The organism is Phenylobacterium hankyongense (genome assembly GCF_003254505.1).
Classification (GTDB): domain Bacteria; phylum Pseudomonadota; class Alphaproteobacteria; order Caulobacterales; family Caulobacteraceae; genus Phenylobacterium; species Phenylobacterium hankyongense.
Window position 1 is genome coordinate 1,715,894 of record NZ_QFYP01000001.1, and the last position, 435,738, is coordinate 2,151,631.

Here is a 435,738-nt window from a genome sequence, read left to right on the forward strand (position 1 = left end):
CGCAAGCTGCACAAGATGGGCGTCGACCAGGCCGGCATCCTGGCCTGGACCCAGGGCTGGATCGTCGACGGCTTCGACGCCCTGGAGCCGATGTTGGCGCGCCATGGCGCCGGCTTCGCGTTCGGCGACCAGCCGACCCTCGCCGACTGCTGCCTGATCCCGCAGGTCTATTCGGCCAACCGCTACGAGGTCGACCTGACGCCCTGGCCGGCCATCCGCGCGGTGGCCGAGCGCGCCGCCGATCATCCCGCCTTCGCGGCCGCCCACCCGGATCGCCAGCCCGACGCCAGGCCGGCCTGACCGGAGACGAGCTTGCGCTGGCCGTTCCGGAGGCCTAGAGCGCGGCCATGCTCGATCATCTGAAGGCGAACAACCGGGCCTGGGCCGACCGCAAGGTCTCCGCCGACCCTGGCTTCTTCAAGCGGCTGGAGGGCCAGCAGGCCCCCGAATACCTGTGGATCGGCTGTTCCGACAGCCGGGTCCCGGCCAACGAGATCGTCGACCTCGATCCCGGCGAGCTGTTCGTGCACCGCAACGTCGCCAACCTCGCGCCGCCGCAGGACGCCAACTACCTGTCGGTGCTGCAGTTCGCCGTCGACGTCATCAAGGTAAAGCACATCATGGTGGTCGGCCACTACGGCTGCGGCGGGGTGGCCGCGGCGGTGGACGGCGAGCGCCGGGGCCTGGTGGACCACTGGCTGCACCCGATCCGCGAGGTCCACCACGACCACCGCCACGAGCTGGAGGCCCTCGACGGCGACCGGGCCCGCTGGGACCGCCTGGTGGAGCTGAACGTCATCCGCCAGGTCAAGAACGTCGCCTCCGACCTCTTCGTGCAGGACGCCTGGGCCCGCGGCCAGGAGCTGTGCGTCCACGGCTGGGTCTATTCGCTGGCCAACGGCCTGGTGACCGATCTGAACGTCAGCGTCCACCGCGCCGAGGAGATCGAGCGGCTGGGCTAGCCCTGCGCGGCGACGCTCCCGCGCGCCCGGATCTTCATGCTGAACAGGGATTTACCGTCTCTGGCGCCGCATTCCTTTACGCTGACCGGGTGACCTTGCCCGCTACTTCGTCAGGAATCGGGGCTGCCCCATGGCTATCGGCAACGTCACTCGCAAGCTTCGCGACCGCCTGCTCCGCGGCGCGCGGGACGACCGCGGCGCGACGGCGGTGGTGTTCGCCCTGAGCATCGCCGTCCTGGCGCCGATGGCGCTGGGGGTGTTCGACGTCTACACGGCCACCGAACAGCGCGGGAAGCTGCAGGACGCTCTCGACGCCGCCACGCTCTACGCCGCCCGCTCCACCGCCCAGACCTCGGCGGACGTCGACGCCATCGGCGACAAGGCCCTGGCGGCCAACCTGTCGATGATGCAGGGCGTGGTGCTGAAGTCCTCCAACTTCACCCTGTCCGGCAGCACGGTGCTGGCCTCGGCCTCGGTGCAGATGCCGAGCTTCGCGCCGGTGGTCTCCGGCTCGGGCGTCGTCAGCGCCTCGTCCGAGGTCAAGCGCGCCGGCAAGATCGAAGTCGCCCTGGTGCTCGATAACACCGGCTCGATGTCGCAGAACAACAAGCTGCCGAACCTCAAGGCGGCCGCCAACAGCCTGATCGACAAGCTGGTCCTCGCCTCGCAGCGGAGCGCCGACCCGACCCCGCTGCGCATCTCGCTGGTGCCGTTCTCCTCGACCGTCCGCGTCCAGGGCACGACGGCGCTGACCAACTACGTCAGCCCCACTCAGCGGGGAACCGCCATCCCGGGCTGGATCGATCCGATGGCGACGTCGCGCTGGAACGCCAGCGCCGACATCTTCAGCGCCCAGACCGATCGCCTGGCGCTGATGAAGAGCCTCGGCCAGCCCTGGAACGGCTGCGTGGAGACGCGCGCCGAGCCCTACGACATCCAGGACACGGCGCCGGACAGCGCCACGCCGGACAGCATGTTCATCCCGTTCTTCGCCCCGGACGAGAAGGGCGGCCGGAACAACCCGTCGTCGGGCTATAGCAACAGCTACACCGCCGACCCTTCTTCGGGCACCGATCTCACCAAGCTCAAGGCGGTCAGCAAGTACGTTGGCGTCACCAGCGTGCCGAGCGGCACGGGTCCCAACGTCGGCTGCGCGATGCAGACCATCGTGCCGCTCACCACCGCCAGCGCCTCGGTGAAGGCCGCCATCAACGGGATGACCGCGGTGGGCGAGACCAACATCCCCATGGGACTGCTCTGGGGCTGGCTGAGCATCAGCCCGACCGGGCCGCTGAACGCCAAGGGCGCACCGTACCAGACCGCCGATCTGCGCAAGGTCATCGTGCTGATGACTGACGGTCAGAACACCTTCCAGAACCGCAGCAACTCCTACGGCTCCTACTACGACGGCCTGGGGTACGCGTTCCAGAAGCTGCTCAGCGGACTCGGCGTCAGCTCCAGCGACGCTGACCGTACGACCGCCATGGACAACCGGCTGAGCGCGCTCTGCACCAACATCAAGGCCAAGAACATCACCGTCTACACGGTGCGGGTGGACGTCACGACCGGCTCCAGCAGCCTGCTGCAGAACTGCGCCTCGTCGCCGGACAAGTTCTTCAACGTGCAGTCGGCGGGGATGAGCGTCGCCTTCGACTCGATCGCGGACTCGATCCAGAACCTGCGCCTGAGCAAGTAGGCCTCAGGCCAGCTTGATCTCGCGCAGGCGCTCCTGGAGGTATTCGTCGGCGGTGATCGGCTGCGGGTAGCGGTCGGGGTGCTCGGCGTCCACGCAGTTGGGCAGGGTGCGGATCTCGTAGTCCGAGTTGAAGTGCAGGAAGAACGGCGTCGAGTAGCGCGGGAAGCCGCGGCGCTCCGGCGCCGGATTGACCACCCGGTGCGTCGTCGACGGCAGGCGGTGGTTGGTCAGCCGCTGCAGCATGTCGCCGATGTTGCACACCAGCGCCCCCGGCGGCGGGTTGATCGCCAGCCAGCGGCCGTCGCGGTCCAGCACCTCCAGCCCGGCCTCCTCGGCGCCGAGCAGCAAGGTGATGACGTTGATGTCCTCGTGCGCACCGGCGCGGATGTGCGGGCCGTCCTTCGGCACCGGCGGATAGTGCAGCAGGCGCAGGATCGAGTTGCCGAAGTCGACGGTGGACTCGAAGAAGCGGGGCTCCAGGCCGAGGTAGGCGGCGATCGCCTCCAGCACCTTCAGGCCCATCTGGTCGAGGGCGTCGTAGAGCCAGCCGACGGTCTCGTGAAAGCCGGGGACATCGGCGTCGGGCCAGACGTTGTCGGGCATGTGGCTGCGGAAGCGGTGACCGGGCGGCAGGTCGCGGCCGACGTGCCAGAACTCCTTCAGGTCGTAGTGCTCGGCGCCCTTGGCGGTCTCGATCCCGAACGGGGTGTAGCCGCGCTGGCCGCCGACCGGCAGCTTGTACTTGCGCTTCTCGTCCTCCGGCAGGGCGAAGAAGGCCTTGCCGGCGGCCACCGCCGCATCGATCCGGTCCTGCGGGATTCCGTGGTCGGAGATCACCGCAAAGCCGTAGCGGGCGAAGGATCCGCCCAGGCGCTGGGCGAAGCCGTCGAAGTCGCGGCTGAACTGGTTGAACGAGACGGGCTCGATGGCGGGCGCGGCGGCGTGGGCTTGGCTCATCCGCCGTTTCTACACGTCCTCGCGGTCGCCCTCCACCCGGGCGAGCGCGTCGCGGGCCCGTGCGGCCTCGGCCCCGTCCTCCTCCGCGGCGATGCGCGCCATCTCCGCCCGCAGCAGCTTCTCCATGGTCTGGCGTGAGGCGACGGTGGCGGAGATGTAGCGTTCCTGCTCGCCGTAGGCCGGCTGCAGCTGCTTGAACAGCACCAGGTCCTGGTCGCGGAACAGGTTGGCCGCCCGCGCGGCGAACCGCTCCGACTGGCCGAGCCGCACCAGCGCCCGGCGGCCGAAGTTCAGTGCGCCCTCGAAGGTCTCGCGCTCGACTTCCCGCGAGCCGGCCTTCAGCAGTTCGTAGGCGTGCGGCCGGTCGAAGGCGCGGGCCAGGATCGTCAGCTGCGGGAAGGCCTCCGCGGCCGCCGCCACCAGCTGCAGGGCCTTGTCGCGGTCGTCGATGGCCACCAGCAACAGCTTGGCCTTCTCGATGCCGGCGGTGCGCAGCAGGTCCAGGCGCGTGGCGTCGCCGTAGTGCACCCGCCAGCCGAAGCGGCGGATCAGGTCGATCTGCTCGATGCTGGAATCCAGCAGCACCACCTTGAAGTTGTTGGCCATCAACAGGCGGGTGGCGATCTGCCCGAAGCGGCCGAAGCCGGCCACGATGACGTCGGGATCGCCTTCGTCGAAGGGCAGGCGCTCGGGCTCGGCGTGCTGCTGCGGGCGGGCGAGCACGAAGCGTTCGTGGGCGGCGAGCGCGAACGGCGTCAGCGCCATGGAGAGCGCCACCACGGCGGTCAGCAGCTTCACCATCTCGGCGTCCATCACCAGGGCGCCGCCGGCGAAGCCCAGCAGCACGAAGGCGAATTCCCCGCCCTGCGCCAGCGCCACCGCGGTGGTCGCCGCGTCGCGCGACGACCGGCGGAACAGCCGGCCGGCGGCGTACATGGCCAGCGCCTTGACCAGCATCAGGCCCAGCACCAGGCCGATCAGCAACAGCGGCCTCGCGCCGATCACCGAGAAGTCCAGGCCGGCGCCGACGGTGATGAAGAACAGGCCGAGCAGCAGGCCGCGGAACGGCTCGATGTCGGTCTCCAGCTCGCGGCGGAACTCGCTCTCCGCCAGCACCACCCCGGCCAGGAAGGCGCCCAGCGCCGGCGACAGGCCGACCAGCTCCATCAGCGCCGCCACCGCCACCACCAGCAGCAGGGCCGAGGCGGTGAAGATCTCCCGCAGGCGCGCGGCGGCGATGAACCGGAACAGCGGCTGCGTCAGGTAGCGCCCGCCGACCACGACCGCGGCCACCGCGGCCAGCACCGCCAGCGCCCGGGCCCAGCCGGGCAGGGCGTCCAGCATGCCGGCGTCGTGCGCCGTCGCGCCGGCCGCGCTCCCCTGCGGCGTCAGCAGCGGCAAGAGGGCGAACAGCGGGATCACCGCCAGGTCCTGGAACAGCAGCACCCCGAACGAGGCCTCGCCGACGGGCCCCTGGCGCAGGCCCTTCTCCTCCAGGCTCTGCAGCACGATGGCGGTGGAGGACATGGCCAGGATCAGGCCGGCGGCCACGGCGGTGCGCCAGTCCAACCCAAAGGCCATGGCGGCTGCGGCCACGAGGGCCGCCGTGCCGAGCATCTGGGCCAGGCCCAGGCCGAAGATCGAGGTGCGCATGCGCCACAGCAGCGCCGGGCGCACCTCCAGGCCGATCAGGAACAGCAGGATGACCACGCCGAACTCGGCGAAGCGCATCACGTCGCCCTGCGGCCCGACCAGGTTGAGCAGGAAGGGTCCGACCAGCACCCCGGCGATCAGGTAGCCCAGCACCGAGCCCAGCCCCAGCCGCTTGGCGATCGGCACCGAGACCACGCCGGCGGCGAGGTAGACCAGCGCCTGGATGAGGAGCGAGTGGCTGTTCATCGGCCTAGGGTAGGGGCGCGGGGCGCGGGGCGGGAGTCATGGCCGCACTATGGAGCGTCCCTTCGCCCCGCGCGCACGGATTTCTTCGCCGCGGGGAAAGTTCACCTCTTGGTGAATTTCTTGCGCGGCGGTGTTCTCAAGCCGCGATTTCGAGCGTAAAGGCCGAGCATGGTCAGCAAGCTACAGACAAGCGCCGCGGACGCCCTGGCAGGGGTCCTGTTCGACGGCATGACGATCATGGCAGGCGGCTTCGGCCTCTGCGGGATCCCCGAGAACCTGATCGCCGCGATCCGCGACGCCGGCGTCAAGGACCTGACGGTGGTCTCCAACAACTGCGGGGTCGACGGCTTCGGGCTCGGCGTGCTGCTGGCCGGCGGCCAGATCCGCAAGATGATCTCGTCCTATGTCGGCGAGAACAAGCTGTTCGCCGAGCTCTACCTCTCCGGCCAGCTGGAGCTGGAGTTCAACCCGCAGGGCACGCTGGCCGAGCGCATCCGCGCCGGCGGCGCCGGCATCCCGGCGTTCTTCACCAAGACCGGCGTCGGCACCCTGGTGGCCGAGGGCAAGGAAGTCCGCGAGTTCGACGGCGAGATGTACGTGATGGAGCGCGGGCTGACCGCCGACCTCGCCATCGTCAAGGCCTGGAAGGGCGACCACGAGGGCAACCTCGTCTATCGGCGCACGGCGCGGAACTTCAATCCGATGATGGCCACCGCCGGCAAGGTGACGGTCGCCGAGGTCGAGGTGCTGGTGGAGACCGGCGCCCTCGACAAGGACAACATCCACACCCCGGGCATCTACGTCGACCGCATCCTCAAGGGGCCGGTCTACGAGAAGCGGATCGAACAGCTGACCACCCGCAAGCGCGAAGAAGAGGCGGCCGTCTGATGCCCTGGACCCGTGACCAGATGGCGGCCCGCGCCGCCACCGAGCTGCGCGACGGCTTCTACGTGAACCTCGGCATCGGCATCCCGACGCTGGTGGCCAACTACATCCCCGCCGGCATGTCGGTGACCCTGCAGAGCGAGAACGGCATGCTCGGCATGGGCCCGTTCCCCTACGAGGGCGAGGCCGACCCGGACCTGATCAACGCCGGCAAGCAGACCATCACCGAACTGGACTCGTCGTCCTACTTCTCCAGCGCCGACTCGTTCGCGATGATCCGCGGCGGCCACATCGACCTCTCCATCCTGGGGGCCATGCAGGTGGCCGCCAACGGCGACCTCGCCAACTGGATGGTGCCGGGCAAGATGGTGAAGGGCATGGGCGGGGCCATGGACCTGGTGGCCGGCGTCAAGCGCGTGGTGGTGGTCATGGAGCACACCGAGAAGTCCGGCGCGCCCAAGCTGGTCAAGGCCTGCTCCCTGCCGCTCACCGGCCAGGGCGTGGTCGACCTGGTGGTCACCGAGCTCGGCGTCTTCGAGGTCAATCGCGGCAAGAGCCCGCTGGCCCTGCTGGAGCTGGCCCCCGGCGTCGCCCTCGACGAGGTGCAGGCCAAGACCGAGGCGCCGTTCGAAGTGAAGGCCCAGGCCGCCGCCTGACCCTGGCGAACCGCCCGCCCACGCCTACCTATGGCGGGTGACTCCCCGCCTCACGCGTGACAGGCTGACCCCATGAAGACGCGCCTTTTCGCGGCCCTCGCCGCCACCGCCCTGTTGAGCGCCAACGCCGCGCCCGCCGCCGGCGCCCTGAAGACCGCGGTGTTCGCCGGTGGCTGCTTCTGGTCGGCCCAGCACGACATCGAGCACACGCCGGGCGTGAAGGCGGTGGTGGTGGGCTACGCCGGCGGCTCGCGCCAGCACCCCAGCTACCAGGACCACGAAGGCTTCCTGGAATCGGTCAAGGTCACCTACGACCCGGCCCAGATCAGCTATCCGCAGTTGGTCGACGCCTTCTTCCACCACATCGACCCCACCGACGCCGGCGGCCAGATCTGCGACCAGGGGCCGTCCTACCAGACCGCCGTCTTCGTCGCCGATCCCCAGGAGCGGCAGGCGGCGGAGGCCGTGAAGGCCAGGGTCGCCAAGACGCTCGGCAAGCCGGTCGCCACCCGCGTGCTGCCGGCCGGCACGTTCTGGATGGGCGAGGGCTACCACCAGGACTACGCGCGCAAGAACCCGGCCAGCTACATGGCCTATCGCATCGGCTGCGGCCGCGACGCCCGCCTCAAGGCGGTGTGGTCCGGACACTGACCGGCGGCCGCGGGCGGGGCCGGAATCCCTCGCCTATGAACATCACCACCCGGCGCTTGTGCTTGCGGTCCAGGGTGACGCTGTCGATCTCCGGGCCCGACACCTTGGTGAAATCGGCCGCCATCTGGTCGCGGAACCAGCCCTCGTCGGCCGCGGCCAGCACCCGCTGGCCGTCGGCCGGGGTGAGCGGCGCGCTGGCCTTCGCCTGGTTCTGCGGCGCGCCGGCGCTCGTCCAGGCGCGCAACGGTGGGTTGAGAGGGTCGCGGAAGAAGTCGCGGCCGTAGTAGGCCACGGAATAATAGAGGAAGCGGTTGTTGACGGCGATGGCGCTGAGCCCCTGGCCGCGCTCTTCGCGCGCGCGGTCGAGGATCAGTTGCGTGGTCTGGCTCCAGCCCTTCGCGCGTTTGAAGGCGCTTGCCAGCCCGAGCGGCTCGGCGGTCCTCGGCGCCAGGATGATGGTGACGAAGAGCGCGGCTGCCAGGCCCTGCAGCACCAGCGCGGCAGCCAGCCACCGCCGCGCCCGCCAGCGCATCAGCCACGCTGCGGCCAGCACCGCGCCCGGCAGGTAGCTCGCGCCCGACCCGTTGGCGTGGGCGCGGCTGACGAACGACTGCACGCTGACGATCGCCAGCGGCGGCAGGATGAAGCAGAGCAGCAGCAGGTCGGCCGGCTCGATCCGCCGCCGCCGCGCCGCCAGCGCGCCGCCGACCATCAGGGCGCCCAGCGGGATCGGCCCGAACACGATGAGCTGGGCCCCGAGGAAGCGGGCGAGACCGGCGCCGTTCATCAGGTCGTCGGCGGCCCAGTTGGCGTTGGCGAGCGTGTGGCGCAGGGTGGCGAAGCCGTGGGCGGCGTTCCAGCCCAGGTTCGGCGCCAGGACCGCGCCGAGGCTGGCCAGGCAGAGGATCGCCGAGGCTGGCGTCCAGGCCCGCCGCGCCTCCCGCGACAGCGCCAGGTGCAGCGCGACGCCGATCACCGCGTAGACCGCGGCGTACTCGCTGAGGAAGGCCAGGCCCAGCGCCGCGCCCAGGCCGGCGGCGAGCAGCAGCCGCGCCCGGCCCTGGGCCGGCTGCAGCGCCACATAGGCCAGGATGCTCAGCCCCAGGAAGAACAGCAGCGGCGCGTCGGTGGCGATGACGCTGGCGGAAAGCTGGATCGCCGGCACCAGCGCGTAGAGCGCGGCGGCGGCGAGCGCCGCCGCGCCGCCGTAGAGCCGACGGCCGATGGCGAACACCAGCAGCGTCGCCCCGCCCTGGAGCAGCGGCGCGGCCAGTCGCACCCAGGGCTCGGCGTCGCCCCCCAGATGGGTGGTGGCCCAGATCGTCCAGGCGACCATCGGCGGCTCGGAATGATAGCCGAAGGCCAGCGTCCGCGACCAAAGCCAGTACTGGGCCTCGTCCGGATGAAGCTCGAGCGGCGTACGGAACAGGACGAAGACGCGGACGACGGTCAGCGCCAGCGTCATCATCAACGCCGCCCGCAGGTCCGCGTCGGGCGCACGTTTCGTGGCCGGGGCCGTCATCGCATCTCCTTCGGGCGCCGCGACCGTATGCACGTTATGCGGGCTGCAAAGCCACACCTGCGGCGAATTGTGGCGACATTGTCCGGCGTGTCGCCGGGGTAACAAAACCGTCACCCACAACTCCAGATTCCACGTTATATGCCTTGTTTATGACTTAAAGGGTTCGGTCAGGGGCGCCGTCCTCCCGGGTCTGTGGGAAGGGGATCTTTTATGAAGCTCAATTTCAGCCGCGCGCTTTGCGCGACGACGGCGCTTGTCTGCGTCATGTCCAGCGCGGCGCACGCGCAGGAAACGACGTCCGCCGTGCACGGCACGGTCACCGCCAACGGCAAGCCGGTCGCCGGCGCCATGGTGCAGCTGGTCCACACGCCGTCGGGCACCCGCGCCGTCACCTCGACGGAAGCCGGCGGTGTGTTCGACGCCCGCGGCCTGCGGGTCGGCGGTCCCTATACGGTCACCGTCACCGGCCGGGGCCTGCCGCCCAGGACGTTGCAGAACGTCTTCCTGGAAGTGGGCAAGACCAGCGACGTCGAGGTCGACCTCTCGGGCGCCAATGAAGTCGAGGAGCTGGTGGTCACCGCCGCCGGCACGAAGGATTCGGACCAGGGCCCCAAGACGGTGCTGAACCGTCAGGCGATCCAGGAAGTGGTCAGCATCAACCGCGACCCGCGTGACCTGGCGCGGCGCGACATGCTGGTGATGCAGGACCTGAACGGCAGCACCCGTATCGGCGTGAACTCCGGCGGCGTCTCCATCGCCGGCTCCAACCCCCGCTACAACCGCATCGCCGTGGACGGGGTGTCGGCGCAGGACAACTTCGGCCTCAACCAGGGCGGCCTCACCACCGCCCGGGGGCCGGTCACCATGGACGCCATCGAGCAGTTCTCCGTGGCGGCGGTGCCGACCGATGTCGAGAACGGCGACTTCGTGGGCGGCGCCATGAACATGGTGCTGCGCTCCGGCGGCAACCAGTTCCACGGCGTGCTGTTCGACAACTACCTGAACGACGGCCTGGTAGGCACCAAGACCGAGACCGTGAAGGTCCCGTCCAACATCCACCAGAAGAACTGGGGCGCCTTCATCTCGGGCCCGATCTGGCGGGACCGCCTGTTCTTCGCGGCGTCCTATGAGACCTACGAGACGGTCGGCGTGACCCAGTACGGCGTTCCCGGCTCCGGGGCGCCCAACATCTTCAGCAACAACGGCACCCAGGCGACCATCGACGCCGTCACCGGCGCGTTCAACGGCTACGCCAGCAAGTTCAACACCCTGGGGATCGCCGCCACCACCCCGGTGATGGACAAGAAGTACTCGGGCAAGATCGACTGGAACATCACCGACCGGCAACGGGCCAGCCTGACCTACCGCTACGCCGAATCCTCCAACGTCAACACCACCTCCCTGGGCGCGACCACCATCCAGCTGGACTCGGGGAGCTACACCAAGTTCGATTCAGACAAGGCCCTCACCTTCGAACTGCATTCCAACTGGACCGATCGCTTCTCGACCTTCTTCAAGGCGACCCAGCGCGAGTTCATGGACTCGCAGACGCCGCCCAGCGGCCAGAACTTCTCGGACGTCCGTGTCTGTTCCGCGCCCACGGGCGACGCCAACCAGCTGATCGGCGGCTGCCAGAACGGCTTTGATCTGGTCAACTTCGGCCCGGACACCTTCCGCCACGCCAATGCGCTCAGCGAAAAGGAACTGCGCTTCCAGCTGACCGGCGAATATTCCATGGCGCCGCACCTGTTCAAATTCGGCGTCCAGGCCCGCCGGGCGCAGCCGCTCGACCTGTTCGTCAACGCCTCGCACGGCATCTACTATTTCGACTCCCTGGCGGACTTCCAGGCGGGCCGGGCCAGCGAGCTGCAGTACCAGAACTCCACCACCGGCAATCCCACCGACGCCCAGTTCAGCACCACCTACTGGACCTATTCGGTGTTCGCCCAGGACACCCTGCAGGTCACCGACGACCTGAAGGTCACGGCCGGCGTGCGGATCGACCGCTACGACGAACCGGACCGCCCGGTGCTCAACCCCAACTTCGTGAACCGCACCGGCTTCACCAACCAGACGACCATCGACGGCCAGCAGGTGGTGATGCCCCGGCTCTCGGCCGAATGGAGGGCCACGCCGGCCCTGACCTTCACCGGCGGGCTGGGCCTGTTCTCCGGCGGCACGCCCGACGTGCTCACCGGCGCGCCGTTCTACAACACCGGCTACACCACCACCTCGGTGGATATCCAACGGGTGGTCAACGCCGCCGGCGCGACCATCGGATACCGGGACGCCGCCAACACCCCGGGCTTCACCAACGCCATCGGCCAGGCCGCCCTGGACAATCTCAACACCAACTCGACCTTCGGCTACCAGATCCCCAGCGTGGTCCAGCAACTGCAGCAGGGCACGCTCACCGGAACCCCGGCCATCCCGCCCCTGGGCGGGGTGATCGCCATGGACCCGGGCTTCCAGATGCCGGCCCAATGGAAGCTGTTCCTCTCCGGCCAATGGGACGTGTGGAACGGCTGGCACCTGTCGGCCGACCTCGTGGCCACCAAGGTGCAGCACGACATCACCTACACCGACATCCGCGCCCAGCCGCTGGTGATCAACGGCGTCCAGCAGTTCCTGCCCGACGGTCGGATCCGCTACGATGGCCTGACCAACGGGGCGGTGCCCGGCAAGACCTCGGTCAACGGCGGCAGCAACAACGACCTGCTCATCACCAACACCGACAAGGGCCACTCCTATACCGCGGCCGTCACCCTCTCGAAGTCCTGGGACTGGGGCGGCGACTTCTCGGTGGGCTACGCCAGGCAGTCCATGCAGGACCTCAGCGCCGGCCTGTTCTTCGGCACCACGGCGGGCTCCCTCTACGGCAGCGTTCCGGCCGGGAACGACCCGAACCACGACTACCTGGGCCGCTCGGTCTACGAGATCCCCAACCGCTACAAGCTGGAGTTCGGCTTCCACCACAACTTCTTCGGGGACAACGAGACCCGGCTCAGCCTGTTCGCCGAGCGTCAGGACGGCCGGCCCTTCGGCTTCACCAGCGGCGACCTGACCGGCGGCCGTGGGCCGGTGTTCGGGGTGACCAAGTCGGCGCAGGCGCTGTACGTGCCGGACTTCGCGGCCGGCCCCAGCCCGACCAATCCCCTGAAGTACGGCATGGTGACCTTCGCCACCGCGGCCGATCTCGCCAACTTCCAGCGCTACGTGACCAACTTCAAGATCCCGACAGGGCTGACCGACAAGTACTCCAACGACAACCCCGCCATCAGCCGGCTCGACCTGTCGCTGAGCCAGCAGCTGCCGACTCTTATCCAGGGTCACAAGCTGCGGGTGCAGTTCGACGTCCGCAACGTCCTCAACCTGCTCAACAGCAACTGGGGCCGCGTCGCCGAGTACTCCGACACCGTGCAGTTGGCCAAGGTCAGCTGCGCCGACGCCAGCGGGGCGGCGGTTCCGGCCCTCACCAGCCCGGTCTGCGTCGGCTACCGCTACTCCAACGTGCCGACCACGGTCAGCAAGTCCACCAACTCGGCGCTGTCCCTCTGGTACGCCCAGATCAGCCTGCGCTACGAGTTCTGATCCCGCGCCTCCGGGCGTGACCAAGGCGAGGGCGGTCCGGCGACGGGCCGCCCTTTTGCTTGACTGCGACTGCGCCCGCGCCCATCTGCGCCCGGCTCTGGTCTTCGAGGTCTGGATGAACACCATCGTTCCCGCCGAATGGGCGCCCCACCGGGCCATGTGGCTGGGTTTCCCCAGCCATGCGGAGCTGTGGGAGGACGACCTCGACGCCGCGCAGGCCGAGGTGGCGGCCCTGGCCCGCGCCCTGGCCGGGCCCGGCGGCGAGCGCGTGCGGCTGATGACCGGCTCCGCCGAAGGGGAGGCGGCGGCCCGGCGGATGCTGGGCGACGTGGCCGGCATCGAGATCGTCCCCGGCGCCTTCGGCGACATCTGGCTGCGCGACACCGGGCCGATCTTCGCCCGCCGCGGCGACGCGCTGGAGGCGCAGGGCTTCCGCTTCAACGGCTGGGGCGGCAAGTACGACCTGCCGCACGACGACACGGTGGCCGAGCAGATCGCCCAGGCGGCCGGCGTCCCGCTGGCTCGGCACGACTTCATCCTCGAGGGCGGGGCGGTCGACCACGACGGCGAGGGCACGGTGCTGACCACCGGCCAGTGCCTGCTGAACCCCAACCGCAATCCCGGCTGGACGGAGGCCGAGGCGGAGGCGGCGCTGGCCGCCAGCCTGGGCGCGAAGACGGTGATCTGGCTGGGCGAGGGGCTGCGCAACGACCACACCGACGGCCATGTCGACAACCTGGCGCGCTTCGTGGCGCCGGGCGTGGTGGCCTGCCCGGTGGCCTGGGGCCGCGGCGACCCGAACGCCGACGCCTATGACGACGCCGCCCGGCGGCTGGCCGGGGCCACCGACGCCACCGGCCGCAAGCTGCAGGTGGTGCGCATCCCCTCGCCGGGCTGGGTCGACGGCGAGCCCGGGCCCATCCCCGCCAGCCACATGAACTTCCTGATCGCCAACAGCGCGGTGATCGTGCCCATCTACGAGGCGCAGCCCGGCCGCTTCGCGGTGCAGGCGCTGGAAGCCCTGTTCCCCGGCCGCACGGTGATCGGCCTGCCGTCGCTGGCGATCCTGACCGGCGGCGGGTCCTTCCACTGCATCACCCAGCAGGAGCCCGCCTGATGACCCGCAAGCTGACGGTGGCGGCGATCCAGACCGCCTACGGCCAGGACCTGCAGGCCAACATCGCCAGGACCGCCGACTTCATCCGCCAGGCCGCCGACAAGGGCGCCAATGTGATCCTGCCGTCGGAGCTGTTCCAGGGCCCGTACTTCTGCGTCGCCCAGGAGGAGCGCTGGTTCAAGGAGGCCCATCCCTGGCGCGAGCACCCCTGCGTCACCGCCCTCGCGCCGCTGGCGCAGGAATTGGGCGTGGTGCTGCCGATCTCGATCTTCGAGCGCGAAGGGCCGCACTATTTCAACAGCCTGGTGATGGTCGACGCCGACGGCTCGCCGATGGGCGTCTACCGCAAGAGCCATATCCCCGACGGGCCGGGCTATATGGAGAAGTACTACTTCCGGCCCGGCGACACCGGCTTCAAGGTCTGGGACACCCGCTTCGGCCGCATCGGCGCGGGCATCTGCTGGGACCAGTGGTACCCGGAGACCGCTCGCGCCATGACCCTGATGGGCGCCGAGGTGCTGCTCTATCCCACCGCCATCGGCTCAGAGCCGCACGACGCCGCCCTGGACACCGCCGCGCCGTGGCGCCGCGCCATGCAGGGTCACGCGGTCTCCAACGTGATTCCCGTCGTGGGCGCCAACCGCATCGGCTTCGAGCCGTGGGCGGACTATCCGAACGGCGGCCAGTCCTTCTACGGCTCCAGCTTCATCGCCGACCACCGCGGCGACCTGGTCGCCGCCTTCGGGCGCGAGGACGAGGGCGCGCTGGTGGCCGAGTTCGACCTCGACTTCCTGGCCACGCACCGCGCCGCCTGGGGCTTCTTCCGCGACCGGCGGACCGACCTCTACGGCGCGCTCTCCCAGCCGCGGCCGGCGTGATCCGCACCCAGCGGCTGATCCTGCGCCGCTGGCGCGAGGCCGACCGCGAGCCCTACGCCGCCATGATGGCCGATCCCGAGGTCGCCGACTGGCTGGGCGGGGTGCTGACCCGCGCCGAGGCCGACGCCCGCCTCGACCGCAGCGAGGCCGCCTTCGAGCAGCACCGGTTCGGCCGCTACGCCCTGGAGCGGCAGGCCGACGGCGCGCTGGTCGGCTACTGCGGGCTGATGCCGGTGGGCGCGGACCTGCCGGAGGCGCCGGGCGTCGAGATCGGCTGGGCGGTGGCCCGCGAGGCCTGGGGTCAGGGCTACGCCCCGGAGGCGGCGCGCGCGGTGCTGGCCGACGCCTTCGGCCGCCTCGGCCTGCCTGAGGTCGTCGCCTACACCACGGTCGGGAATGTCCGTTCCCAGGCGGTCATGCGCCGCGCCGGCTTAGTGCGGGCGCCAGACCGCGACTTCGACCACCCGCTGTTCGCCCCCGGCCACCCCCTGCGCCGGCACCTGGTGTTTGTGGCGCAGCCTTAGGACAGGACCACGTTCAGCTTGAGGCCATGGGTCGCTCCCCTCCCCCTTGCGGGGAGGGGCCGGGGGTGGGGGCGCAGGCTGTGAGTGCGCCGCCCGGTCCCGGAAAGCCGAGCTCACACCCCCTCTCCCAACCCTCTCCCCGCAAGGGGGAGAGGGCTTCGAGGAGGGCCTAGGACCGAAGCACGGTCTTGCCGTTCTTGATCACGGTGGCGCCGCGCGCGTTCACCCGCGCTTCGAAGGAGATCACGCCGCCGTCCTTCCACAGGTCGACGGTGACGGTGTCGCCGGGGAACACCGGGGCGGAGAACCGCGCCTGGTGGCTGAGGATCTGCTCGGGGTCATAGCCGGTGATCGCCTGCAGCACCGCGCGGCAGGTGATCCCGTAGGTGCACAGCCCGTGCAGGATCGGCCGCGGGAAGCCGGCCTGCCGGGCGATCTCGGGATCGGAGTGCAGCGGGTTGCGGTCGCCGTTCAGCCGGTAGAGCAGGGCCTGGTCGGGCCGGGTGTCGATGTCGACGGAGAGGTCGGGCTTGCGCTCCGGCACCGGGTGCGGCTCGGGCGCGCCCTCGGTGGGGCCGCCGAACCCGCCGTCGCCGCGGGCGAAGGTCGAGCCGGTGAGGGTGGCGACCTTCTCGCCCGCCTCGTCGGTCCAGACCGTCTCGTTGACGATCACCGCGCCCTTGTCCTTGCCCTTGTCGTAGGCCCCGATCGTCCGGCTCTCGGCGGTGAAGGTGCCGTAGGTCGGCAGCGGCCGGTGCAGTTCCACCTTCTGCTCGCCGTGCACCACCATCAGGAAGTTGATCTGGCTCTGCCGATGGCCGGGCTTCGGCTCGCTCGGCGCGCGGGTGGCGCGGCCCATGCCCGAGGCCAGCACCGTGGCCGCGGTCGGCACCACCTTCAGGTCCTTCTCGTAGACGAACGGCAGCTCGCGCGCGTCGATCGGATCGCGGCCCATGCCGATGCCCAGCGCATAGAGCATCACGTCCTTGTCACCGTAGGTGAAGGTGCGCGGCGCGGTCTGCTGGTCGAGGATGTCGGGGTAATAGATGGGCATGAAATTCCTCCGGAAGTATCGGCCTCGGCGGCTCTCTGTTTATGGCCAGGATTGAAGCGGCTCGGCCGCCGGCGCGCAAGCCGCGCGTCCAGCGCATTTGCCGCCTCACGCGCTATCGGCTAGAAGCGGCGACTTCGCGCGCGCGGGCCTTGGACCGGCCTCAGGCGCCGCGCTCTTGCTTCGAAGGTTTTCAATGACCACGACCGCCCAGCCCGGCCTCGGCCAGATCTCCGGCAACGTCCTCTTCTACTCGCAGCCCGAGCCGCTCTCCCCGGAGATGCACGGCAAGCTGGGCGTCAAGCGCATGGACGGGCCGTTCGGCTTCGCCAAGGCCGGCCACGCCATCCCGCTGACGGTGGGCGAGTTCCCGCTGGCCGCGGTGACCGGCCCGATCATCTTCGTCGGCGACGAGAAGCTGCCGATCGCCGTGATGGGCCTGAACGCCGGCGACAACATGTTCGTGCAGGACAACGGCCTGTTCGAGCCGGGCGTCTACATCCCGGCCTACGTGCGCCGCTATCCGTTCGTGTTCGCCCAGGACTCCGAAGCCCAGCAGATGGTGCTGTGCATCGACCGCAAGGCCGAGTTCATCGTCGCCGGCGGCGACATGCCGTTCTTCGAGAACGGCAAGCCCAGCGAGTACACCCAGAACTGCATCGAGTTCTGCAACAACTTCGAGATCGAGCGCCAGCGGACGATGAGCTTCGTCCAGCTGCTGAAGGACCTCGACCTGTTCGAGGGCAAGGTCGCCACCTTCACCCCGACCAACCCCGACGGCACGGCGGCCGAGCCGCAGAAGATCGCCGACTACTTCGGCGTCTCGGAAGACAAGCTCAACGCGCTGCCGACCGAGAAGCTGGTGGAGCTGCGCGACAACGGCGCCCTGGCGCAGATCTACGCCCACCTGCTGTCGCTGGTCGGCTGGGACCGCCTGATCGCGCTCGCCCTGACCCGCGGCCCGACCACCCCCGAGGCGGCCAACGCCTAAGTCCTAACGGGCGAAGACGCCTCGGGTCAGGCAGGAGAAGACCAGCCGGCCGGCCTCGTCGAGCAGGTCGTGCTGGCAGATCACGATCCCCTTGCCCTCGCCCACCGGGTCCTTGGCCATCACCGTCATCCGTCCGCGGAGCAGTTCGCCCGCGGGCGGGTTGCGCATCCAGCGCAGGGCGTCGACCCCCAGCCGCTTGGTCTGCGGCCAGGCGGTGTGCGCCACCGCGTCGAGCCGCGCCCAGATCGCGTAGACCATGGAGTCCGGCGCGCCGCGGTCGGCGGCCCAGCCCGGGGTGAAGGCGACGATGAAGGCGGTCAGGGCCTCCGGGTCCACCGCGGCATGGCCCAGGGATACGACCTGGCCGATCTCGATGTCGTCGAACGCGGCTGGCACGGGCGGGCGGCTCCTGGGATGTGGCGAAACGGGGTCCCGGCGATCATGGCCGCGCTGCGCCCGCCAAGTCGAGCCTCGCTTTGCGCAAAGGCGGCCGACAGGCCATATAGCCGCGGAGCGGTTCGGCTCGACGAGGTGACGATGCGGTTTCTGGCAGGCCTGATCGCGGCGCTGGCGATGTTCGCGCCTGGCCTTGTTGGAACGGCCGTGGCCGCGCCCGTGAACACCGGCCATATCGAGGCCGAGCTCGTGCCGCAGGCGCAAGGGATCGCGCCCGGCCAGACGGTCTACGTGGCGCTGCGCCAGAAGATCCAGAAGGGCTGGCACACCTACTGGCGCAATCCCGGCGATTCCGGCGAGGCGACCCGCATCGGCTGGACCCTGCCGGCCGGCTGGCGCGCCGGCGAGATCGTCTGGCCCACCCCGCACCGCCAGCCCACCGGCCCGCTGGTCAACTACGGCTACACCGGCGAGGTGCTGCTGCCCGTGCCGGTCACCGCCCCGGCCGACGCCAGGCCGGGCGAGGCGGCGACGCTGAAGGCCGCCGCCAGCTTCCTGGTCTGCGCCGAAATCTGCGTGCCGGAAGACGCCGTCCTGCAGATCGCCCTGCCGGTCACCGCCGGCCCTGCGCCCGCCGATCCGAAATGGGGTCCGGCCATCGACCGGGCCCTGGCCGCCACGCCGAAGCCCGCGCCGCTCACCGCCGCCTTCGAAAAGCGCGGCGCCGGCGTCGCGCTGGCCATCGCCGGCCCGCCGCTGAAGGGCGCCGACATGGCCGGGGCCTACTTCTATCCCTACGCCGGCACGGTCATCGACCACGCCAAGCCCCAGGGGATCGAGCGCGGCCCCGACGGCCTGACCCTGACGCTCGCCCCCGGCTACGATTTCCAGAAGGGCGCCGGCCCCGCCAAGCTCGACGGCGTCCTGGTGCTCGGCGACCGCGCCTACGAGGTCGCCGCGACGCCCGGCCCGGCGCCCGCCGGCGCCGCCGGCCTCGGGCCGCCGCCGGCCCGGATGGTCGCCGCCGGCGGCGGCGCGAGCCTGGGCCTGGCCTCGGCGGCGCTGTTCGCGCTCCTGGGCGGGCTGATCCTCAACCTGATGCCTTGCGTCTTCCCTGTGCTGGCGATGAAAGCCGCCTCGCTGGCCGGCCATGGGGGCGCCGAGGCGCAGGCCCAGGCCCGACGCCAGGGCCTGGCGTTCGGCGTCGGCGCCGTCGCCACCTTCCTGGCGCTGGCGGGCGGGCTGATCGCCCTGAAAGCGGCGGGTTCGGCCGTCGGCTGGGGCTTCCAGCTGCAGTCGCCGCCGGTGGTGGCCGTGCTGGCGCTGCTGATGCTGGCCGTGGCCCTCGACCTCTCCGGGGTGTTCGAGGTCGGGACGTCGCTGCAGGGCGTCGGCTCCGGCCTCGCCAGCCGCGACGGTCTGGCCGGCGCCTTCTTCACCGGCGCCCTGGCGGTGGTGGTCGCCGCCCCCTGCACGGCGCCGTTCATGGGTCCGGCGCTCGGCTGGGCCCTGACCCAGACGCCGGTCGCCGCGCTCACCGTCTTCCTGGCGTTGGGGATCGGCTTCGCTGCGCCCTTCGTGCTGGTGGCCTTCATCCCCGGCCTGTTGTCGCGCCTGCCGCGGCCCGGCCCGTGGATGGACGTGTTCCGCAAGGCCCTGGCGTTTCCGATGTACGGCGCGGCCGCCTGGCTGGTCTGGGTGCTGGCCCAGCAGAGCGGGCCCGACGGGCTGGCCCGGGTGCTGGCCGCCGCCATCGTCGTGGCGCTCGCCGCCTGGCTGGCCGGCTTCGCCCAGCGCCGCGCCGCCGAGGGCCGCAAGCCCCTGGCCCTCAACGCCGCCGCCGGCCTGCTCGCCGTGCTGGCGCTGACCAGCGCCGTCTGGCCCCGCTACGGCGCGCCGCCCGCCGCCGGCGCCGCCACGCCGGACGCCTCGGAGCTGGCGTCGGAGCCCTACACGCCCGCGCGGCTCGCCGCGCTGCGCGCCGAGGGCCGGCCGGTGTTCGTCAACTACACCGCCGCCTGGTGCGTCAGCTGCCAGGTCAACGACCGCGTGGCGCTCTCCACCAAGGGGGTCGCCGAGGCCGTCAAGCGCAACGGCGTGGTCTACCTGAAGGCCGACTGGACCAACCGCAACGCGGTGATCGCCGCCGACCTCGCCCGCTACGGCCGGGCCGGCGTGCCGCTCTACCTGGTCTATGGCGCCGGCGGCGGGGACGGCGTTATCCTGCCCTCGATCCTGACCGAGGGCGTGGTGGTCAAGGCGTTCGACGCCGCCGCCCGGGGCCACGCGGGAGCCTGAGGGCATGCCGATCCGCCGCCGCACCCTGATCGCCGCCTTCGCCGCCACCGGTGTGGCCGGCGTCGCCGCGCCGGCGTTTGCGGCCCCGACCCTCGGCCAGACCGCGCCGGACTTTCGGGTGAAGGGCGCCGCCGGCCGCGTCCGTTCGCTGGCCGAGTTCCGCGGCAGGACCGTGGTGCTGGAGTGGACCAACAGCGAGTGCCCCTACTGCGCCAAGCACTACGGGTCGGGCGCCATGCAGGCCCTGCAGCGCGCGGCGACCGCCGATGGCGTGGTCTGGCTGACGGTGGCCTCGGCCGGGCCGGGCATGGAGGGCTATTTCACCGCTCCCGCCGCCCAGGCCTGGAAGGCGAAGCAGCATTCCGCCGCCAGCGACATCCTGCTCGACGTCGACAGCCGCATGGCCCGCGCCTACGAAGCCAAGGCGACGCCGCACATGTTCGTCATCGATCCGGCCGGGCGGCTGGCCTACATGGGCGGCATCGACGACCGGCCCTACTGGGATCCGGAAAGCCTGAAGGGCGCCAAGAACTACGTGGCCGCCGCCCTGGCCGACCTCAAGGCCGGCCGGCCGGTGGCCGAGCCCGTGACCCGTCCCTACGGCTGCAGCGTTAAGTACGCGCCAGCCTGATTTTCAGTCTCGAGGGGTTTTCGCTTGTCTCAGCTCGACGCCGCCTGGGCGGCCCTGCACGCCGCCGCCGAGCGCGCCCGTGTCCGCCGCATCGCCGACCTGTTCGCCCTCGAGCCCGACCGGCTGGCGCGCCTGACGCTCGACGCCGCGGGCCTCGAGCTCGACCTCTCCAAACAGCCCTGGTCGCTGCCGGACCTGGAGGAGGCGCTGGACCTCGCCGCCGCCGCCGGCGTCGAAGCCGCGCGCGACCGGCTGTTCGCCGGCGAGGTGGTCAACCGCTCCGAAGGCCGCCCGGCCCTGCACCCGGCGCTCCGGGCGCCCCCCGGCGCCGACTTCAAGGCCGCCGGCGCGCCGGTCTCCGCGGAGGTGGACGCCACCCGCGCCGCCATGCGCGCCTTCGCTGACCAGGTGCGCTCCGGCGCGCTGACCGGCGCCACCGGCAAGCCGTTCCGCGCCATCGTCCACATCGGCATCGGCGGCTCCGATCTCGGCCCCCGGTTGATCTGGGAGGCGCTGCGCCCCCTCCAGCCGCAGATCGAGCTGCGCTTCGCCGCCAACGTCGACCCGGCCGAACTCGCCCAGGCGCTCACCGGCCTCGACCCCGCCGAGACCCTGGTGGTGACGGTCTCCAAGACCTTCACCACCCAGGAGACCCTGACCAACGCCGAGACCGCGCGGGCCTGGCTGCGCGCCAAGCTGGGGCAGGGCGCCGACCGGCATCTGGTGGCGGTCTCCGCCGCGCCGGACAGGGCCCAGGCGTTCGGCGTGCCGGCCGGCCAGGTGTTCGCCTTCTGGGACTGGGTGGGCGGCCGTTATTCGCTGTGGTCGGCGGTGGGCCTGTCCTGCGCCGTGGCGCTGGGCTTCGAGGCCTTCGAGCGGCTGCTGGCCGGGGCCCACGCCATGGACCGGCACTTCGTCGAGGCGCCGCTGGCCGCCAACGCCCCGGTGCTGCTGGCGCTGGCCCACGTCTTCAACCGCAACGGCCTGCAGCGCCCGATCCGCGCGGTGGTGCCCTACGCCCAGCGGCTGCGCCTGTTCGCGCCCTTCCTCCAGCAGCTGGAGATGGAGTCCAACGGCAAGCGGGTGGACGCCGAGGGCCGCCCGGTCGCCCACGCCACCGCCGCCAGCGTGTTCGGCGACGCCGGCACCAACGGCCAGCACGCCTTCTTCCAGCTGCTGCATCAGGGGAGCGACATCGTGCCGGTGGACATCGTCGCCGTGCGCCAGGCCTCGGAGGGCGACCCCGCCGCCCAGACCAAGCTTCTGGCCAACGCCGTCGCCCAGGCCGAAGCCCTCCTGGTCGGCCGCTCCGAAGCCGAGGTCCGCGCCGAGCTTCAGGCCAGGGGCCTCCCGCCGGCCGAGATCGACGCGCTGACCCCGCAGCGGACCTTCCCCGGAAACCGTCCGACCAGCTTCCTCCTGATCGACCGCCTCGATCCCGAGCGGCTCGGCGCCCTGATCGCCCTCTACGAGCACAAGACCTTCGTCGAGGGCGTGCTCTGGGGGATCAACAGCTTCGACCAGTGGGGCGTCGAGCTCGGCAAGACGCTGGCGACGCGGGTGCTGGCCGAGCTGGAGGGCGGGCCGGCCGGCGACCACGATCCTTCCACCGCGGCGCTGATCGCCAGGTTGCGCTGACCGCGTTTCACGGCCTCGCTATCGAGCTGGGCCTTTCCGGCGGGCGGTCCGCAACCTATCTTTTGTCTGCCGCGCACCTCGCCGCGACAGGTACGACCGTCGGCCCTAGTGACCCTCGGCCTCTTGATGGAGGTCTGCTTTGAAAACGATCCTGGCGGCGCTCGCGGGCGCAGCGATCCTGGCGGCGCCGCTGCCGGTACTGGCGCAATCACATGGCGGCGGGAGCGGTTCTCACGGCGGCGGCGGCGGGTTCCACGGCGGCGGTTTCCACGGTGGGCCCGGCCCGGCGGCGATCGGCGGCTATCATCCCGGCGGCGTCCGCCCGGCCTACGGCTCAGGACCGCATTACGGCGATGGCGAGGGCCATTACGCCGGCGGCTATCGCGGCGACCACGGCTATTCGCACTACCGCGGCGGCTATCCCTACTACGCGGGCGGTCTCGGCCTGGGCTTCGCCTTGGGGCTGAACGCCGGCTACGGCCCCTGGTCCTACGGCTCCCCCTGGTACGACTATTACGACGCCCCGTTCTACGGCTACTCCCGGACCGTGACGGTGGAGAACAACACGCCGCCGCCGCCGGTCTATGACGCTGCTCCGCCGGCGCCTGCGGCCCAGGCGGCCCCCGCCTGCGGCTCGTGGTCCTGGGATGCGGCCCGGCAGGCCTACAACTGGGTTCCCTGCTGAGCCGGGGCTAGGGACGCCCGTCCGGCGCGCCGGCCGCCATATTGCTGCGGCCGGGCCCGGCGCCGGGCCCCGCACCGGCCAAGGTGTCCTGGTCGAAGGTCCGCTGCTGATCGACGCTGAGCTGGCCGTAAAAGGCCGTCACCGCCGCGCCTTGGCGCGCGAAATCCGCCTGGTCGGCGGCCATGGTCGCCTGGATCAGGGCGATGCGTCGGGGTGTCGGCACCAGGGGCAGCAACTCGCTCGTGGAACGATGGCGCGCCTCCGCCTGCGGGTCGGGCGCGATGGCCGTGGTGTAGGCCTGCCAGGCGCTTTCCTGCGCCTCGCTCAGGTGCAGGTCGTCGTGCAGCCGGATCAGCTCGGCGTTCACCGCCTGCGGCGCGGCCGCCGCGGCGGAGGCCATCAGGCCGAGACAGAAACCTCCCAGGATCATCCGCCGCATCACGTGGAACCTCGCTAGAAACGCCCCAGGTGTTTATCGCACGCGCCGCCGCGGCGGCGCGACTCGCATTTCGCGGCGGGGGGCGGCGGGAACAACCGCCGCCGGCGGGCCTTCCTGCTCCCATGAAACTCTCCCTCGCCGTTCTCGCCGCCGCCGGCCTCGCCTCGGGAGCCTCCGGCGCCCTGGCTCAGGCCTATGAGGCGGCCCCCGTCGTCCACGCCGAGGCGACCTCCGGCTCCGCGGCCAGCGTCAGCGCCAGCATGGACGTCGCGGCGCCGCCGGCCGTGGTGTTCGCCACCCTGCGCGACTGCGAGCACGCCACCTCGTTCATGCCCCGGCTGATCAGCTGCAAGGTGCTGCAGAAGGGGCCGGGCGACCGCTGGGAGATCCGCGAGCACCGCCTGAAGGGCGGCCTGTTGAAGTCGGAGATGCGCAATGTCTTCCGCGCCGACTTCGACGCGCCCCGGTCGCTGTCCTTCCACCGCGTGGCGGGCGACTGGAAGACCTCGCAAGGGCAATGGCGGCTGACGCCGATCGATGGCGGCAAGGGCTCGCACGTCGCCTACCACACCGACGTGGCGGTGAACGGGCCGGTCCCCGTCAGCATGGTGCGCTCGGCGGTCGCCAAGGGCATGCCCGAGGCCATGCTGGCGCTGCGGCGCGAGAGCGTCGCCCGGGCCGGCCGGGACAAGCGATCCTGACCGGCGCCCACCTCACCGATCCGGTCGACCAGGCGCGCCTGGCGGTCCTCCGCGGCCTGGCCGAGAAAGCCTATGGCTTCACCACGCCCGCGCCGAACACCTACCGCCGGATCCTGCTCGGGCGCCGCGGCCGGGCGGCCCGCGACCTGGCCGACGTCTTCGGCTGGAACCTGCGCTTCACGCCGGACCTGGTGGGCGCCCGTCTCTTCGACCTGATGCTCGAGGGGCAGATGCTCCGGCCCTCGGGCCCGGGGTTCGTGAGCACCCTGGCGGTTGCCGCCGTGGGGCGCCTGCTGTTCCTGCACACCAGCCTGCGGGCGAGGACGCCCGACGCGGTGTTTTTCGGCCCCGACAGCTACCGCTTCGCCGATTTCATCCGCGCGGAGATGCCGACCCTGGCCGCCGGCGCGACGATCCTCGACCTCGGCGCCGGCTCCGGCGTCGGCGGCCTGGTCGCCGCGACGCTGGCGCCGCAGGGCCAACTGGTGCTCAGCGACCGCAACCCGCGGGCGCTGCGGCTGGCGGCCGTCAACGCCGCCTTCGCCGACCGCGCCGCCGTGCTGCACGAGGGCGACGGCGCCCCCGACCAGCCGCGCTCGCTCGATCTCGTCGTCGCCAATCCGCCCTACGTCGGCGGCGCCCGCGGCCCGATCTACAGCCACGGCGGCGGCCGTCGCGGCGAGGCGATTTCCCTGCGCTGGGCGGCCCAGGCGATGGAGCGCCTCGCCCCCGGCGGCGCGCTGCTGCTCTACACCGGCAGCGCCATCGTCCGCGGCAACGATCCGCTGCGCGAGGGCCTGGCGCGGGCCTGCGACACCGCCGGCTGCGACCTGGCGTACCGCGAGCTCGACCCCGACGTGTTCCCCAGCCTGCTGCTGAAGCCCGCCTACTGGGGGGTCGAGCGCATCGCCGCCGTGGGCGCGGTCGCGGTCCGGCGGGCCTGACCCAAGGAACTTCGTCCAGCCCGGGACGTATGGCGAAGGTGCGTTCGTCATCCTCGACGACCGCCGCCCTGATGGTCCTGGAGGGCCCTGTTGTCCGAGCCCGCCCTCGCCTCCTCGCTGCGCACCCCCCATCCGGAGCGGGAGGCGGGCGGCCCCTTGCGCGTCCCCCGGCGGCGCGGCTCCTGGCTGTCCGACTTCCGGTTCGCCAAGGGGCGGGTCGAGGTGTTCGACACCGGCGCTGACCTGGTACTCGACCGCACGCTGGTCGGCGAGGCGCTGGTCTGGTTCGGCTACCACCTGGTGGTCCGCGCCCGGTCCTGGACGATGCGGCTGCTGCGCCGGGACGCGCCGCGGGTGTGGTTCGCGCCGCACACCCCCAGGCCCTGGTACCTGGTCTGGGCAGCCATGGCCTGGGCCGGAGTGCGGATCGCCTCCTCGCCCGACAAGGCCGACGCCGCCTTCGCCTTCGAGGACGCCACCTGGTCGGAACGCCAGGTCCCGCCGCTGCTGCCGGCGTTCAACTTCCGCTGCCCGGACATCTCCAAGTCGCGGGTCGCCGCGGTGTTCGAGGCGGTGTTCGGCTATCCGCTGGCGGTGGATCCGGCGACCTGGTCGGGCGAGGCCGTCGAGAAGAGCGAGCTGAACGGCGCCCACGACGGCCGGATCGTGTCCTGCCCCACCGCTCGCCGCGCCGGTCAGCACTACCAGCGGCTGATCGACACCACGGACGACGCCTGCGCCTACGACCTGCGGACCGCCTGCGTCGGCGGCGCGCCGGTCGCCGTCTGGATCAAGCGCAAGCCCTCCGACAACCGCTTCTCGATCCACAATCTGTCGGTGACCCTGCAGACCCCGGCCGAGGTGTTCAGTCCCGAGGAGATCGCGCGGATCACCCGTTTCCTGGCCGCCATGCACATCGACTGGGCGGGCCTGGACATACTGCGCGACCGCCACAGCGGCCGCATCTACATCGTCGACGTCAACAAGACCGACGTCGGGCCGATCATCGCCCTGAGCTTCGCCGACAAGATCCGATCGACGGTCCGCCTGGCCCGGGCGCTCGACGCCCTGCTGCCGGCGCGCGCCAAGGCGCCGGCCCGGCGGCGTCCGCAGCGGGCCGGCCCGCCGACTCGCCTTTCGCCGCCGGCTCCGCTATAGGCCGCCCCGATGACCCGCTTCGCGCACCATCACGGCCACGCCCACCATCCGACCCTCGCGGGATCGGCTTGGGTTCGCTTGGCCTGACGCGAACCCTCTCCGAGCCCCGCCGATGCGGACGGGGCTTGCTGCTTTAGGCCCCCTCCGTCGCCCCTTCCTGCAAAGGACCCGACGCATGGATCGCCTTCCTTCCTTGAGCGCCCGCCCGGCACGGGCTAAGCGCGCCCCATGAGCACCGACGCCCCTCGCCCCGAGGCCCGCAACCCGCGCGGCTTCGTCGACCGCCGCGCCCGCGACCTGGTGGCCGAGCGCCGGATCCTGGCCGCCGTGTCCTCGGTCTACGAGCGCTATGGCTTCGAGCCGCTGGAGACCGGGGCCTTCGAGTACGCCGATGCGCTCGGCAAGTTCCTGCCCGACGCCGACCGGCCGAACGAAGGCGTCTTCGCGCTCCAGGACGACGCAGATTCTGAAGGTGGCGGGCAGTGGATGGCGCTGCGCTACGACCTCACCGCGCCCTTGGCCCGCTTCGCCGCCCAGAACTGGGAGACCCTGCCCAAGCCGTTCCGCCGCTACGCCTACGGGCCGGTGTGGCGCAACGAGAAGCCGGGTCCCGGCCGCTACCGCGAGTTCGTGCAGTGCGACGCCGACACCGTCGGCTCCGCGCGACCCGAGGCCGACGCCGAGATCATCGCCATGGCCGTCGAGGGGCTGGAGGCCGCCGGTCTGCCGGCCGGCACCGCGATCCTGAAGATCAACAACCGCAAACTGCTCAACGGCCTGATGGCCGCGGCGGGGGTCAGCGACGACGGCCAGAAGCTGGCGGTGCTGCGCGCCGTCGACAAGCTCGACCGCCTCGGCGCCGACGGCGTGCGCCTGCTGTTGGGCGAAGGCCGGCTGGACGAGTCCGGCGCCTTCACCAAGGGCGCGGGGCTGAACGCCTCTGCGGCCGAGCGGGTGCTGGCCTTCACCGCCGCCGGCGTCGGCGGGCGGCGCGAGACCCTCGATGCGCTCGCCAACGTGGTGGGCGGCTCGGCCGAGGGCGACGAGGGGCTGGCCGAGCTGGCGGCGATCGACGCGGCGCTCACCGGCCTGGGCGTCGGTCCCGACCGCGCCAGCATCGACCCCTCGGTGGTCCGCGGCCTGGAATACTACACCGGCCCGGTGTTCGAGGCCGAGCTGCTGCTGCAGACCCTGGACGAGCGTGGCCAGCCGATGCGGTTCGGCTCGATCGGGGGCGGCGGGCGCTACGACGACCTGGTGGCGCGCTTCACCGGCCAGCAAGTCCCGGCCACCGGCTTCTCGTTCGGCGTCTCGCGCCTCGCCACCGCCCTGAAGGCCGCCGGCCGCGACCTCGCCGCCGAGGTGCGCGGGCCGGTGGTGGTGATCGCCTTCGACCAGGCCCGGATGGCCGACTACTTCGCCGTCGCCGGCGAGCTGCGGGCCGCCGGCATCCCGGCCGAGGTCTACCTCGGCTCATCCGGCATGCGGCCGCAGATGAAGTACGCCGACCGCCGCCTGTCGCCCGCCGCGGTGATCATCGGCGACGACGAGATCGCCGCCGGCACGGTGACGGTGAAGGACCTCGACCTCGGCCGCGAGCTGGCATCCGGCGTCACCGACAACGCCGCCTGGCGCGAGCAGCGGCCGGGGCAGGTCAATGTCCCGCGCGGCGAGCTGGTGGCCACCATCCGCAAGATCCTGGACGCCCGCCCATGAGGACCGAGCCCGCCGTTCCGGCCGACGCCCTGGCCGCCATCCGCGCGCCGATGCTGGCGGCCGGCGCCGAGCCGGTCGACGCGCCGATCCTGCAGCCCCTGAACCTGCTGCTCGACCTGGCCGGCGAGGCCATGCGCGCCCGGCTGTTCGTGGTCCAGGCCGAGGGCGGCGCCGAAGCCTGCCTGCGCCCCGACTTCACCGTCGCCGTGGCCCGCGGCCACCTGGAGCGCGGCGCCGCCGCCGGCCGCTACGTCTACGAAGGCCCCGCCTTCCGCGCCAGCCAGGGCTCCGACCGCGCCGAGGAATTCCTGCAGCTCGGCGTCGAGCTGTTCGACGCCGGCGCGGGGACCTCTGCCGACGCCGACGCCGAGATCGCGGCGCTCGCCTGGCGCTCGGCGCAGGCCGGCGGGCGGGACGACCTCACGCTCTGGCTGGGCGACGTCGGCCTGTTCGCCGCCTTCATCGACAGCCTGTCGCTGCCGGCGGCCCTCGCCGCGCGGCTGACCCGGGTCGCCGGGCGTCCGCGCCTGCTGAACGCCGAACTGGCCAGGGCCGGGGAGCCGGCGCGGCCGGCCAGCGGCGGCCAACTGGCGGCCCTGCTCTCCAGCCTCGGCGAGGACAAGGCCGCCACCCTGCTGGAAGAGGTCTGGTCCCTGGCCGGCGTCGAACCGGTCGGCGGGCGCGGGCCGGGCGAGATCGCCGCGCGCCTGGTGCGCCGGGCCGAAGCCGCCGACGCCGCGGCGCTCACCGAAGCCCAGGCCCGCGCCATCGCCGACTTCATGGCCATCTCCGACGCCCCGGCCGCCGGCCTGGCGCGGGTGCGCGAACTGGCCGGCGCCAAGGGCAAGGCCCTCGAGGCGGCCCTGGCCGACTGGCGGGTCCGGCTGGAGCAGCTCGCGGCCGTAGTCCCCGCCGAGCGCCTGCGCTTCGCCCCGGCGCTTGGCCACGCCTTCGACTACTACGACGGCCTGACCTTCGAGGTGCGCAGCCAGGCCCTGGGCGCCGGCCGCCCGGTGGCCGTCGGCGGCCGCTACGACGGCCTCCTGGCCCGCCTCGGCGGAGCCTCGGGCGCACGCGCGGTGGGCTGCATGGTGCGGCCCTGGCGCGCCTTCTCCGGAGGCGAGGCATGAGCGGTCCGCTGATCATCGCCGTGCCCTCCAAGGGACGGCTGAAGGAACAGGTCGAGGCCTGGCTGGCCGACTGCGGCGTCCCGCTGCAGGTCAGCGGCGGGTCGCGTGGCTACATCGCCAGCCTGAAGGGCGTGCCCGACGCCCAGGTCCGCCTGCTCTCGGCCGGCGACATCGCCGAGGCCCTGGACGCCGGCGAGGTCCACCTCGGCGTCACCGGCGAGGACCTGCTGCGCGAGCGGGGCCCGGAGCTCGACGCCCGGGTGCTGCTGCTGCGGCCGCTGGGCTTCGGCCGCGCCGACCTGGTGGTGGCCGCGCCCAAGAGCTGGCTCGACGTCGACACCATGGCCGACCTGGAGGAGGTGGCGCACGACTACCTGGCGCGCACCGGCCGGCGCATGCGGGTGGCCACCAAGTACCTGGCCCAGACCCGCGCCTTCTTCGCCCGCCACGGGGTGGTCGACTACCGGATCACTGAGTCCGGCGGCGCCACCGAAGGCGCGCCGGCGACCGGGGCGGCGGAGCTGGTGGTCGACATCACCACCACCGGCGCCACCCTGCAGGCCAACGGCCTGAAGGTGCTCTCCGACGGCCTGATCCTGAAGAGCCAGGCCCAGCTCGCCGCCAGCCTGAAGGCCGGTTGGAGCAAGGCGCAGCTGGCCGCCGCCGAGCGCCTGCTGCGGGCGGTCGAGGCCCGCGCCAGCGCGCTGAAGAGCGCCACGCTGGTGTGGCCCGCCAACGGCGGGGCCGCGGAGGCTGAGGCCGTGGACCGGCTGGTGGCGGCCGGAGCCTCCAAACGTCCCAACGGGCTGCTGGTGGAGGCGGCCGAGATCGCCGCCGCCGCCGCCGCCCTGACCCTGGCCGGCCTCGGGCCGGTCACCGCCGCGCGGCCGGATTTCGTGTACGAGGTCGGCTGCCCGCCCTTCGAGGCGCTCGTAGACGCCGTTCTTTGACTCACGCGTCAAAAAATAGCGTACAATTTGGGCTCGCGGACGAGATTCTGACCAACTGTTGCCCAGAACCGGCGCACGGCCCGTTGACTCGGGCAGAAAATTGCCGTTCCTTCATCTTGCGAGAGACAAGACGGCGACTAAGTCCAGAAGTCTCCGGCGTTTCGGGGAGGAAACGCCCGCTCTTCAGAGCGACTGCTCAAAAATAAGGCCCGCTGCGATTATCCCCCGCAGCGGGCCAAATTTTTGCCCCGAGCCATTTTCGACAAATGAGTCAAAATCGCCCTGTCTGAGCGGGGCGACCCGCGGCCAGGCGAGCGGGGTGGGTGAGGCCGAGACTCTCTGCCGGCCCCACCCCGCCCGTCTCGGGCGTCGCCCCATCAGGGGCGGGAGATCCTCACCAGATCCGCACGCGGTCGGCGGGCGCCACGTACATGGCGTCGCCGGGCTTCACCCCGAAGGCCTCGTAGAAGGCGTCGATGTTGCGCATCGGCACGTCCACCCGGGCCCGCTCCGGCGAGTGCGGATCGGAGACCAGCTGCTGGCGGAGCCGGTCGTCGCGGGTCTTGGCCCGCCACACCTGCGCCCAGCCGAGGAACACCCGCTGGTCGCCGGTCAGGCCGTCGATCACCGGCGCCGGCTGGCCGTGCAGCGAGGTGTGGTAGGCGTCGAGCGCCAGCAGCAGGCCGCCGAGGTCGGCGATGTTCTCGCCCATGGTCAGGTCGCCGTTGATCTTCGCGCCCGGCAGCACCTCGAACGCCGAGTACTCCTTGCCCAGCTTGACGGCCTCGGCCTGGAAGCGCGCCGCGTCCTGCGGCGTCCACCAGTCGGTCAGCTTGCCGGCGCCGTCGTAGCGGCGGCCCTGGTCGTCGAAGCCGTGGGTCATCTCGTGGCCGATCACCCCGCCGATGCCGCCGTAGTTGATCGCCGCGTCGCCGTCCGGATCGAAGAACGGCGGCTGCAGGATGGCGGCCGGGAAGACGATCTCGTTGCCGGTCGGGTTGTAGTAGGCGTTGATGGTCGGGGGCGTCATGCCCCACTCGCCCTTGTCCACCGGACCGCCCAGCCGCCCGACGCGGAAGTTCCAGTCGAAGGCGACGGCCCGCTCGACGTTGCCGTAGAGGTCGCCGTCCTTGAGGCTCAGGCCGGAATAGTCCCGCCACTTGTCCGGATAGCCGATCTTCACCCGGAACGCGGCCAGCTTCTCCTGCGCCTTGGCCTTGGTGGCCGGGCTCATCCACTCCAGCTTCTGGATGCGGGCCTGCATGGCGGTGCGGATGTCGCCCACCAGGGACAGCATCTTGGCCTTGCTCTCCGGCGGGAAGTAGGCGTCGACGTAGAGCTTGCCCAGCGCCTCGCCGACCTGGCCGTCGACCAGCACCACGCCGCGCTTCCAGCGCGGCTGCTGCGCCTGCTGGCCGGACAGGGTCTTGTTGCGGAAGTCCCAGTGCGCCTCGTCGAACGCCTTCGACAGGTAGGGCGCGGCCTGGTCGACCAGGGTGAAGGCCTCCCACGCCTTCAGGGTGTCGATCGGGGTCTTGGCGTAGATCGCCGCGATCTTCGGGAAGGCGGTGTTTTCCTGCACCACCACGTGGTCGACCTTGGTCAGGCCGGCGCCGGCCATGAACGCCGCCCAGTCGAAGCCGGGGGCCAGCTCGGCCACCTTGGCCGTGGCGTAGGCGTTGTACATCTTGTCGTCGTCGCGGCGCTCGGCCCGGGTCCACGAGGCCTGGGCGATCTCGGTCTCCAGGGCGACGATGGCCTTGGCGTTGGCCTGCGGGTTGGGCCAGCCGGCCAGCGTCAGCATCTTGGCCACGTACTGCTCGTACTTGGCCTTCTGCGGCGCGAAGCCGGCCTCCAGGTAGTAGTCGCGGTCCGGCAGGCCCAGGCCCGCCTGGCCGACGTAGACGGCGTAGTGCTCCGGGTCCTTGGCGTCCTCGCTGATCATGGTCGAGAAGAACGAGCCGCCGAAGGCGTGCTGCGTGCGGCCCATCAGCCGGGCGATGTCGGCGCGGGTCTTCGCCGCCTTGATGGCCGCCAGTTCCGGACCCATCGGCTTGGCGCCCAGGGCCTGCACCTTCGCCTCGTCCATGAAGCTGCGGTAGAGGGCGCCGACCTGGGCCCGCTCGCCGGCCGCGGCCTTGTCGGCGGCGGCCTTGTCGACCACCGCGCGCATGCGGTTCTGGGACAGCTCGTTGAGCTTGTCGAAGGCGCCGTAGCGGGTGCGGTCGGCGGGGATGTCCAGGCTCTTCATGAAGCCGCCGTTGGCGTACTGGAAGAAGTCCTGGCCGGGCACCACCGAGGGGTCGCGGCCGCTGAGGTCGAAGCCCCAGGTCCCCATCCGCGGAGCCTTGGAAAGGTCGCCCGCGCCGCCGACGGCGGTGGCGCTTGGCGCAGCCGGTTGCGCGGTCGCCGGCAGGGCGGCCAGGAGGGCGGCCGCTGCGGCGGCGCCAAGCCATAGGGTCTTCATCGTCGATGCACTCTCAGGTTTCGATTTGCCGCGACCATGACTCGGCCGCGGCCTGTCACAGCGTTACATTTTCGTCAGGTTCGAGCGCACATGCCAGGACGCTAGTGGGTCATGTGGTCCATGCCCCCCATGCCAGCCATCGGCGGCATGGCCGGCGCGCCGAGGCCGGTTCCGACCGCGAAGTCGACCTTCAGCTTGGCGCCGCTGGCGAAGGTCAGGGTGGCGGGAACGCTGTCGCCGGCCTTCAACGGCTTCGCCAGGCCGACCAGCATCAGGTGATAGCCGCCCGGCGCGAACGCCACCTGGCCGCCGGCCGGGATGGCCACCCGGTCCTGGCGGTCCATCCGCATGATCCCGCCGGCCATGCTGGCGGAATGCATCTCCACCTTGCGGGCCACCGGGCTGGCCACCGCCACCAGGGCGTCGAGCGCCCGGCCACGGTTGGCCAGGGTCATGTAGCCGACGCCGGTGGTGCCGGCGGCAGCCGGCCGGCTCCAGGGCTGGATCACCTCGAGGCCGCCCAGCCGATAGCTGGCGGCCTGGGCGGAGCTGGCGATGACGGCCGCGGCGGCCGCGGCGAACAGGATTTTCACGGACACATTTTCCTCAATGATGATGGCCGCCATCGGGCGCGCCCGTGGCGGGGGTCAGGCGAAGCGCCGGCGCAGGGTGGTCCAGCCGCCCGGTCTCGCCGGGGTCGGGGATCTCGGTCCACTGGGCCTGCCCCGCGCCGCAGGTCTGGACGGCGGGGAAGTAGAGGACGCCCGGCGCCTGCGGCAGGCGCAGCAGGATCGCGAACTCGTCGAACTGGTCGGCGGGCAGGCGGCCCGTCCAGACCACGGCGCTGACCGCGCCCGCGGCCCCGCCGCCGTGCTCGACCGCCAGCCCCCAGCCGGGCTTCGGCTGCGGGCGCGCCGAGGCGATCCGTGGCGGGATCTCGATCCGCAGGGCGGTGGTGCCCTGGGTCTCGCTGCAGCCGTGGCCGATGCGGAACCGCACCACCTGATAGGCGCCGGGCTCGGCCTCCGCGGGTTCGGCGCTGACGTGGGCATGGGCGCCGGAGGCCAACGCGAGCGCCAGGGCCGTCGCGAGCATGAGGGGTCGGACTAATCTCATGGCGCCCTCAATAGACGTACTTGATCTCGGCCAGGGCCGAGCGCTGCGGGAAGGGGTGGAAGAGGAAGTAGTCGCGGCCGCCAAGGTTATCGACGCCGACCGCGGCGGACCAATGGTCGTTGAGCCGGTAGGTCGCCCGCACGTCGGCCACCAGATAGCCGTCGAAGCCCTGGTAGGTGTGGGTCAGCGGATCGGAGTTGTCGATCGTGGCGTAGACCCGGTCGCTGTAGCGGGCCGCGCCGGTCAGCGTCAGCCGCTCGGTGGCCCGCCAGCTCGCCACCGCCGTCCAGCGGAACCGCGGGACCTGCGGCGTGCGCTTGCCCTGCGCGGCGGGCAGGACCGGGTCGCGGGCGATCTTCGAATCCACGAAGGTGGCGCTGGCCGACAGGTCGAGGCCGCGGACGAAGGCGTCGCGCCATTCCACCACCGCCTCGGCGCCGCGCGAGCGCACGATGTCGATGTTCTGCACGAAGCTCACCAAGGTCGTGGAGCCCGGGGAGATCGCCGCCGTCTGCGCGATCAGGGCGTCGGAGACGTCCTCGGTGAACAGCGACAGCCGCGCGCGTCCGCTGGCGAACCGCCGCTCCACCGCGACCTCGCTGGAGACCGCCCGCTCGGGGGCGAGGTTCGGGTCGGGGACCGACAGGGTCGGGCCGGTGGTGATCGCCTGGTAGAGCTCGCTCACCGTCGGGAAGCGGTAGGCCAGGCCGACGGAGGCGGTGGCGCGCCAGGCGTCGTTCGGCGTCCAGGCCAGCACCGCCTTCGGCGAGGTCCGGTCGGCGGAAAGCGTCGGCTGGCTGACGTTCAGGGGCGGGGTGCGCGAATAGCTCAGCCCGGCGAACGCCCGCCAGCGCTCGAACCGTACGCCCAGCGTCAGGTCCACGGCCGGCGTGAACCGGATCGCGTCCTCCAGCCACAGCGCCTGGGTCTCGGTCTTGCCCAGCGAGGCGGCGGCCAGCGCGCCCTTGGCGCCGCCCTGCCAGTCGGCGGTGTCGTAGCGGTTGCTGGCCAGCTCGTAGAGATCGTAGTGCAGGCCCGCGCGGAAGGCCTGGGCGCCGCCCGGCCGCCAGCCGGCCTGCAGGTCGAAGGTCCGCCAGCCGGTTCCGGACAGGTCGAGGATCGACCCCGGTCCGCCGCTCAGGCCGCCTGGCAGGGCGCTCGGGCTCCGCTGCTCGTCGGTCGCATAGTCATAGAGGGTGGCGACCGCCTGCCAGCTGAACGCCGCCGACGGCGCCCCCGTCAGCGACAGGGCCTGCATCCAGTGGCTTTCCTTCAGCCGGTAGAGCCCGTTCGCGAAGGCGCCTGGCGCGACGTTGTAGGCGTAGCCGCCGAGGTTCAGCGCGCCGGCGTAGACGCTCGCCCCGCTGGCGTCGCGCAGGTAGCTCCGCACGCCGGCGTCGTCGTCCTGGCCGAAGTAGCCGACGAGGTAGCTGGCCTCCAGGTGCGGCGTGATCTCCCAGCCCAGCTTCAGCTTGGCGTTGTCCTGCACCTGGTGCTCCAGCCCGCCTTCGCCGAGCACGACGATCGGCGCGCCGGTGCGGCTGAGGTCCGCGACCGCGCCGGTGACCGGCTGGCCGGCCGTGCTCGTCGCCGCCGGCCGCGTGGCGGTGATGTAGGTCAGCGGCTGGCTCTCGCTGTCCAGGTGGTTGAGGCTGACCCGCCACCAGAACGGCCCCCGCCGGTCGCCCGCCGACGCCGAGGCCTCATAGGTCGGCGCGTCGGTGCGCGATCCGTAGTGGGAGAACGTCTGCCAGCCGGCCGCCGCGCGCGCCTCGCCCTCCAGCTGCTCCGGCTTGCGGGTGGTGAACTCCACCACCGCGCCGATGGAGTTGCCGGGATAGGCCGCCGAGAACGGCCCGTAGCGGACGTCCACCCGCTCCACCTCGTCGGCGGAGACCATGCTCCAGCGCGGCGAGGCATTGGAATTGTTGTTGCCGATCAGCGCCGAGAGCAGCACCCCGTCGGCGTAGATCAGGCTGCGGGCCGAGGACCCGACCCCCGACGTGCGGGTGGCGAGCGGCGCCTGGGTGTCGCCGATGTGGCGGCGCCGCACCAGCAGGCTGGGCAGGTACTTCAGCGTGTCTTCGACGGTGGTGGCGTTGATCGTGCGGGTGATCCGCTCGGCGTCGAGGCTGGTGGTCGACAGCGGCTGGGCGGCGTCGGGCGCCTGGCCCTGGACGACCACGCCCGAAATGGTGGTGGGCGGCGCCTCGTCGGCATGGGCGAGGGCGGGCGCCAGGGCGGGCGTCAGGGCGGCGGCGGCGGCGAACAGGGCGCGCGCAGGCGCCCGGGATCTGGATGGCATGACGGATGTCCTGAAACGGAAGTGCGGCCGCGCGGGCGCAAAGGCGCGCGGCGGGCGAAGGCGCTTCGTTCAGGCGGTGGGTGGGCCCTGGCCGGGCGGACGCGGCGGGGCGCGGGCGATCTGCGGCCGTGCGCGGATCGGAGTGGTGTGCTCGACCTGGGCGACGACGTAGGCCACCGGCAGAGCGATGGGCTCGGGCGCCGGCAGGGCGGCGGTGGCGGCCCCCAGGCAGTCCTGGCAGGGCAGGCCGGCGAAGCCCTTCTGGGTCTTGCCGTCTTCGCCGACCTTGATCGTCTGCACGCCCATCTGGGTGCAGATGACGATGGTCTCGCCGGACGAACGGCTCTGCGCCGCCATCGCCGCGGCCGGCAGCAGGGCCTGGATCAGCAGGGCGAACACCGCCAGCAGGGCGGCCGCCGGCGCACGCCCGCTCCACCCGCTGTGCTGTTTGCCGCCCGGCCTCATGCCGCGGTCTCTTAAGCCTTCCCCGGGATATCTCAAGCTTGCGGCTGCGCCGACGGCCGCGCCGCACTAGATGAGGTGTCATGGAAGGCCACGTCTCTCCCGAAAGCTACAAGGACGTGGTGCTGTTCCTCGCCACCGCCGGCGTGGTGGTGCCGCTGTTCCGGCGCTGGAAGGTGAGCCCGATCCTCGGCTTCCTGGCGGCCGGCGTGGTCCTTGGTCCCTATGGCCTCGGCCGGCTGGCGCACGCCGCGCCCTGGATCGGCGCGCTGACCATCGACAATCCCGGGGAGGTCGCCCAGCTCGCCGAGTTCGGGGTGGTCTTCCTCCTGTTCATGATCGGGCTGGAGCTCTCGTGGGAGCGCCTGCGGAGCCTGCGCCGCTACGTCTTCGGCCTGGGCGCGCTGCAGGTGACCCTGTGTGCCAGCGCCACCGCCGCCGCGGCCCTGGCGCTCGGCCAGACGCCCGGCGCGGCGCTGGCCATCGGCGCGGCCCTGGCGCTGTCCTCCACCGCCATCGTCATGCCGCTGCTGGCCGAGCGGAAGCGGCAGCATTCCCAGGCCGGCCGGACCACCTTCTCGGTGCTGCTGTTCCAGGACCTGGCGGTCGCGCCGATCCTGATCGCCCTCACCCTCATGGGCCGGCGCTCGAGCGCCGCCCCGCTGAGCGACCTGCTGCTGGCCCTGGCGCCGGCCGTGCTCGGCGTCGTGGCGCTGCTGGGCTTCGGCCGGCTGCTGCTGCGCCCCATGCTGCGTTCGGTCGCCCGCGCCAAGAGCGAGGAGCTGTTCGTCGCCGCCTGCCTGCTGGTGGTGATCGGCTCGGGCCTGGTCAGCGCCCTGACCGGCCTGTCGATGGCGCTCGGCGCCTTCATCGCCGGCCTGCTGCTGGCCGAGACCGAGTTCCGCCACGAGGTCGAGGTCACCATCGAGCCGTTCAAGGGCCTGCTGCTGGGCCTGTTCTTCCTGTCGGTGGGGATCGGCCTCAACCTGCCGCTGCTGTTCGCGCGGCCCCTGGAGATCCTCGCCGCCGCGGCGGGCTTCATCTGCCTGAACGGGGCGGTGGTGTTCGGGCTCGCGCGGCTGTTCCGCCTGCCCGCGCGCAGCGCCGGCGAGGCGGCGCTGCTGCTGGCGGGCGCCGGCGAATTCGCCTTCGTCATCCTCGGCCAGGCCATGGGGCAGGGGCTGGTGGACCGCACGTTGGGCCAGTCGATCCTGGTGGCGGCGACGCTGTCGATGATCAGCATCCCGTTCCTCGCCGCCCTGGGGGCGCGGATCGGCGGCCGGCGCATCGCCCCGGCCGAGCTGCCGTTCGAACCGGAGACGGGCGCGCCCGAGGCCGGGACCCCCGCCGCGCGCCGCGTGCTGGTGGTCGGCTACGGCCGGGTCGGCAAGCTGGTCGGCGAGATGCTGCGCCGCCACGACATCGCCTGGGTGGCGGCCGAGCAGGACCCCCGGCTGGTCGAAATCGGCCGCCGCGCCGGTGAGGCGGTGTTCTTCGGCGACGCCTCGCGCGCGGAATTCCTGATGCGCTGCGGCCTGGCCGAGGCGCCGGCGCTGGTGGTGACCATGGACAGTCCCGAAGGCGCCGAGGCGATCGTCGCGGTCGCCCGCGAGCTGCGGCCGGACATGATCATCGTCGCCCGCGCCCGCGACGCGCGCCACGCGCAGCGCCTCTACGAGCTCGGGGCGACCGACGCGGTGCCGGAAACCGTCGAGGCCAGCCTGCAGCTCTCCGAGGCCGTGCTGGTGGACATCGGCGTGCCCATGGGGTTGGTGATCGCCTCGATCCACGAGCGCCGCGACGAGTTCCGCGCCGCGCTCAACCGGCCGGATGCGCTGGGCGGCCGGACCCGGCGGTTCCGCGGCCGCTCAGGCGCCTGAACGGCGCCGGAAAAGCGGCGAAAAAATAGTCACTGATCCACGCGCGGCAGGGAACTAAGCGAGGCCGTTGGCGTTTCGGGTTCGTCGCGAGGTCTTAGAGAGGGTGGGCGTTGACGCCGGGACAATCGGAAGCTGCGGAGATTTGCGCGGGCGTAGGCCTGCGGATCCGGATCGGAGCCTTCCGCGGCGTTGTGGCCGATTTACAAGAAAATCCAAGAACTTCGAGCGCGCTCGGCAGGAAGCATGGGCTCCGGCTGAGAGTTGAAGTAGGTTCTCGCGGAATGAGATTTGACCGATCGGGCGCCGCCAGGCGCACCCGGTCCTGGTCAGGGAGGGCTGACATCCTCCACCCGAGGTTGAAGACCTTGGGCGTCGTCGTATAGCGTCTGGCTTAAGTTCGTCTGGCTGGGGAATTTGCGGTCTGAGTGTGGCTTTGGCGACACGACGCAAGCAACTGGCCTTGATATAAGGGTGCTGGGTCAATTGGCCGCAGCACTGAGGGCAACGAGAGGGCTCTGATAATGAAGTTCAAACTCCTGGCGGGCGCCGCCTTGGCTGCGGTGTTCACCGCGTCCGGCGCTGCCGCCCAAGTCGGCTGGTACGGCGCCGTCGACCTCGGCTACCACTGGCCGGAAGGCGTCGAAGCCATCTCCGCGAACAACGCTCCCAGCGGTGCGCCCTACGACTGGCGGTTCAACCAGCAGGATGACTGGGCCGGCTTCGCCCGTCTCGGCTACCAGCTGAGCGACCACTGGCGTGTCGAGCTCGAGGCGGGCTACCGCTCGGGCAACATCGACACCGTCCGTGGCGGCTCCAACCAGCAGGTCCTCGGCCTCTGCACCCCGGGCGTGATCCGCACCGCGGCCGCCGCGACCTGCGGTTCGCCCTCCGGCGACGCGAAGTCGTGGACGGTGATGGGCAACGTCCTCTACGACTTCATGCCGAACTCGGCGATCAACCCGTTCATCGGGGCCGGCATCGGCGTCAATCACCTCAACATGAAGGTGAACGGCCAGTTCTCGAACGTGCCGAACCTGAGCGCCGCCACCGCGGCGACCAACCCGGCCATCCAGAACCTGCACATCGACGACAGCGACACGGCGTTCGCCTGGCAGCTGATCGCCGGCGTGGCGTGGAAGGCCACCGATCGCCTGAACGTCGACCTGACCTACCGCTACCTCGGCGGGTCGGATCTCAGCTTCGCGTCGACCGGCTCGGGCGCTCTGCAGCCGGGCGCCTTCAGCGGCGAATACCGCGACCAGTCGGTGACCGTCGGCCTGCGTTACTCCTTCGCAGCCCCGCCGCCCCCGCCGCCGCCCCCGCCGCCCCCGCCGCCCCCGCCCCCGCCGCCGCCTCCTCCGCCCCCGCCGCCTCCGGCGCCGGCCTATGAGGCCAAGCAGTTCATCGTCTACTTCCCGTTCGATCAGTACATCCTGACGCCGGAAGCCCAGGCGGTGGTGACGGAAGCCGCCAACTACGCCAACGGCGGCCACGCGACGAAGGTCATCGTCGTCGGCCACACCGACACCTCCGGCTCCAACGCCTACAACGTCCGCCTGTCGGAACGCCGCGCTAAGGCCGTCGCCGATGCGCTGGTCGGCGCCGGCGTCCAGCAGACCGCCCTGTCGGTCGACTGGAAGGGTGAAACCGAACCGGCCGTCGCCACTGGCGATGGTGTGAAGGAACCGCTGAACCGTCGCTCGACGATCGACATCAACTTCTGATCTCGACCGCCGACGGATTAGTCGGACTATCGCGGGAGCCCGGCCGAAAGGCCGGGCTCTTTGCGTTTTGGTCCTGCAACGCCCCCTCGGCCTCTGCGCCGCAGGCCGTGTTCGTCCACGAACCACACGAACCACACGAACGCGGTCCATCTGGCGGGACCTCGCGGGCCGCGCGGTCGTTGGTGTGGTTCGTGTGGTTCGTGGACGATAAGGCGGCGCTGGCGCGCCATGGCCGCCCGGGATCGTCTCTCGGTCCTACACCGGCAGCTGGGTCGTCGACTTGACCTCTTCCAGCACCGCGTAGGTGCGGGTCTCGCGCACGCCGGGGATGCGCACCAGCACCTCGCCGAGGAACTTGCGGTACTCAGCCAGGTCGCGGACCCGCGCCTTGATCAGGTAGTCGAAGCCGCCGGCCACCATGTGGCACTCCAGCACGTCCGGCGCCCGCCGCGCCGCCGCCGCGAAGGTCTCGAACACCTCCGGCGTGGTGCGGTCCAGCACCACCTCCACGAAGATCAGCACCCCGCGGCCGATCTTCTCCGGGTCGAGCAGGGCCGCGAAGCCGGTGATGTAGCCGCCCTCCCGCAGCCGCCGCACCCGGTCCGAGCAGGCTGAGGGCGACAGGCTGCAACGCTCGGCCAGCTCGGCGTTGCTGATCCGCCCGTCCGCCTGCAGCACCCGCAGCAGCCGCCGGTCGATCTCGTCCAGGCGTGAACTGTTCGGCATTCCGCTCTCCGGCCGCTGATCCTGCGGCATACCATTCCCATATCCGTAGTACATTCGGTGAATTCGGCGCTACTCCGAAGGATGTCGCTTCAGGAGCCGGCCATGGCCTTCGACCACCTCGACCAGACCAAATTCCTCGACGAACGCACGGCCGTGACCGCCGCGCTCGCCACCCGCCCGCTCAGCGCCGAGGATCGCGCGGCGGTCCAGCAGGAGGCCGAGAGCCTGGTGCGCACCGCGCGGCGCAGCGCCAACCGCCAGGGCGTGGTCGAGAGCTTCCTGCAGGAGTTCAGCCTCTCCACCCGCGAGGGCCTGGCGCTGATGTGCCTGGCCGAGGCCCTGCTGCGCACCCCCGACGAGGAGACCCGCGACCGGCTGATCGCCGAGAAGATCGCCTCCGCCGACTGGGCCAGCCACGCCGGCCGCTCCGACTCCATCCTGGTCAACGCCTCCACCTGGAGCCTGATGCTGACCGGCAAGCTGATCGATCCCGACGAGGAGGCCGGCCGCGACCTGGCCGGCTTCATCCGCCGCCTGGCCGGGCGGCTGGGCGAGCCGGTGATCCGCCGCGCCGTGGGCGCCGCGGTGCGCATCATGGGCGAGCAGTTCGTGCTGGGCGCCACCATCGAACAGGCGCTGAAGCGCGCCGCCGCCGACGGCTTCGTCTGCTCCTTCGACATGCTGGGGGAGGGCGCCCGCACCGAGGCCGACGCCGACCGCTACGAGGCCGCCTACGCCGCGGCGCTGGCCGTCGTCGCCCGCCAGGCTGGCGGCAAGGGCCCGGAGGCCGGCCACGGCGTCTCGGTTAAGCTCTCGGCGCTGTCGCCGCGCTACGACGTCCGCCAGGCCGCCAAGGTCTGGGCCGGCCTCTACCCGCGCATCAGGCGGCTCGCCATCCAGGCCGCCGAAGCCGACATCAACCTCACCCTCGACGCCGAGGAGGCCGACCGGCTGGTGCTCTCGCTCGAGCTGCTCGACCGGCTGGCGCGCGAGCCGGAGCTGGGCGCCTGGCAGGGCCTGGGCCTGGCCGTTCAGGCGTACCAGAAACGCGGCCCGCAGGTGATCGAGGCGGTGGCCGGCGTCGCCCGCTCCAGCGGCCGGCGGCTGATGGTCCGCCTGGTCAAGGGCGCCTACTGGGACTCGGAGATCAAGCGCGCCCAGGTGGCCGGCCTGCCGGGCTATCCGGTCTACAGCACCAAGGCGGCCACTGACCTCTCCTACCTGGTCTGCGCCCGCGCCCTGCTGGCCGCCGCCCCCGCCCTCTACGCCCAGTTCGCCACCCACAACGCCCACACCCTGGCGGCGGTCCGCCTGATGGCCCGCCAGGCCGGCCTGTCGCCGGAATTCCAGCGCCTGCACGGCATGGGCGAGGCGCTCTACGCCGGCGCCCGCGAGCGCTACGGCGACTTCCCGCTCAGGGTCTACGCCCCCGTCGGCAGCCACGAGGACCTGTTGCCCTACCTGGTCCGCCGGCTGCTGGAGAACGGCGCCAACACCTCCTTCGTCCACGCCCTGCTGGACGAGAAGACCCCGGTCGCCAAGGTGGTGTCCGATCCCCTGGCCGCGGTCGAGGCGGCCGGCGGCGCGCCGCACCCGCGCATCCCGCTGCCCGCCGACCTCTACGGCCCCAGCCGCCGCAACTCGCTCGGCATGGACCTCTCCATCGCCGACACCCGCCAGGTCCTGGAGACGGCGGTCGCCGCCCTCGACGGCCAGCTCCTCGACGCCGGGCCGATCGTCAGCGGACGGATGGCGCCGCCCGCCAGGCCGGAGGAGCGGGTCTCTCCCGCCGACCTCGCCCGGGTCGTCGGCCGCGCCTGGTCGTCGACGCCGGAGCAGGTGGACGCCGCCTACGTCGCCGCCCGCCACGCCCAGCCGCGCTGGGACGCCCGCGGCGGCGAGGGCCGGGCCCAGGTGCTGCGGGCCATGGCCGATACGCTGGAGGCCAACCGCGAGCGGCTGATCGCCATCTGCGCGGTCGAGGCCGGCAAGACCCTGGCCGACGGCGTCGCCGAGGTGCGCGAGGCCGCCGACTTCTGCCGCTACTACGCCAGCCTGGCGGAGCGGCAGTTCGCGGCGCCGGAGACCCTGCGCGGTCCGGTGGGCGAGACCAACCGGCTGTCGCTGCACGGCCGCGGCGTGTTCGCCTGCATCAGCCCGTGGAACTTCCCGCTGGCCATCTTCACCGGCCAGATCGCCGCGGCGCTGGCGGCCGGCAACGCGGTCGTCGCCAAGCCCGCCGAGCAGACGCCGCTGATCGCCGCCGAGGCGGTGCGCCTCTATCACGCCGCCGGCCTCGACCCGGACCTCTTGCACCTCCTGCCCGGCGACGGCGCCGGCGTCGGCCAGCAGCTGGTGGCGCACCGCGACTGCGCCGGCGTCGCCTTCACCGGCGGCACCGACACCGCCTGGGCGATCAACCGCACACTCGCCGCCCGCAACGGCCCGATCGTCCCGTTCATCGCCGAGACCGGCGGCCTGAACGCCATGTTCGTGGACACCACCGCCCTGCGCGAACAGGTGATCGACGACGTGCTCACCTCGGCCTTCGGCTCGGCCGGCCAGCGCTGCTCGGCGCTGCGCATGCTGTTCGTGCCGCACGACACCGCCGACCAGCTGATCGAGGGCCTGGCCGGCGCCATGGACACCCTGGTGCTGGGCGACCCGGCCGATCCCGCAACCGATATCGGCCCGGTGATCGACGAGGACGCCCGCGGCGCCCTGCAGGCCCACGTCGAGCGGCTGCGGCAGGAGGCCAAGCTGTGGCGCCAGCTGCCGGCCCCCGACGGCGGCTGCTTCTTCGGCCCGGCCCTGGCGGAGATCCCGTCGGCGGCGTTCCTGCAGAAGGAGGTGTTCGGCCCGATCCTGCACGTGGTCCGCTACGACCCCAACCGCCTGGAGGCAGCCGCCGCGCCGCTGCGGGCCGCCGGCTACGGCCTGACGCTGGGCGTCCACAGCCGCATCGAGGCCTTCGCCGCGGACGTGCAGCGCGCGGTCCCGGCCGGCAACGCCTACGTCAACCGCTCGATGATCGGCGCGGTGGTCGGCGTCCAGCCATTCGGCGGCGAGGGCCTCTCCGGCACCGGCCCCAAGGCCGGCGGCCCCCACGCCCTGCTGCGCTACGCGGTGGAGCGCGCCGTCAGCGTCAACATCGCCGCCCAGGGCGGCGACCCGGCGCTACTCAACCTGAACCCTTGAGGACGTGCCTGGGCCTGCTACTGCGGCGCGATCTCGAACACACCGTTCGCCGAGCCGCGCACGGTAAGCTCGCCCGGTTCGACGCGGCTTCCAGTGAGCACGACTGGCTGCGCCATGCGGTATTCCACGGCGGGCGCGGAATAGGCGCTCGTGCTGATGCTCACCAGGCGGACCACGCGCTCGTCGAGCGCGCCGGCGATCCGGACCGCATCCTCCTGAAGGGTCCGCAAGGCCATGTCTCGCGCCTGCCTTTGCGCGGCCGCGGGGTCCTGCAGTCCGAAGCTCACGCCCAGCACCAGATTGGCGCCCGACGTGACCGCCCGGTCCAGCAGCGCGCCGGCCCGAGTCAGGTCGCGGACGGAGACCTCCACCGTCGTGATGCTCAGATAGCCGACGATCTCGCGCGGCGCGTTGTTGCGGTCGGAGTAACGAGGCGAAAGCTGCAATGAGCGGGTCTGGAGGTCGCGCGGCTCCACGCCGGCGCGGCGCAGGGCCTGAGTGACTGCGGCGAGCCGGGTCGCGCCCTCTGCGCTTGCGGCCTGGGCGGTCGCCGCCTCGGTGCTGACGCCCAGCGTCAACCGGACGATGTCCGGCTTAATGTGGGTCTCTCCCTGGGCGGACAGGTTCAACGTCGTCGTCTTGAACGCTGCTTCCGTCGTCTGCGCACGGGCGGCGCCCGCCGCGCCCGCATGAAGGGCCAAAGCCAGCGCCAACGCACTCCAGATCGCTTTCCGAACCATTGAGGCCCCCGTCAGCAGATGCAACCTGTAGACGACCATGCGCCGGAAAGGCTTACCTGTGGGTGTCTGGCGATGGTTAGCGCGCGCTGGATCCACGGTCGGGCGGACCCCGCAGAGGGCGCAGAACGCGGAGTCGAGTTGGCGCCGCGGCGTTTCGGGCGGATGCTGTGGGGACTCTCCGCGGAGGGGGTCGACCATGCTGTTCGAGCAGATCGCAACGGGCGGGTGCCAGTCGTATCTGGTGGGGTGCGCGGCGACGCGGGCGGCGGTGTTGATCGACCCGGAGCTGTCGCGGGTGGACGAGTACCGCGGCCTGATCGGCCAGCTGGGCCTGCACCTTCGCTACGTGGTCGACACCCACACCCACGCCGACCATTTCTCCGGCAGCCGTGACATCGGCCGGGCGCTGGATGTTCCGGTGGTGATGCACCGGTTCAGCCCCGCGCCCCACGCCGCCTTTCGCCTCGACGAGGGCGACCTGCTGATGGCCGGCGACCTGCGGCTGAAGGCGATCCACACGCCGGGCCACACCGCCGATTCCATGTGCCTGTTGCTGGAGGACCGGGTGTTCACCGGCGACACCCTGCTGATCGGCGGCACGGGTCGCACCGACCTGCCGACCGGCGACGCCCATGCGCTGTACGAGAGCCTGTTCGAGAAGGTTCTCACGCTGCCGCCCGAGACCCTGGTCTTCCCCGCCCATGACTACAAGCAGCGCTCGCACTCGACGATCGCCGCCGAGCTCGCGGACAATCCGCGGCTGCAGAAGCGCACGCGGGCGGAATTCGTGGCGATGATGCAGGGCCTGGACCTCACGGCGCCGACCCACCTCACCGAGGCCCTGCGCACCAACATGACCGGCGCCAAGCCGGTGTCGCAGCTGCTCGCCGAGGCCGCGGCCAAGGTCCCCTTCATGTCGCTTGCCGAACTCGCGAGCCGGGTCGGCAGCAACACTTGCGACATGGTCATCCTCGACCTGCGCGAGCGCGAGGCGTTCGACGCGGGCCACGTGCCGGGCGCGGTCCACCTGCCGCGCGGACAGCTCGAGCTTCGGGTCAACACCGACCTGCCGGATCCCACGGTGAAGATCCTGACCTGCTGCGAGTTCGGCAAGATCTCCACCCTGGCGGCGGCGACCTTGCGGGAGCTTGGCTATCTGCGGGCCACCGCCCTCGAAGGCGGGCTCGCCGCCTGGCGCGACGCGGCCTATCCCCTCAGCGACCGGGCCGCATGAGCCGCCTGTCGGCGGGAACAGGCCCGCCGGCGGGACGTTGGACCCCCGTCATGAAAACGGCAGCGCTTGTTCTAGCCTCGGCGATGATGTCGGTCGCCGCGCCGGCGGCGGCCTGCACCCTTTGCCATTCGCCCACCGCGATGGGCGTGCGCCACCAGCTCCTGCAGCATGACCTGGCCCGCAACGCCGCCGCCGTCGCCGCGCCGGTTCCGCTGCTGCTCGCGATGATCCTGTTCGCCGCCCGCGAGCCCCGGCGGCGGAGGGCGGCAGGCCGATGAACCCGACCCTCACGTCGCGGCCGGCGGTGGCCGCCGCGCTCACCCTCGGCATCGGCCTGGGCGGCTTCTTCGACGGCATCGTGTTCCACCAGATCCTGCAGATCCACAACATGCTGTCCGGCTGGCTGCCGGTCACCGACCTGGTCAGCGCCAAGACCAACATGGTCTGGGACGGCCTGTTCCACGCCGCCGTCTGGAGCATCACCCTGCTGGGCGTCGTGCTCCTGTGGCGCGCGGGCGCAAGAGGCGACGTCGCCTTCGCGCGCCGCCATCTGGTCGGCGGCCTGCTGCTCGGCTGGGGCCTCTTCAACCTCGTCGAGGGGCTGATTGACCACCAGCTGCTGGGCGTCCATCACGTGGTGGAACGCCTTGGCCCGTCGGTGTGGGACTATGCCTTCCTCGCCTGGGGAGGGGCCATGATCATCACCGGCTGGCTGCTGGTGCGGCCTGCGCCGGCTCCATCGGCCGCAGCTGGCTCATCCGGGTGAACTCGCCGGCCCGGAAGCGCCGGAACTGGTCGTTGATGGTGGCCGCAGAGTCCGCCACGAACGGGCCATGCTGGATCAGCGGCTCACCGATCGGGACGCCGGCATAGAGCACCAGCCGCGCGCCGCCCGCCTGCGCCTCCAGCACCAGGTCCGTCGCCTCCGACGGCGCGAACCAGCCGGTCTGCCCGGCCGCGATCGTCTCGCCCCCGACCCGAACGGCGCCTTCGAGCACGTAGACGAAGCCGTTGTACGAGCCCGGCAGGTCCTGCCGGAAGCTCGCGTTCGGCTCCAGCTTGAGGTCGATCATGGTGACCGGGACGCGGTTGGCGGTCGCAGACGCCGCGCGGCCGGACGTCCCGCTGTACAGCCGCGCCTCGGCCCCGGGGCCCCGCACCACCGGCGCCTGGTCCCGGGGGATGATCTGGAAGCGCGGCGGCAGGGCCCGGTCGGCGGCCGGCAAGGCGATCCACAGCTGCAGGATGCGCGTGCGTCCCTGCGTCTCGACGGCTTCGTTGTGGATGATCCCGCGGCCGGCGGTCATCCAGACCACGTCGCCGGCGTCCATCCGGCCTTCGTCGCGGTCGAACAGGCTGCCCTCGAGGATCAGCGTCACCGTCTCCAGGCCGGCATGCGGGTGCGCGCCGCCGATGATCCGGCGGACCGGGATGTCCAGCCGGTCGTCCATCAGCAGGACGAAGGGATCGGAGGCGGCGATCGCCGTCGGACGCAGGACTTCCACCGCGGTGTGGCCCTCGCCGATGAACCCGGGTTCGGGCGGGGCGGTGGTCTCGACGTGGGAGATGAGGCGGGTCATGGCATATCCTGGTATCGTTTTGTGACCAGGGCTGGATATGTTACCGCGGCCCCCTCGGCCGCAAGGAGGCACAATCTTGATACCGGACCACATCGCCGTGCCTGTCGACGGCAAGCCCATCCAGCGCGAGGACTGCAAGATCGCCTCGATCCTGGCGCGGATCGGCGACAAGTGGAGCGTGCTCATCGTCATGCTGCTGGCCGGCGGCCCGCGGCGGTTCAGCGAGCTCAAGCGGTCGATCGACGGGATCTCGCAGCGCATGCTGACGCTCAACCTGCGCGGCCTGGAGCGCGACGGGATGGTGACCCGCACCGTGTTCCCGACCAACCCGCCACGCGTCGACTACGAGCTCACCGCGCTCGGCCGCTCGCTGTGCGGCCCGGTGATCGCGCTGGGAAACTGGGCGGAAGAGCACCTGCCGGAGATCGAGCGCGCCCGCGCCGGCTTCGACGCCCGCGCCGCCGGCTAGGGACCCTCGGCCCTCACGGCGTGGTGTCCAGCCGATCGTTCGCCGCGGAGATCGCGGCCGGCGGTTCGGGGAAACTGTCCCAGTCCAGCGCCTTGCCGAGGGTGCGGGACCAGCGGCTCAGCCACTCGTCGCCGTCCGGGCCGGCATAGGCGTCGGCGATCCGGTAGGCCGGGTCGCGCATGGCGTGGTCAAGCGTGATCGGGCGCAGGTGGTCGTGGCGCAGGATCGTGCTCAGCGCGTCCAGGCTGTCGGCGTTCAGGCGGCTTGCGTGAAGCAGGAACACGAAGTCGGGGCGGCGGCCCAGCAGCTGGCGACCGGCCTGGCGATACCAGGCGACCGCCTTTCCTGTGTAGTCGAGGTAGGCCTGCCTGATGCGGGCTGCGCCGGCCGTGTCGTGGGCCAGCACGGCCTCGTCGTAGGGCAGGGCGAACATCCAGTCGGAGTTCTCCATGGTCACCGGCGCCACGGCGTAGCCTTGGCCGGCCAGCCAGTCCTCGAACGTCCGGCGGGTCTCCAGCGTCAGGCCAGTCTCCAGATACGGGTGGCGGAACCAGCGCAGGGAGCGGTGGCGCGCCGCCACCAGAGGCCGCAGCATCGCGTCCGCACGGGCCACGTCGGCGATGTAGTCGGCGACCGGCGTCTTGTTCAGCGACGCGTGCGAATAGGTGTGGTTGCCCAGCGGCATTCCGGCCCTCAGCCACTGGTCGGCCAGCCGCGCCTGCGCCGGGCCGCCGTCCAGCTTCTCGCCGATGACGAAGCCGGTGGCGGGCAGGTGGTGGCGTCGCAGTCCCGCCAGCAGCGCCCGGGTGGTGTCCGCCGCGTACCCGGCGTCGTCGCTCAACGACATGGTCGGCAAGTCGTCGAAGGTCAGGGCGACGCCTTCCGCCCGCGCGGACGGAGCGCGGGCGAGGAGGGCCAGGAGGACGACGGCGAGGATCAGGCGCTGCACGAGGTCTCGACTCCGCGCCGGCCTCTCCACCCTACGTTCGGGTGCGGATCAGGTCGCGGCGTCTGCTGATGGGATAGCCGGGGTTGCCGTCCGGCGGCCAGCAAATCCGGGATGGCGCGAGCCGCCCTCGCGCGGCCGCCCTCATTTGGACATCAACTCTGGGGTGTCATGCTTGCTCAAGCTCTACCAGAGTGGGGGCGGGGCGGGGATGGGCGTGCAAGCGCGATCGGCGCAGGCGAGGGTGCGAGCCGTCGCGATCGGCGCGGCGGCGGCTGTCCACGCGTTGCTCCTGGCCTTGCTGGTCTGGCGCCTGGGGACGCAGGTCGAGCTTGCCGCAAACCCCGTCATCGATGTCGAGCTGACCCCATCCTGGCGTTCCAGTCCCCACCGGCTTCCACGCCAGGCGGCCGCGCGGGCCGCCTCGCCGCGCACACCGCTCCGGCGGCCCATTCTTCTTGGTCATCCGCGTCCAGCCCCCGCCGCGGCGGTCGAAGCGCGCGGGATGGACGAGGCGACCGGCGGCCCGCCGACCGACGCCGTGCGGCCGGTGCTCCGCGGGCTGCTGGGCTGTGACCACGCCGCCCTTCTGGGCCTGACCGCCGAGGAACGCCGGCGCTGCCTCGATCAGCCTGCGCCGGCGGCGCGGGCGCCCGTCGCGCCGAAGCTCAACCTCGATCTGCGCGGCACGTTCGGACGTCCTGCCGAGCCCTACCTCGCCCGCCAACCGCACGACGGTTGCAAGGCGGCCGCGGCCGGGGACGCCGACCCGATGGACAAGGTGGGCGCCGCCGCAGGGGTAAAATGCGCCTGGTCGTTCTGAGCGCGGCCGAGGCTGACGCCGGCCCGATGCCGGCGTGAGGGGGATCGCTCAGGCCTTGCGGAAGATCAGCGAGAGATTGTTGGCCGGCATGGCGATGCGCTCGGACAGCGCCAGGCCGTGCGCCGCGGCCAGCGCCGCCACCTCGTCCAGGCGCCGGATCCCCCAGGCCGGGTTTCGCCGCCTCAGGCTCTGGTCGAACGCCAGGTTGCTGGGGGCGGTCTCGACGTCGGCTTCGAGATAGGGGCCGTAGAGGAAGAGCACGCCGCCGGACGGCAGCAGGCGCCCCGCGCCGGCCATCAGGCCCTGCGTCGCCGACCACGGCGAGATATGGATCATGTTGATGTTGACCACCGCGTCGGCCCGCTCGACCGGCCAGGCGTCGGGATCGGACGCATCGAGCCGCAGCGGCGCCAGCAGGTTCGGCAGGCCGGCGTGGTCGCGCCAGGCGGCGATGCTGGCCAAGGCTTCGGCGTCCCCGTCGGTGGGCCGCCACTGCAGGTCGGGCAGGAGGGCGGCGTTGTAGACCGCATGCTCGCCGGCGCCCGCCGCGATCTCCAGGACCAGGCCGCGGCTCGGCAGGCGCGGTTTCAAGGCGCGCAGGATGGGCTCGCGGTTGCGCGCTGTGGAGGGCGACGCCCAGGCGCCCGGCGGCGGCAGGTCGGACATCGGCCCTTTTTGCCCGTCGAAGCCGCTCAATACCAGACGCCATCCTCACCGCGGCGGCGACGACGCCCGTGAGGGTCCGCCGGGCCTTTAAGCTCAGGTCGTCAGCTCAGGTCCGCGAGCGGGTCGGGAGCATCCGCTGGAAATCGCGGCGCGGGGTGAAAAACAGCCGCCGCCCTGGGGCCGAAATCCGCCGCCCGGACCTCGCCGAATGCGCACCCGGCCGACGTCGCGGGCGGCTGGCGACCTGGGCGATGCTGTCCCACGGGCCGCTGCGCTGCGCCACACCTCTGCGCCATGGAACGGCCGCCTTTCGCCCCCTTCAGCGCCTCAGACTCACCGGCTGATCGGCGCGACCGCCACTGGGCAGGGAGGCCGCCGTGACCGATGTGACCTATGTTTCCTTCGTGCCCCGGTCGAGGCGCGGGCAGCTGCGCAGCGCGCTGGCCGCCGAGGACACCGGCCCGATCAGCTGGGTCGAGAAACGCCGGATGTTCGGCAGCGAGTTCCACTTCTCGGGGCCGTCCCGCCTGGTGCGGAAGACCCACGCCTACATCACCGAGTGGCTGGCGTCGGACCGATGAGCGCCGCCGCCCAGGACGCCCCCCTCGCGCCCAAGGTCCGCTTCTGGAACCGGAGCTTCATGGCGCTGGTCGTCGCGCCGGACTTCCCCATGGCCGACTGGTTCGCCGCCCTGGACCACGAGCTCGCGCGCGCGCCGGCCTTCTTCCGCGGACGCCCTCTGGTGGTCGATCTGTCGGCGGCGGGCGCCAAGGACGGCGCGGTCGCCGCCATCGTTCTCGACGGGTTCGAGGCCCGCGATCTGCGGCTGGTGGGCGTCGAGGGCGTCGATGCGTCGCTGTTGGCGGGCACTCCGTGGGCGCGGCTCGCCCGGGGCCTGCCCGGCCGCGACCTCGCCGCCCCGCCGCAGGAAGGCCCGGCTCCGGACGTCCGTCCCGCCCCCGGAACCTTGCTGATCGACCGGCCGGTGCGGTCGGGTCAGTCGATCGTTTTCGAGGCCGGCGACGTGACGGTCATCGGCGCCGTCGCCTCCGGGGCGGAGGTGATCGCCGGGGGCTCGATCCACGTCTACGGACCGCTGCGCGGCCGCGCCATCGCCGGCCTGCGGTCCGGGCCCGAGGCGCGCATCTTCTGCGCCCGGCTGGAAGCCGAACTGGTGGGCATCGACCGCCTCTTCCGCGTGGCCGAGCACTGGGGCGCGCCCCTGCACGGCCGACCTGCGCAGGTCCTGTGCGACCGCGGCGCGCTCAGGCTGAGCGCGCTTGATTGAACAACGATCTCGTCGGCCGGCGAGCAAAGGAGCGTCCAATGGCAAAGGTCCTGGTGGTCACGTCGGGCAAGGGCGGCGTGGGAAAGACGACGTCGTCGGCGGCGCTCGGCGCCGCGCTGGCCCAGGCCGGCCAGAGCGTCGCGGTGGTGGACTTCGACGTCGGGCTGCGCAACCTCGACCTGGTCATGGGCGCCGAGCGCCGGGTGATCTTCGACCTGGTGAACGTGGTGCAGGGCGACGCCAAGCTTCAGCAGGCGCTGATCCGCGACAAGCGGCTCGACAACCTGTGGCTGCTGCCGGCGTCGCAGACCCGCGACAAGGACGCGCTGACGGAGGCCGGCATCGAGCGCGTGATCGACGAGCTGCGCGAGCGGTTCGACTGGATCGTCTGCGACAGCCCCGCCGGCATCGAGCGGGGCGCGACCCTCGCCATGCGCTTCGCCGACCAGGCCGTCGTGGTCGCCAACCCGGAGGTCTCGTCGGTGCGCGACTCCGACCGCATCATCGGCCTGCTGGATTCCAAGACCCGCCGCGCCGAGGACGGGGGCCGCGTGGAGAAGCACCTGCTGCTCACCCGCTATGACGCGGGACGGGCCGCGCGCGGCGAAATGATGAAGGTCGAGGACGTGCTGGAGATCCTGGCCATCCCGCTCCTGGGGATCGTCCCGGAGAGCCCTGACGTGCTCACGGCCTCCAACGTCGGCGCGCCGGTCACCCTGCACAACCCGCTGTCGTCGGTGGCGCGCGCCTATGCCGACGCCGCCCGCCGGCTGATGGGCGAGACGGTGGCCGTCCGCCCGCCCGCCGAGCGTCGCAGCCTCATGGACCGCCTGTTCGGGCGGAAGGCGGCGGCGGCGTGAGCATCCTCAGCTTCTTCAGCCGCAACCGCTCGGCCCCGGTCGCCCGCAACCGCCTGCAGCTGCTGCTCGCCCACGAGCGGACGCTCTCCGGCCGCACCGACCTCGCGGCCATTCTCGAGCGCGAGATCCTCGAGGTGATCGCCCGCCACATCCCCATCGATCGGGACAAGGTCGTGGTCCGCCTGGACCGCGGGGACCAGGTCTCCACGCTGGAGATCGACATCGAGATGCCCGAGGCGGTGCTCGCGCCCAGCTAGCAAGCCAGGGGCGACGCAGCTCGAAACCGGGGCAGGTCCGGCTTGGGTGGAAGTTAGTCATCGGCTTCAGGCCAGGAACCGAAGGCTGCTCGTTGACCGGTGATATCCGGAGCCTAAAGTTCGCCGATGGCCGCGACGGGCGCGAGATCGAACCAGCGTGCGGGCATTGCGATCTCACCTGCGCGTCCGGGCGTGGCCATAGGCACTTCCTGGTTCTCCTCTGGATTCAACGCGAGGTGGCGCTATGCCTAAGATCAACAACATCGTCCTGGTGCACGGCGGCTTCGTGGACGGCGCCGGCTGGCGGGGCGTCTACGACATCCTGAAGAAGGCGGGCTTCAACGTCAGCGTCGTCCAGAACTCGACGGAGTCCCTGGCGGGGGACGTCGCCACCACCCGGGAGGTCATCGACGCGCAGGACGGGCCGGTGATCCTCGTCGGCCACTCGTACGGCGGCGCCGTGATCACCGAAGCGGGGACCGATCCCAAGGTTTCCGGCCTGGTCTACGTCACCGCCTTCGCCCCGGATAAGGGCGAGTCCGTCAACAGCCTCATCGCCAATCCCGTGCCCGGATACGACCCGCCGCCGATATTGCCGCCGGCGGACGGGCATCTGATGCTCGACAAGGCGAAGTTCGCCAAGGCGTTCGCGGCCGATGTGGACCCCGAAACCGCGGGCTTCATGGCCGACGCCCAGGTCCCGTGGGGCGTCGACGCCCTTGCCGGCGTGGTCACCGAGCCGGCCTGGAAGTCCAAGCCGAGCTGGTACCTCCAGGTGCGCGACGACAAGATGATCCCGCCCCCCGCCCAGGAATTCATGTCCAAGCGGGCCGGCGCGACCGTCGTCGAGGTCCCCGGCAGTCACGCCATCTACGTCTCCAATCCGGCAGCCGTCGCCGACGTGGTCCGGCAAGCGGCCAGCGGCGTTGAAATGGCCCAGGCGTAAGCGTTCGACGGCGCAGACTTGAGCGCCGTTCGCGCGTTCGGCAGATCAGCCGGCCGCGCAACGTGGCTGTGCGACGCTGCGCGCCGGCCGGAGAGCGGACGCCCGGCTTCAGCGCCTCTGGTACGGGTGGAAGATGTGGTCCTTCGCCTTCACGGCCAAATGGCATGCGTGTCCGCAGTCCGAGAGGGCTGGATCGGACGTGAACTTGTCGGCTGCGGCATCGTAGTTGAACAACGCGTATCCCCATCCGCCGCTCTTCGGAAATCTCTTGGCGTCCTTCTCAATGACAAAGGCCTGCGTGAAGACGTCCGGCACATCCACGACGAAGGGGGCCTCCGTGCTCTTCTTCGGCTTCCACTGCAGCTTTACGATCCTGGAGCCGTCGGGGAACGGCTGGCCGTTCCCCGGAACGCCGGCCTTGTACGCCTTGATCATGGTCGGATTGGCGACGATCACCTTGAGCACTTCGTCGGTCCGAGCAGACGAGACAACCGCCCAGTCCTCGTACCCCCTGAAGTCAGAGAACGCGATTCCGCCCGGGGATATCAGCGCGTACTTGTCCGCCGCGGAAATGGCTGCGCCGCCCAGGACTGCGACCGCTCCCGCGGCGATCGCAATGGTGAGCCTATGATTGCGTTTCATGGCTGATCCGCTCCCGCGTCTCGTCGGTGGCCTATGTCCTCAACGCTTTGAATGTCACGGTCTGTGCGGCAGCGGCGCGGCCTTCCGGATCCTCGCCGCCCGCTGATTTTGTGGACCTAAAGGCCATCCTCAACAAGGTCCGTGACGGGGTCGGAAGCGGAGATGAAGCGCGTGCGAAACGTACGCAACGGGTGGACAGCCGACCTCGCCCAACCGACTCTGTGGACCGCGCCTTCCGCGCAAACTCGGGACAGAAGATGAAGGCCTTTCTCGTGCTCGACTTCGCCGTTCACGACTTCCCAGGCTTCCGGCCGTACGTGTCCGCCATCCCGGCGTTCATCCAGAAGCACGGGGGACGCTACATCGTTCGAGGGGTCGAGCCGACCGTCATGGAAGGCGACTGGTCGCCGGAACTGATGGTCATTCTCGAATTTCCATCGCGCGAGAACGCGAAGGCCTTCCTGGACGACCCCGACGCTCAGGCGCTTTTCGACGTGCGCCACAGGACGACCAACAGCAAACTGGTTCTCGTCGATGGCTGCGACTGAGGGTCCGCTCAGGGTCGCACGCCGGCTTGGTCGCGAAGCGGACCTTCCGGGACTCTGGCGATCGGCGTCGGCGAAGGTCCGCAACGGGTGGGGGAGCGGTCATTCCGAGCGTCATTGCATTAAGCTCCCACGCTCTGGATCAATGGCCGATCTACGTCGCAAACTGGAGCTCGCGTGTCTTCGCCAGAACTTCCGGTCCTTACCTTCCGAGACGCCGAAGCCTTCGAGACTTGGCTCGCAGGTCAGCCGGAAACAGCCGCTGGCGCTTGGCTGACGTTCGGCAAGCCGGGCGCGCCGGAGGCGACGCTAAGCAAGTCGGACGCGATCGACAGCGCACTCGCCTATGGCTGGATCGACGGGCAGCTCGGGCGCGTGGACGAGGACTATTACAAGGTCAGGTTCACGCCGCGTAAGGCCCGCAGCGCCTGGTCCCAGATGAACCGGGAGCGCGTGGAGCGTCTGATTGCCAATGGTCGAATGAAGCCCGAAGGCTTGGCTGAGGTGACGCGCGCCAAGGCCGATGGACGTTGGGACGCGGCATACGCGCCCCAGGGCCGCGCCACGCCGGACCCGGACCTTCTGGCCGCCCTCGATGCGCAGCCGGATGCGCGCCGGTTTTTCGACAGTCTCGACGCCGCGAACCGCTTCGCGGTGCTTTATCGCGTCCACCAGGCGAAGGGGCCGGAACGTCGCGCCGCGAAGATCGCCGAAATGGTGGCGCGGCTTGCGTCAGGTGAGGCCTTCCACCCTCGCCGCCAGCGCCGCGGTTAACCGAGCGTGAGCGCCGGCCCGGCGCTCCCTTCTTACGTCCGCTTTGGGTCGCCGGCCTTGGCCGACGCCCCTGCGCCGGGGCGCCCGGCTTTGCCTCGGCGCGAGTCGCGATACGACTGGCTTCGGCTGCGTCGCGGTGCTCCGCTGCGACGGCTGCGGGGCGGCGCGTTGAAGCTTCTGTTGATCAAGGCGATGGCGGACGGCCATCTGTACAGCCACTTCGCCTCGGCCCTGCGCCAGGCCCTGGCCGAGCTTGGCCACGACGCCACCATCTCCGATCAGTCCGCCCACGTGACCGACGGCGCGGCGCAGACCGCCCCCCTGGTCGCCGAGCTGCAGGGCGCCCGTCCGGACGCCGTGGTGTCGTTCAGCTCCTTCTTCGGCGGGCTGACGCTCGGCAACGGCGTCTCCCTGTTCGACGCCCTGGGCGTCAAGTTCGTCGGCTGGCAGTTCGATCACCCGATCTACGCGCCGGCGTCCCTGAAGCGCGAGCTTCAGGGACGCTACGCGATCTACGCCAACCGCAACCACCTGCGGTACGCCCAGGCCGTGAAGCTGCCGGGGCGCGGAATCACCCTGCTGCCGGGCGGCGAGCTGCCGACCGCGCCGGTCAAGGACTACCGCTCGCGCGACTGGCCGATCTTCGTGGCGGCGACCTGGAACGGCGTGCCGCAGCGCGTGTGGGAACAGGCGCCGGACAGCCCGGGCAAGCAGCTGCTGATGGGCGTGGTCGAGGCCCTGCTCGGGGACCGCAACGCCTCGCTGCTCGACGCCTTCAACGCCACGTCGGCCAGGCTGAAGCTGGGCGCCCGGCTCGGGGACGATCCGGAATTCGACGCCATGATGCGCGACTTCCTGTGCGATCCGCTCACCTACGTCCGCAACATCGACCGCATCAACATCCTCCGCGCCCTGGTCGAGGCGGGGCTGCCGCTGACCATCTGCGGCGCGGGATGGCAGGCGCTGTTCGGCGATCGCAAGAACGTCACCTACCTCGACCGGGTGGATTTCAGGGAGCTGCAGGCGATCTACGGCAACGCCCGGGTGGTGCTCAATCTGAACGCCGGCAACGGCGCCAACGAGCGGGCCGTCTACGCCGCGCTGGCCGGCGCGGCGGTGGCGTCGGACTACAGCGAGCAGCTCGACACCCTGCTCGGCGGCGGCCAGGGCGTCGCCTTCTTCAACCGCGCCCGGCCCGAGACCGCCGCGCAGGTGGTGGGCGGCCTCATCGAGAGCGGCAAGGGCAAGGCCCTGGCCCAGCGCGGTCATGACAAGGTGGTCCGCGCGGGCCTCTGGCGTCACCGCGCCGAGCAGCTGGTCGCCTTCGCCGAAGGCCGGTGAGGTCGGCTGTCGCCCGGCCCGCCAGCTGAGCCGCAGCCAACAAGACTTGATCTGGCCGCATGGGATACGTCCGGCCCCTTCCGAAGTTTCTTAGCGGGGACGTCGGGAGGACAGGACATGAAACATCAGCCCATCCATGAATTCGACGGCCTGGCCGATATCGAACAGGTCAAGGCCCCGACCCTGTCGAGACGCGAACGCCTGCAACGCTGGGCGGAGCTGCTCGGCCGCGAACCGCATCGCCAGCTGAAGCCGCTGTCGCGCGTGGAATTCTACGCCGAACGCGAGCGGGCGCTGCTGCGCGGCGACAACTCCCCCATCTCGGTGGCCGCCGCCGACCCCGTGCTGCGGGAGGCGGGCCTGCATGGGGACACCCTCGGCGACGCCCAGTCGTTCTTCGAACTGTCCGACGCCGAAGCCCACATGCTGCTCTGCGATTGTCACATCGTCGGGCAAATGGACGGCAAGGGCGCGGCGCAGCGGGTTCGCGCGATCGCCGCCTCCAGGACCGGGTTCTCCCGCCTCTGGATGTAGCCTCGGTCGAGTTTCACTGAGACGCCGGCTGGGTCACCCGGCCGGCGTCGCTCCGTCGCCAGCGAAGCGGCGAGACGTGCCGTCACCAATCTGACGACGGCGGCCGCTCCCGGTCCGGAACGCCGGACTCCGGCGCCTGGGTCGGGGGATTGAATCCCGGGACCACGTGGGGATCTCGCGCCAGGGGATCCTGCACGACGGAGTCCCGCGCCCCGTAATCCCGGGTTCCGTAATCCCGCGCTGCGGAGTCCCGCGTCCCGAAATCCCGCGCTCCGGAATCCGGCGCCCCGGTCTCTCGCGTGCTGGAGCCGCGCGCGACGGGCACCGACACCGAGTCCGGGCCGCCTGACCCGTAGCCCCGTGCGATCGGCACCCGGATCCCGTCCGACATGTCGCTTCCGCCGGCGGCTTTCACGATGCACTGGCCGGTCGCGCCCATGGCGTATTCGCCCACGCAGAAGACGTCCTCGTACTGCGGGCCGGAGGCGGCGACGCATTGGTGCAGGTTGAGCTTGGCGCGCCGCAGGCAGGCGCCGTTGTCCGGCTCGCTCAGCAGCCGCGACAGCGCATCGGTGCGGCTCTCGCCCGCCTGGCCGAGCACGGCCGCGGCGGCCAGCGCCAGGCCGCGCAGCACCGTCGCCGTGGGCCGTGGCGCGGCCAGGTCGTCGTCCCGGTCGCGGCGGCGGGCCACCACGCCGGTCAGCAGCTGGCGGGTTTCGCTCTCGCTCAGCCGCGCCCGGGTTCCGCCGGCCGCCTCGACCCGCGCCAGGCGTTCCTCCGGCTGCGTGACCGGCTCCAGCGCCCAGGGCTGGTGCTGCACCGTGTAGGCGGCCTGCTTCACCACCCGGCCGCGGCTGACGAGGGTGGCGCCCATGCCGTTCAGGGCGTCTGAGGCCATGGCCGCGGCCTGCGGCGCGCCCGCCAGCTCGAGCACAAGGTCCGGCGTGGCGGTCAGGCGATCGACATAGCCCGCGCGTTCGGCCGGATCCGCCGCCAGCCGTTGCAGCGCCTCCACGAAGGCCGGCTCCTGCAGGGCGACCAGCGAGGCGTAGGCCACCGCGCCCTCCTCGAGCTGGCGGGGGTCGTAGGCGGCGCTGGCCATCAGGGCGCCGGAGACCGAGGCGGCGCCGTCGAAGTCGGGGCCGACGGCGCTGGCGGTGCGCACGAACCGTTCGAACGCGCCGGCGGCGTCGACCACGCGCCGGGCGATCCGGACCGACGGCCCCTGTTCGGCGGCCGCCTCCGGGCTGGTGCGGCTCGTCGGCGACGGCCAGGAGTCGGTCGGATCCGACGCGACGGCGTAGCCGCCGGCCAGGGCGACGATGAGTGTGGCTGTCCACAACCGTGCGCGCGCCATCATTGCCCCGCATCCTTCCATGCGAACAACATCGCCGTTTCCGGCGCTTATCTATTGTTAAATCGAAGACGACATCGGCAACTGTTCCTGCCGATTACAGTAAGGCATGGGTCATGATTTCTGCACAGCCCCGATAACGAACAATTTACGCCAAGATCACGGCGAAGCTTTACTTCGCGCGGCGCTAGGCGGATTGCGCGCGCAGCAGCCAGCGCGCGGGCCGCTCGATGAGCCCGAACAACCTGGCGAGCGGCTTGCGGAGGGCGGGTTCCCAGGCCTCCGCGACCACTACGGAGAAGGTGACGGCCGCCGCTATGGTGATCAGCAGGCAGGCCAGTTGCGACAGGCCCAACCGCCAGAGCGCCGCCATGAGCGCCGACCCGACCACCTGGTGGGTCAGGTACAGGGGATAGGTCGCGAGCCCCAGTCGTCGCGCCCATCGGTCGGCGGCCGGCCAGGCCGCCAGCCGGGCGTTCCAGCGCACCGAGGCCGCCATCAGTCCGATCGCCAGCAGCCAGGCGGCGATCGCCGCCCCGCCCACCGGGATCCGCTCGGCCTGCGCCGTGTAGGCGATCTCGAGGACGCCGCCGAGACAGCAGGCCAGCAGCACGGCGAGGCGCGCCTTCGTCGGGCCGCGCACCATGGACAGCCAGAGCATCACCCCGACGGTGAAATCACAGCCGTAACGGATCAGCAGAAGCGCCCACAGCCGCTTGCCGGCCAGGCTCGTCAGCGCGTCGCTCGGGGCCAGCAGCCAGAGCAGCCAGAACGCCGTGCTGACCAGGCCGATCGTGGCCGCCACCGCCTCGACGTGCCGAAAGCGCCCCGACCAGAGCAGGGCGAACATCACCAGGTAGAAGCTGACCTCGATGCCGAGCGTCCAATAGACGCCGTCGATCCAGGGGCCCGACGGGTAGAACAGAACGCTCCGCGTCCATTCCAGAACGCCGTCGGCGACGCCGACGTAGCCGATGGCCAGCGACACCAGCAGCGTCACCGACGCGCAGATCCAGGCCGCCGGGGCGAGGCGCAGGACCCGCCCCTTCAGAAAGCCGAAGGCGTCGGACTGCGAGGCGCTGTAGGAGATCACGAACCCGGACAGAACAAAGAATATCTCGACGCCGACCCATCCGAAGTTCACCGAAAATCGACTGAAGTCGAAGACGCCGCCGGTGATGTTTCGCGGCGGACTTGTCGGGTCGGGAGCCGAGATCCAGTAGGTCATGTGGTACAACACCACCAGTATGGCGGCCGAGAACCTGACGAGATCCAGTCCGACAATCGTCGTCCGACGCATGCAGCCTCCCTCGACCCGCCGGCGCTCGCGCCGCATGGCGACCGGCCGTTTCGCCGGCCCCCTCAATTGGCAGAGCGCTCAGTTCGTTCCGGTCGAGGTTCGGGTCGTCGCCGACCGGCGGGGGTGGAACGCCGATATCGACACACCCCGCCTGTCCGCCGCAGGATGGGAGAAACGGCCGATGGAGCTGCAGGCGACATGAAGACGAGCGCAACGAGCGAGGGCGAAACCCCGTCCCGGCTGATCGACGCGAGGATCGCCGACCTGGCCGACTGGCGGGGCGCGACGCTCGCCCAGGTCCGCGCCCTCATCCGGCAGGCGGACCCCGAGGTGGTCGAGGAGTGGAAGTGGCGCGGCGTTCCGGTGTGGTCCCACGACGGGATGATCTGCACCGGCGAGAGCTACAAGAGCGTCGTCAAGCTGACCTTCGCCAAGGGCGCCTCGCTGGCGGACCCGTCGGGCCTGTTCAACGCCAGCCTGGAGGGCAATACCCGGCGCGCCATCGATCTCCATGAGGGCGATGACCTCGATGGCGACGCGTTCAAGGCGCTCGTCCGGGCCGCGGTGGCCCTGAACAGGTCGAAGGCCCGGTAAGGCGCTCAGGCCAGCAGCCAGCGAAACGCGCGGCCGATGAACGCCTGGCCGTCGGTCTCGACCGCTGCGCCGTGCGCCATCACCGCCCGCCGGGCCGGCCACCCCAGGATCCGCCGAAGCCCGGTGCGGGCGACGCGCCGCCGAGCGGCTGCAACACGGGCGTCAGGGCGCCGGCGGCAGGGTTCCGCCTTCGGCCAGCACCTTCATGTTCTGCAGCGCCTGGGTGAAGCGGGCGCGACGGTTGGCGCTCTCTGTCGCGCGGGCCGCGTCGTCGGCGAGCATCGAGGTGTCGTAGAAGAAGGAATAGACCAGCTTGGAAGTCGAGGCCGTCACCGGCTTGACCTCCAGCGTGCCGTGATAGGCGTTGTAGGGCACGCCCGCGCGCACCGGCTGGGCGTAGGTGTAGGAACGGTCGGTCTTGCCGACCAGCATCTCGGTGACGCCGAGCCCCAGCTTCCGGACGGCGCCGAGCTGGCTGTCCGACCCGGAGGTGATGGCGCAGCTGGTGCGCATCCATTCGCCGATATCGCAGAACTTGCCGACCCGCCGCCACACGGCCTCGGCCGGCCGCGCCACCGCGACCTCGAGCACCATGGTGGCGTAGGTCGGGTTCGGAATGGCGAAGGGCGCCGTGGGCGGCGGCGGGGCGGCCGGCTGGGCCGAGGCTGAACCCGCGGCCACGAGGAGCATGGCGCCCGCGACGCCGGCGATGACCCGATTACCCATTCGAACGTTCCCCTGAGGCCTGCGATGAGACCCGCGCGCACATAGCCGGGCCGCCACCTCGACCGCAAGCCGCAGCGCACCGCGCCGATGTCCGCCTGACCATGGCTTAGCCCCGCCCTGGCTTCCTTGACCGGCGTTAGGCCACAGCCCAAGCTCGGCCATAAGCAGCATTCCGGGGAGGGGGCATTGGGAACGGCGCAAGCACAGGGCGCGCTTTGGGGCGCGCGCGCTCGCGAGTGGGCGGATCTGCAGGAGGTCGCATTCGAGCCGCTCTATCGGCAGGCGTTGGAAGCCGCCGAGGTCCGCGACGGAAATTCGGTGCTGGATGTGGGCTGCGGCGCCGGGCTGGCGGTCGCCGTCGCGCGCGAGATGGGCGCAAAGGTCGCCGGTCTCGACGCCGCCGCCGACCTGATCGGCATCGCCAGGTCGCGCACGCCGGAGGCCGACCTGCGGGTCGGCGAGCTGGAGGAGCTGCCCTTCGCGGACGGTGCGTTCGACGTGGTGACCGGCTTCAACTCGTTTCAGTACGCCGCTGACCGCGTCAACGCCCTTCGCGAGGCGCGCCGCGTCATGCAGCCCGGCGGGCGCCTGGTGGCGGCGGTGTGGGGCGAGCCCGAGCAGTGCCAGATGAGCGGCTACCTGAAGGCGCTGGGATCCCTCATGCCGCCGCCCCCTCCAGGCGCGCCCGGTCCGTGGGCGCTCTCGCCGCCCGGCGCCCTGGAAGACCTCGCCAGCCAGGCTGACCTCCAGGCGGTGTCTTCCGGCGTCGCGACCTGCGTGTTCCGCTTCGGTGACGACGGCTCGGCTGTACGCGGGCTTCTCGCCGCAGGCCCCGCCGTCCGCGCCGTCCAGACCTCCGGCGAAGCCCCGGTCGCGAACGCCATCCTGGAGGCGATCGGGCCGTTCAGGACCGACGATGGCGGCTACGAGCTGTCCAACGCCTTCCGCTACATCGTGGCGCGAAGAACCAACTGAGGCCGAGGCCGGATCAGGCGATGCGTCACACCCTCGCGCCCAGGGTGATGAGCAGTTCATCCAACTGCTCGAACTGCTCGGGCATCGCGTCTTCCATGCCGACGAAAGCCTCGTCGAGCGCGTCCTTCGAGGGATAGAGTTCCTGCAGGACCAGCAGCGTCCTGCCGTCCTCTTCCTCGAAGGTCACCGTGGTGACGGCGGCGTCATCGCTTTCGTCATTGGTCCAGACCAGGCGCGAAGGCGGCGACACTTCGAGATACTTGCCGAAGAAGGCCATGGAGTCCGAGGCGTCGTGTCCGAACGCGATGCGATAGCCGCCGCCCGTGCGCACATCCATCTCGCAGGACAGCAGCGGGACGCCGCTCGACTTCGGCGCCCACCACAGCTTGAACAACTCGGGCTTGGTCCACGCGTCGAACACGAGGCGAACCGGGGCGTTGAAGGTGCGCGTCACGACGAGTTCGCGCTCGGACCTCCGTTCGACCGCCGTGCGGCCGCTACTCGCTCTGTCGCCCATCGGCTTCCTCCTTCCGTTTCAGGGCCTCGACGACGTCGTCCAGCGCGTCGAAGCGTGCGTTCCAGATCTGGCGGCGCCCTTCGATCCAGGCCGCCTCTTCCTCGATCCCGCGCAGGCCGAGCCTGCAGGTCCGCACGCGCCCGACCTTCTCCGTCGTGACCAGCCCCGCCCGCTCCAGGACGCCGACGTGCTTCTTCATGCCCGTGAGGGTCATGTGGAACGTCTCTGCAAGCTCCGTGATCGAAGCATCCGCACGCCCGAGCTGCTCCAGGACGCCGCGTCGCGTGGCGTCCGAGAGCGCGGCAAAGGAGGCGTCGAGGCGAGGCGCCGAAAACTGAACCATCTAGTTCAGTGTGTAGCGCGCGGATCGGCCTCATGCAAGGGGGCCGAGATCGGCCGCCCGCAGGGTGAATTCACGTGCGGATGGGGGGCCGCGGGTCCAGAATGGGCCGTCGGGAGGGATTGGCGAAGAGCGCCGCAGGAGCGAGCCATGTACGTCATTACACGTCGCTTCCAATCCATGAGCTCCGTGGCCGAGGCCGCTGCGCGGGCCGAGGCCGGACTTGCCCCGATGCTGGTCGCGGCCACCGGATTCAAAGGCTACCACATCATCGACGCCGGTGGTGGGGTGGGCCTGTCGGTGACCATGTTCGAGACCCGCGAGGACGCCGATCGCGTCAAAGACCGCGCCCTCGACTGGATCAGGCAGAACCTGTCCGACCTCTATCAGGGCGAGCCCGAGGTGACTGCCGGTGAGGTGATCTACTCCGCTCGGCCCGAAACGATGGGCGGACGGGAGGCGTCCTCCGTGCAGACCGAGGCCCGGCCCCATTAGCGATTGGCGGCCGAATTGCCGTGGGTCGAGCCCCTGCGGTCCAGCTTCTGAAGAACGGCTGCTGAGGGTGGTTAGCGGACGTTGGTCGAAGGCGAGACAGCCTTCCGAAGCTCCGAGAGCGCGTTATCGTCGAACCATCCCTTGAGGACGAACCCAACCTTCTTGCCACCTTGTCTCAGAATGAGTGCGGGGATGAACGGCATGTCTCCAGCTAAGCCATCTTCGATCTGAGTGCCCGATCTCGGTGCGCGCCACACGACGCGCCCGTAGCGGCTGAAGGTCACGAAATCGGCGTCGATAGATAAGCGGGCCGTGAAGTTGTAGCCGACAACGATCACCCCGAGCGCGATGCACCCGACCCCGTAGGGCCACTCGGTCGGGGCCAGCACGAGATCAACGGCGCCAATCCCGGCAATGGGTGCGCAGGCGGCGGCCAGCACCACCCACGCACTGATCCTTGGTTTGAACGTCTTCACCGGAAGAACCTGAGGGACGTTCCCAACGTCCGCAATGGGTCGTAAGCCGACCCAGGCCAACGCTCGCGAAGCGGACCCTCCAACCGTCGCGCCCCGCCCCGCCTCCCCGCCCTGAACCCCAACCGCGACCGTGCGTTGAACGTCTCAGCCGCCGCCGTCGGGGCCGGGCGTGAGGGATTTCATGACGCTGCAGCAGGCCCTGGCCTTCGGGCTGATCGGGCTGACCATCGCCTGCTTCATCTGGGGGCGGTTCCGCTATGACCTGATCTCGCTGGCCGCGCTGGTGGTTGCGGTGCTGCTGGGGCTGGTGCCGGCCAAGGCCGCCTTCTCCGGCTTCTCCAGCGACGTGGTGGTGATCATCGCCTGCGCCCTGGTGGTCAGCGCCGGCTTCGCCCGCTCCGGCCTCATCGAGGCGATCCTGCGGCCGATCACCCCGAAGCTGACGTCCGCCGCCACCCAGGTCCCGGTGTTCGTCGCCGCCGTCGCCCTGCTGTCGATGACCACCAAGAACGTCGGCGCGCTGGCCATCCTGATGCCGATCGCGCTGCAGGTCGCGCGGCGCACCGGCACCCCGCCGTCGAAGCTCCTGATGCCGATGTCGTTCGCCTCGCTGCTCGGCGGGCTGGTGACCCTGGTCGGCACCTCGCCGAACATCATCGTCAGCCAGGTGCGCCAGGACCTCTTCGGCAAGCCGTTCGGGATGTACGACTTCGCCCCCGTGGGGCTGAGCCTCACCGGCCTGGGCGTGGTCTTCCTGTGCTTCGCCTACCGCATCCTGCCGGCCTCGCGCGCGCCGGCTGAGACCATCGACGCGGCGCTGGCCGCCAATCCCTACGTCACCGAGGTCGAGGTCCCGCCGGACTGGAGCGCCGAGAAGCGCCGGGTCGGCGACCTGCACGCGCTGGCCGAGGGCGACGTCTCGGTGATGACCCTGCTGCGCGATGGCAAGCGCCGCAGCGCGCCGCACGCCAACACCCTGGTGCGGCCCGGCGACAAGTTGGTGCTGGAGGGCGAGCACCAGGCCCTCGACCAGCTGATCGCCCGCGCCAAGCTCAAGCTCACCCGCTCCGACCGGCCGGTGGCCATGGAGGAGCCCACCGAGGAGGTGCGGGTGGTGGAGGTCATCGTCAGTCCGGAATCCATGCTCACCGGCCAGTCGGCCCAGCGCGCCGACCTGCACGGCCAGCACGGCGTCAACCTGCTGGCGGTCAGCCGCAGCGGCTACCGGCTGAACCAGACGCTCAACAGCCTGCGCCTGCGGGCCGGCGACGTGATCATGGTGCAGGGCGGCGAGCGCACCCTGCCGGGCGCCCTGAAGACGCTCGGCCTGCTGCCGCTGGCGGAGCGGGAGGTGCGCCTGGGCGGCATCCGCCATGCGCTGGCGCCGGTCGCCATCCTCGCCGCCGCCATGCTCGCCATCGCCTTCCACCTGGCGCCGGTGGCGATCGCCTTCTTCGCCGCGGCGGTGGCCATGGTCGCCCTCGGCGGCCTGCGCATGCGCGAGGCCTACGCCGCCCTCGACGGGCCGGTGCTGGTGCTGATCGGGGCGCTGATTCCGGTGGGGGAGGCGATCCACACCACCGGCGGCGCGGACCTGGTGGCAGGCCTGCTGTCCCACGTCATGGGCGTGGCGCCGCCGCTGGTGGCGATGGGGGTGATGATGGCGCTGGCGATGATCAGCGCGCCGTTCATGCACAATGCCCCCACCGTGCTGGTGTTCGCGCCGATCGCGGCGGGGGTGGCCAAGCGGCTCGGCCTGCACGCCGACCCGTTCCTGATGGCGGTGGCGGTCGGCGCGGCCTGCGACTTCCTCACCCCCATCGGCCACCAGTGCAACACCCTGGTGATGGCGCCGGGCGGCTACCGATTCTCCGACTACCCGAGATTGGGCGCCCCGCTGTCGCTGCTCGTCCTGATTGTGGGGCCGCTACTGATCGCCGCGGTCTGGCCCCTGCGCTGAGCCCTTCCCATATAACGGAATGGTCACAGTCGCGTGAGCAGCCGAGGGCTGGGGACCGTTCAGCCTCCCGATCCGCCGAGGGCGGGGCAGGGCTGTTAAGGTCTCGTTAGCAAAAAAGCCTGGGGGCGGATGGTCGCCCCTCATTGACGACTCCTTAGCGCCTGTGGCCCCATATGTGGGTCATCGACGGGCCTGGCCCACAAGATGTAGTCAGGTGGAGCCTGGGGCCAGGGGGGCCTGAAGCTCCTGATAGTTATGGGTTTTGGGACATGAGCACCAGCGAAGCGGCGAAGGTTGGGGTTGCCGGCACGGCGGAGCGGGCCCAGGCGCGGCCTGAGCGGCCGCAGCTGCAGCTCGTTCGGAAGGTCGAGGTGGACCGCTCGCGCGACGCCATGCTGACCGACTTCGGCAAGACCACGCTCGAGGACCGCTACCTGCTGCCGGGCGAGTCCTACCAGGACATGTTCGCCCGGGTGGCCACGGCCTACGCCGACGACGCCGACCACGCCCAGCGGATCTACGACTACATCTCGAACCTGTGGTTCATGCCCGCCACGCCCGTGCTGTCGAACGGCGGCGCCGGCCGCGGCCTGCCGATCTCCTGCTTCCTGAACGCCGTGCCCGACAGCCTGGAAGGCATCCAGAGCGTCTGGAACGAGAACGTGGCGCTGGCCTCCAACGGCGGCGGCATCGGCACCTACTGGGGCGGCGTGCGCTCGATCGGCGAGAAGGTGAAGGGCGCGGGGCAGACCAGCGGCATCATCCCCTTCATCCGGGTGATGGACTCGCTGACCCTGGCGATCAGCCAGGGCTCGCTGCGCCGCGGCTCGGCGGCGGTCTACCTCGACATCCACCACCCGGAGATCGAGGAGTTCCTGGAGATCCGCAAACCCTCCGGCGACTTCAACCGCAAGTCCCTGAACCTGCACCACGGCATCTCGATCACCGACGCCTTCATGGAAGCCGTGCGCGACGGCGAGATGTTCGGCCTGCGCTCGCCGAAGACCGGCGACGTGGTCCGCGAGGTCGACGCCCGCTCGCTGTGGCAGAAGATCCTCGAGATCCGCCTGCAGACCGGCGAGCCCTACCTGATCTTCGCCGACACCGTGAACCGCGCCCTGCCGCAGCACCAGCGCGAGCTCGGCCTGAAGGTGCGCCAGTCGAACCTCTGCTCCGAGATCATGCTGCACACCGGCAAGGACCACCTGGGCGAGGAGCGGACCGCGGTCTGCTGCCTGTCCTCGGTCAACGCCGAGAAGTTCCTGGAGTGGCGCGACCACCCGACCTTCATCGAGGACGTCATGCGCTTCCTCGACAACGTGCTGCAGGACTTCATCGACCGCGCGCCGCCGGAGATGAAGAACGCCGTCTACGCCGCCCAGCGCGAGCGTTCGGTGGGCCTGGGCCTGATGGGCTTCCACACCTTCCTGCAGGCGCAGAACGTGCCGTTCGAGAGCGCGCTCGCCAAGTCCTGGAACATGCGGCTCTTCAAGACCCTGCGCCGCCAGTGCGACGCCGCCTCCCGCACCCTGGCCGCCGAGCGCGGGCCGTGCCCGGACGCCGCCGAGCGCGGGGTGATGGAGCGCTTCACCCACAAGCTGGCGATCGCGCCCACCGCCTCGATCTCGATCATCTGCGGCGGCGCCAGCGCCGGCATCGAGCCGATCCCGGCCAACATCTACAGCCACAAGACCCTGTCCGGCACCTTCGCCGTCAAGAACCCCTACCTGGAGCGCCTGCTCGACCAGACCGGCCACAACACCGCCGCGGTCTGGGACTCGATCCTGGAGAACGAGGGCTCGGTCCAGCACCTGGACTTCCTCAGCCAGGACGACAAGGACGTCTACAAGACCGCCTTCGAGATCGACCAGCGCTGGGTGGTCGAGCTGGCCGCCGACCGCACGCCGGACATCTGCCAGTCGCAGTCGGTGAACATCTTCCTGCCGGGCGATGTTGATAAGTGGGATCTGCACATGTTGCACTGGCAAGCGTGGGAGCGCGGCTGCAAGTCGCTCTACTACCTGCGCTCCAAGTCGGTGCAGCGGGCGGCCCACGCCGGCGGCGAAACCCAGGTCGCGGTGGACATGTCGGGCGCGGCGAAGACCGACTACGAGGAGTGCCTGGCCTGCCAATAGGCGGCCGGGGGCAAGCTCAATCGGGGCGATTTAAAGGCGGTTGAAGATTAGGCCGCGCTCGCCTGATACGGGAACAGTGCATTCAGGACCTCGCCAGTCTCGGTGCGCGATAGACACGCAACTACGCTGAATCAACGCCTCTTTCCCCATCGCCGCTAACCATCGGGAACCCGATTTCGTTTTGCGGCTTTGCTTATTCGTGGAAGTCTAACTGTTGAACCGCACGTCCACGATGCGGGTGGGAGAGACGTAGATGCGGCGGGTGGCTATGCTGGCCATCGTCCTGGGATGTGGCGCGGGGACCTCGGTCGCCGCCCAAACCTTCATGCCCCCAACCCTCACGCCCAGATCCTCCGCCTCGGCCCTGGCCGACGCCGCCTTCGCGCCCCGGTCCCCGGTGGTCGGCGACGACGAGATCGGCCGGCTGCTGGACCGCGAGACCTATGTGGCGGGCGAGGGCCTGGCGCGCTGGAACTCCGGCGAGGTGCAGCTCTCCAATCGCCCGGACGGTCCGGTGGATTCCCTGCGCGTCGGCGTCGGCGGCCCCATGCTGACCCCCGGCGGCCTGCCGTTCAGCCCCGACCGCGCCGAGTTCGCGCCCCGCGCCTACGAGGTGACCGTGGTCCGCGACTGGCCGGGCGCGGTGTCCTTCGCCACCGACCGCTTCGGCGTCGACCTGTCGCCGCACGCCGGGGTCGGCATGACCTCCAGCGGGACCTCCGCCGAGGCCGGCGCCCGGCTGGAGCTCAGCCGCCGCCTCGACGACACCGCCAAGCGCAAGCTGCAGTCCATGGGCGTGCGCGACGGCGCCAGCTTCGGCGACCAGGGCCGCTGGTACCTGTTCGCCGCCGCCAGCGGCCGCGCCGTCGGCCTGAACATGCTGCGCAACGACGGGGCCTGGGACCGCGCCGGCTGGACCACCGATCCCACCTCGACCCTGGTCGGCGACGCCCAGGTCGGCGTCGGCTGGCGCAAGGGCATCGTGCAGACCTCGCTCGGCTACATGCACCGCGAGGTGAAGGGCCAGCACATGGTGTTCGGCCAGGACACCCGACAGGACTCGATGGTCGCCTTCACCCTGTCGATCAAGCCCCGGCGCTGATCAGCGATGCGCTGAGCGCCCGATTGCCGACCGAATCGCATGGTCTGGCGGGGCTGCGACAGAGGAGGCTTCATATGCGCAAGGCGTTCACCCTCATCACGGCGGCCGGCCTGGCCCTGCTGACCGCCGCCTGCGGCCACAACATCGAGCAGCGCGCCGCCACCGGCGCCATAGCCGGGGCCGTGGTGGCCGGCCCGGTCGGCGCGGCGGTGGGCGCCGGCGTCGGCGTGGTGGTCAGCAAGACCAAGGGCCGTTAGCCCTCCCAGCCCTCCGTGAACGGGAACCGCTGCGCCCACAGGTCGCCGAGCCGCGGCTCGGCGTCGACCCGCCGCACGACCTCGCCCAGCCGCGGCGCCGCTACGTAGAAGCCCTTGCGCCGCGGCCCCCAGCGCGACACCACGGTCACGTAGAGGTCGAGCGCCGAGATCTCTTCGCCCAGCAGGAACCGCCCGGCCGGCTCGGCCTGCGCCTCCATCATCCGCCAGCAGTGCTCGATCCGCGCCGCCGTCCGCTCGCGCAGCACCGCCTCGTGGGCCTGGTCCGCCGCCAGCCGGGTGATGTCGTCGCGCACCCAGTAGAGCGAATAGATCTGCGCCGACACATAGCTCATCCAGCGCAGGAACCGCGGCCGCAGCGGGCTGTCCACGCCCGGCGCCAGGCCCGCGGCCGGATGGCTGTCGGCCAGCCAGGTGAGGATCGCCGCGCTCTCGGTCATCAGCTCGCCCGACGGCAGCGCCAGGGCCGGCACCTGCCGCATCGGATTGACCCGCGCCATCGCCTCGGCGGCGGCCTCATCGGCCCAGGTCTGCCGCTCGACGACCTCGTAGGGCGCGCCGATCAGCGTCAGCGCCGCCTCCACCGCCACCGACCCGGACCCCGCCGCGCCGTAGACCACATAGCCGCCGCCCATCGTTGTCCCCAACCTGTTCACAACATCTTGGGTACCTGCGCCAACTTGGCGCTAGATGTTGAACCGTTCGCTGGTAACCTTAGATCGTCGTTCCACAGCATCCTCGATTCCGTCCCTTGAGGGAAAGTTCCGTGACCGCCTCGCCTCCGACCCGTTCCAGCCTCCGCGCCCTGCCGGGCCTGCTCACGCCCTCGATGGCCTACAAGCCGTTCCGCTATCCGTGGGCCTACGAGTTCTGGAAGAAGCAGCAGCAGGTCCACTGGATGCCGGAGGAGATCCCGCTCGGCGAGGACCTCAAGGACTGGGCGACCAACCTCAACGACCATGAGCGCAACCTGCTCACCCAGATCTTCCGCTTCTTCACCCAGTCGGACGTCGAGGTGAACGACAACTACATGGAGCGCTACGCCCGCGTCTTCAAACCGACCGAAGTGAAGATGATGCTGGCGGCGTTCTCCAACATGGAGACCATCCACATCGCCGCCTACGCCCTGCTGCTCGAGACCATCGGCATGCCGGACGCCGAGTTCACGGCCTTCCTCGACTACCAGGCCATGCGCGACAAGCACGACTACATGCAGAAGTTCGGGGTCGACACCGACGCCGACATCGCCCGCACGCTCGCCATGTTCGGCGGCTTCACCGAGGGCCTGCAGCTGTTCGCCAGCTTCGCCATGCTGATGAACTTCCCGCGCCACAACAAGATGAAGGGCATGGGCCAGATCGTCTCCTGGTCGGTGCGCGACGAGAGCCTGCACTGCGAGGGCATCATCAAGCTCTACCACGCCTTCAACAAGGAGACCGGCGCGGTCACCAAGTCGGTCGCCGACGACATCGTCGACTGCTGCAAGACGGTGGTGGGTCTGGAGGACAAGTTCATCGACCTGGCCTTCGAGGCCGGCGAGGTGCAGGGCATGACCCCCGACGACATCAAGAAGTACATCCGCTTCATCGCCGACTGGCGCCTGCGCCAGCTGAACCTGCCGGAAGTCTACGGCGCCAAGGAGAACCCGCTGCCCTGGCTGCAGTCGATGCTGTCGGGCGTCGAGCACGCCAACTTCTTCGAGGCCCGCTCGACCGAATACTCCAAGGCCGCCACCCGCGGGAAATGGGACGGCGACGCCGGCGTCTGGTCGGAGTTCGACAAGATGCGGCTGCGCAAGGCCGAGACCGCGCCGCCGCCGGCGGACTGACGAGAGCCCGCCGGCGTCCGGCTAGGCCGCCTCAGCGGCGGATCGGATTGCCGCGCTCGTCGTAATAGACGTGACCCGAGGAGCGGCCGTCGCGCGAGCTGGCGTACCGCGTGTGGCTGCGCTGATAGGAGCTGTGGCGGGTGTAGCTGCTGCCGCAGCCGCTCTTGGCGATCTGGTGGCCGACGACCGCGCCGCCGATGCCGCCGATGACCGCGCCGCCGCCGCCGCGCGAGATCGAGTTGCCCAGCAGGGCCCCGCCGACCGCGCCCAGCGCCGTGCCGGTGTTCGCACGGCCCCGGCACGAGGCGCTCGCCCCGGTCGGGCCCGCGATCAGCGGCAGGGCGATGAGGGCGACCATGGCCGCCGAGCTGAGTGTCTTGCGCATGATGATTTCCTGACCTCTATGGCCTAGCTAGATAACGCGGGCGGCTGTGTCGGGTTGCAGACCCACGTTCTCCGGCGCCGCTGTGAGCCCTGTAGATCGCCCCGCGCGCCTGAACCGGCCCTGAACGCCGGCCCCCGGAGTCCGCGACGCCGGGGCTTCGGGTTCAGTCCGCGGTGGGCGTGGTGCGCATCAGGCGCGCGAGCGTCGCCTGGTCGGATCCGTCCTCGGCCAGCGCCCGCCACTCGGCCGCCATCGTCAGCCAGTGCGCCTGCAGGGCCGTGTCGACGCACTCGGCCGCGCTCTGTTCGCAGGTCTCCGCCCTCTCGATGCAGCACGCCCGGGACATCATCCGCCAAGGCTGCGCGCCCGCGCCGGATCCCACGCTCACCCAGATCAGCCCCGGGCGGTAAATTCCGCCCCGGACCCCATTGAAAGGATTGGCGTTATTTTAATCCCAAGCTTGGCGGCCCAACATGGATCAGGATGGCGTCGCCGGCGGGCGTCGAACGGAAGAAATCCCCGGCTCATGCGTTAGGGGGTCAGGCGGCGCCCGCGACCGGAAGGTAAGATGCGAAATCCCTGGACGATGAAGATGGAGCAGTTCACCGCCTTTTCGGACATGGAAAGGCGGCGGCTGGACGAGCTGATCCGCGCCCGGCAGGACCAGCACGCGCCGAAGGACGACATCATCGCCGACGGGGCCCACTCCGGCCTCTGTCACGTGGTGCTGTCGGGCCTGGCGTGCCGCTACAAGCTTCTCCCCGACGGCGGCCGCCAGATCATGGCCTTCCTGATCCCCGGCGATCTCTGCGACGCGGAGATCTTCATCCTCAAGGTCATGGATCATGGCGTGGCGGCCATCACCCCGACCGTCACCGCCCTGATCCCGGCCGACGACATGAAGGCGCTGCTGCGGGAGACCAGCAGCCTCGGCGAGGCGCTCTGGTGGGGCACGATGACCGACCTCGGCGTCCTGCGCGAGCGGATCGTCGACGAGGGCCGGCGCGACGCCTATGTCCGGATCGCCCACCTGTTCTACGAGATGCTGGTGCGCTACCGGATGGTGGAGCTGACCGACGGCGACAGCTTCGAGTTCCCGATCACCCAGACCGACCTCGCCGACGCCACCGGCCTGACGCCGGCGCACGCCAACCGGACGCTGCAGAAGCTGCGGGCCGACCGCCTGATCGAGCTCTCCGGCGGGGTGCTGACCGTCCTCGATCCCGCCCGCCTCAAGCAGGCCGCGCATTTCAACGGCGAGTATCTGCACCTCGACCGCGTCCATGACCGCGCCTCCGTCGGCCAGCGGGCAGGAGACCTGGTCTAGCCGCCGAAATTTTCACGGCCGGCCGCCGGGAAAGCGCGGCGGCGTGTCCGCGCGCACTGCGCCGCCCGCGCGGCGGGCGATGATGGCTGGCGGCCGCCCGCCGCTCACCCGACGACGCAGACAGGAGGCCCCGACATGCCGACCCTCACCACCCCCGACGGCGTCGAGATCTTCTACAAGGACTGGGGCCGGGGCCAGCCCATCGTGTTCAGCCACGGCTGGCCGCTGTCGGCGGACGACTGGGACGCGCAGATGATGTTCTTCGTCCTGCAGGGCTACCGCGTCATCGCCCACGACCGCCGCGGCCACGGCCGCTCCAGCCAGGTCGCCGACGGCCACGACATGGACCACTACGCCGACGATCTCGCCGCCCTGACCGCCCATCTCGACCTCAGGGACGCCGTCCACGTCGGCCATTCCACCGGCGGCGGGGAGGTCGCCCACTATCTCGGCCGCCACGGCGAGAGCCGGGTGGCGAAGGCGGTGCTGATCAGCGCGGTGCCGCCGCTGATGGTCCAGACCGCGGCCAATCCCGGCGGCCTGCCCAAGGCGGTGTTCGACGGCTTCCAGGCCCAGCTCGCCGCCAACCGCTCGCAGTTCTATCGCGAGGTCGCCGCCGGCCCGTTCTACGGCTTCAACCGGCCCGGCGCGCAGCCGTCGCAGGCGGTGATCGACAACTGGTGGCGCCAGGGCATGATGGGCGGCGCCAAGGCGCACTACGACGGCATCGTGGCGTTCTCGCAGACCGACTTCACCGACGACCTCAGGAAGATCACCGTCCCGGCGCTGGTGATGCACGGCGAGGACGACCAGATCGTGCCCTACGCCGACTCCGCGCCGCTGTCGGCGAAGCTGCTGAAGAACGGCGCCCTGAAGTCCTACCCGGGCTTCCCGCACGGCATGCCGACCACCAACGCGGAGACCATCAACGCCGACCTGCTGGCCTTCATCCGCTCGTAGCCAGGCCGGACGGGTAACCGATCGAGCCTGTCCGCCCGGCGCTGGACTGCTTGATCTTGGCACGGCCCTATGGGCGCTATGCCACGGACGTTTGGATTGGGCGATCTGACGAGGCGTCAGTCCTCACCAGAGGATTGTGACGCTGTGGGGAAAGCGGGCGGTCATGACAAATTTCCTGCTGCTCGTCCTTGAGGGCATTGTTGTCGTCACATCTGCAGCAATTCTTTGGAGCAGGCGGGGGCGGCACAAGACGCATAACCGACTTGTGGATATGGGGGTCAGCGTATCCATCCCGATGTTCGTGATATTGTTCTTTCTCGTCGCGCTTGCGGGCGGCGGACCAATCTGGTCGATGATCGGAGGGTTGCTTGGCCCACTATCCGTCACATCTGCGCTGACGCCATTTGCGCTCACCAGGTATTATCTGGAGCGAATGAGGAAGTAATATTCCGCGCCCCCAGGGTGCGGATCACCATCGCCCATCCACCGCCCTCGCGGGAGCATCGTCAGATGCCTCCCCGCCATTGATCTCCTGGTCAGCCACGAGCCTGCCGGCCTCGGCAAGTCAAGGACGGCGGCGCCGGCCGCCGCCGCGCCGCGGCGCGCACGCCGTGCGCGTCCTTGAGTTGCCGAGGCCGGCAGGCAGACTCGCCGCCATGAGATCCATGCCGAGGTCCGTCCCGACGAACGGGATCGGACGGAAGCCTATCCCCTGTCGCGGGGCGGTTTCATCGGCCAGCAATCAGCGCTGTAAGCACCCGCCGCATGTCTTCATGCTGCGGACTGTCCTTTGGCACGCTCCACCAAGTGTTATGCACGTGCCAATCGAGCCGCGCTCCGCGCAACCTGCGGCGGAAGGCCTTCGGATCGATCCCTGCGGATTTCGCCATGTCCACGGCGGTAACAAGCATCCTCTGACCATAGCTCGAACTCGGTTCTGCGCTAGACGTCCCGTCCGCCGCGTCGTGGCTGCAGAACGCCGTCGGGTGCCCAGATCGGGCATTCGGCGGTGTTGAATAACCGAAGGTATAAGGGCGGCTGGCCGGCGCACTTCCGCTTCTCGGCCCACGCCGCCGCTAGTTCATTTGCCCGGGCACCGCCATCGAGAGGCTTGTATACGCCGATGTAGACGGCCGCGGTGCCGGCACCAATTGCGTCGGTGATATGTTCGTCCACCTTGCTGAGGCTATGCCCGACGGTGAACAGCGCCGCTTCCGGATCGTCGAGGTGTTTGGCGAAGCGCTTGTTTACCTTTCTGAGATACGGATTTGCGCGGATGCTGTGCCGCTTCTCGGCGGAGGTCCCTTCAGACACAAACACCGGAAAATTGCCCCGCGCGATGTGAAGGCGCACCTGTCGCGGAAGATCGAGACCTTCCTGCCAGAGCAGCTTGTACTGCCGCATTATCGGCTTCAGACGCCCGATGTTCTCCTCGAAATGGTGCAGCGCGCCGTGGAGGTAGAACACGAAGGTCGTGTCCAAGAGGCCCTCGTGCCAAATGCCATCGTTGTCGAACCCGTCGTAGAGCTTCAGGCGGGTCTGACGCTGCATCAGCACCCAATAGAGGAATAGGTCGTAGTTCGTGGTGAATACCCGGCCACGGCGAGGCTCGCGCACCCTTCCCGCAAAAGCCTCCAAAAACTGCCCGCAACTCTCACAGTCGGCTGGGCTTAGGAAACCGCGTCGGGGGTGAACCCGTCCGATAGCGGCCACAAGGCCCTTTCGGATTCTGATGCGATCTTCAGCGCTCTCCGCTGCCTCAAGAGCAGCCTCGAAGTTGGTGCCATGGCCGGCAAATAGTGGCTCTAGCGCGGCATCTCCCCGAACAGCCTCATCGTACAATCGATCGTAGGCGAAGCTTCGATGCTTGCTGATGCTAAAGCCATTGCCGAGCAGCAAGTGCCGTCGCTTGGCCTCCGTTTGCGCCTTTGCCTCGTCGAAGCTGATCCACTCCGGCTCCATGCGGTGCAGTTTGCAGGCCTATGGTGGCGCTTCGCAATCCAAATCCCGATAGCAAAACCCGCACTGCCGGGTGCCCCACGGCGACCGCTCGGCGAACTCGCAGTCCGTCGGCGTCAGCCGCAGGAGGATGTCCACCAGGCCCTCGGTCGGCGGGAACCGCTCGCGCAGCTTCGCCAGCCGGACCTTGCCGGTGCGCGGGCACTTCGAGCAGTTGAAGCGCACGAACCCCTGGGCGTCGGCCCGCAGCTCGGCCAGCGGCCGCTGTGTCCGGTGCAGGCTGAAGTCGCGGTCGTGGATCGTCGGCTTGAACACCATGCCGGAACAAAAGCAGAACATTTAGCGGCGCGCCAGTCACATCCGCGCTATCCTGCGCCCATGGCCCCGCGCCCCTACGCCCAGACCCACCCGCACCTGCGGGCCGCGCTGTTGGCCCGCATCGCCGCCGGCGAGCTGCCGACCGCCGTCTGCGCCGAGCCGGGCATGCCCTGCTATGGCAGCGTCTACGCCTGGGCCCGCGCCGACCCGGCCTTCGGCGCGGCGCTGGCCGACGCGCGGCGCCGCGGCGCCTGGCGCCGCCGCTGGAGGTTCGACGAAGCCGCGGCCAAGGCGCTGCTCGCCCGCCTGGCCGCCGGCGAGCCGCTGACCGTCGTCCTGCGCGATCCGGCCATGCCCAGCCGCAACGTCGTGCGCCACTGGCGCGCCACCCAGGGCGAGTTCCAGGGCGAGGTGCACCGCCTGCTCGCCGCCCAGGACCGCGCCCGCAAGGCCCGCCACGGCCAAAGCCGCCACCGGCCGTGGGACGCGCGCCTCGCCGACCGCATCCTGGTCGCCGTCACCCGCGGCGCGCCGTTGCAGAAGCTGCTGACCGCCGACCCCGCGCTGCCCTGCCGCAACGTGCTGATCCGCTGGCGGCGCGAGCAGCCGGACTTCGACCAGGGCCTGCGGGCCGCGGTCGCGGTCGGCCAGCGCCGCCGCGGCCGCGCCGCCGCCGGCTGCACCCCGGCGCTGACGGAGCTCATCGTCGCGCGGATCCGCGAAGGCGCCTCGCTCGCCAGCCTCAGCCGCGAGCCGGACATGCCGAGCAAGGCGACGCTCTACGGCTGGATCGCCACCCGCCCCGACTTCGCCGGGGAGGTCATCAAGGCCTGCGAGGACCGCGAGGACTGGTATGGCGACCAGATGCTGATCGCCGCCGAGGCGGGCGACCCGGCGACCGCGCTCGCCCGCCGCCACGCCCGGCTGCAGAACCGGCCGGGACGGAAGTGGCGGACCTGACCGGCCCGCCTCCGTTTGGCCCGCCCGCTAGATCGAGCGTCGCCCGCGGACGAAGTGCAGGACCACCAGCACCACGGCGACCAGCAACAGCAGGTGGATCGCCGCGGTCGTGACGTGGAACGCCAGGAACCCGAGCAGCCACAGGACGAACACCACGATAGCGATTATTCCGAGCATCTTCTGACCTTCTCCACCACGCCGCCCAACGGCGGCCAGGACCTCCAAAGCCGTCGCCAAGGCGAAGGTTCCAGGCCCGCCCGCGAAGCCGCCTCCCCCTTGCCGCGAGAGGGTTGGGAGAGGGGCGAGAGCTCGGGGCCAAGAAGCCCTCTCCCCCTTGCGGGGAGAGGGTTGGGAGAGGGGTCGCCAGCTCGGCTTTTCGGGGACAGGGCGGCGACCTCACAGCGGGCGCCCCCACCCCCAACCCCTCCCCGCAAGGGGGAGGGGAGCGCCTGAGCCCTCTCCGGTCGGGGGAGGGGAGCGCCGCAGAACCGCCCGCCGCCGCCCCCTTCTCCACGGCCAAGGTTGCCCACAAACGGCCTTTTCTCCGCCCACAAGCAACCTTTTCCGCAGGGCTGTTTTCCCAGGTTGCAGCTCAGCAACGGGGCGGGGCCCCAGCCAGGGATGGAAGGAACTACAATGATCCAGCGGGCATCCAGCCTCTTCGTCGCAGGCGCAGCGCTCTTGGGCGTCGTCAGCCTCGGCGGGTGCGCCACCAAGAAGTACGTCAACGAGCAGGTGGGCGTCGTCTCCACCCATGTCGCCGAACACGACACCAAGCTCACCCAGCTTGACCAGACCACCCAGGACGCGCTCCAGCGGGCGACGGCGGCCGGCAAGCTGGCGGAGGGCAAGTTCGTCTATTCGATGGTGCTGTCCGACGACAGCATGAAGTTCCCGATTTCCAAGGCGGAGCTTTCGCCGGAGGCCACGGCCCGGCTCGACGCCTTCGTCGACAAGCTGAAGACCGACAACCGCAACGTCTATGTGGAGGTGCAGGGCCACACCGACGCCACCGGCCCGAAGGACTACAACTACAAGCTCGGCGAACAGCGGGCGGAGGCCGTGCGCCGCTACCTGAACGAACACGGCGTGGCGCTGAACCGGATCGCCACCATCTCCTACGGCCCCGACGCGCCGGTCGCGCCGAACACCGACAAGGCCGGGCGCCAGGCCAACCGCCGCGTGGTGCTGATCGTCCTGGCCTGAGGCCTCGGCGAGGTCGCGGGTTCCGGTCGGGCGCGGGCGAATGCGCTCGCCTTCGCCTGACAGGCCTCGCCGCAAGGCGAGGCGGCGCACCCTGGCCGGCGGGGCGCTGAGCCTCGCCGCGCACCTGGGCATGGTGGCGGCGGTGCTGACCGTGCGCGCCACGCCCCCGGCTGCGCCCGAGCCTGAGCCGATGGCGGTGGAGCTGGTCGCCCTGCCGCCGCCGCCGGTCATCACCCCGCCGCCCCCGGAGCCGGCGCCCCCCGCGCCGGCCCCGCCCCCGCCCTCGCCTGCGCCCCCGTCGCCGGCGCCTGCGGCGGCCAAGTCCCCCGCCGTCAAGCCGAAGCCGCGGCGCATTCCCGTGCGCCCGGCCGTCGCCCGCACCGACGTCCAGCCCGTGCCGGCCAGCGAAGGGCCGCCGGGCGATTCCGCCCCCGAGCTCAGCGCCGCCCAGCTCGCCTCGGCGGCCACCGCCGACTCCGGTCCGGGCGGCGGCGCCTGCAACATGACGCGGCGGCTGCAGGGGGCGCTGCGCAAGGACCCGCGCGTCCAGGCCGCCGTCGCCGAGGCCCACGCCGGCAAGGCGCTGATGGTCTGGAACGGCGACTGGGTCCGGCACACCGGCCAGGACGGCAACGGCCTCGCCGCGGTGCGCGAGGCGATCATGTGGGAGGTGGGGTTCGCGCCCCAGGCCTGCCGCGCCGAGGCCATGCGCGGCCTGGTGCTGATCTCGCTGGCCGACGGACCGGGCGCCCCGCGGCTGGTGGTCGGCGGCGGCTATTGGCGCTGGTCCGACCTGCTCGGCGCCGCCCCGCCCGGCGCCGGCCGCGCCTTCCGGCCCGGTTAGGGCGGATCAGCTGTCACGAATCCTCACCCCCAGGGGCCGCGCCGCTCGCTCGAACCCCAGGGCCCGCGGCCCTCGTCCGTGGTCGGAACCGCGGTGGCGGCCGGCGCCCGTCCGGCCTTGCCCGCCAGCTGCATCAGCGCCGCCACCCGGTTCGGCGTCGCCGGGTGGGTGGAGAACAGGTTGTCGCCGATGCCGCCGGCCAGCGGGTTGATGATGAACAGGTGGCTGGTGGCCGGATTGCGCTCGGCGTCGTAGTTGCGCAGGCCGCCGCGGGCGTAGGCCTCGATCTTCTGCAGCGCCGCGGCCAGCGCCTCCGGGTCGCCGGAGATCTCCGCCCCGCCGCGGTCGGCCTCGTACTCGCGGGCACGGCTGATCGCCATCTGCACCAGGGCCGCGGCGATCGGCGCCAGCAAGGCCAGGACGATCGTGCCGATCAGGCCGCCCGGCCGGTCCCGGTCCCGGCCGCCGAAGAACATCGCGAAGTTGGCCAGCGCCGAGATCGCTCCGGCCAGGGTCGCGGTGATGGTCATGGTCAGGGTGTCGTGGTTCCTCACGTGCGTCAGCTCGTGGGCCATCACCCCGCGGATCTCGCGGCGGTCCAGCATCTGCAGCAGGCCGCGGGTGGCGGCGACCGCGGCGTGCTCCGGGTTGCGGCCGGTGGCGAAGGCGTTGGGCTGCTCCTGGTCGATCACGTAGACCCGCGGCCGCGGCAGGCCGGCGCGCGCCGCCAGCTCATGGACGTCGGCCACGTAGTTGCGGATCAGCGGCTCGGGACTGGTCTCGTCGACCGGCTGGGCGCGGTACATCGACAGCACGATCCGGTCGGCGTTCCAGTACCCGACCAGGTTCATCCCCGCCGCCATCAGCAGCGCCACCGCCATCCCGCCCGGCCCGCCGATCAGATACCCCGCGCCCACGAACAACGCCGTCAGCCCGGCCAGCAGCATGTAGGTGCGAAGGTGGTTGCGCATGGTCCTCGTGGATACTCGTCGCCCTTGTCCGGAATATGGAGATCGCCCACCGCCGCGTGAACCCTCGCTCCTCCCCTGCCCAGCGGGGGAGGGCGCGCGCGCTCCGCCGAAGAGCGGGTGGTGGAGGGGGCGCGGGCTCGCATTCCCCCTTCGGTCATCTGCGCGCCGCAGGCGCTATCTGTCCACGAACCACACGAACCACACCAACGGGCCGTGCGGCGGCTAGGCTCTGCCAGACGAACCTTCGTTCGTGTGGTTCGTGTGGTTCGTGGACCAGTTAAAAAGCGGCGCTGACCCCCTCCACCGCTTCGCGGTCCCCCTCCCCCAGAGGGGGAGGAACGAGGCGGGATAGTTGCTCCCCCTCTGGGGGAGCTGTCGGCGCAGCCGACTGAGGGGGTCCTCCGCGGGGCCTTACCCCCGCGCCCGCCGCTGCCGTTCCGCGGCCCGCTCCAGCGTCGGTCGCGCGGCCTGGGCCCCTTCGCGCAGCCTCGCCTCCATGTCGTCCCCCGGCATCGGCCGCGCGAACCAGTAGCCCTGCATGCGGTCGCAGCCGGCGGCGCGCAGGAACACCGCCTGGGCCTCGTGCTCGACCCCTTCGGCGACGATCGAGACCCCCAGCGCCCGGGCCGCGTGCAGCATCGAGCCCACCAGCTTGGAGACCCGCGCATCGCGGCCGACGTCGTCGATCAGGCTGCGGTCCAGCTTCACGGTCTGGATCGGCAGGTGCATCAGCGCCCGCAGGTTGGAGTACCCGGTGCCGAAGTCGTCGAGGGCGATGTTCACCCCCTTGGCGGCCAGCCGCTCGATGTGGCGCCGCGCCAGCGCCAGGTCCTGCAGCAGGAAGGTCTCGGTGATCTCGACGGTCAGCGCGGTGGCCGGCAGCTCGGTCTTCGCCAGCCGGCCGATCAGCTTGCGCGAGAACGCCGGGTCCAGGAGGTCGCGCGGCGAGACGTTGCAGGACACCAGCTCGATCAGCCCCTCGGCGACCCACGGCGCGGCGCGGGCGCAGGCGGCCTCGAACACCGCCTCGTCGATGGCCCCGATCAGCCCCAGCTCCTCGGCGATCGGCACGAAGGCGGCGGGCGCCAGCAGGCCGCGCTCGGGGTGGCGCCAGCGGGCCAGCACCTCGACGCCGACGATGCGGCCGTCGGAGGCCTCCACCACCGGCTGGAACCAGGGCTCGATCTCGCCGGCCGGGATGGCGCGGCGCAGCTCCGCCTCCAGGGTGCGGCGCCGCTCGTTCTCGTCGCGCAGCTCGGCGTCGAAGGCCGACCAGCGGCGGCCGCCCTTCAGCTTGACCCGGTAAAGCGCCTTGTCGGCGAACCGCTGCAGGTCGCCGGCCTCGGTGGCGTCGGTGGGATAGACCGCCACCCCCACCGAGGCGCCGGGCGCCACCACGCGGCCGTAGATGGTCTGCGGCTGGGAGAGGATCGCCACCAGCCGCTCGGCGCGGCGGGCGACCTCGGGATTGTCGGTGATCAGGGCGAACTCGTCGCCGCCCAGCCGCGCCACGACCTCGCCGGGGCCGGCGTCAGCCTTCAGCCGCGCGCCGACCTCGGCCAGAAGCAGGTCGCCGGCGTGGTGGCCGAGGGTGTCGTTCAGGTGCTTGAAGCGGTCGAGGTCGATGACGAACAGGCCGACCGTCCCGCCGCGGGCCGCCGCGCCCTTCAGCCGCGCGCAGAGCGCCTCGGTGAAGGCGCCGCGGTTCATCAGGCCGGTGAGCGAGTCCGTCTGCGCCAGCCTGAGCGTCAGCGCGCGCTCGGCTTCCAACTCGGCGACGCGCGCGGCGAGCGCCTCGATGTTGTGGGGACCGGGCACGGAGGGACGAGCCGCCTCGAACAGTGGGAGGCGCACCTTGGGCCGACGAGGCGAACACCCGGTTAAGCGACATGCCTAACGGAATGCCTCCGGGAGGCAGGCTCAGGCCAGTTGCGGCTCCGCGTCGGCCGGGACCTCGATCTGCTTCTCCCACTTGGCGACCACCGCGGCGGCCACCGAGTTGCCGACCACGTTGGTGGCCGAGCGGCCCATGTCGAGCAGGTGGTCGACGGCGATGATCAGCAGCAGGCCCTCCTCCGGCAGGTTGAAGAAGGTCAGGGTCGCGGCGATCACCACCAGCGAGGCGCGCGGCACGCCGGCCATGCCCTTGGAGGTCACCATCAAGAGGAACAGCATGGTGATCTGCTGGCCGATCGACATGTGGACGCCGTAGACCTGCGCGATGAACAGCGTCGCGAAGGTGCAGTACATCATCGAGCCGTCGAGGTTGAACGAGTAGCCGAGCGGCAGCACGAAGCTCGCCACCTTGCGCGACACGCCCCACTTCTGCAGCTCCTCCAGCGTCCGCGGATAGGCCGCCTCCGACGACGCCGTCGAGAACGCCAAGAGCGCCGGCCCGCGGATCGCCCCGACCAGCTTCATCGCCCGCGGCCCGACGATCGCCACCAGCACCGCGATCAGCAGCCCCCACAGCAGCCCCAGCGACAGATAGAACCCGCCCACGAACTTCGCGTACGTGACCAGCACCTCCAGCCCCTGCGTCGCAATCGTCGCCGCCAGCGCCGCAAAAATGGCCAAAGGTGCTGTTTTCATTACATAACCTGTCACCTTAAGCATGATCGCGGCGATCTGCTCGACGAGGGCCAGGACGGCGGGGGCGCGGTCGTCGATGGCCGCCACGGCGGTGCCGACGAAGATCGAGAAGACGACGATCTGCAGGATCTCGTTGTTGGCCATCGACTCGACGATCGAGCTCGGCACCAGGTGGGTGACGAAGGCTTTCAGCGTGAACTTCGACATGTCGACGGCCGTGGCCGCGTGGTCGGCGACCGGCATCGTCAGGGACAGCCCCGAGCCCGGACGCAGCAGGTGGACCATGATCAGGCCGATGGTCAGCGAGACGATCGAGGCGCTGATGAACCAGCCCATGGTCTTGGCGCCGACCCGGCCGATGGTGGCGGCGTCCTCCATGTGGGCGATCCCGGCCACCAGGGTGGAGAACACCAGCGGTGCGATGATCATCTTGATCAGCCGCAGGAAGACGTCGGTGATGATCGACAGGTTCTCGGCGACCACCTTCGCCTGTTCGGGCGCGGCGTACTGGTTGACCGCCCATCCGACCGCGATGCCGAGCACCATGGCGGCGACGATGAAGATCGTGAATAGGCGATTCATGCAGAGCCCCGACGAAATGCAGCGGCCTTTCTGGCCACAAACCGTTGCCGCGTCCATCCCATGACCGCAGCCGTATTTCAGCAGGACCTCAGCACTTGTCAGCGCCTGGCTCGCAAGCATCGCAAGGCGCGGCTATAAGAGCTCGATGAGATCGCAAACAAATGCAGCCGGCATCGTGGACCGGCTGGAGCACGAATACCGCGCCAGCGTCGAGGCGCTGCGCACCGCCCTCAAGGCGTTCCTGGCCGGCGGCGCGCCGCCAGATCCGATGCTCCGCAAGGCCGGCGCCTTCACCTATCCGGAGCTCCGCCTGAGCTGGCCGCCCGGCCTGCCGTATCCGCGGATCGGCCGCGCGTTCGCGCGCATCGGCTCGCCGGGGCGCTACTCGGTCACGGTCACCCGGCCTGACCTCTACCGCGAATACCTGACCGAGCAGCTCACCCTGCTGATGCAGGACTTCGAGGTCGAGATCGAGGTCGGCCGCTCGGCCCAGGAGATCCCGTTCCCCTACGTGCTGGACGCCGGCGCCGACGTGGCGCTGGCCGACGTCGGCTCGGCGGAGATCGCCCGCTACTTCCCGACCACCGAACTGGCCCACATCGGCGACGAGATCGCCGACGGCGCCTGGATGGCCAAGCCGGAGGCGCCGCGGCCGTTGTCGCTGTTCGACGGCCTGCGCACGGACTTCTCGCTGGCGAGGCTGGCCCACTACACCGGCACGCCCGCCGAGCACGTCCAGCAGTATGTGCTGTTCACCAACTACCACCGCTACGTCGACGAGTTCGTCCGGTGGTCCTGCGAGCGGCTGAAGGACGAGGACACGCCCTACACCGCGCTGTCCGCGGCCGGCCACCTCTACGTCACCGCCGACACGCCGGATCCGGAAGCCAAGGTCGCCGCCGCCGCCTGGCGCAAGCACCAGATGCCCGCCTACCACCTGATGGCCGAGGGCCGCGCGGGGGTGACCCTGGTCAACATCGGCGTCGGCCCCTCCAACGCCAAGACCATCTGCGACCACCTGGCGGTGCTGCGGCCGCAGGCCTGGCTGATGATCGGTCACTGCGGCGGCCTGCGCGGCTCGCAGACGATCGGCGACTATGTGCTGGCCCACGCCTACCTGCGCGACGACCACGTGCTCGACGACGTCCTGCCCCCGGAGATCCCGATCCCGCCGATCGCCGAGGTGCAGGTGGCCCTCAACCGGGCCGCGGAGACGGTCACCGGCGAAAGCGGCGAGCTGCTCAAGCGCCGCCTGCGCACCGGCACGGTGGTCACCACCGACGACCGCAACTGGGAGCTTCGCTATTCCTCCAGCGCGCTCCGGTTCAACCAGAGCCGGGCGGTCGCCATCGACATGGAGAGCGCCACCATCGCGGCCCAGGGCTACCGGTTCCGGGTGCCCTACGGGACGCTGCTCTGCGTCTCCGACAAGCCGCTGCACGGCGAGATCAAGCTGCCGGGCCAGGCCAACGCCTTCTACGACCGGGCGATCGGCCAGCACCTGCAGATCGCGGTGGCGACCATGGACCTGCTGCGCCAGGAGGGCACCCGCCTGCACTCGCGCAAGCTGCGCAGCTTCGACGAGCCGCCGTTCCGGTGAGCGGCGGATCGATTTGACGACGGGCTCCGGGTAAATGCTCCGGGATGACCCGCCACATCGATTTCGAAGGCATCGACAACTTCCGCGACTTCGGCGGCTACGCCACGGCCTGCGGACGCGGCGTGAAGACCGGGCGCCTGTTCCGCTCCGCCAACCACCACCGCGCCACCGACGCCGATCTGCAGCGCCTGCGCGAGCTGGGCGTGAAGGTGATCCTCGATCTGCGCAATCCGCAGGAGCGCGTGCGCGAGCCGTCGCGCCGCTGGGACCGGTTCGAGGGCACGGTGCTCGAGAACAACATCCTGTCCGAGCACGGAGACTGGGTGGCCGCGCTGCCGGCCGCCGACCTGACGCCCCGCTGGTTCTATGAAGACGGACTGGTGCAGTACGCGCGCCTGCCGTTCGAGCCGCGTCACGTGGACCTGTTCTCACGCTACTTCCGGACCCTGGCCGCCGGCGACGGCGCCGTGGTCGTGCACTGCGCGGCCGGCAAGGACCGCACGGGCCTGATCTGCGCGCTCACCCACCACATCGCCGGCGTCCATCCCGACGACACCCTGCAGGACTACCTGCTCACCAACGACGAGAGCCGGATGGCCCGCAAGCTGGACCTCATAGGTCCGTGGTTCCAGCAGGTGATCGGCCGCACCCCCTCCGACGAGGCCCTGCGCGTGGCGGTCTCGGTGCACCCGGCCTATCTGGACAGGGCGATGACAGTGATCCAGGAAGCGCACGGTTCGGTCGACGCCTATCTGGAGGATGTGCTCGGGGTGGACCAGGCCCTGCGCCAGCGCATCCACGAGCGGGTGCTGGGCTGAACCGATACGCCCGCCGCGGTCTCCGCACACCGCGACGGGCGCCTCAGGGACAGACCTCTCAGGGGAAGCCTGCCGTGAGGATGGCTCAACCCGGCGCGGGTCGCCTAATCACCAGCACGTGTTTCACGGAGTGATGATGCAAAGCTTCCAGCCGCCCCGGCGGGTCCTCATGGGCCCGGGTCCGTCCGACGTCGGTCCGCGCGTGCTCCAGGCGATGGCCAGGCCGACGATCGGCCACCTGGACCCGGAGTTCCAGGCGCTGATGGAGGAGATCAAGAGCGCGCTGCAGCGGCTGTTCAACGCCCCCGACCACGCCTGCGTGCCGCTCCCGGCGCCGGGCACGGCCGGCATGGAAGCGGCGATCATGAACCTGCTGGAGCCCGGCGACCGGGCGGTGATCGCCGTCAACGGCGCCTTCGGCGGCCGCATGGCCGACATGGCGGACAGGGCCGGCGCGACGGTGGTCACCGTCGAGCACGACTGGGGCCAGCCGGTGGACCCGGCCCGGGTCGAGGCGGCGCTGGCCGAAGCGCCGACCAAGGTCCTCGCCTTCGTTCACGCCGAGACCTCCACCGGCGTTCGCAGCGATGCGGCGACCCTGTGCGGAATCGCCCGCAAGCACCGCGCGCTCTCCATCGTCGACTGTGTGACGTCGCTGGGCGGGATCCCGGTGGACGCCGCGGCCTGGGACGCCGACGTGGTCTATTCAGGAACCCAGAAGTGCCTCTCCGCCCCGCCGGGCCTGTCGCCGATCGCCCTGTCGACGCGGGCGCAGGCGGCGATCGCCGGGCGCAAGGAGAAGGTCCGCAACTGGCTCTTCGATTTCAACCTGCTGATGGGCTACTGGGGCGGCGAGGGCGGTCGCACCTATCACCACACCGCGCCGATCAACGCCCTTTACGGCCTGCATGAGGCGCTGGTGGTGCTGTTCGAGGAAGGCCAGCAGGCGGCGGTCGTCCGCCACGCCCGCGCCCACGAGGCCCTGGTCGCCGGCCTGGAGGCGACCGGCCTGAGGATGCTGGTGGACGAAGCCCATCGTCTGCCGCAGCTCAATACGGTGCTGGTCCCGGACGGCATCGACGAGGCGGCGGTGCGCGCCCATGTGCTGAAGACCTGGGACCTGGAGGTCGGCGCGGGCCTCGGTCCGCTCAAGGGCAAGGTCTGGCGGATCGGGCTGATGGGCGCTTCGGCGACGCCCTGGCACGTGCGCCTGTGCCTCACCGCACTCTGCGAAGCCCTGGCGGCGCAGGGGTTCGACGCCGACGCCAAGGCCGCGCTGGCCGCCGCGGACCGCAGGCTCGCGGCCTAGGCTCGCGGCCCGGGCTGGCGGATCGACAACGCCGCGCCAGCCGCTAACGTGCTCCGACGGCCGCCGAACGAAGCGGCGCTCGGGGAAACGTCCGGTGACCGAATCCACCTCTGTCGAGACCCACGGCCCGTCGTCGGTGATCGATCCGCCGGCCATCGCCACGATCGGCGGCGACGCCAAGCTCAATCGCGGCGGCGTCGCCTGGTCGGTTTTCGAGGGTGGTCGCGACCCCTACGTCATCCTGATCACCATCTACATCTTCATGCCCTACGTGGCCTCGGTGATGGTCGGCGATCCGGTTCGCGGCCAGGAGGCGATCTCCCACTGGCAGCAGATCGCCGGCTGGACGGTGATGGCCACCGCCCCGTTCCTCGGCGCCTCCGTCGACAAGCTCGGCCGCCGCAAGGGCTGGCTCGCCCTGGTGGTCGGGCTGATGGTCCCGATGATCGCGGCGCTGTGGTGGGCGAAACCGGACGGCAGCGGGCTGCCGGTGATGGCGGTGATGCTGCTGGCGATGTTGGTCAACGTGCTCTTCGCCTACTCGGAGGTGCTGCACAATTCGCTGCTGATCCGCGCGGCGGGCCTGGAGGGCGCGCACAAGGCGTCGGGTCTGGCGTTGGCGCTGGGCAACCTCCTGTCGGTGTTCGCGCTGGCCTTCACCGCCTGGGCCTTCGCCTTGCCGGGCAAGGTCCATTGGAGCTGGGTGCCGGCCGCGCCGCTGTTCGGCCTCGACCCTGCCAGCCACGAGCCGGAGCGGGTGGTGGCGCTGATGGCCGCCGGCCTGCTGGCTCTGGGCGCCCTGCCGCTCTTTCTGTTCACCCCGGACGCGCCGCGCACCGGCATCCCGATGCTGAAGGCCTGGCGCGACGGAGCCGGCGAGTTGCTCAGCATGATCCGGACGGTGCGGCGGTACCGGGACGCCGTGCTCTACCTCGCCTCGCGGATGCTGTTCGTCGACGGGATGAACGCGGTCCTGTTCTTCATCGGCATCTACGCGGTGGGCGTGATGAAATGGGGCGCGCTGGAAATGCTGGCCTACGGCATCCTGCTCAGCATATTCGCCGCCCTGGGCGGGCTCGTCGGCCGGATGCTGGACGAGAAGCTGGGACCGAAGACGGCGCTCAGGATCGAGATCGCCATGGCCATGCTGGGCCTGATCGCGTTCCTGGGGATGGCGCCCGACCGCATCCTGTTCTTCTGGCCGTACGACGCGGCGGCCCACGCGCCGCTCTGGAACGGGCCGGTGTTCCGCTACCTGCCCGACGTGATCTTCGTGCTGATCGGCTTCTCCAACGCCATCTTCATCTCCGGGCAGTACGCGTCAAGCCGCACCATGCTGACGCGGATCACCCCGCCGGAGCAGACCGGCGCCTTCTTCGGCGTCTATGCGCTGTCCGGGGTGGCCACCAGCTGGCTCGCGCCCACCCTGGTCAACATCGGCACTCGCGTGACGAAGAGCCAGCAGGGGGGCTTCGTGATGATCGTCGGCCTGTTGGGGGTGGGGCTCGGGGTCCTGAGCCTGGTGCGCGGCGGCGGCCGGCGGTCGGCCGCGTCCGCTTAAGGGACCAGCGTGACCTTCGGCGATCGCCGCGGGCGCAGGAAGAAGGTCTCGCTGAACCCCAGCGCCTTGGGCAGCACCTGGTGCAGGGGCGAGGTGTAGGTGTAGCTCACCTCGGCCATGATCACGCTGTCCTGCGCGGCGAGGAAGTTGGCCGGCACCTGGGTGGCGGTGGATTGGGCGCCCAGCGCGGTCATGCCGCCGGTGACCTGGCTCCAGTCGACCTTGGGCACGGCGTTGGCGTCGGCGGTGACGCTGGTCACGCGCATCTTGAGCGGCGCCGCCGGGAAGGGCTGCAGGACCGCGGTCGCGACCTGGAAGATGTCGCCGACGTCGCCGGTCGTGACCTGGCTCGACTGGGCAACCAGATCGGCGACCACCGAGGCCGCGTGGGCGGCCCGCCGCTCGGCCATCATGCCCAGCGTCAGCTCCACCAGCCCGAAGTAGAGCAGGATCATGAACGGCGCGATCAGGGCGAATTCGACCGCCGCGGCGCCGCGCTTGTCGGCCTTGAAGCGGGTCAGGGGCATTGGGTCCCCAGCGGCGGGATCTGGTCGTAGGGCTCGTTGCGGAATGCCGTGGCGGTGGAGATCATCCGCAGGCCGCCGCCGGCGTTGTCGAGGGCCAGGTCCAGGCCGGGCGTGAACAGCTTCCAGCGCCAGTAGGTGTGCACCAGCACGATGTCGCCCGGCTGGCCGGGCGCCCAGCAGCTGGGGAGCGGCATCGGCTGGCTGGCGCCCAGGGGCCCGGGCGGCGGGGGTGGCGGGGGCTTGGGCGGGGCCGCGGCCAGCTCGCCGAAGGTCTTGAAGGTCTGGGTCTGCACATAGAGGTCGCTGGCGCAGGTGGAGCTGAGCCAGCTCATGCCGTTGCACACCATGGTGCGGAAGGCGGCCGGGGTGGACACGCCGCTCTGCTGGAACTGGCCGGTGCGGATCTGGCGCGCGGCGTTCTGGGTGGCGGTCTCCAGGGTGGTGGAGACCAGGAAGACCATCGCCAGCTCCAGCACGCCGAACAGCATCAGCATGAGGGGCGCGCAGATCAGCCCGAACTCCACGGCGGTCGCGCCGCGCTCGGCGCGGGCGAACCGGCCGAGGGCGGCGATCAGGCGGCGGGGACGGCGATGGAACACGGAGGTCTCCGTATTTGACGCCCTCTCTATAAGCGTACGCGCCTAACCAAGATTTAAAGAGCTCGAGGCGGCGCTTGCTTCTGCATAACGGCGAAATTTATCCTGTGGTTAACGGGCGGTAATAGTAAACCCAAGTTCATCATACAAAGTTGGCCGGTAATACTGCGTGTTTACTGCCGATTAAGCGCCAGGTGAGAGCTTGAGCGTGGTTTTTGCGGCGAGCAGGCTTGGCCAATCCCGGTCGTTCCTTCCTGTTCGCGAGAGGAGACAAGACCATGTCGAAGTTCGTGACCCGCTTCCTGAAGGATGAATCCGGCGCCACCGCCATCGAGTATGGCCTGATCGCCGCGCTCGTCGCCGTCGTGCTCGTGACTGCCCTCACCCTGATGGGTCAGAGCCTGCAGGCCACCTTCACCAAGGTGAAGACGTCGCTGGATACCGCGAACGCCGCCGCCTAAGGCGAGCTGACGCCTGTTTGAGCGAGGCCCCCGGCGGGAGACCGCCGGGGGCCTTTGCTTTTTTTAGGCCCTGCTTTTTGGCCAGCGAAACCCTCCGTTCATCCGCCCGCGGCAAGCTGGGCGTGGAGGCCCGTCCATGATCCACCTGCTGCAGAGCGCGCTGGTGCTCGTCTTCCCCGCCCTGGTGGTGTTCGCCGGGCTGCGGGACGCGGTGAGCTACGTCATTCCCAACTGGATCTCGCTGGCCCTGGTCGCGGCCTTCGCGGTCGCGGCCCTGGCGCTCGGCGCGCCGCTGGGTGTCATCGGACTGAACTTCGGGGTCGGGCTCGCGGCCCTGGTCGCCGGCATCGGCATGTTCGCCCTCGGCTGGATCGGCGGCGGCGACGCCAAGCTGTTCGCAGCCGCCGCCCTGTGGCTGGGCTGGCCGGCCTCGTTCACCTATCTGATCGTGGTGTGCCTGGCGGGCGGCGCCCTGGCCGTGGGCCTCCTTTGCCTGCGCTCGCCCCTGCTGCGGCACTTTGTGCTGGCCGGCCCCGCCTGGTTCGCGCGCCTGGCCGAGCCGGGCGAGAACGTCCCCTACGGCCTCGCCATCGCCGTCGGCGCCCTGGCGGCCTTCCCCGCCTCGCCGCTGGCCGCCGGCCTCGCCTTGCCGCTCTGAGCGGTTGCGGCCGCCGCGCAGTTGGGACAGATGAGAAGGCCCCACCCGTCGCAGGCGCTTGCACCATGTCCGAAGTGATCCTCGAGGCGTCGCAGGGCGCCGCCATTCCCATCTTCGCCCTGCGTGAAGGCGACGTGGCCGCCGCGCTCGAGGGACAGCCGGTGCTGACCGCGCTCGCCCAGCGGCTGGAGTTCAAGGGCAAGGCCGGCCAGGCGCTGGTCGCGCCGGACGCCGAGGGCGGCGTCGACCGGGTGCTGTTCGGACTGGGCGGGAGCGAGGACCCGATGGCCTTCCGCGGCCTGCCCGCCAAGCTCTCGGCGGGAACCTACCGCATCGCCCAGGCGCCCCCGGGCATGGCCGCCGACCAGATCGCGCTGGCCTTCGCGCTCGGCAGCTACAAGTTCGACCGCTACAAGCCCCACGCCGGCGAACGGCCGAAGCTGCTCGCCGAAGGGATCGACGTCGCCGAGGTCCGCCACGTGGCGCACGCCTGCGCCCTGGCGCGGGACATGATCAACACCCCGCCCAACGACCTCGGGCCGCACCAGATCGAGACCATCGCCCGCGAGATCGCCGAGCAGTACGGCGCGCGGATCACCGTCATCGAGGGCGAGGGCCTGCTGGAGGCCAACTATCCCGCAGTCCATGCGGTGGGCCGCGCGGCCAGCCCCGAGCGGGCGCCGCGGATGATCGAGATCGCCTGGGGCGAGGCGGGGCGGCCGCTGGTCGCCCTGGTCGGCAAGGGCGTGGTGTTCGACACCGGCGGCCTGGACATCAAGCCCTCGTCCGGCATGCGGCTGATGAAGAAGGACATGGGCGGGGCCGCGCATGCGCTGGCGCTGGGCCGGATGATCATGGCCGCCGACCTGCCGGTGCGGCTGGCGGTGCTGGTCCCGGCGGTGGAGAACGCCATCTCCGGCGACGCCATGCGGCCCGGCGACGTGATCGGTTCGCGCAAGGGGTTGTCCATAGAGATCGGCAACACCGACGCCGAGGGCCGGCTGATCCTGGCCGACGCGCTCACCCGCGCCGCCGAGCTGGAGCCGGCGCTGACCATCGACCTGGCGACCCTGACGGGCGCCGCCCGCGTGGCGCTGGGGCCGCAGCTGCCGCCCTACTACACCGACGACGAGGCGCTGGCGGCCGCCATCGCCCGCCACGCGCAGGCGGCCTCGGATCCGCTCTGGCGGATGCCGCTGTGGAAGCCCTACGCCGACGCCCTCGATTCCGACGTGGCCGAGATCAAGAACGACCCCGACGGCTGGGCGCAGGCCGGCTCGGTGACCGCGGCGCTGTTCCTGCAACGCTTCGCGCCGCCCGGAGCGTGGGTCCATTTCGACATCTTCGCGTGGAACCCGCGCGGCCGGCCGGGCCATCCGGTGGGCGGCGAGGCGCAGGCGATCCGCGGCCTCTACGCCATGATCCGCGAGCGGTTCGCATGAGCTTCGACCCCCGGGTGACGCCGATCCGCGACGGGATCGCCTCCCGCCGCCTGGAGGGGGTGATCGCCGCCGAGGTCTACCTCGACCCTCGGCCGATGAGCTGCGTCGCGCCGGCCGCCGGCATCCGCCGTCACCCGGACGCGGAGTCGGAACAGATGGACCAGCTGCTGTTCGGCGAGGTCTTCGAGGTGATCGAGGAGGAGGGCGCCTACCTGTGGGGCCAGGCCCGCCGCGACGGCTATGTGGGTTTCGTCGAGGCGGCGGCCCTCGCGCCCCTGCGCCCCGCGCCCACTCACCGGGTGTCGGCGATCCGCACCTACGCCTTCGCCGAACCCTCGATCAAGTCGCGGGCGATCGGCCCCTATTCGATCAACGCCCTGGTGAGCGTGGAGGCTGAGGAGGGGCGGCTGGCGAAGGTCGCGGGCTCCGGCTGGGTGACCGCCGCGCATCTGGCGCCGATCGGGGCCGTCGAGGCCGATCACGCTGCGGTGGCGGAACGGTTCCTCGGCGCGCCCTATCTGTGGGGCGGGCGCGAGAGCCTGGGCCTGGACTGCTCCGGCCTCGTGCAGCAGGCGCTGTTCGCCTGCGGCCGGGCCTGTCCGCGCGACACCGACCAGCAGGCGGCGATGGGCGCGCCCATCGAGCGCGGGGCGTTCGCCCGCGGCGACCTGGTGTTCTGGAAGGGGCACGTGGCGATCGGCCTGGACGCCGCGCGGATCATCCACGCCAACGGCCATCACATGGCCGTGGCCATCGAGCCGCTGGACGCGGCGATCAGCCGAATCGCGGCGGCCGGGGTCGGCCAGCCGACAGGCTACCGGCGGGTCTGACCGCCGGAGCTGCCGGTTCGGATGGCTGGCTAGTTCGGATTGCCGGGCTTCGCCGCCTGCTGGGTCGGAGCGCCCGGGCCCTGGCCTGCAGGACCGCCCGCGCCGGCGGCCGGGGTGGCGGTGGAGCCGGTGGCGACCGGCTGGGCGGCGGGCGCGGCGCCCGGAGCGGCTGCGGCCGGAGCCGCGGCGGCTGCCGCGGCAGGGTTCGGCGTCGGGATCGGCAGGCTCGAACCTTGGCTGTGCAGGTAGGCGATGACGTTGATGCGGTCTTCCGGCTTCTTCAGCCCGACGAAGGTCATCTTGGTGCCGTTGATGTAGGCCTGGGGCGACTTCACGAACTCATAGATGTGCTCGTAGTCCCAGATCGGCTGCTTGGCGCCGAACGCCTCCATGCCCGGGGAATAGGCGAAGCCCGGGTGGCTGCCCGGCTTGCGGCCGACCACGCCCCACAGGTTCGGGCCGGTGCCGTTCGCGCCGCCGTTGTCGGCGTTGTGGCAGGACTTGCACTTCTGGAAGACGGCTTCGCCGGCCTTCACGTCCGCCGTCGGCAGGACCGTGCCCCAGTCGGGCGGCACTTCGGGCGCGGCGGCTCCGCCGCCGGTGTCGGCGGCGACTTCCACCGCGTAGCCCGGCTTGGCGACCGGCTCCTGGGTGAACACGCCGGAGGAGAGTTCACGGAGGCCCACGATGGCCAGACCCGTCGCCAGCACTGCGCCGGCGACCTTGTTGAAGGTAAGGTCGCTCATAGTCCCCTAATCGGCCCTCTTCACAGCCGGCCCCGCGAGCCGTTGAAAGCGCGGGAATCCCGCCCCTTGTTGCGCCCGGCTCTCTTACACGCTACCGGCGCTCACGCAACCGCCCACTGACCGGCATGAACCCCATAGTCCTGATCCCCGCGCGCATGGCCGCGACCCGCCTGCCGGGGAAGCCCCTGGCCGACATCGCCGGCATACCAATGATCGTCCGCGTGCTGCGCCAGGCGCTGTCCGCGGACGTCGGTCCGGTGGCCGTGGCGGCCGGCGATCGCGAGATCGTCGACGCTGTCGCGGCGGCCGGCGGCCGCGCGGTGCTGACCGATCCGGACCTGCCCTCCGGCTCCGACCGCATCCTCGCGGCGCTGGCCGAACTGGACCCCGCGGGCGCCTATGACGCGGTGATCAACCTGCAGGGCGACATGCCGTTCGTGGCGCCGTCGGTGCTGGCGGCGTGCGCCGGCCTGCTCGCCGACCAGCCGGCCTGCGACATCGCCACCGTGGTCGCGCCGGAAGGCTCGCGCGACGACCGCACCAATCCCGACGTGGTCAAGGCGGTGCTGTCGATGCAGGCGGACGGCCGCACCGGCCGGGCGCTCTACTTCACCCGCTCGACGCTCTATGGCGACCAGCCGGTCTGGCGGCACGTGGGCATCTACGGCTACCGGCGCGCGGCGCTGGAGCGGTTCAACGCCGAGCCGCCCTCGCCGCTCGAGCGGCGGGAGAAGCTCGAGCAACTGCGGGCGCTGGAGCTGGGCCTCTCGATCTGGGCGGCCGTCGCCGACGAGGCGCCGATCTCGGTGGATAGCCCCTCGGACCTGGAACGCGCCCGGGCCTACGCACAGACTTCGAACGAACGGACAGCTTCATGACCACGGGACGTATCGCCTTCCAGGGCGAACTGGGCGCCAACAGCCACGAGGCCTGCATGGCGGCCTTCCCCGACATGGAGCCGGTTCCGCACGCCACCTTCGAGGAGGCGTTCGAGGCGGTGAAGTCCGGCGACTGCCAGCTGGGCATGATCCCGGTGGAGAACTCCATCGCCGGCCGGGTGGCGGACGTGCACCACCTGTTGCCCAACTCGGGGCTGAAGATCATCGGCGAGCGGTTCAAGCCGATCCACTTCCAGCTGATGGCCAATCCGGGCGTGAAGCTGGAGGACGTGAAGACCGCGGTGAGCATGCCGTTCGCGCTCGGCCAGTGCCGCAAGACCATGCGGCGGCTGAAGCTGAAGGGCGAGGGCGTCGGCGACACCGCCGGCGCCGCCAAGCTGCTGTCCGAACACCCCGATCCCACCAAGGCGGCGGTTTCCCCGGCGCTGGCGGCGGAGATCTACGGGCTCGAGATCCTGCTGCGGGACATCGAGGACGAGCACACCAACACCACCCGCTTCCTGGTGATGACTGCGGACCGCAATCCGGACCCGCCGCCGTTCACCAGTCCCTGCGTCACCAGCTTCGTGTTCCGGGTCCGCAACCTGCCGGCGGCGCTCTACAAGGCGCTGGGCGGCTTCGCCACCAACGGCGTCAACATGACCAAGCTGGAAAGCTACATGGAGAACGGCGCCTGGTCGGCCACCTTCTTCTATTCCGAGGTCGACGGCCGGCCGGAGGACCGCGGCCTGGCCCTGGCGTTCGAGGAGCTGCGGTTCTTCTCCGAACGGTTCGAGATCCTCGGCGTCTATCCCGCCGATCCGTTCCGCACGCGGGGGTGAAATAGACCTCGTCATCGCCCGGCTCGTCCGGGTGATCCATCCCAAACCCGATCTTCATCGAGCACGGCAAGGCGTTGGGCTGGGTGGCCCGGACAAGCCGGGCCATGACGATCTGGGGTGTTACCCTTCCTCGACCCAGGCCTTGATCAGCTGGTGGGCGATGGCGAGGCGGTTGGGGGCGGCGACGCCGTCCAGCTTGCCGGCAAGAAGGTCGCGGGCCTCGTCGCGGGTGAACCAGCGCACTTCCGAGAGCTCAGTCTGGTCGGGCGCGCCCTCCTCGTCCTCCACCTCGGCGATCAGGCCGATCATCAGCGAGGACGGATAGGGCCAGGGCTGGGTCGAGTGGTAGCGGACCCGCACCGCGTGCAGGCCGGCTTCCTCGTTCAGCTCGCGGGCGCAGGCCTCCTCGATCGACTCGCCCGGCTCCAGGAAGCCGGCGAGCGCCGAGAACATGCCCTTCGGCCAGACCTCCTGGCGGCCCAGCATGCAGCGGTCGCCGTGGTAGGGCAGCATGATCACCACCGGGTCGGTGCGCGGGAAGTGCTCGGCCTCGCAGGAGGCGCACTTGCGCTTCCAGCCGCCGTCGACCGCCCGCGAGGGCTGGCCGCAGACCGCGCAGTGCTTGTGCCGGCGGCGCCATTCGAACATCGACTTGGCGGTGGCCAGGATCGCCGCCTCGGGGGCTGGCACCCTGAGCGCGACCGCCCGCAAGTCCTCGAACTTGCCCAGCCCCTCCAGGGCGCTTTCGGCGGGATCGGAGGTATCCTCCAGGTCGACCGCGAAGATGGCGGTGCCCTTCCACAGGCCCATGAACAGCAGCCGCTCGGCGCCGCCGGACAGCTCGCTGACCAGCTTGGCGGGCAGATAGGCGATCTGCAGGTCGCCGTCCTTGGACGGTTCGACCAGGGGCCGGCCGTTCCACATGGCCAGGCCGAGCGAGTCGGACGAGGCGAGCTGTTTGGCCAGCCATTCGTCATCGCCGCGCCGGTCGCTCGCCCGGTCGAGGGGATTGCCGGCGAAGGTGTTCAGGAAGACGTCGAGTGCCATGCGGCAGAGTTATTAAGGCGCCAGGGCCGGCGCGTCATGTGCGCGCGCAACCTGCGCGGCCAGCTTGCACAGTCGAGCGCCAGCGGCGATATAGGGGGCGGAGATCGGCGACGGGCGAACGCCTCGCCAACCCGGTCAGGTCCGGAAGGAAGCAGCCGTAACGAGTTTCGCTTCGGGTCGTCGTTCGGTCTCCACCCTAACTCCTTAAAAGCCCCCGTCCTTCCAAGAGCCTATGGCCGACGAAGACCTCACGCTCGAAGACCAGCCGCCAGAGCGTGATCCGAACACGGGCGACATGTTCGGCGACGCGCCCAAGCCGACGGTGTCGGAGGAATCGGCCGCGTACACCGTCATCGCGCGCAAGTACCGGCCGCGCACCTTCGACGACCTCTATGGCCAGGAAGCCATGGTGCGGACGCTGCGCAACGCCTTCGCCAGCGGCCGGATCGCCCACGCCTTCATGCTCACCGGGGTCCGCGGGGTCGGCAAGACCACCACCGCGCGCCTGCTCGCCCGGGCCCTGAACTACGAGACCGACGCCATCCACGAGCCGACCCTCGACCTGCGCGAGGAGGGCCGCCACTGCCAGGCGATCATCGACGGCCGGCACATGGACGTCCTGGAACTCGACGCCGCCAGCCGCACCGGCGTGGCCGACATGCGCGAGCTGCTGGACGGGGTGCGCTATGCGCCCGTCGAGGCGCGCTACAAGGTCTACATCATCGACGAAGTGCACATGCTCTCGACCGGGGCGTTCAACGCGCTCCTGAAGACCCTCGAAGAGCCGCCGCCGCACGCCAAGTTCATCTTCGCCACCACCGAGATCCGCAAGGTGCCGGTGACCATCCTGTCCCGCACCCAGCGCTTCGACCTGCGCCGGGTCGAGCCGGAGGTGATCATCAAGAACCTGGAGATGATCGCCGAGAACGAGGGCGCCCGCGTCGAGGCCGAGGGGCTGATGCTGATCGCCCGCGCCGCCGAGGGCTCGGTGCGCGACGCCCAGTCGATGCTCGACCAGGCCATCGTCCAGGCCGATCCCGGCATGACGGTCACCGCCGCCACCATCCGCGACATGCTCGGCCTGGCCGACCGCGCCCAGACCATCGGCCTGTTCGAACAGGTGATGCGCGGCGAGGCGGGCCCGGCGATCGAGACCTTCCGCACCCTCTACAGCTACGGCGCCAATCCCGACCAGATCCTGCTGGACCTGCTGGACCACTGTCACGGCGCCTCGGTCGCCAAGGCGATCGGCCCGCAGGCCCTGACCCTGCCCAAGGAGCAGGCCGGCCGGCTGGCGGCGGTGGGGGCGGCGGTGTCCGCCGGCACGCTCTCCCGCCTGTGGCAGCTGCTGCTGAAGGCCTACGAGGAGGTGCGCCGCGCCCCCGACGCCGCCGCGGCCGCCGACATGGCGATCATCCGCATGGCCTACGCCGCCGACCTGCCGGGGCCGGAGGAGGCGCTGAAGCGCATCCAGGCCGGCGAGCCCCTGGGCGCCGGTCCTTCCGGCGGCGGCGGCTCCTCGGGCGGCGGCGGAAGCAGCAGCGGCGGGGGAGGTGGCGGCGGCGCGACGGCGGTGGCCCGGATGACCGCGCCGCAGCCGCAGCCGCAGGGCCAGGAGCCGGTGGCCTCCCTGAAGACCTTCGAGGACGTGCTGGCGCTGATCGACCGCAAGCGCGACATCGCCCTGAAACTCGACGTGGAGCGCTACGTCCGTCCGATCAGCTTCCGCCCCGGCGCCATCGAGTACGAGCCGGCGCCCGGCGCGCCGAACAATCTGGCCCAGCGGCTGGTTGGGCGGCTGAAGGAGTGGACCGGCGAACGCTGGCTGATCGCCGCCCAGGGCGGCGGCGGGGCCGAAAGCCTCTGGGAGCGGCAGAAGCGCGAGGAACGCGAGACCCGCGCCCAGATCGAGCAGGACCCGTTCATCCGCTCGGTGATGGAGGCCTTCCCCGGGGCCGAGATCGTCGGCATCCGCAACCTGCCGCAGCCGGAGGCGGCCGCGGCCCCGCCGCCGGACGAGGACGGCGACAACGATGAGGATTGAGCGGTGAAAGACCTGAACTCCCTGATGAAGCAGGCGCAGGCCATGCAGCAGAAGCTGGCCGACGCCCAGGCGAAGCTCGCCGAGCTGTCCGTCGAGGGCACGTCCGGCGGCGGCATGGTGAAGGTGACGCTGAAGGGCTCGGGCGAACTGGCCCGCGTCGACCTGGACGAGAGCCTGATGGAGCCCGGCGAGGGCGAGGTGGTGGCCGACCTGGTGGTCGCCGCCCACGCCGACGCCAAGCGCAAGCTCGACCAGCACCAGGCCGAGATGATGCGCGAGGCGGCCGGGCCGCTGGCCGGCATGGGCCTGCCCGGCATGCCGAAGTTCTAGATTGGCGGCGTCCGCGGGACCCGAGATCGAGCGGCTGATCAGCCTGCTCGCCAAGCTCCCGGGGCTCGGTCCCCGCTCGGCGCGGCGGGCGGCGCTGGCGCTACTGAAGCGGCGCGACCAGCTGCTGGGCCCGCTGGCCGACGCCCTGGCCGAGGCCGCGGCGCGGGTGAAGACCTGCTCGGTCTGCGGCTCCCTCGACACCCAGGATCCCTGCGCCATCTGCGCCGACGGCCACCGCGACGCCGCGCTGATCTGCGTCGTGGAGGAGGTGGGCGCGCTGTGGGCCATGGAGCGGGCCAGCGCCTTCCGCGGCCGCTACCACGTGCTCGGCGGCCTGCTGTCGGCGCTCGACGGCGTCGGGCCGGACGCCCTGCGCATTGGGCCGCTGGTGGCGCGGGCCTCCGAAGGCGGCGTGCGGGAGGTGATCCTGGCGCTGCCGGCCACCGTCGACGGCCAGACCACCGCCCACTACCTCGCCGACCGGCTGGCGCAGGCCGACGTCTCGGTGACCATGCTGGCCCGCGGCGTGCCGGTGGGCGGCGAGCTCGACTGGCTCGACGACGGCACCATCGCCCAGGCCATGCGGGCGCGGCGGCCGGCGTAATTTCCTCCCCTGCAAAGCGGGGGAGGGGGACCGCTCGCCGAAGAGCGAGGGGTGGAGGGGGCGAGACCACGCTCCGCATCTGCCGCCGCCCCTTCCACCACGCCTCTGCGGGCGCGGTCCCCCTTCCCCGTGAACGGGGAAGGAAGATTCCCCGCTCTGGCCGCGACTCACTGGCCGCGCTAAGAACGCAACATGAACGCACCCATCCTCGCCGCCCTTGCGGCCGCGCTCGTGGCCATCGTCGCCCTGGCCTGGGGCTTCCTGGAGCGCCGGCGCGCCGCCGCGGCCGACGCCAAGGCCTGGGATCTCTCGGAGCGCGCCAACAGCGCCGAGGCCCGGGTGCGGATGCTGGAGGACCAGTCCGGCGTCCAGGCGGAGCTGGTGAAGGCCCAGGTCGCGCAATCGGCGACCAGCGTCGCCCAGGCCATCCTCAAGCAGAACGAGGAGGCGCTGCACAACCGCGACCAGCTCGCCCAGGCCCGGCTCGAGGCGCAGCTGAAGCCGGTCGCCGAGACGCTGCAGAAATTCCAGGAACAGGTCGCCGCCGTGGAGAAGATCCGCGTCGAGGAGACCGGCGGCCTGAAGGAGCAGATCGCCCAGCTGCTGGTCGCCTCCACCGCCACCCAGGACGAGGCCCGCAAGCTGTCGGCGGCGCTGCGCCGCGGGGCGGGCGTGCAGGGGCGCTGGGGCGAGCAGACCCTGCGCAACGTGCTGGAGGCGGCGGGCCTGACCCACCGCTACGACTTCCAGGAGCAGACCTCCACCGACACCGAGGAGGGCCGCCGGCGGCCCGACGTCACCGTGCGCCTGCCGGGCGGCGGCCTGTTCGTCATCGACGCCAAGTGCTCGCTGAACGCCTTCCTCGACCTGCAGGACGCCACCGACGACGTGACCCGGGAAGCCTGCGGCGTGCGGCATGTGCAGAGCGTGCGCGGCCACATCCAGGGCCTGTCGGCCAAGGCCTACTGGGACCAGTTCGACGCCTCGCCGGACTTCGTGGCGATGTTCGTGCCCGGCGATTCCATCCTGGCGGCGGCGCTGGACCGCGCCCCCGACCTGATGACCGAGGCCATGGACAAGCGGGTGGTGATCGTCACACCGACCACCCTGTTCGCGCTGTGCAAGGCGGTGGTCTATGGCTGGCGGGTCGAGGAGCAGGCGGCCAACGCCCAGAAGATCGCCGACCTGGGGCGCGAGCTCTATAAGCGCATCGCGGTCATGGGCAGCCATGCCGCGGCGGTCGGCAAGTCGCTGGAGACCGCGGTCGGCCGCTACAACCAGTTTGTGGGCTCGCTGGAGACCCAGGTGCTGACCCAGGCGCGCCGCTTCGAGGACCTCAAGGTCGACCACCAGGTGCGCGAGGTGCCGCAGCTGGAGCCGATCGACACCGCGGTGCGGCCGCTCGCCAAGCTCGCCGCGGCCGATGCGCCGCAGGTCCGGCTGGTGGCCGGCGGCGACGAGGCGTAAAATCCCCGACCTTGACGCTCTGGATCGGCAACCTTACCTCCCGCCCATGGCTCTCCGAGAAATTCTTGTCGTTCCGCATCCCATCCTGAAGCAGGTGTCCGAACCTGTGGCGAAGGTCGACGACGACCTGCGCGCGCTGATGGATGACATGCTGGAGACCATGTACGACGCGCCCGGCATCGGCCTGGCGGCGATCCAGATTGGCGTGCCCAAGCGGGTGATCGTCATGGACATCGCCCGCCCGGAGGAGCCGAAGCAGCCGCGCTATTACGTCAATCCGGAGATCGTCTGGGCCTCCGAGGAGACCCTGCCCTACGAGGAGGGCTGCCTGTCGGTGCCGGAGATCTACGACGAGGTCGAGCGTCCGGCCCGGGTTAAGCTGCGCTACCTCAACTACCAGGGCGAGCCGGTCGAGGAGGACGCCGAGGGCCTGTTCGCCGTCTGCATCCAGCACGAGATGGACCACCTCGACGGCGTGCTGTTCATCGACCACCTGTCGCGCCTGAAGCGCGAGCAGGCGGTGAAGAAGGTCAAGAAGCTGGTCAAGGTCGTGGCCTAGCGCCGACCTGTTCCTCCCCGTCTGGGGAGGGGGACCGCGAAGCGGTGGAGGGGGTCGGCTCTGACCTCGGAGGCCCCCTCAGCCGGCTTCACCGACAGCTCCCCCGGCGGGGGAGCAATTTCCGCGGATTTTAGTTCTTCACCGCCTGGTCGACCTTGGCGTCGGCCTTTTCGGCGCCGGCCTTGACGTCGGAGCCGGCCTTCTGGGCCCCCTGCTTCAGGTCCGTGCCGGCCTTCTTCAGGTCCTCGCCCGCGCTGGCGGCGGCGACCTTGGTCTTCGCCGCGGCTTCCGAGGCGCCCTGCTTGATGTCGGCGCCGACCGCCTTCATGGCGGGGGTGGCGGCCACCTGCTTGGCGGCGGCGCCGATCTCGGAGCCGGCGGCCTTGAGGTCGGCGGAGGTCTTGTCCTGGGTGGGCTTGGAACAGCCCGCGAGGGCGACGGCCAGCGCGGCCAGGCTGGCGAGCACGATCTTCTGCATCTTCGTCTCCAAATCTCAGCCCCTCAACGGTCAAGCTTATGGCTAGGTTCCGCGCCGCCGCTTTGCGCCGCGGCCCTCACGCCGCTAAACCCCGCTGATGCGTCTCGCCTTCCTCGGCACCCCCGATTTTTCCGTCGCCGTCCTCAAGGCCCTGGTCGAGGCCGGGCACGAGATCGCCTGCGCCTATTCCCAGCCGCCCGCGCCCCGAGGCCGGGGCCAGGCGCTTCGGCCCTCGCCAGTGCAGGCGTTCGCCGAAGAGCACGGCATCGCGGTGCGCACGCCGGCCTCCATGCGCGACCCCGCCGAGGTCGAGGGCTTCCGGGCGCTGGGCGCGGACGCCGCGGTGGTCGTGGCGTTCGGCCAGATCCTGCCGCGCGAGGTGCTGGAGGCGCCGCGGCTCGGCAGCTTCAACCTGCACGCCTCCCTGCTGCCGCGCTGGCGCGGCGCCGCCCCCATCCAGCGCGCGATCATGGCCGGGGACGAGGTCACCGGCGTCGAGGTCATGCGGATGACCGAGGGACTGGACGAGGGGCCGGTGCTGGCGACGGCGACGGTGCGGATCGGGCCGCTCGACACCGCCGGGACCCTGCACGACCGGCTGGCGGGGGCCGCCGCCGAGCTGATCGTCGCCACCCTGCCGGCCATCGAAGGCGGGGCGGCGGCGGAGACGCCGCAGGCCGACGACGGCGTCACCTACGCCAAGAAGATCCGTCCCAAGGAAGCCCGCCTCAACTGGGCCAAGCCTGGCGTCGAGGTCGACCGCAAGATCCGCGGCCTGTCGCCCTTTCCCGGCGCCTGGTTCCAGCTGCCGACCGACAAGGGCCCGGTGCGGGTGAAGGCCCTGCTCAGCGCCTTCGAGGACGCCGACGGGGCGCCGGGGACGGTGCTCGACGACCGCCTGCTGGTGGCATGCGGCGAGGGCGCCGTGCGCCTGCTGCGCGTGCAGCGCGAGGGGAAAGGCCCGCAGGACGCGGAGACGTTCCTGCGCGGCGCGCCGGTGGCGGCCGGGACGCAGCTCGGCTGATGCCCCGCTACAGGCTCACCCTCGAGTATGACGGCCGGCCCTACCACGGCTTCCAGGCGCAGGGAGCGCTGGCGTCTGTTCAGGCCTCGCTGGAGCGCGCGGTGAAGGGGTTCACCGGCGAGGTGCTGCGCGTGCACACCGCCGGCCGCACCGACGCCGGCGTGCACGCCACCGGCCAGGTGGTGCATGTCGATCTGGCCAAGGACTGGAAGCCGGAAGTGGTCCGCGACGCCCTCAACGCCCACCTCGTGCCCGAGCCCATCGTGGTGCTGGAGGCCAGCGTCGCGCCGGAGGGCTGGCATGCCCGGTTCTCGGCCACCGAGCGGCGCTACCTCTACCGGATCCTCAACCGCAAGAGCCCGCCGGGCCTGGACCAGGGCCGGGTCTGGCACGTGAAGAAGCCGCTGGACGCCGAGGCCATGCACGCCGCCGCCCAGGCGCTGGTGGGTCACCACGACTTCACCACCTTCCGCGACCTGGCCTGCCAGGCGAAGTCGCCGATGAAGACGCTCGACGTGGTGCGCGTGCGGCGCGAGGGCGAGCTGGTGCTGCTGGACTTCGCCTCGCGCTCCTTCCTGCACCGCCAGGTCCGCTCGATGACCGGATCGATCGCGGAGGTGGGCGTCGGCCGCTGGAGCGCCGAGGACCTGAGGGCGTCGCTGGCGGCCCGCGACCGCACCGCCTGCGGCCCGGTGGCGCCGGCTGACGGCCTCTACCTGACCGGCGTCAGCTACGCGTCCTGACGTTCGTCGGCACGGTCCCCGGACGGGCGACCTGCAGCTATGAGCCGAAGGCCTGGAAGTAGCGCTCGATCAGCCGCGCGTAGACGGCCTGCAGCTGGCGGATCTCCTCGACCGGCGCGCGCTCGTCCACCTGGTGCATGGTGGCCCCCACGAGGCCGAGCTCCACCACCGGGCAGAGGGCGCGGATGAAGCGGGCGTCGGAGGTGCCGCCGGAGGTGGACAGTTCCGGCTCGCGGCCGGCGGCCTCGCGCACGGCTGCGGCGACCACATCCGTGAACGGCCCCGGCGCGGTGAGGAAGGCCTCGCCGCTGATCTGCGGGACCACGGTGACCTTGCCGCGGAAGCCCTCGGCCACGGCCTGGGCCTCGGCCTCCATCCAGGCGGCCAGCTCCGCGCCCTTGTGGTTGGGATTGAAGCGGATGTTCAGCCGCGCCCGCGCCACGCCGGGAATGACGTTGGTGGCGGTGTTGGGCACGTCGATCATGGTGACTTCCAGGTTCGACGGCTGGAACTCGGGATAGCCGTCGTCCAGCGCGCGGTCCTGCAACCGAGCCAGCAGGCGGATCAGCACCGGCGTCGGGTTGGCGGCGCGGTGCGGGTAGGCGACGTGGCCCTGGACGCCCTCGACGGTGATCTCGGCGTTGATGGAGCCGCGGCGGCCGACCTTGACCATGTCGCCGAAGGTCGCCGAGGAGGTCGGTTCGCCCACCACGCAGTGATCGATGACCTCGCCCTCGGCGGCCAGCGCCTCGACCACCATCTTGGTGCCGTGGGTGGCCACGCCCTCTTCGTCGCCGGTGATCAGGAAGGACAGCGAGCCCTTCACCTGGCCGGCGGCGATGGCGCCCGCCGCGGCGGCGGCGAAGGCGGCGATGGCGCTCTTCATGTCGACCGCGCCGCGACCGATCAGCACCCCGTCCACCACCTCGGCGTCGAAGGCGCCCTGGCTCCAGGCGGCCGCGTCGCCCACCGGCACCACGTCGGTATGGCCGGCGAAGCAGAGGTTCGGGCGCGCCGTCCCGAAGCGGGCGTAGAGGTTCTCGATCTCGCCGAACTTCATCCGCCGGCAGGCGAAGCCGAGGCCGGCCAGCACCCGCTCGACCACGTCCATGGCCCCGGCGTCCGCCGGGGTGACCGAGGGGCGGCGGATCAGCTCGCGGGTGAGTTCGACGGCGTCTATGGCGGCGGGCATTCTGGCGCTTTACGGTCGTGGACCAGGACTGGCAACGGACTTCCCATGCCCAAGATCGATATCGACCAGGCGCCCACCCGTTTCGGCAGCGCCTATCCGGCCCCGTTCGACGAGCCGTGCAAGGCGCGCAAGCGCTGGAAGCTGGGCGACGCCGGCGGCCTCACCCAGTTCGGCGTCAACTACATGCGGCTGGCGCCGGGCGGCTGGACCAGCCAGCGGCACTGGCACACCGCCGAGGACGAATTCGTCTGGGTGGTCGAGGGCGAGGTGGTGCTGGTCACCGACGACGGCGAGGAGGTGCTGCGGGCCGGTGACTGCGCCGCCTTCCCGGCGGGCGTCCCCAACGGCCACCACATCCAGAACCGCTCCCAGGCCGAGGCGGTGCTGCTGGAGGTCGGGTCGCGGCGGCCCGGCGACGACGGCTGCGACTACCCCGACCTCGACATGATCATCCGGGTCGGCGAGAGGACCTACCGGCACCGGGACGGCGAGCCCTACCCGGTCAAGACCCGCCGGACGCGATAGTTGCTCCCCCTCCGGGGGAGCTGTCGCGGAGCGACTGAGGGGGTCCTCCGAGGTCGATGCTGACCCCCTCCGGGCCGTTGGGCCACCTCCCCCAGAGGGGGAGGAACCTGGGCCGTTGTCAGTCCCTCAGCAGCTCGTTGATCGAGGTCTTGGAGCGGGTGCGTTCGTCCACCGTCTTCATGATCACCGCGCAGTAGGTCGACGGCAGGGTCGGGTCGTGCGGGTTGGGCCGCGAGCCGGACATCACCACCGAATAGGGCGGCACCTCGCCGGTGGTCACCGCGCCGGTGCGGCGGTCGACGATCGGGGTGGTCGAGGTCAGGTAGACGCCCATGGAGAGCACGCTGCCCTCGCGCACGATCACCCCCTCGGCGACCTCGGAGCGGGCGCCGATGAAGCAGTTGTCCTCGATGATGGTCGGATTGGCCTGCAAGGGCTCCAGCACGCCGCCGATGCCGGCGCCGCCGGACAGGTGCACGTTCTTGCCGATCTGGGCGCAGGAGCCGACCGTCGCCCAGGTGTCGACCATGGTCCCCTCGTCGACATAGGCGCCGATATTGACGAACGAGGGGGTCAGCACCGCGCCGCGGCCGATGAAGCTGCCCTTGCGGACCACGCAGCCCGGCACCGCCCGGAAGCCGGCGGCCTCGAACCTGGCGGCGTCCCAGCCGGTGAACTTCAGCGGCACCTTGTCCCAGTAGGGCCCCGGCGCGTCGGCCTCGGAGAGCGCGTTGGGGGTCAGGCGGAAGAACAGCAGGATGGCCTGCTTGGCCCACTGGTGGGTGATCCAGGTCCCGTCGGCGCCGCGCTCGGCGACCCGCAGGGTCCCGGCGTCCAGCCGCTCGAGGGTCTCCAGCACCGCCTCGCGCACTGCGCCGCCGGTCGCGGCGCTGACGGCGTCGCGATCCTCCCAGGCGGCTTCGATCACGCGCTTCAGGTCGTCAGTCATTCAGGCGGCCTCTCGGACCCGGGCGTCCCGCAGGAACGGCGCGAGCTTCTCGACTCGATGGTGGACAAAGGGGGCGGTGGAGGCGGGCGCATGCGGCCCCACCAGCACCGTGGTCATGCCGAGGGCGGCGGCCGGCGCGAGGTTGCGCTCGGAGTCCTCGAAGAAGGCGGTGGTCGCAGGGTCGATCGAATGCTCGGCGTTCATCCGCTCGAAGGCGGCCGGGTCCGGCTTGGGCACGAAGCCGAACGAGCCGATGTGGAAGACGTCGTCGAACAGCTCGGTGAGCCCAAGCCTGGCCATCACCCGCTCGGCGTGGACGGCGTCGGCGTTGGTGAAGATCAGCCGGCGGCCGGGCAGCCGCTCGAGGGCGGCGACCAGCTCGGGATCGTGCGCCAGGGCGTCCAGCGACAGGTCGTGGAACAGCGCGTGGAAGTCCTTCGGATCGACGCCGTGGTTCAGCATCAGGCCGCGCAGCGTCAGGCCGTGCTCGGCGAGGTAGCTCTTCTGCAGCGCGTAGGCCGCGTCGCGCTCCAGGCCGGTGACCTTCTGGACGAAGGCGGTCATCCGCGCCTCGATCTCGCCCATGAAGCCGGACTCGACCGGATAGAGGGTGTTGTCCAGGTCGAAGAGCCAGGTGTCGATATGGGTGAGGTCGGCGCTCATTCGCAGATGAGGGTGCCCGCGCCGTGCTCGGTGAACAGCTCGACCAGCATGGCGTGCGGCCGGCGGCCGTCGAGGATGACCACAGCCTCCACCCCGGCCTGCACCGCGGCGATGGCGGTCTCCAGCTTGGGGATCATGCCCCCGGTGGCGACGCCGTCGTCGATCGCCTTGCGGGCCTCGGCGACGGTGAGCTGGCGGATCAGGTCGCCGTTCTTGTCCAGCACTCCGGCGACGTCGGTGAGCAGCAGCATGCGCTTGGCGTTCAGCGCGTCGGCCAGCGCGCCGGCCACGGTGTCGGCGTTGATGTTGTAGGTCTCGCCCTGCTCGGAGACGCCGATCGGGGCGATCACCGGGATGTAGTCCTCCTCGGCGTAGATCAGGGCCTCGATCAGCTTGGGATCGACGCGCTTGGGTTCGCCGACGAAGCCCAGGTCGACCATTCGCTCGACCTCGGAGTCCGGGTCCTTCTTGGTGCGGGTGACCTTCTCCACCGTGATCAGCCGGGCGTCCTTGCCGGACAGGCCCACGCCGCGCACGTCGGCCTCGGAGCCCGCCTGGGTGATCCAGTTGGCGATCTCCTTGTTGATGGCGCCGGAGAGGACCATCTCGGCCACCTCCATGGTCGCCTCGTCGGTGACCCGCAGGCCGTCGATGAACGTCGACTTGACGCCCGCCTTCTCCAGCATGGCGGAGATCTGCGGGCCGCCGCCGTGCACCACGACCGGGTGCACGCCCAGCATCTTCAAGAGCACGGTGTCGGCCGCGAACAGCTTGGCCACCTGCTCCTCGCCCATGGCGTGGCCGCCGTACTTTATGACCACGGTCTCGCGGTCATAGATCTGGATGTAGGGCAGGGCCTCGGCCAGCGTCTTGGCGGTCGCCCATCCCTGGCCTTGGGTTTCGTCGGTCACTGGGCTCAGGAGCTCCGGAAGTTGGAGCGCTCCGATACCGGAGCGGCGCGCCCCTGTCACCTTCGCCACGTCATGCTAAGCCTTGGGCCTGGGCGATAGGTGGGGAGCTTTCGATGCGGATTTCGGTTGTGGCGGCGGCGGCCGCGGCGCTGTGGGCGGCTGCGGCGGGCGCGGAGGCGAAGACCGTGGCGGTGGCCGCCGAGCGGCTGCTGGACGTCGCCAGCGGCCGCTATGTGGATCATCCGCTGGTGCTGATCGTCGACGGCCGCATCTCGGCGGTGGAGAAGCAGGGCGACGCGGTCCCGGCCGGCGCCGAGCGGGTGGAGCTGCCGGGGGTGACCCTGCTGCCGGGCCTGATCGACATGCACACCCACATCACAGCCTCGCCGCTCTACGGCGGCTACACCTACCTGCAGTACACCGACAGCTTCTGGCCGATCATCGCCACGAAGCACGCCAAGGACACCCTGGAGGCCGGCTTCACCACCATCCGCAACGTCGGCTCCGACAACTACGACGACGTCGGCCTGCGCGAGGCGATCGACGGCGGCTTCGTCGAAGGACCGCGGATCGTCGCCGCCACCTACGCCATCGGCTCCACCGGCGGGCACTGCGATTCGACCTTCTTCCCGCCGTCGATGAAGCAGAAGGGCGACGCGGTGATCGACAGCCCCGACGAGGGCCGCAAGATGGTCCGCCAGCTGCACAAGTACGGCGCCCAGGTGATCAAGATCTGCGCCACCGGCGGGGTCTTCAGCCACGGCGACACGCCCGGCGCCCAGCAGCTGAGTCTCGAAGAGATCAAGGCCATCGTCGACGAGGCGCACATGACCGGGATGAAGGTCGCCGCCCACGCCCACGGCGCCTCCGGCATCAAGGCCGCGATCCTCGGCGGCGTCGACACCATCGAGCACGCCAGCCTGGTCGACGACGAGGGCATCAAGCTGGCGGCCCAGAAGGGCGCCTACTTCGGCATGGACATCTACAACACCGACTACACCCAGGCCGAGGGCAAGAAGAACGGCGTGCTGGAGGAGAACCTGCAGAAGGACCGCGATATCGGCGAGATCCAACGGCAGAACTTCCGCAAGGCGCTGAAGGCCGGCGTGAAGATGATCTTCTCCACCGACGCCGGCATCTATCCGCACGGGATGAACGCCAAGCAGTTCGCGGTCATGGTGCGCTATGGCGCGACGCCGCTGCAGGCGATCCAGACCGCGACCCTGAACGCCGCCCAGGCGCTCGGCCAGCCGAACGACGTCGGCCAGGTGGCGGTGGGCCGCTATGGCGACCTGGTCGGCGTGAAGGGCGATCCCCTGGCCGACGTCACCGTGCTCGAACATCCGGTGTTCGTGATGAAGGGCGGCGACGTGGTGAAGCGGGTCCCGTAGCCGGGTCTCGCGTTCCTCCCTTTGTGGGGGAGGGGGACCGCGAAGCGGTGGAGGGGGTCAGCGTCGATCTCGGAGGACCCCCTCAGTCAGCTTCGCTGACAGCTCCCCCAGAGGGGGAGCAATCCGTCGTCTAGGTCGCGCAGGTCGCCGCGATCTCGGCGCGCAGCTCGGGGATGCCGAGGCCCTTCTCGGCCGAGGTGGCCAGCACCCGCGGGAAGGCGGCGGGGCGCTTGATCACCGCGGCCAGGGTCTTCTCGGTCATCGCCGCGACCTCGGAGGCCTTCAGCTTGTCGGCCTTGGTCAGGATGATCTGGTAGGAGACGGCGGCGGTGTCGAAGGCTTCCAGGGCCTCCTGGTCGACATCCTTCAGGCCATGGCGGGCGTCGATCAGCAGGTAGGCGCGCTTCAGGTTCGGCCGTCCGCGCAGATAGGCGCGGCCGAGGTTCTGGAACTTGCGGGCGGTGTCGCGGCTGACCTTGGCGAAGCCGTAGCCGGGCAGGTCCACCAGCCGCAGCTTCTCGTCGACCACGAAGAAGTTCACCTCGCGGGTGCGCCCCGGGGCCGTGGAGGCCCGCGCCAGGTGCAGCCGGCCGGTGACCGCGTTGATCAGCGACGACTTGCCGACGTTGGAGCGGCCGGCGAACGCCACCTCCGGCAGGTCGGCGGGCGGCAGGCCGTCGATGGCGGCCGCACCCATCATGAAGTTGGTCTCGCGCGCGAAGAGCTTGCGGGCCGCCTCCAGCGTCTCGTCGTCGAAGGGCGCGGCGGGCTCGCTCACCCGGCGGCCTTGGCCCGGCCGGTCAGCTTGCCGATGATGCGGTCGATGGGGTTGTCCACCTTGAAGCGCCGCATGATCACGTACTGCTGCAGGATCGAGAGGACGTTGGTCCAGGTCCAGTAGATCAGCAGGCCGACCGCGAAGGGCGCCATGATGAAGGTGAAGATCACCGGCATCAGCTGGAAGATCCGCTGCTGGGTCGGGTCCGGCGCCGGCGGGTTCATGGTGGTCGAGAGCCACATGCTGACGCCGTAGATCAGCGGCAGGATGCCGATGTGCAGGCTGGTGTCGAGCAGGCCGCCGATCAGCGGGGCGTGGGCCGGATTCCAGGGAATGGCGCCGAACAGGTTCCAGACGGTGGTGGGATCGCGCGCCGAGAGGTCGCGGATCCAGCCGAGGAACGGCGCGTGCCGCATCTCGATGGTGACGCTCAGCACCTTGTAGAGGGCGAAGAACACCGGGATCTGCAGGAGCAGCGGCAGGCAGCCGGCGACCGGATTGACCTTCTCCCGCTGGTAGAGGGCCATGATCTCCTGCTGCTGCTTGGCCGGGTCGTCCTTGTAGCGCTTGCGCAGCTCCTCCATCTGGGGCTGCACCTTCTTCATCTTGGTCATCGACTCGTACTGCTTGTTCGCGATCGGGAAGAACAAGAGCCGCACCGCGACGGTGAGCACGAGGATGGCGACGCCGAAGCTGCCGACGTGGCTGTAGATGTACTGGAGGAAGGTGAAGATCGGCCGCGTGAAGAACCAGAACATGCCCCAGTCGACCGCGCTGTCGAAGCGCGGGATGCCGAGCTTGTCCTGGTAGGACTGCAGCACCGGAACGGTCTTGGCGCCGCCGAAGAAGTGGGTGGTCTCGGTGACCTGCTGGCCGGGACCCACCGCGCGGGCCGCGCCCACGAAGTTGGCGTCGAAGATGTCGAGCCCGCCGGCCTTGGTGTCGCGGAACTGGCCCTGGAGCGCCTCGCCCTGGTTGGGGATCAGCGCCGCCAGCCAATATTTGTCGGTGATGCCGACCCAGCCGCCCTTGGACGCGATCGGGCCGGTGGCGCCGTCCTTCGCCCACTTTTTGTACTTGATCAGCTTCAGCGTCGGCTTGTCCTCGCCGAGCGCGCCGACTGCGCCTTCGTGCACCACCTGGCTGCCGGCGCTCGCCACCGGCATGCCCTGGCGCTGGATGGAGCCGTAGGGGGCGAGCGTCACCGGCGCGGCCGAGTTGTTGGCCACCGTGTCGGTGATGGTGAACATGAAGCGGTCGTCGACGTCGATCCGGCGGCTGAAGGTCAGGCCCTGGCCGTTGGCATAGGTCAGCACCACCGGCTGGCCGGGCGAGAGCGTCGAGCCCTGGGCCAGGGTCCAGACGGTGTCGGAGGTCGGCAGGCCCGGCACGTTGGCGCCCGTCCAGCCCATTTCCGCGAACCAGGCGTGCGGCGCGCCTTCCGGGCGCAGCAGCTCCACCGGCGGGGAGTTGCGGTCCACCGTCTCGCGGTACTGGGTGAGGTAGAGGTCGTCGATCCGCGCGCCCTTCAGGGAGATCGAGCCCTTCAGCGCCGGGGTGACGATCGGCACGCGCGGGCTGGCGGCCAGGGCCGCGGCGCGGGTGACCGCCGGCGGCACGTTCAGAACCGGCGCGCCGGGACGCTGCGCCTGCTGCGCGGTCGCGGCCGGCCTGGCCGCGGCGAGCTCAGCCTGGCGGCGCTTCTGCGCGGGCTCGAGCACGAACATCTGATAGACGATGAACAGGCCGAGCGCGCACACGAGGAAGATGATCGTGTTGCGGCTTGAATCTTCTTGCATGTGCGGGGCGCGCGCTCAGGTCTCTAAGGAGGGTGGGGCGGGCGTCTCAGGATCGCGAGCCCGGCCGTCGCGTTCGGCCGCGAGCCTTATCAGCGCGCTTTTGACATCGTCAAGCAAACGCGGCCAGGGACGGGTGGTCACACCGCCGCGGGCGATGAACACATAGTCGACGCCCGGCCGGGCGAAATCGGGCAACAGCAGCCTGGCGGCCTCGCGCATCCGGCGCTTGGCGCGGTTGCGCTGCACGGCCCCGCCGATGCGTTTGGTGGCGGTGAAGCCGGCGCGGACCAGGACCTTGTCGTCGCCGCGCGGACGGGCCTGGACGACCACCGCGCCGCGGGCGCACGACGGCGCCTGCGCGCAGGCGAGGAACTCGGCGCGCTTGGTCAGGCGTTCGATGGGGGTGGGACCCGGGATGTCGGCGTCGGCCATGCCGACACCCTTTACCTCAAGTGCGAGGTCTAGGCGCTGAGGCGCTTGCGGCCCTTGGCGCGACGACGGGCCAGAACCTTCTGGCCGTTCTTGGTCGACATGCGCAGACGGAAGCCGTGGCGACGCGCACGCACGAGGCGGGAGGGCTGAAATGTGCGCTTCACAACGAAAGCTCCGGGGTCGAAAATCGAGCGGCGGTGGATAGTGGACCCAGGCGTAGGTGTCAACCGGCGTCGGCCTGAACAATCAGACTATCACAGGTCCGGGCGGATGACGGTCTTGCCGATCACCTTGCGGTCGGCCAGCGAGTCGTAGGCGGCGCGCCAGTCGGCGAGGGGGTATTCCCGGTCCACCCGCGGCTTCACCTTGCCGTCTTCGGCCAGCCGCCAGATCGCCGCCTGGTTCTCGCGGCCCTTCTCCGGAAACCGGCGGCCGTACTCGCCGGCGCGCACGCCCATCAGCGAGAAGCCCTTGATCAGCGCCATGTTGACCGGCAGCACCGGCAGCCGCCCCGACGTGAAGCCGATGGAGAGCAGGCGCCCGTCGAAGGCGATGCAGCGGACGCTCTCGTCGAACACGTCGCCGCCGACCGGATCGTAGATCACGTCCGCGCCGCGCCCGTCGGTGATCGCCTTGACCTGGTCGCGGAAGCCGCCGGTCACGTTGACGATGGCGTCGGGGGCGTACTCGGCCTGGACGACCGCCAGCTTGGCGTCGGAGGCGGAGGCGGCGATCACCTTCGCGCCGAGCACCTTTGCGAGATCGACGGCGGCGAGGCCGACGCCGCCGGCGGCGCCGTGCGCCAGCACCCATTCGCCGGGCTCCAGCCGGGCGCGGCGCACCAGGGCCACATAGGCGGTGAGATAGGCCGCGCCGTAGCCGGCCGCCTGGCCGAAGGACAGCCGCTCCGGCTTGCGCCGCAGCCCGGCCGCGGGCGTGACGGCGAACTCGGACACGCCGCCGATCCGCGCGCCGCCCACCACCGCGTCGCCCAGCTCGAACTCCGCGACGCCCTCGCCCAACGCCTCGACCTCGCCGGCGATCTCCAGGCCGGGGATGAAGGGCAGGGGCGGCTTATGCTGGTACTCGCCGCGGGTCTGCAGGAGGTCGGGGAAGTTGACCGCCGCGGCGCGGACGCGGATCCGCACCTCGCCGGGCCCCGGAGCCGGCGTCGGGACCTCCTTCAGCACGCAGCCGGCGTAGTCGGCGGCCAGAGCCTCGACCACCAGGGCGCGCATCAGGCGATGCGGCCTTCCAGCCCTTCGCGCACCAGGCCGGCGATCTCGCGGCAGGCGACGTCGGCGCAGGGCACTGCGCCGGTGAAGGCGGTGAAGCCATGGGCCAGGGCGTCGTAGCAGCGGTAGACCACCGGCACGCCGGCCTCGCGCAGCCGGCGCGCATAGGCCTCGCCCTGGTCCAGCAAGGGGTCGAAGCCGGCGGTGACCACCACGGCCGGCGCCAGACCCTGCAGGTCCTTCTCGCGCAGCGGCGACAAGCGCGGATCGGCCGGGTCGTCGCCCGGGCCCATGTAGTGGCCCATGAACCAGTCCATGATCGGGCGCGAGAGCGGGAAGGCGTCGGCGTAGATGGTCATCGAGGCGCTTTCGCAGGCCACCTCGACGCAAGGGTAGATCAGGAGCTGCACGGCCGGCTGCGGCTCGCCCGCGCGGTTCAGCTCCTGGCAGATGATGGCGGCGAAGTTGCCGCCCATGGAATCCCCGCCAATCGCCGCGGCCCCGTCAGGCGCGCCGAACCGGCCGGCGTTGTCGCGGCCCCAGCGGTAGGCGGCGAGCACGTCCTCCAGCCCGGCCGGGAAGCGGTGCTCCGGGGCCAGGCGATAGTCCACCGACAGCACCGGGCAGCGGGCCACGCTGGCCAGGATGCCGCAGAAGCTATGGCAGGTCTCCAGGTCGCCGATCACCCCGCCGCCGAAGTGGGCGAACACCAGCAGCGGCGCGTCGGCCGACTGGGCGTCCGGGCGGTAGGCCCTGAGCGGGATCGGCCCGTTCGGCCCCTCGATGGCGAGCTGCTCCGTGCGCACGCCCGGCTCCGGGTCGCCGCCCAGCGACTCCAGGCCGGCGGCGCTGGCGCGCCGGGCCTCCTCCGGCGTCAGCGTGGTCATGGAGGGCGCGCCGCGGCCCTGGGCGGCCAGGAACTGCAGGCGCGGGTCGAGGGTGCGGCCGCCCTGGTAGACCACCCCGCCGCCCGCCATCAGCCGCAGCAGCGGCTGCGGCAGGGAGAGCAGCTTGCGAAGCATGATCCGCTGGGTGGAGGCGTTGGGCATCAGGGTCAGCTCGCTTCCTGGGGCAGGCCCTTGAGGCCGTTCAGGATCATGGCCACCGCGAAGTTCGCCGCCCGCTCGGTGTCGATCGGCCGGCGTTCCAGCATCTTGTCGCCCACGTCCCTGGCCACGGCTATGCAGGCCGCGGCCATGAAGTCGGGATCCGCCGCCGGACCCTTGCGGCCGGCCACGGCCTCGACGAGGGCGTCGCGGACCTCGGCGAACACCGCCGCCATCTCGGGGGTCTCGCCCTGCACGTGGAGGTGCGGCTCGCCGGCGGGCCGCCGCGCCACCCAGTTGCGGTGCTCGTCGGCCAGGAAGCCGAAGTAGGCGCGGATGGCGGAACGCACGAAGGCCTCGAAGCCGGGGCTCTCGGCGCGCAGGCTCTTGAGGATCGGCCCGAAGCGTCGCGCGCCGTCGTCGGCCAGCGCGGCGAACACCTCCTCCTTGGAGCGGTAGTAGTTATAGAAGGTGCCGGCCGCGAGGCCGGTGCGCCGGATGATGTCGCGCACGGTGGCGGTCTCGTAGCCCAGCTCGCCGAACACCTCACGGGCCGCGTCCAGGATCGCCTGGCGGTTCTGGACCTTGGTCTGCTCGCGCTTGCCGACCGGAAGATAGGCGACCTGGGACATGAAGCTCTGAGGCTGGCTCGAAAGTGACACGCGTCACTCTAGAGCCGACCGCGACGGAAAGCCAATCCGGCGTCGCGATCACAGTTGCTCCCCCGCTGGGGGGAGCTGTCAGCAAAGCTGACTGAGGGGGTCTTCCGAGGTCGGCGCTGACCCCCTCCACCGCTCCGCGGTCCCCTTCCCCAGAGGGGAGGAACTCTGCCGCGGGCTCAGACCGTCCGCTGGGCGCGGTCCTTCTCGTTGGTGGCGCGGATGGCGTTGCGCGCGGCCTCCCACTCCTCGTCGCCCCAGGAGGCCAGGCGGGAGAACCCGCCGCCCTGCAGGTGGGAGCCGCCGTCGATGGCGATGGTCTGGCCGTTCACATAGGCCGACAGCGGATGCAGCAGGTAGACGGCCAGGTTGGCGAGCTCGCGCATCTCGCCGTTGCGGCCCAGCGGGATGGCCGGATCGGCGGGGCCCTCGTCGCGGCCCTGGCCGCTGGGGTTGAGCCGGGCGGTCATACCCTCGGTGGGAAAGGGGCCCGGCGCGATGGCGTTGAAGCGGATGCCGCGGTTGCCCCACTCCACCGCCAGCGACTGGGTCATGACGTTGAGGCCGGCCTTGGACATCGCCGAGGGCACTGTGAAGGGGCCGCCGTTCCACACCCAGGTGGTCAGGATCGAGACCACCGAGGCGTGCTTCTTCTCCGCCAGCCAGCGCTTGCCGGCCTCCAGGGTGACAAAGAAGCCGCCGCGGAAGACGATGTTGGCGATGGCGTCGAAGCCGCGGGCGCTGAGGTCCTCGGTGCGGCTGATGAAGTTGCCGGCGGCGTTGTTGACCAGGCCGGTCAGCGCCCCGCCGTCCGCCCAGATGGCATCCATCATCTCGGCGATGGCCTCAGGAACGCGGATATCGCAGGCCAGCCCCACGCACTTGCCGCCGTGGGCGTCGGTGAGGTCCTTGGCGGTGGCCTCCACCACGCCGCCGCGCCGGCCGCAGATGTAGACCTCCGCGCCCAACATCAGGCAGGCCTCGGCCATCACCTTGCCAAGTCCGGTCCCGCCGCCGGTGATCAGCACCCGCTCGCCGGTCATCAGGCCGGGCCGGAACATCAGGTCGCCCAGGGAAAGCTCGGCCATGGGGTCGTCCTCCTCGCGTTGTCGCAGCCACTGCGATCCGCTAACGCTGGGGAGGTCAAGCCGTCCCCGCCGCGCCCACGTGTTCGCCATCGGCCTGCGCGCGGCGGATGAACCATCTTTTCGGTTGTGCGTTGGTAGCAGTTCGGGCTGATTTGGCTCGAAGCTAGGCAGCCCGATGACGTCCTCCTCCGAGAACTCCGCCGCGTCCCCGGCCGCCGACGGCGAACGCGTGGTCCGGCTGGCCTCGGCTGAGGACAGCTTCCAACAGCGCGAGCTCCTCTATCGGGACCTGCTGAACGCCCTGCCGGCCGCGATCTACATGACCGACGCCCGGGGCCGGATCACCTTCTATAACGAGGCCGCCGTGGCCCTCTCTGGTCGCCGCCCGGCGCTTGGGGTCGACGAGTGGTGCGTCACCTGGAAGCTGTACTGGCCGGACGGCTCGGCTCTGCCGCACGATCAATGCCCGATGGCGCTGGCCCTGAAAGAGGGGCGGGAGCTGCGGGGCGTGGAAGCCATCGCCGAGCGGCCGGACGGCAGCCGCATCGCCTTCATGCCCTATCCCACGCTGTTGCGGGACGCCGGCGGCGCCGTGGTGGGCGCCGTGAACATGCTGGTGGACATCACCGAGCGGAAGTCGTCCGAGGAGCGCCAGCGGCTGCTCGCCAACGAGGTCAACCACCGCGCCAACAACCTGCTGACCGTGGTCCAGGGCATGGTGCGGCTGACCAAGGCCGACGACGTCGAGGAGTTCCGCGAGGCGCTCAACGGGCGGGTGGCGGCGCTGGCCCGGGCGCACAGCCTGCTGGCCAAGAGCCGCTGGATCGGCGCCGACCTGCAGCACCTGGTCACCGAAGAGCTCAGCCCCTACCTCGGCGTCGAGGACGCCCGCGTCTGGGTGAGCGGCACGATTCTGCCGATGGAGCCCTCCGCCGCCCAGTCGATGGCGCTGATCGTGCACGAGCTGGCCACCAACGCCGCCAAGCACGGGGCCCTGTCCACCGCGCAGGGCCGGGTCATGGTCGAGTGGCGCCACGTCCGCGGCGAGCAGGTGGTGCTGCGCTGGCGTGAGGAAGGCGGGCCCCCCGCCACGGCGCCGGGACGCGAAGGCGTCGGCTCGACGGTCATCCGCCGCGCCGCCGCCCACCTGGGGGCGCAGACGTCCTTCGCCTGGACCGAAGGCGGCCTGGTCGTCGAGCTGACGGTGCCGAAGCGGAACATCGTCGCCGCGACCGACTGACGTGCCGCCTGGGACCCGCTACGCGGCTCCGCCTGAGGCCTCTTCCGGATAGCAGATGGACAACAGGGCGGCGGCGGCGGCCGGCGCGCGGACCTTCCCCTCGTGGATGAAGAAGGCATAGACGTCGCGCGGCTTGGCCGCCGGCGGGGCGGAGTCGACCGCCGGCAGGTCCGCCGGCTGGCCGCCCTGCGCATAGGTTTGCAGCCGCTCGGCCCAAAGGCGCAGGTCCGCGGGCGAGTAGGCGGTGTCGATCTCGTCGGAACCGGTCTGCAGGCGCGCATAGACCAGGTCGCCGGTGACGTCGGAGATCAGCGGATAGGTCTCGTGGTCCGCCAGGCAGACGGTGACGCCGTACTTGCGGCAGAGCTCGATGAAGGCCGGATCCCTGAAGCTCTCGTGCCGCGGCTCGACCACGTGGCGCAGCGGCAGGCCGTCCCTCTGGTCCGGCAGCAGCTTCAGGAAGCCCTCGAAGTCCTCGGGATCGAACTTCTTGGTCCCCATGAACTGCCACAGGACCGGCCCCAGCCGGTCGCCCAGCTCGGTGAGCCCCTGGCCGAGGAACACCTCCATCGACTGGCCCATGTCGGCCAGCACCCGGCGGTTGGTGCAGAACCGCGACGCCTTCACCGCGAACTTGAAGCCGTCGGGCGTCGCCGCCGCCCACTTGGCGAAGCTGTCCGGCTTGAAGGTCGAGTAGTAGGTGCCGTTGATCTCGATGGCGCTCAGGTGGCGGGACGCATAGGCGAGCTCGTCGGCCTGCTTCAGCCCCTTGGGGTAGAAGACGCCGCGCCAGGGCTCGAAGGTCCAGCCGCCGATGCCCGCGCGTATCCGGCCCGCCTGCGCCATCGCCCTACTTCCGCTGCGCCGCGGTCTCGTCCCGCGCCGCCTTGAACTCCGAGCCCTCCTTCCACTGCGGCCACTCGCGGGAATCCGCCAGCTTGCGGCCGAGGTCGTAGAACAGGCCCACTTCCTGGACCATGCCGGAGAAATCCCAGTTGGGATCGTACTCGTCGGCCGGCTGGTGGTAGCGGTCCTTCACATAGGCTTCGGCGGCGGCCTTGCCCGCGGCCGTGCCGCCCTTCACCAGGTCCTGGCCGCTCCCGAACGACAGCGCCGGCACGCCGCGCTTGGCGAAGGGGAAGTGGTCCGAGCGGTAGAAGTGGCCGGCTTCCGGGTTGGGGTCGGGGCTGAAGGAGAGGCCCTGCGCCTTGGCCACCGCGATCATGTCGTCGCGCAGGTCGAAGGCGCTGTCGCCCGACATGGTGACGTCCTTGGTCGGGCCGAGGATGTTCATGCCGTCCATGTTGAGGTCCGCCACCGTGGTCGCCAGCGGATAGAGCGGGTTGGCGGCGTAGTATTCCGAGCCCAGCAGGCCCTTCTCCTCGCCGGTCACCGACATGAACACGATCGAGCGGTCGGTGCGCGGGGCGTGGGCGAAGGCCCTGGCCAGCTCCATCAGCGCCGCGACCCCGGAGGCGTTGTCGAGCGCGCCGTTGTAGATCCGGTCGCCGCGCGCGTCCGGCAGGCCGACCCCCAGGTGGTCCCAGTGCGCCGTGTAGATCACCCGCTCATTGGGATGCTTGGCCCCGGGCAGCACGCCGACCACGTTGTGCGAGACCACCTTCTCGGCCTTCACGCCGAAGTCGGTGGAGAAGGTCACGCCGTTCAGGGCCACCGGCTTGAAGTCGCGGGTCTGGGCCTGCTTCTTCAGGGCGTCGAAGTCGAGGCCGGCCTTCTTGAACAGCTCCACCGTCGGCTCGCGCTGGATCCAGGCCTCCAGCGGCGCGTGCGCCTCGGTGGGGTTCTTGCGGATGATGTCGAACACCGCGTTGGTGTTGGAGTTCTTCACCGTCGCCCAGCCGTAGGCGGCCGGCGCGGTCTCGTGGATCACGATGAAGCCCAGCGCGCCCTGGCGGGCGGCCTCCTCGTACTTGTAGGTCCAGCGACCGTAGTAGGTCATGGCCTTGCCGCCGAAGTCGCCCTGGCCGGTCTCGAAGTCGGGGTCGTTGACCAGCACCAGCGCGATCTTGCCCTTCAGGTCGACGCCCTTGAAGTCGTCCCAGTTGCGCTCCGGGGCCTTGACGCCGTAGCCGACGAAGACCACCGGCGCGTCCTTGATGGAGACATGATCGACGCCGGTCTGGGCGGCGCGGATCGCCACCTGGTCGCCTTGCGTCCAGGTCTGCGACTGACCGCCGGCCTTCACGCCGACGCGGATCGGGCCGGTGATCTCGAACTTGGCCAGCGGGACGTTCTGGGTCCAGGACCGGCCGGCCTTGCCGGGATCGCCGCCCGGTTGCAGGCCCGCGGCCTTGAACTGCTGGGTGATGTAGTCGACGGTCTTCTGTTCGGCCGGCGTGGCCGGCCCGCGGCCTTCGAAGGCGTCGGAAGCCAGCACCTTGATGTCCTGTGACAGGTGCGACGGATTGATATCCGCGGCGAAGGCGGGCGCGGTGAGAATGGCCACGGCAGAGACGCCGAGGAGGAGCTTTTTCATCAATGCACTCGGATCAAAGGTCGGAAATTGCGTGAACCCTATTGGGTCTCGCGCCGGTCCGCTAGGCCGCACCGCTATGCTCAGCGGCGCGTCTGGCGGCGACGCCTGTGATGAAGGCCTCGACGCCGTCGAGCACGCGCTGCAGGCCAAATTCGAATTTCTTAGCGTGGTCGATGCCGTCGGCGTAGGCGGCCACGCAGGCCGCGCCCACCCGGACCAACGTCGGGTAGCGCTCGGGGTCGACCAGGCCCTCCAGGTATTCCTTGTTGTTCGAGCGCCACTGCTGGTCGGTGATCCCGGTCTGTTGCTCGATCTCCCGGGCCTCCACCGCCGCCCGCACCGCGCCGCGGACGTAGTCGCTGATCAGCGACACCATGAGGTCCATCTCGACCTCGGTCAGGCCCACGCCGTCGACGGCGCGGAAGGCGGAGTCGATCTTGGCCAGCACATTGGGGCCGAGCGGCGGGCGGTGGGTCGCCACCTGCAGCATCCACGGATGCCGCTCGCCCAGCGCCCAGCGCTGGCGGGCCAGGAACTCCAGCCGCGGCCGCCAGCCCCCCACCGCCGGGTCCAGCTCCTCGATTTCCGCCCAGACCCGGTCGAGCATCAGGTCGATCAGTTCGGCCTTCGAGGGGACGTAGGTGTAGAGCGACATCGGCGAGAGCCCGACGGCCTCCGCCACCCGCCGCATGGACACGGCGGGCAGGCCCTCGGCGTCGGCAAGCGCGATGGCGGCGTGGATCACCTCCTCGGCCGAGCGGCTCGGCTTGGGCCCGCGCCGGCCGGGTCCGGAAACCCCCCACAGCAGTTCGATGCTGCGCCGCGGATCGCCGCCGCCTGTGAACTCGGTCGCCATGCCCGACCCTATACGCGCAAAAACACTTTACAACATACGGAGTTTGGGCGAGAGCAAATCGTACGGCGTACGCAGAGACGCCGGCGGGGGCGGCGTTTTCCAGGACCGGTGTGTCGGCGCGGGCATTGCGCCGACGTCCTAATGGATGAACAAGGCTGGGCCGGGTCGCCAGGGGGCGCGCCGGAGCGGCGCAACCTTCGGGCCGCACGCGGCTCCAGAACGAAAACAGTCGAATGCGTCCCGCCTTTCCGGCAGTCCTCGTGGCCTGTATCGCCCTTGCCGCCTGCGCCTCGGTGCGCACGGCCGACGTGCGACTGCCCGCCGCCTTCGAGGCGCCGCCGGGGGCCGCCGCCGACGCGGTGGCGCTGGACCGCTGGTGGACGGCGTTCAACGATCCGCAGCTCACCGGCCTGGTCGAGCAGGCGCTGGCCGCCAACCCCGACGCCCGCAGCGCCGCCGCGCGCCTGGACGAGGCCCGCGCCACGCGGACCAGCGCGCTGGTGGGCTTCCTGCCGCAGGGCAACCTCGCCGGCTCGGCGAAGAAGACCCACAGCACGCAGCTGGCCGGCACGCCCATCGACATCCCGGGCTTCTCCACCAGCGGCGACTCCGAGGCCTATTCCGGGACGTTCAACGTCAGCTGGGAGCTGGACCTGTTCGGCCGGATCTTCGCCGCCCGCAGGGCCGCCAACGCCGACGTGGCGGCCGCGCGCTTCGACTACGAGGCGACCCGCGCCAGCCTCGCTGCCCAGGTGGCCGACGCCTATTTCCAGGCCCGCGGCCTGGCGATCCAGCTGGCCGACGCCCACGAGACCGCGCGGATCGAGCGCTCGCTCTACGACATCGCCACCAGGCGGGCGCAGGCCGGCCTGGCCGCGACCGCCGACGCCGACCGCGTGGCCGGGGACCTCTCGCAGGCCGACGCCCAGGTGGCGGCGCTGGAGGCGCAGCTGCAGGCGCAGCGCCGCACCCTGCTGATCCTCGCCGGCCGCACGGTGGAGCCCACCGCCAACATCGACGTGCCGCCCAGCGTCGGCGCGCCGCCGCCGGTCCCCGCCGCGGTGCCCAGCCAGCTGCTGGCGCGGCGCCCCGACGTGCGGCGCGCGCAGGCCCAGGTGGCGTCCGCCGCCGGACGGCTGGACGTCGCCAAGCTGGCCTTCCTGCCGACCTTCACCCTGACGCCGGGCGTCGGCTGGTCGAAGAACGTGCAGCCTGGTTTCTTCGCCGAGACCTCCAACTGGTCGATCGGCGCGGGGGTCACCCAGCCGGTGCTGAACATCCCCAACCTGCTGGCCCAGCTGCACATCCAGAACGCCCGCACCGAGCAGTCGGTGATCGCCTACGAGAAGGCGGTCCAGACTGCGTTCAGCGAGTCCGAGGGCGCGCTGGTGAACCTCGACGCCGACCGCCGGCGGGTGGCCATCCTCACCGAGGGCGAGGCCCGCGCCGCGCGCGCCGCCAAGGCCTCGCGGATCGGCTACGACCGCGGCCTCAACGACCTGCAGACCACGCTCTCGACCGAACAGTCGTGGCGCTCCGTCCGCTCGCAGCTCACCGCGGCCCAGGTGCAGGCGCTGCGCCGCGCCGTACAGGCCTACAAGGCCCTGGGCGGCGGCTGGCCCGCCCAGGCCTTTCCCTCCATTGCGCAGGCCCGTTGAGACTTGACCGCATGAGACGCTTCCATCTCGCCCTCCTTCCGCTCGCCGCCGCGCTGGCGCTGAGCGCCTGCCACAAGCCGGCCAAGCCGACGGCCGACGCCCAGCAGCCGCGCGCGGTGCACGTGGCGCGGATCCAGCCGCTGGCGATCACCGGGGCGCTCGCCGCCTCCGGCGACCTGGTGGCCCGCGAAGAGGCTGCGGTGCTGCCGGAGGTGAACGGCTATCGGGTCGCCGCGGTGCTGACCGACGTCGGCGCTTTCGTCCGCAAGGGCCAGACGCTGGTGCAGCTCGACCCCGCCCTGATCCAGGCCCAACTTGCCCAGCAGCAGGCGCTGGCCGCCCAGGCCGAGGCCCAGGCCCTCTCCGCCGAGGACCAGGCGGCGCGGGTGAAGGGCCTCGACGGCCAGGGCGTGCTCAGCCAGGAGCAGATCGACCAGCGCCGCTTCCAGGCCCGCGCCGCGCGCGCCACCGCCAACGCCCAGGCCGCGGCGCTGCGCGACATCCGCACTCGCGCCAGCAAGCTGGCGGTGACCGCGCCGGTGTCCGGCCTGGTCCTCGACAAGACCGTCCGCCCCGGCGACCTCTCGGCCGGCGGGACCACGCCCTGGTTCCGGCTGGCCCGCGACGGCCAGATCGAGCTGCAGGCTCAGCTTTCGGAAGACCAGCTGGCCAAGATCCGTCCCGGCCAGCACGCCACGGTGACGCTGCCCAGCGGCGAGACCGTGCAGGGCGTCGTGCGGCTGGTCAGCCCGCTGATCGATGCGCAGAGCAAGCTCGGCTACGTGCGCATCAACCTGCCGGTGCGCTCGGGCATCCGGGCCGGCGGCTTCGGCAGGGCGGTGTTCGCCGAGGCCACGGGCGTCGGGCTGGCGGCGCCTGAGACCGCGATCCGCTACGACGCCGACGGCGCCAGCGTGATGGTGGTGGAGGCCGACAACCGGGTGAAGCGGGTCTTGGTGCAGACCGGCCAGCGGGGCTCCGGCCTCGTCCAGCTGGTCAGCGGTCCGCCGGCCGGCACGCGCGTGGTGCAGAGCGCCGGCGCCTTCCTGCTGGACGGCGACAAGGTCCGCCCGGTCGAGGGCGCCGCGCTTGCCGCCACCCCCGTGGTGGCGCGCCGATGAGCGAAAGCCATGACTCCTCCGCGCCAGCGTTGAAGATCAGCGCCTGGGCGATCCGCAATCCGGTGCCCGTGGTGGTGCTGTTCGTGGCCTTGGTGCTGGCCGGGATGATCGCCTACACCGGCCTGCCGGTGAAGCAGTTCCCCAACGTGCAGTTCCCGATGGTCTCGGTGACCGTCACCCAGAACGGCGCGGCGCCCGGCGAGATGGAGACCCAGGTCACCCGTCCCGTCGAGGACGCCATGGCGGGCCTCTCCAGCGTCAAGAACATCACCTCGGTCGTCACCCAGGGCGTCTCCACCACCAACATCGAGTTCGAGCTCGGCGAGGACCTGCAGAAGAAGACCGACGACGTCCGCTCGCGGGTCGACCAGGTGCGCGCCAACCTGCCGCGCGAGATCGACGCGCCGACGGTCACGCGGGTGGAGCTGGATAGCCAGCCGATCCTGACCTACGCGGTCGCCGCGCCGGGCATGTCCGACACCGAGCTCTCGTGGTTCATCGACGATACGGTGGCGCGCGCCATCCAATCGGCGCCCGGGGTCTCGCAGATCTCCCGGGTCGGCGGCGTCAACCGCGAGATCAACGTCTTGGTCGACCCCGACCGGCTGGCGGCCCGCGGCCTGACCGCCGCCCAGGTGAACTCGGCGCTGGCCAGCTTCGACATCGACGCCTCAGGCGGCCGCGTGAACGTCGGCAGCCGTGAGCAGACGGTGCGGGTGCTGGGTTCGGTGCAGACGCTGGCGGCGCTGCGCCAGCTGACCATCCCGGTCGGCGCCAACCGCTTCGTGCGGCTGACCGACGTCGCCGACGTGGGCGACGGGGCCGGCGAGGTGCGCGGGTTCGCCCGGCTCGACGGAAGGCCCGTCGTGGGCTTCCAGGTGATGAAGACCCGCGATTCCAGCGACGTCGGCGTCGACGACGCGGTGGTGGTGGCCATCGCCAAGCTCGAGAAGAGCCATCCCGGCGTGAAGTTCACCAAGATCTTCTCCTCGGTGGACGAGACGCGGGCGAGCTTCAAGGCCACCCAGCACGTGCTGGCCGAGGGCATGATCCTGGCCGCCCTGGTGGTCCTGCTGTTCCTGCGCGACTGGCGCGCCACGGCGATCACCGCGGCGGCCATGCCGGTGTCGCTGATCCCGACCTTCGCGGTGATGCACGCCTTCGGCTTCTCGCTGAACGTCGTCACCCTGTTGGCGCTGACCCTGGTGATCGGCATCCTGGTCGACGACGCCATCGTCGAGATCGAGAACATCGAGAAGCGGGTCGCCTCCGGCATGCGGCCCTACGAGGCGGCCATGCAGGGCGCCGACGCCATCGGCCTGGCGGTGGTCGCCACCACCATGACCATCATCGTGGTGTTCACCCCGGTCAGCTTCATGAAGGGCATGGCCGGCCAGTTCTTCCGCGAGTTCGGCCTGACGGTCTCCGTCGCCGTGGCCTTTTCGCTGGTGGTGGCGCGACTGCTGACGCCGCTGATGGCGGCCTACCTCCTGAAGCCGCACCGCAACCCGCATCCGCGCAAGCCTTTCCAAGGCTTCTATCGCAACGTCCTGGAGTGGGCGCTGGACCACCGGATCATCGCCAGCGTGGTCGGCGGCCTGGTGTTCGTGTCCTCGCTGTTCCTGGTGCCCCTGCTGCCCAAGGGCTTCCAGCCGGCCGGCAACCCCGACTACGTCTACGTCAACATCCAGGGCCCGCCGGGCGCCACCGCCCAGGCCATGGAGCAGACGGTCCAGGAGATCACGCGGCTCTTCCAGCGCCAGTCGGAGGTGACCAGTATCTTCGCCCAGGTGGGCTCGACCGCCGGCGGCGGCGGTCCGGGCTTCGGCGGCGGCGGCGGAGGCAGCGACCTGCGCGACGGCACGGTCACCGTCCTGCTCGATCCGAAACGCAAGTTGTCGGACGAAGCCTTCAAGGCCCGGCTGCGCGACGACCTGCGGGCCATCCCCGACGCGCGGGTCGGCTTCCTCGACTTCCAGGGCGGCGCCGGCTTCCAGCAGATCCTGGCCAGCGACAACCCGGCGGCGCTGCAGGCCACCGCCACTGAACTCGAGCGCGAGATGCGCACCCTGCCGCAGATCGCCGATCCCCGGCCCTCGACCCCGCCCACCGGCCCCGAGCTGGTGATCCGCCCCCGCGCCGAGGAGGCCGCCCGGCTGGGCGTCTCGGTGGACACCATCGCCCAGGTGGCGCGGGTCGCCACGGTCGGCGACATCGACGCCAACGTCGCCAAGCTCAATGAGGGCGAGCGGCGGATCCCGATCCGCGTGCGCCTGCCGCAGAGCGCCCGGGCCGACATCGAGCGGATCCGCTCGCTGCGCGTGCCCACCGCCGGCGGCGGGGTGACGACGCTCGACTCCGTGGCCGACGTACAGTTCCAGGCCGGCCCCGCGCGCATCGACCGGCTGAACCGCAAGCGCCAGCTGACGGTGCAGGCGGAGCTGAACGGCGTGGAGCTCGGCGACGCCAGCGCCGCGGTGGCCAAGCTGCCGATCATGCGGCGCCTGCCGCCCGGCGTCGGCCCGGCCGACACCGGCCAGCTCGAGGCCATGAAGGAGCTGTTCGGCTCGTTCGGCATGGCGATCTTCGCCGGCGTCTCGATGATCTTCGGCGTGCTGGTCCTGTTGTTCCGGTCGTTCTTCAAGCCCGGGGTGATCCTGTCGGCCCTGCCGCTGGCGGTGGGCGGCGCCTTCCTGGGCCTGCTGATCTTCCACCTGTCGCTGTCGATCCCCTCGCTGATCGGCTTCCTGATGCTGCTGGGCCTGGCGGCGAAGAACTCGATCCTGTTGGTCGAGTACGCCATCGAGCGGGAGCGCGAGGGCATGCCGCAGCGCGAGGCCCTGCTGGAAGCCTGCCGCGAGCGGGCCCGGCCGATCGTCATGACCACGGTCGCCATGGCGGCCGGCATGCTGCCCACCGCCTTCGCCCTGGAGAAGGGCGCGGAGTTCCGCCAGCCGATGGCGGTGGCGGTGATCGGCGGCCTGATCACCTCGACGCTGTTGTCGCTGGTGCTGGTGCCAGTGGTCTACGAGTTCGTCGACGACTTCGAGCAGTGGCTGAAGCCGCGGCTCGCCAAGCTGGTCACGCCCCGCGAGGCCGCTCCGCTGCCGGTCCCGGAGGACCGGCTCTAGAGCTCGCCGCGGATGATCTGGGCGAACTGGTCCGGGTCGACGTTGCCGCCGGAGAGCACGAGGCCGACGGTCTTGCCCGCGGCCGCCACCTTGCCGGTCAGCAGGGCGGCGAGGCCGACCGCGCCGCCGGGTTCCACCACCAGCTTCAGCACGCTGAAGGCATAGCGCATGGCCTCGGCGACCTCCGGGTCGGTGATGCCGACCGCGCCCGCCAGGTTGGCCTTCATCAGCGGGAAGGTGATCTCGCCGGGGAAGGGGGATTCCAGGGCGTCGCAGAGCGAGCGGCCCTGCGGCTTGATGGTGACCCGCTCGCCGGCCGCCAGCGACTGGCGGGTGTCGTCGAACAGCGCCGGCTCCACGCCCCAGACCTCGGTGGCGGGCGACAGCGCCTTGATGGCCACCGACATGCCGCCGATCAGGCCGCCGCCGCTGATGGAGGCGAGCGCCAGGTCGAGGCTCGCGCCCAGCGCCTGGGCCTGGCGGACCAGCTCCAGCCCGACGGTGCCCTGGCCGGCGATGATGTGCGGGTCGTCGAAGGCCGGCACCACCACCGCGCCGCGCTCGGCGGCGATCTCGGCGGCGATCTTCTCGCGGCTTTCCTTCAGGCGATCGTAGAAGCGCACGTCCGCGCCATAGCTGCGCGTCGCCGCCACCTTCACGGCGGGCGCGTCGAGCGGCATGACGATCACCGCCGGCAGGCCGAGCAGCTTCGCCGCCAGCGCCACGCCCTGGGCGTGGTTGCCGGAGGAGAAGGCGACGACGCCGCGCGTGCGCTCGTCCGGGCTGAGCTGGACCAAGCGGTTGTAGGCGCCGCGGAACTTGAAGGCGCCGACCCGCTGCAGGGTCTCCGGCTTGATCAGCACCCGCGCGCCCAGGCGCTCGTTCAGCGCCGGGCTTTCGATCAGCGGGGTCTCGACGGCGTGGCCGGCGATGCGCCCGGCGGCGGCCTCGATGTCGGCGAAGGTGACGCTCACTTCGCGAACACCATGGCGTCGTCGGCGAAGGCCTTGAACTCCAGCGCGTTGCCGCACGGATCGAGGAAGAACATCGTCGCCTGCTCGCCGGGCTGGCCCTTGAAGCGCACCTGCGGCTCGATGACGAACCTGGTCCCGGCCGCCTTCAGCCGCTCGGCCAGGGCGTCCCACGCCGGCAGGGTCAGGATGGCCCCGAAGTGGCGGACCGGCACGTCCTCGCCGTCCACCGGACTGGTGGCGCGGTGGCCGACTTCGGCCGGCGACAGGTGGGCGACGATCTGGTGGCCGTAGAAGTCGAAGTCGACCCATTCGTCGCTCGATCGGCCCTCGGGGCAGCCGAGCAGCTCTCCATAGAAAGCCCGGGCCTCGGCGAGGTCACGGACAGGGAAGGCGAGGTGAAAGCGGGGAATGTCCATGGCTGCGCCATAGCTCGTCCTCATTGCGATGGCGAGGGGGTTGAGGCGAGCTTCGGCTTGCTCTACACCGCGCCCGCGTCCAGCCCGTTGGGCAGGCGCCTGAACAGATCTCAAGCCCAGCCGCCGAGCACCTGTCGAAGGGCGGTTGGGTCACTCCGGGCAGGTCGGGAGATCGTATCCATGGCCAATGTCACCGTGATCGGCGCTCAGTGGGGCGACGAGGGCAAGGGCAAGCTGGTGGACTGGCTGTCCAACCGCGCCGACGTGGTCGTGCGGTTCCAGGGCGGGCACAACGCCGGCCACACCCTGGTGGTGGGCGATCAGGTCTACAAGCTGTCGCTGCTGCCGTCGGGCGTCGTGCAGGGCAAGCTCTCGGTGATCGGCAACGGCGTGGTGGTCGACCCCTGGCACCTGCTGGCGGAGATCGAGAAGCTGGGCGGCCAGGGGGTGAAGATCACCCCGGAGCTGCTGGTGCTGGCCGACAACGCCTGCCTGATCCTGCCCCTGCACCGCGACCTCGACCAGGCCCGCGAGGCCGCCGCGGTGAACAAGATCGGCACCACCGGCCGCGGCATCGGCCCGGCCTACGAGGACAAGGTCGGCCGGCGCGCCATCCGGGTCGCCGACCTCGCCGACCGCGAGGCGCTGGAAGCCAAGATCGACCGCCTGCTGGCCCACCACGCCCCGCTGCGGCGCGGGCTCGGCCTGCCGGAAGCCGACGGCGCGGCCCTGCTGGCCGAGCTGGAGGCCATGGCGCCGAAGATCCTGCCGTTCGCCAAGCCGGCGTGGCTGCTGCTGGACAAGGTGGTGAAGTCGGGCAAGCGGGTGCTGTTCGAGGGCGCCCAGGGCGCGCTGCTCGACGTCGACCACGGCACCTATCCGTATGTGACCTCCTCCAACACCGTCGCCGGCCAGGCCGCGGCCGGCTCGGGCCTGGGGCCCAAGGGCACCGGCTATGTGCTGGGCATCGTCAAGGCCTACACCACCCGCGTCGGCGGCGGTCCGTTCCCGACCGAGCTGGAGGACGAGGTCGGCCAGCACCTCGGGACGGTCGGCAAGGAATTCGGAGTGGTCACCGGGCGCGCGCGCCGGTGCGGCTGGTTCGACGCGGCGCTGGTGCGCCAGTCGGTGGCGCTGAACGGCATCAGCGGCATCGCGCTCACCAAGCTCGACGTGCTGGACGGCCTGCCGACCCTAAAGATCTGCACCGGCTACCGCAACGGCGACGAGGAGATCGGCTACCTGCCGGCCGGGCTGAAGGCGCAGGCGGCGCTGGTTCCGGTCTATGAGGAGCTCGAGGGCTGGTCGGAAACCACCCAGGGCGCCCGCACCTGGCGCGACCTGCCCGCCAACGCCGTGAAGTACGTGCGCCGCATCGAGGAGCTGATCGGCGCGCCGGTGGCGCTGCTCTCCACCAGCCCGCAGCGGGACGACACCATCCTCGTGCGCGACCCGTTCCAGGATTAGGACGGGTCCGGACTGAATTCTCGCCGACCCCTCGGACCATCAAGGCGTTCTTTACGAAGCACGCGCAAAGCTTGGCCGAGACGGGGAGCAAGAAGTGTTCACTCAAGACGCTAAGAGCGGCCAACGCATGACGCCCATGCTGCGGCGGGTGCTGATCGTCGACCCGCAGCCGGCCAGCGCCCGGATGGTGGCCGAGCTGATGCAGAGCGCCTGCCGTCCCGACGTCTGGATGGCGCCCACCGCCGCCAAGGCGCTGAGCCTGGCGGCCAAGGTGGATCCCGACCTGATCTTCTGTGAGCTGGCGGCCGAGAAGCTCGACGGCCTGGCCTTCACCCGCAGCGTCCGGCGCAGCGACCTGGCCTGTCGCCAGGCGCCGGTGATCCTGACGGCCCGGGATGCGCCTGCGCCGGCCATCCTGGCCGCCCGCGACGCCGGGGCCCACGAGTTCCTGCGCCGGCCGTTCACGATGAAGGACCTTACCCGCCGGCTGGAGGCGCTAGGCCCGCGCGACTGGGTCGAGGCGGTGGACTACGTCGGCCCCGACCGGCGGCGGTTCAATTCCGGCGACTACACAGGTCCGCTGAAGCGGCAGGCCGATCAGGCCGGAACCTCGGAGAGCATGCGGATCGCCCAGGCGCTGAAGATCCTGCGCTCGGCGCTGAGCGCCCTGGAGAGCGATCCGAAGCAGGCGACGCGGGCGATGCTGGCCCAGGCCGCCGACCTGCAGATCGCCGCGACCGCCATTTCCGACAACCGGCTCGCCAGCGCGACGACCGACCTGCACCGCTATCTGTCGGAGACCGCCGGCGCCGGGACGCCGCTCAATCGCGGCGAGACGGAGCGACGCGCCGCGCCGCTCCTCGCCTACATGCCGCGCGAGTGGAACGACCGCGCGGCCGCCTGATCAGGCTTAGGCGTCGACCAGCAGGTTCCGGTCTTCGGCGGCCTGGCGCATCGACTTCTGCAGCTTTTCGAACGCCCGCACCTCGATCTGGCGGACCCGCTCGCGGCTGACGCCGTATTCCGAGGCGAGTTCTTCCAGCGTGGTTGGATCGTCCTTCAGCCGCCGCTCGGTCAGGATGTGACGCTCGCGGTCGGTGAGCTCGGTCATCGCCTCTTCCAGAAGGCCCATGCGCAGGGTCTTCTCCTGCGTCTCGGCCACCACCGTCTCCTGGCTGGGCGTGACGTCGTCCACCAGCCAGTCCTGCCATTCGCTCTCGCTGTCCGAACGCAGCGGTGAGTTCAGCGACGCGTCGCCGCCGGACAGCCGGCGGTTCATCGAGATGACTTCCTCGTTGAGCACGCCCAGCTTGGTGGCGATCTGGCTGACCTGGTCGGGGTGCATGTCGCCCTCGCCCAGGGCGGCGATCTCGCTCTTGGCCTTGCGCAGGTTGAAGAACAGCTTCTTCTGCGCCGCGGTGGTGCCCATCTTCACCAGGCTCCAGGACCGCAGGATGTATTCCTGGATCGAGGCGCGGATCCACCACATGGCGTAGGTCGCCAGGCGGAAGCCGCGGTCCGGATCGAACTTCTTCACCGCCTGCATCAGGCCGACGTTGCCTTCGGAGATCACCTCGCCGATCGGCAGGCCGTAGCCGCGGTAGCCCATGGCGATCTTCGCCACCAGGCGCAGGTGGCTGGTGACCAGCCGGTGCGCGGCCTCGGGGTCTTCATGCTCCTGCCAGCGTTTGGCGAGCATGAACTCCTCGTCCTTGGCCAGCATCGGAAATTTCCGGATCTCTGACAGATACCGGCTCAGGCCGCCTTCCGGCGACATCACGGCAAGCGCGTTGGCGGCCATGGATCTATCCCCTCTTTTCCCGGACGTTCGGACCGTCGCGCCAGGGGCGCGCAAGCACCTTCCGTTCCCTCCAACCACCTAGATAAGTACGAGGTTGCGGCTACGGTAGATCGCTGGGGAGGCGATCCGAATGCCCTACTGCTCTAGTGGGACTTTCTAGCGCCCGAAATGGGCGCCTTCAAGGCAAGGAATCTCACAGACGCCCCAGCAAAGCTGCGGCGTAGTCAGGAAAACAGCTTACGGAAGCCCACCCGCACGACGCGCCCCACCGGGTCGATATAGGCCGGCTGGTAGCTGAGCGGCGTGGCGCCGGCGGCGTCGCGGACCTGCAGACGCTGGTCGAACAGGTTGGTGATCGACAGGGTCAGGCGGGAGCCGCGGAGCCACGGCGCCTTGTCGAGCAGGACGCGCTGCTGGTTCAGGTCGGCGAACACCCGCAGGTTCACCGTCGTCAGGCCCGAGAAGGCCAGGTCGCCGCTCGGCGAGCCCGCGCCGCTCACCGTCGTGCCCTGTTTCCAGTCGCCGTTGATCTGGACGCCGATGCCCCGCTCGGAGACGCCGATCCGCGCCTCGATCTCGTTGCGCGCCTGCCCGCCGCCGTTCCCCGAGGGGGCGCCGTCCAGCAGGTCCAGCACCGGACCGCCCGGCCGGACCAGGAACTGATCCTCGAAGAAGACGGTGTGATAGAGCGACAGCTGCAGCCGGCCGTCCTGCCCGCCGCCGCCGCCGCCGCCGCGCCCGCCGCCGCCACCGCCGCGGCCGCCGCCACCGCCGCGCCCGCCGGCCCCCCCGTCCTGGCCCTGCGGCTGCGCGCCGCCGGCGTCGGGCGCGTCGCTGAGACCCGGCTGGTTGGCGAGGGACGTGCCCACCTGCAGGACCCGGCCCGGCTGGCGGCCCTGACCGCCGCGCGGCGCATTGGGCGGCGGTCGCGTCGGGCCGATCGGCTTGGAGTAGTTGACGCCCCAGCGCAGCTCGCGCCGGTCCTGGCTGGCGAAGTTCACCGGCCGGTAGTCCACCTCGGTGAGGTCGCCGTTGGCGTCGCGGATGAAGCGGTCGGGGAAGGCCGCCTCGATCGCGCCCGTCGCCGCCGGGAAGGTGACGATCGGATTGCGGGTGTGGGTTTCGATATAGTTGGCGCTGAAGGTCAGGTCCCGCCCCGTGAGGGGCTTCAGCGTCAGGCCGAACTTGAGCACGTCGCGGTCGTCGCCGACCAGGTTCGGGTTGCCGCCGCTGAGCTGGGTGACGTCCACCGTCTGGCCGGTGGCGAAGTCGAAGATCCGCACGGCCGGGGTCAGCACCGTGGGATTGCCGAGCTGCTGCTGGGTCGGAGCGGCCTGGTCGCGGGTGTGCGACACGATCAGGGTCAGCTTGTCGGTCGGCCGCCAGTTCAGCCCGTAGCCGAGGGTCGTCAGGGTCCCGAAATCCGACACCTGGTCGGCGGCGGCGTTGGCGTTGACCGACAACTCGCCCAGCACCGGCAGCACGTTGTTGCGCCGGCTGGTCACCGGCACGTCGAGGTTGGCCTGGGCGCTGTACTCGCCACGGGAAAAGTCCACCGACTGGCTGAGCCCGAGGCGCTGGGATTCGGAGCTGAACCGGCTGCCGCTGGCCCCCAGCTTGACGCTGGTCCGCACCGGGCCGGCGGGCAGGGTGACGAGCGGCCCGCTGGCGACGAACTGCAGGTTGCCGGTGTCCGACTGCGAATGGGCGAGGTCCGGCGCGCGCAGCGTCAGCAGGTTCGTCGGCAACGGCCCGAAGGGGTTGAGACCGGGGGTCAGCGCGTTGAGCTGCGCCTGCAGGGCGCTGGCGTCGACGCCCACGTCGCTGTTGGTCTTGGAGTCGGCGTGGTCATAGGCGGTGGTGAAGGAGAGCCGCCAGCGCGCCACGTCTCGGTTGAGGCTGACGCCGAGGTGGCCGGTCCAGTTGTCGGCGCTCTGCCGCAGGGGTCCGAAGCCGTCAACATAGCGGTCGACCAGGACCGGCGTCGCGAACGGCGAATAGGGATCGCCCGCCGGAACCAGCAGGCTGACGCCCGGCAGGCCGCGGTCGGAGTCGCTGGTGTCCGCCTCGAAGGTGGCGTTGAGCGTGGCGGCCACGCCGAAGACCACCTGGCTCACGACGGCGTTGGCGGTGAACTTCTGCGTGGCGGGCGCCAGCGAGCGATAGCGCCGCACGTCGGTGGCGTTCGGCGCATTGGCCGTGGGCAGGAAGTCGGCCAGCGAGGGCGCCCCGCCCGCGGCGGCGGCCGGCACGCCGGCCACGGTCACCGGCTGACCCGCCAGCGCGCTCAGCACCGGGTCGATCTGCCCGCCGCCGGGTGAGCGGACATTGCCGACCAGGTCGAAGTCCTGGCCGGAGGCCAACGAGGTGAGGTCGCGCGAGGCTTCGGTGAGCTCGCCGGATCGGTTGTACTTGAGGTCGAGGTTCATCCGCCGGTCGCCGGCGATCCGCACGACCCCGAGCTCGCCCGCCCCGCTGGCCTGGCCACCCTCGGTCGGGCCGCCGCCGTTCAGCTCCGCGGTCTCGGCGTCGAACAGCGGCTTCAGGACGATGTTCACCACCCGCTGGTCGGCGCTGTAGCCGTACTTCAGCGCCGCTTCTTCCGGCAGGATGTCGACCCGCAGGATCGCCTCGGTCGGCAGGTCGCGGATCTCGCCGAAGCCGGAGATCCGCCGGCCGTTCAGCAGGATCACCGGTCCCCCGCCGCCGCGTCCCTGGTCGCTGCGGATCTGCGAGCCGAGCTCGTCCAGCAGGTCGGAGATCGAGCTGACCCCGTAGGCCTGGATGTCCTCGGGCGCGAGCTGCAGTTCCGGCTTGATGTCGCCCACCACGCCGCCGACCTCGGCCGGCTTGGCGGCAGTGATCACCAGTTCGGAGACGGTGTTCGCCGCCGCCTCCGGCCTGGCGGCCGGCGCGGCCGCCCAGGCGCAGCTCGTCCAGGCCAGCGCGGCCAGGCCGGCGCTCGCGCAAAGCGCCGTGCGCCGGGCAGGGTTCAGGGTTTCAGGAATCACTCGCCGCCCACTCCGTCCGAAGCGCCCTCTCCAGGCGTGGCGTTTCATGACACCAGGTAGATGACGCCGGTATTTCGGCTCAATTCGAGGCGGAGATGAACGGCTTACAGCGTCTCGAGTTGGGCCTGCAGCGTCGCCATGTCGGGCGGCAGGGCGCTTTCGAACCTCAACGCCTCGCCCGTCACCGGATGGACGAAGCCGAGCACGGCGGCGTGCAGCGCCTGCCGCGCCAGCCCGGCCTCGGCCATCGCCCGGCGGACCGGCTCGGCGGGCGGACCGGAGCCGTAGGTCGGATCGCCCAGGCAGGGCGCCCCCTTCGATGCCAGGTGGACGCGGATCTGGTGGGTGCGGCCGGTTTCCAGGCGGCAGGCGACCCGGGCGGCGAGCGGCTTGGCCGCGGGCCCGAAGGCGGCCTCGACCACATAGTGGGTGACTGCGTGGCGGCCGCCGGTCTTCACCAGCGCCATCTTCTTGCGGTCGTGAGTGGAGCGGGCGATCGCGCCTTCGATGGTCCCGCGCGCCGGGTGGGGCGCGCCGCGGGTGAGCGCGATGTAGACCCGCTCGATGTCGTGCGTGGCGAACAGCGCCGAGAGCCCCTGGTGGGCGGCGTCGGTCTTGGCCGCCACCATCACCCCCGAGGTGTCCTTGTCGAGCCGGTGGACGATGCCCGGCCGGGCCACGCCGCCGATGCCGGAGAGGCTGGCGCCGCAATGGTGCAGCAGGGCGTTGACCAGGGTGCCGCTCTCGGTCCCCGGGCCCGGGTGAGCCGCCATGCCGGCCGGCTTGTCGACCACGATCAGGTGGGCGTCCTCGAACAGCACCGTCAGCGGGATGGCCTCGGGCTGCGGCTCGGCGGCGACCGGCGGCGGGATGTCGAAGCGATAGTCGCCGGGCAGCGCCCGGGCCGAGGCGTCGGCGATCGCGGCGCCGTCGCGGGTGATCCGCCCCTCGGCGATCAGCGCCTGGATGCGGCCGCGGGACATCTCCGGCAAACGGGTGGCCAGCACCTTGTCGACCCGGCCGACGGCGTCCTCCGCCGCCAGCGCCACGATGCGGACGCCAAACGGCTCCAGCGCGACGTCCTCGTCGACCGCCGCCTCGTCGTCGATCTCGAGTTCCGCTTCAGAGGCCATGCTTCTCGCTGGCGCCTTCCTCGCGCCCGGTGATCGAGCCCTCGCTGAACAGGTATTCCTTGAACTGCTTGTCGGCTTCCGGATCGTTGCGCCGGATCCACTCCAGGACCATGGCGGCGTGCTCCAGCTCCTCGCGGGCGTTGTGCAGCATGATCGCCTTCAGCTCGGGGTCGTCGCAGTCGTCGGCCCGCTGGCGGTACCAGTCGACGGCCTCGAACTCCTCCATCAGCGAGGTGATGGCGTAGTGCAGGTTCAGCGTCTCGCGGCGCAGCTTTTCGCGGGGAACGTGCAGGACTTCACTGGACATCGGGCGTCATGCTCCTGTGGTATCGGGGTTCTAATACGTGGGCGCACGCAGTTGCGCGAGCGCGGGGGGCGGCAGGATGAACATCGACAGGCGCAGGGCGCTGGCTCTGCTTGGCATGGGAGCCGCCGCACCGGCGGCGGCGGAAGCGGCCGGGGTCGGCGGAGGCGTCGCCTTCAACCACGGCGTGGCCTCCGGCGATCCATTGCAGGACCGGGTGATCCTCTGGACCCGGATCACGCCCGAGCGGCCCGGCGGCGAGATCGCCTTTCGCTGGAGCCTCGATCCGGTCGACCGGCGCGCCGGCGGCGGCAAGCGCGGCGAGGGGACCACCGGACCCGATCGCGACTACACGGTGAAGGTCGACGTCGGCGGGCTGCAGCCGGGCCGGGCCTACACCTTCCGGTTCGACGCCGTCGGCGTGACCTCGCCGACGGGCAAGACCCGCACCCTGCCGGTCGGACCCACCAAGGACGTGGTGCTGGCGGTGGCCACCTGCTCGCTCTACCCGAACGGCTATTTCAACGCCTACGGGGCGATCGCCGCCCTGCCGCGGGTCGATGCGGTCCTGCACCTGGGCGACTACATCTACGAATACGGCGGACCCGGGTCCTACGGGATGGACTCCAAGGTCGCCGGCGAGCGGCCGCACGACCCGCCGCACGAGTGCCTCAGCCTTGCCGACTACCGGCGCCGGCACGCGCAGTACAAGTCCGACCAGCAGTTGCAGGCCGCGCATGCCCGCGCGCCGTGGATCGTGGTCTGGGACGACCATGAGACCGCCAATGACTCCTGGAAGGGCGGGGCGCAGAACCACCAGCCGGACACCGAGGGCGACTGGAACGCGCGCAAGGCCGCCGCGATCCGCGCCTATTTCGAATGGATGCCGATCCGCGAGCCGGCCGGCGGCGGGTTCGCCATCAACCGCAGCTTCGACTTCGGCGACGTGGTCAGCGTCTTCATGCTGGAAACCCGGCTGACAGCCCGCGACCAGCAGCTGACCTACGAGAAGGACCTGCCGAAGACGCCCAATGCGGCCGATCTGGCGACCTTCCGCACCCGGCTGAACGACCCCTCGCGCAAGATGATGTCGCCCGCCCAGGAGGCCTGGTTGGGCGACGGCCTGAAGGCGTCGGTGGGATCGGGCCGTGCGTGGCAGCTGCTCGGCAACGAGGTCGTGATGGCGCGGCTGTTCACTCCGCCGGTGCGCAAGACCCTGGGCGAGGCGGCCTATGCGCGGGCGGTGAAGGACCTGCCCGAGGACGTGACGTCCCGGCTGACGCGCATGGACCAGGCCGCCGCGCTCGACCTGCCGTACGGCCTGGACATGTGGGACGGCTATCCCGCCGACCGCCAGCGGCTCTACGGCCTGATCAAGGAGGCGCGGGCCAACTGCGTCGTGGTCTCCGGCGACAGCCACGCCTTCTGGGCCAACGAGCTCTACGACGCCCGCGAGGGCGGCCGGCGCGTGGCGGTGGAGTTCGGCGCGACGGGGATCACCAGCCCGGGCGGCGGCGACCACCTGAAGACCGTGCCGGTGGGCGAGATGTTCGCCCGCCACAATCGCGAAGTGGTGTTCTCCGACCAGGCGGCCAAGGGCTTCGTGCTGCTGATCCTGACCAAGCGGGACGTCACGGCGAAGCTGATCAAGGTCTCGACGATCACCGACAGGGCCTACCGCAGCGAGGTGCTGCGGACTTTCCATGCCACACGCGGGGCCGAGGGCGTCTCGGCGCTCAGCGCCGCTCGAGCGCCAGCCGCAGCCCGAAGGCAAGGAAGACGCCGCCTGTGACCCGGTCCGGCCCGGGGACCACCGCCGTCCGCTGAAGGGCGTCCGCGATCAGGCCACGAAAACGCGACCAGAGCCTAGACGACGGTCATGGCCGTTCGACCAGCCGGCCGTCCTCGATCACCCGGTAGAAGCAGGAGCGCGCGCCGGTGTGGCAGGCGCCGCCGTCGCCCTGCGGCCGGACCTTCAGCCAGACGGCGTCCTGGTCGCAGTCGATCCGCGCCTCGGCCACCTGCTGCACTTGGCCGCTGGTGGCGCCCTTGTGCCAGAGCTCGTTGCGCGAGCGGCTGAAGTAGTGGGCCTCGCCGGTCTCCAGCGTCTTCGCCAGCGCCTCGGCGTTCATCCAGGCGAACATCAGCACCTCGCCGGTGTCGGCGTGGGTGGCGATCGCGGCGATCAGGCCGTTGGCGTCGAACCGCGGCGCCAGCGCCGCGCCGTGCTCGAGGGCTTCCTTCGAGGGCGCGACAGGAAAGTTCGTCTGGGTCATGGCGCCATATGGCGCCGGCGGCCATGCCCGCGCTAGCCTTCGGCCGGCCCGGAGGGCTGAGTTCTAGCGCTTGGCGAAGTCCAGGAACCGCTGGCGCAGGGTCGGGTCGGTCTTGAAGACGCCGGTGAACTGGGTGGTGAGGGTGGAGACGTGCCGGTGGTGCACGCCGCGGGTGGTCATGCACTGGTGGGTGGCGTCGATCATCACCGCGACGCCGGCCGGGCGCAGGCTGTCGGTGATGGCGTCGGCGATCTGCTGGGTCATGGTCTCCTGGGTCTGGAGACGACGGGCGAAGATCTCGACCACCTTGGCGAGCTTGGAGATCCCCACCACCCGGTTGGTCGGCATGTAGGCCACGAAGGCCTTGCCCAGGAACGGCGCCATGTGGTGCTCGCAATGGCTCTCGACCTCGATGTCGCGGAGCATGACGATGTCGTCGTAGCCCTGCACGTCCTCGAAGGTGCGGGAGAGCTCCTTGGCCGGGTCGAGGCCATAGCCCTCGAACCATTCGGCGTAGGCGTCGACCACGCGCTTGGGGGTGTCGATCACGCCTTCGCGGCGCGGGTCGTCGCCGGCCCAGGCGATCAGGGTGCGAACGGCCTCCATCGCCTCCTCGCGGGAGGGGCGCTTCACGGCTTCAAGATCAAGGTCAGTCGAGCTGACCAGGGTTCGGTCGCGGATGGCGTCCATGTGTGCGAGCGGTTCTTTCCAGGGCTGAGTTGCGCCGGGACGACGGTCCCGGAGATGACGCGTGCCACCCTTCCTCGTCGGACCGACGCGCCGGGATTGTTCCCGTGGCTTCCGATCCGGGCGATCTGTATATGGGCGCGACGCCTTTCCCGGCAACCGTAACGCAGCGTTAGCTCGACAATGACTTTGGCTCTCTACGACACCATGGCCCGCGCCAAGCGGCCGTTCGTCCCTCGCGATCCCCGGCGGGTGACGATGTATGTCTGCGGGCCGACGGTCTACAACTACGCGCACATCGGCAACTTCCGGCCGGTGGTGGTCTTCGACCTGCTGTTCCGGGTGCTGCGGCGCATCTACGGCGACCAGGCCGTGCTCTACGCCGCCAACGTCACCGACGTGGACGACAAGATCAACGCCAAGGCCCAGGCCGAGGGCGTGCCGATCGCCGCCGTCACCGACCGCTATCTCGAGGCCTACAACGCCGACGCCGCCGCGCTCGGCGCCCTGCCGCCCACCGCGCAGCCCAGGGTCACCGAGACCATGGACGCCATCATCAAGATGATCGCGCGACTGGTGGACAACGGCGCGGCCTACGCCGCTGAAGGCCATGTGCTGTTCGACACCCAGGCGTACGGCGACTACGGCAAGCTGTCCGGCCGCTCGCTGGACGACATGATCGCCGGCGCCCGGGTGGACGTGGCCCCCTACAAGCGCCACCCCGCCGACTTCGTGCTGTGGAAACCCTCCAAGCCCGGCGAGCCGCAGTGGGAGAGCCCCTGGGGCTCCGGCCGCCCCGGCTGGCACATCGAATGCTCGGCGATGATCGAGCAGGTGCTCGGCCTGCCCATCGACATCCACGGCGGCGGCATCGACCTGGTTTTCCCGCACCACGAGAACGAGCGGGCCCAGGGCGTGTGCGCCACCCACGACCACACCTATTCGAACTTCTGGCTGCACAACGGCTTCCTGAACTTCGGCGACGAGAAGATGTCCAAGAGCCTGGGCAACGTCACCCTGGCTCACGACCTCCTGAAACAGGCGCCAGGCGAGGCGATCCGCTGGGCGCTGCTGTCGGCCCACTACCGCCAGCCGCTGGCCTGGACCGAGGACGTGCTGACCCAGGCGCGCAACTCCCTCGACCACCTCTACGGCGTCCTGCAGCGGGCCCGGGAGATCGAGCCGGGCGGCAGCGACAAGCTGGCCGAGGATCAGATCGCGCCGTTGCTCGACGACCTGAACACGCCGCAGGCGATGACGGTCCTGAAGGGCCTGGCCAACGACCTCGACCGGGCGGTGCGCAAGGGCGCGTCCGGAGCCTCGGAGATCAAGCAGGACCTGATGGCGCTGGCCGAGGTGATGGGCTTCCTACAGGCCGATCCCGACGCCTGGTTCCAGGGCGGCGCCGACGACGGGCTGAAGACGCAGATCGAAGCGCTGATCGTCGCCCGCGACGCGGCGCGGGCCGCCAAGGATTGGCCGCAAGCCGATCGTATCCGGGCCGAACTCACCGCCTTGAACGTTGAGGTGATGGACGGACCCGCCGGGGCGACCTGGCGGATCAAGGAACAAGCCTGAGATGCCGATCGGACCCACCCCGCAACTGAAGGCCTCGATGTTCGGACGCATGCCCGTGGGCGGCCCCAAGCCCGCCGGCGGCGGCCCGCCGGCGCCCAAGCCGCCGCCCGGCGTGCGCCTGGAGCATCGGATCGGCATCCAGGCCTCGCCCGAGGCGATCTGGCAGACCATCGTCGACCTGCCGTCCTGGGAGGCCTGGAACCCGCTCTATCCGAAGGCCGCGGGCGAAATCCGCATCGGCGGGGTGCTCGACCTGACCCTGGCGGTGCCGGGCCAGGCGCCGCGGCAGATCCAGCCGACCATCCTGGAATGGGTGCCCAACGAACAGCTGCACTGGCGGCTGACCATGCTGGCCGGCTTCATCAAGTCGGTCCGCTACCTGGAGATCGAGCAGCTGGCGGAGGCGAGCTGCATCGTCTCCAACGGCGAGATCTTCGGCGGCCTGATGGGCCCTTCGATCGCCCGGCGCATGGGCCGCTCGATCCACCGCGGCTTCCGCGAGATGAACGAGGCGCTGAAGACGCGCGCCGAGGCCGCATGGCGCACGGCCGAAGGCTGACCTACATCTAGCCGATGATCGACGACCTCTACTCGGCGAAGCTGCTGAAGCTCGCGGCCAACCTGCCGCGGGCCGGGCGGCTGGCTGCGCCGCAGGCCAGCGTCGAGAAGATCTCCAAGCTCTGCGGCAGCCGGGTGCTGGTCGACGTGGTGGTGGAGGACGGCCTGGTGGCCGATTTCGCCCAGGAGGTGAAGGCCTGCGCGCTGGGCCAGGCCGCCGCCTCGGTGCTCGGCGCGCACGTGGTGGGCGCCAGCCTCCAGGAGCTGGAGGTGGCCCGGGACCAGTTCCGTGCTATGTTGAAACAGGGCGCACCCGCGCCCGACGGACGTTTTTCGGATCTTTCGATGCTCGCCCCGGTGAAGGACTATCCCGCCCGCCACGCCTCGACGCTGCTCGCGTTCGAGGCGGTGACCGAGGCTGTCCGCGAGGCGACCGGCCAGACCGCCGGCCCGGCCACCGGGCGAACTAGCCCCGCCGGCGCGGCTTGATCCGACGAACCCCTCGGCGTAAGCGCTGAGGGCGAATTCCTCCCATCCCGTAGCCGGCATGACTTTCTACGAGAGCTGCGTCAGGGGCGCGTTGCGCGCCTACAAGCTGACGCTTTCGCCGCTGATCGGGCGGCAATGCCGGTTCCTTCCGACCTGCTCGGAATACGCCGCCGCAGCCCTGATCAGCCATGGCCCGTGGCGCGGCGCTCTGCTCGCCGGCCGCAGGCTATGCCGTTGTCATCCCTGGGGCGGCGCAGGTTTCGACCCGCCGCCGCCCTCGCGCAGGGGCGCTGACCGCCCCGCGCGCACCTGGACCTGTGAACCATGATCGAACTGATTTTCCCCGACGGCTCCCAGCGCCAATTCGAAGATGGCGTCACGGGCCGCGACATCGCCGCCGGCATCTCCAAGTCGCTGGAGAAGAAAGCCGTGCTCATCAAGCTCGACGGCGAGCTCCTCGACCTCGATCGCGCGCTCTCCAAGGGCGGCCGGTTCGAGATCCTGACGCGGGAGAGCCCCGAGGCCCTGGAGACCATCCGCCACGACGCCAGCCACGTGATGGCCGAGGCCGTGCAGGAGCTGTTCCCCGGCACGCAGGTGACGATCGGCCCGTCGATCGAGGACGGCTTCTACTACGACTTCGCCCGCGACGAGCCGTTCAGCCTCGACGACCTGGCGAAGATCGAGCAGCGCATGAAGGAGATCGTCGACCGCGACGAGCCGATCCGGCGCGAGGTCTGGAAGCGCGACGACGCCATCGCCCACTTCAAGTCGATCGGCGAGGCCTACAAGGCCGAGATCATCGAGGGCATCCCGGCCGGCGAGGACGTCAGCGTCTATCGCCAGGGCGACTGGAAGGACCTCTGCCGCGGGCCGCACCTGCCGTCGACGAAGGCCGTGGGCAAGGCCTTCAAGCTGACCAAGCTGGCCGGCGCCTACTGGCGCGGCGACCACCGCAACGCCCAGCTGCAGCGCATCTACGGCACGGCCTGGGCCTCGGAGGCCGACCTCGAAGCCTACATCAAGCGCATCGAGGAGGCCGAGAAGCGGGACCACCGCAAGATCGGCCGGGCCATGGACCTCTTCCACCTGCAGGAAGAGGCCAAGGGGATGATCTTCTGGCACCCCAAGGGCTGGACGCTGTTCCGGACGCTGGAGGAGTACATCCGCCGCCGCCTGGACGCCGACGGCTACAAGGAGATCAAGACGCCGCAGATCATGGATCGCACGCTCTGGGAGCGCTCCGGCCACTGGGAGAAGTTCGGCCAGAGCATGTTCACGTGCGAAACGACGGAAGGCGAAGAGCTGGCCGTTAAACCGATGAACTGCCCGGGACACATCCAGATCTTCAACGTCGGCCAGAAATCCTACCGGGACCTGCCGCTGCGCTTCGCGGAGTTCGGCGCCTGCCACCGGTACGAGCCGTCAGGGGCGCTGCACGGCATCATGCGCCTGCGCGCCTTCACGCAGGACGACGCCCACATCTTCTGCCGCGACGACCAGATCGAGAGCGAGACGACGAAGTTCGTGCGCCTGCTGCACACGGTCTACGACGACCTGGGCGTGGAGCTGCACAGCGTGAAGCTGGCGCTGCGGCCCGACCTGCGGGCGGGCTCCGACGAGGTCTGGGACATCGCCGAGGCCAAGCTGGAGCGCGCCGCCAAGGCCGCCGGCGTCGAGGTCGAGCTGCTGCCGGGCGAGGGCGCCTTCTACGGGCCGAAGCTGGAGTTCCACCTGCGCGACGCGATCGGCCGCACGTGGCAGTGCGGCACGCTGCAGCTCGACTTCGTGCTGCCGGAGCGGCTGGACGCCACCTACATCGCCGAGGACGGCTCCAAGCAGCGGCCGGTGATGCTGCACCGGGCGGTGTTCGGCGCGGTGGAACGATTCCTCGGCATCCTGATTGAAAATTTCGCCGGGGCGTTCCCGCTCTGGCTCGCGCCTGTGCAGGTGGTCGTGGCGACGATCACGTCCGACGCCGACGACTACGCCCGCCAGGTCGCGGCGACGTTCGCGGCGAAGGGCCTGCGCGTGGAGACGGATCTGCGCAACGAGAAGATCAACTATAAGGTGCGGGAACACAGTCTCGCCAAGGTTCCCGTCATAGCTGTCGTCGGCCGCCGGGAGGCGGAGCTTGGGCAGGTCGCTCTTCGGCGGCTGGGCTCCGACCGACAGGAGGTCCTGGCCGTGGAGGCCGCGTCGAACGGGCTTGCCTTAGAGGCGAGTCCGCCCGATGTTGCCCCCGGTATGCGGGCCGCCAACTCGACGGCCCGGGGGACGGTCGGCGCCATGGAGGCTGGATGAACGGCATCGCCGCACCGATCGTCGCAGTAGAATCCGCCCCGATGCCGGACTTCCTGCGGCCCCGCCGCAGCGTCTCGGTGGTGATGGTGGTCTACATGACCGGCGAGGCGCTCGAGCAGAGCGTGGCGTGCGTGCTGCGCGATCCGCTGGTGGACGAGTTCGTCATTGTCGACAACGGCTCGAACCGCGTCGACGCCGCGGGCCTGCGCAACCTTGCCGATCGTGACGAGCGGGTGGTGTTGCTCGCAGGCCACGGGAACATAGGATTCGCCCGTGGGGCGAATCTCGGCGCCCGCCGGGCGCGCGGCGAAATCCTGGTCTTCCTCAACCCCGACGCCTTCCTGCAACCCGGCTGCATCGCCGAGCTGGTCCGCGAGATCTTGGACCGGCCGGTGCCCTGCATCGTCGGCGGCCGGGTGCTGAACTCCGACCGCACCGAGCAGCGCGGCGCGCGGCGGGGCGACATCACCCCGGTGACGGCGCTGCTGTCGCTGAGCCGGCTGTCGCGGCACGTGCCGGCCTGGCGCCGCTACGAGGTGCACTGGGAGTGCGACGCCGCGCCGGAACAGGTGGCCCCGGTGCCGACCATCTCGGGCGCCTGCTTCTGCATGCGGCGCGAGGACTTCGACAGCGTCCACGGTTTCGACGAGAAGTACTTCCTGCACGTGGAGGACGTCGACCTGTGCTGGCGCGTGCGCCAGCAGGGCGGCCTGGTGCTGTTCCACCCGAAGGCCGAGGTGATCCACCTGGGCCACACCAGCCAGACCAGCCCGCTGCGGGTCGAGTTCCACAAGGGCGTCGGCCTCGCCCGTTATTTCCGCAAGCGCGCCGAGGGCGCCTCGCAACAGCTGCTGGCCTGGCTGCTGTCGCCGGTGATCGTCTTCACCGCCCTGGTGCGGCCGGTGATGTGGCGGCTGAAGGGCCGCGCGCTCTAGGCCAGCTTCGGGCCCGGGAACACCCCGGCGCGGCTGACCGAGGCGGTCGGCGGCTTGCCCAGGATGCCCGCCATCCACTTCGACGTGTCGATCAGCGCGGCGATGTCGTAGCCGGTCGCGAAGCCCGCCCGCTCCAGCATGTAGACCAGGTCCTCGGTGCCGATGTTGCCGGTGGCGTCCGGGGCGAACGGACAACCGCCCAGGCCCCCGCAGCTGGCGTCCAGCACGTCGACGCCGGCCTCGACGCTGGCGTAGGCGTTGGCGAGGCCGGTGTTGCGCGTGTCGTGGAAGTGCATGCGCAGCCGGGCGTCCGGGGCGGCCTCGCGGGCCTGCGCCACCCGGCGGCGCACCGTCCAGGGGTCGGCGACCCCGATGGTGTCGGCCAGCGCCAGCTCCGCCACCTTCAGCTCGTCGGCGACCCGGACCACCTTCAGCACCTGCTCGTCGGAGACCTCGCCGTCGAACGGGCAGCCGAAGGCCACCGAGATGGTGACGGTGATCGGCGGCCCGCCCGCCTGCGCCTTGCGCGCGGCGATGGCGCGGAGCGCGGCGATCTGCTCGTCCACCGAGGCGCCCTGGTTGCGGATGCCGAAGCCGTCGGTGGCGCAGACCACCACATTGGCCTCGTCGCAGCCGGCCGCCACGCAGCGCTCCCAACCCTTCTCGTTCAGCACCAGCCCGATGCGCGAGCGGCCGGACCGGTGGGGCAGGGCGGCGGAGATCTCCTCGGCGCCGGCCATCTGCGGCACCCGCCTGGGGTTGACGAAGGACACGGTCTCCATGCGTCGCGCGCCGGCCGCCTCCAGCCGGGCGATGAACTCCAGCTTCTGGTCGACCTCGAGGATCGCCTTCTCGTTCTGCAGCCCGTCGCGCGGGCCCACTTCGACGATCTCGATCGGCCGGCTCATCGGGCGGCTCCCTGGTCGGCGGTCTCCTTGGCCTCGTAGATCCGCAGGGTCATCTTGTCTCCGTTCGAGTAGTCCAGCCCCTTCACCGTGGCGACCAGCACCGCCTGCGCCTGGTGCGCCAGCAGCGCCCGGCGGAAGGCGGCGTCCTGGCGGCTCTCCACCACCGCCGGCCGGCTCTCCACGATGGCCTCCGCCGCCTCGTCCGGCCCGTCGAGCTCGGTGGGCGTGCCGAGCGCGAAGACCAGGCTGGGCTCGGCGTAGCCCGCCACCGCCACCGGAGCGTCGGCGAGCCCCTGGCGGGGCAGCAGGCGGGCCTTGGCCATCACCTTCTCCGTCCGGCTCGAGAGCCACAGCGGGTCAAGCCGCGGCGCCAGGCCGGCGGCCAGGGCGGCATGGCCCAGCAGGCCGAGGCCCAGCGCGCTGACCAGGGCGCCGCGCGGCGTATTCCGCACCATCATATAGGCGCCCGCCAGCCCCGCCGCCGCCAGCAGCACGCCGGCGACCACCGCGCCGGCCACGTCGTCCGCGCCCTCGCCGTAGATCGACAGCAGGTAGAAGCAGGCCCCCGCCAGCGCCACCCCGACCAGCGCCGAGAGCGCCGCGCCGATCCAGCGGACGCGCGCGCCCAGCGGCTCAGCCAGCGCCGCGGCGGCCAGCCAGGCGAAGGCGCCGTAGGTCGGCAGCGGGTAGTGGACCAGCTTGGTCGGCATCAGCTCGAAGACGATCCACGACGGCAGCAGCCAGGCGACCGCGAACCGCACGCCCGGCTCGTTGCGGCGCCGCCACGCCGTGACCAGGGCGGCCGGCAGCAGCAGGGTCATCGGGAACAGCAGGATCGGCGCGAGCAGGCTGTGGTAACCCGGCGGCGCGCCGTGGCTCTCCTGGCCGCCGGCCAGCTTGGGGGCGAGGTCGCCGCCGAGCGCGGCGCTCCAGAATCCGCCGTCGGTGGCGACGGTGACCGCGCCGGCCCAGGGCCCGACGATCGCCAGGATGACGATCAGCCCCCAGTAGCCGTTCAGCCGCCCCAGCCAGGCGGGCCGGCGGTCGACGGCGATCAGCGCCAGGATGGTCAGCGCCACCACCATCGGCCCGACCGGCCCCTTCACCAGGATGGCGATCGCCAGCGCGACCCAGAAGATCCAGGGGGTGGCGCGACCGGCGGGCGGCCCGTCGCGTCCCGCGGCATAGAGCCTGGCGAGCGCGGCCAGGGCGAGCGTCGTGGTCCCGCAGAGCACGGCGTCGGTCTTGGCGATCATCGCCTCGGTGGAGAGCAGGAAGGTCGCGCCCAGCATGGCGCCGGCCAGGAGGCCGGCCTGCGGGCCGAAGAAGGCCGCCGCCCCCCAGGCGCAGGCCGCCGCCGCCAGCATGGCGCCGAGCAGCGACGGGATCCGGTAGGCCCAGATGTCCCGCGCCTCGGGGCTGGAGAGCAGGGAGACGCTGGCCGCCTGCAGCCAGTGGATGCCCACCGGCTTCTTGAACCGGGGCTGGTCCTGGTAGTGGATCACCACGAAGTCGCGGGTCTCCAGCATCTGGGCGGTGGCCTGGGCGAAACGCGATTCGTCGCGGTCCAGCGGCGGCACGGCGAGCAGGCCGGGCAGGCCGGCTATGAAGGCGATCAGCGCTGCGAGCGCGGGTCCCCGCCAGCCGCGGCTCCAGCGCGCCAGTTCACCTTCAAGCGTCATTTGATCCTGATACCACGATCCTTCCCTCCGCCGCCTTTTCCGCTATGGAGGGCCATGGCTGGAACCCCCCAGAATTTGGCCCCCGACATCTCCGTCGTGGTCCCGGTGTTCGACGAGGAGGGCGCCGCCCCGGCCCTGGCGCGGGAGATCGCCGCGGCCTTCGCCGGCCGTAACTTCGAGATCGTCTTCGTCGACGACGCCAGCCGGGACGGCACGCGCGCGGCGCTGAAGGCGCTTCAGGGCGAGATACCTCAGCTTCGGGTGCTCAGCCACCGGAAGAACTCAGGCCAGAGCCGGGCGATCCGCACGGGCGTCCTCGGCGCCCGCGGCGCGGTCATCGTCACCCTCGACGGCGACGGCCAGAACGACCCCGCGGACGGGCCCCAGCTGGTGGATGCGCTGCTCGCCGGGCCGCCGGAGCTCGCGCTGGTCGGCGGCGAGCGGGTCAAGCGCCAGGACAGCCAGGCCAAGAAGGTCGCATCGCGGATCGGCAACGGCGTGCGCAAACGGCTGCTGAAGGACACCGCCAACGACACCGGCTGCGGCCTGAAGGCGTTCCGGCGCGAGGCCTTCCTGCGGCTCCCCTATTTCGACCACATCCACCGCTACCTGCCGGCGCTGATGCTGCGCGAGGGCTACCTCACCGCGTTCCGGCCGGTGAACCACCGCCACCGCCAGACCGGGCGGTCGAAGTACACCAACCTCGGACGGCTGTGGGCGTCGCTGTCGGACCTGGCGGGGGTCATGTGGCTGCAGTCGCGGGCCCGCCATCCGGGCGTCGTCGACGAGGCCTGACGGGCCCCTTAGGTGAAGGCGGTGAAGATCAGCGCCACCACGGTCAGGTCGATGAAGCGCAAGGCGAATTGAGTCATGGGCCGGCCCGTGGTCGAAAATCCTAACGGGGGTTAAGCAAGACCCGCGCCAGAAGGTTCGAGCGGTCATGGCCCTGTTCTTCGATGTGGAGTGGTTCGACGCCCGGCTCGCGGAGCGGGGGCTTTCCCGCCCGGTGCTGGCGGCGGCGGCCGGCCTGAGCGAGGCCGAGCTGGCGCTAGTCTTCAAGGACCAGCGGGAGCTTTCTGCCGCGGAGGTGTCGGCGTTTGCCGAGCTGCTCGGCGCGGCGCCGTCGGCCGTGGCCTCACATGCCGGGATCTCGACGCCGGATCCGGGGCGGTCCTCGCCGGCCGACGCCCGGCTCGGCGCGCTCGAACGCCGCGTCGCGGCGCTGGAGGCGGAGGTGGCGCGGCTGCGCGGGCGCTAGATGTCGGTGCGGGCGACGCGGCCCTTGCGCGCGCGGCGGTCCTTGGAGCCCGACCATTCGGTGCGGTTGTAGCTGGCCTTGGCCGTGTCGATCACTGTCGCGCCGGCCCGCAGGCCGCGCTTCTGTCCGTCCTGGCCCAGCAGATGCGCGGCGAACGCGGCGTCGTCCCCGGATTTCGCGGCGCGCGGCGGCGGCTGGCGCGGCGAGTCCACCGGGACCGGCAGGTTGGTGGCCTCGGTGTCCGCCGACTCCTCGACGGCGTCCGCGTCGGCGTTGCGCGCGCGGCGCAGGTGGGCGGCGCGGCGGATCGGATCGATGGGCGAGGTCATGGCGGCGCCATCCTCAACGGCCTTGGTTAAGAAACGCTCCCCGAGCTTAGCCTTGATGGGCTTCAGCGCTTGGTGGCGAGCTTCTCGATCTGGGCCTGCATCTCTTCCATGCGCTTGCGCAGCTCGATCAGGGCGTCGTCGACCGGCGGGGCCGCCGGCTCGGCGCGCGGCGGCGGCGCGGCGGGCTCTTCCGGCTTCACGTAGGCGAAGGGCGAGAACATCTTCATCGCCCGCTCGAAGAGCGCCATGTTCTGGCGGATCTGCTCCTCGTAGACGCCGAGGCCGGCGCCCTGGCCAAGCGACGAGAACTGGCCGCGCATGCGGTCCTGCTGCTGGGTGAAGCTGGCCAGCGACAGCTCCAGGTAGCTCGGCAGGAAGGCCTGCATGGAGTTGCCGTAGAAACCGATCAGCTGACGGAGGAACTGGATCGGCAGCAGGCTCTGACCCTGGCTCTCCTCCTCGAAGATGATCTGGGTCAGGACGGAGCGGGTGATGTCGTCGTTGGTCTTGGCGTCATAGACCACGAAGTCGACGCCCTTCTTCACCATGTCGGCCAGGTGCTCGAGGGTGACGTAGCTGGATGAGGCGGTGTTGTAGAGCCGCCGGTTGGCGTACTTCTTGATGACCACGCGTTCGCCCGGCGACGCGGTGTCGTTACCTTCCGTCTCGGCCATCCCAGATCCTTTGCGGGCCGGCTGCGGGAGCCCCGCGAGCCCTAGTTCTGCACCGCAGTATCGCGGATGCGAGCTTAATGGCAAATGGCTGGAGGTTTCCGCGGGATGCGGACTTGTGCAAAGCCCCAGCCTTACCCAATAGATTAACCCGGGCCGTCGATCGCCTGCAGGAGCCGCCGCCATGAGCGACATCGTCATCGTTTCCGCCGCCCGCACCCCCGTGGGGTCGTTCAACGGGGCGCTTTCCAGCCTTGCGGCGCACGAGCTCGGCAAGATCGCCATCCAGGCCGCGGTCGAACGCGCCGGCATCTCGGCGGCCGACGTCGACGAGGTGATCATGGGCCAGGTGCTGCAGGCCGGCGCCGGCCAGGGTCCCGCCCGCCAGGCCGCGGTCAACGCCGGCGTGCCGGTGGAGAGCCCCGCCTGGAGCCTCAACCAGCTCTGCGGCTCCGGCCTGCGTGCGGTCGCGCTCGCCGCCCAGCAGATCCAGGACGGCTCGGCCGACATCGTCGTCGCCGGCGGCCAGGAGAGCATGAGCCAGTCGCCGCACGCCGCCAACCTGCGCAACGGCCAGAAGATGGGCGACCTAGCCTTCGTCGACACCATGATCAAGGACGGCCTGTGGGACGCCTTCCACGGCTACCACATGGGCCAGACGGCCGAGAACATCGCCGCCCGCTGGCAGATCACCCGCGAGGACCAGGACAAGTTCGCCGTGGCCTCCCAGAACCGCGCCGAGGCCGCGCAGAAGGGCGGCCGGTTCGCCGACGAGATCGCCCCGGTGACCATCAAGGGGCGCAAGGGCGACACGGTCGTCGACCAGGACGAATACATCCGCCACGGCGCGACGCTGGAAAGCGTCTCGGGCCTGAAGCCGGCCTTCAACAAGGAAGGCACCGTCACCGCCGCCAACGCCTCGGGCCTCAACGACGGGGCCGCGGCCCTGGTGCTGATGACCGCCGACGAGGCTAAGAAGCGCGGCCTGAAGCCGCTCGCCCGCATCGCCTCCTGGGCGCACGCCGGCGTCGATCCCTCGATCATGGGCACCGGCCCGATCCCGGCCAGCCGCAAGGCGCTGGAGAAGGCCGGCTGGAGCGTCGGCGACCTCGACCTGGTGGAATCCAACGAGGCCTTCGCGGCGCAGTCCATCTGCGTGGTGCGCGACCTCGGGCTGGACCCGGCGAAGGTCAACGTCAACGGCGGGGCCATCGCCATCGGGCATCCGATCGGCGCCTCCGGCGCCCGGATCCTGACCACCCTGCTGCACGAAATGAAGCGCTCGGGCGCGTCCAAGGGCCTGGCGACGCTTTGCGTGGGCGGCGGTATGGGCGTGGCGATGTGCGTCGAGCAGGTCTAGCCGCAGCGCCGGATCAACCGGCGTCGGTCGTTCTAGGGAAGGAATGCGTATGGCTAGGGTGGCGTTGGTCACGGGTGGAACCCGCGGCATCGGACGGGCGATCGTCCAGCGGCTGAAGGCCGACGGGATGAAGGTGGCGGCGGGCTACTCCGGCAACGACGCCGCGGCGGAATCCTGTGCGCGCGACCTGGGCGTCATGGTCGTGAAGGGCAACGTCGGCAACTTCGCCGACTGCCAGCAGGCCGCCGAGGCCGTGCGCGCCGAGCTTGGCCCGATCGACGTCCTGGTCAACAACGCCGGCATCACCCGCGACGGCGTCTTCCACCGGATGAACGCCGAGCAGTGGAGCGAGGTGATCCGGGTCAACATGGACAGCCTGTTCAACATGACCCGGCAGGTGATCGACGGCATGCGCGAGCGCGAGTGGGGCCGGATCATCAACATCTCCTCGATCAACGGCCAGAAGGGCCAGATCGGCCAGACCAACTACTCCGCCGCCAAGGCCGGGATGATCGGCTTCACCAAGGCGCTGGCCCTGGAGAACGCCAAGAAGGGCGTCACCGTGAACGCCATCGCCCCCGGCTACATCGACACCGAGATGGTGCAGGCGGTGCCGGAGAAGGTGCTGGAAAGCATCATCGCCGGGATCCCGGTCGGCCGGCTCGGGCGTGGCGATGAGATCGCCGACATGGTGGCCTTCCTGGCCGGCGAACATGCCGGATATGTGACGGGATCGACGCTGTCCCTGAACGGCGGGCAGTATATGGCCGGGTGACGGCCTCGCCCGCGTCCAAAAAGCGCCCTGATCAACCCGCATCACCTTGCTGATCATGAACGGTGAGCCAGCGGCGTTTTCCAGGACGATCTTTGCAGCGGTGCTTTTCACCGCCGGTCTTGGAATCGCAAATCCCGCCGCGGCCGGGCCGGAGAGCCTCCGCGACAGCCTGTTCGGCCGGCGTCCTTCCGAGGGGCGGCCGCTCACCGCGCCGCCGGTGGCGCGCTACGTCTCCGAGGGCGGGGACGTCTTCGTGCTCGACCGCACCCAGTCGCGCCCGCTGCTGAAGTTCGACAACGACCCCGAGGTCTGGGCGCTGCGCTCGCAACCGGCCCCGCGCGGCGACGTGATCTACAAGAACGACCTTGGCGAGCCGGTGCTGCGCGCCACCCGACTGGGCGGCGTCACCCTGTTCACCGACCAGCGGCCGGGCGGCTCGGCGGCGGCGCTGTCGGGCGGCGGCGTGCCGCTGCGCCTGAGCCCCCTGGGGCCGCAGGCCCTGCTCGAGCGGCTGGCGCAGGCCAGCGCCCGGGCCAGCCGCGCGGCGCGGCGGCTGATCCCCTTCGACGCCGACGCCTCGCCGGCCTCCTCGGCGCTGATCGCCGACGCCGCCACCGTGACCAGCGAGGCGGTCGTCCGCATGACCCGGCGCAACGACGGCGGCAACCTGCTGGCGCGCCTGCGGCAGGTGCGCCTGGTGGAGGGCCGCAAGTCCTCCGCCCAGCTCAACCAGGGCACCTTGCAGATCACCGTCGCGCCGTCCGAGGGCCTGGCCGGCCGGCCCTCGTCGGAACGCATCGTGGCGGTCGCCGCCGCCGCCCGCTAGCCCGGCCCGCTAGCCGCGGAACATGTCCTTGGCCTCGCGCACCGCGGCGAAGGCCTTGTAGTCCGGCTGCCCGGCCGCGCCGACCCGCTCGGCCAGCTGCGGCGCGCGGAGGAAGGGATTGGTCGCCTTCTCCAGGCCGATGGTGGTGGGCACGGTGGGCTCGCCCCGCTCGCGGGCGGCGAACACCGCCGCGGCGCGGGCCTTGAGCGCCGGGCCGTCGTCCACCGACAGGGCGAAGCGGGCGTTGGAGGCGGTGTACTCGTGGGCGCAGTAGACGCGGGTGTCGTCGGGCAGGGCGGCGAGGCGCTGCAGGCTGTCCCACATCTGCTCCGGCTTGCCCTCGAACAGCCGCCCGCAGCCCAGCGCGAACAGGGTGTCGCCCACGAAGGCGACAGCGTCGTCGGCGTCGTAGTAGGCGATGTGCCCGAGCGTATGACCGCCGGACTCGATCACCTCGAAGCGGGTCTCGCCCAGCATCACCGAGTCGCCGCCGCGCACCTCCCGGTCCAGCCTGGCGATGCGGGTGACCTCTCCGGGACCGACCACTTGGGCGCCGGTGGCCGCCTTGACCTCCTCGTTGCCGCCGGCGTGGTCGGGGTGCCAGTGGGTGTTGAGGATCAGGGCGAGCTTCCAGCCGAGCTTGTCCAGCTCGCGCAGGATCGCGCCGGCCTCCGGCGTGTCGATGCAGGCCGCCAGGCCGCTGGCCTCGTCGCGCACCAGGAAGCCATAGTTGTCGGACAGGCAGGCGAACTGATGGACGGTGAGCGGCATCCCGGGACCTCCGGAGGCGACAACCTCCTGCGAACGGATTTAGGCTCACCCCTCGTCATAGTCGAGCATAGCCGCACCCGATGCGCAGGGACGTCCTCGAGCTTCGCCAGTTCTACGCCTCCGACCTCGGCCGGGCGGCGCGGGTCATGGTGACCCGCAAGGTGGTCGAGGCCTGGAGCGATGCGCATGGGCTGGACGTGCTGGCGCTCGGCTACGCCACCCCGTTCGTCCTGCCGCTGCAGCCGGCGACCCGCCGGGTGGTCGCGGCCATGCCCGCCCAGCAGGGGGTGGAGCTCTGGCCGGGCGGCGAGCGCAACCTGGCCACCCTGGTGGCGGAGGATGCCCTGCCGTTCGCCAACGCCCTGTTCGACCGCATCCTGGTGGCCCACGCCATCGAGGAGGCCGCCGATCCCATCGGCCTGCTGCGCGAGGTCTGGCGGGTGCTGGCGCCCACCGGCCGGGTGATCGTCGCCGTGGCCGCGCGCAACGGCCTGTGGGCCAATGTCGAGAAGACGCCCTTCGGCCACGGACGCCCCTACAGCCGCGGGCAGCTCGCCGAGTTGCTGCGCGAAGCGGAGCTGGAGCCCTCGGGCTGGACCCGCGCCCTCTATGTGCCGCCGCTCGGCTGGATGGCCGGCTGGGCGGAGGGCTTCGAGCAGGCCGGCTCGCGGCTGTGGCCCGGGTTCGCCGGCGTGGTGCTGATGGAGGCGGTGAAGCAGACCTTCGCGGTGAAGCCGCGCGCGTCGCGGGTGCGGGCCCGGGCGGCGCGGCCCGTGCTGGTCCCTGCGCCGGGCGTGGCGCCGGTTTCCCGGGCGCCCGACATCGCCGCTCGGCCGCCCCTCTTGGAGCGGACCCGGGAAAGCCTTAGCCTGACAGTCAGATCCGCCGCTGGTGGCGCAACCGGAGACGCGTGCCCATGAAGATGATCGTCGCGGTCATCAAGCCCAGCCGCCTCGACGCGGTGCTCGACGCCGTCACCGAGGCGGGCGCCTCGGGCCTGACCGTCACCGAGGTGCGCGGCTACGGCCGACAGCGGGGCAAGACCGAGGTCTACCGCGGCGCGGAATACGAGGTGAAGCTGCTGCCCAAGGTGAAGCTGGAGATCGCCGTGCCGAGCGACATCGTCGAGGCGGTGGTCGAGGCCATCGCCACGACGGCCAACTCCGGCAAGATCGGCGACGGCAAGGTCTTCGTCATGGACCTGGAGCAGGCGCTGCGCATCCGCACCGGCGACCGCGACGCCGCCGCCATCGCCGGCTAGGAGGTCTTCGCCCGCGCCCGGCGCTTAGGCCGCGGCGCATCCGGATTCGGAAGGACGACTTCGCCGAACAGGTCCGTCGGCGCCGCCTCCGGAGCGCCTTCGGCCCGGCGGCTGAGCAGGAACAGCGCCGACTCGGCGCGCCAGTTCTCCAGCATCCCGTTGGGGTCGATCGGCCGCGCCGGCTTGCCCGCCGTCAGCGCCGCGCAGGCGTCGATGCGCAGGTCGAGCTCACGGCACAGGTCGTTGAAGTCGGCCAGCGTGCACAGGTGGATGTTGGCGGTCGCCCACCACGGGTCGGGCAGGGCGCGGGTCTCCGGCATCCGGCCACGGGTCATCAGCGACATCCGCATCCGCCAGTGGCCGAAGTTCGGGACCGAGACGATGGCCTGGTCGGCGATGCGCAGCAGTTCGGAGAGCACGTGCCGCGGCTCGCGCATCTGTTGCAGGGTCTTGGACAGGATCGCGTAGTCGAACGCCCGGGTCGGGAAGTGGTCGAGGTCGCGGTCGCCGTCGCCCTGCACCACCACCAGGCCGCGGGCCAGGCAGGCGGCGACGCCGGCCGGGCTGATCTCCAGTCCCTGGCCGTCGATGCGCTTCTCGCGGCTGAGCAGCTCCAGGAGCTCGCCCTCGCCGCAGCCGACGTCGAGCACGCGCGCGCCCGGCCGCACCAGCCGCATGATCTCGCGGAAGTCCTCGCGCTCGGCGCTCATGCCAGGCCCCGCGCCTGGGCGGTGGAGGCGAAGAACCCCCGCAGGGTGCGGTCGAGCTGCGGCTCGTCGAGGAAGAAGGCGTCGTGCCCCTTGTCGGTCTCGATCTCCGCGAAGCTCGCCCGGCAGCCGGCGGCGTTCAGGGCGCGGACGATGTCGCGGCTCTCGGCGGTCGAATAGAGCCAGTCCGACGAGAAGGAGAGCACGCAGAACCGCACGCCGCGCGCCTTCCTGAACGCCTGCGCCAGCACCCCGTCGTGCTGGGCGGCGAGGTCGAAATAGTCCAGCGCCCGGGTGATGTAGAGGTAGGAGTTGGCGTCGAAGCGATCGACGAAGCTGGTCCCTTGGTGGCGCAGGTAGCTCTCCACCTGGAAGTCGGCGTCGAAGCCCCAGGACAGGCCGTCGCGCTGCAGCTCGCGGCCGAACTTGCGCTGCAGGGCCGGCTCCGAGAGATAGGTGATGTGCGCGGCCATCCGGGCCACGGCCAGCCCCTTCTCGGGCCGCACGCCGGCCTTCTCATAGGCGCCGCCGCGCCAGTCGGGATCGGCCATGATCGCCTGCCGGCCGACCTCGTGGAAGGCGATGTTCTGGGCCGAGTGGCGCGCCGCCGCGGCGATGCAAACCGCGGAGAACAGCTTCTCCGGATAGTCCGCCGCCCACTGCAGCACCTGCATGCCGCCCATGGAGCCGCCGACCACCGCCAGCAGGGTCTCGATGCCCAGCGCCTCGATCAGCATCGCCTGCGCCCGCACCATGTCGGCGATGGTGATCACCGGGAAGGTCAGGCCGTAGACCTCGCCGGTCTTCGGATCCACGGACGACGGGCCCGTCGAGCCCATGCAGCCGCCGACCACGTTGGTGCAGATGATGAAGTAGCGCTCCGGATCCAGCGGCAGGCCGGGGCCGATCACCCGGTTCCACCAGCCAGGCTTGCCGGTCACCGGATGGGTCGAGGCCGCGTGCTGGTCGCCGGTCAGGGCGTGGCAGACCAGGATCGCGTTGGACCGGGTGTCGTTCAGCGTCCCGTAGGTCTGGTAGGCGATCTGCAGCCCGCCGAGGCTGGCGCCGGACTCCAGGCGCAGGGTCTTGCCCGCCGGAAAGCTGAAGGTTCCGCCGTCGGTGTCGTACGCGGCGGTTGCAGCGGCCGTGCGGGTCATGGCCGCCTTGGACCGCCAACCCCATTCGGTGTCAATGGCTTCGCAGCCGCGGCGCAGCCCGCTATGACGTCCACCCTTGGGGTGGAGCATCGATGGACCGGCTGATCCTTTTCCGGCACGGCAAGGCCGAACAGGAGTCCGTAAGCGGCGACGACTTCGACCGGCGGCTCTCGCCCCGGGGCGTGCGCGAGTCCGCGGAAATGGGCGGGTCGCTGGCGAACCTGGGCCTGAAGCCGGACCTGGCGCTTGTCTCGCCCGCCGCCCGCACCCGGGAGACCTGGGCCGCGGCGGAGCCGGCCTTCCCGGCCGCCGAGGTCCGTTGCGACGACGACCTCTACCACGCCGATCCCGGCACGATCCGCCGCGTGGCCGAGCACGGCGGCCGCGATCGGGCGACCGTGATGGTGGTCGGCCACAATCCCGGTCTGCAGGAATTGGCCGTGCGACTGCTGATGGAGGGCGGCGCGCCGCCGTCACTGGTGGCCCGCGCCCAGCGGCAGTTCCCCACCGCCGCCGCGGCGGTGTTCCTGTTCGACGCCGCCGGGCGCCCGGCCTTCGACGGCCTGTTCTACCCGGAGCGAGGCGATTGAGCCGGATCTACAAGATACTGCCGCGTGGCGAGTGGGAGGCGGCGCAGGCCGCCGGGCGCTTCGAAGGCTCCGGCGTCGATCTCGCCGACAGCTACATCCACTTCTCCACCGCCGCCCAGGCGCAGGAGACGGCGCGGCGGCACTTCGCGGGCCAGGCGGGGCTGGTGGTGCTGGAGATCGAGGCGGACGATCTGGGCGCGGGCCTGCGCTGGGAGCCCTCGCGCGGCGGCGACCTCTTCCCGCACCTCTATGGCCCGCTGGAGACCCGGCTCGTCCGCGCGGTGACCGACGCCCCGCTCGACGCCGACGGGGCGCCGCAGATCGGCCCACGGGCATGAGCGCCCTGCACGGCCTGGCCACGCGGGCCCTGCGGTCGCTCGATCCGGAGGACGCCCACGGCCTGGCCATCCGCGGCCTAAAGCTGGGCCTGGGGCCGGTCGCCGGGCCGGACGATCCGATCCTGGCCGGTGAGTTGGCCGGCCTGCGGCTGCCCAACGTGGTCGGTCTGGCGCCCGGCTTCGACAAGGACGCAGAAGTCTTCGGCCCGATGCTGCGCGCCGGCTTCGGCTTCGTGGAGTGCGGCACCGTCACGCCGCTGCCGCAGGCGGGCAACCCGCGGCCGCGGCTGTTCCGGCTGACCGAGGACCGCGCGGTCATCAACCGCATGGGCTTCAACAACCGCGGCCTGGAGCCCTTCGCCGTCCGCTTTGCGCGCCGCGGGCCGGGCGTGGTCGGCGCCAACATCGGCGCCAACAAGGACGCGGCCGACCGGATCGAGGACTATGTCGTCGGCCTGAAGCGGCTCTGGGGCCTGGCCTCCTACTTCACCATCAACATCTCGTCGCCCAACACGCCGGGGCTGCGCGCCCTGCAGACCAAGGCGGCGCTCGAGGAGCTGCTGGGTCGGCTGGCGCAGGCCCGCGACGCCCTGCCGGCCGGGGGCCGGGTCCCGATGTTCCTGAAGGTCGCGCCCGATCTCGAGGACGGCGAGGTGGAGACCATCGTCGAGACCGTGGTCGCCCACGGCCTGGCCGGGATCATGGTCTCCAACACCACCATCACGCGGCCCGCTCTGGCGTCGGGGTTCCGCGAGGAGGCCGGCGGCCTCTCCGGCGCGCCGCTGAGGGCGCTGTCGACCCAGGTGCTGCAGCGGTTCGCGGCGGCCTCGGCCGGGCGGCTGGCGCTGGTGGGGGTCGGCGGAATCGCCTCCGGCGCCGACGCCTACGAGAAGATCCGCGCCGGCGCCTGCGCCGTGCAGCTCTATTCGGCCCTGGTGTTCGAGGGGCCGGGCCTGGTGACCCGCATCAAGCGCGACCTCGCCGCGCGCCTGCGCGCCGACGGCTTCGCTTCCGTGCAGGCCGCGACCGGCGCGAAATAAGTCGGCAGGCGCGAAAGCCTTGCGCGCACGCACCGGCCGCGTTGCCGAACCTCTCGGGCTGGATTAACGGGAACAGCATGGCGGACGCCGCAACGCCGCAGGAGCTTCCCCGGCCGGACAGGCCCCGCTTCTTCTGGCCGGGCGGTCTCTCGGCGCGCCTGCTCACGCTCACCATCCTGTTCGTCGCCCTGGGCGGCGCCCTGGCGCTGCCGCCGGCGCTGGCGGCGTTCGAGGAGCAGTGGCTGCTGGACCGCATCCGCGCCGCGGAGCTCGCCTCGCTGGCCCCGGAGGTCGCTCCCGACCGGGTGGTCTCCGAACAGCTCTCCGCCCAGTTGCTGCAGGGCGCCGGCGTCGAGCGGGTGGCCATCCAGACCGACGGCATGCGCCGCCTGGTGCTGGGCGGCCCCACCCTCGCCAGGGCGCCCTATGTGGTCGACCTGCGCCACCAGGCGCCGACCTCCTGGCTCGCCGCGCCGTTCCGCACCCTGCTGGGCGGCGAGGGGCGGCGGGTGCGGGTGGTCGCCGAGCCGCGCTTTCGCCGGGCCGATTTCGTGGAGATCGTCGCCCCCGACGCCGAGCTGAAGCGGGCGATGGTCTCCTACCTGTGGAAGCTGGTGCTGGTGACCGCCTTCGTCTCCGGCATGGCGGGCCTCCTCGTCTACCTGTCGCTGAATCTCTTCCTGGTGCGGCCCATGCAGCGGATCACCCACGCCATGGAGCGGTTCCGGGCCGATCCGGACGATCCGCAGGCGCGCGTCGAGCTGTCGGGCCGGCGCGACGAGATCGGCCGCGCCGAGGCCGAACTGGGTCGGATGCAGGCCGACCTGCGCGCGGCGCTGAACTCCCGCGCCCGACTGGCGGCGCTCGGCGAGGCGGTGGCGAAGATCAACCACGACCTGCGCAACATGCTGACCAGCGCCCAGATCGCTTCCGAGCGGCTGGCGGCGCTGAAGGACCCCAAGGTCAGCCAGGCGCTGCCGCGGCTGGAACGGGCGCTGGACCGGGCGGTGAAGCTCGCCACCGACGTGCTCACCTATGGCAAGACCCAGGAGGCCGCGCCGGAGCCCCGGCCCGTGCGTCTCGCCGCGGCGCTGGAGGCCGCCGCCGAGGAGGCGCGGCTCTCCGACGACGGTGTGCGGCTGGTCAGCGAGGTCGGCCGGGCCGACCAGGTGAGCGCCGACGCGGACCAGCTGCACCGCATCCTGGTCAACCTGCTGCGCAACGCCCGCGAAGCGATCGAGCACCAGGCCGACCGCACCGAGCCGGGCCGCATACGGGTCACCCTGGCCCAGGCCGACGGCGTCAGCGTCGTGAGCGTGGCCGACAATGGTCCCGGCCTGCCCGACCGCGCCCGCGAGCGGCTGTTCCAGCCCTTCGCCGGCTCCAGCCGGGCGGACGGCGCAGGGCTCGGCCTGGCCATCGCCCGCGAGCTGGCGCAGGGCCACGGCGGCGACCTGGTGCTGGCGCAGAGCGGCGCGACCGGGGCCGTCTTCGAGCTGCGCCTGCCCGGCGCGCCGCCGCGGGCCACCACCCAGCGGCGGGCGAAGAGCTCGGCCTAGAAGCCCGCTAGAAGCCCCGGGCCACGCCGTCGCGGCGGGGATCGGCGCCGCCGCGCAGGCCGTTGGGGGTCTCCTCGATGCCGTGCAGGCCGGAGCCCTCGGCGCCGTTGCCGGGCTTCAGGATCACCCCCTTGGCCGCCAGCCCCGCGACCACGCCGGGCGGGAACTTCTCGACCTCGGCGCCATAGGCGTCCCCCCTGGCGATCAGGTTGGGCAGGGCCACGGCGTCCTGCATCGGCAGCTTCCAGTCGAGCAGGGCGACGAGGGCCTTGAGGTTGTAGGCGACGATCGCCGGGCCCCCGGGGGAGCCGACGGCGGCCACCAGCCGGCCCTGGCGATCCAACACGATGGCCGGGGCCATGGCCGAGCGCGGCCGCTTGCCGGGCGCCACGGCGTTGGCCGCCGGCGCGCCGTCGGGATCCTTCGGCGAGAAGGAGAAGTCGGTGAGCTGGTTGTTGAGGAAGAAGCCGTCGACCATCCGCCCGTCGCCGAAGATGCTCTCGACGGTGGTGGTCATGGAGACCGCGTTCCCCTCGGCGTCGACGATCACCATGTGGGTGGTGCCGCCGGGCTCCAGGGTGTGGTCGGCGCCCCGTGCGCCGACGCCGCGCGGACGGCCGGGCGCCGGGGCGGGGCCGGCCGACGGGCCGATCAGCTTGGCGCGCTCGGCCAGGTAGGCCGGATCCAGCAGGCCCTCGGTCGGCACGGTCACGAAGTCCGGGTCGCCCATGTAGCGGTCGCGATCGGCGTAGGTCAGGCGGCTGGCCTGGGAGAACAGATACCAGCCCTGCGGATCGGTCGGGCCGTGGGCGGCGATGTCGGTGTGCTGCAGGATGCCCAGGCCCTCGAGCACCGACGGCCCGCCGGACGGGGCGGGGGGCGCGCAGACCACATAGATCCGGTAGGGCCTGCACAGCGCCGGTCCGGCCTCGGGCCGGTAGCCCGCCAGGTCCTGCAGGGTCATCGAGCCGGGGATGTCGCCCTGGTGGAGGCGCGCGACGATGTCCTGGGCGACCTGCCCTTCGAGCAGGCCCTTGGGGCCCTCGGCGGCGATCTTGCGCAGGGTGGCGGCGTAGGCCGGGTTCTTCAGGGTGTCGCCGACCTGGTACTTGGTCCCGTCGGGCTTGGTGAAATAGGCCACCACGTCGGGGGCGGAGTTCTGCGGCGCCCGCGACACGATGGAGGCGGCCATCCGCTTCGGCACCGGGAAACCCTGGTCGGCCAGCCGCTGGGCGTCGCTGAACAGGCTGTTCCACGGCAGCTTGCCGTGCTGGCTCTGGGCCAGCGACAGCATGGCGATCGCGCCGGGCACGCCGGCCGAGCGGCCGCTGAGCACCGCCTGGCCGAAGCTCATCGGCTTGCCGTCGGGGCCCAGGAACATGTCCGGCGTCGCGCCGGCCGGGGCCTTCTCGCGGCCGTTGTAGGCCGTCACCTGGCGCGTCTTGGCGTCGTAGTAGGTCATGAAGGCGCCGCCGCCGAGGCCGGAGCTCTGCGGCTCCACCAGGCCCAGCACCGCCTGCACGGCGACCGCCGCGTCCGCCGCCGAGCCGCCGCGGCGCAGGACGTTCAGCCCGGCGTCGACGGCCATCGGATTGGCGGCGGCGACCATGACGTGCGGGCCCGCGGCGGCGGACGGCGGGGCGGCGGCGGTCGGGGCCGGCGCGCGCGGGGGCGCCGAGGCGCAGGCGGTGAGCAGGCCCGCGAGGGCCAGGGCGAACAGACGCTTCTTCAGGAACAAGGGACCGCACGCTCCGGGGGAGGAAGGCGTGACCTCGGGGGCGCACGCGTGGACAACAAACGGCAAGGCGTGCGACGTCCTCCCATATGCAAGGATCGCCGTCCAGCGCCCGACCGGGCCCCCGAAACCTGATCACCGACGTGCCCGGCCTCCGCGTCGGCCAGGCGCAGGACGCCGCCGCCCGCACCGGCGTCACCGTGATCCTGCCCGACCAGCGTGCGGTCTGCGCCTGCGACGTGCGCGGCGGCGCGCCGGGCACCCGCGAGACCGACGCGCTGGCGCCCGAGAACCTGGTCGAGGCGGTGGACGCCGTCGTGCTCTCCGGCGGCTCGGTCTACGGCCTGGCCGCGGCCGACGGGGTCACCGCCTGGCTGGGCGCGCGTGGCCGCGGCTATGCCCTGGCGGCGAGCCCTCAGGTCCCGACGTCGCCGGTGATCCCGGCGGCGATCCTGTTCGACCTCGCCAACGGCGGCGACAAGGCCTGGGGGGAGACGCCGCCCTACCGCGCCCTGGGCATGGCCGCCGTGGCGTCCGCCTCCGAAGCCTTCGAGCAGGGCACGGCCGGCGCCGGCCATGGGGCGATGGCGGGCGCGCTGAAGGGCGGGGTCGGCTCGGCCTCGGTGGTCAGCGGCGACGGCATGACCGTGGGCGCCTTGGTGGCCGTCAATTGCTGGGGCTCGGTCACCGCGCCGGGCGGCCGCAGCTTCTGGGCCGCGCCCTATGAGATCGACGGCGAGTTCGGCGGCCTGGGCGCTGCGGGCCTCAAGGCGGCGCCCGACGACTGGGGGCTGTCGAAAGCCCCCGCCGGCGGGCGCAACACCACCATCGCCTGCGTGGCCACCGACGTCGCCCTGACGCCGGCCCAGGCCAAGCGCTTCGCGGTGATGGCCCAGGACGGCCTGGCGCGCGCCATCCGCCCGGTGCACGCCCCGTTCGACGGCGACGTGGTGTTCGCGCTGTCCACCGGCCGCCAGGCCTGCCCGGAGCCCTGCGACTACACCGTCGCCCGCCTGGGCGCGCTCGCCGCCGACTGCCTGGCCCGCGCCGTGGCCCGCGCCGCCTACGCCGCGACCCCCTGGCCGGGGTCGGATGTGCGCTGCTGGCGCGACCTGACCGACTAGTGCGAAAAAACCCGCACTTCCCCGGCTTGCGCTTTGCCGCATCCCCGACTAGGTTCCGCGCCCTCGCCCCAGGGCGGGATGCGCGCCCGTAGCTCAGCTGGATAGAGCATCAGACTACGAATCTGAGGGTCGGACGTTCGAATCGTTCCGGGCGCGCCATTTTCATTGGTAGTTCAATCAGATAACCGCCTGCCGCTTCCGGGCAGACTTACAATCCTGGCCGCATCAGGCTGTCGGGCGAGCAGCTAGCTCACTGATATTTTTGACTTTTTCAGACGAGAATGAGTCTGGGGCTCATTCCGTGGCCCGCCTCGCTGCATCCGGGCATCAAGAGTTCTCATTTTGTTCTTGGCGACGCAGCCAGACTATGAGATGCTGCCCAGGCGTCAATCACTGCATCGCGTCCCGCTACGAGCGGACAAGACGCCGCAGCAAGAGCCACGCACTCCCGATCAGTGATCGCAGCGGCCCGGCCGCCGCGAGCCCGCGCTGCTGGCGCAGGTCATCCCCATGAGGATGAGCACGTATGGCCTACAGCCAAATCGACCCCGCGAGCCTGGATGGCGATGCGCTCACACAGTGGTACCTCCGGTCACCGGACGACATCGAACAGGAGCGCCAGCAAGCCGCCGATCAGCGGTACCGGGATTTCTTTGGCCGCAACGCCGGAGTCGATCCGGGTCCGGGATTCGACGCCGAATCTGAAACACCCACCCAAGACATCGATCCGGGGGCCTACGGAGGATACGAGGCGCCGGGACAAGACATCGATCCTGGATTCACCTGGGTTCCCGACGGACCCAACAGGTTTCGAAGCGTTTCGACCTCGATCGACCAGGGAGCGAGGCCTTCTCCTGGGCCCAACCCCGCAGGGTCGGCGACGCAACCCGCAATCAGTTCGGCTCGCAACGGGTTGATGCCCGTCAGCGCGAGGGCCCCTCAGCCCGGCTCGAGCACGCCAGCGTCCCCTCCGCCCATCCCGTCACCATCGCCAAGGGCCGGCGCGACCTCGCCGGGCTTTCAATCCCCTTTCGATGTGGCGCTCGGTGCGTTCCACAACTTCCAGCACGGTCCCAAGATTCCGCGGCCCAATCTGGCGGAGTCCTTCATTCCAGTGGTCGGCCCGGCGTGGGAAGCGACAGCGGACCTGCAGGACGGCAACTATGCCGGGGCCGCTTTCAACGGCGCGATGGCGGTCGCCGATGCGCTGCCGCTAGGTGTCGCCGTGAAGGGGCTGAACGCAGCGAGGAAGGGCATCACTATCCTCAAGGACGGATCGGTTACGGCCGACGCTGCGCGCAAGATGCTAAAGGCGCGCGGCCTGGTCAGATCTGGCGAGGAGGTCCATCACACCGTTCCCCTGAATGGGCTCGGCCGAAATGTCGAAGACTGGCGCAACCACTTCGCGTTGCTGAAGCCCCTTCCAAAGGAAATACATCGACGCCTCACTGGCAGCTGGATGGGCAAGCCGGAGTTCGATCCCATTCGCAAGATCTGGTACGGCACGACGGACTGGCAGAAGGCCGTGCCGACCGGTCTCGCGGCCTATGGCGCTGATGCGTGGGAGAACTTGACGCATCCATTCGGATCGCCGGCCAGCGGCGCCCCCAATTCTCGCGGCAGACCTTGACCTTGCCCAAAGGCGAGTCAAAGTAGGTTCTTCATTTGTTCTGGACGAGCGACTGTGAACACACAAGAGGCGAACTTCCGATTCCCGGTCCTGGGCTTCACGCCAGATCGTGAGATCTGGGGATTCCCCGATATCAACGCACTCACCTCGTGCGGTCCGCGCACGCTGAAGAACAACATGCAGGCTGGCCTGGAGCTCATTGATGCCGATGGGCGTCGTTGGATTGTCCGGTCAGTTCGACGCGTGGGTCGTGGGCGGCCACTGCTCTGGTGGTTCGTGTCGGCGTTGCTGACCGGCGCCCCGCAATCCAGGATCGAGCACGAACTTGAGCAACTGGAGAGCGTAAGCCTAAGTGAAGCGCAAGCTCGAACCTGCGCTTCACTTAGGGCTTTCCCCGAAGACTGGGGCGCAGAGGAAGTGGACGACGCCTTCCTCGAGCAGCGGATCGCGGAAGTCAGCAACACGCAGACGATTGCAGCCATTCATGGGGTTCTTGGTCTGGACAGTTTCATGGGGTATTGAGCTGGGTAGAGTTTACATTGGATAGAACTATCCAACAGAAAACATTCGCGTTTTCCCCAGACTACGAATCTGAGGGTCGGGCGTTCGAATCGTTCCGGGCGCGCCATTTTCCCACCACCGTTGAAAACAAAGCGGTTTCCCCGTTGGGGACCGTCGGCGGACGATTGCTACGCGTTGCGCTCGACATGTGGCGAAGGACGCTGGATTCCCATCATCTGATGAGAACAGGCGCCGAGGCGCATCAGGAGCTGACGACGCATCCTAGCGATCGGTCGGCGGCGCGATCTCGTGGCGGCCGGCTCCGCCAGCCGCGCGCGCCTCATCTCCTCAGCTCGTCCCGGCGTCAGGCGGCGGCGGGTTCGAGGACGAAGCGCTTCGCGGCCATCAGCGGGCCGCAGGTTTCGGTCAGGATCTGCAGGTCGTCCTCACCCAGCCGTCCGATCCAGTCGTCGGCGACGCCCTTGCGGAAGTAGGATTTCGGGTCCTCCTCGCCCCGCCGCCGGCCGCTCAGCGCTTCGAACGACGTCGAGCGGCCGATGCTGTCGATGATCTCCGGATCGGTCGAGACGCCGAGGAAGGCGAACATCCGCGCCGTCTCCGCCGCGGTGTCGGCGAGCAGGTCGCGATAGCGGAGCTCGTGCACGGCCCCGGGATTCGCCTGCGCGAAGGCGTCGACGGCGCTCACCGCCTCGACCCACTCGACCGCGCCGCGGCGGACCAGCTCCCGGTATCGCGGCGAGCCGCTGTCGAAGGCCTCGGGGATTCCGGCCCGTTTCGCGTGGTTCAGGCGCGCGACCGCCACATCGCGCGGGTCGCGGACGATGTTGATGAACCGCGCGGCCGGGAACAGGCGCTGCAGGTTGGCCAGGCCGAAGGTGTAGCGCGGGGTCTTGTCGCCGACCCAGCGGACCTGCGGGTCCGACACGCGCGCCAGCAGTCGGCGCAGGATGAAGTCACGGGCGATGCCGTCGAAGTCGGCCTGCGCCAGCGGCTGGTAATACGGCTTGCCTTCATAGACCCGGCTCGCGACGACGCCGAGCAGCTGGTTGTAGTCGTTGACGACCTTGGACACGGGTATGGCGAAGGCTTCGACGAAATGCCCTTCGCCGGAGCAGCTGACCTCCGGATGGGCGTCGAGGACCCGCTGGATCCAGGTGGTGCCGCTCTTCGCCGCGCCGCACGCAAAAAATACGTTCACGAGACCCGACCTTCACTAAGCAGGGCTTGGCTACGCACCGATGGCGTCGTTCGATGACTCTCGGTATGGCAGCGTTTCAACTGGCTGTCGGGCCGCTTCTGCAACGGAAGCGTGTGCATCGCAAGATCGTCGGTGCGCAGCGGCGACGTTCCCGACAGCGATGCGGGCCGGCGGGACTGCCGGCTTGTGGCGTTGCGGCCATCGCGCTAGCTCAGCGGCGAACGGCGCGTTCAAGGCCGCTCGTCCGCGGGGACCAGATCCAACATGCGCACCATGACGCTCGCCGAGGGGCTGGAGATGCTCGTCGCGCTTCGCGACCAGACCTCGGCGCCGTCCAAGGACGAGCAGATGGCGTTCATCAACTTCTGCCTGGTCAACCTAACCCGCAGCAAATCCCAGTTCCTGCAGGACCTGTGGGTCGCCTATGAGCTGAAGTCCCGGAAGAACGGCTTCTTCGTGGAATTCGGCGGGGCGGACGGGATCAAGTTCAGCAACAGCTACTTCCTGGAAACCGAGCTCGGCTGGAACGGGGTCGTGGCCGAGCCGGCGCGGGTCTGGCACCCGGCGATCCGCAACAACCGGGCCTGTTTCGTCGACAACCGCTGCGTCTGGACCCAGTCCGGCCAGTCGCTCACCTTCAACCAGCCGCCGATCGCCGCCCACTCCACGATCGACAGCTACTCCGACAGCGACGTGCATGCCGACACCCGCAAGGACGGCCAGCGCTATGAGGTCGAGACGATCTCACTGAACGACCTGCTGCAGTTCTGGGGCGCGCCGCGACGGATCGACTACCTGTCGATCGACACCGAGGGCTCGGAGCTGGACATCCTCCAGGCCTTCGACTTCGCCACCTACGACGTCCGGCTGATCACGGTGGAGCACAACCATTCGGACAAGCGCCAGCCGCTGTTCGAGCTGCTCACCTCGAAGGGCTTCCGCCGCAAGTTCGAGAAGCTCTCCGGCGTCGACGACTGGTACGTGAAGACCTACTAGCCGACCGCCCGACGAACGTCGTCCACGGCGTCGCGAACCCGCCGGACGACCGGGGCCCAGTCGCCGGAGCTCTCCTGCCGGAAGAGCCGCATGCCGGGATACCAGGGGGAGTCATCGCGCCCGCGCAGCCAGCGCCAGTCGGTATCGACGGCCGGCAGCAGCACCCAGGCCGGCGTTCCGAGGCAGCCGGCAAGGTGCGCCACTGAGGTGTCCACCGAGATCACCAAATCCAGCCCGGCGACGGTCGCGGCGGTGTCCGCAAAGGTGCGCGCGCCGGTCGCCTCCGGCGAGAGGTCCTGGCCCAGCTCCAGCAGCCAGGCGGCGAGGTCGGCGGGCAGGGAGCGGTGGGCGTCGTTCGCGTGCGTCGGGCGCCCGCGGCCCATCACCCCGACGCCGCCGCCCGAGCGGCGCTTCACCGGAAGGGGCGCAGGCGGCGGCAGGGTCTCCACGGTGACGCCGAGGTGGAGCGGCAGGGAGCAGATCAGCGTCCAGTAGTCCGCCATCGGCAGCTCCACCCGGCCCTGGCCGACGATGCAGCCCGGAAACAGCGGGGCGAGCTCAGGCGGGCAGACGAAAAGAACCTCGCAGTCGCTGGGCAGTGAGCGGAAGAAGCGGGCGAACTGCAGCTGGTCGCCGAAACCCTGCTCCGCCCAGACGATCAGGCGCTTGCCGGCCAGGTTTTCGCCTCGCCACTCCGCGATCCGCATCTGCGGGTTGGGGGTCCGGAGGCCGGGGATGCGGCGCCTGGCTTCGTAGAGCGGCCAGCCCTCGGCGTAGCGGCCCTGCGCCAGCAGCTCCAGGGCGAGCGCGTGCTGGGCGGGGGCGAAGTCCGGCTCCAGCGCCAGGGCGCCTCTCAACGAACGTTCGGCCTCGTCGAACCGTGCGGTCGCCGCGTAGAGGACACCCAGGTTGTGCAAGGCCGCGGGCATGGCCCCGAGCGCCAGGTAGCCCCGCTCGGCGGCCGCGAGGTCACCGACGCGATGGGCGTCCGCCGCCCGATCCAGCAACGCCTTCGCGAGATTGGCGTCCCAACCTTCCGACGAGATCATCGCTAGCTTCGAGGGGCGCCCGCAGGGCCGGGCTGGAAGAACGCCTGCAGGTTGGTCGCCAGGGCGCGCAGCACCTCGGCCCAGCTTCCGGGCTGCGCCTGGCGGAACAGCCGGACCGACGGATACCAGGGGCTGTCGGTCCGCTCACGCATCCAGCGCCAGTCCGTGCCGACCGCCGGCAGCAGCACCCAGCAGGGCCGCCCCATCGCGCCGGCCAGGTGGGCTGTCGCGGTATCGACCGTGATCACCAGGTCCAGCCGCTCGATGATCGCGGCGGTGTCGGCGAAGTCGGCGATCGGCAGCGGGCTTTCCCCCGGGATCAGGGAGATGGCGCCGGGCAGGGCGTGCAGGAAGGAGGCGGCCTCCGCGTGCAGGGAGCGGTTGGCGTCGTTGGCGTGCTGGGGATTGCCGCGGGCGACGACGCCGATGCGGACGCCCGGGCCGATGCGTGGCGTCCAGGCCGCCCGCCGGTCGGCCGGCGCGCGGAGGTACGGCGTTAGGCCGGGCAGCTGGTCGAGCGTCAGCCCCAGGCGATGCGGCAGGGAGCCGAGCATGCTCCAGGCGTCGGTGACCGGTATCCGCATCTGGCCTTCGGCCCGGATCACCGGGACCTTGAGCTCGCCCATCAGGGCGGCGACCGGCGGCCTGGCGATCAGCGTCGCGTCGATTCCGCGGTCGCGCAGGACGGGGACGAACCGGGCGAACTGGATGGCGTCGCCGACCCCCTGTTCGTCCCACACGGTGAGGGAGCGCACCGGGCCCCCGTCCCATTCGGGGCTGTCGACACTGGGCCGAAAGGCCGCGGCCGCCGGCAGTTCGCTTCGCGCCTCGTAGAGCGGCCAGCCTTCCGCGAAGCGGCCCAGCGCCAACAGGGACATCCCCAGGTTCATCCTGGCGAGCGCGTCGTCGGGCTGCGCCGCGACGATGTCTCGGCGCACGTCCACCGCCTCATCCCACCGGCCCTGCAGATCCAGCAGCCGCACCAGGTGCTGGCGCACGGCGACGGCGATCTTCGGCTCGGCCATGGCCTGGCGGTACGAACGTTCCGCGGCGGCGAGGTCGCCGGCGTCGTGCGCCAGCAGGCCGCGCCGGAACTCCGTCAGCGGGGGCGCCGCCTCGCGACCCGGCAGGTCACCCAAGGGGTGGCGCCACGGCTCGCACCACCTGCATCTTCATCATGCGGGCGATCACTTCGGTCATCAGCTCGACGCCGAGGCCGATCTGGCCGGCCAGATCCCGGGCGGTGGAGGTCTTGCCGTCCAGTCCCGCGAAGACGCCCTCGATGATCTTGATGTCCACCTTCCAGTGCTGGAACAGCTGGTGCGTGGCGATCGCGACGTACCGCTCGATCAGGGCCCCCGGCGCGAGCGTCACCGGGCTGTCGGGCGCCACCCATTCGGTGGGGAACTGGGCGAAGGCCGAGTAGGGATCGGGATGGGCCGGCGCATGCCGCGGCGCCCGGTTCCAATAGGCCGTCTGGTCGTCGGTGAGCCCCAGGCGGATGGCGGTAAGCTCGTCCCACAGCGCCTGGTAGCGGGCGTAAATCTTCGTCCAGTCGTAGGACTCGCGCGCCCGCGCCCGACCGGCCGCGCCCAGCCGGCGGCGGAGCGCCTCGTCGGTGACCAGCTGCGTCAGGCGCTCCACCAGGATCGGCGCGTCGACCGACACCGACACGCAGGTCCGGAACAGCATGTAGTCGTAGTTGAGATCGCCGACCTCGTGGGCGCGACCGATCTGATCGCCCATGCCCGGCGCCGGCGCGCGGCTCGGGACCAGGAAGCCGTCCACGCCGTCGCGGACGGTGTCGCGATAGCCGTCCCAGTCGCTGACGATCACCGGCAGGCCGTTCGCCATCGCCTCCAGCGGCGTGATCCCGAACGTCTCCTGGATGTTGTCGGACAGCGAGATGAAGAAGTCGGCGGCCAGCCAGGCGCCTCGATAGTTATCCGCATCCGCGCCGTCGACGAACACCGCCCGCACGTCCGGGCAGAAGTCGGCCATGGCCTTGCGGTACAGGTCCTCGGTGCTCAAAGTGGGGAACTTGCCTGCCTGGACGAGGGTGACGCGGCGGCCGGTCCGGACGCAGACCTCCTGCAGGGCGGCGAACATCTGGAAGGGATGGGCCTTGGCGTGAACGGACAGGCGGCCGGCGAACAGCGCCACCACCTCGTCCTCCTCGATCGCCAGCCGGGTGCGGGCCGCGGCGCGATCGGCTGGCGTGCTCTGGAAATCGTCGACGTGCACGCCCAGCGGAATGATCGGCAGCTGCACCCGATCCGGCCGCCGCACGTCGGGCCCGAACCGCCAGGCCAGATAGTCGTCCTGCGCGTCGAGGCTGTCGGTCACCACGCTGACCGCGGCGCGGGAGGTGCAGATCAGGGCGTCCCACGGCGCTAGCGGCAGGGCTGCGTAATCCGGGATGACCAGCAGCGGCTTGCCGATCAGGGTGTGGGTCATCCCGCACAGGCTGTAGCGGGTCGGGCCGGCGCGAAGGCGGAGCTTCGCCATCAGGTCGAACTCGCAATCGGGACGGAACAGCACCCCGCGCTCGGCCATCAGCGGCAGCTGGCTGCGGGGGATCCAGCGGGTCTGCGCGGCGGGGTCGATCTCCTGGACCGTCTTCTGGAAGATCGCCGACGAGTCGCTGTACGGCGAGAAGCCCCAGACCGGGCGGCCCTCGTGCGCCTTGACCATCGCGCGCAGGAAGCTGTTGCCGGCCGATTGGCGGCCCATGAGCTTGGGCCCGTCAAGACGGTAGGCGTCGGCCTCGAAGAGAATGGCTGCGTCCATCGGCGGCGCACTAGCATGAGGGCCGCCGCCTCCCAAGGGCTCAGCCGTCGCGTTGCCGCAAGGCCCGCCTTCCGATAGGTGTCCGCGGCGCGGACGGGCCGACGCGGGAGCAGCAGGCGCAGATGGCGAAGTCGTTCAACTCGAACTTCTTTTACCAGCTCAGCAACTTCGAGCTGTTCCGGCACGGCGTGGAGGCGATCTATAAGGCCCTGAGGGTGAAGGACGGCTTCTTCGCCAGCGACGGGTTGGTCGCCTATTGGCGCAACCTCGGCTTCCTGGACGACGAGGCCTTCGTGGCCGCCCACAAGCGCAATGCGGTTGAGGGTCATGAGAAGGGGATCATCTGGCGCACGGCCACTCTGGTCTGGGCGGCGCGCCAGGCGTTGAAGCTGGACGGCGATTTCGTGGAGTGCGGTTGCTACAAGGGCGTCTCCGCCCGGATCGTCGCCGAAACCGTCGACCTCGCCTCCACCGGCAAGCGGTTCTTCCTCTACGACCTGTTCGAGCACGACGAGGCGATGCCGCACCACGCCATGCCGGAGCACGGCCCGGACCTCTACCAGCGCACGCTCGAGCGGTTCGCCGACATGCCCAACGTGGTGGTCACCAAGGGCCTGATCCCCGACACCCTGGCGAACGCGCCGGACAAGATCGCCTTCATGCACATCGATATGAACAACGCCCGCGGCGAGATCGCGGCCCTGGAGCACCTGTTCGACCGGATGCCGCCGGGCGGCGTGCTGGTGCTCGACGACTATGGCCAGCTTGGCTACCGCGACCAGTTCGACGCCGAGAACGCCTGGTTCGCCGCCCGCGGGTACCACGTCCTGGAGAGCCCGACCGGCCAGGGCCTGGTCATCAAGTAGCATGGCCTGGCGTCGCGCATGCATCGGGCTCCTGCTGCTGGCGGTCGCGTCGGCGCCGGCCGTGGCGGTGGCGCAAGGCCGACCGGCCTACGTGGTCGTGGTGGCGGGCCAGTCGAACGCCCTGGGCTACCGCGTGGCCGCCGCCGATCTGCCGGCGGCCCTTCGCGCACCGTCGCCCAACGTCAAGATCTGGGACGGCGCCCGCTTCGTGACCATGGTCCCCGGGCGCAACACCGGCTCGCCGAAGAACCCAGCAAGCTGCGGACCGGAGGCGGCCTTCGCCTACGGCTGGCGGCTGCGCCATCCGGGCGAGACGCTCTACATCGTGAAATACGCCCGCGGCTCGACCCCGCTTGCGGCCGGGCCCGGCCCCGACTGGAACCCGCAGTCGCACGAGCTGTTCAGCGCCACCCAGGCGCAGATCGCCGGGGCCAAGGCGGCCCTGACCCGCAGCGGCCTCAACCCCCACGTCGGGGCGGTGCTCTGGATGCAGGGCGAGGCCGACGCCGCCGATGCGCGGAAGGCCGCCGCCTACCGGGCCAACCTGGTGCGCCTGATCGGGGCGATCCGCGCTGTCTGGGCCGAGCCGGCCTCGCCGGTGGTCATCGGCCTCATCCCGCTGAGCCCGCCGTTCGCGCGCGAGGTCCGACGGGCGCAGACAGCAGTAGACGCCGCCGACCCGCGTATTCTATCGGTCGACGCCTCGAAATTCCCCTATCAGGCCGACGGCCTGCACCTGACCGCAGAGGGGCAGGCGCGCCTGGGCGCCGGAATGTGGGCGGCCTTGCAGTCGGTGGAGCGATAAGAGTTCAAGCATGAGCGAACCGGCCGCCAGGACCTACCCGACCCGCCACGGGCCGATGCTCGCCTTCAAGGGCGACATCTACATCACCCGCTCGCTCGAGGTGTACGGCGAGTTCAGCGGCTCGGAATGGCGGCTGCTGGAGCAACTCGCCAAGCCGGGGATGCCGGTCGTCGAGATCGGGGCCAATATCGGCGCCCACACCGTGGCGCTGGCCCGCCGCTGCGCGCCGGGCCCGCTCTACGCCTTCGAGCCGCAGCCCCGGGTGTTCCAGCTGTTGTGCGCCAACCTGGCGAACAACGGCATCGAGAACGTCATCGCCTGGCCGGAAGCCTGCGGCGAGAGCGAAGGCGTGGCGCTGATCCCGCCGCTCGACTACGCCGGGCCGCAGAACTTCGGAGGCGTGTCGCTGCAGCAGGCCGCGCCTGGCCGGCCCGGAACGCCGGTGCGGGTGCGGCCCCTGGACGACCTCAACCTGCAGCAGTGCGGCCTGATCAAGATCGACGTCGAAGGCTTCGAGCCGCAGGTGCTGAGGGGCTCCCGCCAGACCATCGCCCGGTGCCGGCCGGTGCTCTATGTCGAGAACGACCGCCCCGACCAGCAGCAGGAGGTCATCTCGCTGATCGCCGAGATGGGCTATCGCCAGTACTGGCACACCCCCTCGCTGTTCGATCCCGGCAACTTCAATGGCGTCGCCGAGGATATCTTCGGGCGGATCGTCTCGCTGAACCTGCTGTGCGTGCCGAACGAGCAAGGGACCACGGTCGAGGGCGCCCACGAGATCGATCCGACGAACTGGACCTCGCCGGTCAAGACGCGGCCCTAACCTTGGCCGCCCTGCTCGACCGCGCGCTGGCTCACCACGGTTCGGGCGACCTGCGCGCAGCCGAGGCGCTCTATCGGCAGATCCTCCAGACGGAGGAGCATCCCGGGGTCCTGCAGAACCTCGCCTCGATGCTGCGCGAGCGGGGCGAGCTGGAGGCCGCGCGGGCGCTGCTGCTGCGCGCCCTGGCGGTCGCGTCGGAACCGGGGCCCCTGCACCACAACCTCGGCAATGTGCTGCTGCCGCTGCGCCGCCTGGAGGAGGCCGCCGCCGCGTTCGAAAGCGCCCTGAAGGTGATGCCCGAGCATCGCGACGCAGCCCTGAACCTCGGCCTCGTGAGGCTGGCGCAGGGCCGGTGGGCGGAAGGCTGGCCGCTCTACGAGCAGCGCCCGGAGCGCCTCAACAGCCCGACCTTCGGGCTCAGGTCGCCGGAGTGGCGGGGCGAGCCGCTGGCCGGCAAGCGCCTGCTGGTCTGGGGCGAGCAGGGGTTGGGCGACCAGATCATGATGGCCCGCTTCCTGCCGCGGCTGGGGGCCTCGGCGATCCTGGCCGTGCGGGCGCCGCTCGCGCGGCTGTTGTCGCCGCTGGCCGCCGAGGTGATCGTCAAGGGCGACGGCGCCATGCCGCTGCCGCCGCACGACTACTGGACGCTGCCGCTGTCGCTGCCCAGGTGGCAAGGCGTGACCGTCGAGACCCTGCCGACGGCGCCTTATCTTTCCGGGCGGCCGGCGTCCCGCGGCGGCGTGGGCGTGATGTGGCGCGGCAACGCCCTGCCGGACCCGCGGCGCTCACTTCCCGACGAGCTGGGACGTCCGCTGCTGGCGCTGCCGGGCGCCCGCAGCCTGCATCCGGACGACACCGGCGCCCGCGACCTGCAGGACACCGCCGACATCATCGCCGGGCTCGACCTGGTGATCAGCGTGGACACCGCCGTCGCGCATCTCGCGGGGGCGCTGGGCAAGCCTTGCTGGCTGCTGCTGCAACGGCACGTCGCCGACTGGCGCTGGCTCTGGGACGAGCAGATGCGCAGCCTCTGGTATCCCTCGATCGAGATCTTCCGCCAGCCGGTCCAGGGCGACTGGCTGCCGGTGCTGGCGGAGGTCCGACGCCGCCTGGGTCAGTAACCGTAGCGGCTCAGGTAAGGGTAGGCCGACGTCGTCCCCGGCCGACGCTCGTCTGTGGAATCAACGGCGGGCAGCTCCCAGCGGTTGGGCGTATTCGGCGGCAGGGCGACGATGTTGGCGTCGCCCTGGACATCCCGGGGCGGTTGTCGCTTGCTGAACCTTGGCGTGGCGAACGGCGCGTAGAACCAGTGCACGCCGTAGCCGGCCGACCTGAAGGTCTCGATCACCTGGGCGGCGGCGGCCGGATTGTTGACCGTCGCCTCCACGAGCCAGACAGTCTCCCGGCGCGCGATCAGCTCCGAAGCGCCGGCGAGCACCTCCGGCTCGAAGCCCTCGACGTCGATCTTTACCAGCTGGGTTCCGGCCGGAGCCGTCTCGTCAAGCGTCAGCATCCGCACCGGCTCGAGGGGTGCGTCCTTCAGATGGAAGCCGACGCCGCCGAAGTTTCGGTTCCCGTGGATGGACGGGGTCGGGAAATCCACGACCTGCCGGGCGCGGCCGGCCGCGGCCTGGATCACTTCAACGTTGTAGAGGTGGTTGGAGAAGGCGTTCGCCGCCAGCACGCCCGCGAGGTCGCGGTGCGCCTCCACCGCGATGACCCGCCAGCCACGCTTCCGCGCGGCGAAGGGCAGGGCGATGGCGCCGATGTTGGCGCCCACGTCGATCAGCGCCCCTTGCTCGCCGCTCGCGCAGTCCGCCAGGAAGTCCAGTTCCACGCGGGCGAACTCGCCGTAGTCCCGAAGCGACGCGCCCACCGCCGTGTCCGATGCCGGGAAGAGGAAGTCGAGGTCGTAGGCGCGCGTCAGGTCCAGCATCGAGCGGCCATATCAGGCGCGCCGCGCGCCATCCAGGCGCTCCGTCGCCGCGCTGTCGCTCCAGTCGGCGGGGCGGATGACGCGGCGGTCGCCGGCGAGCACCTCGTCATGGTTCCGGTAGGCCCACCATACCGCGTCGATCACCTCGCTGCGCAGTGGGGCGCCGGCGTCTCCGAACAGGGTGTTGTCGAGGTCGAGCGCCAGCGCCTGCCGGCTGAGCGCCACCCGGGTGGCGTCGTCGCCGATCACCCGCAGCGCGGCGGCGACGTATTCCGCCTCGTCCTTCGCCACCAGCCAGTCCGGCATTCCCAGGCGGCGCAGGAGCATGGCGTCGGTTCGCCCGTGGGGTTCCGGACACTCCATGGCGACCACCGGGATGCCCTGGCGAAGGCTGTCGACGACGCTGTGCAGGCCGCCGAACGGGAACGGGCTTAAGTTGAGGTCGCAGGCCGACAGGCGCGGCAGGTAGGCGTTGTAGGCCATCCGGCCATGCACGCGCGCGCCCGGCAGGATGGCCGTCACCATGCGGCTGAGCGCCTCCAGCTCGGGGCCGTCGCTGTTGGGGAAGAGGTGGAACTCCAGGTCCCGCCCGGCCGCCTCGCGGATGCGGGCGAGCAGGGTCAGGAAGCGCGGATTCAGCTTCAGCGTATTGCTGGGCAGGGCGATCCGCAGGGGCCTGGCCCGTTCGCGGATCTCGGGCCGCACCGGCTGGTAGTGCGGGGAGCGCTCGAACCGCAGCGCCGCGTCCGGCATCAGCAGCAGCCGCTCGCTGAACAGCGCCGGGTCCGACACATAGCCCTCTTCCGTCAGGTAGTAGTCGATCGTCGGACAGAAGGTCGAGGCCGAGTGGCCGAGCGCGGTCATCTGGATGGGCGCGAACCTGAGGTTGGCCAGCAGCGGACCCCAGTGGCGCATGCCGACGCTGGGCCAGAAGACGATGTCGGGCCGCAGCTCGGCGAGCCGCCGGGCGATCGCGCCCAGATGCTCGCCGTTCTGGCTGCGCTGGAAGGTGAAGACCTCGTCGAACAGCGCCCGGGCCGCCGGGTCGGCCTCCCGGTCCTCGGTGACCAGGACCAGCTCGAAGCGGCTGCGCAGTTGCCGCAGGTACTGACCGAAGTAGCGGAACTGCACGTGGTTGGAGTGCATGATCTCGGCGGCGACCACCATCCGCGGGCGGTCCTTCAGGACCCGGCTCACCGGCAGCGACGGCTCGGCGAGGCCGATGCGTTCGGCGAGATCGCGCAGGGTCCGATTGAGCACTGGCTTGAGGCTGTGCTTTCGGGGGTGGTCCGCGTAGCTGCAGATCATCCAGGCGGAGCTCAACGCCACCAGGTGGTTGACCGTGGCCGGCAGCGGCGCGGGCTGCAGGGCTCCGGCCCGCGCGAGCAGGGCGTTGCGCCGGTCCATGCCCCGCACCGTCGCCACCGGCTTCGACGCCACATGGCTGATGAACGCCATCTGCGCCAGGGCGGGCGGCAGGGCCAGGAGGTCCTCAGGCGTGAAGTCGACGGCGGAGTCCAGCGTCAGGAGCAGGACCGCCTTGGCGAGCACGGCCGGCGACACGGGGTCCGTCGTTGGCGCGCCCCCGGCGTCGGGAAGGCCCATGGCGCGCAGCAGGTGGTCGAAGCTGCCGAAGGCGCTGGCCGCGGCCAGGTTGGCCAGGCCCTGGCGAAAGGGCAGGGCGCTGAGGATCTCCTCGGCCGGAAGCTCGACCGTCGGGTCGGCCAGCACCGCCCCGATGACGGCGGCGAGCCGGGCCTTGGCGCTCAGCGCCTCGGCGGGACTGAGGTCGGCGAAGGCGGGACCGGCCAGCTGCTGGATCTGCGCCAGCGCCTGTCGCCACCGGTCGGGCTGGCGTCCGAACACGCTGCGCTCGAGGGCGGGCAGATCGATCAACCTCTACTCCTTCGCCCGCAGGCTGGCCGGACCGCACAGGTGCGCGGCGGGCAAAAGCTGATATGCACCGCCAGATGTCGCAAGCTCATGTGGAGCAACTCCTTAGGGGAGCCGTGGCCCTTCACCAACAGGGTCGCCTGGACGAGGCGGCGGCCGCCTATGGCGAGGTGATCTCGCAGGCCCCGGAGACCCTGGCGGCGCACAGCAACCTCGGGTCCCTGCTGCGGCAGCTGGACCGCCTCGAGGAGGCCGAGCGGCATCTGCGCCGGGCGGCCGAGCTGGCGCCCGGCCATCCGACCCCGCTCGGAAACCTGGGTCACCTGCTGCGCTGGACGGGGCGTTACGGCGAGGCCGCCGAAGTGCTGGAGGCGGCGCTGGCGCTGGACCCCGGCAACGGCGAGCTGGCGACCAACCTGGGCGCCGCCTGCCTGGGGCTCGGCCGCTGGGCCGACGGCTGGCGGCTGTTTGCACAGCGCGAGGCGACGACCAAGGCCCGGCAGAAGGGCTTCGGCTTTCCCATGTGGCAGGGCGAGCCGCTGGCGGGCCGCAGCGTCTTCATCTGGCAGGAGCAGGGGTACGGCGACCAGATCCAGGCCGCCCGCTTCGTGTCCGGGCTCAAGTCGGCGGGCGCGGGGCGGGTCACCTTGGCGCCGCCGCGGCCGCTGGTGCGGCTGTTCGCGACCCTGGACGGCGTAGACGAGATCCTGCCCTGCGATCCGGGCGAGGCGATCGTCGTGCCGCCGCATGATGTCTGGACCCTGCCGTTCGCCTTGCCGCAGCACCTCGGCGTGACGCTGAAGACCCTGACGAACCAGCCCTATCTGGCGGCGCCCGAGGCCGCGCGGAGGCGTTGGGCGGGCTGGCCCGAGGGCGAGGTGGGCTTCGTCTGGCACGGCAACCCCGCGCAGCCGGTCGAACGCTACCGGGGCCTGCCGTCGCCGGATCTGCTGGAGCCGCTTCGCGGGCTGGCGCGCCTCGTCGATCTGCAAGCGCCGCGCGGCGACTTCGCCGATACCGCGGCGATCGTGGAACAGCTGGACCTGGTGATCACCACCGACACGGCGATGGCGCACCTGGCCGGCGCCCTGGGCGCGCCCTGCTGGTTGATGCTGCCGGCGCTGGGGGCCGACTGGCGCTGGGCGCTCGAGCCGTCGCGCTCGCCCTGGTATCCCTCCATGCGGATCTTCCGCCAGCGGGCGGCCGGCGACTGGGCCGATGTCGTCGAGGCCATGCGCCAGGCCCTTGCCTCGGGGGGCCGGCGTTCGGCAGAAGCGGTCAGACGTCCATGAGCAGGAGCGCCGCCGACATGTCCCCGGCCCAGCCGTCCACCGCCGCCGCGGGCAGCCACGCCGCGGCTTTCAAGGCGGCGCTCGACCGCCACCTGGCGGGCGACCTGGCGGCCGCCAAGGAACTCTATCGGGCGCTGCTGACCCGCGGCCCCGCCCGGCAGATGGCCGCCGACGTCCAGTCCAATCTGGGCGCCATCCTGCGGTCGGAACTGGATCTCGATGGGGCCGAGGCCTGCCTGCGCTCGGCCATCGAGCTCGCCCCCAACAGCCACGGCGCCCACCTGAACCTCGGCAACCTGCTCTACCTCCAGCAACGGCTGGAGGAGGCGGAGATCGCCTTCACCCGCGCCATGGCCCTGCGCCCCGGCGAAGCCCCGGTCCCCTTCAACCTGGGCCTCGTGCACCTGGCCCAAGGGCGCTACCGGACCGGCTGGCCGCTCTACGAACTGCGCCCCGACCATGCCGCGACGGCGCTGCGGCCGCTGTCCTTCCCCGAATGGGACGGCAGTCCGCTCGACGGCCGGTCAGTGTTCGTCTGGCGCGAGCAGGGCTACGGGGACGAGCTGCAGATGGCGCGGTTCATCCCCCAGCTGAAGGCCGCCGGCGCGGGGCGGGTGACCGTCGCGCCGACCGTCGCCCTGCTGCGGCTGTTTTCCGAACTGTCGGGCGTGGACGAGGTCATGCGCTGCGTGGGCGACGTGGTGATTCCGCCGCACGACGTCTGGGTGCTGCCGTTCTCGTTGCCGAAATACCTGGACGCGACCCTGCCGACCCTGCCGACGGCGCCCTATCTGCGCGCGCCGCCCGAGGCGCGGGCCAAGTGGGCGGGATTTGCGCCGAAGGGGGGCATCGGCGTCGTCTGGCACGGCAACCGGATCCAGCCGGCCGAGCGCTATCGCGGCCTGCCGTCGCCCGACGTGCTGAAGCCGCTGGCGGCGTTCGGCGAGCTGGTCGACCTGCAGGAACCCCGCGGCGACTTCGCCGACACCGCCGCCATCCTCGAGCAGCTCGACCTGGTGGTCACGACCGACACGGCGATGGCCCACCTGGCGGGCGCCATGGGGGTGCCCTGCTGGGTCATGCTGGCGAAGCTGGGGGTGGACTGGCGCTGGATGGCGGACCGCTCGGACTCGCCCTGGTACCCCTCGGTCCGCCTGTGGCGGCAGTCGACGGCGGGCGACTGGGGGCCGGTGATCTCCGCCATGGTCGAGGAGCTCGCGCGCAGTAGGCGTTGAGCCTTGGCTGTGCCAGCATCGACCGATCCCGCTGGGAGGGGGTTCGTCTGCCTTCACGTCTCGCCATCTTCCATCCGCCGGGCCAGCTCGGACCGAAGGCCAATCCGTTCGGCAAGGACGTCGCCAACCTCGAGCTCTACCGGGCGCTGGCGCGGCACGGCGGGTTCGAGCAGATCCACGTCCAGACTGTCCAATCGACGACCGACGAGGCGCTGCGCGAAGCCCTGCTGTCGGGCGAGGCGCCAGGCGTCAAGCTGACGGCCGAGTCGGTCATCGTGCAGTCCGTTCCCGCCGCCGCGGGGACCCTGCTGCGGGGCCAGCCCTACCTGCACGACCTGGCCTGGCTCCGCCGCCGCACGGTGGGCGACCGCGCCTACAGCCTGCTCGGCCTCGTCCACACCCTGGCGCCGCCCACCGTGCGCCAGTCCATCGCCATGAACCTCTGGGGGCCGGTCCAGCCCTGGGACGCCGTCATCTGCACCTCCCCGGACGTGCAGAGGGCGGTCAGCCGGATGTTCGCCGAAGCCGGCGACTACATGGCCGAATCGACGGGCGGCGCGCCGCCGCCGCAGCCCGCCCTGCCGGTCGTCCCGCTCGGGGTCGACGGCGACGCCCTGGCGGCGCTGGCCGATCGTCCGGAGGTTCGCCGCGACCTGAGGGGCCGGCTCGGCCTCGCCGACGAGGACATCCTGGTGCTCTGGGTCGGGCGGCTGTCGTTCTTCGAGAAGGCCTTCCCGCAGCCGATGTTCATCGCCGTGCAGCAGGCCGCGGCCGCCGCCGGGGTCAAGGCGCACTTCGCCCTGGCCGGCTGGTTTCCGGAGGCCAGCCACCAGGAGATGTACCGCCAGGCCGCGGCGGCCCACGCGCCTGACGTCGCGGTGCATTTCCTGGACGGCAACGACAAGCGCCAGGTGGGCGAGCTCTGGGCGGCGTCCGACATCTTCCTCTCCCTGGTGGACAACATCCAGGAGACCTTCGGCATCACCCCGGTGGAGGCGATGGCGGCGGGGCTGCCGGTGGTGGTCAGCGACTGGGACGGCTACCGCTCGACGGTGCGCGACCAGGTCGAGGGGTTCCTGATCCCGACGCTGATCGGGCCGAGCGGCGGGCTGGGGGTCTCCATGGCCCTGCGCCACGCCATGGAGCTCGACAGCTACCAGAGCTACGCCGGCGCCATCGCCCAGCACACCGCCGTCCACGTCGGGCGCTGCGCCGACGCGCTCGCCCGCCTGATCGCCGATCCCGAACTGCGCCGACGGATGGGCGCGGCCGGCCGGGCCCGGGTGCGCACGACCTTCGACTGGCCGGTGGTGGTCCGCCAGCTCACCGGCCTGATGGACGAGCTCGCCGCCGTCCGCGCCGCGGCGGCCGATCCGGCCAGCCGGCATCCGATGAATCCGGCCCGGGGCGACCCCTTCCGGGACTTCGCCGGCTTCGCGACACAGGTGCAATCGCTGGACACCCGGCTGTCGGTCCCGGCCGGCGTCGATGCCGCGGCGGTGCGCCGGGCCGCGGCCCTGCCGCTGGACCGGACCTTCGCCGCCTGGCGGGCCACCGGGGAGGAATGCGCCCAGGCCCTCGTGCTCGTCGCCTCCGGCCAGGCCACGACGGTCCGCGAGGTGCTGGTGGCCTTTCCCATTCCCCGCCGCCGCGCCGTTGAACTCGGACTCTTGTGGATGGCCAAGTACGCCCTGCTGGACTGGCTGGACTAGGGCCACGCATCCAAACCGCCCGACGGGACGTTCTCCGGTAGAGCCTCAATGGCGCGAGGCTCCTGCAGCAGGAGAGACCATGAACATGCGCCGCATTCTGATGGTCACCGGCCTGGCGACGGTCGTGGCCCTTCCCTCCGTCGCCAGCGCCCGCGGCTACTGCCAGCAGCGCGCCCACGACCGCAAGGTGGCGGGAACCGTCATCGGCGCCGTCGGCGGCGCGCTGGTGGGCAACGCCATCTCCCACCGCAACGGGGCGCTGATCGGCGGCCTCGGCGGCGCGGTGATCGGCAACCAGGTGGCCCGCGAGAAGTGCGACACCGGTCGCGCCTACTACCGCAGCCGCGCCTCGACCCGCCGCAGCTATGCGGTCCGCCGAGACACCCGCTACGCCAGCTACGACACCCGCACGGCGTATGGCGCCTGCAGCTACGAGAACCGCCCCTTCTACGACGAGCGTGGTCAGCTGATCTACGCCCCCACCCGCATCTGCAGGTAGCCCATGACCGCTTCGAGACTGATCGCCGTGACGGCGCTGGCCGCTCTCGGCCTCGCCGCCTGCAACAACCCCAACGGGCGGGGCGGCATGGCCAGCGCGGGCAGTTCGGGGGGCGGCATCTGCACCCCGTTCGCCACCGCCGCGACCACCGCCACCTCAGCCCCGGGGCTGCCCTCCGCGGCCATGGTCGCCCCCGTCGAGGGATCGGCCGCGGTCGACGACTGCCTGCACCGCTGGGGCTACGCCCTGGCCTCGTCCGCGGATCCGGCCGAGCAGGTGGCGCAGGCCACGCTGGCCGCCTGCGTCTCGTCGCTGTCGCGCTGGAACCAGCAGGAGATGGCGCCCGGCGGCGGCGCGCAGGAGGCGCCCAGCGTGCTCACCGGCGAGCAGACCACCCCGATCGCCGAGCACTACACCTTCGCCCAGGGACGCGCCCTGTTCTACGTGGTGCAGGCCCGGGCCGGGAAGTGCGCCCCGCCGCCGATGACCAACGGGACACCGGCCGCAGGCCGCTGACGACTTAACGCAGGGAGTCCGGCACGATGCCGCCATTCTCGGCGAGCTTGGCCATGACCTGCTTGTGCAGCCAAATGTTCATGGTCGCCGAGTCGTCGGTGTCGCCGGCGTAGCCCGGTTCGCCGGCCAGCTGCTTGCGGGCGGTCAGGCCGGAGTCCAGCGACAGCAGCTTCATCAGGTCGACGATGGAATGGCGCCAGTCGAGGTTCTGGCCGTTGTCGCTGGCCATGGCGGCGAGCACCGCCTCGACATCGACGGGCTCGGCGGCCTGGACCGGGGCGGGTTGCTGCGGGGCCTGCGCCGCCGCCTGCTGTGCGGGCTGAGCGACGGCGGCGGCGGCCTGGGCCGGCTGAGGCGCTGGCGCGGCGTGGGCCTGACCGGGGTGGAAGATCTTCGACATGATCGAACCGAGGATGCTCATGCGCTGCTCCTGTTGATGGAAGCCGTCTGAACGCCCGCCTCGGCGCTTGGATGCGGGCGCCCGCGACGCGCCTGTGACGTGCCGCGCGGCCAGGGTGGACCGGTCGCCGTCGCCGTGGTTGATGACGCCGATGTCTTCCGTCGACGCCATCCGGGCGCCTCTGGTCAACCTGCTCGTCCGGCTCGTTTTCGGCGTTCGCGCCGCCGTCCTGGAGCGGCCGGCCGCCCGGGCCGTGCTGCGCGTCCTGGGCCGCCCGTTGATCGGGCTGATGCACCGGCTGACCCGCAGCGCCGCGCCGCCCGAGGAGCCTACGCCCGGCATGCTGGGCGAACCGGTGCTGCGCCTGCCGCTGGACTATGCGCCGGGTCGCCTGTCCGAGCCGCCGAGGATCGCCGTGCTGCTGCACGCCTTCCACGTCGAGCTGCTGCCCGAGATGGCCGATCACCTGGGCCGGATCCCATTCCCCGCGGACCTGTTCGTCTCCACCGACGATGAGGGCAAGCGCCAGGCGATCATCGCGGCCTTCGCCGGCTGGCGGAGCGGCGCGGTGGAGGTCCGGGTGGTCCCCAACCGCGGCCGCAACATCGCCCCCCAGCTGGTGGCGTTCCGCGACGTCTACGACACCCATGCCCTGCTGCTGCTGGTGCACACCAAGGTTTCCAGCCACACCGACGAGCTGGCGGGCTGGCGCGAGTTCCTGCTCGGCAACCTGCTGGGTTCGGAAGCCATGGTGCGCGGCGTCGTCGAGACCTTCGTCCAGTTGCCGCGGCTGGGCGTGCTGGCGCCCCGAACCTACCCCGGCGTCCGCCGCCACCTGATCTGGGGCGACAACTACCAGGCCTGCCGCAGCCTCGCCGAACGGCTGGGCTTCGCCCTCTATCCCGACAGTCCGCTGGATTTCCCGGCGGGGTTCATGTTCTGGGCCCGGCCGGCGGCGCTGAAGCCGCTGCTCGACCTCGATCTCGATGTCGCCGCCTTCGAGCCGGAGGCGGGCCAGAAGGACGGCACGCTGGCGCACGCTGTGGAGCGGCTGGTCTTCCACGCCTGCGAGCTCGGCGGGTTCCGCTGGGCCCGGGCGGGAAACGACGTCGATATCCGGCCGCCGGAAGCGCTCTACCGCGCCTGGGGGCCGCGGCTCCTGGGCCGCGCGATCACCGACTGCGGCCGTACGTTGGCAGCGCCCGGCCGTCCCCCCTATCCGACCCGCGCGCCCGGCGCGCCGCCGGCGCCTGAAGCCGACGCCAAGGCCGCCTTCCGGGCGCTCTGCCGGACGGAGCTGGAGGCCTTCCTGGCGAGCGGCGAGCGCCTGGCGCTCCCGACCTCCGAGACGCCGGAGGTTTCCATCCTGCTGGTGCTCTTCAACCAGGCCGAGCTCACCTACCAGTGCCTGCGGTCGCTGCGGTTCGCCCTCGACGTCCCATGTGAGCTGATCGTCGTCGACAACAGCTCCTCGGACCGCACCGGCGAGCTGCTCGACCGGATCGACGGCGCGCGCATCGTGCGCAACACCGAGAACCTGCACTTCCTGCGCGGCGTCAATCAGGGGGCGGCCCTGGCGCGCGGGGCGTCGCTGCTGCTGCTCAACAACGACACGCGGGTGACGCCGGGCTCGGTGGGAGCCGCCGTGGCGCGGCTGCGGGCCGAGCCGGACCTCGGCGCGGTCGGCGGCAAGATCGAACTGCTGGACGGCGCCCTGCAGGAGGCCGGCAGCATCATCTGGAACGACGGCAGCTGCGTCGGCTACGGCCGCGGCGAGGACCCCTGGGCGGCGGAGTTCCAGTTCCGGCGTGACGTCGACTACTGTTCCGGCGCCTTCCTGATGGTCCGCCGCGACCTGTTCGAACGACTCGGCCGCTTCGACGACGCCTTCGCACCGGCCTATTACGAGGAGACCGACCTGTGCATGCGGATCCGCGAGGCCGGGTTCCGCGTCGCCTATGAGCCGCAGGTCCACATCTCCCACTTCGAGTTCGGCAGCTCGTCGAGCACCGAGGCGGCCTTGGCCTTGCAGCAGGAGCACCAGCAGCTGTTCGCGGAGCGTCACGCCACAGCCTTGGCGGCGTCCCATCGTCCGCCCGGCCACGCCCTGGAGGCGCGCCTGCGCGGGCCGTACGCCGGCCGCGTGCTGATCGTCGAAGATCAGCTTCCCTATCCCCAGCTCGGCGCCGGCTATCCCCGCGCGCTCGATCTGCTGCGCGCGGCGCGGGAGGCCGGCTGGTTCGTGACCTTCTATCCGCTGGCCTTTGCCGACCTGGACTACGCCGAGGCCTATGCGGTGCTGCCGCCCGACGTGGAGCTCGCCGCCGAGCGTGGCCGTGAGGGGCTCAAGTCCTTCCTCGAAGCGCGGGCCGGCTACTACGACGCGGCGGTCGTCAGCCGGCCGCACAACATGCAGGCCTTCCGCCAGGCGCTGGCCGCCGTCCCGGGCTTCATCCCCCTGGAGCGGGTGATCTACGACGCCGAGGCGATCTTCGCCCTGCGCGACGCGCAACGGGACCGCCTGGGGCTGAAGGGGGACGCCGCGGTCGGGATCGAGGCCGAGGTCGCGCTGGCCGAGGGCGTGGCGACGGTGTTCGCGGTCAACGAGCTGGAGGCGGCGAACTTCCGCCAGGCCGGTTGCCGGGACGTGCGGCTGCTCGGCCACGCCCTGCGGCCGGCCCCGACCCCGGAGCCGTTCGCGGCGCGCCGCGACCTGCTGTTCGTGGGCGCGCTCGACGAGGACGATTCCCCCAACGTCGATTCCCTGGTGTTCTTCGTGCGCGAGGTCATGCCCCGGCTGGATGCGCTGATCGGCCCGGATTACCTGCTGCGCGTGGCCGGCCGCAGCGGCTCGGCGCAGGTGCGGGCGCTGGCGAGCGAGCGGGTCCGCCTGCTTGGCCGGGTCGACGACCTCGCGCCGCTGTACGGCGCAAGCCGTCTGTTCGTGGCGCCGACCCGATACGCAGGCGGGATTCCGATGAAGGTCCACGATACCGCGGCGGTCGGGCTGCCGGCGGTCACCACCCGCCTCCTGGCCCGCCAGCTCGGTTGGAGCGACGGCGTGGAGCTTCTGGCGGCCGACGATCCGCAGGCCTTCGCCGAAGCCTGCGCCAGGCTCTATGCGGACGAGGGGCTGTGGGCGGCGGTGCGGGAAGCCGCGCTGACGCGGGTGGCGATCGACTGCGATCCGGAGGCCTTCCGACGCACGGTCGCCCAGACGCTGGCGGAGGTGACGCCGGCGGCGGCGGCTAGGCCGCCATCAGCTCGTTGAGCTTGCGAATGTCGGTGACCGGAGAGGCGACGCCGCCCTCCAGCCGAATGACCTTGTTGCAGTAGAGCCGGAGCAGGTCGAGGTCGTGCGAGGCGAGCACCAGGATGCCGGCCCGCTCCACCAGCTTCAGGAGCCGCTTGTGGGCCAGCTTCTGGAAGTCGGCGTCGCCGACGGCGATCCACTCGTCCATCAGCAGCACGTCGGCCTCGACGGCGGTGGCGGCCGCGAAGGCGACGCGGGCCTGCATGCCGGCGGAATAGGTCTTCACCGGCATCGCCAGGAACGGTCCCAGGCCGGAGAACTCGCCGATCTCCTCCATCCGCTCCTCGATCTCCTTGGCGCTCAGCCCGGCGATGCGTCCGCGCAGGCGGATGTTGTCGAAGCCGGTGGCGGAGGGGTCGATGCCCAGGCTGAGGTCGAGCAGGGCGGCGATCCGGCCGCGGACCTCGACCTGGCCCTCGTCGGGCTCGTAGGCGCCGGACAGGGCCCGCAGCAGGGTGGTCTTGCCCGAGCCGTTATGACCGATCAGGCCCAGCCGGTCGCCGGCCTTCAGCTCCAGGTTCACATGCGAGAGCGCCGTCACCTCGGTCGCGCGCGTGGTGGAGCCGAGCCGGCCGCCGACGGTGACGTTGGCCAGGTGCTTCTTCAGCGACTTGGCGTCGACCCCATAGACCGGGAAGCGCAGGGTCAGGTCCCGGCAGGAGATGGAAACGGGAGGCGCCTTCATAGGTAGTGGACAATCCGCCGGCGGGTGACCGCGAAGACGCTGAAGGTCACCGCCCAGCCCAGGGCGGCCATGATGGCCAGGGCGAGGTAGGTGTGTTCCGCCACCTGGCCGCCCATCAGCGGCGCCCGGACGGCCTCCAGCATGTAGTAGAAGGGGTTGAAGTCGAGCACCGCGTGGTGGCGGCCCAGTCGCGCGGCCGGCCAGAACACCGGCGTGACGAAGATCGCGAACTGCATCACCGAGATGACGATCTGTGGGATGTCGCGGAACCGCGCCGAGGCGATCGCCACCAACATGCTGATCCACGCCGCATTGGCCACCAGGAACACCAGGCCGAGCACTGCCACCGGCACATTGGCGTGGCGCCAGTAGCCGTAATAGACCAGCACGCCGACGACGATCACCAGGTGGTGGCTGAGGTTGATCAGGTTGCGCAGCACCGTGCGCCAGACGAAGGTGAACATCGGCAGGCTGGTCTGCGACAGCATCCCGGCGGCATGCACGAAGGTCTCGCAACCCTCGGTGATGATCCCGCTGATCGTCCCGAAAAAGACGATCCCCAGCGCCACCAGCGGCAGGAAATCGCGCAGGGTGATGCCGAAGAGGTTGGCGTAGACGAACCCGATCCCCAGGACCATCAGCCCCATGGACAGGGTGATCCAGAACGGACCGAGGATCGATCCCCGGTATCGGGACACCACGTCGTGCCAGGCCAGCGATCGGGCGAGCCCGATCCGTTCGGTGGAGAGGCGCAGATCCCGCAGCGCCATGTGGAACTCGAACAGCGTGCCCCGCCGTCCGGTCCGCAACATGTGGGTGGCGGTATCCATTTGCTCTCCCGACGAAGGGGCCGCTCGTAACAGGTAGGGTATAGGCGCGCAAGGACGGCGCCTTGTCGCCCCAAGACGTGCTTGTAACGAAGGAAAGCGCCCGCCCTAAGGCGCCCGACCGCGCTGCATTTTGCCACGGCGGCGGCTTCCGTGTTAGCCGGACGGTCCACGGGGTGCGGACCTGCCCATGACATCCACTGACCAGATCGCGCGCGACGGGCCGCCCTCGCTGGATGAGCGGCAAAGGCTCCGGCACGTCATGCCGCCGAAGCTGGAAGGCGCCGGGGTGTGGCTGGTGATTCCCTGCTACCGGGTCAAGGCGCACATCCTGCAGGTGATCGCCAAGGCGCCGTCCTGGATCGAGGGAATCGTCTGCGTCGACGACGCCTGCCCGGACGGCTCCGGCGACTTCATCGAGGCCAACGCCAAGGATCCGCGGGTCGTCGTCGTGCGCCTGGAGCAGAACCAGGGCGTCGGCGGCGCGACCATGGCCGGCTATCGCGAGGCCGCCCGGCGCGGCGGCGAGGTGCTGGTCAAGGTCGACGGCGACGACCAGATGGACCTCGGCAACATCGCCCAGCTGGTGGCCCCGATCCTGCTCGGCGAGGCCGACTACGCCAAGGGCAATCGCTTCACCTCCATCAGCCACCTGCGCGACATGCCCAGCGTGCGGGTGTTCGGCAACGCCGCGCTCAGCTTCGCGGCCAAGGTCTCCACCGGCTACTGGAACATCTTCGACCCCACCAACGGCTTCACCGCCATCGAGGCGCAGGTGGCCCGGATCGTCATGGAGAAGCGGGTCTCGCGGCGGTTCTTCTTCGAGACCGACCTGCTCTACCACCTGGGCACCCTGCGCGCGGTGGTCCGCGACGTGCCGATGCCGGCCCGCTACGCCGACGAGGTCTCCAACCTGCGGATCGGCGCCATCGTTGGTCCATTCGCGCTCAAGCACCTGCGCAACTTCGCCCAGCGGGTGCTCGGCCAGTACTTCGTGCGGGACTTCCACGTGGCCAGCCTGGAGCTGGTGTCCGGGATGTTCTTCATCCTGTTCGGCCTTGGCTATGCGGCCCACTACGTGGCGACGCGCCGTCCCGGGCAGGCGGCCTCCGCCGGGGTGGTGATGGCCGCCGCCCTGCCGGTGATCCTGGGCGCCCAGCTGCTGCTGCAGGCGCTCAATTTCGACGTGCTGAACGTGCCCACGCGGCCGATCCACCCGTACCTGCGCACCGTGGCGCGCATGGAAGCCGAGGAGGCGACGTCGTGACCCTCAAGGACGCCCTGCTCTGCGCCGGGTTCTCGCTGGCGCTGCCGATCGGCCAGACCATGTTCAAGGCTGCGGCGCTCTACAACGCCCGGCTGACGGGGCCGCTGCCGCTGCGGCTGATCAGCAACGGCCCGCTGATCGGCGCCTTCGCCTGGTACGGGCTGACGGCGCTGTTCTGGTTCTACATCCTGACGCGGGTGCCGCTGTCGCTGGCCTACGCCTTCTCGATCGTCGGCTCGGGCCTGGTGCCGCTAGTGGCCTGGCTGGTGTTCAAGGAGCCGCTCGGCTGGCGGTTCGCCGCCGGCTACGCCCTGATGCTACTCGGCTTCCTGGTGATCATGCAGGGCCAGGCGCGGGCCTAGGAAGGCGTCGGCGGCGGCCCGGACCTCCGCATACGGCACCTTGAACATCCGCTCGTAGAACAGGACGCCCGCGTGCGGCCGCTGACCGATCCGGGCCGGGTCCAGCCGCTGCACGCCGAATCCCCGTTTCGCATAGGTGAAGAACATCGCCGGCCAGAGGCCGAGCCAGGTCTTGGTCTGCGACGGGAAGAAGCGCACCGCCAGCATCCACGCGAACCATTCGCCGAAGCTCAGCCGGATGCGGCGCACCGGACCGTTCTCCGGCAACGGCGAGGCGCCGTGGAAGAAGGGGCCGCCCAGGCGGGGCCCGTTGTAGAGGCTGATGGTCTCGATGGGGGGGTGTCCGTGCGCGGCCGCCAGCTTGGCGGCCATCAGGGCGCACATGTCGTGGTCCATGTGGCCGCCCTCGTAGGCGGTGACGACGATCTTCTCGACTGCGCCGACCTCGGCGATCGCCTGCCGCAGGGCCTCGTAGGCGGCGGGGAGCGCCCGATGCACGCCGCCGTCCAGCGCGCCGGTCCCCTGGCCGACGTGGAGCACGTGCGCCGGGTCTACCCCCAGGTGGGCGAGCAGCGCGCGGCTCTCGGCGTAGCGCCGCTCGGCCAGCTCGGCGCTGGCGTAGTCGGCGACGTAGAAGAACCGCTGGTCCTCGCCCGCGCGCACGCCGGCCGTCACCAGCGGCAGGCCGCAGTACTCGTCGTCGAAGTGGGCGAGGATGTAGACGACAGCCATCTCAGTACGGATCGAAGTCGAGGAAGTTGAGCGCCACCGCATCGGCGCGCAGGGCCGTCGGCGCGGCCGGGCCCAGCGCGCGCCAGATCAGGTTGAGCGGCGAGGGCCTCAACCGCTCGGGCACCGGCAGGAAGCCCTGCCGCCCGAGGTCCCAGCGCGGCTCCAGCCCGATGAACAGGGTCGCGCCGAACGGGGCCACGCCGCTCGGCAGGCCCGTCTCGGCCGCGCCGGGCAGGAAGGCGCCGCAGCGGACGAAGGGCAGGTGGGTGCGCGCCCAGACGCCGAACAGGTCGCCGCGCCGCGCGCTGGCGTAGCGGCCGGCCGGATTGGCGAGGCGCCAGCGCAGCAGGTCCTCCCGCCAGGCGCCCTGATACTGCAGGGGCGCGTCCGAGAACCGGCCCGGGACGTGGGAGAGCACGCCGGCCTGCAGCCGGGCGACCTCCTGGAAGGCGAGCTTGCGCAGGAAGCCGGGCGTGCTGTTGGCGTTGGCGACCCCGATCACGAAGCCGTAGCCGGCGTCCGCGCCCTGGGCATAGGTCTGCTCGGCCAGCCGGGTGAACAGGCCGCGGCCCTGGTAGTCGGGGTGGGTGGCGGTGTTGAGCGACAACAGGCCCTTGACCGGCCGGCCGTCGACCAGCGCCTCGGTGGGGCAGGTGACGTAGTGGGCGGCCAGCCGCTCGCCGTCCCAGGCGTCGGCGCCGACCACCGGGCCGGCCGGGTTGTCGCGGTAGCGCCAGGCCAGGGCCGCCTCGGTGAACTTGCCGTCATCGCCGAACACCTCGCCCAGCAGCCGGGCGTAAGCCTCCAGCTGGCGGGGCGTGGTTCCGGCGGGGCGGAATTCGAGCGCGCCGCCGGTCATGCGCGGCCGCTCACGGCGCCGGGCGGGCGCACACGGTCGCGTTCATGATTTCCCCTTCTCATGGCCCCGCCTGCATCATACCAACGCGCATCGAGCGGCGTCCGGGGCGGAGAATGACGAAGCCTGAACTGAACATCAACGCGCGTGACGGGCTGCGCGTGGTGCTCGCCGCTGGCTTCCTGCTGCTGCTCGGCGCCAACCTGCCGGGACACCTGTCCTACGACTCCGTGGCGCAGCTCTACGAAGGCCACTTCCATGTGCGCGAGACCTGGGGTCCGGCCAGCTATGCCTGGCTGCTGGGCCTGTTCGACGCGGTGATCCCGGGCACGGCCCTCTATGTGGTGGCCAGCGCGCTGCTGCTGTTCCTGAGCCTCGCCTCCTTCGATGGGCTGCGTAATCGCATCGGCTGGGCCGGCGTCGCCGTCGCCGCGCTCGTGCTGCTGACGCCGCAGGTGCTGGTCTACCAGGCGATCGTCTGGAAGGACGTGATGTTCGCCAACGCCGCGGTGGCCGCCCTGGTGCTGCTGGCGCACGCCGCGAGAGACTGGGACGACCGCCGCCGCCGCTGGCTGTGGCTGGTCGGCGTGGTGCTGTTGCTGGCGCTGGCCAGCCTGGTCCGCCAGAACGGGATCATCGTCACCGCGATGGCCGCGCTGGCGCTCGGGTGGATCGCCAGCCGCGGCCGGTGGGTGCGCGGCGGCGTCTGGGCGCTCGGCCTGCTGTTCGTCGTCCTGCTTGCCGCCCAGGGCCTGACGCGCCTGGCGGAGCCGGCGAACGCGCCGCCCGACACCGCTTTCCACAAGGGCGTGCGGATCCTCCAGAACTACGACATCGCCGGCGCGGTCACCCTCGACCCCGGCTACCGTCTCACGGCTCTGGAAAAGGCCGATCCGGTGGCGGCGAAGGTGATCGAGAGCCGGGCGCCGCTCGGCTATTCCGGCCAGCGGATCGACTTCTTGGACGACGATGCGGCGTTCGGCGCGGCGCTCTGGGATGTCCCCGACCCGGCCATACGCGCGCAGTGGGCCGACCTCGTGCTGCGCCATCCCGTCTTGTACCTGCGGGTGCGGATGGAGGACTTCCGCTGGGTGTTCGCCACCCCGGTCGTGGACCGGTGCCTGCCGATCTACGTCGGCGTCGACGCGCCCGCCGAGAAGATGCAGCCGCTGGGCCTGCAGCACCGCTTCACGCACGCGGACCGGCAGCTGATGAACTACCACACCTGGTTCCTCGACACGCCGCTCTACTCCCACGTGGCCTATGCGGCGCTCGGCCTGGTGCTGGCCGGACTGCTGCTGGCGCGGCGCGACCCCGCCGACATCGCCATGATCGCCCTGCTGCTGAGCGGCGTGGCCTTCGCCGCCAGCTTCTTCGTGATCTCGATCGCCTGCGACTACCGCTACCTCTACTTCACCGACCTCTCGGCGCTGGTGGGGCTGGTCTATGTGGCGGTGGACTTTCCGCTGCGGCGCCGGCGGGCGGCCGCCTAACGGGCGAACATCGCCTCCCAGGCGGCGGCGACCTCGAGCCGGGGCTTGCGGGCCGCGATGAACCGGTAGAGCGACAGCTGGCGGCCCAGGCCGAAGCTGCGGATCTCCACCTCGGCGAACAGGGCCCGCACCAGGGTTTCGATCTCCCGCGCGGTGTTGACGTGCTCGTGGCGCATCAGGTCGCCGTAGTCGAGGCCGTGGCGCAGGCGGAACTCCAGGCCGGTGGTCAGCGTCCAGCCAAGCCGCCAAAGGAGGCCCCCCTCGCTGGGGATCGCCGCGCGCAGGGCGCCGCCCGCCTCGAGCAGTTGCGCCGATCGGGCCAGCACCATGGGCAGGTCGCAGATGTGCTCCAGCGAGGCGACGCTGGTCACCCGGTCGTAGCGGCGCTCGCGCGGGACCTCGGTCACATCGGCGAAGACGTCGCGGACGCGGCCGCGCTCGGGGGCGTCGCGATAGAGGTCGGCGAAGGGCTCGACGATGTCGTAGGGCGCCGCGGCGGGCTCGAAGGGCGGCTGGTTGAGGGTGCCGGCTCCGAGCTCGAGGGTGGCGCGCGGCGCGCCGCCCACGGCGTCGCGGGCGACCTGCAGGTGCAGCCAGCGCTCGAGCCGCTGCGACAGGGAGGCGGCCGGCGTCGCGCCTGCCCGATTCTCCTTGTACTGCTGCACATAGATCGCCTGCAGGCGGGGCGGCATGGCCGGGCGGGTCTTCGGGAAACTGGCGAGCACGCGCGCTGCGCCCTGGTCCCCACCGCCCGTCATCCGAAACTCCTCCGCGGCGTCGTGCGCCAGTGGCGGCAACATAGGGCCCGGATCGCCGGAGGCGAGATGCTTTTGCGGCTTTCCAAGCCCGCAGGCGGCTTTTACCAACGGGTCAAGCTTGTGTGGGGGATGGCATTGGATCGCGGGACGATGACGCCGGCGGCCGGGCGGGCCGCCATGGCCTTCCGCCTGGTGCTGGTCGCGGGCCTGTTGCTGTCGCTGGCGGCCAACCTGCCGGGCCACCTGTCGGTCGATTCGGTGATCGCGCTGGAGGAGGCCCGCACCGGCGTCCGCCAGACCTGGGCGCCGGCGGTCAGCTCATGGCTGCTCGGCCTGTTCGACGGGATCGTCGCCGGCACCGGCCTCTATGTGACCGCCTCGGCGGCGCTGCTGTTCCTGAGCCTCGCCAGCCTGACCAGGCTGCGGACGCGGGCGTCGTGGGCCGCGCCGCTGCTGGCGCTCGGCGTGGTGCTGACGCCGCAGGTGCTGATCTACCAGGGCATCGTCTGGCGCGACGTGCTGTTCGCCAATCTCGCCATCGCCGGCTTCATCTTCATCGCCCATGCGGCCCGAGACTGGGAGGTGCGACGACCGGTCGTCGCGCTGGCCGCGGCCTGGCTGTGCCTGGCCCTGGCCGCTCTGGTGCGCCAGAACGGCGTCATCCTGGTGGTCGCCGCCGCCGTCGTGCTGGCGTGGACGGCGCGGGGCCGCGGCTGGCGTTCGAGCCTCGCCTGGGGCCTGGGCGGGCTGGCGGCCACGCTCCTGCTCGCCGCCGCTATCAACCATGTCGCCCAGCCGCCGGAGGTCCCCGCGAAGCTCCGGCCCAACGCGGCGGCGCTGATCCTGCAGCACTACGACATCATCGGCGCCAAGGCCCATCACCCGGCGCTGAGGTTCACCGTCATCGACCGCGCCGCGCCCGCCGCCGGCCAGATCCTCGAACAGCAGGCGCCGAAGTTCTATTCGGCCGCCCGGATCGACCCCCTCGACCAGGACGACCTCGTCCGCCGCACGCTCTGGCACGTGCCCGACCAGGTGATGTCGGCGCAGTGGCGCGAGGTGATCCTGCATGAGCCCGCCGCCTATCTGCTGCACCGCGCCGACGTCTTCCGCTGGGTGCTGCTGACGCCGCACCTCGACCAGTGCCTGCCGGTGACGGTCGGCGTCGCCGGCCCGCCCGAAATGATGGCGAACCTGGAGATGGTCACCGGGATCGAGCCGCAGGACCAGGCCCTGGGCGACTATGCGGCGCGCTTCTATGCGACCCCGGTCTATTCGCACCTGACCTGGGTGCTGGTCGCCCTGGCGGTGAGCGGGCTGCTGCTCCTGCGGCGCGATCCGGCCGACTGGGTGATCGTCGCGCTGGAAGCCGGCGCCCTGCTGTTCGTGGCCAGCTTCTTCGTGATCTCGGTGGCCTGCGACTACCGCTACCTCTACTTGCTCGACCTGGCGGCGATGACCGGGGTGCTCTACCTGGCCCTGGATCCGATCACCTGGCCGGCGAGGCGGAAATCCGGCGCCTAGCTCAGCCGCAGGATGGCGTCGAGCCGACCCTCGGCGAGGCGGCGTTCGCGCCGCAGGGCTTCGAGTTCGGTGCGCAGCTGCTTGATGTCGCGTTCCAGGCTGTCGCGCTCGAGGACGAGTTGCTGACGCATGTCGTGCAGTTCCGCCCGGGCCAGGTCGAGGTCGCGGGTCAGCGGCGAGACCAGCGCGCCGACCTCTTGACGGCGCCGCGCCAGGGCCTCGGCCGCGGCGTCGAGCACGGCGCTGTCCGGCGCCTGGCCCGCGGCGGCGGCTTCGAACCAGGCATGGATGGTGGCCGCCATCTCGCCCGCCCAGCCGAGCGCGGCGAGGTCGCCCTGTGCCGCGTTGTGGCGCAGGTCCGGCGACAGGAACTTGTCGATCGCGCCGGCCGCCCGCTCGGTGAGCCTCGGAAGCGGCGCGCCGTGCGCGGCCTCGATCCGAGCCGCCTCGCCGCGCCAGTCCCGCAGCAGGCTGTCGTAGCCGACGAAGGCGCGCGGCAGGTCGCGGCTGTAGGCCTCCGCCGCCAGCATGTAGGCGCTCCAGAGCAGCACCGACTTTTCCGCGGTGAAGCCGTCGCGGCGCGACAGGGAGCCGGCCACCGCCAGCGGATGGCGCACGGGAACGACGCAGCGGGCGCCGACCTCGAGTTCGCTCAGCACGGCGCGCCAGAAGGGCAGCAGCACCGTCGCCCGGGGGTCCTTCAGCAGCGGATGCCGCGCCTCGCCGAATTCCTCGGCGAACAGCGTCCGGGCGCGGCTCAGCCACTGGGCTTCCGCATCGCCGCCCAGGGGCCGGAACGGGAAGGCGAAGACGTCGTCCCACGCCGAGTCCGCCGCCCGCAGCCGCCCGTCGTTGAGGATCGCCACCTTCCAGGGCTCGAAGTAGCCTTTCGCGTTGTGCTCGTCGCCGGGCATGACGTTCTCGGGCAGGCGCGCGCCCGCCAGCGCCAGCAGCTGGGTCACGGCAGAGGTGCCCGAGCGGTGCATGCCCAGGACGAGGTAGGCGGTCCGCGCCGAGGCGCCCTGCGGCCCGGAGCCGGGATTCTTCGTGGTCATGTCAGGCCGAGTGGTACGGGCCGCCGCCGATGGTCGCAAGGGCCGGCTGCGGTTGATCGACCGGACCTTCTGTTGCACAGAGGCCCTCGCCGCCGCGCCGGGGCCATCGCGAAGGGATAGTACGCCGCATGGCCGTCCAGGCCCCAGCTGACGAGGTCGATCCGATCCTCTCCACGGCGGTCGACGCGGCCTTCTACCTGGCCGTCAATCCGGATCTGGCGAACATCCCCGGCCTCGATCCCGTCCGCCATTATGCCGAGCACGGCTGGCGGGAGGACCGCGACCCGGCGCCGTGGTTCTCGGTGGGCGCCTACCTGAAGGCCTACCCCGACGTGGCGGCGATCGGGACCGACCCCTTCCTCCACTTCCTGACCCGCGGCCGGCGCGAGGGTCGCGACGTCTTTCCGTCCCAGGCCGGCGAGGCCTACCTGGAGACTCGTCTCCAGCGCGGCCAGACGCCGGGCTGGGGGTTCGAGCCCAGCCTGGCCGCGCCCGACCGGGGCGCCGGGCGGCCGTCGGAGCCGGCGGCTGTGGATCCGGTCGATCCGGTGGCCGCGCGGCTGCGCGCCGACCGCGAGCTGATCGCCGACGAGTTCGACGTGCCCTTCTACCTGAGCCTCAGGCCCGACGTGGCCGCGGCGGGCGTCGACCCGATCGAACACTTCCTGATCGACGGCTGGCGCGAGAACGCCCGCCCGAACCCCCGCTTCTCGCCGAGCCAATACCTGGAGAGCTATCCGGACGTCGCCGCCGCGGGGATCAATCCGTTCGTCCACTTCCTGCGCACGGGGCGGGCGGAAGGCCGGCTCGCCCATTCGGACCTCGGCTTCCGCTACGACATCATCGCCGAGCTGACGCCGGTCGGCGCGCGCGTCGCCGCGGCGGCCCAGGCCGCCGCCCGGCTGAAGCCCAAGACCGACGCGGCGCTCGCCGCGGCCCTGGCCAAGTCGCGGACCGGGCTGCGTGACCTGCACATCACCTTCAGCCACGACGACTACTCCGCCAACATGGGCGGCGTGCAGCTTTGCCTGCAGCGGGAGGACGCCCGGCTGGCCGAGCTCGGCCGCGATCACCTGCACCTCTATCCGGCGGCGGTCTGGCCGGTGACGCGGGCGGCCGGAGAGCCCGGCCCGCTCGGCGTGCTCTTCAACGGCCGCCGGGTCGGGATGTTTTGCGGCACGACGGTCGCCAGGACCCTGCGCAAGGCGGCCGCGGCGGTCGAGGCGGGCGCCCGTAGCTTCGCGGTGCACAGCCTGCTCGGCCACAGCGCCGACGAAACGGTCGACATCGTCGAGGCCGCGGGGCTGCAGGCCGGCTATTTCTGGCTGCACGACTTCGCCAGCCTCTGCGCCGGCTTCCACCTGCTCCGCAACGACGTGGAGGACTGCGGTGCGCCGCCGCCGGACAGCCCCGCCTGCGGGATCTGCGCCTACGGGCCCTGGCGCGCGCGTCACCTGGACGCCCACACCCGGCTGTTCGAGCGGCTCGACCTGACGGTGATCAGCCCATCGGAAACCACGCTGGCGTTCTGGCGGGCGAGCTGGAGCTTCCCGACGGCGGGGGAGGTGGTGCATCCGCACGCCCGGCTGGCGCCGCGCGGACCGGCGGCGCCGAAGGTCCGGCCGCGACCCTTCCGCCTGGCGTTCGCCGGCGTGCCTGCGGCCCACAAGGGCTGGCCGATCTTCCGCGACCTGGCGCTCGACCATGCCGACGACGACCGCTACGCCTTCCTGCATCTGGGGGCCCGCGAGGCGCCTGGGCTACCGGTGAGCTTCCACCCTGTCTCGGTCTCCGAGGCCAATCCCCGCGCCATGCAGGAGGCCGTCGAGGCGCTGGAGGTGGACGCGGTGCTGATCTGGTCCCTCTGCCGCGAGACCTTCTCGTTCATCGCCTATGAGGCGGTCGCCGGCGGCGCGGCGGTGATCACCGGCCCGGACAGCGGCAATGTCGCGGCCTTCGTGGAGGGCTCCGGCCACGGGCGGGTGCTGGCCGACGAGGCCGCGCTGGCCGCCGCCTTCGTCAGCGGCGAGATCGCCGCCCTGGCCCGCTCGCGCCGCAAACCGCAGCTCTATGACCTGGAGTTCAGCGGCGTCACCGTCGACCTGCTCGCGCGGGGCGCCTCGGCATGAAGGTCCTCTGCTATTCCAGCTTCACCTTCTCCTACCTGAACCGGGCGCGGGTGCTGTTCCAGACGGTGCGGCGCTTCCATCCGGACTGGGAACTGGTGGCGCTGATCACCGACGAACCGCCGCCGGAGTTCGAGTTCGACCTGGCCCGGGAGCCCTTCGACCGGGTGGTGCACGCCCGCGATCTCGGCGTGCCGGATTTCGAACGGTGGCTGTTCAAGCACGACGTGGTGGAGATCTGCACCGCGGTGAAGGGCCCCTTCCTCCACCAGGCGTGCGGGTGGGGCTCCGACGCGGTGATCTACCTCGATCCGGACACCGCCCTGTTCTCCAGCCTGGAGCCGCTGGAGCGTTGGCTGGAGGACTACGACATCCTCCTGACGCCGCACCTGATCGACCCCAACGTGACCACGGCCGCGATCCTCGACAACGACCTGTCGGCCTCGCGCACCGGGATCTTCAACCTGGGCTTCGTGGCGGTGCGGACCACCGGCGAGGGGGCGCGGTTCGCCAAGTGGTGGAACGACCGGCTGCTCAGCTACTGCTACGACGACATCCCCAACGGCCTGTTCGTGGACCAGCGGTGGTGCGACCACACGCCGGCCCTGTTCGACAAGGTCAAGGTGATCCGCGATCCCGGCTACAACGTCGCCAGCTGGAACCTCAGCACGCGGACCGTCGCGGTGGAGAAAGACGGCCGGATCACCGTCAACGGGGCGCCGCTGCGCTTCTGGCACTTCACCAAGCTGGGCCCGCTCGGCGACACCATGACCAAGCGCTACGCCGGCCGCAACTTCCCGGTCTACGAGGTCTGGAGGTGGTACAAGACCCAGGTGGCGGCGGTCACCGATCCGGCCATCCCGGCCCGCTGGTGGGCCTACCAGGACTTCGATGACGGCACGCCGATCGAGAAGGCCCACCGGGTGCTCTACCGCGAGCGCGAGGACCTGCAGGCTGCGTATCCCAATCCGTTCGCGGTCGGCGGCTTCAGCCTCTGGCTCGAGCGCGAGGGCCGCTGAGCGCGCGCCTTGACAGCGGCGTGGGCGCGCCTGAGACAGACCCGGAATCCCCGGAGGGACCGCAGACCCTGCGGTCGAGGTCTTGAACAAGCCCACCGCCCAACCCACCGCCGCGAATGACGGCCTTTCGGGCGACCTGGCCGCCAAGGCCGCCGCCGTCGCCAGGCGCATGGCCGAGTTGCGCGCCGCCCTGGCCGCCGCCGAGGAGGCCGTCGCGGCCGCCCGGAGGCTGACGCACGAGGCCCAGGTGCGCGAGGCGATGGTGCGGGTCGACCTGACGCAGGCGATCACCGAGGCGCTGGTCGGGCGGGCCGAGCTCGCCGCCCGGCAGCGCGCGCAGGCCGTGCGCGCCTACTTCGGCGAGACGGAGCAGGGGCGCCCGCGCCGCCGCAACCGGATCGGTCGCCGCCTCGACGCGATCCTGGCGCGGCTGACCTCCCTAGGCCGCGCGCTGGTCATCGCCCGGGCCGGGGTGTGGCGTCCGAGCGGTCGGCCGCTCTACGATCTCAGGCACATGGCGGCCTATGCGCGGCGAGGCGCCGATCCTTCGGTCCAGCCGCCGGCGCCGTTCGAGCAGGCCTGGTATCTCGCGACCTATCCCGACGTCGCCGCCAGCGGCCGCGCGCCGCTGCTGCATTACCTTCTGGCCGGCGCCGCCGAGGACCGGACGCCGCACCGGCTGTTCGACGCGGCCTGGTATCGCCGCGAGAACGCCCAGGCGCTCGCCGCCAGCGGCCAGTCTTCGTTCGAACACTTCGCTTCGCGCGGCGCGGCGGAGGGCCGCAACCCGCACCCGCTGTTCGACATGGCCCACTATGCGAGCCAGGCCCCGGCGCTGCTGGCCGGCGAGGACATGCTGTCGCACTACCTGCGCGAGGGCTGGACCCGGGACCTCAGTCCGCATCCGCTGTTCGACCCCGCGTGGTACCGCGGCCAGGCCCCGGACGCCGCGGACGTCCCGCCGCTGGTCCACTACGTGCTGGAAGGCTGGCGCGCCGGCCTCTCGCCGCACCCGCTGTTCGACGTGACCTGGTACCTCGCGCGGAGCCCCGACGTCGTGGAGGCCGGAAGGGAACCCCTGGCGCACTTCCTGGACGTCGGGGCGGCGGAGGGACGCAGTCCCGGGCCGTGGTTCGACCTGCCGCACTATGTGGCCGTCCGCGGCGGCGCGCTGGCGACGGGGACCAATCCCTTGATCGACTACCTGCAGGGCGGCGCCTGGGCCGTGACCGAAGCGCGTCCCGGCTTCCCGACCGCCGCCTATCTGGCGGCCTGTCCGGGCCTGGTGCGCGAGGGCCTCACTCCGCTGGAGCACTGGGCGCGTCGGAGCGCTGGCTGACCGGACGGGCGATCCCCAACGCCTCCAGCTGGCGCCAGATCGCCTCGTAGTAGGCCGGCACGTAGTGGAAGGGACTGAGGCCCCACTGGTGCGCCTCGTCGGCGATCCGCTGGCTCGGCGCCTCGACGCGGCTCAGCGGCGGCATCAGGGCTGTGAACCAGGCTTCGTACCGGGCGAGGAGGGCGTTGTGCGCGGCGATCTCCGCCGTCCGCCCCTGCAGGATCTCGACATCGGGAATGGGCCGCCGGCGGCCGGCCGCGGACCGGCTCTGCTTCGCCCAGCGGGCGGCGTGCAGGATCAGCTGGGCGTCCTGCAACGGAGTCGCCCGCACCAGCGCCGCGAACTCCTCCGCCGCGGCCGACCACAGGCGGCCGCATCCGCCAGATAGCCGCGGGATCGGCCGGGCTCCGGCCAGGGCCGGCTGTTCGAGGTAGCCGCTGGCCTCCAGCTCCCAGCTGTGGGTGACGATGCTGTCGCCGACCGCCAGCAGGTCGAAGCGCTCGTCGATGAAGTCGAAGATCAGATGGGTCGGCCGATAGGCCACCAGCTGGGCCAGGGCGGTCTTGCGCAGGTCGGCGACCAGCGCGCGGTGCTGGTGCTGGCGCAGGTCGCGGGGCGGCGCGGCAGCGGGCTGGAATCCCGCCACCGGCGCAGCCAGCAGGCTCGGGAAGCTGGTCCTGGAGATGTAGAGCGGACCCTCGGGCGAATCGCCGCGGACCGGCCAGAGATCGCGGGTGATGCAGCTGCCGATGATCGCGACCCTGGCCATCCTGCTTCCCGTCGTCCCCTTGTGCGGCCCTCGCCGTTCTAGCACGTGGAGAGCGTGCGAGGGGGCTTCGCAGCCGGGGGCCGGCATTGACATAGTTTAAGCCCCCAAGCATCTCTCCGCCGCCTCCGGGCGTTCCGGGCGCGACGCCGGCAGGAAACATCCCGGTCGGCGTTCACCGCAATTAGGCCACCTTTCCGGTATCTTGGGCGGCTCGGACGGGACATCGGCGCGCAATGAAATTCTTTACGTTCCTCGCAAACCAGCCAGACAACGTGCTCACGCGGGCCCTCGGCGAGGGCAAGCGCCCGTTCGCCGTGGCCGCTGCGTTCAGCTTCTTCTCCAACGTGCTGTATCTGGCGCTGCCCCTCTACACCTATCAGGTGTACGGCCGGGTGTTGGTGAGCCAGAGCATATCGACGCTCATCTGGCTGACGGCGGTGACGCTGTTCGTGTTCGCCGTGTCCAGCGCCATCGACGACTACCGTGCGCGGATCCTCATCAACTATGGGGTCGTGCTGGACCAGCGGGTGTCGGGACGGCTGTTCACCGGCCTGTTCGACGCCGCCGTGCGTGGCGACCAGAGCGCCCGCTCGCAGGTGCTGCGCGACCTCGACCAGTTCCGCCAGACCCTGACCGGCGTAGCCGCGGCGGCCTTCTTCGACGTGCCGTGGATTCCGGTCTTCCTGGGGGTCCTCTTCATCATCGACCCGTTGATCGGCGTGCTGACGACGGTGGGGGCGCTGGTGCTGCTGGGGCTCGCCCTGCTCCAGGAGCGGGCGATCCGGCCGCCGATGAAGGAGGCCAACGACGCGGCGCTGAAGAGCTACGCCTTCACCGAGGCGGCGCTGCGCAACGGCGAGGTGGTCCGCGCCATGGGCATGCTGCCGACCCTGGGCGCCGCCTGGGCCGGGCACCGGGCGGTGACCATCGAGCGCGGTGCGGCCTCGGCCGAGATGTCCAACGCCTTCACCGACACCATCAAGGCGGTCCGCATGGGCATGCAGGTGCTGATCGTGGCGATCGGCGCCTACCTGATCCTGAAGGGCAAGATCCACTCCGGCATGCTGTTCGCCAACATGATCTTGGCGAGCCGCGCCCTGCAGCCGATCGAGAAGATCGTCGGCTCGTGGGAGCCGCTGAACAACATGGCCCGCGCCCACGGGCGGCTGATGGCCATGCTGCAACAGGCCGAGCCGCCGTCCGCCGCCACCACCCTGCCGCGTCCGAAGGGCCGGCTGTCGGTGGAACAGCTCAACTATGCGCCGCGCGGCGCCAACAAGCTGATCCTGGCGAACGTCAACTTCGTGCTGGAGCCTGGCGAAGTGCTGGGCGTGATCGGCCCGTCGGGAGCCGGCAAGTCGACGCTGGCGCGCCTGCTGGTCGGCATCTGGCGGCCGAACAACGGCGTGGTCCGCCTCGACGGCGCCGACGTCTTCACCTGGGAGCGCGCCGACTTCGGTCGTCACGTGGGCTATCTGCCGCAGGACACCGAACTGTTCGCCGGGACCGTGCGCCACAACATCGGCCGCTTCCGCGCCGACGTGACGGACGAAGAGGTCGTGCGCGCCGCGCAACTGGCCGGCGTCCACGAGCTGATCCTGCGCATGCCCAAGGGCTATGACACCGATGTGGGCGAAGGCGGCGTGATCCTCTCCGCCGGCCAGCGCCAGCGGGTCGGGCTCGCCCGGGCGATGCTGGGCGATCCCGCCTTCATCGTGCTCGACGAGCCCAACGCCAGTCTCGACGCCGAGGGCGAAGAGGCGTTGCTGAGGGCGATCGACGCCATGAAGGCGAACGGCGCGACGGTGGTGATCATCTCGCACAAGGCCGGCATCTTCCGCCCGGCCGACAAGATGCTGGTGCTGCGCGACGGCCGGCTCGAGCTGTTCGGCCCGCGCGACCAGGTCATGAGCCGGCTGATGAAGCCCGCCGAGGTGCGGGCGGTTGAGGGGGCCGCACGATGAAACTTGATATCCAGCCCCATCGCTCCAGCTACGTCGCCCCGACGTTCGGCGACGACCGGGTTCCGCTCGACCCACGGCTCGAACAGCGGATGCGGCGGCCGATGGTCGTCGGAGCCGCCATCATCGGCACGCTGGTGGTCGGGCTGGGTCTGTGGGCCTCGCTCACCCCGCTCAGCACCGGCGTCACCGCGCCGGCCGAGGTGCGCGTCGAGGCCAACCGCAAGACCCTGCGCCACCGCGAAGGAGGCACGGTCCGGCAGATCCTGGTGCGCGAGGGCCAGCACGTCACCGCCGGGCAGCCGCTGATCCTGTTCGACGACGTCGAGGCTCGCGCCTCCAACGACGTCTTCCAGAACCAGGCCGACAGCATGATGAGCCAGGCCGCGCGCCTGACAGCCGAGGCCACCAATCGGCCGAATCTGGAGTTCCCGCCGGAGCTCACCAGCCGGATTTCCGATCCGCGGGTCGCCAGCATGATTCGCGACCAGCAGTTCCTGTTCGCGACCCGCCTGCAGTTGTTCCAGAGCCAGGGCTCGGTGCTGGACCAGCGGCTCGACCAGATCCGGAACCAGATCGTCGGCAACCAGGCGCAGGTCGCCTCGGTGGACGAGCAGCGCAAGCTCACCGCCGAGGAGATGGCCGGCTATCAGACGCTCTATGAGAAGGGCTTCGCGCCCAAGCCGCTGATCCTGCGCTACCAGCGCTCGATCGCCGACCTCGACGGCCGCAAGGGCTCGCTGCTGGCCGACATCGCGCGCCTGCACCAGCAGATGGGCGAGACCAACATGAACCTGGCAACCCTGCGCGACCAGCGCCAGAGCCAGGCCGCCGAGCAGCTGCGCGACACCCAGTCGAAGATCGCCGACGTGATGCCGCGCCTGGCCGCCGCCAAGCAGACCCTGGCCTCCACCGTGGTCCGCTCGCCGGTCGACGGCTACGTCTTCAACCTGACGCAGTTCACCCTCGGCGGGGTGACCTCGCCCGGTGAGGTGCTGATGGATGTGGTGCCCGCCAACTCGCCGCTGATGGTCACCGCCACGATCAAGCCGGAGGACATCGAGGAGGTGCACGTGGGCATGGACGCCCGGGTGCGGATCACCGGCCTGAACCAGCGCTGGGTCAGCCCGTTGCCGGCCAAGGTCGCGGTGGTCTCGGCCGACCGGATCACCAACGAGAAGACCGGTCTCGCCTTCTACCGGGTCGATCTGCGAATCGATCCGAAGGAGCTCACGAACCTGAAGCGCGGCGCCCAGGTGACCCCCGGGATGGGCGCCCAGGCGATGATCGTGACGGGCAAGCGGACCATCATGGGCTTCCTGATTTCGCCCATCACCGACACTCTCCACGACGCCTTCCGCGAGCAGTAATCGCAGGGCCGCAGAGCGCGTTTCGACGCGCTCTGCGGCCACGTTTTGCTGTTGCGTGATAGGCGGTCTTCCGATACGTCTTCCCTCGGGCTCGTTTAACCTTCGCCGCAGCCATGCTATGGCGCTTGGGGTAATGGACCGCCGGGACTGCTCCATCGGGGATGGGGGTCAGGCGTGCCGGGGGTCCGTGTGACACAGACTGGAGAGACTAATGGCGACCTATATTTTCGAGACAATGACGCAGGCGGACGCTACGGCGTTCACCTCAACTGACTTCATCATCTTCCAAAACGGCATCGCGGTCGGCGCTAACACCAGCGTCATCTACAACGCGGCGACGGCGACCTCGACCGATAGCGTGACGATTACCGAAGTGGGCGGCAAAGCGCTCACCTTCGATATCGCGGCGGTGGGCAATCGCGACTTCACCATCTATCAAGATGGGTCGAAGCTTGAGGTTGGTACGCTCGGCCCCGACACCAACCCGGCGGCGAACACGACCGCGTTCGCCGATGGCCTCTACGGCGGCAACGGCAACGACACCCTCGCTGGCGGCGCTGGCGCCGACCTGCTGCAAGGCAACCGGGGCGACGACAGCCTCAACGGCGGCACCGGCAACGACTCGGTCTACGGCGGCCAGGGCAACGACACGATCATCACCGGCTCGGGCAGCAACTACGCCAGGGCAACCTCGGCGACGACACGATCGACGGCTCGGCCGGCACCGCGACGGGCAGCCAGTGGCTGTACGGCGGCCAGGGCAACGACGTCATCATCGGCGCCACTAGCGGCGATCTGCTGTTCGGCAACCTCGGCGACGACAGCGTGACCGGCGGCGGCGGCAACGACTCCATCTACGGCGAAGACGGCAATGACACGCTGACTGAAGGCGCCAGCGGCGTGTTCAGCATCGATGGCGGCAACGGCACCGATACGATCACGATCACTGCCGGCACCGGCTCGGCCAACATCGTTGGCGGCGCCGGCGACGATACCATCACTGTCTCGAACAACACCGGCGCCAACTACATCCAGGGCAATGCCGGCAACGATTCGATCACCAGCGCGAGCTCGGGCAATGACACCATCCTCGGTGGCCAGGGCGACGACACGATCCTCAACACCGCGGGCGGCAACCACTACTTTGATGGCAACCTCGGCAACGACAACATCACCAGCGGCACGGGCAACGACACCCTGCTGGGTGAAGCCGGTAACGACACCATCGTCGGCGGCGGCGGCAACGACCTGATCGACGGCGGCGACGGCACCAACTTCCTCACCGGCGGCACGGGCGCTGACACCATCCTCGGCGGCACGGGCAACGACACGATCCTGGCCGACGACGGCAACAACAGCGTGAACGCCGGCGCGGGTAACAACTCGATCACGGCCACGGCTGGCAACGACACGATCACGGCGGGTGCGGGCAACGACACTGTCGATGCGGGCGCCGGCAACAACAACGTGAACGTGGGCGATGGCGCCAACTTCGTCACGACCGGTGCCGGTAATGACGTCATCACCACCGGAGCCGGGAACGATACGATTCTGGCTGGCGCTGGTGCGAACTTGATCGCCGCTGGCGATGGCCTGAACAACATCACGTTCGGCGCGGGCGACACGACCGTCACCGGCGGCGCGGGCAACGACATCGTCCTGAACAACGGCGCGGGTGGCAACGACACCATCAGCGTCGGCGACGGTGCCAACAACATCACCACCGTGGGCGGCAACGACCACATCACCACGGGCATCGGCAACGACACCATCGTCGGTGGCGGCGGCAACGATGTGATCGTGGCGGGCGACGGTGCGAACAGCGTCACGGCTGGCGCGGGCCACGACACGATCTCGGGCGGGTCGGGCAACGACACCATCCTCGGTGGCGGCGGCAACGACGTCATCAATGCTGGCGACGGCGCGAACACGGTGAGCACCGGCACGGGCGACGACAACATCATCGCGGGCGCCGGCAACGACACGATCACGGCCAACAACGGTGAGAACACGATCGACGCGGGCGCCGGCGCCAACCATGTGACCGCGGGTATCGGCAACGACACGATCACGACGGGTTCCGGCAACGACACGATCTACTCCGACGCGGGTTCGGACACGATCAATGCCGGCGCGGGCAACGACATGATCACCGGCGGCGCCGGCAAGGACATCATGTTCGGCGGAACGGGTTCGGACACCTTCGTGTTCTCTCCCCTCGACTCGAGCACGGTGGCCGGCTCCGGCGACCAGATCCGCGACTGGGAGTCGATCGACAAGCTCGACTTCGCTGGCGGCGCTGGCACCTCGTCGAACTACATCGAGAACAGCGCGACCGACTATGGCGCGGCGCTGTCCTACGCGAACGACCAGATCAACAACCACGCCTACACCTACGTGGCGGTTCAGGTCGGGTCCGACGTGGTGGTGTTCTCCGACAGCATCGCCACCAGCGCCAACGGCACGACCAACGCCGGCGCTGAAGATGCGGTTGTCCTGGTTGGCCGTTCGCTGGCCGACATCGACTTCAGCAACATCATCTAATACCGAGCCAGACTCGGAAAACTTTGGGGGGCCGCCTTCGGGCGGCCCCCTTTTTATTTGGGCTCTGCTCCGGCTCCCAGGGTCGTCCTCCGGTGACCGGCGTGGCCGCGTCGGCCTGCATGCTTGGCCCTCGCCCGCTATCGCTGCGTCCAGCCACCCTCCAAGCGCCGCCATCTCGACTTATGGGCCATGGGCCCCCGCGCCATGGCGGCGGCCGCGCCTCCAGCGCTCGATCCGCCATGACACGACGAGCCGGGCGCCGGCCAGATGCCGGTCGCCAACTGAATGGAAATATCGGGAATGATGGCCCGCCTGCCGCGTCGCCGCAGCCCTGCCGCCAAACGACGACCGGGCGGCGGGTTCAGGAACCCACCGCCCGGCCAATGCGACACAGCCTTGGAGAGCTAGGCTGACACCAAACCTTAGCGGAAAGCGCTGCCGTGCGAAAGCGAATCCCGATCACGTGTCAGTTAACATCATTCTACGGTTCGGCGCCGATCGCGCCGGCGCCGCCTAGATGCGCATCTGGAAGCGCTGGGTGATCGCCACCGCCCCGTGGCGGTACACCCGGTACTCGGCCGAGTAGACGCCCGGCGGCCAGCCGGCGGGCGGGCGTTTGCGGCCCACCTGGCTCAGATAATAGGCCTTGTCGTGGTCGAGCGGCGCGCTGCGGTTGGTCGCCACCACCGCGCCGTCCGGGCCCTTCACCGTAAGCTCCAGCTCGTCGCCCGCCTCCAGGCCGATGGTCCGCACGTAGGCGACGATGGCCGGCGAGGCGAGGGAGGGCGCGGCCACCGTGGCCTCCTCCACCGCCTCCGGCGCCGCCACGCCGGCAGCGAACCCGGTGTTCAGCACCACGCCCCGCCGGTAAGCCAGCGCCTGGGCGGCCGACGGCGTCCAGAGCGAGGCCTGCGGCTTGCAGGCCGTTGTCTGGGCGGGGTCCGGCGCGAAGGGATCGACCACGGCGTTGTTGTGCCGCACCATGAAATGCAGGTGCGGGAACTCGGTGTTCCCCGACAGCCCCACCTTTGCGAGCGGCTGGCCGACGGCGACGGCGTCCCCGGGCTTCACCCGCACGCTGCCCCGCGCCAGGTGGCAGTAGCCGGTGATCCAACCGGGCGCGACCTCGACCACCACCCCGTTGCCGCAGTCCTGGCCGTTCAGGGCCGGGGCGCCGGGCGCGCGGATCGAGATGTCGGGCAGGCCGTCGCGAACCCTCAGCACCCGACCGGGCGCGGCCGCGAGCACAGCGACCCCAGCCCGCTGGGCGGCCATGCTGAGCACCCGGATGTCGACGCCGTCGTGCTTGTCGTAGGTCCGGTGGCCGCAACGATAGTCCAGCACGCCGGGGCTCGGATCGCGGTCTACGTAGTTCTGCACCTCGCAGGTCCGGCCGATCTCGCAGGCGAGGGGAAACGCGAGTTTCGGCCCCTCCGGCGCGGCGCCAACCGCGGGCGCGCCGACGAACAACATGGCGCCGAACAGGGCGAGCGGTGCGAGGCGGCGCATCGGGCGGTCCTTTCTCCCAGGGGCAGGGACGCTCCCCCGGCGCTCGGACGAAAATGTGGCTAGCCGAACCTGATCCCGGTCAACGTCTCGAGGCGGGCCTGGTCGCGCGCGTAGAGGCCGCGCAGGAAGGCGCCGTCCTCGGGCGTCAGCTCGGAGCCATAGTCCATCTCCCGCCCGACGTGGGCGTCGCGCGGCGCCGGCGCCGGTCCCGGCGGCAGGCCCAGCAGCCGACGCGTGGCGCCGAGCGCCGGGGCCGGATCGCGCCGCAGGTCCTCCGAGCGCAGGATCAGCACCTGGTCGCGCGGGAACAGGCCGAACAGCCGCTCCACCTGCTCGCCGTAATAGCCCCGCTCCACGTAGGAGAATTCCCGGTGGAAGCCCCAGGGCTCGGCCGCGAACAGCCGCCGCCGGCCCTGGCGGATGCACCAGGCGAAGGGCTCGGTCTCCACGCCGCGGGCGTACTCCATGCGCCAGTGCGACCAGGCCCGTTCAACCGGATCGCGCAGCACCAGGATCAGCCGCATCGCCGGGTTGTAGGCGCGGATCCGCTCCAGGCAGTCCGGCCAGTAGGCGTAGATCGGCGTCGCCTCGCCGCACGGGCGCCCCGCCGGATCGTCGAAGTGAGCGTGATAGGCGCCGTAGTCCGGCCGCGACCAGTCCTGCGTCTCGTCGTCGAAGAAATGGACCTCCTTGGTCCGGGAGACGGCGATGTCGCGGTCCTGCGCCAGGTAGTCGAACAGCGCCGTGGTGCCGCCCTTCTGGACGCCGGCGACGATGAAGTTGACGAGCGGCGGTTGGGCCATGGCCCTGATTGTCGCGCCGGCGCTCCGGCTGCAAGCCCCCGCAGGGCTTTCGCGCTTCATCGCGCGCGAGGTCCGCGATAAGAGAGGCCTGGGTTTGCGGGCGCGATCTTGGCTTGCGGATCGCGGGGGCGGCCTGCAAGAGGCGAAGAATGAAGACGGTGATCCTGGCGGGCGGGCTCGGCACGCGCATTTCCGAAGAAAGCCACCTGAAGCCCAAGACGATGATCGAGATCGGCGGCCGGCCGATCCTTTGGCATATCCTGACGCTGTTCTCGCACTACGGCTTCAACGACTTCATCGTCTGCCTCGGCTACAAGGGCTACGTCATCAAGGAGTACTTCGCCAACTACGTGCTCCACAACGCCGACCTTACCGTGGACCTCGGCAAGGGCTCGGTGGAGTACCATACGACCAAGCACGAGCCCTGGCGGGTGACCCTGGTCGACACCGGCACGGAGACCATGACCGGCGGGCGGCTGAAACGGGTGGCGCCGTATCTGGACCCCGGCGAGCCGTTCTTTATGACCTATAGCGACGGCGTCGCCGACATCGATCTGCGCGCGCTCGCGGACTTCCATCGCCAGCACGGCAAGGCCGCGACGGTGACGGCGGTGGCGCCGCCCGGCCGGTTCGGCGCGCTGGAGATCCACGACGGCCGCGTCGAACGCTTCATGGAGAAGCCGCCGGGCGACAACGCCATGATCAACGGCGGCTTCTTCGTCCTGCAGCCCGAGGTGGTCGGCCGCATCGCCGGCGACGACACGGTGTTCGAGTCCGGCCCGCTAGAGGCGCTGGCGCACGACGGCCAGCTGATGGCCTACCGGCACGACCGCTTCTGGGCGCCCATGGACACGCTGCGCGACAAGAACACCCTGGAGGCGCTCTGGGCGTCCGGCCAGGCGCCGTGGCGGCGGTGAACCCGGAGTTCTGGCGGGGCCGCCGCGTCCTGCTCACCGGCCACACCGGCTTCAAGGGCTCCTGGGCGGCGATCTGGCTGTCGCGGATGGGCGCGGAGGTCACCGGCATCGCCCTGCCGCCGGACCAGACGCCGAGCCTGTTCCAGCTGGCCGGAGTGGGGCGGCGGATCACCTCGCGGTTCGTCGACCTGCGCAACGCCGACGCCGTTGCGGCGGACCTGAGGGCGGGCGCCTACGACCTGGTGCTGCATATGGCCGCCCAGCCGATCGTGCGCGCGGCCATCGAGGACCCGATCACCACCTATGAGACCAACGTCATGGGCACGGCCCACCTGCTGCAGGCGCTCCGCCAGCAGGCCGCGCTGAAGGCGGTCCTGGTGGTCACCTCCGACAAGGTCTACGCCAACGCCGAGACCGGGCGCAGCTTCGCCGAAGGCGACGCCCTGGGCGGCAAGGACCCCTACTCGGCGTCCAAGGCCGCAGCGGAGATCGTCACCGCCAGCTTCGCGCGCAGCTATTTCGACCCGGCCGGCGTGCCGGTGGCGACCGCCCGAGGCGGCAATGTGATCGGCGGCGGCGACTTTTCCCGCGACCGGCTGGTGGCCGATATCGTGCGGGCGGCGCAGGCCGGCGAGCCGGTCGTGCTGCGGCACCCGGAAGCGACCCGGCCGTGGCAGCACGTGCTGGACTGCCTGGCCGGCTATTTCACTCATCTGGAGGCTCTGGCGACCGATCCGGCCATGCCGCGGGCGCTCAACTTCGGCCCCAGGCCCGGAGGGCCCGTGGTGAGCGTCGGCGAACTCGCGACCCTCGGCGTCGAGGCGCTCGGCGCCCAGCCCTGGCGTCACGCGCCGGACCCGGCCTCCCTGGAGGCCAAGGCGCTCGCGGTGGACTCCAGCCAAGCCAAGCGCGCGCTCGGTTTCGAGAGCCGCCTGGACGCGCCGGAGGCCGTCGCCCTGACCATGGAGTGGTACCGGCGCCAGGCGGCCGGCGAAGATGCGCTCGCCTTGTGCCTGGAGCAGATCGAAGGCTACGAAGGCCGCCCATGACGCCTCCGCCCTGCCGGTTCTGCCGTAAGCCGCTCACCCACACCTTCGTCGACCTCGGCTGCCAGCCGCTGGCCAACAGCTATCTGACGCCCGCCCAGCTCGCGGCCGGGACCGAGCAGGCCTATCCGCTGCATGCCCGGGTCTGCGACAACTGCTTCCTGGTGCAGGTGGACGACGCCGTGCCGGCCGAGGCGATCTTCGACGAAGGCTACGCCTACTTCTCCTCCTACTCCCCGAGCTGGGTCGAGCACGCCCGCCGGTACGCCGTGGCGATGACGGAACGGTTCGGTCTCGGCCCGGACTCCCTGGTGGTCGAGGTGGCGAGCAACGACGGCTACCTGCTGCAGCATTTCCTGGCCGCCGACATCCCGGTGCTCGGCATCGAGCCGACGGCCAACACCGCCGAGGCGGCCCGCGCCCGCGGCGTGCGCACCGAGGTGATGTTCTTCAACGAGCAGACCGGCCGCGAGCTCGCCGCGCGGGGCCAGCGCGCCGACCTGATGGCGGCCAACAATGTGCTCGCCCACGTGCCCGACATCGGCGCGTTCGTGGCCGGGTTCCCGCACGTGCTGAAGGCGGAGGGGGTGCTCACCTTCGAGTTCCCGCACCTCCTGAACCTGATCGAGAAGGTGCAGTTCGACACCATCTATCACGAGCACTTCTCCTACCTCTCGCTGGTGGCGGTGGAGCAGGTGCTGGCCGCCAACGGGCTGCGACCGTTCGACGTCGAGCTCCTGCCCACCCACGGCGGATCGCTGCGGCTGTTCTGCGTGCATGTGGGCTCCGGGCATGAGGAGACCGAGGCGCTGCAGGCGCTGCGGGCGCGCGAGGCGGCGGCCGGGCTCGACCGGATCGAGACCTACGGCGGCTTCACGCCGCGGGTGGAGGCGGTGCGCGACAGCTTCCGCGGCTTCCTCGACAGCGCCAGAGCGCAGGGACAGCGGATCGCCGCCTACGGGGCGGCGGCCAAGGGCAACACCTTCCTCAACTACTGCGGCGCAAGCGCCGACGACATCGTCGCGGCCTTCGACGCCAATCCCGCCAAACAGGGCCGCTTCCTGCCCGGCAGCCACGTGCCGATCCTCGGGCCGGAGGCGGTGGCGGAGCTCAGGCCCGACTACGTCCTGATCCTGCCCTGGAACCTGAAGGACGAGATCATGGGCCAGCTGGCCTTCATCGGCGACTGGGGCGGGCGGTTCGTCACCGCCTCGCCGCAGACGCAAGTCCTCAGCTGATGCGGTTCACCGAGACCGAGATCGCCGGCGTGGTCGTGGTCGACATCGAGCCGCGCACCGACGCGCGCGGCGCCTTCGCCCGGCTCCACTGTCCAGAGGAATTCGCCGCGGCGGGCCACCCGTTCGCGCCGGTCCAGACCAGCCTCTCGCGCAATCCTGCGGCCGGGACGCTGCGGGGGCTGCACTACCAGCCGGCGCCGCATGCGGAGGTGAAGTTGGTGCGCTGCGTCCGTGGACGGATCTTCGACGTGGCCGTGGACCTGCGGCCGGCGAGCCCGACGCACCGCCGGTGGGCCGCCGCCGAGCTCAGCGCCGACAATGCGCGGGCCCTGCTGATCCCGGAGGGCGTCGCCCACGGCTTCCTGACCCTGGAGGCGGACACCGACGTCCTCTACCAGATCGCGCCGATGTTCGAGCCCGGCCACGAGGCCGGCGTCCGCTGGGACGATCCGGCGTTCGGGATCTCCTGGCCGCGGGCGCCGCAGGTGATCTCCGACCGCGACCAGGCCTTCCCGCTGTACGGGGCCTGACGATGGCGGCGATCCTGCTCACCGGCGCGAGTTCCTTCACCGGCCTGTGGATCGCCGAGGCCCTGAGCGCCCAGGGCCATGAAGTCGTCGCACCGCTGCGGCGCGCCCGCGACGCCGACGCCGGGCTGCGGGGGCTGCGGGTCGCCAGGCTGGCGCAGGCGGCCGACCTGGTCTTCGACGCCCCGCTCGGCTCGCCGGCCTTTCTGCGGCTCGTCAAGGGGCGGCGGTGGGATCTGCTGGCGCACCATGCCGCCGACATCCCCAACTATCGGAGTCCTGACTACGACCCTGTGGCCGGGCTGGTGCGGAACACCGAGGGTGCTGCGGCAACCATCAAGGCGTTCGCCAGGGCCGGCGGCGCGGCGGTGCTGGCCACCGGCACGGTCTTCGAGACCGGCGAGGGCGGCGACCCGCAGGCGCCGGCCGCGACGCCCTACGGCCTCTCCAAGGCGCTGACCAACGAGACCCTGCGCCACCTCGCCGGCTGGGCCGGTCTCGGGTTCGGCCGGTTCGTCATCCCGGCGCCGTTCGGCCCCTGGGAGGAGCGCGGCCTGGCCTGGTCCCTGTTCCAGGCCTGGGTCGAGGGGCGGACGGGGGAGGTGCGCACGCCGACTTACGTGCGCGACCACCTCGCCGCGCCGCTGCTGGCCGGAGCCTACGTCGAGGCCGTGGCGGAGCTTCTGGCCGGTCAGGACGGGCTGGTCGCCAGGCCCTCGGGCACCGTCGCCACGGTGGGCGCCTTCGCGCGCCAACTGGCCGAGGAGGTGCGGTCGCGGACCTCACTCGATTGCGCCCTCGTGGAGCACCCGCAGACCGCCTTCCCCGAGCCGCGGGCGCGGTTCAACAGCAGTCCCCGGAGCTTCGCCGGCGCGGCGGAAGCCGCCTTCTGGGACAACTACGTGGCCTTCTACCTCGACCTCCAGGCCCGCGGCCTGCTGCAGGGCGCGGCCTAGCGGGACGGCTCCACGGCGCCGGCCACGGCGTCGAAGAAGTCGGCGGCCCAGGCGTTGCTGTCGCCCAGGGGGCTGGCCCGCATGCGGTCGCGCAGGCTGCGGCGCAGCTGCCCGATGCGCGCCGGGTCGGCCGCCAGGGCCACGGCGGCGTCCTCGTAGGCCTGGACCGTGGTCGTGCAGAACTCTTCCAGCCCGAGGTTCATCAGCACCGAGTAGCTCAGCCGCTCGTAGAGCGCCTCGCCCACCAGGGTGATCACCGGGGCCCCCATCCACAGGGACTCGCAGGTCGTGGTGCCGCCGGTCTGGGGGAAGGTGTCCAGCGACATGTCGATCTGGTTGTAGAACGGCAGGTGGCGGCCGCGGATGGATTCGAACAGCAGGCGCTCCGGGGCCACCCCCTCGGCGGCGAAGGCGGCGGCCATGTTGGCGCGGAAAGTCGGCGAGCCGCACTCCGGCCGGATGAACATGAAGCGCGACCCCGGGGTGCGGGCGACGATCCGCGCCCAGGCGGCCAGCATCTCCCGACCGTACTTGTACGGATTGTTCGCCGTGCCGAAGGTGACGAAGCCGTTGCGTTCGACCGGCGCGATCGGCTCGACCGCGGGCTCGGGGCGGAAGGCCTCCCGCGCCAGGCTGTACCAGCAGTGCGGCAGCATCAGCGGCTTCTCGATCAACAGCTCCGGCGCCGCCGGGGTCATGTACGGATCGAGGATCAGGTAGTCGATCGTCGAGGGCCCGGCGGAGTGGGCGTAGCCCAGCCAGCTCGCCGCGATCGGGGCGGGCTTGTAGGACATGACGTTGAGCTTGTTCATGTGGGTCGAGCCGCCGAGCTCGATCAGGATGTCGAGGTCGTCGTCGGCGATCATCTGGGCCGCGTCATGGTCGCCGATGGCCGGACGCCAGCGGAAGGCGTCGACGAGGGACTCGATATGCCGCTGCATCGGGTCGGCTTCGCCGCGGTTGAACGAGTAGCAATAGACCTCGAACCGTGACCGGTCGTAGGCCTCGACCAGCGGCAGGGCGAAGTAGCCCACCGGATGCGAGCGCAGGTCCGACGACATGAATCCGATCCGCAGCTTCGCCCGTGGCGTCCGCGCCGGCGGCCGGGTGATCGGTCGCAGCGCCGCGTCGGCCTCGGCGCCGCGGCCCCAGATCCGGTGCAGCTCCACCAGCTCCCGCCGGTCCTCGGGGGAGCGGACCCGCGGCGGCTGGTTCATCAGCGCGGCGTGCATGCCGGCTTCCGCCCAGCGCCGGCCCAAGGTCAGCGCCCGTCCGAGGCGATCCAGCTCGTCGTAGGCGCCCACCCGCAGGAAGATCTCGCTGGCCACCTTCTCGTGGCGCGGCGTCAGGGCGCCGTTGCCGATCAGCCGCCGGACGACCTGGTACGACTCCTCGATGTGCGCCGCCTCGTCGTCGTAGCGCGAGCGCTGCAGGCTTTCGGCGAGGGCGAAGACGTAGTCGCGGTTGGCCGGCTCCAGCTCCACCGCACGACGCAGGTGCTGGTTCGCGCGGCGCCGGTCGGCGTCGGCGAAGGCCGCGCCCAGTTGGCGATGGATCCAGCCTTCGCCCTCGTGGGCGGGCAACTGGCTCAGCAGATAGTCCTCGGCCTCCTGGTTGCGGCCTTCGCGCCGCAGCAGGATCGCCACCCCCTCGATGAGCCGTGCGTCGTTGGGGTGCGCCTGCCGGGCTCGTGACAGCACCTCGTTCGCCTCGTCGTGGCGGTGGAGGTCGCTGAGCGTTCCGCTCAGGTCGAGCCAGGCGTTGATGGCGTTGCGGTCGAGCATCACCGCCTGCCGGAACCGCGCCAGGGCGGCGTCGGAACGGCCCTGCTTCAGCAAGGCCCGCCCCAGCAGCCGCTGGTATTCCGCATTCTTGGGCTCGAGGCGGAGAAGCTTGGTCAGCAGGCCCTCGGCGGCCGCGCCGTCCTCCCGGTCGAGGTGGGTGTTGGCGAGGTTCGAGAGCGCCGCGGTGCTCTTCGGCTGCAGCCGCAGCGCGGTGGTCAGGGCGGCCACCGCCTCGTCGAGGCGGCCCAGCCGCCGCAAGGCGACGCCGCGGGTGTTCCACAGGTCGAGGCTGCGCGGATAGAGCGCCACGCCCTTGGCGGTCCAGGCCTCGACATCGACGAAACGGCCGGCGCGGTGAAGCTGGACGGCGAGGCCCGCGTAGATGGCCAGGGGTTGCTGCGGGTTGCTTTCGAGCAGCGCCACCAGGTGGCCGATGCCCTCCTGCGTACGTCCCGCCTGCAGCGCCTGCTGCGCCGCCGCCAATCGTTCGTCCATCACGCTTCCGGATCTACGGGCCCCAGCGCTCATTAGAGAGCGGCGGCGGCGCTGACCAGCGGAAGGAGCGCCTAGGGCCGCGAGGCGGGCCCCTCCGCGCCGGGCATGTCGCCTTTCTCGAAGCGCCACTTCAGGACCAGGATGGTCGCCGACATCAGGAGGCAGACCACGTTCGACCCGATCACCGGCCAGCTCTGGATGAGCACGCCGTAGGCGATCCACAGGCTGAAGCCGGTCACCGTCACCACGTACATCCGCAGCGAGACCGAGGAGGCGTCGCGCTCGCGCCAGATCTTCACGATCTGCGGCCCGAAGCTGGTCATCGAGCAGAGCGCCGCGCCCGTGCCGACGATGTTGGCGAGGAGGGACAAGGGTTCAGCCGGCCTGCGCCATCCCGCCCCAGCGGTCCTGGAAGGCCGGCGACAGCGTCAGGCCCAGCGGCGGGGGTCCGGGCGCCTGGCCGTCCCGCAGGCAGGCCTGCAGGAAGATCAGCGCCATCTTCACCGCGTGCTCGGAGTAGGGCTTGCCGATCACCCCGCAGGCGCCGGCGAAGTCGGCCGGCAGGCGCTTGACGTTGGCGGTCATGAACAGGACAACCGCGCCGCAATCCTGGGCGATCCGGCGGGCCACCTCCACGCCGGTCGGGCCATCGCGCAGGTGGACGTCGACCAGGGCGAGGTCGGGCGTCAGCGAGCGGGCCAGCTCGACCGCCTCCTCGGAAGTCATGGCATGGCCCACCTCCCGGCACCCGCTCTCGCGCACCAGGAAGCCCAGCTCGAAGGCGAGGAGCACCTCGTCTTCCACGATCAGGACGTCGAGGGGGGCGGCGGCGGTCATGTCAGGCGGGGGTGCTCACAGGCACCGTAACGACCACCTTCACGCCCGGTTGCGTGTCGGTGATCTCCAGTCGCCCCCGCAGCTGTTGCGACAGCAGCTGCACGATGGTCGTCCCGAAGCCGGCCGGTCGCCCGGTCGCCCGGCCGACGCCGTCGTCCGCGATGGTCATGAGGAACCGGTCCTCCACCTGCCGGGTGGTGACGTCGATGCGGCCCTCCCGGCCGGCGGGGAAGGCGTGCTTGAGGGCGTTGCAGATCAGCTCGTTCGCCACCAGGGCCAGCGGCGCGGCCTGGGCGGCCGGCACCGCCACATGCTCCAGGTCCAGCCGGATCCGGATGTCGTCACGGCCGGCCGAGGCGGCCAGGTCGGAGGTGAGGTCGCGCAGGAACTCCGCCACGTCGAAGCGCTCCAGGTCGTCGCTCTGGAACAGCCGGCGGTGGACGGTGGCCACCGCGCTCACCCGTTCCAGCATGCTGCGCAGCGCCAGCCGGGTGCGCTCGTCCTCGGTGCGACGGCTCTGCAGGAGCAGCAGGGAGGAGATCAGCTGGAGGTTGTTCTTCACCCGGTGGTCCACCTCGTGGAGCAAGGTGGTCTTCTGTTCGAGCGCGCGTTCCAGCTCGCGCGTGCGGGTGTCGATGTCGGTGCGAAGCCCCTCGCTGGAGCGGATCAGCGACAGCTCCGCGGTCTTTTTGTCGCTGACATCGGACTGTGAGCCGAAGAAGTAGATGATGCCGCCGGCCTCGTCGGCGACCGGGCTCACGTACAGGCGGTTCCAGAAAGTCGAGCCGTCCTTGCGGTAGTTCAGCAGCTCGACGCTGATCTCCTCGCCGGCGCCGATCGCCTGGCGCAGGCGGGCGACCTGCTCGGGGTCCGTCAGGGGTCCTTGCAGGAAGCGGCAGTTGCGCCCGATCACCTCGTCGCGCCGGTAGCCCGTCAACGCCAGGAAGGCGTCGTTGGCGAAGATGATCGGCTGGTCGATGACCTTGGCGTCGGCGATGACGACGGGCATCCGCGCGCCGCGCATCACCGTCCCGAAGGGATCCCTGACTTCGTCCATTGGCTGAACCGGTGCTCCCAAATCCGGACGATCAACAACGGCAACGGCCAAGGTTTGTTCCGGTCAGACGATCTCCCAGCCGTCCGCTGTCATGTCCGTGACACACCCGTGAGGATGCTGGAGAATCCTTCCACGGAGATTCGCCGTGTCGCTTCCGCCGCCCCCGCCGCTGGCGTCCCACGCGCCGCACGCCCCGCCCTGGCCGATCCTGGCCGTGGGCGCGACGGCGCTCGTGGTCCTGGCCGCGCTGACGGCCCTGCATCGTCTCGACCCGATAGCGGCCGGGCCGGCCGCGCTGGTGGTCGCCGTGGCGACCGCACTGGCGGTGGTTGCGGCCAACCGCTTCGCGCAGGCGCGCTTCCTGGAGCTTTCCCACGCGGCCACCGAGCGGGCCGGCGAGCCGCCGCCGTTCGCCAGCCTGATCAACGCCCTGCCGGACCCGATCCTGGTGATCTCCGCCGCCGAGCCGGAGGACATCACCAGCCTGCGCTACATCTTCGCCAACAGCGCGGCGCGCAACCTGCTGCGCATCGACAGCGGCGAGGGGCTGCTGGTGGGCGTGATCCGCGACCCGGCGGTGCTGGAGGCGGTGGACACGGCGCTGTTCGCCGCCCTCGACGCCGAGACCGTCTACGAGACCACCGGCGCCCAGCCGCTGACCCTGCGCGCCCACGCCCGCCCGCTGGGCCTGGCCCTGGACGGCCGCCGCCTGGCGCTGCTGGTGTTCCGCGACGAGACCGAGGTGCGGCGCGTGGAACGCACCCGCGCCGATTTCCTGGCCAACGCCAGCCATGAGCTGCGCACGCCGCTGGCCTCCCTGGCCGGGTTCATCGAGACCCTGCGCGGCCACGCCCGCGACGACGCCGGCGCCCGCGAGCGCTTCCTGGCGATCATGCAGGCGCAGGCGGAGCGGATGTCGCGGCTGATCGCCGACCTGATGTCGCTGTCGCGGATCGAGCTCAACGAGCACATCGCGCCGTCCGACGAGCTGGACCTGGCCCTGTGCGTCACCGACGTGCTGGACGCCCTGGCGCCGATCGCCCGCGAACGCAGCGTGGCGCTGGTCCCGACCCTGCCGGCGCGGGGCGTCGCGCGGGTGGCCGGCGACCGCGACCAGATCCTGCAGGTGGTGCAGAACCTGGTCGACAACGCCATGAAGTACTCCGTGGCCGGCGGCTCCGTGAGCGTCGCCGTCGAGGTCGGGGCCACGGCCGAGGCAGCCGCCGCTGGCCTGCGGAGCGACAGCGCCCGGCTGTCGCTGCTCACCCCGGACCACCCCGGCGGCGCCTACGCCGTCCTGCGGGTCAGCGACCAGGGCGCGGGGATCGCGCGCGAACACCTGCCCCGGCTGACCGAACGCTTCTATCGGGTGGAGGGCCAGAAGAGCGGCGAGCGCTCCGGCACCGGCCTGGGCCTGGCGATCGTCAAGCACATCGCCAACCGCCATCGCGGCGGGCTGGCGGTGGAAAGCGCGCCCGGCCAGGGGACCACCTTCACCGCCTATTTCCCGCTGCTGCCGGCCGCCGCCGCGGCCGCGCCGGCCCGTGTCGCGAAAGCGTCATGAGATTGTTGCATAGGACCAGCCATCGGCGGGCAAGGTCCACCGTAGGCCGGCGGGCCCGGGACGACGGTCCCGGACGACCGGCCTGGGCAGGCGAGGCGCTCCCATGAACGAACACATCGTCAAGTCCTACGAGGACGAGCTCAACACGCTCACGGCCGAATGCACGCGGATGGGCGGGCTCACCGAGGCGCAGATCGCCGACGCGCTCGCCGCCGTGGTCAAGCGCAACCACGACCTCGCCGCCGCCGTGGTCGGCCGCGACGACCGGCTGGACGAATCGGAACGCGAGATCGAGCGCCGGGCGATCCGGCTGATCGCGCTGCGCCAGCCGATGGCCAGCGACCTGCGCCGCACCGTCGCCGCCATGAAGATCGCCAACAACCTCGAGCGCTGCGGGGACCTGGCCAAGAACATCGCCAAGCGCAGCCTGGTGATCATCGAGTCCGACCCGATGACCCCGCTCACCCGTTCGATCGAGCGGATGGGCAAGCTGGTGCTCACCCGCCTGACCACCGTGCTCGACGCCTACACCCGCTCCGACCTGGAGCGCGCGCTCGCGGTCTGGTCGCAGGACGACGAGGTCGACGAGCACTACAACAGCCTGTTCCGCGAGCTGCTGACCTACATGATGGGCGACCCGCGCACGATCACCGCCTCCGCCCACATGCTGTTCGTGGCCAAGAACCTGGAGCGGATCGGCGACCACGCCACCAACATCGCCGAGATCGTCCACTACGAGATCACCGGCGAGGACATGATCTCGCCCGCCCGTCCGAAGACCGACTCCCTGAAGGCCTAGGAGCGCCACCTTGAAGCCCAGCATCCTGGTGGTCGAGGACGAGGACTCCCTCGCCACCCTCCTGCAGTACAACCTGGAGAAGGAGGGCTACGACGTCCGCCTGGCCAACGACGGCGAAGAGGCGCTGCTGCTGGTCGACGAGAAGCTGCCGGACTTGGTGGTGCTGGACTGGATGCTGCCCAAGGTCTCCGGCATCGAGGTCTGCCGCCGGCTGCGGCAAGGGTCGGAAAGCCGGAATATCCCGATCATCATGCTGACCGCCCGCGGCGAGGAGACCGACCGCATCCGCGGCCTGGACACCGGCGCCGACGACTATGTGGTCAAGCCGGTCTCGATGACCGAGCTGGCGGCCCGCATCCGCGCGGTGCTGCGGCGGCTGCGGCCGGGCCTGGCCGAGGACCGCGTCCGCCGCGGCGACATCATCATCGATCGCGTGGCGCACCGGGTGAAGCGCTCCGGCCAGGAGATCCACCTCGGTCCGACCGAGTTCCGGCTGCTGGACTACCTGATGCAGCACCCCGGCCGGGTGTTCTCCCGCGAGCAGCTGCTGGACGCGGTCTGGGGCTCGGACGTCTATGTCGAGGCCCGCACCGTCGACGTGCACATCGGCCGGCTGCGCAAGGCGCTGAACGCCACCGAGGACGACAATCCGATCCGGACCGTGCGCTCGGCCGGTTATTCCCTCGATCTCGACGGCTGAGATTCCGTCCGCAGGCTGGTATGCTGGGGGTCGGGAGACGCCCGATGACCCAGCCTCCAGGCCTGAAACTCGACCACGTGGTCTTCCCGGTGCGCGACGCCGCCGCCACCCTGCAGTTCTACACCGAGGTGCTCGGCCTGCCGCTGGTCGGCGCGCAAAGCGGCGACGACTGGGACGGCTATCCCTGGCTGATGATGGTGTTCGGCCTCGACGGCGGGCAGGAGATCGTCGCCGTGGCGCTGCGCGGCGCGCCGGCGCCGGACTATCGCGGCTTGCCCGTCGACGCCCGCCACTATGCGCTCGCCGCACCCGCCGAGGACGACATCGACCGCTGGCGCTCGCGGCTCAGCCGCGCCGACGTGGACTTCTGGGAGGAGCGCCACGGCGACCAGCGCTCGCTCTATTTCGCCGACCCCGACGGCGTCATCCTGGAGATCACCTGGCCGCGGTCGCCGACCCTGCGGGTGGGGCGTCCGGACCTCGTCGCGATGGTCGAGCGCTGGATCAAGACACCCGTCCCGGCTTGACCCTGGCCGGCGCGCAGGCGAAAGCGCGCGACCATGAACATCCTTCTCGTGGGCTCCGGCGGGCGCGAACACGCCCTGGCCTGGAAGATCGCCCAGTCTCCACAGCTGACCCGGCTGGTGGCGGCGCCCGGCAACCCCGGCATGGCCGCGATCTGCGAGACCCGGGAGATCGGCGTCACCGACGTCGACGGCCTCGTGGCCCTGGCCCGGGAGATGGCCGCCGACCTGGTGGTCATCGGCCCCGAGCTGTCGGTCGCCGCCGGCCTCGCCGACGCCCTGCAACTGGCCGGCGTCCCCTGTTTCGGCCCCACCGCCCAGGCCGGGCAGCTGGAATCCTCCAAGGCCTTCACCAAGGCCTTCGCCGACCGCCACGGCCTGCCGACCTCGGCCTACGCGGTGTGCGAGGACGCGAGCGCGGCCAAGGCGGCGCTCGACCGGTTCGAGCCGCCCTATGTGATCAAGGCCGACGGCCTGGCGGCCGGCAAGGGCGTGGTGATCGCCACCGCCCGCGCCGAGGCCGAGGCGGCCATCGACGATGCGCTCGGCGGCCGGTTCGGTGCGGCCGGCGCCCGGGTGGTGATCGAGGAGTTCCTGGAAGGCGAGATCGGCTCGCTGTTCGCGCTGTGCGACGGCGAGACCTCGATGCTGTTCGGTTGGGCGCAGGACCACAAGCGGGCCTTCGACAACGACCAGGGGCCGAACACCGGCGGCATGGGGACCTATTCGCCGGCCCCGGTCTTCACGCCCGAGCTGGTCGAGCAGACCCGGACGCGGTTGGCCGAGCCGGCCTTCGCCGGCATCGCCGCCGAGGGCGCGCCCTACCGCGGCGTACTGTTCGTGGAGCTGATGGCCACCGCCCACGGCCCCAAGCTGGTGGAGTTCAACGCCCGGTTCGGCGATCCGGAATGCCAGGTGCTGATGCTGCGCCTGGAGAGCGACCTGGTGCCCTACCTGGAAGCCTGCGCGACCGGGACGCTGAAGGACCTGCCGCAGCCGGTGTGGCGCGACCAAGCGGCGGTGTGCGTCGTGCTGGCGGCCGAGGGCTATCCCGGCAAGCCGAAGGCCGGCGGCGAAATCCGCGACGCCGACCAGGACTTCGGGGAGGACGTGGTGGTCTTTCACGCCGGGACCCGGCGCGATCCGGACGGGACCCTGCGGGCGGCGGGCGGCCGCGTGCTCAACGTCTGCGCGCGAGGCCCGACCCTGCAGGCGGCCCGCGACAAGGCCTATGCGGCGATCGCCGCCATCGACTTCCCCGACGGCTTCTGCCGCCAGGACATCGGCTGGCGGGCGCTCGCCCGCTGAGCGCCTTGCCGCGCCGCCGTCCGGCCCGGTAGAGTGCGTTCAAACAGTTGTACGAGGGAAGGGTTCGCCATGGCCGTGGTCGACGCCGCCGAGCAGCAGCGCGAGCAGCTGAACACGGGCACCAAGGAGGTGGCGGAGAGCCACCGCTTCGACGAGGCCGCCCTCGACCGCTGGATGACCGCCAACGTCGCCGGCTACGCGGGACCGCTGGAGGTGCGTCAGTTCAAGGGCGGCCAGTCCAACCCGACCTACCAGCTGATCACCCCGGGAAAGAAATACGTCCTGCGCCGCAAGCCGCCGGGCAAGCTGCTGCCGTCGGCGCACGCGGTCGACCGCGAGTACAAGGTGATCACCGCGCTGGGCTCCACCGGCTTCCCGGTGGCGAAGACCTACGGCCTGTGCACCGACGACGCGGTGATCGGCACCTGGTTCTACGTCATGGACATGGTCGAGGGCCGGATCCTCTGGGACCAGACCCTGCCGCAGTACCAGCCGGCCGAGCGGCGGGCGATCTTCCGCTCGAAGATCAAGGTCCTCGCCGATCTGCACAACACCGACTACGAGGCCATCGGCCTGGGCGATTACGGCAAGCCCGGCAACTACATGGGCCGCCAGGTCGACCGCTGGACAAAGCAGTACAAGGCCTCCGAGACCGAGCACATCGAGGAGATGGAGCGCCTGATCGAGTGGCTGCCGAGGACCCTGCCGGCGCAGGAGCGCACCTCGGTGGTGCACGGCGACTACCGGCTCGACAACATGATCTTCCACCCCACCGAGCCGCGGGTCACCGCGGTGCTGGACTGGGAGCTGTCGACGCTGGGCGAGCCACTGGCGGACTTCACCTACCTGCTGGCCAACTGGGTCAACGGCTCGATCTCGCAGATCCCCGACCTCGAGGCCCACGGCATCCCCACCATCGCCGAGGCGGTGGAGGAGTACTGCCAGCTGACCGGCCGCACCGGCCTGCCCGACCTCAACTGGTACTTCGCCTACAACCAGTTCCGGCTGGCCGGCATCTGCCAGGGGATCGTCGGACGGGTGCGCGACGGCACCGCCAACAGCCCGCAGGCCGCCGCCATGGCCGAGCGGGTGCCGCTGCTGGCCAAGGCCGCCTGGGGCTTCGCCCAGAAGGCCGGCGCGGTCGCCTAAGCGGCGACGACGCGGGCCATCATCTGGTCGAGCGCGTCGCCGTCCTTGAACACCGCGCGGACCGGCCAGGGGGTGACGCGCTCGCGCCACGCGGCCGGCAGGCGCACCCAGTCCTTCTCGGTGGTGACCAGGCCCGCGCCGAACTGCGCGGCGCGCTCGGCCAGGCGTTGCAGGGTGGCCTCGTCATAGGCGACGTGGTCGGGGAAGGGCGCGAAGTCGGCGAGCTCGCAGCCGGCGGCCTTCAGCGCCCGCTCCACCTTCCAGGGCTTGCCGACGCCCGCGAAGCCCAACTGGGGCCCGGACGGCGGGGCGGCGTCGGCCTGCAGGTGGGCGCAGAGCACCGGAACGGACCTCAGTATGCGGACCAGGTCCGGCTCGGGGACCGGCAGGTCGGCGGGCAGCAGGATCACCGCCCCGTCGGCGCGGGCCAGGCCGGCGGCCAGCGGCTCGCGCATCGGTCCGGCCGGGAAGACGCGTCCATCCCCGAACGGCCACTCCTCGCCCCGTGTCTCGCCGTCCACCACCACCAGCGACAGGACCTTCTTCAGCGAGGGGTTCTGGTGGCCGTCGTCCATCACCACCACCGCCGCGCCGGCCGCCGCGGCCGCCTGGGCTCCGGCCGCCCGGTCGCGGGCGATCCAGACCGGGAAGTCGCGGGCCAGCATCAGCGGCTCGTCGCCGACGTCGGCGCTGGTGTGGACCTGCGGATCGACCCGCACGGGGCCTAAGAGTCGGCCGCCATAGCCGCGGGAGAGCAGGTGGACGGCCACGCCGCGGGCCGCCAGCCGCCCGGCCACGGCGCGGACCACCGGGGTCTTGCCCGTGCCGCCGAGCGTCAGGTTGCCGATGCAGATCACCGGCACGCCCGGGTCGACCGGCTGGGCGCGGGCGATGCGGCGCGCGGTCACCGCCGCCCAAATCCAGGACACCGGGGTCAGCAGGGCGCGGCTCGCCGGCATGACCCGGCGGTCGCGGGTGTACCACCAGCGGGGCGTTCCCAGCTTCATGCCGGCAACAGGGGGTCGATGAGCGTCAGCGCCGCCGCCAGGGCCGCACCCTGGCGCTCGGCATAGCTCAGCGCGGCCTCGCCGATGCGCCGCGCGACGACCGGCTGCGCCAGCAGGCCGTGAAGGTGCCGGGCCAGCGCCCCCGGGTCGGCGGCCTGGATGGCGGCCGCCTCGGCGAACATCTCGTCATAGACGTCGCGGGCGTTGAACACGTGCGGCCCGGTGACGATGGGCACGCCCAGCCGGGCCGGCTCCAGCGGATTGTGGCCGCCGATCCCCGTCACCAGGCTGCCGCCCATCACCGCCACGTCGGCCAGGCGCAGGAACAGGCCGAGCTCGCCCAGCGTGTCGACAACATAGGCGCCGGTCTGCGGCGTGATGGCCTCGCCCAGGCTGCGGCGGCCGACCCGAAAGCCCGCGCTCGCGAGATCCGCGGCGACGGCCGGGCCACGATCCGGATGGCGGGGCGCGACCACCAGCAATCCCCTGTCGGCGGCCTGGCGGAAGGCCTGCGCCACGATCGGCTCTTCGCCCGGATGGGTGCTCGCCGCCAGCACCACCCTGCGCCCGCCCGTCGCGGCGCGCAGACGGCCGAGTTCGGCCTCGTCGAACGGCGGCGGGTCGCCCACCAGCTTCAGGTTCAGCCGCGGTCCCGGGCTGGCGCCCAGGCGCCGCAGCCGACCCTCGGTCGCCGCGTCCTGCGCCAGCACCAGCTCGAAGGCGCCGAGCACGGCGCGGGCCGAGGCGGGCGCACGGGCCCAGCCGACGGCGCTGTCCTCGGTCATCCGCGCCGACAGCAGCGCCAGGCGCACGCCGCGGGCCTTGGCGCCGAGGATCAGGTTGGGCCAGAGCTCGCTCTCCACCTGCAGGCCGACGTCGGGCCGCCAGTGGTCGAGGAAGCGGCCGACCGCCGCCGGGCCGTCGACGGGCGCGAACTGGTGGATCACGCCGGGCGGCAGGCGCCGGGCCAGCACCTCCGCCGAGGTCACGGTGCCGGAGGTGACCAGCAGGGCGAGGTCCGGCCGCCGGGCCCGCAGCGCCGCCACCAGCGGCAGCAGCGACAGGCTCTCGCCGACGCTCACCCCGTGCAGCCAGGCCAGCGGGCCGGCGGGCCTGGCCACGGTGGCGCGGCCCAGCCGCTCGGAGAGGCGGGCCGCGTCCTCCTTGCCGCGGCGGGCGCGGCGGCGCAGCAGGCTCGGGGCCAGGGGCTCCAGGAGGCCGGCGGCCGCGGCGTAGAGGGCCAGCGGCAGGGGGCGGGCGCTGGCGATCACACCACGTCGGCAGGGGCGAGGCGGCAGGCGTGCGCCGCGTCGGTCTCCACCTGCACGGTGGCATGGCCGATGTTGAAGCGCTTGTGCAGCCCTTCGCACGCCAGGTGCAGGAAGGCGTCGGCGTCGCCCTGGGCGGGGCGGATCACGTGGCAGGTCAGCGCCGTCTCGGTGGTGCTGAGCGCCCAGATGTGCAGGTCGTGGATCTCCTCGACGCCGGGCAGGGCCGCCAGCCAGGCGCGGACGGCGCCGACGTCGACGCCCCGGGGCGCGGCGTCCAGCGCCAGGTCCATGGAGTCCCGCAGCAGGCTCCAGGTGCCGATCACGATCACCGCGGCGATGGCCAGGCTGAGCGCCGGGTCGATCCACAGGATGTGGGTCCAGGCCATGACCCCGGCGGCGACCACGACCGCGAGGGAGACGGCGGCGTCGCCGGCCATGTGCAGGAAGGCCCCGCGGGCGTTCAGGTCGCCGTGCCGCCCGCGCAGGAACAGCAGGGCCGTGACGGTGTTGATGGCCACCCCGAGGCCGGCGGTCAGCATCACCACCTGGGTGACGACCGGGGCCGGTTCGGTGAGCCGGCGGACCGACTCCGAGACGATCGCGCCCAGCGCCACCAGCAGCAGCACGGCGTTGGCCAAGGAGGCCAGGATGGTGGCCTTGCGCAGGCCGTAGGTGCGCCGCGCGGTGGGCGCGCTCTTGGCCAGCGCCATGGCGCCCCAGGCCAGCAGCAGCGCCAGCACGTCGGAAAGATTGTGGCCGGCGTCCGCCAGCAGCGCCATCGAGCCCGACCACAGCCCGGCGCCGACCTCGGCCGCCACGAAGACGGTGTTCAGCACCACCCCGATGGCGAAGGCCCGGCCCATGTCCACCGGCGCGTGATGGTGGTGGTGATGGCCGTGCCCGTGCCCGTGCCCATGCCCGTGATGGGCCTGATGATCATGGTCGTGCCCATGGTCGTGCCCATGTTCGTGGTCGTGATCGTGCTCATGACCATGGGGGTGATCATGGGCGGGCGCCGGGGCGTGGGAATGGACCATCAGCGCTTATGTCTCACCGCACCGCGCAGTGATCAATCCACAGTGCGGCCGACCAGCGATTCTGCCCGACGTGTGGCCGCGGAGAGGCGCCCCGACCAATCCTCTATCAGCCGCGCCACCGTGGCCTCGTCGGCGTCGGCGGGGACGTGCAGCGGGCCCTCCCACACCGCCGCGCCGCGCCCGAACGGCAGGGCGAACATCACCTTGTCCCAGGTGTTGCGGGCCTGCAGGGCCGGGTTGGCGGCGATGCCGATCAGGAACACCGGCTGGCCGGAGCGCTTGGCGATCTGCACCGCGCCGGGGGCGATCACCTCGTTGGGGCCGCGCGGGCCGTCGGGCGTGACCACCAGGGCGCCGCCGTCGGCCACCCAGGTCACCGCCTCGCGGATCGCGGCCACCGCCTGGCGGGCCTTGGCCGAGTCGCCCTTCTTGGCGGAGGACACCCGGATCGCCGGGAAGCCGGACATCGCCAGCGCCTTGGCGATGAACTCCCCGTCCGCCGAGGGCGAGACGAAGGCCCGGGTGCGCTTGCGCCACCACTGGGGCGCCATCGCCAGGCAAAGCGGGATGCGGCCATGCCAGAACAGGGCGATCGCGCCCGAATCGCCGGCCAGCACCGGCTCCACGCAGGCGACGTTCTCGTGCCGCCAGCGCACGGTCGCCAGCACGATGCGCAGATAGCTGCCCAGCAGCCAGCCGAGGACCGCCTGGACCCCCTCGTTCCGCAGGATGCCCTTCAAGCGGCGGTCTCCGCCTCCAGGTCCTGGCTCCTCGCCAGGCGCGCGTAGAGGCCCCGCTCCCGCATCAGGCTGTCGTGGTCGCCGGTCTCGACGATCCGCCCCTGGTCGATGACGTAGATGCGGTCGGCGCCGCGGACGGTGGAGAGCCGGTGGGCGATCAGGATGGTGGTGCGCCCGGCCATCAGCCGCTTCAGCGCCGCCTGCACCTGCGCCTCGCTCTCGGTGTCGAGCGCGCTGGTGGCTTCGTCGAGCAGCAGGATCGGCGCGTCCTTGAGGAACGCCCGGGCGATGGCGATCCGCTGGCGCTGGCCGCCGGACAGCCGCGCGCCCGCCTCGCCGACGCCGGTGTCGTAGCCGTTGGGCAGGTTGAGGATGAAGTCGTGGGCCGCGGCGGCGCGGGCGGCCTGCTCGACCTCGGCCAGGGAGGCGTCCGGCCGGGCGTAGGCGATGTTGGCGCGGATGGTGTCGTCGAACAGGAACGGCTCCTGCGTCACCAGCGCGATCTGGCGGCGCAGGGAGGGCAGGGTGACGTCGCGCAGGTCATGGCCGTCGATCAGCACCCGTCCGCAACTCGGGTCGTAGAAGCGGGGGATGAGGTTGAGGATGGTGGTCTTGCCGCCGCCGGACGGGCCGACCAGGGCCACCGTCTCGCCCCGCCGCACTTCGAACGCTACGTCCGACAGGGTCGGCGGGCCTTCCGCGCCATAGGTGAAGCCGACGTCTTCGAAGCGGATCGTCGTCTGGCCGACCGGCAGCGGTGCGGCGCCCGGCCGCTCTCTGACCTCCGGCTCGACGTCGAGGGCGGCGAACAGCCGCCGCGCCGCCGACATGCCCTCGGCGAACACCGTCTGCAGGTTGGCGAGCTGGCGCAGGGACTGCGAGGCGGTGCCCAGCGCGAACATGAAGGCCACGAAGGCGCCGACGGTCATGTGGCCGTTCAGCGAGCGCCAGCCGGCATAGGCGAACACCACGGCCGTCAGCAGGGTCATCACCAGCTCGGTGGCGGGCGCGGCGCGGGAGCGGGCGTTGGCGCCCTTGATCAGGTGCTCCTGACGGCGGTGGACCACTTCGGCGACGCGGGCCTCCTCGTAGTCCTCGCGGTTCTCGATCTTCACCACGCGCACGCCGTCCAGGCTCTCCATGATCGCCGTGGACAGGGCGGAGGTCTCGACCATGGCCCCGCGCGCGGCCTTGGTCGTGCGCTTGGAGAACCTGCGCATGATCCAGCCGGCGGCCGGCAGCCCGGCCACCATCACCAGCGACAGCACCAGGTCGTTGGAGATCATCACCGTGATCGCGCCCAGCACGATCAGCAGGTTCTGGGTGTAGTTGATCACGCCGGCGGTCGCCGCCTCGCGGATCAGGCCGGCGTCATAGAGCACCGAGGAGACGTAGGCGCCCGAGTGCTGGCTGCGGAGCCGCGAGAGGTCGGCCCGGACCAGCTTGCCGAACAGCTGCACCTGGACGTCGCCGACCACGCCGTTGCCGATGCGATTGACCAGGGTGGCCTGGATGAACTGGGCGACGGTGCGCGCCACCGCGTAGAGGGCGATGGTCAGCGGCAGGATGATCAGCTGGCCGGGCTTGTGGAAGACCATCAGGTCGTTGGTCGCCGGCTCGATGATCTGCACGAGCTTGGTGGTCAGGTAGGCCACCGCGATGGCGGCCAGCAGGGCGGTCACCCAGCCCTTCCAGCGGGGCTTCATATAGACGCGCGCCACCCGCACGATCAGGTCGCGGGCTGAAAGCTCTGGCGGGTCGCGCTCGCTCATAGGTCTGGGATCGTCCGATGCGGGCCGCAGGTCAAGCCGATGGCCGGTCGCGGCGCGACCAACGAGCCGCTTCCGTCGGGCTGCGCGAGGCCCTAGTTAGGCCCGATGACCAGCGAACAAGCCCCGGCCGGATTCGACCTTGCGACCCCCTCCGGGCGGCTGAAGACCTATGCCGACTATCTCTGGAACGACCATGCCTACCTGCGGCTGGGCTTCCAGAACGCCCACTGGATCTCCGACGAGCTGGTGCGCACCAACCAGCCGTGGCCGCACCAGCTGGCCGCCTGGAAGGCGCGCGGCGTCAAGACCGTCATCAACCTGCGGGGCGGCTTCGACGCCAGCTTCCACGCCCTGGAGAAAGACGCCTGCCGGCGGCTGGGCCTGGAGATGGTCGATTTCACCGTCACCTCGCGCGAGGTGCCGAGCCGCGAGCGGGTGCTGGGCGCCAAGCGGCTGTTCGACACCATCGCCTATCCGGCGCTGATGCATTGCAAGTCGGGCGCGGACCGGGCCGGGATCATGAGCGTCCTCTACATGCACTTCCGGAAGGGCCGGACCATCCGCGAGGCCATGGACCAGCTGCACCTTCGCTACCTGCATGTGCGCCAGGGAAAGACCGGCGTGCTGGACTACACCTTCGAGCGCTATCTCCAGCAGGGCGAGCCGGCCGGCCTGTCGTTCCTGGAGTGGGTCGAGAGCCCGATGTTCGATCCGGCCGGCATGAAGGCCGACTTCCGGGCTCAGATGTGGGGCAGCCTGCTCACCGAACGACTGCTCAACCGGGAGTAATTGCGCCTAAGTCGACGATACGACAGACGTGCGCTGCTCCTGCGTGCAACTCTGCGCCCATGAGCCAAGAGGTCCTGACCCTGGAGCCGAAGGAAGACGTCTTCACGCTGCTCTGCGTGCGCGCGGACGGCGTGGCGTCGGTGGTCGACCTTGTGGCGTCGGCGGACCTGCCGGCGGTGCGGCGGCGTGCGACCGCCCTGCTGCGCGAACACGCCAGCTGCGACGTGGTCGAGGTCTGGCGCGACGGCGCCCTGATCGAGCAGCTCGACCGCGCCTGAGGGGCCGCGCCGGCTGTTGCACGGTGACTTAAGGTTTGCCCCTCAGGGTGGCTCCATGGAAGCCTCCGTCCCGCCCCGGCTGCTTGTCGTCGACGACATCGAGGAGAACCGCGAGGTTCTGCGCCGGCGCTTTCAGCGCCTCGGCTATGAGGTGGTCGAGGCCGACAGCGGGGCGGCCGCCCTGGCGGTGATCGAAACCACCGACATCGACCTCGTCCTCCTCGACATCGTGATGCCCGGAATGGACGGCCTGGAGGTCCTTCGGCGGTTGCGGCTGACCCACAGCGCCCAGGCCTTGCCGGTGATCATGGTCACGGCCAAGGCCAGCAGCGACGACGTCGCCGTGGCCCTGGAGCTCGGCGCCAATGACTACCTGACCAAGCCGGTGGACACGGTGGTAGCCAAGGCGCGCGTCGCCACCCAGCTCGAGCGCAAGCGGGCCGAGGACGACAGCCGCGCCAACCGCCTCGAACTGGAGCAGACGGTCCTGCGCCTCCAGGAGGCGCTGGCCGCCGCCGAAAGCGCCGCGCGCGCCAAGTCCGAATTCCTCGCCAACATGAGCCACGAGGTGCGGACGCCCCTGAACGGGATCCTCGGGGTGATTTCGGTGCTGCTGCCCACCTGCGAGTCGCCGACCCAGCGGGAAATGGTCGGGATCATCGAGGACTCCGCCTCCAGCCTCGAGCGGCTGCTGTCCGACATCCTCGACATGGCCAAGCTGGAAGCCGGAAAGCTGCGCCTGGAGAACGCGCCGGTGGACCTGGCCCGCCTGGTCCGCAGCGCCAGCGACCTGTTCGCGCCGAGCGCCCGCGCCAAGAACCTGGCCTTCGCCGTGGAAATCGATCCGCAGGCCGACCGCACGGTGATGAGCGACGCTCACCGCATCCGGCAGATCCTCACCAACCTGTTGAGCAACGCCGTCAAGTTCACGCCTTCGGGCTCGGTCTCGTGCCGCCTGTGGAAGGACGCGCAGGCCATCGTGATCGAGGTCTCCGACACCGGCATCGGCTTCGATCCGAGCCTCACGCCCTCTCTGTTCGAGCGCTTCAACCAGGCCGACGGCTCGACGACGCGCCGGTTCGGGGGCTCCGGCCTCGGGCTGGCGATCAGCAGCGACCTGGCCCGGCTGCTGGGCGCGCGCATCGACGTCCAGTCGTCGCCGGGCTCGGGCTCCACGTTCCGCCTGGTGTTGCCGCTGCACGCGTCCGAACAGGCGATCGCCCCCTCAGCGCCCTCGGTGGAGGTCACCGCCCAGGCTGGGTCGGAGGTTGGGCGCGGTCGGGTCCTGGTGGTGGACGACAACGAGATCAACCGCCGCGTGGCCGAGATGATCCTCTCGACCGCCGGCTTCGACGTCACCTGCGCCGACAACGGGGCGCAGGCGCTGGCGACCTACCAGGCGGAAGCCTTCCAGGCGATTCTGATGGACGTGCAGATGCCGGTGATGGACGGCCTGAGCGCGGTGCGCGAGATCCGGAAGCGCGAGGCGGCGCTCCGGCTGGGCCGCACGCCGGTGATCGTCATTTCCGCCAACGCCGCGCACGACGACGTCGCCCGGTCGATCGCCGCCGGCGCAGATGGGCATTTGCCGAAGCCGATCGTGGTCGCCGACCTGCTCGCCAGGCTTCGCGATGTCCTGGCCGCGGGGGAAGCCCAGACCTTCGCGTCCCACGCGGAGCGAGGCGCGTCCCAGGGCTAGTGCGCGTGGCCCTCGTCGGCGTCGGGGGCCAGCAGCTTGTGCGCATGGATGATGAAGTAGCGCATATGGGCGTTGTCGACCGTGGACTGGGCCTTGTTGCGCCAGGCGTTCAGCGCCGCCTCGTAGTTCGGGTAGGCGCCGACCAGGTCGACCTTGGAGAGGTCGCGGAATTCCGCGGGACCTTCCAGGCTCCTCAGCTCGCCGCCGATGACCAGGTGCAGGAGCTGCTTGTCGGACATGGGTCGCTTTCGTAACGGGTGAAACCTTCAGGGTTTCACGGCGATATGCCGGACGCGCTCCAGGATCAATGGGGCGAGGCCCGGCGCGGCGCAAACCAGGCTGTTTTGGATCGGTTGCGGGCCATTGTAGGCGAACGGCCGGCCGGTGTGGTCGCCGACGAAACAGCCGGCCTCGGTGGCGATGAGGTCCGCGGCCGCCAAGTCCCAGTCGTGCTTGGGCGCCACGGCGACGGCGGCGTCGAACAGGCCCGCCGCCACCAGGCACATGCGATAGGCCGTCGAGTTGCGCTGTTCGACCCGCATCGACGGCCAGGGAATCGGCCAGGAGGCCTGCTCGAACAGCCGCGCGTCGCCGACCATGCCGCAGCCCTCCAGCGCGCTGACGTCGCTGGGGCGGATGGCGGCGCTGTCCAGGGTGGCGCCGCCGCCGGCGGTGGCGGCGTAGGTCTCGCCCAGCTGCGGGGCGAACACCACGCCGGCGATCGGCCGGTGGTCCTCGACCACCGCCACCGACACCGACCACCAGGGCCGGTCGTTGAGGAAGGCGCGGGTGCCGTCGATCGGGTCGACCACGAACAGCCGCCGCCGCGACAGCCTGGCGGGGTCGTCGGCGGTCTCTTCCGAGAGCCAGCCGTAGTCGGGACGGGCGGCGCCCAGCCGCTCCTTCAGCAGCCTGTCGGCGGCCAGGTCGGCATTGGTGACCGGCGAATTGCCGGCCTTGTACTCGATCTCCAGGCCCCGGGCGCGCAACTGCTCCGCCAGTTCGCCGGCCTCGCGGGCGGCGTCCAGGATCAGGGCCAGGTCGTCCGTGGCCGTGGGGCTCATCGGCCCGCGATGGCGAGGCCGTCGATCAGCACCGAGGGCGCGTTGGAGGCACCGCGGATCTCCAGGTCCGAACCCGGGACCAGCCGGGCGTAGATGTCGATCAGGTTGCCGGCGACGGTGATCTCGCTGACCGGATAGGCCAGCTCGCCGCCCTCGAACCAGAAGCCCGAGCAGCCCACCGACCAGTCGCCGGTGTTGCCGTTCAGCGAGGGGCCGAACATCGAGGTGACCACCAGGCCGGCGCCGGCGTCCTTCATCAGCTGCGCCTGGTCGTGCTCGCCGGGCTGCAGGGTCAGGTTGCTGGGGCTGACCCCGGGCGGGCCGGCCAGGCCGCGCGAGGCGTGGCCGGTGGTGGAAAGGCCCAGCTGCCGCGCCGAGGACGAGTTCAGCAGCCAGGTGGTCAGCACGCCGTCGTCGATGATGGCGGTGAGGCCGTTGGCCACGCCCTCGTCGTCGAAGGGCGAGGAGCCGAGGCCGCGCAGCCGGTGCGGATCGTCGGTGACGGTGACGCCCTTGGCGAAGACCTGCTGGCCGAGCTTGTCCTTCAGGAACGAGGTGCCGCGGGCGATCGAGGGCCCGGAGATGGCGCCGATCAACGGGCCCAGCAAGGAGGCGGCCAGGCGGTTCTCGAAGATCACCGGGGCGGTGGTGGAATCGATCTTCCGCGCCCCGAGCCGGGCGGCGGCGCGGCGGCCGGCCTCCGCGCCGATGGCGTCGGGGGCCGGCAGGTCGGCCTGCCAGCGCACCGAGCGGCCGTCATAGCCGTTCTCCATGCCGTCCTCGTCGCCGGCGATGGCCGACGCGCCGATCGAGAAGCCCGAGGCCCGGTGCAGGCCGGAGAAGCCGCCACTGGTCACCATCCGCCACTGCGAGGCCGACCAGGAGCCCGAGGCGCCGTCGGAGTTGGTCACTTTCGGCACCGCGCGGGCGGCGGCCTCGGCGGCGCGGGCCTTGTCCTCCAGCGCCTGCGGCGAGGGCTCGGAGGGGTCGTAGAGGTCGAGGTCGGGCAGGGGGCCGCGGGCCAGCCGGTCAGGGTCGGCGAGGCCGGCGTAAGGGTCTTCCGGGGCCAGCCGGGCCATGGCCACGACGCGCTCCACCAGCTTGGCGCGCGCCTCGAGGCTGATGTCGGAGCCGGAGACGCTGGCCTGGCGGCGGCCGACGAACACCCGCAGGCCGAGGTCGCGGGACTCCTCGCGTTCCACCTCTTCCAGGTCGCCCAGGCGCACGCTGATCGAAAGGGCCCGGCGCTCGGCGCCGACAGCCTCGGCCGCATCGGCGCCGGCCTTCAGCGCGGCGGCGACAACGTCTTGCAACAGGTTTTCGTCCATCCCGGGCATATGGCGGAGCGCAGCGGCCCCGGCAAGCTCGGCAGGCGTATCAGGGGATGGCGTAGAACAGCAGGGCCACGGCCGCGGCGATGTAGGCGATCCAGGTCAGCAGCACGCCCGCGGCGCGCGGCAGCGAGGCCCCGCCGCTGCGCGACAGGCCGACGGCGTGGACGACGCGGCCGGCTAGCAGCACCAGCCCCACCACATGCACCACCATCGGCGGCGCGCCGACCATCGCCAGGACCGCAAGCGCCGCCAGGCCGGCGGGCACGTACTCGGTGGCGTTGCCGAAGGCCCGGATGGCCTGGGCGAGCTGGGGAACGTCGCCGTCGCCCAGCGCCACCTGATGGCGCCGGCGCTGACGCACCACCAGCACCGACAGCACCAGCAGCAGCACCAGGTGCAGGCCGACCCAGAGCGCGGCCGCGTGTGCCGAAGCGGTGACCTCCATCGCGCAATCTCCCCCGTCAGCCGGCCAGTTGCGGCTGGTTCGCACGGCGAGGCAAGGCTGGCGCCGCGGCCGCCTGGCGTTTCGGGGATGCTCAGGCCGCCGGGGGTCTGCTAAACCATGGTCGACGAACAAGCGTTTGGGGGAGTCGATGCGTATCAGGGATTGGCTGGGCGGCGCATTCGTCGCCGGCGCGATGCTGGCGGCGCCTCAGGCCGCCATGGCCTGGTCGAACCAGGGGCACATGGTCACCGGCGCGATCGCCTATGACGACCTGGCGAAGGCCGATCCCGCACTGGCGGCGCGGATCGAGACCCTGATGGCCTCCCACCCTGACAAGGCCCGCTTCGAGCGTGGCCTGGCGGGCTACGCCGGCGAGGCGCGCACGCGGCGGCTGTTCGAGCTGATGGCCAGGTGGCCCGACGACGTCCGCGAAGGCCCCTACGACCATCCGGCCTGGCACTACTGGCTGCGCTTGATCCCGTCGAAGGCCGATCCGATCAAGGCTCCGCCCGCGCTCCTGGCGACGACGACCGGCGAAGCCGCCGAGGCCTACCGGCTCAACCTGGCGACGGTGCGTGACGCCTATGCGCCCGCGGCGGAGCGGGCCGTCGCCCTGTGCTGGGTGTTCCACCTAGCCGGCGACATCCAGCAGCCGCTGCACGCAGGGCACCTGATCTCCGGCCGCTTTCCGTTGAGCGACCAGGCGGGAGGCAAGGCCTTCGTCCGGCCGCAAGCCGGCGCGGACGGCGTCAACCTGCACCAGTACTGGGACGACGCCATCGGCGGCGACGCCGAGGGGGACGCCAACGTCGAGGCGGTGCGCCTGCGGCTCGAAGGCGCCTGGTCGCGGCCGGACCTGAACGAGCTGGACGGCAAGGCGGGCCCCGACGCCTTCCACGCCTGGGCGGACGAGAGCCTCGAGCTGGCGCGGACCGTCGTCTACAGCGACGGCGCGTTCGAGGGCGCGGCGAACGCCGCCTCGGCGCAGCCGCCGCCGGCGGGCTACGAGGCCTCCCGCCGCCGCGTCGGCGAGCGCCGGATCGCGCTTGGCGGCCACCGGATCGCCGACGCCGTGCGGGCCGCCTTCGCGCCCTAGGCGGCGGCCCCGGTCAGGGTTTCCCGGGCAGGCCGAGGCGGGCCCACTTCTCGGTGACCGCGTCGATCGTCGTCTGGTCCATGCCGAGCTTCTCGCCCCACTCCCGATGGGTCTCCGGCGGCCATTTGTTGGTGGCGTCGAGGCCGATCTTCGAGCCCAGGCCGCTCTCCGGCGAGGCGAAGTCGAGGTAGTCGATGGGGGTGTTCTCGACGACGGTGATGTCGCGGGCCGGGTCCATGCGGGTCGAGATCGCCCACATGACGTCCTTCCAGTCGCGGGCGTCGATGTCGTCGTCCACGACGATCACCCACTTGGTGTACATGAACTGCCGCAGGTAGCTCCAGACGCCCATCATCACCCGCTTGGCGTGGCCGGCGTAGGCCTTCTTCATCGACACCACGGCGATGCGGTAGGAGCAGCCCTCGGGCGGCAGCCAGAAGTCGACGATCTCCGGGAACTGCTGGCGCAGCAGCGGGATGAAGACCTCGTTGAGAGCCTCCCCGAGCACACTGGGCTCGTCCGGCGGGCGGCCGGTGAAGGTCGTCAGGTAAATCGGGTCCTTGCGCATGGTGATGGCGCTGACCTGGAACACCGGGAACTTCTCTACCGAGTTATAATACCCGGTATGATCTCCGTAAGGCCCCTCGTCGGCGTAGTCGTCCAGCAGGACGTGGCCCTCGATGACGATCTCGGCGTTGGCGGGGACCAGCAGGGGCACGGTCTTGGCCGGGACCAGCTCGACCTTGGCGCCGCGCATCAGGCCGGCGAACTGGTATTCGCTGAGCGTCTCGGGGACCGGGGTCACCGCCGCCAGGATGGTGCCGGGGTCGGCGCCGATCACCGCGCAGGCGGGCAGGGGCTCGCGGCGGCCCTCGGCCTTCCAGCGGCGGTGGTGCTGGGCGCCGCCGCGGTGGGCGAGCCAGCGCATGATGGTGCGGTCCTTGCCCAGCACCTGCATGCGGTAGATGCCGAGGTTGTAGTCGTCCTCCCGGTCCGCCGAGGGCCCCTTGGTGACCACCAGCGGCCAGGTGATCAGCGGCGCGGGCTCGCCGGGCCAGCAGGTCTGGATCGGCAGCTTGGTCAGGTCGATGTCGGCGCCCTTCCAGACCACCTCCTGCACAGGCGCCTTCTTCACCGTCTGCGGGCGCACGGCCATGACGGTGCGGGCCATGGGCAGCATCTCCCAGGCGTCCTTCAGCCCGCGCGGCGGCTCCGGCGCGCGCAGGAAGGCCAAGAGCTCGCCGACCTCTCGCAGGTCGGCGGCGGTGGTGCGCTCGCGGCCCTCCAGGGTCACGCCCATGGCCACCCGCTTGACGGTGCCGAACAGGTTGACCAGGCAGGGCATGGGCGACCGCTCGCCGTCGGCGCGGATGACGTTCTCGAACAGCACCGCGGGGCCGCCCTGGATCAGCAGGCGGCGGTGGATCTCGGTCATCTCCAGCACGGTGGAGACCGGTTCGGACACCCGCACCAGTTCGCCGGCGCGCTCCAGCTTCGCCAGGAATTCCCGCAAGGACCGATAGGCCATGATCTCTCCGCCGACTGCGGCCGGAAGCTAGGCGGCCGGGGCTCCCCTGTCACGCCTTGCCGGGTTTAGGATGAGCCGATGAAGCGCATCGACCTCGACGACCTGCCGCCGCGGGCGGCCGCCCTGCTTACCGGCGCCGAACCCGGAGAGGAGGTGGTGCTGGTCCGCGACGGCCTGGTGGTGGGCCGGCTGGTGGGCGGCGCGGCGGAGCCGCAGGCCCTGCCGGACGACGAAGAGCCCTCCGAAGAGCAGGCGAAAGAGATCTTCGAGCACTTCCGCTCGATCGTGGAGGACGAGTTCTAGGCCTCGACCTTGGCGTCGCGTTCCTTGACCAGCTTCTTTGGGGCGATCCTGCGCCAGCGGCGGTCGAGGAAGTTGCGGAAGGACCCGGGGTGCAGGGTGGCGATCCGCGCCAGCACGCAGGGATAGTCCTTGTAGTGCGCGGTCAGGTGGAAGGTGGCGGGCTCGGCCTCCATCAGCATCTCGCGCTCGTCGAAGCTGACGTCCATCAGCACCATGCTCTGGTCGTCGCGGCGCAGGCGGGTGAAGAACTTGCCGTTCACCTTGAACGACGGCGAGCCGTAGCTCATGCCCTCCTCCGCGCCGGGGAAGGACATCACGATGGCCTTCATTTCCTCCGGGCTCATGCGTCCTCCAGTTGGGTGGTGCTCACCAGCTTGCGCCCCTGGGCCGGGGCGTCAATCGCGATGGGCGCGCGCGGCGCGCGGTTCCGCCGTGGCCTGAACCTCCGCCGCCGGACTCAGCGCCAGGATACGCAGGGCGTCATCGATCGGAATGAAGAAGTTGAGGTTGTGCGAGATCCCGTCCGGCGCGTAGCCCCAGTCGGTGATGCCCACCACCTGGCCGTTCTCGTCCAGCAGCGGACCGCCGGAATTGCCGTGGTCGACGGCGACGTCGCTCTGGATGAAGCGCTGTCCCTCGTGCATGCGCACCGCCGAGACGACCCCCTTGGTGAGGGTGTTCTGGAAGTCCTTTTCCAGCGGCATGCCGATGGCGAACACGGTCTCTCCAGCCTCAGGCGCGGCCGTGCGTAGCGGCAGCGCCGCCCGACCGTGCGGATCGACCTTGATCAGCGCCACGTCGCGGCGGACATCGGAGCGAAGCACCTCGCCGACGCTCTCCGAACGGTCCGACCAGCGGATCCGGACCTTCGGCGCTGCGCCCACGACATGGTGGTTGGTCAGAACCAAGCCGTCGGGCGAAATCAGGAAGCCGCTGCCCATGGAGTCGCCTGCGAAGACGGCCACCACGGACGACGGGGCGGTCGAGAGGGAGCGCTTGGCCGCGAGGCTGCGGGTGAAGCTCATCGGCGTGGCGGGAGCCCGGACCTGTGGCGCCGTCGCGCCGGCGGTGACCACCTTGCGGAATTCCTCCGAGGCGAGCAGCTGGCGCACGTTCTCGCGGAACGCCGCGTAGAGCGCCGGCTCGACGCCCTCCGTGGCCGACCCGGTGAGCAGGCCGCCGCCCGTCGTGGAGGCCTTCGCCACGACGCGGCCCTGGACGGCGGAATAGACCTCCCAGCGCGCATTCATGGTGATGACCGCCCCGGGCGCCTTGGGCATGAACGGATTGGGGCAATCGACGCAGATCCGGCCCTTGATGTCGTCGATCAGGACGCCGACCTGCAGGTCGTAGGAGCCCCCGTTGTCGCCGAACAGACTCTCGGAGCTGCTCGCCTTGAATCCGGCCTTCACGAGCTCCTCGTCGAAGGCGCTCACCAATGCGGCGTCGTCGGTTTCGATGCGGCCTCGCTTCCACGGGACGAGGGAGGCTGTCCGGGAGGCGTTAGTCTCGATTTGAACGACCGTTACCGAGTACACAACCGCCCAGGGCTCGCCGTCGCGGGGGTGGATGACGACCTTCGCCAGCTTGACCGGCTGCGCCTTCTCGCCAGACGCCAACGGTTGCAGGACGACCGGAGGCGGCGGCTCCAGGTGCCGCAGCGTCTGGTAGTCGGCGCCCGACGCCGCGCCGGCGACCAAGGCGAGCGCCAGGCCCGCCATCCCCCATATCTTCATCGCTTCCCCCCAATTCAGCCGCCCCAGCAAAGCCTTGAGACGTTAACAGCTCATGGTTGCGACGCTACTCGCTCCACACCGCCAGCTCGTTGCCGCTGGGGTCGCGGAAGTGGAATCGCCGGCCGCCGGGGAAGGCGAAGATCGGGCGGGTGACGGCGCCGCCGCCGGCACGCACCCTGGCCTCCATGACCTCCAGGTCCTTGGCGTAGAGGATCACCAGAGGCTTGTCGGCCTGGTCGGCGGCGTCGGCGTTGAAGCCGCCGTCGAGGCCCTCGTGGAAGGCCGTATAGGCCGGGCCGTAGTTGGTGAAGGTCCAGCCGAACGCCGCCTCATAGAAGCGCCGGGTGGCCACCAGGTCGCCGCCGGGCAGCTCCACATAGTCGATCTTACCGTCCTCGCGCATGCCGCGTCCCCAGAGTTCCTCGTTTGTTCCAGGCTAGCGCCTCAACCTGGCAGAGTCCACACCGCGGTCTTCTTGACCTCCTGGTCCTCCAGCTCGCGGGTGGTGGCGACCTGGTATTCGGCGAGCTTCTCCAGGCCCTGGCGGGGGAAGTAGCTGCGGCCGGGGTCGCCGATCAGCACCGTGGCGCCGGCCGCCCGCGCGGCGCCCAGCCAGTCCATGACGCGTTCGGCGAGCGGCTTCTCGTAGCAGATGTCGCCGGCCAGGATGACCTGGGCCCAGGCGGGCGGCGGGCTCTCCAGCAGGTCGGCGTCGGTGAAGTCACAGGCGACGCCGTTGGCCGCCATGTTCAACGCCAGCGCCGCGCCGCAGAACGGGTCGATGTCGGCGCAGAGCACGTCGGCCGCGCCGGCCTTCAGCGCCGCGACGCCGACGATCCCGGAGCCGGAGGCGAAGTCGACCACCCGCTGGCCGGCGACGATCTGCGGATGGTCTAGGACATAGCGCGCCAGGGCCTGGCCGCCCGCCCAGGCGAAGGCCCAGAACGGCGGCGGCAGGCCGATCTCCTGCAGCGCCTCCTCGGTCAGCCGCCAGATGGGGGTGATCTCGTCGGCCAGGTAGAGTTCGAGCTCGGGCGTGTGCGGCGGGCGCTGCCGCCGGGTGTTCGCCAGGATGAACTCGCGGCGGACGTCCGGCGTGGGGGCTATCATCGGCCAGTCCTTGTCGTCCCGGGCCGCCGGGTCAATGGCAGTTCGGCCCGCTGGCTGGCGATCAGGTCCGAAAGCGCAGGATCGGTCCGTTCCAGCGCGCGTCGTCGAGGTCGAACTCTGTCACCTCGCGGGCGGCGGGACACTCGGCGACGGTGCGCCGCCAGAAGGCCTGGGCGGCGAGGTTCTTGCGCACGACCGCCACCTCCCACTGGCCGCGGGCCTCGCCGAACAGCCGATGGGCGGCAAGCTTTCCCAAGCCCTGGCGGCGGTACTTCCGGGCCACGAAGAACTCGGCGATCGCGTGGTCGACCGGCCGGCTGGAGTGGGCGTGGTCGTTGACCAGGGCGAAACCCGCCAGCGCGCCGTCGGCCTCGAACAGGACGGCGCGCCAGCCGGGCGTGTCCCAATAGGGATCCAGCGGATAGTCCTCGTACCGGCCGTCGGGCTCCAGGTCTCCGACGGCCGTCCAGGCCCAGAACTCCGAGAAGTCGTGCATGTAGAGCAGCAGCAGGTTCTGGAGCGTCGCCGCGTCCGCGGACGAGGCCCTCACCAGCCGCAGCTCCATGGCGTCAGGCCCCGTCGGCGTAGAGCTTGACGAGGTCGGTGAGGTAGTCGCGGCCGACGTAGAGGCTCTTGACCTCGATGTTCTCGTTCAGGCCGTGGACGCCGTTGCCGTCCGGGTCGCCCCAGGGGCCGGGCACGCCGTAGGTCGGGATGCCGATGGCCTCCAGGAAGATGCCGTCGGTGGCGCCCGTGGACATCACCGGCACCACCGGGACGCCGGGGAAGTACTTGGCCGACAGCTTCTCGGCCGGGCCCATGACCTTGGGATCGAGCGGCGGCGGCACGGCGACGGGGCGCAGCGGCGGGGTCGGCGTGATCTTCACGTTCGGGCCGACCACGGCGGCGATCTCGGCCTGGGTCTGCTCGACGGTGCGGCCGGGGAACATCCGGCAGTTGACGTTGACGCCGGCGCGCTGGGGCAGGGCGTTGTTGGCGTGGCCACCGTCCAGCAGCGTCGCCACGCAGGTGGTGCGCAACATCGAGTGGTAGGTGCGGTCCTTGTTGACGATGGCCTCGGCGGCCTTGTCGTCGGGGTTCTTCGAGATCGCCACCATGGCGCGGCCGAGGTCGTCGGGACGCGCCGCGCCGGCCTTGGCGAAGAAGGTGCGGGTGGTGTCGGTCATCTGCACCGGGAACTCGTGGGCGCGCAGCTTCACCAGGGCGTCGGCCAGGTCGTAGATGGCGTTCTCGCGCACCGGGATCGACGAGTGGCCGCCGGGGTTGGTGGTTTCCAGGCGGAAGTTCTGCACCGCCTTCTCGCCGACCTGCATGCTCTGGTCGACCAGCTTGTGGTGGCCGTCGGTCTCGCCGCCGCCGCCTTCGTTGAGAGCGAACTCCGCGGCGATCAGGTCGGGCTTGTTCTGCGCCAGCCACTGGGCGCCGTTGAAGGCCCAGGTGGTTTCCTCGCCGCAGGTCAGGGCCATCTTGATGGTGCGCTTGGGCTTGTAGCCGGCGGTCTTGAACCGGACCATGTCGTCGGCCCAGATCGCCGCCATCGACTTATCGTCGGCCGCGCCGCGGGCGTAGAAGTAGCCGTTCTCCTCCACCAGCTTGAACGGGTCGCGGGTCCAGTCCTCGCGCTTGGCCTCGACCACGTCGAGGTGGGCCAGGAGCAGGATCGGCTTGGCGGTCTTGCTGGTCCCGGGAAGGACGGCGACCAGGCCGCCCTCCTTCGGATGTTCGGGGGTGGCGAACAGGGTGAGCTGACTGTCGGCGAAGCCGGCGGCCTTCAGGCGCGCGGCGATCTGCTCGGCGGCCTGGGTGCAGCTGCCGCTGGAGACGGTGGTGTTGGTCTCCACCAGCTCCTTGTAGAGCTCCCGGAACTTGACCTGGTCCGGCCGAAGCGCCGGCGTTGCGGGCTGCGCCGCGGCGCCCGCGCCCTGCGCCAACATGGCGGTCCCCAATGCGACCGCGATCCACTTGCTCATGAAAATCGTCCCCCGAAGGCGCCGAAAAACCGGCGTCAGCGGCAATTTTGAGCACGGGCGGCGGCGGGGGAAAAGCGGCTTTGCGCTCAGGCGGCCTTGGACGAGGCCAGCTGCAGGACGCTGAGATAGCCCGGCGCGGTGAGCATGTCGTCGAGCACCCCCTTGCGCTTCAGCATCCGGTGGGCGCGGGGCAGCTGGTAGCAGGGCACGTGCATGAACATGTGATGTTCGCAGTGGTAGTTGACGTAGTAGGGCGCGATGAACGCCCGCTCGAGCCAGTTGGCGTGGGTGGTGCGGGCGTGGCGCAGGGGGTCCGGCTCGTCCTTGGCCACGCAGGCGTGCTCGGCGATGTTGCGCAGGCGGGTGACCATCGGCAGCCAGGTGGCCTGCGGGGCCAGCCACAGCACCGGCCACACCCACCACAGGCCGAACGGCGCGGTCAGCGCCACGGTCACCACCATGCCGGTGAAGAACCGCCGGCGGCGCACCACGGCGTCCTTGAGGATCGGCCACAGCGGCTCGTCGGGCTTGCGCTCGCGCAGGCGCTTCACCAGCCCCGACCACTTCAGCTTGTAGTAGGTCTGCCCGGTCAGATCGCGGACGATCTTGCGCCGCAGGGAGGTGCGGGTGATCGGGAACGGCGCGGAGAGCACCAGATCCGGGTCCTCCCCCTGCTGGGCGTACTTGTGGTGGCTCAGGTGGTAGGGCCGGTAGGCCATCAGGTCGCCGGTGGTCAGGAAATTGCCGGCCCAGTCGTTGACCTTGAGGTTGGGGTGGAGGGCGGCGTGCGCGGCGTCGTGCATCAGGATCGCCAGTCCGAGCTGCCGGGCGCCGATGATGGCGATGGCCAGCGGGATGGTGACCGGCCACAGCACCGCCATGGCGCCGGCCGCGAAGATCACCGCCCAGGCGTGGGCGATCAGGGCCAGCCCCTTCCACGACGAACGACGGGCCAGCGGCGCCCACTCGTGGGGCGCGAACAGGGTCTTCGGATCGACGCGGGCGGCTACGGCCATACGCGCATCATACGCCTGTAAGCGCAGGGAAAACAGGATGACGGCGGGGAAGGGCGGGACGGTCCCTTCTCGTCATGGTCCGGCTTGTCCGGGCCATCCAGCCCAACGCGCCCGCTCAGCTGGTGACGTTCGGCCTTGGGATGGGTCACCCGGACAAGCCGGGTGATGACGACGCTTTTTGGTCCTTCGCGGCTTAGAGCCGGACCGCCCCCGCCGCCAGGGCCGCGAACAGGATCAGCCCCGCCCAGGTGTTGGACTTGAAGAGCGCCAGCGCCAGCACCGGCTGCTCGATGCGGACCCGGTGCGACTGCATCCACAGGTGGGTGGCGTAGAGGGCGACCAGCGGCGCGAACAGCAGGCCGAGCCCGCCCGACCAGGCCGCGGCGACGGCCAGGACCACGCAGGCGGCGTAGAAGCCGAGGATGGCGCGCGGCGCGTTCTCCCCCAGCCGCCGGGCGGAGGACTTCACCCCGGCCAGCGCGTCGTCCTCCAGGTCCTGGATGGCGTAGATGGTGTCGTAGCCGAGGGTCCAGAAGACGCCCGAGGCATAGAGCAGGAGGGCGGGAAGGCTGAGCTCGTGGGTCGCCGCCGCATAGCCCAGCAAGGCGCCCCAGTTGAAGGTCAGGCCCAGCCAGGCCTGCGGCCACCAGGTGATCCGCTTCATGAACGGATAGGCGGCGACCAGCGCCAGCGAGCCGACGCCGAGGCCGATGGCCAGCGGCCCCATGGTCAGCAGGATCAAGAGCGAGACCAGGCTGCAGCCGACCACGAAGGCCCAGGCCTGCCTGACGCGGATCTGGCCGGCGGGGATCGGCCGAAGGGCGGTGCGGGCGACCTTGGCGTCGATGTCGCGGTCGACGATGTCGTTGTAGGCGCAGCCCGCCGCCCGCATCAGCGCCGCGCCGACGAAGATCTCCGCCAGCAGCCGCAGGTCGGGCCAGCGGCCCTGCATGGCGCAGGCCAGCGCCACCCCCTGCCAGCCCGGCAGCATCAGCAGCCAGATGCCGGTCGGCCGGTCGAACCGCCCGAGCTTCAGCCACGGCCGCAGGCCCGCCGGCGCATGGCGGTCCACCCAGTTGGCGGGCGCGGCGTCGGGGAGCGGCGCGGTCTTGGTCATCGCCGCGTGGTAGCAGAATTTTCGCCGCCGAAAGGCGCCGCTGTTGCAGAAAAGCTGCACGCCGGCGCTGCGCAAACCCCGTTCGGCGAAATGGTTGACGGCGGCGTTAACCCTCCTTAATTTCCGCCCTCCACTCGAGCCGGACGGAGGGTCGTACCGATGACGCGCATCACACCGACCGCTTCGCGCCGACCCGCTGGGCCGCCGCGCCGCTAACTCACACGGGACCGCTTCGGACGGGGCTTCCACGCCTGGATTTCGAAGTCACTTCCCATGCCGTGGCCGCCGGAGCCGAGCAGCTCCGGCCCCCCATTTCCCCTTTCGCCTGACGCGCCCTGTCCGTGGCCGCCGCCGGGCTCTCGCCGAGCTTATCCATGACCGACCATTACGAGGACAGCGACGAACATCGTCAGCGGGTCCTGAAGAACCACCAGGTGTTGGGATTCATCGCCGGCTTCTGGCTGCGCCAACCCTGGCTGTTGATCGGCACCGTCGGCCTGACCCTGGTCGCCATCGGCTTCGACCTGGCCCTGCCGTGGGCGGCGGGCCGGCTGGTCAATGCTGTGGCGGCGGGCCCGGCGCATCCGGATCCGGCGTGGCGCGCCTGGGCGGTGTTCGTCGGCGTCTACCTGGCGTTCTCCGTCATCCGCAACCTGGCCATGCGGTTCCTGATCCCGATGTCGGCCAACAACATGAAGGCGATGACCGACGAGGCCTTCCGGCGGGTGCAGGCCTTCTCCTCCGACTGGCACGCCGACACCTTCGCCGGCGCCACCGTCCGGCGGCTGAGCCGCGCGATGTGGGGCTATGACACCGTCACCGACGCGGCTTTGATCTGGTTCGGACCGGCCGGCGTGGTGCTGCTCGGCCTGTGCGTGATGATGCTGCTGCGCTGGCCGGTGGTGGGGCTGTTCGCGCTTTGCGTGGTGGTGCTCTACGTCGTCTCCAACATCGTGCTGACCTCGCTCTACGCCCGGCCCGCCAACCTGAGGTCGGTGGCGCTGGACTCGCGGATCGGCGGGGCGCTGGCGGACTCCATCTCCTCCAACTCGACGGTGAAGGCGTTCGGCGCCGAGGCGCGGGAGGACGTGCGCATCGCCGGGGTCACGGAGATGTGGCGCAAGGCCACCATCCGCACCTGGAGCCGGTTCACCGACCTGTGGCTGCTGCACAGCCTGGTCCTGGTGGGCCTGCAGGCCGGGCTGTCGGGCCTGCTGGTCTGGGAGTGGACCAAGGGCCGGGCCAACGCCGGCGACATCGCCTTTGCGGTGACCTCGTTCATGCTGATGACCAGCTACCTGCGCAACATCGGCGACAACATCCGCATGGCGCAGCGCGGGCTGGACGACAGCGAGGACGTCGCCCGCTATGCGACCACGCCGCCGCAGGTGCTGGACGCGCCGGCGGCCGGGGGCTTCCGCGCCGACCTCGGGGAGGTCGTCTTCGACCACGTGACCTTCCGCTACAAGTCGGCGGAGCGGCCGCTGTACGACGGCTTCTCGCTGACCATCGCGCCCGGCGAGCGGGTGGCGCTGGTGGGGCCGACCGGGTCGGGCAAGTCGACCTTCGTCAAGTTGATCCAGCGGCTCTACGACGTGGAGGGCGGCCGCATCCTGATCGACGGCCAGGACATCGCGCAGGTGACGCAGGGCTCGCTGCGGCGGGCGATCGCGGTGGTGCCCCAGGACCCGGCGCTGTTCCACCGCAGCCTCGCGGAGAACATCGCCTACGCCCGCCCCGACGCCACCCGCGACGAGGTGGAGCTGGCCGCCCGCCGCGCCCGCGCCCACGACTTCATCGCCCGGCTGCCGAACGGCTACGCCACCCTGGTGGGCGAGCGCGGCGTGAAGCTGTCCGGCGGCGAGCGGCAGCGGGTGGCGATCGCCCGGGCGTTCCTGGCCGACGCCCCGATCCTGGTGCTGGACGAGGCCACCTCCTCGCTCGACGTGGAGACCGAGCGGCAGGTGCAGGCGGCCATGGAGGAGCTGATGGTCGGCCGCACCACGGTGGTCATCGCCCACCGCCTGTCCACCATCCGCGGCGCCGACCGCATCCTAGTGTTCGACAACGGCCGCATCGTCGAGGAAGGCCGCCACACCGACCTGGTCAACCAGGGCGGCGCCTACGCCCGGCTGCACGCGGTGACGGAGGGTTGGGCTTAGGGTTTAGGGGCGGCGGCCTTGCGCCCCCTCCGTCTCGCCGCTGCGCGGCGATCCACCTCCCCCGTCGTCTGCGCGACAGGGGAGGAGCAGGGCGGCTTTCGCTCCTCCCCCGAAGGGAACACTTCGGGGGAGGGGGACCGCGAAGCGGTGGAGGCGGCGCAAGGCCGCACCCACCAGCTAGGAAGGCCTCCCCGACGCCAGGCCTAAGACCCACTCGGCCACGGCTTCCGGATCCTCAAGGACGGAGGACGCCGGAATCCGCAGCACCTGTATCCCCTGTTCCCGCAGGTGGGCGTCGCGACGCTGATCGCGCTCCGGCCGGTCCCCCATGTCGTGGGACGCCCCATCCACTTCCACGCACAGCCTCGCTTCGGCGCAATAGAAGTCGAGCACATAGGGGCCGATCGGGTGCTGCCGGCGGACGACCGGGCGCCCGGCGTCGCGACGCCGCAGGCGCACCCACAGAAGCTTCTCCGGGAGGCTGAGGACCCTGCGGAGCTGTTTCGCCCGGGTTTGGGTTGGGCTGGGCGCTCTCATAGGTCTGGGCGGCGGCCTTGCGCCCCCTCCGTCTCGCCGCTGCGCGGCGATCCACCTCCCCCGTCGTCTGCGCGACGGGGGAGGAGCGGGTTAGGACGACGCATCGGTGAGCGCTGCGGCCAGGTCGCCCTTGGGTTCGATGCGGACGGCGCCAAGTCCCAGCCAGCCGGCCATCAGCTTGAGTTCGATGGCCAGCCGGACCGGCGTCTCCGCCGTGGCCCAGGGTTCGGCGTGGGCGGCCTGGACCACCAGGACGCCGGCCTTGCGCTCGGCCTTCAGGTCGACGCGGGCGGTGAGGGCGTCGCCTTCCAGGAACGGCAGGACGTAGTAGCCGTGGGTGCGCTTTTCGGCCGGGGTGTAGATCTCCAGCCGCACGCGGACGCCGAACATCCGCTCGGTGCGCTCGCGGAACCAGATGGCGTTGTCGAAGGGGGAGAGCAGGGCGGCGGCGTCGATGCGGCGCGGCCTGCGGGCGGCGGGGTCGAGGTAGGCGGGCTCGCGCCAGCCCTTCACCGCCACGGGCGCGAGGTCGCCGGCCTCGACCAGCTCGGCGAGCCGTCCCCGGGTCTCCGCCACCCCCATGCGGAAGTAGTCGCGCAGGTCGCGCTCGGTGGCGACGCCGAGCGCGCGGCCGGCGATCCGCAGCAGCTGGCGCTGGGCCTCCTCGCGCGGCGGGGTCCGCGCGTTCAGGATCGCCCGCGGCAGCACCGTCTGCGGCAGACCGTAGACCCGCTCGAAGGTCCCGCGCCGGGTGGCGGCGGTGAGCTCGCCGGTCCAGAACAGCACTTCCAGCGCCCGCTTGGACTCGCTCCAGCCCCACCAGCCGCCGTTGCCCTTGTGGCCGAGCTCCAGCTCCGAGGCCGACAGCGGGCCGCGCTCGGCGATCTCCGCCAGCACCTGGTCGACGAACTCCCGCCGCTCCCGGAGGAAGCGCGCGATCCCCTTCCAGGTGCCGACGCCGTCGTGGGCGTCGGCCATCCGCCATCGCAGCAGGGGCTGGCTTGAGAGCGGCAGCAGCGAGGCCTCATGCGCCCAGTACTCGAACAGCGCCGGCGCCTTGCCCCAGGCGACCTCTTCGAGCAGGGCGCGCGGATAGGCGCCCAGGCGCGAGAAGGCCGGCAGGTAGTGGGTGCGCGAGACCACGTTGACGGAATCGATCTGCACCACGCCCAGCCGCTCGACCAGCTTGACCAACTGGCGGCGGCCGACCTCGCCGTCAGGGCGCGGCCGGCCGAAGCCCTGGGCGGCGAGCGCGATGCGCCGGGCCTCCGCGGCCGACAGCGTCGGCGTCATCCGTGGTCCAGCACCGGCTTCGGCTGGTAGGGCGCCTCGAGCCGGGCGATCTCCTCGTCGGAGAGGGTGACCCCCAGCGCGCTCACCGCCTCGTCGAGGTGGTGCAGCTTGGAGGCGCCGACGATGGGCGCGGTGATCGCCGGGTTCTTCAGCACCCAGGCGAGCGCCACCTGGGTGTTGGTGAGCCCCCGTTCGCCGGCGATGCCACTCACCGCCTGCACCACCTGGTGGTCGGCGTCGCGGTAGTAGAGCCGCGGCGAGAACTCGTCGGTGCGGGCGCGCTCGGTGTTCCCCTCGCCGGGCGCGGCGCGGCCGCCGGCCAGGAAGCCGCGGGCCAGCGGCGACCAGGGGATCACGCCGACGCCTTCGGCGCGGGAGAGCGGCAGCATCTCGCGCTCCTCCTCGCGGTAGACGAGGTTGTATTGCGGCTGCATCGACACGAAGCGGGCCCAGCCGTTCTGCTCGGAGACCGCGAGCATCCTGGCGAACTGCCAGGCGTACATGGACGAGGCGCCGATGTAGCGGGCCTTGCCGGCCTTCACGACGTCGTTCAGCGCCTCCAGGGTCTCCTCGATCGGCGTCTCGTAGTCGAAGCGGTGGATCTGGTAGAGGTCGACGTAGTCCATCCCCAGGCGCTGCAGGCTGGCGTCGATCTGCGCCATGATGTGCTTGCGCGACAGGCCCTTCTGGTTGGGCCGGGGCCCCATGGGGGAGTAGACCTTGGTGGCCACCACCACCTCTTCGCGGCGGGCGAATTCCTTCAGCCAGCGGCCGGTGACCTCCTCGCTCTTGCCGAGCGAATAGACGTTGGCGGTGTCGAAGAAGGTGATGCCCTTCTCGACCGCCGACTGGAAGAAGGGCTTGGACTGTTCGGCGTCGAGCACCCAGGGCCGCCACTCCGGCGAGCCGTAGGTCATGCAGCCCAGGCACAGGCGAGAGACCTGCAGGCCGGTGTTCCCTAGTCGCACGTAGTCCATGTGACGTCCTCTTCCCCGAAGCTTCAGTGCTCCAGTCGACCGTCAGTTAGGGCGGCCAGCTCGAATTGGAAGAGCACGTCGGGGTCGGGCGGCGCGACTTCGCGGGCGATGGCCGGCGGCGCGAGCGCATGGACCAGGTGGCTGATGATCGCCAGCCGGGCGGCCTTCTTGTGGTCGCCGCGGACGCAGATCCATGGCGCGGCCGGGGTCGACGTGCGGCGCAGCATCTCGTCCCGGGCGTCGGTGTAGGCGTCCCACTTCTCCTGGGCGGCGGCGTCCAGCGGCGAGGACTTCATGACCTTCAGCGGATCGGTGCGCCGCTGCTCCAGCCGCTTGGCCTGTTCGGATTTCGACACGTCGAGCCAGAACTTGACGATCTTCAGCCCGCTCTCCAGCAGCATGGCCTCGAAGCCCGGCACTTCGCGCAGGAAGACCTCCTGCTCCTCGGCCGTCGAGAAGCCCATCACCCGCTCGACCCCGGCGCGATTGTACCAGGAGCGGTTGAAGATCACCGTCTCGCCGCCGGCCGGCAGGCGCGCCACATAGCGCTGGAAGTACCACTGGCTGCGCTCCTGGTCGGAGGGCTTGGCCAGGGCCACCACGCGGGTGTTGCGGACCGACAGGTGCTCGGTCACCGCCCGGATCGCGCCGTCCTTGCCGGCGGCGTCGCGGCCCTCGAAGATGACCAGCACCTTCTCGGGCTCCGCCATGGCGTGCTGCTGCCAGTGCACGAGGGCGAGCTGGCGTTGCTCGAGTTCGTCGAGGTCATCGTCTTTGGACATGTCTTGACCCTAGTCCCGATGGAGTGGTGGGCGCTAGAACGGCCGGAATGATCCGCCTGTTCATTCCCCATGACCTGACCGCCGGCGCCGAGCTGGCTCTCGACGAGGCGCAGAGCCGCTATCTGGCCGCGGTGATGCGGCTCGCGCCCGGCGACGAGCTCTCGGTGTTCAACGGCCGCCACGGCGAGTGGCGGGCGGCGGTGGCCAAGGTCGGCAAGCGCGCGGTGAGCGTGGCCCTGACGGCGCAGGCGCGGCCCCAGGCGAGCGGCTCCGACCTGGAGCTGGTCATCGCGGTGGTGAAGCGCGGGCGGCTGGAGACCATCGTCGAGAAGGCCGCCGAGCTCGGGGCGGCGCGGGTGCGGCCGGTGTTCACCGAGCGGACCAACGCCGACCGCGTCCGGGTCGAGCGGCTGGCGGCGATCGCCACCGAGGCCGCCGAGCAGACCGGCCGGCTCGACGTGCCGGAGATCTGCGAGCCGGTGAAGCTGGAGAAGCTGGTGGCCGGCTGGCCGGAGGGCCGGCGGCTGCTGTTCTGCGACGAGGCCGGCGACGCCGCGCCGGCGCTGGCGGCGCTGCGGGGGCAGCCGGAAGGGCCCTGGTCGATCCTGATCGGGCCGGAAGGCGGCTTCTCGGCGAAGGAGCGGGAGATGCTGCGGGCGCTGCCCTACGCCACGCCGGCCGGGCTCGGCCCACGCATCCTGCGCGCCGACACCGCGGCGATCAGCGCCATGACCCTGTGGCAGGCCGCGCTCGGCGACTGGGGCCCCGGCGAGGGGCGCTCTTGAGCTTCCAGGATTTGCCCCCACCTAGCCTAGCAGCGTAAAGATCGCCGCCGCGCGGGCCCTTGCCCGGCGCAGATACAGTTGACGGGCTTGGGAGAACCACGATGACCGAGGTCGCCAGCGACGAGCGTCCGCTCGTGTTCGAGGATTTGGTACGCTGGTTCGACCAGGGGTCGAAGCCGGCGTCAGCTTGGCGCGTGGGCGCCGAGCACGAGAAATTCGTCTTCCGGCTGGGCACGCACGAGCCGGTCCCGTACGAGCCGAACGGCATCAAGGCCCTGCTCGACGGCCTGACCCGCTATGGCTGGGCGCCGATCCACGAAGGCGAGAACGTCATCGCCCTGCAGCGCGGCATGGCCAACGTCAGCCTTGAACCCGGCGGTCAGTTCGAGCTCTCCGGCGCGCCGCTGGAGACCATCCACGACATCTGCGAGGAGACCGGCGCCCACCTGCAGGAGGTGAAGGTCGTCGCCGACGAGCTGGGCATCGGCTTCCTGGGCCTGGGCTACACCCCGGTCTGGCGACGCGACCAGGTGCCGGTGATGCCCAAGGGCCGCTACAAGATCATGCGCGAGTACATGCCCAAGGTCGGCTCCATGGGCCTGGACATGATGTTCCGCACCTGCACGGTGCAGGCCAACCTCGACTTCGGCTCCGAGGCCGACATGGTGGCGAAGTTCCGCACCAGCCTGGCCCTGCAGCCGATCGCCACCGCCCTGTTCGCCAATTCGCCGTTCATCGAGGGCAAGCCGTCGGGATTCGTCTCGGCGCGGGCCAACGTCTGGACCGACACCGACAACGACCGCACCGGCATGCTGGACTTCGTCTTCCAGGACGGCTTCGGCTTCGCCACCTACGCCAACTACGCGCTCGACGTGCCGATGTATTTCGTCAAGCGCGGGGACCGCTACATCGACGTGGCGGGCCGCTCCTTCCGTGACTTCATGGAGGGCAAGCTGCCCGAGCTGCCGGGCCAGCGCCCGACCCTGAAGGACTGGGCCGACCACACCACCACCATCTTCCCCGAGGTGCGGCTGAAGCAGTACCTGGAGATGCGCGGCGCCGACTCCGGCCCCTGGAGCCGCCTGTGCGCCCTGCCGGCCCTGTGGACCGGCGTGCTCTACGACAGCGCCGCGCTGGCCGCCGCCTGGGACCTCTGCAAGGACTGGAAGATCGACGACCACGAGCGCCTGCGCGCCGACGTCGCCCGCATCGGCCTGAAGGCGCAGATCGCCGGGCGCAGCGTGCAGGACGTGGCCAAGGACATGGTCGCCATCGCCCGCGAGGGCCTGAAGCGCCGCAACCGCCTGTCCGGCGGCCTGGTGGACGAGAGCGGCTACCTCGGCGAGCTGCAGGAGATCGCCGACAGCGGCGTCACCCCGGCCGAGCGCCTGCTGGAGCTCTACAACGGCCCTTGGGCCGGCGACGCCAGCAAGGTGTTCGAGGCCTTCGCCTACTGATCGTCGGGAGCCGCGCGCCATGGCTGACGTCCGCACGTCGCAGGTCATCAAGGCTTCGCCCGAGGCGCTCTACCGGGCCTTCATGGACCCGGCGGTGCTGGTCGAGTGGCTGCCGCCCGCGCAGATGACCGGCGTGATCCACGCCTTCGACGCCCGGGTCGGCGGCGGATACCGGATGTCGCTCTACTATCCGCCGGACGAGCGCACCTTCCGCGGCAAGACCGCCGAGCGCGAGGACCGGGTCGACGTCCGGTTCGTGGACCTCGTCCCGCCGCGCCGGATCGTCGAGGCGGTGACCTTCGACAGCCCCGATCCGGCCTTCGCGGGCGAAATGACCCTCGTGGTGACGTTCGACGACGCGCCCGGCGGGACCGAGGTCAGCTTCGTGGCCTCGAACCTGCCGCCGGGCGTCCGGCCGCAGGACCACGACGACGGCGCGCGGCTGTCGCTGGCGCAGCTGGCCCGCCGCTTCGAATGAGCCGTCGCGGGCCGGGCGCGATCGCCTAGCGCAGCCCGCCCTCTTCGGCCGGGACCTCGACGTTCGGGGTCCAGTGGGGGCCCTGGCTGGTGCCGTCGCCGGCGTCGGTGTGCTGGACGACCTCGTCGATCTCGGCGCGGGCGGCCAGGTCCTCGTCGTGGCGCGGGTTCACCGCGGCGTCGTCGACGTCATAGACCTCCACCTGGTCGGCGTAGAAGGCCAGGCGCGCGGTGATCGGGTCCATGGATTCGAACGGCTCCTCGTAGGTCCAGACCGCGTTCTCCGCGATCTTGCCGTCCATCACGAGGGTGTAGTAGGCGGCGTCGCCCTTGTAGGGGCAGTGGGTCGTGCGGTCCGTGCGGGCCATGTACTCCATGGCCACGTCCTCACGCGGGAAATAGACCACCGGCGGATAGTTCGCCTCCTGCAGGATAAGGGCGTCGTTGGTGTCGGCGATGACGTGGCCGTTGAAGAACGCCCGCCAGCGCTTCTTCGCCGTCTTGAGGGTGATCGGGTGGTCCGGGCCGGGGATCAGCATGGCGTGGGTCTCCTCCGCTGATCTGAACGCATCAGGCTCCGCCCAGGCTCCAGGCTTGTCCAGCGCCGGATTGGCGCGGGGGCGCCGCATTGCTTGTGCTTGGCCTCTGCGCGTGATTTTCTCCCCGCAAATGGGCGAGGTCGGGCGAAACCCTCCCTCCAGGCCGCAAACAAGGCCGCAGATCTGGTCAGGGAACGGAACCGCCGCGCATGAACCTCATCGTCCTCATCGGCCTTGTCGTGACGCTGGCCACCGGCCTGCCGGTGCTGCTGCAGCTGCGGAAGAACCACCCGCGTGGGCTGGTCATCGTGTTCTTCGCCGAGATGTGGGAGCGATTCTCCTACTACGGCATGCGCGGGATCCTGATCTTCTACCTGACCCAGCACCTGCTGTTCGACGACAAGACCGCGAACTCCCAGTACGGCTCCTACACCTCGCTGGTCTACCTCCTGCCCCTGCTAGGCGGGGTGATCGCCGACCGCTGGCTCGGCACCCGCAAGGCGGTGATCTTCGGGGCGCTGCTGTTGACCTGCGGCCACCTGACCATGGCCTACGAGGGCCAGCCCGCGCAGCAGACGCTGGTCTATGCGGGCCACAGCTACCCGGTGGCCGCCGAAGGCCGCATGGACGCCCGCAAGGTCGAGCTGATGGTGGCGGGAAAGCCCTATGAGTTCGGTCCGGCCAAGACCGGCGGCCTGGAGATCAAGAGCCTGCCGCCCGGCGCGCCGCTCCCGTCGGTATTGGCGGAGGGCTCCTACAAGATGCAGAAGACCCAGGACCAGACCGGCGTGAACGCCTTCTACCTGGCGATCTCGCTGATCATCATGGGCGTCGGCTTCCTGAAGCCCAACATGTCGACCATCGTCGGCCAGCTCTATCCGCAGGGCGACCCGCGGCGGGATTCCGGCTTCACCCTCTATTACTACGGCATCAACCTGGGCTCGTTCTGGGCGGCCGTGCTCTGCGGCCTGCTGGGCCAGACGCTGGGTTGGTGGGCCGGGTTCGGGCTGGCGGGGATCGGCATGGCGGCCGGCCTGGTGGTCTTCGTGCTCGGCCGCAAGCACCTGCTGGGCAAGGGCGAGCCGCCGAACCCGGAGCTGTTGCGCCGGCCGGTGGCCGGTCCCATCAGCCGCGAGTGGCTGATCTACGGCTTCGGCCTGCTCGGCGTCGCGCCGGTCTGGCTCCTGGTGCAGCACAACGAGATCGTCGGGGCGGCCCTGGTGGTCTCGATCCTGGTCTGCCTGCTGGCGATCCTCTCGATCATCGCGGTGGTCTGCAAGACCTGGGCGGAGCGCCAGCGGATGATGCTGGCGGTGGTGCTGATCGTCGGGGCGGTGATCTTCTGGACCCTGTTCGAGCAGGCCGGCACCTCGCTCAACCTGTTCGCCGCGCGCAACGTCGACCTGATGGGCGTGCAGGCGGCCCAGACCCAGTCGTTCAATCCGGGCTTCATCCTGATCTTCGCCCCGATCTTCGCGGCCGCCTGGGCGTGGCTGGCCAGCAAGGGCCGCGACCCCAACCCGACCCTGAAGTTCGGGCTGGGCCTGGTGCAGGTGGGGCTGGGCTTCATGGTGGTGGTCTGGGGCGCGGGCATGACCGATTCCGCCTACCGCGAGCCGCTGTTCCTGCTGGGCCTGCTCTACCTGCTGCACACCACCGGCGAGCTGTTCCTGTCGCCGGTCGGCATGTCGGAGATCACCAAGCTCTCCATGCCGGCGGTGGTCTCCTTCATGATGGCCGTCTGGTTCCTGGCCTCGTCGATCGCCCAGTACGTCGGCGGCATCATCGCGGGCCTGGCCGGTACGGAGACGGTGGGCGGCGAGGTGCTCGATCCCGCCGCCTCTCTGCACGCCTCGCTGAAGGTGTTCCAGCAGCTCGGCCTCTGGGGCATGGGGATCGGGGTCGGCTTCATCGTGCTCAGCATCTTCGTGAAGGGCTGGGCGCACGGGGTGAACGATCCGCGCAACCACCCGATGCCGGAGCCGATCGCCCCCACCGTCGACGGCGAGCGCCAGGCGGTCAGCCCGGCGACGCTGCGGGCCGACCGGCCGACCTAGGCGCCGAAGGTCTTGCGCACGCGGACGTAGTACATCCGGCCGAACTGGACGTCGCGGTCGTCGACGTAGTCGTACGGCCGGACGCCGCGCGGGCCGTCGTAGACGTAGCGGGTGTTGCGGAAGCCGCGGGCGGTGACGTTGCCGAGCTCGAGCCGCACGGAGAGGTCCTTGCGCGGCTTCCATTCGGCGAACGGCACGACGTAGGTCTTCAGCTTGCGGATCTCGACCTGGTCGGTGTGGTAGCGGGTCTCGCGCCAGGCCCCGAAGGCGTCGACCCCCCAGTTGACGCGCCACTGCGGCAGGTCGTGGGTGAAATGGGCTTCCCATTCCAGCGGCCGCAGCGCCGAGATCTCCCGCTTGCGATGCGTGGTCGGATCGGTGACGTCGCTCCGCCGCCAGGTGGCTTCGCCGCGCAGCTGCGCGCCCTTCAGGAGCTTGTCGAGCGGCAGGGTGAGGCTGGCGACCAGCTCGTCCTTGGTCCCGTCGCCGACATTGTCCCGGCGCTCGAAGACGTCGGCGCCGACGAACACCGGCGCGTAGTCGATGGTGTCGGTGAGCGCGGAGTGGCGCAGGGTGAGCACCGCCGCCCCGCCCTTCCAGAACCGCTGCTCGACCGCGGCCTCGCTGACCCAGGCCTGCTCGGGATTGAGGTTGGGATTGCCGGCCACCACCTGGCCCTTGTTCAGCGAGGCGGAGGCGACGAAGTCGTCGAAGTTGAGCTGGCCCACCACCCGCTCGAACCGGGCGCGGAGCTGGGTGGACGGCGTCGCGTCCCAGGTCACCGCCACCCGCGGCTTGGTGAAATAGAGCGTCTTCTCCAGCGCCACGTCTCCGGAGGAGGAGATCTTCGAGCCCTCCTCGCGCACGGCCCCTTCGACGGTGAGCGCGGCGAGCGGACGCCAGACCGCCTTCACGAAGCCCTCGCCGCGGGTCTCCTTCACCTGCACGTCGGCCGCGGGCAGGTCGACCGGCACGCCGCCCTCGGCGAAGCCGGTGTTGGAATCCAGCTGGTTGAAGGCGCCTTCGCCGCCCAGCTCCCACGACAGCCGCTCCGACTGGCGGAACTTCAGCACGGCGCGGGCGATGCTCTCGGAACTGCGGCGGCGAAGCTGGAAGTCCGACAGCTCGCCAGGATGCTGGTCGAACAGCTCCTGGAAGGTCTGGTCCTTGGTCTGGCGCAGCCCGATGGCTTCCAGGTTGGTCCGCGCCCCGAAGTCGCGGGTCCAGCGGACGCCGACCTCGCTGTCCACCTCGTCGTCGCTGTCGTGGGTGGTGACGACCTGGCCGGCCGGGAGGGTGAAGGCGTTGATCTCGCGGTAGTCGTAATAGTTGGCGTACAGCCGGCCGTTGAGCCGCAGGCGGCCGCCGAACAGCGGCGTCTCGTAGGCGCCTGTGGCGGTGTGCTGCAGGGCGTCGCCCTTGGCCTTGATCTGCGAGCGGGCGAGCAGGTTTCCGGCGTGGTCGATCCTCACCTCCGGGCCGGGGCCGGAGCCGTCGTCGACGCCGCGGCCGGAGCGCAGGCCGAACTCCCATGCCCGGCCGTCGGAGCCGCCGGAACCCTCCAGCCGGACGCTGGGCACGAGCCGGCCGTCGTCCTGAACGTAGTTGAGCGCCGCCGCCGCCAGGCCGCGGAAGCCGCCGCCGTCCTTCAGGACGACATTGGCCAGCACCGACTTGCCCTGCATGTCGATGCCCGGCGCGCCGCCGCGGATCACGTCGATGCGGGCGACCTGGGAGGCCGGGATGCGCTGCAGGATGGCGTCGAGGGCGTCGCTCTTGGAGACCGGGCGGCGGCCATCGATCAGGGCGTTGCCGGCCGCGCCCTCGAACCCGCGGACCGTGTCGCCGATGTCGAGGTTGAACCCTGGCAGGCGCTGGACCATCTCGAAGGCGTTGGCCGAACCGGCCGCGGCGAAGAACTCGGGTCCATAGCTGATGACGCCTTGCCGGGCGGGGCCGGCGGCCGGGGCCATGGGAAGCGTGGCGATGGGCGCAGGCGCGGCGGCCAGCGCCGCCTGCGCCAGGACAAGTAACAAGGTCATATAACGCGGCTCTCCTGGCGGGCAGGTGAGCCGTCGGCCATGTTCCAGGCCAGTTAAATGCCCGTAAGGTGGATTAAATCGCCGAAAGGTTGCCGGCGATCATCCACGATCACCTGGGACTACAGGCTGGTGCCGCCGACCGTCAGGCCGGTGATCTTCAGCGACGGCTGGCCGACGCCGACCGGCACGCTCTGGCCGGACTTGCCGCAGACCCCGATGCCGGGGTCGAAGCCGAAGTCGTCGCCGATCATCGTCACCCGCGTCAGCGCCGAGGGACCGTCGCCGATCAGGGTCGCGCCCTTCACCGGGGTGGTCACCTTGCCGTCCTCGATCAGGTAGGCCTCGGTGCACTGGAAGACGAACTTGCCGTTGGTGATGTCCACCTGGCCGCCGCCGAAGTTGGCGCAGTAGAGGCCGCGCTTGGTCGACGCGATCATCTCCTCGCGCGGGGTGTCGCCGCCGAGCATGCCGGTGTTGGTCATCCGCGGCATCGGCATGTGGGCGTAGGACTGCCGGCGGCCGTTGCCGGTGGCCTGCTGGCCCATCAGCCGCGCGCTCATCCGGTCGTGCATGTAGCCCACCAGCACCCCGTCCTCGATGAGGATGGTGCGCTCGGTCGGGGTGCCCTCGTCGTCCACCGTGAGCGAGCCGCGACGGCCGAGCAGCGAGCCGTCGTCGAAGACGGTGACGCCGGGCGCGGCCACCCGCTGGCCGATCTTGCCGGAGAAGGCCGAGGTGCCCTTGCGGTTGAAGTCGCCTTCCAGCCCGTGGCCCACGGCCTCGTGCAGCAGGACGCCGTTCCAGCCGGGGCCGAGCACCACGTCCATCTCGCCGGCCGGGCAGGGCACGGCCTCCAGGTTGACCAAGGCCTGGCGCAGGGCCTCGTCGACCGCGCCCTGCCAGTTGGCCTCGGTGATCCAGGTCTCGAAGCCGGCGCGGCCCCCGGAGCCGGTGTAGCCGTTCTCCCGCCGGCCCTCGCGCTCGACGGTGACCTGCACATTAATACGTGCGAGCGGGCGGACGTCGCGGATCAGCCGGCCGTCGGCGCGCAGGATCTCCACCGTGCGCTGCTCGCCGGCCAGCGAGGCCATCACCTGGACCACCCGCGGATCGCGGGCCCGCGCCCAGGCGTCGATCTCCTGCAGCAGCGCCACCTTGTCGGAGAAGCCGGGGGAGGCGAGCGGATTGTCCTCGCCATAGAGCCGCGCGTTGGTCGGGCGCGGGCCCTCGGCGGAGACGCCGGCGTAGCCGCGCCGGGCAAGCGCCGCGGAGTCGCCGGCCCGCCGGATCGCGGCCTCGGAGATCTCGCTGGCGTGGGCGTAGCCGGCGGTCTCGCCCGCCACCACCCGCAGGCCGAAGCCCTCGGTGGCGTCATAGGCCGCCGATTTCAGCCGGCCGTCGTCGAACAGGAAGGACTCGCTTTCCGAGCGTTCCACGAACAGCTCGCCGTCGTCGGCGCCGCCAATCGCCTCGCCGAGGATCTCGCGGGCGCGGTTCGGGTCGACGCCGGCGGCGTCCAGGATCGAGGGAGCGGGGGAATGAGCGTTCATGCGGGGAAGATAGGGACGCCATGCGCCCGCGTCATCCGCCGAAGTCTCCCCGGCCCAGGCCTGCTCCCTGCGACCGGAAGGCGCGGGCCGATTCCTCCGGACGCGGATTCTTCCGAACGAGGGTCGGCGACCGGACTGCACGGAAGGCTCGCCCGGCTTGTTTTTCCCGCGCCGGAGCCTCTCCTGCGGCCCACCGGCCACTCCCCATTGCAAGCGCCTTGGCAAGCCCTGGGGATGCGCGTATGCACGCGCGCTGAGGGGCCGGGCCGACGCGAAAGCGCCTGTCTTGGCTACTTTCAGTCGGCGGGGGCGATCGTCAGTTTCGCGAGACGCGGCCGGCCAACCAGACCGAGGGGACATGAAGTCGAGGTTTCAGGGGATGCGGGCGCTGGCGACCGGTGTCGCCGCGGGCGCGATGACGGCGTTCTTGGGGGGCGCGGCCCTCGCCGAGGATCTGGTGGGGCAGCCCACGCCGGGCGCGATCGACTTGCAGCCGGGGGTCACTCCCCTGCGGCACGACGCGATCTTCTTCCACAACATGATCCTGATGCCGATCATCACGGCGATCACGCTGTTCGTGGCGGCGCTCCTGATCTGGTGCATCGTGCGCTACAACAAGCGTGCGAACCCGGTTCCGGCGCGCTGGAGCCATAACACCGTGGTCGAGGTGGTCTGGACGCTCGTCCCGGTCCTCATCCTGGTGTTCATCTCGATCTTCTCGTTCAAGCTGCTGTTCGCCTACCACGACATGCCCAAGCCCTACATGACGGTGAAGGCGACGGGCTATCAGTGGTACTGGGGCTACGAGCTCCCCGACCAGAAGATCCCGGAGTTCGTCTCCAACATCCTTCCCGAGGACCAGGCCAAGGCCAAGGGCGTGCCCTACCGCCTGGCGGCGACCGAGCCGCTGGTGGTGCCGGTGAACAAGGTGGTCCGCGTGCTGGTCACCGGCGCCGACGTGATCCACGCCTTCGCCGTGCCCTCCTTCGGCATCATCACCGACGCCGTCCCCGGCCGGGTCAACGAGACCTGGTTCAAGGTCGAGAAGGTCGGCACCTACTACGGCCAGTGCCGCGAACTGTGCGGCGTCGACCACGCCTTCATGCCGATCGAAGTGCGGGTGGTGACCCAGCCGGAGTTCGACGCCTGGGTGGCTTCCAAGGGCGGCGGCAAGCCCGCGCCCACGCCGACCACGCTGAGCGCCGCCGCCACGCCCGCCGGCGCCCCGAACGCCGCGGCCGCCGGCCAGCCCGCCGCCGCCACGGCCCCGGAAAACCCCGCGGCGCCCGCTGCGGCGTCGACCGCCAAGCCGGCGGCTCCCGCCGCGACCACCACTCAGCCAGCGCCCCAGGCGCCGGCCGCGCACTGATCTTAGGACAAGCGTAAGATGGCCTACGCCGCTCACGATCACGACAGCCACGACCACAAGCCCAGCTTCTTCGTCCGCTGGCTGTTCTCCACCAACCACAAGGACATCGGCACCCTCTACCTGCTGTTCGCCATCATGGCGGGCCTGGTGGGCGGGGCGCTCTCCGGCCTGATCCGCTGGGAGCTCGCCGAGCCGGGCATTCAGATCTTCCAGCCCCACAGCCTGGTGGCGCAGCTGGGCCTGATCGAAGGCTCCAAGCACGGCTATAACGCCGTGGTCACCGCCCACGCCCTGATCATGATCTTCTTCATGGTCATGCCGGCGATGATCGGCGGGTTCGGCAACTGGTTCGTGCCGCTGATGATCGGCGCGCCGGACATGGCCTTCCCGCGGATGAACAACATCTCGTTCTGGCTGCTGGTCGCCTCCTGGGTGATGCTGCTCACCTCGATGACGGTGGACGGCGGACCGGGCCGCGGCTTCGGCGGCGGCTGGACGATGTATCCGCCGCTATCCACCTCGGGCCACGCCGGCCCGGCCATGGACTGCGCGATCCTCGCCCTCCACCTGGCCGGCGCCAGCTCCATCCTGGGCGCCATCAACTTCATTACCACGATCTTCAACATGCGCGCGCCGGGCATGACCCTGCACCGCATGCCGCTGTTCGTCTGGTCGATCCTAGTGACCGTGTTCCTGCTGCTGCTGTCGCTGCCCGTGCTGGCCGGCGCCATCACCATGCTGCTGACCGACCGCAACTTCCACACCCACTTCTTCGACGCGGCGGGCGGCGGCGACCCGGTCATGTACCAGCACCTGTTCTGGTTCTTCGGCCACCCCGAGGTCTACATCCTGATCCTGCCCGGGTTCGGCATGATCAGCCACATCGTCTCCACCTTCTCGCGCAAGCCGGTGTTCGGTTACCTGGCCATGGCCTACGCGATGGTGGCGATCGGCTTCATCGGCTTCCTGGTGTGGGCCCACCACATGTACACCGTGGGCATGAACATCAATCTGCGCGCCTACTTCGTGGCCGCGACGATGGTCATCGCGGTGCCGACCGGCGTGAAGGTGTTCTCCTGGATCGCCACGATGTGGGGCGGCTCCATCGACTTCAAGACGCCCATGCTGTGGGCGATGGGCTTCATCTTCCTGTTCACGGTCGGCGGCGTCACCGGCGTGGTGCTCGCCAACGCCGGCGTCGACTACAGCCTGCACGACACCTATTACGTGGTGGCCCACTTCCACTACGTGCTGAGCCTCGGGGCGGTGTTCGCGATCTTCGCGGGCTTCTACTACTGGTTCGAGAAGATCTTCGGCGTGAAGTATCGGGAATGGCTGGGCGTCGCCCACTTCTGGATCACCTTCGTCGGCGTGAACACGATCTTCTTCCCGCAGCACTTCCTCGGTCTGCAGGGCATGCCGCGCCGCTACGTCGACTATCCGGAGGCCTTCACCTTCTGGAACAAGGTCTCCTCGATCGGCTACGTGATCACCCTGGTGGGCGTCGGCGTCTTCCTGCTGATGCTGCTCGACGCGATGGTCTTCCGCCGCAAGGGCGAAGCCAATCCGTGGGGCGAAGGCGCCACGACGCTGGAGTGGACCCTGTCCTCGCCGCCGCCGTTCCACCAGTTCAACGAACTGCCGGTGGTCAAGTCCGACATCCACTAAGGACGGCGACCCCCGATCCAACGCGAAGAGGGGCGCGCGCCGGAGACGGCCCGCGCCCTTCGACCATTTCAGAGTATTGTCCATGGCCATGTCTCCGGCCCTCGCCACATCCCACGCACCGGCCCGCTGGCAGGACTACCTGCAGCTCCTGAAGCCGCGCGTCATGTCGCTGGTGGTGTTCACGGGACTGACGGGCCTGATCTGCGCGGGCCGGCCGATCAACCCGTTCCTGGGCGCGGTGGCCATCCTGTGCATCGCGGTCGGGGCCGGCGCCTCGGGCGCGCTCAACATGTGGTACGACGCCGACATCGACGCCAAGATGCGCCGCACCCGCGGCCGGCCGGTGCCGGCGGGCCGGGTGCAGGGGGCCGACGCCCTGGCGCTGGGCGTGGTGCTGTCGATGTTCTCCGTGATGCTGATGGGCATGGCGGTGAACTGGCTGGCGGCGGGCCTGCTGACCTTCACCATCCTCTTCTACGCCGTGGTCTACACGGTGTGGCTGAAGCGCTCGACGGCGCAGAACATCGTCATCGGCGGCCTGGCCGGAGCGCTGCCGCCGGTGATCGGCTGGGCGGCGGCCGCGGGGACCACCCCGCTGAACGCCTGGCTGCTCTGCGCGATCATCTTCATGTGGACCCCGCCGCACTTCTGGGCGCTGTCGCTCTATACCAGCGAGGACTACGCCAAGGCCGGGGTGCCGATGATGCCGGTGGTGGCGGGCGCGGCCTCCACCCGCAAGCAGATCCTGATCTACAGCCTGCTGTTCGTGCCGCTGTGCCTGGTCCCGGCCTTCACCGGCCTGGGCGGGATCGCCTACCTGGCGGTGTCGGGCCTGGGCGGCCTGGTCTTCCTGCTGCTGGCCTGGCGGCTGTTCCGCAGCCGCGCCGGCGAGAGCGGCGGCCAGCGCAACGACGACGGCCTCTATGACGTGCGCGCCGGCGCCAAGGACGCGCGCAACCTGTTCGCCTTCTCGATCCTCTATCTCACCCTGTTGTTCGCCACCCTCCTGGTGGAGCACGTGGCCCACCTTCCCGCCCTGGAGCTTATCCGATGAGCGATCCTGCCCGGGAGACCGAGGCCGAACTGAAGGCCAGGCGCGGCCGCAACATCGCCCTGGCGCTCGGCCTCGTGCTCTTCGTCATCCTGATCTTCGTGGTCACCCTTGTGAGGCTTGGCGGCAATGTCGCGCAGCAACCGTTCTGAACGCCCGCCCCTGAGCCCTGAGATGCGCCGCAACCGCAACGTGGCGGTGATCTGCGGGGTCGTGTTCTTCGGGATGATCGGGGCGGCCTACGCCTCGGTGCCGCTCTACAAGGCGTTCTGCCAGGTGACCGGCTACGACGGCACCGTCAGCCGCGCCCAGATCGCGCCGGACAAGGTGCTCGACCAGGCCATCACCATCCGCTTCGACGCCAACCTGCGCGACCTGCCGTGGGACTTCACCGCCGAGCAGACCTCGCAGGTCGCCAAGATCGGCGAGACCAAGCTGGCGGTGTTCAAGGTGACCAACAATTCCGACAAGCCGGTCACCGGCCGGGCGGTGTTCAACGTGGTCCCGGAGCAGGCCGGCGCCTACTTCCGCAAGCTGCAGTGCTTCTGCTTCTCCGACCAGACCATCGGGGCCCGCCAGACGGTGGAAATGCCGGTGCTCTACTTCGTCGATCCGAAGTATGCGACCGACTACGAGACCAAGGGACAGAAGGAGGTGACGCTGTCGTACACCTTCTATCCGGCGGTCGATTCCAAGCCTCCGGCGCAGCAAGCGAAAGCTTCGCCGCCAAAGGCCGTTTCCGCCCTTGGCGGATCGACCGCCGCAGGGCTATAGCGTCACGCGAACCGGCTTGCGCCCAGGGACGAGTCCCCGGGCCGGCCGCTTTGGATTTTTAGGGGTTACGACCGAAATGGCCCAAGACGGCGTCAAGCACGACTACCACCTGGTGAATCCGAGCCCGTGGCCGCTGGTCGGCTCGATCTCGGCCACGGTGATGGCCCTGGGCGGCGTAACCTGGCTGAAGGGCATGTTCGGCATGCCCGCGCACACCTGGTGGCTGTTCGCCGCCGGCCTCGCGGGCGTGCTCTACACCATGTTCGGCTGGTGGCGGGACGTGGTGAAGGAAGCCAACGAGGGCGACCACACCCCGGTCGTGGCCATCGGCCTGCGCTACGGGATGATCCTGTTCATCGCCTCGGAGGTGATGTTCTTCGTCGCGTGGTTCTGGATCTTCTTCGAGATGGCCCTGTTCCACCACCACCGGACGCTGTCGTCGATTGACGAGGTGCGGACCGCCTGGGCCAGCTGGCCGCCGCACGGCGTCGAGACGGTGCCGGCCTGGAACCTGCCGCTGGTCAACACCCTGACCCTGCTGCTCTCCGGCACCACCGTTACCTGGGCGCACCACGCGCTGCAGACCGGCGACCGCAAGGGCGCCAAGATCGGCCTGGCGCTCACCATCCTGCTCGGCGTGATGTTCACCTCGATCCAGGCGTTCGAGTACCACCACATCCTCGAGCACAAGTACTTCTTCTCCACCGAGGCGGCGAACTCCGGGCTCTATGGCTCGTCCTTCTTCATGGCCACGGGCTTCCACGGCTTCCACGTGCTGATCGGGACCATCTTCCTGGCCGTCTGCCTGATCCGGCTGCTGAACGGCGCCTTCACGCCGACCAAGCACTTCGGCTTCGAGGCCGCGGCCTGGTACTGGCACTTCGTCGACGTGGTGTGGCTGTTCCTGTTCGCCTTCATCTACGTGATCTTCGGAATGCCCGGGCACTGACGATGGCGGCGCCCAGCCCGCTCCTGTCGGGGTTGCGCGGGCGCTGTCCCAACTGCGGGGAGGGCCACCTGTTCGAGGGTTTCCTCAGGGTGTCCCCCCGCTGCGAGGCCTGCGGCTTCGACCTGGCCAAGGCCGACTCCGGCGACGGGCCGGCGGTGTTCGTGATCCTGATCGGCGGCTTCCTGGTGGCGTTCGGCGCCCTGTTCACCGAGTTCACCCTGCATCCGCCGGTCTGGGTCACCCTGGCGATCTGGCTGCCGCTGACGCTCGTCGTCTGCCTGGGCCTGCTGCGGCCCTTCAAGGGCGCGATGCTGGCGGCGCAGTTCATGAACAAGGCCTCAGAAGCCCGCAATGACTGACGCCTGGGAGCCTCAGCTCCCGCCCCGCGAGCGTGCGCCGGAGGGGCCGCGCGGCTTCCCGGTCGGCATGACCGTCGCCACCGCCATCGCGCTGGCCATCCTGATCGCGCTCGGCGCCTGGCAGCTCCAGCGCCTGAAGTGGAAGGAAGGCCTGCTGGCGCACATCGCCGCCCTGCAGTCGGCGACCGCCCAGCCGCTCGGGCCCGTGCTCGACGCCCTGGCCAAGGGCCGCGACGTGGAGTTCACCCGCGTCCGCCTGACCTGCCCGGGCCTGGCGAGCGCGCCCTACCTGGAGATGTACGGGCTGAAGGACGGCCAAGCAGGGTCCAGGCTGGTCTCCGCCTGCGAGGTGGCCGGCGCCGCCTACCGCACCATCCTGGTGGACCGCGGCTTCATGATCGACACCGTCTCGGCCCGCCCGCCGGTCGACCCCGCCGCCCGCGCGCCCGTCGAGCTGGTGGGCGTGCTGCGCGAGCCGGACCGCGCCACCTTCGTCACACCCGCGAACCGGCCCGAGGCCAACCGCTGGTTCTCCCGCGATATCGCCGCCATGGCCCGCGCCCTGAAGGCCCCGCAGCCGGCGCCGATCTTCCTCTATGCGGAGACCTCGTCGAACCCGGACCTCAAGGCGCTGCAGCCCGCGCCCCTGCCGGCGGAGATCCCCAACCGGCATCTGGAATACGCCCTGACCTGGTTCGGCCTTGCCGCCGCCCTGGTCGGCGTCTATGTCGCCGTCCTCCTGAGAAGGCGGAAGGTCTGATGCGCTACGTCTCGACCCGTGGGCAGGCGCCCTCTGTGGGCTTTGTGGATGCGGTGCTGGCGGGCCTGGCCCCCGACGGCGGCCTCTACGTGCCCGAGGCCTGGCCGCAGTTTTCCCGCGCCCAGATCGCAGGCTTCGCCGGCCGGCCGTACCACGAGGTCGCCGCCGCGGTGATCGGCGCCTTCGCCGGCGACGAGATCGCGCCCGCGGTGCTGCTGGAGATGTGCGAGGAGGCCTACGCCACCTTCAACCATCCAGCCGTCGTGCCGCTGGTGCAGATCGCGCCGGACGCCTTCCTGGCCGAGCTCTTCCACGGTCCGAGCCTCGCCTTCAAGGACGTGGCCATGCAGATCCTGGCGCGGCTCTACGACCACGTGCTGGCCGCCCAGAAGCGCACCCAGACCATCCTGTGCGCCACCTCCGGCGACACCGGCGGCGCGGCGGTCGAGGCCTTCCGCGGCCGCAAGAACGTCAAGGTGGTCGCGCTCTTCCCGGAGGGGCGGATCAGCGAGGTGCAGCGGCGGTTCATGACCACCGCCGCCGATCCCAACGTCGCGTGCGTCGCCGTGCAGGGCACCTTCGACGACTGCCAGGCGATCGTGAAGCAGGCCTTCCAGGACCAGAGCCTGCGCCAGGCGGTGGACCTCTCCGGCGTCAACTCGATCAACTTCGCCCGCATCGCGGCCCAGGCGGTCTACTACTTCACCAGCGCCGTGGCGCTGGGCGCGCCGGAGCGGACGGTGAGCTTCTGCGTGCCGTCGGGCAATTTCGGCGACGCCTTCGCCGGCTACGTCGCCAGCCGCATGGGCCTGCCGATCGCGCGGATCGTGGTCGCCACCAACTCCAACGACATCCTGGCTCACGCCTTCGAGGACGGCCGCTATGCCCGCGGCTCGGTCACCCCGACCATCTCGCCGGCCATGGACATCCAGTCGGCCTCGAATTTCGAGCGGCTCTATTTCGAGGCCGTGCACCGCGATCCGGTCGAGACCGCCCGCGCCTTCGCCGCCTTCGCCGAAGTGGGCGTCATCGACATCCCGCCGCAGGCCTTCGCCGCCATGCGGGCGCTGTTCCGCGGCGTGGGGATCGGCGAGGACGAGACCCTGCGGGCCATCGTCGCCACCCTCAACGAGACCGGCGAGCTGATCGACCCGCACACCGCTGTGGCCGTGGCCGCCCTGCGCCGGGTCGGCGACCTGGAGGGGCCGGTGGTGGTCCTGTCCACCGCCCACGCCGCCAAGTTCCCCGAGGACGTGGCCCGGGCCTCGGGCGTGACGCCGGAGCTGCCGCGCGGCGCGGCCAATCTCGCCGCGCTGGCCGAGCGTTTCGACCGCCTGCCGGCCGAGCCGGAAACCATCAAGGCCTATGTCCGCGCTTTCGCCGAGGCCTGAGGCCGCTCCGCCTCGCGTGCACACCCTCGCCAACGGCGTGCGGGTGGTCTGCGATCCGATGCCCGGCCTGCAGACGGTGGCGCTGTCGGTGGTCGCCGGCCACGGCGCGCGCTTCGAGGACGAGGCGCGGTCCGGCTGGTCGCACCTGCTCGAGCACATGGTGTTCAAGGGCGCCGGCGGCCGCTCCGCCCGCGAGATCGTCGAGGTCATCGAGGCCGAGGGCGGCAACATCAACGCCGCCACCGGCTATGAGCGCACCAGCTTCCAGGTCCGCGCGCTGAAGGATGGACTGGACCTCGGCTCGGCGGTGCTCGCCGACCTGGTGCAGCGGCCGCACATGGACGCCGACGACCTGGCCCGCGAGAAGCAGGTGGTCGCCCAGGAGATCGCCGAGGCCGCCGACGCCCCGGACGACCTGGTGTTCGAGCTGGCCCAGGGCGCGGCCTACGACGGCCAGCCGCTCGGCCGGCCGATCCTGGGGACGCCGGAGACCATCGGCCGCGCCGACCCCGACACCCTCAACGCCTGGCGCGCCGCCCTCTACGACCCGCAGGCGCTGGTGGTCAGCGCCGCCGGCGCCGTGGACGAGGACGAGGTGCTGCGGCTGGCGGAACGCGACTACGGCCACGCCGCGCCGGGCCCGGCGCTGACCACCGCCGACGCGGCGGTCTTCGTGGGCGGCGAGCGGCCCACCGCCAAGCGGCTGGAGCAGGCCAACCTGGTGCTGCTGCTGCCGGCCGTCGGGGTCCGCGACCCGGACTATTTCGCCCTGCGCCTGCTGGCCGAGATCCTCGGCGGCGGCATGGCCTCGCGGCTGTTCCAGGAAGCCCGCGAGAAGCGCGGCCTGGCCTACGCCATCGACGCCTATTCCGAGACCTACGCCGACGCCGGCGTGCTGGGGGTGTTCGCCGGCTGCGCGGCCGTCGACGCCGAGCAGCTCGCCCAGGTGGCGGCCGGCGAGATCGCCGGCATGACCAAGCCGGTGGACGACGCCGAACTGGCCCGCGCCAAGGCGCAGCTGAAGGGCTCGATGTTCATGGGCCGCGAGTCGGCGCTGGCCCGGGCCGAGCAGGCCGCCGGCCAGGTGCTGCTGTTCGGCCGCACGCTCGATCCGCAGGAGGTGGCCGCGGACGTCGACATCGTGTCCGCCGCCGATCTCGTGCGTCTCACCGAGCGCATCCTCGACACCCGGCGCGCCGCCGTCGCCGTGCTCGGCCCCAAGCCGTCCCTGAAAGCCGCCCCGGCCTTCGAGCGGGCGCTGTTCGGCTAGCCTCATCGCGTCCTTCTCCCCTTGTGGGAGAAGGTGGCCCGCCTGAGCGGGTCGGATGAGGGGTCTCGCCGGTCTTTCCGCCGCGGTGGCGCGACAGCGCCGGTTTGAATGTCCACGAACCACACGAACCACACCAACGCGCTTCGTGGGGCGAGGCCGTGCGGGCGGCGAGTCCGTTCGTGTGGTTCGTGTGGTTCGTGGACCAAATAGGACCGCGCCTGCGGCGCGCAGCGGACAGGGGAGCGCGACCCCTCATCCGTCGGCCTTCGGCCGACACCTTCTCCCACAGGGGGAGAAGGGTCCTTGTGTGCTGCTATTGACCTCGTGCGCAAATCGGCGAGGCTCACCCCCATGGCCTTACTGGACTGGATCGCGCCGGAAAGCGGCCTGCGGGTCGAGGGCCAGGGCGTGCATCTGCGGCCGCCGCGGGCCGCCGACTACGCCGAATGGCGCGAGCTGCGCGCCGCCAGCCGCAACTTCCTGCAGCCGTGGGAGCCCACCTGGCCGGCCGACGACCTGTCGCGCGCCGCCTTCCGTCGCCGGCTGCTGGCCTACGCCCGCGACCGCGAGGCCGGCGCGGCCTATCCGTTCTTCGTGATCCGCAGCTCCGACGAGGCGCTGACCGGCGGCATCACCCTGTCCAACGTCCGCCGGGGCGTCGCCCAGATGGGGTCGGTGGGCTACTGGTGCGGCCGGCCGTTCACGCGCCAGGGCCACACCCTGGCGGCGGTCCGCGCGCTCACCGAATTCGCCTTCCGCACGCTGGCCCTGCACCGGCTGGAGGCCGCCTGCATTCCGGACAACGGGCCGTCGCGCCGGCTGCTCGTCCGGGCGGGGTTCACCGAGGAAGGGTATGCCAGGTCTTATCTGAAAATTAACGGCGTTTGGCGAGACCATGTGCTGTTCGGACTCATGACCCCGCTCAGCGGCCACGAGGGTCCGGACGAGGGCGTTTCGGTCTGACCGCGACGCATTGCATTCGTTAGCGCCAGGCGTTTTCAGCATATGCCGAACGACCGCTGGATGTGGGACGCCACGGCCACGCTCGAAGCGCTGGGCGCCGCCGACGTCGCGCTGTGGGTCTGGGAGCCGGACAACGACCGCCTGCGGCTGACCGGCGCCACCCGGGCGCTCGGCCTCGGTCCGTTGGCCCCCGACTGCTCCTCCGCCGCCCTGCGCGCGCTGACCCTGCCGCAGGACCGCGCCTCGGCCGACGAGATACTCAGGATCCAGGCGCCCGGCGGGGAGATCGCCGTGCGCCTGCGCATGCGCGGGGCCGGGGTCTGCATCTGGCGCGGGGTCTGGCTGGAGGAGGGCCGCCGCGCGGCCGGCGTCGCCGCGCCCGAGACCCGGTTCGCCGCCTCCGACCAGGACGCGCTCACCGGCCTCCTCGACCGCAAGAGCTTCATCGCCCAGGCCCGTGAGCGGCTGCAGGCGCCCGGCGTCCACCAGTTGATCGTCGCCGACCTCGACCGGCTGCGGCGGCTGAACGAGGCGCTGGGCCACGAGCGCGCCGACCTGGTGCTGGCGGCGCTGGGCTCGCGCCTGGCCGCGGCCTTCCCGCCCGACGCGCTGACCGCGCGCATCGGCGAGGACGAGTTCGCCACCCTCTGCCCCATCGACGTCTCGCCGGGCCCGGAGGCGCTGCGCCGGGCGCTGGAGCGGCCGTTGCGGGTCGCCGGCTTCGACATCCATCCGACGCTGTCGATCGGCGCTGTGGAGGCCCAGGGCGGGGGCGAGGCGCCGGAGGCCGCGGAGCTGTTGCGCCGCGCCGAACTGGCGGTGGAATCGGCCCGCAGCAGCGGCCGCGGCGTCGCCGCCGCCTATGGCCGGGGCCTGGAAAGCGACGGCCTGTCGCGGCTGGCGCTGGAGGGAGACCTCAAGGGCGCCATGGAGCGCGGCGAGCTCGCGCCCTACTACCAGCCGATCGTACGGCTCACGACCGGCGCCCTCTCGGGCTTCGAGGCCCTGGTCCGCTGGCGCCACCCGCGCCGCGGCCTGCTCATGCCCGAGCAGTTCCTGCCGCTCTGCGACGAGATGGGGCTGATGAGCGACCTGGGCGCGATGATGATGCGCGAGGCGGCCCGGCAGCTGTCGGTCTGGCGCGCCCGGCACCGGGCGGCCGGCGAGCTCAGCGTCGCGGTCAACCTGTCAACCGGCGAGATCGACCGCCCCGGCCTGCTCAGCGACCTGGTCGCCATCCGCCGCGAGGCCGACCTGCCGCCCGGCGCCCTGAAGCTGGAAGTGACCGAGGGCGACGTCATGCGCGACCCCGAGCGCGCCGCGGTCATCCTGCACAACCTGCGTGCGGCCGGCGCGGCCCTGGCGCTGGACGACTTCGGCACCGGCTTCTCGTCGCTGTCCTACCTGACCCGCCTGCCGTTCGACACGCTGAAGATCGACCGCTACTTCGTGCGCACCATGTCCACCAACGAGGGCTCGGCGAAGATCGTCTCCTCGGTGGTCAAGCTGGGTCAGGACCTGGCGCTGGAGGTGGTGGCCGAGGGCGTGGAGAACGCCGGCATGGCGCGCCAGCTGCTGGCGCTGGGCTGCGACTACGGCCAGGGCTTCGGCTATGCGCCGGCGCTGTCGCCGCAGGAGGCCGAGGTCTATCTCAACGAAAGCTATGTGGACGGCGCCGCGCCGGTGAAGGCGCGCGGCTAGCGGCTAGCGGCTAGGCGCGGCCCGCCGCGAAGCTCAGCCGCTCCGGATCGACGCCCAGCTTGCTCAGCGCGCGCGACCACTTGTGTTCGTGGTCGGGGCCGAAGACCAGCGCCTCGTCGGGCTCGCAGGTCAGCCAGACGTTGTCCTTGATCTCGTTCTCCAGCTGGCCCGCGCCCCATCCGGCGTAGCCGAGCGCCAGCAGCGAGCGGCGCGGATGGCCGTCCGCCTGGGCCATGGCCTCCAGCACGTCGCGGGTGGCGGTCAGGGTCAGGCCGCCGGAGACTCCGATGGAGTGCTGGGCCTGGTAGTCGTCGGTGTGCAGCACGAAGCCGCGCTCGCGCTCCACCGGCCCGCCCATCAGCACCAGGTCCGGCGGGGCCTTGATCTCCGACTTGATGTCCAGCCGCTCCAGGAGGTCCGGCACGGTGAGGCCTTCGACCGGCCGGTTCACCGCCAGGCCCATGGCGTGGCGCGGGTCGTGCGCACAGACCAGGATCAACGCCCGCTCGAAGCGCGGGTCAGCGATGCCGGGCATGGCGATCAGTAACTGGCCGGAAAAGAAGCCGCCTTCCATCGCCCCCAGATTTGAGCCGGAACGCGGCGCTTTCAAGGTCCGTTCGCATTTGCGCGGTTGAAGCCCGCGCAGTTGTCGCTATCTGCGAGGCTGAACAATAGGAGAGGGACGCCCATGACCATCAAAGTTGGCGACAGCCTGCCGAGCGCCAAGCTCACCCAGGCCACGGCCGAAGGGCCGAAGCCGGTCACCACCGACGACATCTTCAAGGGCAAGAAGGTGGCGCTGTTCGCGGTGCCGGGCGCCTTCACCCCGACCTGCTCGGCCAAGCACCTGCCGGGCTTCAAGCAGCTGGGCGCCGACATCAAGGCCAAGGGCGTCGACGCCATCGCCTGCATCTCGGTCAACGACGCCTTCGTGATGCGCGCCTGGGCCGAGGACCAGGCGGTGGGCGAGGACATCGTCATGCTGGCCGACGGCGGCGCGGAGTTCACCAAGGCGCTCGGCCTGGAATTCGACGCCTCGAAGTTCGGCATGGGCACGCGCTCGCAGCGCTATTCCATGATCGTCGACGACGGCGTGGTGAAGGAACTGAACGTGGAAGAAGGCGGCGAATTCCGCGTCTCCGCGGCCGACTACCTGCTGGCCCAGCTCTAAGGTCAGCCCCTCGGAAAGGGCCGGCTCAGGAACCGTGAGCCGGCCTCGCCGAACCGCCAGGGCAGGTCGACGGCGCGGCTGATGCCGATCCGCGGCCCGGCCACGATCCCCGCGGCGTCGCCCGGGACCAGCTCGAACGGCGGCGCATCCAGCGGCAGGCCGTCGTGCGCGCGGGTGATGGCCAGGGCCTGGCAGAGCTTGCCGGGGCCGGAGCAGAGGTTGCGCGGTTCGGCCACGCCGCGGCGCTCGCGCATGGTCTCCAGGCCGTCGGTGGGCTCCAGCGCGCGGATCAGCACGGCGCTGCCGGGGTCGGGCCCGCAGACGACGTTCAGGCACCAGTGGATGCCGTAGGACCGGTAGACGTAGGCCCGGCCCGGCGGACCGAACATCACCGCATTGCGCGGCGTGGCGCCGGAGAAGCTGTGCGAGGCGGGGTCCTCGTGGTGATAGGCCTCGGTCTCGACGATCCGCCCGCCGACGCCGTCGACCGTGAGCGTCCAGCCGATCAGCGCGCGGCCCACCTTCGCCGGGTGGCGCTGGAACAGGGCGGCTTGACGCGCCGCCGCCTCAGGGCGCGAACTGGAGGCATAAGAAGAGACCATCAGGGAGGATTTGGCATGCCCTACGTCGAGGGCCAAACCGTCCATGACGCCGATAGCCACGTCATGGAGCTGCCCGGCACGATCAACCGCTACCTGGAGCCGGGGTTCCGCGCCGCCTTCGTGGAGAAGACCGGGCGCAAGGACGTGCTGCCGGAGTGGTTCGCCAAGGCCGCCGCCCAGCAGGAGGACCCCGAGTTCCGCGCCGGGGCCGAGGCCAACATCCTGCTGCGCAAGAACTACGAGGCGCTGGGCGCCTTCCGCGCCGACGACCGGCCGAAGACCCTCGACCACCTGGGCTTCGCCAGCCAGTTGGTGTTCACCACCGCCGCGCTGAGCAACTTCGGCCTGGAGCAGATGGGGGAGGTCGAGCTCGCCATCGAAGCCGCCCGCGCCCACAACCGGATGATGACCGAGTTCTGCGCGGTGGACCGGCGGCTGCTGGCCACCGGCTACGTGCCGCTGATCGACCGCAGCCGGGCGCCGCAGATCGCGCGGGAAGCTATCGCGCTGGGCGCCAAGGCGCTGATCATCCCCTCGCGCCATCCGCCGGGCTTCTCGCCCAGCCACGTGGAGCTCGACCCGCTGTGGGCGGTGGCCGAGGAGGCCGGCCTGCCGATCCTGTTCCACGTCGGCGGCGAGGAGAAGATGCACCACGACTACATCGAGAACGGCCTGCCGTTCGTGAAGGACTTCCACGGCGGCGACGAGAACTTCACCTCGCTGACCTTCATGGCGATCCCGCTCAGCCTCTGGCAGACGCTGTCGGCCCTGGTGATCGACGGGGTGTTCGACCGCTTCCCGCGGCTGAAGTTCGGGGCCATCGAACTGGGCGCCTCATGGCTGCCGAGCCTGATGCGGTTCCTGGATTCCGGCGTCGCCGCGTTCGGGCGCGAGGAGCGGTTGCAGAAGCTCTCCGCGCGGCCCAGCGAGATCCTGCGCCGGCAGCTGCGGGTGACGCCCTATCCGCATGAGGACACCCGCTGGATCATCGAGAATTCCGGCGAGGAGATGTGCCTGTTCTCCTCCGACTTCCCGCACATCGAGGGCGGCCGCAATCCGCTGAAGCGGTTCAACGACGCCCTGCAAGGGGTCTCCGAGCCGGTGCGCCGGCGGTTCTACCGCGACAACTTCATCGACCTGATGGGCCGCGGCCTCGATCCGGCCTTGCACGACCTGCCGGAACTGGCGGCGGCTTAGGCCGAGCGGGCAGCCTGCGCCTCCGGGCGCTCGGCGACCATGGCGCGGGCGATGGCGTCGACCAGGTCGTGGACCTTGATCGGCTTGGTGCTGTGCTCGGTGAAGCCGAGGTCCAGGTAGCGCTGGCGCCCGCCGGAGGTGACGTCGGCGGTGAGCGCGATCACCGGCGCGGCGGCGTTGGGCCCGCCGCCGGCGCGCAGCCGGCCGAGCGCCTCCGTGCCCGACATGTCCGGCATCTGGATGTCCATCAGCACCAGGTCGAACGGCTGGGCGGCGAGGATCTCCAGCGCCTCGGCGCCGCTGCCGGCCGTGGCGACCACGTGGCCGAAGGCGGAGAGCAGCTGGTCGAGGACCAGCAGGTTGATCTTGTTGTCGTCCACCGCGAGCAGCCGCAGGGGCGGGCCCATCGGCTGCTCCGCGCCGGTCGGCGCGGGGGCCGGGGCGCCGGCCATCGCCAGGTCCAGGGGGATCTCGATGTGGAAGGTGGCGCCGCCGCCGAGCTCGCTCTCCACCCAGATCCGGCCGCCCATCAGTTCGGTGAGCTGCTTGGCGATGGCCAGGCCCAGGCCGGTGCCGCCGAACTTGCGCACCGCGAAGTCGTCGCCCTGCGAGAACCGCTCGAACAGGCACGGCAGGTGTTGCGCGGCGATGCCCGGCCCGGTGTCGCGCACGGACAGCCGGACCCAGACGCCGCCGGCCTCGCGCGGACGGGCCTGCGCCAGCACCTCGACGGAGCCGTGCTCGGTGAACTTCAGGGCGTTGCCCACCAGGTTGAACAGCACCTGGCGCAGGCGAAGGGCGTCCATCAGCACGAAGTCGGGCACGCTGTCGTCGACCTCCAGGCCGAGGCTCACCCCCTTCTCGCTGGCGCGGCCGCCCCAGAAGCCGACCAGGCGGTCGAGGAACAGCCGCAGGTCCTCGACCCCGCGGACGATCTCCAGCCGGCCGGCGTCGATCTTGGAGACGTCGAGGATGTCGTCGAGGATCGACAGCAGGTATTCGCCGCTCTCCAGCAGCGTCGCGATCCGCTCCGCCTGGACCGGATGGGTCTCGTCGCGGCGGAGCAGCTGGGCCATGCCCAGCACACCGTTCATCGGCGTGCGGATCTCGTGGCTCATGGTGGCGAGGAAGTTCGACTTGGCCTGGTTGGCGCGGCGGGCCTCTTCGCGCGCGGCGTCGGCGGCGGCCTGCTCGGCCATGGCGTGGTCGCGGGCGGCCTCGAGCTCGGGGATCATCGCCAGGTTCGTGCTGAACGCCGCCTGCCAGGCGCCCACCGCCCGCGTCGTCCCGCGGGAGACCAGCTCCAGCACCACGATCAGGCCGACGAGGGCGGCGAGGATGGCGGCGGCGGACCTTGGCTCGGTCAGGGTGGCGGTGAGACCGCAGGCGACGACCACCGGCGCCGCCAGCGCCCAGAAGATCAGCCGCGACAGCGACCCGGCGGCCGGCGCCACGGCGATCATCGAGACCGCCACGACGGCCATGTAGCTCAGCTCGGGCGCCCCGCCCGACAGCGCCATGGCGACGGCGGGCGCGATGTAGAGGCCGACGCGCAGCGAGCAGGCGACGGCGAGATGGCGCAGGCCCGCGGCCTCATCGGCCCCGGCGCTGGCGGCGAGCCAGCGGCGGATCACCAGCTGATAGACGGTGTCGCCGCCGCTGACCGTGGCGAATCCCCAGGCGGCGACCAGCGGGTGGCCGAGGAGCAGGGCGCAGGCGGCGGCCAGCGCGTTGAAGGCGTAGTGCACGCGCAGCGGCAGGACGAACCCGGCCAGGATCAGCTGGTACGGATTTGATCCCAAGCCAATGACGGGCCCGGCGTCGGGCGCCGGGTCTGTGGTCTCGCGTACTGCCATCGGCCCTCTCGCTTCGGCGGGGAGCCTAAGGAGCCAATGGTAAAGCTTAGCAAAACACGGTTCGGTTTTGTCAGCCCGCCAGCGCGTGCGCCGGCGTCGCCTCCAGGTCGTCGGGGCCCTGGCAAACCCCGTCCGCCCGGCCGGGGGCGAGGCTGAGCACCTGGCTTGCGTAGAGCCGGGCCAGCGCGCCCTTGCTCTTCAGCCACGGATCGTCGGAGCCGGCCGCGGCCATCGCCTGGCGGCCCAGCATCCAGCCGCCGATCACGTCGCCGGCCAGGGTCAGATAGGGCGTGGCGGCGGCCAGGCTCGGCGCCCCGCCGTTGGCCAGCAGCCAGCCGGTGGCGCGCTCCAGCGCCGCGACGCCGGCCGCCAGCGCCCGGCCGACCGCGGCCAGCTCGGCGCTCTCGGTCAGGCCCTCGGCGGTCAGCAGCATCTCCGCGCAGAGCTCGCGCATCACTGCGCCGTCGGCCATCCGCAGCTTGCGGCCCACGAGGTCCATGGCCTGGATGCCGTTGGTCCCCTCGTAGATCGGGGCGATGCGGGCGTCGCGATAGTGCTGGGCCGCGCCGGTCTCCTCGATGAAGCCCATGCCGCCGTGCACCTGGACCCCCAGGGAGGCGACCTCCACGCCCACGTCGGTGGACCAGGACTTCGCGATCGGGGTCAACAGCTCCTGGCGGGCGCGGGCGGCGGCGCGTTCCTCTTCGCTGTCGGCCAGCCGGGCGATGTCGGTGAGCACGCCGGTGGTCAGGCAGATGCCCCGCGCGGCCTCGATCTTGGCCTTCATCAGCATCAGGGTGCGGCGCACGTCCGGGTGGTCGTAGATGGCCGCCGGATAGTCCGCCGACCAGACCGCCTTGCCCTGCCGCCGCTCCTGGCTGAAGGCCAGGGCCTGCTGGAAGGCCCGCTCGGCGATGGCGACGCCCTGCACGCCGACCTGCAGGCGGGCGGCGTTCATCATGACGAACATGTGCGGCAGGCCCTGGCCGAGCTCCCCGACCAGTTCGGCCTTCGCGCCCTCGAACAGCATGACGCAGGTCGGCGATGCGTGGATGCCCAGCTTGTGCTCGATGGAGCCGGGCCGCAGGTCGTTGGGCGCGCCCAGCGAGCCGTCGTCTTCCACCAGCCGCCTGGTGGTCAGGAACAGGCTGACGCCCTTCACGCCCGGCGGGGCGTCCGGCGTGCGGGCCAGCACCAGGTGGCAGATGTTGTCGGCCGCGTCGTGGTCGCCCCAGGTGATGAAGATCTTCTGGCCCGTGAGCCGGTAGCCGCCGTTTCCGTCGGGCTCCGCGCGGGTGGTGAGCGCCGCCAGGTCCGAGCCCGCCTGCGGCTCGGTAAGGTTCATGGTGCCGGTCCACTCGCCGGTGACCAGCTTCGGTAAGACCAGCCGCTTCTGGCGTTCGGAGCCGTGCAGGGTCAGCGCCTCGATGGCCGCCTGGGTCAGCATCGGGCAAAGGCCGAACGCCATGTTCGAGGCGTGCACCATCTCGAACACCGCCAGCTCCATGGCCTTCGACAGCCCCTGGCCGCCGTGCTCCGGGTCGGCCGAGAGCGAATTCCAGCCGCCGGCCACGAAGGCCCGGTAGGCGTCGGCGAAGCCGGGCGCGGCGGTGACGCGGCCGTTGGCGTAGGTCGCGCCCTCAATGTCGCCGCGGCGGTTCAGCGGCGCCAGGACTTCGGTGGTGAAGGCGCCGGCCGCCTCCAGCACCGCGGCCACGGTGTCGGCGTCGAGCTCGGGGTAGGCGCGCGCCAGCAGGGCGTCGTGCCCCACGGCGGAGAGCGCGAAAGCCAGGTCGCGGACCGGGGCGCGGAAGGTCATGGGCTAGGGCTCCACGAAGGGACGTTCGCTGTTTAGGCCATGGGTCGGCCGCGTCAAAGGGCGACCCGGCCGGCGCGGGCGGCGGCCCACGGCGACGCTTCACGGCTTCGTGAGCGGCCCGCCGTCTTTCCGCCCGCACGATGGACGACCATGTCCCGGCCAAGCTTGGGAGGCGCAGATGCGTACGTTTGCGGCGGCTGTGGTCGCCTGTCTGGCCTGTGCGGCGCCGGCTGCGGCCAATCCCACCAGCCAGGATCCCGCCAAGGTCCCGCCCGGCAATTACGAGCTCGACCCGCGCCACGCGAGCCTGCTGGCGAAGATCCCGCACATGGGCGGCTTCTCCCGCTACACCATGCGCTTCGACCAGCTCGACGGCCGCTTCACCTATGATCCGGCGGACTGGGGCGCCACCAGGGTGACGATCAAGGTCCAGGCGGCCTCGGTGGACACCGGCGCCCCGGCCTTCAACAAGCAGATCGCCGGCTATTTCGACGCCGCCAAGTTCCCGACCATCACCTTCGTCTCCACCGCGGTGAGCGGGGAGAACGGCCGGGGCACGGTGACCGGCGACCTGACCTTCCATGGCGTCACCAAGCCGGTGACCCTGGACGTGACGTTCAACGGTGCGGGCCCCGGCCTGCTGGGCGCCGGCACGCGGATGGGGTTCTCCGGCGTCGGGCGGATCAAGCGCTCCGAGTTCGGGGTCACCGGCGCGCGCGAGTTTTCCGGCGACGACGTTGACCTGATGTTCGAAGTCGAGTTCGTGAAGAAGTAAGCTGGAGCACCCCGCAAGATGACCGACGTCGCCCGCGACCCCGAGACGGTCGGCAGCGGACGCTATTCGCCGATCGCCATCCTGCTGCACTGGCTGATCGCCGCGGCCATCGTGCTGCAGATCGTGCTGTCCACGCGGATGGGCGGGCCCCGCACGCCGGAGGGCTTCGCGGTCACCCAGCTGCACAAGTCGATCGGGATCACCATCCTGCTGCTCAGCCTGGCGCGGCTGGGCTGGCGGCTGGTCAACCCGCCGCCGCCGATGCCGCTGACCATGGCGCGCTGGGAACGCGAGCTCGCCCGCGTCGTCCACGTCGGATTCTACGTGATCATGATTGGCATGCCGCTGACCGGCTGGATCATGGTCTCGGCCAGCCGCCTGAGCCTGCCGACCCTGCTGTACGGCGTCGTGCCCTGGCCCGACGTCCCGGGGATCGCCGACCTCGCGCCCGCCGCCAAGAAGACCTGGCACGACCTGGCCGAGAACGGCCACGGCCTGCTGGCGGACGTCACCTATGTGCTGCTGGGCCTGCACGTCGCGGGCGCGCTGAAGCACCAGCTGTTCAGCAAGGACGAGCCGGTGCTGGCGCGCATGGCGCCGGGCGCCAAGGCCGGCCGCTGGCTGGAGCCGCGTATCCTGGTGATCCTGGCCGTCTTCCTGGGGGTGGTCGCCTTCGGCAAGCTGGTGACCCCGCCGCATCCGGGCATGAAGCCGCCGCCGGCCTCGGTGTCGGCCGATGGCCCTGCGCAGGAGCCGGTGGAGGCCCAGGCGCCCGCCGCGCCGGCCAACCAAGACACCGCAACGCCCACTCCGGCCGCCGCCCCGGCTCCCGCGGCGCCGGCGTCCGCCGCCGACACTGCCCCGGTCCGGTGGAAGGTCGCGCCGGGCTCGACGCTGGGCTTTTCCACCACCTGGGGCGGGGAGCCGGTGCAGGGCCGCTTCGACAGCTGGACCGCCGACATCCTGTTCAGCCCCGACGCCCTCGACCGCTCCAAGGTGAGCGTCAGCATCGACATGGGCTCGGCCAAGACCGGCGACGCCCAGCGCGACGCCTCGCTGCCCTCCACCGACTGGTTCGACGCCGCGACCCACCCCAAGGCGGTGTTCACCGCCACGAAATTCGAGAAGACCGGCCCGGACCGTTACGTGGCGCGCGGCACGCTCAGCCTGCGCGGCGTGAGCAAGCCGCAGAGCCTGCCCTTCACCCTGCGGATCACCGGCGACAAGGCGCGGGTCAGCGGGACCGCCAGCTTCGACCGGACGGCGTTCGGGGTCGGGCAGGGGGAGTTCGCCGCCACCGACCAGATCCCGGGCAAGGTGAGCGTGCGCGTCGACCTGCAGGCCACGCGCCAGTAGCGGGGCCTCATTGACAGGCCGCCCGAGGACTCCGACCCTTGTGAGAGGTCAATCCTGGGGGATGCGATGAGAACCTTTCTGCTGGCGGCGAGCCTGGGCGCGCTCTGGGTCGCAGCAGCGACCGCCGCGACGACGACCAAGCCTTATCTCGCGGCGGCGATCGCCGATCCGGGACGTGCGGCGGACCGCGACATCGACGTCCGCCGCCACCCCGCGGAGCTGATCGCCTTCGCCGGCGTCAAGCCGGGCGACCGGGTCGTCGACCTGATCCCGGGCAGCGGCTACTTCACCCGCATCTTCGCCAAGGTCGTGGGTCCGAAGGGCCACGTCTACATGATCTGGCCGGACGAGTACGCCAAGGAGGCGCAGCCGGATCCGGAGAAGAACAAGGAGCTCGCCAAGGCCTACGGCAACGTCTCGGTGATCCAGCAGCCGGGCGCGGCCTTCGCCACGCCGCAGCCGGTGGACGTGGTGTTCACGGTCCAGAACTACCACGACTACCCCGACAAGTTCATGGGTCCGATCGACCCGATGGTCTTCAACCGCGCGGTCTACAAGGCCCTGAAGCCCGGCGGCGTGTTCCTGATCGTCGACCATGCGGCGGAGGCGGGCTCGGGGATGCGCGACACCGAGACCCTGCACCGGATCGACCCGGCGATCGTCAAGGCCCAGGTGACCAAGGCCGGCTTCGTCTTCGAGGGCGAGAGCGGCGTGCTGCGCAATCCGGCCGACGACCACAAGCTGAAGGTGTTCGACAAGACCATCCGCGGCCACACCGACCAGTTCGTCTACAAGTTCCGCAAGCCGAAGTAGGCGCAGGGCCGGCGTGGGTGTTACCACCCGCCGCGTGGACGATCCGAAGACACAGAGCGATGTGGCCCGCGCCGCGGCGGCGCTGAGGGCCGGCGGCCTGGTGCTGTTGCCGACCGAGACCGTCTACGGCCTGGCCGCGGACGCCGCCGACGCCCGCGCGGTGGCGGCGGTCTACGCGGCCAAGGGCCGGCCGAGCTTCAACCCGCTGATCGCCCACGTGGCCGATGTGGCCGCCGCCCGGCGGATCGCCCGCTTCGACGAGCGCGCCGAGCGGCTGGCGGCGCGGTTCTGGCCGGGACCGCTGACCCTGGTGCTGCCGGTGGCCGATACGGAGGCGGTGAGCGACCTGGCGCGGGCCGGGCTGGACACCGTCGCCGTACGCGCGCCGGCCCATCCGCTGGCGCATGCGCTGCTGCAGGCGTTCGGCGGGCCGGTGGTGGCGCCCTCGGCCAACCGCTCCGGCCGGCCCAGTCCCACGACCTTCGCCGATGCGGTGGAGGAAACCGGCGCGGCCGCGGCCGTGGCCCTCGACGGCGGGCCCTGCCGGATCGGGCTGGAATCCACCGTCGTCGCCCTGCTGGACGAGGCGCGGCTGCTCAGGCCCGGGGCCATCACCCGCGCCGAGATCGAGGCGCTGATCGGCCCGCTGGCGGAGGCCGAGGCGGACGCCAAGCGCTCGCCCGGCCGCCTGACCCGCCACTACGCGCCGCAATCGCCGGTGCGGCTGGAGGCGGAAGCCCCGCGACCGGGCGAGGCCTGGCTGGCGTTCGGGCCGGGCGCCGACGGCCCGTTCAATCTCAGCCCCACAGGCGACCTTCAGGAAGCCGCGGCCAACCTGTTCGCCTACCTGCGCGCCGCCGACCGCACCCGGCCGTCGGCCATCGCCGTGGCCCCGATCCCCGATGTCGGCCTGGGTGAGGCCATCAACGACCGCCTGCGCCGCGCCGCGGGCTTTGTCGGCTAGCTCGCTCCTCCCCCGTCCTCTTCGGGACGGGGGAGGAGCGATGACGGCAGACGGCATGGGCGCTACATTCCCGTCATGACCGCGCCCGTTCCCGCCGATGTCCTCTCCCGCCTGAAGGCCGTGCTGGGCGCGGATGGCTGGAGCCAGGACCCGGAGCGGCTGGCGCCCAAGCTGGTCGAGTGGCGCGACCGCTGGGTGGGGGCGACGCCGTTCCTGGCGCTGCCGAGGACCACGGCCGACGTCGCCGCGGTGGTGGGGATCTGCTTCGAGGCCGGTGTGGCGATCACCCCGCAGGGCGGTAACACCGGCCTGGTCGGCGGCCAGATTCCGCAAGGCGAGGTGCTGCTCTCCACCGAGCGGATGCGAACGATCCGCGAGGTCGAGACCTTCGACGACGTGCTGGTGGCCGAGGCGGGCGTGACCCTGGCCGCGGTGCACGAGGCCGCCGCCGCGGTGAATCGCCGCTTCCCGCTGGGACTGGCCTCGGAGGGCTCGGCGACGGTCGGCGGGGTGGTGTCCACCAACGCCGGCGGTACCCAGGTGCTGCGCTACGGCATGGTGCGCAACCTGGTGCTGGGCCTGGAGGCGGTGCTGCCCAACGGCGAGGTCTGGAACGGGCTGAAGCATCTGCGCAAGGACAACACCGGCTATGACCTCAAGCAGCTGCTGATCGGCGCCGAGGGCACGCTGGGCGTGGTCACCGCCGCGGGGCTGAAGCTCTATCCGGTGATGGCCTCGCGGGCCGTGGCCATGGCCGGGGTCGAGAGCCCGGAGGCCGCCATCCGCCTGCTGGCGCGGGCCAAGGACGAGACCGGCGGGGCGGTGGAAGCCTTCGAGCTGATGGGCCGGCTGGGCGTGGAATTCGCGCTGAAGAACATCGCCGGCACCCGCGATCCGCTGGCCGAGCCGCATCCCTGGTACGTGCTGGCGGAATTCTCCTCCGGCGAGCCGGGCTCGGCCGAGGCCGCCATGGAGCGGTTCCTGGCGTCGGGGCTCGAAGCCGGGCTGATCCGCGACGCGGTGGTGGCCCAGACCGACGCCCAGGCCAAGGCGCTGTGGGCGATCCGCGAGAACCAGTCTCCGGCCCAGAAGCCGGAAGGGGCCACCTGGAAGCACGACGTCTCGGTGCCGGTGAGCCAGGTTGCCGCCTTCCTCGCCGAGGCCACTGCGGCCATGCAGGCCTTCGCGCCCGGAGCGCGGGTCGCCGCCTTCGGCCACATGGGCGACGGCAACATCCACTACGACGTCCTGCGCCCCGACGGCGGCTCGGACGCCGAGCATTCCGCCAAGCGCAACGACGGCTCGCGTATCGTCCACGACATCGTGGCGAAGCTCGGCGGCTCGATCAGCGCCGAGCACGGCCTGGGCTCGATGAAGACCGCCGAGGCCGAGCGCTACAAGAGCCCGGTGGAGGTGCAGGCCCTGCGCGCCATCCGCCTGGCCCTCGACCCCAAGCGGATCATGAATCCGCGGGTGCTGTTCTGATGCCTTCTATTCCTCCCCCGGAAACGGGGGAGGAAGAAGAGCCCTCACCGGCTGTGGAAGGACTTGGCTTCCGAACCAAGTCGCGTCTAAGGAGCGCCGATGCTGATCGTCCTCTCCCCGGCCAAGGCGCTCAACTTCACGGCCGCGCCGGACTCCGTGCCGGTGAGCACGCCGCAGCTGGTCGACCAGACCACCGAGCTCGCCAAGGTCACCAGGAAGCTGCGGGCGGCGGACCTGAAGCGGCTGATGTCGCTCTCCGACGCCCTGGCCACGCTCAACCGCGAGCGCTTCCAGGCCTTCGATCCGGCCTCGGAAGAGGGGCTGCAGGCGGCCTTCGCGTTCAACGGCGACGTCTATGCGGGCCTGCAGGCGCGGACCCTCGACAAGAAGGGCCTGGCCTGGGCGCAGGACCATATCCGCATCCTCTCCGGCCTCTACGGCGTGCTGCGCCCGCTGGACGCCATCCAGCCCTACCGGCTGGAGATGGGCGTGCGGCTGAAGACGCGGCGCGGGCAGAGCCTCTACGACTTCTGGGGCCCGCGGATCTCCCAGGCCCTGAACGAGGCGGCCATGGGCCACCGGGACAAGACGGTGGTGAACTGCGCCAGCGGCGAATACTTCGGCGCCGTCGACCGCCAGGCCCTGAAGCTGCCGGTGGTGAGCTGCCGCTTCCTGGAAGAGAAGGACGGCGAGGCGCGGATCATCTCCTTCTACGCGAAGAAGGCGCGCGGCCTGATGGCCCGCTACGCGATCGACAACCGGCTGGACAACGTCGAGGAGCTGAAGGCCTTCGACACCGCCGGCTACAACTTCGCGCCGTCGCTCTCCACCGACACCGAATTCACCTTCTCCCGACCGCAGCCGCCGCCCGTCGCCGCCGGCCGCAAGGACGCCTGAGCGCCACGGCTTGACGCGGCCGGTTGAACCGGGGCTCTTCCTCTCCCAACACTTGTTTGAAAGAGAGAGGGAGGCGCGGTCATGGCCTACAAGCCGTTCGACCTGACGGGCAAGGTGGCGCTGGTCACCGGCGGCAACGGCGGCATCGGCCTGGGCATGGCCGACGCCCTGGCGCAGGCCGGCGCGGACCTGGTGATCTGGGGCACCAACGAAGCCAAGAACGCCGCCGCCGAGAGCCAGCTGAAGGCGCACGGCCGCCGGGTCCTGACCCGCAAGGTCGACGTCGCCGACGAGCAGGCGGTGATCGAGGCGATGCGCGCAGCGGTCGCCGAGATGGGCCGGCTGGACACCGTGATCGCCAACGCCGGGGTCGGCGGCGGCGCGCGCTCGTTCTCGGAGATGTCCACCGAGGTCTACCGGCGGGTGATGTCGGTGAACCTGGACGGGGTGTTCTTCACCTTCCGCGAAGCCTGCAGGCACATGGTCGAGCGCGCCGAGGCGGGCGACACCGGCGGCTCGCTGGTGGTCACGTCGTCCACCTCGGCCATCCACGGCGCGGCGCGCAACGAGGCCTATGGGGCGACCAAGGCGGCGGTGCTGTCGATGGTCCGCGCCATCGCCGTGGAGCACGCCCGCTATGGGGTCCGGGCGAACTCCGTCCTGCCGGGCTGGATCGCCACCGACATGACCGACGGGGCCCAGCACAACGACAAGTTCAACGACCAGGTGATCAAGCGCGTGCCGTTCCGCCGCTGGGGCGAGCCGGAGGATTTCGGCGGGCTCGCGGTCTACCTGGCTTCCGACGCCTCGCGCTTCCACACCGGCGACAGCCTGGTGGTCGACGGCGGCTACACGATCTTCTGACCGCGGGCGTCTGACGTCGGGTCACCGTTTGCATCGGCCCGGCGCTGGGCCATCGTGCGGAAAACGGGAGCACGTCCATGACCCTGCACACCAAGCTCTGCGACCTGCTGGGCGTGACGCACCCGATCATGCTGGCCGGCATGGGCGGGGTCTCCTACGCCGAACTGGCGGCGGCGGTGTCCAACGCCGGCGGCTATGGGGTGCTCGGCATGGCCGGCCGCTCCCCCGACTTCATCCGCGAGGAGATGCGCAAGGTCCGCGCCCTGACCGACAAGCCGTTCGGCGTCGACCTGCTGGCCGCCAGCCCCGAGAGCCTGACCGCCTCGGTGGAGATCATCATCGAGGAGGGGGCCTCGTCGTTCGTCGCCGGCCTCGGCGTGCCGATGCCGATCATGGAGAAGCTGAAGGCCGCCGGGCTGAAGGTGATGGTGGTCTGCGGGGCGGTGAAGCACGCGGTGAAGGCCGAGCAGGCCGGCTGCGACGCGGTGATCTGCCAGGGCGGAGAAGGCGGCGGCCACACCGGCCTGGTCGGCACCATGCCGCTGGTGGCCCAGGCGGTGGAGGCGGTGAAGATCCCGGTGGTGGCGGCCGGAGGCCTCTATGACGGCCGCGGCCTGGCGGCGGCGCTCAGCCTTGGCGCGGTGGGCGTCTGGATGGGCACCCGGTTCATCGCCAGCCGCGAGGCCCACGCCGGCCAGCTCTATCGCGACACCATCGTCGAGGCGACGGACGAGGACACGGTGCGCACCCGCAGCTATTCCGGCAAGCCGATGCGGGTGAAGAAGAACCCCTACGTCGAGGACTGGGAAAGCCGGCCCGGCGACATCCAGCCCTTCCCGGCCCAGGCCATCCTCTCCAGCCGCGCCGGGGTGATGGGCGGCATCGGCGGCCAGACCGAGGGGCTGGACCCGGACAAGTCCTGCTTCGCCATGGGCCAGTCGGCGGGCGGCGTGCGCGAGGTGCTGCCGGCCGGCGAGATCGTGGCCCGGATCATGGCCGAGGCGGAGGCGGCGATCGACCGGGTGGCGGCGCTGCGCGAGCGCGCCACGGCGCCGGCCTAGGGCGCCGAGGCGAGGTAGGCGTTCGGGTCCTTCAGGAACTCCCCGAACTCCGCGATGCAGCCCTGCCACGCGGCCAGCTGGGTGCGGGCGTGGTCGCGGCTGTCGTCGGCGAACAGCAGGGTCGAATAGACCACGTGCGGCTTGCCGCTGCGGTCCTGATAGGTCCGGCAGGTGGCGGAGGTCTGGCTGAAGGCGTTCAGCTGGGCGAAGGTCGGCGTGCCCGGACCCGACAGATGGTCGAACATCGCCGCCTTGCAGGCGCGGCCCTGCGGATCGCAGCCGAGGAACTGGATCGAGAAATCCGCCGCCACGGAAGTCACCGCCACCAGGACCGCGTCCTGATCCTTGCGTGGCGGCTGGGCCTTGGCGCCGGCCGCGGTCAGCAGCGCGGCCAGGCTGGCGGGATCGCGGATGTCGAAGGCGCCGGTGGACGCAGCGGGCTTCGGGCCGATAGCCGCCGGCTTGGCGGCAGCGGGCTTGGCGGCAGCGGGCTTGGCGGTCGCCGGCGCGGGCTTGGCGGGGGCCGCTCCCATGCAGAGGACGGCGGCGGCGATCAGGGCGAGGGTCTTGCGCAGCATCATGCCGCCGTATCAGACCCAGGACCTGGGCGCGAGCATGGCGCTGGGCCCGTCCGAAGCGCCGCCGTCCGGTTTCCATAGCGTGCAGCTATGCCGGTGATAAACTTGGGCGTGTCTGATCGGAGGGCCCAATGGGCTTCGCTGTCGCTATCGTTTTCGTGGTGCTGGCCGTGGTGGTCGCGCTGGGCGCCATCAAGATCGTGCCGCAGGGGCGGGAATACACCGTCGAGCGGTTCGGCCGCTACACCCGCACCCTGAAGCCCGGGATCAGCTTCCTGACCCCCTTCGTCGAGGGCGTGGGGCGCAGGATCAACATGATGGAGCAGGTCCTCGACGTGCCCCGTCAGGACGTGATCACCAAGGACAACGTCTCGGTCCAGGTGGACGCCATCGTCTTCATCCAGGTGATGGACGCCGCGGCCGCGGCCTATCGGGTGACCAATCTCGACTTCGCCATCACCCAGCTGACCATGACCAACCTGCGCACCGTGGTGGGCAACATGGAGCTGGACGAGGTGCTGTCGCAGCGCGACCAGATCAACACCCGGCTGCTGGACGTCATCGACCAGGCGACCAGCCCCTGGGGGGTGAAGGTGGCGCGGATCGAGATCAAGGACCTGCAGCCGCCGCCGGACATCACCAACGCCATGGCCCGCCAGATGAAGGCCGAGCGCGAACGGCGGGCGGTGATCACCGAGGCGGACGGCGAGAAACAGGCCGCCATCACCGTGGCCGAGGGCTCCAAGCAGGCGGCGATCCTGCAGGCCGAGGGCCGCCGGGAGGCCGCCTTCCGCGACGCCGAGGCCCGCGAGCGCTCCGCCGCCGCCGAGGCCAAGGCGACCGAGCTGGTGTCCAACGCCATCGCGGCCGGCGACGTCAACGCCATCAACTACTTCGTCGCCCAGAAGTACGTCGAGGCGTTCGGCAAGCTGGCGGAAAGCCCGCAGCAGAAGACGGTGATCGTCCCGGCCGACATGGGCTCGCTGGTGGGGACCATCGCCGGCATCGCCGAGCTGGTGAAGACCGCCCAGGCCGAACACCGGCCGGCCCCGCCGCGGCCCGCCGGGCGCGGGTCCGCCGTGCCGCCCACCGGAGCCTGAGCCATGCCCAGCCTCACCGACCTCTACCTCCAGCACCCGTTCTGGGTCTGGATGGCGTTGGGCGCGGCCCTGCTGGCGGTCGAGGTGGCGACCGGATCGGGCTGGATGCTGTGGCCGGCGGCGTCGGCCGCGCTGGTGGCGGTGCTCGCCGAGGTGCTGCGCCTGTCGCTGGCCGAGTCGGTGCTCGGCTTCGCGGTCCTGACCATCGCCTCGACGCTGCTGGCGCGGCGCTACTTCCCGCGATCGCCCGGCCCCCATGCCCACGACATCAACGACAACGTGGCGCGGCTGGTCGGTCACCAGGGCAAGGCGGTCGACGCCTTCCATGGCCGGGCCGGCCGGGTGTTCATCGACGGCAAGGAGTGGGCGGCGGAGCTGGACGACGGCGAGGCGCTCGACGCCGGCGCGCGAGTCGAGGTGATCGGGGTGCGCGGGGCGCACCTGCGGGTGCGGGGAATCCCCGCAACCTCGTAACAATGTTGCGCCGCAGCCGGCGCGGGGATCTCGGATGGCCGCCTAAGCCACTGGAAACACGCCACACTTCGGCCGGGTTCTTGCCTCACCTTGACCCTGGAGCGATCACGGCGCTTATGTGCGCCCAGGGAAAATCGACCCTTCAGGAAACACCCAGGAGAGACTGAACTCATGAGGCCAATCGGATGGGGGCTGGCCGTCGCCCTCTTCGCCGCGGTGCTGGCGCCAGTAGCGGTGATTTCCGCGCCGAAGGCGCCCCCGGCGGTGTCGGACGCCCAGCGCAAGCAAGGCATGGCTGAAGCGCCGGCCCTGGCCCAGGCGGCGGGTCTTCCCTGCCAGGTCTCGGACGCCCGCTTCATCGGCAAGCAGGAAGACAAGAAGGCCAAGACGAGCGTCAGCTACTACGAACTCGCCTGCGGCCAGAGCATGGGCTACATCATGCAGGCGCCGGCGGGCGGCACGCCCACGGCCTTCACCTGCATCGAAGCCGACACCCCGGCCGAAGCCGGCAAGCCCGCGGCCCTGCCGTGCATCCTGCCCGCCAACTCCGATCCGAAGGCGCAGCTCGCCCCGGTGCTGACCAAGGCCGGCGTCCAGTGCGTGCCGGAAAGCGCCCGCGGCATCGGTCAGAGCAAGACCAGCACCTTCATGGAAGTGGCCTGCCAGGGCGGCAGCGGTTACGTGGTGATCGCCAGCGCGCCGTTCGATGCGGCCAAGCCCGCCGAGGCGCAGAACTGCCTCAACTTCGACGACGGGGCCGGCAACATCAAATGCACCCTCACCGACAAGGCCAAGCGCCTGGCGGTGGTGGACAGCTTCGCCAAGGCGGCCACCGCCAGCTGCGTGGTGAAGGACCGCCGCTTCGTCGGCGCCTCCAAGGACGGCTCGAACTTCTACGAAGCCGCCTGCCAGGACGGCAAAGGCTACATCTACAAGGTCGACGGCAAGGGCGCTGTCGCCCAGAGCTGGGACTGCGCCAAGGCGCAAGCCATCCTCGGCGGCTGCGAACTGACCAACGCCCGTGAGGCCGAAACCCAGCAGGCGGCGCTCTACACCCGCCTGGCGAAGACCGCGGGCTCCAGCTGCGACGTCGACAAGTACGCCATCTTCCCGTCGCAAGGGGCCGAAGACATCGTCGAGCTGGTCTGCAAGGACGGTTCCGGCGGCGTCGGGGTGTTCCCGTCCACCGGCAAGGGCCAGGTGCTCGATTGCGGCCACGCCCTGGTGGCGGGCTACAAGTGCGGCCTGAACAAGCCGGAGAGCGGCTATGCGGCGCTCACCGCCGACCTGCGGAAGTTCGACCAGAAGACCTGCACGGTCTCGAACTCGCGCCTCGCGGCCAAGACGGCCAAGGGCACGATCCTGGTCGAAGTCGCCTGCTCGGACGGCTTCAAGGGCTACATGATCGAGTACAACGCGACGCCGACCGTCAGCGCCGTCGGCGCCACCGGCTGCGCCTTCGCCGGCGGCTGCAAGCTGCCCGGCAACACCTAAGTCTCAGCGAAAGCTGGACGAACGAGGCCCGCGGGTTCGCCCCGCGGGCCTTTTTCTTTGGGCTCAGCGGATCGCGGCCTCGATGAACATCGGGCCGCGCTGGGCCATGGCGGCGGCGAAGGCGGTCTCGAATTCCTCCGCCGTCGTGCAGCGCACGGCGGGCACGCCCAGGCCCTTGGCCAGCGACACCCAGTCGATGTTGGGGTCGCCGAGGTCGAGCAGCTTCGAGGCCGACGGCCCGGCCTGGCCCGCGCCGGTGCGGGTCATCTCGATGTTGAGGATGCGATAGGTGTTGTTGGCGAACACCACGGCGGTGACGTCGAGGTTCTCCCGCGCGATCGTCCACAGCGCCTGCACGGTGTACATGCCCGCGCCGTCGCCGTTCAGGGACAGCACCTTGCGGTCCGGCGCCGCCACCGCTGCGCCGACCGCGAGCGGCAGGCCGATGCCGATGGCGCCGCCGGTCAGCGCCAGCACCTCGTGCGGGGCGGCGGTCATGGCCGGGACCGCAATACCGCCGCCGGAGGTGACGCTGTCGTCGCAGATGATCGCGCCCTCGGGCAGGTGGCGGGCGACCGACTGGCCCGCGCTCTGCGGGGTGAGCGCGCCGGTGGGCGCGGCGTCCGGGCGCTTCAGCGGCTGGACCGGGCCTTGGGCCGGGGCGCCGAGGGCGTCGGCCAGCGCGCTCAGGCCGGCGACCGCGTCCTCCGCACGGCCGACGAAATCCAGCACCTCGCAGCCGTCCGGGACCAGCACGCTGGGCCGGTCGGGGTAGGCGAAGAAGGCGACGGGCGTGACCGTGCCGACCAGGACCATCAGGTCGACGCCGTCGAGGTCCTGCAGGGCCATCTCGCCGAAATACTGCATGCGGGCCGGCGCGAAGTGGCCGGCGCCGCGGGCCTGGCGGGCGACGAAGGTGTCGCTGATCACCCGGACGCCGTGAGCCGCGAGCCGCGCGGCCTGCGCCAGGCCCTCGGCGCGGCAGGCCTGGCCGCCAATCAGCACCACCGGCTTTGCGGCCTTGCGCAGGGCGGTGGCGGCCGCTCCCACCGCGGCCTCGGCGGGGGCGGGGCGGACCGCCCGCTGGGCGATGACCGGGGCGGCGGCGGTCTGCAGCCAGGCGGAATCGGCCGGCAGGATCAGGCTGACCGGGCCGCCGGGTGGCCCGTAGCTCGCCGCCACCGCCTCCGCCGCCAGGGCCGGGACGTCGTCGGGGCTCTCGGCGGACTGGGCCCACAGCGAGTTCGGCTTCACCAGGGTCGCGATGTCGGAGTTCAGCGGCGCGTCGTACTGCCGGTGGTAGGTGGCGTGGTCGCCGATCACGTTGACGATCGGGGTGAAGGCGCGCCGGGCGTTGTGCAGGTTGGCGACGCCGTTGCCGTAGCCGGGGCCGAGGTGCAGCAGGGTGCAGGCCGGCTTGTCGGCCATGCGGCCATAGCCGTCGGCGGCGCCGGTCGCCACGCCCTCGAACAGGCAGAGCACCGGCCGCATCTGCGGCTGCCGGTCGAGGGCCGCGACGAACTGCATCTCGCTGGTGCCGGGATTGGCGAAGCAGGCGGTGACGTCGTTGGCCACCAGGGTCGAGAGCAGGGCGTCGGCGCCGTTCATGGAAACACCATCACGTCTGGAGGGGGAGGATCGGCGAACAGCCGCGCGACGGCCCCGGCCCGGAGGCTGCGGGCCAGGGGTTGGGCGATGTAGCCCTTGTCGGTGACTTCGCCGTGCGCGGCGTCGGGGCCGTCGGGCAAAACGAGGGCGCGGGCGACGCGCCCGCCGGCCCCCTTGGCGTGGGCGTTGAACGCCTCGAGGCCGGCCTTCGCCGTCGCCTCGACCTCGGCGCGGGGCAGGCCCGGGTTGGGATAGAGCAGCAGGCCGACGCCCTCGCGGCCTTCGCCGCAGACCACCGCGTCGGTGACCGCGCCGCCGATCGCGGAGATCGCGCCGATACGCAGGTCGCCGACGCCGACGAAGGTGCCGCTGGCCAGCTTGAAGTTCTCCGACAGCCGGCCGTCGAAGATCAGGCCCTGGGTGGGGTCCTGCGGATCGACCAGGCGGGCGGCGTCGCCCAGCACATAGAAGCCCTCGTCGTCGAACACCTGGGCGGAGAGTTCGGGCCGGCCGAGATAGCCCTGGGTGACCTGCGGGCCCTTCACCCGGAAGTCGAGCTTGCCGGCCTCGGGGACCAGCCGGACCGAAGTCCCGGGAATCGGCAGGCCGATCAGGCCCATGCGCTCGTTGGTCCAGTGGACGTTGCAGGCGGTGGGGCCGGTTTCGGTGGCGCCGTAGCCGGAGGCGAAGCTGATCCGCTCGCCCACCGTGCGGACCGCCACCGCCTGGATGCGGTCGGCCACGGTCTGGCCGAGCGCCGCGCCGCCGTACTGCAGCACCCGCACGCGCTGGAAGAACCGCCGCGCCAGCGCCTCGTCGCGCTCGAGTTCGTCCACCAGCAGCATCCAGCCGGCCGGCACCATGTTGTGATAGGTCGGCGCGACCTCCCGCAGGTTCCGCACCGTCTCGCCGAACCGCGCGGCTGTGGGCTGGCCGGTGTCGATGTAGAGCGTGCCGCCGCGGTGCAGCGACATGTGCAGGATCGAGTTGGCCCCCAGGCTGTGGCTCCACGGCGCGGAGTTGACCATCACCGGGGGCTCGGGATCGTCGAAGCAGGCGGCGATCTGCGCGGAGTTCAAGGCGATGTTGCGGTGGGTGATGATCACCGCCTTGGGGTGCCCGGTGGAGCCGGAGGTCAGCAGGTATTTGGCGTGGTCGTCCGGCGTGGCGATCGCCTGGGCGGGCGCGGCGCCCAGCAGCTGCTCCAGCGCGATGTCGCCGGGCCGCGGGTTGTGCGCGGCGATCACCGGCAGGCCGGCCAAGCACTCGGCGGAGAGGCCTTCGGCGAACAGGGCGGCGTCCTCGGTGTAGACGCAGGCTGGGGCCAGCACCGCGCAGGCGTGTGCGAGGCGGGCGAGGTTCGCGCCCTTCAGCCCGTACTGCGGCGACACCGGAGCGACCGGCAGGCCCTGGCTCATGGCGGCGTATTTGACCAGCGCGTGGTCGATGCCGTTGGCGGCGAGGATCAGCAGCGGGCGGGGGCCCACGACGCCCAGTCCGCGCAGGCCTCCGGCCAGCACCGCGATGCGCTCGCGCGCCTCCGCGAAGGTCACCGTGCGCCAGCCGTCGCCGGACCGCTCCGCCAGCCAGATCCGCTCGGGCGCCGCGGCGGCCCAGTGGTCGAGCGCCGCGCTCGTGGTCTGGAAGTGGGTGGCGTACGGCGTCGGGTTGGTCAGCACCAGCTCGCCGCCCGGGCGGCGGTCCACCTCGAGCCGCCGCGGCGCATAGCGCGGGTCGCGGAAGGCGGCGGTGGCGGCGCGCAGGTTCGCATCCATGGAAGCTTTATTCCAAGCCCCACGGCCGATGGGAAGCCTTAGCCGGCCAGGGTCGCCAGCCGCCGCTCCAGGAACAGCCGCTCGGCGGGCGCGGGTCCGAGGGCCAGCGCCGCCGCCAACGCCTCGGCCGCCTCCGCTCTCCGTCCAGCCATGGCGCAGAGGCCGGCGCGGGCGGCCTGGTAGGGCAGCCAGTCGGCCGGCGCGCCGGCGGCGGCCAGCGCCGCCAGGCCCTGGTCTGCGCCGCGCGCCTCGCCCACCGCGACGGCGCGGTTCACCAGGGTGACCGGATTGGGCCGCAGCGCAGCCAGCACGTCATAGAGCGCGGCGATCTGGCTCCAGGGCGTCGCGCCGCCCTCCGTTCGGGTCAGGTGGGCCGCATGGATGGCGGCCATGATCTGGCGCGGCCCGCTGCGGCCCAGTCCCGCGGCGCGGTCCAGCAGGCGGTCGCCCTGCGCGATCAGGTCGCGACGCCAGAGCGCGGTCTCCTGCTCGGGGGGCGGGACCATGGCGCCGGTGTCGTCCAGCCGCGCCGGACGCCGGGCCTCGGCGTAGCGGACCAGGGCGGCCAGGCCGAGCACCTCGGGCTCCTGCGGCGTCAGGTCGGCCAGCAGGCCCGAGAGCCGCAGCACCTCGTCGGCGAAGCCCGCCCCGTCGCCGGCCAGGGCGGCGTCCTCATAGGCCTGGGCGTAGGCGATCTCGAGGGTCGACAGCACCGCCTCCAGCCGCTCCGGCCAGGCGGCGCGGCCGGGAACCTCGAAGGGCACGCCGGCGTCGCGGATCTTGCGCTTGGCCCGGGTGATCCGCTGCAGCATCGCCGGCTCGGCGACCAGGAAGGCGCGCGCCAGGCGCCCGGTCGAGAGGCCGCAGACCACCTTCAGGGTCAGCGCGGCGCGGGAGTCCGGCGCGATGGCGGGGTGGCAGCAGACGAAGATCAGCCGCAGGCGCTCGTCGGGGATCGGCTCGTCGGCGGCCATCAGGGCGTCCTCGGGCGTGGGCGCCGGCTCGGGCTCGTCGAGCACGGCGCGCTCGCGGGTCGCCGCCCGGCGCTTGGCGTCGATCGCCTTGCGCAGCCCCACGCGCCACAGCCAGGCGGCCGGATCGCGCGGGGCCTGCTGCGGCCAGACGGTGAGGGCGGCGGCCGCAGCGTCGGCGAAGGCGTCCTCGGCGAGGTCGAGGTCGCGCAGCCGCGCGGCCAGGGCCGCCACCACCCGCGGCCGGGCCGTGGCGATCGCCTGGGCGGCCTCGCGCATGGCGTCAGTGCTGGATCAGCGGCCGCACCTCGACCTTGCCGCCGTCCACCGCCGGAATCCGCTTGGCGATGGCCAGCGCCGCGTCGAGGTCGGGCACGTCGACCAGGTAGTAGCCGCCCAGGTGCTCGCGGGTCTCCGCAAACGGACCATCGTGCACGGTCTGCTTGCCGCCTTCAGTCAGGACGGTGGTGGCGGTGGTGATCGACTGCAGGCCGGAGCCCGCCTGCATCACGCCCTTGGTGCGCAGCTCGCCGGCCAGCGCCATGTGCCGGGCGACGATGTCCTTGCGCGCGGCTTCGCCCGCCGGGCCTTCGTAGGCGCTCTCGGCTTCGTAGATCAGGAGCATGTACTGCATGGTGTGGTCCCCCGTGTGGGTCTGAGCTTCGCCGACGCGAACAGCCGCGTCATCAGGGAGACGCGCAGGCGGCGCGGGATTCGACAGGCGCATCGCAAAAAGAACTGTCATCCCGGAAAGCGCGGAGCGCTTGTCCGGGACCCATGCACACCGGATCTCTCCGGATATTCAGCGACCACGGGTGTTCATGGGTCCCGGTCTTCCGCTTCGCGAAAACCGGGATGACAGCTCAAGGGGAAAGCGTCTCCAGGAACCGCACCGGCTGGCCCAGGTGCGGCGCGACCACCTCGTCGTCGCGCATGACCACGCGGCCGCGGATGATGGTGGCGATCGGCCAGCCCTTGGCCTCCAGGCCGTCGAAGGGCGTCCAGCCGACGCGGCTGGCCATCTGGCCGTGGGTGATGGTGCGTCGGGCGTTCAGGTCGACGATGGTCAGGTCGGCGTCGTAGCCCACCGCCAGCCGGCCCTTGTCGGCCATGCCGAAGATGCGATTGGCGCCATGGCTGGTGAGGTCGACGAGGCGCTCGAGGCTGAGCCGCCCCTCCGCCACATGGGTCAGCATCACCGGCAGCAGGGTCTGTACGCCGGGCATGCCCGACGGCGAGGCGGGGTAGGGCCGGGCCTTCTCCTCGGCGGTGTGCGGCGCGTGGTCGGAGCCGAGGACGTCGGCGACGCCGTTGGCGATCCCCGCCCACAGGCCCTCGCGGTGCTCGGCGCCGCGGATCGGCGGGTTCATCTGGGCGTAGCCCTTCAGCCGCTCGTAGGCCTCCGGGCCGGCCAGCGTCAGGTGCTGCGGGGTGAACTCGACGCTGGCCACGTCCTTGTGGGCGGCGAGGTAGGCCACCTCCTCGCGGGTGGTGACGTGCAGGACGTGGATGCGCTTGCCCAGCGACGTGGCCAGCCGCACCAGCCGCTCGGTGGACTGGATCGCCGACTGCGCGTCGCGGACCTCGTAGTGGCTGGTCCAGTCGCCGGTGCGGGCCAGCGGCCGGCGGTCGGCGAGACGGTACTCGTCCTCGGAGTGGAAGGCGGCGCGGCGGTTGATGTGGCGCAGCACCTGCTCGATGCCCTCGTCGTCCTGCACCAGCAGGCTGCCGGTCGAGGCGCCCATGAACACCTTGATCCCGCAGCAGCCGGGCAGCCGCTCAAGTTCGCCGAGAAAGGCGGCGTTCTCGTGCGTGCCGCCGACGTAGAAGGCGTGGTCGCAGTGCATGCGCCCCTCGGCCCGCGAAAGCTTGTCGGCGAGCGCGTCGGGATCGGTGGTGGTGGGCTCGGTGTTCGGCATCTCGAACACGGCGACGACGCCGCCCAGGACGGCGGCGCGGGACCCGCTCTCCAGGTCCTCCTTCCACTCCAGGCCGGGCTCGCGGAAGTGCACCTGGGTGTCGATGACGCCCGGCATCACCGTCAGGCCGGTGGCGTCGAACACCTCGCCGGCGGACGCCTGGCCGAGGTCCCCGACCGCGACGATCTTGCCGCCGCGGACGCCGACGTCGGCTATGCCGCGCCCAGCGTGGTTCACCACCTCGCCGCCGCGCACGATCAGGTCAAACGTCTCAGCCATGAGCCCCCTCGTTGAGCCTGGAGGGCTCGGTGTCGGTGAACAGTGCAGCGGCCGCCTGCGCGACGGTGTCGACGCTCAGGTCCATCATGTGACAGAGCGCCTGGCTGAAGCCGGGGTCAACCGCGTGGATCTGCTCGAAACTGCGCGGCCCGCGCACCACCCGGGCAGCCTCGCCCCAGGGGGCGTAGTGCCGTTCGTCGGAGGGGCCGAACAGGCCGAGCGTCGGGATGCCGGCGGCCGCGGCCAGGTGCATGGTCCCGGAGTCGTTGCCCATGAACAGCCGCGCGCGCTTGAGGCAGGCGAAGGCGGTGACCAGGTCGACCTTGCCGGCCAGGTCGATGAACCGGCTGCGGGGGACCACGTCCTTCAGCCCCGGCGCCAGCTTCTGGTCTTCCGGGCCGCCCAGCACCATCAGCCGTCCGCCGCGCATCGGCCCGTCGGGGCCCAGCAGCCGCATGGCGACGCGGGAGAACCGCTCCACCGGCCAGGTCTTGCCGACCCAGTTGGCGGCCGGCGCCACCGCCAGGATCGGGCCGGAGCCGGCGGTGAGGTCGTCGGCGTAGGCCTCGATGTCGGGCGAGGTGTAGATGTAGGGCGCGGCCGGCGAGTCCTCGATCCGCAGCGTGCGGGCGGCCTCCAGCACCTTGTGCATCGGCTCGGTCGGCTTGCGGTAGACCGCGCGCCGCTTGGTGGACAGGAACCGCGAGATCGCCGAGCCGCGCAGGTCGACGATCAGGCCCCAGCGGCGCCTGCGGACCTTGCGCCACAGGTCGAACCAGTGGCTGCCGTCCTTGGCCTTGGCGAAGACGATGACCTCGTCGAGGTTGGGGACCTGCGCGAACAGCGGGGCGGCGGCCGGCCCGGCGACGATCGTGAAGCGCGCGTTCGGGATCTCGTCCGCCAGCCGCTTGACGAGGCCGGACGAGAGGACGGCGTCACCGATGCGGGTCGCCGTAATGAACAGAATCGGGAAGGACCCGGGCGCCATCGGCACTCTATAGAAGGCCCTTGGCTGGCGCTCCACCGCTGCCGGTCCCAAATTGTGCGCCATGATGCCGAATCCGCCGATCTACGCCCCCTTGCCCAGCCGCGCGGTCATCGCGCTGGCCGGCCCCGACTGGCGAAGCTTCCTCCAGGGGCTGATCACCCAGGATGTGGAGACGCTCGGTCCGGGCGAGGCGCGGTTCGCGGCCCTGCTGACCCCGCAGGGGCGGCTGCTCTACGACCTGTTCGTGGTCGGCCGCGAGGACGGCGCCTGGCTGGACGTGGCGGCCGAGCATCGCGAAACCATCATCCAGCGGCTGTCCATGTACCGGCTGCGGGCGAAGGTGGAGATCGCCGCGCCGGACCTCCCGGTCTCAGCCCGCTTTCCCGCGCCTGGCGAAGGCCGCGATCCGGCCGGGTGGGTGGCCGATCCCCGGCTGCCGGAGCTGGGCTGGCGCGGCTATGGCGCGACGGCCCCTGAGGGCGTCCAACTCGCCGACGAGGCGGCCTACGAGGCGCACCGGCTGGCGGTTGGCGTGCCCGGCCCCGCCGACTGGGGCGCTGACAAGACCTATCCCATCGAGGCCAACTTCGACCTGCTGGACGGCATCGACTTCAAGAAGGGCTGTTTCGTCGGCCAGGAGACCACCTCGCGCATGAAGCGGCGCGGGCAGGTGAAGAGCCGCATGCTGCCGATCGTCTTCGAGGGACCGCCGCCGGCCGCGGGCGCCGAGGTGGTGGCCGGGGAGCTGCGGGCCGGCGAGGTGCTGTCGGGCGGCGACGGCCGGGCCATGGCGGCGCTGCGGCTGGACCGGATCGGGGGCGGAGGCCTGACCGTCGATGGGCGGCCGGTCCGCGTCGAGCGGCCGGCCTGGTTCGCCGCTGCGCTGGGCGAGGAAGTCGCCTAAAGTCGCGCTGCGACCAGATCGGCCCTTGAGGTTTTGGGCCGGCTCGGCTGAGAGTGCCGCCGATGACGGCTCCCCTGCAACGGTGCGGCTGGCGCGGCATGGCCGGCGACCCGCTTTACGAGGCGTACCACGACACCGAGTGGGGCGTGCCGGAGTACGATTCGCGCGCGCTGTGGGAAAAGCTGGTGCTGGATGGCTTCCAGGCGGGGCTGGCCTGGATCACCATCCTGCGCAAGCGCGAGGCGTTCCGCGCCGCCTTCGACAACTTCGATCCGGAGCTCGTCGCCCGCTACGGCGAGGCGGACCGGGCGAGGCTGATGGCCGACGCCGGCATCATCCGCTCGAACGCCAAGATCGACGCGGCCATCAACGGCGCGAAGATCTACCTGGCCATGCGCGACCGCGGCGAGGACTTCTCCGAGTTCTGCTGGAGCTTCACCGGCGGCAAGCCGATCCAGAACGGCTTCTCCGAGATCGGCCAGGTGCCGGCCCAGACGCCGCTCGCCGTCGAGGTCGCCAAGGCGCTGAAGGCAAAGGGCTTCAAGTTCACCGGCCCGGTGATCGTCTATGCCTGGATGCAGGCCGTCGGCATGGTCAACGACCACATGACCTGGTGCTTCCGCCACGACCACGTCAAGGAGTTGGCGGCCTGATGGCGAAGGGTCCGACGCTGCTGCTCGAGAAGGCCTTCGTGGGCGGCCTGGTCTGCGGGGTGGACGAGGCCGGGCGCGGGCCGTGGGCCGGTCCGGTCAGCGCCGGCGCGGTGATCCTCAACCCGAAGAAGCTCCCCAAGGGCCTCGACGATTCCAAGAAGCTGTCGGCCAAGACCCGCGAGGGCCTGGAGCTGGAGATCAAGGCCAAGGCGTTGGCCTGGGGCGTGGGCTTCGCCTCGGTGGAGGAGATCGCCAGCCTCAACATCCTGCACGCCACGGGCCTGGCCATGTGCCGCGCCATCGAGGCCATGGCCGTCCAGCCGACCTTTGCGCTGGTGGACGGCAACTACCGCTTCAAGCTGCCGTGCGAGGTGAAGACGGTGGTGGGCGGCGACGGCAAGTCGAAGTCGATCGCCGCGGCCTCGATCCTGGCCAAGGTCGCCCGCGACCGGCTGATGGCGGAGATGGACGGCCTCTATCCGGGTTACGGCTTCGCCAGCCACAAGGGCTACCGCGCCCCGATCCACGCCGAGGCGCTGCTCAGCCTCGGGCCGTGCGAGATCCACCGCATGAGCTGGGGGCCGGTGAAGCTGGCGCTGATGGGCAAGGACCCGCTGCAGGCCTTCGCCGACGCCTTGCAGGACGAGCTGCCGTTCGACGGCTGAGGCGCCTTTAACTTCTCGTTGACCACGTTTCGCAACGGCCTCTTCACCATGGAGCCCCAGGATTCAAACTCCTGACTTCACGAGGCGCGTATGGGCTTCCCGGCCGAAACCATCATCCTGGGCGACAGCCTGGAGGAGCTGAAGAAGCTGCCGGACCGCTCGGTGGACCTGGTGTTCGCCGACCCGCCCTACAACCTGCAGCTCGGCGGCGACCTGTTGCGGCCGGACAACTCCAAGGTCGACGCGGTCGACGACGACTGGGACCGGTTCGAAAGCTTCGAGACCTACGACGCCTTCACCAAGGCCTGGCTGTTCCAGTGCCGCCGGGTGCTGAAGGACGACGGCGCGCTGTGGGTGATCGGCAGCTACCACAACATCTTCCGGGTCGGCGCGACCCTGCAGGACCTGGGGTTCTGGATCCTCAACGATATCGTCTGGCGCAAGTCCAACCCGATGCCGAACTTCAAGGGCACGCGCTTCACCAACGCCCACGAGACCCTGATCTGGGCCACCAAGTCGCGTGGCGGCAAGCGCTACACCTTCAACTACGACGCCATGAAGATGGCCAACGACGAGCTGCAGATGCGCTCGGACTGGACGCTGCCGCTGTGCACCGGCGAGGAGCGGCTGAAGGACGAGACGGGCGCCAAGGCCCACCCGACCCAGAAGCCGGAGGCCCTGCTGCACCGGGTGATCCTGGCTTCCACCCGCCCGGGCGACGTGATCCTCGATCCCTTCTTCGGCACCGGCACCACCGGCGCCGCCGCCAAGCGGCTGGGCCGCCGCTTCATCGGCATCGAGCGGGAAGAGGCCTACGCCAAGCTCGCCAGGCAACGGATTGCCAAGGTGATCCCGGCGACCGCCGACGAGGTGGTGATCACCGGCTCCAAGAAGTCCGAGCCGCGCATCCCCTTCGGCCAGATTGTCGAGGCCGGCCTGCTGCGCCCCGGCGACGTGCTCTATGACGACAAGGGCCGCCACGCCGCCCGCGTCCGCGCCGACGGCAGCCTGGTGGTCGGCGAACTGGCCGGCTCGATCCACAAGGTCGGCGCCATGGTGCAGTCCGCGCCCGCCTGCAACGGCTGGACCTACTGGCACTTCAAGACCGACGCGGGCCTCGCCCCCATCGACGTGCTGCGCGCCAAGGTGCGGAGCCAGCTCGCCGCGTGAGCCGATGAGCGACCCGTTCGGGCTCGGGCTCCGGCAGGACGAGAACCGCCTCGCCGAGGCCAATCCCGAGTGGTCGCGCGCCTATGCCGAGGAAGCCGCGCGCATCGCTTCGGCGCTGGGTCCCTTGGTCGTGGCCATCGAGCACTACGGCAGCACGTCCGTGCCCGGCCTGCCGGCCAAGCCGATCATCGACCTGTTGGTGGGCGTCCGCCGGCTGTCCGACGCGGCGGCCAGCGGCCCCTCCATGGCCGCCCTGGGCTATGAGGATCGCGGGCGCGAGATCGTCCCCGGCCACCACATCTACGGCAAAGGCCTCGCGCGAACGCACCTGGCCCACTTCGTCGAGTACGGCCAGGAGGAGTGGATCGTGACGCTGCGGTTCCGCGACCGCCTGCGCAGGGATCCGCGGTTGCGCGACGACTACGCAGCCCTCAAGCGGCGCCTGGTCGTCGAGCATCCCACCGACCGGCGGGCCTATACCGCCGCCAAGACGGCCTTCGTTCAGCGGGTGCTGGCGCTCTAAGGCGCAGGCCTGGGACAACCCCGAGGGCAGCCAACGCCGCCGTCCTGCGTTTGCACCCCCAGCCGGAGGTCTTCGCATGGCGACGGTTCAGGTTTCACGGCTCATCCCGGCTCAGGCGGCGGACGTCTGGCGCACCCTCACCTCCCGCGAGGGCATGAAGGCCTACATGCTGGGCGCGGACGTGCAGACCGACTGGCGCGTCGGCGGACCGATCACCATGCGCGGCGAGTACGACGGCAAGGCCTTCGAGGATCGCGGCGAGGTGCGATCCTTCGAACCACAGCGCTGTCTGAGCTACACCCATCGGAGCTCGGGCGCCCCTGGCGGCGAGCACCTCGTGACCTTCGAGCTGGCCCCCGAGGAGGGCGGCGCCCTGGTCACCGTCACCCAGGCGAGCGCGGATGGCGCGGAGCACCCCTCGGACACGGAGCATAGGGCGCAGTACGAAAAGACCTGGGCCATGATGCTGGAAGGCCTCGAGAAGGCTGTCGTCCGCTAGAGCAGGGCGCCCAGCCCCGCTCGCGCGGCCTTCAGGAACACGCTGGGCAGGGCGTCGAGCCCGCGCCGGGCCGTCCAGATGACGTCGTCGGCCTCGCCCTCGGCGCGCAGCAGCTGCAGGGTCAGGGTGAAGTGGGTGAAGCCGTGCTCCACCTCGCCGACCCCGCGCCAGGAGGCGTCGGCGGGCGCGGCGTCCAGCGCCTCGGCGTCGGACCAGCGCGCGCTGCGCCAGTCGCTGGTCGGCAGGGCCAGCATGCCGCCGAGCAGCCCCTTGGGCGGCCGGCGCACCAGGGCCACCTCCTCGCCGCGGGTCAGCACATAGGCGACGCCATAGCGGTGCGGGCGCTCTGCCTTGGCGGTGCGGCGCGGAAAGGTCTCGGGCGCGCCGGTGGCGAGCGCGGCGCAATGGCCGGCGACCGGGCAACGGTCGCAGATCGGCGCCTTCGGCCGGCACAGGGTGGCGCCCAGGTCCATCAGCGCCTGGGCCCAGTCGCCCGGCCGCTGGTCGCGCACCAGGGCGGCGGCGAGCCGCTTCAGCTCCGGCTTGGCGTCGGGCAGCGGTTGCTCGACCGCGAACAGCCGCGCCATCACCCGCTCGACGTTGCCGTCCACCACGTTGCCCGGCCGGTCGAAGGCGATCGCCGCCACCGCCGCGGCGGTGTAGGGCCCAAGCCCCGGCAGGATCCGCAGGCCCTCCTCGGTGTCGGGGAAGACGCCGCCGTGCTCGCGGGCCACGGCGCGGGCGCAGGCCAGCAGGTTGCGGGCGCGGGCGTAGTAGCCGAGGCCCGCCCAGGCGGCCATCACCTCGCCGTCGTCCTCGTTGGCCAGGTCGGTGACGGAGGGCCAGCGGGCGGTGAACTTCAGGAAGTAGGGCGTGGCGTGCGGCACGGTGGTCTGCTGCAGCATCACCTCGGAGAGCCATACGCGGTACGGGTCTGCCCGCAGGCCGGAGGCCTGCGCCGCCGGCCGCACGCGCCAGGGCAGGTCGCGGGCGCCGGCGTCGTACCAGGCGAGCAGCTGGGCGCGGAGCGTGTCGGCGGTCACGGCCCGTGCATATCGCCATCGGCCCCGGCGCGCAGCGACTATCGGCTCCGTCCGCTATCGCCAGCGCGGCCAGGACAGGTAAGATCAGGCCATGCGCCGGCCCTTGCCCTCGCCCGAAGAAGCCATGCGGATCCTCACCGCCAAGCGCACGCGGCCGGTCCGTCGGCCGCCGCCGCCGCTCGGACGGGCGCTGAACAAGACCCTGCGCGAGTTCGACGCCCGCTTCGGCCAGGGCCCCGGCGCGTTGCAGGCCCGCTGGCGCGAGGTGGTGGGGCCGGAGGTCGCCAAGCGCACCGAGCCGGTGAAGCTGGTGAAGGGCCGCAACGGCGGGCCGTCGTCGCTGGAGATCCGCGTGGCCGGACCCTCGGCCGCCATCATCCAGCACCAGGCCCACGAGATCCTGGCGCGGGTGAACCTGTTCCTGGGCGCCGAGGCGGTGCAGAAGCTGCGGATCGTGCAGGGGCCGCTGCGCGCCCTGGCCGAGCCGCCGCCGCCGCGCAAGCGCCTGGCGCCGCTCGACGCCGCGCAGGAGGCGAAGCTGGCGCAGGACCTCGCCGACGCGCCGGACGGACCGCTGAAGCGGGCGCTGATGGCGCTCGGCCGCGGGGTGTTGCGACAGCAGCGATAGATTGACTCGAAAGCGCCACCGTCCCATCCGCTAGGGATAGGTGGGCGAACCGCGCGACGCGCAGGGAATCGCGCTTTAATCTTTCATTCGAATCCGCAGGAAGGTCACCATGCTCAGCCGCCGTCTCCTCGTCGTCGCAGCCGCCGTGGCCGGCCTCTCGCTCGCCGGGTGCAACAAGGGCGCAGCCAGCGGCGGCGTCTCCACCGACGACATGAGCCTCGGCAAGGCCGACGCCAAGGTGCAGGTGACGGAGTACGCCTCGGCCAGCTGCAGCCACTGCGCGCGGTTCAACAACGAGGTCTTCCCGGCCTTCAAGGCGAAGTACATCGACACCGGCAAGGTGCACTACACCCTGAAGGAGTTCCTCACCCCGCCGGAGCAGGTGGCCGCCGCCGGCTTCCTGGTCGCGCGCTGCGCGGGCAAGGACAAGTACTTCACGGTCCTGGACTCGATCTACAAGAACCAGGCCGAGATGTTCCAGACCGGCGACTTCCGCGGCGTCCTGCTGCGCATCGCCCAGTCGTCGGGCATGACCGAAGACCAGTTCAACAAGTGCGTCGCCGACGAGAACGCGCTGAAGGCCCTGAACACCCGCGTCGAGCGGGCGGTGAAGGACGACAAGATCACCGGCACGCCCAGCTTCCTGGTCAACGGCAAGAAGGTGGCCGAGGGCGAGGTCAGCCTGGCGCAGCTCGATACCGCCATCACCGAAGCCGCGAAGTAGGAATGGCCATGGGCTCGTTCAGCCGCCGCGCCGCGCTCGCCGCCGCCGCCCTCCTGATCGCCGGGGCCGCCGTGGCGGCGCCGGTCGCCGGCCCGCAGGACATGAGCCTCGGCAATCCGAAGGCCAAGATCCAGGTGCTGGAATACGCCTCGCTGAGCTGCCCGCACTGCGCGAAGTTCAACGAGGACGTCTTCCCGGCCTTCAAGAAGAAGTACGTCGACACCGGCAAGGTCCGCTACACCCTCAAGGAGATGCTGACCGATCCGCCGGAAGTGGCGGCGGCGGGCTTCATGATGGCGCGCTGCGCCGGGCCCTCGAAATACTTCAAGGTGGTCGACGAGGTGTTCCGCAGCCAGCCGCGCTGGCAGACCACGCCGATCAAGCCGGTGTTCCTGGAGATCGCCAAGGCCAACGGCCTGACGGACGCCCAGTTCGAGGCCTGCCTCGCCGACGAGGCGGCGCTGAAGGCGGTGCGCGGCCGGGCGCAGGACGCCCAGGACCACGACGGCGTCGACGGCACGCCGACCTTCTTCGTCAACGGCAAGAAGGTCGGGGCCGGCGACATGAGCCTGGCGGAGCTTGAGGCGGCGATCGCCGCGGCCGGGAAGTAGGAGGGCGCGAGCGCCGTGCACTTCCAGAGGCTGCGCCTCGCGGGCTTCAAGTCCTTCGTCGATCCGACCGAGTTCCGGATCGAGCCCGGAGTCACGGGCATCGTGGGGCCGAACGGCTGCGGCAAGTCGAACCTCCTGGAAGCCCTGCGCTGGGTGATGGGCGCCAACTCCGCCAAGGCCATGCGGGCCGGCGGCATGGACGACGTGATCTTCGCCGGCGCCGCCAACCGGCCGGGCCGCAACCACGCGGAAGTCTCGCTGACCATCGACAACGCCGACCGCCGCGCGCCGGCGGCGTTCAACGACCACCCGGTGCTGGAGGTGGTGCGCCGGATCGACAAGGGCGCCGGCTCCACCTACCGGATCAACGGCCGCGAGGTGCGGGCCCGCGACGTCCAGCTCCTGTTCGCCGACGCCTCCACCGGCTCCAACTCCCCGGCGCTGGTGCGCCAGGGGCAGATCTCCGAACTGATCGCCGCCAAGCCGCAGAACCGCCGGATGATCCTGGAAGAGGCGGCCGGCGTCTCCGGCCTGCATTCGCGCCGGCACGAGGCCGAGCTGCGGCTGCGCGCCGCCGAGGCCAACCTCGCCCGGCTCGACGACGTCGCCCGCGAGCTGGAGACCACGCTCGGCCGGCTGAAGCGCGAGGCGCGCCAGGCCGAACGCTACAAGAAGCTCTCCGCCGAGATCCGCACCCTGCAAGGCGCCGTGCTCTATGCCCGCTGGGACGAGGCCCGCGCCGCCGCCGAACGCCTGGGCGCCGAGGCCGCCGCCGCCGTGCGCGCCGTCGAGGAAACCGCCCAGCGCGCCGCCCAGGCCACCACCCGCGCGGCGGTCGCCGAGGAGGCCATCAAGCCGCTGCGGGAGGCCGAGACGGTCTCCGCCGCGATCCTGCACAAGCTGGCGATCGACAAGGACCGCCTGGACCGCGAGGCCGAGGCGCACGCCGCCGAGCTGGAGCGGCTGGGCGGGGAGATCACCCGCATCGACGCCGACCGGGCGCGCGAATCCCACATCGTCGAGGACGCCGATGCGGCCCTGACCCGGCTGGCCGACGACCTCGCCGCCCTGGAGGCCGCCATCGCCGCGGCGCCCGAGCGCGCGCCGGAGCTGGAGGCCGCGGCCCGCGCCGCCGAGGCCACCCGCGCCGCCGCGGACGCCGAGGTCGAGCAGCTCGCCGCCCAGATGGCCGCCGCGGAGGCGCATCGCCGCGCCGCCGCCCAGCGGGTGGAGGAGGCGCAGGCCCGCGTCTCGCGCACCCGCCGCGCCCTCGACCAGGCGCGCCACGAACGCGAAGCCCTGGGCGCCCCCGCCAACCCGCAGGCGGCGCAGGCCAAGGCCGAGCTGGAGGCCGCCGAGGGCGCGCTCGCCGCCGCCCGCGCCGCGCTCGACGCCGCCGAGGACCAGCGGGTCAAAACCACCGAGGCCGAGGCCATCGCCCGAGAGGCGGCGCGCAAGCTGGACGAGCAGCTCGGCCGCTTCACCGCCGAGGCCCGCGCCCTGGCCGGGCTGGTGGCCCAGGCCCGCCGCGGCGGCTTCACCCCGGCCCTGGACGCCGTATCGCCGGACCGCGGATACGAACGCGCCCTGGCCGCCGCGCTCGGCGACGACCTGGACGCGGCGCTCGACCCCAAGGCCCCGTCCTTCTGGGGCGGCCGCGAGGCGCAGGCCCCGGCCTGGCCCGCGGGCGCGACGCCGCTGGCGCCGCTGGTCAAGGCGCCGGCCGCGCTGGCCGCGCGCCTGGCCTTCATCGCATTGGCGGACCGCGCCGACGGCGACCGGCTGCAGGGCCAACTCGCGCCCGGCTGCCGGCTGGTGTCGAAGGAGGGCGACCTCTGGCGCTGGGACGGCTTCACCGCCCGCGCCGACGCGCCAAAGCCTGCCGCCGTGCGGCTGGAGCAGAAGACCCGGCTGACCGAGGTCGAGACCGAAATCGAGAAGCTGGAGCCCCGCGCCAAGGCCGCCCGCGAGGCGCTGGCCGCCGCCGCCGCCGCGTTGCGCACAGCCGACGAGGTGCTGCGGACCGCGCGGCGCGAGCCGCCGGCGCTGGAGCAGAAGGCCGCCCAGGCCCGCGCCGCCCTGGAACGCTTCGAGCGCGAGGCCGCCCGCAAGGAAGCCCACGCCGCCTCGCTGGACGACGTCATCCGCCGCTTCGAGGCCGAGCTGGCCGAGCATGAGGCGGCGCTCGTCGCCGCCGCCGAGGCCGCCGCGGGCGAGGGCGCCGCCCACGACCTGGCCGACCGGCTCGCCGCCGCGCGCGCCGCCGCCGGACCGGCCCGCGAGGCCGCCGCCGCCGCCCGCAGCGCCCTGGAGTTGGAGATCCGCGAGCGCGACGGCCGCGCCCGGCGGCTGGAGAACCTGACCCGCGACCGCGACGACTGGACCCGCCGCACCGCCGCCGCCGCCAAGCGGCTGGAGAGCCTGGCGCAGGCTCGGGACAAGGCGAAGGCCGAACTCGACAAGGCCCGGATCGCGCCGGAGACCCTGGACGCCCGCCGCGGCGCCCTGCTGGACGAGCTGTCGGCGGCGGAGGCCCGTCGCGCCAAGTCCTCCGACGCGCTGGCCGCCGCCGAGCACGAGCGCGCCGAGGCCGATCGCGGCCTGCGCGCCGCCGAGGCGCAGGCGTCCGAGGCTCGCGAGCTGCGCGCCAGCCTCGCCGCCCACGCCGAAGCCGCCGCCCAGCGCCTGACGGAGGTCGGCGCCCAGATCCGCGAAACCGCCCGGATCGAGCCCGAGGAGCTGGCCCGCAAGCTCGCCGACGAGGCGGTCGCCATTCCCGCCGACGCCAGCGGCATGGAGGGCCATCTCTACAACCTGGAACGCCAGCGCGACGCCATCGGGCCGGTCAACCTGCGCGCCGAGGAAGAGGCCGGCGAGCACGCTGCGCGCCTGCTGGCCATGCAGACCGAGCGCGCGGACCTGACCGGCGCCATCGCGCGGCTGCGCGAGGGGATCGACGAGCTCAACGCCGAGGGCCGCGAGCGGCTGGTCGCCGCCTTCGAGGTGATCAACGAGCACTTCAAGACGCTGTTCTCGACCCTGTTCGAGGGCGGCCAGGCCGAGCTGCGGCTGGTCGAATCGGAAGATCCCCTCGAGGCCGGCCTGGAGATCTACGCCTGCCCGCCGGGCAAGCGGATGGCGACCATGAGCCTGATGAGCGGCGGCGAGCAGGCGCTGACCGCGGCGGCGCTGATCTTCGCCGTCTTCCTCGCCCAGCCGGCCCCGATCTGCGTGCTGGACGAGGTGGACGCGCCGCTCGACGACGCCAACGTCGACCGGTTTTGCAACATGCTCGACGAGATGCGCCGGCGCACCCAGACCCGCTTCATCGCCATCACCCACAATCCGGTGACCATGGCCCGCATGGACCGGTTGTTCGGCGTCACCATGGCCGAACGCGGCGTCTCGCAACTGGTCTCGGTGGATCTGCGCCAGGCCGAAGCCATGGCCGCGCAATAGCGGCCGTCGCGGACGTGGCTCGCGGTGGCGGCGGGTCATATGTCGCGACCGGAAATAACGCCAGCAAAAACAGCTACTTATGAACCTCCTGCCCAGCCTTGACGCACCGCATCACGGTCTATAGGTTCCGCGCGACCTGAAAGCCCCAGCCGTGGCGGCGGACGTCGCGGTCTATAGGCTCGACGCATGCCCCAGACGGACGAATCGCGAGACGAGGCGCTAAAGAGCCTCGACGCGCGATTGGCCGCGTTCGAGGCGAAGCGTACGCCGAAGTCCGGCGTCGCGACGCAGCGGGCCATGGGGCAGGGTTACCGCTTCCTTGGAGAAGTGGTGGGCGGGGTGCTCGGCGGGCTGGGTTTCGGCTGGCTGTTCGACAGCTTCGCGCATACGGCCCCCTTCGGCCTGATCGGCGGTCTGCTGATCGGCGTGGGGGTGTCCACCTTCGTCGCCATCCGTGGCGCCGGGGCGTGGGCCAAGACGGAGTCGGAAACGACGGCGCCCAAGCCGGACGTCACCGACAAGACGGACGATTGAGACGGTAGGACAGATGGCCGAAGCGCCCCCGATCGCACCGATGGAACAGTTTCTGGTCCATCCCCTCGTGAAGATCCCGCCGTTGCACATCGGCGGCTTGACGCTGGACATGTCGATCACCAACGCGACCCTGGCCATGGCCTTCGCGGCCTTCGTGGCCTGCGCCTTCCTGTTCGCCGCCGGCAAGCGCCAGCTGGTGCCGGGCCGCCTGCAGTCCGTGGGCGAGAGCCTCTTCGACCTCATCGACCAGACCCTGGTCGGCCCGATCATGGGCCACTCGGGCCGGCCCTATGTGCCGTTCATCTTCACCATCTTCATGCTGGTTCTGGTCATGAACATGGCCGGTCTGTTGCTGGCGTTCGGCAACCTGGCGCACCAGGAGTGGACCTTCACGGCCACCGCCCAGCTGGCGGTCACCCTGACGCTGGCGCTGATCAGCTTCCTCAGCGTGGTGGCGATCGGCTTCATCAAGAACGGCCTGGGCTTCTTCAAGCTGTTCACGCCCTCGGGCCTGCCGCTGCCGATGCTGATGCTGGTGGCGCCGCTCGAGTTCCTGTCCTTCATGATCCGGCCCGTGACCCTGGCCATGCGACTGTTCGGCAACATGCTGGGCGGCCACGTGGTCATGTACATGTTCGCCAGCTTCGTGGTCGGCCTGGGGCTGTTCGCCCTGCAGGGCGGCATCGCCTACCTGGCTTTCGCTGGGTCGGGCGTCTCGTTCGCCATGGTGGTCGCCTTGACCGCGCTGGAGTTCATCGTGGCCTTCCTGCAGGCCTTCGTGTTCGCCGCGCTGACCACCGTCTACCTCAACGACGTCGTGAACCTCGGTCACGGCCACTAGTCATCAACCGAATTCTCCAAAGGGGTTAAGAGCAAATGGATCCTGTTTCCGCCAAATACATCGGCGCTGGCCTGGCCACGATGGGCCTCATCGGCGCGGGCGTCGGCCTGGGCGTGCTGTTCGGCAACTACCTGGCGTCCGCCATCCGCAACCCGTCGGCCGCCGCCAGCCAGCAGCCGATGCTGTTCCTCGGCCTTGCGCTGACGGAAGCCCTGGGCATCTTCGCGCTCGTGATGGCCTTCATCATCCTGTTCGTGAAGGTCGGCTAACCACCCATGCAAGGTCCCGCTGCCGAGACCCACGAAGAGACCGGGGCGCCGGGCCACGAAGAGGGCTCCGGCGGTCTGCCGCAGTTCGACGTGGCCATGTGGCCAGGCCAGATGGCCTGGTTCCTGATCTTCTTCGTGATCGTCTTCATCCTGATGTCGCGGGTGTTCGTGCCGCGGATCGGCGGGACCATCGCGGAGCGTGAGGGCAAGATCGCAGGCGACGTGGCGGAAGCCCGCCGCCTGAAGGAAGAGGCGGACGCGCAAGCCGCGGCCGCCGCCGCCGACACCGCCCAGGCCCGCGCCCAGGCGATGAAGCTGGCCTCCGAAGCCCGCGCCAAGGCGCAGGCCGAGATCTCCGCCCGCCTCGCCGAGGAAGAGGCCCGCCTCGCCCAGACGGGGGCGGCGGCCGAAACCCGGATCGCCGCCGCTCGCGACGCGGCCATGGCCAGCGTGGGCGACATCGCCGCCGACGCCGCCAAGGCCATCGTCGACAAATTGACCGGCAAGTCGCCGACGCCGGCGGAGCTCGCCTCCGCCGCGCCGGCCCGGGCCTGAAGGAAGCCATCGTGGAAATCCTGACCGACGCTCACTTCTGGGTTGGCGTCGCCCTCGTGGTCTTCGTCGGCGTGCTGGTGATGGCCGGCGTGCCCGGCCTGGCCGCCAAGGCGATCGACGCCCGCGGCCTCAAGGTCCAGTCGCAGCTCGACGAGGCCAACCGGCTCCGCGAGGAGGCGCAAGGCCTGCTGGCGCAGATCAAGACCCAGCGCGAGCAGTCCGAGAAGCTCGCCGCCGAGATCATGGCCAACGCCCGGGAAGAAGCCCAGCGCCTGCAGGCCGACTCCCAGGCCAAGCTCGCCGAGCAGATCGAGCGCCGCGGCCAACTGGCCGAGCGCCGGATCGCCATGGCGGAATCGCAGGCCGCCGCCGAGGTCAAGGCCGCCGCCGCCGACCTGGCGTCCAGCATGGCCGAGCGGGTGTTGACCCAGCGGCTGGCTGGCGCCAAGACCGATCCGCTGGTCGACAAGGCCATCAGCCAGCTCGCCGGCAAGCTGCAGTAACAGCGCTCCGCGCGGCCCGGCGACAGCCGGCCACCAGATACAACGAAGCCCCGGATCCGCATCCGGGGCTTCTTGCTGTTTGGTCCCAGCTTTCGCCGGGATGGGCGATCGTTCCGGTTACGCCTCGCGCGGCCGGAAGCGGCGCTTCAGGTAGCGGCGGGCATTGATCGCAAAGCGGATGCGCTTGGGCAGGACCAGGCGCTCGACGCGCAGGTACTGCTGCCAGAAGACCAGCACGATCTCCGGCTCGCGGCGCATCAGCCGCCGGATCGGAAAGACCATCTTCGGGTGGGCGCGCTGCATGCGCACGAACTGCCGCTTCGCCCGGAAGGAGTTGCGCAGCACGATCATCAGCCCGACGACCAGCAGCGGCAGGCCGATGTGGCCCGGCAGCGGGGCCAGCACCAGACCGGCTAGCATGATCACGCTGCCCAGCGTCAGCAGCAGGAAACGGCTGATCCGCCCGGCGATCTCGCGGGCGTACTCGTCGGAGGCGCGATGGACGCGCAGGCTGGGCATGGCGAAGGACACGTGGGGCTACCTGGGGGCGCACGGATGGGCCGGGGGAGGTCGGACCACCACCGCGCTAAACCCGATATGCGAACGCGTCGTGGAGTCGTAAAGGCAACGCCGGGTTAATTTTTAGGATTGTCGATCTATTCGGCCGCTAATGGCGCCGGCGCCACAGTCGTGGGTTCTGGGCGCCACGTCAGCTTCGGCTTGCGGGCCGCCAGCGTCTCGTCCAGACGCCGCAGCGGCGCAAGGTAGGGCGCGCCCTTGAAGCGCTCCGCGTCGCCGGCCTTGGCCGCCTGGGCGAGGGCTTCCAGCGCGTCGCAGAACCGGTCCAGTTCGCGCTTGGACTCGGTCTCCGTTGGCTCGATCAGCATGGCGCCGTGCACCACCAACGGGAAGTACATGGTCATCGGGTGGAAGCCCTCGTCGATCATCGCCTTGGCGAAGTCGAGGGTGGTGATCCCGGTGTCCTCGAGCCAGCTGTCGTCGAACAGCGCCTCGTGCATGCAGGGCCCCTCCGGGAAGGCCGGGGTCATCACCGAGGACAGCCGGGCCTTGATGTAGTTGGCGTTGAGGACGGCGTCCTCGGCCACCTGGCGCAGGCCGTCGGCGCCGTGGCTGCGCATGTAGGCGTAGGCGCGGACGAACATGCCCATCTGGCCCTGGAAGGCGCACATCCGGCCGAAGGCCTGGGCGGCCTCGTCGATGGCTTCCTCGACCAGGTGCAGGCCGCCTTCGCCGTGCACCACCCAGGGGGCGGGGGCGAAGGGGGCGAGGGCCGCCGACAGCACCACCGGCCCTGCGCCCGGCCCGCCGCCGCCGTGCGGGGTGGAGAAGGTCTTGTGCAGGTTGATGTGCATGGCGTCGACGCCGAGGTCGCCGGGGCGAACGCGGCCGACGATGGCGTTGAAGTTGGCGCCGTCACAGTAAAAATAAGCGCCGGCTTCGTGCGTGAGGCGGCTGATCTCCAGGATGTCGCGTTCGAACAGCCCGCAGGTGTTCGGGTTGGTGACCATGATGGCCGCGACGTCGTCGGAAAGCTTGGATTCGAGGTCGGACAAATCGACGCGGCCGTCGTCGGTCTGGGCGATCTCGGTGACCGAGTAGCCGACGAAGGCGGCGGTGGCGGGGTTGGTGCCGTGGGCGGAGGTGGGCACCAGCACCCGGCGGCGGTGGCCGTGGCCGGCGGCCTCGTGGGCGGCGCGGATGGCCAGCAGGCCGCAGAGCTCGCCGTGGGCGCCGGCCTTGGGCGACAGCGCCACGGCGGGCATGCCGGTCAGCGTCTTCAGCCAGTGCGCCAGCCGGTCCATCAGCTGCAGCGCGCCTTGTGTCGTCGACTGCGGCTGCAGGGGGTGCAGGTCGGCGAAACCGGCCAGGCGGGCCATCTTCTCGTTGAGCCGCGGGTTGTGCTTCATGGTGCACGAGCCGAGCGGATAGAGCGCCAGGTCGATGGCGTGGTTCTTCTGGGACAGCCGCACGTAGTGGCGCATGGCCTCGGGCTCGGAGAGGCCGGGCAGGCCGATCGGCGCGGCGCGCACCAGGTCGCCGAGGTCGGAGGCGTCGTGCTCGGGCGCCGGCAGGTCGACGCCGGTCTTTTCCCAGCCGCCGAGCTCGAACAGCAGCGGCTCGTCCTGCAACAGGCCGCGGGCGCCGGTCAGCGAGGCGTGGCCGTCGGAGGCGGCGGCTTGCGGCCGGGTCGGGCGGCCGACGTTATGCAGGGTCATCGGCCGATCTTCCGTTGCAGGGCGGCGACGAGGGCCGCGATGTCGTCTGAGGTGGTGGTCTCGGTGGCGGCCAGCAGCAGCACGTCGTCGAGGCCGGCGTGCGGGTCGAGGCGCGAGTAGGGGACGCCGGCCACCACCCCGTCGGCCAGCAGAGCCTCGACCAGGGCGGCGGCGTCGCCGGGCACGCGCACGGCGACCTCGTTGAAGAAGCGCGGCGTCAGCACCTCGACGCCGGCGACGCCGGCCAGCGCCGCCTTCAGTTCGCGGGCCCGGCCGTGGTTCAGCGCCGCCAGCTGCCGCAGGCCGGTCTCGCCCAGCAGCGACAGGTGGATGGTGAACGCCAGCGCGCAGAGGCCGGAGTTGGTGCAGATGTTGGAGGTCGCCTTCTCGCGGCGGATGTGCTGTTCGCGGGTCGACAGGGTCAGCACGTAGCCGCGCCGGCCCTCGGCGTCGACGGTCTCGCCGCACAGCCGGCCGGGCATCTGGCGGACCAGCTTCTCGCGACAGGCGAACAGGCCGACGTAGGGGCCGCCGTAGTTCAGCGCGTTGCCGATCGACTGGCCCTCGGCGACGGCGATGTCGGCGCCCATCTCGCCCGGCGATTTCAACAGGCCGTAGGACACCGCCTCGGTGGTCACCACGATGAGCAGGGCGCCGGCGGCGTGGGCGGCCTCGGCGATCCTCGTCACGTCGGTGACCACGCCGAAGACGTTGGGGGTCTGGACGACGACGCAGGCGGTCTCCGCGTCGATGGCGGCGATCACCGCGGCCTCGGCGTCGACAGCGGCGCTCTGGCGGACGATCTCCATGCCCTCGGCATGGGCGATGGTCTGGGTGGTGGCGGCATAGTGCGGGTGCAGGCCGCCGGAGAGGATGGCCTTCTCGCGGCGGGTGACGCGTTGGGCCATCATGACAGCCTCTGCACAAGCCGTGGAGCCGTCGTACATCGAGGCATTGGCCACATCGAGGCCGGTCAGCGCGGCGACCTGGGTCTGGAACTCGAACAGCACCTGCAGCGTGCCCTGGGCGATCTCCGGCTGGTAGGGCGTGTAGCTGGTGAGGAATTCCGAGCGCTGGATGACGTGGTCGACGGTCGCCGGCACGTGGTGGCGATAGGCGCCGGCGCCGCAGAAGAACGGCCCGTCGCCGGCCGGCCGGTTCAGCGCGGCGAGCTGGCCGAGCTCGCGCTCCACCTCCAGCTCGCCGGCGTGCAGCGGCAGGTCGAACAGGTCCTGGGCCCGGGCCGCGGCGGGCACGTCCTTGAAGAGCTCGTCGACGCTGGGCGCGCCGATCACGCCGAGCATCTCGGCGCGGTCGTCGGGGGTGAGGGGGAGGTATCTCATGCGGTCAATCCAGGGTGTCGGCGGAGGCGGCGGGCGAGAGGGTTTTTGTCCACGAACCACACGAACCCCACGAACGGGACGGCGCAGCCGTCAGGCCGGGCGCGGGAGACGTGAGGGCCGCGGCGTCGGCCGTTGGGCGCAGGGTTCGTGTGGTTCGTGTGGTTCGTGGACCAATCTGACGGCGCGCGGGCGCGCGCGGCGGGCGGGGGGAGAGGTCGGCGCGACCCCTCATCCGTCCCGCTCGCGCGGGCCACCTTCTCCCACAGGGGGAGAAGGGAACGGGCTTCACAGGGTGGCAAGGAAGGCTTCGTAGGCGGGGCGGTCCATGAGGGCTTCGACCTCGGCGGGGTTCGTCACCTTGAGCCTGGCGAACCAGCCGGCGGCTTCCGGGGCGGCGTTGACCACGTCGGGGCTGCCGGACAGCTCGCCGTTGGTCTCCACCACCTGGCCGGAGATCGGGGCGTAGACGTCGGAGGCCGCCTTGACGCTCTCGACCACCGCGAAGCCGTCGCCGGCCTTGACGGTCTTGCCGACCTCGGGGGTCTCGACGAACACCACGTCGCCCAGCTGTTCGGCGGCGTAGGCGGTGATGCCGACGGTGGCGACGTCGCCATCCAGCTCGACCCACTCGTGATCCTTGGTGAAGCGCATGGGCGGGACCTTTCTGACTAGAGCTTGCGGACGTAGCCGTGGGCGACGAAGGGGGTCTTCACGACCTCGCAGGCCTGGGCCTTGCCGCGGACGATGACCTTCAGCTGCGTGCCCGGTTCGGAGTGCAGCGGCGGCACGAAGCCGAGCGCGATGCCCTGACGCAGCACCGGCGAGAAGCCGCCGGAGGTGACGACGCCGATCACCCGGCCGTCCTCGTCGGCGATCTGCGCGCCCTCGCGGGCCGGCGCGCCTTCCAGCACCTTCAGGCCGACGCGCACCCGCGCCGGGCCGTGGGACAGCTCCTGGGCGATGCGGGCGGCGCCGGGGAAGTCGCGGGCCTCGCGGCGCTTCTTCGACACCGCGAAGCCGAGGTCGCCCTCGATCGGGCTCGTGGTCTCGTCGAGGTCGTGGCCGTAGAGCGGCAGGCCGGCCTCCAGCCGCAGGGAGTCGCGGGCGCCCAGGCCGATCGGCTTGACCCGCGCGTCGGCCAACAGCGTGTTCCAGACGCTGACCGCGGCGTGGCCGGGGACCGAGATCTCGAAGCCGTCCTCGCCGGTGTAGCCGGAGCGCGAGACGATCAGGTCGACGCCGAAGCCGGTCAGCGCGCGGACGTCCATGAACACCATGGTCGCCACCTCCGGCACGTGGGCCGTCAGCACCGCGGCGGCCAGCGGGCCCTGCAGCGCCATCAGCGCCCGGTCCTCCAGCCGCTCGATGACCACCTGGCCGGCCAGCTCGTTGTCGATGACCTTGAAGTCGTTGTCCTTGCAGGCGCCGTTGACCACCACGAACAGGGCGTCGTCGCCGCGGCCGTCGGGTCCCACCGGGCGGCCGGCCATCAGGTCGTCGATGATCCCGCCCTGGCGGTTGAGCAGCACCGAGTAGCGCTGCTTGCCGGGCTTCAGGCCGATGAAGTCGCCGGGGGTGACCTCCTCGAAGGCGGCCAGCGGGGCGACGCCGCGCAGGCGCGCCTGGCCCATGTGGGAGACGTCGAACAGGCCGGCGCTGTCGCGGGTCCAGAGGTGCTCCTTGAGCACGCCCTCGGGGTACTGCACCGGCATGTCGTAGCCGGCGAACTCCACCATCCGCGCGCCCAGCGCCACGTGCGCCTGCGTGAGCGGCGTGGTCTTCAGGACCTTTTCGGCCGGAAGCTCTGGGGGTGTCTCTGGCACTGGGTTGGACTCCGGCTGACGACTGTGCGCTCGGCGCGGTCCTGCGACCTCGCCTCCCGCGCCCCCGCTGTCCCTTGGGCCTGAGAGATTTCGGGTCCGGCGACACCTCGCCCGACCCCCTGCTCCTTCGGCGAACGCCCCTTTCGGGACGCTACTTTCCAGCGTGCATCAGCCCGTCGCGGTCCTTTTGCCTGAGCGTTTCCGGGGCGGTTGCGCCTTCGGCTCCGGATCGAATCCGGTCTCTCCCGCGAGAGTTGGGTGAGCGTGTAGCGACGGGCGCGGGGGAGTCAACGCGGGATGTTGGGGAGGGGGTTGTGGCCCGGATGCTGGCGGCGGGCGAACCCGCGATCAGTATGCCAGCTCCGGCCCACCAACGGAGATTATGGACTTGGCAGCGATCGGGCGCCGAACCCTGCCTAAACCCTTACCCGCGTCGGTACGGCCAATCCCGGCCGCGGCCTCATCGGTTGGAGGCGGCCTGCCGCTGTTCGCACCACGCGGTCATAAAGGTCGCGGGTCTTGGCGTGACGCAGGGTCAGCACGAGAGCCACCTTCATGTGTGGCGCGCGCCGACCCGTGTGGCCATGCGCCCGGGCTGCATAACTCACGTCGAAGACCGGACGGTTGAGCGAACTCGAGTTCATGCGCTTGGTTCGGGTAAAGACCGTCTCCCACTTGTGAGCGTCATCACGTCGAGCGAACTCGGTGGAATACAGCTCCTCGGACGAGAAGAATCCCGATGTCTTTGGCACTGTCGGCTCGATGACGCGACCGTCCTTCTCGTACGGCTCGGGCAAGGTCACGCTGTCGGGCCGGAAGGCAATTTCTAGGCCCCCACGCGTGTAGTTGAGGGCGTCCTCCGGGTCGACGTCGGAGTAGATGCAGAACGTGCCGCGAATTTCGATGCGGCCATGCACGTCGGACGGCACGGGCAATTCCATTCGCACCGAACCCTGCGGCGGCATCTGGCGCTGGTAAAGCACATGGGCCTCGCCGTCGCGGCAGAGCACCAAGTCCCCTACGCCGTGGGGCAGACATCCCCAGCCCACCTCCTCACGAGGGTGATCCCCAGCTTCGGCGTGGTGAATCAAGAGGGCTTTGATGGTGGGGGCCCACAGATGCTCGGCGAACTGCGCCCGGACGCCCGCAGCGCATCGCATCACCAGCGGTGCCGCGAAGCTGGTCCCCTGATTGCCGAAGCCTGTGCCCTGCCGCGCGGCGTCCAGCATGAGGAAGGGGGACGATGTCGATCCGCCGAACGTGATAAGGTCAGGCTTGACGAAACCTGGACTACGCCCCGGCCCCCAAGCGCTGTACGGTGCCCGTCTCCATTGGGTATCGGGCCGGCTGGCCGCCCCCACTGATACTATGTTGACGCCATCCGACGGCGGCTGAACACGGTGGAGACCAGCGTCACGGTCGGCTTCCCCGTTGTTGCCGCAGGCGACAGTGGCCACGGTTTCGCCGTCCGCGAGCAAGGCGTCCAGAGTCGAGGTCCAAGCCGTGACATCGTCGTCCTCAATGGTGATGTCGGGGCCCATGCTGATGTTGATGAAGTCGTAGGCTCGCGAGCTGAGCACATTTTCGATACGCGCCAGGACCGGCAGGAGCGCGAAATCGTCGGCCAGCGTGTCATCGCCGATGACTCGCCAATGCTCGACCGTGGCTGGCGGCGGTCCAGGGATTACGCCTTCTTCCAGGGGGCCGAACAAGAATGCCGACGTCACTCCAAGGCCATGCGAAGAGCCGCCCGGTAGGGGCGCGCCGACATCCGCAGGCTCGTGAAGGGTGACCCAACGGTCCAATCCGTGGTTCGACGGCAGGCCGCCATCAAAGATCGCTACAGCGAGGTCCGGCGCTAAAGCGTCCGCATCCGGAAGCTGGACGCGAAAGGATGCCCTCGCGGAACGGAGGGCCGGTTCAAAGGGCTTGAGCGTCGGCATGCCACGCAGCGCGCGCAGGAAAGTGAAATCGAGAAGAGGCTCGAGGGAGGACCGCACTCCGCGCGCGGCCAGGAACGCCAGCCCCCCGACCTGGCGTGTATAACCATCGAGCACCTCCACTCCGAGGCTGGCGGCGAAGACATTGAACGCATCGAGGATGGCACCCTCGTCGTCCTCGTCCACGTGCAGGACGATCTCAAGCGGAAGGGCACCCTTGCGCGCGGCTAGACCGGCTGCCAGCGGCTTCAGGCGGTCACGGCCTGGTAGCGCGAGGGTCTCGATCTTGCGGAAGTCATCTTCCACATGAGCATCGGCCGGCTGCCAATTGCCGATTGCGCCGGTGAAGCTCGCCAAGTCCTCCACGTCACCCGCCACATAGATCAGAGGAGCCAACAGGGGACGATCGTCGTCGAGGGCCTTCTGTGTGACCAGCTTCTCCGGCCGGATGTGGACCGCGCGACTCCCCATGTGGCGCAGCCCGCATTCCTTGAGCAGGTTCGACGGATAATAGCTCTTGGCCAGGTAGGATGGGTGAAGAGTGAGCCCGATCACCGCCTCATTGGCCGGCAAGGCCAACGGCGGCAGTGCGCGGAGGCCGTGGTTCACGACTTCGCCCTGGCCCTGCAAGCGTCGCCTAGCCTGGGCGAACGAATAGGGGTGAGCTTTCTCGCCCATGCCGCGCGGTGGCCGAGGTATGTCGGAGGACAGCCGCTCGCCGCCGCCCAAGAGATATTTCGGAGTGTCTGAATCTGCCATGTTGCCCCTCAACCATCTCGATTATTTACTCGCCGGTACTTCCTAAGCGTGTCCCTGGCGACGCCCGTGAGCAAGGCGATCTTGCGCTCGGGCATCCCCTCCTCGTCCAACAGCAGCGCGGCGCTCTTTCGAGCCGCCAGCGGTGCGGCGAGTAGCTCGTCGCGGATCGATTCGCAGATGGCGTCGGCTAGCGGCGATTGCGCCACCGTCGCGCGGCGTCGAATCAAGTGCACACTGCGCGTGAGATCGCTAAAGGAGCGTCCGGCCCAAAGCTGTGCAAGTATTGCGATCCACGCGTCCACTTGCTCGACTTGGTCGGCGAACGCCGACCTCAGGCACTCTGCGCTGAGTTCCGGCTTCGGTGCCGGGAAGTGCAGTACGTCGTCGAACCGCCGCCAGATCGCGGGATCCAGCAGTTCGCCGTGGTTCGTCGCCGCCACCAGGATGTTGGAGCTTGGCCAATCGTCCACCTCTTGGAGAATCACGGTGACAAGACGCTTAAGCTCCCCGATGTCAGCGTCGTCGTCGCGGCGCTTGGCAATGGCGTCGAACTCGTCGAGCAGCAGCACGCAGGGTACCGACTTGGCATAGTCCAGTACGGCGCGGATGTTGGAGCCAGTCTTGCCAAGATAGCTGCTCATTACTGTCGCCAAGTCGAGGGTCACGAGCGGCAGACCTAGCTGATGTGCCAGCCAGCGCGCCGATAGAGTCTTGCCCACTCCGGGCGGGCCCACGAACAATAGCGAGCGCGTCGGCGCGAGACCTTGTTGTTCGAGGGCTTGCAGGTTCATCCGCTCCCTGAGCACTTGGTCGAGCTTGCCACGTAGGCGCGGTTCGAGGATCGGCTCCGTCCCCAGTGCATCGGGAAGTTCATGTTTGAGCAATGGGAGCCGGCTGTCGGTATCGACGGGGACGAACGATGCGCTTGCATCCCGCAAGGGTGAGCTGGCCGTTGGCGCGGTAGCTAGTAGTTCGGAGATCTGCATCGCGGTCTCTGGCGCTGCGCTGCGAAGCCCCTTCATAACCTTGCGCAAATATCCCTGTACGTCCTGGGGCCGGCCCGCCAATCCCAACCTCGCAACCTGGACCAAATGTCGATCTATAGGATTGGAGTTGTCCATAACCGGATAAGTTTTCCAACAGAAATAAAGGATTGTGTGAGGGATATCATGGACCAAAACCGGCTTCAACCCGTTGAGCTGGTCCGGAACGGGCCGATCAGCTCGGGTGACGTCGCGTTTCCAAACCAAGGAGGCCGCGCGGCTCTTCCTGAAGCAGATGCTCAACCGTATCGGCCCGGCGATTGCCTTTCTTCCGGTGACTAGGACGTCCTTCGGCATGTCCTGGCCCGGCATCCGGACGCGCGCGAGAAGATCGGTGTCGGTGGCGGGTGGCCGCCTGAAGGCGGCTTCGATCAGGCGGGCGTTCGACCCATGGCGCAGGTCCGACGCTGCGGTGTAGCGTCAAGCTATGAGGTTGATCGGAAGCATTGTCGCGGCGGTGGCGGTGGTGGGCGCGCCGCTCTCCGCTCACGCGCTTTGCATCTATCACGGCAAGGACAACGTCCAGACCACCATCCCGCAGGAATTCAAAGACTCCACATGGGTAGTCCGAGCAACGGTGCTCTCTGCCAGGGATCATTGGTCCGATGCCGGGGATTCCTGGGCCGTGTACCGGCTGCAGGTGGAGCATGCCTACAAGGGCCGTCCGCCGGCCCGCTTGAGGTTTTTCACCTATCGCGACAGTGGCGGTTTCTACCTGGATCGCGGCAGGTCGCATGACATCGGCGGCGAGTACCTGCTGTTCCTGAACCCCAAGGTACGATGGGCGCACGAGCCCGCGGTCGTGACGGGCGCCGTGTTCATGAACTACTCCTGCGGAGTATCGAAGCCTTGGGGCCAGGTTACGGAGGCGGACAAGCGAAGCCTGCTGAAGCTGTCAGGGCGCAGATAGGCGCAGGGGCACGCTCCTGCGTCAGGCGGAGCAGGGTCGGCGGGGCGCCGAGCGATCTGGATGCAGAAGGCGCCGTGGGCGAACTCGATCATCAGCGGGTCCACCAGGCTTGGCCGCAAACGTCAGGTCTGTTCCTGGCCAAACCGCGGCGGCCAGCCGCCGCCTGACGCGGCGAGCTGACATCCGTCAGTGCGGTGCGCATGCGTCCATTCAGGATAAGCGCCGCTCGTCGTCCTCCCGCCCACTTGGCCGCCATGCCCAGCAACACAGACGACGCTTCCGTGCGCCCCGGCGATCTCTGCCGCCATGGTGGCAACAGCTATCCGATCTATGAGGTGCTGTGCGTTCAGGGCGAGCGCGCCTGGCTGCGCGACGTCAGCAGCGGCGTGGAGGGGCTCGTCAACCTGCGGAACTGCTTGCCGCTGAGCCCCGAGCAGGCCGGACGACTCGACGCGGACCTGCGCAGCGCCGCCGAGCTGGAGCCCTCGCCGCCGCATTCGAAGCTGGTCTATGCGCCACGCTCCTGACGCGCACGCAAGCCGAGGCTGCATCCACATCCCCGGCCTGACGGCAGCGCTTGGGTAGGACCGAGCGCGTCCTATTTGACACCTGGAGTAGGAGGAACTTCGGACGACATGGCGACGGGTTGGGCGCACGAAGGCGCGGTCCTGGATCAGATCCACGATACCATCAGCGACGGAGTCGAAGGCGCCCGCGCGCGCCTCCCGCAAGGCGAAGGCACACTGGAGTGCGTCGAATGCGGCGAGGACATCCCGGCGCGGCGACGTGAGGCCTTACCCGGCGTGACCACCTGCATCGCCTGTCAATCTGCGCGAGATCGCCACGTCATGCACTCCATGATCAATCGGCGCGGAAGCAAGGATAGCCAGCTCAAATAGCGGCTCTTGACGCGGCGGAGGCGGCGGGCTGGCATCGGGGGCATGTCCGTTCGCCGCCCGCTGCTGTGCGCCGCCGTCCTTGCCGGGCTGCTGGCGGCCGCGTGCGGGCCGGCGGGGCCGGCCGGGCCGGTGCGCTCGCCGATGCGGGCGAGCGAGCTGGCGCAGCGGGAGCTGCGGGCGGCGGGGCTCGACGAGGCGGTGATCGACGCGCGGCGGCAGGGCGACCGCTGGGTGGTGACGACGCGCCGGCGGGAGAGCTCGATGGCCGGCCACCTGGTGTTCGTGGACGCCCGCAGCGGCCAGGTGACGGTGAAGCGCTACTGGTCGGTGGAGCTCGGGCGGCGGCGGTAGGGCGGCGTGGAGCGCTTCCCTCTCGATGGGAGTGGGGGTGTCGGCTCGGCGCCTGGGGACAGGGCGGCGGGGTCACAGCTCGCACCCCCACCCCCGGCCCCTCCCCGCAAGGGGGAGGGGAGTTTATGTTCTTGATTTGTTCTTGCGTTCGGCGCGCATTTCTGCGAGGGTGTGGGTAGCGTGGCGGACTGCGCCCCGGCGGCCTTTTGCGGGCGGCGCGGAGGCCGGCGGCGCCGGTTGCAATCAAGCGAGACATCGATGGACGAGAACGACGCGCCCCCGGCGGGGCGGGTGCGGCGCCGGCGTGCGCCGCGGGGCGGGCGGGCCGGCAGCGTGCATTGGTCGGCGAAGGTGGCCAAGCGGATCTGCGAGCGGGTGGCGGCGGGCGAGCTGCTCTATGCGGTCTGCCGTGAGCCGGGGATGCCGACGCCGCAGAGCGTGCGGCTGTGGGCGCGGGACAAGCCGGATTTCGCCGAGGCGCTGGCGCTGGCGCGGCGGGCCGGCGGGCGGCCCAGCCACAGCGGCGGCGGGGTGTGGAGCTATTGCGCCGAGACCGGCGAGGAGATCTTCGAGCGGCTGTGCGAGGGCGAGAGCCTGACGGCGATCGGCAAGGACCCGACCATGCCGTGCCTGTCGACTATCTTCTACTGGCGCCGGCGGATCCCGGCCTTCGAGGAGCAGGTGCAGGTGGCCAAGCGCATCCAGGCCGAGCGGTTCTGCGACCTCGGCTGGGAGCTGGCGACCGAGGCGACGCCGGAGACCGCCTACCTGACCCACGTGCGGCTGTCGCAGCTGCGCTGGACGGCGGGGGTGATGGCGCCGCGGGTGTTCCGCATCAAGACCGTGGAGCCGCAGACGCCGCCGGAGCCGCTGACCGTGCTGGTGCGGCACTTCAGGATCGAGACCGACCCGGCGACCGGCGAGCAGAAGGTGGTCGCCTATTGCCCCAACCCGGAGACCGGCGAGGTGGAGCGGGAGGACGCGCCGGGCTGGCGGCCGCCGGCGGGGGCGGTGCGGCTGCCGGGTGGGTAGGGGAAGGGGGTAAGAAGAGGGAGGTCCACGAACCACACGAACCACACGAACATGGGGGGGCGGTGAGGGTCGGTGGCGCTGCGACGCGTTGGTGTGGTTCGTGTGGTTCGTGGACGATTTTGGGGGCGCTGGCGCGCCGGAGCGGGCGGGGCTACATGCGCTCGGGGACGGCGATGCCGAGGAGGTCGAGGGCCTGTTCGAGCTGGCGCAGCGTGGTCTGGGCCAGCGTCAGGCGCGAGGCGCGGACGGCGGGCTCGGCGGCGAGGATCGGGCAGGCGGCGTAGAACCTGGAGAAGCTCTGGGCCAGGCGGTAGGCGTGCTCGGCGACCGCGTTGGGGGCGTAGCGGTCGTAGGCCTCGGTGAGCGCTGAGTCGAAGGCGTCGAGGGTCAGCACCAGGTCGCGCTCGGCCGGCTCGGCGACGGCGACCGGGCCGGCGGCGGCGCCCTCGCCCTCTTTTGCTTCTTGGTCGGCGCGGCGCAGCAGGGATTTCACCCGCACCGCCTGGTAGAGCAGGTAGGGGCCGGTCTTGCCCTCGAAGCTGGTGAAGCGGTCGAGGTCGAAGACGTAGGAGGTGCCGCGGAAGTTCTGCAGGTCGGCGAACTTCAGGGCGGCGACGGCGACCTTGGCGGCGATGTCCTCGAACTCTTCGGGCGGCAGGTCTTCGCCGAGGCCGGCCTCGTGCAGGCGCTCGCGGGCCTTGTCGCGGGTCATCCGGATCAGGTCGTTGAGCTTCAGGACGCCGCCTTCGCGGGTCTTGAAGGGCTTGCCGTCGGTCCCGTTCATGGTGCCGAAGCCGACGTGCTGCAGCTGGCCCTCGGCGGCGTAGCCGGCCAGGCAGGCGGCGCGGAAGACGATCTCGAAGTGGTCGGCCTGGCGCTGGTCGACGGCGTAGATCACCAGCTGCGGATCGAAGCCCTGCCGGCGGTCGAGGATGGTGGCGAGGTCGGTGGTGCCGTACATCGCCGAGCCCTCGGAGGAGACCACCAAGAGCGGCGGCAGCTCGCGCTTGTCGCCTTCCCTGGAGACGCGGACGATGCGGGCGCCCTGGTCGTCGACCAGCAGGCCCTTGGCGTCGAGGTCGGCGACCATCGGCTCGATCAGGTGGTCGACGTCGCTCTCGCCCTTCCAGAGGTCGAAGTCGACGCCGAGCGCGTGGAAGTCGCGCTCCAGGGCGACCTTGGTGACCTTGGCGAAGCGCCGCCACAGGAGGTAGGCGCCCGGCCGGCGGGCCTGCAGCTCGGCGGTGAGCTTGCGGGCGCGGTCGCGGTAGGCGGGGTCGGCCTTGCCCTTGGCGGCGGCCTCCGGATAGAGCCGGTCGAGGTCGGCGAGCTCGACGCCGGCGAAGGCGGCGGGCTCGAGGCTGGCGAGGTCGGCGGGCGTCAGGTCGGCGCGGGCGTTCAGCGCCGCGACCTCGGCGGCGATGGCCGGGTCCTCGTCGGTGACCGCGCCGATCAGGAGGCCCATCTGGTAGCCCCAGTCGCCGAAGTGGGCGTCGCCGACCACGCTGTCGCCGCGGAAGCGGTAGAGGCGCTTGAGCGACTCGCCGAGGATCGAGGAGCGCAGGTGGCCGACGTGCATCGGCTTGGCGACGTTGGGGCCGCCGTAGTCGACCAGCACCCGGCGCGGCTGGGGAACCAGCTCGGCGCCGACCCGCGGATCGGCGGCGATCTGGTTGGCGCGGTCGGCGAGCGCCGGCTCGGCGAGCTTCAGGTTGATGAAGCCGGGGCCGGCGATCTCGACGGCGGCCAGGCGCGGGTCGCCCTCCAGCCGGGCGGCGACGGCGGCGGCGAGCTCGCGCGGGTTCTTGCCGACGCGCTTGGCCGCGGCCAGGGCGCCGTTGGACTGGAAGTCGGCGAGGTCGGGACGGTCCGACGGCGTCACCCGGCCGAGCTCGGCGGGCAGGCCAACGGCGGCGAAGGCGGCTTCGACCGCTTCGCCCAGAGCCCGTTTCAGGTCGCTCATCGGGGCTGGGAGGCGCCCTCGGCGGCGACCGTGGTCGCGGCGCCGGCGTTGAGGCGGAAGCGCTTACCCTGGCGGTTGAACTCGGCCATCTCCGGGGTCACGTCGAAGCCCACCAGGATCTCGAAGTTGGCCCCCGAGGTGGTGGCGGTGCCGCGCGGGATCACCACGTTCTTCAGGTGCTCGGTGACGTAGACCCGGTCCTGGCCGGCCGGGAAGCTGACCGGCAGGTCGAAGCTCTGCTTGGCGATGACCTCGCGGTTGCGGTCGGTGACCGCCACCCAGTAGTGGTAGGTCTTCGCGGTCCCTTGCGCCTGCGGGCCCTTGCCCATCTCGAACAGCACATCCATCACCACCTGGATCGGCTGGTCTTCCTTGTACTGGCAGCCGGCGGAAATGCCCTGGATCTCGCCGGAGAAGCCGACGTTGGCGGAGGCCTCGCGGCTGTCCTTGAACTCCACGTAGCGGCTGGCGTCGTAGAGGGTCTTCACGAACGGGCAGGGCCCGGCGTTGCGCAGGGCCGGCAGCGGCGCCTGGTTGTTGCCCCAGTCGCTGTCCTTCTTCTTCTTGGCGGCGGCGTCGTCATCGCCGCCCCCGCGGCGGCCACCACCACCACCGCCACCACCGCCCATGCCGCCGCCCCCCATGCCGCCGCCGCCCATCTGGGCGTAGGCGGTCAGCGGGACGGAGGTGGCGGCCATCACCAGGGCGGCGGCGACGAGGAGCAGACGGCGCATGGGAGGCGTCCATGGAAAGGGGCGCGAGAAGGGCTCGCGGGCTGTCTGCGTACTACAGCGGGACGAATGCGGCCGCAACGCGGCTGGCGGGGGCGGGCGCGACCGCTTACCTTGGCGCGCATGACGACGACCGCGCCGCGACCCGCCCTGACCGTGCTGCTGGCCACCCCGCGCGGCTTCTGCGCCGGGGTCGACCGCGCCATCCAGATCGTCGAGCGGGCGATCGAGAAATACGGCGCGCCGGTCTATGTGCGCCACGAGATCGTCCACAACCGCCACGTGGTCGAGCGGCTGAAGGCCCTGGGCGCGGTGTTCGTCGAGGAGCTGGCCGAGTGCCCGGTGGACCGGCCGGTGGTGTTCTCCGCCCACGGCGTGCCCAAGGCGGTGCCGGCCGAGGCCAAGGCGCGGCGGATGCTCTACCTCGACGCCACCTGCCCGCTGGTCTCCAAGGTCCACGTCGAGGCCCAGCGGCACTACGACGCCGGCCGCCAGATCGTGCTGATCGGCCACGACGGCCACCCGGAGGTGGTCGGCACCATGGGCCAGCTGCCGGACGGCGCGGTGGCGCTGATCGAGACGGTGGAGGACGCCCGCGCCTTCCAGCCGCGCGACCCGGCCAACATCGCCTTCGTCACCCAGACCACCCTGTCGGTGGACGACACCGCCGAGATCGTCGCGGTGCTGCGCGGCCGCTTCCCGGAGATGGCCGCGTCGCACAAGGAAGACATCTGCTACGCCACCACCAACCGCCAGGAGGCGGTGAAGAGCGTGGCGGCGCGCAGCGACGTGCTGCTGGTGCTGGGCAGCGCCAACTCCTCGAACTCCGTGCGGCTGGCCGAGGTCGGCCGCCGCTCGGGCGCCGCCGCCTACCTGATCGACGACGCCGACGGCCTCGACTTCGCCTGGCTGGAGGGCGCGCGGGTGGTGGGCGTCACCGCCGGCGCCTCGGCCCCGGAAGTGCTGGTGCAGGGCGTCATCGACCGGCTGTCGGCCAGCTTCGACGTCGCGGTGGAGGAGGTCGACGCCGCGCGCGAGACGGTCAGCTTCAAGCTGCCGCGGGTGCTGGTGAGCTAGAGAAGATCGAAGGTGCGGTTGTAGCGTTTCAGGAAGGCGCGGCCGCGGGCGTGGCGGTCCTCGACCCACTCCTCGCGGGTGACGGTGGCGACCACGCCGTCGCGCCCCGGCTCCACGTGCAGGGCGCCGCCGACCTGGACGTTGAGCAGCAGCAGGGCCTCTTCGGTGAGGATCACGGCGACCTGGTCGCCGATCTTTTCGACCTTCAGTGCGATCATCGCGTGCCTCCTGAAAGCGGGCCGATCCTACCACCGAGGGCGCGTGGCGTCTTGACCCTCTCGGCGACCTACCGCAATGGCCGTCCATGGCGGTCTATACGGACATAACGGACGAGGAGCTGGCGCAGCTTCTGGCGGATTTCGACCTGGGCGCGGCGCTCAGCCTCAAGGGCGTGGCGGAGGGGGTGGAGAATTCCAACTTCCTGCTGGAGACCGAGGCCGGGCGCTATTTCCTGACGGTCTACGAGAAGCGGGTGCGCGAGGAGGAGCTGCCGTTCTTCCTGGGGCTGATGCGCTGGCTGCACGACCACGGCTATCCCAGCGCCACGCCGATCGCCGACCGCGCCGGCGAGATCCTGAAGCGGGTGCGCGGCAAGCCCTGCGCCATCGTCACCTTCCTGTCGGGGCTGTCGGTGCGCCGCCCGACGGTGGCCCACTGCCGCGAGGCCGGCGAGGGGCTGGCGGCGTTGCACCTGGCTGCGGCCGGCTTTCCGCTGAGCCGCCACAACGACCTCGGCCAGGCCGCCTGGGCGCCGATGTTCGCCAGGCTGAAGGCCGAGGCCGAGGGGCTGAAGCCGGGGCTGTCGGCGGTGATCGACGCGGACCTGGCGAGCCTTGCGGCGCGCTGGCCGAAGGCGCTGCCGGCCGGGGTGATCCACGCCGACTACTTCCCCGACAACGTGTTCTTCACCGGCGGCCGGTTCGCCGGGGCCATCGACTTCTACTTCGCCTGCAACGACATGCTGGCCTACGACATCGCCGTGGCCCTGAACGCCTGGTGCTTCGAGGCCGACGGCAGCTTCAACATCACCTGCGCCCGCGCCCTGGTGGCCGGCTACGAGAGCCGCCGCCCGCTGTCGGCCGCCGAGCGCGGGGCGCTGCCGGTGCTGGCCCACGGGGCGGCGATGCGGTTCTTCCTGACCCGGCTGCACGACTGGCGCGCCACCCCGGCCGGCGCCCTGGTGCGGCCGAAGGACCCGCTGGAGTACGAGCGCAAGCTGGCGGTGCACCGGTCGTCGCCGGACCTGGTGCTGTTCGGGGCCGCGGCGTGACCCCCGAAGTGGTGATCTACACCGACGGCGCCTGCTCGGGGAATCCCGGCCCCGGCGGCTGGGGCGCGGTGCTGTTCTACGGCGACACCCGGCGCGAGCTGAAGGGCGGCGAGCGCGCGACCACCAACAACCGCATGGAACTGATGGCGGCGATCCAGGCGCTGGAGGCGCTGAACAAGCCCTGCAAGGTCGAGCTGCACACCGACAGCCAGTACGTCCAGAAGGGCATCCACGAGTGGATCCACGGCTGGAAGCGGCGCGGCTGGCTGACCGCCGACAAGAAGCCGGTGAAGAACGACGATCTGTGGAAACGCCTCGACCAGGCCCGTCTGCGCCACCAGGTCGACTGGCGCTGGATCAAGGGCCACGCCGGCCACGAGCACAACGAGCGCGCCGACCAGCTGGCCCGCGAAGGGCTGAAGGACGCGCTCGCCGCGGGGTGATCGTTCGACATCGAACTTGACCGTGGCCTCGTAAGGGCGGAGCCTGTTCGAGATCGAACGTCCGAGGTCCGCCATGCCGCCCGTTGTCGAAGACCACGCCCACGCCCAGGTGTTCGACGAGATCGCCCAGATCGAGCGCCTGGTGCGCCTCAGCGTCGGCCAGCAGCTGCCGGTGGGCCTGACCTATCCGCAGTACGAGGTCCTGAAGCTGCTGGCCCGCCGCGGCGACGGCCTGACCCCGCGGGAGATCGCCGCCGCGCTCCTGATGACCAAGAACGGCCTGACCAACACCCTGCAGCGGCTGGCGGTGCGCAAGCTGATCGCGGTGGGCGAGGACCCGGCCGACGGCCGCAAGAAGCGGGTCTGGCTGACCACCGACGGCCGCGCGGCCCACGGCCAGGCGATGGCCGCCATCCGCCCGAAGGTCGAGCGCCTGCGCGAAGGCTTCACCCAGAAGGAATTCCGCGACGCGCTGCCGTTCTTAAGGGCGCTGCGGGGGTGGTTGGGGGAGGGGGATTAGGGGGGCGGGAGCACCTGACATCGACCGATGTCCGCTCCTGACTCATGTGACACGTTCAGAAGGTCTGCACTTAGGCCGGTCGTGTGACCGCGCAACTCGGTCGAATTTTGGGTTATGCGAAACTGCTTCCTTCGACGGCATCTGCCGCTTGTCGAAGCAGATCCTCTCGCGCAGCCTTGGCGTCGCGAATTGCAACGGGATCGCGCAAAGTAGCGGGATCCGCCAATTTTGCTTCGAGCACGCGTAAATTGATATTTAGGTCGAACCAGTCCTTAGTCTTAACCTGAGTAATGTAGCCTTCAGCTGAGCGCCAGTCGCCACCCACCAAGGCCGCGCGAGCCTGGAGTTGCAAGGCGTCTGAGTCTCTATTCATGGAACGTGCTAAGGCCACTGTCGTCGCCAGAGAACTGTTATCACCACTTTCTATTTCGCATGCGCATTGAAGCAGGCTGATTGCGGCTTGGTTCGCCCTGGGAGATTTCCTCGCCTTTTCTATCCACGTCAAAGCTTCATTGTATCTTCCAGCGCGGAGCCCGGCTGAGGCTTGGTAGAGCGCGTAGTCTCCATACTCATCCGCCGCGTTGCGCAGACCGGAAAGCAATCTCTCAGCCTCGGGTCGGTTTCGTGTCCCTCGGAGAGCTTTGACCTTCATCATTACTAGCCCGGTGTCGCGGAGCAGTCTTGCCTCCGGGACCTTGGCGAGAGTGTCTAAAGCGAGCGGAAATTGCCCGCTTCGAAGATATATCCGCGTTAGCAATCGTACGTTTCGCAGACGGAAGCCGGTGGCAGAAAGGCTGCTCGAGAGCACCCGGGCAGCTTTTTCGAAATCACGCTTCATATGATAGAGGTACGAAGCCTCGATAAAATCGGCGGAAAGAAATCCCTTCTCTCGCATTAGCGCGATCATTTCAGAGGGGTAGCTCCCGGAGCGAACTGAAGCATCTGCGCCATAGAATAGAACATTCTCTAGACTATCGTCCGATGTCGGCATCCACATAGCAAGTGCTGCTAGGGAGCTGCAGCGTTGGAAGTGCAGGCGAACATCCTCACCGCGGGAGGCTGCAATACCTTCAAAATACTCCCTCTCGATAACCGGCTCCAGCCTAGCGACGGTTAGAGAGGAGAGAAGCCGCTCTGACAACTCCACGCCAGACGAAACAACGGCTACTACAAGCGAATCTATGAGATCATAGTCAAGCTCATTGTGCTCAAATTGCTCAATCAGAACTCGGCTTATTTCAGAAAATACCTCTTGGTCAAAATCTGTTTCGCGACGCCTATACGTGCTAGACACAACTGCGGGAGCTTTATATTTACCCGACTCTGCTTGGTCTATCAATGAAAATTCGTTCAACTCCCAGAGTTCTTCGGCAAGTGTCTTCCGATCTTGTTCATTCAAAACCGACGCAATCATCTGCGTGGATAGTTTCGGGAACCAACTCAAAAGTTTGAGTATCTTTTTCTGGATTATAGATAGTACATCTGCATCGAATATCTCGGCCAGAATGAGATCTTGGTAGGCGCGAACGGGATCGGAATTTATAACTAGAGACTCTATGCTTCTTCCACCATTAACTAAGTACGCGCTGTAATTTGCCGTAGCAGGATGCCCTTTAATCTGCGCCGCTAGTGAAGGCAGGCGTTGAACATCTAAATAGCGCGGCGCTATGCGATCGGTCAGGATGAACTGGATCGTCTCATCGTCGAGTTCTTCAAGCGAGAACTGCTTGACGTTTTCGATCGCCGACAATTGCACCCGAGGAAGTTGGCGCTCCGATATTAGTATCAACCGGATGGACGGCTCCGCTGCGAGGGCTTCAAGCAACGCTGCCAACCAGGGGCGCAGCGCGTGCCCCTTATCGCGAAGGCCCCATCGATGGCGGATCGTAACGACTTGGTTCAAGTCGCCCCAGTGCCGCAATGACGACAGCAGCACCTGGGCTTGGGCTGTTGCCTCAAGTCCGTTGAAAGCCTCAATTTGGGCCGCCGCGTCAGCATCGCTCAGGCTGCCGCTCAAGTCTTCGAATAAGCGCAAGTGCCAATCGACTGCGTCACCGGACGGCGCGATGTCAAATACGGGGCCTCCGGGCCGCATCCCGCGGTAGGCTTCGGTTACAAGTTCTGCGGCCAGAGTGCCGCGTCCCATACCCTGAACTCCGGTCAGCACTAGAGCGCTAAGCGGCTTCCCGGTCGTTGCGGTGTGGCGCATTATTGCGAGGGAAATTTCTCGCTTCAGTTTCTCACGACCGGGATGAGGCGGCGGTGGGCGGTCGATCTCTGCGAGTGAGGCTCGGTAGAGATAGTTGATGGTTCGCGCTATGTCGTTAGGGCGAAACGCCTCGGTAGCAGTCATAAAGCGCTTCATCCACTCAGGCAGAGAAGCGTAAGTCGCACCATCAATTGGGCAGACTAGAACCTTCGAAGCGGGAGATGCAATACGCTGCACCTCCGCGAGATCCTTCTCGAAGTTGACCCAATCCGATTTGAACCTTTCCGAGTGGAATAAGACAAAGACCGCCGCCGTGCCGACTGCTGACTTCATGGCTTCAATCGTCGATTGACCGGGCGCGATGGTCTTGGTGTCGTAGAACGTATTCGATACATCGAGGGCAGTGAGAACCTGCTCGACAAAATCTTTATTTTGTCGGGTGTGAGATAGAAAGATCGTTCCCCGCAACGGCTTCTCGACCATTATGCTCCTGCCACCCCTAACAAATGCGCACAGCGAATAGTGTAGCTCTTGCCCGCGGCGCGCAAAAGGGGTGAGCGACTGAGCGTCCACTTCCGGAGGGATTTGCAGTGACCGTCGAGGACGCAGCTCCCCTCCCAGTGTCCGCGATCTGTTGACGGCGGTCATTGCGGGGAGGGCAGCTGAGGGGCAGCTCTCCGATTAGATCTCAATGTCAGCTTCTGGCGCGATCTGGCCCCTACGCGCCGGGACAACTGCCGCCGTCCAGGCGCTGATGCTCTCGTTCCGATGAGGAATGGCCGCCGCCCGCCTCAGCTCTGCGCGGTTTGGGCCGCGCTTCGCCGGCGCGGTGGGGCTGCCGGACTTGGCTTCCAGCGCGACGATCCAGGCTCCGACGAGACGGGCGCCGCCGAGCCTCGGAACGGAGCTACGTCGCTGACGGGTCGCCCGCCGACCGCCGGGGTTGCACGCTGAGTTCGTTGTATCCGGTGGCGGGGTCCAGGGGTCGTCGAAACTCGACCTCAGGCAGCTCGCCGATCACCAGCTCGGCGGTGGTGTGGACGATGCAGCCTGGGGCGAGATGCCCGCCGATGCAGGAACCGTCGCGTCGCGAGAGGCTGATGTGGACGTGCAGGCCGTCGGCACAAAGGGCGCCGGTCAACGACACGATCTCCAGCGGCTCGTCCAGCGTCACGAAGACCTCGGCGTCGCCGACGGCGCCGGGCATCCTGAGGCGCGCGTGGGAGAGGCTTCCCACGCCGGAAAGGATGCAGCCGGCGCGAAGCGCGTGCGCCTCGGTGAGGCGCTTCAGCTCCGCTCTCAGATCGGTCCCGGGCGTCAGGCGGAAGGCGTGTGCGCGCATCGTCCGTACCTATGCAGAATTACGGTGACGGCTTGCCATCCGAAACTGTCACCGCAATCGGGAGCCGGGGCGCGGGGGTGGCTTGGGCGCGCTTGCCGGGCTAACTCCCGCATATGGCACGAACCAAGCAAAGCGCTGAGTTGGAGATCGAGGTCGGTGGGGAGCCTTATGTCTGGAGGCTTCAGCGCCAGGCTCAGTGGTCCAGTGACGCGGCGGGGTGGCGCGGCATGGCGATCGCCGTGCGTCACAAGGAGGGGCAGCGCGAAGCCGTGCTGGAGTTTCCACCGGGTCCCCAGCCCAGGTACGGCGCGCCGCAACTGAAGGCCTCGCAGATCGCGCCGGAGCTCGTGGCGAAAGCCATCGCATCCGCAATCGCGGCGGGATGGGAGCCGCTGTCCCGAGGCAAGACGGTCGCCATCGTCGTGGATGCCGCCGGCGGCTGAGGCGTTGGGGTTTCATCCCGCCGCGGACATCGCGTCGATCTGAAACGCCGCGGCGATCCGCAGGAGGTCGGCGAGGACGTCGGCGTCCTTGCGGCCGGTCCTGGCCGGCACGTGGAAGGAATGGTCGGCGTCGGCGACGAGTTGCAGGGTGGCCAGGGGAGCCAGCCGTTCGACGACGCCGCGCAGCAGGCCGGTGTCGGCGAGGGCGTCATTGGTCCCTTGCAGGAACAGCATCGGGATCGAAACCTTGGCGAGGTGGGCCGCGCGCTCGTCCGAGGGCTTGCCGGCCGGATGCAGCGGGAAGGCGAAGAAGACCAGGCCGCGCACGCCGTCGAGCGGAGCCAACGCCTGGGCCTGGGAGGTCATCCGGCCGCCGAACGATCGGCCGCCGGCGAACAGCGGAAGCTCGCCCGCCCGGCCGCGCGCCTCCGCCACGGCGGCCCGCACGGCGGCGTGGGCGACCGGCGGCGGGTCGACCCGTTTGCCGCCGCGCTCCATGTAGGGAAACTGGTAGCGCAGCGTGGCGACGCCGAGATCGGCTAGCCCGTCCGCGGTCGCCGCCATGGCCTTGTGCGCCATGCCCGCGCCGGCGCCGTGCGCCAGGACCAGGCAGGCCTTGGGCCGGGCGGGCGCCTGCCAGAGCCCGGAGACAGGTTCCGCGCCGGGGATCGGGATGGTGATCGGCTCTGCCGGCATCACGTCGCCGGCCCCGGCTGGACGTCGGAGGACTGGGCGTCGGCGGATGGGGCGTTCCCGGCCGGGTCCGGCGGCAGGGTGAACTGGAAGCTCGCGCCGCGAGGCTCGTTGGCGCTGGCCCACATCCGGCCGCCGTGGGCCACGACGATGGACCGGCTGATGGCCAGGCCCATGCCCAGGCCCTCGGGCTTGGTCGTGTAGAAGGCCTCGAACAGGGACTCCAGGCTCTCCGGCGACAGCCCCGGGCCGGAATCCCGCACGGTGACGAGCACGTCGCCGGCGGCGTCCGTCGCCGTGCTGATGCGCAGGTCCCGGGGCCCGTCGCCGACGCCGCTCATGGCCTGCAGGGCGTTGAGGATGAGGTTGAGGATCACCTGCTGAAACTCGACCTGGTCGCCCTGGATGGGCGGCAGGTCGTCGGCCAGCTCGGTCTGCAGGGTGACGCCGTCCTTCACCGTCTCGCCCTGGGTCAGGGCGACGACCTCGAGGATCCCTTCGTTGATGTCCAGCGCGGCCCGATGCGGCGGCGCCTTCTTGATGAGGGCGCGGATGCGGCCGATGACCCCGCCGGCCCGGGCGGCGTTGGCGACGATCCGGTCGAGGGCCTGGCGCACCTCGTCGAGATCGGGCGCCGGCGCGCGCAGCCAGCGCAAGGCGGCGTCCGCATTGGCGGCGGCGGCGGCGATGGGCTGGTTGACCTCGTGGGCGATGGAGGCCGCCAGCTGACCCATGGAGGCGACGCGGTTGGCGTGCGCCAGCTCCATGTGCACCTCGCGATAGCGCCGCTCGCTCTCGCGGGCCTCGGCCTCCGCCCGCTTCAGCTCGGTCAGGTCGAGCACGAAGGCGACGCCCTGGTTGCCGGATTCCTCGAAGCTGGCGGCGCCGATCAGCACCGGCACGCGGCCGCCATCCTTGCGCAGATACTCCTTCTCGTAGGGATGCAGGCTGCCGGCGGTCTTCAGCTCCGGCATCCATTGCCGCAGGTCGCGGCCGGACCATTCCGGCGGCGTCAGGTCCGTCCAGCGGACGCGGCCCGAGACCAGGTCCTCCCGGTCGTAACCGACGATGCGCAGGAAGGCGTCGTTGGCCTCGATGACCTGGCCGTCGAGATCCCACAGGATGATGCCGATGATGTTGGCGTCGACCAGGCGCCGGATCCGGGCCTCGCGGGATGCGAGGTCGCGATAGAGGCGGGCGTTCTCCAGCGAGATCGCGGCCTCGGAGGCGAGCAGCTTCAGCATCGGGATGCGGGCCGGCGCGAACACCAGCGAGGTCAGGTTGTTCTCCAGGTAGAGGACGCCGACGAGCTTGGCCTGGTTGAGCAGCGGCAGGCAGAGAACCGAGCGGGCCTGCTGCTGGCGGACATAGGGATCGGCGGCGAACGGAGCCTGGGCGACGGCGTCGTCGAGCACCAGGCTGTCGCGGGTGCGCAGGACGTAGTGGAGGACGGTCTGCGGCAGCGCCGCCGCCGTCACCGCCGCGTCGCGCAGGTGCACGATGACGGCGTCGCCCTCGGTGGTGGCCTCCGCCGCGATCCGCGGCTCGTCCCCGCGCGACAGGATCAGCAGGCCGCGGGCGGCGCCGGCGTGCTCGATGGCGGTGCGCAGGATCGTGTCGATCAGCGTCTCCGGGACGGTCTCGCCGGCCATGGCCTGCGAGACCTTGATGACCGTGGCCAGGTCGAGGTGCTCGATCGGCGCCGTCATGGTGCTCGTCCGGTCGGGCGCCGGCTCCGCGGTCGGCAGCTGCGGATGGAGCTGATCGAGCTGCCGCACCTTGCCGTCGGCGCCCCAGCGCAGGTAGCCGTAGCGGGCGCTGCGCAGGTAGAGGTCGGCGAAGGGCTCGAAGCCGCGCGCCCGGTAGAAGGCGGACGCACGCTCGTAGGCGATCGCCTCGTTGTGGACGAAGCCGCCCAGGTGCGCCGAGCGGATCGCGGTCTCGTAGAGCTGTTCGGCGTCGAGCGCGCGGCCTTCGAGGCGCGCCAGCTCCGCACTCGCCAGCGCGGAGCGGTTCTCGAAGTTCTCCGGACAATGCTCCGCCCAGACCTCGAGCTGCCGATGGTGGCCGGCCAGGGCCTCGAGGTGGCGGCTTCGCTGGTCCGGCGGCGCGGTATCGCAGGCGGCCGCGTGGCAGAGCCCGGCGTAGAAGTGATACTCCGCCATCTCGAAGAACGACGGCGACGTCCACAGCAGCCGCTGCGCCCTGGCGGCGGCGTCGAGGGCCTCGGCATGGTCGCCGGCGAAGAAGCGGGCCTGCAGCTTGCGGATCCAGTACCAGCACTCCGGAAGCGCCAGGCGCGGGTCATCGGCCAGATGGCGCTCGAAGCTGAGCTCGTCGATGTCGAAGGCGCCGAACCGCGGGGTCAATCCGCGCAGCGTCCGCACCAGCCCGAGCTGGGTCGTGATGATGTCGACGACCAGGCCGAACCGCGCCTTCTCGGCGAACTCGAGGCCGTACTCGGCCTCCCGCTGCACCTCGTCGAGGGGGTCGCCGGTGGCCAGGAGGTTGGTGTTCAGGTTGTTGCGGCTGTAGGCGGCGAAGGTGAGGTCGCCGATGCTGTTGGCGGTCTCGAAGGCCCGCCGCACCAGATCGCGGCCGCTCTGCACGTGTCGCGTCCAGGGCATGACGAGGTTGCCGAACGACATGTAGGTCCGGGCCTGGAAGCGGCGCAGTCCGCGCTGTTCCACCAGGTCATGACCGAGCCGGCCGAAGCGGAACCCGGCCTCGTAGGCGCCGAAGTGCGGGCCGGCGATCATGCCCAGCCAGACATAGGCGAAGCATGACCCGTCGCTGTTGCCGTGCTCGAGGCTGAGGTTGACCATGCGGCAGATGACCAGCGACAGCAGGCGCTCGTCGGTGAACAGCGCCGGCGTCACGACCTCGGTCAGCACCTCGAGGTCCGCAAGCGCGTCGGGGTCCTGCATCAGGGGCAGGTCGACGAGGTCCTCGATCGACCGGCCGCCAAGCTGCGACCAGATCCGGTCGTACTCGCCGCGCACCTGATCGGACGTCGGATGCGGCGGCCATTGCGTGCCGCCCCGCTGGAGGTACTCGAGACAGACCTCCACGCCGCGGTCGCTGCGGTCCAGGGTGGTGTAGAGCGTCAGGCGCAGGCGCGCGACGGCGGCGACGTCGTGGACGCCTTCGGCGCGGCGCGCCAGCCGCGTGAGCCGATCTTCCGCCGCCGTCATGTCCGCGGTCAGCAAGGCGCACTCGGCCATGTGGAATTCGATGGCGAAGACCAGCGGGTAGTTGCGCGCCCAGATGTCCTCGGACAGCAGCGCCCGGCCGGCCGCCAGATAGGCCAGCGCCGAGGCGTAGGCGGTGGACATCTTGGCGCGCCGGGCGGCGATCAGGTTCAGCTCGGCCACCCGCTCGCGTTCCTCGACGTCGGTGACGAGGTGCGAGGCGCGGTTCAGCTGGTTGACCAGCTCGAAGACCTTTTCCTCGATCTCCGCCGGCGCGGTCCTGGCGGCGAGAAGACGGCCGATCCGAAGGTGGGTGGTGGCGCGCTCGGCCTCCGGGATCAGGGAGTAGGCGGCTTCCTGAACGCGGTCGTGAAGGAACCGGTAGACCCCATCGGAATAGAGGACGAGGCCGGTCTGGAGCGCGTCCTGCAGGTCGGCGTGCAGCGCCTCTCCCGGGTCCTCGTAGACCATCGCCAGCAGGGCTGACTCGGCGTGGTCGCCGAGACAGGCGAGCTGCCGCAAGGCCTTCCGGGTGTTGGCCGGCAGGCGCGAGAGCTTGCCGACCATCAGATCGACCACGTTGTCGGTGTAGCCCTTGGCGTGAATGCGATGCAGGTCCCAGGACCAGCGCGCCGCGCCGTGATCGAAGGTGACCAGCTGCTCGTCGACCAGGGCGGACAGGAACTGGATGGCGAAGAACGGATTGCCGGCCGTCTTCTCGTGGACCAGCTGCGCCAGCGGGGCGGCGCGCTCGGGGGCGCAGTGGAGCGACTCCGCGATCAGGCGGCCCAGGTCCTCGCGGGCGAGGGGCGCCAGGACGATCTCCTGGACGTCCGCCCCGGCCTTGCGGATCGCGTCGAGCTTGCGCATCAGCGGATGCGTCGCGCTCACCTCGTTGTCCCGATAGGCGCTGATCAGGATCAGGTGGCGCACGTCGGGCTGGGTCAGCAGGTCCTCGATCACGTCGAGGGTGGCCGCGTCGAGCCATTGCACGTCGTCGAGGAACAGGGCCAGCGGCTGCTCCGGGCGGGCGAACACGCCGAGGAAGCGCCGGATCACCAGCTGGAAGCGGCCCTTCGCGTGCTGGTGCGGAAGCTCCGGGACCGGCGGCTGGTCGCCGATGATCAGCGTCAGTTCGGGGACCAGGTCGACGATCAGGCGCGCGTTCGGGCCCAGCGCCTCCGAGAGGGCCTCGCGCCAGGGCGCCATCTCGGCTTCGCTCTTGCCGAGCAGCGGCCGGAGCAGGCTCTGGAAGGCCTGCGCCAGCGTCGAATAGGGGATGTCGCGCTTGTACTGGTCGAACTTGCCGGAGGCGAACAGGCCGCGCGGCGGAACGAGCCCCTTGTGCAGCTCATGGACGACGGAGGATTTGCCGATGCCGGAGTAGCCGGACACCAGCACCAGCGCCGGCGCGCCGGCCTGGACGACGCGGCCGAAGGCGGCCAGCAGGGTGGCGATCTCGCGCTCCCGCCCGTACAGCTTCTCGGGGATCAGCAGCCGGTCAGGCGTGTCGAATTGGCCGAGCGGGAGGTCTTCGCAGCGGCGCCGCGCCACCCATTGATCCAGGCACCGGCGAAGGTCGCTCTCGAGCCCGGCGGCCGTCTGGTAGCGGTCCTCGGCGGTCTTCGCGAGCAGCTTCATGATGATCGCCGAGACGGCCCCGGGGACCTGCTTGAGCCGCTCGGCGGGCGGGACAGGCTTCCTGGCGACGTGGCAATGCACCCATTCCATCGGATCGGACGCGTTGAAGGGCAGGGCGCCGGTGAGCGTCTGGTACAGGGTGATCCCGAGGGCATAGAGGTCGCTCCGGGAGTCGATCGAGCGGTTCATGCGTCCGGTCTGTTCCGGCGCCATATAGGCCAGGGTGCCGGCGATGACCTCCGGGGGCTCGGGCGACTGGCGCTCGCGGGGAAGCCGCGAGGCGATGCCGAACCCGGTGAGCCGCACTTCGCCCGTCGCCGGGTTCACCAGGATATGGGCCGGCTTCAGGTCCTTGTGGATGAGGCCACGTTCGTGCACCCGGCCCAGCGCAGACGTGAGGGCGAGCGCGAGCCGAAGGAACCTCCCGACCTCCATGGGAGCGCCGAGCAGGGCTGCGAGGGGCTCGCCGCCGGGGTCCTCCAGCAGCAGCATGGCGCGGCCGTCCTGGCGCACGAGCTCCAGCGGCCGCACCGCCCCGGCCGCCGCCAGCTCCGCCCGCAGTCCGTATTCGTGGGCGAGCCGATCGAGGCTGGCCGGCGTCGGTTGTTCCGCGGCCGGCAGAACGGCGAGCACGGGGCTGCGCCGGCCGGCGGGGTCGAGCCGCCACCCCCGGCAGACGACGCGTTCTCCATCCTCCCACAGGGGCTGGAAGCTATTCTCCCCAGCCTCGTCGAGCCGAAAAGACGGTTTCAACGGGCACACTCCGGCGTCGAGCCACGGGCCCGGTCAGGCAGCCTGCGCCAGTCCATTGGCCCAAGCCGGCAGACCGAGCCTCAACGGAAACGTGCCACATGGGGTGCGGTTTGACGATGTCGATTCCTCGGGCGGGCGGGCGGTCCGGCGCCGGGAGCGGCCGCCCCGCCCTTACCTGGCGAGCGGGACCTTCATGGCGAGGATCTCGCGGGTGCGGCGGGTGATGCCGTACAGCATGCCGGGCTGGCTCTCGTCCCAGTCCACCGCCTGGCCCTCGGCCTCCATGCCGATGGTGTCGACATGGTCGAGGACGCCGCCCCCGTCCGGGAGCCGCATGACATAGAGCTCCGGTCGGTCGTGGCCGCTGAGGTAGAGCCGCCCGTCCGGTCCCCAGCCGCCGCCGGAGACGCTCATCGGCGCGATCCGCTCCAGGACGGTGGCGGGCAGGGCCCAGGCCTCCAGCCGGCGCCACTGGTCGTCGAACTTGACCAGGGTGGTGTGCCGGTGGTCGCGCGGCGGCTCGCCGCCCCTGCCGTCGTAGTTGGCGAACATCGCCCACCAGGCGCCGTCGTGCCGGTCGACCCAGGTGATCGAGCCGGTCCCCAGACCGAGCGCGATGCTGCGCCTGTGCGCCAGGGTCTGGGGATCGAACACCTCGACGGTGCTGACCTGCGGCGTGCCGGGGAAGTTGGAGCTGGCGCAGACCAGCTCCCGCTCGATCAGGCCGCACGAGTTGATGTGCGGAAACCGCGCCTTGTCGCCGGTCCACTCGGCGCGTTGCTGGCCGGTCTTCTTGCCATAGCGGACCAGCCGCCAGTTGCTGACCGCATAGAGGTCGTTCGGCCCCACCGCGACGCCCTGGGTGGCGCCCGAGGCGTAGCGGCGGACCGTCTCGGCCCGGGCCGTGGGGCGGTCGGCGGGCGGCGGCGCAACCGCCGCCGCCTGCACCGCCAGGCCCGCGAGAATTTCCAGAAACATCGATCTTGCTCCTTGGGCTGGCTGCCAGGTTCTAGAAGTTCATCGCCGCGCCGACCCAGTAGGTGCGGCCGTAGTTGGCCCATTCCTGCAGGTAACGGCGGCCGGGACCGGTGACTTCCTGACGTCCGGTGTTCGAGAGGTTCTGTCCTTTGGCGAAGAGAGTCAGGTGGTCGTTGAAGCGCCAGGAGAGTCGACCGAGGCCAGCAGGGCGCCGTCCACCGTGGTGCGGTTGTAGGTCGAGCGCAGGCCGCGAATGACCGGGAAGCGCGGCTCGCCCTGGTCCTCCATGACCGAGATGCCGGGAATGCGGCGCAGGGCGGCGGCGGTGTTGTGGTCGGGCAGCTTGCCGATGTCGTCGGCCGAGACCACGCTTCGCGCGGGCCTCTGAGGAGCTGGAGCCGCGGGCGCGGTTCATCAAGGTCGACGTCGACGCCAATCCCGCCGTCGCCCAGCAGTTCGGCGTCAAGGGCATTCCGGCGCTGTTCGCCCTGGTGGGCGGCAAGGTCGTCGCGCGGCACGCCGGGCTGGCGGACGGCGCGTTGCTCAAGGACTGGGTGGAGCGCTTTGCGCCGCGGGTCAGCGCCTGACGCACAATCGTATTTGCTCCCGGCGCTCCGGCGGCCGAAACTGGGGCGGGAACGGGAGCCTGGGCGTTGCGCGACGGACTTGAAGACATGTTGGCGGCGGAGCCGGCGAGGCCGACGCTCACCTATCCCTTCGACCAGGGCCCCGGGCCCGGCGAGGCGATCGACATCGCCCATGGGGTGAAGTGGCTGCGGATGCCGCTGGGCGGCGCGCTGGCCTTCATCAACGTCTGGGCGGTGGAGGACGGGGACGGCTGGGCCATCGTCGACACCGGCATGGGCGGGCCCGACACCATGCAGGCGTGGCGCAGCGCCTTCGCCGGGCCGCTGGCCGGGCGCAAGGTCAGCCGGGTGTTCGTCACCCACATGCACCCCGACCACATCGGCATGGCCGGGTGGCTGACGCGCAAGTTCCAGTGCCGGCTGTGGATCAGCCGGCTGGAGTTCCTGATGTGCCGCTCGCTGGCCGCCGACACCGGGCGCGAGGCGCCGGCCGACGCCCTGACCTTCTACAAGGCCGCCGGCTGGGACGAGGACGCGCTGGAGACCTACCGCACGCGGTTCGGAGGGTTCGGGCGGGCGTTGCACGCCCTGCCGGACAGCTTCCAGCGGCTGAGCGACGGCGACGAGGTGCGGATCGGCGACCACCTGTGGCGGGTGGTGGTGGGCTCCGGCCACAGTCCCGAGCACGCCTGCCTCTACTGCCCGGACCTGAACGTGGTGATCAGCGGCGACCAGGTGCTGCCGAAGATCTCCTCCAACGTCTCGGTGTTCCCGACCGAGCCGGAGGGCGACCCGCTGACCGACTGGCTGACCTCGCTGGCGCGAATCCGCACGAAGATCCCCGACGAGGTGCTGGTGCTGCCGGCCCACAACGACCCGTTCTTCGGCCTGCACGCGCGGATCGACCACCTGATCGGCGGCCATGAGCGGGGCCTGTCGCGGCTGCGCGAGCTGATCGCCCGGCCGCAGCGGGCGGTGGACGTGTTCCCCGTGCTGTTCCGGCGCAAGATCGACGAGAACCTCTTGGGCATGGCGACCGGCGAGGGCCTGGCCCATCTCAACTGCCTGATCGCCCGCGGCCAGGCGGTGCGCGAGCGGGACGAAAACGGCGTCGACTGGTACCGGGCCGCCGCCTAAAGCATACGCTGTAAGTCTTCGAGGAGACCGGCCATGGCCGACCACGTCCTGATCGAGAAGTCCGCGGGCGTCCTGACGCTCACCCTTAACCGGCCGGAGAAGAAGAACGCCCTGACCCGGGAGATGTACCGGGCGCTGGGCACGGCCATCGACGGCGCCGAGCACGACAAGGACGTCCGCTGCGTGCTGATCCAGGCCAACGGCGACATGTTCACCGCCGGCAACGACATCTCCGACTTCGCCAAGGTCAACGCCGGCGACGGCGGGGCCAGCCAGGCGCGGGAGGGCGGCAATCCGCTGCTGACGGCGCTGGGCCGGGCGAAGACGCCGCTGGTGGCGGCGGTCAACGGCCGGGCGGTGGGCGTGGGCGTGACCCTGCTGCTGCACTGCGACCTGGTGTTCGTGGCTGAGGACGCGCTCCTGACCACGCCGTTCGTCAACCTGGCGCTGGTGCCGGAGGCGGCGTCGTCGATGCTGCTGCCAGCCCGCATCGGCCATGCGCGGGCGTTCTCGATGTTCGTGCTGGGCGAGGCGGTGGACGGGCCGACCGCGGCGGCCTGGGGCATCGCCAACGCCGCCGTGCCGCCCGCCGAGCTGCGGGCCCGGGCGCGGGCGGCGGCGGACGCCGTGGCGGCGCGGCCCCCGGCCTCGGTGGCGCTGACCAAGGCGCTGATGCGCGACCCGGTCGGCATCGCCGCGCGGATGGACGAGGAGGGCGCCCACTTCGCCGCCCAGCTGAAGTCCCCGGAAGCGCGGGAGGCGTTCGCCGCCTTCGCCGAGAAGCGCGCGCCCGACTTCTCGAAGGTGGCGTGATGGCCGAGCGGATCACCTCGGGGCTCGACCCCTACACCGACGCCAGCGTGGTGGCGGACGACTACGACCTCACCGGCCGCACGGCGATCGTCACCGGCGGCGCCAGCGGCATCGGCGTCGAGACCGCCCGGGCGCTGGCCGGGGTCGGGGCCGAGGTGATGATCGCGGTGCGCAACCGCGAGGCCGGCGAGCAGGCCGCCGCCGACATCAACGCCTCCATCGGGGCCGAGCGGGTGAGCGTCGGCGCGCTGGACCTCGCCGACCTCGCCAGCGTCGAGGCCTTCGCCAGCGCCTGGGGCGAGACGCCCCTGCACATGCTGATCAACAACGCCGGGGTGATGGCCTGCCCGCAGAGCTACACGGCGCAGGACCTGGAGATGCAGGTCGGCGTCAACCACTTCGGCCACTTCCTGCTGAGCGCGGGCCTGTTGCGGGCGCTGATGAACGGGGCGGAGGAGGGGCGCGCGGCGAGGCTGGTGTCGCTGTCGTCCAGCGGCCACCGGCGCAGCGACATCCTCTGGGACGACATGCACTACCGCACGCGGCCCTACGACAAGTGGCAGGCCTACGGCCAGTCGAAGACCGCCAATTCGCTGTTCGCGGTGGGCTTCCACGAGCGCTTCAACGACCTCGGCATCACCGCCAACGCGGTGATGCCGGGCGGCATCCTGACGCCCCTGCAGCGCCACCTGCCGCGCGAGGAGATGGTGGCGCTGGGCTGGATCAACGCCGACGGCGAGCTGGTGGCGCAGGGCTTCAAGACCCCGGCCCAGGGCGCCTCGACCAGCGTCTGGGCGGCGATCGGCGAGGAGCTGGAAGGGGTCGGCGGCCTCTATCTGGAGAACCTCGCCCAGGCCGAGCCCTTCGTGGCCGGCGGCCGGCTGGGCGTCATGCCCCACGCGCTGGATCCCGACAGCGCCGAGCGCCTGTGGATCGTGTCGGAAGAAACCCTCGGAGTGATCCTATGAGCCTGGCCGGCAAGACCCTGTTCGTGACCGGCGCCAGCCGCGGCATCGGCCTGGCGATCGCCCTGCGCGCCGCCCGCGACGGCGCCAACGTGGCCATCGCCGCCAAGACCGCCGAGGCGCACCCCAAGCTGCCGGGCACCATCTACACCGCGGTGGCGGAGATCGAGGCGGCCGGCGGCCAGGCCCTGCCGCTGATCGTCGACGTGCGCGACGAGGCCTCGGTGATGGCCGCCGTCGAGCAGACGGTGGCGAAGTTCGGCGGCATCGACATCTGCGTGAACAACGCCTCGGCGATCTCGCTGACCGGTACGCTGGCCACCGACATGAAGCGCTACGACCTGATGAACCAGGTCAACGCGCGCGGCACCTTCCTGACCTCGAAGGCCTGCCTGCCGCACCTGAAGCGCAGCGCCAACCCGCACGTGCTGATGCTGTCGCCGCCGCTGGACATGAAGGCCAAGTGGTTCGCCGGCCACACCGCCTACACCATGGCGAAGTTCGGCATGAGCATGTGCGTGCTGGGGATGAGCGAGGAGTTCCGCGGCGACGGGGTGGCGTTCAACGCGCTGTGGCCCCGCACCGGCATCGCCACCGCCGCGATCCGCTTCGCCCTGGCCGGCGACGAGGGCCTGCGCCGCTGCCGCACGCCGGAGATCATGGCCGACGCCGCGCACGCGATCTTCGAGAAGCCGGCGCGCGAGTTCACCGGCAACTTCCTGATCGACGACACCTTCCTCTACGGCGAGGGGGTGCGCGACTTCGACCAGTACCGGGTCGATCCCACCCAGCCGCTGATGCCGGACTTCTTCGTGCCCGACGACATCCCTCCACCGCCGGGCGTGGTGATCGGCGACGGCTCGCTCGCGCCCGCATGAGCCTCACGGTCCGGGTGGCGTCCCCGTCAGACGCGCCGTTGATCCTGCAGTTCATCCGCGACCTGGCGGAGTACGAGCGGCTGCTGCACGAGGTGCAGGCCACCGAGGCCGACGTCCGCCGCGACCTGTTCGGCGAGAACCCGCGGGCCTTCTGCGACATCGCCGAGCACGACGGCGAGCCGGTGGGCTTCGCGCTGTGGTTCTACAACTACTCGACCTTCCAGGGCCGGGCGGGGATCTACCTGGAGGACCTGTTCGTCGAGCCCGGCGCGCGCGGGGCGGGGGCCGGCAAGGCGCTGCTGCGGCGCCTCGCGCAGCGCTGCGTGGAGGCCGATCTCGGGCGGCTGGAGTGGGCGGTGCTGAACTGGAACGCGCCGTCGATCGCCTTCTACGACAGCCTCGGCGCCTCGGCTAAGGAAGACTGGACCGTGCGGCGCCTGGACGGCGCGGCCTTGGCGAACCTGGCGGCAGAGTGATCGGCAGCTCCTCCTCCGCTTGCGGTGCGGGGGCGGCGGAGCGCGAAGCCTTTGAGGGGCGCGCAGCCGCCGAGGCGGGGGCTGCCGCGACGGGGGTCGGAGCAATGGGGGCCGGAATCCTGTCGTAGGGATCGGCCATTTCGCGCCGTCCCGGCAGCGGCAGCAAGGCGGCCGCGGCCTCGGCGGTGCTGGGATGGCGCAGGATCAGGTCGCAGGCGCTCCAGACCAGCAGGCTGCCGCCGACCATCTCGAGCGCCTCCTCGAGGATCTCCGAGGCGGTGCGGAGCGCCGGCACGTCGGAGTTGTTGAGCAGCTCGATGCCCACGGCGGCGCCCAGCAGCACGGCCAGCCCGACGGCGAACCGCCCGATGGACCCCTTGACCGACGACAGGAACGCCAGGCTCGACCAGACGATGTAGCCCGCAGCGATCGCCCCCGGGATGCCGATGAAGAACGGCCAGTAGCCGCTGTCCCACAGATGGGTGCCGGCCTTGCCGCCCAGGTGTCCGTCGATGAATTGTCCGAGCCGCTCGTGGAAGCTGGCCGTCTCGTCCATCGAGAACAGGATCAGCATCGCCGACAGCGCCGCGACCGCCCACGACCGCCGGTCGGTCCGGAAGTTCCTGAGCACCACCAGCGCCACGATCACGCCGGCGACCATGAGCTGGGCCGACGACCACCAGGCCGGGATGTTCGCTTCGCCGTTGAGGTCGAACAGGTTCGGCACGCGCCCGAAGGCGAGTAGCCACACGGTGTGGTTGAGCGTGAGAAGGGCGTCAGCGACCAGCAGCACCCCTAGTACCGATAGGAGACCCCGGCGATTGATCGCTGCGGCCACTCAACTGTGCTCCGGCTCACCTATCCAATGATGTCCACAACACGTCGAGCGGCGCAAGGGCGCCGGATTCGCGCCTCCTCCCCCGTCCTCTTCGGGACAGGGGAGGAGCGGTGAGCGGCTAGGCCGGCTGCTTCTGCTGGTCCTGCGTGGCGCCGGGCAGGGGGCCGCGCTGGAGGGGGAAGAACTTGGGGGCCATCTTCGGCACGGCTTCGGAGAGGATGGTGTCGACCGTCCAGCCCTCTTCCTTGGTGACGGTCTCGATCGGCCGCGGCTGGGAGTAGAGGATGATGTTCTCGCCCGAGGCGCCGAAGATCTGGCCGGAGACGTGGGCGGCGGCGGGGGCGACCATGGCCACGGAGAAGCGGGCCGGCTGGTCGGCGCGGATCTTCTCGGCCATCACCTTGCGGCGCTCGGCGGCGGCCTCGTCCTTGATCGGCACCGACTGGGTCATCCGCGTCCAGGCGACGGGCGCCAGGCAGTTGGCGCGGACGTTGTTGCGCGCGCCCTCCATGGCGATGATCCGCGACAGGCCGGCGATGCCCATCTTGGCCGCGCCGTAGTTGGCCTGGCCGATGTTGCCGAACAGGCCCGAGGTCGAGGTGAAGAACATGTAGGCGCCGTCGTTCTGCTCGCGGAACAGCTCGATGGTGGCGCGGGCGACGTTGAACGAGCCGCGCATGTGCACGTCGATGACCCGGTCCCAGTCCTCTTCGCTCATCTTGTGGAACATCACGTCGCGCAGGATGCCGGCCGGATTGATCACGGCGTGCAGGCCGCCGAAGGTGTCGCGGGCCTGTTCGACCATGCCTTCCACGGCGCGCAGGCTGGTGACGCTGTCGGAGTTGTGGACCGCCTCGCCGCCGGCCGCGCGGATCTCCATGGCGACCTTCTCGGCCGGACCGGCGGAGCCCTCGTCGTCGCCCTTCAGGCCTGCGCCCAGGTCGTTGACCACGACCTTGGCGCCTTCCTGCGCCGCGATCAGCGCGCAATCGCGCCCGATGCCGTTACCGCCGCCTGTAACCAGGACAACCTTACCGTCCAATGCGCCCATCGGCTTATCTCCCTAATGAATGGGAGACAGTTATTCGAGCCGATCCGCCTTGCGCAAGGCGGGAAACAGGGCCGCCCAGACGCCGGTGACGACCACCGCGCCGATGCCGCCGAACAGCGCCGCGCCGATCGGGCCCAGCAGGCGCGCCACCACCCCGCTCTCGAATTCGCCGAGCTCGTTGGACGCGCCCACGAACACCGAGGAGACCGCCGCCACCCGGCCGCGCATGGGGTCCGGGGTCACCAGCTGCACCAGGGTCTGGCGCACGTAGACGCTGAGCATGTCGGCTCCGCCGAGCACAGCCAGCGCCGCCACCGACAGCCACAGGGCGTGGGAGAGCGCGAACACGCAGGTGGCGATGCCGAACAGGGCGACGCCGCCGAACATGAACAGGCCGGCCTTGTGGCGGATCGGATTGGCGGCCAGCGAGAAGGCCACCAGCGTCGCGCCCATGGCCGGCGCGGCGCGCAGGACGCCGAAGCCCTCCGCGCCCACGTGCAGGACGTCGCGGGCGAACACCGGCAGCAGCGCCGTCGCCCCGCCCAGCAGCACCGCGAACAGGTCCAGCGAGATGGCGCCGAAGACGATCTTCTGGCGCCAGACGTAGGCCAGGCCTTCCTTCATCAGCGCCCAGCGCGAGCCCGGCTGGACCTGCGGCTGGGTGGACTTGCGGATCAGGGTCACGGCGAGCGCGGCCACCAGGTAGAGGCCGAAGGTGGTGAAGTAGGCGTGGGCCGGCGAGAGGGCGACCAGCAGGCCGCCGGCCGCGGGGCCGGCGATGGAGGCGGTCTGCCAGGCCAGCGAGTTCCAGGCGATGGCCCGCGGCAGGAGCTTGCGCGGCACCAGCATCGGCCCCATCGCGGTGTTGGCCGGGGCGAAGAAGGCGCGGCTGGCGCCGAACACCGCGGCGATCACCAGCAGCAGCGGGATCGAGGCGACGCCGCGCCAGGTGGCGACCGCCAGGGTGAGGACGCTGATGATCTCGCCGGTGAAGCAGAGCTGCAGCACCCGCTTGCGGTCGTGACGGTCCGCGGCCTCGCCGGCCGGCAGCGTCAGGATCAGCACCGGCAGGAAGGCGGCCAGGCCGATCATCCCGACCATGAAGGCCGACTGCTCGACGGTCATGGTCCGCCGGGCCAGCGAATACATCTGCCAGCCCATGGCCACGCTCTGGATCTGGGCGGCGAAGCTGCCGGTCCAGCGCGAGCACCAGAAGAACAGGTAGTCGCGCTCCCTCAGCAGGGCGCGCGCGGAGGGGACGACGTCCGGAGTTGTCTCGGCCATGTGGCGGGGAAACTGCCCTGCGCCGCGCTGCGCCGCAACGATGCGTTGACGTGGCGGTCCGCAGACCTTACCTGCCGCGCTTCCTGTTGGCGGCCGAGGGGCCCTGACCATGCGACTGCGACGAACCTGGCGCGCCCGACGCGCTTCGATCTGAACCGCCCGCCCGCCGGCGCATTGACCCCGGCTCGCGGTCCCGTCGCCCACGCCTTCAGAGATCCCATGTCCGTACAGCCTCTTCCGCCGTCGCCGGCGCTTACGCTCGACCTTGAACAGCCGCAGGACGCCGCCGCCATCGAGGCCCTGCTCGACCGCGCCTTCGGCCCCGGTCGCTTCACCAAGGTTTCCGAGCGGGTGCGCGAGCTGGCCGAGTTCGCCCCCGAGCTGTCGTTCTGCGCCTGGGAGGACGGCCGGCTGGTCGGCGTCGTGCGCCAGTGGCGCGTGGCGGTGGGCGAGACGCCGGTGGTCTTCCTCGGGCCGCTCGCCGTCGAGCAGGCGCAGCGCAGCGGCGGCGTCGGCGGCCTCTTGGTCGAGCGCGCCTGCGACGCGGCTGCGGCGGCCGGCGAGACCGCCGTCCTGCTGGTCGGCGACGCCCCCTATTTCGGCCGCTTCGGATTTGGCCCCGCCCGCCAGGCGCGGTTGCCGGGCCCGGTGGACCCCCGCCGGGTGCTGGCGCGGCGGTTCGGCGAGGCCGGCGAACTCGCGGGCCCGGTGCGGCCGCGCTGACTCGCCCCCTCCGTCACGCGCTCTGCGGCGCGCGCCACCTCCGCCGTCCTCTTCGGGACAGGGGAGGAGCAGGGTCCGTGCGGGCGCGTCGCCCGCTCCCCAGCTGCGCAGCAGAGAGCGAAGTCCGATGCTTGAGGCGAGCCCCGGCGCCGCCTACCTTGCAGCCATGGCGCAGACGCAGACCCCGCCCGGCCTCGACGGCGTGATCGCTGCGGCGAAGGCCCAGGCCCCCGGGCGCGGCCTGCCGCCGGTGCATCTGTGGAATCCGCCCAACTGCGGCGACATCGACATCGTCATCCGCAAGGACGGCCTGTGGTTCCACGAAGGCACGCCGATCGGGCGCGAGGCCTTGGTGCGGCTGTTCTCGACGGTGCTGCGCAAGGACGACGACGGCGTCTACCTGGTCACGCCGGTGGAGAAGCTGCGGATCACGGTGGAGGACGCGCCGTTCATCGCCACCCGCGTCGATCGGGTGGGCGAGGCGCTGCGGTTCCTGACCAACGTCGGCGACGAGGTGGAGGCGGGACCGGAGAACGCCATCCGCGTGGAGATGGAGCCGGACGGCCAGCCCCGGCCCTACCTGCACGTCCGGCGGGGGCTGGAGGCGCTGATCGCCCGGCCGGTGTTCTACGAGCTGGTGGAGATGGCGCAGGAGCGCGAGACGCCGCAGGGCCCGACCCTGGGCGTGGCCTCCAACGGGGCCTGGTTCCCGGTAGGACCGGCGCGGGCGCACCAACTGTGAACGACACCGCGTCGCCCAGCGAGCTGCGGGCCTGGATCAGCGGACACCTGGACCCCCTGGAGGAGCGCGACCCCGTGCAGGGGATCACCCGCTCCGACTACGACCTCGATCCGGCCCACCGGCCGGCGCACCACGAACCCCTGACCCCGGCCTCGGTGCTGGTGCCGCTGGTGGAGCGCAAGGAAGGGCTGTCGGTGATCCTGACCCGGCGCGCCGACACGCTGCGCCGCCACACCGGACAGGTGGCGCTGCCGGGCGGCCGCCGCGACCCCGGCGAGACGCCCTGGCAGACCGCCCTGCGCGAGGCCGAGGAGGAGATCGGCCTGCACCCCAGCTTCGTGACCCTGGCGGGGCTGTCCACGCCCTACCAGACCGGCACCGGCTACCTGATCACCCCGGTGGTCGGCTTTGTCCGCGAGGGCTTCACCCTGACGCCCAATCCCGCCGAGGTGGCGCACATCTTCGAGACGCCGTTCGGCTACCTGATGGACCCCGCCAACTACGAGCGGCTGGAGCGCGAGGCGCCGGGCGGCGAGACGCGGCGGTTCTACGCCACCACCTACGCCGACCAGTATATCTGGGGCGCGACGGCGGGCATGCTGCGGGCGCTCTACGAACGGCTCTACGGGGCGGCCCTTGCTTAGGATCCTGATCTTTCGCGGCGCCCTGGTGGCCCTGCCGTTCGTGGTCTGGTTCATCTGGCGCGCCTGGGCGCGGCGCACCGGCCGCGAGATGGGAGCGACGCCCTATGCGTGGCTGTTCGCCGCCGGCGCCCTGCTGCTGGGGATCTCGTTGATGGGCACGGCGCTCTTCCACAAGGACAACCAGGGCGACCGCTACGTGCCCGGAGAGGTCATCGCCGGCGGCGCGGTCAGCAAGGGCCATTTCGAACCGCGGGCGCCCAAATGACCGAGATGACCGAGACGTTGGGCCGACGCCCGTGGATGACCGCGCCGGAGACGGCGGCGGTGCTCGACGCCCTGGAGGCGGCGGGCGGGCCCGGCTGCGCCCGCTTCGTCGGCGGCTGTGTGCGCAACGCCCTGATCGGCCGGCCGATCGCCGACATCGACATCGCCACCGTGCTGACGCCCCAGCAGGTGACGCAGGCGCTGGAAGCCGCGGGTATTCGCGCGGTCCCCACCGGCGTCGACCACGGCACCGTCACCGCCGTCTGCCGGCACAAGCCGTTCGAGATCACCACCCTGCGTCGCGACGTCGCCACCGACGGCCGCCGCGCGGTGGTGGCCTTCACCACCGACTGGCTGGAAGACGCCCAGCGGCGCGACTTCACGCTGAACGCGCTGTACGCCGCCCGCGACGGCGGCATCTTCGACCCCACCGGCCATGGGGTGGCCGACGCGCGGGCGGGGCGCATCGTCTTCGTGGGCGAGCCCGAGCAGCGGCTGCGGGAGGACTACCTGCGCATCCTGCGCTTCTTCCGCTTCCTGGCCTGGTACGGGTCGGGCCCGCCGGACGCCGCCGCGGTGGCGGCCTGCGAGGCGCTGAAGGACCAGGTCGCGACGCTGGCCGCCGAACGGATCTCCAGCGAGCTCCTGAAGCTGCTGGCCGCCGACGATCCCCGAGCGTCCGTGGCGCTGATGGCCCGCACCGGCGTGCTGGGGGTGGTGCTGCCCGGGCCGCTGAACCTGGAGCGACTCGACGGCCTGGTGGAGATCGAGAGCGAGCAGCTGTTCGAGACCGACGCCGTGCTGCGGCTGGCGGCCCTGCTGCCCGACGACCAGGTGGGCGCGGCGCAGGCGGCCGAGCGGCTGCGGCTGTCCAACGCCGACCGCGACCGGATCGTCGCGGCGCTGGCGCCGACTCCGGCGCTGAAGAGCTGGATGAGCCCGCGCGAGATCCGCCGCGCGGTCTACCGCGTCGGCCAGAAGGCGTTCCGCGACCGCGCCAAGCTCGCCTGGGCCGCGGCCGGCCGCACGGCGGTGACGCCGCAGTGGCGCGGCATGATCGCGCTCGGCGAAGGCTGGAGCCCGCCGAGCTTCCCGTTGAGCGGCGACGACGTGGTGGCTGCGGGCGTGCCGCGCGGCCCGATGGTCGGCCAGGTGCTGCGCGAGGTGGAGGACTGGTGGATCGACCACGACTTCCTCGACGACAAGCTGAGCGCGGTGGAGAAGCTGAAGGCCGTGGCGCAGGGGATGGCGTATTGAAACTCGGGATCCTCAAGACCGGCGCGCCGCCGCCGGGCGCCCGCGAACGCTTCGGCGGCTATCCGGACATGTTCCGCAAGCTGCTGGGCGAGGACGCCTACGACTATTCGGTGTTCGCGGTCGACGAGGGCGAGCTGCCGGCGAGCCCCGAGGTGTGCGACGCCTGGCTGGTCACCGGCTCCTCCTGCGGGGTCTATGACCCGCTGCCGTGGATCGGCGAGCTCAAGGGCTTCCTGAACGCCGCCAAGGGCCGCGCGCCGCTGGTCGGGATCTGCTTCGGCCACCAGGTGATGGCCGAGGCGTTCGGCGGCAAGGTCATCAAGTCGCCGAAGGGCTGGGGCCTGGGCGAGCACCAGTACGCCGTGCTGCGCGCCGAGGACTGGATGGACGGGCCCGACCACATCCGCCTGCCGGCCTCGCACCAGGACCAGGTGGTCGAGCTGCCGCCGCACGCCGAGGTGATGGCCGCCAACGCCTTCGCGCCGATGGGGGCGCTGGTCTATCGCGACCAGCCGGCGATCTCGCTGCAGCTGCATCCGGAGTTCGAGCCGCAGTACGCCGTGGCGCTGATCGAGGCGCGGCGCGGCAGCCGCTATGCCGACGAGGAGGCGGACCGCGCCATCGCCAGCTACCGAGCGCCTGACGATCGGGCGCGGGTGGGCGGCTGGATCCGAAATTTCCTGGCCCGCGCAACGGCCTGATCGCTGGCGGGTTTAGCCGTCGAGCGTGGGGACGCCCGTCACACGGAGCTTTCGATGGACCGCTGGAAATTCCTGATCGTCGCCGCGAGCGCGGCGGCGGCCCTCGCGGTTGGCCTGGGCGCCCAGGCCGGCGTGCAGAGCTATGCGGGGCCGCATCGGTTCGCGCAGGTCGCCCACGCCGAGTCCGCCGGCGACCTCCGCTAGCGGCCGGACGGCAGGGCGAACGCCGCCAACTGATCGCCGACCCGGCGGGACATGATCGAATTGCCGCCCGCCGTGAACAGCACGTACTGGCGTCCCTTGTAGGTGTAGGTCGCGGGATTGGCGACGGCCGGTGCGTCGACCCTTGCGGACCAGAGCTCGGCCCCGGTCCTGAGGTCCATGGCGCGGACGCGGGAATCCATCGACGCGCCGATGAAGACGATCCCGGTGCGGGTGACCAGCGGCGCGCCCATGGTCACCGAGCCCCACGACTTCGGCATGAAGAAGCCCCACTTCTGGACCGCGCCGAACGGCACGCGCCAAAGCAGGCCGCCGGACCCGAGGTCATAGGCCGACAGCGTCCCGTAGGGCGGCTTCCAGCACGGGGCGCGAAGCCAGTTCAGGAAGTAGGTCTGGCGCACGCCGTAGGGCGAGCCCTCCATCGGGTAGTAGCCCGAAGCCTTCGACGTCCCGGTCGTGGCGTCATAGTCGGCGCGGCTCAGCAGTTGAACGATCATCGCGATGCTGGAGCTGTTGACGACGTAGGTCTGGCTGGCCGGGTCCACCGCGCCGCCGCCCCACTGCACGCCCCCGGCGGTCCCGGGGTAGATCAGGGCGCCGGCCCCCAGGCTGGGCGGCGTGAACCGCCCGTCGTAGCGCAGGCGCGCGGCGTCGCGGCTGCATTGGCCGAGGCTGAAGATATCGCCGAACGCCGACACGCCCGGCCAGCGGTGCGGGGTCACCGGCTCCGGCGTGGCGGTGAAGGGCTGGGTCGGCGCGGCCTCCTCGCCCGGCACGTCCGACTCCGGGACCGGCCGCTCCTCGATCGGAAAGATCGGCTCGCCGGTCAGCCGGTTGAGCACGAAGAACATCCCCTGCTTGGTCGACTGCACCAGCGCCGGGACGACCTCGCCGTTCCGCCGCAGGTCGATCAGCACCGGCGCCGAATTGACGTCGTAGTCCCAGAGGTCGTGGTGGACGAGCTGGCGGCTCCAGACCACCCGGCCGGTGGCCGCGTCGAGCGCCGTCACGGAGTTGGCGAACGGCAGCCTCCCCTTGCGGCGGCCGCCGTAGAAGTCCGGGCTCGGCGAACTCACCGGCACGTAGACGACGCCCGCCTTCGGATCGACCGACATGCTGGCCCAGACGTTGGCGGTTCCGCTCGAGGCCGCGGCCTGCGGCGTCAGCGCATGGAAGGTCCACTTCAGCGCGCCGGTGCGGGCGTCGATGGCGAACACCGTTCCGGGCGGCGCGACCTCCTCGGCCCAGTCCTTGCCCGACCAGCCGATGAACAGGGTGTCCTTGTAGACCGTCGGCGGCTGCAGCTGGGACAGCGGCCACTTGGGATTGGTGGTGTTCCACTGGTTGACGTCGAGCACGCCGCCGCGACCGAACCCCGCGCAGCGACGGCCGGTGTCGGCGTCGACGCCGTGCAGCAGGCCCTCGAGGGTGCCGACGTAGACCATCTTCTGGCACGGCTGGCCGGGCTGCGGCGCCTGCGCCTGCCAGTAGGCCACGCCGCGGCCCTTGAGCTCCGACTGGGTCACGGGCTGGAGCCGGCTGTGCGGGTCATAGACCCACCTGACCTTCCCGGTGTCCGGCGCGACCGCGAAGATCCGATGGAAGGGCGTGCCGACATAGACCGTGTGGTTGACGAAGAGCGGCGTCGCCGACCAGTCGGTCGGCGGGCGCGAGCCCCGGCCGTTGGTCACGTCGCCGGTGCGCAACTCCCAGGCCAGCGCCAGCCGGCGGACGTTCTGCGGGGTGACCTGCGAGGCCGAGGAGGCCTTCTGGGCCATCAGGTCGCCGTTGAACGTCGACCAGACCTGACCGTCGTCCAAGGCGGCGGCGCCGTCGTGCTTCGCGGCCGCGACGGGGACGAAACGCGAGAGGCCGTACTGCCCGAGCGCGGCAACGGCGACGACGGCGCAGGTGATCAGCACCAGCCGGACGGCGCCCCGCGGGGCCGCGCCGACCAGCCAGTTGCGCCCTGGACGCCGCTTATCCTGGGCGACGGGCAGGGCCAGCGACAGCCAGGCCGCCAGGGCCGCCGCCATCAGCGCCAGGAGCAGCCAGGCGTGCAGGAAGTAGGCGGCCAGGGCGGTGCCGAACACGTCGGACAGGACGGCCATCAGCAGGATCCACCGCAACACCCGCGGCGCGGACCTCGACAGCGCCAGCACGACAGCCGCGCCGAACAGCAGCGCCGTGGACCCGGTGACCAGCAGGGCGCCGGCGGTGTGATCGATCCCGCTTCCGCGAAGCCCATACCCCGCGGCAGCCACCAGGACGCCCAAGCCCGCAGCGACGACCAGCGCCCATGCCGTGCCCCGGTCCATCGCCTCGCCCATGCCATGCCGATTCCGCCCAGAACCGTGATTTTCAAGCCGGCGTTCCCGGGGCCGCGAGGAGGCGCGGCGGCGGCGTGGAGAGGATGCCACAACACCCGCAAAAGCGGCCTTTCAGCCGTCTTTTGATCATTCGGGCGCTTGCGGGGGCGCGGTACGGTGGCTCGGGACAGGAGAAGGGAGCGCCCTACTCAGGGCGACAGGCTGATGCTGGGCCGGCTCGGACAACTGTTCACCCGCAGAATTTCTGGCGGGCGCTACGCGGGACTGCTGACGGACTGGAGCGTCTGCGAGGACATCGGCGGCTGCTACTTCCGCGGGGCGATGGAGGATGACCTCCTTGGCCGTTTCCGCCGCGGCGAGCGGATGAGCACGGGCTACGTGCTCGAAGGTCCCGACGAGCAGGGCTGCGTGCGCGCCACCGACGGCCTCTACCGGCTGGCCGCCCTGCCGGACCGCGGCCCGGCGGACACCGGGCGACCGTCCGCCCCCGGGCGGGACCTGCGATGAGCGAGATCCAGCCCGTCACCCCGGCTGCGCCCCGCTGGGCGCGCACCCTGCTCGATCCCGGCCGCCACGCGCAGCCGCAGCGCAGCCGCCCGGCCGAGACGCGTTCGTTCGCGCCCGACGACGACGATTCCCTCGCCCATTTCGAGGCCAGCACGCATTTCGAAGCGCTGTTCCGCGCCGCGCTCGACACCAGCGGGATCGAGGTGGCCGACAGCCCGCTGGTCATGGTGCTGGGCGCCGGCACGGGCGCCAGCGCCGTCGCGCCCTGCCTGCGCCTGTTCCGCGGCTGCCACATCCTGGCGACCGACGAGACCGACCGCGACTTCGCCGGATTGAGCCGCCACCTCCGGCAGAGCGGCGCCGAAGACCGGGTCGCCGTGCTGCAGATGACGCCCGAGGCGCCGCAGGTGGCCCCGGCGTCGCTCGACCTGGTGGCCGGCGCCTTCGTGCTGCATCACCGGGTCGATCCGGACAAGGTGCTGGAGGCGACCGCCCGGGTCCTGAAGCCCGGCGGCCACGCCATCTTCCTCGAGCCGTTCGACGGCTACGGGCTGCTGCGGCTGGCGTTCGAGCGCATCTGCGCCGAGGCGGACCTGCGCAAGGCGCCGCTCGGCGAGGGCGTCCGCGCCGCCCTGGAGGCGGCCATCGCCCAGATCGCCGCCCGCACCATGCCCGATCCCAGCCAGCCGGGCTTCGCCGAGCTGGAGGGGAAGTGGCAGTTCTCGCAGGAATCCATCGCCGCGGCGGCCCGGATCTTCGGCTTCTCGCAGGCGCGGTTCTTCAGCCATCACGACCACCCCACGCTCTATCGCGACCTGGCGCTGCTGCGGCTGCGCGAGCACATGGGCGCGGATCGGGCGGAGCTGCCCGGCTGGGCGGTGGAGGTCCTGAACGGCTTCGACCGGGCGCTGCCGCCGCCGGTCAAGCGGCTGCTGATGCTCGAAGGCAGCATCGTCCTGACGCGCTGAGCGCTCCTTAGGGCCAGCTCACCATCGGCGGCATGGAAGACAGGATGGTCTCGATGTTGCCGCCGGCCTTGAGCCCGAAGGTGGTGCCGCGGTCGTAGAGCAGGTTGAACTCCACGTAGCGGCCGCGCTGGACCAGCTGGGCCTGGCGGTCCTCCTCGGTCCACGGCTCGTCCATCCGGTGGCGGACGATCTTCGGATAGACCTCCAGGAAGGCCTCGCCCACCGCCTGGGTGAAGGCGAAGTCGCGCTCGAAGTCGCCGGAGTCGTGGCGGTCGTAGAAGATGCCGCCGACCCCGCGCGGCTCCTTGCGGTGCGGCAGGTAGAAGTACTCGTCGCACCAGGCCTTGTAGCGGCCGTACCATTCGGGATCGAAGGCGTCGCAGGCGGCCTGCATCGCGCGGTGGAAGAGCACCGCGTCGTCGGCGTCCTGGCTGCGCTGCTCCGGCAGCATCGGCGTCAGGTCCGCGCCGCCGCCGAACCAGCTGACCGCCGTCGACAGGAAGCGGGTGTTCAAGTGCACGGTCGGCGCCCGCGGCGAGCGCGGGTGGACGATCAGGCTGATGCTGGCCGAGACGTAGGACGGGTCCTTGTCCGCGCCCGGCATGGTCGCCGCCATCTCCGGCGAGAAGCGGCTGGTCGCCGCCGAGGTGTGCACGCAGGCCTTTTCGAACAGCCGGCCCTTGAAGTAGCCGCCGATGCCGCCGCCGACCCCGGTCTCGCGGGTCCAGGGCCGCATCTCGAAGCGGCCGGCCGGCTCGGGGTAGAGCTCGGCCGGCGCCTCGTCCTCCAGCCGCTCGAGCTCGGCGCAGATGCGCTGCTGCAGGCTCTCGAACCAGGCCTGGGCGCGGGCGCGCCGCTGTTCGATCTCGCCGGTCAAGTTGGGGGGCGTGAGGTTGGACATGGCGCGCTTGCTAGCCGGTTCCTGCCGCGGTTGGGAAGCCGTTCGTCTGCCGCAGCGCCTCGCCCAGCGCCATCGCCGCTGCGGTGACGACGTTCAGCGAACGCGCGCCCGCGGCCAGCGGAATGTAGAGCCGGGCGTCGGCGGCCTGGTGGACCTCGAACGGCGCGCCGGCGCTCTCGCGGCCGAACAGCAGGACGTCGCCCGGCCGATAGCCGAACGCCTGGAACGGCTGGGCCCCGCGGGTGGTGAAAAGCAGCAGCCTCCCCTCGGCGCGCCGGGGATTTTCGAGGAACTGCGTCCAGCTGGCGTGGCGTTCGACCTCGGCGCGATCGCCGTAATCCAGCGCCGCGCGGCGCACGGAACTGTCGGAAAGCGGGAAGCCGCAGGGCTCGATGACGTCCACCGCGACGTCCAGGCAAGCGCCCAGTCTTAAGGCGGCGCCGAGGTTTTGCGGAATGTCCGGTTGAAAAAGCGCCAAACGCATTCTAAGCGATCCGCCACGGGATAGGTCGGGGCTCGAGGGACGAATCACGGAAACGCCGCGCGAAGCTTCGCTGGCGGTTCCGGGAAACAAGTCCTGCCCACGACCTGTCCCCAGATAGGCCCTTTACCAGAGCGTCTGGACGGGTCCAAAGGCTGGGCGCTCTCGGTACGCGAAGAGGGCCTTAAATCGAAGGGTAGCTTTAGGTGGCCGACACCGTCGTGGGCGCAAATCCCGATCCGCATGCTTTGGGCGATGACCCGAGCCGTCGTGACTTCATCCATATCGCCACAGGGGCGGCCGCCGTGGGCGCCGTCGCGGCGCTGGCCTGGCCGTTCATCGACCAGATGAACCCGGCCGGCGACACTCTGGCGCTCGCCTCCATCGAGTTCGACCTGAGCAAGGTCGCCGAGGGGCAGCAGGTGGTGGTGAAGTGGCGCGGCAAGCCGCTGTTCGTCCGCTACCGGACGCCGGCGGAGATCGCCGCGGCCATCAAGGACGACCACGCCGAGCTGCGCGACCCGCAGACCGACGAGCAGCGTCACAAGCCGGGCAAGGCCCAGTGGCTGATCCTGGTCGGCACCTGCACCCACCTGGGCTGCGTGCCGACCTTCGGCGGCGGTGAGTACGGCGGCTGGTTCTGCCCGTGCCACGGCTCGGTCTACGACACCTCCGGGCGTATCCGTAAGGGCCCCGCGCCGCTGAATCTCGCGGTGCCGGACTACGCCTTCCTCTCTGACACCAAGGTCAAGGTCGGCTGACAAGATGAGCGGACATTCCACATACGAGCCCAAGACGGGCTTCGAGCGCTGGATGGATATGCGCCTGCCGATCATTCGGATGGCGCATGACACGGCCCTCAGCTTCCCGACCCCGAAGAACCTGAACTACTGGTGGACCTTCGGCGGCATCCTGGCCCTCATGCTGGTGCTGCAGATCGTCACCGGCATCGTGCTGGCCATGCACTACGTGCCGCACGTCGACTACGCCTTCGCCTCGGTCGAACGCATCATGCGCGACGTCAACTACGGTTGGCTGATCCGCTACATGCACGCCAACGGCGCCTCGATGTTCTTCGTCGCGGTCTACATCCACATCTTCCGCAACCTCTACTACGGCTCCTACAAGGCGCCGCGGGAGGTGCTGTGGATCCTGGGCTGCATCATCTACCTCCTGATGATGGCCACGGCCTTCATGGGCTACGTGCTGCCCTGGGGCCAGATGAGCTTCCACGGCGCGGTGGTGATCACCAACCTGTTCGGCGCCCTGCCGGTGGTCGGCCCGGCCATCACCACCTGGCTGTGGGGCGGCTTCGCGGTCGACGACCCGACGCTGAACCGCTTCTTCTCGCTGCACTACCTGCTGCCGTTCATGATCGCGGGCGTCGTGGCCCTGCACATCTGGGCGCTGCACGTGCCGGGCAACAACAACCCGACCGGCGTGAACGTGAAGTCCAAAGAGGACACCGTGCCCTTCCACCCGTACTACACGGTGAAGGACGGCTTCGCGATCGGCGTGTTCCTGCTGCTGTTCGGCTCCTTCGTGTTCTGGAACCCGAACGTCCTCGGCCACGCCGACAACTACATCCCGGCCAACCCGCTGGTGACCCCGTCGCACATCGTGCCCGAATGGTACTTCCTGCCGTTCTACGCGATCCTGCGGGCGGTCCCGAACAAGCTGGCCGGCGTGCTCGGCATGTTCGGCGCCATCGCGGTGCTGTTCGTCCTGCCCTGGCTCGACACCTCGAAGGTGCGCTCCATGCGCTACCGGCCGACGGCGCGGCTCTACTTCTTCATCTTCCTGCTGGCCTGCATCGTGCTCGGCTTCTGCGGGGCCAAGCTGCCGGACGATCCGGTGATCCCGGGGGTGACCAGCTTCACGCTGATCGACTCCGACCTGAACAGCTACGTCTGGCTGTCGCGGATCGCCGCCCTCTACTACTTCGTCTACTTCCTGGTGATCACGCCGATCCTGGGTCTCACCGAGACCCCGCTGCCGGTGCCGGAGTCGATCTCCGCGCCCGTCCTGTCGCATCCCGCCACCGCGCCCGTGGGCGCCGTGGCGTCGCCTGAAAAGAAGGGTTGAGCCTAGATGCTGCGCAAAGTTCTGGCTCTCGCGGCGCTTGGGCTCGCCTTCGTCGCGGGCCCCTCGCTCGCGGCCACCACCCACGAGGAGCCGAAGGACGTCCACTGGTCGTTCGAGGGCCCGGTGGGCAAGTTCGACACGGAACAGCTGCAACGGGGCTACAAGGTCTATCGCGAGGTCTGCTCGGCCTGCCACGCGATGAACCTGATGTACTTCCGCAACCTCGGTCAGAAGGGCGGACCGTTCTACGATCCGAAGTACCCGAACTCGAACGAGAACCCCTATGTGAAGTCGCTGGCCAAGGACATCCAGGTCCCTGACATCGACTCCGAGACCGGCGACGTGATCCACCGTCCCGCCACGCCGGCCGACAAGTTCCCGTCGCCGTTCCCGAACGAGCCGGCGGCGCGGGCCTCCAACGGCGGCGCCCTGCCGCCGGACCTGTCGGTCATCGCCAAGGCGCGCGAAGGCGGACCGGCCTATGTCTATTCGATCCTCACCGGCTTCGGACCCCCGCCCAAGGGCCTCACGGTGCCGCCGGGCAAGTACTACAACCCCTTCATGCCGGGCGACCTGACGTCGTTCTGGACCGGCCCCAAGGACAAGGTGCCGGAGGGCGGCTTCATCGCCATGCCGCCGCCGCTGGCGCCGGGCAAGGTGACCTTCGACGACGGCAAGCCGTCGACGGTGGCCCAGCAGGCCGACGACGTCGCCGCCTTCCTGATGTGGGCCGCCGAGCCCAAGATGGAGGAGCGCAAGCAGTTCGGCCTGGGCGCGATGATCTACCTGCTGATCTTCACCGGCCTGCTGTACGCCAGCTACCGCCGCATCTGGCGCAACGTCGCCCACTAGGCGCGGCGCCGATCCGATCTGCAGAGGGGCCCCGGCGACGCCGGGGCCCCTTTTGCATGCGCCTGAGCGGGCCGGGCCTAGCCGTCGGGCGCCAGCAGCAGCCGGCCGTTGGGGAAGTCGAAGCGCAGGCGGTAGCGGGCGAGCACGGGCGTGCCGATCTCCCCGGCCGGGCCGCCGTCCTGCGCCTTCAGCAGGCCGGCCGGGAGATTTTCGGAGAGCGCGCCGGCGAAGGACAGCGCCCGCAGGCGGGGCCGCGCCACGCCGTAGGGATAGAGCTCTTGCGGTTTGCTTGCGCCGGGCGCGGCGGCGAGGTCGTCGGCCAGCCGCACCGCCCGCTCGCCTCCGGTGGCCGGCGCGAAGGGCCCGCTCAGGGTCCGTCCGCCGTCGGAGACCGCCGCGGCGACCGTCGGGGTGTCGCCGGTCCAGGTGAGGGGCAGGGCGGTGGCGCGGCCGAACGGCGGCGCCTCGCCAGGCCGGCTCAGGACCACCCGGCAGGGGGCGAACCGCACGTCCACCACGAAGGCGCGCAGGACGTCGGCGCCGATCACCCCGGCGATGGGGGTGGGCAGGGCGCCGGTGCGCATGTCGAGCCCGGCCACCGCCACCGGCTGGCCGGTCAGCCGCATCCCGCCGATCCGCACCTCGCCCTTGAGCGCGGTGTCGGCGAAGCCCGCGCCCTGGGCCTGGGTCTCGCCCAGCTGGGTGTGCGCGGTGGCGGTGTCGAGCACATAGTCGCCGGCCACGCCCATCACCTCGGCCGGGACCACGACCACGCCGCCCTCGAACCAGCAGGCGGTTTCCGCCGCATGCGCCGCGGGGGCCGCGGCGAGCCCGGCTCCCAGGGCGAGGACGGCGACGGGGGCGAGGCGGGCGATGGGGGCGAGGGGGCGTTTCACGGGCGGACCGGCCTCAGCATAGCCAAGCTCGGCGGCCTCCGCGACGGCCCAAATCTCGGCGTGGACGGCGGAATGCGCCTTACGCCTGCCCCACAGGATCGGCATAAGGGCGGCCATGGCCTTCACGCGCGCGTGGCGCAATTTCAAACGCATGCAGGACATGACGGTCGCCGTCGCGAGCCTGATCTACGCCGCCGCCGCGGTGCACGGCTTCAGCCGCCTGCCGGGCGACGCCACCATGGTGCTGCGCTGGATCCTGCTCTGGCCGCTGCTCTACCTGCTGCCGTCGCTGGTGGCGCCGCTGGTGATCCCGCCGCTGCGCCGCTGGCTCGCCAAATACGTCTGGATGAGCTTCCAGGCCGGCTTCGGCCAGACGCCGGGCTCGATCGTCACCGGGCTGATCCTGCTGATGGGCGCGGCGCTGTTCATCTACTGGCAGATCGCCGCGGTGGCCGCGACCGGCACCTATCGCGCCAACGTCTTCGCGGCCTACGCGGCCGGCATCGGCATCCTGGCGGCCCAGGCGGTGCTGGTGCGCACCCTGGAGCGCCTGCCCGACGTCCGCGCGCGGATCACCGAGCCCGAAGCCTAGACGTCGCCGCGGCCCGCGCCGTTGCGGGCGAACAGGGCGAGCGTCCGCAGGCGCGACAGGTGCGCGGACTCGGCGTCGTAGCCGTTCGGCGCGACGAAGGCGTGGCCGGCGTCATAGAGGTAGACCGGCAGCTCCGGATGGCGCGCGGTGATCGCCTCGACCGCCGGCGGCGGGATCAGCTCATCGCGCTTGCCGAGGTGCAGGATGGTCGCGACCTTGGGCGTCTCGTCGAGGTAGTCGACGATCTGGCCGCCATAGAAGGAGGCCACCGCTGACAGGCCCCGGCAGCGGGCGGCCGCCAGCCAGGCCACCGTGCCGCCGAAGCAGAAGCCGAGCGCGAACACCGGCGGCGCCAGCGCGTCGATCGCCGCCTGCACCCCGTCCAGCACGTCGGCGCCCCAGTGGGCGGCCTCCGCGAAGCCGTTCTGCCGGGCGTAGAGCTCGGGGTCGGTGTCGCGTTCCGCGAAGCCGCGCCGGAAACGGTCGAAGAGGCTGGGGACGATGACCTCGTAGCCCGCCTCGGCATAGCCGTCCGCCAGCTCGCGCAGGTGGGGCGTCACGCCCCAGATCGCATGGCAGATGACCAGCCCGCCGCGCCGCGCGTCGGTCACCGGAGCGTGGTAGGCGTCGAACTCGAAACCGTCGGCGGCGCTGGTCAGCCGCAGCGTCTCGCCCATGGCCTCAGGCCTTGTCGAACAGTTCGAGCGTGCGGTGGCGCGCCAGGTCGGCGGCCTCGGCGTTGTAGCGCTCGGGGCTCTCGTTGTTGAAGCCGTGCCCGGCGCCTTCGTAGATGTGCACCGGCACCTGCGGGTGGTGCGCCGCGATCGCCGCAGCCACCTCGTCGGCGGGGATGCCGGCGTCGGTGCGGCCCAGGTGGACGACCACCGGGCACTTGGGCTCCAGCGCGGCGTTGGCCGCCACCAGGCTGCCGTAGTAGCTCGACGCCGCGGCGAGGCCGTCGACCTGGCCGGACGCCAGCCAGGCCAGCGAGCCGCCGTAGCAGTAGCCGACCACGCAGACCTTCTCGCCGCGGGTCTTCAGGAAGTCGCGGCAGGCGGCGATGTCGCCCAGCGCCTGCTCCAGGGGCGTGGCCCGGGCGTGGGCCACGCCGGCCTGCAGGCCCTCCGGGTCGTGGGCGGCGGTGAAGCCGAACTCGCGGCGGTCGTAGAGCGAGGGCGCGATCGCCTCGTAGCCCATCTTCGCCCAGCGCGCGACGTCGGCCCGGATGTGGCGGTCGATGCCGAAGATCTCCTGGATGACGACGACCCCGCCCTTGCGCGGCGTGAACGCGCCTTCGTGGTAGGCGGAGAACTCGAAGCCGTCCGCGCCTGCGATCCTGATCGTCTCGCCCATCCTGCCCTCCAGCCTGTCGGCTATACGTTGAAGCGGAAATTCATCACGTCGCCGTCCTGGACGACATACTCCTTGCCCTCCTGGCGGAACTTGCCGGCCTCGCGCGCGCCGGCCTCGCCCTTCAGCCGGACGTAGTCCTCATAGGCGATGGTTTCGGCGCGGATGAAGCCCTTCTCGAAGTCGGTGTGGATGACGCCGGCCGCCTGCGGGGCGGTGTCGCCCTTGTGGATCGTCCAGGCGCGCGCCTCCTTGGGGCCGACCGTGAAGTAGGTCTGCAGGCCGAGCAGGTGGTAGGCCTCGCGGATCAGCTTGTTGAGGCCCGGCTCGGCGAGCCCCAGGGTCTCCAGGAACTCGCCGCGCTCAGCGGCGTCGAGCATGGCGATCTCGCTTTCGATCTGGGCGGAGATCACCACCGAGTCGGCGCCGTCGCGCTGGGCGCGCTCGGCCACCAGCCGCGACATCTCGTTGCCGGTGGCGGCGGAGGCCTCGTCGACGTTGGCGACATAGAGCGCCGGCTTCGAGGTCAGCAGCTGCAGCATGCGCCAAGCCTTGTCGTCCTCCTCGGACACCTTGGCCTTGCGGGCCGGGCGGCCGGCGTTCAGCTCGGTCAGAGCGAGCTGCACCAAGCGCAGGGTCTGGGCGGACTCCTTGTCGCCGGTCTTGGCGCGCTTCTCGAGGTTGGAGACCCGCTTCTCCAGGCTCTCGAGGTCGGCGAGCATCAGCTCGGTCTCGATGGTCTCGAGGTCGGCCAGGGGATCGACCTTGCCCTCGACGTGCGTCACGTCGTCGTCGATGAAGCAGCGGGTGACGAAGGCCACCGCGTCAGTGTCGCGGATATTGGCCAGGAACTGGTTGCCCAGGCCCTCGCCCTTGGAGGCGCCGCGCACCAGGCCGGCCACGTCGACGAAGTTGATCCGCGCCGGGATGATCTCCTTCGACGGGATGATGGCGGCGAGCGCGTCCAGCCGCGGCTCCGGCACCGCCACGTCGCCGACGTTCGGCTCGATGGTGCAGAACGGATAGTTCGCGGCCTGGGCGGCGGCGGTCTGGGTGAGCGCATTGAACAGCGTCGACTTGCCCACGTTGGGCAGGCCGACGATGGCGACTTTCAGGGCCATGGAGAGTGGAGCTTCCTTTTCGAGGCCGCCGGACCTAGCACGCAGGGGCCGGCTAACAAACCCGCTCATCCCCGCGAAAGCGGGGACCCAGGTGTTTTGTGTTGTTACGCCAGAAGCCGTGCGAACGCTGTCGCGGATACTGAAAAAACCTGGGTGCCCGCGTGCGCGGGGATGACTGGACCGCCGCTAGTCCTTGCCGCGCGCCAGCGCCCGCGGGTCGGCCTTCTCGGCGGGGGCGAGGCGCATGACCTCGGTCTGGTATTTCTCGTCCTCGCCGGCGGCGAGCAGGGGGGCGGCGTCGGCGCAGGCCTGCAGCAGCGGCTCGACCCACTTCATGTCCGCCTTGTGGAAGTCGGACAGCACGTGGCCGTGCACCAGCTCCTTGTCGCCGGGATGGCCGGTGCCGAGCCGGGCGCGGCGGAAGTGCGGGCCGACCTGGGCGGTGATCGAGCGGACGCCGTTGTTGCCCGCCGCCCCGCCGCCGGCCTTCATCCGGAAGCGGCCGGGGGCGAGGTCGATCTCGTCGTAGAACACCACCAGCTCGGCGGGATCGATCTTGAAGAACTTCAGCGCCTCGCCGACCGCGTAGCCGCTGTCGTTGTAGAAGGTCTGCGGCTTCAGGATCAGGGTGCGGACCGGCCCCTGCGGGGTGTCGATCGCGCCTTCCATGGCGAAGCTGCGGAACCGCGCCTTCGGGGCCGAGAAGCCCCACCGGCGCGCGATCTCGTCAACGGCCATGAAGCCGATGTTGTGGCGGTTCTTCGCGTAGGAGGGGCCTGGATTTCCCAGGCCCGCGATGAGCAGCATGCGATCCCCCGGCGTGAAGAGAGATCGAGGCGCGGACTATTCCTCGGCCGCCGGAGCCGCAGCTTCCGCGGTTTCGGTGTCCGCCGCAGCGTCTTCCGACATCTGCGCCGAGGCGCCGGCCACGGTGGCCACCACGGTGTCGCCGTCGACCGCCGCTTCGATATTGGCCGGCAGCTTCAGGTCGGAGACGCGGATGGTGTCGCCGATGTCCAGGCCGGTCAGGTCGAACACGACCTCTTCCGGGATCTGGTCGGCCGGGCAGGACAGCTGCACTTCGTGGAACACCACGTTCAGCGTGCCGCCGCGCTTCAGGCCGGGCGAGTCCTCGTGGTTCTGGAAGTGCAGCGGCACGGCGATCTTGATCTGCTGGTGCGCGTCGACCCGGTAGAGGTCGAAGTGCATCGGCTCGTCGGTGACCGGGTGCATGTCGATCGCCTTGGCGATGACCGGCTGGGTCTCGGCGCCGTACTTCAGGGTCACCAGGTGGCCCAGCAGCTTGCCGGTGTAGAGCGCCTTGCGGAACTCGTTGGACTTCACGGCGATGGCCACGGGGTCCTTGTCGCCGCCGTAGAGCACGCCCGGGACCAGGCCGGAGCGGCGGGCGACGCGCGCGCCACCGGTGCCGGTCCGCTCGCGCACTTCAACGTTCAATACGATATCGGCCATGGCCTTGCCTCAAAACGAAGCCGCCGCGCGTAGGCCGCGCGGCGACAAATCTGCGACCGCTGATGGTCGAAAGGTGCGCGTAGATACACAAAAGCCCCGCCCCATGCAACGGGGCGGGGCCTGATTCCGTGGCTGAACGTCAGCGGTGCTTCGCCTTCGGTTTCGCCTTCGTGTGGGGCTTGGCCGGCGTCACCGGGGTGGTCGCGATTTCCAGCGGCGGCGGCCGGACGTCGATGGGCGCCGGCACGCCCGCGCCCTTCATCAGGCAGTTGCCGGTGTCCATCATGATGTGCTGGCCCAGGCAGAAGACGTCCTCGTAGTAGGGCTTGGCCACCGCCAGGCACTGGTAGAGGTTCAGCTTGGACATGTTCAGGCAGGTGGCCGAGGCCGGATCGCTGAGGATCGGCATCACCTGCTCCAGGCTGGCGTCGTCGGCGTAGCCGAGGGCGGCGAGCGCGGCCACGGCCATGCTGTGGATCACCAGCGGGGTGTAGGGCGGACTGGCGGCCTGGGCGGTGAGCCCGAGCGGACCGGCGCCGACGGAGGCCTGCTGCAGGCGGGCGGTCTCGGCCACCTCGCCGCTCAGCGCCGCGGTCGAGAGCTGCTTGGCCTGCATCAGGCGCGCGTCGCGGCCGGAGACATCGGCCTTCGACCAGGCGGAGTGCTGCACGTCATAGGCCGCCTGCTTCACCAGCTTGCCCTGGTCGAGCAGCTTGCGGCCGTCTTCGCCGAGCGCGTTCATCACCAGGCCGGCGGCGCCCGCCGAGCCGGAGATGCCGACCACGTAGGCCGGGTCCTTCATGATCTCGTAGGCGATCGTGCGGCGCTGGGTCGGGTCGACGGCGTAGGTGCGCACGCTGGCCACGAAGGCTTGGTCCTGCAGGGCGGCCACGGCGCCGTAGGCGATGGCGCCGCGCAGAAGCTGCTGCGGCTCGTAGGCGGCGCCGGCGCGGACAGCCTCGGACACCGAGGGGCCGCCGGTGAAGGCCGGGGAGATCGCCGTGGCGTGGGCCACATAGTAGCGGTAGGCGCTGGCCTGCTCGATCACCTTCGGCGACAGGCTGACGGGGGGGATCGGCGGCGGCGGCGGGGGAGGCGGCGGCGGCGGCGGGGCGCAGCCGGCCAGGATCGTGACCATGGCGAGCGCCGCCAGGGTGAGGCCGCGGCGGACCGGAAGTACGGACGTCATGGTTGGTGGCTTCCCCCTCAAAAGAGTGGAGCGAAGATACAGCCCCGGTCGGGCGAGAATATGACCAGACCGCGTAAACTCTTGCTGAGCAAGCTTGACCGTAACGGCCGACCGGAAACTCAGTCGAACAGTTTCGATACCGACTCTTCATTGGCGATGCGGCGGATCGCCTCGCCGATCAACGGCGCGCAGCTGACGCGACGGATCTTCTCGCTCTTCGGGCCCTGCTCCGGCGGCTCGATGGAATCGGAGATCACCAGTTCCTTCAGCACCGACTTCTTCACCCGGTCGATGGCCGGGCCGGAGAGCACGCCGTGGGTGACGTAGGCGGAGACCTCGGTGGCGCCGGCGTCGATCAGCGACTGGGCCGCGCTGCACAGGGTGCCGGCCGAATCGACGATGTCGTCGAACAGGATCAGCCGGCGGCCGCTGACGTCGCCGATGATGTTGGCGACCTCGGACTTGCCGGGCCCGCTGCGGCGCTTGTCGACGATGGCGAGGTCGGCGTTCAGCCGGCTGGCGACGGCGAGCGCGCGGACCACGCCGCCGACGTCGGGCGAGACGATCAGCAGCTCGTTGGTCTTGGAATAATGTTCCTTGATGTCCTGCGCCATCAGCGGCGCGGCATGCAGGTTGTCGGTGGGGATGTCGAAGAAGCCCTGGATCTGGCCGGAGTGCAGATCCATCGTCAGCACCCGGTCGGCGCCGGCGCGGGTGATCAGGTTGGCCACCAGCTTGGCGGAGATCGGCGTGCGGCCGCCGGTCTTCCGGTCCTGCCGGGCGTAGCCGAAGTAGGGCATCACCGCCGTGATCCGCTTGGCCGAGGCGCGCTTCAGCGCATCGATGCAGATCAACAGCTCCATCAGGTTGTCGTTGGCGGGGTAGCTGGTGGACTGCAGCACGAAGACGTCCTCGCCGCGGACGTTCTCGTCGATGGTCACCCAGACCTCGTTGTCCGGGAACCGCTTCACCTGCGCCTTGGTGAGCGGCACATCCAGGTGGGTGGAGACCGCCTGGGCCAGCGTTGGGTTGGAGTTGCCGGCCAGCAGCTTCATCAGATCCCCGCAGCGATTTCGCTAATGGGCCGGCCTTGTAGCAGGCGCGGCCGTCCCGGCAACCCTCTCAGGACTCAAGCACGATCGCCGACAGCAGCCGGCCGTAGTCCAGCTCCGCGGTCCTGAAGGCCCGGCGGTTGGAGAAAAACAGCTCCGGCTCGGCGCAGGTGTCGCGGCCGACCCATTCGCAGGCCTCGATTCCGGCGGCCCGCAGCCGCGCCAGCACGAAGGCGGGCAGGTCGAACAGGCGCTTTTCGGGCGCGGCGCCGGGCGCGAAGAACTGCGCGTGGCCCCGGTCGGCGGCGGTGAACCGGTCGAGGAATTCCAGCCCCACCTCGTAGGACTGCGGGCCGATGCAGGGGCCGACGGCGGCGCGCATGCGACTGCGAGTCGCGCCCAGCGCCTCCATCTGGGCCACCGCGGATTCGACGACGCCGGTGAGCGCGCCCTTCCAGCCGGCGTGGGCGGCGGCGACCACGCGGGCTTCCGGATCGGCGATCAGCACCGGGGCGCAGTCGGCCGCCAGGGCGCCGCAGACCAGGCCCGGCGTGGCGCTGACCACCGCGTCGGCGTGGGGCGCAGCCTCCGGCCACGGCTGCGAGGCGAGCACCGCGTCGGGCGAATGGACCTGGTAGGCGGTGACGATCGTCCCGGCGGCGAAGTGGGCGGCGGCGCGGCGGCGGTTCTCGCGCACGGCCTCGGGGTCGTCGTTGGAGCCCAGGCCGACGTTCAGGCTGGCGTAGATCCCCTGCGAGACCCCGCCCTGGCGGGTGAAGAAGGCGTGCCGCACGCCGGCCACGTCGAGCAGGGGCGAGGTCAGCACGGGAAGGGCGCTCATGCCGCTAGTCCTCGTCGAAGGCGGGCGGGACCCAGCCGGGGGAATGCAGGCAGGCGACCTTGAACAGCTCGCCCATCTCGTCGGCGGCCATCAGCCGGTTGAGCTGGCGGCCGATCACCGAGGCCCGGTCCGGCCGGGTCCTCACCAGCGCCTCGGCGCGCTCGCCGATGCCCATGCGCGCCAGGAAGGCGGCCTGGGTGAGGATGGCGCTCGTTGCGCCGTGCGCCTGCGCGGCGGCGAGCACGGCGGGGAAGTCCGCATGCACGGTCAGGTCCGCCTCGCCAGGGCAGGCGAGGGGATCGACCTTCCGGTGGCGGCGCAGCGCCTGCAGGGTGTCGCCGAAGCCCGGCTCGGCGCGGCCGTAGTCGATCAGCAGGGCCGCGCCGCCGTCGGCGACGACCCGCCGGCCGAGCTCGGCGCCCAGCGCCGCCTGGGCGGAGGACTGCTCGTAGACCGCGCCGACGGCCGCGTCGGGCAAGAGGCCGGCGGCCGGGGTGGCGGCTATGCCGAACGCCAGCGACCCGTCGGCGTCCAGGCCCACCACCTGCTCGGCCCAGCCCACCGGGGTGCGCACGAACTGGCGGGCGGGCAGGCAGTCCAGCAGCTCGTTGGCCACCAGCAGGATCGGCGCGCCGGCTGGCACCTCGTCGAGGCTCGCCGCCCAGCGGATGTCGGCGTCCAGCCGCTCGCGCTGGCGCCGCTGCAGCGGCTCGGAGACCTCGACCAGCCAGACCTCGGCGGCCTGCGCGAAGCCCGGGGCGTGGCGGGCGGCGCGCAGTAGGTCGCTCATCAGCGTGCCGTCGCCGGGACCCATTTCCACCAGCCGGACCTTGGCGGGGCGGCCGATCATCTCCCAGGCCGAGGCCGCCCAGACGCCGATCAGCTCGCCGAACATCTGGCTGACCAGGGGCGCGGTGACGAAGTCGCCGTCCGCGCCCAGCGCCGGGCGGGTGGCGTAGTAGCCGAACTCCGGATCGTGCAGGCAGGCGGTCATGTACTGGGCGACGCTGATCGGCCCGCCCTGGGCGATCTGCTCGGCCAGCCGCTCACGCAGGCTCATCGGCCTCGCGGGCGGGCTTGGACGCAGGCGCGGCGGCCTCGACCGGCCGGGCGGGCGGCAGCGGCTCGCGCATGCCGCGCCAGACCAGGAACAGGCCGGCCAGCACCATCGGCGCCGACAGCATCATCCCCATGGTCAGGCCGAGCGGGAAGTGGGGCATGTAGGCGTCCGGCTCGCGGACGTTCTCCAGCGAGATGCGGATGATCCCGTAGCCGGCGATGAACATGCCCATGACCACCCCGCGGCGGTTGGTGAGCCTGGCCACGTGGGTGGCCCAGCGCAGCACCAGGAAGAGCACGACGCCCTCCAGCGCCGCCTCGTAGAGCTGGCTGGGATGGCGCGGCTCGGGACCCGCGCCCGGGAACACCATGCCCCACGGCGCGGTGGTGGGCCGGCCCCACAGCTCGCCGTTGATGAAGTTGGCGATCCGGCCGAAGAACAGGCCGATCGGCGTGGCCGCGGCGGCGATGTCGCCCAGGCTCAGCGGGTCGACCTTGTTGCGCCAGGCATAGACCGAGAGCGCCAGCAGCACCCCGAGCGCCCCGCCGTGGAAGCTCATGCCGCCGTGCCAGGTCTTGAAGATCTCCAGCGGGTCCGTCCAGAACAGCTCCGGCGTGTAGAAGACCACGTGGCCCAGGCGGCCGCCGACGATGACGCCCAGCGTCACCCACAGCATCATGTCGTCGATCTGCAAGGGGGTGACCGGCGGCGCCCGGTGCGTCCACAGCCGGGCGTTGCGCACCATGCTCACCGCATAGCGCCAGCCCAGCAGGATCCCGGCCACGTAGGCCAGGGCGTACCAGCGGATCGCGATCGGGCCCAGGTGGATGAGGACGGGATCGAAATCCGGGAAGGGCACGGTCGCGCAACTCCAGCGTTAGATGAAGGAGGGTTTAGACGAGAAGCCCTTCGCTTTCACCCCCTCAGGGGCCATATAGAGGAACAGGCGGACGAATTGAGGACGCCCTTCAGAGCGAAAGATGCAGACGCAGAACCCCTTTCTGGACGAAATGGCCAAACTGACGACCGCCGCCATGGGCCTGGCCCAGGCGGCCGGAGACGAGGCGAAGGCCGCCTTCCGATCCCAGGCCGACCGCATCGCCGCCGAGTTCGATCTGATCCGCCGCGAGGACTTCGACGCCCTGAAGGCCGAGGTCGCCGCGCTGCGGGCCGAGATCGCCGCGCTGCGCGGGACACAGGCGCCCGGCGCCGCCGGTGCGGCCGACGCACCCTGAGCGTCCACAGAAACACGCGAATGTGCCTCGCCCCGGACAAGAAGCGGGTGACGGCCAAGCTGCGAAGCAGATTAATTTCATTATCGCAGGCGATTCGGGGGCGGCGCTCCGCTCCCCGCCCGCTGCGAAAGGGGTCTCATGGACACCACCCAGTCTGACGAAAACGTCCTCCTCGCCAACGATCCTCTCGATGTCGTGGAGCACGTGCTTGCGGCGGAGAACCTACCGTTCGACCGTACCGAAGACGGGGACCTGGCCTTTTCCCTGGCCGGCGATTGGAAAGACTACGAGCTCTGGTTCGCCTGGCGGCCGGAGGGCGACTGCCTGCAGCTCTGCCTCTCGATGGACCTGACGGCGACCAAGGAACAGCGCGAGGCCGCCCACGAACTGATCGCCGCGATCAATCCGCGGGTCTGGCTGGGCCACTTCGAACTCTGGGAAGACGGCGAGATCATCTTCCGCCACGGCATGGCGCTGATGACCAACGAACAGCCGAGCCTGGCGCAGGCCGCGGCGATGATCGACGTGGCCGTGGAAGGCGCCGACCGCTTCTTCCCGGCCTTCGACTTCCTGGTGCGCGGCTCGAAGTCTCCGCAGGAGGCGATCGCCGCCTGCATGTTCGAGACCGTCGGCGAGGCCTGATATCCACTGAAGTGTCGTCCCGGCCGGCCCCCAGCGCGGCTTTCCGGGACGACACGGATTGTGTTGGCCGCGCGCGCCGCTAGGTTCGCGGCCATGATCACACCCATCCTGATCCTCGGCGCCGGCCGCATGGGCGGCGCAGTGCTGGACGGCTGGCGCGAAGCCGGCGCGTTCGCCCCCGTCGAGCTGATGATCCGCGACCCGCAGCCCAGTCCGCCGGCGCTGGCGGCGGCGCAGGACGGCGCCCGTCTCAATCCCCCCGATCCCGACCTCGCCGAGGCCAAGACCGTGCTCCTGGCCGTCAAGCCGCAGCTGTGGCGCGAAGTCGCCGCCGAGGTCGCGCCGTGGCTCGCCGCCGATGCGGTGATCGTCTCGGTGGCGGCGGGCGTGCGGGCTGACGACATCGCCCGGGCGTTCAACGGCCGCTGCGTGGCGCGGGTGATGCCGACCACCGCCGCCGCCATCGGCCAGGGGACGGCGAGCCTCTACGCCGACGACCCCGCGGCGCTGGCCCGCGCGCATGCCCTGTTCGAGCCGCTGGGCGCGGTGGTGGACCTCACCGACGAGGCCCAGATGCACGCCGCGACGGCGGTGTCGGGCTCGGCGCCCGCCTACCTCTACGCCTTCATCGAGTCGCTGGAGGCGGCCGGCGTGGCGGCGGGCCTGCCGCCCAAGCAGGCCTCGCGGCTGGCGCGCTCCACCATCACCGGCGCGGCCGCCCTGCTGGCCCGCAGCGGCGAGGAGCCGGCCGAGCTGCGGCGCCAGGTGACGTCGCCCGGCGGCACCACCCAGGCGGCGCTGGACGTGCTGCTGGGCGAGACCGGCCTGCAGGTCCTGCTGCGCGAGGCCGTCGCCGCCGCGGTGCGCCGGTCGAAGACGCTGGGAGCCTAGGTCGGCCGCTTCCAGGTCTGGGCGCGGCAGATGATCATCATGCAGCCCTCGAGCTTCAGGGTGCCGTCCGGGTTCATGCTCATCTTTGAATCGTAGGTCTTGCCGCTCTGCGGGTCGTAGACCTTGCCGCCGATCCAGCGGCCCATCTCGACGCGGCGGAAGTCGCGGATGAGCGGCAGGCCGACGATCGGGCGGCTCTGCAGTCCGGCGTCGGGATTGTTCTCGTCGCGCTTGGGCGCGCCCGCGGCGTCCTTGGGCGCCTTCAGCCAGACGATCTGGCCGCACAGCTTGGCGGCCTGGCCGGCGCAGGGCGCGATGTGGACCTTGGCCGAGCCGCCGGGCGTCAGCCAGTCGCCTTCGACCGGATCCGCCGCGAGGGCGGGCGAGGCGGCGAGGCTCAGGGCCGCGGCGAAGAACAACGGACGCATGTGGACCTCCCAGGATTTGAACGCAGCTTGGCCCTGGCGGGTGAGCCAAGGATGAACAGGGTCAGCCCGGCAGGCGCACGACCGCCCGCAGCCCGCCCAGCGGCGAACGGTCCAGGGTGATGTCGCCGCCGTGGCCGCGGGCCACGTCGCGGGCGATGGCCAGCCCCAGGCCGACGCCCTTGGTGTTCTGGTTGCGCGCCTCGTCCAGCCGCCCGAAGGCCTTGAACGCCTCCTCGTAGCGGTCGGCCGGGATGCCCGGCCCGTCGTCGTCGATGAGGATCTCGACCCCGCCCATCGCCCGGACGCGGGCGGCGATCTCCACGTGCTCGCCGTGGACCGCGGCGTTCATGACCAGGTTGGACAGCGCCCGCTTCAAGGCGTTCGGCCGGACGGCGACGATGAGCGCCGGATCGACCGCGACGCGGAGCTGGGCGCCGGCCCGCAGCGCGCCCTCGCTCACCTCGTCGACCAGCTCGCGCAGGTGCACGGTCTCGACCGCCTCGCCGCCCTCGCCGCGGGCGAAGGCCAGGTATTCGTCGATCATGTGCTCCATCTCGGCGAGGTCGCGCTTCATGGCCTGGTTGCGCTTCGACGGCTCGCCGAGCGCCAGCGCCAGCTTCAGGCGGGTGAGCGGCGTGCGCAGGTCGTGGCTGACCGAGGCCAGGAGCGTGGTGCGCTGGTCGATGTGGCGCTGGATGCGCGAGCGCATGTCGAGGAAGGCGGTGGCGGCGCGGCGCACCTCCTTGGCCCCGTGCGGCTTGAAGGCCGGCACGTCGACGCCGCGCCCGAAGGCCTCGGCGGCGTTGGCCAGCCGCTCGATGGCGCGGACCTGGTTGCGGATGAAGAGCAGGGCGATGGTGGTCAGGAGCACGGTGGCCACCGTCATCCACAGGACGAAGATGTGGCCGTTGGTGGCGAAGGCGCGGTCGCGCGGCGCCAGCACCCGCATCACCCCGCCCGGCACCGCCACGCGGATGTCGACGTAGGCCGGGTAGCGGGTGGTGTCGAACCAGAAGGGGTCGTCGAGGCGGTCGTTCAGCGCCCGTTGCATCGAGCGGTCGATGGGGGCGAAGAACGGCCCGAAGAGCACCGGCGGGTCGCGCCGCGTGGCCGGCAGCTTGCGGCCCGGCTGCAGGGCGATGGACAGGCCCATGGAGTCCTCGGCGCGCGAGGACAGCTTGGCGAAGGCGGCCGGGGTCGGGTCGTCGCGATAGCTCTCCACGGCCCAGGCGACGTCGCCGGCCAGCCCGTCGGAGAGGCGGCTGGTCACCGTCTGCCAGTGGGCGTCGAAGAAGACGTAGGTGACGGCGATCTGCATGATCGCCACCGGCAGCACGATGATCAGCAGGGAGCGGCCGAACAGCGTCTTCGGCATCTGCCGCTTGAGCCAGCGCCCAAGCACGCGGGTGGAGACGCGCCAACGCATCAGTCGGGGGCCAGCCTGTAGCCTATGCCGCGCACCGTCTGCAGATAGCGGGGCGCCTTGGGATCGTCCTCGATCTTACGCCGAAGCCGCGTCACCTGCACGTCCACGGCGCGCCCGGACGGATCGACCGTGCCGTTGGCCAGCTCCAGCCGGTCGGCGGCCTCGTGCGGCGTGCGCGCCAGCTGGCGCAGCAGGGCGACCTCGGCCTCGGTCAGCCGCACCTGTTCGCCGTCGCACAGCAGCTCGCCGCGGTCCGGATCGAAGGCGCAGCGGCCGAGCGCCAGCCGGCCGCCGGGAGCCGGCCGGTCCTGGGCGCGGCGCAGGATGGCCTCGATGCGCAGCAACAGCTCCTCGGGCTCGAAGGGCTTGGCCAGGTAGTCGTCGGCGCCCAGCTTCAGCCCTTCGATCCGGTCCTCCGGCTCGCCGCGGGCGGTGAGCATCAGCACCGGCGTGCGTCCCGCCGGCCCGCGCTGGTCGCGCAGCCAGCGGGTCAGGGAGAAGCCGTCCTCGCCCGGCATCATCACGTCGAACACCGCCAGGTCGAAGTCGAACGAGCCGATCAGCCGCCGCGCCGCATCGCCGCCAGGCGCGGCGGTGACCCGGAAGCCGGCGCGCGCCAGGTATTCCTTCAGCAGCTCGCGGATGCGGTCGTCGTCGTCGACGATCAGCAGGTGCCGGCCGCGCTGGGCGGTGTCGGTGAGCGTCATCCGGGACCTCCAGTTGCGCCGGGGCTGCGGGTCCGGCCGCCGGCGAGCGCCGCCAGGATGCGCCGGGCGCCGGCCACGCCATCCAGGCCCGCGGAGCGGTACGCCCGGGCGATCTGGCTGCGCAAGCGTTCGCTGACCGCGCTCTCGAACGCCTCTCCGCGAGCGGTGAGCGCCGCGGTGCGCCGGCGGCCATCGAGATCGCCGGCGGCCTTGTCCACCAGCCCCTTGCCTTCGAGGTCCAGGAGGATGCGGCTGGCGGCCTGTTTCGACAGGCTGGTGAGGTGGGCCAGCTCCTGCACGCCGACGCCGGGCCGGCGGCGCAGCAGGAAGGCCGCGCGCCAGTGCGAACGGCCCAGACCCAGGCCCTCCGCCTCGAGCGCCGCGTCCACCGCCGCCCAGACCGAGGCCTCGGCGAGCATCAGCAGTTCGAGCCCCGCATCCAGCTCGTCCTCGCGCAGGATCAGCCGCGGATCGGCCGGCGCGTTCATCGGTCAAGGTCCATTTCGTTTGACGCCGGCGGCTTCGGGGTTTTCAAGGGGGGCCTCTCAGAGGAGGCATTTCGCCTATGTCTATCGTTCCCTTCGATGATCGCGACGGATGGATCTGGCTGGACGGCCAGTTCGTGCCCTGGCGCGAGGCGAAGGTGCACGTACTGACGCACGGCCTGCACTACGCGTCGGCCGTGTTCGAGGGTGAACGGATGTACGGGGGCGAGATCTTCGAGCTGACCGAGCATACCAAGCGTCTGTTCAAGTCCGCCGAGATCCTGGACTTCGAGATCCCGTTCACGGTGGCGCAGATCGACCAGGCCTGCAAGGACACCTGCGCCAAGAACGGCCTGACGGACGCCTACCTCCGCCCGATCGCCTGGCGCGGCTCCGAGATGATCGGCGTCTCGGCCCAGCAGACGAAGATCCACGTGGCCATCGCGGTCTGGGAGTGGCCCAGCTACTTCAAGCCCGAGGAAAAGGCCAAGGGGATCCGGCTCACCTGGGCCAAGTACAAGCGGCCGTCGCCGGAGACCGAGCCGGTCCACGCCAAGGCCACCGGCCTCTACATGATCTGCACCATCTCCAAGCACGCCGCGGAGAAGGAAGGCTACACGGACGCCATGATGCTGGACTGGCGCGGCTACATCGCCGAGTCGACCGGCTCCAACGTGTTCTTCGTGAAGGACGGGGTGCTGCACACCCCGCTGCCCGACTGCTTCCTCAACGGCATCACCCGCCAGTCGGTGATCAAGCTGGCCAAGAAGCAGGGGTTCGAGGTGGTGGAGCGCCACATCAGGCCGGAGGAGCTCGCGGGCTTCTCCGAATGCTTCGTGGTCGGCACCGCCGCCGAGGTCACGCCGGTGGCGGAGATCGGCGAGTACGTGTTCAAGCCGGGCAATATCTCGCTCAGCCTGATGGACGACTACGCCAAGATGGTCCGCCGCGAGCTGGTGAGCGCCTGAGGCTTCTCCTCCCCCGCGACGCGGGGGAGGGGGACCACCCGCCAGGAGCGGGTGGTGGAGGGGGCGAGATCAGGCGCCGTGCTCCGGCCGCCCCTTCCACCACGCCCTCTGCGGGGCGCGGTCCCCCTTCCCCGTGAACGGGGACGGAAGAAGCCTCAGATGATCCAGGCCTCGGGCCGCGGGTAGGGTTCGTCGCGCGCCAGGTAGATGACGCCGAGGACGGTGCGGACCAGGAACCACAGCCAGACCGCGCCGCAGATGATCCAGCCGAGCGCGAAGAACGGCAGGCCGATCAGCACCAGGCTGAAGATCCCGCCCCAGAAGATCAGCGCCATGCCGACCACGAACCAGCCGACCGACAGCCAGAAGGTGCGGATCTGGAAGGTGTAGTGGGTGCGCATCCGCGCGCCCGCGCCGCTGCGGTTGGCGTAGGCGAGGATCAGGCCGATCAGGATGGTCAGGCCGTGGGTCAGGCCCAGCAGGTAGAGGCCGTAGACCACGGCCGGCAGGGTGCGGTCTTCGACGGCGCCGTAGCCCAGACGGTCGGTCATGCTCTGAGCCTCCCAGCCGATCCCACCGCGGGATGATGCCCTAAACAGATGGGAGCGCCAGGGTGGTTTGTTAGCCGGCCTCAGGTCCGGACGACGGTGATCTCTACGCCCGCCCCGACCGCGTCGGGCGCCAGCGCCAGCGGCTTCTCCACCCGCACCCGGGCGCGGGTCACGCGGGGATCGGCCAGGCAGACCCGCGCCAGCCGCTCGGCGAAGGTCTCCACCAGTTCGATGTGCCCCTGGGACGCCACGGCGCGGGCGGCGTCGAGGATGGTCTCGTAATTGAGGGTGTCGGCCAGCCGCTCGGCGCCGGCGGTGGGCACGTCCAGCTCGACGTCGACCACCAGCGGCTGCACGCGGCCGATCTCGTGCCGGTAGACGCCGATCTCGGCCTGCACCTTCAGGCCGGTGACGAACACCTTGGTCATCACCACGCGCGCCTCGGGCGTGGGTTGGGCGGCCGGATCGGGACGGGGGGAGGAGACCATCGGGCCGGTCCTCAACTGCGCCAGGCCAGGTGCTGGCCGGCGTCGACGGCGATCATCTGGCCGGTGACCGAGGGCGCGTCAATCAGGTAGCTGAGCGCTGCGGCGATCTCGGCGGGCGGGACCGCACGGCCCATCAGGGTGGCGGCGACCTCGGCGTCGAAATCCCCGTCGTCCTGGTGCACCGACTGCAGGGTGGGGCCCGGCCCGATGCCGTTGACCCGGATCCGCGGCGCCAGCGCCTGGGCCATCATCTGCGTGGCGTCCCAGAGCGCCGACTTGCTGAGCGAATAGGAGAAGAAGGCCGGCGCCGGCCGCCAGACCCGCTGGTCGAGGATGTTGACGATCAGCCCGTCGCGGTCGGCCGGCAGCCGGCGGGCGAACACCTGCGACAGCACCAGGGGCGCGCGCAGGTTGGTCTCCATGTGGGCGTCCCACGAGGCGCGGTTCAGGCTCTCGAAGGCGTCCTCGTCGAACACGCTGGCGTTGTTGACCAGCAGGGTGACGGGGCCGAGCTCGGCCTCCGCCTCGCCGACCAGGGCGACGGTGGTGGCTTCGCGGCGCAGGTCGCAGGCGAGGATGGCGGCCTTGCGGCCGCGGGCGCGGACATCGCCGGCCGCGCCTTCGGCGTCGTCGTCGACGCCGCGCACATGGATGGCGACGTCGTAGCCGGCGTCGGCGGCCGCGACCACCAGCGCCCGGCCGATCCGCCGCGCGCCGCCGGTGACCAGCGCCGCGCCACGGCTAGCCATGATGGGAGGTCCCGATCAGCTCAGTCGAGCCGGCCGAACTCGAAGAAGTTCAGCGCGCCGAACACGACGATGAAGATGACGATGGCGGCGATGCCGAGCATGGGCGGCTCCAGGAAATCCGATGCGTCGGCTTTACCCAGGCTATGCGGCGGCCGCAACCGACTTGTCCAACCGCGAAAGTGGGGAGCAATGTTCGCACCCAACTTGCGGGCCGTCCGACGGCCAACCAACTGTAATTCCCACGGGGGCTTCCCCAGTTACCGTTGATCACTAAAATGCTTGTTTGAACTCGGGGCGAAAAGCTCCGGCGGGCAGGAACCGAAAGGTCCAGGAGGACGTCATGCGCGAGTACCTCAAATTCTACATCGATGGCCAATGGGTCGATCCCGTCGAGCTGAAGACCCTCGACGTCGAGAACCCGGCCACGCAGGAAGTGGTCGGCAAGATCGCCCTCGGCTCCGCCGCCGACGTGGACAAGGCCGTGAAGGCCGCGCGCAAGGCGTTCGACAGCTGGTCGCGCACCAGCCGTGAGGAGCGCCTGGAGGTGCTCGGCCGGATCCTCGCGGAATACCAGAAGCGCTTCGGCGACCTCGCCACCGCGGTGACCGAGGAGATGGGCGCCCCCGCCTCGCTGGCCCAACGCGCCCAGGTGCCGGCCGGCATGGGCCACCTGGCCACCGCCGCCCACATCCTGAAGGACTTCAAGTTCGAGGACGACCGCGGCCAGACGATGATCGTCAAGGAGCCGATCGGCGTCTGCAGCTTCATCACCCCCTGGAACTGGCCGCTCAACCAGATCACCTGCAAGGTGGCCCCGGCCATCGCCACCGGCTGCACCATGGTGCTGAAGCCGTCGGAAGTGGCGCCGTTCTCCGGCCAGATCTTCGCCGAGATCATGCATGCGGCCGGCGTGCCGGCCGGCGTGTTCAACCTGGTGCACGGCGACGGCCTGGGCGTGGGCGTGCCGCTCTCGTCGCACCCCGACGTGGACATGGTGTCGTTCACCGGCTCCACCCGCGCCGGCATCGAGGTGGCCAAGAACGCCGCCCCGACCGTCAAGCGCGTCCACCAGGAGCTGGGCGGCAAGAGCCCGAACATCGTGCTCGACGACGAGGTGCTGTCGAAGAGCGTCGCCCGCGGCGTCGGCCACATGATGACCAACTCCGGCCAGTCCTGTAACGCCCCGACCCGGATGCTCGTCCCCACCAAGCGGATGGGCGAGGCGATCGCCGCGGCCAAGGAAGCCGCCGAGCAGATCACGGTCGGCGATCCCAACGGCAACGCCACCATGGGCCCGGTGGTCTCCAAGCTGCAGTGGGACAAGATCCAGACCCTGATCAAGAAGGGCATCGAGGAAGGCGCCACCCTCGTCACCGGCGGTCCCGACCGGCCGGAAGGCCTCGACAAGGGCTGGTTCGTGAAGCCGACGGTGTTCGCCAACGTCACCAACGACATGACCATCGCCAAGGAAGAGATCTTCGGCCCGGTGCTGTCGATCCTCGGCTACGAGACGGTCGACCAGGCGGTGCAGATCGGCAACGACACGGAGTACGGCCTGGCCGGCTACGTGAACGGCGCCGACCTCGCCAAGGCCCGCGAGATCGCCTCGCGGCTGCGCGCCGGCCAGGTGTCGATCAACGGCGCCGCCGACATGAGCGCGCCGTTCGGCGGCTACAAGATGAGCGGCAACGGGCGCGAGTGGGGCGACTTCGCCTTCCACGAGTTCCTGGAGACCAAGGCCATCCTCGGCTACGCGCCGAAGCAGGCCGCGGAGTAGTCCGCCCAGCGTGAGTGACGTCGAAGGGGTCGCCGCAGGGCGGCCCCTTTTTTCGTATCGAGACCCAGAGAGAACCGGCCATGAGCGCGATCGACCCCGACTTCGAAACCATGCTCGAGATGCAGGCCAGGGCGATGCAGGGCGAGCCGATGCCGCCGCTGGACGCCCTGCCGCCGGAGATGGTGCGGGCCGGCTACCGCGTGCAGCGGCAGGCGCAGGACCAGAACGCCCCGAAGGACGTGGAGACCCGCGACCTGACCCTCCCCGGCGCGGGCGGCGAGATCGCGGCGCGGCTCTACGTCCCGGCCGGTGCGCCGACGCCGTCGGGCGGGCTGGTCTATTTCCATGGCGGCGGCTTCGTGATCGGCGACCTGGAGACCCACGACGGCCACTGCCGGCGACTGGCGGCCTGGTCGGGCTGCCGGGTGCTGGCGGTGGACTACCGGCTGGCGCCCGAGCATCCGTTCCCGGCCGGCCACGACGACGCGCTGGCCGCCGTCAGATGGGCCTTCGACCACGCGTCGGAGATCGGCTTCGATCCCAAGCGCACCGCGGTCGGCGGCGACTCCGCGGGCGGCAACCTCGCGGCCTCGGTGGCGCTCGACCTGAAGGACGACCCGCAGCGGAAGATCGCCTTCCAGCTGCTGCTCTATCCGGGCATCTGGCCGCAGGTGGAGACCGCCTCGCGCAAGGCGCTGGACGGGCCGGTGCTGACCCGGGAGGCGCTGGCCTGGTTCGACAAGCTGCTGGCGGCGGCCGGGCACCCGCAGGCGCACCGCGCCTTCCTGGCGACGCGCGACGTGGCGAGGGCGCCGCCGGCCCTTGTGGTCACCGCCGGCCACGACCCGCTGAAGGACGAAGGCCGCGACTACGCCGAGCGGCTGCGCGCCGCCGGAGTCGACGCCCGGCACGTGGAGTACCCGAGCCTGGTGCACGACTTCTACATCATGGCCGACGTCTCGCCGGCGGTCGTGGCCGCGGCGCAGGAGACGGCCGCGGCGCTGAAGGCGGCGCTCGCCTAAGCCGCCTCGCGGCCCCGCCGGGCGCCGGACCAGCTCAGCACCGCGATCCCGGCGATGGTCGACAGCAGCGAGCCGACCACCACGCCCACGCGCACCTGGGCGCTGGCCTCGTCCCCGGGGAAGGCGAGGGCGCCGATGAACAGGCTCATGGTGAAGCCGATGCCGCAGAGCAGGGAGACGCCGTAGAGCTCGATCCACTTCGCGCCGGTGGGCCGGCGCGCCAGCTTCAGGCCGACGATCGCCGCCGTCGCGCCGAACACGCCCAGCTGCTTGCCGACGAACAGGCCGAGCGCCGTGCCGACGGCGACCGGCCCGAAGATCGCCCCCGCCGTCAGCCCTGCGAAGGAGAAGCCGGCCGCCGAGAAGGCGAACAGCGGCAGGATCAGGAAGGCCACATAGGGGTGCAGGCTCTCCATGAAGTCCTCGAGCACGCCCGGCCGGTGGGGCTTGCGCGGCTCCATCGGCACGGTGAAGGCGGCGGCCACCCCGGCCAGCGAGGTCGAGACGCCGGACTTCAGGGTGAAGGCCCAGACCAGCAGGAAGCCGGCGGCGTAGAATAGGTAGGGCGCGCGCCGCCAGCGGCCGAGCAGGGCCATCAGCGCCAGCGACACCAGCGCGCCGCCCACCGCCGCCAGCTTCACCTGCGAGGTGAACACCAGGCCGATCACCGCCACCGCGCCCAGGTCGTCGACGATGGCCAGGGTCAGCAGGAAGACCCGCAGGGTCGGCGGCAGCCGCCGGCTGACCACCGCCAGGGCGGCGATGGCGAAGGCGATGTCGGTGGCCAGCGGCGTCGGCCAGCCGTAGGGCGCGCCGCCTTCGCCGAGGTTGAAGGCCAGGTAGACGAGCGCGGGGACCACCATCCCGCCGAGCGCCGCCACGATCGGCAGCGCCAGGCGTCGCGGATTGGCCAGCTCGCCGCGCAGGATCTCGTATTTGATCTCCAGGCCGACGACGAAGAAGAAGATCGCCATCAGCCCTTCCTTGACCCAGTCGAGCACCGACAGGGTCTCGTCGAAGGCGCCGATGTGGATGGTGAAGGGCGCCTCGATGAAGCGGAAATAGCCGCCGGACCAGGGCGAGTTGGCGAGCCCGATCGCCACCACCGCGGCCGCGGCGAGGATCACGCCCGACGCCGCCTCTGTCCGCAGGAAATCGAGGGTGATGCGCCGGGCCATGGGGCCCGGTTAGCACGCAAGCGGAGCCGGATCGACGGTTTCCGACCGCCTCAGACGGCGTCGTCGAGGATGCGGCGGACCTTGCTGGCCAGCCCCTGGTAGGTGAACGGCTTGGAGACCAGCTGCACGCCGGGATCGAGCCGGCCGTTGTGGACGATGGCGTTGCGCGTGTAGCCGGTGGTGTAGAGCACCTTCAGCCCTGGCCGCTGTTTGCGCGCCTCGTCGGCGAGCCGGCGGCCGTCCATCCCGTCCGGCAGGACCACGTCGGTGAACAGCAGGTCGACATGGCGGGACATCTGCAGCGCCTCCAGCGCGGCGCGGCCGTTCTGGGCCTCCAGCACGTGGTAGCCGAGGTCCCGCAGGACGGCGGTGGAATAGGCCCGCAGGTCCTCGTGATCCTCCACCACCAGGATGGTCTCATGGCCCCCGTCCACCGCCTCGGCCGGGCCCGGCTCCGCCGCGGCCTCCGGGCGATCGGCCAGCAGGCGCGGCAGGTAGATCTTCACCGTCGTGCCTTCGCCGACCTCGGAATAAACCCGGACGTAGCCGCCGCTCTGCCGGACGAAGCCGTAGACCTGGCTCAGACCAAGGCCCGTGCCCTTGCCGGCGGGCTTGGTCGTGAAGAACGGCTCGAACACCTGCGCCAGGGTCTCCGGAGCCATGCCGCAGCCGGTGTCCGTCACCGCGATCATCACGTACTGGCCCACCGGAACCGGCTCGGGCACGGCGGCCACATAGGCCTCGTCGAGGTAGACGTTGCTGGTCTCGATGGTCAGCCGGCCGCCATCGAGCATGGCGTCGCGCGCATTGACCGCCAGGTTGACCAGGGCGCTCTCCAGCTCGGCGGGATCGGCGAGCGTCATCCAGAGCCCGGGCGTCGCCACCGTCTCCAGGCGGACCTGCTCGCCGAGCGTCCGCTGCAGGATATCCGCCAGTCCGGTCGTCAGCCGGTTGGCGTCGATGGGCTTGGGGTCCAGCGCCTGCCGGCGCGAGAAGGCCAGCAGCCGGGCCGTCAGGGTGGCCGCCCGCTGGGAGGCCTGGAAGGCCATGTCGCGCGAGCGCCGCACCCGGGCGAGCGCCGGCAGATCGGGCAGCGTCTCCAGTTGGCGGCTGATGGTCTCCAGCCCGCCCATGATGACGGTCAGGAGGTTGTTGAAGTCGTGGGCGACGCCGCCGGTGAGCTGGCCGATGGCCTCGAGCTTCTGCGCCTGACGAAGGGCGTCCTCGGCCTTGGCGCGTTCGGCGACTTCCTCGGCGACACGCATCTCGAGCGTCTCGTTGAGGGTCCGAAGCTCGGCGTTCAGACGGGCGGATTCGGCGAGCGCGCCCTGAAGCGCCGCGGCGTGGGCGCCGACCTGTCCGCGGGCCTGGTCCAGCGCCGCGGCAAGGACAGTCGCCCGGGCGGTGGCGCTCTGCGCGGCCTGCGTGAGCCCGGCCGCCGCCAGCGCTTCGGTCTCGGACCGCAGAAGCGCGAAGACCAACGGCAGGGCCTGGGCCAACTCCAGGGCGGTCACCCGGGGCGCGCCCCCGATCAGCGCGGCGACCATGCCGTCTTCCCGGACAAAGGCGCGGGCCGGCGTGAGGCTGTCGCGGTCGGGCCACGCCAGGTCGAGCCGGAACTCCCCCGGCCGGGCGCAGGCGGCGAGGAAGGCGCGCCAGGTCGGACCGCCCGGCAGGGTCTGCGGAAAGCCCGGCCCGGGACGCGGAGCCCCGACGTCCGGATCGCGGACGAACAGCAGCAGGGCCTCCGCGCCGACCTCCGCGGCCAGCGCGCCTGCCGCGCGCCAGCGGTCGGCCCGGTCGGCGAACGCCCGGACCAGCTCCGAGTGGTTGTCGAGGTCCAGCGGCTCTACTCCGGCAGCACGCAGACCACGGCGGTGCAGTTGTGGAACCCCTGGAACTGGCCCTCCGCCCGCGCGATCTGGCCGTGGGTGTTGCAGCCCGCCAGGTCGATCCCGCCAAGGCGCGCCTTCACGGCGGCGACCTCGCTGCCGAACCCCTCGCCCATCCGCAGCCGGGTGGCCACGCAATCGAAGAACAGCGCCGCACCCGGCCGATGGCCGCCAAGCGCCGCCAGCGCCGCATCGGTGGCCAGTTGGGCCGCCTCGACGGTGGACTCGTGACTGCTGCGCATCACACGCACCACCGAGCCCACGGGCACTTCCGCGGCGCAGAGCACCGAGCCGTCGGCTTCCACCGCCAGCGGCACCCGCAGGCGGTGGCCGGCCGGGGTCTCGATGCCGAGGATGTTGTGCAGGAAGAAGGGGATCGGCGCCGACGTCTCGAGGGTCTGGCCGGTTTCCTCGGCATGGGCCTGCAAGGCCTCCACCGCCGGCAGGCCATTCAGGCCGATCAGGCGCATGCCGTCGGCGTCGGTGACGCGAAACGCCGCCGACGCCGGCTCCCAGCCGTGGCTGACGCCGACACCGATCGGCTTGTCGGAGAGGATCTCCAGCGCGACGACGGCGTCGGTGAGCACCTCGTCGCCGCAGAACACCGTGGTCCGCTGGAACTGGGCGTTGTCGCCGGCGCCGCCGCCGAAGAAGCGGTACTGGCCGGCGGTCGCCAGGGTCAGTTCGTCGACCAGGATGTCGGCGTGGCCGGCAAGGGCGTCGGTCATCACCAGGGCGGCGCGGTTCACCGGCCGCAGGTCCGACAGGCCGGTGAGCCCGGCGGCGAGCTGGCGCGCCGCGCCTTCGGGATCGGCCTGGACCCCCCGGCCGACCACGGCCCGGAACTCCGCGCCGTCGTTCCCGAGCGCCAGCACGCAGGCCAGGCCGTCGCCCTGCAACTCGTTCGTGAACTCGCCGGCCGACGAGGCGCCGACCACGACGCAGCCGTCGCAGCTCTCGCGCAGGGCCCCAAGCAGGGTTTTGTGATCGTAATGCGGGGCCGCGAACAGTATGATCGCGGCCGGCGCTCGTCCCAGGGTTTGCCGCACCTGTTCGCCCAGGTCTTTTCCCGCGGCCGCGGAATCGGTCGCTCGGGTCGCTGCAACGGCGGTTTTCAACTTGGCCCCTCAAAGCTTTTTGTAGCTCGCGCCGGGCTCCGCCGACCGCGTAGCGAACGTCATTCGCTGGCGAAGGTTCCGCGCAGGTCCCAACAAATGTGAAGGTCCCCGGCCGCCTCTCGATGCGCGGTTGACGTGTCCCCCGGCGCGACACACGCTCCTGGTGTCTCCACGGGGTTGAATCACATGGGAATTTGGCAGGTTCGGCGTCCGGGCGAGGCGGCGCGTTGAGCGCCTCCGGCTTCGAGGCCACGCTCGCGGCGATCTTCACCGACTGCGAGCAGGCGGTGTCCGAGCGGCTGGCCAAGGAGAAGGCCAAGGCCGAGAACCTGCAGGCGCTGGGCGCACGCCGCTTCGCCTACACCGTGGCCGAGGCGATCGAGGAGGAGGTGGGGCCGGCGGTGGCCGCGGCGCTGGCCAGCTACGACGGCGCCATCAACCGCCCGATCCTGCCGAACGAACGCTGGGAGGTGGCCTTGAAGAGCCGCATCGGCCACGCGGTGGACGCCGGCATGCGGCTCGGGAGCGGCGGCCACGAGAACGCGCCCTGGAAGCCGTTGCTGGCCGAGGAGGCGCCGGCGCTGAAGGCCCGCCTGCTGGCCATAGCGGACGCGCATTTCAGGCAGCTCGGCAAGGCCCGGCGCCGGGGCGGTCCCCGCCGCGGCTGGCTGCCGGAGCCGGCCCTGCGCTCCGCCCTGTTCGTCGTCGGCCTGGTGGTGGGCGCGCTGGTCGTTCAGCTGCTGCATCGCTGAGACCCGCGGTCGCCGCGGGGGAAAATTCCGCTAGGCTGAGGCCTGACGTCGGCAATCAGACCGGCGGAACAGCGGAGGACACGATGAGGCTCAGCAAGGCGCGGATCTCGCCGGTGGAGGACAAGGACCTCACCGCCGACCAGGCGGAGATCCTGCGGCCGATGGCCGAGCGGGGGCCGGTGCTCAACATCTTCCGCACCCTGGCGCGCGAGCCCAAGGCGATGAAGGGCTTCCTGGGCTGGGGCAACTACATCCTGTCGCGCCGCAACGGGCTCGGCGCCCGCGAGCGGGAGATCGTCATCCTGCGCACCGGCTACCTCTGCCGCTCCGGCTACGAGTGGACCCAGCACGTGGGGATCGGCCTGCGCGCCGGCCTGAACGAGGACGAGGTCCAGCGCCTGAAGGCCGGCCCCGACGCCGGCTGGAGCCCGGCCGACGCGGCCCTGATCCGCGCGGCGGACGAGCTGCATCGCGACCAGTTCATCACCGACGCCACCTGGGCGGCGCTGTCGGCGCATTTCGACGAGAAGCAGCGCATGGACGTGGTGTTCACCGCCGGCCAGTACACCCAGGTCTCGATGATGCTGAACACCTTCGGCGTGCAGCTCGACGCAGGCCAGGTCCTCGATCCCGACCTGAAGGGGTTCTGAGGATGGCCGGCCGGCTGGACGGCAAGACGGCGGTGGTGGTGGGCGCCGGCCAGACGCCGGGCGACACCCTCGGCAACGGCCGGGCCATGGCGCTGCTGTTCGCGCGCGAAGGCGCCGAGGTGCTGTGCGTGGACCGGGTGGGGGAGCGCGCGGCGGAGACCGCGGCGATGATCGAACAGGAGGGCGGCCGCGCCGCAGCCCTGCAGGCCGACATCGTCCAGCCCGCCGACTGCGCCGCCGTCGTCGCCGCCGCGAAAGCGCGCTGGGGTCGGCTCGACATCCTGGTCAACAACGTCGGCATCGGCGCCGGCGACGCGCCGGCCCACAAGCTGGAGGAGGCGGCCTTCGACCGCATCCTGGCGGTCAACCTCAAGGGCCTGTGGCTGACCACCCGCGCCGCCATCCCGCTGATGCGCGAGCAGGGCGGCGGGGCGATCGTCAACATCTCCTCCCTGGCCGGCATCGCCGGCGGGATCCAGCTGGCCTACGAGGTCTCCAAGGCCGGGGTGAACCGGCTGACCACCAGCGTCGCCCAGTCGAACGCCCGCTACGGCGTCCGCTGCAACGCCATCATGCCGGGGCTGATGGACACTCCGATGGCGGTGGCCGGGATCGCCGAAGCCAGCGGCCAGAGCCAGGCGCAGGTGCGCGAAGGCCGCAACGCCCGCGTGCCCCTGCGCGGGCGGATGGGCACGGCCTGGGACACCGCCTATGCGGCCCTCTACCTGGCCTCGGACGAGGCGCAGTTCGTCACCGGGGTGGTGCTGCCGGTGGACGGCGGGATGTCCAGCCGCATCGGCTAAGCAGTTGCCGGCGAAGGTCCGGCGGCCCATGTGGGACCGATGCCCGTCTCCGCCGCCTATCGCCCCGACCCGAAGTTCCAGGCGCTGGGCCCGGAGTTCGCCGATCCCGTCCGGGCGGCGGACTTCCCGCAGACGATCCTGCGCTTCCGCAACGACCGGGCCGCGGCGACCGTCGGGCTGGACACCCTGACCGACGCGGAGTGGATCGCCCACTTCGGGCGCTTCCAGCCGCTGCCGGACAACCTCGATCCGCCGCTGGCGCAGCGCTACCACGGCCACCAGTTCCGGGTTTACAACCCCGAGCTCGGCGACGGCCGCGGCTTCATCTTCGCCCAGCTCCGCGAGGCCGGGACGGACCGGCTGCTGGACCTCGGCACCAAGGGCTCGGGCCAGACGCCCTGGTCGCGCTCTGGCGACGGCCGGCTGACGCTGAAGGGCGGGGTGCGGGAGGTGCTGGCGACGGCCATGCTGGAAGCGCTGGGCGTGCCGAGCTCCCGCTCGTTCTCGCTGGTGGAGACCGGGGAGGCGCTGGTGCGCGGCGACGAGCCCAGCCCGACGCGCTCGGCCGTGCTGACGCGGCTGTCGCACAGCCACGTGCGCTTCGGCACCTTCCAGCGCCACGCCTTCTTCGAGCGCGGCGACCGGATCGGCGAACTGACCGACCACGTGATCGCCAACTACTATCCCGAGCTGAAAGGGGCGAACGACCGGCCGGTGGCGATGCTGCAGGTGGTGGTCGAGCGGAGCGCCCGGCTGGCCGCGCGATGGATGGCCGCGGGCTTCGTGCACGGGGTGCTCAACACCGACAACATGAGCCTGACCGGCGAGAGCTTCGACTACGGCCCCTACCGGTTCCTGCCGCACTCCAACCCGAACTTCACCGCGGCCTATTTCGACCACGCCGGCCTCTACGCCTTCGGCCGCCAGCCGGAGGCGGTGTTCTGGAACCTGCAGCAGCTGGCCGGCTGCCTCAGCCTGACGGCGGAGACCGAGCCGCTGGTCGAGGCGTTGAACGGCTTCGGGCCGGCCTATCGGCGCGAGCTGGTGGCCGCGATGCTGGACCGGCTGGGCGTGCGCTCCCGCGGCGAGGAGGCGGACGCGGCGCTGGTGCAGTCGGCGTTCCGCGCCCTGGCCGAGGGCGGCGAGCGGCTGCGCTGGGAGCCGTTCTTCTTCGACTGGTTCACCGGCTCGGAAGCCCGCGCGCTCGCCGGGCCGCGCGGCGCGCTCTACGCCGAGCCTTCGTTCGAGGAGTTCCGCGCCCGGCTGGCCGACTACGACCCCGACCGGCCGGAGCGGCTGGCCGATCCCTGGTTCGCGCGTCCGGAGCCGGAGGAGCTGCTCTACGACGAGATCGAGGCCATCTGGGCGGCCATCGCGCAGGCCGACGACTGGTCGGCCTTCCACGCCAAGCTGGCAGCGCTGGAGGAGGCCCGCGCGGCCTGGGGCCTGCCGGCCCAGGGCGTCGCCGGAACCTGAGCCTTAGCGGCGTCAGCGGAACCCCATCTCCCGCCGCAGGTCCGCGGCTGTGACGCCCCGGGCGCGCAGGTCGCGCAGCGTTTCCGCCCGGTCGCGCTTAGCGAACCGCCGGCCGTCCGGACCGGTGAGCAGCCGGTGATGTCGATAGACCGGCGTCGGCAGGGCGAGCAGGCCCTGCAGCAGGCGCTGGACGTGGGCGGCCTCGAACAGGTCCTGGCCGCGGATCACATGGCTCACCCCCTGCAGGGCGTCGTCGACCACCACCGCCAGGTGATAGGCGACGCCGACGTCCTTGCGCGCCAGCACTACGTCGCCGCCGAGCTCCGGCCGGGCCCGGACCTCGCCGTGTTCGCCGCTCGGCCCCTCGCCCTCCTCGACGAAGCGCAGCGCCGCGAAGCCGCCCAGCGTCCGCTCGGCCGCTTCCAGCGACAGCCGCCAGGCGTAGGCGTCGCCGGCCTGGAGCCGCCGGGCCTCTTCCTCGGGTGGCAAGGGCTGGCCGCGGAACACCTCCATGGCGCCGTGCGGCGCGCGCTCGATCTCCTCGGCGATCTCGCGGCGGGTGCGGAAGCAGCGGTAGAGCAGGCCGCGCTCGGCCAGGTCGCGGAGCGCGCGGCCGTAGTCCGCCATGTGCTCGGATTGGCGGCGCACCGGCGTTTCCCAGCTGAGGCCGAGCCAGGCCAGGTCCTCGAGGAGGGCGGCCTCGTGCTCGGGCCGGCAGCGGGTGCGGTCGATGTCCTCGATGCGCAGCAGGAAGCGGCCGCCGGCCCGACGCGCGGCCTGGAAGGCGGTGAGCGCCGAGAAGGCGTGGCCGCGGTGCAGGAAACCGGTCGGCGAGGGGGCGAAGCGGGTGACGAAGGGGGCGGCCACCCCTGCTGACTAGCGGGCGTGGGGCCGGGGCAACAGTCCCATGTGGCTGAGCACCGCGCGCAGGAAGGCCTTTTCGCCGCCGACCGCATCCTTCAGGTGCTCGAACTGCTTGAAGCCGGCCATCTCGGCCAAGCCGTGGGCGGCGCACCAGGCGGCGGTGGTCGCCAGCTCCAGGTCGATCTCGTCGGTCGGGTCGGCGCCCGCCTCGACCATGGTGTTGCGCACCTTGCAGTAGGGGGTGTCCTCGTCGCCGTGGCCCATCTGCATCGGCAGGTCGGCCTTGTCGCGCGCGGCGTCGTACATCACCCGGTAGAGCGCCGGGTTTTCCCGCGCGAAGCAGACGTAGGCCACGCCGAGCGAGAGCAGGGCGTCGTGCGGATCGGCCTGCGCCTTGGCCTCGGCCATGGCGTGGTCGAGTATCTGCCAGCCCTCGTGGGCGACGGCGTCGAGCAGTTCGCCCTTGTCCTTGAAGTGGTGATAGGGCGCGGCCGGGCTGACGCCGGCCTCGCGGGCCACGGCGCGGAGCGACAGGGCGCTCGGGCCGTCGGACTCCAGCAGCCGGCGCGCCGCGTCGACCAGGGCGCGGCTCAGATCGCCGTGGTGATAGGGGCGGGCTTCGGCGGCTTGAGATTCTCTCATCGGGGGCACTCTAAAACTCTATCTGGACGCCGTAAAGATATCTTGACGCCGCTTAGATCGGTGCTATTTAAGCATCGTTCAGATAACAAAAGCCCTCCGCTCCCCCGGAGGTTCCCAACTGAAAGGTGTGTGTCATGTCCCTCGCAGGTTTCTCCCGCTTCGAACGTTTCCTCGACCGGGCCGCGCCGGCCCTCATCCTGGTGCTCGGCTTCACCGCCGCCGCCGCGGTGGCGACCATCGGCGGCTGATCTCCCCGTCACCGGTCGAGACGGAAGGGCCCCCTCAGCGGGGCCCTTTTTCGTGTGCGCCACAGCCGCCGGCGTCGATGCGGAAACGCATAACAGTACAGCGTAAATGATTATCTATACGCCGCTTAGATGCGTGCTATCCAACTGGTGTCCTGTTGGACGGCGGCTTCGGATCACCCGGGCCGCTCACGCGAAAAGGAAACCAAAATGTCCGTCCAAATGAACCGCATGCTCGACACCCTGTCGTCCTACCTGATCGTCGCGCTCGGCCTGACGCTGGCCGGCGCCACCGCGATCGTCGGCGCCTGAAGGGTGGATCGCCGCTGAGCCTCGCCCGTGAGAAAACCGGGCGAGGCGTTGGCTTACGTCATGGAGCTGTCTCCGAATCTTTCCTATATTGGTCCTCGCAGCGGGACCGTTCCGGACCTCGGGACGCGGACGGTCAGACGTTGGCGCGTCCGGGAACGAGGGCTTCGTCTTCAGTCCACAAGCGTACGCCATAGGCGCGGCTCCGCGCCGCGGGAGGTCCGCCGATGCAGGTGCTTAGCCGCCCGCCGTCCGGCTTCCCCTGCCTGGTGCTGAACGCCGACTTCCGGCCGCTCAGCTACTACCCCCTGTCGCTCTGGCCTTGGCAGGAAGTCATCAAGGCCGTGTTCCTGGACCGGGTCGACGTGGTCTCGACCTACGACCAGGCGGTCCACTCCCCCTCCTTCGAGATGAAGCTGCCCAGCGTCGTATCGCTGAAGCACTACGTGACCCAGGACCGGCCCCCGGCCTTCACCCGCTTCAACCTCTTCCTGCGCGACACCTTCACCTGCCAGTACTGCACGGCCTCGGAGGAGCTGACCTTCGACCACGTGATCCCGCGCTCGCGCGGCGGGCGGACCACCTGGGAAAACATCGTCACCGCCTGCGCGCGCTGCAACCTGACCAAGGGCGGCCGCACGCCGCACGAGGCCGGCATGCATCCGCGCCACAAGCCGCGCCGGCCCACCGCCCACGAGCTGCTGGACCACGGCCGCCGCTTCCCGCCGCACCACCTGCACGAAAGCTGGCTCGACTACCTCTACTGGGACATCGAACTGGAGGCCTGAGGACGGCCCGCAGGCGCGGCCGAGTCCCCGCCCGGCGCCGGAGGTGGCCTGGACGCGCATTGCGCCAGGCATGCGCTTAGGCGACGGTTGGTTCGAGGAGGCTCCCATGAGCCTGACGACCGACGTCGCCCGGATGATGCGCCAGTGGGTGCAGGCGTGGCCCGCCGAACCCGAGCCGGGGCATCTGCTGAGGGTGCTGCGGTTGCTGGGCCAGTGGCGCTCGCAGATGCTGGCCAACACCTATCTGAAGCATCAGGGCGCGACGATCTACGGCGGCCCGTTCCGCGGCATGCAGTACGTCAGCGCCGCCACCGAGGGCGCCCTGATACCGAGGCTCTTGGGCACCTACGAATCCGAGCTGCATCCCTATCTCGCCGCGTTCGCCGCCGCCGACCTGGACTGCGTCGTCGATGTGGGCTGCGCCGAAGGCTATTACGCCGTCGGTCTCGCCCGGATGATGCCGCAGGTGACGGTCCACGCGCACGACATCGATCCGGCGGCCCGGGAAGCCTGCGCCGCCCTGGCCGCGCGCAACGGCGTCGCCGACCGGGTGGTGATCGGCGGGGCGTTCGAACCGCAGGACTTCGAGGCCTTCGCCGGACGCCGCGTCCTGGTGCTGATGGATGCGGAGGGCGCCGAACTGGACGTCCTGCAGCCGGCGCTGAGCCCCGCCCTGGCGGACATGAGCCTGATCGTCGAGACCCACGACCTGTACCGGCCCGGAACCCTCGCCGCGATGATGGAGCGCTTCTCCGCGACCCACGACATCGTGCGCGTCGACCAGCAACCCAAGGTCTTCGACCTGCCGCCGTGGCTGCAGACCCTGTCCCACCTCGACCAGCTTCTGGCGGTGTGGGAGTGGCGCGTTCAGCCCACGCCGTGGCTGGTGATGCGGCCGAGGGCGCGCTGAGATCCGCCCCCGGCCTGCTCCGACGGCCTCAGGCGGCGCCGAGGTAGTCCATCTTGCCGAGCTGCACGCCGTTGTGGCGCAGGATCAGGTAGGTGGCGGTGACGTGGAAGTAGAAGTTCGGCGTCGCGAAATTCAGCAGGAAGGCGCTGCCCGGGAAGTTCAGGTCCTTGCCGCCGACCTTCAGGGTGATGGTGCGGTCTTCGCTGCCGTCGATCTTGTCGGCCGGGACGCTGTTCAGGAAGGCGATGGTCTTGGCCAGACGCTCCTGCAGCTCGGCGAAGGTGGCCTCGGTGTCGGGATAGCTCGGGACCTCGATGCCGGCGAGCCGGGCGACGCAGCCCTTGGCGCCGTCGGTGGCGATCTGGATCTGGCGCGACAGCGGGAGCATGTCCGGGGCCAGCCGGTCATTGATCAGCACCGAGGGCTCGATCTTCTTCGCTTCGGCGTGCGCCTCCGCCGTCTTCAGGATGGCCGAGAGGTTGTTCAGCATCCGCACGAACACGGGCACGGAAGCTTGGTGCATGGAAAGCGACATGGAGATCCTTGTCTGAAAAGGGGAGCACGGACCGGCGCGGCCGGTCGTCCTCCCCATATGGTGACGCTTCGCCCGCCGCCTAGGGCTCAGCGGAAGACGTAGATCCCGCCGGTGACGCCGTGCGGGGCTTCGGCCAGGCCGCGGATCTCGAGCGGCACCCGCCGCGCGCCGCACAGGCACCGCAGCCGCGACTCCAGGTGCTCGACGCTGTGCCGCGCCAGGCCCTGGGCGAACCAGGGGCCGGGGTCGACGGAGGCCTCGCGCCCGCAGCGGCACACCGCCCACAGGCTGCTGCGCGCCGCCAGCGCCTGGTTGAGCCTCGGCGCGCCCAGCGCCGCGCCGATCGTCTGATGAGATGCGCCGTCCGCCATGATCCGCCTCCGTGAGTAGAACAAAAGCAGAACTCCAGGGCTTGCGCGACTCCGCGGAGGGTGCGCTGACGGAAAGGCTCAACCGGGCGTGGTCGCTGCGGCCGGTTTGAGGGGGAGGATGGGCGCGATTCCGCGCCGGCTGTCGACGCGGCTCGGCCGCGGAGGAGGCTGCAAGCTGTGGACGGACGTCGCGGCTAAGCGCGCGGCTCGCGCCACATGGTCCAGGTCGGCGGCGAGCCGGGGCGGATGAAATACTCGCTCGTCACCTCGAAGCCGTGGCGGCGGTAGAGCGCGACGTTGGACTCGGTGGAGGTCTCCAGGAAGGCCGCGCGGCCCTCGGCGTCGACCTTCGCCAGGCCCGCCGCCAGCAGCCGCGAGCCGACGCCCAGGCCCTGGGCGCGGGGATGCACGCCGAGCAGCCACAGGTAGGCGTGCGGCCGGTCCATCGGATGGGTGCGGTCCATCGCCTCGCGCATGGCGACCAGCCGCCCGAAGCGCGCCAGCCCGGTGGCGCCCAGCAGGGTCGGCACGGCGCGCAGCTCCTGCCAGAGCGGGTTGGGGCCGAGCTTCTCCGAGGGGATCCACACCGCCGCCGCGCCGCCGGTGGCCGGCCGCTGGATGGCGCCCACCGGGAAGGCGATCTCGCGCAGCATCAGCCGGAACAGTTTCTCCCGCGCCGCGTGCCGGCCGGCGTCGGGGCGCATGAACCAGTCGAACATCGGGTAGTCGGCGAAGGCCGCCGAGAGGTCCGCCGCGGCGGCGTCGAGCTCGTGCTCGGCGGCGACGACCGGGGTTTCGGCGGCCCGCCGGATGTCCTCGGCGCCGGGCTCGCTCATAGCTTCTCGCTGATCTTGATGGCCGCGCGGCAGCCGGTGCGGATGACCGCGGCCAGCAGGCCGTAGCCCGGCGCCTGGCGCGCGCCCTCCTCGACGGCGAGGTCGCGGTGGGCCAGCTCTTCCTCGCGGAAGCGGGCGAGCTCGGCGGCCAGCTCCGGCTCGCGCTCGGAGATCTCCGCCACCTGGCCGGCGTAGTGTTCCTCGATCACCGTTTCGACGGCCTCGGTGCAGGCATGCGCGGCCTTGTCGCCCAGCAGCGCCGTGCCGGCGCCGAGCGCGAACCCGGCCAGCCGCCAGACCGGCGTCAGCGCGGTCGGCCGCACGCGGCGTTCGGTGAGCAGGCGGTCGAAGCGGGCCAGGTGCTCGGCTTCATGCGCCTCCATCTCGGCCAGCTGGCCGGCGATCCGCTCGTGCCGAGGCGCCGCGCCGAGCACCGCCCGTTGGCCGCGGTAGATGGAGACTGCGCCCAGTTCGCCGGCATGGTCGACCCGCAGGATCTCCGCGAGCCTGGCCGCCATGGCGCCTCGCCCCGGGCGCGGCGGGATCGGCTTGTCGCTCATAGCTTGGACCTTTCGCGCAGGGCCGCGGCGACGCTGAGGCCGGCGAACACCAGCGAGGCGACGGCGTTCCAGCCGGCCATGGAGAGGCCGCCGAACACCCAGGCGGCCTGGTCGCAGGCCGGCGGGCGGATCTTCGCCCCGTTCATCAGTTCGTTGAGGGCGCTGGCGCTCACCGCCCCGGCTCCCGACCCCGAGCAGGTGGTCGGGCCGGGCCAGAACTTCCACTCCGCGCCGGCGTGGTAGGCGGCGACGCCGGCGCCGGTCAGGAACACCAGCGCCAGAATCCAGCAGGTGGCGGCGCGCCAGCGCGGGCCGCCGGGCAGCCGCACGATGACCATGAACCCGGCCGACAGGGCCGCGGCCACCCAGTAGACCTCCCGTTGCCGCAGGCAGAGCGTGCAGGGAGCCAGCCCGCCGAAGGTCTCGAACGCGTGGGCGATCGCCAGCATGCCGGCGGAGATCACCAGCGCGCAAAGCCGCCAGCGGTCGAGGAAGGGGCGAAGGAAATCGCTCATTGCGGGCGATATGATCCCAAATGCGGGCTCAGCCAAAGACCTTCAGCGCGACGACCACGCCGACCAGCGCCACGACGCCGATGACCGTGTAGAGCGCCAGCCGGCGTTCCACCTCCTCGCGGATCGCCGGGCCGAAGTATTTCAGCAGGGTGGCGGTGAGGAAGAAGCGCGCGCCGCGGGTCACGATCGAGGCCCAGACGAAGGTCAGGAGGTCGAAGCGCGCCAGGCCGGCGGTGATCGTCACCAGCTTGTAGGGGATCGGCGTCAGGCCCTTGATCAGGATGATCCACAGGCCGTACTGCGCGAACCAGGCGTGGAACTCCGCGGCGCCCTGCGGATGGCCGAAGAAGGCCAGGATCTGGTGGCCGACCGGCTCCAGGAAGACGCCGATGGCGTAGCCCAGCATGCCGCCGATCACCGAGGCGGCGGTGCAGATCCCGGCGTACAGGAAGGCCCGCTGCGGCTTGGCCAGCACCATCGGCGCCAGCATCACGTCGGGCGGGATCGGGAAGAACGAGCTCTCCGCGAAGGAGATCACCGCGAGGGCTGCGGGCGCGTGCCGCGACCCGGCCAGGTTCATGACCCAGTCGTAGACTTTGCGAAGCATGGATGGTCCAGGATGAGGCGTCAGGCGTTGAGCTAGCAGGCGTGACGGCGCTTGTCTTCCGGCGACCGCAGACTGGGGTTGATCGCCGCGGGGCGCTCGGCCAAACCGGGTAGGGCGTCCGCACGCGGTTGGGTGGGTGGTTTTCCTGATGACGACAGCCGATGCGGCCGGAGCCACCTCGCCGACCTTGGGAGACTGGGCGCTGGTGGCGCACGGCGGGGCGGGCGTGATCGACCGCGCGGACCTCAAGCCCGAGCAGGAGGCGGCCTACCGGGCCGCCCTGGCGCGGGTCGCGCAAGCCGGGGCCGAGGTGCTGCGCAACGGCGGCTCGGCGCTGGACGCGGTCGAGGCCGCGATCCGCCTGCTGGAAGACGATCCGCTGTTCAACGCCGGCCGCGGCGCGGTCTTCACCGCCGAAGGGCGCAACGAGCTCGACAGCTCGATCATGGACGGCCGGACGCTGCAGGCCGGCGCGGTGGCCGGCGTCACCCGCACCCGCAACCCGATCTCCCTGGCCCGCGCGGTGATGGAGCGCTCCGAGCACGTCTTCCTGGCCGGCGCTGGGGCCGACGCCTTCTCGAAGGCCCACGGGTTGGAGCAGGTCGAGCCGGGCTATTTCTTCACCGAGCGGCGCTGGCGCTCGCTGGAGGCCGAGCTGAGGCGGCAGGGCCTGCCGATCCCGCCGCGGCCCCCGGGCGCCGGCGCCTGCCGCGACGAGGCCGAGGCCCTGGCCCACGACGAGGGCAAGCGCGGGACCGTGGGCGTGGTGGCGCTGGACCGCCACGGCGACGTGGCCGCCGGCGTCTCCACCGGCGGGACGACCGCCAAGCGCTGGGGCCGGGTGGGGGACAGCCCGATCATCGGGGCCGGCGCCTTCGCCACCAACCGCGCCTGCGCGGTCTCGGCCACCGGCGCCGGCGAGTATTTCATCCGCCTGAGCGTGGCGCGCCGGATCTGCGACCTGGTGGAGCTGAAGGGCCTGCCCCTGCAGGCCGCCGTCGACCAGGTGGTGCAGGCCGAGCTGACGGCCCTGGGCGGCGACGGCGGGGTGATCGCGGTGGCGCCGGACGGCGAGATCGCCTGGAGCTTCAACACCTCGGGCATGTATCGTGCCCGTATCGCCGACAACCAACCCCTGGTGATCGGCATCTACAAGGACGATCCCTGAGATGGATCGCTTCGAGTCCGATCTGGAAGAGGCCGCCCGCGACGAGCTCGACCGCGCCTGCACGCTCGGCTGGCGCCAGCTCGCGGCCCACACCCCGTGGGGGGACACCTTCGAGGGGTTCACGCCCGGCGGTCGCGAGGTCTGCTTCGAGCGCAGCTATCTGTGGGAAGGTGAGGCTCGGGGCGACATCCGGGTTGAACTGACCGTCTACCAGCGTGAAGCCTACGAGCAGGGTGTTCGGCTGACCCGCACCATCGCGCGGGAGGATCGATGAAAAAGAAGGTGAGGAAACGATGAAGCTGGCGTCCCTGAAGGGCGGCCGCGACGGGCGGCTGGTGGTGGTCTCGAACGATCTGGCCTGGTGCACGCCGGCGGACCTGATCGCGCCCACCCTGCAGGCGGCGCTGGACGACTGGGAGCACTGCGAGCCGGACCTGCGCGCCTTGGCCGAGAGCCTGGAGCTCGGCGCCGTTCCGCGGGAACGCTTCCACGAGCACGAGGCGGCGAGCCCCTTGCCCCGCGCCTATCAGTGGGCGGACGGCTCGGCCTATGTGAACCACGTGGCGCTGGTCCGCCAGGCGCGCGGCGCGGAGATGCCGGAGAGCTTCTGGACCGACCCGCTGATGTACCAGGGCGGCTCCGACGGCTTCCTCGGACCGCGCGAGGCCATTCCCCTTGCCGACGAATCCTGGGGGCTCGATCTCGAGGGCGAGGTGGCGGTGATCACCGGCGACGTGCCGCAGGGCGCGAGCCGGGACGAGGCGCTGGCCGCCGTGCGCCTGGTCATGCTCTGCAACGACGTGTCCCTGCGCAACCTGATCCCCGGCGAGCTCGCCAAGGGCTTCGGCTTCTTCCAGGCCAAGCCGGCGTCGGCCTTCTCGCCGGTGGCGGTGACGCCGGACGCCCTGGAGGGCTGGAGGGACGGCAAGCTGCACGGCGCGCTGGAGGTCGAGCTGAACGGCAAGCCGCTGGGCGAGGCCGACGCCGGCGTCGACATGACCTTCGACTTCGGGACGCTGATCGCCCACGCCGCGAAGACCCGCAGCCTGACGGCCGGCTCGATCGTCGGTTCGGGCACGGTGTCCAACCGCGGCTCCGACGGCGGTCCGGGCAAGCCGATCGCCGACGGCGGGGTCGGCTACTCCTGCCTGGCCGAGGTGCGGACGGCGGAGACCCTGGTCGAAGGCCGGCCGAGGACTCCGTTCCTGAAGGCCGGCGACGTGGTGCGGATCGAGATGCGCGACGCCCGCCGCCACAGCCTCTTCGGCGCCATCGAACAGGCAGTTGCGGCCGAATGAGCGCCGACGACGGCGAGAGCGCGCTGGAGCTCGACAGCTACCTGCCGTACCGGCTGTCGGTGGCGTCGAACGCGGTGTCGGGCCTGATCGCGCGCGCCTACCAGGACCGCTTCGGCCTCTCGATCCCGCAATGGCGGCTGATCTGCGTGCTGGCGGAGTACCGTGAGCTCACCCAGGGCCAGGTCGTCGCGCGCACGGTGATGGACAAGGTCACCGTCAGCCGCGCGGCGCAGGGGCTGCTGAACCGCCATCTGGTGGGGCGGTCCGATCACCAGGCCGACGGGCGATCGCACGTGCTGGCGCTGACGCCGCAAGGGGCGCGCCTGTACGCCGAGATCGCGCCGCTGGCGCTGGCCTACGAGGCGGCGCTGATTTCAGGCCTGGCGCCGGAGGAGGTGACCCTGCTCAAACGCCTGCTCTCTCGCCTGCAATCGGCGGCCGGCGCGCTGGCCGGGGAGATCGAACCGCCGTCCCTGGATTACGGGCCTGAGCCGACCTAGTGGAGGAGCGCGGCCTCGGGGCGGACGCCCCAGCGGTGCGAGCCCTCGCCGAACGGCAGATGGAAGCCGAAGGCGGCGCGCCGGCGCTCATCGCGCCAGTTCTCCTCGAAACTGTGGATGAGGGCCGCTTGCAGATCCTCCGGGATCTGACGGACGTCGTGACCCAGGTTACGGGCCACTTGCTCAATCACCATTGCGCGGTGCGCTTCGCCGCCGAGCAACAGGAGGGCCTCACGGACGCGTTTGGCGAGGGTTTGATTGCCCCGCCCCGGCTTTTTGCCGCTGCGTGTGTCGGAGGCGATTTCCAGCATCTTCTGCATGACGGGACGCTCGCACGCGGTGATTTAGCGACGCGTTAAAGGGCAGGTTGAATGCGTGGTTAACCGCAGCCGGGGGTTTAGCCGGCGCCCATCGCCACCGCCGTCCGGTAGACGATCAGCGAGGCCACGTAGGCCATGCCGGTCATGTAGGCGAACATCACCGCCGGCCAGAGCCAGGAGTTGGTCTCCCGCTTCACCACCGCCAGCGTCGAGGCGCACTGCGGGGCGAACACGTACCAGGCCAGGAACGACAGGCCGGTGGCCAGCGACCAGTGGTGGGCCAGCGTCGTCGCCAGGGCGCCGGGCGAGGCGTCCGCATTGCCGATGGCGTAGACCGTGCCCAACGCCGCCACCGCCACTTCGCGGGCCGCGAAGCCGGGGATCAGGGCGACCGTCATCTGCCAGTTGAAGCCGATCGGCGCGAGCACCGGTGCGATCAGGTGGCCCAGGCGGCCGGCCAGGCTGTAGTCGATGGCCGCGCCGGGCGCGCCGGGGGGCGCTCCGGGGAAGGACGACAGGAACCACACCAGGATCATCAGCGGGAAGATGATCCGGCCGGCGCGCATGACGAAGATCTTGCCGCGCAGGTAGAGGCTGCGCGCCACGTTCTCGGCGTCCGGCAGCTTGTAGGTCGGCAGCTCCATCAGGAACGGCTCCACCGCGCCGCGCCAGAACAGCCGCCGCGTCAGGAACGAGACGCCGAGCGCGCTGGCGATGCCCGCCGCATAGAGGCCGAACATCACCAGCCCCTGCAGGCTCATGAAGCCAGCCACCGTCCGGTCCGGGATGAAGGCCGAGATGATCAGGGTGTAGACCGGGATGCGCGCCGAACAGGTCATCAGCGGCGCCACCAGGATGGTGGTCAGCCGGTCGCGGCGGTTGTCGATCACCCGCGTCGACATGATCCCCGGGATGGCGCAGGCGAAGCTGGAGAGCAGCGGGATGAAGGCGCGGCCGTGCAGGCCGGCGCCGCCCATGATCCGGTCCATCAGGAAGGCCGCCCGGGCCATGTAGCCGAAGTCTTCCAGGAGGATGATGAAGAAGAACAGCACCAGGATCTGCGGCAGGAAGACCAGCACGCTGCCGACGCCGGAGATCACCCCGTCGGCGATGAAGCTGGCGAGCAGGCCGGGCGGCAGGTGCTGGGCGACCAGGACGCCGAGGCCCTGGAACGCCGCGTCGATGGCGTCCTGCGCGGGCTTGGCCCAGGTGAACACCGCCTGGAACATCAGGAACAGCACGCCGAACAGGATCGCCAGCCCGGCGACCGGGTGCAGCAGCACGGCGTCGACCTTGGCGGTGAAGGTGTCGGGCCGCTCGGGCGGGCGGACGTAGGTCTTCAGGATCCGGTGCGCCTCGCGGTGCGCCGAGCGGATCTCGCCGGCGTCGGGTTCGCGCCAGGTGTTCTGGCCGTCGAGCGCGCCGGCTTGCGCCAGCTCGTCGACCTTGGCCACCAGTTCGTCGATGCCGCGCTTGCGGGTGGCGACGGTGGTGACGATCGGGCAGCCCAGCTCGCGGGCCAGGCCCTCGACGTCGATCCGCAGGCCCTGGCGCTGGGCGATGTCGTACATGTTGAGCGCCAGCACCATCGGCCGGCCGACCGCCTTCAGCTCCAGGATCAGCCGCAGCACCAGGCGCAGGTTGGTGGCGTCGGCGACCGCCACCAGCACGTCGGGGGCCTCCTCGCCGGCCAGCTTGCCCAGCACCGCGTCGCGGGTCACCGCCTCGTCGGGGCTGCGGGCGCGCAGGGAATAGGTGCCGGGCAGGTCGAGGATGGAGAGGGTGCGGCCCTGGGCGGTGTGCAGGTGGCCTTCCTTCCGCTCGACGGTGACGCCGGCGTAGTTGGCGACCTTCTGGCGGCTGCCGGTCAGGGCGTTGAAGAGGGCGGTCTTGCCGGAGTTGGGATTGCCGACCAGGGCGACGCGCGCCGGCCGCAGTACGGTTTCGCTCATCGCGCCGGCCGCTTCGGGCTCAGTCGTTCCAGCAGCACCCAGACGTCCTCGGCGTCGCGGCGGCGCAGCGCCACGCGCATGTCGTCGAGCCGCACCGCGATCGGGTCGCGGCGGATGGCGCCCTCGTGCAGCACCTCGATCGCCGCGCCTTCCACGAAGCCGAATTCCAGCAGCCGGCGCTGCAGCTCCTCGACGCCGACGCCGTGGTCGCCGGGATGGCTCTCGGCCCGCACGTCGACGATCGTCCCGGCGTCGCCGGGATGGGCCTCGGACAGGCGCACCAGCCGGGCGTCGACGTCCGCCGCGTGGGCGGGCGAGGCCTTGATCGGCTCGGCGAGCATGTCGTGCATGGAGGAAACCTCGGCCGCGGACTTTGCGAGTGATTATCATTTACGTCCGAGGCGCCCGAAATACAAGACCTTGGCCCTGGGCATCTTGCCGCGCCGCGCTGGCGCCGCGTCCGCGCGGGCCGGTCCGCAACGCAGGGGTGGCGCGAGCGCCGCGGGTATGGCAATCGGAACCACCCGCCGAGGCGTCGCCCTACGCCATGCGGGACGCGGGCGTGGTGGAATTGGTAGACGCGCTGGACTCAAAATCCAGTTCCGAGAGGAGTGTCGGTTCGAGCCCGACCGCCCGCACCATTTGGGAACGCTACGCGTCTCGAGACGCATTTGCCGCCATCCGCCGCTCGAAGCGGACCCGCTCGGCGTGGGTCTGCGGGAAGGCACGGTAGCCGGCTCGCATCCAGGCTTTGCACTGGACGTGACGCGTCGCAGAGATCTGCTCATTGGACCACCATTCCGGGCGGTGCGCGCTCTTCGGCAGGAGCCCGCCCAGGACGCGTTCAATGTCCCGAAAGCTCATCTCGTGGATTGCGCTCTTCTGACGCCGTAGATGACCTTCCAGTGGATCGTACTTTCCCATGCGACCCCTCCGAGCCCCTGCGTTCTCTTGCAGGTTGAGCGGGGGTCAGCAACTCTCGTGCCGTGATGCTCGTCCCACCTCCGATCGATCCCCGTCTGCTGGCCGCCGAGATCGAGGCGACGTCAGTGAGTTATCGGGCGACTGGCCGCGGCGAGTTCAGGCCTTGAAGCGCTTCCGATGCGGACAGCCGGGCCAGCAGCACGGCCGTCGCTTCCCGTCCTTTAGTTGTGTACGCGTCCGCTCGACGTGATTGCGTCGCGTCTCGGGCTTCTTCACGGACTCGACCCAGCAAATCCATTCGTTGCGCGCGAGCGGCGTTATGTCCTCCCACTTGGCGAGCGCCTCCCTGTCGGAAACAAGCACCTCACGAAGGTCTGTCGGGACCTCGTGCACCACGCCAGCACTGACGCGCACATTCGTCATGGGATGACGGCCTCTCACCCACTGCCCCAAATGTGGAGGCTAGCGGCCCAGGTCCGGCTTCCGCAATGTTAGAGCCGATGTGAATGTCGGGTTCCTGCCCCGACGCGAAGGTCCGCGGCTGGCGCATCTGGGACCTCGCGCGAGCAGACAGGCGTGACCGAGACCAGGCGCCGAGCCTCTGTGCGCGGGGCCGAACGGCGCGCCCGAACCCAACCCGATCAGGTGTCTTGCGGTTCTGCAGCTACGCAGGTTGCTTCACGCCGAAGCGCTCGGCCGAGCGGGCCCTCGCCTTGGCGGCCTCTTCCTCGCGGTCCTTGGGATCGGCGGTCGTCTCCAGGCTCTCGAACAGGCGGCGGGCGACGGCGGCGACCTGGTCCACGGCGGTATCGAAGGCTTCGCGGTTCACCTTCGAGGGGGCGTTGAACCCGGACAGCTTGCGGACGAACTGGAGCGCGGCGTCGCGGATCTCCTCATCCGTGGCCGGCGGGTCGAAGTTGAACAGTGTCTTGATGTTGCGGCACATTGGCGGGCGCCTCCTTCTCCTTGGCCCCTAAGATAGGCGTTCGGACGGCCCGCGCGACCAGGGGATTTTCTGCTCTGGTGCGACAGAGCCCTGCGATCCGGCCCGGGCGGGTGTCGGAATGAGCGGCCTCGTTCGTCCTTCGGGCGTCCACAGGAGGACATCCGGATGCCGACCGACGATCCGGGCGGGCCGCTGGGGCCGACCAAGCGCACCACGGCTGAGAGCGTCACGGACGTGGTGAACCAGCTGACGGTATTCGTTGTCGTGCGCGCGCCGTCGCACGAGGGGGCGGCGAAACTGTTCGAAGGCCATCCGCACTTCACGATCTTTCCGCGCCAGGCCCCGCCACAAGCACTTCCTCCAGGCCCCGCCGGATGATGGTCCGACCCAGGTGAGCCGCTTTGGCCGTTTCGACGAAGTTACGGCCGTGAACCGCCAGGATCTTGCAGCGGGGGCGTGCGGGTCAGGCCACGTACCGCTTTCCGGCGCCGCGCGGAATCTCGAAGGTAACGCGCAAGCCGCAAAGGCCGCCGGCCGGCTCGGCGAAGATCCTGCCGCCGTGCAGGTCGACAATGCTCTTGGAAATGGTGAGCCCAAGTCCGCTGCCACGGTCTCCGGTCGCCGGCGTGTTGAAACGGGTGAACCGTTCGAAGATCCGCTGGCGCTGATCGGGAGGAAGCCCGGGGCCTTCGTCCTCCAGGCTCACCCTCCATAGCTCCGCTTCAAGTTCAGACCGGAGGTGGACCCGGCCGCCAGATGGGGAGGCGTTGAGCGCGTTGGTGAGGACATTGAGCAGAACCTGACGCAGCCATTTCTCCTCGAACGCCACCTGACCGCGGCCTTTGTGACTCGCGGTGAACAACCGTCCTGTGTGTTCGGCGAGCGCCGTCGCGTCCTGGCCGAAGGCGTTGAGGAACCGCGCGGGATCACGTGGCTTGAGATCGAAGGGAATGGCGCGAGCCTCGGCGCGGGACAGGAACAGCATTTCGTCGATGATCTGGTTCAGACGGGCGAGTTCCTCGATTTGGACCAGCACGGCTTCGCCGTGCGCCGCAGACAGCTCCGTGTCCTGCAGCATCTTCTCGGCGTGCAGGCGGATCAGCGAAAGCGGGGTCTTGAGCTCATGGGAGGCTTCCTGCGAGAACCGACGGACCTGGTTGAATGCCGACTCCAGCCGATCGAACATCTCGTTGAGCAGACGCGCCAAATCGGTGAGTTCGTCCTTGACCGCGGTGATCGGAATCCGTTCGGAGAGATTGTCTGATCCGATGCGGTTGGCGGTGGCGCGGATCGCGCGCATGGGACGCAAGAGAATGCGGCTCAGGCCCAATCCAATGCCGATGCTGGCGACGAGCATGGCCAGCAGGAGGGCGACGCAAACCTTCGCATATTCGCGCATGCCGTCGCGGACCGGTTTGGCGGATGTCGCGATGGTCACGTCGAACGGCGGCAGCAGGTATTCGTCGACGCGCAGTTCACCGATGTCGCGCATCGAGACGCTGTAGGCGCGTAAACCCTTAATATCCGGAATGTCCCCACGGCGCAGGTTGCGCGACCGAAAGGCCACGTCGGTCCGGGGATCTCTGATGCTGATGTAGAAGAGGACGGCCGCGGAATCGCTGGCGTTGCGGATGCGCTCGTCGATCTGGCGGGAATTCAGCCTCTTGTAGTCCGCGCCGAGGTGGGATTGCAGCTGGACAAACTCAGCGTGGTTGAGATCGTCCAGGCCGTTGATCAACCGGCCTTTGAGCAATTGGTAGCCGGCCACGAACAGGATCGCCAGGGTGACCGTCGCGCTGAGCGCGTACCAGAAGGCGAGCCGCGCGCCGATCGACCTCATAGCAGCTGGTAGCCGATCCCGCGGACGGTCTTGAACACCGGGCGGCCTAGGGCGCCTTCGAGCTTGGCGCGGATCCGGCTCATGTAGACATCGAGCAGGTTCGTATCGACGTCGAAATGTGAGGACCAGATCTTCTCGGAAATCAGGGTGCGCGTGAGGATCCGCCCGCCGTTCTGCATGAACACTTCCAACAGGGCGTATTCCCGGCCTGTCAGGTCGATCGGCTTGTCGTCGACGTGCACGGTGTGACCCAGAAGATCGAGGCGTATGCCATTGCGCTCCAGTACGGTCTGTTTGACCACCGATTGCCGGCGGAGGAGCGCGCGCATTCGCGCCAGCAGTTCCTCAATGCTGAACGGCTTTGGCAGGTAGTCGTCGGCGCCCACGTCCAGGCCCCTGATGCGGTCCTCCAGGCTGTCGCGCGCGGAGAGGATCAGCACAGGCTCGTTGAAGCCGCTGGCTCGCCACTCTCGCACCATGTCGATACCGTCTCCATCAGGCAGAGAGAGGTCGAGCACGATGAGGTCGTAGTTGGTCTCAACAAGGGCATTCTTGGCCTGGGCGCAGGTTCCGACAAGGTTGGCGATATGGGAGTGCTCGGACAGGCCCTGCCGCAGGAACTGGCCCAGTCGTACCTCGTCCTCGACGATCAGCACCTTCATGTTGGAATCGCTAACCTAGTGCGAGGGCATGCGGCAAGTATCCACGAGTCCCTTTCGACGAAGGCTCGATAATTCTGCCGAACCTGAATAGTTGTTCAGGCCACCGTTAGTGTCAATTCAGGTTGGCCGCGGAGCATTGCAAGGGGAGGAGTTCAGGTCAGGTTTGCGACCGCTGCGGCTGATCAGTTTTGCCGCCGGATACGCATGCCGCCTGCTTCGGAACCGCAACTGGCTTTGCGAGACACGAGATCATGCGACGATTCACTCTGGGCGCGGCCCTGGCCGTCTTCGCCTTGGCGGCCGCGAATGTCGCCCACGCCCGATCCGGTTACCGCCTCGAGGCGGCCGTGACCCTGAATGGGCCGTCGCCTGGATGGGACTATCTCAGCGTCGATCCGACCCGGGACTATGTGTTCATCGGCCGCCGGAAGGCCGGGGTGACGGTCTATGACGCGGCGGGCGGGCGCGTGGTCGCCACGATCGAGAACTCCAAAGACGCCAACGTCGCCGCGCTGGTTCCCGAGGTCGACCGCGGGTTCACCGCCAACGAGGACGGCAGCACGACCGTGTTTCAGCTCTCGACGCTCAAGACGCTGGACCGGGTCAAGCTCGGCGAGGGGGCGGACGCCGGCTTCTATGAGCCCATGACGGGCCAGATGGTCTTCACCCTTGGCGACACACATGAACTGGTTTTCGTGGCTGCAAGGTCCGCGAAGATCACCGGCCGCCTGCCGATCAAGGCCGATGAACTCGAGGCCGCCGCGGCCGACGGCAAGGGCTTCATCTACGTCAACGAGCGCGACAAGGACCGTGTGGCCAAGGTGGACGTCAGGACGCGCAAGCTGGTGGCTGAATGGCCAACGCCGGGGTGCCGTCTGCCCACGGGTCTGGCTATCGACCGCGCGGCGGGACGGCTGTTCCTGGGCTGCAAGGGCCCGCATCCGGTGCTGGCGGTGATGAACGCCAAGACGGGTCGCGTGGTCACCACCATGGAGATCGGCCGCGGCAACGATGGGGTTGTGTTCGACCCGGCAGGGAAGCGCGTGTTCACCTCCAATGGCATCGACGGAAATATCGTGGTGTTCGATGTGGTGGGGCCCGACCGCCTGAAGCTAGCCAGCGCCTTCACGACCCGTCCGATCGCCAGGACCATGGCGTTCAACCCAACGACCGGCCGCATCTACACGGCCACCGCCGAAGGCGTGCTGGATCCGACCCAGCCGGTGAACAGGCGCGCCGGCGCCTTTTATCCGAATCGCTACTTGGACGACACCTTCACACTATTGATCTACGCGCCCGAATAGCGGCGCGAACTCAGGGCGCCCCCGCCGGGGCGGGGAAACGGTCCGGCCTCACGGCCGGGAACAGACATGAGGGAATCGTGATGACCGACACGGGGGCGCCTGCGTGCGCTAAGGCGGAGACGCCCGGCGCGCGGCTTCTCGCAGGCTGGTGGCGGCTGGTGGATTTCAAGATCGGCGTCGTTCCCGCTCCGGTATTCCTGCTGGTGATCGGCTTGGCCGCCTTCTTTGTCAGCCGGGGCAAGGCGCCGTCCGACATCCTGATGAACATGGCGCTGCTGTCGGCGGGCGGGTTCGCCTGCGCAGAAGCCGGCAAGCGCCTGCCGCTGCTCCGCAATGTCGGCGCCGGCGCGATCTTCGCGACCTTCATCCCCTCGTACCTGGTGTACGCTCACATCCTGCCGCCGCCGCTGGTGACGTCGATCACGACCTTCACGAAGTCGAGTAACTTCCTCTACCTGTTCATCTGTTCGATCATCGTGGGTTCGATCCTGGGCATGGACCGACGGGTGCTGGTGAGCGGGTTCCTGAAGATCTTCGTGCCGATTTCCATCGGCTCGATCGCCGCCGGCGTCGTGGGCTGCGCCGTGGGGACCACCCTTGGGCTCGGATTCGAGCACACCCTCTTCAGGATCGTCGTGCCGATCATGGCCGGGGGGGTGGGCGAGGGGGCGATGCCGCTGTCCATCGGCTACGCGGCTATCAGCCACCAGGCGCAGGGCGACGTGTTCGCCGAGGTGTTGCCGTCGGTCATGCTGGGCAGCCTGACGGCCATCATCCTGGCCGGCGCCCTTAACTCCCTGGGCAAACGCCGCCCGGACCTCACCGGCGAGGGACGCCTGCAGGTGGGCGAAGTGGACGTCGAGTTGTCTGGCGACCATCCGGTGCGGCCGCACCCGGCCATCGAGACCGTCGCGGGAGCCGCGGTCCTCGCGGTCACTCTCTACTTGAGCGGCACGGTGGCCCAGCAGCTGTGGGCTTTCCCGGCGCCGGTCGTCATGCTGCTGTTGACGGTCCTCCTCAAGCTGGGCCGTCTGGTGTCGCCAGACCTCGAGCAGGGCGCCTACAGCGTCTACCAGTTCTTTCGCACGGCGGTGACCTACCCCTTGCTGTTCGCCATCGGCGTATCCCTGACACCTTGGGACAAGCTGATCGCGGCCTTTAATGCGCCGACGCTGATCACCATCGTGGCCACCGTGGCGACCTTGATGGCGACCGGATTCCTGCTTGCCGGCTTCCTGAAGATGCACCCCATCGATGTGGCTATCGTCAACGCTTGCCACTCGGGCCAGGGCGGGACGGGTGATGTCGCGATCCTGTCCGCCGCAAACCGAATGCAGCTGATGCCCTTCGCTCAGATCGCCACCCGTATTGGAGGCGCGATCACCGTCACCCTCGCGCTGATCGCATTTCGGCTGTTCGCCGGATGAGGCGGAACCCCGTCAAGCCTTCCCACCTTGCGGTCGCATCCGTGTCGGGGCCGTCGCCCCGTGGCGGCAGGCGACCCTGTGAGCGTTCGGCGCGTCCTCATGCTGCAGGTGTGGGGCGGGGCGGAGATTGGGTCGAAACCGGCGGCGGCCCTTCGCGACGCCCGCGTGGCCCCGGAATTCAGGTTGTCTACAGGTTCGTGCAAGGTTCGGCATGGGGACTGTGCCGCAGGATACGCCGGCCAGTCGTCGACCTCTGCGTCGAGGGCGTTCGGGAGTTCCACTCTCTGCGCGGAGAGTAGGTCAATGCGCAGGCGCTGGATAGCAACGAAGGTGAAAAGGGCGGGGGAGAGCCGCAATCCAAGCAAATAGACGTAATCAAAACCTTCATGCGACGCAGGGCTGCGGATACATCGAAGGAAAGCAAAAGCATTTCTCGCGATTTTACTGACGAGAAATCAGGGGAGGCACCATGAGAATTCACCAGTTGCTGGGCAGCGCCTCAGCGTGCGCGTTCGCCCTTGTCGGTTCCGTCGCCCAGGCGCAATCCGCTCCGCCGGCGGCCCAGAAGCCTGCGACACAGGTCGAAGAGGTCGTGGTCACGGGCTCGCTGATCGCCAGGCGCGACTTCCAATCCGACAGTCCGATCTCCACGATAGACTCCGCAACCCTCCAGGCAGCGGGCCAGCCGACGCTGGATGTCGCGGTTGGACAAATGCCGCAGTTCGCCGCCGCACAGGGCAAAAGCGAAGTCGGGGACGTTCAGGGCGGCGGCGGATTCGCGGGCGGCCAGTCCTATGGCGATCTTCGCGGCCTTGGCCCCAACCGCACCCTGATTCTGCTCGACGGGCGGCGGCTGCAGGCCTCGAACCCCGACGGCTCCATCGACCTCAACACCATCCCCATGTCGATGATTGAAAACGTCGAGGTGATCACCGGCGGCGCGTCGGCCACCTATGGTTCCGACGCCATCGCCGGGGTGATCAACTTCAAACTCCGGCGCCACTTCTCCGGCCTCGAGCTCTCGGCGACCCACGGGGGGGCCACCAAGGGCGACGGCGAGACCAACCAATTCAGCGTGCTGGTGGGCGGCAATTTCGCCGACAACCGCGGCAACGCGATGATCGACTTCGAATACTCGGAGCGCGCCGCCGTCTCTGGCGCCTCCCGACCATTCTTCGCAAGCATCCGCCAACTGGCCCGGCCACCGGAGGGCATCATCCCGGCCGGCACATTCGGCAACCCGCCGACCATCGCCGCGGTCAACGCCGTGCTGGCCACCTATCCGGGCACCACCCCGATCGCTGGAACCGGCGCCTACAACGGCGCTATCGGCGTCAACACCGACGGCACGATCTTCACCGACCTGGCCGGGACCAACTGTGTGCAGAATTATCGTGGCCTGGGTACGATCCCGGGCGTGAACATCAGCCCGAACTGCCGCCAGGTGCAGGTGGCGCTCGGCCAGTACTTCGCCATCCAGGTGCCGCTCACAAAGTACAATGTGATGGGTCGCGGCGACTATGCGGTGACCGACCACATCAACGCCTACGGCCAGTTCAACTTCATGGAGTCCACGGCCCGCGACGAAACCGCCGGCGGCTCAACGGCGGCAGGCAAGTTCTTCTTCGTGCCGCTCAACAACCCCTTCGTGACCGGCAATGCAGCCCTGCAGTCGATCCTTGCATCGCGTACGCCGAGCGCGGCGACCACCCAGCCGCTGCCGCTGATCAAGCTGCTCACCATGAGCGGCAATCGCATCCAGACATTCAAGTACGACGTCTACCAGGTCCTTGGCGGCTTTAAGGGCGACATCCCCGGCACCGGCTTGACCTGGGATGTCTACGGCAGCTTCGGCCGCGACAGCTACGACAACAACCAGGCCAACGACACCAGTAAGGCCGCCATCGCCAGCATCTTGAACGGCACGGCCAACTTTACCGGCGCCACAGGCGCCTGCATCGGCTATGCTTGGAACCCGCTTGGCAACAATCCCCTCAGCCCGGGCTGCCGCGAATACGCTACGCGCGAGCTTCACAACACCGCCACCATCACCCAGAAGGACTTCGAGGCGACGATCCAGGGCAAACTCTACGACCTGCCCGCCGGCGAGCTGCGCTTCGCCCTGGGAGCGGACTACCGGAGCACCAACTTCGACTATCGGCCCGACCAGGGGCTGATCGCCAACGACACGCCCTCCTACCCCACCGCCGTGCCGACCTCCGGGTCGCAGACGGCCAGGGAAGTGTTCGGCGAATTGCTGATCCCGGTGCTGAAGGACTTGCCGTTGGTCGAGGACCTCTCGCTGGATCTCGGCTACCGCCGGTCCGACTACAACCTGTTCGGCGCCTCCAACACCTACAAGGCCGATGTAAGCTGGAAGCCGATCTCCACCTTGCGGTTGCGCGGCGGCTATTCGACGGCGCTGCGCGCGCCCAGCGTTGGCGAACTCTTCGCGCCGACGGTCAACGGGCAGCTCACCATCGGCACTCTGCCGGATGCTGGCGACCCCTGCTCGGCAGCGAGCAAGTTCCGCGCCGCCGCCAACGCCAACGCCGCAAAGGTGCTGGCGCTCTGCCAGGCCCAGGGCATCCCCTCCGCTCTGCTGCCGACCTTCACTCAGAGCGCGGACTCGGTGTTCGGAACCTCGGGCGGCAACCCCAAGCTGACACCGGAAAAGGCCAAGACCTATTCGGTGGGAGCGGTCTGGAGTCCGACATTCGATCAACCGCTGCTGCAGAACCTGCAGGTGTCCGTCGACTACTACAACATCAAGATCGACAATGCGGTGGGAACGCTGGCCCTGACCAGCATCCTGCCGCGCTGTTTCAACGTCGACGGCGTCAGCAACTCGACCTACTCGAACAGCAACATCTACTGCCAGCAGATCACGCGAGACACGAGGACCGGCGACATCGTGCTGGGCCGCGAGGGCTTCTTGAATCTGGCGACCTACTCGACCGATGGCGTGGACACCCAAGTCGACTGGAGTTTCGGCCTCGACGCCCTCGGCCTCTCGGAGACCTACGGGCGCATCCGGGTTAGCTCGGTGATCACCTATACCAACTCGTACAAGGTCGCGTCTCTGCCGGGCGCGCCCGTCCTCGACTACGCGGGCAGCATCGGCAACGCCTCCGTCAGTCCGGAAATCGCCCACCCGAAGTGGAAGGCGAACACCACCATCGGCTACTCGGTTGGCCCGGTCTCGGCCGCCCTGCACTGGCGGTTCATCGACAAGATGAAGCACCAGGATCTGGTGGCGAGCCCGGCCGCCACGACCGCCGGCGTGCCGTCCTACAACTACTTCGACGCTGACGTTCACTGGAGCGTCCGCGATAATCTGATCCTGTCAGCGGGCGTCACCAACATCGGCGACAAAGCGCCGCCGTTTGTCAGCGGACAGCCGCTGACGACCGACACCGCCACCTACGACATCATCGGCCGCACCTACTACGTCAACCTCAAGGCCCACTTCTGAGGAGAGCCCCAAGTTCGCTGCAGCTAGGGGGCCAACGCCGCGCCCGGGAGCAAGACACACTCCCTGGCGCGGCGGCCACGGCGAGCCTAGTCGCGCCGCGCCTGCGGCGGCGCGACGGCGACACCGTTCTGGGCGTGACGGGCGAGGGCGTCCTCAACGAAACCGTTCGCCTTCACGGCCTCCACGAAATCCCAAAGATATCGCGCGGCCAGGGGACGGTCACCCGGGAGGGCCATGCCCTGTTCGATGCGGCTGAAGCTGTCCGGGAGAACGCGCAAGCCCGTCGCCGCCGCAGCCGCCTGGACCAGCCGCGGACGGATGCCTGCGGCGGCCTCCAATCCGTGCGCCTGGAACTGCCGGATGGCGGCGGCGGACGTTGGCGCCCGCACCAGTGTCGCCAACCGCAGCTGGCGCGTCAGGGCGAGGTCGTAGGCGGCGCCCTCAGCCACCGCGATGCGAACCCCCGGCGCGTCGAGCTCGGCCACCGAAATGAAGGGCGCCTCCTCACGGACGAGATAGGTCCCGTCGATGAACACATAGGGCGCCGTGAACGTGGCCAGCGCAGCGCGCTCCGGCTCAACCGCGAGGAAGGCCACGTCCCAGGCGTCGTGCGCCAGGCCGGGGATAATCTCGCCGCCCGTCCGGTAGATGACCAGTTCCAGCGGCAGACCCAACCTGCGCCCCAGTTCGCGCGCGAGATCGACGCTCACGCCGGCGGCGCCCTCGATCAGGTCGCTGCGCGCCAGAACGACATTTCCGAGGTTGATCGCCGCGCGCAGCACGCCCGTTGGTGCGAGCGCGGCGGCGACAGAGGCGTCAGACGGGGCCATCCGGTCTCCTTTTCGGCTGTCCTCAGCGTCCTATTCAGACAAATTGAGGGACACTCCCGCGAGGGTGTGCTTCCATCCTGCACCGAGACCCTACCGCATGCACATCCTCGTCCTGCCCGGTGACGGCATCGGACCCGAGATCACCGAGGCCGCCCTGACGGTCCTGCGGAAGCTCGACGCCCATCTTGCCCTCAGCCTTACATTCGAGCAGGCCGATATCGGGCTGGCCAGCCTGAAGTCCCGCGGGACGACCTTGCCGGCGGACGTGCTGCGGCGCGTGCCCGAAGCCGACGGGGTCATCCTGGGCCCGGTGTCGCACTACGACTATCCCCCGCGGGCCGAGGGAGGCGTGAATCCCTCGGCGGAGCTGCGGACGGTCTTCGAACTCTATGCCAACATCCGCCCCTGCCGCTCGCGCACCGACCTGACGGTCCTGCGCAAGCCGATGGATCTGGTGATCGTGCGCGAGAACACCGAGGGCTTCTACGCCGACCGCAGCATGTTTGCCGGGCCGGGCGAGTTCATGCCTGATCGTGACAGCGCCTTCGCGATCCGCAAGATCACCGCCAATGCATGCTCGCGGGTGGCGAAGGTCGCCTTCGATCTCGCGCGGGAGCGCCGCCGAAAGGTGACCGCGGTGCATAAGGCGAACGTGCTCAAGCTCACAGACGGCCTCTTCCTGCGCGAGGTCCGCAAGGTCGCCGAGGCCTATTCGGACGTGACCCTCGACGAGGTCATCGTCGACGCCGCGGCCGCCCTGCTGATCCGCAGTCCCGACCGGTTCGACGTCATAGTCACAACCAACATGTTCGGGGACATCCTTTCGGACGAGGCCTCGGAACTGACCGGCAGCCTGGGGCTGGGAGGCTCGATCAACGCCGGCGACTTGGTCTGTGTCGCCCAGGCGCAGCACGGCTCGGCGCCCGACATCGCCGGCCAGGACGTCGCCAATCCCGTGTCGCTGATCCGGTCGGCCGCCATGCTGCTGGACTGGCGCGGACGACGCGACGGCGAGGCCAGGCTGATCGCGGCGGCCCATCGGCTCGGGGCTGCCGTTGAGCGGGTGCTTGATCGGCCGGAGGCGCGGACTCGGGACCTCGGGGGATCCGCCACAACGACTGCGTTCGCGCGCTCCGTCGCCGAAGCGCTGGAAAGTCTACAATGACCCCGGCGCAGCCCTCTTGGCCACCTTGCAACGGCGCTCAGAGATCACATCCTGCGGTAAGCCGGCCCTCCGCGCCTTGCAGGGACTTGCCCGGATGGGCATCCCAATGACGTCTGCAAAGCAGGTGCATGAGACGGCCACAACTGGCTTCGGCGCAAGCGCCGCGGCCTATGCGATGTCGAGGCCAGGCTATCCGGCGGAGATTGAGGCGTGGCTGACGAAGGCATGTCGGCTGTGGTCAGGTCGCACGGCCGTCGAGATCGGCGCGGGCACCGGCAAGTTCACGGACCGGCTGATCGAGACCCAGGCGCGGGTGATCGCGATCGAGCCGGTGGCCGCGATGCGCTCGGAACTGATCAAGCGGCATCCCGATGTCCAGGTGTTGGATGGATCGGGCGAACGCATTCCGCTTCCGGACGGCATTGCCGACGCCGTGCTCTGCGCCCAGTCGTTCCACTGGTTCGCCAACGCCGGGGCCCTCACCGAGATTCGCCGGGTGCTGAAGCCGGGGGGACGGCTGGGTCTTGTCTGGAACCTGCCCGACGTCAGGACCGCCTGGGTCGCCCGCTGGCAGGCGATCCTCGTGCCTTACGAAGGGGACGCGCCGACATTTCGCAACAGCCTGTGGCGGGCGGCCTTTCCGGCTGACGGCTTCGGTCCCCTTGAGGAAGAGACTATCGCGCATTCGACCCGCACATCGCCTGAGCTGGCGATCGTCCGCTTTGCGCTGTCGCTCAGCTACATCAATGTCCTCCCAAAGGCCGAGCGCGACGTGGTGGTCGCGCGGCTCAGGGCGTTGATCGAGAATGATCCCGACCTGCGGGGGCGGGACGAGGTGACCGTGCCTTGGCGCACCCTGGTGGCGTCTTGCGCCAGCCTACCGCCGGTTCCTTGACATCACTGCCGATGAGCTTGGCGACCCGCGGAAGTTCTGAGCGGTGGCCGCGAGGAGGAACTCGTCTCGGGCTCCGCAGGGGTCGTGCAAGGGGCTCTCAAGCCGTACGACGTCGCTTGTTCGATAGTCGGTGTGAACAGGCAATAACCGATGCTGTTCTTGCGTCATCCCCGGGCGACACCATGCTCTTCGTCGATGCGCGTGGTGACGCCAGTTGCAATCACGGTGCGGGTGGCGTCGATGGAGGCATAGGTCCAGTAGATTCGCGTGCGCGCTGTATTCGAGGGATTTCGGAAGCGGTGGGGCGTTCCCGCGGGAATCCACGTGGTGTCGCTGGCTCTGAGGTTATGCTCCGTCCCATCGATTTCGGCGACCGCCTCTCCTTCCAGGACCAGCACGGTCTCCTCGCAGTTGTGAATATGCAGGGCAATCGCGGCGCCGGGATCGAACTCCGTAATGCCGCTGAGCGTCTTCGACGAGCCGATGCGGGCGCTGACCAACGGTATCGTCCGCGCCCCGCCGCCGCGTTCGCGGGGGATGAGGGTGGCGGGCCGCAGAATCGCCGGCACGGAGCTCCCTACTTCATTCATTGCGCGACCTCTTGAGCAACGGCGGGCGCTGGACGGGCCACCCAAAGAGTCTTCCACTGCGATGGCTTCATAAACAGGCTCCTGGCCGCCAATCGGCCCAGAGCTTGATTGCGCGAGAATCACCAAGCCCTTGAACTGCCAAAGTAGTGCTTGAGCGCGCAGTCATTGAAAAGACGGGTGCACGCGACCGGGATTGAACCTGTACCCACACCTCGGTGTGAACGAAGCGCCCTAGCGTTCGCTGACGCCGCGAACCAGCCCCCAGTGCCGCGAACCGCCCCTAACTCCGGGGCCGTTTGCACCAGAAAGGGGTGGCGAGAGGACCTGACGTTGTCGCGGCGTCGCTATCCCCTTTCCTTGAGCAGCGTAGGCGACAGCCAAGTCTCCGCGACAAGCAGTCGTCGGGGGAGGGGCGATGTGACGCGTTCCACAAGCTCCATCATGAACATCATTGGCGCTCTGCAGAGCTTGTCCTGCAGCTCAACTGAGCCGCAAGAGCAGACTTGTCGAAGGTCAGGGTAGGATGGGTTAGCGGACTTCGCGGATACCCTTGACCAGCAGCCAAATCCCGAGGGGTACCTCGTAGAAGAACATCGGCGCCATATAGAGCATACCGACCGCCCCGCGGATTTGGGGCAGGACCATCAAGGCCAGCGGCACGAGGGCCAGCAGCGACGAGGCGAAGATTCCCCAGGCTGCGAGCAACTTCGGGATGTAGCCCGACTTCAGCCAGAGCCAGGCGAATACCGCTTGGCCCAGGCCGAGAAACACCCAGCCGAAGCTCATCGTGTCCGCTCGTACGCCGAGTAGCAAGCGGGCTAGAGTCTGTAATTGCTCCACGTCGAAGGACTGCAGGTAGGGAGCGCCGCCGAGAAGCCGCAGCGCGGCGAAGAGTGCGACGGTGCTCATGGCCAAGACCACCGCATCAGCCACCCGCAGGAACGCCCCGAAGGCGGCGAGGCCGCGGTTGATCGGTCGCAGCACCACGTAGAGCGCGGCCGCGATGGCCACGTCGCTGACAAAACAGACGAGGTCGGTGACCGCCGCGATCCGCACCAGTTGCTCGGATGCCACGATGCTGCGGGCGGTCGCACCGACGTCGTCCGAAATCTCGATCGCGCCGAGGCCGACGAACTCCGCGAATATAGAGCTCGCCATTGCCAGCAGCAGGATGGCGCCGGCGATTTGGGCGGCGGTGCGCTGGGAAGGCTGGACGGGAGGGCCGGGCCGGCTGGCGGCGCCAACAGTCGCATCTCGCATCACGCAACGGCCTCTCGGCTCAGGTCAGGGCGGCCGGCGTCAGCAGCTCTTATGAGCGGCAAAGAACCATGGCAGCGTCCTGCGTGCTGCTTAATCTCTTGTAACTCTTGAGGGCGTGGCTGGTGAGCAATCGTAGAGCTGGTTGAACTTGGCTCGTAGCTGGTCCCTGAGCTCGGCCGCCTAAATGGCCTCCGGGGAGGGCCTCAAGGTCCGGTTGTGGCGCACTCCAGACTTTATTCTGCGGCTCGACGTGGCAGCGAGAGCAGACTTCCCGAATGTCAGGGGAGGGTGGCTAGCGGACATCCGGATTAGTCCACCGGGGTGACCTTGGTCTTATGGCTGAGGCTGGCCTCTATCGCATAGCCGCTGAGCGCCAGTAGGTGCTCAGGTTCTGCGTACCAATAGAATTTGGCGCCGCCCAGCTGATCTTGCAGGGCGTTCGACTGTGCTTCGTAATCACCCGCAAAGTTCACATCCATTGCGCGGTTTTCGTCTCGGCCGATCACCGCCACGAGCACGAATCCGTCTTTGGCGGCTTCCGTTTCCATGGCTTCAACTGCCCCTACGGAGGTGAAGCTGAAAACAACACCACGATTGGATTTGACGTAGGCGCTCATCCTCATCACCACGGCGTCTAGAGGACACGGCGTCTAGAGGAAGAGCTTCCACCTACACCGAGATGTCTGCAAGGGGTCGGAGTCGGTCCTCGAGCTAAGGCTCGAAAGGTCGGCTGTCGGGGAGCTGCCCAAGTTCCGGTTGTGGCGCATAGCGGACGTTGCCTGCAAAGGAAGCCAGCCCCTGCTTGTGGGCAGCGCGGGCGCGATTGCTCACCCGACGGATTGCCGAGCAGGTGGCTGGCGCGCTGCTGAGACAAGAAGCCCATGGGCTGAGGCTGGTGTTCTCCTCGCCGCCGAGTTAGCGGACCGCCCCATGATCCGCCTCGATAATGTTTCCAAGCAGAACGGCCACCAGATCCTGTTCATCGATGCTTCGATGGGCGTCCAGAAGGGCGAAAAGGTCGGGCTTGTCGGCCCGAACGGCGCCGGCAAGACGACGCTGTTCCGCATGATCACCGGTCAGGAGCAACCCGACGACGGACTGGTCGCAATCGATCCCGGAATGACCGTCGGCTATTTCAGCCAGGACGTCGGCGAGATGTCAGGCCAGAGCGCGGTCGCCGCGGTAATGGATGGCGTCGGTCCCGTCAGCGCGCTGGCCGCCGAAATGTCCAGGCTCGAGGCGGCCATGGTCGATCCGGACCATGCCGACGAACTGGACGCCATCATCGAACGCTATGGCGAGGTGCAGGGCCGGTTCGAGGAGCTGGACGGCTATGCGCTGGAAGCGCGGGCGCGCGAGGTGCTGGCGGGCTTAAGCTTCAGCCAGGAACGCATGGATGAAGACGTCGGTCTGCTGTCCGGGGGCTGGAAGATGCGCGTGGCGCTGGCCCGCATCCTGCTGATGCGGCCCGACGGCATGCTGCTCGACGAACCCAGCAACCACCTCGATCTGGAAAGCCTGATCTGGCTCGAGGCCTTCCTCAAGGACTACCCGGGCGCCCTGTTGATGACCTCGCACGACCGCGCCTTCATGAACCGCATCATCGGCAAGGTGGTGGAGATCGACGCCGGCGCGCTCATCACCTATTCGGGCGATCTCGATTTCTACGACCAGCAGCGCGCGCTCAGCGAGCAGCAACGCCAGGCGCAATACGAGCGCCAGCAGGCCATGCTGGCCAAGGAGATCAAGTTCATCGAGCGGTTCAAGGCGCGCGCCTCGCACGCCGCCCAGGTCCAGAGCCGGGTGAAGAAGCTCGACAAGATCGAACGGGTCGAGCCGCCGCGCCGTCGCCAGTCGGTCCAGTTCGAATTCAAGAGCCCGCCTCGGTCGGGTGACGACGTGATCAGCCTACGCAATGTCCACAAGCGCTACGGCGCTCAGCCAATCTATGAGGGCCTCGATTTCCTGGTGCGCCGCAAGGAACGCTGGTGCGTGCTTGGCGCCAACGGCGCCGGCAAATCGACGCTGTTGAAACTGGTGGCTGGCGCCACTCCGCCCGATGAGGGTGCGGTCAGCATCGGGAGCAGCGTCAAGATGGGCTACTTCGCCCAGCACTCCATGGACCTGCTGGACGGCGAAGAGACGATCTTCGAGTCGTTGGACAGCTCGTTCCCGCAGGCCGGGCAGGGCGCGCTGCGCACCCTGGCCGGGTGCTTCGGCTTCTCTGGCGACGATGTCGAAAAGCCCTGCCGCGTGTTGTCCGGCGGCGAGAAGGCGCGCCTGGTCATGGCCAGGATGTTGTTCGATCCCCCCAACCTGCTGGTGCTCGACGAGCCGACCAACCACCTCGACATGACGACCAAGGAGATGCTGGTCGCGGCCCTGGCGAACTTCGAGGGCACCATGCTCTTCGTCTCGCATGACCGCCATTTCCTGGCGTCCCTTTCGAACCGCGTGCTGGAGCTGACGCCCGAGGGAGTCCATCAGTACGGCGGGGGTTATACGGAATATGTCACCCGCACGGGCCAGGAAGCGCCGGGGCTGCACCCGGGAGGGTAGCGGCGTTGGCTCCTGAGGCCAGCGCGGGAGCGGGCTACGGCCGCCCTTCATTCCCGGCGGGTGCTACGGTCCTTCCCGGGATAGAGAAGCTTGGCCGGCGCCCCGATCGAAGGAGCGAGAAGGAACGGGGTAGGCGTCCCGGGCGTGGGGCGGATCCACGACAGAGCCGGCCGGAAACTCGGGGCAGCCGTTCCAAGATCATGTTCGGAAGGCCTCTGAAGCCTGAAGCTCCTCCACGAGGAAGTTGTCGTTTCAGCGGAAGCGGATCGGCAGCGAGACCTGCAGGGCGTAGTCGGGCGCGTCGCGGGTCAGGCCGACGCCGAGGGTCACGTCCAGCAGGGCCCCCGACCCCAGCACCCGGTCCAGACCCAGCTGCAGGCTGGCGGCGGTGGTGTCGGACCCCGGCGCGCCGACCCCGTCGATCTGGGTCCTGGCGCGGAAGTCCTGCGCGAGGCCGAAGGTGAGCGAGGTGTCCGGATTGACGGCCAGCACCGCGCCCAGCGACAGGCCCATGGCGTCGCCCGGCTGCACGACACTGCCGGCCTCATGCGCCGCCAGGTCGTGGGCGTAGGACAGGGTGGCGAAGAACACCATCGGATCGCTGCTCTTCACCGCCGTGACCCGGGCGCCGAACTCCTCCACGCCCGAGCCGGCGGCGACCGATGACACCTGTGCGCTGAATGGATCGCGGCCGGTGGCGAACCGCCAGGAGAGGCCGCCGACCAGGTCCGGCCGCCACCCCGACTCGCGCAGGAACTGATGGCTGAGGGCCACCTCCACGTCGCCGAATCCCGAGGCTTCGTTGACGGCGTGCGTGCCGTCGCCGAGCGTCCTGGACTCGCGCAGGCCCGCGTAGGGGACCCGCACCTCCAGCTGGCTCGACCAGGGCAGGCCGAGGCGCAGCGCAGCCGAGGCGCGCAGCTGGTCTTCGCGCAGGCGCTGGTCGGCGACGGTGGGCACGCCTTCCGGCGTCTGGGCCAGCGCCAGGCCCTGCACCTCGCGGTTGCTGTAGGCGAGAGTGGGGATGATCTCCGCCCGCCAGGGGGGCAGCACGAGGCCGCCGCGCTGGACCAGGGTTCGGGAGAGGGCCTGCAGTTCGGCGTCGTCGTCGACCGGCGTCGGCTTGGCGGACGCTGACGCGGCGGACGGTATCAGCGTCGGGGACGGCGCCGAGCCCTGGACGGCCGTTGGGGTGGCGGCGTGCTCCCGCTCGAGGGCGGCGACCCGCTGCTCGAGGGCGGCGATCACCCGGTCCCGCGCCTTCAGGGCCTCGAGCAACTCGTCGCGCGCGAGCGGCTGGGCGCGGACGGGTGCGGCGACGAGGCAGCAGGCGGCCAGCGCCAGGACCCCGGGCCTCACGACGGGCCTCCGACCGTCCGTAGCGCGGCGTCGGCGGCGCGCAGCGCCGGGCCCGAAGGCGCCAGGAACAGCTCGGGCGGCGCGCCCATGCGGTTCGGCGGATGCGGATCGTCAGGCGGCGCCACCACGAAGCCGATACGGCTGGTCCAGACGCGCATGAAGCCCTCCACGCTCATGGTGCGGTTGCCGAAGGCGGGATCGCCCAGCAGCAGCCGGTCGCCGCGGCGGCCGCGCACCACTACGAAATGGCCGAAGCCGCGCACCCGGATCGGCGCCACCGCCGGGGCCATGGCCAGCAGCTCGTCCAGGCTGAGGTCGGCATAGCCCGCGGCGGCGAATCCGCGGCTGGCGGCGAACCGCTTGAGGTCCAGGAGCGAGAAGCCCAGCCGGGCGCGTACGAGCCGGACGTCCCCCGTCCGCAGCATGCCCAGCGCCGCCTGCCGCTCGCTGACCGGATCGCCGAGCTGGTAGGTCATCAGGGTGGCGATGGCCGCGGCGCCGCAGGACAGGTCCCAGTGCTGGCGCACCAGCCGGTCGTCGCGCAGCTCCAGCAGGCTGCGCACCGGCTTGGCGTCCGGGCGCGAGCCCGTGTCCGGGCGGGGTTCCGCGCTGGGGGCGATGGGCGCGGCCCCGCCCGGTGGCGCGGCGCCGAACGCCAGCAGCGCCGCCGCGCCGGCCCAGGCCAGGCTGCCAGCGCCTGAGATGGGCCTGGGCATCGCGGGAACCTCAGTGCGGCCCCTTCATCACCATGCTCGCCATCTCGTCGTGGCCCCAGGTGCGCACCTGCGGGCCGATCGAGCCCAGCAGCCCCTGGGTCTCTTCGGCGGGACCGGCCGAGAAGGTGATCGTGCCGTTCGGGCCGGTGCGCAGCGCCCACAGGCCCTCGATCGAGACCTTGCGGCGGTCCTCGTCCCGCAGGGCGCCGATGAACGCGCCGGTCGTCCGGTCGTAGGCGTCGATCCGCCCGTCGCCGAAGTTGCCGACTAGCAGGGCGCCGGCGAACTTGCCGAAATTGGCCGGTGCGATGGCCAGGCCCCAGGGGGCGTTCAGCCGGCCGTGCTCGATCAGTCGGCGCAGGAGATGGCCGTCGGTGTCGAACACGTCCACGAACCCGAGCCCACGTCCGACGGTCTCGTCGGCGGCGCCCGGTTCCTTCTTCGCAAAGGCGACGTACAGAAGGCCGCTCAGGTTCTGGACATTGAAGGGCACGTAGCCGTCCGGCAGCTTCGGGTCGGTGAAGCTGCGGATCTTGTTGAAGCTGGTGTCGTAGACGCTGACGACGCCGTTGCCGAAGTCGGCGGCGAACAGGCGCGCCGAAGTCTCGTCCAGCCCCAGCGTCAGGCCCTTGAAGATCGAGCCGCTGGCCGACTGGTCAACCGCCACGACGGTGTGGGTCGGGTCGACCGTGGGGTTCCAGCCCTGGATCTGGCCGGACTCGGTCGCGAAGGCGAACACCGTCTGTCCGGTCTTGCCGGCGCTGGTGATGTTGAACGCGTTGGTCAGGCCCACATAGGTGGTGCCGGTCGGGCCGCCGGGGACGGCGACCTCCAGCGCCAGCTTTCCGAAGGTGTCCTTGTTGTACACGGTCGAGGAGTCGGTGTGGTTGTTGGCGACCCACAGCGGCCCGCCAGGGCCCTGCGACAGGCCCCAAGGATTGACCAGTAGCGGATCGGTGACCGGGGCCACGCCGCTCCGGTCCGCCACCTGGTTGGTGATCGTGAACCGGATACCGGCGGCGACCGCGCCGAGCTGGGCGTCCGAGAGCTGGACGGGGGCGCTCAGCGCCGGCGACGCGAGCATGCCCGCTGCCAGGGCGATCGCGGCAGCGCTTGTCTTGAGATGCAACATCGTTCCCTCCACGGCCTGGCCGGGCGGTGACCCGGGCGCCTACCGGTGAATGACCCGGCGCAGGGCGCACGTTCAAAGCGAGTGGGAATTTTTTAAGAGCGCCGGGAGTTGCTCCGACACTGTCGTCGGGCGCGGCGGTCAGAAGGCCTTGCTGACCCCGACCACGAGGGCGCTGCGCCTTCGCGCGTGGCCCGCCTCGGACTCCGAATCCGGCCGGGCGCCCGTCCAGGCCAGCTGCACGTCAAACCCGCGGACGGCGGCGGCGATCGCCAGGCGCCAGTCGTACTGAAGGTCCTTGTCGTCTCGCCGGCCTCCGGTCGGCGCCAGCAGGCCGAGGTGTCCGCTGAGGCGCAGGTCGTTCGCGGTCCGGATGGTTCCGTCGACCTCGGAATAGAGCGTCCCGTAGGGCTGGCCGAAGTAGTTGGGCGAATAGTGCAGGTGGTAGGCCAGGCGCCGGCCGACCAGGCCGACGTAGGCTTCCTGGTAGGCGATGGACGGCAGGCGCTCGTCGTATCGCGCGTAGTCGCTGTTCGTGAGGCCGGCGTCGATCGCCCAGGGCCCGCGCGTTCGCCGGACGTAGCCGACGTACTCCTGCAGTTCGAGCAGTTGCGGACCCGCATGGGCGCCCGCGACCGTGGCGGAGGCGCCCATGTAGAGACCGCTGGGGTCATCGCGCGACAGGTCCAGGCTGAGGGTCGGCCGCCCGTTGCTTAGGGAGACGCCGCGGAACCGGTAGTCCGACGCGGCGGACAGGCTGGCGCCGACCTGTGCGGCGGCAGGCGCAGCGAGGCTCAGCGTCAGCAGCGACAGGACGAGGGTGGGTGCGACGCGGCGGCGGGCGATCGCCTCAGCGCGACCGCGGCGCCAGGACCCTGACGGCGGCCTGTCGAACGCCACCGCAGGTCGTGGCGGCGTTGGTGAGCGTCGCACAGGCGTCGATGGCGCCGCCGCCGGCCTGGGTCGAGACGAGCGAGAGCGCGCCGGTCCGGCTCTTTCGACGTTCGCGTAACAGGGCGAAGAGCCCGCTGACGTGCGCCGCTGCATACGAGCTGCCATTGACCAGAGACCAGCGTCCGCCTGGCTCGGTGGTGGGAATATCCTGCCCTGGCGCAACGTAGACGCCGGCCGGCGGGCGGGCCAGCGACTCCTCCTGGACGGCGACGACGCCGGGGTGCGAGGCGGGGAAGCCGCCGCGGGGGAGGGTGCGATCGAAGGCGCCGACCACAATGGCGCCGCGTCCGATGGCCACGTCGACCAGCCGCCCGAGCAGCGGGTCGGACGGGCCGCTGAGGCTGAGATTGATCACCTGCGCCTGCTGGTCGATGGCGAAGTGCAGCGCCTTGGCGAGGCTGAGGCTGTTGCAGACGGTGTCCGGGCGCGCCGCCGAGCGGACTTGCCAGCAGGCCCGTAGCGCCATCAGCCGGGCGCCGGGCGCGACGCCGGCGATGCCGAGGCCGTTGTCGGCCTTCGCGCCGATGACCCCGGCCACCGCCGTCCCATGTTCTTCCGCCTCGTCCTGGCCGTTGGCGACGAAATCCTCGCGGATCGCGACCTGGCCGGCGAGATCAGGGTGGCGGCTCTCCACCGTGCTGTCGATGACGGCCACCGACACGTTCCGGCCGGTCGCCACCTGGTGCAGGTCGGCCAGGCGCCACGCCGTCGCGGCCGGCTGTGCGCGAAACAGCGGGTCATTGTGCGTCGCCGCGCCGCCCTGAGCGTGGAACACCTGCATGGGTTCGGACCAGGCGATCCCGGGCTCCCGGGAAAGGCGCGCGGCGACGGCCTCGGCGGATTGCCCCTTCGGCACGCCCATTACGTAGCAGTCCAGCCCCACCAGCGGCATTGGCCAGCCGCTGACCAGGACCAGCCCGTGGTCACGGGCGATGCGGGCCGCCTGCCGCCGCCGGGCGCTGCGCGCCAGGTCGTCGCCATAGCCGGCGCCGTAAGCGGAATGTGGCCGGTAGTGCTCCGGCGCGAGCTGAAGCAGCACCAGGACCTGCTGCGGCGCGTCGGCCGGCGGGCGCGCTTGCGGCCAGGCAGCGCCCGCCCATAGCCAGCCAGCGGCCGCCACGCAGAGGCTGGCGAGCGCCTTGGGGCTGCGGCGCGCGCGGGTCATGGCGGCGGGCTCGGGTCGATGGGTTCGGCGAACAGGACTTCGGAATCCTTTCGCAGCCGCGCGAGGGCGGCGGCGCGCGCCTGCGGCGGGACGCTGAGGAGGTAGGCGCCGGCGGCGGTCGGACCATCCGCCAGGCGCGCGCGACTGGAGATCAGCAGGCGGCGCAGGTCCGCCTCGGTCGTCTCCGGCCGGAAGGCGACGATCACATTGCCGGACGGCGAGGTCCGCGCCGCGCCCAGCGTGTGATAGCGGGCGGGCTGGCTCGGCGGCAGCATGAGCCCCGCCGCCACGATCAAGGCGACGGCGGCGTAGGCGAGGCGCCGCCCCACGCCGCGTGCGGGCGGATCGACATGGTCCGCGGCCCCACGGAAGCGACGCTGTGCGTCCAGGTCGGTGCGCATCCGCGCCCAGCCCGGTTCCACACTCATCGGAAGCGCGGCCACCTCGGCGGCCAGCTGGCGCTCGAGGTCCAGTTCGGCCTGGCAAGCCGCGCAACGGCCAAGGTGGGCCTCCACCTCCCGTCGCTCGACCTCGTCCAGCTGTCCGGTGACGTACCAGGGCAGCAGCCGCAGCGTCTCCTGATGGCGGTCATGCAAGGGGATGATGTGCGTCATGGCCTCGGCCTCACAGCCAGTCCGCCAGTCCGCCGGCGAGCCGACGCCTGAGGTGGCGTCTGGCGTGGAACATCCGGGTCTTCACCGTGTCCACCGGGCAGTCCATGATCTCGGCGATCTCCCGGTACCCGATCTCGTGGAAGTAGGTCAGGTCGACGACCGTGCGGTGATCCGGCGAGAGCTCGCCGATCGCCTTCAGCAGGATTTTCCGCACCTGTCGCTGACCCAGCTCGTCTTCGGGGCCGGCCTCCGCGCTGGCCCGGCTCTCGGCCCGTCCGTCGTCGACGGGATCGTCCTGGCGCTGGAGGGCCATCAGCGCCTTGCGGTAGGCGATGGCGAAGATCCAGGTCGAGAGCTTGCTGGCGCCATTGTAGCGTTCGGGCTGGTTCCAGACGACGAGCATGGTGTCGTTGAGCACCTCCTCTACCAGTTGCGGCCGACGGATCATGCTGGTCAGAAATCGGGTCAGTCGTGGGTGATAGTCCCGGTACAGGCATTCGAACGCGCGCAGGTCGCGCCGGCATACCCTCGCGATGAGCTCAGACGGGTCCTCGGCCGGCGCCGAAGCGTTGGCTTGGTGCAGACGATCTGCGACGCCATGGCCAACCAAGATCGGCTCCCCTGCGCTCGCGCGTTAATTCCGGCCGGCGGGGAAGAGGTTCAATGCAGGCGATCCCGTGGCCTGGCCGGGGCGGACGCAGCGTACAGGCCGGGGCCGGCTTGCGACCGGTCATTTGAGGGTCTCGAGGTAGGCGACCAGATCGTCCAGCTGGTTCGGGTCGCGCAGGCCCGGATAGGTCATCTTGACCCCCGGCAGGTAGGTGCGCGGCGCCGGCAGGTAGGCGTGTAGCTTGTCCGGCGTCCAGGCGAACCCCGCGGTCTTCATCGCCGACGAATAGCTGAAGTCGGCGACCGAGCCCGCCTTGCGGCCGACCACCCCGAACAACGGCGGACCGACCACCACGCCGCCGTTGCGGGCGTTCGAATGGCAGACGCTGCACTGCGCGGCGAACACGCTGCGCCCACGCGCCGGGTCGGGGCCAGCCGCCGTCGACGCCTTGGTGGCGCAGGGCGCGGCGACCACGCCTGCGACGCTGGCCGCCGCGACGGCCATCAGAAGGCGAACCATGTGAACAGCCTCAGGGTGTCATTGTCGGAGGCATTGCGGCCCGCGCCGTCGAAGGCGCGGCGGGCGCCATCGAACCGCAGGTAGTGGGTGTATTGCAGCCCCACCCGCATGTTGAGCCGACGTGCGGGCTGCGAGGCCGCTCCCCAGGGGGTCCCGTCGAGCTGCAGGGTGAGGCCGGAGCTGTCCGGCTTGAAGCTGCGGTGGTCGGGATAGAGGACCGGATTGGCGGAGCCGAAGGTGTCGAAGGCGCCGAGTGTCAGGCCGACCCGATCACGCCAGTAGTAGGACGCGTTGAGCCGCAGGTCATTCAGGGTGGCCCGGGCGCAGCCGGGATCCTCGGAGGCGGCGAGCGCGCAGGTAGCGTCCAGCCTCTGGCGTTCGTGGACGTAACGGGAATCCACGGTCAGCACGTCGCCGTGTCCGAGCGTCCTCTGATAGGACGCATCCAGTCCGAGGTCGGTGTAGCGATCGGTCAGGCTGGTGGAGCGATCCATTCCGGGGTGAAGTCTGGCGTGAAGGGCGACCGCGCCGATCTCCGCCACGCCGCCCCCCACTGTCTTCTGCCAGGCGATGCGTGCGTAAGGCGCCAGCCCGTCGATGTCGCCGGGCGAGAAGGGATCGGCGCCCAGCCGCCGGAGCGCCGTCGCGCCCGGAGAGCCATAGCCGCCAGCTTCCAGGTAGAGTTCGGAGTTGATCCAGGCATAGCCCGTCGCCCCGAGGGTGGTCTGGGCCAGGCTGCCCGAGATCAGCAGCGAGGCGGCGGGGGCCGGCGCCAGGGCGGAGTCGGTGTAGGGGAAGCTCCAGGCGGGCAGGGTGTTCCAGGGGTCCTGCACCCCCGGGGAATTGTTGAGGCTGACGCCCAGGACGAGATCCCTGTCGCGGACCTGGGTGGTGGTGGTCAGGCGCAGGTCGACGTTGTCCCAGGCGAAGGTCCTGGCCACGCCGTCATAGGTCGCCTGCACGAAGGCGCCGACATGGGCGCCGAAGCCGCCGGCGAGGAACAGGCTGACCTGGTCGAGCGCGCTGTTGTCGTTGGTGTGGAAGCCGGACGCCGGGGGGCTGGGCTGGTCCTTGGCGGTCTGCACATAGGAGGCGACGGCCATGGCCGCGATGGGGAAGTTGAAGGCCGTCGCGCGCTGGGTGTAGCCGCGAAGCTTGAAGTTGCGGCCGTAGGGCGTCAGCTGCGGGCCGAAGCCGCCGACGTGGCAGGCCTGGCAGGGCTGGGCGGTCTGCACGGCGAACGCCGGGACCGCCCCGGCCGGCGTCGAGGCCAGGGCGAGCGCCACGAGCGCCCCAAGCCACGCCGGCGCAAAGGTCACGACAATCACCCTGCGGTCCCAGATCTTGCGCGACGGCATGCTGATCTCCCTTCGAGAGGGTTTGATCCGTCTTAGGCGGCCGCCATCACGTGAGGCGGCGTGGAAATCGCCACATCATGAGCATTCGAGGCGAAGGAATACCAAGATCCCGCCGGCGGGTTCGCGCTGCCGGGTGCGCGTCAAGCATGTCTTCGCGTCTGATCTTCGAGTTAGTGCTCGCGGCGTCGGAAATGGTTCAAGCTGCGCCGTTCGAGGAAGAGCCGCGCATCTGGTGACCCCATGCGTGCGGGCGCGATCGACTTGGCGGACACGCCGAGGATCTCGCCCGCCTCCTGCTGGGAGCGCCCCTCGATCGCGGTCAGCAGCAACGCCGCCCTGAGGGAGGCGGGCAGGCGCGCGATCGCGCGCTCAAGCGCCTCGATCCTTTCGCGCTCGATGAGCGCATCGTCCGCCCGAGCCGTGGTGTCTTCGCGCTCATGCGCCCCGCCGCCTTCGAGGGACGTCGCGCCTAAGACGAAGCGCCGGACCGCCAGCCGCCGCCCGCGGTCGCGGGCCTTGTTGATGGCGATGGTGCGCAACCACGCGCCGAAAGAGCGAGACGGATCGTAGCGGGCGAGCGCACCCCAGGCGGCGATGAACGCCTCGTGGGCGGCTTCAAAGGCTTCGTCGGGATCGCCCAGATAGGGGCGAAGCAGCCGGTAGAGGCCCTCCTTGTGTCGCCGCACGAGCTCCGCGTGGGCGCGCTCGTCGCCCCCGGCCGCCGCTTGCGCCAGTTCGGCGTCTCCTCGTTCGGGCGCCTGGCTCACGCGGCGTCTTCGGTGAGGGCCCTTCCCACGGTCTCGTCAAAGCGGGCGGCTTGGTCGGGGGTCAGCACCTGCCGCATGGCGAGCACGTGAAGGATCGTCTGCGTCTGCAGCTGGCTCATGGCCTGGTGCGAGCGGTCGATCGCGTGCTGCACCGCCGGCGTGTAGGCGTGGCCCTGCCGGATGGCCTGAGCCAGGTCGGCGTTGGCGGCCCGCATCTCCGCCTCCAGCGCCCGGCGGCGCGCCGCGTAGTCGCGCTCCAGACCGTCGATCCGGCGATCCTGGTCCCGCGTGAGGTGAAGCTCCTCATGGACCATCTGGTGGAACGGGGTTCCGTGGTGCATCCGGCCCACCACGAAATGGGCGCCGCCCCAGGCGCCGCCCGCAGCGGCGACGACCGAGAGCACGATCGTCAGCAGGATGCTGCGCGCCGGGCTCACCGGTCGCCCTCCAGGAGCGTCGACGGGGCGAGGTGCGCGGCGGCGGAAAAGGGGCTGACCTGCCGCGACTGGGCGAAGGTGGTGGCCGCCCCCACGCCCCCTGCGGTGACGCCGATCGCCAGCGCCAGGCCGACCGAGGCGATCCGGATCGGCGCCAGGGCGCTCGTCGTCCGCAGCTCCTCGCGCCGGCGCGCGACGCCGCGCAGCACGGCCTCCTCGAATCCGGCGAGGGAGCGGTCCTGCTCGCTCCCGGCCAAGCGCGCCATCAGCTGATCCAAGTCGTCTCGCATCGGAGCGTCCTTCGTCACAACCCCACCGCATATACGCGTCCTGCGCCTTCGATCCCGCAAACGCCCTTGACCTTCCCATGATGGGAACCCCTATCTGGGGCGGACATCGAGAAGAGGAAGCGCGCGATGTCCGAGACCCTGACCTTGAATCCGTTCGACGTTCCCATCCTAGGCATGACCTGCGCGAGCTGCGTCGGACGGGTGGAGAAGGCCATCAAGGCCGTGCCCGGCGTGCGGAGCGCGGCGGTGAATCTGGCGTCCGAGCGCGCCCAGGTGGCCGGCGGCGACCCGAAAGCTGTGGCCGAGGCGATCCGCTCCGCCGGCTACGAGCCGGTCGAGCGCCAGACCGAGCTGAAGATCGACGGCATGACCTGCGCCAGCTGCGTCGCGCGGGTCGAGAAGGCCCTGCGCGAGGTCCCCGGTGTGGTCGCCGCGGCCGTCAACCTGGCCACCGAGCGGGCGACCATCCGCACGGTCGGGGCCGCCGCGTCGCCGGGCGAGCTTGCCGCGGCCGTGGCCAAGGCCGGCTACGCCGCGCAGCCGATCCAGGTGGCCTCCGCCGAACAGGTTGATCGCGAGCGTGAAGCCCGCCAGGCGGAGATCCGCAATTTGCGCCGGTCGGTGATCCTGGCCGCCGCGGCCAGCTTCCCGCTGTTCGTCGTGGAGATGCTCGGCCACCTCGTGCCCGAAATGCACCATGCGATTGGGATGACGATCGGCGAGCCGGGCTGGCGCCTGCTGAGCTTCGCCCTGGCCACGTTCGTACTCTTCGGACCGGGGCTGCGGTTTTACCGCAAGGGCGTCCGGAACTTGATCCGGTTCACGCCCGACATGAACAGTCTGGTGGTGCTGGGCGCGACCGCGGCTTGGGCGTACTCCACCGTGGCGACTTTCGCGCCGGGCGTCCTGCCGCCGGCCGCTGACAACGTCTACTATGAAGCCGCTGCGGTGATCGTCACCCTGATCCTGCTGGGCCGGTGGTTCGAGGCTGGGGCCAAGGGCCGCACCAGCGAGGCGATCAAGCGGCTGATGAGCCTGCAGGCCAAGACCGCGCGGGTGGAACGCGGCGGCACGGAGATCGAGCTGCCGATCGCCGAGGTGGTCCCAGGCGACGTCGTCACCGTCCGGCCCGGGGAGCGAATCGCTGTGGACGGCGAAGTCCTCGACGGGGCCTCCTTCGTCGACGAGTCGATGATCAGCGGCGAGCCGATCCCGGTGGAGAAGTCGGCCGGCGCCGCGGTAATCGGCGGCACCGTCAACGCGACCGGGGCTTTCCGCTTCCGCGCCACCAAGGTCGGGGCCGACACGCTGCTGGCGCAGATCGTCCGCATGGTCGAGACCGCCCAGGGGGCCAAGCTGCCGATCCAGGGCCTGGTGGACCAGGTGACCGCCTGGTTCGTGCCGGCGGTGATCGCCGTCGCCACGCTAACTTTCCTGGCCTGGCTGGCGTTCGGGCCGACGCCGGCCTTGGGGTTCGCCCTGGTGAACGCGGTGGCCGTGCTGATCATTGCCTGCCCCTGCGCCATGGGACTGGCGACGCCAACCTCGATCATGGTGGGAACCGGCAAGGCCGCCGAGCTGGGCGTCCTCTTCCGCCGCGGCGAGGCCCTGCAGGCGCTGCGCGATGTGCGCGTCGTCGCCCTCGACAAGACCGGAACCCTAACCAAGGGGCGGCCAGAGCTGACCGACATCCGCACCGCCGCGCCTTTCAAGGAGGACGAGGTCCTGGCGCTGGTCGCCAGCGTTGAGCGCCGCTCCGAACATCCGGTGGGAGGGGCGATTGTCGAGGCGGCGAGGGCGCGTGACCTGGTCCTGCGCGAACCTGCGAGCTTCCAGTCCACGCCCGGATTCGGGGTCGAGGCGACGGTCTCGGGGCGCCAGGTGCTGGTCGGCGCCGATCGCTTCATGGTTCATCGGGGAGTCGACATCTCCACCTTCGCCGCGAAGGCCGGCGAACTCGCCGACGCCGGCAAGACGCCGCTCTACGCCGCCGTGGACGGTCAGCCGGCCGCCGTCCTTGCCGTCGCCGATCCGATCAAGCCCACCTCCCGGGAGGCGATCATGACCCTCCACCGTCTCGGCCTGAAGGTCGCGATGGTCACCGGCGACAACCGACGCACCGCGGAGGCCGTCGCCCGAGAGCTCGGGATCGACGATGTGCTGGCGGAGGTCCTGCCCGGCGAGAAGGCCGACGCCGTCCGGCGTCTGCGCGCAGCGCACGGTCCGGCGGCCTTTGTCGGCGACGGCGTGAACGACGCGCCGGCGCTGGCCACGGCCGACGTGGGGATCGCCATCGGGCAGGGCTCCGATATCGCCATCGAGAGCGCGGACGTGGTGCTGATGAGCGGCGACCTGCGCGGGGTGGTCAACGCCATCGCGCTCAGCCGGGCGACGCTCGCCAACATCCGCCAGAACCTGGTCTGGGCCTTCGGTTACAACGTGGTGCTGATCCCGCTGGCGGCCGGCGCCCTCTATCCGGCGTTCGGCCTGCTGCTGTCGCCGGTGGTGGCCGCCGGCGCCATGGCGCTGTCCAGCGTCAGCGTACTCACAAATGCGCTGCGGCTGCGGGGCTTCCGCTCACCGCTGCCGGCGGCGCCTTCGCTGCAAGGAGACGCCGCATGAATATAGGCCAGGCGGCGCGCGCCTCCGGCGTCAGCACCAAGATGATCCGTTACTACGAGCAGACGAAGCTGATCCGCCCGGCGGACCGCACGGACAGCAACTACCGCAGCTTCGGCGCGCGGGATGTGAACGACCTGCGGTTCATCAAGCGGGCGCGGACCCTGGGGTTCTCGGTCGAGGAGATCGTCAACCTGCTGTCGCTCTGGCGCGACCGCGACCGCCCCAGCCGCGAGGTGAAGGCCATCGCCGACGGCCATGTGAAGGACCTCGAGGTTCGAATCGCCGAGATGCAGGCGATGGCCGACACCCTGCGCCACTTGTCCGGCTGCTGCGCCGGCGACGACCGCCCGGATTGCCCGATCCTCGCGGACCTGGCGGGCGGCGCCGGGGACGTCGGCGGCTTGACCGTCGCGTCGCCCGACGGCCGCTTCGGGCGGTAGGGACCGCCGCCCTGATGGCGGTCCCGATCGGCTACTGCGGCTGAATGGCGACCACTTCGCTGGTCGCCGGATTGAGCGAGAACGCCACCTTCTGGCCGACCTTGGCGGACTTCAGGACGTCGGCGGACGCCTTGAAGGCCATGGTCATGGCGGGCCAGCTCAATTCCGCGATGGGGCCATGATGCAGGGTGACCTTGCCGGCCTTGGTGTCCACGGCCGTGACCACGCCGGTCCCCTGGACCGTCTTGCCGGACATGGCCGCATGATCCTTGGCCGACATGCCCGGCATGGAGGCCATGGGTCGGGCGAGCGCCGGGCTGGCGAGCAGCAGCGCGGCAGTCGCGGCGAGAACTAACTTCATCTGGATCTCCTTCGGGGGTTCGCGTGGAGGGCGGCTTGGCGGCCCAATGCGTCGCTCGATATACGCACGCAGGTCGCCGTCCCCCTTAGAGAGTCCCGCAAAAATACAGACCCGACGCCCCTTGACCCTCCCATGGTGGGAAACCCTACCTCGGGTGCATCGATCACAGGAGATGCCCAATGGTTCGGTTGAATGTGGATGGAATGAGCTGCGG

General features: G+C 70.6%; 437 protein-coding genes, 2 tRNA genes, 1 other RNA gene, 1 pseudogene and 1 riboswitch (2 of these 442 only partly in view). Of the genes and pseudogenes, 239 read left to right on the plus strand and 202 right to left on the minus strand.

Features of this window, described 5'->3' with window-relative positions; genetic code table 11:
• From maiA to DJ021_RS08335, 3 genes are all read left to right on the plus strand, one after another.
• Positions 1 to 300: the final stretch of a maleylacetoacetate isomerase gene (maiA, locus tag DJ021_RS08325; protein ID WP_111457102.1), read on the plus strand. Its footprint begins 342 nt before the window's first position; the window shows 300 of its 642 coding nt (coding positions 343-642); the start codon falls outside the window, past its left edge; the stop codon is at positions 298 to 300.
• A 47-nt stretch (positions 301 to 347) separates the two neighbouring features.
• Positions 348 to 962 carry a carbonic anhydrase gene (locus DJ021_RS08330; protein WP_111457103.1) on the plus strand — a complete coding sequence of 205 codons (615 nt, stop codon included), beginning with the start codon at positions 348 to 350 and terminating at the stop codon, positions 960 to 962.
• 130 nt (positions 963 to 1,092) lie between these two features.
• Positions 1,093 to 2,658: a TadE/TadG family type IV pilus assembly protein gene (locus DJ021_RS08335; protein ID WP_111457104.1), complete on the plus strand. Its 1,566-nt coding sequence runs from the start codon at positions 1,093 to 1,095 to the stop codon at positions 2,656 to 2,658.
• Between the two features lie 3 nt (positions 2,659 to 2,661).
• On the opposite strand, the gene DJ021_RS08340 is transcribed toward DJ021_RS08335, so the two are convergent.
• Positions 2,662 to 3,615 carry an isopenicillin N synthase family dioxygenase gene (locus DJ021_RS08340; protein WP_111457105.1) on the minus strand — a complete coding sequence of 318 codons (954 nt, stop codon included), beginning with the start codon at positions 3,613 to 3,615 and terminating at the stop codon, positions 2,662 to 2,664.
• Between the two features lie 9 nt (positions 3,616 to 3,624).
• Positions 3,625 to 5,514 (minus strand): monovalent cation:proton antiporter-2 (CPA2) family protein, encoded by a 1,890-nt coding sequence (locus DJ021_RS08345; RefSeq protein WP_111457106.1) that lies wholly within the window; start codon positions 5,512 to 5,514, stop codon positions 3,625 to 3,627.
• Positions 5,515 to 5,682: 168 nt separating this feature from the next.
• Here DJ021_RS08345 and DJ021_RS08350 point away from each other — a divergent pair, with 168 nt between their 5' ends.
• The 3 genes from DJ021_RS08350 (at position 5,683) to msrA (ending at position 7,706) form a co-directional block, all read left to right on the plus strand.
• Positions 5,683 to 6,402, plus strand: coding sequence for a CoA transferase subunit A (locus DJ021_RS08350; protein WP_111457107.1), 720 nt, complete (start codon positions 5,683 to 5,685; stop codon positions 6,400 to 6,402).
• Positions 6,402 to 7,055, plus strand: a complete 654-nt coding sequence (locus DJ021_RS08355) for a 3-oxoacid CoA-transferase subunit B (protein WP_111457108.1) — start codon at positions 6,402 to 6,404, stop codon at positions 7,053 to 7,055. Before DJ021_RS08350 ends, DJ021_RS08355 begins: the two co-directional genes overlap by 1 nt.
• 72 nt (positions 7,056 to 7,127) lie before the next feature.
• Positions 7,128 to 7,706 (plus strand): peptide-methionine (S)-S-oxide reductase MsrA, encoded by a 579-nt coding sequence (gene msrA, locus DJ021_RS08360; protein ID WP_111457109.1) that lies wholly within the window; start codon positions 7,128 to 7,130, stop codon positions 7,704 to 7,706.
• On the opposite strand, the gene DJ021_RS08365 is transcribed toward msrA, so the two are convergent.
• The gene (locus DJ021_RS08365; RefSeq protein ID WP_111457110.1) at positions 7,681 to 9,228 is read right to left on the minus strand and encodes an ArnT family glycosyltransferase; all 1,548 of its coding nucleotides are present in this window, start codon (positions 9,226 to 9,228) and stop codon (positions 7,681 to 7,683) included. The genes msrA and DJ021_RS08365 overlap by 26 nt on opposite strands.
• Positions 9,229 to 9,438: 210 nt before the next feature.
• Between DJ021_RS08365 and DJ021_RS08370 the strand changes: the two genes are divergently transcribed.
• From DJ021_RS08370 to DJ021_RS08385, 4 genes are all read left to right on the plus strand, one after another.
• Complete coding sequence (locus DJ021_RS08370; protein WP_111457111.1) at positions 9,439 to 12,819, plus strand: TonB-dependent receptor; 3,381 nt, start codon at positions 9,439 to 9,441, stop codon at positions 12,817 to 12,819.
• A gap of 115 nt (positions 12,820 to 12,934) precedes the next feature.
• Complete coding sequence (locus DJ021_RS08375) at positions 12,935 to 13,936, plus strand: agmatine deiminase family protein (RefSeq protein WP_111459028.1); 1,002 nt, start codon at positions 12,935 to 12,937, stop codon at positions 13,934 to 13,936.
• Positions 13,936 to 14,814, plus strand: a complete 879-nt coding sequence (gene aguB, locus DJ021_RS08380; RefSeq protein ID WP_111457112.1) for an N-carbamoylputrescine amidase — start codon at positions 13,936 to 13,938, stop codon at positions 14,812 to 14,814. Before DJ021_RS08375 ends, aguB begins: the two co-directional genes overlap by 1 nt.
• Entirely contained in the window at positions 14,811 to 15,338 is a 528-nt protein-coding gene (locus DJ021_RS08385; RefSeq protein WP_111457113.1) for a GNAT family N-acetyltransferase, read from the plus strand. Before aguB ends, DJ021_RS08385 begins: the two co-directional genes overlap by 4 nt.
• Before the next feature lie 169 nt (positions 15,339 to 15,507).
• Here DJ021_RS08385 and DJ021_RS08390 read toward each other — a convergent pair whose 3' ends face one another.
• A complete protein-coding gene (locus DJ021_RS08390; RefSeq protein ID WP_111457114.1) occupies positions 15,508 to 16,392 on the minus strand; it encodes a MaoC/PaaZ C-terminal domain-containing protein in 885 nt (294 codons plus the stop codon).
• Positions 16,393 to 16,585: 193 nt separating this feature from the next.
• On the opposite strand from DJ021_RS08390, the gene DJ021_RS08395 reads away from it, so the two are divergent.
• The gene (locus tag DJ021_RS08395; protein ID WP_111457115.1) at positions 16,586 to 17,380 is read left to right on the plus strand and encodes a SapC family protein; all 795 of its coding nucleotides are present in this window, start codon (positions 16,586 to 16,588) and stop codon (positions 17,378 to 17,380) included.
• 3 nt (positions 17,381 to 17,383) lie between these two features.
• Here DJ021_RS08395 and DJ021_RS08400 read toward each other — a convergent pair whose 3' ends face one another.
• Positions 17,384 to 17,776 carry a hotdog family protein gene (locus DJ021_RS08400; RefSeq protein WP_111457116.1) on the minus strand — a complete coding sequence of 131 codons (393 nt, stop codon included), beginning with the start codon at positions 17,774 to 17,776 and terminating at the stop codon, positions 17,384 to 17,386.
• 141 nt (positions 17,777 to 17,917) lie between these two features.
• On the opposite strand from DJ021_RS08400, the gene DJ021_RS08405 reads away from it, so the two are divergent.
• The 4 genes from DJ021_RS08405 (at position 17,918) to DJ021_RS08420 (ending at position 23,028) form a co-directional block, all read left to right on the plus strand.
• Positions 17,918 to 20,074 carry a protein-disulfide reductase DsbD family protein gene (locus DJ021_RS08405; protein ID WP_111457117.1) on the plus strand — a complete coding sequence of 719 codons (2,157 nt, stop codon included), beginning with the start codon at positions 17,918 to 17,920 and terminating at the stop codon, positions 20,072 to 20,074.
• 4 nt (positions 20,075 to 20,078) lie between these two features.
• On the plus strand, positions 20,079 to 20,705 hold the full coding sequence (locus DJ021_RS08410) for a redoxin domain-containing protein (protein ID WP_111457118.1): 627 nt from the start codon (positions 20,079 to 20,081) through the stop codon (positions 20,703 to 20,705).
• A gap of 24 nt (positions 20,706 to 20,729) precedes the next feature.
• Positions 20,730 to 22,343 (plus strand): glucose-6-phosphate isomerase, encoded by a 1,614-nt coding sequence (pgi, locus tag DJ021_RS08415; RefSeq protein WP_111457119.1) that lies wholly within the window; start codon positions 20,730 to 20,732, stop codon positions 22,341 to 22,343.
• Between the two features lie 139 nt (positions 22,344 to 22,482).
• The gene (locus DJ021_RS08420) at positions 22,483 to 23,028 is read left to right on the plus strand and encodes a hypothetical protein (RefSeq protein ID WP_111457120.1); all 546 of its coding nucleotides are present in this window, start codon (positions 22,483 to 22,485) and stop codon (positions 23,026 to 23,028) included.
• Between the two features lie 7 nt (positions 23,029 to 23,035).
• On the opposite strand, the gene DJ021_RS08425 is transcribed toward DJ021_RS08420, so the two are convergent.
• The gene (locus DJ021_RS08425) at positions 23,036 to 23,458 is read right to left on the minus strand and encodes a Spy/CpxP family protein refolding chaperone (RefSeq protein ID WP_165837151.1); all 423 of its coding nucleotides are present in this window, start codon (positions 23,456 to 23,458) and stop codon (positions 23,036 to 23,038) included.
• A 131-nt stretch (positions 23,459 to 23,589) separates the two neighbouring features.
• On the opposite strand from DJ021_RS08425, the gene DJ021_RS08430 reads away from it, so the two are divergent.
• The 6 genes from DJ021_RS08430 to hisG all read left to right on the plus strand — a co-directional run bounded on the left by DJ021_RS08430 (position 23,590) and on the right by hisG (position 30,066).
• Positions 23,590 to 24,168 carry an SRPBCC family protein gene (locus DJ021_RS08430; protein ID WP_111457122.1) on the plus strand — a complete coding sequence of 193 codons (579 nt, stop codon included), beginning with the start codon at positions 23,590 to 23,592 and terminating at the stop codon, positions 24,166 to 24,168.
• 191 nt (positions 24,169 to 24,359) lie between these two features.
• The gene (locus tag DJ021_RS08435; protein WP_111457123.1) at positions 24,360 to 25,112 is read left to right on the plus strand and encodes a methyltransferase; all 753 of its coding nucleotides are present in this window, start codon (positions 24,360 to 24,362) and stop codon (positions 25,110 to 25,112) included.
• Between the two features lie 90 nt (positions 25,113 to 25,202).
• Positions 25,203 to 26,270, plus strand: a complete 1,068-nt coding sequence (locus tag DJ021_RS08440; RefSeq protein ID WP_207801792.1) for an ATP-grasp domain-containing protein — start codon at positions 25,203 to 25,205, stop codon at positions 26,268 to 26,270.
• A gap of 228 nt (positions 26,271 to 26,498) precedes the next feature.
• Positions 26,499 to 27,986, plus strand: coding sequence for a histidine--tRNA ligase (hisS, locus tag DJ021_RS08445; protein WP_111457124.1), 1,488 nt, complete (start codon positions 26,499 to 26,501; stop codon positions 27,984 to 27,986).
• Positions 27,983 to 29,116: an ATP phosphoribosyltransferase regulatory subunit gene (locus tag DJ021_RS08450; protein ID WP_111457125.1), complete on the plus strand. Its 1,134-nt coding sequence runs from the start codon at positions 27,983 to 27,985 to the stop codon at positions 29,114 to 29,116. Before hisS ends, DJ021_RS08450 begins: the two co-directional genes overlap by 4 nt.
• On the plus strand, positions 29,113 to 30,066 hold the full coding sequence (gene hisG / locus DJ021_RS08455) for an ATP phosphoribosyltransferase (RefSeq protein WP_111457126.1): 954 nt from the start codon (positions 29,113 to 29,115) through the stop codon (positions 30,064 to 30,066). Before DJ021_RS08450 ends, hisG begins: the two co-directional genes overlap by 4 nt.
• 394 nt (positions 30,067 to 30,460) lie before the next feature.
• Here the strand turns inward: hisG and DJ021_RS08460 are convergent, their stop codons facing one another.
• The 5 genes from DJ021_RS08460 to DJ021_RS08480 all read right to left on the minus strand — a co-directional run bounded on the left by DJ021_RS08460 (position 30,461) and on the right by DJ021_RS08480 (position 36,419).
• A complete protein-coding gene (locus DJ021_RS08460) occupies positions 30,461 to 32,533 on the minus strand; it encodes a M13 family metallopeptidase (RefSeq protein WP_111457127.1) in 2,073 nt (690 codons plus the stop codon).
• Between the two features lie 101 nt (positions 32,534 to 32,634).
• Complete coding sequence (locus DJ021_RS08465; protein ID WP_165837152.1) at positions 32,635 to 33,126, minus strand: copper chaperone PCu(A)C; 492 nt, start codon at positions 33,124 to 33,126, stop codon at positions 32,635 to 32,637.
• Positions 33,127 to 33,139: 13 nt separating this feature from the next.
• Positions 33,140 to 33,649, minus strand: a complete 510-nt coding sequence (locus tag DJ021_RS08470; RefSeq protein ID WP_243625932.1) for a YcnI family copper-binding membrane protein — start codon at positions 33,647 to 33,649, stop codon at positions 33,140 to 33,142.
• A 7-nt stretch (positions 33,650 to 33,656) separates the two neighbouring features.
• On the minus strand, positions 33,657 to 35,954 hold the full coding sequence (locus tag DJ021_RS08475; protein ID WP_111457130.1) for a TonB-dependent receptor: 2,298 nt from the start codon (positions 35,952 to 35,954) through the stop codon (positions 33,657 to 33,659).
• 69 nt (positions 35,955 to 36,023) lie between these two features.
• Positions 36,024 to 36,419, minus strand: coding sequence for a DUF2946 family protein (locus DJ021_RS08480; protein ID WP_111457131.1), 396 nt, complete (start codon positions 36,417 to 36,419; stop codon positions 36,024 to 36,026).
• 80 nt (positions 36,420 to 36,499) lie between these two features.
• Here DJ021_RS08480 and DJ021_RS08485 point away from each other — a divergent pair, with 80 nt between their 5' ends.
• Both DJ021_RS08485 and DJ021_RS08490 read left to right on the plus strand, forming a co-directional pair.
• Positions 36,500 to 38,296 (plus strand): cation:proton antiporter domain-containing protein, encoded by a 1,797-nt coding sequence (locus DJ021_RS08485; protein ID WP_111457132.1) that lies wholly within the window; start codon positions 36,500 to 36,502, stop codon positions 38,294 to 38,296.
• Positions 38,297 to 38,817: 521 nt separating this feature from the next.
• Positions 38,818 to 40,020: an OmpA family protein gene (locus DJ021_RS08490; RefSeq protein ID WP_111457133.1), complete on the plus strand. Its 1,203-nt coding sequence runs from the start codon at positions 38,818 to 38,820 to the stop codon at positions 40,018 to 40,020.
• Positions 40,021 to 40,275: 255 nt separating this feature from the next.
• Here DJ021_RS08490 and DJ021_RS08495 read toward each other — a convergent pair whose 3' ends face one another.
• Entirely contained in the window at positions 40,276 to 40,746 is a 471-nt protein-coding gene (locus tag DJ021_RS08495) for an Lrp/AsnC ligand binding domain-containing protein (protein ID WP_111457134.1), read from the minus strand.
• Between the two features lie 81 nt (positions 40,747 to 40,827).
• On the opposite strand from DJ021_RS08495, the gene putA reads away from it, so the two are divergent.
• Positions 40,828 to 43,944 carry a bifunctional proline dehydrogenase/L-glutamate gamma-semialdehyde dehydrogenase PutA gene (gene putA, locus DJ021_RS08500; RefSeq protein ID WP_111457135.1) on the plus strand — a complete coding sequence of 1,039 codons (3,117 nt, stop codon included), beginning with the start codon at positions 40,828 to 40,830 and terminating at the stop codon, positions 43,942 to 43,944.
• Between the two features lie 17 nt (positions 43,945 to 43,961).
• Here putA and DJ021_RS08505 read toward each other — a convergent pair whose 3' ends face one another.
• Positions 43,962 to 44,723, minus strand: coding sequence for an SIMPL domain-containing protein (locus tag DJ021_RS08505; RefSeq protein ID WP_165837153.1), 762 nt, complete (start codon positions 44,721 to 44,723; stop codon positions 43,962 to 43,964).
• Between the two features lie 157 nt (positions 44,724 to 44,880).
• On the opposite strand from DJ021_RS08505, the gene DJ021_RS08510 reads away from it, so the two are divergent.
• From DJ021_RS08510 to DJ021_RS08520, 3 genes are read left to right on the plus strand one after another with little or no spacing between them, the layout of a single operon-like run.
• Positions 44,881 to 45,918 carry an MBL fold metallo-hydrolase gene (locus DJ021_RS08510; protein ID WP_111457137.1) on the plus strand — a complete coding sequence of 346 codons (1,038 nt, stop codon included), beginning with the start codon at positions 44,881 to 44,883 and terminating at the stop codon, positions 45,916 to 45,918.
• Between the two features lie 50 nt (positions 45,919 to 45,968).
• Positions 45,969 to 46,196 carry a hypothetical protein gene (locus DJ021_RS08515; protein WP_133254969.1) on the plus strand — a complete coding sequence of 76 codons (228 nt, stop codon included), beginning with the start codon at positions 45,969 to 45,971 and terminating at the stop codon, positions 46,194 to 46,196.
• A complete protein-coding gene (locus DJ021_RS08520; protein ID WP_111457139.1) occupies positions 46,193 to 46,684 on the plus strand; it encodes a DUF2243 domain-containing protein in 492 nt (163 codons plus the stop codon). The genes DJ021_RS08515 and DJ021_RS08520 overlap by 4 nt, the downstream gene beginning before the upstream one ends.
• On the opposite strand, the gene DJ021_RS08525 is transcribed toward DJ021_RS08520, so the two are convergent.
• Positions 46,620 to 47,498 (minus strand): pirin family protein, encoded by an 879-nt coding sequence (locus DJ021_RS08525; RefSeq protein ID WP_165837154.1) that lies wholly within the window; start codon positions 47,496 to 47,498, stop codon positions 46,620 to 46,622. The genes DJ021_RS08520 and DJ021_RS08525 overlap by 65 nt on opposite strands.
• Before the next feature lie 76 nt (positions 47,499 to 47,574).
• Here DJ021_RS08525 and DJ021_RS08530 point away from each other — a divergent pair, with 76 nt between their 5' ends.
• Positions 47,575 to 47,967 carry a winged helix-turn-helix transcriptional regulator gene (locus tag DJ021_RS08530; protein WP_207801793.1) on the plus strand — a complete coding sequence of 131 codons (393 nt, stop codon included), beginning with the start codon at positions 47,575 to 47,577 and terminating at the stop codon, positions 47,965 to 47,967.
• Between the two features lie 13 nt (positions 47,968 to 47,980).
• On the opposite strand, the gene DJ021_RS08535 is transcribed toward DJ021_RS08530, so the two are convergent.
• Complete coding sequence (locus DJ021_RS08535; protein WP_207801794.1) at positions 47,981 to 48,916, minus strand: polysaccharide deacetylase family protein; 936 nt, start codon at positions 48,914 to 48,916, stop codon at positions 47,981 to 47,983.
• 172 nt (positions 48,917 to 49,088) lie between these two features.
• Here DJ021_RS08535 and DJ021_RS18680 point away from each other — a divergent pair, with 172 nt between their 5' ends.
• Positions 49,089 to 49,736, plus strand: coding sequence for a hypothetical protein (locus DJ021_RS18680; protein WP_133254971.1), 648 nt, complete (start codon positions 49,089 to 49,091; stop codon positions 49,734 to 49,736).
• A 48-nt stretch (positions 49,737 to 49,784) separates the two neighbouring features.
• Here DJ021_RS18680 and DJ021_RS08545 read toward each other — a convergent pair whose 3' ends face one another.
• Entirely contained in the window at positions 49,785 to 50,402 is a 618-nt protein-coding gene (locus tag DJ021_RS08545) for a DUF938 domain-containing protein (RefSeq protein ID WP_111457143.1), read from the minus strand.
• 377 nt (positions 50,403 to 50,779) lie between these two features.
• Here DJ021_RS08545 and DJ021_RS08550 point away from each other — a divergent pair, with 377 nt between their 5' ends.
• The 5 genes from DJ021_RS08550 to DJ021_RS08570 all read left to right on the plus strand — a co-directional run bounded on the left by DJ021_RS08550 (position 50,780) and on the right by DJ021_RS08570 (position 53,753).
• On the plus strand, positions 50,780 to 50,983 hold the full coding sequence (locus DJ021_RS08550; RefSeq protein WP_111457144.1) for a hypothetical protein: 204 nt from the start codon (positions 50,780 to 50,782) through the stop codon (positions 50,981 to 50,983).
• On the plus strand, positions 50,980 to 51,690 hold the full coding sequence (gene minC / locus DJ021_RS08555) for a septum site-determining protein MinC (protein WP_165837155.1): 711 nt from the start codon (positions 50,980 to 50,982) through the stop codon (positions 51,688 to 51,690). Before DJ021_RS08550 ends, minC begins: the two co-directional genes overlap by 4 nt.
• 38 nt (positions 51,691 to 51,728) lie before the next feature.
• Complete coding sequence (gene minD / locus DJ021_RS08560) at positions 51,729 to 52,550, plus strand: septum site-determining protein MinD (RefSeq protein ID WP_111457146.1); 822 nt, start codon at positions 51,729 to 51,731, stop codon at positions 52,548 to 52,550.
• Positions 52,547 to 52,807 (plus strand): cell division topological specificity factor MinE, encoded by a 261-nt coding sequence (gene minE, locus DJ021_RS08565; RefSeq protein WP_111457147.1) that lies wholly within the window; start codon positions 52,547 to 52,549, stop codon positions 52,805 to 52,807. Before minD ends, minE begins: the two co-directional genes overlap by 4 nt.
• A gap of 244 nt (positions 52,808 to 53,051) precedes the next feature.
• Complete coding sequence (locus DJ021_RS08570; protein WP_111457148.1) at positions 53,052 to 53,753, plus strand: alpha/beta hydrolase; 702 nt, start codon at positions 53,052 to 53,054, stop codon at positions 53,751 to 53,753.
• Between the two features lie 108 nt (positions 53,754 to 53,861).
• Here DJ021_RS08570 and DJ021_RS08575 read toward each other — a convergent pair whose 3' ends face one another.
• On the minus strand, positions 53,862 to 54,395 hold the full coding sequence (locus DJ021_RS08575) for a cytochrome P460 family protein (protein WP_111457149.1): 534 nt from the start codon (positions 54,393 to 54,395) through the stop codon (positions 53,862 to 53,864).
• Positions 54,396 to 54,652: 257 nt separating this feature from the next.
• On the opposite strand from DJ021_RS08575, the gene DJ021_RS08580 reads away from it, so the two are divergent.
• The 4 genes from DJ021_RS08580 (at position 54,653) to DJ021_RS08595 (ending at position 57,589) form a co-directional block, all read left to right on the plus strand.
• Positions 54,653 to 54,943, plus strand: coding sequence for a DUF1330 domain-containing protein (locus DJ021_RS08580; protein ID WP_111457150.1), 291 nt, complete (start codon positions 54,653 to 54,655; stop codon positions 54,941 to 54,943).
• Between the two features lie 174 nt (positions 54,944 to 55,117).
• On the plus strand, positions 55,118 to 55,714 hold the full coding sequence (locus tag DJ021_RS08585) for a YdeI/OmpD-associated family protein (RefSeq protein WP_111457151.1): 597 nt from the start codon (positions 55,118 to 55,120) through the stop codon (positions 55,712 to 55,714).
• 168 nt (positions 55,715 to 55,882) lie between these two features.
• Positions 55,883 to 57,055, plus strand: a complete 1,173-nt coding sequence (locus DJ021_RS08590; protein WP_133254972.1) for a glycosyltransferase family protein — start codon at positions 55,883 to 55,885, stop codon at positions 57,053 to 57,055.
• A 117-nt stretch (positions 57,056 to 57,172) separates the two neighbouring features.
• Positions 57,173 to 57,589, plus strand: coding sequence for a hypothetical protein (locus DJ021_RS08595; protein ID WP_111457153.1), 417 nt, complete (start codon positions 57,173 to 57,175; stop codon positions 57,587 to 57,589).
• A gap of 82 nt (positions 57,590 to 57,671) precedes the next feature.
• On the opposite strand, the gene DJ021_RS08600 is transcribed toward DJ021_RS08595, so the two are convergent.
• Both DJ021_RS08600 and DJ021_RS08605 read right to left on the minus strand, forming a co-directional pair.
• The gene (locus tag DJ021_RS08600; protein ID WP_111457154.1) at positions 57,672 to 58,931 is read right to left on the minus strand and encodes a hypothetical protein; all 1,260 of its coding nucleotides are present in this window, start codon (positions 58,929 to 58,931) and stop codon (positions 57,672 to 57,674) included.
• 199 nt (positions 58,932 to 59,130) lie between these two features.
• Positions 59,131 to 60,243 (minus strand): acyltransferase family protein, encoded by a 1,113-nt coding sequence (locus DJ021_RS08605; protein WP_165837156.1) that lies wholly within the window; start codon positions 60,241 to 60,243, stop codon positions 59,131 to 59,133.
• Between the two features lie 198 nt (positions 60,244 to 60,441).
• Between DJ021_RS08605 and DJ021_RS08610 the strand changes: the two genes are divergently transcribed.
• On the plus strand, positions 60,442 to 60,837 hold the full coding sequence (locus DJ021_RS08610) for a DUF1801 domain-containing protein (RefSeq protein ID WP_111457156.1): 396 nt from the start codon (positions 60,442 to 60,444) through the stop codon (positions 60,835 to 60,837).
• A 162-nt stretch (positions 60,838 to 60,999) separates the two neighbouring features.
• Here the strand turns inward: DJ021_RS08610 and DJ021_RS08615 are convergent, their stop codons facing one another.
• On the minus strand, positions 61,000 to 61,563 hold the full coding sequence (locus DJ021_RS08615; RefSeq protein WP_165837157.1) for an SRPBCC family protein: 564 nt from the start codon (positions 61,561 to 61,563) through the stop codon (positions 61,000 to 61,002).
• 186 nt (positions 61,564 to 61,749) lie between these two features.
• Between DJ021_RS08615 and DJ021_RS08620 the strand changes: the two genes are divergently transcribed.
• Complete coding sequence (locus tag DJ021_RS08620; RefSeq protein ID WP_165837158.1) at positions 61,750 to 62,538, plus strand: class I SAM-dependent methyltransferase; 789 nt, start codon at positions 61,750 to 61,752, stop codon at positions 62,536 to 62,538.
• 25 nt (positions 62,539 to 62,563) lie between these two features.
• Here the strand turns inward: DJ021_RS08620 and DJ021_RS08625 are convergent, their stop codons facing one another.
• Positions 62,564 to 63,055, minus strand: coding sequence for an SRPBCC family protein (locus tag DJ021_RS08625; protein ID WP_111457158.1), 492 nt, complete (start codon positions 63,053 to 63,055; stop codon positions 62,564 to 62,566).
• Positions 63,036 to 63,398, minus strand: coding sequence for an ArsR/SmtB family transcription factor (locus DJ021_RS08630; RefSeq protein WP_111457159.1), 363 nt, complete (start codon positions 63,396 to 63,398; stop codon positions 63,036 to 63,038). Before DJ021_RS08630 ends, DJ021_RS08625 begins: the two co-directional genes overlap by 20 nt.
• A gap of 147 nt (positions 63,399 to 63,545) precedes the next feature.
• Between DJ021_RS08630 and DJ021_RS08635 the strand changes: the two genes are divergently transcribed.
• Positions 63,546 to 63,890, plus strand: coding sequence for a hypothetical protein (locus tag DJ021_RS08635; protein WP_111457160.1), 345 nt, complete (start codon positions 63,546 to 63,548; stop codon positions 63,888 to 63,890).
• A gap of 71 nt (positions 63,891 to 63,961) precedes the next feature.
• On the opposite strand, the gene DJ021_RS08640 is transcribed toward DJ021_RS08635, so the two are convergent.
• Positions 63,962 to 64,333 carry a hypothetical protein gene (locus DJ021_RS08640; protein WP_111457161.1) on the minus strand — a complete coding sequence of 124 codons (372 nt, stop codon included), beginning with the start codon at positions 64,331 to 64,333 and terminating at the stop codon, positions 63,962 to 63,964.
• A 214-nt stretch (positions 64,334 to 64,547) separates the two neighbouring features.
• On the opposite strand from DJ021_RS08640, the gene DJ021_RS08645 reads away from it, so the two are divergent.
• From DJ021_RS08645 to DJ021_RS08660, 4 genes are all read left to right on the plus strand, one after another.
• On the plus strand, positions 64,548 to 66,326 hold the full coding sequence (locus tag DJ021_RS08645; RefSeq protein ID WP_111457162.1) for an SLC13 family permease: 1,779 nt from the start codon (positions 64,548 to 64,550) through the stop codon (positions 66,324 to 66,326).
• A 269-nt stretch (positions 66,327 to 66,595) separates the two neighbouring features.
• Positions 66,596 to 68,461 carry a ribonucleoside-diphosphate reductase subunit alpha gene (locus tag DJ021_RS08650; RefSeq protein ID WP_111457163.1) on the plus strand — a complete coding sequence of 622 codons (1,866 nt, stop codon included), beginning with the start codon at positions 66,596 to 66,598 and terminating at the stop codon, positions 68,459 to 68,461.
• Positions 68,462 to 68,714: 253 nt separating this feature from the next.
• A complete protein-coding gene (locus tag DJ021_RS08655; protein ID WP_133254973.1) occupies positions 68,715 to 69,563 on the plus strand; it encodes a lipid A-modifier LpxR family protein in 849 nt (282 codons plus the stop codon).
• Between the two features lie 74 nt (positions 69,564 to 69,637).
• A complete protein-coding gene (locus DJ021_RS08660; RefSeq protein WP_111457165.1) occupies positions 69,638 to 69,820 on the plus strand; it encodes a hypothetical protein in 183 nt (60 codons plus the stop codon).
• Here the strand turns inward: DJ021_RS08660 and DJ021_RS08665 are convergent.
• Positions 69,817 to 70,473, minus strand: coding sequence for a glutathione S-transferase family protein (locus tag DJ021_RS08665; protein WP_111457166.1), 657 nt, complete (start codon positions 70,471 to 70,473; stop codon positions 69,817 to 69,819). The genes DJ021_RS08660 and DJ021_RS08665 overlap by 4 nt on opposite strands.
• A gap of 170 nt (positions 70,474 to 70,643) precedes the next feature.
• Here DJ021_RS08665 and DJ021_RS08670 point away from each other — a divergent pair, with 170 nt between their 5' ends.
• Positions 70,644 to 71,666: a ribonucleotide-diphosphate reductase subunit beta gene (locus DJ021_RS08670; RefSeq protein WP_424444191.1), complete on the plus strand. Its 1,023-nt coding sequence runs from the start codon at positions 70,644 to 70,646 to the stop codon at positions 71,664 to 71,666.
• 31 nt (positions 71,667 to 71,697) lie between these two features.
• Here DJ021_RS08670 and DJ021_RS08675 read toward each other — a convergent pair whose 3' ends face one another.
• Complete coding sequence (locus DJ021_RS08675; RefSeq protein ID WP_165837159.1) at positions 71,698 to 72,051, minus strand: glycine zipper 2TM domain-containing protein; 354 nt, start codon at positions 72,049 to 72,051, stop codon at positions 71,698 to 71,700.
• Positions 72,052 to 72,214: 163 nt separating this feature from the next.
• Positions 72,215 to 72,439 carry a hypothetical protein gene (locus tag DJ021_RS08680; RefSeq protein WP_133254974.1) on the minus strand — a complete coding sequence of 75 codons (225 nt, stop codon included), beginning with the start codon at positions 72,437 to 72,439 and terminating at the stop codon, positions 72,215 to 72,217.
• 180 nt (positions 72,440 to 72,619) lie between these two features.
• Between DJ021_RS08680 and DJ021_RS08685 the strand changes: the two genes are divergently transcribed.
• From DJ021_RS08685 to DJ021_RS18685, 3 genes are all read left to right on the plus strand, one after another.
• The gene (locus DJ021_RS08685; RefSeq protein ID WP_111457169.1) at positions 72,620 to 73,378 is read left to right on the plus strand and encodes a Crp/Fnr family transcriptional regulator; all 759 of its coding nucleotides are present in this window, start codon (positions 72,620 to 72,622) and stop codon (positions 73,376 to 73,378) included.
• Positions 73,379 to 73,513: 135 nt separating this feature from the next.
• Positions 73,514 to 74,338 (plus strand): alpha/beta fold hydrolase, encoded by an 825-nt coding sequence (locus tag DJ021_RS08690; protein WP_111457170.1) that lies wholly within the window; start codon positions 73,514 to 73,516, stop codon positions 74,336 to 74,338.
• Between the two features lie 163 nt (positions 74,339 to 74,501).
• Positions 74,502 to 74,783: a hypothetical protein gene (locus DJ021_RS18685; RefSeq protein WP_133254975.1), complete on the plus strand. Its 282-nt coding sequence runs from the start codon at positions 74,502 to 74,504 to the stop codon at positions 74,781 to 74,783.
• A gap of 497 nt (positions 74,784 to 75,280) precedes the next feature.
• Here DJ021_RS18685 and DJ021_RS08695 read toward each other — a convergent pair whose 3' ends face one another.
• Both DJ021_RS08695 and DJ021_RS08700 read right to left on the minus strand, forming a co-directional pair.
• Positions 75,281 to 76,300, minus strand: coding sequence for a DUF4917 family protein (locus DJ021_RS08695; protein ID WP_111457171.1), 1,020 nt, complete (start codon positions 76,298 to 76,300; stop codon positions 75,281 to 75,283).
• An 18-nt stretch (positions 76,301 to 76,318) separates the two neighbouring features.
• Positions 76,319 to 76,636 carry a hypothetical protein gene (locus tag DJ021_RS08700; RefSeq protein ID WP_133254976.1) on the minus strand — a complete coding sequence of 106 codons (318 nt, stop codon included), beginning with the start codon at positions 76,634 to 76,636 and terminating at the stop codon, positions 76,319 to 76,321.
• Between the two features lie 39 nt (positions 76,637 to 76,675).
• Between DJ021_RS08700 and DJ021_RS08705 the strand changes: the two genes are divergently transcribed.
• Complete coding sequence (locus DJ021_RS08705; protein ID WP_111457173.1) at positions 76,676 to 77,575, plus strand: terminase small subunit-like protein; 900 nt, start codon at positions 76,676 to 76,678, stop codon at positions 77,573 to 77,575.
• A gap of 27 nt (positions 77,576 to 77,602) precedes the next feature.
• Here the strand turns inward: DJ021_RS08705 and DJ021_RS08710 are convergent, their stop codons facing one another.
• Entirely contained in the window at positions 77,603 to 77,752 is a 150-nt protein-coding gene (locus DJ021_RS08710; RefSeq protein ID WP_111457174.1) for a lmo0937 family membrane protein, read from the minus strand.
• Positions 77,753 to 78,211: 459 nt separating this feature from the next.
• Between DJ021_RS08710 and DJ021_RS08715 the strand changes: the two genes are divergently transcribed.
• Both DJ021_RS08715 and DJ021_RS18690 read left to right on the plus strand, forming a co-directional pair.
• Positions 78,212 to 78,781 (plus strand): OmpA family protein, encoded by a 570-nt coding sequence (locus DJ021_RS08715; RefSeq protein ID WP_111457175.1) that lies wholly within the window; start codon positions 78,212 to 78,214, stop codon positions 78,779 to 78,781.
• 40 nt (positions 78,782 to 78,821) lie between these two features.
• A complete protein-coding gene (locus DJ021_RS18690; protein ID WP_243626164.1) occupies positions 78,822 to 79,625 on the plus strand; it encodes a hypothetical protein in 804 nt (267 codons plus the stop codon).
• 23 nt (positions 79,626 to 79,648) lie between these two features.
• On the opposite strand, the gene htpX is transcribed toward DJ021_RS18690, so the two are convergent.
• From htpX to DJ021_RS08740, 3 genes are all read right to left on the minus strand, one after another.
• Positions 79,649 to 80,596, minus strand: coding sequence for a zinc metalloprotease HtpX (gene htpX, locus DJ021_RS08730; protein ID WP_111457177.1), 948 nt, complete (start codon positions 80,594 to 80,596; stop codon positions 79,649 to 79,651).
• Positions 80,597 to 81,007: 411 nt separating this feature from the next.
• A complete protein-coding gene (locus DJ021_RS08735) occupies positions 81,008 to 82,414 on the minus strand; it encodes a putative bifunctional diguanylate cyclase/phosphodiesterase (protein WP_111457178.1) in 1,407 nt (468 codons plus the stop codon).
• A gap of 102 nt (positions 82,415 to 82,516) precedes the next feature.
• Positions 82,517 to 83,770, minus strand: a complete 1,254-nt coding sequence (locus tag DJ021_RS08740) for a dicarboxylate/amino acid:cation symporter (protein WP_111457179.1) — start codon at positions 83,768 to 83,770, stop codon at positions 82,517 to 82,519.
• A gap of 145 nt (positions 83,771 to 83,915) precedes the next feature.
• Between DJ021_RS08740 and DJ021_RS08745 the strand changes: the two genes are divergently transcribed.
• The 4 genes from DJ021_RS08745 to DJ021_RS08760 all read left to right on the plus strand — a co-directional run bounded on the left by DJ021_RS08745 (position 83,916) and on the right by DJ021_RS08760 (position 89,058).
• A complete protein-coding gene (locus tag DJ021_RS08745; protein ID WP_111457180.1) occupies positions 83,916 to 85,370 on the plus strand; it encodes an AMP nucleosidase in 1,455 nt (484 codons plus the stop codon).
• A gap of 44 nt (positions 85,371 to 85,414) precedes the next feature.
• Positions 85,415 to 86,188 carry a tyrosine-protein phosphatase gene (locus DJ021_RS08750; RefSeq protein WP_111457181.1) on the plus strand — a complete coding sequence of 258 codons (774 nt, stop codon included), beginning with the start codon at positions 85,415 to 85,417 and terminating at the stop codon, positions 86,186 to 86,188.
• Positions 86,189 to 86,357: 169 nt separating this feature from the next.
• Complete coding sequence (locus DJ021_RS08755; protein WP_207801795.1) at positions 86,358 to 87,497, plus strand: pyridoxal-phosphate-dependent aminotransferase family protein; 1,140 nt, start codon at positions 86,358 to 86,360, stop codon at positions 87,495 to 87,497.
• 94 nt (positions 87,498 to 87,591) lie between these two features.
• On the plus strand, positions 87,592 to 89,058 hold the full coding sequence (locus DJ021_RS08760) for an MFS transporter (RefSeq protein WP_243625934.1): 1,467 nt from the start codon (positions 87,592 to 87,594) through the stop codon (positions 89,056 to 89,058).
• On the opposite strand, the gene DJ021_RS08765 is transcribed toward DJ021_RS08760, so the two are convergent.
• Positions 89,055 to 89,585, minus strand: a complete 531-nt coding sequence (locus DJ021_RS08765) for a TadE/TadG family type IV pilus assembly protein (protein WP_111457183.1) — start codon at positions 89,583 to 89,585, stop codon at positions 89,055 to 89,057. The genes DJ021_RS08760 and DJ021_RS08765 overlap by 4 nt on opposite strands.
• Complete coding sequence (locus DJ021_RS08770; protein WP_243625935.1) at positions 89,576 to 90,184, minus strand: TadE/TadG family type IV pilus assembly protein; 609 nt, start codon at positions 90,182 to 90,184, stop codon at positions 89,576 to 89,578. The genes DJ021_RS08765 and DJ021_RS08770 overlap by 10 nt, the downstream gene beginning before the upstream one ends.
• Before the next feature lie 275 nt (positions 90,185 to 90,459).
• On the opposite strand from DJ021_RS08770, the gene DJ021_RS08775 reads away from it, so the two are divergent.
• The 4 genes from DJ021_RS08775 to DJ021_RS08790 all read left to right on the plus strand — a co-directional run bounded on the left by DJ021_RS08775 (position 90,460) and on the right by DJ021_RS08790 (position 93,572).
• Positions 90,460 to 90,642, plus strand: a complete 183-nt coding sequence (locus DJ021_RS08775) for a Flp family type IVb pilin (protein ID WP_111457184.1) — start codon at positions 90,460 to 90,462, stop codon at positions 90,640 to 90,642.
• Positions 90,643 to 90,781: 139 nt separating this feature from the next.
• Complete coding sequence (locus DJ021_RS08780) at positions 90,782 to 91,300, plus strand: A24 family peptidase (protein WP_111459034.1); 519 nt, start codon at positions 90,782 to 90,784, stop codon at positions 91,298 to 91,300.
• A gap of 65 nt (positions 91,301 to 91,365) precedes the next feature.
• Entirely contained in the window at positions 91,366 to 92,742 is a 1,377-nt protein-coding gene (locus DJ021_RS08785; protein ID WP_111457185.1) for a leucyl aminopeptidase family protein, read from the plus strand.
• Positions 92,739 to 93,572, plus strand: coding sequence for a C40 family peptidase (locus tag DJ021_RS08790; RefSeq protein WP_111457186.1), 834 nt, complete (start codon positions 92,739 to 92,741; stop codon positions 93,570 to 93,572). The genes DJ021_RS08785 and DJ021_RS08790 overlap by 4 nt, the downstream gene beginning before the upstream one ends.
• Positions 93,573 to 93,601: 29 nt before the next feature.
• On the opposite strand, the gene DJ021_RS08795 is transcribed toward DJ021_RS08790, so the two are convergent.
• Entirely contained in the window at positions 93,602 to 94,318 is a 717-nt protein-coding gene (locus DJ021_RS08795; protein ID WP_111457187.1) for a c-type cytochrome, read from the minus strand.
• Positions 94,319 to 94,443: 125 nt separating this feature from the next.
• Here DJ021_RS08795 and DJ021_RS08800 point away from each other — a divergent pair, with 125 nt between their 5' ends.
• The gene (locus DJ021_RS08800) at positions 94,444 to 95,196 is read left to right on the plus strand and encodes a 3-deoxy-manno-octulosonate cytidylyltransferase (RefSeq protein WP_111457188.1); all 753 of its coding nucleotides are present in this window, start codon (positions 94,444 to 94,446) and stop codon (positions 95,194 to 95,196) included.
• Positions 95,193 to 96,038 (plus strand): prephenate dehydratase, encoded by an 846-nt coding sequence (locus tag DJ021_RS08805; RefSeq protein ID WP_111457189.1) that lies wholly within the window; start codon positions 95,193 to 95,195, stop codon positions 96,036 to 96,038. Before DJ021_RS08800 ends, DJ021_RS08805 begins: the two co-directional genes overlap by 4 nt.
• 120 nt (positions 96,039 to 96,158) lie before the next feature.
• Here the strand turns inward: DJ021_RS08805 and nudC are convergent, their stop codons facing one another.
• A complete protein-coding gene (nudC, locus tag DJ021_RS08810; RefSeq protein WP_111457190.1) occupies positions 96,159 to 97,085 on the minus strand; it encodes an NAD(+) diphosphatase in 927 nt (308 codons plus the stop codon).
• Positions 97,086 to 97,183: 98 nt separating this feature from the next.
• On the opposite strand from nudC, the gene ffs reads away from it, so the two are divergent.
• The 6 genes from ffs (at position 97,184) to DJ021_RS08840 (ending at position 102,089) form a co-directional block, all read left to right on the plus strand.
• An RNA gene (ffs, locus tag DJ021_RS08815) (signal recognition particle sRNA small type) lies at positions 97,184 to 97,282 on the plus strand.
• 35 nt (positions 97,283 to 97,317) lie between these two features.
• Positions 97,318 to 99,129 (plus strand): DNA polymerase III subunit gamma/tau, encoded by a 1,812-nt coding sequence (locus DJ021_RS08820; RefSeq protein ID WP_111457191.1) that lies wholly within the window; start codon positions 97,318 to 97,320, stop codon positions 99,127 to 99,129.
• Positions 99,130 to 99,132: 3 nt separating this feature from the next.
• Positions 99,133 to 99,459 (plus strand): YbaB/EbfC family nucleoid-associated protein, encoded by a 327-nt coding sequence (locus tag DJ021_RS08825; protein WP_111457192.1) that lies wholly within the window; start codon positions 99,133 to 99,135, stop codon positions 99,457 to 99,459.
• Between the two features lies 1 nt (position 99,460).
• On the plus strand, positions 99,461 to 100,063 hold the full coding sequence (gene recR / locus DJ021_RS08830) for a recombination mediator RecR (RefSeq protein ID WP_111457193.1): 603 nt from the start codon (positions 99,461 to 99,463) through the stop codon (positions 100,061 to 100,063).
• A 192-nt stretch (positions 100,064 to 100,255) separates the two neighbouring features.
• Complete coding sequence (locus tag DJ021_RS08835; RefSeq protein ID WP_111457194.1) at positions 100,256 to 101,530, plus strand: DNA recombination protein RmuC; 1,275 nt, start codon at positions 100,256 to 100,258, stop codon at positions 101,528 to 101,530.
• 46 nt (positions 101,531 to 101,576) lie between these two features.
• Complete coding sequence (locus DJ021_RS08840; protein WP_111457195.1) at positions 101,577 to 102,089, plus strand: peptide deformylase; 513 nt, start codon at positions 101,577 to 101,579, stop codon at positions 102,087 to 102,089.
• A gap of 130 nt (positions 102,090 to 102,219) precedes the next feature.
• Here the strand turns inward: DJ021_RS08840 and DJ021_RS08845 are convergent, their stop codons facing one another.
• Complete coding sequence (locus DJ021_RS08845; protein ID WP_111457196.1) at positions 102,220 to 102,567, minus strand: hypothetical protein; 348 nt, start codon at positions 102,565 to 102,567, stop codon at positions 102,220 to 102,222.
• A gap of 97 nt (positions 102,568 to 102,664) precedes the next feature.
• Between DJ021_RS08845 and fmt the strand changes: the two genes are divergently transcribed.
• A complete protein-coding gene (fmt, locus tag DJ021_RS08850) occupies positions 102,665 to 103,591 on the plus strand; it encodes a methionyl-tRNA formyltransferase (RefSeq protein WP_111457197.1) in 927 nt (308 codons plus the stop codon).
• On the plus strand, positions 103,591 to 104,334 hold the full coding sequence (gene truA / locus DJ021_RS08855; RefSeq protein ID WP_111457198.1) for a tRNA pseudouridine(38-40) synthase TruA: 744 nt from the start codon (positions 103,591 to 103,593) through the stop codon (positions 104,332 to 104,334). Before fmt ends, truA begins: the two co-directional genes overlap by 1 nt.
• 37 nt (positions 104,335 to 104,371) lie before the next feature.
• On the opposite strand, the gene dapE is transcribed toward truA, so the two are convergent.
• Positions 104,372 to 105,526, minus strand: coding sequence for a succinyl-diaminopimelate desuccinylase (gene dapE, locus DJ021_RS08860; RefSeq protein WP_111457199.1), 1,155 nt, complete (start codon positions 105,524 to 105,526; stop codon positions 104,372 to 104,374).
• A 45-nt stretch (positions 105,527 to 105,571) separates the two neighbouring features.
• Here dapE and DJ021_RS08865 point away from each other — a divergent pair, with 45 nt between their 5' ends.
• Complete coding sequence (locus DJ021_RS08865; protein ID WP_111457200.1) at positions 105,572 to 106,051, plus strand: cupin domain-containing protein; 480 nt, start codon at positions 105,572 to 105,574, stop codon at positions 106,049 to 106,051.
• Between the two features lie 118 nt (positions 106,052 to 106,169).
• On the opposite strand, the gene dapD is transcribed toward DJ021_RS08865, so the two are convergent.
• Genes dapD through argB form a run of 3 tightly spaced genes read right to left on the minus strand, consistent with a single transcriptional unit; the run spans position 106,170 to position 108,574 of the window.
• Positions 106,170 to 107,000, minus strand: a complete 831-nt coding sequence (gene dapD / locus DJ021_RS08870) for a 2,3,4,5-tetrahydropyridine-2,6-dicarboxylate N-succinyltransferase (protein WP_111457201.1) — start codon at positions 106,998 to 107,000, stop codon at positions 106,170 to 106,172.
• Positions 107,001 to 107,663, minus strand: coding sequence for a pyrimidine 5'-nucleotidase (locus tag DJ021_RS08875; RefSeq protein WP_111457202.1), 663 nt, complete (start codon positions 107,661 to 107,663; stop codon positions 107,001 to 107,003).
• On the minus strand, positions 107,660 to 108,574 hold the full coding sequence (gene argB / locus DJ021_RS08880) for an acetylglutamate kinase (protein ID WP_111457203.1): 915 nt from the start codon (positions 108,572 to 108,574) through the stop codon (positions 107,660 to 107,662). Before argB ends, DJ021_RS08875 begins: the two co-directional genes overlap by 4 nt.
• Before the next feature lie 113 nt (positions 108,575 to 108,687).
• Between argB and DJ021_RS08885 the strand changes: the two genes are divergently transcribed.
• Entirely contained in the window at positions 108,688 to 109,965 is a 1,278-nt protein-coding gene (locus tag DJ021_RS08885; RefSeq protein WP_111457204.1) for a Xaa-Pro dipeptidase, read from the plus strand.
• A 130-nt stretch (positions 109,966 to 110,095) separates the two neighbouring features.
• Here the strand turns inward: DJ021_RS08885 and yihA are convergent, their stop codons facing one another.
• The 8 genes from yihA to DJ021_RS08925 all read right to left on the minus strand — a co-directional run bounded on the left by yihA (position 110,096) and on the right by DJ021_RS08925 (position 117,002).
• Positions 110,096 to 110,743, minus strand: a complete 648-nt coding sequence (gene yihA, locus DJ021_RS08890; RefSeq protein WP_111457205.1) for a ribosome biogenesis GTP-binding protein YihA/YsxC — start codon at positions 110,741 to 110,743, stop codon at positions 110,096 to 110,098.
• Positions 110,740 to 112,542: a membrane protein insertase YidC gene (gene yidC / locus DJ021_RS08895; protein WP_111457206.1), complete on the minus strand. Its 1,803-nt coding sequence runs from the start codon at positions 112,540 to 112,542 to the stop codon at positions 110,740 to 110,742. Before yidC ends, yihA begins: the two co-directional genes overlap by 4 nt.
• 15 nt (positions 112,543 to 112,557) lie before the next feature.
• Positions 112,558 to 112,974, minus strand: a complete 417-nt coding sequence (gene rnpA, locus DJ021_RS08900) for a ribonuclease P protein component (protein ID WP_111457207.1) — start codon at positions 112,972 to 112,974, stop codon at positions 112,558 to 112,560.
• Positions 112,975 to 113,003: 29 nt separating this feature from the next.
• Entirely contained in the window at positions 113,004 to 113,138 is a 135-nt protein-coding gene (gene rpmH, locus DJ021_RS08905) for a 50S ribosomal protein L34 (RefSeq protein WP_111457208.1), read from the minus strand.
• Positions 113,139 to 113,228: 90 nt separating this feature from the next.
• Positions 113,229 to 114,212 carry an NADPH:quinone oxidoreductase family protein gene (locus DJ021_RS08910; RefSeq protein ID WP_111457209.1) on the minus strand — a complete coding sequence of 328 codons (984 nt, stop codon included), beginning with the start codon at positions 114,210 to 114,212 and terminating at the stop codon, positions 113,229 to 113,231.
• On the minus strand, positions 114,212 to 115,258 hold the full coding sequence (locus DJ021_RS08915; protein WP_111457210.1) for an alpha/beta hydrolase: 1,047 nt from the start codon (positions 115,256 to 115,258) through the stop codon (positions 114,212 to 114,214). Before DJ021_RS08915 ends, DJ021_RS08910 begins: the two co-directional genes overlap by 1 nt.
• Positions 115,259 to 115,263: 5 nt before the next feature.
• Positions 115,264 to 115,917, minus strand: a complete 654-nt coding sequence (locus DJ021_RS08920) for a TetR/AcrR family transcriptional regulator (protein WP_341538134.1) — start codon at positions 115,915 to 115,917, stop codon at positions 115,264 to 115,266.
• 176 nt (positions 115,918 to 116,093) lie between these two features.
• On the minus strand, positions 116,094 to 117,002 hold the full coding sequence (locus tag DJ021_RS08925; protein ID WP_207801796.1) for an SDR family oxidoreductase: 909 nt from the start codon (positions 117,000 to 117,002) through the stop codon (positions 116,094 to 116,096).
• 175 nt (positions 117,003 to 117,177) lie between these two features.
• On the opposite strand from DJ021_RS08925, the gene DJ021_RS08930 reads away from it, so the two are divergent.
• Entirely contained in the window at positions 117,178 to 118,242 is a 1,065-nt protein-coding gene (locus DJ021_RS08930; protein WP_111457212.1) for a sensor histidine kinase, read from the plus strand.
• Positions 118,243 to 118,260: 18 nt separating this feature from the next.
• Here DJ021_RS08930 and DJ021_RS08935 read toward each other — a convergent pair whose 3' ends face one another.
• The 3 genes from DJ021_RS08935 to DJ021_RS08945 all read right to left on the minus strand — a co-directional run bounded on the left by DJ021_RS08935 (position 118,261) and on the right by DJ021_RS08945 (position 121,595).
• Positions 118,261 to 119,088: a DUF72 domain-containing protein gene (locus DJ021_RS08935; protein WP_111457213.1), complete on the minus strand. Its 828-nt coding sequence runs from the start codon at positions 119,086 to 119,088 to the stop codon at positions 118,261 to 118,263.
• A gap of 4 nt (positions 119,089 to 119,092) precedes the next feature.
• Positions 119,093 to 120,739, minus strand: a complete 1,647-nt coding sequence (locus tag DJ021_RS08940; protein ID WP_111457214.1) for a M28 family metallopeptidase — start codon at positions 120,737 to 120,739, stop codon at positions 119,093 to 119,095.
• Between the two features lie 61 nt (positions 120,740 to 120,800).
• The gene (locus DJ021_RS08945) at positions 120,801 to 121,595 is read right to left on the minus strand and encodes a TetR/AcrR family transcriptional regulator (protein ID WP_111457215.1); all 795 of its coding nucleotides are present in this window, start codon (positions 121,593 to 121,595) and stop codon (positions 120,801 to 120,803) included.
• Between the two features lie 260 nt (positions 121,596 to 121,855).
• Here DJ021_RS08945 and DJ021_RS08950 point away from each other — a divergent pair, with 260 nt between their 5' ends.
• From DJ021_RS08950 to DJ021_RS08960, 3 genes are read left to right on the plus strand one after another with little or no spacing between them, the layout of a single operon-like run.
• Entirely contained in the window at positions 121,856 to 123,253 is a 1,398-nt protein-coding gene (locus DJ021_RS08950; RefSeq protein WP_243625936.1) for an efflux transporter outer membrane subunit, read from the plus strand.
• 11 nt (positions 123,254 to 123,264) lie between these two features.
• Positions 123,265 to 124,374 carry an efflux RND transporter periplasmic adaptor subunit gene (locus DJ021_RS08955; protein ID WP_111457217.1) on the plus strand — a complete coding sequence of 370 codons (1,110 nt, stop codon included), beginning with the start codon at positions 123,265 to 123,267 and terminating at the stop codon, positions 124,372 to 124,374.
• The gene (locus DJ021_RS08960) at positions 124,371 to 127,505 is read left to right on the plus strand and encodes an efflux RND transporter permease subunit (protein WP_111457218.1); all 3,135 of its coding nucleotides are present in this window, start codon (positions 124,371 to 124,373) and stop codon (positions 127,503 to 127,505) included. The genes DJ021_RS08955 and DJ021_RS08960 overlap by 4 nt, the downstream gene beginning before the upstream one ends.
• On the opposite strand, the gene DJ021_RS08965 is transcribed toward DJ021_RS08960, so the two are convergent.
• Positions 127,502 to 128,479 carry a threonine ammonia-lyase gene (locus DJ021_RS08965; protein WP_111457219.1) on the minus strand — a complete coding sequence of 326 codons (978 nt, stop codon included), beginning with the start codon at positions 128,477 to 128,479 and terminating at the stop codon, positions 127,502 to 127,504. The two genes, DJ021_RS08960 and DJ021_RS08965, sit on opposite strands and share 4 nt — an antisense overlap.
• Positions 128,476 to 128,895, minus strand: coding sequence for a VOC family protein (locus DJ021_RS08970; protein WP_111457220.1), 420 nt, complete (start codon positions 128,893 to 128,895; stop codon positions 128,476 to 128,478). The genes DJ021_RS08965 and DJ021_RS08970 overlap by 4 nt, the downstream gene beginning before the upstream one ends.
• Positions 128,896 to 129,075: 180 nt before the next feature.
• Between DJ021_RS08970 and DJ021_RS08975 the strand changes: the two genes are divergently transcribed.
• Together DJ021_RS08975 and DJ021_RS08980 are read left to right on the plus strand one after the other, a co-directional pair.
• Entirely contained in the window at positions 129,076 to 130,362 is a 1,287-nt protein-coding gene (locus tag DJ021_RS08975) for an adenylosuccinate synthase (RefSeq protein WP_111457221.1), read from the plus strand.
• 127 nt (positions 130,363 to 130,489) lie between these two features.
• On the plus strand, positions 130,490 to 131,266 hold the full coding sequence (locus tag DJ021_RS08980; RefSeq protein ID WP_111457222.1) for a response regulator: 777 nt from the start codon (positions 130,490 to 130,492) through the stop codon (positions 131,264 to 131,266).
• A gap of 6 nt (positions 131,267 to 131,272) precedes the next feature.
• Here the strand turns inward: DJ021_RS08980 and rpoH are convergent, their stop codons facing one another.
• The 4 genes from rpoH to DJ021_RS09000 all read right to left on the minus strand — a co-directional run bounded on the left by rpoH (position 131,273) and on the right by DJ021_RS09000 (position 136,614).
• Positions 131,273 to 132,163, minus strand: a complete 891-nt coding sequence (rpoH, locus tag DJ021_RS08985) for an RNA polymerase sigma factor RpoH (protein ID WP_111457223.1) — start codon at positions 132,161 to 132,163, stop codon at positions 131,273 to 131,275.
• 224 nt (positions 132,164 to 132,387) lie between these two features.
• Positions 132,388 to 135,174 carry a TonB-dependent receptor gene (locus DJ021_RS18870; protein WP_165837161.1) on the minus strand — a complete coding sequence of 929 codons (2,787 nt, stop codon included), beginning with the start codon at positions 135,172 to 135,174 and terminating at the stop codon, positions 132,388 to 132,390.
• Between the two features lie 104 nt (positions 135,175 to 135,278).
• Complete coding sequence (locus tag DJ021_RS08995; RefSeq protein ID WP_111457224.1) at positions 135,279 to 136,307, minus strand: RluA family pseudouridine synthase; 1,029 nt, start codon at positions 136,305 to 136,307, stop codon at positions 135,279 to 135,281.
• Positions 136,297 to 136,614: a ferritin family protein gene (locus tag DJ021_RS09000; protein WP_111457225.1), complete on the minus strand. Its 318-nt coding sequence runs from the start codon at positions 136,612 to 136,614 to the stop codon at positions 136,297 to 136,299. Before DJ021_RS09000 ends, DJ021_RS08995 begins: the two co-directional genes overlap by 11 nt.
• Positions 136,615 to 136,690: 76 nt before the next feature.
• Here DJ021_RS09000 and DJ021_RS09005 point away from each other — a divergent pair, with 76 nt between their 5' ends.
• Positions 136,691 to 138,403: an alkaline phosphatase D family protein gene (locus DJ021_RS09005; protein ID WP_111457226.1), complete on the plus strand. Its 1,713-nt coding sequence runs from the start codon at positions 136,691 to 136,693 to the stop codon at positions 138,401 to 138,403.
• Between the two features lie 85 nt (positions 138,404 to 138,488).
• Here DJ021_RS09005 and hisI read toward each other — a convergent pair whose 3' ends face one another.
• Positions 138,489 to 138,887 carry a phosphoribosyl-AMP cyclohydrolase gene (gene hisI / locus DJ021_RS09015; RefSeq protein ID WP_111457227.1) on the minus strand — a complete coding sequence of 133 codons (399 nt, stop codon included), beginning with the start codon at positions 138,885 to 138,887 and terminating at the stop codon, positions 138,489 to 138,491.
• Between the two features lie 63 nt (positions 138,888 to 138,950).
• Complete coding sequence (gene folE / locus DJ021_RS09020) at positions 138,951 to 139,577, minus strand: GTP cyclohydrolase I FolE (protein ID WP_111457228.1); 627 nt, start codon at positions 139,575 to 139,577, stop codon at positions 138,951 to 138,953.
• Positions 139,578 to 139,757: 180 nt separating this feature from the next.
• On the opposite strand from folE, the gene cysS reads away from it, so the two are divergent.
• The 6 genes from cysS to DJ021_RS09050 are packed head-to-tail and all read left to right on the plus strand — an operon-like array spanning position 139,758 to position 145,438.
• A complete protein-coding gene (cysS, locus tag DJ021_RS09025) occupies positions 139,758 to 141,152 on the plus strand; it encodes a cysteine--tRNA ligase (RefSeq protein ID WP_111457229.1) in 1,395 nt (464 codons plus the stop codon).
• Position 141,153: 1 nt separating this feature from the next.
• Positions 141,154 to 141,711, plus strand: coding sequence for an SRPBCC domain-containing protein (locus DJ021_RS09030; RefSeq protein WP_243625937.1), 558 nt, complete (start codon positions 141,154 to 141,156; stop codon positions 141,709 to 141,711).
• Positions 141,712 to 141,725: 14 nt separating this feature from the next.
• A complete protein-coding gene (locus DJ021_RS09035) occupies positions 141,726 to 142,199 on the plus strand; it encodes an iron-sulfur cluster assembly scaffold protein (RefSeq protein WP_111457230.1) in 474 nt (157 codons plus the stop codon).
• Positions 142,200 to 142,257: 58 nt separating this feature from the next.
• Entirely contained in the window at positions 142,258 to 142,527 is a 270-nt protein-coding gene (yidD, locus tag DJ021_RS09040) for a membrane protein insertion efficiency factor YidD (protein ID WP_111457231.1), read from the plus strand.
• The gene (gene thrS / locus DJ021_RS09045) at positions 142,524 to 144,503 is read left to right on the plus strand and encodes a threonine--tRNA ligase (RefSeq protein ID WP_111457232.1); all 1,980 of its coding nucleotides are present in this window, start codon (positions 142,524 to 142,526) and stop codon (positions 144,501 to 144,503) included. The genes yidD and thrS overlap by 4 nt, the downstream gene beginning before the upstream one ends.
• On the plus strand, positions 144,500 to 145,438 hold the full coding sequence (locus DJ021_RS09050) for a glycosyltransferase family 2 protein (protein ID WP_111457233.1): 939 nt from the start codon (positions 144,500 to 144,502) through the stop codon (positions 145,436 to 145,438). The genes thrS and DJ021_RS09050 overlap by 4 nt, the downstream gene beginning before the upstream one ends.
• On the opposite strand, the gene DJ021_RS09055 is transcribed toward DJ021_RS09050, so the two are convergent.
• Both DJ021_RS09055 and DJ021_RS09060 read right to left on the minus strand, forming a co-directional pair.
• On the minus strand, positions 145,435 to 146,346 hold the full coding sequence (locus DJ021_RS09055) for a hydroxymethylglutaryl-CoA lyase (RefSeq protein ID WP_111457234.1): 912 nt from the start codon (positions 146,344 to 146,346) through the stop codon (positions 145,435 to 145,437). The two genes, DJ021_RS09050 and DJ021_RS09055, sit on opposite strands and share 4 nt — an antisense overlap.
• Positions 146,343 to 148,028: an ArnT family glycosyltransferase gene (locus tag DJ021_RS09060; protein WP_111457235.1), complete on the minus strand. Its 1,686-nt coding sequence runs from the start codon at positions 148,026 to 148,028 to the stop codon at positions 146,343 to 146,345. Before DJ021_RS09060 ends, DJ021_RS09055 begins: the two co-directional genes overlap by 4 nt.
• Positions 148,029 to 148,082: 54 nt before the next feature.
• Here DJ021_RS09060 and DJ021_RS09065 point away from each other — a divergent pair, with 54 nt between their 5' ends.
• Positions 148,083 to 148,823, plus strand: coding sequence for a glycosyltransferase (locus DJ021_RS09065; protein WP_111457236.1), 741 nt, complete (start codon positions 148,083 to 148,085; stop codon positions 148,821 to 148,823).
• A gap of 145 nt (positions 148,824 to 148,968) precedes the next feature.
• Positions 148,969 to 149,286 carry a DNA-binding protein gene (locus tag DJ021_RS09070; protein ID WP_111457237.1) on the plus strand — a complete coding sequence of 106 codons (318 nt, stop codon included), beginning with the start codon at positions 148,969 to 148,971 and terminating at the stop codon, positions 149,284 to 149,286.
• Here the strand turns inward: DJ021_RS09070 and DJ021_RS09075 are convergent.
• Positions 149,283 to 149,615, minus strand: coding sequence for a hypothetical protein (locus DJ021_RS09075; RefSeq protein WP_111457238.1), 333 nt, complete (start codon positions 149,613 to 149,615; stop codon positions 149,283 to 149,285). The two genes, DJ021_RS09070 and DJ021_RS09075, sit on opposite strands and share 4 nt — an antisense overlap.
• A gap of 62 nt (positions 149,616 to 149,677) precedes the next feature.
• Positions 149,678 to 150,289: a polyhydroxyalkanoate synthesis repressor PhaR gene (phaR, locus tag DJ021_RS09080; protein WP_111457239.1), complete on the minus strand. Its 612-nt coding sequence runs from the start codon at positions 150,287 to 150,289 to the stop codon at positions 149,678 to 149,680.
• A gap of 181 nt (positions 150,290 to 150,470) precedes the next feature.
• On the opposite strand from phaR, the gene DJ021_RS09085 reads away from it, so the two are divergent.
• From DJ021_RS09085 to DJ021_RS09095, 3 genes are all read left to right on the plus strand, one after another.
• Positions 150,471 to 151,646, plus strand: a complete 1,176-nt coding sequence (locus DJ021_RS09085) for an acetyl-CoA C-acetyltransferase (protein WP_111457240.1) — start codon at positions 150,471 to 150,473, stop codon at positions 151,644 to 151,646.
• Between the two features lie 49 nt (positions 151,647 to 151,695).
• The gene (gene phbB / locus DJ021_RS09090; protein ID WP_111457241.1) at positions 151,696 to 152,421 is read left to right on the plus strand and encodes an acetoacetyl-CoA reductase; all 726 of its coding nucleotides are present in this window, start codon (positions 151,696 to 151,698) and stop codon (positions 152,419 to 152,421) included.
• Positions 152,422 to 152,521: 100 nt separating this feature from the next.
• Positions 152,522 to 153,247: a DUF4908 domain-containing protein gene (locus DJ021_RS09095; RefSeq protein WP_243625938.1), complete on the plus strand. Its 726-nt coding sequence runs from the start codon at positions 152,522 to 152,524 to the stop codon at positions 153,245 to 153,247.
• Positions 153,248 to 153,256: 9 nt separating this feature from the next.
• Here DJ021_RS09095 and gloB read toward each other — a convergent pair whose 3' ends face one another.
• Entirely contained in the window at positions 153,257 to 154,018 is a 762-nt protein-coding gene (gloB, locus tag DJ021_RS09100) for a hydroxyacylglutathione hydrolase (RefSeq protein WP_111457242.1), read from the minus strand.
• Positions 154,019 to 154,098: 80 nt separating this feature from the next.
• Here gloB and DJ021_RS09105 point away from each other — a divergent pair, with 80 nt between their 5' ends.
• Positions 154,099 to 154,938 carry a class I SAM-dependent methyltransferase gene (locus DJ021_RS09105; protein ID WP_111457243.1) on the plus strand — a complete coding sequence of 280 codons (840 nt, stop codon included), beginning with the start codon at positions 154,099 to 154,101 and terminating at the stop codon, positions 154,936 to 154,938.
• Entirely contained in the window at positions 154,935 to 155,279 is a 345-nt protein-coding gene (locus tag DJ021_RS09110; protein WP_111457244.1) for a P-II family nitrogen regulator, read from the plus strand. The genes DJ021_RS09105 and DJ021_RS09110 overlap by 4 nt, the downstream gene beginning before the upstream one ends.
• Here DJ021_RS09110 and metW read toward each other — a convergent pair.
• A complete protein-coding gene (gene metW, locus DJ021_RS09115) occupies positions 155,276 to 155,989 on the minus strand; it encodes a methionine biosynthesis protein MetW (protein WP_111457245.1) in 714 nt (237 codons plus the stop codon). The genes DJ021_RS09110 and metW overlap by 4 nt on opposite strands.
• Positions 155,986 to 157,143 carry a homoserine O-acetyltransferase MetX gene (gene metX, locus DJ021_RS09120; RefSeq protein ID WP_111457246.1) on the minus strand — a complete coding sequence of 386 codons (1,158 nt, stop codon included), beginning with the start codon at positions 157,141 to 157,143 and terminating at the stop codon, positions 155,986 to 155,988. The genes metW and metX overlap by 4 nt, the downstream gene beginning before the upstream one ends.
• Before the next feature lie 92 nt (positions 157,144 to 157,235).
• Here metX and DJ021_RS09125 point away from each other — a divergent pair, with 92 nt between their 5' ends.
• The 4 genes from DJ021_RS09125 to DJ021_RS09140 all read left to right on the plus strand — a co-directional run bounded on the left by DJ021_RS09125 (position 157,236) and on the right by DJ021_RS09140 (position 160,670).
• Positions 157,236 to 157,733 carry a SixA phosphatase family protein gene (locus DJ021_RS09125; protein ID WP_111457247.1) on the plus strand — a complete coding sequence of 166 codons (498 nt, stop codon included), beginning with the start codon at positions 157,236 to 157,238 and terminating at the stop codon, positions 157,731 to 157,733.
• Positions 157,730 to 158,071 (plus strand): DUF952 domain-containing protein, encoded by a 342-nt coding sequence (locus tag DJ021_RS09130; RefSeq protein WP_111457248.1) that lies wholly within the window; start codon positions 157,730 to 157,732, stop codon positions 158,069 to 158,071. Before DJ021_RS09125 ends, DJ021_RS09130 begins: the two co-directional genes overlap by 4 nt.
• On the plus strand, positions 158,068 to 159,111 hold the full coding sequence (locus DJ021_RS09135; protein WP_111457249.1) for a quinone-dependent dihydroorotate dehydrogenase: 1,044 nt from the start codon (positions 158,068 to 158,070) through the stop codon (positions 159,109 to 159,111). Before DJ021_RS09130 ends, DJ021_RS09135 begins: the two co-directional genes overlap by 4 nt.
• Positions 159,112 to 159,188: 77 nt before the next feature.
• Positions 159,189 to 160,670: a sensor histidine kinase gene (locus DJ021_RS09140; RefSeq protein WP_111457250.1), complete on the plus strand. Its 1,482-nt coding sequence runs from the start codon at positions 159,189 to 159,191 to the stop codon at positions 160,668 to 160,670.
• 7 nt (positions 160,671 to 160,677) lie between these two features.
• Here DJ021_RS09140 and ggt read toward each other — a convergent pair whose 3' ends face one another.
• Positions 160,678 to 162,408: a gamma-glutamyltransferase gene (gene ggt / locus DJ021_RS09145; RefSeq protein ID WP_243625939.1), complete on the minus strand. Its 1,731-nt coding sequence runs from the start codon at positions 162,406 to 162,408 to the stop codon at positions 160,678 to 160,680.
• Between the two features lie 86 nt (positions 162,409 to 162,494).
• Here ggt and DJ021_RS09150 point away from each other — a divergent pair, with 86 nt between their 5' ends.
• The 4 genes from DJ021_RS09150 (at position 162,495) to DJ021_RS18700 (ending at position 165,681) form a co-directional block, all read left to right on the plus strand.
• On the plus strand, positions 162,495 to 163,529 hold the full coding sequence (locus DJ021_RS09150) for a P1 family peptidase (protein ID WP_111457251.1): 1,035 nt from the start codon (positions 162,495 to 162,497) through the stop codon (positions 163,527 to 163,529).
• Between the two features lie 82 nt (positions 163,530 to 163,611).
• A tRNA-Arg gene (locus DJ021_RS09155) sits at positions 163,612 to 163,688 on the plus strand.
• 367 nt (positions 163,689 to 164,055) lie between these two features.
• Positions 164,056 to 165,159, plus strand: coding sequence for a hypothetical protein (locus DJ021_RS18695; protein ID WP_133254977.1), 1,104 nt, complete (start codon positions 164,056 to 164,058; stop codon positions 165,157 to 165,159).
• A 54-nt stretch (positions 165,160 to 165,213) separates the two neighbouring features.
• On the plus strand, positions 165,214 to 165,681 hold the full coding sequence (locus DJ021_RS18700) for a hypothetical protein (protein ID WP_133254978.1): 468 nt from the start codon (positions 165,214 to 165,216) through the stop codon (positions 165,679 to 165,681).
• A gap of 343 nt (positions 165,682 to 166,024) precedes the next feature.
• On the opposite strand, the gene DJ021_RS09160 is transcribed toward DJ021_RS18700, so the two are convergent.
• On the minus strand, positions 166,025 to 166,879 hold the full coding sequence (locus DJ021_RS09160) for a sulfotransferase family protein (RefSeq protein ID WP_111457252.1): 855 nt from the start codon (positions 166,877 to 166,879) through the stop codon (positions 166,025 to 166,027).
• A gap of 264 nt (positions 166,880 to 167,143) precedes the next feature.
• Between DJ021_RS09160 and DJ021_RS09165 the strand changes: the two genes are divergently transcribed.
• Complete coding sequence (locus tag DJ021_RS09165) at positions 167,144 to 167,875, plus strand: FkbM family methyltransferase (RefSeq protein WP_111457253.1); 732 nt, start codon at positions 167,144 to 167,146, stop codon at positions 167,873 to 167,875.
• On the opposite strand, the gene DJ021_RS09170 is transcribed toward DJ021_RS09165, so the two are convergent.
• From DJ021_RS09170 to DJ021_RS09180, 3 genes are read right to left on the minus strand one after another with little or no spacing between them, the layout of a single operon-like run.
• Positions 167,872 to 168,924 carry a tetratricopeptide repeat-containing glycosyltransferase family protein gene (locus tag DJ021_RS09170; protein ID WP_111457254.1) on the minus strand — a complete coding sequence of 351 codons (1,053 nt, stop codon included), beginning with the start codon at positions 168,922 to 168,924 and terminating at the stop codon, positions 167,872 to 167,874. The two genes, DJ021_RS09165 and DJ021_RS09170, sit on opposite strands and share 4 nt — an antisense overlap.
• A gap of 2 nt (positions 168,925 to 168,926) precedes the next feature.
• Positions 168,927 to 170,063: a tetratricopeptide repeat protein gene (locus tag DJ021_RS09175; protein ID WP_111457255.1), complete on the minus strand. Its 1,137-nt coding sequence runs from the start codon at positions 170,061 to 170,063 to the stop codon at positions 168,927 to 168,929.
• On the minus strand, positions 170,056 to 171,714 hold the full coding sequence (locus DJ021_RS09180) for a glycosyltransferase family 4 protein (RefSeq protein ID WP_111457256.1): 1,659 nt from the start codon (positions 171,712 to 171,714) through the stop codon (positions 170,056 to 170,058). Before DJ021_RS09180 ends, DJ021_RS09175 begins: the two co-directional genes overlap by 8 nt.
• Before the next feature lie 122 nt (positions 171,715 to 171,836).
• Here DJ021_RS09180 and DJ021_RS09185 point away from each other — a divergent pair, with 122 nt between their 5' ends.
• The 4 genes from DJ021_RS09185 to DJ021_RS09200 are packed head-to-tail and all read left to right on the plus strand — an operon-like array spanning position 171,837 to position 175,329.
• Positions 171,837 to 172,580: a class I SAM-dependent methyltransferase gene (locus DJ021_RS09185; protein WP_111457257.1), complete on the plus strand. Its 744-nt coding sequence runs from the start codon at positions 171,837 to 171,839 to the stop codon at positions 172,578 to 172,580.
• 1 nt (position 172,581) lies between these two features.
• Complete coding sequence (locus DJ021_RS09190; protein ID WP_165837162.1) at positions 172,582 to 173,385, plus strand: sialate O-acetylesterase; 804 nt, start codon at positions 172,582 to 172,584, stop codon at positions 173,383 to 173,385.
• A gap of 10 nt (positions 173,386 to 173,395) precedes the next feature.
• Positions 173,396 to 174,208 (plus strand): FkbM family methyltransferase, encoded by an 813-nt coding sequence (locus DJ021_RS09195; RefSeq protein WP_111457259.1) that lies wholly within the window; start codon positions 173,396 to 173,398, stop codon positions 174,206 to 174,208.
• Between the two features lie 2 nt (positions 174,209 to 174,210).
• A complete protein-coding gene (locus tag DJ021_RS09200) occupies positions 174,211 to 175,329 on the plus strand; it encodes a tetratricopeptide repeat protein (RefSeq protein WP_111457260.1) in 1,119 nt (372 codons plus the stop codon).
• Here the strand turns inward: DJ021_RS09200 and DJ021_RS09205 are convergent.
• Complete coding sequence (locus tag DJ021_RS09205; protein WP_111457261.1) at positions 175,323 to 176,144, minus strand: FkbM family methyltransferase; 822 nt, start codon at positions 176,142 to 176,144, stop codon at positions 175,323 to 175,325. The two genes, DJ021_RS09200 and DJ021_RS09205, sit on opposite strands and share 7 nt — an antisense overlap.
• Before the next feature lie 12 nt (positions 176,145 to 176,156).
• Positions 176,157 to 178,040: a hypothetical protein gene (locus DJ021_RS09210; RefSeq protein ID WP_111457262.1), complete on the minus strand. Its 1,884-nt coding sequence runs from the start codon at positions 178,038 to 178,040 to the stop codon at positions 176,157 to 176,159.
• 113 nt (positions 178,041 to 178,153) lie between these two features.
• Between DJ021_RS09210 and DJ021_RS09215 the strand changes: the two genes are divergently transcribed.
• From DJ021_RS09215 to DJ021_RS09235, 5 genes are all read left to right on the plus strand, one after another.
• Positions 178,154 to 179,329, plus strand: coding sequence for a tetratricopeptide repeat protein (locus DJ021_RS09215; protein WP_165837163.1), 1,176 nt, complete (start codon positions 178,154 to 178,156; stop codon positions 179,327 to 179,329).
• Positions 179,326 to 180,564 carry a tetratricopeptide repeat protein gene (locus DJ021_RS09220; RefSeq protein WP_111457264.1) on the plus strand — a complete coding sequence of 413 codons (1,239 nt, stop codon included), beginning with the start codon at positions 179,326 to 179,328 and terminating at the stop codon, positions 180,562 to 180,564. The genes DJ021_RS09215 and DJ021_RS09220 overlap by 4 nt, the downstream gene beginning before the upstream one ends.
• Positions 180,561 to 182,276 (plus strand): glycosyltransferase family 4 protein, encoded by a 1,716-nt coding sequence (locus tag DJ021_RS09225; RefSeq protein ID WP_207801797.1) that lies wholly within the window; start codon positions 180,561 to 180,563, stop codon positions 182,274 to 182,276. The genes DJ021_RS09220 and DJ021_RS09225 overlap by 4 nt, the downstream gene beginning before the upstream one ends.
• Before the next feature lie 85 nt (positions 182,277 to 182,361).
• Positions 182,362 to 182,775 carry a YMGG-like glycine zipper-containing protein gene (locus tag DJ021_RS09230; RefSeq protein WP_207801798.1) on the plus strand — a complete coding sequence of 138 codons (414 nt, stop codon included), beginning with the start codon at positions 182,362 to 182,364 and terminating at the stop codon, positions 182,773 to 182,775.
• 3 nt (positions 182,776 to 182,778) lie between these two features.
• On the plus strand, positions 182,779 to 183,291 hold the full coding sequence (locus DJ021_RS09235) for a hypothetical protein (RefSeq protein ID WP_111457265.1): 513 nt from the start codon (positions 182,779 to 182,781) through the stop codon (positions 183,289 to 183,291).
• Positions 183,292 to 183,295: 4 nt separating this feature from the next.
• Here DJ021_RS09235 and DJ021_RS09240 read toward each other — a convergent pair whose 3' ends face one another.
• Positions 183,296 to 183,712 (minus strand): DUF3597 domain-containing protein, encoded by a 417-nt coding sequence (locus tag DJ021_RS09240; RefSeq protein ID WP_111457266.1) that lies wholly within the window; start codon positions 183,710 to 183,712, stop codon positions 183,296 to 183,298.
• Positions 183,713 to 183,842: 130 nt separating this feature from the next.
• Here DJ021_RS09240 and DJ021_RS09245 point away from each other — a divergent pair, with 130 nt between their 5' ends.
• A complete protein-coding gene (locus DJ021_RS09245) occupies positions 183,843 to 186,962 on the plus strand; it encodes a rhamnan synthesis F family protein (RefSeq protein ID WP_165837164.1) in 3,120 nt (1,039 codons plus the stop codon).
• On the opposite strand, the gene DJ021_RS09250 is transcribed toward DJ021_RS09245, so the two are convergent.
• Complete coding sequence (locus DJ021_RS09250) at positions 186,940 to 187,689, minus strand: ABC transporter ATP-binding protein (protein ID WP_111457268.1); 750 nt, start codon at positions 187,687 to 187,689, stop codon at positions 186,940 to 186,942. The two genes, DJ021_RS09245 and DJ021_RS09250, sit on opposite strands and share 23 nt — an antisense overlap.
• Complete coding sequence (locus DJ021_RS09255) at positions 187,686 to 188,519, minus strand: ABC transporter permease (RefSeq protein WP_111457269.1); 834 nt, start codon at positions 188,517 to 188,519, stop codon at positions 187,686 to 187,688. Before DJ021_RS09255 ends, DJ021_RS09250 begins: the two co-directional genes overlap by 4 nt.
• A gap of 187 nt (positions 188,520 to 188,706) precedes the next feature.
• Between DJ021_RS09255 and DJ021_RS09260 the strand changes: the two genes are divergently transcribed.
• Both DJ021_RS09260 and DJ021_RS09265 read left to right on the plus strand, forming a co-directional pair.
• Positions 188,707 to 189,783 carry a glycosyltransferase family 2 protein gene (locus tag DJ021_RS09260; RefSeq protein ID WP_243625940.1) on the plus strand — a complete coding sequence of 359 codons (1,077 nt, stop codon included), beginning with the start codon at positions 188,707 to 188,709 and terminating at the stop codon, positions 189,781 to 189,783.
• Positions 189,780 to 190,145 (plus strand): hypothetical protein, encoded by a 366-nt coding sequence (locus tag DJ021_RS09265; RefSeq protein ID WP_111457270.1) that lies wholly within the window; start codon positions 189,780 to 189,782, stop codon positions 190,143 to 190,145. Before DJ021_RS09260 ends, DJ021_RS09265 begins: the two co-directional genes overlap by 4 nt.
• Here DJ021_RS09265 and DJ021_RS09270 read toward each other — a convergent pair.
• Both DJ021_RS09270 and DJ021_RS09275 read right to left on the minus strand, forming a co-directional pair.
• On the minus strand, positions 190,101 to 190,877 hold the full coding sequence (locus DJ021_RS09270) for a PIG-L deacetylase family protein (RefSeq protein ID WP_165837165.1): 777 nt from the start codon (positions 190,875 to 190,877) through the stop codon (positions 190,101 to 190,103). The two genes, DJ021_RS09265 and DJ021_RS09270, sit on opposite strands and share 45 nt — an antisense overlap.
• A 1-nt stretch (position 190,878) precedes the next feature.
• Entirely contained in the window at positions 190,879 to 191,736 is an 858-nt protein-coding gene (locus DJ021_RS09275; protein ID WP_111457272.1) for a GNAT family N-acetyltransferase, read from the minus strand.
• Positions 191,737 to 191,849: 113 nt separating this feature from the next.
• Between DJ021_RS09275 and DJ021_RS09280 the strand changes: the two genes are divergently transcribed.
• Positions 191,850 to 193,226: a hypothetical protein gene (locus DJ021_RS09280; RefSeq protein WP_111457273.1), complete on the plus strand. Its 1,377-nt coding sequence runs from the start codon at positions 191,850 to 191,852 to the stop codon at positions 193,224 to 193,226.
• Here the strand turns inward: DJ021_RS09280 and DJ021_RS09285 are convergent.
• Positions 193,223 to 193,984, minus strand: a complete 762-nt coding sequence (locus tag DJ021_RS09285; protein WP_111457274.1) for a class I SAM-dependent methyltransferase — start codon at positions 193,982 to 193,984, stop codon at positions 193,223 to 193,225. The two genes, DJ021_RS09280 and DJ021_RS09285, sit on opposite strands and share 4 nt — an antisense overlap.
• 150 nt (positions 193,985 to 194,134) lie before the next feature.
• Between DJ021_RS09285 and DJ021_RS09290 the strand changes: the two genes are divergently transcribed.
• Positions 194,135 to 195,508 (plus strand): hypothetical protein, encoded by a 1,374-nt coding sequence (locus DJ021_RS09290; protein ID WP_111457275.1) that lies wholly within the window; start codon positions 194,135 to 194,137, stop codon positions 195,506 to 195,508.
• Here DJ021_RS09290 and DJ021_RS09295 read toward each other — a convergent pair.
• The gene (locus DJ021_RS09295; RefSeq protein ID WP_111457276.1) at positions 195,505 to 196,563 is read right to left on the minus strand and encodes a sulfotransferase family protein; all 1,059 of its coding nucleotides are present in this window, start codon (positions 196,561 to 196,563) and stop codon (positions 195,505 to 195,507) included. The two genes, DJ021_RS09290 and DJ021_RS09295, sit on opposite strands and share 4 nt — an antisense overlap.
• Before the next feature lie 128 nt (positions 196,564 to 196,691).
• Between DJ021_RS09295 and DJ021_RS09300 the strand changes: the two genes are divergently transcribed.
• The 3 genes from DJ021_RS09300 to DJ021_RS09310 all read left to right on the plus strand — a co-directional run bounded on the left by DJ021_RS09300 (position 196,692) and on the right by DJ021_RS09310 (position 201,047).
• Positions 196,692 to 198,692 carry a glycosyltransferase family protein gene (locus DJ021_RS09300; protein WP_111457277.1) on the plus strand — a complete coding sequence of 667 codons (2,001 nt, stop codon included), beginning with the start codon at positions 196,692 to 196,694 and terminating at the stop codon, positions 198,690 to 198,692.
• Positions 198,689 to 199,708 carry a hypothetical protein gene (locus DJ021_RS09305; RefSeq protein ID WP_111457278.1) on the plus strand — a complete coding sequence of 340 codons (1,020 nt, stop codon included), beginning with the start codon at positions 198,689 to 198,691 and terminating at the stop codon, positions 199,706 to 199,708. Before DJ021_RS09300 ends, DJ021_RS09305 begins: the two co-directional genes overlap by 4 nt.
• Before the next feature lie 82 nt (positions 199,709 to 199,790).
• Entirely contained in the window at positions 199,791 to 201,047 is a 1,257-nt protein-coding gene (locus tag DJ021_RS09310; RefSeq protein WP_111457279.1) for a hypothetical protein, read from the plus strand.
• On the opposite strand, the gene DJ021_RS09315 is transcribed toward DJ021_RS09310, so the two are convergent.
• Positions 201,007 to 201,816, minus strand: coding sequence for a DUF6270 domain-containing protein (locus DJ021_RS09315; protein ID WP_111457280.1), 810 nt, complete (start codon positions 201,814 to 201,816; stop codon positions 201,007 to 201,009). The two genes, DJ021_RS09310 and DJ021_RS09315, sit on opposite strands and share 41 nt — an antisense overlap.
• A 233-nt stretch (positions 201,817 to 202,049) precedes the next feature.
• On the opposite strand from DJ021_RS09315, the gene DJ021_RS09320 reads away from it, so the two are divergent.
• From DJ021_RS09320 to DJ021_RS09335, 4 genes are all read left to right on the plus strand, one after another.
• A complete protein-coding gene (locus tag DJ021_RS09320; RefSeq protein ID WP_111457281.1) occupies positions 202,050 to 203,780 on the plus strand; it encodes a type I secretion system permease/ATPase in 1,731 nt (576 codons plus the stop codon).
• On the plus strand, positions 203,777 to 205,147 hold the full coding sequence (locus DJ021_RS09325; RefSeq protein WP_243625941.1) for an HlyD family type I secretion periplasmic adaptor subunit: 1,371 nt from the start codon (positions 203,777 to 203,779) through the stop codon (positions 205,145 to 205,147). The genes DJ021_RS09320 and DJ021_RS09325 overlap by 4 nt, the downstream gene beginning before the upstream one ends.
• Before the next feature lie 211 nt (positions 205,148 to 205,358).
• Entirely contained in the window at positions 205,359 to 205,976 is a 618-nt protein-coding gene (locus DJ021_RS09330) for a calcium-binding protein (protein WP_111457282.1), read from the plus strand.
• Positions 205,919 to 207,691: a beta strand repeat-containing protein gene (locus tag DJ021_RS09335; RefSeq protein ID WP_424444194.1), complete on the plus strand. Its 1,773-nt coding sequence runs from the start codon at positions 205,919 to 205,921 to the stop codon at positions 207,689 to 207,691. The genes DJ021_RS09330 and DJ021_RS09335 overlap by 58 nt, the downstream gene beginning before the upstream one ends.
• 513 nt (positions 207,692 to 208,204) lie before the next feature.
• Here the strand turns inward: DJ021_RS09335 and DJ021_RS09340 are convergent.
• Together DJ021_RS09340 and DJ021_RS09345 are read right to left on the minus strand one after the other, a co-directional pair.
• Complete coding sequence (locus DJ021_RS09340) at positions 208,205 to 209,200, minus strand: M23 family metallopeptidase (RefSeq protein WP_111457284.1); 996 nt, start codon at positions 209,198 to 209,200, stop codon at positions 208,205 to 208,207.
• 59 nt (positions 209,201 to 209,259) lie between these two features.
• Complete coding sequence (locus tag DJ021_RS09345) at positions 209,260 to 210,003, minus strand: sulfotransferase domain-containing protein (RefSeq protein WP_111457285.1); 744 nt, start codon at positions 210,001 to 210,003, stop codon at positions 209,260 to 209,262.
• A 149-nt stretch (positions 210,004 to 210,152) separates the two neighbouring features.
• Between DJ021_RS09345 and rfbF the strand changes: the two genes are divergently transcribed.
• The 5 genes from rfbF to DJ021_RS09370 are packed head-to-tail and all read left to right on the plus strand — an operon-like array spanning position 210,153 to position 214,687.
• Positions 210,153 to 210,920: a glucose-1-phosphate cytidylyltransferase gene (gene rfbF, locus DJ021_RS09350; protein ID WP_111457286.1), complete on the plus strand. Its 768-nt coding sequence runs from the start codon at positions 210,153 to 210,155 to the stop codon at positions 210,918 to 210,920.
• The gene (gene rfbG, locus DJ021_RS09355; protein ID WP_111457287.1) at positions 210,908 to 211,969 is read left to right on the plus strand and encodes a CDP-glucose 4,6-dehydratase; all 1,062 of its coding nucleotides are present in this window, start codon (positions 210,908 to 210,910) and stop codon (positions 211,967 to 211,969) included. The genes rfbF and rfbG overlap by 13 nt, the downstream gene beginning before the upstream one ends.
• Positions 211,966 to 213,204 carry a class I SAM-dependent methyltransferase gene (locus tag DJ021_RS09360; RefSeq protein ID WP_111457288.1) on the plus strand — a complete coding sequence of 413 codons (1,239 nt, stop codon included), beginning with the start codon at positions 211,966 to 211,968 and terminating at the stop codon, positions 213,202 to 213,204. Before rfbG ends, DJ021_RS09360 begins: the two co-directional genes overlap by 4 nt.
• Positions 213,204 to 213,734 carry a dTDP-4-dehydrorhamnose 3,5-epimerase gene (rfbC, locus tag DJ021_RS09365; RefSeq protein WP_111457289.1) on the plus strand — a complete coding sequence of 177 codons (531 nt, stop codon included), beginning with the start codon at positions 213,204 to 213,206 and terminating at the stop codon, positions 213,732 to 213,734. The genes DJ021_RS09360 and rfbC overlap by 1 nt, the downstream gene beginning before the upstream one ends.
• A 2-nt stretch (positions 213,735 to 213,736) precedes the next feature.
• On the plus strand, positions 213,737 to 214,687 hold the full coding sequence (locus DJ021_RS09370) for an NAD-dependent epimerase/dehydratase family protein (protein ID WP_111457290.1): 951 nt from the start codon (positions 213,737 to 213,739) through the stop codon (positions 214,685 to 214,687).
• Here the strand turns inward: DJ021_RS09370 and DJ021_RS09375 are convergent.
• The 4 genes from DJ021_RS09375 to DJ021_RS09390 form a co-directional block, all read right to left on the minus strand.
• A complete protein-coding gene (locus DJ021_RS09375) occupies positions 214,684 to 216,966 on the minus strand; it encodes an O-linked N-acetylglucosamine transferase family protein (RefSeq protein WP_165837166.1) in 2,283 nt (760 codons plus the stop codon). The genes DJ021_RS09370 and DJ021_RS09375 overlap by 4 nt on opposite strands.
• A 71-nt stretch (positions 216,967 to 217,037) precedes the next feature.
• Positions 217,038 to 217,289 (minus strand): SemiSWEET family sugar transporter, encoded by a 252-nt coding sequence (locus tag DJ021_RS09380; protein WP_243626132.1) that lies wholly within the window; start codon positions 217,287 to 217,289, stop codon positions 217,038 to 217,040.
• A 52-nt stretch (positions 217,290 to 217,341) separates the two neighbouring features.
• Positions 217,342 to 217,803, minus strand: a complete 462-nt coding sequence (locus DJ021_RS09385; RefSeq protein WP_111457293.1) for a response regulator — start codon at positions 217,801 to 217,803, stop codon at positions 217,342 to 217,344.
• A 1-nt stretch (position 217,804) separates the two neighbouring features.
• Positions 217,805 to 218,860, minus strand: a complete 1,056-nt coding sequence (locus tag DJ021_RS09390) for a histidine kinase dimerization/phosphoacceptor domain -containing protein (protein ID WP_111457294.1) — start codon at positions 218,858 to 218,860, stop codon at positions 217,805 to 217,807.
• 145 nt (positions 218,861 to 219,005) lie between these two features.
• On the opposite strand from DJ021_RS09390, the gene DJ021_RS09395 reads away from it, so the two are divergent.
• The 6 genes from DJ021_RS09395 (at position 219,006) to DJ021_RS09420 (ending at position 224,904) form a co-directional block, all read left to right on the plus strand.
• Positions 219,006 to 220,424, plus strand: coding sequence for a sensor histidine kinase (locus DJ021_RS09395; protein ID WP_243625942.1), 1,419 nt, complete (start codon positions 219,006 to 219,008; stop codon positions 220,422 to 220,424).
• Between the two features lie 103 nt (positions 220,425 to 220,527).
• Positions 220,528 to 221,223, plus strand: a complete 696-nt coding sequence (phoU, locus tag DJ021_RS09400) for a phosphate signaling complex protein PhoU (protein WP_111457295.1) — start codon at positions 220,528 to 220,530, stop codon at positions 221,221 to 221,223.
• A 10-nt stretch (positions 221,224 to 221,233) separates the two neighbouring features.
• A complete protein-coding gene (gene phoB, locus DJ021_RS09405) occupies positions 221,234 to 221,923 on the plus strand; it encodes a phosphate regulon transcriptional regulator PhoB (protein WP_111457296.1) in 690 nt (229 codons plus the stop codon).
• Positions 221,924 to 221,967: 44 nt separating this feature from the next.
• Positions 221,968 to 222,450 carry a VOC family protein gene (locus DJ021_RS09410; protein WP_165837167.1) on the plus strand — a complete coding sequence of 161 codons (483 nt, stop codon included), beginning with the start codon at positions 221,968 to 221,970 and terminating at the stop codon, positions 222,448 to 222,450.
• Between the two features lie 33 nt (positions 222,451 to 222,483).
• Positions 222,484 to 223,755: a phosphoribosylamine--glycine ligase gene (gene purD / locus DJ021_RS09415; protein ID WP_111457298.1), complete on the plus strand. Its 1,272-nt coding sequence runs from the start codon at positions 222,484 to 222,486 to the stop codon at positions 223,753 to 223,755.
• 69 nt (positions 223,756 to 223,824) lie between these two features.
• Positions 223,825 to 224,904: a phosphotransferase gene (locus DJ021_RS09420; protein ID WP_111457299.1), complete on the plus strand. Its 1,080-nt coding sequence runs from the start codon at positions 223,825 to 223,827 to the stop codon at positions 224,902 to 224,904.
• On the opposite strand, the gene lpxK is transcribed toward DJ021_RS09420, so the two are convergent.
• From lpxK to DJ021_RS09445, 5 genes are read right to left on the minus strand one after another with little or no spacing between them, the layout of a single operon-like run.
• Complete coding sequence (gene lpxK / locus DJ021_RS09425) at positions 224,901 to 225,911, minus strand: tetraacyldisaccharide 4'-kinase (protein ID WP_111457300.1); 1,011 nt, start codon at positions 225,909 to 225,911, stop codon at positions 224,901 to 224,903. The genes DJ021_RS09420 and lpxK overlap by 4 nt on opposite strands.
• Positions 225,908 to 227,182 carry a 3-deoxy-D-manno-octulosonic acid transferase gene (locus DJ021_RS09430; RefSeq protein WP_243625943.1) on the minus strand — a complete coding sequence of 425 codons (1,275 nt, stop codon included), beginning with the start codon at positions 227,180 to 227,182 and terminating at the stop codon, positions 225,908 to 225,910. The genes lpxK and DJ021_RS09430 overlap by 4 nt, the downstream gene beginning before the upstream one ends.
• On the minus strand, positions 227,179 to 228,219 hold the full coding sequence (locus DJ021_RS09435; RefSeq protein WP_111457301.1) for a cation diffusion facilitator family transporter: 1,041 nt from the start codon (positions 228,217 to 228,219) through the stop codon (positions 227,179 to 227,181). The genes DJ021_RS09430 and DJ021_RS09435 overlap by 4 nt, the downstream gene beginning before the upstream one ends.
• A 32-nt stretch (positions 228,220 to 228,251) precedes the next feature.
• Positions 228,252 to 228,959: a lysophospholipid acyltransferase family protein gene (locus DJ021_RS09440; protein WP_111457302.1), complete on the minus strand. Its 708-nt coding sequence runs from the start codon at positions 228,957 to 228,959 to the stop codon at positions 228,252 to 228,254.
• Complete coding sequence (locus tag DJ021_RS09445) at positions 228,956 to 230,731, minus strand: ABC transporter ATP-binding protein (protein WP_111457303.1); 1,776 nt, start codon at positions 230,729 to 230,731, stop codon at positions 228,956 to 228,958. Before DJ021_RS09445 ends, DJ021_RS09440 begins: the two co-directional genes overlap by 4 nt.
• A gap of 105 nt (positions 230,732 to 230,836) precedes the next feature.
• On the opposite strand from DJ021_RS09445, the gene DJ021_RS09450 reads away from it, so the two are divergent.
• Genes DJ021_RS09450 through DJ021_RS09460 form a run of 3 tightly spaced genes read left to right on the plus strand, consistent with a single transcriptional unit; the run spans position 230,837 to position 233,497 of the window.
• Complete coding sequence (locus tag DJ021_RS09450; RefSeq protein ID WP_111457304.1) at positions 230,837 to 231,520, plus strand: protein tyrosine phosphatase family protein; 684 nt, start codon at positions 230,837 to 230,839, stop codon at positions 231,518 to 231,520.
• Between the two features lie 59 nt (positions 231,521 to 231,579).
• Positions 231,580 to 231,798, plus strand: coding sequence for a hypothetical protein (locus DJ021_RS09455; RefSeq protein ID WP_111457305.1), 219 nt, complete (start codon positions 231,580 to 231,582; stop codon positions 231,796 to 231,798).
• 55 nt (positions 231,799 to 231,853) lie between these two features.
• Entirely contained in the window at positions 231,854 to 233,497 is a 1,644-nt protein-coding gene (locus DJ021_RS09460) for a response regulator (protein WP_111457306.1), read from the plus strand.
• Here the strand turns inward: DJ021_RS09460 and DJ021_RS09465 are convergent.
• The 4 genes from DJ021_RS09465 to DJ021_RS09480 are packed head-to-tail and all read right to left on the minus strand — an operon-like array spanning position 233,494 to position 236,340.
• Positions 233,494 to 233,736, minus strand: a complete 243-nt coding sequence (locus DJ021_RS09465; protein WP_111457307.1) for a DUF4170 domain-containing protein — start codon at positions 233,734 to 233,736, stop codon at positions 233,494 to 233,496. The genes DJ021_RS09460 and DJ021_RS09465 overlap by 4 nt on opposite strands.
• Positions 233,737 to 233,763: 27 nt before the next feature.
• Entirely contained in the window at positions 233,764 to 234,561 is a 798-nt protein-coding gene (locus DJ021_RS09470) for a 3'(2'),5'-bisphosphate nucleotidase CysQ (RefSeq protein WP_111457308.1), read from the minus strand.
• Positions 234,558 to 235,889: a TldD/PmbA family protein gene (locus tag DJ021_RS09475; protein ID WP_111457309.1), complete on the minus strand. Its 1,332-nt coding sequence runs from the start codon at positions 235,887 to 235,889 to the stop codon at positions 234,558 to 234,560. The genes DJ021_RS09470 and DJ021_RS09475 overlap by 4 nt, the downstream gene beginning before the upstream one ends.
• A 49-nt stretch (positions 235,890 to 235,938) precedes the next feature.
• The gene (locus tag DJ021_RS09480) at positions 235,939 to 236,340 is read right to left on the minus strand and encodes an MAPEG family protein (protein ID WP_111457310.1); all 402 of its coding nucleotides are present in this window, start codon (positions 236,338 to 236,340) and stop codon (positions 235,939 to 235,941) included.
• 148 nt (positions 236,341 to 236,488) lie between these two features.
• On the opposite strand from DJ021_RS09480, the gene DJ021_RS09485 reads away from it, so the two are divergent.
• Positions 236,489 to 237,436, plus strand: a complete 948-nt coding sequence (locus DJ021_RS09485) for a S1/P1 nuclease (protein ID WP_111457311.1) — start codon at positions 236,489 to 236,491, stop codon at positions 237,434 to 237,436.
• A 13-nt stretch (positions 237,437 to 237,449) separates the two neighbouring features.
• Here DJ021_RS09485 and DJ021_RS09490 read toward each other — a convergent pair whose 3' ends face one another.
• Positions 237,450 to 238,964: a UbiD family decarboxylase gene (locus tag DJ021_RS09490; protein ID WP_111457312.1), complete on the minus strand. Its 1,515-nt coding sequence runs from the start codon at positions 238,962 to 238,964 to the stop codon at positions 237,450 to 237,452.
• A gap of 78 nt (positions 238,965 to 239,042) precedes the next feature.
• On the opposite strand from DJ021_RS09490, the gene DJ021_RS09495 reads away from it, so the two are divergent.
• Complete coding sequence (locus DJ021_RS09495; protein ID WP_111457313.1) at positions 239,043 to 239,267, plus strand: hypothetical protein; 225 nt, start codon at positions 239,043 to 239,045, stop codon at positions 239,265 to 239,267.
• On the opposite strand, the gene DJ021_RS09500 is transcribed toward DJ021_RS09495, so the two are convergent.
• From DJ021_RS09500 to ubiA, 8 genes are all read right to left on the minus strand, one after another.
• Positions 239,264 to 239,611, minus strand: a complete 348-nt coding sequence (locus DJ021_RS09500; protein ID WP_111457314.1) for an MmcQ/YjbR family DNA-binding protein — start codon at positions 239,609 to 239,611, stop codon at positions 239,264 to 239,266. The two genes, DJ021_RS09495 and DJ021_RS09500, sit on opposite strands and share 4 nt — an antisense overlap.
• A gap of 51 nt (positions 239,612 to 239,662) precedes the next feature.
• Positions 239,663 to 241,003, minus strand: a complete 1,341-nt coding sequence (locus DJ021_RS09505; RefSeq protein WP_111457315.1) for a S1C family serine protease — start codon at positions 241,001 to 241,003, stop codon at positions 239,663 to 239,665.
• A gap of 64 nt (positions 241,004 to 241,067) precedes the next feature.
• A complete protein-coding gene (locus DJ021_RS09510; RefSeq protein ID WP_111457316.1) occupies positions 241,068 to 241,406 on the minus strand; it encodes a VOC family protein in 339 nt (112 codons plus the stop codon).
• Positions 241,407 to 241,447: 41 nt separating this feature from the next.
• Positions 241,448 to 242,113, minus strand: a complete 666-nt coding sequence (locus DJ021_RS09515; RefSeq protein WP_111457317.1) for a class I SAM-dependent methyltransferase — start codon at positions 242,111 to 242,113, stop codon at positions 241,448 to 241,450.
• Positions 242,114 to 242,174: 61 nt separating this feature from the next.
• Positions 242,175 to 242,663 (minus strand): GNAT family N-acetyltransferase, encoded by a 489-nt coding sequence (locus tag DJ021_RS09520; protein WP_243625944.1) that lies wholly within the window; start codon positions 242,661 to 242,663, stop codon positions 242,175 to 242,177.
• A 19-nt stretch (positions 242,664 to 242,682) separates the two neighbouring features.
• Positions 242,683 to 244,104 carry a M20/M25/M40 family metallo-hydrolase gene (locus DJ021_RS09525; protein ID WP_111457319.1) on the minus strand — a complete coding sequence of 474 codons (1,422 nt, stop codon included), beginning with the start codon at positions 244,102 to 244,104 and terminating at the stop codon, positions 242,683 to 242,685.
• A gap of 86 nt (positions 244,105 to 244,190) precedes the next feature.
• Positions 244,191 to 245,120, minus strand: a complete 930-nt coding sequence (locus DJ021_RS09530) for a fatty acid desaturase family protein (RefSeq protein ID WP_111457320.1) — start codon at positions 245,118 to 245,120, stop codon at positions 244,191 to 244,193.
• 193 nt (positions 245,121 to 245,313) lie between these two features.
• Positions 245,314 to 246,237, minus strand: a complete 924-nt coding sequence (gene ubiA, locus DJ021_RS09535; RefSeq protein WP_111459045.1) for a 4-hydroxybenzoate octaprenyltransferase — start codon at positions 246,235 to 246,237, stop codon at positions 245,314 to 245,316.
• Positions 246,238 to 246,611: 374 nt separating this feature from the next.
• On the opposite strand from ubiA, the gene DJ021_RS09540 reads away from it, so the two are divergent.
• The gene (locus tag DJ021_RS09540) at positions 246,612 to 248,399 is read left to right on the plus strand and encodes an ABC transporter ATP-binding protein (RefSeq protein ID WP_111457321.1); all 1,788 of its coding nucleotides are present in this window, start codon (positions 246,612 to 246,614) and stop codon (positions 248,397 to 248,399) included.
• A gap of 177 nt (positions 248,400 to 248,576) precedes the next feature.
• On the opposite strand, the gene DJ021_RS19320 is transcribed toward DJ021_RS09540, so the two are convergent.
• From DJ021_RS19320 to ppk2, 4 genes are all read right to left on the minus strand, one after another.
• Positions 248,577 to 248,936 (minus strand): endonuclease domain-containing protein, encoded by a 360-nt coding sequence (locus tag DJ021_RS19320; RefSeq protein ID WP_111457322.1) that lies wholly within the window; start codon positions 248,934 to 248,936, stop codon positions 248,577 to 248,579.
• A 90-nt stretch (positions 248,937 to 249,026) separates the two neighbouring features.
• Complete coding sequence (locus tag DJ021_RS09550; RefSeq protein ID WP_111457323.1) at positions 249,027 to 250,229, minus strand: winged helix-turn-helix domain-containing protein; 1,203 nt, start codon at positions 250,227 to 250,229, stop codon at positions 249,027 to 249,029.
• Positions 250,226 to 251,206: an aldo/keto reductase gene (locus tag DJ021_RS09555; protein ID WP_111457324.1), complete on the minus strand. Its 981-nt coding sequence runs from the start codon at positions 251,204 to 251,206 to the stop codon at positions 250,226 to 250,228. Before DJ021_RS09555 ends, DJ021_RS09550 begins: the two co-directional genes overlap by 4 nt.
• A 23-nt stretch (positions 251,207 to 251,229) precedes the next feature.
• Positions 251,230 to 251,988, minus strand: coding sequence for a polyphosphate kinase 2 (gene ppk2, locus DJ021_RS09560; protein ID WP_111457325.1), 759 nt, complete (start codon positions 251,986 to 251,988; stop codon positions 251,230 to 251,232).
• Positions 251,989 to 252,035: 47 nt separating this feature from the next.
• Between ppk2 and DJ021_RS09565 the strand changes: the two genes are divergently transcribed.
• The 3 genes from DJ021_RS09565 (at position 252,036) to DJ021_RS09575 (ending at position 254,708) form a co-directional block, all read left to right on the plus strand.
• Positions 252,036 to 252,773 carry a 16S rRNA (uracil(1498)-N(3))-methyltransferase gene (locus DJ021_RS09565; RefSeq protein ID WP_111457326.1) on the plus strand — a complete coding sequence of 246 codons (738 nt, stop codon included), beginning with the start codon at positions 252,036 to 252,038 and terminating at the stop codon, positions 252,771 to 252,773.
• Positions 252,774 to 252,874: 101 nt separating this feature from the next.
• Positions 252,875 to 254,230, plus strand: a complete 1,356-nt coding sequence (locus DJ021_RS09570) for a glutamate--cysteine ligase (protein ID WP_111457327.1) — start codon at positions 252,875 to 252,877, stop codon at positions 254,228 to 254,230.
• A gap of 19 nt (positions 254,231 to 254,249) precedes the next feature.
• On the plus strand, positions 254,250 to 254,708 hold the full coding sequence (locus tag DJ021_RS09575) for an SRPBCC domain-containing protein (RefSeq protein ID WP_111457328.1): 459 nt from the start codon (positions 254,250 to 254,252) through the stop codon (positions 254,706 to 254,708).
• 25 nt (positions 254,709 to 254,733) lie between these two features.
• Here DJ021_RS09575 and DJ021_RS09580 read toward each other — a convergent pair whose 3' ends face one another.
• Positions 254,734 to 255,246: a DUF427 domain-containing protein gene (locus DJ021_RS09580; protein ID WP_111457329.1), complete on the minus strand. Its 513-nt coding sequence runs from the start codon at positions 255,244 to 255,246 to the stop codon at positions 254,734 to 254,736.
• Between the two features lie 209 nt (positions 255,247 to 255,455).
• Between DJ021_RS09580 and DJ021_RS09585 the strand changes: the two genes are divergently transcribed.
• Positions 255,456 to 257,303, plus strand: coding sequence for a peptide MFS transporter (locus tag DJ021_RS09585; RefSeq protein ID WP_111457330.1), 1,848 nt, complete (start codon positions 255,456 to 255,458; stop codon positions 257,301 to 257,303).
• Here DJ021_RS09585 and DJ021_RS09590 read toward each other — a convergent pair.
• Together DJ021_RS09590 and tldD are read right to left on the minus strand one after the other, a co-directional pair.
• Positions 257,300 to 259,345 (minus strand): TonB-dependent receptor plug domain-containing protein, encoded by a 2,046-nt coding sequence (locus DJ021_RS09590; protein WP_111457331.1) that lies wholly within the window; start codon positions 259,343 to 259,345, stop codon positions 257,300 to 257,302. The two genes, DJ021_RS09585 and DJ021_RS09590, sit on opposite strands and share 4 nt — an antisense overlap.
• Before the next feature lie 119 nt (positions 259,346 to 259,464).
• Positions 259,465 to 260,895, minus strand: a complete 1,431-nt coding sequence (gene tldD / locus DJ021_RS09595; RefSeq protein ID WP_111457332.1) for a metalloprotease TldD — start codon at positions 260,893 to 260,895, stop codon at positions 259,465 to 259,467.
• 358 nt (positions 260,896 to 261,253) lie between these two features.
• Between tldD and coxB the strand changes: the two genes are divergently transcribed.
• The 12 genes from coxB (at position 261,254) to DJ021_RS09650 (ending at position 273,150) form a co-directional block, all read left to right on the plus strand.
• Complete coding sequence (coxB, locus tag DJ021_RS09600) at positions 261,254 to 262,264, plus strand: cytochrome c oxidase subunit II (protein WP_111457333.1); 1,011 nt, start codon at positions 261,254 to 261,256, stop codon at positions 262,262 to 262,264.
• Between the two features lie 18 nt (positions 262,265 to 262,282).
• Positions 262,283 to 263,932, plus strand: coding sequence for a cytochrome c oxidase subunit I (ctaD, locus tag DJ021_RS09605; protein WP_111457334.1), 1,650 nt, complete (start codon positions 262,283 to 262,285; stop codon positions 263,930 to 263,932).
• 82 nt (positions 263,933 to 264,014) lie between these two features.
• On the plus strand, positions 264,015 to 264,986 hold the full coding sequence (cyoE, locus tag DJ021_RS09610; protein WP_111459046.1) for a heme o synthase: 972 nt from the start codon (positions 264,015 to 264,017) through the stop codon (positions 264,984 to 264,986).
• On the plus strand, positions 264,983 to 265,135 hold the full coding sequence (locus DJ021_RS18875; protein ID WP_165837168.1) for a hypothetical protein: 153 nt from the start codon (positions 264,983 to 264,985) through the stop codon (positions 265,133 to 265,135). Before cyoE ends, DJ021_RS18875 begins: the two co-directional genes overlap by 4 nt.
• Before the next feature lie 22 nt (positions 265,136 to 265,157).
• Positions 265,158 to 265,757, plus strand: coding sequence for a cytochrome c oxidase assembly protein (locus DJ021_RS09615; protein ID WP_243625945.1), 600 nt, complete (start codon positions 265,158 to 265,160; stop codon positions 265,755 to 265,757).
• Between the two features lie 76 nt (positions 265,758 to 265,833).
• Entirely contained in the window at positions 265,834 to 266,706 is an 873-nt protein-coding gene (locus DJ021_RS09620) for a cytochrome c oxidase subunit 3 (RefSeq protein ID WP_111457336.1), read from the plus strand.
• A 2-nt stretch (positions 266,707 to 266,708) separates the two neighbouring features.
• Positions 266,709 to 267,065, plus strand: coding sequence for a DUF983 domain-containing protein (locus tag DJ021_RS09625; RefSeq protein WP_111457337.1), 357 nt, complete (start codon positions 266,709 to 266,711; stop codon positions 267,063 to 267,065).
• On the plus strand, positions 267,058 to 267,825 hold the full coding sequence (locus tag DJ021_RS09630) for an SURF1 family protein (RefSeq protein WP_111457338.1): 768 nt from the start codon (positions 267,058 to 267,060) through the stop codon (positions 267,823 to 267,825). The genes DJ021_RS09625 and DJ021_RS09630 overlap by 8 nt, the downstream gene beginning before the upstream one ends.
• A complete protein-coding gene (gene thrC / locus DJ021_RS09635; RefSeq protein ID WP_111457339.1) occupies positions 267,825 to 269,216 on the plus strand; it encodes a threonine synthase in 1,392 nt (463 codons plus the stop codon). Before DJ021_RS09630 ends, thrC begins: the two co-directional genes overlap by 1 nt.
• Positions 269,191 to 270,486 carry a M16 family metallopeptidase gene (locus DJ021_RS09640; protein ID WP_111457340.1) on the plus strand — a complete coding sequence of 432 codons (1,296 nt, stop codon included), beginning with the start codon at positions 269,191 to 269,193 and terminating at the stop codon, positions 270,484 to 270,486. Before thrC ends, DJ021_RS09640 begins: the two co-directional genes overlap by 26 nt.
• A gap of 351 nt (positions 270,487 to 270,837) precedes the next feature.
• Entirely contained in the window at positions 270,838 to 271,449 is a 612-nt protein-coding gene (locus tag DJ021_RS09645) for a GNAT family N-acetyltransferase (RefSeq protein WP_111457341.1), read from the plus strand.
• A gap of 42 nt (positions 271,450 to 271,491) precedes the next feature.
• Positions 271,492 to 273,150 carry a putative bifunctional diguanylate cyclase/phosphodiesterase gene (locus DJ021_RS09650; RefSeq protein WP_111457342.1) on the plus strand — a complete coding sequence of 553 codons (1,659 nt, stop codon included), beginning with the start codon at positions 271,492 to 271,494 and terminating at the stop codon, positions 273,148 to 273,150.
• A gap of 10 nt (positions 273,151 to 273,160) precedes the next feature.
• Here DJ021_RS09650 and DJ021_RS09655 read toward each other — a convergent pair whose 3' ends face one another.
• Complete coding sequence (locus DJ021_RS09655; RefSeq protein ID WP_111457343.1) at positions 273,161 to 273,724, minus strand: YqgE/AlgH family protein; 564 nt, start codon at positions 273,722 to 273,724, stop codon at positions 273,161 to 273,163.
• Between the two features lie 114 nt (positions 273,725 to 273,838).
• Here DJ021_RS09655 and DJ021_RS09660 point away from each other — a divergent pair, with 114 nt between their 5' ends.
• Positions 273,839 to 274,321, plus strand: coding sequence for a peroxiredoxin (locus DJ021_RS09660; protein ID WP_111457344.1), 483 nt, complete (start codon positions 273,839 to 273,841; stop codon positions 274,319 to 274,321).
• A 2-nt stretch (positions 274,322 to 274,323) separates the two neighbouring features.
• Here the strand turns inward: DJ021_RS09660 and DJ021_RS09665 are convergent, their stop codons facing one another.
• On the minus strand, positions 274,324 to 274,923 hold the full coding sequence (locus tag DJ021_RS09665) for a DNA-3-methyladenine glycosylase (protein ID WP_111457345.1): 600 nt from the start codon (positions 274,921 to 274,923) through the stop codon (positions 274,324 to 274,326).
• 15 nt (positions 274,924 to 274,938) lie between these two features.
• On the opposite strand from DJ021_RS09665, the gene DJ021_RS09670 reads away from it, so the two are divergent.
• On the plus strand, positions 274,939 to 276,120 hold the full coding sequence (locus DJ021_RS09670) for an amidohydrolase family protein (protein ID WP_111457346.1): 1,182 nt from the start codon (positions 274,939 to 274,941) through the stop codon (positions 276,118 to 276,120).
• On the opposite strand, the gene DJ021_RS09675 is transcribed toward DJ021_RS09670, so the two are convergent.
• Together DJ021_RS09675 and DJ021_RS09680 are read right to left on the minus strand one after the other, a co-directional pair.
• Positions 276,117 to 277,976 carry an ATP-binding protein gene (locus tag DJ021_RS09675; protein ID WP_133254979.1) on the minus strand — a complete coding sequence of 620 codons (1,860 nt, stop codon included), beginning with the start codon at positions 277,974 to 277,976 and terminating at the stop codon, positions 276,117 to 276,119. The two genes, DJ021_RS09670 and DJ021_RS09675, sit on opposite strands and share 4 nt — an antisense overlap.
• A gap of 70 nt (positions 277,977 to 278,046) precedes the next feature.
• The gene (locus tag DJ021_RS09680) at positions 278,047 to 279,795 is read right to left on the minus strand and encodes an acyl-CoA dehydrogenase family protein (protein ID WP_111457348.1); all 1,749 of its coding nucleotides are present in this window, start codon (positions 279,793 to 279,795) and stop codon (positions 278,047 to 278,049) included.
• 178 nt (positions 279,796 to 279,973) lie between these two features.
• Between DJ021_RS09680 and DJ021_RS09685 the strand changes: the two genes are divergently transcribed.
• The 8 genes from DJ021_RS09685 (at position 279,974) to DJ021_RS09720 (ending at position 288,010) form a co-directional block, all read left to right on the plus strand.
• Positions 279,974 to 280,570, plus strand: a complete 597-nt coding sequence (locus DJ021_RS09685) for a YceI family protein (RefSeq protein ID WP_111457349.1) — start codon at positions 279,974 to 279,976, stop codon at positions 280,568 to 280,570.
• Positions 280,571 to 280,588: 18 nt separating this feature from the next.
• On the plus strand, positions 280,589 to 281,926 hold the full coding sequence (locus DJ021_RS09690; RefSeq protein WP_111457350.1) for a YceI family protein: 1,338 nt from the start codon (positions 280,589 to 280,591) through the stop codon (positions 281,924 to 281,926).
• Between the two features lie 66 nt (positions 281,927 to 281,992).
• Positions 281,993 to 282,739, plus strand: a complete 747-nt coding sequence (locus tag DJ021_RS09695; protein WP_111457351.1) for a class I SAM-dependent methyltransferase — start codon at positions 281,993 to 281,995, stop codon at positions 282,737 to 282,739.
• 13 nt (positions 282,740 to 282,752) lie between these two features.
• Positions 282,753 to 283,703, plus strand: a complete 951-nt coding sequence (locus DJ021_RS09700) for an L-threonylcarbamoyladenylate synthase (protein ID WP_279386486.1) — start codon at positions 282,753 to 282,755, stop codon at positions 283,701 to 283,703.
• A gap of 75 nt (positions 283,704 to 283,778) precedes the next feature.
• A complete protein-coding gene (locus DJ021_RS09705) occupies positions 283,779 to 285,188 on the plus strand; it encodes an FAD-binding oxidoreductase (RefSeq protein WP_111457353.1) in 1,410 nt (469 codons plus the stop codon).
• Between the two features lie 99 nt (positions 285,189 to 285,287).
• The gene (yaaA, locus tag DJ021_RS09710; RefSeq protein WP_111457354.1) at positions 285,288 to 286,085 is read left to right on the plus strand and encodes a peroxide stress protein YaaA; all 798 of its coding nucleotides are present in this window, start codon (positions 285,288 to 285,290) and stop codon (positions 286,083 to 286,085) included.
• 81 nt (positions 286,086 to 286,166) lie between these two features.
• The gene (locus DJ021_RS09715; protein ID WP_111457355.1) at positions 286,167 to 286,949 is read left to right on the plus strand and encodes an SDR family NAD(P)-dependent oxidoreductase; all 783 of its coding nucleotides are present in this window, start codon (positions 286,167 to 286,169) and stop codon (positions 286,947 to 286,949) included.
• A gap of 77 nt (positions 286,950 to 287,026) precedes the next feature.
• Complete coding sequence (locus DJ021_RS09720; protein ID WP_111457356.1) at positions 287,027 to 288,010, plus strand: NAD(P)H-dependent flavin oxidoreductase; 984 nt, start codon at positions 287,027 to 287,029, stop codon at positions 288,008 to 288,010.
• Here DJ021_RS09720 and DJ021_RS09725 read toward each other — a convergent pair.
• A complete protein-coding gene (locus DJ021_RS09725; RefSeq protein ID WP_111457357.1) occupies positions 288,007 to 288,591 on the minus strand; it encodes a type III secretion system chaperone family protein in 585 nt (194 codons plus the stop codon). The genes DJ021_RS09720 and DJ021_RS09725 overlap by 4 nt on opposite strands.
• Positions 288,592 to 288,719: 128 nt before the next feature.
• Here DJ021_RS09725 and DJ021_RS09730 point away from each other — a divergent pair, with 128 nt between their 5' ends.
• The 3 genes from DJ021_RS09730 to DJ021_RS09740 all read left to right on the plus strand — a co-directional run bounded on the left by DJ021_RS09730 (position 288,720) and on the right by DJ021_RS09740 (position 291,656).
• Positions 288,720 to 289,688, plus strand: a complete 969-nt coding sequence (locus DJ021_RS09730) for an SPFH domain-containing protein (protein WP_111457358.1) — start codon at positions 288,720 to 288,722, stop codon at positions 289,686 to 289,688.
• A 3-nt stretch (positions 289,689 to 289,691) separates the two neighbouring features.
• A complete protein-coding gene (locus DJ021_RS09735; RefSeq protein ID WP_111457359.1) occupies positions 289,692 to 290,162 on the plus strand; it encodes an NfeD family protein in 471 nt (156 codons plus the stop codon).
• Positions 290,163 to 290,333: 171 nt separating this feature from the next.
• Entirely contained in the window at positions 290,334 to 291,656 is a 1,323-nt protein-coding gene (locus DJ021_RS09740; RefSeq protein ID WP_111457360.1) for a hypothetical protein, read from the plus strand.
• A gap of 63 nt (positions 291,657 to 291,719) precedes the next feature.
• Here the strand turns inward: DJ021_RS09740 and DJ021_RS09745 are convergent, their stop codons facing one another.
• The 6 genes from DJ021_RS09745 to DJ021_RS09770 form a co-directional block, all read right to left on the minus strand.
• Complete coding sequence (locus DJ021_RS09745) at positions 291,720 to 293,264, minus strand: acetolactate synthase large subunit (RefSeq protein WP_111457361.1); 1,545 nt, start codon at positions 293,262 to 293,264, stop codon at positions 291,720 to 291,722.
• Positions 293,261 to 295,039 carry a feruloyl-CoA synthase gene (locus tag DJ021_RS09750; protein ID WP_111457362.1) on the minus strand — a complete coding sequence of 593 codons (1,779 nt, stop codon included), beginning with the start codon at positions 295,037 to 295,039 and terminating at the stop codon, positions 293,261 to 293,263. Before DJ021_RS09750 ends, DJ021_RS09745 begins: the two co-directional genes overlap by 4 nt.
• Positions 295,040 to 295,077: 38 nt before the next feature.
• Positions 295,078 to 296,289, minus strand: a complete 1,212-nt coding sequence (locus tag DJ021_RS09755) for an RNA polymerase sigma factor (RefSeq protein ID WP_111457363.1) — start codon at positions 296,287 to 296,289, stop codon at positions 295,078 to 295,080.
• 4 nt (positions 296,290 to 296,293) lie between these two features.
• Positions 296,294 to 296,644: a YciI family protein gene (locus DJ021_RS09760; protein WP_111457364.1), complete on the minus strand. Its 351-nt coding sequence runs from the start codon at positions 296,642 to 296,644 to the stop codon at positions 296,294 to 296,296.
• 229 nt (positions 296,645 to 296,873) lie between these two features.
• The gene (locus DJ021_RS09765; protein WP_111457365.1) at positions 296,874 to 298,208 is read right to left on the minus strand and encodes a dihydroorotase; all 1,335 of its coding nucleotides are present in this window, start codon (positions 298,206 to 298,208) and stop codon (positions 296,874 to 296,876) included.
• Positions 298,201 to 299,196, minus strand: coding sequence for a glycosyltransferase family 9 protein (locus DJ021_RS09770; RefSeq protein ID WP_111457366.1), 996 nt, complete (start codon positions 299,194 to 299,196; stop codon positions 298,201 to 298,203). The genes DJ021_RS09765 and DJ021_RS09770 overlap by 8 nt, the downstream gene beginning before the upstream one ends.
• A gap of 61 nt (positions 299,197 to 299,257) precedes the next feature.
• Here DJ021_RS09770 and ygfZ point away from each other — a divergent pair, with 61 nt between their 5' ends.
• From ygfZ to DJ021_RS09800, 6 genes are all read left to right on the plus strand, one after another.
• Positions 299,258 to 300,100, plus strand: a complete 843-nt coding sequence (gene ygfZ, locus DJ021_RS09775; protein ID WP_243625946.1) for a CAF17-like 4Fe-4S cluster assembly/insertion protein YgfZ — start codon at positions 299,258 to 299,260, stop codon at positions 300,098 to 300,100.
• A 62-nt stretch (positions 300,101 to 300,162) separates the two neighbouring features.
• Entirely contained in the window at positions 300,163 to 300,753 is a 591-nt protein-coding gene (locus DJ021_RS09780) for a DNA-3-methyladenine glycosylase I (RefSeq protein ID WP_111457367.1), read from the plus strand.
• A complete protein-coding gene (locus tag DJ021_RS09785; RefSeq protein WP_111457368.1) occupies positions 300,753 to 301,418 on the plus strand; it encodes a ribonuclease HII in 666 nt (221 codons plus the stop codon). Before DJ021_RS09780 ends, DJ021_RS09785 begins: the two co-directional genes overlap by 1 nt.
• 90 nt (positions 301,419 to 301,508) lie before the next feature.
• Positions 301,509 to 302,588, plus strand: a complete 1,080-nt coding sequence (locus DJ021_RS09790) for a site-specific DNA-methyltransferase (protein WP_111457369.1) — start codon at positions 301,509 to 301,511, stop codon at positions 302,586 to 302,588.
• Between the two features lie 4 nt (positions 302,589 to 302,592).
• Positions 302,593 to 303,111 carry a GrpB family protein gene (locus DJ021_RS09795; RefSeq protein ID WP_111457370.1) on the plus strand — a complete coding sequence of 173 codons (519 nt, stop codon included), beginning with the start codon at positions 302,593 to 302,595 and terminating at the stop codon, positions 303,109 to 303,111.
• 76 nt (positions 303,112 to 303,187) lie between these two features.
• Positions 303,188 to 303,610: an SRPBCC family protein gene (locus DJ021_RS09800; RefSeq protein ID WP_111457371.1), complete on the plus strand. Its 423-nt coding sequence runs from the start codon at positions 303,188 to 303,190 to the stop codon at positions 303,608 to 303,610.
• Here DJ021_RS09800 and mutY read toward each other — a convergent pair.
• A complete protein-coding gene (mutY, locus tag DJ021_RS09805; RefSeq protein WP_111457372.1) occupies positions 303,607 to 304,653 on the minus strand; it encodes an A/G-specific adenine glycosylase in 1,047 nt (348 codons plus the stop codon). The two genes, DJ021_RS09800 and mutY, sit on opposite strands and share 4 nt — an antisense overlap.
• Positions 304,654 to 304,744: 91 nt before the next feature.
• Between mutY and DJ021_RS09810 the strand changes: the two genes are divergently transcribed.
• From DJ021_RS09810 to DJ021_RS09850, 9 genes are all read left to right on the plus strand, one after another.
• A complete protein-coding gene (locus tag DJ021_RS09810) occupies positions 304,745 to 305,281 on the plus strand; it encodes a DUF721 domain-containing protein (RefSeq protein ID WP_111457373.1) in 537 nt (178 codons plus the stop codon).
• 109 nt (positions 305,282 to 305,390) lie between these two features.
• Positions 305,391 to 306,005: a DsbA family protein gene (locus tag DJ021_RS09815; protein WP_111457374.1), complete on the plus strand. Its 615-nt coding sequence runs from the start codon at positions 305,391 to 305,393 to the stop codon at positions 306,003 to 306,005.
• 8 nt (positions 306,006 to 306,013) lie between these two features.
• Complete coding sequence (locus DJ021_RS09820; protein WP_111459048.1) at positions 306,014 to 306,616, plus strand: DsbA family protein; 603 nt, start codon at positions 306,014 to 306,016, stop codon at positions 306,614 to 306,616.
• Between the two features lie 15 nt (positions 306,617 to 306,631).
• Entirely contained in the window at positions 306,632 to 310,075 is a 3,444-nt protein-coding gene (gene smc, locus DJ021_RS09825) for a chromosome segregation protein SMC (RefSeq protein WP_111457375.1), read from the plus strand.
• Between the two features lie 186 nt (positions 310,076 to 310,261).
• Positions 310,262 to 310,609, plus strand: coding sequence for an AtpZ/AtpI family protein (locus DJ021_RS09830; protein WP_111457376.1), 348 nt, complete (start codon positions 310,262 to 310,264; stop codon positions 310,607 to 310,609).
• Between the two features lie 40 nt (positions 310,610 to 310,649).
• On the plus strand, positions 310,650 to 311,450 hold the full coding sequence (locus DJ021_RS09835) for a F0F1 ATP synthase subunit A (protein WP_424443729.1): 801 nt from the start codon (positions 310,650 to 310,652) through the stop codon (positions 311,448 to 311,450).
• A gap of 35 nt (positions 311,451 to 311,485) precedes the next feature.
• Positions 311,486 to 311,719, plus strand: a complete 234-nt coding sequence (locus tag DJ021_RS09840) for a F0F1 ATP synthase subunit C (RefSeq protein WP_111457378.1) — start codon at positions 311,486 to 311,488, stop codon at positions 311,717 to 311,719.
• 6 nt (positions 311,720 to 311,725) lie between these two features.
• On the plus strand, positions 311,726 to 312,274 hold the full coding sequence (locus tag DJ021_RS09845) for a F0F1 ATP synthase subunit B family protein (RefSeq protein WP_111457379.1): 549 nt from the start codon (positions 311,726 to 311,728) through the stop codon (positions 312,272 to 312,274).
• An 8-nt stretch (positions 312,275 to 312,282) separates the two neighbouring features.
• Positions 312,283 to 312,777: a F0F1 ATP synthase subunit B family protein gene (locus DJ021_RS09850; protein WP_111457380.1), complete on the plus strand. Its 495-nt coding sequence runs from the start codon at positions 312,283 to 312,285 to the stop codon at positions 312,775 to 312,777.
• Positions 312,778 to 312,894: 117 nt separating this feature from the next.
• Here the strand turns inward: DJ021_RS09850 and DJ021_RS09855 are convergent, their stop codons facing one another.
• The 7 genes from DJ021_RS09855 to DJ021_RS09885 form a co-directional block, all read right to left on the minus strand.
• Positions 312,895 to 313,296 (minus strand): hypothetical protein, encoded by a 402-nt coding sequence (locus DJ021_RS09855; protein WP_111459049.1) that lies wholly within the window; start codon positions 313,294 to 313,296, stop codon positions 312,895 to 312,897.
• 137 nt (positions 313,297 to 313,433) lie between these two features.
• The gene (gcvPB, locus tag DJ021_RS09860) at positions 313,434 to 315,014 is read right to left on the minus strand and encodes an aminomethyl-transferring glycine dehydrogenase subunit GcvPB (RefSeq protein WP_111457381.1); all 1,581 of its coding nucleotides are present in this window, start codon (positions 315,012 to 315,014) and stop codon (positions 313,434 to 313,436) included.
• The gene (gene gcvPA / locus DJ021_RS09865; RefSeq protein ID WP_111457382.1) at positions 315,011 to 316,357 is read right to left on the minus strand and encodes an aminomethyl-transferring glycine dehydrogenase subunit GcvPA; all 1,347 of its coding nucleotides are present in this window, start codon (positions 316,355 to 316,357) and stop codon (positions 315,011 to 315,013) included. The genes gcvPB and gcvPA overlap by 4 nt, the downstream gene beginning before the upstream one ends.
• 285 nt (positions 316,358 to 316,642) lie before the next feature.
• Positions 316,643 to 317,008 (minus strand): glycine cleavage system protein GcvH, encoded by a 366-nt coding sequence (gene gcvH, locus DJ021_RS09870; RefSeq protein ID WP_111457383.1) that lies wholly within the window; start codon positions 317,006 to 317,008, stop codon positions 316,643 to 316,645.
• A 17-nt stretch (positions 317,009 to 317,025) separates the two neighbouring features.
• Positions 317,026 to 318,180, minus strand: a complete 1,155-nt coding sequence (gene gcvT, locus DJ021_RS09875) for a glycine cleavage system aminomethyltransferase GcvT (RefSeq protein ID WP_111457384.1) — start codon at positions 318,178 to 318,180, stop codon at positions 317,026 to 317,028.
• A gap of 169 nt (positions 318,181 to 318,349) precedes the next feature.
• Positions 318,350 to 318,438, minus strand: a riboswitch (glycine riboswitch).
• A 158-nt stretch (positions 318,439 to 318,596) separates the two neighbouring features.
• On the minus strand, positions 318,597 to 320,879 hold the full coding sequence (locus DJ021_RS09880) for a S8 family peptidase (RefSeq protein ID WP_111457385.1): 2,283 nt from the start codon (positions 320,877 to 320,879) through the stop codon (positions 318,597 to 318,599).
• An 8-nt stretch (positions 320,880 to 320,887) separates the two neighbouring features.
• Positions 320,888 to 321,865: an AAA family ATPase gene (locus DJ021_RS09885; RefSeq protein ID WP_207801799.1), complete on the minus strand. Its 978-nt coding sequence runs from the start codon at positions 321,863 to 321,865 to the stop codon at positions 320,888 to 320,890.
• 484 nt (positions 321,866 to 322,349) lie between these two features.
• On the opposite strand from DJ021_RS09885, the gene DJ021_RS09895 reads away from it, so the two are divergent.
• The 5 genes from DJ021_RS09895 to DJ021_RS09915 all read left to right on the plus strand — a co-directional run bounded on the left by DJ021_RS09895 (position 322,350) and on the right by DJ021_RS09915 (position 325,114).
• Entirely contained in the window at positions 322,350 to 322,832 is a 483-nt protein-coding gene (locus DJ021_RS09895) for a hypothetical protein (protein WP_111457388.1), read from the plus strand.
• A gap of 254 nt (positions 322,833 to 323,086) precedes the next feature.
• Entirely contained in the window at positions 323,087 to 323,359 is a 273-nt protein-coding gene (locus DJ021_RS09900; RefSeq protein WP_133254980.1) for a hypothetical protein, read from the plus strand.
• Between the two features lie 108 nt (positions 323,360 to 323,467).
• The gene (locus tag DJ021_RS09905) at positions 323,468 to 323,731 is read left to right on the plus strand and encodes a DksA/TraR family C4-type zinc finger protein (protein ID WP_111457390.1); all 264 of its coding nucleotides are present in this window, start codon (positions 323,468 to 323,470) and stop codon (positions 323,729 to 323,731) included.
• Positions 323,732 to 323,773: 42 nt separating this feature from the next.
• Positions 323,774 to 324,082 (plus strand): hypothetical protein, encoded by a 309-nt coding sequence (locus DJ021_RS09910; RefSeq protein ID WP_111457391.1) that lies wholly within the window; start codon positions 323,774 to 323,776, stop codon positions 324,080 to 324,082.
• 258 nt (positions 324,083 to 324,340) lie between these two features.
• On the plus strand, positions 324,341 to 325,114 hold the full coding sequence (locus DJ021_RS09915; RefSeq protein WP_111457392.1) for a terminase small subunit-like protein: 774 nt from the start codon (positions 324,341 to 324,343) through the stop codon (positions 325,112 to 325,114).
• 151 nt (positions 325,115 to 325,265) lie between these two features.
• Here the strand turns inward: DJ021_RS09915 and DJ021_RS09920 are convergent, their stop codons facing one another.
• Positions 325,266 to 327,077: an arginine--tRNA ligase gene (locus tag DJ021_RS09920; protein WP_111457393.1), complete on the minus strand. Its 1,812-nt coding sequence runs from the start codon at positions 327,075 to 327,077 to the stop codon at positions 325,266 to 325,268.
• Entirely contained in the window at positions 327,074 to 327,811 is a 738-nt protein-coding gene (locus tag DJ021_RS09925) for a Tat pathway signal sequence domain protein (RefSeq protein WP_165837169.1), read from the minus strand. The genes DJ021_RS09920 and DJ021_RS09925 overlap by 4 nt, the downstream gene beginning before the upstream one ends.
• 120 nt (positions 327,812 to 327,931) lie before the next feature.
• On the opposite strand from DJ021_RS09925, the gene ispH reads away from it, so the two are divergent.
• Complete coding sequence (gene ispH, locus DJ021_RS09930) at positions 327,932 to 328,885, plus strand: 4-hydroxy-3-methylbut-2-enyl diphosphate reductase (RefSeq protein ID WP_111457395.1); 954 nt, start codon at positions 327,932 to 327,934, stop codon at positions 328,883 to 328,885.
• On the opposite strand, the gene DJ021_RS09935 is transcribed toward ispH, so the two are convergent.
• A complete protein-coding gene (locus tag DJ021_RS09935; RefSeq protein ID WP_111457396.1) occupies positions 328,882 to 329,103 on the minus strand; it encodes an AbrB/MazE/SpoVT family DNA-binding domain-containing protein in 222 nt (73 codons plus the stop codon). The two genes, ispH and DJ021_RS09935, sit on opposite strands and share 4 nt — an antisense overlap.
• 86 nt (positions 329,104 to 329,189) lie before the next feature.
• Between DJ021_RS09935 and thrB the strand changes: the two genes are divergently transcribed.
• The 3 genes from thrB to DJ021_RS09950 all read left to right on the plus strand — a co-directional run bounded on the left by thrB (position 329,190) and on the right by DJ021_RS09950 (position 331,118).
• Positions 329,190 to 330,155 (plus strand): homoserine kinase, encoded by a 966-nt coding sequence (gene thrB / locus DJ021_RS09940; RefSeq protein WP_111457397.1) that lies wholly within the window; start codon positions 329,190 to 329,192, stop codon positions 330,153 to 330,155.
• The gene (rnhA, locus tag DJ021_RS09945) at positions 330,152 to 330,598 is read left to right on the plus strand and encodes a ribonuclease HI (protein WP_111457398.1); all 447 of its coding nucleotides are present in this window, start codon (positions 330,152 to 330,154) and stop codon (positions 330,596 to 330,598) included. Before thrB ends, rnhA begins: the two co-directional genes overlap by 4 nt.
• Before the next feature lie 73 nt (positions 330,599 to 330,671).
• Entirely contained in the window at positions 330,672 to 331,118 is a 447-nt protein-coding gene (locus DJ021_RS09950) for a MarR family winged helix-turn-helix transcriptional regulator (protein ID WP_111457399.1), read from the plus strand.
• Between the two features lie 112 nt (positions 331,119 to 331,230).
• Here DJ021_RS09950 and DJ021_RS09955 read toward each other — a convergent pair whose 3' ends face one another.
• Entirely contained in the window at positions 331,231 to 333,810 is a 2,580-nt protein-coding gene (locus DJ021_RS09955) for a TIR domain-containing protein (RefSeq protein ID WP_165837170.1), read from the minus strand.
• A 424-nt stretch (positions 333,811 to 334,234) separates the two neighbouring features.
• Positions 334,235 to 334,669 carry a PPC domain-containing DNA-binding protein gene (locus tag DJ021_RS09960; protein ID WP_111457401.1) on the minus strand — a complete coding sequence of 145 codons (435 nt, stop codon included), beginning with the start codon at positions 334,667 to 334,669 and terminating at the stop codon, positions 334,235 to 334,237.
• 140 nt (positions 334,670 to 334,809) lie between these two features.
• Here DJ021_RS09960 and DJ021_RS09965 point away from each other — a divergent pair, with 140 nt between their 5' ends.
• Positions 334,810 to 335,112: a hypothetical protein gene (locus DJ021_RS09965; RefSeq protein WP_243625949.1), complete on the plus strand. Its 303-nt coding sequence runs from the start codon at positions 334,810 to 334,812 to the stop codon at positions 335,110 to 335,112.
• 12 nt (positions 335,113 to 335,124) lie between these two features.
• Here the strand turns inward: DJ021_RS09965 and DJ021_RS09970 are convergent, their stop codons facing one another.
• The 4 genes and pseudogenes from DJ021_RS09970 to DJ021_RS09985 all read right to left on the minus strand — a co-directional run.
• Positions 335,125 to 335,808 carry an alpha/beta hydrolase family protein gene (locus DJ021_RS09970; protein ID WP_111457403.1) on the minus strand — a complete coding sequence of 228 codons (684 nt, stop codon included), beginning with the start codon at positions 335,806 to 335,808 and terminating at the stop codon, positions 335,125 to 335,127.
• On the minus strand, positions 335,808 to 341,270 hold the full coding sequence (locus DJ021_RS09975; RefSeq protein WP_207801800.1) for a trifunctional serine/threonine-protein kinase/ATP-binding protein/sensor histidine kinase: 5,463 nt from the start codon (positions 341,268 to 341,270) through the stop codon (positions 335,808 to 335,810). The genes DJ021_RS09970 and DJ021_RS09975 overlap by 1 nt, the downstream gene beginning before the upstream one ends.
• A 291-nt stretch (positions 341,271 to 341,561) precedes the next feature.
• On the minus strand, positions 341,562 to 342,368 hold the full coding sequence (locus DJ021_RS09980) for a hypothetical protein (RefSeq protein WP_111457404.1): 807 nt from the start codon (positions 342,366 to 342,368) through the stop codon (positions 341,562 to 341,564).
• A gap of 180 nt (positions 342,369 to 342,548) precedes the next feature.
• Positions 342,549 to 342,737, minus strand: a pseudogene (locus tag DJ021_RS09985) (TonB-dependent receptor plug domain-containing protein); the annotation flags it as partial.
• A 23-nt stretch (positions 342,738 to 342,760) separates the two neighbouring features.
• On the opposite strand from DJ021_RS09985, the gene DJ021_RS09990 reads away from it, so the two are divergent.
• From DJ021_RS09990 to DJ021_RS10015, 6 genes are all read left to right on the plus strand, one after another.
• A complete protein-coding gene (locus DJ021_RS09990) occupies positions 342,761 to 342,955 on the plus strand; it encodes a thioredoxin family protein (RefSeq protein WP_111457405.1) in 195 nt (64 codons plus the stop codon).
• 66 nt (positions 342,956 to 343,021) lie between these two features.
• The gene (locus tag DJ021_RS09995; RefSeq protein WP_424443730.1) at positions 343,022 to 344,092 is read left to right on the plus strand and encodes an MBL fold metallo-hydrolase; all 1,071 of its coding nucleotides are present in this window, start codon (positions 343,022 to 343,024) and stop codon (positions 344,090 to 344,092) included.
• Positions 344,093 to 344,125: 33 nt separating this feature from the next.
• Entirely contained in the window at positions 344,126 to 344,905 is a 780-nt protein-coding gene (locus DJ021_RS10000; protein WP_111457406.1) for an enoyl-CoA hydratase-related protein, read from the plus strand.
• Positions 344,905 to 345,873 carry an oxidoreductase gene (locus DJ021_RS10005; RefSeq protein ID WP_111457407.1) on the plus strand — a complete coding sequence of 323 codons (969 nt, stop codon included), beginning with the start codon at positions 344,905 to 344,907 and terminating at the stop codon, positions 345,871 to 345,873. Before DJ021_RS10000 ends, DJ021_RS10005 begins: the two co-directional genes overlap by 1 nt.
• Entirely contained in the window at positions 345,870 to 346,748 is an 879-nt protein-coding gene (locus DJ021_RS10010) for an SDR family oxidoreductase (RefSeq protein WP_111457408.1), read from the plus strand. The genes DJ021_RS10005 and DJ021_RS10010 overlap by 4 nt, the downstream gene beginning before the upstream one ends.
• Positions 346,745 to 347,224 carry a GNAT family N-acetyltransferase gene (locus DJ021_RS10015; protein WP_111457409.1) on the plus strand — a complete coding sequence of 160 codons (480 nt, stop codon included), beginning with the start codon at positions 346,745 to 346,747 and terminating at the stop codon, positions 347,222 to 347,224. Before DJ021_RS10010 ends, DJ021_RS10015 begins: the two co-directional genes overlap by 4 nt.
• Here DJ021_RS10015 and DJ021_RS10020 read toward each other — a convergent pair.
• From DJ021_RS10020 to DJ021_RS10030, 3 genes are all read right to left on the minus strand, one after another.
• A complete protein-coding gene (locus tag DJ021_RS10020; RefSeq protein ID WP_111457410.1) occupies positions 347,160 to 348,017 on the minus strand; it encodes a hypothetical protein in 858 nt (285 codons plus the stop codon). The genes DJ021_RS10015 and DJ021_RS10020 overlap by 65 nt on opposite strands.
• A 163-nt stretch (positions 348,018 to 348,180) precedes the next feature.
• Complete coding sequence (locus DJ021_RS10025) at positions 348,181 to 349,113, minus strand: SDR family NAD(P)-dependent oxidoreductase (RefSeq protein ID WP_111457411.1); 933 nt, start codon at positions 349,111 to 349,113, stop codon at positions 348,181 to 348,183.
• 30 nt (positions 349,114 to 349,143) lie between these two features.
• A complete protein-coding gene (locus tag DJ021_RS10030) occupies positions 349,144 to 350,397 on the minus strand; it encodes an MFS transporter (protein ID WP_111457412.1) in 1,254 nt (417 codons plus the stop codon).
• Positions 350,398 to 350,616: 219 nt separating this feature from the next.
• Here DJ021_RS10030 and DJ021_RS10035 point away from each other — a divergent pair, with 219 nt between their 5' ends.
• The 7 genes from DJ021_RS10035 (at position 350,617) to DJ021_RS18880 (ending at position 354,932) form a co-directional block, all read left to right on the plus strand.
• Positions 350,617 to 351,120, plus strand: a complete 504-nt coding sequence (locus tag DJ021_RS10035; protein ID WP_111457413.1) for a GNAT family N-acetyltransferase — start codon at positions 350,617 to 350,619, stop codon at positions 351,118 to 351,120.
• Between the two features lie 166 nt (positions 351,121 to 351,286).
• A complete protein-coding gene (locus tag DJ021_RS10040) occupies positions 351,287 to 351,862 on the plus strand; it encodes a DUF1285 domain-containing protein (RefSeq protein WP_111457414.1) in 576 nt (191 codons plus the stop codon).
• Positions 351,859 to 352,506 (plus strand): CoA pyrophosphatase, encoded by a 648-nt coding sequence (locus DJ021_RS10045; protein WP_165837171.1) that lies wholly within the window; start codon positions 351,859 to 351,861, stop codon positions 352,504 to 352,506. The genes DJ021_RS10040 and DJ021_RS10045 overlap by 4 nt, the downstream gene beginning before the upstream one ends.
• Complete coding sequence (locus tag DJ021_RS10050; protein ID WP_111457415.1) at positions 352,499 to 352,771, plus strand: hypothetical protein; 273 nt, start codon at positions 352,499 to 352,501, stop codon at positions 352,769 to 352,771. Before DJ021_RS10045 ends, DJ021_RS10050 begins: the two co-directional genes overlap by 8 nt.
• A gap of 5 nt (positions 352,772 to 352,776) precedes the next feature.
• Positions 352,777 to 354,027, plus strand: a complete 1,251-nt coding sequence (locus tag DJ021_RS10055; RefSeq protein WP_111459054.1) for a CCA tRNA nucleotidyltransferase — start codon at positions 352,777 to 352,779, stop codon at positions 354,025 to 354,027.
• Positions 354,024 to 354,728, plus strand: coding sequence for a glutamine amidotransferase-related protein (locus DJ021_RS10060; protein WP_165837172.1), 705 nt, complete (start codon positions 354,024 to 354,026; stop codon positions 354,726 to 354,728). Before DJ021_RS10055 ends, DJ021_RS10060 begins: the two co-directional genes overlap by 4 nt.
• A gap of 54 nt (positions 354,729 to 354,782) precedes the next feature.
• Positions 354,783 to 354,932 carry a hypothetical protein gene (locus DJ021_RS18880; RefSeq protein WP_165837173.1) on the plus strand — a complete coding sequence of 50 codons (150 nt, stop codon included), beginning with the start codon at positions 354,783 to 354,785 and terminating at the stop codon, positions 354,930 to 354,932.
• Here DJ021_RS18880 and DJ021_RS10065 read toward each other — a convergent pair.
• The gene (locus DJ021_RS10065; RefSeq protein ID WP_207801801.1) at positions 354,929 to 357,280 is read right to left on the minus strand and encodes a pyrroloquinoline quinone-dependent dehydrogenase; all 2,352 of its coding nucleotides are present in this window, start codon (positions 357,278 to 357,280) and stop codon (positions 354,929 to 354,931) included. The two genes, DJ021_RS18880 and DJ021_RS10065, sit on opposite strands and share 4 nt — an antisense overlap.
• 204 nt (positions 357,281 to 357,484) lie before the next feature.
• On the opposite strand from DJ021_RS10065, the gene DJ021_RS10070 reads away from it, so the two are divergent.
• Together DJ021_RS10070 and DJ021_RS10075 are read left to right on the plus strand one after the other, a co-directional pair.
• A complete protein-coding gene (locus tag DJ021_RS10070) occupies positions 357,485 to 357,787 on the plus strand; it encodes a hypothetical protein (RefSeq protein ID WP_111457416.1) in 303 nt (100 codons plus the stop codon).
• Entirely contained in the window at positions 357,784 to 358,755 is a 972-nt protein-coding gene (locus tag DJ021_RS10075; RefSeq protein WP_111457417.1) for a class I SAM-dependent methyltransferase, read from the plus strand. Before DJ021_RS10070 ends, DJ021_RS10075 begins: the two co-directional genes overlap by 4 nt.
• A gap of 7 nt (positions 358,756 to 358,762) precedes the next feature.
• Here DJ021_RS10075 and hemF read toward each other — a convergent pair whose 3' ends face one another.
• Together hemF and DJ021_RS10085 are read right to left on the minus strand one after the other, a co-directional pair.
• Positions 358,763 to 359,656, minus strand: coding sequence for an oxygen-dependent coproporphyrinogen oxidase (gene hemF, locus DJ021_RS10080; RefSeq protein WP_111457418.1), 894 nt, complete (start codon positions 359,654 to 359,656; stop codon positions 358,763 to 358,765).
• Positions 359,657 to 359,666: 10 nt separating this feature from the next.
• Positions 359,667 to 360,140 carry a tRNA (cytidine(34)-2'-O)-methyltransferase gene (locus tag DJ021_RS10085; RefSeq protein WP_111457419.1) on the minus strand — a complete coding sequence of 158 codons (474 nt, stop codon included), beginning with the start codon at positions 360,138 to 360,140 and terminating at the stop codon, positions 359,667 to 359,669.
• A 203-nt stretch (positions 360,141 to 360,343) separates the two neighbouring features.
• On the opposite strand from DJ021_RS10085, the gene petA reads away from it, so the two are divergent.
• The 3 genes from petA to DJ021_RS10100 are packed head-to-tail and all read left to right on the plus strand — an operon-like array spanning position 360,344 to position 363,074.
• Complete coding sequence (gene petA, locus DJ021_RS10090) at positions 360,344 to 360,898, plus strand: ubiquinol-cytochrome c reductase iron-sulfur subunit (protein ID WP_111457420.1); 555 nt, start codon at positions 360,344 to 360,346, stop codon at positions 360,896 to 360,898.
• 4 nt (positions 360,899 to 360,902) lie between these two features.
• A complete protein-coding gene (locus DJ021_RS10095; protein ID WP_111457421.1) occupies positions 360,903 to 362,222 on the plus strand; it encodes a cytochrome b in 1,320 nt (439 codons plus the stop codon).
• A 6-nt stretch (positions 362,223 to 362,228) separates the two neighbouring features.
• Positions 362,229 to 363,074 (plus strand): cytochrome c1, encoded by an 846-nt coding sequence (locus DJ021_RS10100; protein WP_111457422.1) that lies wholly within the window; start codon positions 362,229 to 362,231, stop codon positions 363,072 to 363,074.
• Between the two features lie 77 nt (positions 363,075 to 363,151).
• On the opposite strand, the gene DJ021_RS10105 is transcribed toward DJ021_RS10100, so the two are convergent.
• Positions 363,152 to 363,970: a pepsin/retropepsin-like aspartic protease family protein gene (locus DJ021_RS10105; RefSeq protein WP_133254981.1), complete on the minus strand. Its 819-nt coding sequence runs from the start codon at positions 363,968 to 363,970 to the stop codon at positions 363,152 to 363,154.
• A gap of 115 nt (positions 363,971 to 364,085) precedes the next feature.
• Here DJ021_RS10105 and DJ021_RS10110 point away from each other — a divergent pair, with 115 nt between their 5' ends.
• Positions 364,086 to 364,562, plus strand: coding sequence for a hypothetical protein (locus DJ021_RS10110; protein WP_111457424.1), 477 nt, complete (start codon positions 364,086 to 364,088; stop codon positions 364,560 to 364,562).
• Here DJ021_RS10110 and DJ021_RS10115 read toward each other — a convergent pair.
• The 10 genes from DJ021_RS10115 to lgt all read right to left on the minus strand — a co-directional run bounded on the left by DJ021_RS10115 (position 364,559) and on the right by lgt (position 373,507).
• Positions 364,559 to 365,239: a dienelactone hydrolase family protein gene (locus DJ021_RS10115; RefSeq protein WP_111457425.1), complete on the minus strand. Its 681-nt coding sequence runs from the start codon at positions 365,237 to 365,239 to the stop codon at positions 364,559 to 364,561. The two genes, DJ021_RS10110 and DJ021_RS10115, sit on opposite strands and share 4 nt — an antisense overlap.
• A 4-nt stretch (positions 365,240 to 365,243) precedes the next feature.
• On the minus strand, positions 365,244 to 365,915 hold the full coding sequence (locus DJ021_RS10120; protein WP_111457426.1) for a dienelactone hydrolase family protein: 672 nt from the start codon (positions 365,913 to 365,915) through the stop codon (positions 365,244 to 365,246).
• Positions 365,916 to 365,935: 20 nt separating this feature from the next.
• Positions 365,936 to 367,033 carry a redox-regulated ATPase YchF gene (gene ychF / locus DJ021_RS10125; RefSeq protein ID WP_111457427.1) on the minus strand — a complete coding sequence of 366 codons (1,098 nt, stop codon included), beginning with the start codon at positions 367,031 to 367,033 and terminating at the stop codon, positions 365,936 to 365,938.
• A 186-nt stretch (positions 367,034 to 367,219) separates the two neighbouring features.
• Positions 367,220 to 367,840 carry an aminoacyl-tRNA hydrolase gene (gene pth, locus DJ021_RS10130; protein WP_111457428.1) on the minus strand — a complete coding sequence of 207 codons (621 nt, stop codon included), beginning with the start codon at positions 367,838 to 367,840 and terminating at the stop codon, positions 367,220 to 367,222.
• A 36-nt stretch (positions 367,841 to 367,876) separates the two neighbouring features.
• Positions 367,877 to 368,506, minus strand: a complete 630-nt coding sequence (locus tag DJ021_RS10135; protein ID WP_111457429.1) for a 50S ribosomal protein L25/general stress protein Ctc — start codon at positions 368,504 to 368,506, stop codon at positions 367,877 to 367,879.
• Between the two features lie 139 nt (positions 368,507 to 368,645).
• Positions 368,646 to 369,695: a hypothetical protein gene (locus DJ021_RS10140; protein WP_111457430.1), complete on the minus strand. Its 1,050-nt coding sequence runs from the start codon at positions 369,693 to 369,695 to the stop codon at positions 368,646 to 368,648.
• Between the two features lie 119 nt (positions 369,696 to 369,814).
• Entirely contained in the window at positions 369,815 to 370,750 is a 936-nt protein-coding gene (locus DJ021_RS10145; RefSeq protein ID WP_111457431.1) for a ribose-phosphate pyrophosphokinase, read from the minus strand.
• 67 nt (positions 370,751 to 370,817) lie between these two features.
• A complete protein-coding gene (pgeF, locus tag DJ021_RS10150; protein WP_111457432.1) occupies positions 370,818 to 371,588 on the minus strand; it encodes a peptidoglycan editing factor PgeF in 771 nt (256 codons plus the stop codon).
• Positions 371,589 to 371,592: 4 nt separating this feature from the next.
• Positions 371,593 to 372,648, minus strand: a complete 1,056-nt coding sequence (locus DJ021_RS10155; RefSeq protein WP_111457433.1) for a class I SAM-dependent methyltransferase — start codon at positions 372,646 to 372,648, stop codon at positions 371,593 to 371,595.
• Complete coding sequence (gene lgt / locus DJ021_RS10160) at positions 372,635 to 373,507, minus strand: prolipoprotein diacylglyceryl transferase (protein ID WP_111457434.1); 873 nt, start codon at positions 373,505 to 373,507, stop codon at positions 372,635 to 372,637. The genes DJ021_RS10155 and lgt overlap by 14 nt, the downstream gene beginning before the upstream one ends.
• Positions 373,508 to 373,628: 121 nt before the next feature.
• On the opposite strand from lgt, the gene DJ021_RS10165 reads away from it, so the two are divergent.
• From DJ021_RS10165 to proC, 3 genes are all read left to right on the plus strand, one after another.
• Positions 373,629 to 373,883 (plus strand): accessory factor UbiK family protein, encoded by a 255-nt coding sequence (locus DJ021_RS10165; protein ID WP_111457435.1) that lies wholly within the window; start codon positions 373,629 to 373,631, stop codon positions 373,881 to 373,883.
• 138 nt (positions 373,884 to 374,021) lie between these two features.
• Positions 374,022 to 374,525: a type III secretion system chaperone family protein gene (locus DJ021_RS10170; protein ID WP_111457436.1), complete on the plus strand. Its 504-nt coding sequence runs from the start codon at positions 374,022 to 374,024 to the stop codon at positions 374,523 to 374,525.
• Positions 374,526 to 374,621: 96 nt separating this feature from the next.
• On the plus strand, positions 374,622 to 375,416 hold the full coding sequence (gene proC, locus DJ021_RS10175) for a pyrroline-5-carboxylate reductase (RefSeq protein WP_111459056.1): 795 nt from the start codon (positions 374,622 to 374,624) through the stop codon (positions 375,414 to 375,416).
• On the opposite strand, the gene DJ021_RS10180 is transcribed toward proC, so the two are convergent.
• From DJ021_RS10180 to DJ021_RS10195, 4 genes are all read right to left on the minus strand, one after another.
• Entirely contained in the window at positions 375,413 to 375,844 is a 432-nt protein-coding gene (locus DJ021_RS10180; protein WP_111457437.1) for a DUF2147 domain-containing protein, read from the minus strand. The genes proC and DJ021_RS10180 overlap by 4 nt on opposite strands.
• 61 nt (positions 375,845 to 375,905) lie before the next feature.
• Positions 375,906 to 377,270, minus strand: a complete 1,365-nt coding sequence (locus DJ021_RS10185; protein WP_111457438.1) for an ATP-binding protein — start codon at positions 377,268 to 377,270, stop codon at positions 375,906 to 375,908.
• Positions 377,270 to 377,977, minus strand: a complete 708-nt coding sequence (locus DJ021_RS10190; protein WP_111457439.1) for a response regulator — start codon at positions 377,975 to 377,977, stop codon at positions 377,270 to 377,272. Before DJ021_RS10190 ends, DJ021_RS10185 begins: the two co-directional genes overlap by 1 nt.
• Complete coding sequence (locus DJ021_RS10195) at positions 377,974 to 378,465, minus strand: MarR family winged helix-turn-helix transcriptional regulator (protein WP_111457440.1); 492 nt, start codon at positions 378,463 to 378,465, stop codon at positions 377,974 to 377,976. Before DJ021_RS10195 ends, DJ021_RS10190 begins: the two co-directional genes overlap by 4 nt.
• 77 nt (positions 378,466 to 378,542) lie before the next feature.
• Here DJ021_RS10195 and DJ021_RS10200 point away from each other — a divergent pair, with 77 nt between their 5' ends.
• Complete coding sequence (locus DJ021_RS10200; RefSeq protein WP_111457441.1) at positions 378,543 to 379,430, plus strand: branched-chain amino acid aminotransferase; 888 nt, start codon at positions 378,543 to 378,545, stop codon at positions 379,428 to 379,430.
• A 155-nt stretch (positions 379,431 to 379,585) separates the two neighbouring features.
• Here DJ021_RS10200 and DJ021_RS10205 read toward each other — a convergent pair whose 3' ends face one another.
• The 4 genes from DJ021_RS10205 to DJ021_RS18885 all read right to left on the minus strand — a co-directional run bounded on the left by DJ021_RS10205 (position 379,586) and on the right by DJ021_RS18885 (position 381,376).
• Positions 379,586 to 379,981, minus strand: coding sequence for a DUF4870 family protein (locus DJ021_RS10205; protein ID WP_111457442.1), 396 nt, complete (start codon positions 379,979 to 379,981; stop codon positions 379,586 to 379,588).
• Between the two features lie 80 nt (positions 379,982 to 380,061).
• Positions 380,062 to 380,469 (minus strand): dihydroneopterin aldolase, encoded by a 408-nt coding sequence (gene folB, locus DJ021_RS10210; protein WP_207801802.1) that lies wholly within the window; start codon positions 380,467 to 380,469, stop codon positions 380,062 to 380,064.
• A gap of 11 nt (positions 380,470 to 380,480) precedes the next feature.
• Positions 380,481 to 381,218, minus strand: a complete 738-nt coding sequence (locus DJ021_RS10215; protein WP_111457443.1) for an SDR family oxidoreductase — start codon at positions 381,216 to 381,218, stop codon at positions 380,481 to 380,483.
• Between the two features lie 20 nt (positions 381,219 to 381,238).
• Positions 381,239 to 381,376 (minus strand): hypothetical protein, encoded by a 138-nt coding sequence (locus DJ021_RS18885; protein ID WP_165837175.1) that lies wholly within the window; start codon positions 381,374 to 381,376, stop codon positions 381,239 to 381,241.
• Positions 381,377 to 381,558: 182 nt separating this feature from the next.
• Between DJ021_RS18885 and DJ021_RS10220 the strand changes: the two genes are divergently transcribed.
• Both DJ021_RS10220 and DJ021_RS10225 read left to right on the plus strand, forming a co-directional pair.
• A complete protein-coding gene (locus DJ021_RS10220) occupies positions 381,559 to 382,995 on the plus strand; it encodes an aldehyde dehydrogenase family protein (protein ID WP_111457444.1) in 1,437 nt (478 codons plus the stop codon).
• Between the two features lie 80 nt (positions 382,996 to 383,075).
• A complete protein-coding gene (locus DJ021_RS10225) occupies positions 383,076 to 384,017 on the plus strand; it encodes an alpha/beta hydrolase (protein WP_111457445.1) in 942 nt (313 codons plus the stop codon).
• Here DJ021_RS10225 and nhaA read toward each other — a convergent pair.
• The 3 genes from nhaA to DJ021_RS10240 form a co-directional block, all read right to left on the minus strand.
• Complete coding sequence (nhaA, locus tag DJ021_RS10230) at positions 384,014 to 385,195, minus strand: Na+/H+ antiporter NhaA (RefSeq protein WP_111457446.1); 1,182 nt, start codon at positions 385,193 to 385,195, stop codon at positions 384,014 to 384,016. The two genes, DJ021_RS10225 and nhaA, sit on opposite strands and share 4 nt — an antisense overlap.
• A 50-nt stretch (positions 385,196 to 385,245) precedes the next feature.
• Positions 385,246 to 386,742, minus strand: a complete 1,497-nt coding sequence (locus DJ021_RS10235; protein WP_133254982.1) for an ATP-binding protein — start codon at positions 386,740 to 386,742, stop codon at positions 385,246 to 385,248.
• A 302-nt stretch (positions 386,743 to 387,044) separates the two neighbouring features.
• Positions 387,045 to 388,136, minus strand: a complete 1,092-nt coding sequence (locus DJ021_RS10240) for an FIST signal transduction protein (RefSeq protein WP_207801803.1) — start codon at positions 388,134 to 388,136, stop codon at positions 387,045 to 387,047.
• A 296-nt stretch (positions 388,137 to 388,432) separates the two neighbouring features.
• Here DJ021_RS10240 and DJ021_RS10245 point away from each other — a divergent pair, with 296 nt between their 5' ends.
• From DJ021_RS10245 to DJ021_RS10260, 4 genes are all read left to right on the plus strand, one after another.
• Positions 388,433 to 388,957 carry a hypothetical protein gene (locus DJ021_RS10245; protein ID WP_111457448.1) on the plus strand — a complete coding sequence of 175 codons (525 nt, stop codon included), beginning with the start codon at positions 388,433 to 388,435 and terminating at the stop codon, positions 388,955 to 388,957.
• 83 nt (positions 388,958 to 389,040) lie between these two features.
• Positions 389,041 to 389,607 (plus strand): carboxymuconolactone decarboxylase family protein, encoded by a 567-nt coding sequence (locus DJ021_RS10250; RefSeq protein WP_111457449.1) that lies wholly within the window; start codon positions 389,041 to 389,043, stop codon positions 389,605 to 389,607.
• A gap of 2 nt (positions 389,608 to 389,609) precedes the next feature.
• On the plus strand, positions 389,610 to 390,410 hold the full coding sequence (locus tag DJ021_RS10255; protein ID WP_111457450.1) for an SDR family NAD(P)-dependent oxidoreductase: 801 nt from the start codon (positions 389,610 to 389,612) through the stop codon (positions 390,408 to 390,410).
• Positions 390,411 to 390,449: 39 nt separating this feature from the next.
• Complete coding sequence (locus DJ021_RS10260; RefSeq protein ID WP_111457451.1) at positions 390,450 to 391,886, plus strand: protein adenylyltransferase SelO; 1,437 nt, start codon at positions 390,450 to 390,452, stop codon at positions 391,884 to 391,886.
• Positions 391,887 to 391,898: 12 nt separating this feature from the next.
• Here the strand turns inward: DJ021_RS10260 and gluQRS are convergent, their stop codons facing one another.
• The gene (gluQRS, locus tag DJ021_RS10265; protein ID WP_111457452.1) at positions 391,899 to 392,753 is read right to left on the minus strand and encodes a tRNA glutamyl-Q(34) synthetase GluQRS; all 855 of its coding nucleotides are present in this window, start codon (positions 392,751 to 392,753) and stop codon (positions 391,899 to 391,901) included.
• A gap of 9 nt (positions 392,754 to 392,762) precedes the next feature.
• Positions 392,763 to 393,392, minus strand: coding sequence for a TetR/AcrR family transcriptional regulator (locus DJ021_RS10270; protein WP_111457453.1), 630 nt, complete (start codon positions 393,390 to 393,392; stop codon positions 392,763 to 392,765).
• A 781-nt stretch (positions 393,393 to 394,173) separates the two neighbouring features.
• On the opposite strand from DJ021_RS10270, the gene DJ021_RS10275 reads away from it, so the two are divergent.
• Both DJ021_RS10275 and DJ021_RS10280 read left to right on the plus strand, forming a co-directional pair.
• The gene (locus DJ021_RS10275; protein ID WP_111457454.1) at positions 394,174 to 394,734 is read left to right on the plus strand and encodes an HNH endonuclease; all 561 of its coding nucleotides are present in this window, start codon (positions 394,174 to 394,176) and stop codon (positions 394,732 to 394,734) included.
• Positions 394,735 to 394,840: 106 nt separating this feature from the next.
• The gene (locus DJ021_RS10280) at positions 394,841 to 395,644 is read left to right on the plus strand and encodes a methyltransferase (protein ID WP_165837176.1); all 804 of its coding nucleotides are present in this window, start codon (positions 394,841 to 394,843) and stop codon (positions 395,642 to 395,644) included.
• Positions 395,645 to 395,672: 28 nt separating this feature from the next.
• Here the strand turns inward: DJ021_RS10280 and DJ021_RS10285 are convergent, their stop codons facing one another.
• The 6 genes from DJ021_RS10285 to DJ021_RS10310 all read right to left on the minus strand — a co-directional run bounded on the left by DJ021_RS10285 (position 395,673) and on the right by DJ021_RS10310 (position 399,068).
• On the minus strand, positions 395,673 to 396,179 hold the full coding sequence (locus DJ021_RS10285; RefSeq protein WP_111457456.1) for a DUF1993 domain-containing protein: 507 nt from the start codon (positions 396,177 to 396,179) through the stop codon (positions 395,673 to 395,675).
• Between the two features lie 86 nt (positions 396,180 to 396,265).
• Positions 396,266 to 396,550: a hypothetical protein gene (locus DJ021_RS10290; protein WP_111457457.1), complete on the minus strand. Its 285-nt coding sequence runs from the start codon at positions 396,548 to 396,550 to the stop codon at positions 396,266 to 396,268.
• A 194-nt stretch (positions 396,551 to 396,744) separates the two neighbouring features.
• Positions 396,745 to 397,386: a GNAT family N-acetyltransferase gene (locus tag DJ021_RS10295; RefSeq protein ID WP_111457458.1), complete on the minus strand. Its 642-nt coding sequence runs from the start codon at positions 397,384 to 397,386 to the stop codon at positions 396,745 to 396,747.
• Positions 397,383 to 397,946 (minus strand): demethoxyubiquinone hydroxylase family protein, encoded by a 564-nt coding sequence (locus tag DJ021_RS10300; protein ID WP_111457459.1) that lies wholly within the window; start codon positions 397,944 to 397,946, stop codon positions 397,383 to 397,385. Before DJ021_RS10300 ends, DJ021_RS10295 begins: the two co-directional genes overlap by 4 nt.
• Entirely contained in the window at positions 397,943 to 398,461 is a 519-nt protein-coding gene (locus DJ021_RS10305; RefSeq protein WP_111457460.1) for a disulfide bond formation protein B, read from the minus strand. Before DJ021_RS10305 ends, DJ021_RS10300 begins: the two co-directional genes overlap by 4 nt.
• Before the next feature lie 28 nt (positions 398,462 to 398,489).
• Positions 398,490 to 399,068, minus strand: a complete 579-nt coding sequence (locus DJ021_RS10310) for a YqaA family protein (protein ID WP_111457461.1) — start codon at positions 399,066 to 399,068, stop codon at positions 398,490 to 398,492.
• 148 nt (positions 399,069 to 399,216) lie between these two features.
• On the opposite strand from DJ021_RS10310, the gene DJ021_RS10315 reads away from it, so the two are divergent.
• Genes DJ021_RS10315 through DJ021_RS10330 form a run of 4 tightly spaced genes read left to right on the plus strand, consistent with a single transcriptional unit; the run spans position 399,217 to position 402,034 of the window.
• On the plus strand, positions 399,217 to 400,236 hold the full coding sequence (locus DJ021_RS10315) for an isoaspartyl peptidase/L-asparaginase family protein (RefSeq protein ID WP_111459059.1): 1,020 nt from the start codon (positions 399,217 to 399,219) through the stop codon (positions 400,234 to 400,236).
• A 1-nt stretch (position 400,237) separates the two neighbouring features.
• Positions 400,238 to 400,510 (plus strand): hypothetical protein, encoded by a 273-nt coding sequence (locus DJ021_RS10320; RefSeq protein WP_111457462.1) that lies wholly within the window; start codon positions 400,238 to 400,240, stop codon positions 400,508 to 400,510.
• A 19-nt stretch (positions 400,511 to 400,529) separates the two neighbouring features.
• The gene (locus tag DJ021_RS10325; protein ID WP_111457463.1) at positions 400,530 to 401,534 is read left to right on the plus strand and encodes a fumarylacetoacetate hydrolase family protein; all 1,005 of its coding nucleotides are present in this window, start codon (positions 400,530 to 400,532) and stop codon (positions 401,532 to 401,534) included.
• Positions 401,531 to 402,034 (plus strand): MarR family winged helix-turn-helix transcriptional regulator, encoded by a 504-nt coding sequence (locus DJ021_RS10330; protein ID WP_111457464.1) that lies wholly within the window; start codon positions 401,531 to 401,533, stop codon positions 402,032 to 402,034. Before DJ021_RS10325 ends, DJ021_RS10330 begins: the two co-directional genes overlap by 4 nt.
• Here DJ021_RS10330 and DJ021_RS10335 read toward each other — a convergent pair.
• From DJ021_RS10335 to DJ021_RS10345, 3 genes are all read right to left on the minus strand, one after another.
• The gene (locus DJ021_RS10335) at positions 402,031 to 402,354 is read right to left on the minus strand and encodes a hypothetical protein (RefSeq protein WP_111457465.1); all 324 of its coding nucleotides are present in this window, start codon (positions 402,352 to 402,354) and stop codon (positions 402,031 to 402,033) included. The two genes, DJ021_RS10330 and DJ021_RS10335, sit on opposite strands and share 4 nt — an antisense overlap.
• Before the next feature lie 77 nt (positions 402,355 to 402,431).
• Entirely contained in the window at positions 402,432 to 404,306 is a 1,875-nt protein-coding gene (feoB, locus tag DJ021_RS10340; protein WP_111457466.1) for a ferrous iron transporter B, read from the minus strand.
• A complete protein-coding gene (locus tag DJ021_RS10345) occupies positions 404,303 to 404,656 on the minus strand; it encodes a FeoA family protein (RefSeq protein WP_424443731.1) in 354 nt (117 codons plus the stop codon). The genes feoB and DJ021_RS10345 overlap by 4 nt, the downstream gene beginning before the upstream one ends.
• A gap of 206 nt (positions 404,657 to 404,862) precedes the next feature.
• On the opposite strand from DJ021_RS10345, the gene DJ021_RS10350 reads away from it, so the two are divergent.
• Positions 404,863 to 404,947: transfer RNA gene (locus tag DJ021_RS10350), tRNA-Leu, on the plus strand.
• Between the two features lie 10 nt (positions 404,948 to 404,957).
• Here DJ021_RS10350 and DJ021_RS10355 read toward each other — a convergent pair.
• From DJ021_RS10355 to DJ021_RS10365, 3 genes are all read right to left on the minus strand, one after another.
• The gene (locus tag DJ021_RS10355; protein WP_111457467.1) at positions 404,958 to 405,230 is read right to left on the minus strand and encodes a DUF7662 domain-containing protein; all 273 of its coding nucleotides are present in this window, start codon (positions 405,228 to 405,230) and stop codon (positions 404,958 to 404,960) included.
• Positions 405,231 to 405,386: 156 nt separating this feature from the next.
• Positions 405,387 to 405,653, minus strand: a complete 267-nt coding sequence (locus tag DJ021_RS10360) for a YdeI/OmpD-associated family protein (RefSeq protein WP_111457468.1) — start codon at positions 405,651 to 405,653, stop codon at positions 405,387 to 405,389.
• 241 nt (positions 405,654 to 405,894) lie between these two features.
• The gene (locus tag DJ021_RS10365) at positions 405,895 to 406,176 is read right to left on the minus strand and encodes a DUF2277 domain-containing protein (RefSeq protein WP_111457469.1); all 282 of its coding nucleotides are present in this window, start codon (positions 406,174 to 406,176) and stop codon (positions 405,895 to 405,897) included.
• A 165-nt stretch (positions 406,177 to 406,341) separates the two neighbouring features.
• Between DJ021_RS10365 and DJ021_RS10370 the strand changes: the two genes are divergently transcribed.
• Positions 406,342 to 406,554: a hypothetical protein gene (locus tag DJ021_RS10370; RefSeq protein WP_207801804.1), complete on the plus strand. Its 213-nt coding sequence runs from the start codon at positions 406,342 to 406,344 to the stop codon at positions 406,552 to 406,554.
• A gap of 85 nt (positions 406,555 to 406,639) precedes the next feature.
• Here the strand turns inward: DJ021_RS10370 and DJ021_RS10375 are convergent, their stop codons facing one another.
• Positions 406,640 to 408,016, minus strand: a complete 1,377-nt coding sequence (locus DJ021_RS10375; RefSeq protein ID WP_111457470.1) for a HAMP domain-containing sensor histidine kinase — start codon at positions 408,014 to 408,016, stop codon at positions 406,640 to 406,642.
• Positions 408,013 to 408,678, minus strand: a complete 666-nt coding sequence (locus DJ021_RS10380) for a response regulator transcription factor (protein WP_111457471.1) — start codon at positions 408,676 to 408,678, stop codon at positions 408,013 to 408,015. The genes DJ021_RS10375 and DJ021_RS10380 overlap by 4 nt, the downstream gene beginning before the upstream one ends.
• A 188-nt stretch (positions 408,679 to 408,866) precedes the next feature.
• Here DJ021_RS10380 and DJ021_RS10385 point away from each other — a divergent pair, with 188 nt between their 5' ends.
• The 3 genes from DJ021_RS10385 to DJ021_RS10395 all read left to right on the plus strand — a co-directional run bounded on the left by DJ021_RS10385 (position 408,867) and on the right by DJ021_RS10395 (position 414,884).
• Positions 408,867 to 409,982, plus strand: coding sequence for a YncE family protein (locus DJ021_RS10385; protein ID WP_133254983.1), 1,116 nt, complete (start codon positions 408,867 to 408,869; stop codon positions 409,980 to 409,982).
• Positions 409,983 to 410,062: 80 nt separating this feature from the next.
• A complete protein-coding gene (locus DJ021_RS10390; protein WP_111457473.1) occupies positions 410,063 to 411,409 on the plus strand; it encodes a 2-hydroxycarboxylate transporter family protein in 1,347 nt (448 codons plus the stop codon).
• Between the two features lie 469 nt (positions 411,410 to 411,878).
• On the plus strand, positions 411,879 to 414,884 hold the full coding sequence (locus DJ021_RS10395) for a TonB-dependent receptor domain-containing protein (protein WP_111457474.1): 3,006 nt from the start codon (positions 411,879 to 411,881) through the stop codon (positions 414,882 to 414,884).
• Positions 414,885 to 414,970: 86 nt separating this feature from the next.
• On the opposite strand, the gene DJ021_RS10400 is transcribed toward DJ021_RS10395, so the two are convergent.
• Positions 414,971 to 415,714 carry a transporter substrate-binding domain-containing protein gene (locus DJ021_RS10400; RefSeq protein WP_111457475.1) on the minus strand — a complete coding sequence of 248 codons (744 nt, stop codon included), beginning with the start codon at positions 415,712 to 415,714 and terminating at the stop codon, positions 414,971 to 414,973.
• A 97-nt stretch (positions 415,715 to 415,811) separates the two neighbouring features.
• On the opposite strand from DJ021_RS10400, the gene DJ021_RS10405 reads away from it, so the two are divergent.
• The gene (locus tag DJ021_RS10405; RefSeq protein WP_111457476.1) at positions 415,812 to 416,879 is read left to right on the plus strand and encodes an isocitrate/isopropylmalate dehydrogenase family protein; all 1,068 of its coding nucleotides are present in this window, start codon (positions 415,812 to 415,814) and stop codon (positions 416,877 to 416,879) included.
• A 106-nt stretch (positions 416,880 to 416,985) separates the two neighbouring features.
• On the plus strand, positions 416,986 to 417,774 hold the full coding sequence (locus DJ021_RS10410) for a class I SAM-dependent methyltransferase (RefSeq protein WP_111459061.1): 789 nt from the start codon (positions 416,986 to 416,988) through the stop codon (positions 417,772 to 417,774).
• A 164-nt stretch (positions 417,775 to 417,938) separates the two neighbouring features.
• Here the strand turns inward: DJ021_RS10410 and DJ021_RS10415 are convergent, their stop codons facing one another.
• The 3 genes from DJ021_RS10415 to DJ021_RS10425 form a co-directional block, all read right to left on the minus strand.
• Positions 417,939 to 418,343, minus strand: coding sequence for a cupin domain-containing protein (locus DJ021_RS10415; RefSeq protein WP_207801805.1), 405 nt, complete (start codon positions 418,341 to 418,343; stop codon positions 417,939 to 417,941).
• A 549-nt stretch (positions 418,344 to 418,892) separates the two neighbouring features.
• Positions 418,893 to 419,624 carry a DUF4386 domain-containing protein gene (locus DJ021_RS10420; RefSeq protein WP_111457478.1) on the minus strand — a complete coding sequence of 244 codons (732 nt, stop codon included), beginning with the start codon at positions 419,622 to 419,624 and terminating at the stop codon, positions 418,893 to 418,895.
• A 308-nt stretch (positions 419,625 to 419,932) separates the two neighbouring features.
• On the minus strand, positions 419,933 to 420,241 hold the full coding sequence (locus tag DJ021_RS10425) for a hypothetical protein (protein ID WP_133254984.1): 309 nt from the start codon (positions 420,239 to 420,241) through the stop codon (positions 419,933 to 419,935).
• Between the two features lie 313 nt (positions 420,242 to 420,554).
• Between DJ021_RS10425 and DJ021_RS10430 the strand changes: the two genes are divergently transcribed.
• Entirely contained in the window at positions 420,555 to 422,183 is a 1,629-nt protein-coding gene (locus DJ021_RS10430; RefSeq protein WP_111457480.1) for an ABC-F family ATP-binding cassette domain-containing protein, read from the plus strand.
• A 252-nt stretch (positions 422,184 to 422,435) separates the two neighbouring features.
• Here the strand turns inward: DJ021_RS10430 and DJ021_RS10435 are convergent, their stop codons facing one another.
• The 12 genes from DJ021_RS10435 to DJ021_RS10490 all read right to left on the minus strand — a co-directional run bounded on the left by DJ021_RS10435 (position 422,436) and on the right by DJ021_RS10490 (position 432,077).
• A complete protein-coding gene (locus tag DJ021_RS10435) occupies positions 422,436 to 423,542 on the minus strand; it encodes a hypothetical protein (RefSeq protein WP_111457481.1) in 1,107 nt (368 codons plus the stop codon).
• The gene (locus DJ021_RS10440) at positions 423,539 to 424,258 is read right to left on the minus strand and encodes a C39 family peptidase (RefSeq protein ID WP_111457482.1); all 720 of its coding nucleotides are present in this window, start codon (positions 424,256 to 424,258) and stop codon (positions 423,539 to 423,541) included. Before DJ021_RS10440 ends, DJ021_RS10435 begins: the two co-directional genes overlap by 4 nt.
• 10 nt (positions 424,259 to 424,268) lie before the next feature.
• Positions 424,269 to 425,390, minus strand: a complete 1,122-nt coding sequence (locus tag DJ021_RS10445) for a TIGR03118 family protein (RefSeq protein WP_111457483.1) — start codon at positions 425,388 to 425,390, stop codon at positions 424,269 to 424,271.
• A 138-nt stretch (positions 425,391 to 425,528) separates the two neighbouring features.
• On the minus strand, positions 425,529 to 426,287 hold the full coding sequence (locus DJ021_RS10450; RefSeq protein ID WP_165837177.1) for a TorF family putative porin: 759 nt from the start codon (positions 426,285 to 426,287) through the stop codon (positions 425,529 to 425,531).
• Positions 426,238 to 427,506 (minus strand): S8 family peptidase, encoded by a 1,269-nt coding sequence (locus DJ021_RS10455; protein ID WP_111457485.1) that lies wholly within the window; start codon positions 427,504 to 427,506, stop codon positions 426,238 to 426,240. The genes DJ021_RS10450 and DJ021_RS10455 overlap by 50 nt, the downstream gene beginning before the upstream one ends.
• Entirely contained in the window at positions 427,503 to 428,120 is a 618-nt protein-coding gene (locus DJ021_RS10460; protein WP_111457486.1) for a zf-HC2 domain-containing protein, read from the minus strand. Before DJ021_RS10460 ends, DJ021_RS10455 begins: the two co-directional genes overlap by 4 nt.
• Before the next feature lie 10 nt (positions 428,121 to 428,130).
• Positions 428,131 to 428,730: an RNA polymerase sigma factor gene (locus DJ021_RS10465; RefSeq protein WP_207801806.1), complete on the minus strand. Its 600-nt coding sequence runs from the start codon at positions 428,728 to 428,730 to the stop codon at positions 428,131 to 428,133.
• A 120-nt stretch (positions 428,731 to 428,850) separates the two neighbouring features.
• The gene (locus DJ021_RS10470) at positions 428,851 to 429,249 is read right to left on the minus strand and encodes a c-type cytochrome (RefSeq protein WP_207801807.1); all 399 of its coding nucleotides are present in this window, start codon (positions 429,247 to 429,249) and stop codon (positions 428,851 to 428,853) included.
• Positions 429,234 to 430,607, minus strand: a complete 1,374-nt coding sequence (locus DJ021_RS10475; RefSeq protein WP_111457488.1) for a cytochrome C — start codon at positions 430,605 to 430,607, stop codon at positions 429,234 to 429,236. Before DJ021_RS10475 ends, DJ021_RS10470 begins: the two co-directional genes overlap by 16 nt.
• Before the next feature lie 170 nt (positions 430,608 to 430,777).
• On the minus strand, positions 430,778 to 431,374 hold the full coding sequence (locus DJ021_RS10480; protein ID WP_111457489.1) for an RNA polymerase sigma factor: 597 nt from the start codon (positions 431,372 to 431,374) through the stop codon (positions 430,778 to 430,780).
• The gene (locus tag DJ021_RS10485) at positions 431,371 to 431,811 is read right to left on the minus strand and encodes a Spy/CpxP family protein refolding chaperone (protein ID WP_111457490.1); all 441 of its coding nucleotides are present in this window, start codon (positions 431,809 to 431,811) and stop codon (positions 431,371 to 431,373) included. Before DJ021_RS10485 ends, DJ021_RS10480 begins: the two co-directional genes overlap by 4 nt.
• Positions 431,808 to 432,077, minus strand: a complete 270-nt coding sequence (locus DJ021_RS10490) for a hypothetical protein (RefSeq protein WP_243625951.1) — start codon at positions 432,075 to 432,077, stop codon at positions 431,808 to 431,810. Before DJ021_RS10490 ends, DJ021_RS10485 begins: the two co-directional genes overlap by 4 nt.
• A gap of 150 nt (positions 432,078 to 432,227) precedes the next feature.
• Between DJ021_RS10490 and DJ021_RS10495 the strand changes: the two genes are divergently transcribed.
• Both DJ021_RS10495 and cueR read left to right on the plus strand, forming a co-directional pair.
• Positions 432,228 to 434,723 (plus strand): heavy metal translocating P-type ATPase, encoded by a 2,496-nt coding sequence (locus DJ021_RS10495; RefSeq protein ID WP_111457492.1) that lies wholly within the window; start codon positions 432,228 to 432,230, stop codon positions 434,721 to 434,723.
• On the plus strand, positions 434,720 to 435,163 hold the full coding sequence (gene cueR, locus DJ021_RS10500) for a Cu(I)-responsive transcriptional regulator (protein WP_111457493.1): 444 nt from the start codon (positions 434,720 to 434,722) through the stop codon (positions 435,161 to 435,163). The genes DJ021_RS10495 and cueR overlap by 4 nt, the downstream gene beginning before the upstream one ends.
• 31 nt (positions 435,164 to 435,194) lie before the next feature.
• On the opposite strand, the gene DJ021_RS10505 is transcribed toward cueR, so the two are convergent.
• Positions 435,195 to 435,524 carry a copper-binding protein gene (locus tag DJ021_RS10505; protein WP_111457494.1) on the minus strand — a complete coding sequence of 110 codons (330 nt, stop codon included), beginning with the start codon at positions 435,522 to 435,524 and terminating at the stop codon, positions 435,195 to 435,197.
• A gap of 179 nt (positions 435,525 to 435,703) precedes the next feature.
• On the opposite strand from DJ021_RS10505, the gene DJ021_RS10510 reads away from it, so the two are divergent.
• Positions 435,704 to 435,738: the beginning of a heavy-metal-associated domain-containing protein gene (locus DJ021_RS10510; protein ID WP_111457495.1), read on the plus strand. Its footprint extends 190 nt past the window's final position; only the first 35 of its 225 coding nucleotides appear in the window; the start codon lies at positions 435,704 to 435,706; the stop codon falls past the right edge of the window.

What these genes read in the sequence shown, in the direction of transcription:
- DJ021_RS08330 (WP_111457103.1), top strand. Translation starts at nt 348, where the DNA reads ATGCTCGATCATCTGAAGGCGAACAACCGGGCCTGGGCCGACCGCAAG.
- DJ021_RS08335 (WP_111457104.1), top strand. Translation starts at nt 1,093, where the DNA reads ATGGCTATCGGCAACGTCACTCGCAAGCTTCGCGACCGCCTGCTCCGC.
- DJ021_RS08340 (WP_111457105.1), bottom strand. Translation starts at nt 3,615, where the DNA reads ATGAGCCAAGCCCACGCCGCCGCGCCCGCCATCGAGCCCGTCTCGTTC.
- DJ021_RS08345 (WP_111457106.1), bottom strand. Translation starts at nt 5,514, where the DNA reads ATGAACAGCCACTCGCTCCTCATCCAGGCGCTGGTCTACCTCGCCGCC.
- DJ021_RS08350 (WP_111457107.1), top strand. Translation starts at nt 5,683, where the DNA reads ATGGTCAGCAAGCTACAGACAAGCGCCGCGGACGCCCTGGCAGGGGTC.
- DJ021_RS08355 (WP_111457108.1), top strand. Translation starts at nt 6,402, where the DNA reads ATGCCCTGGACCCGTGACCAGATGGCGGCCCGCGCCGCCACCGAGCTG.
- msrA (WP_111457109.1), top strand. Translation starts at nt 7,128, where the DNA reads ATGAAGACGCGCCTTTTCGCGGCCCTCGCCGCCACCGCCCTGTTGAGC.
- DJ021_RS08365 (WP_111457110.1), bottom strand. Translation starts at nt 9,228, where the DNA reads ATGACGGCCCCGGCCACGAAACGTGCGCCCGACGCGGACCTGCGGGCG.
- DJ021_RS08370 (WP_111457111.1), top strand. Translation starts at nt 9,439, where the DNA reads ATGAAGCTCAATTTCAGCCGCGCGCTTTGCGCGACGACGGCGCTTGTC.
- DJ021_RS08375 (WP_111459028.1), top strand. Translation starts at nt 12,935, where the DNA reads ATGAACACCATCGTTCCCGCCGAATGGGCGCCCCACCGGGCCATGTGG.
- aguB (WP_111457112.1), top strand. Translation starts at nt 13,936, where the DNA reads ATGACCCGCAAGCTGACGGTGGCGGCGATCCAGACCGCCTACGGCCAG.
- DJ021_RS08390 (WP_111457114.1), bottom strand. Translation starts at nt 16,392, where the DNA reads ATGCCCATCTATTACCCCGACATCCTCGACCAGCAGACCGCGCCGCGC.
- DJ021_RS08395 (WP_111457115.1), top strand. Translation starts at nt 16,586, where the DNA reads ATGACCACGACCGCCCAGCCCGGCCTCGGCCAGATCTCCGGCAACGTC.
- DJ021_RS08405 (WP_111457117.1), top strand. Translation starts at nt 17,918, where the DNA reads ATGCGGTTTCTGGCAGGCCTGATCGCGGCGCTGGCGATGTTCGCGCCT.
- DJ021_RS08410 (WP_111457118.1), top strand. Translation starts at nt 20,079, where the DNA reads ATGCCGATCCGCCGCCGCACCCTGATCGCCGCCTTCGCCGCCACCGGT.
- DJ021_RS08425 (WP_165837151.1), bottom strand. Translation starts at nt 23,458, where the DNA reads ATGATCCTGGGAGGTTTCTGTCTCGGCCTGATGGCCTCCGCCGCGGCG.
- DJ021_RS08430 (WP_111457122.1), top strand. Translation starts at nt 23,590, where the DNA reads ATGAAACTCTCCCTCGCCGTTCTCGCCGCCGCCGGCCTCGCCTCGGGA.
- hisS (WP_111457124.1), top strand. Translation starts at nt 26,499, where the DNA reads ATGAGCACCGACGCCCCTCGCCCCGAGGCCCGCAACCCGCGCGGCTTC.
- DJ021_RS08450 (WP_111457125.1), top strand. Translation starts at nt 27,983, where the DNA reads ATGAGGACCGAGCCCGCCGTTCCGGCCGACGCCCTGGCCGCCATCCGC.
- hisG (WP_111457126.1), top strand. Translation starts at nt 29,113, where the DNA reads ATGAGCGGTCCGCTGATCATCGCCGTGCCCTCCAAGGGACGGCTGAAG.
- DJ021_RS08460 (WP_111457127.1), bottom strand. Translation starts at nt 32,533, where the DNA reads ATGAAGACCCTATGGCTTGGCGCCGCCGCAGCGGCCGCCCTCCTGGCC.
- DJ021_RS08470 (WP_243625932.1), bottom strand. Translation starts at nt 33,649, where the DNA reads ATGAGATTAGTCCGACCCCTCATGCTCGCGACGGCCCTGGCGCTCGCG.
- DJ021_RS08475 (WP_111457130.1), bottom strand. Translation starts at nt 35,954, where the DNA reads ATGCCATCCAGATCCCGGGCGCCTGCGCGCGCCCTGTTCGCCGCCGCC.
- DJ021_RS08480 (WP_111457131.1), bottom strand. Translation starts at nt 36,419, where the DNA reads ATGAGGCCGGGCGGCAAACAGCACAGCGGGTGGAGCGGGCGTGCGCCG.
- DJ021_RS08485 (WP_111457132.1), top strand. Translation starts at nt 36,500, where the DNA reads ATGGAAGGCCACGTCTCTCCCGAAAGCTACAAGGACGTGGTGCTGTTC.
- DJ021_RS08490 (WP_111457133.1), top strand. Translation starts at nt 38,818, where the DNA reads ATGAAGTTCAAACTCCTGGCGGGCGCCGCCTTGGCTGCGGTGTTCACC.
- DJ021_RS08495 (WP_111457134.1), bottom strand. Translation starts at nt 40,746, where the DNA reads ATGCCGAACAGTTCACGCCTGGACGAGATCGACCGGCGGCTGCTGCGG.
- putA (WP_111457135.1), top strand. Translation starts at nt 40,828, where the DNA reads ATGTCGCTTCAGGAGCCGGCCATGGCCTTCGACCACCTCGACCAGACC.
- DJ021_RS08505 (WP_165837153.1), bottom strand. Translation starts at nt 44,723, where the DNA reads ATGGTCGTCTACAGGTTGCATCTGCTGACGGGGGCCTCAATGGTTCGG.
- DJ021_RS08510 (WP_111457137.1), top strand. Translation starts at nt 44,881, where the DNA reads ATGCTGTTCGAGCAGATCGCAACGGGCGGGTGCCAGTCGTATCTGGTG.
- DJ021_RS08515 (WP_133254969.1), top strand. Translation starts at nt 45,969, where the DNA reads ATGAAAACGGCAGCGCTTGTTCTAGCCTCGGCGATGATGTCGGTCGCC.
- DJ021_RS08520 (WP_111457139.1), top strand. Translation starts at nt 46,193, where the DNA reads ATGAACCCGACCCTCACGTCGCGGCCGGCGGTGGCCGCCGCGCTCACC.
- DJ021_RS08525 (WP_165837154.1), bottom strand. Translation starts at nt 47,498, where the DNA reads ATGACCCGCCTCATCTCCCACGTCGAGACCACCGCCCCGCCCGAACCC.
- DJ021_RS08545 (WP_111457143.1), bottom strand. Translation starts at nt 50,402, where the DNA reads ATGTCCGACCTGCCGCCGCCGGGCGCCTGGGCGTCGCCCTCCACAGCG.
- minC (WP_165837155.1), top strand. Translation starts at nt 50,980, where the DNA reads ATGAGCGCCGCCGCCCAGGACGCCCCCCTCGCGCCCAAGGTCCGCTTC.
- minD (WP_111457146.1), top strand. Translation starts at nt 51,729, where the DNA reads ATGGCAAAGGTCCTGGTGGTCACGTCGGGCAAGGGCGGCGTGGGAAAG.
- DJ021_RS08570 (WP_111457148.1), top strand. Translation starts at nt 53,052, where the DNA reads ATGCCTAAGATCAACAACATCGTCCTGGTGCACGGCGGCTTCGTGGAC.
- DJ021_RS08575 (WP_111457149.1), bottom strand. Translation starts at nt 54,395, where the DNA reads ATGAAACGCAATCATAGGCTCACCATTGCGATCGCCGCGGGAGCGGTC.
- DJ021_RS08580 (WP_111457150.1), top strand. Translation starts at nt 54,653, where the DNA reads ATGAAGGCCTTTCTCGTGCTCGACTTCGCCGTTCACGACTTCCCAGGC.
- DJ021_RS08595 (WP_111457153.1), top strand. Translation starts at nt 57,173, where the DNA reads ATGAAACATCAGCCCATCCATGAATTCGACGGCCTGGCCGATATCGAA.
- DJ021_RS08605 (WP_165837156.1), bottom strand. Translation starts at nt 60,243, where the DNA reads ATGCGTCGGACGACGATTGTCGGACTGGATCTCGTCAGGTTCTCGGCC.
- DJ021_RS08610 (WP_111457156.1), top strand. Translation starts at nt 60,442, where the DNA reads ATGAAGACGAGCGCAACGAGCGAGGGCGAAACCCCGTCCCGGCTGATC.
- DJ021_RS08615 (WP_165837157.1), bottom strand. Translation starts at nt 61,563, where the DNA reads ATGGGTAATCGGGTCATCGCCGGCGTCGCGGGCGCCATGCTCCTCGTG.
- DJ021_RS08625 (WP_111457158.1), bottom strand. Translation starts at nt 63,055, where the DNA reads ATGGGCGACAGAGCGAGTAGCGGCCGCACGGCGGTCGAACGGAGGTCC.
- DJ021_RS08630 (WP_111457159.1), bottom strand. Translation starts at nt 63,398, where the DNA reads ATGGTTCAGTTTTCGGCGCCTCGCCTCGACGCCTCCTTTGCCGCGCTC.
- DJ021_RS08635 (WP_111457160.1), top strand. Translation starts at nt 63,546, where the DNA reads ATGTACGTCATTACACGTCGCTTCCAATCCATGAGCTCCGTGGCCGAG.
- DJ021_RS08645 (WP_111457162.1), top strand. Translation starts at nt 64,548, where the DNA reads ATGACGCTGCAGCAGGCCCTGGCCTTCGGGCTGATCGGGCTGACCATC.
- DJ021_RS08650 (WP_111457163.1), top strand. Translation starts at nt 66,596, where the DNA reads ATGAGCACCAGCGAAGCGGCGAAGGTTGGGGTTGCCGGCACGGCGGAG.
- DJ021_RS08655 (WP_133254973.1), top strand. Translation starts at nt 68,715, where the DNA reads ATGCGGCGGGTGGCTATGCTGGCCATCGTCCTGGGATGTGGCGCGGGG.
- DJ021_RS08660 (WP_111457165.1), top strand. Translation starts at nt 69,638, where the DNA reads ATGCGCAAGGCGTTCACCCTCATCACGGCGGCCGGCCTGGCCCTGCTG.
- DJ021_RS08665 (WP_111457166.1), bottom strand. Translation starts at nt 70,473, where the DNA reads ATGGGCGGCGGCTATGTGGTCTACGGCGCGGCGGGGTCCGGGTCGGTG.
- DJ021_RS08675 (WP_165837159.1), bottom strand. Translation starts at nt 72,051, where the DNA reads ATGCGCAAGACACTCAGCTCGGCGGCCATGGTCGCCCTCATCGCCCTG.
- DJ021_RS08685 (WP_111457169.1), top strand. Translation starts at nt 72,620, where the DNA reads ATGCGAAATCCCTGGACGATGAAGATGGAGCAGTTCACCGCCTTTTCG.
- DJ021_RS08690 (WP_111457170.1), top strand. Translation starts at nt 73,514, where the DNA reads ATGCCGACCCTCACCACCCCCGACGGCGTCGAGATCTTCTACAAGGAC.
- DJ021_RS18685 (WP_133254975.1), top strand. Translation starts at nt 74,502, where the DNA reads ATGACAAATTTCCTGCTGCTCGTCCTTGAGGGCATTGTTGTCGTCACA.
- DJ021_RS08695 (WP_111457171.1), bottom strand. Translation starts at nt 76,300, where the DNA reads ATGGAGCCGGAGTGGATCAGCTTCGACGAGGCAAAGGCGCAAACGGAG.
- DJ021_RS08700 (WP_133254976.1), bottom strand. Translation starts at nt 76,636, where the DNA reads ATGTTCTGCTTTTGTTCCGGCATGGTGTTCAAGCCGACGATCCACGAC.
- DJ021_RS08705 (WP_111457173.1), top strand. Translation starts at nt 76,676, where the DNA reads ATGGCCCCGCGCCCCTACGCCCAGACCCACCCGCACCTGCGGGCCGCG.
- DJ021_RS08710 (WP_111457174.1), bottom strand. Translation starts at nt 77,752, where the DNA reads ATGCTCGGAATAATCGCTATCGTGGTGTTCGTCCTGTGGCTGCTCGGG.
- DJ021_RS08715 (WP_111457175.1), top strand. Translation starts at nt 78,212, where the DNA reads ATGATCCAGCGGGCATCCAGCCTCTTCGTCGCAGGCGCAGCGCTCTTG.
- DJ021_RS18690 (WP_243626164.1), top strand. Translation starts at nt 78,822, where the DNA reads ATGCGCTCGCCTTCGCCTGACAGGCCTCGCCGCAAGGCGAGGCGGCGC.
- htpX (WP_111457177.1), bottom strand. Translation starts at nt 80,596, where the DNA reads ATGCGCAACCACCTTCGCACCTACATGCTGCTGGCCGGGCTGACGGCG.
- DJ021_RS08740 (WP_111457179.1), bottom strand. Translation starts at nt 83,770, where the DNA reads ATGAATCGCCTATTCACGATCTTCATCGTCGCCGCCATGGTGCTCGGC.
- DJ021_RS08745 (WP_111457180.1), top strand. Translation starts at nt 83,916, where the DNA reads ATGAGATCGCAAACAAATGCAGCCGGCATCGTGGACCGGCTGGAGCAC.
- DJ021_RS08750 (WP_111457181.1), top strand. Translation starts at nt 85,415, where the DNA reads ATGACCCGCCACATCGATTTCGAAGGCATCGACAACTTCCGCGACTTC.
- DJ021_RS08755 (WP_207801795.1), top strand. Translation starts at nt 86,358, where the DNA reads ATGGGCCCGGGTCCGTCCGACGTCGGTCCGCGCGTGCTCCAGGCGATG.
- DJ021_RS08765 (WP_111457183.1), bottom strand. Translation starts at nt 89,585, where the DNA reads ATGCCCCTGACCCGCTTCAAGGCCGACAAGCGCGGCGCCGCGGCGGTC.
- DJ021_RS08775 (WP_111457184.1), top strand. Translation starts at nt 90,460, where the DNA reads ATGTCGAAGTTCGTGACCCGCTTCCTGAAGGATGAATCCGGCGCCACC.
- DJ021_RS08785 (WP_111457185.1), top strand. Translation starts at nt 91,366, where the DNA reads ATGTCCGAAGTGATCCTCGAGGCGTCGCAGGGCGCCGCCATTCCCATC.
- DJ021_RS08790 (WP_111457186.1), top strand. Translation starts at nt 92,739, where the DNA reads ATGAGCTTCGACCCCCGGGTGACGCCGATCCGCGACGGGATCGCCTCC.
- DJ021_RS08795 (WP_111457187.1), bottom strand. Translation starts at nt 94,318, where the DNA reads ATGAGCGACCTTACCTTCAACAAGGTCGCCGGCGCAGTGCTGGCGACG.
- DJ021_RS08800 (WP_111457188.1), top strand. Translation starts at nt 94,444, where the DNA reads ATGAACCCCATAGTCCTGATCCCCGCGCGCATGGCCGCGACCCGCCTG.
- DJ021_RS08805 (WP_111457189.1), top strand. Translation starts at nt 95,193, where the DNA reads ATGACCACGGGACGTATCGCCTTCCAGGGCGAACTGGGCGCCAACAGC.
- nudC (WP_111457190.1), bottom strand. Translation starts at nt 97,085, where the DNA reads ATGGCACTCGACGTCTTCCTGAACACCTTCGCCGGCAATCCCCTCGAC.
- DJ021_RS08820 (WP_111457191.1), top strand. Translation starts at nt 97,318, where the DNA reads ATGGCCGACGAAGACCTCACGCTCGAAGACCAGCCGCCAGAGCGTGAT.
- DJ021_RS08835 (WP_111457194.1), top strand. Translation starts at nt 100,256, where the DNA reads ATGAACGCACCCATCCTCGCCGCCCTTGCGGCCGCGCTCGTGGCCATC.
- DJ021_RS08840 (WP_111457195.1), top strand. Translation starts at nt 101,577, where the DNA reads ATGGCTCTCCGAGAAATTCTTGTCGTTCCGCATCCCATCCTGAAGCAG.
- DJ021_RS08845 (WP_111457196.1), bottom strand. Translation starts at nt 102,567, where the DNA reads ATGCAGAAGATCGTGCTCGCCAGCCTGGCCGCGCTGGCCGTCGCCCTC.
- fmt (WP_111457197.1), top strand. Translation starts at nt 102,665, where the DNA reads ATGCGTCTCGCCTTCCTCGGCACCCCCGATTTTTCCGTCGCCGTCCTC.
- truA (WP_111457198.1), top strand. Translation starts at nt 103,591, where the DNA reads ATGCCCCGCTACAGGCTCACCCTCGAGTATGACGGCCGGCCCTACCAC.
- dapE (WP_111457199.1), bottom strand. Translation starts at nt 105,526, where the DNA reads ATGCCCGCCGCCATAGACGCCGTCGAACTCACCCGCGAGCTGATCCGC.
- DJ021_RS08865 (WP_111457200.1), top strand. Translation starts at nt 105,572, where the DNA reads ATGCCCAAGATCGATATCGACCAGGCGCCCACCCGTTTCGGCAGCGCC.
- dapD (WP_111457201.1), bottom strand. Translation starts at nt 107,000, where the DNA reads ATGACTGACGACCTGAAGCGCGTGATCGAAGCCGCCTGGGAGGATCGC.
- DJ021_RS08875 (WP_111457202.1), bottom strand. Translation starts at nt 107,663, where the DNA reads ATGAGCGCCGACCTCACCCATATCGACACCTGGCTCTTCGACCTGGAC.
- DJ021_RS08885 (WP_111457204.1), top strand. Translation starts at nt 108,688, where the DNA reads ATGCGGATTTCGGTTGTGGCGGCGGCGGCCGCGGCGCTGTGGGCGGCT.
- yidC (WP_111457206.1), bottom strand. Translation starts at nt 112,542, where the DNA reads ATGCAAGAAGATTCAAGCCGCAACACGATCATCTTCCTCGTGTGCGCG.
- rnpA (WP_111457207.1), bottom strand. Translation starts at nt 112,974, where the DNA reads ATGGCCGACGCCGACATCCCGGGTCCCACCCCCATCGAACGCCTGACC.
- DJ021_RS08910 (WP_111457209.1), bottom strand. Translation starts at nt 114,212, where the DNA reads ATGCGCGCCCTGGTGGTCGAGGCTCTGGCCGCCGACTACGCCGGCTGC.
- DJ021_RS08915 (WP_111457210.1), bottom strand. Translation starts at nt 115,258, where the DNA reads ATGCCCAACGCCTCCACCCAGCGGATCATGCTTCGCAAGCTGCTCTCC.
- DJ021_RS08925 (WP_207801796.1), bottom strand. Translation starts at nt 117,002, where the DNA reads ATGGCCGAGCTTTCCCTGGGCGACCTGATGTTCCGGCCCGGCCTGATG.
- DJ021_RS08930 (WP_111457212.1), top strand. Translation starts at nt 117,178, where the DNA reads ATGACGTCCTCCTCCGAGAACTCCGCCGCGTCCCCGGCCGCCGACGGC.
- DJ021_RS08935 (WP_111457213.1), bottom strand. Translation starts at nt 119,088, where the DNA reads ATGGCGCAGGCGGGCCGGATACGCGCGGGCATCGGCGGCTGGACCTTC.
- DJ021_RS08940 (WP_111457214.1), bottom strand. Translation starts at nt 120,739, where the DNA reads ATGAAAAAGCTCCTCCTCGGCGTCTCTGCCGTGGCCATTCTCACCGCG.
- DJ021_RS08945 (WP_111457215.1), bottom strand. Translation starts at nt 121,595, where the DNA reads ATGGCGACCGAGTTCACAGGCGGCGGCGATCCGCGGCGCAGCATCGAA.
- DJ021_RS08955 (WP_111457217.1), top strand. Translation starts at nt 123,265, where the DNA reads ATGAGACGCTTCCATCTCGCCCTCCTTCCGCTCGCCGCCGCGCTGGCG.
- DJ021_RS08960 (WP_111457218.1), top strand. Translation starts at nt 124,371, where the DNA reads ATGAGCGAAAGCCATGACTCCTCCGCGCCAGCGTTGAAGATCAGCGCC.
- DJ021_RS08970 (WP_111457220.1), bottom strand. Translation starts at nt 128,895, where the DNA reads ATGGACATTCCCCGCTTTCACCTCGCCTTCCCTGTCCGTGACCTCGCC.
- DJ021_RS08975 (WP_111457221.1), top strand. Translation starts at nt 129,076, where the DNA reads ATGGCCAATGTCACCGTGATCGGCGCTCAGTGGGGCGACGAGGGCAAG.
- DJ021_RS08980 (WP_111457222.1), top strand. Translation starts at nt 130,490, where the DNA reads ATGACGCCCATGCTGCGGCGGGTGCTGATCGTCGACCCGCAGCCGGCC.
- rpoH (WP_111457223.1), bottom strand. Translation starts at nt 132,163, where the DNA reads ATGGCCGCCAACGCGCTTGCCGTGATGTCGCCGGAAGGCGGCCTGAGC.
- DJ021_RS08995 (WP_111457224.1), bottom strand. Translation starts at nt 136,307, where the DNA reads ATGGCCTCTGAAGCGGAACTCGAGATCGACGACGAGGCGGCGGTCGAC.
- DJ021_RS09000 (WP_111457225.1), bottom strand. Translation starts at nt 136,614, where the DNA reads ATGTCCAGTGAAGTCCTGCACGTTCCCCGCGAAAAGCTGCGCCGCGAG.
- DJ021_RS09005 (WP_111457226.1), top strand. Translation starts at nt 136,691, where the DNA reads ATGAACATCGACAGGCGCAGGGCGCTGGCTCTGCTTGGCATGGGAGCC.
- hisI (WP_111457227.1), bottom strand. Translation starts at nt 138,887, where the DNA reads ATGACCCAGACGAACTTTCCTGTCGCGCCCTCGAAGGAAGCCCTCGAG.
- folE (WP_111457228.1), bottom strand. Translation starts at nt 139,577, where the DNA reads ATGGACGCCATCCGCGACCGAACCCTGGTCAGCTCGACTGACCTTGAT.
- cysS (WP_111457229.1), top strand. Translation starts at nt 139,758, where the DNA reads ATGACTTTGGCTCTCTACGACACCATGGCCCGCGCCAAGCGGCCGTTC.
- DJ021_RS09030 (WP_243625937.1), top strand. Translation starts at nt 141,154, where the DNA reads ATGCCGATCGGACCCACCCCGCAACTGAAGGCCTCGATGTTCGGACGC.
- DJ021_RS09035 (WP_111457230.1), top strand. Translation starts at nt 141,726, where the DNA reads ATGATCGACGACCTCTACTCGGCGAAGCTGCTGAAGCTCGCGGCCAAC.
- yidD (WP_111457231.1), top strand. Translation starts at nt 142,258, where the DNA reads ATGACTTTCTACGAGAGCTGCGTCAGGGGCGCGTTGCGCGCCTACAAG.
- thrS (WP_111457232.1), top strand. Translation starts at nt 142,524, where the DNA reads ATGATCGAACTGATTTTCCCCGACGGCTCCCAGCGCCAATTCGAAGAT.
- DJ021_RS09050 (WP_111457233.1), top strand. Translation starts at nt 144,500, where the DNA reads ATGAACGGCATCGCCGCACCGATCGTCGCAGTAGAATCCGCCCCGATG.
- DJ021_RS09055 (WP_111457234.1), bottom strand. Translation starts at nt 146,346, where the DNA reads ATGAGCCGGCCGATCGAGATCGTCGAAGTGGGCCCGCGCGACGGGCTG.
- DJ021_RS09060 (WP_111457235.1), bottom strand. Translation starts at nt 148,028, where the DNA reads ATGACGCTTGAAGGTGAACTGGCGCGCTGGAGCCGCGGCTGGCGGGGA.
- DJ021_RS09065 (WP_111457236.1), top strand. Translation starts at nt 148,083, where the DNA reads ATGGCTGGAACCCCCCAGAATTTGGCCCCCGACATCTCCGTCGTGGTC.
- DJ021_RS09070 (WP_111457237.1), top strand. Translation starts at nt 148,969, where the DNA reads ATGGCCCTGTTCTTCGATGTGGAGTGGTTCGACGCCCGGCTCGCGGAG.
- DJ021_RS09075 (WP_111457238.1), bottom strand. Translation starts at nt 149,615, where the DNA reads ATGACCTCGCCCATCGATCCGATCCGCCGCGCCGCCCACCTGCGCCGC.
- phaR (WP_111457239.1), bottom strand. Translation starts at nt 150,289, where the DNA reads ATGGCCGAGACGGAAGGTAACGACACCGCGTCGCCGGGCGAACGCGTG.
- DJ021_RS09085 (WP_111457240.1), top strand. Translation starts at nt 150,471, where the DNA reads ATGAGCGACATCGTCATCGTTTCCGCCGCCCGCACCCCCGTGGGGTCG.
- phbB (WP_111457241.1), top strand. Translation starts at nt 151,696, where the DNA reads ATGGCTAGGGTGGCGTTGGTCACGGGTGGAACCCGCGGCATCGGACGG.
- gloB (WP_111457242.1), bottom strand. Translation starts at nt 154,018, where the DNA reads ATGCCGCTCACCGTCCATCAGTTCGCCTGCCTGTCCGACAACTATGGC.
- DJ021_RS09105 (WP_111457243.1), top strand. Translation starts at nt 154,099, where the DNA reads ATGCGCAGGGACGTCCTCGAGCTTCGCCAGTTCTACGCCTCCGACCTC.
- DJ021_RS09110 (WP_111457244.1), top strand. Translation starts at nt 154,935, where the DNA reads ATGAAGATGATCGTCGCGGTCATCAAGCCCAGCCGCCTCGACGCGGTG.
- metW (WP_111457245.1), bottom strand. Translation starts at nt 155,989, where the DNA reads ATGAGCGCCGAGCGCGAGGACTTCCGCGAGATCATGCGGCTGGTGCGG.
- metX (WP_111457246.1), bottom strand. Translation starts at nt 157,143, where the DNA reads ATGACCCGCACGGCCGCTGCAACCGCCGCGTACGACACCGACGGCGGA.
- DJ021_RS09125 (WP_111457247.1), top strand. Translation starts at nt 157,236, where the DNA reads ATGGACCGGCTGATCCTTTTCCGGCACGGCAAGGCCGAACAGGAGTCC.
- DJ021_RS09135 (WP_111457249.1), top strand. Translation starts at nt 158,068, where the DNA reads ATGAGCGCCCTGCACGGCCTGGCCACGCGGGCCCTGCGGTCGCTCGAT.
- DJ021_RS09140 (WP_111457250.1), top strand. Translation starts at nt 159,189, where the DNA reads ATGGCGGACGCCGCAACGCCGCAGGAGCTTCCCCGGCCGGACAGGCCC.
- DJ021_RS09150 (WP_111457251.1), top strand. Translation starts at nt 162,495, where the DNA reads ATGCAAGGATCGCCGTCCAGCGCCCGACCGGGCCCCCGAAACCTGATC.
- DJ021_RS18695 (WP_133254977.1), top strand. Translation starts at nt 164,056, where the DNA reads ATGGCCTACAGCCAAATCGACCCCGCGAGCCTGGATGGCGATGCGCTC.
- DJ021_RS09165 (WP_111457253.1), top strand. Translation starts at nt 167,144, where the DNA reads ATGCGCACCATGACGCTCGCCGAGGGGCTGGAGATGCTCGTCGCGCTT.
- DJ021_RS09170 (WP_111457254.1), bottom strand. Translation starts at nt 168,924, where the DNA reads ATGATCTCGTCGGAAGGTTGGGACGCCAATCTCGCGAAGGCGTTGCTG.
- DJ021_RS09180 (WP_111457256.1), bottom strand. Translation starts at nt 171,714, where the DNA reads ATGGACGCAGCCATTCTCTTCGAGGCCGACGCCTACCGTCTTGACGGG.
- DJ021_RS09185 (WP_111457257.1), top strand. Translation starts at nt 171,837, where the DNA reads ATGGCGAAGTCGTTCAACTCGAACTTCTTTTACCAGCTCAGCAACTTC.
- DJ021_RS09190 (WP_165837162.1), top strand. Translation starts at nt 172,582, where the DNA reads ATGGCCTGGCGTCGCGCATGCATCGGGCTCCTGCTGCTGGCGGTCGCG.
- DJ021_RS09195 (WP_111457259.1), top strand. Translation starts at nt 173,396, where the DNA reads ATGAGCGAACCGGCCGCCAGGACCTACCCGACCCGCCACGGGCCGATG.
- DJ021_RS09205 (WP_111457261.1), bottom strand. Translation starts at nt 176,144, where the DNA reads ATGCTGGACCTGACGCGCGCCTACGACCTCGACTTCCTCTTCCCGGCA.
- DJ021_RS09220 (WP_111457264.1), top strand. Translation starts at nt 179,326, where the DNA reads ATGAGCAGGAGCGCCGCCGACATGTCCCCGGCCCAGCCGTCCACCGCC.
- DJ021_RS09230 (WP_207801798.1), top strand. Translation starts at nt 182,362, where the DNA reads ATGCGCCGCATTCTGATGGTCACCGGCCTGGCGACGGTCGTGGCCCTT.
- DJ021_RS09235 (WP_111457265.1), top strand. Translation starts at nt 182,779, where the DNA reads ATGACCGCTTCGAGACTGATCGCCGTGACGGCGCTGGCCGCTCTCGGC.
- DJ021_RS09240 (WP_111457266.1), bottom strand. Translation starts at nt 183,712, where the DNA reads ATGAGCATCCTCGGTTCGATCATGTCGAAGATCTTCCACCCCGGTCAG.
- DJ021_RS09245 (WP_165837164.1), top strand. Translation starts at nt 183,843, where the DNA reads ATGTCTTCCGTCGACGCCATCCGGGCGCCTCTGGTCAACCTGCTCGTC.
- DJ021_RS09250 (WP_111457268.1), bottom strand. Translation starts at nt 187,689, where the DNA reads ATGAAGGCGCCTCCCGTTTCCATCTCCTGCCGGGACCTGACCCTGCGC.
- DJ021_RS09255 (WP_111457269.1), bottom strand. Translation starts at nt 188,519, where the DNA reads ATGGATACCGCCACCCACATGTTGCGGACCGGACGGCGGGGCACGCTG.
- DJ021_RS09260 (WP_243625940.1), top strand. Translation starts at nt 188,707, where the DNA reads ATGACATCCACTGACCAGATCGCGCGCGACGGGCCGCCCTCGCTGGAT.
- DJ021_RS09270 (WP_165837165.1), bottom strand. Translation starts at nt 190,877, where the DNA reads ATGGCTGTCGTCTACATCCTCGCCCACTTCGACGACGAGTACTGCGGC.
- DJ021_RS09275 (WP_111457272.1), bottom strand. Translation starts at nt 191,736, where the DNA reads ATGACCGGCGGCGCGCTCGAATTCCGCCCCGCCGGAACCACGCCCCGC.
- DJ021_RS09280 (WP_111457273.1), top strand. Translation starts at nt 191,850, where the DNA reads ATGACGAAGCCTGAACTGAACATCAACGCGCGTGACGGGCTGCGCGTG.
- DJ021_RS09285 (WP_111457274.1), bottom strand. Translation starts at nt 193,984, where the DNA reads ATGACGGGCGGTGGGGACCAGGGCGCAGCGCGCGTGCTCGCCAGTTTC.
- DJ021_RS09290 (WP_111457275.1), top strand. Translation starts at nt 194,135, where the DNA reads ATGACGCCGGCGGCCGGGCGGGCCGCCATGGCCTTCCGCCTGGTGCTG.
- DJ021_RS09295 (WP_111457276.1), bottom strand. Translation starts at nt 196,563, where the DNA reads ATGACCACGAAGAATCCCGGCTCCGGGCCGCAGGGCGCCTCGGCGCGG.
- DJ021_RS09300 (WP_111457277.1), top strand. Translation starts at nt 196,692, where the DNA reads ATGGCCGTCCAGGCCCCAGCTGACGAGGTCGATCCGATCCTCTCCACG.
- DJ021_RS09305 (WP_111457278.1), top strand. Translation starts at nt 198,689, where the DNA reads ATGAAGGTCCTCTGCTATTCCAGCTTCACCTTCTCCTACCTGAACCGG.
- DJ021_RS09315 (WP_111457280.1), bottom strand. Translation starts at nt 201,816, where the DNA reads ATGGCCAGGGTCGCGATCATCGGCAGCTGCATCACCCGCGATCTCTGG.
- DJ021_RS09320 (WP_111457281.1), top strand. Translation starts at nt 202,050, where the DNA reads ATGAAATTCTTTACGTTCCTCGCAAACCAGCCAGACAACGTGCTCACG.
- DJ021_RS09325 (WP_243625941.1), top strand. Translation starts at nt 203,777, where the DNA reads ATGAAACTTGATATCCAGCCCCATCGCTCCAGCTACGTCGCCCCGACG.
- DJ021_RS09330 (WP_111457282.1), top strand. Translation starts at nt 205,359, where the DNA reads ATGGCGACCTATATTTTCGAGACAATGACGCAGGCGGACGCTACGGCG.
- DJ021_RS09340 (WP_111457284.1), bottom strand. Translation starts at nt 209,200, where the DNA reads ATGCGCCGCCTCGCACCGCTCGCCCTGTTCGGCGCCATGTTGTTCGTC.
- DJ021_RS09345 (WP_111457285.1), bottom strand. Translation starts at nt 210,003, where the DNA reads ATGGCCCAACCGCCGCTCGTCAACTTCATCGTCGCCGGCGTCCAGAAG.
- rfbF (WP_111457286.1), top strand. Translation starts at nt 210,153, where the DNA reads ATGAAGACGGTGATCCTGGCGGGCGGGCTCGGCACGCGCATTTCCGAA.
- DJ021_RS09360 (WP_111457288.1), top strand. Translation starts at nt 211,966, where the DNA reads ATGACGCCTCCGCCCTGCCGGTTCTGCCGTAAGCCGCTCACCCACACC.
- rfbC (WP_111457289.1), top strand. Translation starts at nt 213,204, where the DNA reads ATGCGGTTCACCGAGACCGAGATCGCCGGCGTGGTCGTGGTCGACATC.
- DJ021_RS09370 (WP_111457290.1), top strand. Translation starts at nt 213,737, where the DNA reads ATGGCGGCGATCCTGCTCACCGGCGCGAGTTCCTTCACCGGCCTGTGG.
- DJ021_RS09375 (WP_165837166.1), bottom strand. Translation starts at nt 216,966, where the DNA reads ATGGACGAACGATTGGCGGCGGCGCAGCAGGCGCTGCAGGCGGGACGT.
- DJ021_RS09380 (WP_243626132.1), bottom strand. Translation starts at nt 217,289, where the DNA reads ATGACCAGCTTCGGGCCGCAGATCGTGAAGATCTGGCGCGAGCGCGAC.
- DJ021_RS09385 (WP_111457293.1), bottom strand. Translation starts at nt 217,803, where the DNA reads ATGACCGCCGCCGCCCCCCTCGACGTCCTGATCGTGGAAGACGAGGTG.
- DJ021_RS09390 (WP_111457294.1), bottom strand. Translation starts at nt 218,860, where the DNA reads ATGGACGAAGTCAGGGATCCCTTCGGGACGGTGATGCGCGGCGCGCGG.
- phoU (WP_111457295.1), top strand. Translation starts at nt 220,528, where the DNA reads ATGAACGAACACATCGTCAAGTCCTACGAGGACGAGCTCAACACGCTC.
- DJ021_RS09410 (WP_165837167.1), top strand. Translation starts at nt 221,968, where the DNA reads ATGACCCAGCCTCCAGGCCTGAAACTCGACCACGTGGTCTTCCCGGTG.
- purD (WP_111457298.1), top strand. Translation starts at nt 222,484, where the DNA reads ATGAACATCCTTCTCGTGGGCTCCGGCGGGCGCGAACACGCCCTGGCC.
- DJ021_RS09420 (WP_111457299.1), top strand. Translation starts at nt 223,825, where the DNA reads ATGGCCGTGGTCGACGCCGCCGAGCAGCAGCGCGAGCAGCTGAACACG.
- lpxK (WP_111457300.1), bottom strand. Translation starts at nt 225,911, where the DNA reads ATGAAGCTGGGAACGCCCCGCTGGTGGTACACCCGCGACCGCCGGGTC.
- DJ021_RS09435 (WP_111457301.1), bottom strand. Translation starts at nt 228,219, where the DNA reads ATGGTCCATTCCCACGCCCCGGCGCCCGCCCATGATCACCCCCATGGT.
- DJ021_RS09445 (WP_111457303.1), bottom strand. Translation starts at nt 230,731, where the DNA reads ATGAGCGAGCGCGACCCGCCAGAGCTTTCAGCCCGCGACCTGATCGTG.
- DJ021_RS09450 (WP_111457304.1), top strand. Translation starts at nt 230,837, where the DNA reads ATGACCAGCGAACAAGCCCCGGCCGGATTCGACCTTGCGACCCCCTCC.
- DJ021_RS09455 (WP_111457305.1), top strand. Translation starts at nt 231,580, where the DNA reads ATGAGCCAAGAGGTCCTGACCCTGGAGCCGAAGGAAGACGTCTTCACG.
- DJ021_RS09460 (WP_111457306.1), top strand. Translation starts at nt 231,854, where the DNA reads ATGGAAGCCTCCGTCCCGCCCCGGCTGCTTGTCGTCGACGACATCGAG.
- DJ021_RS09465 (WP_111457307.1), bottom strand. Translation starts at nt 233,736, where the DNA reads ATGTCCGACAAGCAGCTCCTGCACCTGGTCATCGGCGGCGAGCTGAGG.
- DJ021_RS09470 (WP_111457308.1), bottom strand. Translation starts at nt 234,561, where the DNA reads ATGAGCCCCACGGCCACGGACGACCTGGCCCTGATCCTGGACGCCGCC.
- DJ021_RS09475 (WP_111457309.1), bottom strand. Translation starts at nt 235,889, where the DNA reads ATGGACGAAAACCTGTTGCAAGACGTTGTCGCCGCCGCGCTGAAGGCC.
- DJ021_RS09480 (WP_111457310.1), bottom strand. Translation starts at nt 236,340, where the DNA reads ATGGAGGTCACCGCTTCGGCACACGCGGCCGCGCTCTGGGTCGGCCTG.
- DJ021_RS09485 (WP_111457311.1), top strand. Translation starts at nt 236,489, where the DNA reads ATGCGTATCAGGGATTGGCTGGGCGGCGCATTCGTCGCCGGCGCGATG.
- DJ021_RS09490 (WP_111457312.1), bottom strand. Translation starts at nt 238,964, where the DNA reads ATGGCCTATCGGTCCTTGCGGGAATTCCTGGCGAAGCTGGAGCGCGCC.
- DJ021_RS09495 (WP_111457313.1), top strand. Translation starts at nt 239,043, where the DNA reads ATGAAGCGCATCGACCTCGACGACCTGCCGCCGCGGGCGGCCGCCCTG.
- DJ021_RS09500 (WP_111457314.1), bottom strand. Translation starts at nt 239,611, where the DNA reads ATGAGCCCGGAGGAAATGAAGGCCATCGTGATGTCCTTCCCCGGCGCG.
- DJ021_RS09505 (WP_111457315.1), bottom strand. Translation starts at nt 241,003, where the DNA reads ATGAAGATATGGGGGATGGCGGGCCTGGCGCTCGCCTTGGTCGCCGGC.
- DJ021_RS09510 (WP_111457316.1), bottom strand. Translation starts at nt 241,406, where the DNA reads ATGCGCGAGGACGGTAAGATCGACTATGTGGAGCTGCCCGGCGGCGAC.
- DJ021_RS09515 (WP_111457317.1), bottom strand. Translation starts at nt 242,113, where the DNA reads ATGATAGCCCCCACGCCGGACGTCCGCCGCGAGTTCATCCTGGCGAAC.
- DJ021_RS09525 (WP_111457319.1), bottom strand. Translation starts at nt 244,104, where the DNA reads ATGAGCAAGTGGATCGCGGTCGCATTGGGGACCGCCATGTTGGCGCAG.
- DJ021_RS09530 (WP_111457320.1), bottom strand. Translation starts at nt 245,120, where the DNA reads ATGGCCGTAGCCGCCCGCGTCGATCCGAAGACCCTGTTCGCGCCCCAC.
- ubiA (WP_111459045.1), bottom strand. Translation starts at nt 246,237, where the DNA reads ATGACCAAGACCGCGCCGCTCCCCGACGCCGCGCCCGCCAACTGGGTG.
- DJ021_RS09540 (WP_111457321.1), top strand. Translation starts at nt 246,612, where the DNA reads ATGACCGACCATTACGAGGACAGCGACGAACATCGTCAGCGGGTCCTG.
- DJ021_RS19320 (WP_111457322.1), bottom strand. Translation starts at nt 248,936, where the DNA reads ATGAGAGCGCCCAGCCCAACCCAAACCCGGGCGAAACAGCTCCGCAGG.
- DJ021_RS09550 (WP_111457323.1), bottom strand. Translation starts at nt 250,229, where the DNA reads ATGACGCCGACGCTGTCGGCCGCGGAGGCCCGGCGCATCGCGCTCGCC.
- DJ021_RS09555 (WP_111457324.1), bottom strand. Translation starts at nt 251,206, where the DNA reads ATGGACTACGTGCGACTAGGGAACACCGGCCTGCAGGTCTCTCGCCTG.
- ppk2 (WP_111457325.1), bottom strand. Translation starts at nt 251,988, where the DNA reads ATGTCCAAAGACGATGACCTCGACGAACTCGAGCAACGCCAGCTCGCC.
- DJ021_RS09565 (WP_111457326.1), top strand. Translation starts at nt 252,036, where the DNA reads ATGATCCGCCTGTTCATTCCCCATGACCTGACCGCCGGCGCCGAGCTG.
- DJ021_RS09570 (WP_111457327.1), top strand. Translation starts at nt 252,875, where the DNA reads ATGACCGAGGTCGCCAGCGACGAGCGTCCGCTCGTGTTCGAGGATTTG.
- DJ021_RS09575 (WP_111457328.1), top strand. Translation starts at nt 254,250, where the DNA reads ATGGCTGACGTCCGCACGTCGCAGGTCATCAAGGCTTCGCCCGAGGCG.
- DJ021_RS09580 (WP_111457329.1), bottom strand. Translation starts at nt 255,246, where the DNA reads ATGCTGATCCCCGGCCCGGACCACCCGATCACCCTCAAGACGGCGAAG.
- DJ021_RS09585 (WP_111457330.1), top strand. Translation starts at nt 255,456, where the DNA reads ATGAACCTCATCGTCCTCATCGGCCTTGTCGTGACGCTGGCCACCGGC.
- DJ021_RS09590 (WP_111457331.1), bottom strand. Translation starts at nt 259,345, where the DNA reads ATGACCTTGTTACTTGTCCTGGCGCAGGCGGCGCTGGCCGCCGCGCCT.
- tldD (WP_111457332.1), bottom strand. Translation starts at nt 260,895, where the DNA reads ATGAACGCTCATTCCCCCGCTCCCTCGATCCTGGACGCCGCCGGCGTC.
- coxB (WP_111457333.1), top strand. Translation starts at nt 261,254, where the DNA reads ATGAAGTCGAGGTTTCAGGGGATGCGGGCGCTGGCGACCGGTGTCGCC.
- ctaD (WP_111457334.1), top strand. Translation starts at nt 262,283, where the DNA reads ATGGCCTACGCCGCTCACGATCACGACAGCCACGACCACAAGCCCAGC.
- cyoE (WP_111459046.1), top strand. Translation starts at nt 264,015, where the DNA reads ATGGCCATGTCTCCGGCCCTCGCCACATCCCACGCACCGGCCCGCTGG.
- DJ021_RS18875 (WP_165837168.1), top strand. Translation starts at nt 264,983, where the DNA reads ATGAGCGATCCTGCCCGGGAGACCGAGGCCGAACTGAAGGCCAGGCGC.
- DJ021_RS09615 (WP_243625945.1), top strand. Translation starts at nt 265,158, where the DNA reads ATGCGCCGCAACCGCAACGTGGCGGTGATCTGCGGGGTCGTGTTCTTC.
- DJ021_RS09620 (WP_111457336.1), top strand. Translation starts at nt 265,834, where the DNA reads ATGGCCCAAGACGGCGTCAAGCACGACTACCACCTGGTGAATCCGAGC.
- DJ021_RS09625 (WP_111457337.1), top strand. Translation starts at nt 266,709, where the DNA reads ATGGCGGCGCCCAGCCCGCTCCTGTCGGGGTTGCGCGGGCGCTGTCCC.
- DJ021_RS09630 (WP_111457338.1), top strand. Translation starts at nt 267,058, where the DNA reads ATGACTGACGCCTGGGAGCCTCAGCTCCCGCCCCGCGAGCGTGCGCCG.
- thrC (WP_111457339.1), top strand. Translation starts at nt 267,825, where the DNA reads ATGCGCTACGTCTCGACCCGTGGGCAGGCGCCCTCTGTGGGCTTTGTG.
- DJ021_RS09640 (WP_111457340.1), top strand. Translation starts at nt 269,191, where the DNA reads ATGTCCGCGCTTTCGCCGAGGCCTGAGGCCGCTCCGCCTCGCGTGCAC.
- DJ021_RS09645 (WP_111457341.1), top strand. Translation starts at nt 270,838, where the DNA reads ATGGCCTTACTGGACTGGATCGCGCCGGAAAGCGGCCTGCGGGTCGAG.
- DJ021_RS09650 (WP_111457342.1), top strand. Translation starts at nt 271,492, where the DNA reads ATGCCGAACGACCGCTGGATGTGGGACGCCACGGCCACGCTCGAAGCG.
- DJ021_RS09655 (WP_111457343.1), bottom strand. Translation starts at nt 273,724, where the DNA reads ATGGAAGGCGGCTTCTTTTCCGGCCAGTTACTGATCGCCATGCCCGGC.
- DJ021_RS09660 (WP_111457344.1), top strand. Translation starts at nt 273,839, where the DNA reads ATGACCATCAAAGTTGGCGACAGCCTGCCGAGCGCCAAGCTCACCCAG.
- DJ021_RS09665 (WP_111457345.1), bottom strand. Translation starts at nt 274,923, where the DNA reads ATGGTCTCTTCTTATGCCTCCAGTTCGCGCCCTGAGGCGGCGGCGCGT.
- DJ021_RS09670 (WP_111457346.1), top strand. Translation starts at nt 274,939, where the DNA reads ATGCCCTACGTCGAGGGCCAAACCGTCCATGACGCCGATAGCCACGTC.
- DJ021_RS09675 (WP_133254979.1), bottom strand. Translation starts at nt 277,976, where the DNA reads ATGGCAGTACGCGAGACCACAGACCCGGCGCCCGACGCCGGGCCCGTC.
- DJ021_RS09680 (WP_111457348.1), bottom strand. Translation starts at nt 279,795, where the DNA reads ATGACCTTCCGCGCCCCGGTCCGCGACCTGGCTTTCGCGCTCTCCGCC.
- DJ021_RS09685 (WP_111457349.1), top strand. Translation starts at nt 279,974, where the DNA reads ATGCGTACGTTTGCGGCGGCTGTGGTCGCCTGTCTGGCCTGTGCGGCG.
- DJ021_RS09690 (WP_111457350.1), top strand. Translation starts at nt 280,589, where the DNA reads ATGACCGACGTCGCCCGCGACCCCGAGACGGTCGGCAGCGGACGCTAT.
- DJ021_RS09695 (WP_111457351.1), top strand. Translation starts at nt 281,993, where the DNA reads ATGAGAACCTTTCTGCTGGCGGCGAGCCTGGGCGCGCTCTGGGTCGCA.
- DJ021_RS09705 (WP_111457353.1), top strand. Translation starts at nt 283,779, where the DNA reads ATGACCGCGCCCGTTCCCGCCGATGTCCTCTCCCGCCTGAAGGCCGTG.
- yaaA (WP_111457354.1), top strand. Translation starts at nt 285,288, where the DNA reads ATGCTGATCGTCCTCTCCCCGGCCAAGGCGCTCAACTTCACGGCCGCG.
- DJ021_RS09715 (WP_111457355.1), top strand. Translation starts at nt 286,167, where the DNA reads ATGGCCTACAAGCCGTTCGACCTGACGGGCAAGGTGGCGCTGGTCACC.
- DJ021_RS09720 (WP_111457356.1), top strand. Translation starts at nt 287,027, where the DNA reads ATGACCCTGCACACCAAGCTCTGCGACCTGCTGGGCGTGACGCACCCG.
- DJ021_RS09725 (WP_111457357.1), bottom strand. Translation starts at nt 288,591, where the DNA reads ATGATGCTGCGCAAGACCCTCGCCCTGATCGCCGCCGCCGTCCTCTGC.
- DJ021_RS09730 (WP_111457358.1), top strand. Translation starts at nt 288,720, where the DNA reads ATGGGCTTCGCTGTCGCTATCGTTTTCGTGGTGCTGGCCGTGGTGGTC.
- DJ021_RS09735 (WP_111457359.1), top strand. Translation starts at nt 289,692, where the DNA reads ATGCCCAGCCTCACCGACCTCTACCTCCAGCACCCGTTCTGGGTCTGG.
- DJ021_RS09740 (WP_111457360.1), top strand. Translation starts at nt 290,334, where the DNA reads ATGAGGCCAATCGGATGGGGGCTGGCCGTCGCCCTCTTCGCCGCGGTG.
- DJ021_RS09745 (WP_111457361.1), bottom strand. Translation starts at nt 293,264, where the DNA reads ATGAACGGCGCCGACGCCCTGCTCTCGACCCTGGTGGCCAACGACGTC.
- DJ021_RS09750 (WP_111457362.1), bottom strand. Translation starts at nt 295,039, where the DNA reads ATGGATGCGAACCTGCGCGCCGCCACCGCCGCCTTCCGCGACCCGCGC.
- DJ021_RS09755 (WP_111457363.1), bottom strand. Translation starts at nt 296,289, where the DNA reads ATGCGCGAGGCCGCCCAGGCGATCGCCACGGCCCGGCCGCGGGTGGTG.
- DJ021_RS09760 (WP_111457364.1), bottom strand. Translation starts at nt 296,644, where the DNA reads ATGCAGTACATGCTCCTGATCTACGAAGCCGAGAGCGCCTACGAAGGC.
- DJ021_RS09765 (WP_111457365.1), bottom strand. Translation starts at nt 298,208, where the DNA reads ATGGCTGAGACGTTTGACCTGATCGTGCGCGGCGGCGAGGTGGTGAAC.
- DJ021_RS09770 (WP_111457366.1), bottom strand. Translation starts at nt 299,196, where the DNA reads ATGGCGCCCGGGTCCTTCCCGATTCTGTTCATTACGGCGACCCGCATC.
- ygfZ (WP_243625946.1), top strand. Translation starts at nt 299,258, where the DNA reads ATGATGCCGAATCCGCCGATCTACGCCCCCTTGCCCAGCCGCGCGGTC.
- DJ021_RS09780 (WP_111457367.1), top strand. Translation starts at nt 300,163, where the DNA reads ATGACGGCTCCCCTGCAACGGTGCGGCTGGCGCGGCATGGCCGGCGAC.
- DJ021_RS09785 (WP_111457368.1), top strand. Translation starts at nt 300,753, where the DNA reads ATGGCGAAGGGTCCGACGCTGCTGCTCGAGAAGGCCTTCGTGGGCGGC.
- DJ021_RS09790 (WP_111457369.1), top strand. Translation starts at nt 301,509, where the DNA reads ATGGGCTTCCCGGCCGAAACCATCATCCTGGGCGACAGCCTGGAGGAG.
- DJ021_RS09795 (WP_111457370.1), top strand. Translation starts at nt 302,593, where the DNA reads ATGAGCGACCCGTTCGGGCTCGGGCTCCGGCAGGACGAGAACCGCCTC.
- DJ021_RS09800 (WP_111457371.1), top strand. Translation starts at nt 303,188, where the DNA reads ATGGCGACGGTTCAGGTTTCACGGCTCATCCCGGCTCAGGCGGCGGAC.
- DJ021_RS09810 (WP_111457373.1), top strand. Translation starts at nt 304,745, where the DNA reads ATGCGCCGGCCCTTGCCCTCGCCCGAAGAAGCCATGCGGATCCTCACC.
- DJ021_RS09815 (WP_111457374.1), top strand. Translation starts at nt 305,391, where the DNA reads ATGCTCAGCCGCCGTCTCCTCGTCGTCGCAGCCGCCGTGGCCGGCCTC.
- DJ021_RS09820 (WP_111459048.1), top strand. Translation starts at nt 306,014, where the DNA reads ATGGGCTCGTTCAGCCGCCGCGCCGCGCTCGCCGCCGCCGCCCTCCTG.
- DJ021_RS09830 (WP_111457376.1), top strand. Translation starts at nt 310,262, where the DNA reads ATGCCCCAGACGGACGAATCGCGAGACGAGGCGCTAAAGAGCCTCGAC.
- DJ021_RS09835 (WP_424443729.1), top strand. Translation starts at nt 310,650, where the DNA reads ATGGAACAGTTTCTGGTCCATCCCCTCGTGAAGATCCCGCCGTTGCAC.
- DJ021_RS09840 (WP_111457378.1), top strand. Translation starts at nt 311,486, where the DNA reads ATGGATCCTGTTTCCGCCAAATACATCGGCGCTGGCCTGGCCACGATG.
- DJ021_RS09845 (WP_111457379.1), top strand. Translation starts at nt 311,726, where the DNA reads ATGCAAGGTCCCGCTGCCGAGACCCACGAAGAGACCGGGGCGCCGGGC.
- DJ021_RS09855 (WP_111459049.1), bottom strand. Translation starts at nt 313,296, where the DNA reads ATGCCCAGCCTGCGCGTCCATCGCGCCTCCGACGAGTACGCCCGCGAG.
- gcvPB (WP_111457381.1), bottom strand. Translation starts at nt 315,014, where the DNA reads ATGACCCTGCATAACGTCGGCCGCCCGACCCGGCCGCAAGCCGCCGCC.
- gcvPA (WP_111457382.1), bottom strand. Translation starts at nt 316,357, where the DNA reads ATGAGATACCTCCCCCTCACCCCCGACGACCGCGCCGAGATGCTCGGC.
- gcvH (WP_111457383.1), bottom strand. Translation starts at nt 317,008, where the DNA reads ATGCGCTTCACCAAGGATCACGAGTGGGTCGAGCTGGATGGCGACGTC.
- DJ021_RS09880 (WP_111457385.1), bottom strand. Translation starts at nt 320,879, where the DNA reads ATGGCAGATTCAGACACTCCGAAATATCTCTTGGGCGGCGGCGAGCGG.
- DJ021_RS09885 (WP_207801799.1), bottom strand. Translation starts at nt 321,865, where the DNA reads ATGCAGATCTCCGAACTACTAGCTACCGCGCCAACGGCCAGCTCACCC.
- DJ021_RS09895 (WP_111457388.1), top strand. Translation starts at nt 322,350, where the DNA reads ATGAGGTTGATCGGAAGCATTGTCGCGGCGGTGGCGGTGGTGGGCGCG.
- DJ021_RS09900 (WP_133254980.1), top strand. Translation starts at nt 323,087, where the DNA reads ATGCCCAGCAACACAGACGACGCTTCCGTGCGCCCCGGCGATCTCTGC.
- DJ021_RS09905 (WP_111457390.1), top strand. Translation starts at nt 323,468, where the DNA reads ATGGCGACGGGTTGGGCGCACGAAGGCGCGGTCCTGGATCAGATCCAC.
- DJ021_RS09910 (WP_111457391.1), top strand. Translation starts at nt 323,774, where the DNA reads ATGTCCGTTCGCCGCCCGCTGCTGTGCGCCGCCGTCCTTGCCGGGCTG.
- DJ021_RS09915 (WP_111457392.1), top strand. Translation starts at nt 324,341, where the DNA reads ATGGACGAGAACGACGCGCCCCCGGCGGGGCGGGTGCGGCGCCGGCGT.
- DJ021_RS09920 (WP_111457393.1), bottom strand. Translation starts at nt 327,077, where the DNA reads ATGAGCGACCTGAAACGGGCTCTGGGCGAAGCGGTCGAAGCCGCCTTC.
- DJ021_RS09925 (WP_165837169.1), bottom strand. Translation starts at nt 327,811, where the DNA reads ATGCGCCGTCTGCTCCTCGTCGCCGCCGCCCTGGTGATGGCCGCCACC.
- ispH (WP_111457395.1), top strand. Translation starts at nt 327,932, where the DNA reads ATGACGACGACCGCGCCGCGACCCGCCCTGACCGTGCTGCTGGCCACC.
- DJ021_RS09935 (WP_111457396.1), bottom strand. Translation starts at nt 329,103, where the DNA reads ATGATCGCACTGAAGGTCGAAAAGATCGGCGACCAGGTCGCCGTGATC.
- thrB (WP_111457397.1), top strand. Translation starts at nt 329,190, where the DNA reads ATGGCGGTCTATACGGACATAACGGACGAGGAGCTGGCGCAGCTTCTG.
- DJ021_RS09950 (WP_111457399.1), top strand. Translation starts at nt 330,672, where the DNA reads ATGCCGCCCGTTGTCGAAGACCACGCCCACGCCCAGGTGTTCGACGAG.
- DJ021_RS09955 (WP_165837170.1), bottom strand. Translation starts at nt 333,810, where the DNA reads ATGGTCGAGAAGCCGTTGCGGGGAACGATCTTTCTATCTCACACCCGA.
- DJ021_RS09960 (WP_111457401.1), bottom strand. Translation starts at nt 334,669, where the DNA reads ATGCGCGCACACGCCTTCCGCCTGACGCCCGGGACCGATCTGAGAGCG.
- DJ021_RS09970 (WP_111457403.1), bottom strand. Translation starts at nt 335,808, where the DNA reads ATGCCGGCAGAGCCGATCACCATCCCGATCCCCGGCGCGGAACCTGTC.
- DJ021_RS09980 (WP_111457404.1), bottom strand. Translation starts at nt 342,368, where the DNA reads ATGTTTCTGGAAATTCTCGCGGGCCTGGCGGTGCAGGCGGCGGCGGTT.
- DJ021_RS10000 (WP_111457406.1), top strand. Translation starts at nt 344,126, where the DNA reads ATGGCCGACCACGTCCTGATCGAGAAGTCCGCGGGCGTCCTGACGCTC.
- DJ021_RS10005 (WP_111457407.1), top strand. Translation starts at nt 344,905, where the DNA reads ATGGCCGAGCGGATCACCTCGGGGCTCGACCCCTACACCGACGCCAGC.
- DJ021_RS10010 (WP_111457408.1), top strand. Translation starts at nt 345,870, where the DNA reads ATGAGCCTGGCCGGCAAGACCCTGTTCGTGACCGGCGCCAGCCGCGGC.
- DJ021_RS10015 (WP_111457409.1), top strand. Translation starts at nt 346,745, where the DNA reads ATGAGCCTCACGGTCCGGGTGGCGTCCCCGTCAGACGCGCCGTTGATC.
- DJ021_RS10025 (WP_111457411.1), bottom strand. Translation starts at nt 349,113, where the DNA reads ATGGGCGCATTGGACGGTAAGGTTGTCCTGGTTACAGGCGGCGGTAAC.
- DJ021_RS10030 (WP_111457412.1), bottom strand. Translation starts at nt 350,397, where the DNA reads ATGGCCGAGACAACTCCGGACGTCGTCCCCTCCGCGCGCGCCCTGCTG.
- DJ021_RS10035 (WP_111457413.1), top strand. Translation starts at nt 350,617, where the DNA reads ATGTCCGTACAGCCTCTTCCGCCGTCGCCGGCGCTTACGCTCGACCTT.
- DJ021_RS10040 (WP_111457414.1), top strand. Translation starts at nt 351,287, where the DNA reads ATGGCGCAGACGCAGACCCCGCCCGGCCTCGACGGCGTGATCGCTGCG.
- DJ021_RS10055 (WP_111459054.1), top strand. Translation starts at nt 352,777, where the DNA reads ATGACCGAGACGTTGGGCCGACGCCCGTGGATGACCGCGCCGGAGACG.
- DJ021_RS18880 (WP_165837173.1), top strand. Translation starts at nt 354,783, where the DNA reads ATGGACCGCTGGAAATTCCTGATCGTCGCCGCGAGCGCGGCGGCGGCC.
- DJ021_RS10065 (WP_207801801.1), bottom strand. Translation starts at nt 357,280, where the DNA reads ATGGGCGAGGCGATGGACCGGGGCACGGCATGGGCGCTGGTCGTCGCT.
- DJ021_RS10070 (WP_111457416.1), top strand. Translation starts at nt 357,485, where the DNA reads ATGCTGGGCCGGCTCGGACAACTGTTCACCCGCAGAATTTCTGGCGGG.
- DJ021_RS10075 (WP_111457417.1), top strand. Translation starts at nt 357,784, where the DNA reads ATGAGCGAGATCCAGCCCGTCACCCCGGCTGCGCCCCGCTGGGCGCGC.
- hemF (WP_111457418.1), bottom strand. Translation starts at nt 359,656, where the DNA reads ATGTCCAACCTCACGCCCCCCAACTTGACCGGCGAGATCGAACAGCGG.
- DJ021_RS10085 (WP_111457419.1), bottom strand. Translation starts at nt 360,140, where the DNA reads ATGCGTTTGGCGCTTTTTCAACCGGACATTCCGCAAAACCTCGGCGCC.
- DJ021_RS10095 (WP_111457421.1), top strand. Translation starts at nt 360,903, where the DNA reads ATGAGCGGACATTCCACATACGAGCCCAAGACGGGCTTCGAGCGCTGG.
- DJ021_RS10100 (WP_111457422.1), top strand. Translation starts at nt 362,229, where the DNA reads ATGCTGCGCAAAGTTCTGGCTCTCGCGGCGCTTGGGCTCGCCTTCGTC.
- DJ021_RS10110 (WP_111457424.1), top strand. Translation starts at nt 364,086, where the DNA reads ATGGCCTTCACGCGCGCGTGGCGCAATTTCAAACGCATGCAGGACATG.
- DJ021_RS10115 (WP_111457425.1), bottom strand. Translation starts at nt 365,239, where the DNA reads ATGGGCGAGACGCTGCGGCTGACCAGCGCCGCCGACGGTTTCGAGTTC.
- DJ021_RS10120 (WP_111457426.1), bottom strand. Translation starts at nt 365,915, where the DNA reads ATGGGCGAGACGATCAGGATCGCAGGCGCGGACGGCTTCGAGTTCTCC.
- ychF (WP_111457427.1), bottom strand. Translation starts at nt 367,033, where the DNA reads ATGGCCCTGAAAGTCGCCATCGTCGGCCTGCCCAACGTGGGCAAGTCG.
- pth (WP_111457428.1), bottom strand. Translation starts at nt 367,840, where the DNA reads ATGCTGCTCATCGCGGGCCTGGGAAATCCAGGCCCCTCCTACGCGAAG.
- DJ021_RS10135 (WP_111457429.1), bottom strand. Translation starts at nt 368,506, where the DNA reads ATGGCCGATATCGTATTGAACGTTGAAGTGCGCGAGCGGACCGGCACC.
- DJ021_RS10140 (WP_111457430.1), bottom strand. Translation starts at nt 369,695, where the DNA reads ATGACGTCCGTACTTCCGGTCCGCCGCGGCCTCACCCTGGCGGCGCTC.
- DJ021_RS10145 (WP_111457431.1), bottom strand. Translation starts at nt 370,750, where the DNA reads ATGAAGCTGCTGGCCGGCAACTCCAACCCAACGCTGGCCCAGGCGGTC.
- pgeF (WP_111457432.1), bottom strand. Translation starts at nt 371,588, where the DNA reads ATGAGCGCCCTTCCCGTGCTGACCTCGCCCCTGCTCGACGTGGCCGGC.
- DJ021_RS10155 (WP_111457433.1), bottom strand. Translation starts at nt 372,648, where the DNA reads ATGAGCCTGCGTGAGCGGCTGGCCGAGCAGATCGCCCAGGGCGGGCCG.
- DJ021_RS10165 (WP_111457435.1), top strand. Translation starts at nt 373,629, where the DNA reads ATGCAGACGCAGAACCCCTTTCTGGACGAAATGGCCAAACTGACGACC.
- DJ021_RS10170 (WP_111457436.1), top strand. Translation starts at nt 374,022, where the DNA reads ATGGACACCACCCAGTCTGACGAAAACGTCCTCCTCGCCAACGATCCT.
- DJ021_RS10180 (WP_111457437.1), bottom strand. Translation starts at nt 375,844, where the DNA reads ATGCGTCCGTTGTTCTTCGCCGCGGCCCTGAGCCTCGCCGCCTCGCCC.
- DJ021_RS10185 (WP_111457438.1), bottom strand. Translation starts at nt 377,270, where the DNA reads ATGCGTTGGCGCGTCTCCACCCGCGTGCTTGGGCGCTGGCTCAAGCGG.
- DJ021_RS10190 (WP_111457439.1), bottom strand. Translation starts at nt 377,977, where the DNA reads ATGACGCTCACCGACACCGCCCAGCGCGGCCGGCACCTGCTGATCGTC.
- DJ021_RS10195 (WP_111457440.1), bottom strand. Translation starts at nt 378,465, where the DNA reads ATGAACGCGCCGGCCGATCCGCGGCTGATCCTGCGCGAGGACGAGCTG.
- DJ021_RS10200 (WP_111457441.1), top strand. Translation starts at nt 378,543, where the DNA reads ATGTCTATCGTTCCCTTCGATGATCGCGACGGATGGATCTGGCTGGAC.
- DJ021_RS10205 (WP_111457442.1), bottom strand. Translation starts at nt 379,981, where the DNA reads ATGACCGACCGTCTGGGCTACGGCGCCGTCGAAGACCGCACCCTGCCG.
- folB (WP_207801802.1), bottom strand. Translation starts at nt 380,469, where the DNA reads ATGGTCTCCTCCCCCCGTCCCGATCCGGCCGCCCAACCCACGCCCGAG.
- DJ021_RS10215 (WP_111457443.1), bottom strand. Translation starts at nt 381,218, where the DNA reads ATGGCTAGCCGTGGCGCGGCGCTGGTCACCGGCGGCGCGCGGCGGATC.
- DJ021_RS10220 (WP_111457444.1), top strand. Translation starts at nt 381,559, where the DNA reads ATGCGCGAGTACCTCAAATTCTACATCGATGGCCAATGGGTCGATCCC.
- DJ021_RS10225 (WP_111457445.1), top strand. Translation starts at nt 383,076, where the DNA reads ATGAGCGCGATCGACCCCGACTTCGAAACCATGCTCGAGATGCAGGCC.
- nhaA (WP_111457446.1), bottom strand. Translation starts at nt 385,195, where the DNA reads ATGGCCCGGCGCATCACCCTCGATTTCCTGCGGACAGAGGCGGCGTCG.
- DJ021_RS10235 (WP_133254982.1), bottom strand. Translation starts at nt 386,742, where the DNA reads ATGGTCGCCGCGCTGATCGGGGGCGCGCCCCGGGTGACCGCCCTGGAG.
- DJ021_RS10250 (WP_111457449.1), top strand. Translation starts at nt 389,041, where the DNA reads ATGAGGCTCAGCAAGGCGCGGATCTCGCCGGTGGAGGACAAGGACCTC.
- DJ021_RS10255 (WP_111457450.1), top strand. Translation starts at nt 389,610, where the DNA reads ATGGCCGGCCGGCTGGACGGCAAGACGGCGGTGGTGGTGGGCGCCGGC.
- DJ021_RS10260 (WP_111457451.1), top strand. Translation starts at nt 390,450, where the DNA reads ATGCCCGTCTCCGCCGCCTATCGCCCCGACCCGAAGTTCCAGGCGCTG.
- DJ021_RS10270 (WP_111457453.1), bottom strand. Translation starts at nt 393,392, where the DNA reads ATGAGAGAATCTCAAGCCGCCGAAGCCCGCCCCTATCACCACGGCGAT.
- DJ021_RS10275 (WP_111457454.1), top strand. Translation starts at nt 394,174, where the DNA reads ATGCAGGTGCTTAGCCGCCCGCCGTCCGGCTTCCCCTGCCTGGTGCTG.
- DJ021_RS10280 (WP_165837176.1), top strand. Translation starts at nt 394,841, where the DNA reads ATGAGCCTGACGACCGACGTCGCCCGGATGATGCGCCAGTGGGTGCAG.
- DJ021_RS10285 (WP_111457456.1), bottom strand. Translation starts at nt 396,179, where the DNA reads ATGTCGCTTTCCATGCACCAAGCTTCCGTGCCCGTGTTCGTGCGGATG.
- DJ021_RS10290 (WP_111457457.1), bottom strand. Translation starts at nt 396,550, where the DNA reads ATGGCGGACGGCGCATCTCATCAGACGATCGGCGCGGCGCTGGGCGCG.
- DJ021_RS10295 (WP_111457458.1), bottom strand. Translation starts at nt 397,386, where the DNA reads ATGAGCGAGCCCGGCGCCGAGGACATCCGGCGGGCCGCCGAAACCCCG.
- DJ021_RS10300 (WP_111457459.1), bottom strand. Translation starts at nt 397,946, where the DNA reads ATGAGCGACAAGCCGATCCCGCCGCGCCCGGGGCGAGGCGCCATGGCG.
- DJ021_RS10305 (WP_111457460.1), bottom strand. Translation starts at nt 398,461, where the DNA reads ATGAGCGATTTCCTTCGCCCCTTCCTCGACCGCTGGCGGCTTTGCGCG.
- DJ021_RS10310 (WP_111457461.1), bottom strand. Translation starts at nt 399,068, where the DNA reads ATGCTTCGCAAAGTCTACGACTGGGTCATGAACCTGGCCGGGTCGCGG.
- DJ021_RS10315 (WP_111459059.1), top strand. Translation starts at nt 399,217, where the DNA reads ATGACGACAGCCGATGCGGCCGGAGCCACCTCGCCGACCTTGGGAGAC.
- DJ021_RS10320 (WP_111457462.1), top strand. Translation starts at nt 400,238, where the DNA reads ATGGATCGCTTCGAGTCCGATCTGGAAGAGGCCGCCCGCGACGAGCTC.
- DJ021_RS10325 (WP_111457463.1), top strand. Translation starts at nt 400,530, where the DNA reads ATGAAGCTGGCGTCCCTGAAGGGCGGCCGCGACGGGCGGCTGGTGGTG.
- DJ021_RS10330 (WP_111457464.1), top strand. Translation starts at nt 401,531, where the DNA reads ATGAGCGCCGACGACGGCGAGAGCGCGCTGGAGCTCGACAGCTACCTG.
- DJ021_RS10335 (WP_111457465.1), bottom strand. Translation starts at nt 402,354, where the DNA reads ATGCAGAAGATGCTGGAAATCGCCTCCGACACACGCAGCGGCAAAAAG.
- feoB (WP_111457466.1), bottom strand. Translation starts at nt 404,306, where the DNA reads ATGAGCGAAACCGTACTGCGGCCGGCGCGCGTCGCCCTGGTCGGCAAT.
- DJ021_RS10345 (WP_424443731.1), bottom strand. Translation starts at nt 404,656, where the DNA reads ATGCACGACATGCTCGCCGAGCCGATCAAGGCCTCGCCCGCCCACGCG.
- DJ021_RS10355 (WP_111457467.1), bottom strand. Translation starts at nt 405,230, where the DNA reads ATGGGAAAGTACGATCCACTGGAAGGTCATCTACGGCGTCAGAAGAGC.
- DJ021_RS10360 (WP_111457468.1), bottom strand. Translation starts at nt 405,653, where the DNA reads ATGACGAATGTGCGCGTCAGTGCTGGCGTGGTGCACGAGGTCCCGACA.
- DJ021_RS10365 (WP_111457469.1), bottom strand. Translation starts at nt 406,176, where the DNA reads ATGTGCCGCAACATCAAGACACTGTTCAACTTCGACCCGCCGGCCACG.
- DJ021_RS10370 (WP_207801804.1), top strand. Translation starts at nt 406,342, where the DNA reads ATGCCGACCGACGATCCGGGCGGGCCGCTGGGGCCGACCAAGCGCACC.
- DJ021_RS10375 (WP_111457470.1), bottom strand. Translation starts at nt 408,016, where the DNA reads ATGAGGTCGATCGGCGCGCGGCTCGCCTTCTGGTACGCGCTCAGCGCG.
- DJ021_RS10380 (WP_111457471.1), bottom strand. Translation starts at nt 408,678, where the DNA reads ATGAAGGTGCTGATCGTCGAGGACGAGGTACGACTGGGCCAGTTCCTG.
- DJ021_RS10390 (WP_111457473.1), top strand. Translation starts at nt 410,063, where the DNA reads ATGACCGACACGGGGGCGCCTGCGTGCGCTAAGGCGGAGACGCCCGGC.
- DJ021_RS10395 (WP_111457474.1), top strand. Translation starts at nt 411,879, where the DNA reads ATGAGAATTCACCAGTTGCTGGGCAGCGCCTCAGCGTGCGCGTTCGCC.
- DJ021_RS10400 (WP_111457475.1), bottom strand. Translation starts at nt 415,714, where the DNA reads ATGGCCCCGTCTGACGCCTCTGTCGCCGCCGCGCTCGCACCAACGGGC.
- DJ021_RS10405 (WP_111457476.1), top strand. Translation starts at nt 415,812, where the DNA reads ATGCACATCCTCGTCCTGCCCGGTGACGGCATCGGACCCGAGATCACC.
- DJ021_RS10410 (WP_111459061.1), top strand. Translation starts at nt 416,986, where the DNA reads ATGACGTCTGCAAAGCAGGTGCATGAGACGGCCACAACTGGCTTCGGC.
- DJ021_RS10420 (WP_111457478.1), bottom strand. Translation starts at nt 419,624, where the DNA reads ATGCGAGATGCGACTGTTGGCGCCGCCAGCCGGCCCGGCCCTCCCGTC.
- DJ021_RS10425 (WP_133254984.1), bottom strand. Translation starts at nt 420,241, where the DNA reads ATGAGCGCCTACGTCAAATCCAATCGTGGTGTTGTTTTCAGCTTCACC.
- DJ021_RS10430 (WP_111457480.1), top strand. Translation starts at nt 420,555, where the DNA reads ATGATCCGCCTCGATAATGTTTCCAAGCAGAACGGCCACCAGATCCTG.
- DJ021_RS10440 (WP_111457482.1), bottom strand. Translation starts at nt 424,258, where the DNA reads ATGCCCAGGCCCATCTCAGGCGCTGGCAGCCTGGCCTGGGCCGGCGCG.
- DJ021_RS10445 (WP_111457483.1), bottom strand. Translation starts at nt 425,390, where the DNA reads ATGTTGCATCTCAAGACAAGCGCTGCCGCGATCGCCCTGGCAGCGGGC.
- DJ021_RS10455 (WP_111457485.1), bottom strand. Translation starts at nt 427,506, where the DNA reads ATGACCCGCGCGCGCCGCAGCCCCAAGGCGCTCGCCAGCCTCTGCGTG.
- DJ021_RS10460 (WP_111457486.1), bottom strand. Translation starts at nt 428,120, where the DNA reads ATGACGCACATCATCCCCTTGCATGACCGCCATCAGGAGACGCTGCGG.
- DJ021_RS10470 (WP_207801807.1), bottom strand. Translation starts at nt 429,249, where the DNA reads ATGGTTCGCCTTCTGATGGCCGTCGCGGCGGCCAGCGTCGCAGGCGTG.
- DJ021_RS10475 (WP_111457488.1), bottom strand. Translation starts at nt 430,607, where the DNA reads ATGCCGTCGCGCAAGATCTGGGACCGCAGGGTGATTGTCGTGACCTTT.
- DJ021_RS10490 (WP_243625951.1), bottom strand. Translation starts at nt 432,077, where the DNA reads ATGGCGCGCTTGGCCGGGAGCGAGCAGGACCGCTCCCTCGCCGGATTC.
- DJ021_RS10495 (WP_111457492.1), top strand. Translation starts at nt 432,228, where the DNA reads ATGTCCGAGACCCTGACCTTGAATCCGTTCGACGTTCCCATCCTAGGC.
- cueR (WP_111457493.1), top strand. Translation starts at nt 434,720, where the DNA reads ATGAATATAGGCCAGGCGGCGCGCGCCTCCGGCGTCAGCACCAAGATG.
- DJ021_RS10505 (WP_111457494.1), bottom strand. Translation starts at nt 435,524, where the DNA reads ATGAAGTTAGTTCTCGCCGCGACTGCCGCGCTGCTGCTCGCCAGCCCG.